Genomic DNA, 454406 nt, shown 5'->3' with positions numbered 1-454406 from the left:
TTTCGCATGGTTCGATCCCGAGCTCCTCACGCAATTCCCGAACGATGGTCTGTTCGGGGGTTTCCCCTGCCTCGACCTTGCCGCCGGGAAATTCCCACTTGCCGGCCAAAGCCTTGCCCGCCGGCCGCTGCGCGAGCATTACCCGGCCATCCGCATCGCGCAGGGCACAGGCTGCTACCAGCAAAACCGGCTTTACATCAGTCATTCTGGCGACTTGTCCTTAATATTGGGTGAGCGGACCGCACTAATCCTGCGGTTCGGCGGGCGGTTCCGTCTCTGCCGTTCCGGCGGGATCGATGACAAGGGATTCCGGTGCGCCGGGCTGGATGACCTCGATGCGGGCGGCGGCGCGCAATTCCTCGACCAGAGTCGAGATCGTCTCGAAGGTCAGGAAGCGGACAATCGAGCTGCGCATTTCCTCGAAAGGCGGGCCTTCGGGGGCGCGCCGGTCGACGATATAGAGAATATGCCAGCCGGCATTGGTGCGGACGGGGCCGGTAATCTCGCCCTCTTCGGTCGAGAAGGCCAGCGCGCTGATTTCCGGCAGTACACCATCGCGTGAAAAATAGCCGAGATCTCCCCCCTGGACGCGGGTGGCAATATCGGTGGAATACTGCACGGCCAGCTCGGCGAAATCGCGGCCATCATTGGCGAGGCCGATAATGGCGTCAGCATCCTCGCGGCTATCGACCAGAATATGACGGGCCCGGATCTGTTCACCCGGCCGCGACAGCTCTGTCTGCTCGCTATAGAGGCGCTGGGCGGCCTCCTCGGTGACCTGCGCGGCAATTTCGGTCTCCAGCAGAATATTCCCGAGGATACGCTCTTCAGCTGCAGCCAGGCGGCGGCGCGCTTCCGGGGTGTTCTGCAAACCGCGGCGGCGGGCTTCCAGAGCCAACAGCCGCTGATCGATCAATTCCTCGACAATCCGCTCATATTCGGGATCATCCGGGGGCAGGCGTTCCCCCTCAGCAATCACACCCTGTGCCAACGCTTCGCGCTGGACAGCCGCATTGTAGATGATGGTCTGGTCGATCTGCGCCACAGCATTGTCCGGCGGCGGCAGGCCGGCATCCGTTGTTTCGCCGGATGGCGATCCGCTACAGGCCGCCAAGACCAGCAAAAATGAAAGACCCGCCAAAGTCCTTGCCGAAGTAGGGATATTGCAGCCGCGTTTCATTGACACCTATACCGCGCGTCCTTAAGTCAAATCCGGTTTCCAGTGAAGCCGGTTCCGGGGTGGCGTCAAGCAGGCAACCCTGTCTTTCCGGCCTCATCCCGCCCGTTTGCACAGGTTTTTTCATGCTCTCCATCACCCGTAAACTGTTCGGCTCACCCAATGACCGCCGTATCAAGAAGCTTCAGCCGCGCGTCGAGGCGATCAATGCGCTGGAGCCGGAATTCGAGACGCTGACCGACGACCAGCTTGCCGGCAAAACCACTGAATTCAAGCAGCGGCTGGAAAATGGCGAGACCCTCGACAAGCTTCTGCCGGAAGCCTTCGCCGCGGTCCGGGAAGCAGCGAAGCGTTCACTTGGCCAGCGCCATTATGATGTGCAGCTGGTCGGCGGGATCATCCTGCACGAGGGCGATATCGCGGAAATGAAAACCGGCGAGGGCAAGACGCTGGTGGCGACAGCCCCCGTCTATCTCAACGCACTCCAGGGCAAGGGCGTTCACGTAGTTACGGTGAATGACTATCTCGCCAGCCGCGATGCGGAATGGATGGGGCAGGTCTATGCCAAGCTGGGCATGACCACGGGGGTCATTCTCAACGGGTTGCAGGACGAACAACGCCGGCAAGCCTATGCCTGCGACATCACCTACGCCACCAATAACGAGCTCGGCTTCGACTATCTCCGTGACAATATGAAATACTCGCTGGATCAGATGGTCCAGCGCGGTCACCATTATGCCATCGTTGACGAGGTCGACTCCATCCTGATCGACGAAGCCCGGACCCCGCTGATCATTTCGGGACGGACCGAGGACAAGACCGATTTCTACAAGACGATGGACAGCATCATCCCGCTGCTCAGTGAGGAGGATTACGAGATCGACGAGAAATCGCGCTCCATCCTCATCACCGAAGAAGGCAATGACAAGATCGAGGACCTGCTGCGCGAGCGCGGGCTGCTCGAAGATGGCGATCTTTACGACGCCGAGAATGTGATGGTGGTTCACCATCTCAACCAAGCGCTGCGCGCCCACAAGGTGCACCAGAAGGACAAGGACTATATCGTCAAGGACCGCAAGGTTATCCTGATCGACGAATTCACCGGCCGGATGATGCCGGGCCGCCGCCTGTCCAATGGCCTGCACCAGGCCATCGAGGCCAAGGAAGGCGCCGACATCCAGCCGGAAAACCAGACGCTGGCCTCCATCACCTTCCAGAATTATTTTCGCCTTTACGGCAAGCTGGCGGGCATGACCGGCACAGCGGCCACCGAAGCCGACGAGTTTCACTCGATTTATGGTCTCGGACTGGCCGAAATTCCGACCAATCGCCCGGTCGCCCGGCAGGATGACGATGACGAAGTCTACCGCACGGCGCGGGAGAAAAACGAGGCCGTCGTTGCCGATATCAAACAGGCGGTCGAGAAGGGCCAGCCCGTTCTGGTCGGCACGGTCTCGATCGAGAAATCCGAAGTGTTGTCGGAATTCCTGAAGAAGAAAAAGATCAAGCATCAGGTGCTGAATGCCCGCTATCACGAGCAGGAAGCCCGTATCATCGCCCAGGCCGGTGTGCCCGGGGCGGTGACCATTGCCACCAATATGGCCGGCCGCGGCACCGACATCCAGCTGGGCGGCAATGTCGATTACCGCATCGCCGACTGGATTGACGAGCAAACCCAGAAGGGGGCAGCTCCGGATGAAAAGGCCATCGAGGCCAAGCGCGCGGAAATCGCCGCTGAAGTGAAAAAGCTGAAGGAACAGGCGCTGGCGGCAGGCGGGCTATACGTTCTGGCCACCGAGCGCCATGAAAGCCGCCGCATCGACAATCAGCTGCGCGGCCGTTCCGGGCGGCAGGGCGATCCGGGCCGTACCAAATTCTACATTTCCGTTGAAGACGATCTGTTGCGGATTTTCGCACCGGAACGCCTCGATACGATCATGCGGACGCTTGGTCTCAAGGAAGGCGAGTCCATCCAGCACCCGTGGATGTCGAAAGCCATCGAGACCTCGCAGAAAAAGGTCGAGCAGCGCAATTTCGAGATCCGCAAGGACGTGCTGAAATACGATGACGTTATGAATGATCAACGCAAGGCGATCTTCGAGCAGCGCATCGAATTCATGACCGATGACGACGTGTCCGACGTGATCGGCGATATGCGCAATGAAACGGCCGAAGACATTGTCGCGCGTTTCATCCCGCCGAAAGCGCTCCCGGACCAATGGGATGTGGATGGCCTCCACGCCGCAATCATCGAAATTTTCAATCTCGACCTGCCGGTCAAGGACTGGGCCGAGGAAGAAGGTATTGCCGACGAGGAGATTATCGAGCGCCTGAAAGACGCAGCCGACAAGGCCTATGCTGCCAAATCGGCCGAAACCGGCGCGGAGCTGATGCGGCGCGTTGAAAAGCAGATCCTGCTGGAAACCATCGACAAGGGCTGGCGCGAACACTTGCAGCGCCTGGAATCCCTTCGGTCCATCATCGGTCTGCGCGGCTATGGCCAACGTAATCCGCTGGATGAATACAAGACCGAAGCCTTCTCGCTGTTTGACCACTTGCTGAGCAGTCTGCGCGAGGATGTCACCAAGGTAATGATGAAGGTCCGGGTCCAGGCCGCCCCGCCCAAGCCGGCTCCGCTGCCGGACATGAAAGCCACCCATATCGATCCGCGCACGGGCCGCAACGAGATGGACGGTCCCGATGCCGGTCCGGTCGCACCCCGAGTTGCCCCGACGCAACGGCGCACATCCATGGCCGGCAATCCCAATGATCCCGCCAACTGGGGCAAAGTGCCCCGCAATGCGCCCTGCCCCTGCGGTTCCGGCAAGAAATTCAAGCAATGTCATGGCGCCATCAGCGGCCCCACCGTCTCGACCTGAGCCGCTCCGGATTCGCGATGCGCGGATGGAAGAGTGCGACGCCCTGTCCGCGCTCTGTCTGAAGTCGAAGGCGCATTGGGGCTATGATGCGGCCTTCATAGACGCCTGTGCCCCCTATCTGCGGGTGGAGCCGCAATGTGTCAGCGCCGGACATGCTTTTGTGGCGCTGGATCATGAAGACCGGGTTGTTGGCGTCTGTCAGCTCGATCCCGACGGAAAGTCCGGCAATCTCGACCTGCTGTTCATAGATCCGGATGCGATCGGAACCGGGGCCGGGCGTGTCCTGTTCCAGGAAGCCGCCCAGCGGCTGCGCGAAGCGGGCGTGGAAACCATGACGATATTGTCGGACCCGGATGCGCGCGGGTTTTACGAAGCCATGGGAGCGGTTTTCATCGCCAACCGTCCCTCGGATGTTTTTCCGGGCCGTACTCTGCCATGGCTGGAGATGCGCCTTTAGCCCTCACTGGCCTCAAGACGGCCGATGGCGAGGAAGCGCTCGCGGCGGCGGGCGCGCAGATCGCTGGCCCGCAGGCCTTCAAGACCGGACAGAACCGAATCAATCTTCTCGCCGATCTTGCGGACCGTATCGTCGGGCGCGCGATGGGCTCCGCCGATCGGTTCCTTGACGATGTGATCGATGATCTTGAGCTCTTTCAAGTCCTGCGCCGTGATCTTCATGGCGATGGCCGCATCCCGGGCACGCGCTGCATCCTTCCACAGAATGGAAGCGCAGCCCTCCGGTGAAATCACCGAATAGATGGAATGCTGGAGCATGATGATAGAGTTGGCGCTGGCCAGCGCCACGGCGCCACCAGACCCACCCTCACCGGCAATTACCGAAATCAGCGGCACACCCAGCGTCAGGCAGCGCTCGGTGGAGCGGGCAATGGCCTCGGCCTGGCCGCGTTCTTCCGCACCAACACCGGGATAGGCCCCTGCCGTGTCAACAAATGTAAGGACCGGCATCTTGAATTTCTCGGCCATGTCCATCAGGCGGATCGCCTTGCGGTAGCCTTCCGGGCGCGCCATGCCGAAATTGTGCTTCAGGCGCGACTGGGTATCGCGGCCCTTTTCATGGCCCATGACAACGACGGACCGGCCGTGAAAACGGCCGATGCCACCGACAATCGCCGGATCTTCGGAGAAGCGGCGGTCCCCGCACAATTCCTCGAAATCCTCGATCAGGAGGCGGCGGTAATCGCGGAAATGCGGGCGTTCAGGATGGCGGGCGACCTGGGTCTTGCGCCAGGGATCGAGTTTCTCATAGAGGCTGGCCAGCTGTTCTGCCGATTTCTGACGCAGCTTGGCGATCTCGTCCGCCACATCAGGCACGTCAGCGGAATTGGACGCTGCCAGCGTTTCCAGCTCCTCGATCTTGGCATCGAGTTCTGCAACGGGGCGTTCAAAATCGAGATAGGTCCGGGTCGGGTCTGACATTTAGAGCCTGATTTGTTCAAGCGGCATTGTTTGACCGCCGGTATTTCGTGGTCCGGCAAGGAGCGCAAAGCGATGCGGTGTGAACACCGTGAGTTTTGTGCGACACCGTCCGGGGCGCGAAAGACCAAGGTGAAACGATGGAAGTTTGCTCGGGTCAATCAAGCTGTTGTCTCCTTCCGGCTTGGCGGTCTTTTCCGCGCCGGCTTTGTCGAAATCCTCGCATGATGGTCATCATCATGCTGCGGTATTCTCCTTGCCAGCCCAAAAAATCCTCACCATCAAACCGCTTCCGGTTGAACAAACCCGGCTCTGGCCTGTCTTGTTATGCATCCGGTTGCGGAAGCGCCGCGCAACCTAGCTATCCCCAATGCAAGGAACAAGCCGTGTGTGCGGTTGTTATCAGCGCCTGGCCAGCGGGTGCGCCGTTTCCACCAGAGTGCGCAAACGCTCTTCGAGCACATGGGTGTAAATCTGCGTGGTCGAGATGTCGGCATGCCCCAGCAAGGCCTGCACGCTGCGCAAATCCGCGCCATTCGCCAGAAGGTGCGTGGCAAAGGCGTGGCGCAGGACATGCGGCGAAATTTTCGCCGGGTCGAGCCCGGCCGCAATGGCCAGGTCCTTGAGGATGCGCGCAAACTGTTCACGCGTCAGATGGCCTTCAGCCGCGCTGGACGAGGGAAAGAGGAAGCGCCGGGCTTTGGCCAATTGTGCAGCCCGTGCCTTCGGGAAATGATCCTCACGCACCGTCAGATAGGCTGTAATGGCCTCCAGGGCCGGCGGGGTCAGGGGCACCAGTCGTTCCTTGCCACCCTTGCCGGTGATATAGATGGCACTTTCCGAGCGCGCGATGGCACTGAGCGGCAGGCTGACCAGCTCGCTGACCCGTAATCCCCCGGCATAGAGGATTTCCAGCAGCGCACGGGCCCGTAAACCACGCGAGCCGTCGAGCGTTTCTGCTGCCGCAAACAGCGCTTCAACATCCTGCTCGGACAGGACTTTGGGCAGGGGCCGTCCCTGTTTCGGGCCGGACATGGCGCGGGCCGGATCATCGCTGCGCGTGCCTTCCGACAGCAGAAAGCGGTAAAATCGCCTTGTGGCCGAAAGGCGCCGGGCAGAGGTGGAGGCCGCCAGACCTTCCCGGGCCATTTCCGCCAGACAGGTTTCCAGGTGACGTGTGTCCGCCTCGATCAGCTCGGTGCCATGCGCTGACAGGCGCAGCGACATATCTTCCAGATCGCGGCGATAGGCATCCAGCGTATTGCGGGCCGCCCCGCGTTCAGCCGCCATCATGTCGAGAAACAGATCGATCAGCTGATCGTCCGTCACGCGAGCTCCACGATGAGGCGTTCGAGCATGATGGACAGAGCGGTATCACGCAGGCCGACACGGTCGAGCGCTGCGGTAATACGCATCAGCTCCAATGGAGAGGCTCCAGCGGGGCCATCCTCGAGCACTTGAGCGGCCAGCAAGGCGGTTTCCGCCCGTGCCCCGGCCAGTGCAGCGGCATCCATGGCCGCCAGCGCGTTCGACACATCCCCAGTCTCCGCATTGAAAAGGGCGAGCCGCAGATCGGCCGGCGCACCTGCCCCAAGACCGGCCAGACCGGCGACATCGCCCAGACCGGCTGTACCGGCTTCGAGGCGGGCCTGGATCAATGCCGCCGTCGAAGACCGCCGGATATGATCCTGTGCCACGGCGAAAGCGAGGTCGAGGCCGACCAGATAGGCGGGCGAAGGCGGATTCCACTCCGGACGATCCTGCGAGGGTGTGTCCATGATCATGTCCGGCTTGGTAGGGTCATAATGCGTCGGGAGCTGCCGCAGCGGCGGGCCCTCGTCCAGCGCCTGCCGCCAATCGCGCGCTGTTGCCATGTCGCCCACAGCCAGCGCTGCGAGTGCAAACCGTCCGCCGAATTCGATGGTCTCATAGGCAATGGGAAGCGTCGCGACCTCGCGGCCATAACGGCGGGCAACGCGCATGAAATCATTATCCCGGTCAGCTTCCTGCAAGGCGAGGCCCAGCGCCCTGGCCGCGACCAGACGGTCAAAGTCCTGACCGATCAGCTGTTCCAGCATCTGCTCGCGGGCCACGCCTTCCTGCATGGCAAGCCCTTCGAACGCCAGAGCCGGCTCAGCCGTCAGCTCGGCCTGTGCAGAATTGGCCTCGGCGGCCTCCACCAGCCATTGCGGCGCGTCTGTCAGATCCACAACGGGTCGGCCTTCCGCCGGGGAAACGGCGGCCAGTGCCCAGTCGAGCCCGGTATCGGCCGAAACGCTGTCCACCGACCACCGGCCGATTGTGATGGCGTAGAGCAGACCGTCGAAATTCTCGTCCGGTGCGCTGGCCCGTGCCAGATCGGCCGAAAGTTCCGCGGCCGCATCCTCGCCATCCAATGCATGACAGAAGGCGCGGGCGCGAAGCCAGTAAGGTTGTTCGCGGCCGGTGATCAGCGCATTCGCCGTGCGGCAACCGGCATCACCCGCCGCCAGCGCAAAAGCGGTCTCTGCATGAAGCTGTGCCAGTTGCGGGGCGCGGTCGAGGCCGGGCGTCCGCTCCAGAAGACTGTAGACGGCTTCCGCGCCGGAGGCTGCCAGCAGGCGGTCGGCGCGCAGTGTGGCCAGCGTTTCATTGCCGCGGCCGCCCTGTGGAGGCGTGCCGCCGGATAAAAGGGCCAGGGCGACCAGATTGGCCCGCGCCGGCGAGGTGTATCCTGTTCCGGATGCGGCGGGCAGGTTCTCAAGCGCATTGAGAGCGGTCTGGATGGTCGAACCGGCCCACAGGTTTTCGCCCAACCCGTTCTGGGCGACGCCGACTTCCAGAGGATCCAGCGCGCCGAGTTGGCGGACCTCGATATCCTGCCCGGCGGCACTGCCGGCGATCACAAGGGCAAGGATGCTAGCGAGACAATTCGTCGGTGACATCAACGCGGACCTCTTCGGTTTGCGGTTCCAGACCGCCGCCAATCATGGCGAGGACAAAAAATCCTCCCACCAGAACAGCGGCGCCGACAATCAGGGCGATCAGTGTGTTACGCATTGCATGCTCCAGTGCTTATCGTCACATTACGGGTGAATGCGGCAATTTCCAGACCAAGGCTGACGACTATATGATGCGCATATGAGTGAAGATTCTGCTGATCTGCCACCGGCGGCGCGCCCCATTGTGCTGGTCGGGCTGATGGGGGCGGGCAAGACGACGGTCGGCCGCCGTCTCGCGGCCGCGCTGAATCTGCCTTTCATTGATGCGGATGAGGAAATCGAGAAAGCGGCGGACCGGCCGGTTTCGGAAATCTTTTCGGATTTTGGCGAAGCAGCGTTCCGCGATGGCGAGCGGCGTGTGATTGCGCGCCTGCTGGACGAGCCTCAGGCCGTCATCGCGCTTGGCGGCGGGGCCTTCGTCAATGACGAGACCCGGCGGCTGGTGCGCGAGAAAGCGATTTCCATCTGGCTGAAAGCCGATCTCGACACGCTGATGGAGCGCGTGTCACGAAGGGATACGCGGCCGCTGTTGCAGACCGAGGATCCGCGTGCGGTCATGGCCGATCTGATGGCCCGGCGTGAAGCCGCCTATGCCGAGGCCGATCTTCAGATCGCCGGCGATGCCGGACCGCATGCGACAGCGGTTCAACGCATTCTCGACGCGCTCAGGGACTATGGATTCGAGGCCACCTCCGGCAATGACTGACCGGATCCGGATAGACCTGGGCGAGCGGGGCTATGACGTGCTCCTCGGCCCCGGCGCGCTGAGGGCTGCGCGGCATCATCCGGCACTGTCGGGGGCCCGCCGCCATGCTGTGCTGGCTGACGCCAATGTGCTGCGCCTGCACCGCTCCCGGGTTGCGGATGTGCTGGACGGTCCCGGCCTCGCCGGACCTCCGATCGAGATACCGGAGGGCGAGCGCGCAAAATCCTTCGCCACGCTGGAACAGGTGCTGGGCCAGATGCTCGATCTTGAACTGGAACGCGGCGATGCGGTCCTGGCGATTGGCGGCGGTGTGACCGGAGATCTCGCCGGACTGGCGGCGGCGCTTTACAAGCGCGGCATGGATGTCATCCAGGTGCCAACCACGCTTCTGGCGATGGCGGATTCCTCTGTTGGCGGCAAGACCGCGATCAATATGCCGCAGGGCAAGAATCTGATCGGCACCTTCCATCAACCCAGCCTGGTCATTGCCGATTTCGGCTTCCTGGACACCCTGCCGGAGCGGGAGCGCCAGGCCGGGTTTGCCGAGATCGTCAAAGCAGCGCTGATCGGTGACCGGGATTTCTTCGAGCGGCTGGAAAAATCCGGACGCGACGGGCTGACCGCAGCGCAGCTGCAAGCCCATCTGAAGACGGCGATTACCTTCAAGGCAGGCATCGTGGCCGCCGATGAACGCGAAGCCGGCCAGCGCGCCCTTCTCAATCTCGGGCATACATTCGGCCATGCGCTGGAAAGCGAGGCCGGGGGCGCCCTGTTACATGGCGAAGCGGTCGCGGCAGGGCTGGCGCTGGCGTTCGATTATTCGGCCCGCCTCGGCCTGTGCCCGGAAAAGGATGCCGCCCGCGTCCGGGCGTATCTGGAACTGGCGGGCCTCCGGACACGGCTCCCTGACCTGCCCGGGGCGCCGTTTTCAGCCACGGCTATGCTGGACCGCATGCGGCATGATAAGAAGAATTCCGGCGGTCATATCCGCCTTGTTCTTGCGCACGGCATCGGCAATGCCTTTATTCACGATCAGGCTGATGCGGCCGATCTCCTCAACTTTCTGAAAGACCAGATACAATGACCGAGACATGGATCCTGATTTCGCTTGGCGGAATTGTGCTCCTCCTGTTCATGTCCGCCTTCTTCTCGGGCTCCGAGACTGCGCTGACCGCCGTGTCGCGGGCGCGGATGCTGCAGCTGGAGAAAGAGGGCAAGCATGCGGCGCGCCGCGTGACGCTGCTCACCGAGGATCGTGAGCGGCTGATCGGCGGCATTCTGCTGGGCAATAACTTCGTCAATATCATGGCGTCCGCGATCGCGACGTCGGTCTTCGTGGTCCTGTTCGGTCCCGCCGGCGTGCCCTATGCGACGCTGGTCATGACGGCGCTGGTGCTGATCTTTTCAGAAGTGCTGCCCAAGACCTATGCGCTGTCCAATCCCGACCGGTTTGCGCAAGCCGTGTCCCTGCCCATCATGCTGTTTGTCCGGATTTTCGCGCCAATCGTGGGGACGGTCCAGGCCATTGTCCGCTTCGCCCTGCGCCTGCTCGGCGCCCGGGTCGAGGGCCCGGTCCTGTCGTCGCATGACGAGTTGCGCGGCCATATCGATCTGCACCACCAGGAAGGCGGGGTGGTCAAGGATGACCGCGACATGCTGGGCGGGGTGCTCGATCTGCGCGAGCTGACCGTTGATGATGTCATGGTTCACCGCAAGAATATCACCATGATTGATGCCGGCCTGCCGCCGGGCGAGATTGTCGCGGCAGCGCTGAACAGCCCGCATACGCGCCTGCCGCTCTACCGTGATGATGCCGAAAACATTGTCGGCGTGCTGCATGCGCGCGATCTGGCCCGGGCGCTGCTCAATGCGGGCGGCGATGCCAGTGCGATTGATCTCAATACGGTCATGCGTGAGCCCTGGTTTGTGCCGGAAACGACAGAGCTTCTGGATCAGCTCAATGCCTTCCGCGAGAAGCGCGAGCACTTTGCGCTGGTGGTCGATGAATATGGCGCGCTGATGGGGCTGGTCACGCTGGAAGACATTCTTGAAGAGATTGTCGGCGAGATCGAGGACGAGCACGACATCACGGTCGAAGGCGTCCGGCTGGAAACGGAGGGCGTCTGGCTGATTGACGGGCACACGCCGATCCGCGACGTCAACCGGGTGCTGGACTGGGATCTGCCGGACGAGGAAGCCGTCACCATGGCGGGACTGGTCATCCATGAAAGCCAGACCATCCCCGAGACCGGACAGGTGTTCAGCTTCCATGGCGTCCGCTTTGAAATCGTCGAGCGGGTCCGCAACCAGATCATCCTGATGCGGGTGCAGGAATTGCCGGAAGAAGCCTAGCGCTTCACTTTCCGGAACAGGATTTCGAGCCCGTTGAGGAAGGCCGAGCGGTCGCGCTGGGAATAGGGCCGTCCGCCGCCGCCTTCCATCGCACCGGCGGAGCGCAGGTCCGACATCAGATTGCGCGTGGCCAGAACCGCGCCGATATTATCGGCATCAAAGGCCTTGCCCTTGTGATCAATGGCCAGCGCGCCCGCCTTCAGGCAGCGGTCAGCGAGCGGGATGTCGCTTGTGACGCAGATATCGCCCGGCCTGATATGCTCTGCGATCCAGTTGTCCGCCGCGTCCGCGCCTTCGGGCACGATGACCAGCTGCGCCCACGGGCTTTGCGGCCGCCGCAGCCCGCCATCACAGACCAGCTTCACTTCGGTCTCGTGGCGCTCGGCCACGCGAATCGCTTCGTCCTTCACCGGACAGGCATCGGCATCAATATAGAGGGTCATTTCACCGTCAGGCGGAGCGCATGGACAGGGCCGGCGAGTTCGTCGGCAAGAACCCTGTTGATGGCGCGTTGCCGGTCCAGGCGCGACAGTCCGGACAGTTGCGCAGCACGGATCTCGACATGAAAATGGCTCTGCCCGCCATCAGGCGCACCGGCATGCCCGGCATGCAGCGCGCTTTCATCGGTGACGGTGAGCGCCTCCGGCGCAAAGGCCTCGCGCAGCTTTTTCTCGATGCGCTGCTGAATTTCACCCGACAATTACACCTCCGCTTAGTTGCCGCTTAATCGGTGTCGCCCCATACTTAGGTCCATGGAAGGCGAATTTACATACAAGCCGCGGTTCAAGGATATCCGGATCAAGCCGCCCAAGGACCAAGCGGCACCGGAAGAGCGTGTCTGTGAATGGCCCGGCTGCTGCGCGCATGGCAATAGCCGCGCACCGAAGGGCACGGCCGATCTCGATGATGTGCACTGGTTCTGCCAGAGCCATGCCGGGCAATACAACAAGTCGTGGAATTTCTTCGAGGACATGGACGAGGACGCGGTGGCGGCCTTCAATGCCTCGGCACATTACGGCCATCGCCCGACCTGGAATTTCCGCTCCAATACCGGCAAGCGGGCGAAAGCGGGCAAAGCGTCCAAGGATTTCCGGGACGGCTTTACCGACCCGTATAACCTGTTCGGCAAACGGCCGGAGGGCGATGTGCCGCCCGAGGAGCGCCGCAAGCGCTATGGCAAGCTGCAATCCATGGCGCTGGAAACGCTGAATCTGGACGGCAGCGAGAGCAAGGCCATCATCAAGAAACGCTATGCGCAGATGGTGAAACGCTTTCACCCCGACGCCAATGGCGGCGACCGGTCCTCCGAGGAACAGCTGGGCCGGGTGATCCACGCCTACCAGATCCTGAAGAATGCGGGAATGGCGTAACAGCTTGTGAGCAGGTGCGCACTTTCCGCGCCCGCAAGGCCCGTGCTAGTCATCCCGTACGCATGAAATCCGCGCTGGAGATTGCGCCGGATCGCCCGATATATGAGTGCCATGAGCGACCAATTCCCCCTGAATGAGCCCGATGTGATTGCCGATTGCGAAGCCCTGTTCGGCTTCGACCCCGGATTCGAGGTGCCGGCCTTTTCCCGGCCCGACGAGCACACGCCGCCGGTGGATGAGGCCTATGTCTTCGACCCGGCCACGACACGGGCGATTCTGGCAGGATTTGCGCGCAATCGCCGGGTGATGATCCAAGGCTATCACGGCACCGGGAAATCCACCCATATCGAACAAGTCGCGGCACGCCTGAACTGGCCCCTGATCCGCATCAATCTGGACAGCCATGTCTCCCGCATCGACATGGTCGGCAAGGACGCCATCGTGTTGCGTGACGGCAAGCAGGTCACCGAATTCCAGGAAGGCATTCTGCCCTGGGCGCTGCAGCGCCCGGTCGCCCTGTTGTTTGATGAATATGATGCCGGCCGCCCGGATGTGATGTTCGTGATCCAGCGCGTGCTGGAAGCCTCGGGCTCGCTGACCCTGCTGGACCAGACCAAGGTGATCCGCCCGCACCCCTATTTCCGCCTGTTTGCGACGACGAATACGGTCGGGCTGGGCGATACCACGGGCCTCTATCACGGCACGCAACAGATCAATCAGGGGCAAATGGACCGCTGGTCGATTGTCGCCACGCTGAATTATCTGCCGGCAGAAACCGAAGAAGAAATCATCCGGTCACGCCTGCCGGAGATGGCCGCGACCGATGAGGGCAAGAAGACAATCGCCGATATGGTGAAGGTGGCGGATATGAGCCGCGATGCCTTCATGAATGGCGATATCTCCACCGTGATGAGCCCGCGCACGGTTCTGACCTGGGCAGAGAATGCCGATATCTTCGGTGATGTCGGCCATGCCTTCCGCCTCACCTTCCTCAACAAGTGCGACGAGCTCGAGCGGCCGACCATTGCCGAATTCTACCAGCGCGTCTTCGGTGAGGATTTGCCTGAAGCGCCGCTGAAGCCGAGCCCCGCCAAGCCGGCCAGCGCGGCATAAGCCGTGAGATGACCGACAACCCCCTCGCCGATGCGTTCAAGCGCGCCCTGGCCATTTCCGCCCGGGCCATTGCCCAGGACAAGGATCTGGAAGTGCGCTTTGGCGGCGAGATTGCAAGCTATGCCAAGGGAAAGATGACCCTGCCCAATCCGGGCGAGGTGGATGCCGGATCGGCCCGCGCGGCGCGGGGCCGGGCGGATGCCATGGCGCTGAAACTGCTGCACCACAACAAGCAGACCTGGGCCGAAACCCTGCCGCCGGGATCACAGGCGCGGGCGATTTTCGATGCGGCTGAACAGGCCCGCGTGGAAAGTCTGGGCGCGCGCGAAATGCGCGGCGTGGCCGTCAATCTGGAAGCCGCGCTGGAGGCGAAGGCCGTCCAGAAGGGCTGGAACCGGGTCGAGGACCGCCAGCAAGCGCCGCTGAACGAGGCGGTGGGCCTGATGATCCGCGAGCGCATCACCGGCCGCCCGACGACAAAGCTGGCCGAAGGCCTGATGAATGTCTGGCGCGAGGATCTGGAAACCCGCGCGGGTGAGGCTCTGGATGCGCTGGCTAACAGCGCGGACGACCAGAAGGCCTTCGCAAAAGCCCTGGAAGAGGTGATCCGCGATCTCGATCTGGCCGACGAGCTGGGCGGGGATCCGGACAACTCCGACAGCGATAATGACGAGGATTCCGGCACCGAGCGCGAACAGCAGACCGGCGAGGAGGATGGCGATTCCGAACCCGACAGTGATCAGGGCGAGGATGTCGATGCCGATGGCGACAGCGCCGATGATGACGAGATCGATTACCAGTCCGATGAGACCCTGGGCGAGCTGGACAGCGATGAGGAGGCCGGTGAAGCGGCGCGCGCCGAACGGCCCAATTATGCCCGCTTCGAGGACCGGCCTGCCGAGAGCTATCGCATTTTCACCACCAAATTCGATGAAATCATCCGCGCCGAGGATCTGTGCGATGAAGAGGAGCTGGCCCGCCTGCGGCGCTATCTCGACCAGCACATGAAAGGGGTGGAGAATGTCGTCGGCCGTCTGGCCAACCGGCTGCAACGCCGTTTGATGGCGCAGCAGACGCGCTCCTGGAGTTTTGACCTGGAAGAAGGCGTGCTGGACCCGGCGCGGCTGACGCGGGTGGTCACCGATCCGATGTCGCCGCTCTCTTTCAAGCAGGAGCTGGAAACCGATTTCCGCGACACGATTGTCACCCTGCTGATCGACAATTCCGGCTCGATGCGGGGACGGCCGATCATGACGGCGGCCTCCTGTGCCGACATTCTGGCGCGGACGCTGGAGCGTTGCGGGGTGAAGACGGAGATTCTCGGCTTTACCACGCGCTCGTGGAAGGGCGGACGCGCCAAGGAAGCCTGGATCGAGGCAGGCAAGCCCGTCAATCCGGGCCGCCTCAATGATATCCGGCATATTGTCTACAAAAATGCCGACGAGCCGTGGCGGCGCTCCCGCGTCAATCTCGGCCTGATGATGCGCGAAGGCCTGCTGAAGGAGAATATCGACGGCGAAGCCCTGCAATGGGCGTGGAAACGCCTCGCCATGCGGCCGGAACAGCGGCGCATCCTGATGGTGATTTCCGATGGTGCGCCGGTGGATGACGGCACGCAATCGGCCAATCCCGGCGCCTATCTGGAACGGCATCTGCGCGAAATGATCGCGCTGATCGAGAACCGCTCGGATGTGGAATTGCTGGCCATCGGGATCGGCCATGATGTGACGCGCTATTACCGCCGCGCGGTGACCATCACCGATGTCGAGCAATTGGGCGGGGCGATGACCGAACAGCTGGCCGCCCTGTTCGACAAGGACGGGCCGGGCCCGCGCGGGCCCGCCATATCCTCGTCATCATCCAGAGGTACACGCGGGCTGACACGGGCCGACTGGGCCGAGCTGGGAGCGAAGGTGTGAAATATCTGACCGGATTCGCCGCGCTGTTATTGCTGGCCGCCTGTTCGGGCGATCCCGGTGCCGGGCCGATTCTGATCGAGGCCGAAAAGGTCGCGCTCTATCCCGATGCGCCGGAGCGTCAGGATGTGGGCGCTCTGGAATATCGCGGCGGGCTGGTGCTGGCCTCACCGGATGAGCGCTTCGGCGGATTGTCCGGCATGGAAATTGAAGGCGGCCGCCTGCTGGCAATTTCCGATTCCGCCTACTGGCTGACCGCGCATCTGGAATATGACGATGCCGGCATGCTCACCGGTCTTTCGAACGCGTTTTATGCCCCGATGCTCGATGCCAATGGTCAGGCACTGGTAGACCGGGCCGCTGATGCCGAAGGGCTCGCCGCACTTGGCAATGGCGCCTATGCCGTCAGTTTCGAGCGCGAGCACCGAATGGCGCGCTATGACATTTCACCGGACTGGTCAGGGGTCGCCATCGCCACGCCCACCCCGATCACGCCGCCGCCGGGCACGGATCGCCTGCGTGATAATGGCGGGATTGAGGGACTGGCGTCCGCCGATTACGGCCTCTGGGCCGGCGTGGAATATCCCATCATTGACGGCCGGCCCCATACGCTGTGGGTGATGCCCGATGACGGCGAAGCCACCGGCCTGCCGTATCCGGCGGAACCCGGATTTGGCGTGACCGGTCTGGATCGCGGACCGGATGGCGACATCTATCTGCTCGAGCGCATCTATATCAGCGGCGTCGGCAATACGATCCGCATCATGCGCTTTGACGAGTTCGGTCTGGAAACCGAGGACCAGCGCAGCAATATCGATACGCTGGCCATCCTTACGCCGGGCATGACGGTCGACAATTTCGAAGGCATTGCGGTTGGCAATGTGAATGGCGAAATGCGCCTCTTCATCCTCTCGGACGACAATTACAATCCCGGCCAGCGGACGCTGCTCATGAGTTTTGCGTTCGCGCAAGGTCGGATCGGGAGCGATTCCCAGTAGTTTTCTCCCCCTGCTTGCGGGGGGAGTGGCCTGAAAGGCCGAGGGGGGCATGCCCCCTCCGTCAGCTTCGCTGCCACCTCCCCCGTGAACGGGGGAGGAAAAATGACACAAGCCTACTCCGCCCGCCAGACTATCTCGCCATCAAGCACCGTCATCACCGGCTCGACGGTGAGGATCTCCTCTTCCGGAATGGTCATGATGTCGGCGGAGAAGACCGTGAAATCGGCGCGCAGGCCCTCAGCGATCCGGCCGAGCTCGTCCTCGCGGAAGGAGGCATAGGCCGGCCAGGCCGTGAACATGCGCAGGGCCTCGGCGCGGGTGACGGCCTGATCCGGGCGCCAGTCTTCTGTCTGCGTGCCATCCAGCCCGCGGCGGGCCACGGCGCCATAGAATTCTATGCGCGGATCGCCACGTTCCACCGGGGCGTCCGACCCGCCGGCAATGATCACGCCGGAATCGATCAGGGCGCGCCAGGCATAAGCGCCATCCAGACGGTCCGGACCCAGACGGTCCGGGGCGAAGAAGAGGTCGCCGATGGCGTGGCTGGGCTGCATGGACGGGATGACGCCGAGCTCGGCAAAGCGTGGAATGTCTGCCGGGTCGACGATCTGGGTGTGTTCATTGCGCCAGCGCGGTTCGGCAATGGCGCGCTGTTCCACCGGCACTGCGGCCCGGGCCTCCTCGATCCAGTCGAGGAGAAGGCGGTTGCCGCGATCACCGATGGCGTGAATGTTGAGCTGAATGCCCTCCTGCAGCGCCGTGACCATGCCCGAGAGCGTTTCGTCCTCACGGCTGAGCATGAGGCCGGAATTGCCCGGATCATCGCTGTAGGGCTCGAGCAGGGCGGCACCACGCGATCCCAGCGCGCCATCCATGTAGAGCTTGATGGCGCGGGCGATGACGCGGCGGTTGTCGCTGATGACATGGCCATCGCGCACCAGCGGGCCGAAGGCGTCGGGATTGGCAGAGATGTAAACACGAACCGGCAAGTCTTCCGAAAGGCCCTCGATCATGGCGACATCGGCCCATGGTACGGACATGTCATGCGCGCCGGTCCAGCCATAACGCGCCGCCGCCCAGGCCCCTTCCAGATAGACTTGCGCGCGGTCTTCACCCTCGAATGTGCCCCCCAGCGCCCCGACGGGTGCCATGGCCGTGTCGATGAGCATGCCGGTGAGCTCGCCATCCGCATCGCGGAGAATGTCGCCGCCTTCCGGGGCGACGCTGTCAGCCGTAATGCCGGCGCGTTCCAGCGCCAGCGAATTGGCGACCAGCGCATGGCCGTCAGCGCGGATGAGGAAAACGGCAAGATCCGGGGCCACGGCATCGATATCCTGACGCGTGGGGAAGCGGCCTTCGGGCCAGTGGGTCTCGATCCAGCCACGCCCCTGCAAGACCGAACCGTCCGGCAGATCCGCGGCCGCCTCGGCTACCCTTGCCTGCAAATCCGCGATGGAGGTTGTGCCTTCCAGATTGAGCAGGCGTTCGCGCGCACCCAGCCCGATGACATGGACATGTGAGTCGGTGAAGCCGGGATACATGGCGGCCCCGTCCAGATCGATGGCGGTGGTCGCCTCGCTGATCAGGCCATCCGGGATATCGGCTTCCGCGCCGGCATAGACGATGCGCCCGTCGCGCACGGCCACGATCTCGACCTGCTCTTGCCCCTCATCGGCGGTGTAGATCGGTCCGCCGGAAAAGATGGTGTCAGCGGCCTCCACGGTCACAGCGGTGTCACGCTCTGCTCCTTCCATGGAACAGGCGGCCAGAAGGAAAGCGGTAGCCAGAATCGCAATGCGCATTGTGTTCCCCTTGAATGATGTGCGGCAGCCTAGCCCGCCGGATGGATCAGCGAAACCGCTTCCTGCGTGGAAATGACGGTGGCGAATTCTCCGTCAATGCTCGCGAGGTGAACGCGGTGCACTGTCTCGGCATCCATGACATGGCCATTGGCGTCGCGAACCGGGAAGGCGGCTGTGGCGTCGCCCACCAGAAACGTCTCGAATCCCAGATTCCCCGCCATCCGCACCGTGGTGGAAACGCAGTGCTGGGTCGTCAGACCGAAAATGACCAGCTGGTTTGCGCCCATCGCGTTCAGACGCGGCTCAAGCCCGGTGCCGATGAAGGCCGAATTGACCGTTTTGCCGATAACCAGCTCACCGTCTATTGGCCGGGCTTCGGGCTTGAAGTCATTTCCAGCCTGACCGGGACGCAGCGGGCTGTCCGGGTTTGTAGAGTTGTGTTTGACATGGATGAGTGTCTGGCCTTGTGCGCGCGCCGCGGCCAGCAGGGTCGCAACATTGGATTCGAAACCCGGCGTCGAGCGATCTCCGCCCCAATAGGACCATTCATCCAGGCCTTGCTGGATATCGACGGGCAGGATGACCATAATGATCTGTCTCCGAAACGAAAAACGCCCGCGGCCGGGGCCACGGGCGTTGAAATCTTCACCTGATCCAGGGAGCTATGCCGCAGCCGTCTTCTTTTTCAGGGCGCGTTTGATCTTGAGCACGCGGTCGGACAGATTGTCGTCCTTGGACTTCATCAGATAGGCGTCCAGACCGCCGACATGGTCGACGCTGCGCAGCGTCTTGGCGGCAATGCGCAGCTTGTAGGACTGGCCCAGCGCATCGGACGACAGGGTCACGTCGCACAGATTCGGCAGAAACCGGCGCCGGGTCTTGTTGTTCGCGTGGGAGACGTTGTTTCCGACAGCGGGACCAACACCAGAAAGTTCGCAACGCCGTGACATGGCCAATACCTTCGTTCAAAGAAAACCGTTCCCGCCAAACGGAGCCGTTCGGCGGGGAGCGGCGGGACTTACCCAAGGCGGATGCATTCGTCAAGCACTGGCGGGCGTGATCCGCATTCATCTTGCAGCCATGTTGAATGCGCGATACGGGTTTCTTCCGGCTTCAGCGGGCGGGATGTGTTTTACGGAGTAGTGTCTATGCGTCTTCCTATCCTGGCAGCCAGCGTGATCGCTCTCGCTGCCTCGAATGTCGCCGCGGCTCGTGACAATGTTGATGCGCCGCCCGCACCACCGATGAATATCAATATATCCTATTCCGGCTCGGTCATCATATTCCGCGTCGCGAATATACAGCTCAGCGGCCAGATCGGCGGCGAGAATTATGGCGCGACGGCCCGTTTCACGACAGCCGGACTCGCGGCGTTGTTCTCGGACGCCGACATTGAAGCCGGCATTTCCGGCTATACGGGCGGCGCACTGCAGCCTTGGCGGTATGAGCATCTGAACCATTCCAGCGGGTCCGGCCGGGTCGTGGGCATCGATTTCCCCGCAGGTGTCGCCACCCCGGATGTCGTTCCACCGTTCGGATCTATGGGACAACCGCCAGCGAATGAAAGCCAGCGGGCCGGTGCCGTGGACCCGGTGAGCGCACTCCTGCGTCTGGGATTACGGCAATCCTCCGAGCCGGGTGAATTGTGTTCCGGCCGGATTCCGGTGTTCGACGGCAAGGCGCGTTATGATCTGCGCCTGGAAGTGGCCGGTGCCAATGACATCCGCACCCGCGCCTGGCGCGGGGAAGCCATACGCTGCCACGCCTTCTACGAGCCGATCGCCGGATACGATCCGGAAGACATGCCCTCGGAATCGGATATCGCAGAACCCGTCGTCCTGTGGCTGGCGCCCTTCAATGGCGGCGGCATTCACCTGCCCGTGCGGATCCGGACCAATTCCGGATTCGGGGCCATCACCATCGAAGCGCGGTCAATTTCCGTGGAGCCGGTCGCCGAATAGGGCAAACGCCGCTATATGGCGGGCATGACTGCCTATGCACCCCTGACCGCCATTCTCGGCCCGACCAATACCGGCAAGACCCATCTCGCCGTTGAGCGCATGCTGGCACGCCGGTCCGGGATGATCGGCCTGCCCCTGCGTTTGCTGGCGCGAGAAATCTATGACCGCGTGGTCAGGGAGAAGGGTTATCGGGCCACGGCGCTGGTGACGGGCGAAGAAAAGATCGTGCCGCCGACGGCGCGCTATTTCATCTGTACGGTCGAGGCCATGCCGCTGAGCTTCGATGCGGCCTTTGTGGCCATCGATGAAATCCAGCTCGCGGCAGATCCGGAACGCGGCCATGTCTTCACCGACCGCATTCTGCATGCGCGCGGCACGGAAGAGACCATGCTGCTCGGCGCGGAGTCCATGCGTCCGATTATCCGAGAGCTGGTGCCGGATGCCGATATTGTCAGCCGTGAACGGTTCTCGACACTGAGCTATGCCGGTCCCACCAAGCTGGCGCGCCTGCCCCGCCGCTCTGCCATTGTCGCCTTTTCATCGGACAGTGTTTACGCGATTGCCGAGCTGATCCGGCGGCAGCGGGGCGGCGCGGCCGTGGTCATGGGCGCGCTGAGCCCGCGCACCCGCAATGCCCAGGTCGGCCTGTATCAGTCCGGCGAAGTGGATTACCTGATCGCGACCGATGCGGTGGGCATGGGTCTCAACATGAATGTCGATCATGTTGCCTTTGCCGAGCGGGAAAAGTTTGACGGCCGCCGACGCCGGCGGCTCTTTGCCAACGAGATGGGTCAGATTGCCGGGCGGGCCGGCCGCTTCCGGCAGGACGGGACATTCGGTGAAACCGGTCAGATTAAGCCGTTTGAACACGAGCTGATCGGCGCCATCGAAAATCATGCCTTCCCCTATCTGGACCAGATCCAGTGGCGCAACAGCGATCTCGACCTGCGCTCGATTGACCAGCTTCAGCTCAGCCTGTCACGGCCCTCGCGCAATCCCCTGCTGCGCCGCACCCGAGAGCCGATCGATGAATTGTCGCTGGGCCTTCTGGCCAGGGATGAGGCCATTCGCGATCTCGGGCGGACACCGCAGGGCACGGAACTGATCTGGGACATCTGCCGGATTCCCGACTTCCGCAAGGTCTCGCTGGATGCCCATGTGCGCCTGATCAGCCAGATCCTGACCCATTTACGATCACCGAATGGCCGGTTGCCGACCGATTTCATGGCCGCACAATTCGACCGGCTCGACAAGATTGGCGGCGATGTTCATGTGTTGTCACAGCGGCTCGCTCAGGTCCGCACCTGGGCCTATGTCGCGCACCGCGGTGACTGGACCGAAGAGGCGGATTTCTGGCGCGAACGGGCGCGAGAGGTTGAAGACCGTCTGTCTGATGCACTTCACGATCATCTGACCCAGCGCTTTGTCGACCGCCGCACCGCGGCGCTGGTCAAGGGCTTGCGCGCGGACAAGGCGCTGGAGACAGAGCTCGGCACGGACGGCGCTGTCACGGTTGAGGGCCATGTCGTCGGGCATCTGGACGGGTTGATGTTCAGGGCCGATGCCGAAGGCTCCGCGCTGGAGGCCCGTGCCTTGCGGCAGGCGGCTGAAAAAGCCCTGCGGCCGGAGATCAACCGCCGTCTCGGGGCGCTGGCCAAGGCCGGAACGGACGATCTGACTCTGGATGCCGAGGGCCGTATCGCCTGGCAGGACAGGCCCGTGGCGCAGCTGACCGCCGGCGCAAGCCCTTTCCGGCCGGATATCGCGCTGATCGGCGGCGAGCTGGGCGCGCCGGAAGCCCAGGTGCGGGCGCAAGGAAATATCGAGCGCTGCATTCGCGCGCAGATATCGCGTGATCTGCAGCCGCTGTTGCGGCTGACCTCCGACGAGGCCAATCAGGCGCTGAGCGGTATGGCACGTGGGCTGGCTTTCCGTCTCGCTGAAAATGGCGGCGCAATTGCCCGTCACGAAATTGATGCGGACGTCCGGGCGCTGTCAGCCGCGGAGCGGCGGGCGCTGCGCCGGTTGGGTATAAGGATCGGCGAATTCTCGGTGTTCATGCCGGCCCTCATCAAGCCCCGCATCGCCCGCCTGTCCGGGTTGTTGCGCGCTGTATACCAGGGGGATCGCCTGCGCGCCTTCCAGCCAGCGCCCGGGCTGATGAGCGTCGCGGCGGACGAGTCCCGGCCAGCTGCCGATCATGCCGCCGCCGGATTCCAGCGCTGTGGCCCGCGCATTGTCCGCATTGATATCCTGGAACGGCTGGCCGACCTTGTCCGCGACGCACGGGCGGCCGGCAAGAATCGGGATTTCGAACTGGCACCGGCCATGACCTCGCTGCTGGGCTGTTCGGTTCAGGATTTGCGCGGCGTGCTCTCGAGTCTCGGATTCCGCCGGGTCAGGAAAGGGCCGGACCCTGAAAAAGCGGTAGGCGAACGTTGGGCCAAGAGACGGTTACGGTCCACGCCTGTGCCGTCCCGGCCGGTTCCGGCCGCCGACACACCGTTTGCGGCCCTCGCCGCCCTGAAGCCGGAATTGGCGGTCCAGCGGCCCAAACGGCGGAAAAAGCGGGCGAGTGGCCGGTGAGCGAATCATCCGTGCGCATTGATATCTGGTTGTGGCGCGCCCGCTTCATGAAGACACGGGGCCTCGCCACCGCCTATGTCAGCAAGGGCCGCATCCGGATCGGCGGCGGCGGGCATCCCAGACGCATAGAAAAACCGTCCGCACTGGTCCGCCCGGGCGACCGGCTGACCTTTCCCTTGCGAAGCCGCATCGTTAGTCTGAAGATCATGGCCTTGGGTGAACGGCGCGGCCCTCCGGCGGAGGCGCGCGGATTGTATGAGCTTGTCAGCGAGGAGGATGCCCCCGATGTTTGATGCCATCAGGAAGATGATGAGCGGTGGTGGAGAGGCCGAGGCGCGCTCGGAGCTCGACCCGCATGTGGCCGCCACGACCTTGCTGGTCGAAGCAGCGCTCGCTGACGGAATTTATGCCGACATCGAGGCCGAGCAGATCCGTCATATCCTGATGGCGGCGTTCCAACTGGATCCGGAAAAAGCCGCCGACATGCTGTCCCGGGCCGAAACGCTGGCGGAGAATGCCGCGGACCATCACCAGTTCACGAAAGTCGTCAAAGCCTGCCTGCCCGGACCGGAAAGAATCGCCCTGGTGGAGCATTTGTGGCGGGTGGCCCTGGCCGATGGAGAGAAGTCGCACCTTGAAGATTCCTTTATCCGGCGCGTCGCCCCCTTGCTGGCGGTGAGCGACCGGGAGCGGGTTCTCGCCCGGTCGCGCGCAGAAGCCGCAGCCCGGACACGTTGACTTTTCTGCTGCACGGGCACATGTGCGGCGCAGCCCTTAGTGAACTGATCGGAATGATTTTTCGATGACGTATATTGTCACCGACGCCTGCGTGCGCTGCAAATACACGGACTGTGTCGAGGTCTGTCCCGTCGACTGTTTCTATGAAGGCGAGAACTTCCTCGTCATTCATCCGGACGAGTGTATCGACTGCGGCGTCTGTGAGCCGGAATGCCCGGTGGAAGCCATCAAGCCCGATACCGAAGATGATCCGGACGGCAAATGGCTGGCCATCAATTCCAAGTATGCAGAACTCTGGCCGGTCATTACTGTAAAGATCGATCCGCCTGAAGACGCGGCGCAATTCGAGACCGAAACCGGCAAGTTCGAAAAATACTTCTCGGAAAAGCCGGGCAAGGGATCGTAAACTATTCGTCCGGCAACGAATTGTTTTTAACCAAAAATTATGTTATACACTGGTCGCGTTGGGCGGCGCAGGCTGCACGCCCGTTTCCCGGGGGAGAAGGTCACATACCCTTTTGAGGGCCACTTTATTCACAAAAGAGGTCTTCAGAGGCGGGAGATGTGTGCGCCTTTTCCCTGGTCCAGATGAGAGTTTCCATGAGCAAAAAGACGGCGAATGACAACCGGTCCTTCAAGAAGGGCGACTATATTGTTTATCCGGCGCACGGCGTCGGCCGCGTAGTGGGCGTGGAAAAGGATTCCGTGGCAGGCTTCGATATCGAGGTCTATGTCGTGTCTTTCGAGCAGGACAAGATGGTCCTGCGCGTGCCGACCGCCAAGGCCGACACGTCGGGCATGCGTCCCCTGTCCTCTGACAAGATCGTCAAGGACGCAATGAAAACCCTGAAGGGCAAGGCCAAGGTGAAGCGGACCATGTGGAGCCGCCGCGCCCAGGAATACGAAGCAAAGATCAATTCCGGGGATCTGATCTCCATTGCGGAGGTCGTTCGCGACCTGCACCGCGCGGAGGATCAGCCGGAACAATCCTATTCCGAACGCCAGCTCTATGAGTCGGCGATTGACCGGATGGTGCGTGAAGTGGCCGCGGTTGAAAGCATCGAACATGATGCGGCGCGCGACATGCTGTCGAAGACGCTGCTGAAGAAAGCCGCATAGCCGGTTTTCGTCCACACATTGATCGAAACACCCGGCCATCGTGCCGGGTGTTTTATTTTCAGCGCCCAGTGATCCACATTCCCGCCACATTCGTAAATCGGGTATGGCTCAGAACACACAAACCCCCGCCCGCCCCCGCTCTGTCGACCCGGACCGTGCATTCCTGCGCAATGCCATGGCAGAGCCTCTGCTTGAACGCGAGGAAGAACAGGTTTTGGCGATCCGCTGGCGCGATGATGGTGACGAGAAAGCCCTGCACGCCCTGACCCAAGCCTATATGCGGCTGGTGATCGCGATTGCGTCGAAATTCCGCAAATACGGCCTGCCCTTTTCCGATCTCGTGCAGGAAGGCAATGTCGGCCTGATGCAGGCGGCCGCGCGGTTCGAGCCGGAACGCGAAGTGCGGTTCTCGACCTATGCGGCCTGGTGGATCCGCTCGTCTATCCAGGATTATGTGCTGCGCAACTGGTCCATTGTGCGCACCGGCACGACCTCCTCGCACAAGACGCTGTTCTTCAATCTCCGCCGCATCCGGGCGATGATCAATGATATCAATGGCGGCGAGATGTCCCCGGAAAACCGGGCCAAGACCGCCAAGGCTCTGCGCGTGCCGGAAAAGGATGTCGACGCCATGGCCTCGCGGCTGGCGGCCTCCGACCGGTCGCTCAATGCGCCTTTCACCGAAGATGGCGAAGGCGAATGGCAGGATCTGCTTGAAGATGACCGCCCGGCGCCGGAAGAATCGGTCATGCAATCGCATGACGCTGAAAAGCGGGGCCAGTGGCTGTACGAGGCGATGGAAAGCCTGACCGACCGGGAAAAGCTGATCATAGCCGAGCGCAAGCTGGGCGAGGAGGTCGTGACGCTCGAATCCCTCGGCGAGCGCCTCGGCATCTCCAAGGAGCGCGTGCGGCAGATCGAGCATCAGGCCCTGACCAAGCTGAAAAAGTCGCTGACCAACCGCTTCGGCGACCCGGAAGAAGCCGGGCTGATCTAGCCGCATTCACGGGGTCAGGACTTCAATCCGTTCCGGGTGATCGACCGAGATTGACGGACCATTGATCGCCTGTACCCAGCCGCGCACGCGGACAATGCGCCCTTCAAGTGCGCGCAGGTCCAGGCCGGCTTCCTCAAAGCGGGCGGTATCACCCTGTTCGATCGAGACGGTGAAATCCGTCCGGTAATCGAATCCGAAATTGAGATAGAGCCGGTCCTGGGTATCGCCGATGGAAATGACCCGGCCCTCGACAATCTGGACGGTCTCCAGATAGAGGGCGAGCGTGTTGGGCTCCGGTGTGCGTATCTCGAAAACCCCCGCCCCCCAGAGGCCCCGGCCGGCCTGCCGTGCCTCCGCCTCCAGGGGCAGGAGGCGCGCAGCCGCCTCCCGTGTGTCCGGCCAGGAATAGGCCATGGCATAGCCTTCCCGGACCAGGAGAGCCGCAAGCGTATGCCCGCCCAGATCCAGATCCCCGATCAGATTGCCAAAGCGGTCGAGGCGTTCCTCAGGGCCGGACAGGAGCGTGACCGGGCGTGCCTCCAGTTCTGTATCGATGAATTGCATGGCGAGCCCGTGTCCGGGGGTGCCATTGCGCGGCAATTCAATGCCGGCGAGTCTGAGGGTCAGGGTTTCGCCCTCCGCGGACGGCACCGTGATCAGGCCGAAATCATTCAGGCGATGCGCCGTCACCGTTTGCGCCAAACCCTGCGCGCCCGCCATCAGCCAGAGGCTGATTGTTATGAACACCCACCCTGCCCGCATACCGGGCAGAAAAGCGCTTACTCGCCCCTGAGTCGAGTCCGGAGGTCACGCAAACAAGTCCAGCGGCCCACGTCCGCCACCATTCCAGTTCGACCAGTTGGGGAAGACGTAAGGCATATCGGCATCGGATACGCCCAGCCAGCGAACAAGCGCGCCCGCATATTCCTCGACGGAGGTGGTCGGAATCCAGCGCCCGTCAGATCGCGCATCGTCCGGACCGCCGATGGTCTGATCCGGGAAAGTGCCGAGCAATTGATTGGGTCGCAGATCGCCACCGACCACAAAATGGTGCGAGCCCCAGCCATGATCGGAACCCGCAGATCCATTACCTTTGAACACGCGGTTGAAATCGGACATGGAGAAGAGTGCAACCTCGTCAGCCACACCAAGCGCCCTCATCGTATTGTGGAAAGCATAAACACACCGGGCGATATTCGAGAGCAATTCAGCATGTGTTCCGGCCTGGCTGCGGTGATTATCGAATCCTCCGGTTTCCGCCATAAATGTCTGGCGGGTCGCGCCGATCTCGTCTCGTGCTTCGATCAGGCGCGCAATATGCTTCAGAGCTGTGGCAAGACTGCTATCGACAGGATTGCCTGCCGGGTCGACAAAACTGGCATCGACGATCGACTGGTCACCATTCAGAATATCGTTCAGAACCGCGCCGGCCTCTAGATCACCACGGATGATATCGGTGGTCAGATTTCCCAGATTGGATTGCTGCGGTGCGGCCAACAGACCATCCAGCGCAGCGCGCCGGGCGACATCATTCGCGTCCATATCGGTCGGATCGTAATTGCGCAGTGCGAGGTTTGAACTGGAAATGAGCAGAGGCGAATTGCGATCCCCGATCAATGCTCGCTGCGCGCCTGAAAGCGAAACCGAGGGATAGACGTGCCCGACATCGACCAATCGGTCTCCGACCCGGCCCATCCAGCCCGTAATCAGTTCGGACGCCGCGCCACCGGTTTGCCAGAGGTTTTGCTGGGCATCATGCGAAAAGAGATTCACAGGCCGGAGTTGCGGGCTGTTATTATATTGATCCCGCGTCAGGGGCTGTAACAGTACGCCGGCATTCTGGACCCAGTTGAGATCCCCCTCCGACCAAAGCTGTGCCAGCGGCGCAAGCGACGGATGCATGCCCATGGGCGTGCCGGCAAGGGGCGAAAGATCGCCCCGATTGATGGCGATGGCGCTGCCGCGTACAGCGGCGTAACCGGCATGGCGCTCATCATTGGGAATAAGCATGTTATTGGAGTCATTTCCGCCGTGCATGAACAGCGCAACGATAGCCTTGTAACCTGACCCCGTTCCGACCGTTTGTGCACGAACCAGACTGGGCATCAAAGCTGCGAGGCTCGACCCGGTGACCAGCTTGAGAAGTTCTCTGCGATCAATCGTCATAACGGGCTCCTAATGATCGATCTGGAAGAAGGGAGAGGTGACGAAAAGATACATTCCAAGCCGCGCGCGACGTCGGGATTCTTCCAACGGGTCCCCCCAATAGGTTTGGGCCTGCATCGCCTGAACAATCAGCGCGCGCTGATCTGTGGTCAAATCCTCCTCCAGAATGAGGTCGTCCAGGGTCTGAACAAAAAGCTCCGGATTTTGCGCCAATCGGCCCCAGGCCGACCAATCAACCTGTGTTCCCGACGCGCCCGGAAAATCGGATACCGGACGCCAGTCCCAACGGTTTGGATGTCCGTCATACGTCCAGTCATACAGTATGTTATGGCGCTCAAAGACCGTGCTCATATTTACCAGCGCCTGCGAAGGGCTAACAAGTTCGCCCGATCCCGGCAGGGCATAATCAGGTGGATAGAAATTGAAAACGTGGTGCGCTTCAAACGGCATCTGATGAAGAACACCCAGCCGCCGCAAAAAAGCATAGCCGTCAGACTCCGCGCCGATCAGACGCAGGACCGACGTCATCAGCAATACAGGTTCGCGTAGTTTTCCAGCGCGCGCGGGATCAGGGGTGGAATTGCGCGCCTCGGGATCCAGCAAAATAGCCCGTACAACGGCATGAAGGTCACCCCGAACACCCTGGCCATTATCTTCGAACACGGACGCAATTCGATCAACATAAGCCGGCGTTGGGTTGGACGTTACCAATTGCTGGATCAGCTGCTGCGAAATGAAAGGCGGCACGTTGGGGTGAGCGAAGATGATGTCGATAGCCTGTTCAAGGTCAGCATCGGCGCTTTGTCCGCCGATCATGCCGGATCCCAAAAAGGTCTTTGGCCCGTTATCATGCTCTGCCGGCACTGATTCCATCGGACCGGTGAAATTCGGCAGGTTGTTGAATGACGGGATGAAGTTGCCGTCGGACGGATACACCCACCCGGTCAATACGCGGGATAGTTCCAGAACGTCCTGTTCGGTATAGGCGGGGATGATCCGGCCCGTCCCATCGACCTGAGGTGTGCCATCCCTGTTGAGCCGCACCTCGCCCAGAGAAAAAAGCTGAAGCAATTCGCGCGGGAAATTCTCGTTCGGTGCCTCGGCCCGCGAATTCACCATGTCGAGATATTCGCCCATAACGGGTGATCGGGCGACATGCTCAAGAATATCCCGGTAATTCCCAAACGCGTTTTCAAGAAGCATTTGCTGATAATTTGCGAGACCATAATTCAGAGGCACTTCATGTTCAGAGACCACCAATAATTGAGAGAGTGCCCACGCCACACGCTGACGCAATTGGTCGCCATTCTGCATTGCATTCTCGAAAAACCGCATCTGCAAGCGGAATGCGGTGAAATGATCGCGGCGGCAGGGATTTGGCATGTCGCGGCAGAAATTGGTCGGAACAGCCTGCGCCCCCAGATCGGCATAGGTCGACTCGGTCAGGCCCAGCTGTTCGTCGACCCAGACCTCAACACCGGCACGGCGGATTTGTTCGATCAGCGTCTGGTTCGCGCCGAATGTCGCCTGTTGGGCCAAACGCAATGCATCGCGCGAATTGAGAACGTAATCTGGCCCTGGAGCCGTTATCGCCGCGCTCGTTGCTGCCGCCAACTCTCCATCGACCCGGAATTGAAGCTCGACGCGGTTGTTTGCCGGCGCCAGTGGAATGGCAAATCCGTTATGAGCCTGTGCGAACACAGCAAAGGTATAGACATCATTGGTGCCAAAAAAGGTATCGATGAAGGGTTCCGGCGAAATGAAACACTGCCCCTGCGCATTGGTCATGCAGACGGTCAGATCAGCCGGGAGGTCTGCATTCTGGCCGAAAAGCCCAACCGGCGTGATCCGTACCGTTCCGGCTCCGCCAATATTTACGGCAGCGACGGCAAACGCCTGTCGGCCACCTTCACGCGGAACCCGGATAACGCCATCCCCGCTCAATGTCAGACCAATCGTGACGATATCCGTTGGCGGCGTGCTGGCGACATTCAGTTCAAACGTATTCACGCCATAAAGAGAGTCCGCAGTCGCACCACCGCTGCACTGGAAGACGGGCGGAACGACGCCATCAAATTCCGCGTCGGCAGAAATGGCGATCAAGAGCGATTGTGACGCGCGAGGCCCGAGCGAAAAGGGTGTGTTTTCGCTTCCAGGCACCAGAGCGTTCGTGGCCGGGTCGGTCCAGGCGTAGTCGAGGGTCAGATTTCTGAAACGTCCCGGGAGCTCGACCTTACAATTTCCAAGCGCCCGGTCCGTGCGGTTAACGACGGTTGCAAATGTCGTTGCCGTCGCAGTGCCCGCCTCGGGCAGCGCAACCGAGCGGACCGGCGGCGAAATCGCCGCATTCAGATCGCCAGCCTGTGCCATCGAGGGCATCAGAAATGACAGAACCGCCACCAGGCCGGCCAGCAAAGACTGTATGCGCATGGTCCGCATCCTCCCGTTTCAAACCGCAAACGCAATACGCGCCACGCTATGCCAATCCGTCGCGTCTCACCATAAAAGGAATGTGACAAGGTTTCCGGAGCCGTAAGAGGACCGGTCAGCTTGTAGCGGTTGCAGCCCGGCCGGTTTTACAGGACAAGAGGCGTTGGCCATGGCCCCGTAGCTCAGCAGGATAGAGCATCAGATTCCTAATCTGGAGGTCGCGCGTTCGAATCGCGCCGGGGTCACCAGCCTTCGCTCGCTGCGCGAGCTTCGGCTCGGCAAGCCGGATTCGCCCCCTCAATTCGGCGGATAATAGGTTGGCGAGCCGGGACCGACCGGCAGGTCGAGGCCGAAAGTCCACAGGAAGAAGAAGCCCGACCAGATGAGGATGAAAAAGATCGTGTAGGGCAGCATCATGGCGATCAGCGTGCCGACGCCGAGATCGCTTTTATACCGCGTGGCCCAGGCCAGGATCAGCCCGAAATAGCTCATCATCGGTGTGATGATATTGGTCGTGGAATCGCCGATGCGGTAGGCGGCCTGGATGACTTCCGGTGAATAGCCGATCAGCATCAGCATGGGCACGAAGATGGGCGCGGTCACCGCCCATTGGGCCGACGCCGATCCCAGCATCAGGTTCACAAAACAGCACATCAGGATGAAAAGGATAAAGACCACGGGGCCGGTCAGGCCGGTATCCTGCAGGAAATTGGCGCCTGTCACCGCCGTGATGGCCCCCAGATTGGTCCAGCCGAAAAAGGCAACGAACTGGGCGGCGAAGAAAACCAGCACAATGTAGAGCCCCAGCGAGGACAACGCCGCGGCCATGGCATTGATGACATCGCGGTCATTCTTCATCGTTCCGACCGCACGGCCATAGGCGATGCCGGTGACCACGAAGAAGATCAGGATCCAGACCACGAAGCCGCGGAAAAAAGGCGCATTGATGCGGTCGCCAGTCTCCGGGTTGCGCAATATGCCCCATTCCGGAACCAGGGTGAGCGCCATCAGGGCCAGAACACCGATCAGCGCGATACCGGCCCATCTCAGCCCCTTGTTCTCATCCTTTGTGAGCGGCTCCATCATCCGGTCGTCGAGAATGTCGGGGTCGGCTTTTTCAACCTCGAATCTGCCCAGCTTGGGCTCGACAATGAAAATCGTCACCAGCGAGCCGACCGCCGTGATCAGGAAGGTCGAGGCGACCATGAAATACCAGTTGGCGGTCGCGACCACGATATAATCCGGATCGATCAGTTGCGCGGCTTCCTGGGTGATGCCGGCCAGCAAGGGGTCGATCGTGCCGATCAGCAGATTGGCGCTGTATCCGCCGGACACGCCCGCAAACGCCGCCGCCATTCCGGCCAGCGGGTGGCGGCCCAGCGCATAGAAGATCGCGCCGGCAAGCGGGATCAGGACCACATAGCCGACTTCCGATGCGGTGTTTGAAATGATGCCGGCGAAGACGATCGCAACCGTCACAACATGTTTGGGCACGCCCAGCACCATGGAGCGGACGGCAGCTGATAACAGGCCGGAGCGCTCCGCCACGCCGACGCCCAGCATGGCGACCAGCACAACGCCGAGCGGCGCAAAATTTGTGAAATTGGTGGTCAGGCCGGTGAAAATCCGCCTTATGCCGTCCCCGCTCAACAGGCTGACCGCCCGGATCATGCCATCATCGGCCCGGCCCGGCGTGCCCACCGGCCTCGGGTCTTCCACCGTCAACCCGATCCCGCCCAGAATGCCGGAAAGAAACACGATTCCGACCGCGAGCAATGCGAACAGGGTCACCGGATGCGGCAGCAGATTTCCGAGCCATTCGACTCCGTCCAGAAAGCGGGTAAAGGCGTTGCGCTTGGGCGCGGGCGATTGCGGCTGGGCACCTGCCATCTGGGCACTCCTGTGAAACCTGTCAGGGAAGAGCGCAAATGGACGGTGAAAAGCACACAAAATCAACCCTCTGATCAGAAGGGTTATTCGACCTCCGCAGCGGCCATGCGGCAGCGGCCGAGATCAGGCTCCCGGCAAGCCGATTTCTTTCAGGCGCTGATTGAGGAAGTCACCGGCTGTTATGTCCGGCTCGGGTGGCTTCACATTGCGGCAAGACGGCAGACAGGCAAGCGAGACGTCCATGCGCGGCTGCACGAAGAAGGGCATGGAATAACGGCTGACATTGGGACCTGACGGATTGACCACGCGATGCGTGGTGGCGGGCAGGACGCCATTGGTCAGGCGGGCCATCATGTCGCCGGTATCAATCACCAGATGATCCGCTGCATTTTCCACCGCCAGCCAGTTTCCATCCCGGTCAAGCAATTCAAGGCCGGAACCTTCCGCCGCCACCAGCAGGGTGATCAGATTGATGTCCTCATGCGCGGCGGCGCGGATACAGGCCGGATCCACGCCCTCCGGCACAGGCGGGTAGTGCAAAAGGCGCAAGAGCGATGTGCCATTGCGGATCCGGGTGTCGAAATAGTCTTCCTCGAGCTCTAGGCCCAGAGCGATGGCCCCCAGAAGCTGGCGGCCGGTCTCGAACAGGCGGTTGAACAGGGTCTCGAACGTCTCCCGGAAACCGGCCGGACGGTCCGGCCAGACATTGGGCTGGACCGGTCCGGCACCGGCGTCATGGCCGATCTGCCAGAACTCCTTCAGATCCGGTGCGGCATGATCCTTCGCATGTTCGGTTCCGAAGGGTGTGTAGCCACGCAGGGCGCCAGCATAACGGCGCTTTTCGGCTTCCGGCAGGGCGAAGAATGCCGCTGACACCGCATAGCTCTGGCGGAGCAATTGCGGGTCCACTCCGTGGCCCGAGAGGGTGAGAAAGCCATAGCGTTGCAGACCGGTCATCAGGGAGGAAACAAAAGCCTGCTTTTGCGCCGGACCGCCATCCGTAAAATCACGCAGATCGAGATGTGTGATGGGGCTGGTCATGACGTTTCCTGCATCAGGGAGAAGACAGCGCCGCGGCCGGGCAGGCCGGTCTGTGCGCCCGGCCGGGTGGTCGCCAGGGCACCCGCTGCGCAGGCAAATTCCAGAGCCCGCTGATCGCCCATATCTTCCATAAGGCCTATGGTGAGGGCTGCGACAAAGGCATCCCCTGCCCCCACTGTCTCGACCACCTCGACCTGCGGCGGCCGGGCGCGCGCCACCTCGCGGCCCCGGTGAAACAGGACGGCGCCTTCGCGGCCGAGTGTAAGGGCGACGCGGTTATTGAAGGCCAGCAGCCTGTCCTGCCCGTAAAAGGCCGCCTCGGTTTCATTGACGATCAGCAGATCGGCCTGCGCCAACAGGGCGTCCGGCACGTCCCGGGCCGGTGCGAGATTGAGCACCCTGAAACCGGTGCAACGCTCCACCGCTGCGGTCAGCGCCGGAAGGGGAATTTCGAGCTGGCCGATCAGGGCAGTGGCAATCTGCGCAGGCACGTCGTCCGCGGTCAGCGCCGAATTGGCGCCGGGGGCCACGACAATCTGGTTTTCACCATCCTCGCTGACGGCGATCAGCGCCACACCTGTGGGATGCGCACTGCTGACACGGCAATGATCCAGACAAACGCCCGCCTCGCGCAGCAAGCGGGTTGCCGCCGCGCCATGATCATCTGCGCCAATGCAGGCAATGAAGTCGACATCCGCGCCCAGAAGCCGCGCCGCCAGCGCCTGATTGCCCCCCTTGCCACCGGGCGAGATGGCGAAATCACCGCCGAGGACGGTTTCCCCCGGTTCCGGCAGCTTCGGGCAATGCGCAACAAGGTCGAGATTGACCGAGCCGATGACGGTCAGGCGGGGCAGAGTCATAGACGGGCCATCCTTTCCAGAAGCAGTCGGAATACGCCATCCGCATCCAGACCGTCTACCCAGACGGCGTTGGCAGGATTGTCCGCGCCGGGACGCAGATCGACAGCTGTGTGACCACGGGTCAATTGTGACCGGGTTTCCACTTCGATCCGGGCCGGCCGGGCGCTGAAGAGTCCGGGTGCCAGCAACCAGGCAACGGTGCAGGGATCGTGAAGCGCGGCCCCTGCCGTGCCATAAATCTCGCCATAGATGGCGTTGACATGTTCGATCATTCCGGCAGCGGCCCTGGATGCGGGATTGCCGATGGCGCGCAGGGCCTGCATGCGGTCCGGTGTGCAGCGTAGCTGCAAGGTCGTGTCGAGCCCGATAACCGTTACGGGCCGGCCGCAATGCAGCACAGCCTGCGCCGCATCGGGGTCGGCATAGATGTTGAACTCCGCCGAGGGTGTGATGTTGCCGCCCTCGCGGCGCGCCCCGCCCATCAACACGATCCGGTCGATTCCGGCCGTGATTTCCGGTGCCTGACGGAGTGCGGTGGCCAGATTGGTCGAAGGACCGGTGATGACCAAAGTCGCGGGTGGGAGCGCCGTGTCCGACAGCCGGCCGACCAGGAAGTCAACGGCGGATCCGGCACGGGCCGCCGGCCGTTTTTCGGGAAAAACCACCGGTCCCAGACCACTCTCGCCATGGATGTGATTGGCAAAGACGGGATCATCCCGCATCGGCCGGGCGCACCCGGAATAGACCGCCACATCCGTGTGGCCGGTCAGGGCCAGCAGGCCGAGCGCATTGCAGGTGCAAATATCCACCTCGACATTTCCCGCCACGGTGCAGATGGCCTCGACCGTCAGCTCCCCGCCCGAGGCCAGTGCCAGCATCAGGGCGACGCAATCATCAATCCCGGGATCGCAATCGAGGATGACGGGTGTGGGCATGGGGCAGGCTCCGCGTGTTCTGGTGTCCGACCATAGAAGGCTTGATCAGGGGCCGCAAAAGCGGAATGCCGTTGTGCGGGCAACAGATTGCGCGATGCCTCTGCATTGTTCAGATTGCGGGATAAATGTTTGTTACAATTGCCAGCTAGACGGATTCCATGAAACAGATTCTCACCGCCTCTGCCGCCCTCTTGCTTGCCGCATCACCGGCGCTTGCCTGGGGCAAGACCGGACACCGGGTGACCGGCGCGATCGCCGACCGTCACCTCTCCGAAGACGCCCGCATCGCGATCCGGGAGATTTTAGGGGTGGAAGACCTGGCGGAGGCCTCGAACTGGCCGGATTTCATGCGCTCCAGCAGCGAGGATTTCTGGCGGGCCGCCGGGCCGTTTCACTATGTGACCATTCCGGAAGGCACAGACTATGATGTGTCGATGGCGCCCGAGGCCGGCGACGCCTTTACGGCGCTGCAGATGTTTTCGGCCATCGCCGCGGACGAAACGGCCCCGCCGGCTGACCGCCAGCGCGCCCTGCGGTTCGTTATCCACCTTGTCGGCGATCTGCACCAGCCCATGCATGTCGGCGACGGGACGGATCGTGGCGGGAATGATGTCACGGTGATCTTCTTCGAGAATGTCACCACGCTTCATCTCGTCTGGGACGAGGACATGGTCGATTATGAACAGCTCTCCTATTCGGAGATGACGGAGTGGCTGGACCGCCGGATCACGCCTGAGCTGGCCGAAGCATGGTCGGTCACCGACCCGCATGTCTGGATATCAGAGAGTGCGGAAATTCGCCCGACGCTCTATCCCGATGATGCCGAGCTGCAATGGAATTACGTGTTCGAGCATCGCGCCACGATGCGGATGCGCCTGTCACAGGGCGGTATCCGTCTCGCCGCCTATCTCAACGAACTGTTCGAAGACTAGGGCTTATTGCGATCTCACCGCCACGCTGGTCGCGCCGACAGACTGACCGGCCGGAGTCCGGAAATGGACGAAGACGCGGTTATTCGCCGGATCGTTGGCAATGGACGTATTGCTGCGCACGAAAACCGCGAAGGTGAGGGTTTCGCCAGCCTGGAAAAGCCGGGTCAGGCTGGCAGCGCGCGGCGTGGCGCACTGGCCGGTCGCGGCATCGGTCTGGCAGATTTCCAGCAGGTCGAATTCCGAAGTATTCGGGCCAGGTTCCGGTATTACCGTCACATTTGCCGTTGCGCCCAGATTGGCTGTTGCGACCGAGAATGCGCCGGCACCGCCGCCTGCAGGCAATTCGGTTATGCCATTGTTTCCGGTCGTGGCAGCCAGGGCGACAATGTCCGGCAGGGAGAGTGTCGTTGAAGTGAAGCGCAGCGTATTCACGCCTGCAATGACGGGCGCGCTGCCGCGATTGCGGCAGGCGGTGTCAATCTGCAGATCCGGGACATTTGTTACCCCGGCCTGTGAAAAAGATATCACGAATGTCTGGATGCTGCCGGCCGGAATATCCGCCAGATCACCGGGATTGCCGATGGCGGCATTGGTCGCCGGATCCGTGCGCTGGAAGGAAAAGTCGGCCGCGGCCGCCCCATGCACCCGCAGTCCGCAGCCCAGCGCCGGCGATCCGGTTGATGCCGGATTGACGACCGACACAAAGGCGGTGGCGGATGTTCCGGCTGCAACCGTCCGGCTGTAGGGCAGGACAGCGGAACGGACCGTGACGCCACCGGGACGGTAATCACGGACATTATAGCCAGCTTCACGCATGGACCGGGCATTATCCGTCGGCGATGTGGTATTGTCCTGGGGGGATCCAGGCGCGTGCGGTGATTGCGGGAGCGTCCCGCAGGCCTGTCCGGCACAATTGGCCTGTTGCGGATTGGAAAACCGGGCCAGCCAGGTTTCATTCTGCCCGAAACTGCCCGCGCAATTCACGTTGGAACGGGTCGAATCATACCCCATGATCGTGCGGAAACTGCAGTCGACCCGGTGTCCATAGGAAAAGTTGAAAACGCCGGGACCGTTGGTGTTTTCAATATTGTGTGTCGAACCGAGATTGTGGCCGACTTCATGGGCAAAGGTCAGATCACCGCAACTGCGGCCGGTCCCGTTCCCATCCGGGCCATCTCCGGAGACGGCCACACCGAGCACCCAGTCTTCGGCGGGATCGATTTGCCCCTCTGCGCCACCCCCCGGCAGGTAGGCGACACCGCAATAGGTCTGCTGGGCGCGCCAATAGCGGCGCAGCATGACGACGATATCGGCTCCGACCGCATTCCTGAAATCCAGAAGGCTGGAAAGGTCGCCATTATTGATGCAGGCATTGGGTCCACCCGAGCAATTGCCATCGACATCCAGCTCCGTGCCGGGATGGCCATAACTGGCGCCCGCATAGAGATCATCGATCGTCTCGAGCGTCGAGGTGAATTCGTCCCACGCGCCGGGTACGGGCGTGGCCCCGACGAGGCGCGCGCGTAATCCCGTATCACTGTCGACCAGTGCCTGATCAAGGACATTCACGAGATGCTGCATGCGCGTTGTCAGGCCCAGACCGTAATAGCTGCGCATGCCATTCGTATAGACAATGGCGATATCTATGGTTCCGTTGGAACCTGTGGCCACGGCCTGGCTGATATGTTCGCGGTCGAGACTGGCGGCGGGGCGGGCGGCGTTACCAATGGGACGTGTCAGCGCATCGCTGCCCGGCTCCAGAGGCGCGCCGAGATCGCGCGTCAGCTCAAGCGGACCGCCCGGCCCGGTTGGTGCCAGCGTCCAGGCCCCTTCCGGCGTGGCGATATAGCCGAAGGTCGCAGCCGCGCCGTGTGTGAGAATGACGCGGTAGGGCTCGCCTTCACGGGCCAGATGCCCGACCCAGAGACGGTCGCCGCTGTCTGACATGGCGGTGCGATCAAAGGCAATCTCGTGCCGTCCGGCCGCCGGCAAGGTCAGGAAGATCGTCTCACCCGGTTCAAGGGAAAAGGCGTCATCGGCCAAGCGTAAGAACCGGCCGTCCGTCAAATCCGGCGAGACTTCAAACAATTCCTGTGCGGCGGCCGGTTGCAAGACCAGAAACCCCGCCACCAGACCCCATACCCAGTTATGCATGCCGCTCTCCCTCAAGTACGGGATGAAAGCTACCACCGGATTTGGGAGGAGGGTTTCACATTGATGTGAGATCGGGTGCGCCCGCCCTTGCATCAAGGCTCGACACGGGCGCGCATTCGCGGCCATGCTGTCCTCACACAAGCAGGGGGCGTTCATGGAATTCACCGGGAAAATTGCCATCGTCACAGGCGGTGCGGGCGGGATTGGTGCTGCTGCGGCGCGCGAGTTTCACAGGCGCGGGGCGCGAGTGGCCTGCTGCGATCTGGACGGCGGGGCGGCGGACGCCGTTGCCAGGGAATGCGGCGGGTTTGGAAAGCGCGTGAATGTCGCCGATGAAGGCGAGATGGCGGTCTTCATTGCCGAGGTCGAACGCGATCTGGGGCCGGTCGATATTTTCTACGCCAATGCCGGGGTCGGCTATACCGACGGCCCGGTGGGCGGCGCGGCGGGCGCGCCCAATTCAAACTGGGAGAAGGCCTGGCAGATCAATGTCATGCACGGCGTCTATGCAGCGCGGCATGTGCTGCCCGGCATGACGAAACGCGGCTCGGGTGCCTTCCTGATTACCGCGTCGGCCGCCGGCCTGCTGGCGCAGATCGGCGATGCCGCCTATTCCGCCACCAAGGCCGCGGCCATATCGGTCGCGGAAAGCATCGCCATCAGTCATGGCGATGACGGCATTCAGGCCCACGCCGTCTGCCCGCAATATGTCAAAACCAACATGACCAAGGATTTGCCCGAAGTGATGACGTCGGTGGATGGCATGATCACGGCGGAAGACGCCGCGCGGACGATTGCGGACGGGGTGGAGAAGAATGACTTCCTCATCCTCACCCATCCGGTCGTCGCCGATCACTTCGCCAAGAAAGCGGGCGACCGCAATCGCTGGCTCGGCGGCATGCGCAAGCTGCGCCGTATGCTGATGGAGATGAATGGCGGTCGGGTGGTTTAGGTGAGCCCGATCACCCCGGCCTGACCGCCGAAGGGGCCGCCTTTTGCGCGGCGGCAAGAGAAGAGGTTGTCATCAGCAAAGGTACAGGCATCTGACATCCAGATCGCGTCCGGTAACACACCCGCTTCGATCAACTGACGCCTGACAGCGCCTGCATTGTCCAGCTTGCCACCACCTTCGGCATCGCGAGGGCCTATGATCCCCTGCGTGCCGCCAAACAGGGAGCCGAATTGTTCAATCACTTCCGGTCCGACGCGGTAATGCGCCGGGCTGATGGACGGGCCGATGGCGGCCTGGATCTTGCCCGGGAGGGTGCCATAGGCGGCGTTCATGGACTCCAGCGTATGACGGGCAATCTCCTGCACCGTGCCGCGCCAGCCGGAATGGACGGCTGCGATGGCGCGGTTTTCAGCGTCAAAGATAAGCAGCGGGACGCAATCAGCAGTCTGAACGGCGAGGCCCATGCCCGGCACATCGGTCATCATCGCATCTCCCTCCCCGGCGGCGCCATTGGCGGGAGCGGCATCTACGCGCAGCACTGTGTTGCCGTGGACCTGCTTTGCGAAGACCAGGGATTTGAGCCCCAGAGCGGCCTTCACGCGGGCGCGGTTTTCTTCCACCGCGCCATCGGCTTCACCGTCGCGGCGGGACAGGTTGAGGCTTTCAAATGTGCCGGTGGAGACCCCGCCCTCGCGGGTGGTGAAGGCGTGGACCAGACCGTCCTGTTTCAGATTCGGTGCGGAGATGAAACCTACCATTCACCACCCTCCTCCGGCAAAAACCCGATGCGATCCCGCCCCAGATCATAACCCGCGCGCGCCTGCGCAATATCGTCCAGCAGGCCGTGCAGCGTTGACCAGTCATCGCGCTCGTGGATGGGCGCAAAGGCTCCTTCCATGGTCTCGATCGTCATGTGGACCGGGTTTTCGCGCGCGAAATAGGCATGGCCGAGGCGCTCTGGCCGGACGGATGTGTGATCCGCGAACAAATCTGAAAAGGCCGCATATTCCGGCCCGGAGTACTCGCGGGCAGCGGCCCTGATGCGCTCGGAATCATTGGTGAAATGATCAAAGAAGACCGCCTCGAACGGCAATTGGCTGGCCGAGAGGAAAGCCAGAAACGCCTTCACCATGTCTTCGGAATTGTCCTGCACCGCCACACCCAGACGCGCGCAGAACGCCCCCGTCATCTCCGTTGTATAGGCGTCCGGGAAGGTGTTGAGCACATCTATAATCTGGTCCTTGTCGCCCACCGGCAGAAGCGCAACCGCGAGCTGTTGCAGCGCCCAGAAGACGGCTTCGGGCTGGCGCGCATAGGCATAAAGCCCGTTCTCGTCGAAATACGCCGCGGTAAAGCCCGGCTTGTAGGTCGGCAAAAACCGCCATGGCCCATAGTCGAAACTCTCGCCGGTGACGTTGAGATTGTCGGTGTTGAGGACGCCATGCACAAAACCCGCCGCCATCCATTGGGCGGCCAGACGGGCCGACGCCGCGCACACCACTGCAAGGAATTGCGCAGTCTTTTCGGGGCCTTCAAAGCCGGACAGATCCGGGTAATAGCTGGTGATCGCATGATCGATCAGGGCCGCGATCCTGTCGGGCGCGCCCTCATAGGCATGGCGCTGGAATGTGCCGAAACGGACATGGGAATGCTGCAACCGGGTCAGCACCGCCCCGCGCGCGGGCGAGGGTTCGTCATGACGGGCGAGCTGATCGCCGGTCTCGAACACGCAAAAGGCTTTCGAGGTATAGACGCCCAGCGCTTCGAGCATTTCTGCGGCGAGAATTTCCCGCACCGCGCCTTTCAGCGTCAGGCGGCCATCGCCGGTGCGCGACCACGGCGTCTGGCCCGATCCCTTGGTGCCGAAGTCCAGCAAGCGGCCGGCCGGATCGCGCATCTGGGCATAAAGAAAGCCGCGACCATCGCCGATCTGCGGATTGTAATGCCGGAATTGATGGCCGTGATAGCGCATGGCGAGCGGTGCATGGGGATAGCCGTCCGGGCGGTCAAAACGGCCAAAATGACCGGCGATCTGTTCCGGGGTCAGCCCGCCCAGACCGATCTCCTCGGCCCAGCGTTTGTTCCACCAACGCAGCTTCAGGTCGGGAAAATCTGCCGGTTCGACCGCGTCGGCGAAATCGGGCCCTAGAAGCGCAAAGGCGGATTCCGGCGTGAAGCTCATGCCGTCAGGCCGGTGCGCAAGGCTTCGGCCGCCAGCCGCACCTGCTTGTCCGCGCCGATGGCCACGCGCGTCATGTTGAAAAAGCCGTGCGGGAGCCCTTTTGAAAGATGATAGCTGACCTTCACACCGGCGGCCTGAAGCCGGTCGCGATAGGCCTGCCCCTCATCGAAGAGCGGGTCGAGCTCGGCGGCAGCAATATGGGCCGGTGGCAGGCCAGTCAGATCGGTTTCGAACAGCGGCGAGATGCGCGGATCCATCGGACCAGTTTCTCCGCAATAGGTGTCGCGGATCCAGTCCAGCGCATTGGCTGACAGCATATGGCCTTCCAGCATTTTTGGCTTGATCTTGCGGGTCTCGGCCAGTTGCAGCAGCGGATAGATGAGGAGCTGGAAACGGATACGGCCGCGGCGCGCCTGCGCGATGGCGGCAGCCAGTCCCCCGCCTGCCGAATCGCCGGCCACGGCCAGGCGGTCCGGGTCAGCCCCCAGCTCATCCGCGCCCTCTCCGGCGGCCCAGTCCAAAGCGGCCAGACAATCCTCATAAGCCGCCGGGAAAGGGCATTCCGGTGCCAGGCGGTAATCGACGGCCAGCAGACGGCATTCCGATTGCGCGGCAAGCCGCTGAGCCATGCGGTGATGGCTCTCCAGATCGCCGAAAACATAACCTCCGCCATGGAAGAAAACCGTCAGCGGGGCCGGGACATTGGTATCTTCCGGCACATAGAGGCGGGCCGGAATATCTCCGGCCGGTCCGGGAATGACAAGGTCACGGACTTCGGCGACGTCCGGCGGCGACGTCTCCATGACCGGGACCAGTTTGCGCAGGGCGGCCCGTCCATTGCGGGCGCTGGTATCGGGGGCGAAGGGATCGCTCAGCCCGGCGCGGGAGATCAGGTCAGACCAGTTGAATGAGTTTGCCATGCGCAGGAATTAAGCGCGGCGGGCCGGATGTGCAATCACCCTAGTGAAGTGTGACCTCGGTATCGCGCTCCAGACGTCCTGCGAGCGCATCTTCCACCACGCTTTTCAGCGCCCGCCAGGCATCGGCGCGCTGATCATCTCCTGCCTCTTCCATCTCGCCGACGGCCAGGTCGGCATAGCCCAGCGCCTTGGCGCCATGGCGGTCAACCAGCAGGAAGGCGAGAGAAAGCATGTCGGCGGGGGTGATGTGGCTGGCTATGGTCATGGTCTGATCCGGCTCCGGTCTCGGGATTGGACCGGAGCCACGCAAGCCGCGCGCCAGTCCCGGATTCCTTTCGGAGACGTATTTTCAATAACTTGGCTGAATGCCGGATGACCGGAAACGGGCCAGCTTTGCCGTCAGGTCTTTTCTGCCGGACGTTTCGTGCCGGGTGCGTAGCCGCCGCCCTCGAGATAGGCGATCTCGTCAGGGGTCGACGTCCGGCCCAGCGCGTCATTGCGATAGGGAAAGCGTCCGAATTTGGCGATCACATCGCGGTGCATCCGGGCGTGATGGAGGTTGGTATTGCCCTCCGGCATGCGGGTGGCAAAAAGCTCGATGGTCTTTTCCTGATCGGCCAGGTCTTCAGAATGCATGAAGGGCATGTAGACAAAGGACCGCCGCGCTTCCGGCAATTCCGTGTCAAAGCCCTTGTCCATCATCGCCTGCGCGATCTCGCGGGCCTTGGCATCGAAGGCGAAGGCCTTGCCCGAACCGCGCCAGACATTGCGCGTGAACTGGTCAAACAGGAGGAGAAGCGCGAGCCCGCCCTCGGCGGTCTCCATCCAGGGATGGCCGCCGTCCTTTACCCGCCTGGCCTCGGCCTCGATGACACTGGCGAACTGACGGCGTATGCGGGCATCAAATTCCGGTGTGGAGACGAAGTGCAGCTTCGGATCGGTGTCCTCGAACCAGAAGCGGAGAATGTCGGCGGGTTGGGTCATGAAATGAAGTCTAAGGTGCGCTGCTGACGAGGCAATAGCGCGAAATGCCGAAGCTCGCGTCCAAGCACACTGATTTACAAGCGCCAACGCCCCAGCCTTGAGCCCGTTTCATGTGAGCACGGCCCGCAGCGTAAGCGGAGCAGACAAGCGCCCGGGCCGCGCGCAGCGGAAACAATAAAAGGCTACGAAGGACGAGGGCCAAGCACGGTCGTCGTCAAACCCTGTCCGCGTCTTGCTCCGGTTTAACCGGAGCATCTCGAACGAAAGGCGACGATTTTCGAGATCCTCCGATCCCTCGCCTCCGCGAGGGCAGGCAAGTCGGAGGAAGACGGATGGTGTCTATGGAGAGTTGTTGAGATCCATCCCTCACGAACCCGCCAGGGTTCGCAAGCGCGACCGCGCGCCCGCAGCTTTAGCGAGGACCGACCGAGCGGAGGCGAGGTAGGATCAACATGAGCTGGCTTGCCCAGCCGAAGCTCGCGCAGCGAGTGAAGGCCCCTGCCGGGGCATTCTCCGCCTAAAATTGATTCACCGGATCAATTTTTCTGCCTCCGGCAGACCGGCTAGGAATGGTGCCCCTGGCCCGAATCGAACGGGCACTTCCGAAGAAACCAGATTTTGAATCCGGCGCGTCTACCAGTTCCGCCACAGGGGCAATCCCGAGCAGGCGCGGAAACTGCCTTCACTTGCCACGAAATTCAATAGCGGCGCGCTGAAGGCTCGCATTGGATCGCAGATCGCTCTAAACGGCGGTTATGAGCGATGATTCAGACCCCATCCCTGACGCTCCAGAAGGTCTTGTCGCCCGGCTGGTGCGTATTGGCGAAGACGCGCCGGAAAGTGGCCTGTCCCTGAGCGAATTCATGGAAGCGCTGGGCGAGCGCGCCTTCGGCATCTTGCTGTTTGCCTTTGCCATTCCGGTCTGCATCCCCTTTCTCTACGGCATTCCACAAGTGCTCTCCCTGCCCATGATGGCGCTGGCCTTCCAGATGGCAGCGGGACGCGGGGAACCATGGGTACCGGTGAAATTCCGTGCCCGGCGGATGGAGAAGCGCGGCCTGGAGAAAATGGGCCGCCAGGCGAAGCGCTGGTTCGGCTGGATCGAGGCGGTGGCGCGCCCGCGCCTGCTCTTTCTTTCGGGCCCGACCGGCGAGCGGGTTGTGGGCGGCGTGTTCTGCCTGTTCTGCGCGTCAATTCTCGTACCCCTGCCGCTGACCAATTCAACGCCGGGCATTGCGGTGGCCATCGCCTCGCTGGGCCTGATCACGCGGGACGGCTTGCTGATCCTCGCCGGTCTGGTGCTCGGCCTGGTCTGGATCACGATACTGGTCGTCGGCGGTCCGGCCCTGATCTATGCGCTGATCGAGTGGGGTCGCGGCTTTGTGAACAGCTAGCGGCGGGCTGCGGCGCATTGCACGCTTTTCGTCTGGCCCGTCGCGCATTAGTGTCCGGGCCATGAACACGATCACATCCTTCCTCACCGCCCAACGCTGGCCGTTCGTGGCGGCGCTGGCCTCGGCGCTGATCCTCGGCGGCGCGTATTTCTTCCAGTATGTGCTGGGCTATGATCCGTGCGCGCTGTGCTATGACCAGCGTCATATCCACAAGGCCGTGATTGGCGTGGGCCTGATTGGCGGGCTGGGCCTGATATTTGTGCCGGCCTTGCGGGCCTATGCGATGTGGATCTGCCTGATCATCGGCGCGATCTATGTCTATTCGGCCGGTTTTGCCTTCTGGCATGCCGGGATCGAGTATGACTGGTGGGAAGGGCCGTCGACCTGCACCGCCGGGGCGAGCGTCAATTTGTCAACAGCAGACCTCCTCTCCGTGCTCGATGGCGGCGGGCCGGTGGTGTTGTGCGACGAGGCCGCCTGGACGCTGCTGGGGATTTCCATGGCCGGTTACAATGCGCTTATGTCGGCCGTACTGGCTGCTGCCTCAGTCTTCATCGGCGTTAAGCGCAAATGAGCCGCGCGCCCCGCCCGCCTTTGCCCGGCCGCAAAGCTGACGCCAACCGCATCGCCGAGATGATCCGCGTCGATCATGCCGGGGAATATGGCGCGGTGGCGATCTATGAAGGCCAGCTGGCGGTGTTCGGGAAAATCCCGTCCAAGGTTCGCATTGCCAATCAGCTGCGCCATATGGCCGAGGACGAGCAGGCGCATCTCGATGCGTTTGACGGCTTCATCCGCAGGCGTGGCGTCCGCCCGACGGCGCTGATGCCGGTCTGGAAAATCGCCGGCCGCACGCTGGGCGTTGCCACCGCGCTGATGGGGGAGAAAGCCGCCCATGCCTGCACCGAGGCCGTCGAAACGGTGATCGAGGGTCATTATACCGGTCAGATCGGCGAGCTGGAGGCCGCAGGCGAGGATGAGCTGGCCACCCGCTTCACACAGTTCCGCGACGAGGAAGTCGCGCACAAGGCGTTGGCCGTGGATGAAGGCGCGAAAGAGGCGTTCGGCTATCCGCTGCTGTCAAAGCTGATTGAAGCGGGTTGCCGCACGGCAATTGGCATTACGACGAAAATCTAGCGCTCCAGCTCGGTATCCCAGTAGAGATAGTCCAGCCAGCTGGCGTGGAGGTATTTCGGCGGGAAGCGGCGGCCCTGCGCCTGCAATTGATGCATGTTCGGGCGGATCGGCTTTGGCTGGTTCATGCCGGCCTGCCGGGGCGTGCGGCCCCCTTTTTTCAGATTGCAGGGCGAACAGGCGGCGACGATATTTTCCCAGGAGGTATCGCCGCCCTGCGAACGCGGCACGACGTGATCGAAGGTCAGGTCATCAACCCTGTCACGGCCGCAATAGACGCATTTGAAGCCATCGCGCAGCCAGACATTATAGCGGGTGAAGGCCGGTGCCCGGTTGTGGGTGACATATTCATGCAGCGCGACGACGGACGGGGCGTGCATTTCCATCGACGGTGAGTGGATGAGGTCGTCGTAATTGGACACCACGGTGACGCGTTCGAGGAAGACATTCTTGACGGCCTCCTGCCAGCTCCAGACCGAAAGCGGCCAGTAGGACAGGGGCTGATAGTCCGCATTGAGGACCAGACAGGGCCAACCCGACGGGGCCTTATCAAGCACTTGCATGACGCCCTCCCGTGTTATGGGCGGGGCCGGTTCCGTGCCTATGCCAATCAAAAATCCTGAACACACACCTCCCTGTCCGGCGATGCGGCGGGATTCTCAGCGAATCGCGCCGATAACCGTGTTGGTCAATTTATACCGCCTTAGACGTAACACGCCTATGACGCAGGCGTTAACCTTTTCGCAGGACTCAGGCGTAGGCGCCGGAAAAGACCTTACCCAGAAAACGGCCGCCGATTTCCAGCCCGTCCGGGCCGATGCCATGCGGAATGCCCGGCGAGATATGCCACTGGCAGGACGCGCCGGCATCACACAGGCCCTGTGCGGCATCGAACATCATGCCCAGCGGCAGCACATCGTCCCGGTCGCCGTGGATCAACTGGATGGGCGGGCGGGAGCGGATCTGGTCCTTCAGCGTCATGCGGCTGGGCATGGCCCCGGAATAGCCCAGGATTCCAGCCAAGCTTGGTGCGCGCCGCAGGCCGCAATGCAAGGCCATCATCGTGCCCTGCGAAAACCCGACAAGCGCCACATCCCCCGGGGTCAGACCATAGCGGGCGATTTCCTGGTCGATGAAGGCATCGAGAACCGGGGCGGCGGATTCCACACCGCGATTGGTCTCCTGCGGGTCCAGCCGCGTGATCGGAAACCATTGATAGCCATTGGGTGCACCCGGCACCGGCTGGGGCGCATTCGGCGCCACGAATTGCACATGCGGCAAATCCTGCGCCCACTGGCCGGCCAGACCGATCAGATCCTCGCCATTGGCTCCATAGCCATGCACGAGAATGGCGAGCTTGCGCGGGCGCTGCCCGTTGGCGGGCGGTTGTCTGGGACCGTCGATCATCATGGCGCGGACTATAGGGCGCGAATTGGGGACTTGAAGCGGGCAAGCGCAGGCGCGAAACAGAGGACATGCGTGATTTCGTCACCCGCTTTGCACCCTCGCCCACCGGGTATCTGCATCTTGGGCATGCCTATTCCGCGCTGACCGCCTGGCAGGCGGCGCAGGAGGCGGGCGGCCGATTCCTTTTGCGAATCGAGGATATCGACACGATCCGCTGCAAACCCGAATTCGAAGCCGCCATATATGAGGATCTTGCCTGGCTGGGGCTCAGCTGGGAGACGCCGGTGCGGCGGCAGTCGGAGCATTTCAGCGGCTATTCCGCCGCGATTGATCAACTTGCCGGGCGCGGCCTGATCTATCGCTGTTTCAAGACGCGCAAGGAAATCCTTGAGGATATCGGCCGCGCACCGCATCATCCCGGCGAGAGCCCGGAGGGTGTCATCTATCCCGGGCCAGCGGAACCCATGAGCCAGGAAGAAGAAGCCGGCCGCATCGCGGCAGGAGAGGCGTTTGCCTGGCGGCTGTCGATGAAGGCGGCCGCAGAGGCGGTGGGCGATCTGCCACGCCTGACCTTTACCGAGGAGGGCGAAGGCCCGAATGGTGAAAGCGGGAGCTGCGCGATACAGCCGGACCTGATCGGCGATGTCATTCTGGCGCGCAAGGATATCAGCACCAGCTATCATCTCGCCGTGACGATGGATGATGCCCTCCAGGGCGTAACCCATGTTATCCGCGGGCAGGACCTGTTCTTTGCCACAACGGTTCACCGCATTCTCCAGGCCCTGCTCGGCCTGCCCGTGCCGGTCTATCGCCATCATGGCCTGATTTCCGGAGCAGACGGGGCGCGCTTCACCAAGCGCGACAAATCGCAAACCCTGCGCTCGATGCGGGAGAGCGGCGCCCGGCCAGAGGACATCCGCCTGCAGCTCGGTTTCAAATGGTGACTTCCCTTTTGCCGCAATGAGTATTAGCGGGGCGTGGGGGAGGCCTTATGACCGAAACGTCCGAGAAAACCGTCCTGACGGGACTGATCGTGCTGATCCTCGGGGCTATCGCCATTGGCATGGCGGCGCCGCTGGTCAAGCTGTCCGAGCTGGGCCCGCAGACGGTCGGCTTCTGGCGCATGGCGCTGGCCATTCCCTTTGCTTTCCTGTGGATGCAGTTCGACCGCAATCCGCCCGCGAAAGCGGATACGCCAACCGGCTGGAAGCGCTGGCTCTATCTGTGCCTGCCCGGCCTGCTCTTTGCCGGCGATCTCGCCTTCTGGCATGCCGGGATCAAGATCACGAGCGTGGCCAATGCAACCTTCCTCGCCAATCTGCAGCCGGTCTTCGTCGTCCTCGCCACCTGGCTGATTTTCAAGGAGACCCTGACCCGGCAATTCCTGTTTGCCGCCGGGCTGGCGCTGGCCGGGGCAGCACTGTTGTCGGCCGGGAATATCACCGTTGCTCCGGAACGCTGGCCGGGCGACCTGCTCTCGGTCGGCACCGCTGTCTGGTATGCTGCCTATATCCTGGCCATCCGGCAGGCGCGGCGCTTTGCCTCGACGGGAACGGTGATCTTTTTCACAACGCTGGTGACCGCGCCGATTCTGGCCGTGGCCGCGCTTGGTTTCGGGGAAAACCTGCTGCCGGGCACGCTGACCGACTGGCTGGTGCTGCTGGGTCTGGCGATCGGTGTGCAGATCGTGGGGCAGGGCGGCGTGGCCTTCGGGCTGGGCCGGGTTCCGGCTCCGGTGGCGTCCATCATCATCCTGATCCAGCCGGTCGTGGCGTCGATTGCGGGCTGGCTGATGTTCGGGGAAGCCTTTGCGCCGCTGCAATATGCCGGAGCGGCACTGGTCCTGGCCGGTGTGTGGTGGGTGCAGCGCAAATCGCGGACTGCGGCAACTCGCGGCTTGGCCAAACCGCCCGAGGGCGGGTAGAGACAGGGCCATGACAAAGTCAAACGCCATAGACGACCCTTTCCTGCGCGACCTCTGGTATTTCGGCGTCGTGGGCAGCGAGATCAAACCCGGCCAGATGGTCCAGAAGGAACGCCTGGGGGAGCTGGTCCTGTTTGGCCGCACCCATGACGGCCAGGCGTTCGCGATGACGGATATCTGTCCGCACCGCGCCATCCTGTTGTCGGGTGGCGAAATGGTGAAAACAGAGACCGGCACGCAGGTGCAATGTCCCTATCATGGCTGGCGGTTCCGCCCGGACGGCCAGTGCGCCAACATTCCCTCGCTGACCGCGGACCAGACCGAGGGGATGGATATCTCGAAAATCAGGGCGCGGACCTATCCGGTGCATGAAAGTTATGGCGTGATCTGGATCTGGTTCGGATATGATACGGAGGCAGAGCCCTGCCTTGATCCGCCCCGTCTCGATATTCCGGCGGACTCCCGGATCCGGATGCATGATGAATGCGACTTCAACTGCGACATGGATGCGGCCGTCATCAGCCTGATGGACCCGGCGCATATCCCCTATATCCATAACCAGTCATGGTGGCGGACGCCGAAAACCATGCACGAAAAGCAGAAGACGTTCGGTCCGATTGATCGCGGCTTCTCCATGCTGCCGCACAAGCCGTCATCCAATTCCTTCATCTACAAGCTGTTCGGCACGGACATCACGACCGAAATCCGGCTGGAACTGCCCGGCCTGCGTCCGGAATACATGAAAGCCGGGGACAAGCACGTCACGACCGTTACCATTGTGACGCCGGTGAATGAGACCAAGACGATCATCTCGGTCATTCTCTACTGGAATCATCCGGCGGTGAGTTTTGTGCCGAAATGGCTGATCCGCCGGGCCATGCATATCTTCATGGCGCAGGATTCCGCCGCTGTGGATTCGCAGGCCATAGGCATGTCCTATGATCCACCGCAAATGTTCATCCATGACAGCGACATTCCGGCGAAATGGTATCTGGCGCTGCGGCGGAACTGGGAGAAGCACCGGAAAGAGGGCGCGGACTTCGTCAATCCGGTGAAACAACCGACCACATTGCGGTGGCGGAGCTAGGCACCAAAGGTGTGACAATGCGTGATTGGACCATTCGCTGCCGCGGGCCTATGTGAGGCGTCATGATGATTTTTCTGAATATACTGATCGTGATCTCGTTGCTGGCGGTGCTGGTGACGCTGATCCTCGGCTTTGTGAACATGGCGCGGGGCGGGGATGGCGCTTCGGCGCGTTCGAATGTGCTTATGCGCTACCGCGTCGGCATCCAGTTTGCCGCCATCATGCTGATGGTGCTCGGTTTCATCGCCAAAGGCGCGATGACCGGCTGAGTGCCTATTCCGGTGCCAGTCCGGACAGGACAGACCGGACACGCGGCGCGACCTCGTCCAGACGCCCGTCATTGACGCCGGCCACGGCGATTCGGTCGGCCGCCGGCCAGATCACGGCCTGTACGAACCACATCGTGTTCGAGCCCGCATGGCGCAGCGAGCCGTCGGCATTGACGCCCCACCCCATGGCATAATCAGCGCCCTCCGGCGGCGTGAGCAGGGTCTGCCAGCTCTCCTGCGAGAGGTAATCGCGCTCCTCACCGCGTGCGCCGGCCAGAACGAGCTGCAGGAAGACGGCATAATCCGGCATCGACATGTGCGCACGTCCAGCCGGATTCATGGCGGGCGGATTATCCGCTCCGGCATCCGTCCCGGCTGGCGACAGACGGCCCCAGCTGGTCCGGTGGCCTTGCGGATTTTCATCCTGCGGCGGACCGAAACCGGCGCTCTCGAGACCCAGCACATCAAAGATTTCGGTCCGGATCAGATCTTCCCAGCTTTGCCCGGACACGGTTTCCAGCATCATGGCGGCGGCGACATAGCCGGCATTCGAATACAGAAAGTCTCCGCGTGCGCCCGCCGGGTTGCGGAGCACATCCCGCAGATAGGGATGACGGTCGGCTTGCGGATCGCGCGTGCCGAACAGGCCGGATATCCCCAGTGTGGTCAGCCGGCCGGTATTGCTCTGCATCCCCGACCGGTGGTGCAGAAGATCGGCCAGTGTCGCCTCTGCGAGACCGGGAGCTAAGGAGTCGAATTCCGTTCCCAGCGTCTCCCCGATGGTCGTGTCCCAATCGATGAGGCCCTGCTCCACAAGGCGCGCCGCGAGGACCGCCGTCATCGCCTTGGTGTTTGATCCCAGATGCCAGGCGTCGGACACTTCGATGGCGGCTTCGCCCGTGGACTGGCGGAGGCCGGAGACCGCCACTTGCGGATTGCCGTCCTCGATGAGCATGACCACGGCACCCGGAGATCCGGCCTCGACCAGGCCGTCGGCGAGCGACTGGATGTCCTGACGTGCCTCGGCGGCCGGTACCAGAAGCATCAAGAGCGGAAGCGTGAAACGGAGCATCGGACTGTCCCTGACCATATCCTGTCTTGAAAGCCTATCCTGCCTGATCCAGTTTGCCCGGCAACCGGAACAATGAGGACGTAAATCCCATGGTGCGCCTGACCAAGATCTACACAAAGACCGGCGACAAGGGCCGGACGCGGCTGGGCGACATGTCCGAAGTGGGCAAGACAGATATCCGCGTCGAGGCCTATGGCACGGTCGATGAAGCCAATGCCGTCATCGGCCTGGCGCGATCGGCGCTCGCCGGGACGCCGCCCGATGCGCTGCTGCAGAAAGTACAGAACGAGATGTTCGATCTCGGCGCGGATCTGTGCGTGCCCGACACCGGCGAAGATCCGGGCTTCGAGCCCCTTCGGATAACGGCAAAACAGGTCGAAGCGCTGGAAGCGGCCATTGACGAATGGAATGCGAGGCTGGAGCCGCTCGACAGCTTCGTGCTGCCGGCGGGCTCGGAAGCATCAGCCCGCCTTCACTATGCCCGCACGGTGTGCCGCCGGGCCGAACGCCGGACTGTGGCGCTGCAACAGGCCTATGCCCGGCTGAATCCGGAAACCGTACGCTATCTCAACCGGTTGTCGGACCTGCTCTTTGTGCTGGCCCGCATCGCCAATGCGGATGGTCGCGCCGATGTGAAATGGGTGCCGGGCGCATCCCGGGATTAATTCCGTTCAAGAAACAGTGATATGTATCTACACCCGATTGTCGCGAACAGGGGCCGTCCTATATCTGAGCCATTGCGGCGTGATGCCGCAGCTTGATCCATCCGTTACAGGGAGCCTCCCCCATGAAATTCCTGACCGCTACCGCCGTCGCCGCCCTTGCCGCCGCGGCCGCCTTTGCCGATCCGGTCGCCTATGAGTTTGATCGCGGTCACACCGAGATTTCGGCCAGCTGGGACCATCAGGGCCTGTCACGCCAGTCGCTGCAATTCACCAATTATGACGGCACGCTGCTATTGGATTTCGACAATCCGGAAAATTCGACGGTTGATATTACCTTCAATCTCATTGATGGGCTGTGGGCCGGGGCTCATCATGACCGGTTCATCCGGCATCTGAACTCAGACGAAATCTTCAATACCGCCGAATTTCCGACCGCGCGTTTTGTTGCGACCGGATTTGAGACCGAAGACGGCGTGACCGGCACCATGTCTGGCGACCTCACGATTGTCGGTGTGACGGTTCCGGTTACCCTGGATGTGACGCTGAACGATTTACGCGAAGACGGCACGGCCGGTTTCACAGCCACCGGAACACTTGTCCGCAGTGACTGGGGTCCGACGGTCGGCATCTATGCCGGCCCGGTATCTGATGAAGTCATCCTGACCATCAATACCGAACTGTCGGTTGCGGAAGATGACGCCGAATAAGTGACGTTAACGTCAGTCTGATCAAAGGCCGGTCCGCATGGGCCGGCCTTTTTGCATGCGGCATTGTGCAGTGCCGCACAGGCGTTGACTTCCGCTGTGGGCGATTGCAGTTTCGCGCCCTATTTCGTTGACCAGTGGATTGATGCGGGGCGGCCTGTCCCGTGCAGACCGGGGAAGCTCCATGAAAATACTCGTGCCCGTCAAACGGGTGGTTGATTACAATGTGAAAGTCCGTGTTAAACCGGACCAGAGCGGTGTCGACCTCTCCAATGTCAAAATGTCGATGAACCCTTTCTGCGAGATCGCGGTGGAAGAAGCCGTGCGCATGAAGGAAAAGGGCGGCGTTGATGAAATCATCGTCGTCTCCATCGGGCCGCAGCAAGCGCAGGAGACCATTCGCACCGCGCTCGCCATGGGCGCTGACCGCGGCATCCTGATCCAGACAAACGAGACGGTCGAACCCCTGGCGGTGGCCAAGCTGCTGGCCAAGGTCGTTGCCGAAGAAGGCCCGGAGCTGGTCATCCTCGGCAAGCAGGCCATTGATGACGATTCCAACCAGACCGGACAGATGCTGGCCGCCCTCCTCGACTGGCCGCAAGCGACTTTCGCCTCGGAAGTCGCTGTTGCCAATGGCAAGGCCAATGTCACCCGCGAGATTGATGGCGGGCTACAGACCATTTCTGTCGAACTGCCGGCGATCATCACCACCGATCTGCGTCTGAACGAGCCGCGCTATGCGTCTTTGCCGAACATCATGAAGGCGAAACGCAAGCCGATCGACTCGAAGACACCTGAGGATTTCGGTGTGGATATCGCGCCGCGCCTGAAAGTGCTGAAAGTGACCGAGCCGCCCAAGCGCGAAGCCGGTATCAAGGTCGAGAGCGTCGCCGAACTGGTCGACAAGCTGAAGAACAAGGAAGGGGTTATCTGATGAGCATACTCCTCGTTGCCGAACACGATAACGCCGCCCTGAATGACGCCACGCGCGCCGCGGTGACCGCCGCCAAGGCGGTTGGCGGGGATGTGGATGTCCTTGTTGCCGGATCGGACGCTGGCGATATCGCCAAGGCCGTTGCCGGAATTGAAGGCGTCTCCAAAGTGCTGCACGCGGATGGCGAGGCGTTTGCCAAGCCAACGGCGGAAGCCATGGAAGCCCTAGTCCTGCCCCTGATGGACAAGTATGACGTCCTGATGGCGGTGGCCTCGACCATGGGCAAGAATTTTGCCCCGCGGATTGCCGCCAAGCTCGACGTGACGCAGATTTCCGAGATTTCGGCGGTTGAAAGCGCGGACACTTTCGTGCGCCCGATCTATGCGGGCAATGCCATGATGACGGTGCAATCGACCGACGCGAAGAAAGTCATCACCATACGCCCGACAACGTTCGAGAAAGCCGGTGATGGCGGTTCGGCCAGTGTCGAGACGATCGACGCGCCGTCTGGCCCGTTCAAATCGGAATTCGTCTCCGAGGAATTGTCCAAATCGGACCGGCCGGAGCTGACCGCTGCGAAGATCGTCATTTCCGGCGGGCGCGGCATGCAGTCGGGTGACAATTTCGTCCTTTTGGACAAGATCGCCGACCAGCTGAATGCCGCTGTCGGGGCCTCCCGGGCGGCCGTTGATGCCGGCTATGTGCCAAATGATTACCAGGTCGGCCAGACCGGCAAGGTGGTGGCGCCCGAGCTCTACATCGCTGTCGGCATATCCGGTGCCATCCAGCACCTCGCCGGCATGAAGGATTCCAAGATCATCGTGGCGATCAACAAGGACGAAGAAGCGCCGATTTTCTCGGTCGCGGATTACGGCCTTGTGGCAGATCTCTTCAACGCCCTGCCGGAACTGGAGGCCGAGCTCACCAAGATCGGGCTCTAGCCTGGCCCTGTATCTCTTGAAGAAAACCCCGGAGCCGCGCTCCGGGGTTTTTTATTATCCCAGTCTTATCGCCGCCTCGATCAGGGCGTGGGCATCTTCGCTATTCCACTCGGCATCGCGCGGCATGCGGCCCATCTCGACGCCATTGCGATTATAGATAATCGACATCGGCAAGCCGCGGGCGCCGACCGCAGTCGGTCCGGCGAAGGAATTGTCATGATAGATCGGCAGATATTCGAGGCCGGTCTCCTCGAAGAAGGCTTCGGCCTCCTCGATACGCCGGTCCGCACTGATGGTGACCACCTGGAAATCCTCACCGCCATAACGCGCCTGCAAAGCGTCGAGCGCCGGCATCTCCACCACACAGGGCGCACACCATGTTGCCCAGTAATTCACCAGGATCACCTGACCCTCGAAATCAGCCAATGTCCGTTCAACCCCGTCGGGATCGACAAAGGTATGTCCGGGCCGCGGCGGCGCATCATCCAGCGAGACGAAAGCCGACATCTCGCCTTCGGCATGACTTGCCAAGCCGGTTGGCGGAGGGCTCTGCATTCCGGAAAACAGCACATAGGCAATTGCCGCCAGCAATATGACCGTGCATGTGATAATCCCGATTTTGACGGGCGAGACATTCATCGCAGTAACCTTTTGACTGGAACCGGCCATGACGGACGGAAAAACAACTAAATCCAACGCGCTCTGGGGCGGCCGGTTTTCCGGTTCCCCGTCAGAGATCATGGAATCCATCAATGCTTCGATCGATATCGATCAGCGCATGGCCTTCGAGGACATTGCCGGATCCATGGCCCATGCGCGAATGTTGGCCGCAACGGGCATCATTTCAAGCGAAGATGCGGCAAAAATCGAGCAGGGTCTCATTCAGATTCGTGGGGAGATCGAACGCGGCGAGATGCAGTGGTCGAAAGCGCTGGAAGACGTTCACATGAATATCGAGGCGCGGCTGAAAGAAATTATCGGCACGCCGGCCGGCCGTCTGCACACGGCACGGTCACGCAATGACCAGGTGGCCACCGATTTCCGGCTGTGGCTGCGGTCCGCCTGCGACCGCATCGACGTATTGATCACAGCCTATCAGGCGGCGCTGGTGGCGCAGGCGGAAGCCCATGCCGGAACGGTGATGCCGGGCTTTACCCATCTTCAGACCGCACAGCCCGTCAGTCTCGGGCATCACCTCCTGTGCTGGGTGGAAGCTGCGGAACGTGACCGCGACCGCTTCCGGGACGCCCGCAAACGCCTCAATGAAAGCCCGCTGGGGTGCGCCGCACTGGCTGGAACGGCCTTTCCGATTGACCGCCATCAGACTGCTGCTGACCTCGGCTTTGACCGGCCGATGGCGAATTCGCTAGACGGTGTGGCAAGCCGGGATTTTGCGCTGGAAGTGCTGTCGGCGGCCACCATCTGCGCCGTCAACCTGTCACGCTTTGCCGAGGAGATTGTGCTCTGGACTTCGCGCCGCTTCGGCTTCGCGCAGCTTTCCGATGCCTGGTCGACGGGCTCGTCCATCATGCCGCAAAAGCGCAATCCGGATGCCGCCGAGCTGGTCCGCGCCAAGCCGGGCCGTATCGCCGGCGCGCTGCAGACGCTGATTATTGTCGTCAAGGGCCTGCCGCTCGCCTATTCCAAGGATCTGCAGGAGGACAAGGCGCCGGTCTTTCAGGCGATGGATGATCTGGAGCTCGCACTCGGCGCGATGGCCGGCATGGCTGCGGACCTGACTTTCAACACGGACGCCATGGCCGAGGCCGCCGGTGAAGCCTATTCGGATGCGACCGATCTGGCCGATTATGTCGTGCGCGAGCTGGGCAAGCCCTTCCGCGATGCGCATCATATCGCCGGTGCGATGGTCAAGCTGGCCGAATCCCGAGGTGTGCCCCTCGCCGGGCTGGCGCTGGCCGATATGCAATCGGTCGAACCGGAGCTGACGGAGGCCGTCTATTCGGTCCTCTCGGCCCGTGCCTCCATGGAAAGCCGGACGAGCTATGGCGGAACCGCGCCGGTCCGCGTAAAAGAGCAGGTGAAACTCTGGCAGGACCGTCTCCGCGAAAGGCAGGCATCATGAAAAAGCTGGCAACTCTCATCGTGATCATTGGCGGGCTTGTGGTGTCCGGCTGTGGCCTGCGTGGCGATCTGGAACGGCCGCCCCCGATCTGGGGCAGCCCGCCGCCCGCGGAAACGGACGAATAGCTCACCAATATGTAATGCAGGTGCCGCTAGGCGCGCCTGTCTGACGTGATAGATTTCCCGCCATGAAACTCTGGCCCTTGATCCAGGCGCGCTTTGCGTTGCTGTGGGAACGCCTTGCCCCGGTGTTGTGGCCTGCCGTGCTGCTGATCGGGCTTTATGCCGGCATTTCGATCTTCGGTCTCTGGGACCGGTTGGGAGACCCCTGGCGGGCGCTGACCTATGCGGCGGCAGTGGGATTGTCAGTCTGGATTGGCTGGCGCCGCTGGCGGACAACCGACTGGCCGGATGACGAGGATGCCGCCCGGCGGGTGGAAGCGGATTCCGGCATTTCCGCCCGTCCGCACGAGGCCTTGTCCGACCGGCCGGCGGATGCCTCAGCGGAATCGCAGGCTGTGTGGCAGGCGCACCAGCGCCGCATGTCCGAGCGCCTGAAAGGGGCGAAAGCCCGGCGTCCGCATGCCGCTTGGGCGCAGGCGGATTCCTGGGGCCTGCGTGGCGCAATTGTTGTGCTGATCGCTGCGGGCTGGATGGTGTCCGGCGATCTTGCCAAGGGCCGCCTGTTTGACAGTTTCGGCTTTGCACCGGTCTATCGCGGCGTCGAAACCGCTCAGGTCGATGCGTGGCTGAACCCGCCCGCCTATACCGGGATGGCCCCGATCTTCTTTCAAGATGGCGAGACCGAAGCCGTGGCTCCGGAGGGCTCCGAGCTCGTGATCCGCACGGCCGGCGTGCGCCGTGCGCCCAATGTCCGCAATGGATCCGAGCGGGCCGAAAACCGCTCCATAGGAGATGGCGTGTGGCAAAGTCATCTGGTTATAGAATCAGACGCTGTGGTCACGCTGCGGGCAGGCCGGGAGCGGGCCGCCTACCGTGTCGATGCAACCCCTGACACGGCACCGGACATCAATATTGTCGCCGCGCCCGAAGCCAATGTTGAAGGCGAGCTGACGCTCGAATTCACGGTCGAGGATGATTATGGCGCGACCGATTTCCGCGTCGAATTCCGCCCGGAAGGGGAAGCGGCGGCTGAATGGTCGTCGATTGATATATCGCCGGGAGATATGACGCGCGGCGACGAGGGCTACCGCGCGACCGTGCTGACCGCCCAGCATGCGCTTGCCGGATCGCGCGTCGATCTGCGGCTGGCGGCGATGGATGGCGGCGGCAATACCGGCATTTCTCCGGCGATTGCCCTGACCCTGCCGGAACGGGTTTTCCTTGACCCTCTGGCCCGCGCCGTGTCCGAACAGCGCCGCATCGTGATCGGCTCCAGCCGGGAGTATACGCCGTTGCCGGAACGCAGCCCGATGTATCTGGAAGACCTTCAGGCCCTGCCGCCCTTCCAGGGGGAGGAGCCGGAACGGCGGATCGAGCGCGCGCCGGAAGATCTGCAAAGCGTGGCGCTGGCGCTGGATGCAATCACCGATGCGCCGGAATATTTCTTCGAGGATCCGATCGTCTATCTGGGGCTGCGGCATGAATTGCACAGCCTGCGCCGGGCCCGGGACTTTGACGAGATCGGCCCGATCGAGGCCAATCTCTGGCAGATTGCCCTGCGCGCCGAACTGGGCTCGCTGGCCGATGCGGAACGGGCGCTGCGCGCTGCCGAGCGGGCGCTGATGGAAGCCCTCGCCCGCGGCGCTGACGAAACCGAGCTGGCGCCCCTGTTCGAGGCCTATCAGCAGGCCATGGACAATTACATGGCCGCTCTGGCCCGCGAAGCCGCGGAAGAAGGCCGGGTGGCCGAGGGCGGTGGCCCGCAAATGAATACTGACGATCTTCAGGGATTGCTTGACGCCCTGCGGGACGCCGCCGAGCTGGGCGACACCGCGAATGCCCGCGAGGCCCTGCAAGCACTGGGCGAAATGCTCCGCAATATGGAGCTGACCCTGCAGCAAGGGGAAGGCGATGGCCAACAAAACGATGAAATCAGCCAGGCAATGCGCGATGCCCTGGAGGAGCTGGGTGATGTGATCGGCGAACAGCGCCAGCTTCAGGATGAAACTTTCGAACAGGCCGAGGCCGGGCCTCAAGGTCAGAGTCAGGGTCAGGCCGGTGAGCCCGGCAGTGACAGCGAGGGTCAGCCCTCCGGGCAAAGCGGCAGCCAGAGCGGACAGGCCGGAGCCGGCTCGCAAGGCGCACAAGCCCTCGCCGACTCCCAGGGCACGCTGGCGGACCGGCTGGAATCGCTGGCTCAGGCCCTGCCCGGGGAAAGCGGCGAAAGCTTCGGTGAGGCGGCCGAGGCCATGCGCCGTGCTCAGGAAGCTCTGGAAGATGGCGATGCACAGGGGGCCGTTGGCCAGCAGGAGCAGGCCCTGCAGGCCCTGCGCGATGGCGCGGAGCGCCTGGCGCAAGGCCTTCTGGAACGGGCGCAGGACGCAAATCAGGCCGGCGCGGAGGGTGACGAGACAGACCCTCTGGGCCGCCCGCAGGATTCCGGCGGATTCTCCAACGGTTCAGGTGTCGAGATTCCTGACGAGGCTGAACGCCTGCGGGCCAGAGAAATTCTGGAAGAATTGCGGGAACGCGCCGCCGAGCAAGGACTGGATCAGGACGAGCTCGATTACATTGAGCGCCTGCTGGACCGCTTCGGCTCCTGACTCTAGTGGCCGCCGGGATCGGCTGCGGCATGGCGTTGCTCTGCCGGTGCTTCATCCATAGCGGCCGGCATGTCCGCCAGACCGGCAATCGTGACTTCCGCCTCGACGGCGCCGGAAGGCGGGTCGGTCACTACAGACGCGAATTCAAGCTGGCCGCCGGGACCGATGACTCCGGCGTCGGGAATAATCGTCCATTCCAGAACCGGCTCACCGTTTTCACCCAGAAGCCGCGCCTGCAATTGCGGCACTGTGCGAGCCTGACGATCAATGTTGCGCACCGCGCCGGAGAGCACCACGGTAGGAATGCCATGTTCTTCACCGCGCGAAACGTCCAGCGATTCGATTGCCACGCCAAAGGCGTTGGCTTCAATGCCGACCGCCGCATAGGCGCTGGACGCACGCGGCCAGACACTGACAATATCGGCACGGAAAAGGAAGGCTGCCGCAAACACACCCGCGACCGCGACGGCCAGACCACCCCAGGCCCCCATCGCGGCTGTCTTCAATTGATCCTGCCGGCGCTGTTCAGCGCGCTCACGAAAAGCCCGGTGCGGGGCTTTGGGCGCAGCCGGCTCGGGCTCGGGCTCGGGTTTTGGCGGGATCGGGTCGATCGGCTCCAGAACCGGTTCTTCTTCGTTGCGCGCGGTCCAGATATGGCCGCAGGCGGCACATTTCACACGCCGCCCGTTGACGCCGATAGCGCCGGGATTTGCGCGATAACGCGTGTCACAACTTGGACAGCTCAGTATCATCTGGGCCCGATTCAGCTTATTGGCAGCAGGAGCTGCAGGATTTCCGGTGACTGAAACTGGCGTGAACCCCTTTCCACAAAGTGAATCCGAAGTGATTGTCCGCTTCGATGCTGTCGGTATGCGCTATGGGCGCGGGCCGGAAATCCTGAAAGACGTGTCGTTCGAGCTGCCGCGGGGCAGTTTCACCTTCCTGACCGGCCCTTCCGGGGCAGGCAAAACCTCCTTGTTGCGGCTGATCTATATGGCTCACAAGGCCTCCCGCGGCGTGGTCCAGCATTTCGGCCATGACACTGCCGCATTGCGGCGGAAGGATCTGCCCGATCTGCGTCGCCGCATCGGCGTCGTGTTCCAGGAATTCCGCATGCTGGATCATCTCAGCGTTTTCGAGAATGTGGCCCTGCCGCTCCGCGTGGCCGGCCAGAAGCGGTCCGCCTATGCCGAGGATGTCGCCGAGCTTGTCAGCTGGGTGGGGTTGGAACACCATATGGAGTCGCGGCCCGCAACCCTGTCCGGCGGCGAGCAACAACGGGTGGCGATCGCGCGCGCCGTCGTCAACCAGCCCGAATTGCTGATCGCCGACGAGCCGACCGGGAATGTCGATCCGGACATGGCGCGGCGGCTCTTGCGCCTGTTTGTCGAGCTCAACCGGCTGGGCACGACCGTGCTGATCGCGACCCATGACCTGACTCTTGTGCGCGCCCTGGACGCGCCGGTGATGTCCCTGGCCGATGGCCGCCTGACCTTCCGGGGGCGGGCCGCATGAGCGACAGTGAGACATCTCCGCCAATGCCGCCTGCGGGCGGCCATGCACGGCTGCTGCCGCCGGACGCCGGACGCGACCGGCCGCTGTTTGCCGTGGCGGCGATTCTGGTGTTTCTCGCCTGCCTTGCCGCGCTGGGTGCGCGCGGGGCCTGGACGTCCAGTGACCGCTGGATGAATGATCTCGCAGGCAGCCTCACCCTGCAGGTCCGTCCTGTGGATGGCCGTAATGCAGATGACGATGCGTCAGAGGCCGCGCGCCTGATCGCAGCGCTTCCGGACATAGAAAGTGCAGAAGCGCGAAGCCGGGCGGAGTCCGAAGCGCTTCTGGAGCCGTGGTTTGGCGCCGGCGGCCTGCCAGCAGATTTGCCCGTGCCGTTGCTGGTCGATGTGGAATTGTCGAACCCGGACATATTACCGGTCGAGGACATTGAAACGGTGCTGGCCGAAGCCGGAATTGACGCCACGGTGGACGATCACGGCCGCTGGTCCGATGCGGTGGCCCGCGCCAGTCATCTCGCCCGGATGCTCGCACTCGGCCTGCTGACGCTCATTCTGGGGGCGGCGGCAGCAGTCATCGCCTTTGCCGCGCGCGCGTCGCTGGCGGCCCGCCGCGATGTCGCTGATGCGCTGCATATTGTCGGCGCGACCGATGCCTATATTGCCGGGCTGTTCGAGCGGCGCTTTTTCGGGCTCGGCCTGAAAGCCGGAGCAACCGGAGCCGGATTCGCGGCTCTGATCGCCATACTGGTCGCCGTAGGTGGCGGAAATGCGGATGCGATGTATTTTCTTCCGGAACTGGTCTTTGCGCCGGTCGAGATTGCGTCGCTGCTCGCGGCGCCCCTGGTCGCCGGCGCTATCGCGGCGCTGTCGGCGCGGCTGGCGGTATCGGAAGAATTGCGGAAACGCTGGTGAATATGATCGGAGATGAGTTGAGATGAGCCTGTCGCGGACGTCTTCCAGCCCTGCCGGGCAGATCGTGCGGGCGATGTCATTCCTGATCGTTTTCGGCCTGCTGGCCGGGTTTGCCGGCTATTCCGGCCATGTCTCCGCCCTGAGTACGCCCGAGGAGGTCGAGGCGGACGCCATCATCGTGCTGACCGGTGGCGAAGGCCGGTTGCAGACCGCGGTCCGGTTGCTGGAGAGCGGTGCCGGCGAGCGCGTCCTGATTTCCGGCGTCAATCCGTCCGTCAGCGAAGAGGCTGTGCGGACGACATCGAACATTGATCCGGATCTGTTTGCCTGTTGCATTGATCTGGGCCGGGATGCGGCCGACACAATCGGCAATGCTCGCGAAGCCGTGGTCTGGGCGGACGCCAACGGGTTCGAGCGCATCGTCATCGTGACCTCCGACTATCACATGCCGCGCGCCATACTGGAGCTGCGCGCCCTGATGCCGGAGCATGACCTGATCGCCTGGCCGGTGCCCTCACCCCGTCCATGGGAAAACGCCACCGCCGCGCGGCGCTGGGCTCTGGAATATCTGAAATTCAGCGCGGTTTTCTTCCGCGAAATGGCACGCGGCGCTTTCAGCGGAGACGAATGATGAAACCGGCCGGTCCTTTGACGATTATCCGTTCGCTCTTGTTCGTCCTCTGGATGTATGGCTCGATGATGATTGTCGGCTTTGCCGTGATCTGGCTGCTGGTGATGCCGCGAAGCTGGTCGCGTGCGGTCTACCGGTTCTGGCTGGCCCTGATCTTTGGCGGGCTGAAAGTCATCTGCGGACAAAGCTATGAAGTGCGCGGGCGGGAGAATCTGCCGCAGGGCGGTGCGCTGATTGCCTCGCGTCATGAAAGCATGATGGAAACGCAAGCCTTCTGGCAGATACTGGATGATCCGGCGATCATTCTGAAGAAAGAGCTGGCCTGGCTGCCGGTATTCGGCTGGTTTGCGGTCAAGCTGGAGAATATCGTGGTGGATCGCGGGGCTGCGGCAAAGGCCTTGCGGAAGATGCTGCGCGATGCCCGGCAGCGGGCCGCAGAAGGCCGCCAGATCCTGATTTTTCCGGAAGGCACCCGCATGAAGCCGGGCGAATTCGGCGCGTTGAAGCCGGGCGTCGCCGGCCTTTATGCGGCCATGAATGTGCCCTGTGTTCCGGTGGCTCTGGATAGTGGTGACTACTGGGCCGGCAACGGCATTGTGCGGCGCCCCGGCAAGGCCGTGATCGAGTTTCTGGAACCCATTGCACCGGGATTGTCACGCGAGGACTTCATGAAGCTGCTGCAATCGCGTATTGAAAGCGGAACGCGCGCCTTGCGTGCCAACCGGACCTGAGTTTCAGGCCTCCATAACGGATGTGTCATGCCCAAGCGTTTCGCGATACCCCTTCTCGCCATTCTGATCGTATTGGGCCTTTATTCGGCCTATTGGGTCTATGCCCGGTCGGAAATCGTCCGTTATGTCGAGGCTTGGGAGGCTGCCCAGATCGAGGCCGGTTTTTCGATCGATCGCAATGATCTTCGTGTCGGCGGCTATCCCTACCGGTTTTCGGTGTCCGCCGAGAATGTGGTCATGCGGGCGCCCGAGATTGACGGAGGCTGGGTGCTGGAGCTGAACGCATTTGAAGCCAATGCCATGCCCTATGATTTCTCGCACTGGATCATTTCCCTGGGCGATACCGTGCGCTTCCAGCAAGGCGGTCAGGGGCTTGCATTGACGACAGAGAATGCCCGTTTCAGCGTATCCGGCGCGGACGGGGTCACCCAGCGGATCGGCAGCCAGATCACGAATCTGCAAATAGAATCCCTTGGCAGCGCACCGGTCAGTGTCACAGACGTCGAGGCTTTGCGCCTGAGCGCTGCGACCGGCGAGAGCGGCGATATGGCGATCCGGCTGCAACTCGATGGCGTTCAACTGGCAGCAGAGCAGATCGATCCGATCCTGGCCGGCAGTTTCGGTGACCATATCACGCAGCTGCAGGCCGATTTCGTGATTTCGCAATGGCCGGAGCTGGCACGCAGCGCTGACCTCGGTACATGGGCCCGAGCCGGCGGTTTGTATTCGCTGCGCGAGTTTCACATTGGCTGGGGCCGTCTGAACATGGATGCCGAGGGCGAGATGGGGCTGGACGAGGCCTTGCGCCCGACGGGCCGTATCAGCCTCAATATTCTGGATCCGGAAGCAGTGGTCGATGCGATGATCGAATCCGGTGCCATTTCCGAGGAAAATTCCGGCGCCTTGCGGCTGGTCGCACAGTCCGCTCCGCGCAGCGATGCGGGCACGGCAATTCCGTTGTCCTTCCGCAATGGCGGGGTCTATTTCGGACCGGTCCGGCTGGGCGAAACCGGTTCCATTGCGCGTTAGGCTGCCATGAATTCGGCCAGAGCGTCAGCGACCTTGCGATTGTCGGTGTCCAGACCGATCGTGATCCGCAATGCGCCGGGCAGGCCATAGGCCGCGACCGGGCGGACAATCAACCCTTTCGAGGTCAGCCAGGCATCCGCATCGGCGGCTGTCTTGCCCTTGGTTTCCGGGAAATGCACCAGCAGGAAATTGCCGACGCTGGGCGTTACGTCCAGTCCCATGCCGCCGAGCTGCTGGCGCATGAAGGCCAGACCCTGACGATTGTGTTCCGCAGAGCGCTGCTGGAATCCGGTGTCCTTGATCGCCGCAATCCCGGCGTCAATGGCAGGCAGGTTGACATTGAAGGGTCCCCGCACGCGATTGAGCACGTCAATGATGGACTTGTCGGCATAAGCCCAGCCGAGGCGCAAGGCGGCCAGGCCGTGGATTTTCGAGAAGGTGCGCGTCACCACCACATTATCGTATTCGTTGGCGAGACCGAACGCCGTCCCGTAATCGGGCTCATCGACATATTCGGCATAGGCTTCATCAACCACGAGTAGGGTGGATTCCGGCAAGGCTTCGCGCAAGCGGCGGACGTCATCATGCGATATGTAGGTGCCGGTCGGATTGTTGGGATTGGCCAGAAACACGATACGGGCATCGTCACCCGCCGCTTTCACAAGGGCGTCCACGTCCGCCGTGAAATCTTTTTCTTCCGCACTGACAAGTTCGGCGCCGGACTGCATGGCGACCAGGCGGTAGACCAGAAACCCGTATTGCGATTGTACGACCTTGTCGCCCGGCGAGAGATAGGCCCGGCCGAGGAGCTGAAGCAATTCGTCCGAACCCGTTCCGCAGACGATGCGGTCGGGATCAAGCCCGTTGGCTTCACCGATGGCCACGCGCAGACGGGTTGCCCCGCCATCAGGGTAAAGATTGAGATTTTTTGACGTCGCCTCAAAGGCCGACCGTGCCAGAGGCGAACAGCCCATCGGATTTTCATTCGACGACAGTTTGACCGGATTGGCGATGCCGGGAGCGTCAGCGGCACCGGGCTTGTAGGGCTTGATATCAAGAATTCCGGGGCGCGGTTCGAGGCTCATATCAGGTTTCCTTGGCAATCTGTTTGTGGGGAGATAGCGCGGTGGCAGGCCTGCCTTCAAGGCCTGGCAACCGCACGCGCACAGGCCGGACCGCTCGCGGCGTCAAGGCGCCCGTATTCTTGACCGCCTCGGCCATGATCAATCCACCCAGATGCGGGGCAATGGCCTCACCCGTTTTCTCCCAGCCCAGCGCACGATCACCCTTGCACGACCATTTCCAGGGCGGCGCATAGAGCGCCCTTGCCCAGGCCGTCGGGGTCAATGCCGCATCGGTCAGAAGACGCGACAACTGGCCTTTGGAGAAGGGCCGGCCATGGCCGAAGGGTGTGGTTTCCATGCGGGCCCAGAGGCCGGCACGGTTCGGAGCCACAAGGACGAGACGGCCCTGCGGTGCGAGAATCCGCCAGATTTCACGCAGCATGTGCGGCGGCGATTGTGATTCTTCCAGCGCATGAATCAGGACGATGCGGTCAAACATGGCATCGCGGAAGGGCAGATGGGCATCCTCGCCCAGCACCGTACGTGACGGTGCGTCACCCGGCCAGCGTATGGCTCCCTGGTCTGCCGGCATGAAAGCCACGGCGCGGCGGGTCCCGGTTTCCAGCATTTCCAGCAGGGGCGGACCATAGCCCATGGCCAGGACATCCAGTGTTTTCAGATCCGGCCACAGTGCCGCCAGCCGCCGCACGATCATGGCGCGTGCCGCCCGTCCCTGCTCCGTCTGATAAAAACGGTCGATCTGCAGTGCATCAGTTCGCATCAGCGGTTTCCATTCTCGGCCCGGACATGCCAGTCTGGGCGGCGCAGGCTAACAGGACTTTGGGATAAAAGGACGAATTCAATGCCGAAACCTGAAATCCGCCAGTTTCCCTGTCTTTCCGACAATTATGGGTATCTGGTTCACGATCCTTCAAGTGGCGAAACCGTGGCGATCGACACGCCGGATGCGGACGCCTATCTGGCGGAAGCCGAAAAGGCCGGCTGGACGATCACACAGATCTGGAACACGCATCATCACTTTGATCATGCGGGTGGCAATGCGGCATTGAAAGCGGCGACCGGCGCACGGATTACAGCACCGGCCTATGACCGGCACCGGATCAGCCCGTCCGATGTCTTCGTCAAGGATGGCGATACGGTGACGCTGGGAAATTTCACCGCGCGGGTTATTTTCACACCAGGTCATACGATGGGTCATGTCGTCTATCATTTTGACTCCGAGCATATCGCATTCGTCGGTGATACGCTGTTTGCGCTGGGATGCGGGCGGCTGTTTGAAGGCAGTCCCGCGGATATGTGGGCCAGCCTCTCGCGCCTGCGGCAATGGCCGGACGAGACCGTCATCTACTGCGCGCATGAATACACACAGGCGAATGCGGCTTTCGCGCTCAGCGTCGACCCCGCCAATACCGCCCTGAAGACCTATGCCGATGACGTCTCGGCGCGGCGTGCGAAAAACCTGCCCACCGTGCCAACGGTCCTGTCCAGGGAAAAGGCCGCCAATCCTTTCCTGCGTGCTGATGACCCGGACCTGGCGGCGCAACTGGGGCTGACCGGTCAGGACGCTGTTGCCGTGTTTGCAGAAGTGCGGGCCCGGAAGGATTCATTTTGACCGCCGAAGAGATCATCCGGACGCTGGATCTTTCGCCGCATCCCGAAGGCGGCTGGTTCCGGGAGATTTTCCGCGATCCCGGCGCGGACGGGGGCCGCGCCCATTCGACGGCGATCTATTTCCTGCTTGCGGCGGGCCAGGTGTCACACTGGCACCGTGTCGATGCGGCAGAGGTCTGGCACTGGTATGCGGGTGCGCCCCTGCGTCTGGACATTGCGGAGGATGGCAAGACCCGGACCTGTCTGACACTGTCTGCCGATCTGAACGCCGGACATCAACCCGTGGGTATTGTGCCCGGGCACGCCTGGCAAAGCGCGCAGTCGCTCGGAAACTGGAGCCTCGTTGGCTGCACCGTCGCGCCCGGATTTGATTTTTCAGGATTCGAGCTCGCGCCTGCCGGCTGGGCACCCTCAGGCGGGGATTGATGCCGCCAGCAATGCCCGGGCAATGCGTGTGGATGAAGGCCGCCCGGCATAGCCACCAAGCGGATTGACTTTGACCACAAACAGATCGCCCTCGATCTCGATGTCCGCCGCCTCGGCGGGGGCAATCTTCACCCGCTGCAAACCGTCCAGCTCGGCGCCAAGTCCGACGGCCTGGCGAAAGCCCTCGACGGTCAGGTCAAACGCCTCGACCATCAGGCCAAGACCGTCACGGGGCGCCGCACCGTATTCCACCTGCATGGGGCGGCCGAACAATTCTGCCAGCTCGACGGCCGCGCGGGTGGAGCGATCCCGCAGTTCGTCCACACCGGCTTCCGGGGTGCGTAGCGGGCGGGCCGGTTCCCACGCCTCGGCGATCACGCCATTGGGCTGGTCTTCGGGATAGTAGGTGACGGCGCCGATAGAGGAGACGCGAATCACTTCATCGCCCCAATCGGAGACGAAGCTGGTCCCGCCGCCGGGCGCGCGTTGCGCGGTGAGGGCCAGCACCTCGGCTTCGTCCAGCGGTTTGAGCAACCAGACCTCGCCTGTCCGGTCCAGAATGAAGCCTCGGCGGCCATCCTGACGGTGGAACTGGGCAACATCGGGCACTTCCACCCGGCGTTCCCGGCGGTTCCGCAAAGGATTGTCCGCCCCTGCCCAGGCGGCAGACGGACGTATGGTCAAACCCGAAAGCATGCCCAGCAGGAGACGTCTACGTGATATCATGGACCCGTCTCTGCCCCGTCAGATGGGCGAAAATAGGGCGCTAAGATCAACCGCAGACGTATTGACCGCCATTCGCCGAGAGTGTTGCACCAGTGACAAAACCGGCATCATCACTGCACAGATAGGCGACCGCTGCGCCGATTTCCTCAGCCTTGCCGAGCCGGTTCACGGGAATGCCGGCAATGATGCCCTGCAGGACATTTTCCGGCACAGCCGCGACCATGTCGGTATCGATATAGCCCGGCGCGACACAGTTGACCGTGATCCCCTTGCGCGCGGTCTCCTGGGACAGCGCCTTGGTGAAACCGATCACTCCGGCCTTGGCTGCGGAATAATTGACCTGTCCCATCTGACCCTTCTGGCCATTGATGGAGGAGATATTGACAATACGCCCCCATCCCGCTTCGCGCATGCCGTCGATCACCGGACGCGTCATGTTGAACAGCGAAGTGAGATCGACGCGGATCACATCATTCCATTGCTCCGGCGTCATCTTGTGGAACATGCCGTCGCGCGTGATACCGGCATTGTTGACCAGGATTTCGAGTGGCCCGCCCTGTGCGTCCGCGACCGCAGCAAGACCTGCAGCACAGGCGTCATAATCGCCGACATCCCATTTGAAGGCGGAAATGCCGGTTTGATCCGAAAACGCCTTCGCGACTTCGTCATTGCCCGCATAATTTGCTGCAACGTCGTAACCGGCCGATTTCAGCTTCAGCGCAATCGCCGCGCCGATACCCCTTGTGCCACCTGTCACCAGTGCCCTGCGTCCCATAATCCACCTTTTCTCTGCCTTTAGCCTTGAATTTCCTGCACTTGCGTTACGCACTTGCAGCAAACGTCAAGGAAAGCAATTATCGCCGCGAAACAGCCCCGCGCTCTTCCCGCCTTTCTGGCGTATAGCAGTGCAGCGGGGCGTCGAAAAGGAGTTCGCCGGATATGAGCGCGAAAAAAAATGCTGCGGACCCCGTGATCATAAAGAAATATGCCAACCGGCGTCTCTACGACACCTCTTCCAGCCAGTATGTGACGCTGGATTATGTGCGCGAGCTGGTGAAGAGCGGACGTGATTTCACGGTGGTCGATGCCAAGTCCGGGGAGGACCTGACCCATGGCGTGCTCAGCCAGATCATTTTCGAGGAAGAGGCGCGGGGCGAGAACCTGCTTCCCCTGCCCTTTCTGCGTCAGCTGATCCAGTATTATGGCGACAGCCTGCAATCCGTTGTGCCCAGTTATCTGGAAGCGACGATGGAGGCCTTCTCGAGCCAGCAGGAAGAGATGCGCGAACGATTCGCCGGCAGCCTGCAATCACCGCAAGCGATCATGGAGGCGTTTCAGCAGCAGAGCCGCCGGAATATGGAAATGTTCGGTCAGGCCATGCAGATGTTCGCACCGTTCGTGCCGGGGGCCGGTGCGCCAGAAAAAACCGCCGAAGACACTCGGACGGCGGAAGAAAGCGACGATCTGAAAGCGATGCGGGCCGAGCTGGATGCGATGCGGGCCAAGATCGACAAGCTGTCCGGTCAATAGCTGTCCCAAAGCATTACGCAAATCTTAACACCACAGGCCAATCCCGCACGGATTGGCCTGTTTTGCGCCTGAAACACGGTTAATTCTGCATTAATCGCTGGCATCGGGTTTGCGATGTCAGGGTCATGACAACGATCCGTGGCCTCCTGACCTATGTCCCGACGCGCAATGCCTCCCGGATTGCGCCGGTCAGCCCGGCTGCGGATTCGAACGACCGGCCGCCGCGGCGCGACCTCCCGTCTCTCTCTGTTGTCCCGGCAGAGAACAGCCACACGAATGAGACGCTGGTTTCCGCGGCGGTCATTGTCGAACTGGCCAGCCAGCCGCGCCGCCGCGGCTTGCGGGCCGACATGACGGAACGTGGACGTTACCACCAAGCCTATGCCCGTCCGGTCCATATGCAAACGCCGCCCCCGGTCCGGGAGCGGCGCGCATGATCAGAATTACCATCTTCCAGCGCCGCCTGGCGCTCACCCTTGATGCGGTGATTGCCGGCGGGCTGTTGCTTCTGCTGGCCTAGTCGGCCACGGCAAGGTCGCGGCGGGCCGCAACGATCGTGACAACAAAGCCGGCCAGTGTGTCCAGCAGGGCCATCATCATCAGCAGGAAGAAGGTCGATGTCGCAAACAGCGGCAGCAACAGGAACATGGCCAGTGCGATCACGAAGACCAGCATCGACAAGGCGTGATTCATGATGGTCGCCGTTCCCGATCCGGCCGCCTTGACCATTTCGATGAACAGGAAAACCAGCCCGAGCAGCAACAGGATGTCGCCGGTTGAAAGGCCCCAGCTGCCGCCCCTGACCATGCCGATGGTGAACAGGTTTTCGCGCAGCAGGCCTGCCGTTTCCGAACTTCCGACAAACGCTTCAGTGCCGCCGGTTGCTGCGGTGATATAGGCGATGATCACATATACGATCATCGGAATTACCATTTTAGGAAAGATATTGAACAAGGTTCCACCCCCTCTTTGCTGGCCGTTACTGCCCGCCGCGCGACGTTCCTGTGCGCGCCGGCTGGCCATCATCCCGAGGAAAAACCCCTGATCGCCGCCATTGGCCATAAGACACTCCCTTTATAATTCGTCCGAACCGCCGGAATTCCGCGCCCGCGAGTTCAGCCACATTATCCCTAGCATGTCCGACAATGAGGCGAAAAGCCGACCGAAGTTGGTATATTTCGATTTTCCTGCGCCGCGTGGCCGATGTCCCACATCCCGGAATTCGCAAATATAGCCTTCGCGCTTCATCAGGGCGTAGAGAAAACGGTGCTGGTGATCAAAGTAGGGCAGGCGCAAATAAGCGTCTCTATACAAGGCCTTGAGCCCGCATCCAGTGTCGTCTGCATCATCCCGCAATAGCGCTTTGCGGACGTGATTTGCGACGCGCGAAGCAAATTTTTTCCAGGCGGAGTCCTGACGTTTTGCGCGCCGACCGCCGACGACTTTCAGATTTTCCGGCGCATCCGGCCGCGTCAACGCATCAATCAGGGCCGGCAGATCGGCAGGCGGATTCTGGCCATCGCCGTCCATCGTGCCGATAATCCGGCCTCTGGCAGCCTGGATTCCGGTGCGCAGCGACCGCGACTGGCCGGCATTCCTGCGGTGAGAGAGAACCCGCAGGGCCGGAAATTCGGCTTTTGCCGCGACAAGTTCGGCCAGAGTCCCGTCGGTCGACTTGTCATCGACGAAGATCATTTCATAGCTGCGGCCCTCAAGCGCTTCGGCAATTTCCCTTGCCAGCGCTGTGACATTTCCTGCCTCATTGTGTGCGGGAATGATGACGGAGATATCAGGTGTTTCGTTCATTTCCGGTCCTGCCTGCCGATACGCGCCTTGCGGTCGGGCCCTGACCCGTTACATACCTGAAAACATCGCAGGTGCGAGGCGTTTCTCCACCCGATAGCTGGAAGAGACCCATGGATCAGCTGATTGCCGGACAGAGAGCCTGGTGGATAATCGGCGCGCTGGCAGCGCTGGCGGCTCTTGCAGGGGTGTTCACAATCCAGCCGCTGGACCGGGATGAAGCGCGTTATGCGCAAGCCACGGCGCAGATGCTGGAATCCGGCGATTTCGTCGAAATCAATTTTCAGGATGCGCCGCGACATAAAAAGCCCGTCGGCATATACTGGATGCAGGCGGTGGCAGTCGGGCTTCTGTCGGACGCTGATTCCCGGCAAATCTGGGCGTATCGATTGCCATCCGTCATAGGCGCCATGTTGGCAGCACTGGGCTGTTTCTGGGCCGGGACACGGCTGATGAGCCGAGAGGCGGCCTTTGTGGCTGCCGCCTTGCTGGCCGTCTCCGCGTTGCTGGCGGCCGAAGGCGGAATTGCGAAAACCGATGCCATGCTCGCCGGCCTCAGCACAATGGCAATGGCCGCGCTGGTGCAGTTGCGATATGGCGGGGGCAGATCGGCAGCGCTGATTTTCTGGGCCATGCTGGGGCTTGGCGTTCTGGTCAAAGGCCCGATTACCCCCATGGTCGCCGGATTGACGATCGGGGCACTGGCCATCTGGGAGCGCCGTATCGACTGGCTCAAACCTTTGCTTTTCTGGCCCGGCCCGGTTCTCGCCACCCTAATCATCCTGCCCTGGTTTATCGCCATTGATGTGGCCACGGGCGGGAATTTTATCCGCGAAGCCTTTCTGGACGACCTCGCGCCGAAGCTGGCGTCAGGGGATGAAAGCCACGGCGCCTGGCCGGGATATCACCTGCTTCTGATCCCGCTTTTGACCCTTCCGTTCGGGTTTTTTCTCCTGCCAGGACTGCACCGGATCTGGACGCATCTCAAAACAGTCGAGACTGCCCCCGCAGCGCGTTTCCTGCTGGCCTGGATCATCCCGTCCTGGATCGTGTTCGAGCTGATGCCAACCAAGCTGCCGCACTATGTACTTCCGCTTTATCCGGCTCTTGCGCTGATTGCGGGACTGGGCTGGCAGGCGCTGCGGGAGGCGCCGGTCTGGAGCCGCTATGGCTCGATCGCGGCCGGGCTGGTCGGCGGTGTGCTGTTTGCCGCGCTGATGATTGCCGGCAGCCTGACCTATGGCGGCTCTGCCGTGACCGGTTACGTCGCGGCGGCAATTTTCGGTTTGCTGGTGCTGGGGCAGGCCATCGAAGTATTCCGGAAGCGAGCCGCGACCGCTCTTGCCTTGGCGCTCTGTGCCAGCCTGGGCGGGCATTTTCTTTTAAGGGGTGTTGTCATTCCGGGCGCATCCGATCTCAACCTGTCGGAACGGGCGGCGGCGGCGGCACGCCAGATGATCGCGGCGGCGGGACAAACGCCGGAGGCGTATCTGTCGAGCTATACTGAGCCCAGCCTCGTCTTTGCGCTGGGAACCGAGACGCGCCTGCTGGAGTTTGCCGAGCTGGCTGATGCGGTTTCGGCGGCTGAGGGTCCCGTGATATCGATCGAGGACTCGTCGCGATCCGGTGCCGATATCACCGCGCTGAACCGGCTGGCGGCCGATGTCTGCGCCGTTCAGGAAGTGGCCGGCTATAATTATTCACGCGGCCGCGAGACGGTACTGATTGTCCGGCTGCACAATTGTGAACAGGGAGGCTGAGACATGCCCCGCGCTATCGAAATCGTAGAGGTTGGTCCCCGCGACGGGCTGCAGAATGACCCGGTATTGATGCCGACGGACGTGAAGCTGGAATTCATAGACCGGCTGATCGGTGCCGGGGTCAAGCGCATGGAAGCGGCCAGTTTTGTTCACCCGAAACTGGTTCCGGCGATGGCGGATTCCGATGCCATCATGGCGCAGGTCCCGCGTAGCAAGGGCATCAGATATATCGGCCTGGCCCTGAATGAGCGTGGCATGCGCCGGGCGCTGGACGCGAAATGCGATGAGGTGAATTTCGTCATGGTGGCGTCAGAAGGCTTTGGCAAGCGCAATCAGAATGCGACGCCGGAAGAAACGGCCGACCTGTTCGACAAGATTGCGGTGCTCGCGCATGACGATGGCGTGCCTGTCTCGGTGACGATCTCTGTCGCTTTTGGCGATCCGTTTGACGGGGAAGTGCCTGTTGATCGTGTGGCCATGCTCGCGGGGCGTGCCGCCGCAGCCGGTGCCGTGGAAATCGCGCTCGGTGACACGATTGGCGTGGCCAATCCCTGGGATGTCAGGGAGCGGATTGATGCCGTGCGCGCCGCCGCCCCGGATGCGCGCCTGCGTCTGCATTTTCACAATACGCGCAATACCGCCATGGCCAATATCTACGCGGCTGTGGAGGCCGGCGTGGATGTGATTGATGCCTCGGTGGGCGGCATTGGCGGTTGTCCTTTCGCACCTAAAGCCACGGGAAATGTCGCCACCGAGGATGTCGTCTATATGCTGGAACGCGGCGGATATGACACCGGGCTGGATCTGTCAAAGCTGATCGAAACCGCCAAATGGCTGGAAACCGAAGGTCTCAGACATCCGGTCGATTCTGCCCTGGCAAAGGCCGGTGGTTTTCCGGGCTAACGCCGCAGAAGGCCGGTGATTTCGCTGATCAGGGCCCGCAGCATGATGGCCGTGAAAAGGAAGGGGGCAGCCACGATCGTCGTCATCCGCCCCGCAGCGCCGGTATTGAATTTCCAGAAATAGCGCAAAAAACTTCTGGCCTTTTCCAGTTCGACCGCAAACCGGCTGGCTCCGCTTGTGCCGCCCACATGCCGTACAATGGCATCGGGGACGAACCAGACGCTCGACGCGCGGCGGCACAGATCAATGTCCTCGACATGAAGAAAATAGCCTTCATCAAAGCCGCCAAGCTGATCGAATCCGGGTTTTGCCATCACGAAAGCGGCGCCGGACACGGCGCCGACCCGCAGCGGTGCCTCCGGCAAGGCATCGTTTTCCATTCCGAAAGGCCTGGCCAGTCCCAGCCGCGCCAATCCGCTGAAGGTTGCAAAGGCCCGCCAGAGCGTCAGTTCGCGGCGGCGCGATCCGCTCTGCTCCCGCCCATCCGTGCCGAGAATCCGGGCACCGGCGATGGCGGTAATTTCTCCGGGCGGCAGCGCTGCAACAAGCCGCCGGGCGGCACCGGTATCAGGCTCGGCATCCGGGTTGATAAAGAACAGAAAATCACTTTTGGCATGCGCCGCGCCGATATTGCAGCCCCGGCCAAATCCGAGGTTTTTGTTCGTCCGGACAATGCGCAGCCGGGTCTGGTCCCTGGCGAGGTCATCCAGCATTTTTCGGACAGCCGGCGGATTTTCATGATCTATGAGCACCAGCTCCGTGATATCGGGATCCGCGAGCACGGCCTTTATGGCATCAAACAACACCGGGCCGGTGTGCCAACTGACCATGATGGCGCTGATCGACGTCATGATCAGTTCACCTGCGGGCGCGCGGCCAGTAATGTGGTTCCACCGATGGCGACAGCGAGCGCCGCCGCATGCCATTCCTGCCAGATGCCGTAGCTGAAAAGGATAAAGCAGAAATAGGCGGACGCGACCCAGGCAATGGCGGCCGCCTGCAGGCGCGACAACAGCGGCGCACCGGCTATGCGCCCGCCCATCATGACGAGTGCCAGGGCAATCAGCATGGCGCCAAACGCCCCGGTCTCCATCCAGACCTGAAGCGGGGCGTTGTGCGGATGTAAAGGCAGGAGTTGCTGGACCGTACCGCGGATTTCCGCTTCCCCGTCAATCACCCGGCCGGCATCGAGCCCCCACCCCGTCCACGGGCGTTCGGACAGGCGCTCCCCTGTGAAGCGCCAGATTTCGAGGCGGATCTCCCAGGATTCCGGCAAACGTGACCGGATCGCGGGCGGCAAAGCGGCCGCCACGGATGGCAGGGTCAATGGCACGACGACAAACGCCCCGGCCATGCCGCCGAATATCGCCGAGAGCGCCCCGCGTGGCCAGAAATAAGCCAGCGCCGCCGCAGCGGATGCGGCGATAAAGGCCACCGTGTTCACTTCGAGGCCGAAACCCAGAGACACCATGCCGGTCAGCGCGATCAGGAGCAGGCCGATCAGGGGGCCGCCCTCGCGCCAGGCCAGTGCCGCTGCCGGCCCCGCAAACAATATGGCCAGCAAGGCGCCGTGACCGAGACTGCGATTGACCTGGTTGATGGTGTGCTGGTCGCCGGCAGGTGCGCCTTCGATTGCGATTTTATAGGCCAGGGTCGCCTCGCCGCCGGACACGAATTCGGCGAACAGATAGAGGGACGCCATAAAGGCCATGAACAGGAACATGGCTTCTGCCCGGGCCCGCCAGCGGCCCTGCAGATGGGCCACAGCAAACGCGAAGGCGGCGTAGAGCGGAAGTCCGGTGAGCAGCTTGATGGCCTGATCCGCCTTGTCATAGGGCGACCATGTCCAGCTCAGCGCGGCCCAGCCGACAAACAGCGCTGCGAGCAGAGCTTCCCAGGGAATGTCCCTGCGCAGCCGCAGGATCTGTTTCCACGGCAAGGCAATGAGGCCGCCGAGGGCGATAAAGGGTGGCACCGGCAGGCCGCCGGCAATGGCCGATACACCCGCAAAAAACATCACGATGACCGCTGTTATTCCGGGCCTTGCCTGGCCTGTATCCGGAAAAGCGGTCATCGTGATGATATCCTAGCTGCGCTTGAGGTCGGGCGGTGTGGCACTTTCGGCCAGTTGCTTCACAGCATCCTCCAGACCGAGGATTTCCTGTTGCTTGTTGCCTTCCCCCAGGAAGCGGAGCGCGACCTGACGGTTTTCGGCTTCCTTCATGCCGACAACGGCAATCACGGGGACCTTGCCGACAGAATGTTCGCGGACCTTGTAATTGATCTTCTCGTTGCGGAAGTCGGTCTTCACGCGCAGGCCGGCCTTGCGCAGCGTGGCGGCCACCTCCTCGCCATAGCCATCGGCTTCGGACGTGATCGTTGCGACCACCACCTGCAACGGAGCCAGCCAGAGCGGGAATTTGCCGGCATAATTCTCGATGAGGATGCCGATAAAGCGCTCGAACGAGCCGAGAATCGCCCGGTGCAGCATGACCGGGCGATGCTTGTCATTGTCCTCGCCGACGAATTCCGCATCGAGGCGCTCGGGCAGCACGAAATCGACCTGCAAGGTGCCACACTGCCAGTCACGGCCGATGGCATCGCGCAGAACGAATTCCAGCTTGGGCCCGTAAAAGGCCCCCTCGCCCGGATTGAGGATCATCTCGACACCGGCCGCTTCGGTGGCGTCCTTCAACGCCTTTTCCGCCTTGTCCCACGTCTCGTCGGATCCGGAGCGGACTTCCGGCCGGTCGGAGAATTTGACGATGAAATCCTCGAAGCCGAGATCGGCATAAACCGAATTCAGCAATTCGATGAAGGACGCCGTTTCGCTCTCGATCTGGTTTTCCAGACAGAAGATATGCGCATCATCCTGCACAAAGCCGCGCACCCGCATCAGACCGTGCAGCGCGCCGGACGGCTCATAGCGCGAGCAGGAGCCGAACTCGGCCATACGCAGCGGCAGGTCGCGATAGGATTTCTGGCCCGACCGGAAAATCTGGACGTGGGCCGGGCAATTCATCGGCTTGAGCGCGAGGACTTCCCCGTCCTCGGTCTGGGCCGTGAACATGTTCTCCCGGAATTTTTCCCAGTGACCGGATTTTTCCCAGAGGGCGCGATCAATGAGAGAGGGCGTTTTGACCTCCTCGTAATTCGCGTCTTCCAGCCGCCGGCGCATGTAGTTTTCCAGCGTGCGGTACAGCGTCCAGCCCTTGTCGTGCCAGAAGACCTGACCACGGGCCTCTTCCTGCATGTGGAAGAGATCCATGGCGCGGCCGACGCGGCGGTGATCGCGTTTTTCGGCTTCTTCCAGGCGCATGAGATGGGCGTTGAGCTGCTTGTCGTCTGCCCAGGCCGTGCCGTAGATGCGCTGCAGCATGGCGTTACGGTGATCGCCGCGCCAATAGGCGCCGGCGACCTTCATCAGCTTGAAAGATTTACCGATCCGGCCCGTCGAAGGCAGGTGCGGTCCACGGCAGAGATCGATCCAGTCGCCCTGGCGATAGATCGTGATGACCTCATCCTCGGGCAAATCGCTGATCAGCTCGGCCTTGTACTTTTCGCCAATGCTCTCGAAGTGGGCAATCGCGTCGTCGCGGTCCCAGACCTCCCGCACGAAAGGCAGGTCGCGGTCGACGATCTCGGCCATGCGCTTTTCGATGGCTTCGAAATCCTCCGTCGAGAAAGGTTCGTCGCGGGCGAAGTCGTAATAGAAGCCGTCCTCGATGGCCGGGCCGATCGTGACCTGGGTGCCGGGGAAAAGCTCCTGCACGGCCTGCGCCAGAATATGCGCCGCATCATGGCGGATCACTTCCAGCGCTTCCGGCTGGTCGCGCGTGACCAGCTCCACCCTTGCATCCCCGTCGAGGGGGCGTGTCAGATCCCATTCCTGGCCATCGACTTTGGCGATGATGGCCTTCTTGGCCAGTGATTTGGATATGCCCTCCGCGAGGTCCATCGGGCTGGCGCCGTCGGGAAGCTCCCGGACAGCCCCATCGGGCAGCGTTACGTTGATCATGTCTCTTCGTCCTGTTGTTCGGACCGGCCGTTTGAAGGGTTCCTAGCCGCTTCGTGCGGAAGGCGAAAGCGGTGAACCGCCCACCAGGGCACTTTCGTCTGCTTTTCCGGTGCCGGATCATAGCCATGACTGCCTCCGGGGCGGCATCTGGCGATGCGTCCCAGCGTCAGCCAGATAGCCCGCCATGCGCCCTGATGGCGCACGCAATCGACGCCATAGGCCGAACAGGTCGGCTCATGACGGCAGCGCACGCCCAGCGCATAGAAAACGGGCGAGAGCGTCCATTGATAGACGCGCACGGCCGCGATTAGTATCGCGCTGAAGGGTTTGAATGACGATCCACTCATCGGCTTGGCTGATCCTGACCAGCAGCGGAAAACACAGGCTGGCCGGTTGTGTATGTGATTTGGCGGGATTCGGGAATTCCGGACCGGCGGGAAATGTCTGCTGGCAGGGCAGACGCCACCGGCCCTAACCGGTCGCGGTGGGGGTCAGCGCGGTCTCACACGCTTCTGCGGCGGCCTCGAACGCCAGCCTTATGGAGGCATGACGGGCCGGATACTCACGCGCGGCGTCCAGTTCGGACAGGGCGGCAAAACGGCCTTGCGGCGCGGGACCGCCCTTCAGCATGGCGGCCAGCGCGTCGCGGGCCTCGCGGATCTCGTCCACAGACGCGCCGATGGCATTCGCCCCCAGCACCGAGGCCGAGGCCTGGCCCAGCGCGCAGGCTTTCACCTCGAGGCCGATATCGGCGATGCGGTCCTTTTCAAGCCGCACATCCACCTCCACCGCCGAGCCGCACAGGCGGGAGACACGGCGCGCAGACCCATCGGCGCGGGCGAGCCGGCCGATATGCGGAATCTCCGCGGCGAGACGTAAAATCCCGCTGGAATAGAGTGCGTCTTTCATTGTGGCAGGGGATATAAGCGAATTGTGGCAGAAGTGCTACCTTCCATGCCGCGCTGCGGCCAAATACTCGCTATGCGCGTCCTGCTCCGGCTTGACCGGAGCATCTCGTGATCAAGGAGACCCTCCGATCAAGTCGGAGGGAGTCGCGGATTCTGATCCGTGAGTGCTGATCGGCCAGCCGCCCGCCGTAAACAGGGGAGGAAAACCCTGCGGTTACCCCATCCGCCAGGTGGTGCCTTCCGGGCCGTCATCGACAAGGACCTTGCGTTTATCCAGCGCCTCGCGGAGGGCATCGGCCTTTGCGAAGTCCTTGGCCTGTCGCGCTGCGGTGCGGTCGAGAATGAGCTGGTCAATCTCCGCGCGGTCTTCCGGTGACAGCGCGTCAATGCCGAACCAGGCATCGGGCGAGCTGGTCAGCAGGCCCAGTGCATGACCGCCCGCCAGCAGCGACGCGGCCGCCGCCTGCCGTGCCTCGTCCGTTTCCGCCCGGTTGGCCTCACCCGCCAGCGCAAAGAGCGCCGCCAGTGCCTTTGGCGTGTTGAGATCATCGGCCAGAGCCGCTTCCACCGCTTCGGGCACGTCAGCGGCGGGCTTGGCCTCGATCCGGCGCAGCACGCCATAGAGGCGGTCCAGCGATTTCTGCGAGGTGTGCAAGAGCTTCTGTGTCCAGTCGAGCGGCGCACGGTAATGCGCCGTCAGCAAGGCATAGCGCAGCACTTCGCCGGGCCAGTCCCTGATCAGGTCATGGACGAGTTTCACATTGCCCAGTGATTTGGACATCTTGGTAGAGTCCATCGACAGAAAGCCATTGTGCAGCCAGAAGCGCGCCATCGCCTTGCCGCCATGGGCGCAGACCGATTGTGCGATCTCGTTTTCATGGTGCGGGAATTTGAGGTCGGTGCCGCCGCCATGAATGTCGAAAATCTCGCCGAGATGTTTTTCCGCCATAGCCGAGCATTCGATATGCCAGCCCGGACGGCCGCGGCCCCAGGGGCTGTCCCAGCCGGGCTCGCCGTCTTTTGCCGGCTTCCACATGACGAAATCGGCCGGGTCCTTCTTGTAGGGGGCGACTTCCACCCGTGCACCGGCGATCATGTCCTCGCGGTCGCGCTTCGACAGCGCGCCATAGCGGTCATAGCTCTGCACGGAAAACAGGACATGGCCTTCCGCCTCATAGGCATGCCCGCTCTCGATGAGGCGGGCGATCATGTCGGTCATCTCGCCGATATGCTCTGTGGCATGCGGTTCCAGCGTCGGCGGCAGGACGCCGAGCGCGCCGGTATCCCGGCGGTAGATGTCCGCGAATTTGCGGGTGATGGCCTCGATCGGCTCGTCGCGTTCACGCGCTGCCTCGATGATCTTGTCATCCACATCGGTGATGTTGCGCGCATAGATGACATGGTCTGCGCCATAGGTGCGTTGCAACAGGCGGAACAGCACGTCGAACACGACCGGCGGACGGGCATTGCCGATATGGGCGTAGGACCAGACCGTCGGCCCGCAAACATACATCGTCACCCGTTTCGGATCGCCAGGCACGAAGGCCCGTTTCTGTCCCGTCAGCGTGTCGTGCAGTTGAAGCGTCGGCATGTGAGCCAGTCCTATCGTTTCCAGACATTTGCGTATAAAGTCGCTCCCCTCCCTATGGACGGCGCGAATTCACGCCCTACATAGCGGTCTCGCACGGTAAGCGAAACCGGAAGAACTTCGGGCGGCTGAGTTTTGACGTCCTGTACTTCGGTCCGGAAACCGGAACTACACGGAATGTGAAGGCATTCCCAACCCGAAAACGGAAGGATCATGGTCAACATGGACGCCCAAACACCTGTCAATCTGCGCCCCGACACCGCAGCTCCCGCCCGCCCCAGCCGCGAAGAGGCCGAAGCCGCTGTGCGCACGCTGATCGCCTGGGCCGGGGATAATCCCAATCGCGAAGGCCTGCTGGATACGCCCAAGCGCGTCGCCAAGGCGTTCGAGGAATGGTTCTCCGGCTATGCCGCCGATCCGGCGAAAGAGCTGTCGCGCGTCTTCGAAGACGTTCAGGGCTATGACGATATGGTGATGCTCACCAATATCGATGTTGAAAGCCATTGCGAACACCATCTCGCCCCGATCATGGGCGTGGCGCATGTCGCCTATCTGCCGCGCAAGAATGTGGTCGGCATTTCCAAGATTGCCCGCGTGGTGGAGATTTTCTCCAAGCGCCTGCAAACGCAGGAAACCATGACTGCGCAAATCGCCGATTCCATCATGGAAGCCATGGATGCGCGCGGCGTGGCGGTGCTGATCGACGCCAAGCACCAGTGCATGACGACGCGCGGTGTGCATCACCCCAATGTCTCGACCATCACCACCACCTTTGCCGGCGAGTTCAAGTCCGATGACGAGCTGCGCGGGCGTTTCATGCGTCTGGTGGAGCGGGCGTAGAAGCCACAGACACGTGACGGGGCGGGAAAGTTGCGCTAACCCGCGCGCATGACCGCCCCCATCACCCTGATTGCCCCGGCCAAAGGCCTGCGTCTCGACCGCTGGCTGGCGGACGAGCTGGAAGAGTATTCGCGCTCGCGCTTCAAGGCGCTGATCGAGGACGGTCAGGTCAGCTGCAATGGCGTGCCCGTCACCAATGCGGCAGCCAAGACGCTGGCAGGGGCTGAATATGTCATCACCATCCCGCCCCTGGCCGCGCCCGAGCCGAAGCCGGAAGCGATTCCGCTGGAGGTGGCGTTCGAGGATGAGCATCTGATCATCGTCAACAAGCCGGCCGGCATGGCCGTGCATCCGGCAGCGGGCAACTGGACCGGGACGCTGGTCCATGCCCTGCTGCATCACTGTGCCGGCACGCTGTCGGGCATTGGCGGGGTGGAGCGTCCGGGCATCGTCCACCGGCTGGACAAGGATACGTCGGGCCTGCTGGTGGCGGCCAAGTCCGATGCCGCGCATCAGGGGCTATCCGATCAGTTTGCCGCGCACACGGTGGAGCGCGCCTATACCGCCTTTACCCGCTCCTCGCCCGAGCCCCGCTCCGGCCGGATCGACACGCGGATTGCGCGTTCGGACACGGACCGCAAGAAAATGGCGGTGGTGAACCGGCAGAACAGTATTGCCGGCAAGCAGGCGGTGACCAATTACCAGACGCTGAAATCCTATGGCCGCGAAGGCGGGGCGATGCTGGGCCGGGGGCTGGCGGCGAAAGTGGAATGCCGCCTTGAAACCGGACGCACCCACCAGATCCGCGTGCACATGGCCCATATCGGCTGCCCGCTTCTGGGCGACCCCGTTTATGGACGGGGCCGCTCGCAGAAGCTGAAGGAGCTGGATGATGGCCGGGCGTTCAAGGATTTCCGCCGCCAGGCCCTGCATGCCCGCCTTCTCGGCTTTGTTCACCCGATCACGCAGGCGCGGTTGAGCTTCGAGACGGATCTGCCGAAGGATTTGCAGAAGCTGGAGAAATTCCTGGAAACGCTCTAGGCACCCTCGCCGAACATGAAGAGGAAGAAGTGCGCGTCTTCGTCATAAGGGTTCAGGAATTCGTGACTGACGTCGGCCGGGATGATCATGAACTGGCCCTCGGAAAATTCAGAATCCACACCGTTGATCCGCGCGGTCACGCGGCCATCCGTCACGATCAGGAGAGACGGGAACGGATTTGTACGGCTGCGCGGGTCTTCGTTGATGTGCTGGCCCGGCGAAATTGATCCGAAACCGGACCGAAAACCCGGTTGATAATAGATAATACCCGCATTCCCGCCATGGACCTCGCGCGTTGCCTGTTCAGCGTAATTGACGACTTCCGGAAATCCGCGGGTCCAGAAATGGAAAACGTGGGTGAGGATGGCCGGGTCAAAATCCGCGCCCTCCATGAGGCCGATATCCATCGGCGTCACATCGGTCGAGAACGCTTTGGCCATCGCCGTATAGGCGCTGATCTCCCCGCGATTGATCCGTTCGAGAATATCCCCCGTCGCCGTGTAGAAGAAGGTGGGGGATGAGGGATCACCCTGGCGAACCTCATAGCTGTGATCTTCATGGTCCAGTGTGACGGTCCACATTTCACCATTGACCTGGACGCCGAATTCCTCGTCGCCGGTAAAGGTGACGTCATTCATCACATAATCGGCCGCATAGCGTTCGAGAATGGAAGCCGTATCGGTGGATTGGGCGCTCGCCCATCCGGTGGAAAATGCGATCACGGCGGCTGCCGGGATCAGAGTTTTGAAAACAGACATATCGACCTCTCGTTTGTCCGAGCGCCCCCCGAGCGCTAACTAACCGGGTGTTTAGTAAACAAGATACCGTTTTGGCAAGTACTTATTTTTAATAAGGAAAATAAATTTTCAACCTGCATCCAAAGGCGGGCTGTGATGCATCTAACCGGGTTCGGACGGGTTTTCCGCCACAAGGCCGCGGGCGAGCATTTCACCAACGAATTCAGCGAATTCCTCCGGATCCGGATTGGTGAATGGCAGCCGCCCTTCCGACTGCATTTTATTGCGGAAAGGCCGGGTGATGCTGAAGAAGACCAATGCCCCCACAAGGGTCAGATGCACCTGATGCGGATCGGCCTCGCGAAACACACCCGCCATTTGCCCGCGCTCGACAATCGCCCGCGTGACCTCGAAATTGCGGGCAAGGCTGGCCGCGGCTTCCGGGCGCATCTGCTGGGTACCGGACAGATAATCCTGCACCAGCATGCCCGGCAGATAAGGCGCGGCCTCAAAGCCCCGCGCCAGGACTCTGGCGAAAGCCGGGAGTCTGCGGGCGGGCGGGCTGGCCTCCAGCGCGTCAATATCGACGCGCTCCAGCAGTTTTGACACACCGGCATCGAGGACAGACTGGTACAGACCGGTCTTCGAACCGAAATAATAGGCGACCATGGCCTTGTTGAGCCCGGTTTCGGCGGCGATCATATCCAGAGACGTGGCCGAAAACCCGCGTCTGGCAAAAAGCCGGCCAGCGGCGTCCATCAGCGCGGCCCTCGACGCTGCCGCATCCCTCGATTTCCTGTTTGTGCGTGCCATGGAACCAGTTTGCCGGAGACGCGGCCTTGCCGGAAGCGCCAATTGCGTTGAAACAAACCTGCGGGCGATACGTTTCGCTCACATGTCATAACTTCGCCGTGAAGCCCTAGTAATGCACAAAAGCAATGCCTAACTAGGCGTGGAACACGGAGTGTAAGGGGACAAAAATGGCGAATGCAATCTCCCTGTCGCTTTCTCCCGAAGAAGGCCTCAATCGTTATCTGACCAACATCCGGAAATTTCCGATGCTGGAAAAGGACGAGGAATTCATGCTGGCCAAACGCTGGCGCGAGCATGAAGACACAGGCGCGGCCGAAAAACTGGTCACTTCACATCTGCGTCTCGTGGCGAAAATCGCCATGGGCTATCGCGGCTATGGCCTGCCGATTGCGGAAGTGATTTCCGAAGGCAATGTCGGACTGATGCAGGCGGTCAAGAAATTCGATCCGGACAAGGGCTTCCGGCTGGCGACCTATGCCATGTGGTGGATTCGCGCCTCGATCCAGGAATATGTCCTGCGCTCATGGTCGCTTGTGAAAATGGGCACGACCGCTGCCCAGAAAAAACTGTTCTTCAATCTGCGCCGCATGAAATCGAAAATGGCCGCGCTGGAGGATGGTGATCTGAAGCCGGAACAGGTCGAGGCCATCGCCACCAAGCTGGGCGTGACCGATGATGACGTCATCAACATGAACCGTCGCCTGTCCGGCCCGGATGCGTCCCTGAATGCGCCTCTGAAGGGCTCGGAAGGCGATAGCGAATGGCAAGACTGGCTGGAGGACAAGGACGGCGTCTCCCAGGAAGCCGAACTGGCCGAGCATGACGAATTTGATCAGCGCATGCTGCTTCTGCAGGACGCGATGAGTGATCTCAACGAGCGGGAGCGTGACATCATCCAGCAACGCAAGCTGACCGATGAGCCCAAGACGCTGGAGGAACTGGCCGAAGTCTACAAGGTCAGCCGCGAGCGCATCCGGCAGATCGAGGTGCGCGCCTTTGAAAAACTGCAGCAGGCCATGAAACGCGCGGCCGCTGAAAAAGGCCTCCTCTCACAGGAGGCCTAGGGCTGCTCGACATCTCCCCCCGGGCGTCCTAGGTCCTGCTCCGTATATTATGGAGCAGGACCTATGTTATTGCGCATCTCTCTTGTCATTCTGCCGCTTCTCTTCACAGCGCCAGCCTTCGGTCAGGCCCTGTCCGAAGATTATCGGCGGCTGCTCGCCGAAGCGGCTGTCAGCCAGGATGATGCGGGTTTTGCGGAAACCGTGGACTTGCTGGCCAGGGTGGCGCCGGGCGGGGCAGTGGCGGTTCTGAACGCCCTTGCCGGCATCGCGCCTGACAGGCTGACCCTGGCGGAGAACCGGTTTGCGGCCACCGATGCCGGTGGTCCGAGTCAGCTCGCCGATGCGGGCGACCGGGAGGCTGAAGCTCCTGAAGCCGCGCCAGATGAAAGTGCTCCCGCGCGCGAGAACCGTTTTCTTCCCTTGCCGCCGCTTTCGGGCTGGTCCGGGCGGTTATCCGCCGGTCTGCGCGTCGATAGCGGCAATTCGGACCAGCAGGATTATGTGCTGGGACTGGCGGTAACACGGGATCTTGCCGAGTGGGGTTTCGAGGCCGGTATCGACTATGCCTATTCGGAATCAGGCGGCACTGTTTCCCGCGATCAGCTGTCGCTAGACGCACGCGGCGAACGGGATATCGGCCACCGCTTTTCACTCTTCCTGGGCGGCGAATTTGATCAGGACCAGCTTTCCAGCTTTGACTACACCGCTTTTCTGAGCGCGGGCCTCGCCTATCGCCCGGTCTTGCCGGAGACGATGGACTGGGTGCTGCGGGCCGGTCCCGGCATCCGCTACGTCTCGCCGGTCGCCGGGCCGGAAGAAAGCCAGTTCGCGCTGGACCTGGGATCGGACTATGAGTGGCAGGTCACCGATACCAGCCGCTTTGCGTCGGAAACCACGCTGCTGATTGCGGACTCCTCCCGCGCCGAACAGAAATTCTCCTTTATCACCGCGCTGAGCGAGGCATGGGCGATCGAGGCCGCCTGGCGCTACCGGTATGAATTCGAGCCGCTGCCCGGCTTCGAGGAAGGCGATTCACGCTTCGACATCTCGGTCGTGCGGGAATTCTAGGTGCGTTCCCGGACCAGACCCAGAGTCAGGCAGAATTGCGCCGCGACATAGCTGATCCAGACCGCCGGGCCGCGCCAGGCCGGGTCGTAATCCCTGAACAGGTCCAGCGCGATCAGCGTGTCGGAGCCGACGAATAGCAGCGCGCCGGTCACAGCCAGCCACCGCGCCTTCGACAGAACCGCCAGCACGGCCATGACCAGAATGATGCCATTATAGAGGGTCGCCGGAATGCGCAGATCGCCCATTCCGGGCTGGAACCAGTAAAGAATCAAGGCTCCATAAACAAGAATGACGAAGGCGAGCGGCACCCCCCAGGGCGACCGCACACCGGCGCTGCGCAATTTGCGGAGGAAGAGCGTGCCATAGAGGAGATGCGCCAGGCCAAAAGCCGCAATCCCCAGCGTCATGCGCGAGGGTTCGAGCGCCAGCATGGCATCGCCGATCGCCGAAAAGGCCAGTGCCATGGCCAGAAGATAGGCATTCTGCCGGGCCGCATAGACCGCCAGAAGGAGAATGCCTGACGCTTTCAGGGCCACTGTGGCCGGATAGGCAACAGGCAGCCAGCCGGCAAACAGGTAGGCAAGCGCCAGCAGGGCCGAAACGGAGAGAAGAAGGAGTCCGGACCGGCCCTGCAACATGGCTTATTCGCCTCCAGCCTTGCCGGTCACCGGCGCATCCGGATCCTGCGGTCCGCCCGGCTTGCCCGGTCCACGCGGCCGGGTGGAACCCTCGCCCAGCTCTCCGGAAAGGAAGCCGGGATAATAGGGCACCCACTCGTCCGACCGTGCCGCGATATAGATATACGGCCCGTCCGGATTGGCGCGGAAATTGGAATCGGTCGCCACGATGAAATACTCATCACCTTCGCGGATCATGAAGGGCGAGCCGGAATCGCCGCGCGTCGTATCGCATTCATGAGCCATCGTGTTGTCAGGATAGATGGCGATCATGTGACAGCCGATATTACCGGACAGATGGGCCCCCGTGTCATGGCTGTAGCCCGCCTGATAGATGTCCGCTTCCAGCGCCGCCCGGTCGCCTTCTTCATCGACCAGCGCGCGGATGCCGACAAAGCCGAGCTCATCGCCCAGTGGCTGGTCAATGCGCAGAAGCGCCCAGTCAGTGCCATCGATCTCGTCCGTCGAGGAATAGCGCGGGTAATCCCAGTCCGGTGACATGAAGTAATCGATCACCCTCGCTTCGCGCGGACCACCGGCAAGGTCATATCCCGTCTCGAATGTGCCCCGGGCATCAACCGAATTACCCTCTGCAATGCAGTGCGCCGCGGTGACCAGAATGTCAGGTCCGATCAGCGTTGCCGTACAGGCCCCGCCGGAATCAAACCGGACCTGCCCCACGACGACCCAGGGAAAGACCGAAGTGTCCATGAAAACGCGGTCATCATAGCCGAAATAGTGATCAAAAATCGTCAGCGGGCGCTCGCGACCGATACAGTCGGACCGGTCGGTGCGGCGTGCGCACGATCCGTCGCCGCCATGTTCGGCTTCCTGGCAGATGCCATCAAAAGCCGTGTCGCAGCTATCGGTCTGAAACCGCAGGCGGACCAGATCGCCGCAGTCGGAAGAATCCGTACCTTGCACGCATGCGCCGGTGCCAAGGCCCGGCTCATCACATTCACCATCATTGGCCCAGCGGCAACTATCGTCTTCCGCGCCGGAGAGAATGCGCCAGCAATCGGAATAATCCGTGCCTTCGGCACACGCGCCCGTGCCATAGCGCGGGTCATCGCATTCATTGTCATTGGCCCAGCGGCAGCTGTCATCACCGGTAATCTGCTGAGTGACGGGCGCTGTCGTCATGCCCGGCTTGGTCTGGACAATCCGCATCCAGCGTTCAATCTCGTTGGAGGTGAGCCGATCCTCCTCATTCGCGGCCAGTGCCGCCGGCGACCAAAGCGCCAACGCAAAAACCAGACTTGCCAATATCCGCATATTCTTCCCCGGAAAATACCCTGTCCCTGACGCAGAAACCTAGCGGCAGAAATCTGGCGGGTCCATGACCGAGTGCGGATAATTCGCCGCGCCGGGGCTTATCCTGCGGCATTCTGAACCGGGTGTTCAAACTCCATACAGCTTCGGTTTGCCAGTCTCGTGATTGCGTCAGGGATGTCGCATCAGGAGGCTTCACGATGAAAAGCTTTGCGAAAATTCTGTCCGCTGCGGGCTTTCTCTCGCTCGCGGCATTTGCAGCGCCCGCGGCAACCGCCGGTGTCTGGCATCTGGATGCCGCGTCCTGCCCGGATCTTCGGGAAGACCGCCGCGATTACCGCTATGGCCACGGGCGTTATGACCGGAGAGAGGACTATCGCGACATGCGCGTCATTCAGTGTCCGCCGCGGTCCTGGACCTATGTCGCCGACCACTATGAGTATCGCTACGGCCCACAACGGGGTTCCGGAGCACGGCGCGGCACGCCGGGTGTGGTTTACACCAATGGCTATAACCAGTTTTACCGGATTGCCCGGAATGGCCGTTATGTGCCGATCGACGTGATCGTGCATAATCGTGGATATGGACGGTATGACCATCCGTATCGTGGCCGGGGCTATGGCGCAGAATTCCGCCTGCAGATTTTCTAGAGCCGGATTTCACCCTCGAGAAAGCAGGTGGCCCGTCCCGTCAGAAGGACGCGGTCACCGGCCGGCTCGACGATCAAGGCGCCCGGGCGCGGTCCGATCTGCCGGGCGGTCAGCCGCTCGCGTTCCAGCTTGCCGCACCAATAGGGAGCAAGCGTGCAATGAGCGGACCCGGTGACCGGGTCCTCCGCTACGCCCGACGCCGGGGCGAAAAATCGTGACACGAAATCAGCCGACGTGCCGCGGGCGGTCACAATCACATTGGTGAAGGCGCTCTTCAGAAGACTCTGATCGGGGGACATTTCCGCAATCGTCTTTTCGTCCGCGAACACCATCATCTGATAGTCTGCGCCATGGACACGGTTGATGTTCACGGTCTCGACGGGCGCACCCGCGCCCAGCGCCTCGACCACAATGGGGTTGGGATCAGCGGGTGTAAAAGGAATGGCCGGCAGGTCCATCGCGAACCGGTCCTGGCCTGCTTTCCGGACGATGAGATCGCCGGATCTGGTTTCGAAAACCGCGGAATCGCCTGTCACCAGCCCCTTCTCGAAAACCCAGGCACCGGACGCGAAAGTGGCATGACCACAGAGCGCCACCTCGACCGTTGGCGTCAACCAGCGCAAATGCCACCGGTCGCCGCCCTGCGGCACCAGAAAAGCGGTTTCAGACAGGTTGTTGGAAGATGCGATACCCAGCAGCACGTCATCGGAAGGATAGTCATCCATGAGGCAGACGCCGGCCGGATTGCCGGTAAAGGGCGCTTCGCCATCCGCAAAGGCATGGAGTTCGGCATAGGGAATCCGGTTCATGACGGGTCTGCTTCCCCGCAAAGATCGCCCTCACGGCGGGCGGTATCAGCGCGGGCTATCGCTGCATCGTCTGCGGCCAGGCGGCGGATCAGCGCAATGCCCCGTTCGCTGCCCAGCGCCACACCGGCATCACCGCTCTGGACGATTGTAACGTCGATATCGCCGGCAATCTGAGAATCGTTGAAGGCAGCGATATTGTCGGTATTCGCTGCAAATAGCGAAAGCGACATGTAGCCGTCCCAACCGGCCGCGCGGATATGCACCGGCCCGTCTGACAGATCGAGCATGCAGACCGAATACAAGAGATCCGGTGAAGGGCGGACAACGCGGCGGCTGGTCTCGTCCGTTGGCGGCACATGCGCGATGGTATTCGCCGTCATGCCAGTGTCCTCGAAACGAGCCATCGCCGTCTTCATCGCCAGACGCGGCAGATACCAGACCGTGGCGGCATGAATTCCGGCCGCAACCAGAATGAAAGCCAAGAAGTAACGGATCATAGCGCCGCTCCCGTGCAACCCAGCCGGATAATGCGTGGTGTCACGAGTGCCGTTTCCGGCGTTTCGAGCACGGCCGGGCTGGCATTGTAGAGACGGTAGATCAGATCGAATTGTCCGGCATTTCGGCTGGAAATCCAGAAAGAACCATCACCCGGATCCGTGGCCTGGATTGTGGCACGCCACAGCCCGTCCTCTCCCGCCATCGCGCGCGTCCCGTCTATGGAATGCGCATTGTCACTATTCTGTGCCAGATAATAGTCGGCAGCATAAAGCGTGACCGACCACCAGCGCGCATCCGGCATTCCGCCTTCCAGAACATAGGCGCAATTTTCCCGAAGCCGGTGGCCGTCATCGTCCATCACGCGCAGATAATAAACGGCTTCTTCACGGCGCAGCCCCAACAGGCCCCGGCGCGCGACATAGGCGCGCGTATAGGGGCCGGCCGCGGGAGACCCGATCGCCGGATCGCTGGTCCAGTCATTGACCTCGATCGTGCGGAACAGGCCGGGCGGATTGAAGGCCAGCCAGCCCGACATGAAAAGCGCCGAACCCAGCCCCGCGAAAATCGCCAGGGACAGAGTGACCAACCAGCGGATCATAGCGCCCATCCGTCTTCTTCCCAAGGAAAGCGGACTCCGCTGTAATCCGGAAATTCCAGCCGGATATCGGGCCGGGCAGCATCGAGTTCTGCGGCCAGTTCCGGTGTCAGATCGCTTCCGAGCTCAAAAAGCGCATCGCGCACAGCCTCGCGAGCATCGGAGAAAAGTGCATTGCGGTCTTCCCGCATCCGACCCCGATGCCGGTCGATGGCCGCTTCAACGGAACGATAGAATTCGACGCGGCGTGCAGCGTCCGTGTCCTGTCCGGCAGATGCAAAGTCCTCGTCCAGCGTGGCGCGCCAGTCCTGCAGTCTGACATAGGCTTCTGACAGGCGGGTGCCTTCACGGTGTTCCCAGTCCTCAATGTCTTCCACCAGTGCTGCATAGGTCTGTGTGTTCTCGACCACACCGCCACCGGGAATAGTAAACGCCATCAGGCGGAAATAGCGGACAACATCGTCGTGCGGCCTTGAATAGGCCGTGTGCCAGGAGTGCATGGTGTCCGGGTTCAGCAGGCCCAGTTCCGGATCGATAACGAAGACGGTCGGCGTGCCGTAGATCGTCGGAACACCATAATCCCGGGCGATGTCGAGATTGCGGTGCCGCCAGCCGACATCAACGAGCACCAGCTCGTATTGGTCGGCAATGATCTCCTCTAGATCGCCTTGCGCAAAATGATCCGCGAGGCCATGGCTGTCATGGCACCAGTTTGCCCCGAAAACGAGCAGGACACGATTGCCGTTTTCTGTTGCCGCTGCCAGTGCCGCGTCGAGATCCGCACGGGCATCAGCGGTCGCGTCAAACGGGCCGTTTCCACCATCCCGCGCGGAAACATGTGCGGTCATGAAAACCAGGCACAGAGCGGCCAGAACCAAACGCAACATCATCTCTCCCGTGAGTTCGCTTTATCTGCCCATCAAACGATGTGAGGGCCCGGATGTCGAGAGTGTGCTGTTGTACTGGCCAGAGTGTTTCAAGGGCGCTAGATGTCGAATGAGGGAGCGGGGTATTCATGACAGTCGAATTGCGGCCCATCCAGCGCGCCTGCCCGAATTGCGGCGCGGATGAGCCCCGTGATCTGGGTCTGGGCCGGACGCCATGGACGATCGGCGCGTGCCCGCCCTGCGGTTTTGCCTATCTGACGGCAGCGGCGTCCTATGCGGATCTCTCGGAATTCTATTCCTGGGACAAGGCCATCCTGCTCGAGGCCAAGCGGCGCCAGCAGGCCCAGCCTGTTGTGCAATGGCTCGACGGGGCCACGCGCTGGCGGCTGCATGTTTTTCCGCGGCCGGAGACCCGCACCTTCCTGCAGGCGCTGGTGCCGGGCGGAAAAGTGGTCGATATCGGCTGCGGCAGTGGCAAGCAGGGCCTCGCCCTGCCGGACCGATACACGCCCTTTGGCGTCGAGATTTCCCGAACCCTCGCCGGGGAAGCGGAGGCCGCTTTTTCCGCGCGCGGCGGATCCTGCCAGCATGCGCCCTCGGCGGAAGGACTGGGGCAATTTGACGAGGACCTGTTCGACGGGGCGATGCTGAATTCCTATCTGGAGCACGAGACCGAGCCGCTGGCCGTGCTCAGGGCGCTGCGCCGGGTGTTGAAGCCGGACGGTGTTGCGGTTGTGAAAGTGCCGAATTTCGCGTCCTGGAATGCGGCCCTGATGAAGCAGAACTGGTGCGGCATCCGGCTGCCGGATCATGTCAATTATTTCACGCCGGCCTCGCTGGCCGGGATGGCGGAAAAAGCGGGTTTCAAAACCGGTTTCCCGCAGCTGACCAATCTGCCCACGAATGACAATTTCTGGGCCTTCCTGCGCCCGGCACCGGCTCAGGCATACGCGTAAGGGCCGCCGCGCTGCAGCGCGCGCTGATACGCCGGGCGGGCATGGATGCGTTCGAGGAAAGCGGCGATATTCGGCAGCGCCCCGGCCCCGCCGCGCGCGGCGGCGGCTTCCAGCGGAAAGCTCATCATGATGTCGGCGAGGGTCATTTTATCGCCGGCAAACCAGCCGGTTTTCGCCAGCGCCTCTTCCCAGTATGCGACATGTTCGGCGACGCGCGGATCGACAAAGCCGGTGAGCGCCTTGCGGGCGACGCTTTTCACCAGCGGCTTCATCAGCAGCGGCGCGCGGTTGGGCAATTGGGTGAAGACCAGCTTCATCAAGAGCGGATTCATGGCTGAACCCTCGGCATAGTGCAGCCAGTAGCTCACCGCCCGCGCTGCCGCACTGCCCGGCGCGACGGCCAGATCGCCGGCGCCATGGGTGTCGCGGATATATTCGAAAATCGCGCCGGTCTCGGCGACGATAATGCCGTCCTCCCCGATCACCGGGGATTTGCCCAGCGGATGGATGGCATAGAGTTCCGGCGGGGCGAGCATGGTCTCTGGATTGCGCTCATAGCGCTTGACCTCATAGTCCAGGCCCAGTTCCTCAAGCAGCCAGAGGACGCGCTGGGAACGCGAATTTTCAAGATGGTGGACGATGATCATGGCGCGGGCTCCGGGTGCGGGTTAGGATTGGGAAACTAGAGGGGCGGGCGGAAAAATCGAGCGGCGGAAAATTTTCCGGACTCCAGTTTTTGCAAATCCGTCTCCTACTACAACTACTACAATGACGACGGCGGCCAAGACGGCCATTCCGGCGGCGGCACGGCACCGCGCCGGGTGACAGTATGCGGCCCAATGCGCCGCTGCGGATAAATTTTGCGGCGAACCGCTCCTATCAGCCCCCGCCCACGCGATCGGAGATAATAACGAGGATATTGCGCTGGATGCCGCCTAGCATGATTTCGCCCCAGATGGCGGCGTAGTGATTGGCCGGACTGGATGCGCGATAGCGGGTTGTAAGCGTCAGCCGGGTTCGTCCGTCTGCCATCGGCGACAGTGTATAGCTTCCGGTTTCGATGCCCAGATAGTCGGAGTCGGGACCAATATGCGCGTCCGTATAGCGGGCAACCGAGTCATTTGGAAAAACAAAGCGCCAGGCCAGATAGGTGTCTTCCCGCCAGTCGGTGACATGCTCTTCAAAGGTGATCCGGTCGCCCCATTGAGCCAAACGCCGCGCGCCAATACCCTCACCGGCTACCACTGCGGAACGCGGCCGCGGAATCCGGAATACGTTCTGGGCGATGGTGAAGACACCCTCATCGTCACCAAGCTCTTCAAGGGTCAAAAGATGCGGCCAGATGTTCTCGGCCGGCGCGTCAATGATGATAGAACGCTTCACCTCGAAATGATGGGTTGGATTGTCGGCGGACCACCCTGGTAAAAATGCCAGAAATGGCAGCATCACCAGCGCACTACAATGCAGCATAGCTCTTTTACGGAAAAGGTGGTGTAGCCAGCTTATGGTAGCCGCGCCTATCACAGCGCTCATTGCCCAAGGTCCGACAAGCAGGGCGATACAGATCAATCCCTCACCCGCCAGCGCCGATATGGTGGCCAGAACCGCCAGAGCCAGAAGGGCTGTAATATAACCGCGGATTCCGGCTTTCCTCTGTCCGTTGGGATCGATTGCAAAACGGAAAATCGCGCCGAGCGCAAATGGCAGGGTAAAAAGCATGGAGAACCCGACAGCCCAGCCAGCCCCGGCTTCCGTTCCGCCCAACACATAGAACAAGCCAGCAAACAACAGCAGCGCTGCAAATGCAATAGTGATGCGGACACCGACCCAGATCCGAGCCGAGCGAGTTGCTGCGTTCCGTGTCATTGTCAGCTCCCCCTCTTCACACCGAAACTGGCTAGCAGATTTTCCGTGAAAATACTTGCGGTGAAAGAACGCGGTTCGTCCCCAGCCTGTTCATACACGCCTTGCGGATAAATTCCGCATACGCCGGTGACGCGGCGTGATATATTCTGCTTGTTGCCGGCATCGGGCCGGCGCAAAGCGGAAGGCGCTCGGCCTTCCTGAAGGGTTATTCCCATGGCCAAGGGCCAACAGAAACAGGGCCGCGAGGCGAAAAAGCCGAAAGCGGAAAAGAATATCAAGAAGAAGCACAATGCCTCCGAACCGTCCCAGAAAACGGGCCAGGTCGGCGGTCTGGAGCATATGAAAAACCGCAAATAGGCAGCGCTGGCACCTCCCCCCTCCCCGTCATCCTCCGGCTTGACCGGAGGACCTCTTCGAGGATGAGATCACCCGGTTAAACTGTGCGATGACGGGCTTGGGGGCTCTGTCACCCCCCTTGCCGGCGCGCCTAGCCGTCCGGTCTCCGCTTTTTGCGGCCGAGCCATCGCCCGAGCGCGGCGAAGAGGAGGGCGAGCAGACCGCACGCCAGCGTCATGGCGGCGTAAACCGGTGTGGCTTGCGCGTCGTAAACGACCTCGCCGCCGAGGAACCGGCCTTGCGCATTATAGGTCAGCGATGCGCGCTCAGCCCAGATATAGCCGAAGAGAACGGTCAGCGCGGCCAGACCCAGGCCGGCGGCAAAACAGGACCAGCTGGCGACCCGCCGGATCATGCCCCTACCCCATGCCCAGGCGGCGCGTCCCGAGCGCGTCGAACCGCGCCAGCGCAGCGGCCGGCCATTCCGCCTGCATGCTGTAAAACACGTCGAACGCGCGAACATCCCCTGGCAGGTCGATGAAGGGCGCTTTTGTGCGGGTGAAAATATGCACGTCGGGCGGACAGGCGTCCGGCGCGTCCAGCGTCATGACGCGGAGAAAGGCCAGAACCTCGCGGCGGCCATAATCGCTCCACAGCGCGGTGAGGCAGTCCGGGCAGCGCCAGATGTCATGCGGGCGGCCGCTATCGGTTGTCTGCTGTGTGCGCACGGGCTCGCCCGCGGTCAGAGTGATCCGGTCGCGCTCGATCAGCGCATTAACGGCAAAGGGTCCGCCGGTCTGTTTCTGGCAATCGCGGCAATGACAGCCATGCACAAACAGCGGATCGCTGGACAATGCGTATCTCACCGCGCCGCAAAAGCAGGCGCCGGTGTGCGGCGGTAATGGGGCCATATCGGTCTCCGGTTCGGCCGGGTGGCGGGACGCCAACCTTAACCCCGCCCTGCTCTGTGCAAAACGGTTTCATGCGGGCGATGAATCCGGCTTGCCAGACGGGGCCGGACGCCCTATCTGCCCGCTGCCGCCGGCCGATACGGGAGGCCGTATCCGGGCGGTGGATGTGTTTCGCATGCCGGTCCAGGCGTTTGATTGCGTCTCTTGCGGCGCGTGCTGTTTCAGCCGCAATCCGCGCTATCTCGTTTTATTGCCGGAAGATGCCAGCCGGCCCCTGCCCCGGGACCAGCTTTTTGAAGAGGGCGGGCGCACCTTCATGGATTTTTCCTGCGGGCATTGCGCGCATCTGCAGCTGGAGGCCGGACAGGCGCTGTGCGGCGTCTATGAGCACCGCCCCGAAGCCTGCCGCGCCTTCCGCGCCGGCAGTTTCGAATGCCAGCGCGCGATCCGCGCGAATGGCGTGATGGGGGAAGGGTGCGGGAGAAGGGTGTGGCTTGATTACCGTCGCCCCTGCGGAGGCCGGGATGACGAGATTATGATTGCCATTTATAGTTGAAATATGAAACGGCCCTGCGTCTACATTCTCGCCAGCCGAAGGAATGGCACGCTCTATACCGGCGTTACATCCAATCTGGCTGCACGCGTTGAAGAACACAGACAGGGACGCGCATCAAAATTCACCCGGAAATATGGCGTCACCCGCCTCGTCCATTTCGAGCTGTTCGAGGAAATCGGCGAGGCGATCTTGCGCGAAAAGCGGATCAAGAAGTGGAAGCGCGCCTGGAAACTTGATCTGATCGAGCAATACAATCCGGATTGGAAAGACGTCTCCGGCGAAATTCCATACGATTGACGCGCCCCCTGCCCGTCATCCCTGCGAAGGCAGGGACCCAGAGCAACGGTGAAACCCGTCAATCCATGCGCGCAATCTGCGCGGCGATGACGCTGGCGGCTGGTTGGCGCAGGGCGTGCCGGTTGAAAGGGCGCAACTGGGTCCCTGCCTTCGCAGGGATGACGAGTGTTTTGTTCTATTCCTTCGTTTCGAGATAAATCTCGCCGCCCTTTTCCTGGAATTCGCGCGCTTTTTCGGCCATGCCCTGTTCGGCCTCGTCGACCGAATTGGGCGCCCGGGCCGAGCCGAACTCGTCCCGGATTTCCTGCGTGATCTTCATCGAGCAGAATTTGGGTCCGCACATGGAGCAGAAATGCGCCACCTTGTGGGCGTCCTTGGGCAGGGTCTGGTCGTGGAAATCACGCGCGGTTTCCGGATCGAGGCCGAGATTGAACTGGTCCTCCCAGCGGAATTCAAAGCGCGCGCGGGACAAGGCATCATCGCGCAGGCGCGCCGCCGGATGGCCCTTGGCAAGATCGGCGGCATGGGCGGCGATCTTGTAGGTGACGACGCCGACCTTCACATCGTCGCGGTCGGGCAGGCCGAGATGTTCCTTCGGCGTGACATAGCAGAGCATGGCACAGCCAAACCAGCCGATCATCGCCGCGCCAATGCCGGAGGTGATATGGTCATAACCCGGCGCGATATCGGTGGTGAGCGGGCCCAGCGTGTAGAAGGGCGCCTCGCCGCAGGTTTCCAGCTGCTTGTCCATATTGGCCTTGATCTTGTGCATGGCGACATGGCCGGGGCCTTCAATCATCACCTGACAGCCATGATCCCAGGCGACTTTCGTCAGCTCACCGAGGGTTTCCAGCTCGGCAAACTGGGCGCGGTCATTGGCATCTGCGGTGGAGCCGGGGCGCAGCCCGTCGCCGAGGCTGAAGGAGACATCATAGGCGCGCATGATCTCGCAGATTTCCTCGAAGCGCTCATAGAGGAAGCTCTCCCTGTGATGGGCGAGGCACCATTTGGCCATGATGGAGCCGCCGCGGGAGACAATGCCCGTCACCCGGTCGGCGGTCAGCGGCACATAGGGCAGCCGCACACCGGCATGGATGGTGAAATAATCCACCCCCTGCTCGGCCTGTTCGATCAGCGTGTCGGCGAAAATGTCGAAGGTGAGGTCTTCGGCAACGCCGCCGACCTTTTCCAGCGCCTGATAGATGGGCACGGTGCCGATCGGCACCGGCGAATTGCGCAAGATCCATTCGCGCGTGTTGTGGATATTCTTGCCGGTGGAGAGGTCCATCACCGTATCCCCGCCCCAGCGGATGGCCCAGACCATCTTGTCGACCTCTTCCTCGACCGAGGAGGCGACGGCGGAATTGCCGATATTGGCGTTGATCTTCACGAGGAAATTGCGGCCGATCACCATCGGCTCCAGCTCCGGGTGGTTGATATTGGCCGGGATAATGGCGCGGCCGCGGGCGATCTCGTCGCGGACAAATTCCGGTGTGACAAATTCCGGTACCGACGCGCCGAAGCTTTCACCATCGGCGAGGTTTTTCGCGGCATCGGGCAAAGCATGTGTGCGGCCGAGGTTTTCGCGTTCGGCGGCGTAGATCATTTCGTCGGTGATGATGCCGGCGCGGGCGAATTCCAGTTGCGTCACCGGATGGCGGTCTGCCTTTCCCCTCCCCTTGATGGGGAGGGTGGACGGATCGCCAGATCCGGCCGGGTGGGGTGAGGTGGCTTCACCCCTACCGGTTTCGCTGCGCTCAACCACCTCCCCCATCAAGGGGGAGGGAAAAGTGGTGGCTCTCAGAGGTTTGTGCCGCACCGGAAAGGCGCGGGCGAGATATTTGCCGGTGGCCCCGCCATTATCCAGCGGGGTCGGCTCGCGGCCCTCGCAGAATTCCACCCCGCCGCGCGCCATGATGCGCTCGGTGCGCCAGCGCGGCAGGCCGGCCTCGACATCAATGGCCGCGTCCGGATCGGCATAGGGGCCGGAGGTGTCATAGACGCGCACCGGTGGCTCCATCGCCGTCGGGTGCAGCTCGATCTCGCGGTGCGGCACGGCGAGGTGCGGCGCGGCCTGCGGGTGCGTATAGACCCGGCGCGATCCCGGCAGCGGGCCGGTGGTGACGTTCGGCGTCTCGAAGGCGTTCTGGCTGGTGGGCTTGTTCATGGAGAGGCTTTCTTTTCGGGATTATCGTCAGCCCTGCACCGCCCAGCGCACATTCGGGCTGAGCAGGGTGAGGCTGTCATCTTCATTCTGGCGGACATCAAAGCGGTAAAACGCGGTCACCGTGCGCCGGTCCTCCTCATCTTCCGCCGCGGAATTGTCGGAGATGAAGGTCAGGGTGCAGTCATGGGCATTGCCCTGGCCCGGCCAGGCCGTGCATTCCGCCGTGCGGGAGACCTGTCCGGCCAGATCCAGCTCCGGCAGGTGCCAGTAGGCCAGGGCGGTTTCCGGGACAGGTGCGCCGGACTGCCAGTCGGACGGGACAAGATTGTCCGCTTCGTCCAGCAGCAGGGCGTGAAGGGCGGCGGCCTCGCCGGACAGGCTGGCGGCCGCGTCCTGATCCGCGTCAGGGGCCGGGCTGCAGGCGGCGAGAAGGCCGGCCAGGCCCGCCACTGCCAGGGCTTTCATCGCGGTCATGATTTGCTCTCCATCAATCCGAGTTCGCGTTGCAATTTCTTCGTCAGGCCCGCCGCGACGAGGCGATGGCTCTCGGCGAGATAGGCTTTCAGATCCTCATCCGATAGCGTGTCCGTGCCCGTGCGCTGGATCCATTTCATGCCGCGCGAGGCGAGATAGGGCGCCGGGCGGCAGCCGGGCTGCTCGGACAGGATTTCAAAGGAGGTATCAGAGGTCTTGAAGGAGACGCAGAACGCGCCCTGATCATCATTCCAGCCGCCGACGGTGAAGACCTTGCCGCCGACTTTCCAGACCGAGGCATTGCCCCATTGCACCACATGGGTGGTGTGCGGCAGGCCGCGGCAATACTCATCGAAGTCCTCGCGCGTCATCGCGTCTTTACTCCATCCCGCCGCCGGCATGACCCGGATCCGGTTGTTAAGGGTAAGATCTCAGCCCGTGCAGCCCGTCTGCGCAGACACCCCCTGGATGACATGACCATCGCAGAGACGATGACGCGATGCAAGGCGCGCGGCGGGTATCGTGGACAGCAGCCTCACAATGGCGTGATCCGGCTTGTGCCGGTCTGGTCCGTCGTGATGATCGCGCCTGTATCATCTGGCAATCCGGAGGTTTTTCATGATCATTGCGGCATTCAGCGCGCTTGTCCTGCAATCAATGCCCTATGCGGAGGGCTGCACGGAAGGGGTGTGGGAGGCACTGAGCCAGACGCGCAATGCGCAGGGCGAAATGAGCGGCAATCACGACCGCTCGAACCGCTATTGCTTCCATGACGGACGCGCGGAACTGGCGGAATACCGGTCGCTGGGACCGGACAATCAGCCCGTCTTCTTCGGCGTCTCGCTGACGGTCTGGAATGCGGACCGCACCGAGGGACGGACGCTGTGGGCCATGGTCGGCGATGCCGGCTATACCGAAATCGTACAGCACTGGGACGGGGATGTGCTGGTGACGACCGGCGACGGTTTTGATGCGGGCGGCCGTTTTCTGGAACGCGCCCGCTATGAATTCGCGCCGGGCGGCGATTACCGGTTCGAAATGGACCGCTCCTTTGACGAAGGCGAAAGCTGGGAGTCGCCCACCAATATCATCGAGGCCCTGAAAACCGCCCATCCGCCGGAACCGCTCAACGCCACATGGAGCCCGAATCTCGCCGCCTCTGCCGCTACCGTCATACCGGAAGGCGGCCAGGTCATTCTGGACGGCCTTGCCTGGTTCGACTGGATTCTGGCGGATTCCGGACAGCCCGCCGGGGCCAGATTTGCCGCGCCGGTCGAGGCGGATGGCCAATGGGTCTGGCAGGTTCTGACCTGGACCGCAGACGGCATCGAGGTCCGCCATCAGGCAATGAACTGAGCGCCTTCAGGCGCGCGGCGCGCTTCTTGCGTGCCAACCCTCCCTGAAGCGGAGGCGCCAGATGCGCGTATCAAACCGGACCGGAAATCTGTTTGCCGGCGCCCACGGGCGGCTGGAAGACCGTGCCAATAATTTCACGGCGATCCGCATCAGTTTTGCCTTTCTGGTGCTGGCCGGGCACGCCATCATGCTGCCCATGGGTCTGCCGGTCACCGGAGCCTTCCCGGCATTCGTCGATGGCGCGGTGCAGTTTGCGCTCGACGGCTTTTTCATCCTGTCCGGCTACATGATCGCGGCCAGCCTGATGCGCTCGGGCGACATGACACATTATGCGCTGGCGCGGGTGTTCCGGATCTTCCCGGGCCTGATCGCCGCCATGCTGATCCTGTGGATGGTGGTGGGACCGCTGTTTACCGCCTTGCCGCTGGCCGAATACTGGAGCGCGCCGGAGACTTGGCTGTTTCCCTTGCTCATCGTCTTTCAGCTGGACCCGCAGGCGAGCCTGCCCGGCGTGTTCGCCAGCCACCCGCTGACCGACATGAATGGCCCGCTGTGGACGATCCGCTATGAATTGCTGGCCTATCTGGCAGCGGGCCTGCTCGCGGCTGTCGGCCTGTTCCGGAACAAGTGGGGCATCCTCGCCATTTTCGCCGCAGCGGCGCTTCTGTCCGATGTCGAGCTGCTGATGCCCTATAATGGCATTGGCGAAGGCACGCTGTTTGCCGCGGCGCGCTTTGGCGGGGCCTTCATGACCGGGGCGGTGATGTTTGCCTGGCGCGACCGGATTCCGCTGGCGCCGGGCTGGGCCGTCCTGCTGGTCCTGACCGCCTTTCTTCTGCGCGACACGCCTTCATCCATGATCGCCGGGCAGATCGCCATGGCCTATGTCACGCTGTGGGCCGGATTTGCTCGGATCCCGGGCCGGGCCGGTACGGCCATCCGCGACGTCGAGGATGTCTCCTATGGCGTCTATATCCTGCACTGGCCGATCGGGCAGATGACGCTGGCGCTGTTTCCCGGCGCAGGCGCGGCCCTGCTGTTTGCCGTCATGGTGCCCGGCGCGCTCGTCAGCGGCTGGCTGATGCGGGTGGGGGTCGAAAAACCGGCCATGGCGCTGAAGCCGCGGCGGCAAAACCATGTCCGAGTCAAGAGCTTGGCACAAGCGGGCTGACCGCTTCGGGACGATCCGCGGCAACACGCCGATGACGGTCAGTGGCGCCGGTCAAACCTGCGTCCGCCCCAGTCAAACGCAATGATCTCGCCGGTTTCGTTACGTTCGAAGCGCACCTGGTCGAAGGGTTCAAGCGGGTGCGAGCGTCCACCGAACAGATCAATCCGTGCCGGCCGCAAGCTGGCTGAATAGCCGCCCATCGTTGCTTCCAGGCCATCTCCGGAGACGCGGAGATCAAGATTGATCGGGAGGCTCGCATTCCGGTAGCTGCCGGCGTATTCCGACAGGAGTTCGGCGTCCGGACTCCAGTCCCAACCCTGCCAGACACTGTCCGCCTCATTTTCGGCGACCTGCTCGAGCCGCCAGCCAAGATAATTCCGGGTTATCGCCGCATACCGGTCGATATTGTCGCTCACCATCTGATCGGCTTCAGGATCACCGGACAGGAAATGCAGGAACATCCTGACGGCGGTCTGCGTCCACCAGCCCGTCATATTGTCGGAGTTGCTGAACACGGCAATCCCGACACCTTCCTCCGGCACGAACGCCATCATGCTGCGGTTTCCGGTGAAGGTTCCGCCGTGAATGTGAACGTCGAAATCCTGATAAGTGCACAATTCCCAGCCCAGAGCATATCCTGAACAAGGCATGTCATAAGGGTTTTCGGCATCCTCCCGGCCGGTTTCAACATAGGACGTCTGGGCGGTTTGCAACATGCTGTGGGTCAGGCCGGCCTCGGGAGCTTCGCCCCGAAGCTGGAGCTGGAGCCATGTGATCATATCATTCGGTGATGTGACGATCCCGCCCGCCGACTGCATCATGCCATCCGTCTTGGGCTGCACATCATACCAGCCGTTTTCCTCGCCCAACCAGAGATGGCCCCAGGACAATTCTTCCAGGCCAAAATCAGATGTCCGCGTGGATGTGTGCTCAAGCTGAAGCGGCTCAAACACAATTTCATCCAGCCAGTCGCGCCAATTGCGGCCGGTCGCCGTTTCCAGTATCGCTGCATAGACATTGTATCCGATGTTGTCATAGCGGAATCCCGGATCGCGCGGGGTGGCCGCAAGCGACATCAACTCCGGATAGTCCTCCATGGCGATATTCATGATATTGGCTTCGAGGAATGTGATCAGCGTATTCCGGAAGGGGACCTGGTGGGTCAGCAAGTCGCGCAGTGTGTAGTCCGCCGGGTCCATACTGTCCGGCCAGCGGACCTGCGGCCAGTAAGTGTCGATCGGTGTGTCCAGCGGAAGAATGCCCCGCTCATCGAGCACTGCCCCCAGCAGGCCGACATACGCCTTGGTCTGGGAAGCAATATACATTGGTGTATCCGAGGTCAGCGGTGCGCCGTTTGCCGCCCGGCGAAGCCCTTCTGCCCGATTGATCAGTACATCGTCCGCTGTAACAATGACGACGGCATAGCCGGGACCAACACTGTCTGAAAACCGGTCGAGATAATCATTCATCCGTTCCGTAGCAGCCGGAATATCCTGCGCCTCTGCTGTTGGTCCGGTCATAGCCGCCGCCAGAACGGCGCAGACAGCGATCATTCTCATGAGGTAGCTCCTGATTGTCATATCGGCAATCAGGATAGGAAGGCAGCATGCTGTTGAATTGAACGGATTTCACCTCAGGCGGCGAGCATCCGGGTCAGACGTTGCGGGGTCAGCCCGGTTTCGCGTTTCAGGACCCGGATCATGTGGCTCTGATCAGAAAAGCCCGCCGTGACCGCCGCCTGCGCGGCGGTTTCTCCGCGCGCCAGTTCACGCACGGCATGGCTCATGCGGCAGCGCAGGCCATAGAGGCTGGGCGGCACGCCAAACCATTTGCGGAAACCGCGGGACAAATGCCCGCGATGAATGCCGAAACCATCGGCCGCCCGGTCGAGATCGATGCACTCATTTGCTCTCAATTGATCGCGAAGCCGGAGCGCCCATCCGGGGGGCGGGCCCGAGGGCGAGGCGCACGTGGCGGCCGCGGCAATCAGGTCCGCAGCGGCATTGCGCAGCTCGCCGGGCATGAGCGCCGCACCCACAATCTGCCGGGTCAGAGCCACTTCGTCAGCGTCGGCATGACGCCAGTTCCAGGCCCTTTGTGGTACCTGCCGGCCGGTTTCGAAATTCAGGGAGAGGATCAGCGCCCCGGTCTCTCCGTAATGATTGGCATGATCCAGACCCGCTGCCTTGTAGCCAATATGGGCCGTGGCGATATCGGCGGTCCGGGCATCGGAAATTTCCCGGAAACCGCCGGCCATGAGCACGGAGACCTGCCCGTGGCCGTGCGCATGGGCGGCCATGGTCTCACCCGGCTCATACCAGCTGAGACGAAGTGTCAGATCCGGATCTGACAGCAGGGTTCTAACGCGCCGATGAGTCATCTGCCCTCACTTTCATCCCTGTGATGCCAACCGGGATGCTGCCGGATGATTAAATTACCGACAGATTTGAGCATTGCGGGATCACAAGACCGATACCGGGATTGCCGCTGATCCCAATTCGCCGCAATTTCCGCCCAATCTTCCATTCGCAGGACGGCCCGCATGACATTCGAGGACTTCCGCGCGCAGGCGCACCGCTTTTCCGACTGGATGACGGATTATCTGGAGACGGTTGAAACCCGCCCGGTGCGTTCGCAGGTCCGTCCTGGTGATCTTCTGAAGCAATTGCCGGCTCATGCCCCTTCTGGCGGCGAGCCCATGGATGCGATTTTCGCCGATTTTGAAACGCTGATCATGCCCGGCATCACGCACTGGCAGCACCCCAGTTTCTTTGCCTATTTCAACGCCAATTCCAGTCCGCCCTCGGTGCTGGCGGAAATGCTGACCGCGACTCTCGGCGCGCAATGCATGCTGTGGGAGACCTCGCCGGCGGCCAACGAGCTGGAAACCCGGATGATGGAATGGCTGCGCGAAATGTCCGGCCTGCCCGATACATTTACCGGCACGATCCAGGACTCCGGCTCGGCCTCCAATCTGTGCGCCCTGATCGCCGGCCGCGAGCGCGTCACACAGCGCCGCGCCGCGCATGGCGGCCTGGCGGGGGAAAGCGCGCCCGTGGTCTATGCCTCGGCCGAGGCCCATTCCTCGGTCGAGAAAGCGGCCCGGATTTGCGGCATCGGCTCGGACCATGTGCGCAAGATGACGCCCGGCCCCGATTTTGCCATGCGGCCGGAAGAGCTGGCCGCCGCGATCCGGGCCGACCGGGCGGCGGGGCTGGCCCCGAGCTGTGTGGTCGCCTGCCTCGGCGCAACGGGGCTGGGCTCGGTCGATCCGATCCGCGCCATCGGTGAAATCTGCCAGCAGGAGGAGGTGTTCCTGCATATCGATGCGGCCTGGGCGGGCACGGCCATGATCCTGCCGGAGGAACGCCACTGGATGGACGGGATCGAGCTGGCGGATTCCTATGTCTTCAACCCGCACAAATGGATGTTCACCAATTTCGACTGTTCGGCCTTCTATATGCGCAATCCGGCGGAGCTGGTGGATGCGCTGGCCATCTCCCCCGCCTATCTGGAATCGCCGGACGGTGAACAGATGCCCGAATACCGCGACTGGAGCGTGGCCCTGGCCCGGCGGTTCCGGGCGCTGAAGCTGTGGTTCGTGATCCGCAGCTATGGGGCCGACGGGCTGCGCGCCATGGTCCGCCAGCATATCGATATGGCCAAGACGCTCGAAACGCGGATCGCGGCCACGCCGGACTTTGAAATCATGGCGCCGCGGCGCTTTGCGCTCACCGCCTTCCGGTACAATCCGGGCGGGATGGACGAGGCCGCGCTGGACGCGCTGAACATGCGGCTGGTGCGGGCGATCAATGACAGCGGCCGGCTCTATCTGACCCGGACCACCGCCCATGGCCGCGTCGTGCTGCGCATGGTCACCGGGCAGATCTATACCGAGCCGCGCCATGTCGAGGCGGGCTGGCTGGCCATACAGGAGATTGCCCGCGGTCTGGGTTAGACGGTCTGACGTGGCAGGGGTGGCAAATCCGTTGAGCCGATCTCGTCGATACTGTCGCGCAGATGGATCAAACGCAGCATGTCGGGCAAGTTATAGCGAAGCGGCGTGCAATGCCCTGGCCCGTCCACCGGACGCTTTTCCGCCTCCCATGGGCAGCCGCCCTTGCACAGGGGCTGAACGGAACAGGTCCGGCATTCAGCATGCGTGAAGGGGTCATAATCCTTCCAGAATTGGTCGCGGCTTTCCTTCACACTATTCACAGCGACCGCTCCGTTCTCGCCGATGCGGGCATAGGCTTCGCTTTCCGGCAGAGCCGTCTCGTTCCAGCAACGGAAGACCAGTCCTCCGGGTGAAATCACCGCTCCACCCGGCGCATCACCGACGCAAAGACTTCCGGCATGCGGGCGCGGCAATTCGAAGCCGGGGCGCAACCCCTTGCGGATCATCAGGTTCAACAATCTCACTTCTGCGGCTGCAAATTCTTCCCTCGACAACATGGTGCCGCCGAGATCGCCACACTCATCCGTATAATCTACGACATGCCCGAAATAGGGGCTGACATAGCCCGCCAGGCCTTCCGCGATGACCAGATCAATAAGTTCGGGAATACGATTGACATTTTCACGGTCGAGATTGATCCGCAGGCTGACCGGGAAGCGGCCCTTGATGGCTTTCAGATTGACAAGAATCTTGTCAAAGCTGGGCTTGCCGGCGCTGGTGAACCGGCGGCCATCATGAATGTCCGCCGGGCCGTCGATCGTGACTTGCGCTCCGGTAAAGCCCGGGCGCGAAGCAAAATAGGCAATGCGTTTTTCTGTCAGAAGCGACCCGTTCGTGATCATGAATTGTGTGTAGGCCGAGCCGCGCTCATCCGTGATTTCCTGCAAAGCGGCATCGAGTTCGGTGAGCTGCCGGAAAGCGGCGAGCGGTTCGCCGCCGAACCAGGTCACGTTGAGCGGCGCGCCTGCTTCCAGATTGTCCCGGACATAGGCGGAGACGGCGCGCAGGTCGGCATCGGAGAAATGGCGCTTGGGATGTTCCTCGAAACAATAGGAGCAGGCGAAATTGCAGCTCACTGTCGGCGCAATCGTCAGATTCAGTCCGGTCTCGGCCGCCCGGCCCTCGAAATAGGATTGGCGGACCGCTTCGCGCTCATCATAACCGGCGGGCACGAGGAAGCCGGCTTCAACCAGACCGGCGATATCCTCCGGCGATGCGGAGCCCGGATTGTCGAACAGAGCTGCAATGTCCTCGAATTCACCCGCGCTGACAGCCGCAAAAGCCCCGCTGGCCGTATTGTACATGAGGATAATCCCGTCGAAAGCCGACGGCACAAAGCAATTGAATTGCGAAGCGACCAGCTGATCGCCGGTCACGGCTCTGGATTGGCCATCATGCATTGGCAGCAACAGCTGGTCTAATCGACCTGTATGACGTTGAGCTCGATATAGCGGTTGTCCATTTCACGCTCCATCTGTTGCATGATCCGCCATTGCTCACGCCCGGCTTCGGGTAACCGGCCTTCGCTGAGCATGCCTGCTGACGCGTTCGAGGTGCAGGAATTCGAGCCACAGGTCTGCGATCCGCAATTATTGGTACCGCAGGTATTGGTTCCGCACGTATTGCTTCCGCACGTATTGTTTCCGCAGCTGAAGACGCGCGGATCGCCGTCCGGGCCATAGGCCAGATCGATACGGATAACGCCGGTAAAATCATTATCGAGTTGGGATACCAGGTCGCGCACCAGTCCGGTGGTTCGCTCGGCTTCGCCCTGTGGCACAAGACTGTCATTGCGCAACAGGCTTGCTGCCTGACGGTTCACCGCATCAAGGCCTTGCCGGGCGCTCACCATGGCATAATTGCGGGATTGCGAAACAGCGCGGCCGGTTTGTGGCAGGACACGGCCTGGAAGGACCGGACGGGGCACACGCTGAATTTCCTGGGCACCCGCCTTCGCGCCCATGCCCGCCAGGCCCATGGCTGCGGCAGATTTCAGGAACAGGCGGCGATTCTTCTTCCGTTTGTCAGTCATCGGATTCCTCCCCTGTTGGCGGCCAGCTTAACAGAGGCAGGAGATTTTGGCCATGAGCCGTCGGGAAATCAGCCCCGGAAGGGATCGGTGACGAGGATGACATCCTCGCGCTCGGGGCTGGTGGACAGCATGGCCACCGGCACGCCGATCAGTTCCTCGACGCGGCGCACATATTTGACGGCGGCGGCGGGAAGCTGGCCCCATTCGCGAGCGCCGAAGGTGGAATCCGACCAGCCTTCAATCGTCTCATAGACCGGTCTGGCGCGCGCCTGCAGGCCGCGTTCCGGCGGCAGGCGGTCATAGCGCTCGCCATCAATCTCGTAGGCGATGCAGATTTTCAGCTCATCAAAACCGTCGAGCACGTCCAGCTTGGTCAGCACCACGCCGTCAATGCCGCCGACCGTCACCGCCTGTTTCACCAGAACGGCATCAAACCAGCCGCAGCGGCGCTGGCGGCCGGTCACGACGCCGAATTCGCGGCCTTTTTCGCCCAGCAGCCGCCCGGTTTCATCCTTCAGTTCGGTCGGGAACGGGCCTTCGCCCACGCGGGTCGTGTAGGCCTTCACAATGCCCAGCCCATAGCCGGCGCTCTTGGGTCCGACACCGGTTCCGGCCGAGGCCTGCCCCGCCACCGTATTGGACGAGGTGACGTAAGGGTAGGTGCCATGATCGACGTCGAGCATGGTGCCTTGTGCGCCTTCGAACAGGATTTTCAGGTCGTCTTTTATCGCCGCATCGAGATCGCGCCAGACCGGTGCCATATAGGGCAGGATAACCGGGGCGATCTCTTCCAGCGCGGCAATCAGCTCGGCGGCTTCGTATTCCGGCTGGCCGAGCCCTTTGCGAATCGCATTGTGGTGATGCAGCAGGTCTTTCACCTTGGCGGGGAGCGAGGCCGGGTCGGCGAGATCGCAGACGCGGATGGAGCGGCGGCCGACCTTGTCTTCATAGGCCGGGCCGATGCCGCGGCGTGTGGTGCCGATGGCCATGCCGTCATCACGATTCTCGCGCAGGGCATCGAGCTCGCGGTGAACCGGCAGGATCAGGCTGGCGGTTTCGGAGACTTTCACCAGATCCGGCGTGATGTTCACGCCCTGATCCTCGAGCCGCTTTTTCTCGTCGCGGAAGGCCCAGGGATCCACCACCACGCCATTGCCGATCACGGACAGCTTGCCGCGCACGACCCCCGATGGAAACAGGGAGAGCTTGTAGGTCTTGTCGCCGACCACCAGTGTGTGCCCGGCATTATGCCCGCCCTGGAAGCGTGCCACGACATCTGCACGATGCGAGAGCCAGTCGACGATCTTGCCCTTGCCCTCATCTCCCCATTGCGCGCCGACGACGGTCACATTGGCCATCTGGAAATTCTCCGCTCATGCCGCACCGCCTCACGGGAATGTGAGACGCCAAGCGCGGTCTATCAGCCTAATCTGGGTTCTGAAAGCCTCCAGAACCGAAGGAGATATCATGTACCGGAAAATGCTGGCTGTTGCCGGATTGCTAGCCCTGTCCTCGCCCGCCGCATGGGCCCAGACCCCGCCGGGATGCGACGGGATGGAAAACCGTGGTGATTTCAATTTCTGGGTCGGAGAGTGGAATGTCTACAATCCACAGGGCCAGCTGGCGGGCACAAATTCCATCCGCAAGACCCAGGGCGGTTGCCTGATCGAGGAGCATTGGAGCGGGCTTCGCGGCGGCCGCGGTTTTTCGATGAATTACTATGATCCGCTGGAAGATGCCTGGCGCCAGACCTGGATGAGCGCGGGGGCCTATATCGATTATACGGGCGGGCTGAATGAAGACGGCGCGATGGCGCTGGAAGGTGAAATTTTTTACCATGGCAATGGTAATCGCGCTCCGTTCCGGGGTTTGTGGACCCCGAATGAGGATGGCAGCGTGACACAGCATTTCACACAGTATAATGCTGAAACCGAAAGTTGGGATGTCTGGTTTACGGGACGTTATGTCCGTCAGCAGGATGATCCGGACACGCATTCCGGGGAGTAGGACTCCCGGTCCCTTTGTCTGTCCTCCCGGAATGCGTTGCGCCGCTGATCCACCCCCGGATCAGCGGCGCTCTTGCATCCGGCCGGCAGTACGGAACGGGTTAGCGGCCACCCCAGCGATAGCCGAAGCGGATACCGGCATTGTCGAGCGCCTGGTTGCGGCCGCTGCCGAGAATCTGGCCATGGGAAATGTGCTCGTAATAGGCGCCGACCGTGATCTGGTCGGAGAGCTCGTAATTCAGGGCGAATGTGGTGTGAAAGAGAATGTGCTCGCCCATCAGTGACCGCGTGGTGGCCAGACGGATGCGGTTGGGATCGCTGGGCGGGGCCGTGCGGTCAATGTCGCGGACACCGTCATTGTAGGACAGGCCGAAAGCGGGCTGGAAGGACAGGTTTTCAGTGATATCGAAATCCCATTCCAGGCCGGTGCCGCCGAAATTGGTCAGGCCATTCGTATTGTGAGAGAAATAGAGATAGGGACGCGGGGTCCAGATCATCCGCAAGGCCTCGATCTGCGGACCGACCAGGCCAAGCGTGATGTTCGGACCATCCTCGACATGATCGGACAGGTCATGGGCCGTCACGCCGAGCCGGAATTCCCAGTCATGGTCATCTGCCAGTACCGGCGCAGACCATAGCGCCACGCCCATTGCAGCCAGAACACATGTTTTCATGAACCTATCCCCTACCTGGTCACGCCAGTCTGACGTTGGCCATCAGTCTAGAACGCGTTGCGCCTCACGCAAAGCTACATTTCGGCACGCGCTTCGGTATAGGCCCAGTCGAGCCAGGGGCCGAGCGCCGCAATATCATCGGCCTCTACGGTCGGCCCGCACCAGATGCGCAGTCCGGCCGGAGCCGAGGGGTGCGGATTGACATCCAGCGCCGCATTCTCGCGCTCCAGCAGGGCGACCATCTTGCGGGTCAGCTGCCACTGTGTGTCCTGATCCAGCGCGGCGATGTCGGGCTCGGCGAATTTGAGCGTCACCGAGACCGGCGAGCGTGTGGCGGCGTCTTCACACAGCCAGTCAATCCAGTCCGTGCGCTCGACCCAGCCGCTCAGTGCGGCGAAATTCCGGTCCACGCGGCTGATCAGGGCCGGAAGCCCGCCTTCCCGCGCGGCCCATTTCAGCGCCATCAGATAGTCTTCGAAACAGAGCAGGGACGGGGTGTTCAGCGTCTTGCCGTCAAAGATTTCCTCGTTGACGCCCGTGCCTTCGGCATTGTGCAGCTGCAGGATGCGCGGCACCGGCCAGGCCGGCCTGTGCTGCGACAGGCGTTCGATGGCGCGCGGCCCGAGGATGATCATGCCGTGCTGCGCTTCGCCGCCAAGGGATTTCTGCCAGGAATAGGTCAGCACATCGATTTTCGACCAGTCGAGCTCCATGGCGAAAGCTGCCGAAGTGGCATCGACAATGGTCAGGCCTTCGCGGTTTTCGCCCAGCCAGTCCGTATGCGGAATACGTGCACCGGATGCGGTGGCATTCCAAGTAAACACGATATCGCGTGACGGGTCGGCCTGACTGAAATCCGGTGTCTTGCCGCCGTTGGCCTCGAAAATCCGCAAATCCTGCAATTTCAGTTCGTCGCGGGCATCCTTGGTCCAGCGTCCGCCGAACACATCCCAGGCAAAGACATCCACGCCGCGCGGGCCAAGCAACGACCACATGGCCGATTCCATGGCCCCGGTATCGGATCCGGCCACCATCGAGACCTTGTAATCCGCCGGGCATTCGAGCAGCGCCGCCGTCCGCTCATAGGCCTCGACGATGCGCTGGCGGGGTCCGTTGGCACGGTGGCTGCGCCCCAGCATGCCATTGGCCAGCTGATCGGCAGACCAGCCCGGATGCTTCTTGGTCGGGCCGCAGGAAAAGCGCGGATCAAAAGGGCGAAGATGCGGTTTGGAATATTCGGTCATGACGGGTCCCGGCGTTTTCTCCGGACTAGCCCCGCCACATACGGACGGTCAATTCGCAATGTGTTTCAAACCTCCGGCTTTGTTGATTTGACGCGATGGGCGCGGCGGTCCAGATGCTCGCGCATGATGAATTCCGACTACCGCCCGCTCTTCGATCTGCCGCGTGATCTCGCCTATCTCAATTGCGCCTATATGGGACCGATGCCGCGCGCCGCCGCCGCGGCCGGCCAAGCGGCCTATGACCGCCGCATGAGGCCGTGGGAAATGGGCATCCAGGACCAGTTCTTCGACCAGCCGGAAGCGCTGCGCGCCGAGGCGGCAAGACTGTTTGGCGCGACGGCGAATGACATCGCCCTCATTCCCGCAGCGAGTTATGGCCTCGCACTGGCCGCCCGCAATTTGCCGCTGGAGCCAGGGCAGCACATCCTCACCCTGGCAGAGCAGTTTCCGTCGAATGTCTATATCTGGCGCGAGAAGGCCGCCCGCGCAGGCGCTACGGTCAAGGCCGTGTCGCGCTCCGCCAACCAGAGCTGGACCGAGGCGGTGCTGGACGCCATCGGCCCGCAGACCGCGATCGCTGCCCTGCCCGAGACCCATTGGGCGGATGGCGGACGCCTGGATCTGGCGGCGGTCTCGGACAAGCTGCGCGCGCAGGGCGGGCGGCTGGTGCTGGACCTGACACAATCGCTGGGCACGTCGCGATTTGATCTGGCCGCGATCCGGCCGGATTTTGCGGTTGCCGCGGGCTATAAATGGCTGCTCGGCCCGTACACGCTGGGCTATACATATATCGCACCGGAGCATCAGGGCGGACGGCCCCTGGAAGAGGGATGGATTGTCCGCGAAGGGGCCGAGGATTTTGCCCGGCTGGTGGACTATTCCGATCATTATCAGGACGGGGCCCGGCGCTTCGACATGGGTGAACGGTCCGGCTTCCAGCTGGTCCCGGCGGCGCTGGAATCGCTGAAATGGCTGAATGCGCTCGGCACGGAAGCGCTCAGCGCGGCATTGCTGGAGCGCACACGGGCACTGGAAGAGGCGGTGCGGCCGCTGGGCGTGACCTGCGATGCGCCAGAGCGGGCGGCGCATTATCTCTGCCTCGCCCTGCCATCGGATGCGCCGGGCGATATGGCACAGCGCCTGAGCCGGGAAGGCGTCTCCGTATCCCAGCGCGGCGCGCGCCTGCGTGTCACGCCGCACCTTTACACCGATGACGTGGATATTGCGCGCTTCGCCGATGCCATGGCGGCCGCAATCGCATGAGCGATATCGAACACGCCGGACCCAGGGACTGGGCGCTGCTCCTTTTCCTGGCGGCCCTTTGGGGCACGGCCTTCCTGTTCATCCGTTTCACCCTGGAAAGCCTGCCGCCGGCCGCTCTGTCCTTCTCGCGGCTGACGATTGCCGCTGCGTGCGTGACGGCTTTTGCGCACTTGCGCGGCCACCGGCTGCCGCCGCTTTCCGATCCGCGCTGGCTGTATTTCGCCTTTCTCGGCTTTTTCGGGAATGCCCTGCCCTTTTTCCTGATCCCGCTGGGACAGACGCAATTGCCGTCGGCGCTGGCCGGAATCCTGCTGGCGATCATGCCGCTGGCGACGGTGGCGCTGGCCCATTTCTTCGCCAATGAACGGATGACGGCCTGGAAGCTGGCCGGGTTCGCGGTCGGCTTTGCCGGGGCCGTCATCCTCATCGGGCCCGCCGCCCTCGTCGGGCTGGGCGGGCCCACCTTTCTGGCGCAGCTCGCCATTCTCGGTGCCGCCCTGTCCTATGCGCTGAATGCAATCATGACGCGCCGCACGCCGCGCACCGATCCGGCCGTGCTGGCCTCGGGCGCGCTGATCTGCTCCTCGCTCTGGGGCGCGCCTTTCGGGATCTGGCAATTGACGGTGAATGATCTGCCGGCCACGGCGTCAGGCTGGGGGTCGCTGGTCTGGCTGGCGCTGGGGCCGACGGCTCTGGCCACGGTGCTCTATGTCGGCCTGATCGCGCGGGCGGGGGCCGGTTTCATGTCGCTGGTCAATTATCTGGTACCGATCGTGGCGCTGTTCACCGGCCTGGCGTTCGGCGAAGCGATCGGCTGGAACGCCTATCTCGGCCTGTTCATCATTCTCGCCGGGATTGCGATTGCACGGCGGCAAATCCCGCGCCCTCCGTTCTAGCGCCGCGGCGGGGTCCAGTCCTCGGGCTCGACATTGCGGCGGCGCATCCGCAGGGCACGGTCAGGCCTCATCGCCCGTCCCCCGCAGTGTTACCGGTCCGCCCTCCAGGCGTGATGGACCGGTCCGTGGCCCGAACCGAAGCCGGGCGCGCGGCGTATCGCTTCCGACAGATAGCGGCCAGCCTGTTCGATGGCATCCGGCAGATCATGTCCCTGTGCCAGATGCGCCGCAATCGCCGATGCCAGCGTGCATCCCGTGCCGTGTGTATTCGTGGTGTGCTGGCGTCCGGTTTCAAACATCATGGTCATTTGCGGCGTTACCAGCACATCGGTGATGATGTCACCCGCCAGATGCCCGCCCTTGACCAGCGCCGCCTGTGCGCCCGCTTCCACCAGCGCCTTGCCGGCGTCTGCCTGTTCCTGTGTGGTGGCCACCGTCAGGCCGGTCAGTTTTTCCGCTTCCGGCGCATTGGGTGTGACCAGGGCGGCGCGCGGCACCAGGCGGGCACCGATGGCTCTGGCGGCGGCCTCGCTGACCAGCTGATCGCCGGAGGTGGCGACCATGACCGGGTCGAGCACGAGGGGGATAGCGGGATAATCCGCGAGCAGATCTGCCACGGCTTCGACAAGTTCGGACGTGCCCAGCATGCCGGTCTTGATGATGTCGGCACCGATATCATCGAGCACGGCCCGGGCCTGTGCGACGACAATATCCACGGGCACAGCATGCACCGCGGACACGCCAAGCGTATTCTGGACCGTGATGGCGGTGATGGCGGTTGCCGCATAGCCGCCCAGCGCGGTCACCGTCTTGATGTCGGCCTGGATGCCCGCACCGCCGCCGGCATCGGAGCCTGCGATGATCAGCACCCGCCCTGGATAGTCAGCCATATTGCCCCCCGGCCACAGATGTGTGGCCTCAATGCCGCGCTTTCGCGCCAATGGCGATTTGCGGCGCACCTTTTTCTGGCCCTTTCCGTTTTGCGCGTGTAAGAGCCGCCTCCCCAGACAGTCATTGGAGCGCGTTTCAGACCCATGCACAAGATTCGACTTTAGAAGGCGGCTGATCGATCGCCTCTTGCCGGACCTGTCCGCGTTGATGCCCCGCATCGCGCCCGCTCCGGTTTCTCCCGCGATCCCCTCCACCTTTCAAAGACCGAACCAGCATGAGGCGGACAGGTTTTGTCCGATTCTGAAATGACCCAGACTGCTCATCGCGCCCCGCGCATCCTGTCCAATCTTTCCGTTGTCCGATTCCTGTTCCGGCAATGGCGCCGCCGTCCGTGGTTCTTTGCCGCGCTGGTCGGCTTCACCGTCATCGCCACCTGCGCAGATGTCTTTATTCCCATCGCGGCCGGGGCGCTGATCGATGCCCTGAATACCGGCAATGGCCTGCACTGGTCTGCCTATGCGGCCTTCATCGGGCTGGCGGCGACGGTGAATCTGTTCCGCCAGATCGCCGTGCGCTTCGAGGTGCGTTTCTCCTCGGCCAACATGGCCGACATGGTCTCGGAGGCCTTTGCCAAGGTGCAACGCTTCTCGCTGGACTGGCATGCCAATACCTTTGCCGGCTCGGTGGTCCGCAAGGTGACGCGCGGCATGTGGGCGTATGACACCATCACCGCGACCATGTGGTTCGGCCTGTTCCCGTCGATTTTCGTCATGCTGGGGCTGGGCGTGTACATGCTGACCCAGTGGTGGGTGGTCGGCCTGTTCTCGCTGAGCATCACCGTGCTGTTCGTGGCCGCGACGGTGTGGGCGGCCAATAGTTATATCCGGCCGCAGAATATCCGCTCCAACGCGATTGATTCCGAGCTGGGCGGTGCGGTCGCCGATGCCATTGGCGGCATTGCGACGGTGAAGAGTTTCGGTGCGGAATCGCGCGAGGATGCGCGTTTTTCGCGGCTGGCCTGGCGCTGGCGGGCGGAGGTCAAGAAGACCTGGCTGCGCTTTGTGAATACCTGGCTGATCCAGATCATCGCCATTCTGGGCCTGCAGGCCGGATTGACGGGCCTTCTGATCAATATGTGGATGGCGGACCGGGCCAGCCCCGGCGATGTCGTCTTCGCGATCACCGCCTTTATGATGATGGCGGGCTATATGCGCCGCTTCGGCGAAGAGGTTCAGAATGTCCAGCGCGGTCTTGACGAGATCCAGGACATTGCGGGCTTCGACGAATTGCCGGTGCAGATTGCCGATGCCGAAAATGCGCCGGATTTCACGCCCGGCGCGGGCGATATCGTGTTCGATGCGGTCGGCTTTGCCTATGAGAACCAGAAGGCCCGGCTCTATAACGGGTTTTCCCTGCATATCACGCCGGGGGAACGTGTGGCGCTGGTCGGACCGACGGGCTCGGGCAAGTCCACCTTCGTGAAGCTGCTGCAGCGGCTTTATGACGTTCAGGACGGGGCGATCCGGATTGATGGCCAGGATATCCGTTCGGTCACCCAGGCAAGCCTGCGGCAAGCCGTGGCGCTGGTGCCGCAGGACCCGGCCCTGTTTCACCGCACGATTGCGGAAAATATCGCCTATGCCCGGCCAACGGCCCGCCGCACGGAGGTGGAGGCGGCCGCGATCCGTGCCAATGCGCACGACTTCATCCAGCGTCTTCCGCAAGGCTATGACACGCTGGTGGGTGAGCGCGGGGTGAAGCTGTCCGGCGGAGAGCGGCAGCGCGTCGCCATTGCGCGGGCCATCCTGTCGGATGCGCCGATCCTGATCTTCGACGAGGCCACGTCCAGCCTCGACAACGAGACGGAACGTGATGTTCAGGCGGCGCTGGAAAGCGCGACGGCGGGCAAGACCACCATTGTCATCGCTCACCGGCTGTCGACGATCCGCGATGCCGACCGGATTCTGGTCTTCGACCGCGGCCGGATCGTCGAACAGGGCACGCATGACGAGCTCGCGGCGCAGGGCGATGGTCTCTATGCGCGGCTGGCCGCGCTGGCGGCGGCGTAGGCTTGCGCGCCTGACCTGCACCCCGCACGGCGCCGGCGGATTGGATGCTTCTTGCATCCGATCCGCCGAATGGCCGCATCCTTGTCCAAAAGAACAGACAAGGGAGTCGATTGATGAAAATTCTTTCCATGGCGGCAGGTGCCGCGTTTTTGATCACGGCGGGCGCCAATGCCCAGTATGGCGAGCCGGTCTATCACTATCAGGGTGAGATGGAGGCGCAGACCGAAACCGGCTTTATCGACCTGGACTGGGACATCCAGATTCTGGACCCCGACCAGCAAATGGTAACCTTCCTGCTGAGCGCCACGCTCGGCAATGTCGAGGTGAGCGGCGATGTCGCCAATGTCCAGATAGCTCCGCAAGGCCCGTTCAATGCCATTGTCATCCAGCTGGATGCGGCGGACGCCGGGGGCCGCCGGCAAATCCAGATGACCTATGACGGCGTCCTGTTCCCCGCGCCCATGGACACAGACATCAACGATATTTCGCCAGAGCGGGTCGAATTATCCGTCGACGGATTCTGGTTACCGATAGATGCCAGCTTCCAGGGTTTCTTCACGGCGGACCTGACGATTGATGTCGGCGCGCCCTGGTCAGGCATCGCCAATGGCGAAGTGATACAAATGCCCACTGGTGTTCGCGTGATCAATACCGACCCGTCGCTCGATATTGCCTTCACACTGGCACCGTCATTCCGCACCACGCATCATGACGGTTTTTCCCTGCATGATCTGCGTGATGCCAATGACGGCGCTGGCGTTCTGATCGGCGCCGCTAGCTATTGTGTGGATTATCTGAACGGGCTCTATGGCGGAATGGATCGTCTGCCGCACATCAATTTCACGATCAATCGACGGTCCGGCAGCGCCTATAACCGCCGCAGCTATATTTCGCTGACAGATATTTCCGATGCCGCGCCTGAAACCATGACACAATTCGTGTGTCACGAATTGTCCCATCACTGGAGCTTCGGAGCGAATTTCAACACCGTCGAGAACTGGCTGAATGAATCCTTCGCCGAATATATCGGCAATATGGCGGTGCGCGAGCAATTCGGCGAAGCGGTGTTTCTTGATCGCATGAATCTCTTTGTGTCACAGATTGATGGTCAGAACTTGCCCGCCATCTGGACTCCGCGAGCCACCGACCGCGGTCCGGAACTGGTCAATTATCGCGCCGGTCCTGTCGCGCTGTGGCACCTGGAAACCTATCTGGGCCGTCCGGCTTTCGACCGCTTCATCACACGCTACATGGTCGATGGCATCGATACGACACCCGATCTTCTGGCGATGCTGGAAGAAATCGCCGGGCACGAGGCCCGGGACTGGTTCGAAAACCGGCTGGCACACTCTGGACCCTGATGTTTCCACTGTAATCCAGCCGGGCCTAACCCCCTCTATTTGAAGGCTCGTTTTCCCCTGCGGCGTGTGCTAAACGCGCTGCAGGGGGAGCCGACCGGGCATGATGTCATTTTTATCAGAACTGCGCCGCCGGAATGTCTTCCGCGTCGCCGCCGCCTATCTGGTCGTGGGCTGGATCGTCATGCAGGTCGTTGCCACGATTGGCAGCGCCGCCGGTTTGCCGGACTGGGCCGACAGTCTGGCCCTCATCATTCTGGTCTCCGGTTTTCCGGTGATCCTGTTTATCGCCTGGGCGTTCGAACTGACGCCCGAGGGCATGAAAAAGACCGGTGCCGCCGAACCGGATGAAGGTTTCCGGCCCGTGGGCCCCAGTGATTACGTGCTGATCGCGGCGGTCATCGTTGTCATCGGCATTGGCGGGGCACAGTTCGTCACCCGCGGACCAGCCCCCACATCATCCGGTGCGGTAACAGCCTCCCGGGATCTGGTGGACCCGGTCCGCCCGGCGGCCGCCTCGATCGCGGTCCTGCCCTTCGCCGACTTATCAGAAGCCGGAGATCAGGAGTATTTTGGCGACGGGATCGCGGAAGAAATCCTGAACGTACTGGCCCGGATTGATGCCTTGGACGTCACATCGCGCACGTCGGCCTTTGCCTTCAAGAGCCAGAGCGCGCTGAGTATTCGCGACATCGCCGCCAGTCTTCAGGTGCGCCATGTCCTGGAAGGTTCGGTCAGAACGTCCGGTGATATGATTCGGATCACCGCCCAGCTGATTGATGCCGAAACGGACCAGCATTTATGGTCCGAGACGTTTGATCGGGCGCGCAATGCGGAAAACATTTTCGCCATTCAGGACGAGATATCTGCCGCGATCCTGACCGAGCTGACACGCGAGCTGGGGCTGGACGTCGACACCAATCTGCCGTCGACAGCAAGCGGTGGGACAAGCGAGATCAGCGCCTTTGATGCCTATCTTGAAGGCCGGACATTGTTCATCAATCGAAACTATGAAAATCTGCCGCTCGCGATTGAGCGCCTGGAATACGCTACGCAGACCGATCCGGATTTTGCCCGTGCCTGGGCTTTATTGGCCGTCGCTTACGGGGTTGCACCCGGATGGGCTTTTTCAGACCGGGACTATTCGACTCTGTCTGGACAGGCATCTGAGCGCGCCTTGGCCCTAGACCCTGACAATTCGCTGGGACTGACGGCAATGGCTCAAAATGCGTCGGACGGAGACATCCCTGATTGGGCGTTGGCGATTGAATTGTATCAGCGTGCCATCGCCGCCGATCCCAACAATGCCACAGCCCATCTCTGGCTCAGTCAAATCTGGCGTGATCTCGGCTTTCATGACCGCCGTGAAGAGAGCGCCCGACGGTGTCTGGACATTGAACCGCGCTATGGGGTTTGCCTTTATGATTATGCCGCCGCGGCGTTGAGTCAGGGAAATGAGGGAGTTGCATTTGAGCGTTTACTGCCGCTCCTGTCGACGCAACATGCTGAATCTTATCCGGCTTTCCTTGGGGTCACAGCCCGGTCTGGACGCGATATCGTCTTGCGCATGATGCTGCGCGAAACGGCAGACTTTCTACCAGGTTCCAACAGTCGCTGGATTATCGACGATTTGTCGCGCGCCCTCAGTGATGAAGATTATGATCGGCAGGCGGCGCGGCTGCGTTTCGAAGCCCGCTTGCGCGATGAAGGTTTTGAACCCGGCAGCGACAATTATATCACCATGACCTATCTGCTGGCGTTCGGCGCTTATGACGAAATACCGCTCGAAGAAATTCCGGGCTGGTGGTTCTTTACCGGTTATCGAGGCCTCCAGAATTCCGACGCCGCGAAAAATGCCGTTATCCAGCGCGGTGTTCTTGATTACTGGCGCGCCCATGGCTTTCCATCTCAATGTCGGCCTGTAGGTGCAGACGATTTCGAATGCCGGTTCGAGGACCGTTCATGAGCCGCCTCCTGGCTGAATTGCGTCGTCGCAATGTCTTTCGCGTCGCGGCAGCCTATCTGGTCGTGGGCTGGCTGGTGTTGCAGGTCGTGGGGGCTATCGAGGCCTCGGCCGGCCTGCCGTCCTGGACCGACGGATTTGCGCTTGTTCTGCTGGTCACCGGTTTTCCGATAGTCCTGTTCATCGCCTGGGCGTTTGAACTGACGCCCGAAGGCATGAAAAAGACCGAAGCTGGCGGTGAAAGCGTCGGCTTCAGGCCGCTTGGCCCCAGCGATTATGTGCTGATCGCGGCGGTCGTCGTTGTCATTGGCATTGGCGGGGCGCAGTTCGTCACTCGCGGACCAGCCCCCACGTCATCCGATGAGGTAATAGCCTCCCGGGATCTGGTGGACCCAGCCCGCCCGGCGCCCGCCTCGATCGCTGTCCTGCCCTTTGCCGATCTGTCACCGGAGGGTGATCAGGCCTATTTCGGCGATGGCATCGCGGAAGAAATACTCAATGTTCTGACCCGGGTCGATGGCTTGCACGTCGCCTCGCGTACGTCCGCCTTCCAGTTCCGCGGTGACGAGCTGGGTATTCCCGCCATCGCACAGGAACTGAATGTCCGGCACATACTGGAAGGCTCGGTCCGCAAGGCCGGCAACACGCTGCGGATCACCGCCCAGCTGATCGATTCCGAAAATGACCGGCATTTGTGGTCGGAAACGTTTGACCGGCCCCTCACAGCGGAAAACATCTTTGCCATCCAGGACGAGATTGCGACTGAAATCGTTTCCGCGCTGAGCGAAGCGCTGGGGATTCCGGCGCCAGAGATCGCAGTCGCGGCCGGAACGGAAAACCTGGATGCCTATGAACTCTTCCTGCGGGGTCAGGCGATTTTCCACAGTCGATCCGCGGACACTATTCCCGAAGGGATTGATCAGTTTGAACGCGCTGTGGCGGCGGATCCGGACTTTGCCCGCGGATGGGCGGGGCTCGCCGCGATGTACAGCGTCAGGGAAGGATGGCTGGGGCCATCAGACGAACGCGACTTCGATGCGCTCGCCCTTGCCGCAGCAAATCGGGCCACGGCTCTCGATCCGGATCTGGCGCTGCCGTTTTCGGTTCGCGGCATCCTGGCCTACCCGGAAGGACGCTGGACCGAAGCTATCGTTCAACTGAATGACGGGATCAGCCGCGATCCAACGAGTGCCGATTCCTGGTATTTCCGGGGTTACGCCTGGTTGATCTCCGGGTTTTTCGATGCCGCGTCTGCGGATTTTGAAACCTGTCTGGAGCGTGATCCGGCTTATGCCATTTGCCGTCGCCACCTGGCCTTCGCCGAGCTCTATCGCGGCCATACCGACCGGGCGCTGGAGCTTTACGAGCAAGGGATTCTGGAGCGGCAGAACTCCAATAACTTCATCATGGTTCCGGTCTATTTCGCACGTGGCGACCAGTCTGCGGCAATCCTCAATCTGGCCTATGCTTTGGAGCGAAGCGGGGTCGGTGCCTATCTCGAGGCGACGTATCGCTTTCAAACCGATTTCAGCCTGACGAATGAAGCGGTCAACCAAATGCTCCGCACCGTCTATCTGCGTCAGAATGGGTCTCTTGACGGCTTCAACGGCCGGGACGGCGACTATGAAAGGCCTATTCCGACCCTTAACAGCCATGACCTTGTCTGGAGCCCATTCTCGCCGGATCGATTCCGGCCGGCCAGCCGCGACGCCTTTCTGGCGGCACGGCGGGCTGTCATATTCGAAATGGGATTGCCGGCATTCTGGCGCGAGCACGGCTATCCCCCGCAATGCGAGGCCGTTGGACGTGATGATTTCGAGTGCGGCTGGATTGATGATCCCGAGATTGTGCGATGAACCACTTTCTCGCCGAGCTCCGCCGCCGCAACGTGTTTCGCGTTGCCGCCGCCTATCTGGTGGTGGGGTGGCTGACGCTGCAGATCGTCTCGTTGATCGAGGCGCCGCTGGGCCTGCCGGACTGGACGGATACGCTGGTCATCGTTCTGATCGGCATCGCCTTTCCCATTGCGTTGATCCTAGCCTGGGCGTTCGAAGTCACGCCCGATGGCGTCAAACTGACGGCGGCCGTACCGGAAGATCAGAGCATCGCCGGAAAAACCGCCCGGCGGCTGGACTATGTCATCGCGGGCGGCATCGTGGTGCTGATAGGGGCTATCATCTGGCAGCAGGTGGCCCGTCCGCAAGCGGCCACCGCTCCTGAACTCGCGGCGCGGGCGGAGGCCGGCGAAGGCGCATCCGTCGCCGTCCTGCCCTTCGCCGACATGAGCCCGGATAGCGATCAGGCCTATTTCGCCGATGGCATTTCCGAAGAAATCCTGAATGTCCTCGTTCGCATTCCCGGCCTTCAGGTCGCGGGCCGCACCTCCAGTTTTGCCTATCGGGGTCAGGATCAGGATTTGCGCGAAATCGGCAACGCGCTCGATGTCAGTCATGTGCTGGAAGGCAGTGTGCGGCGGTCGGGCACGCGGCTGCGCATCACCGCCCAGCTGATCCGCTCAGCGGATGGTTTCCACATCTGGTCAGAAACCTATGACCGGGAGCTGACCGATATTTTTGACATCCAGGACGACATTGCCGGAGCGGTTGCCGATGAGCTCGCCACTTCGCTGGGGCTCGACACGGGTGCGGTCAGTGTTGCCCGAACCTCTGATCTGGCCGCCTATGAATCCTTCCTTCATGCCCGGCAGCTCTTTCGAGAGCGCGGTCAGGCCAATCTTGAACTCGCCGCTGCCATGCTGACCGAAACGCTGGCGCGCGACCCGGAATACGGGCCCGGCTGGACTCTGTTGGCTGGTGTTTATGGGGTGATGCCCTATTACCGTCAGGGCAACAACGAAGCTGCGCCCGAGCTTCGGGTGAGATGGAATTCCCTGGCCATAGAGACGGCGCGCCGGGCGATTGCAATCAATCCGGCCGACGCCCAGGCCCATGCCTTTCTTGGATCGGCGCTGGCCGAGAACTGGAACTGGATCGAGGGGCTGGACATGCTGGACCGGGCCGTGGCCCTGGCTCCCAATGATCCCGACGTCCTCGACACGGCCGCACAGATACTCGGAAAGGTGGGGTATGCAGCGGAGGCGTTGGAGCTCTCCGAGCATGCGGTCGCGCTGGACCCGCAGGGGGCGATTTTCCGCAATACGTTGGGAAACCTGCTCGCCTTACAGGGCCGGTTCGAGGAAGCTGACGCGCAATTCCGTGCCGCAAAGGACATCGACCCGGGTTTGCGCTTCCCCTATGCCAACCTGATGTGGAGCCGTGCCAGAGCCGGGGACATGGCCGGAACCCAGTCCGCGCTCACCGCCCTGCTCAACCGCGGCCACCCGGCTCCGGCAGATGAGGATTTGATCGAGCGCTTCATCGCTGCGCAAAACCTGGCAGAGATGCAACCGCTTGCCGCGGAAAGCCGGGGTTTTATCCGCACCCTGTATGCCTTGCTGGCGTCCGACATGGAGTATTATTTCTCGCAGACCCCGGTCGAGGCCGCCGACGACCGGCCCAGCAATTGGGCGAACTTCAACCCGTTCTGGCAAACTTTCCGCGGCGAAATGTACGCCAATGCACGATGGAAAGCCTGGGTCCGCCGTGGGGACCTGGATGATCTCTGGAGAGCGCGCGGCTTCCCGCCGCAATGCCGGCCCGTTGGCGAGGATGATTTTGCGTGCGATTGGCCGGACGAATGACACGCTTTCTCACAGAACTCCGGCGCCGGAATGTGTTCCGCGTTGCGGCAGGCTATCTGGTGGCGGGCTGGATCGTCATGCAGGTGGTGGCAACGATTGGCACGGCGGCGGGATTGCCGGACTGGGCTGACAGCCTGGCGCTGATCATACTGGTCACCGGCTTCCCGATCGTGCTGTTCATCGCCTGGGCGTTCGAGCTGACGCCTGACGGCATGAAGAAGACCGAGGCGATCGAGGCACCGTCAGGGTTCAAGCCGCTGGGTCCGAGTGATTACGTGCTGATCGCTGCTGTCCTGGTGGTCCTCAGCATTGGCGGGGCGCAACTGATCCGCGATCCGGGCGGAGACGCAGGCGATGGCACCCCGGATATGGCCTATGCCGCGCCTGTGCCGGAAAGTCCGGGCGTCTCCGATTCCTCTATCGCGGTGCTGCCCTTTGCGGACCTGTCACCTGCGGGCGACCAGCAATATTTTTCTGACGGCATTGCCGAAGAAATCCTGAATGTCCTCGTGCGCATTGACGGGCTGGACGTCGCCTCGCGCACCTCCGCCTTCCAGTATCGCGGCGAGGATTATTCCATACCCGAGATCGCGGACGGGCTGGGTGTGCGTCATATTCTCGAAGGATCGGTCCGCCGCGATGGCGAAACGGTGCGCATTACCGCCCAGCTGATCGATGCGCGCGATGACCGGCATTTATGGTCGGAAACCTATGACCGCCCGCTGACCGCCGGCGCGATCTTTTCGGTGCAGGATGAAATCGCAACGGCCATTGTCGAGGCGTTGCGCGTGTTCTTCGATGACGATGCCGCGCCGCCGGTCATCACGGTCGAAGCCGTCACGGATGATGTCGACGCCTATACGCTCTATCTGGAGGCGCGGGCCCTTTATCTCGGCCGCCGTGATCTTGACCGCGTCATGGACTTGCTTGACCAGGCCATTGCCCGCGACCCCGGATTTGCGCAGGCCTATGCCATCCGGGCCGGTGCCACGCATTTGCTGCCGGACTACAGTGAGACCGCCCGCTCCAGGGAGGATCTGAACGCCGAAGCGAGGCGGTTTGCGCGCGAAGCCCTGGACATTGATCCGGAGAATTCGACGGCCATCGCCGTGCTGGCCAATACACGGGCGCAGGAATCCCGTCTTCTGGGAAGATGGGCTGATTATTCGGACATCATTGCCCAGTATACCCGTGCACTGGACATTGACCCGCATGACGGATCGGCGCGCAACTGGCGCGGCCTCACCTATTTCAACATGGGCTATCTGGATCTGGCGCTCGCCGATTTTCAGGCTTGCCTGTCGCAGGAGCCGCGCTATGCGCCGTGCGCCGAGAATAATTACGACACGCTTTATGCCCTTGGCCGAACCGGGGAGGCATTGGCAGCCTACCAGGAGTCGCTGTTCGCCGGCCTCGTTACGGGCGAATGGTCCAATTTCGGGATGCTGGCCCATTTCCGCAAAGACACCGCCTTTGCCCAGGCCGTGAACCTGTCGTCCGTGCTGCCGCGCTATCCCCGCATCGGCGAGATCTACCACGCCTATCTGACTCTGGACGAAGACCATTCCGATCTGGGAGAAGATGCTTGGCGGTATGCGGCCAGCATTGGCAATGACACGAGCTCGCTGGTCCCGGTGCTCTTGCTTCCACTCGATCCAACCGCAACCAATGCCCATCCATTTACGCAGTGGCAGCCGGAATTGCGCGCGTGGCGCCAAACCGGGAGTTTCAAGAACAATATGCGTCAAACCGGCATTCTCGACTATTGGCGCGAACACGGCTTCCCGCCGCAATGCCGCCCCATCGGCGCGGATGATTTTGAGTGCGGCTAGATAGACGGGACCGGCAGACGGCCCGTCCCGGGTAAAGTGCCGGGTTCATTCCCCTTTCCCTTTTCGCGCGCGCCCTGCTAGCGTCCGAAACGGGGAGACTCGGGGACATGATTTTACAACGCCTGACCCATGCCATCCGGACGCAGAACTGGTTTGCGGTCGTGCTTGAATTTGTCATCGTCGTGGCGGGCGTGCTGCTGGCCTTTCAGGTCACGGCCTGGAATGAGGCGCGCAGCAACCGGATCGCGGAGACAGCCTATATCGAGCGGCTGCATGCCGAGGTCATCGACGCCGAGGCGGGCCGATTGGGGCTGCTCGAAAGAGTGAGCCGGCGGGTCGATGACGCCAGCGCGGTCGTCGCGGTCATTTATGACGGCCGCGACCCTGCGACATTGCCGGATGGCGCCTGCACGAGTGTGGCCCGGCTCGGAATCTTCTATCTCGAAGCCTATGCCTTGCCGACGCTCGACGAGCTGCTGGCCACCGGCAATCTCGACATGATCGGCGACGACACGCTTCGCCAGGCTCTGATCGCCTATCGCGGATTCGCGGATACCGCGGCAGACCGGTTTTCCGAAATCCGGCTGGACATGCCGAACCTCGTGCGATCCTATCACCACATTTTCACAACCGGACCGGACCGGGGAGACGACCATTTGCGGCCCGCGGCGACGGATTGTGATTTTCTGGCCATGCGGGAGGATGACGCCTTTGGCGCTGACTTGCTGGATGTGGTCGGGCGCGCCGGATTTTTCCGCATGAACGCACTCGAGGTCGAAGAGCGGCGGCTGGCAGCCATACATGCGGCGCTCGACGCCCTGCCGGGCGTGCATGACGAGGCGGCCGCGCCATGATCCTTCAAAACATCACACGTGCGATCCGCGAACAAAACTGGTTCGCCGTCGCGCTCGAGTTCGTCATCGTCATCGCTGGTGTGGTGATCGGTTTTCAGATCAATGCGTGGAATGAAGCGCGCATAGAGCGCGCCGCAGAGCGCGACACGCTGATCCGGCTCTATCAGGACATTGACGCCAGCCGAACAGCGCAGATGCGCGACATTGGCCATATCGAGCAGCAACTGGCAGACCAAGCCATTGTCCTGACCGCCCTCGAAGCGTGCCAAGTCGCACCCGAAGACGAGTTGTTGTTTCAACGGGGTATCTCGACGCTCGGCTGGATCAATCCGCCGCGCCTCAATCGGCGGACGATTGATGAAATGCTGGCTTCGGGCCGCACGCAACTTATCAGCAACCGCTTTATTCTCGACGAGCTTGCTGACATTGTCGCGACGGTTGAATGGCGCGCGGCCGCCTATGACGACACGATGAACAGCATGCAGAACAACCGCCAGCGCATTGAACCGCACCTGCGCTTCGGATTGGACCAAGTGCTGGAAAACCCCTTCGTGCCGGATCACCGGGCGCGCGTGGACTACGATATCGCGGCGCTCTGTGAAGATGACGTTCTGATCAACTCCATCTCCTCCGTCAGCTATATGACCTATGAACGCATGGCCGCCTACAGGCCGCTAATAGACATCTACGGCGATTTTCTCGCCTTGATCGCCGGGGAGGTCGAAGCGCGTTGGGACGTCGATCCGGGGAGCTTCCAATGATCCTTGCCCGCATCACCCGCGCCGTGCGCGAACAGAACTGGTTCGCGGTTGTACTGGAATTCATCATCGTCATTGCCGGTGTTGTGATCGGTTTTCAGATTACGGCCTGGAATGGGGAGCGCGCGGAACGGGTCCGTGCCGAAACCATGATGGCGCGCCTGGCCGACGATCTGGAAGCCGAACGCTGGCGCATCACCGCAACATCTCTTTATTCCGAAGATGTCGTGGCGGAAGCCCAGGAAGCGCTTGATGCCCTTGAGGGCCGCCGTGACCTCACCGACGAAGAATTGGTGATCAAGGCTTTCCGGGGCAGCCAGTACTTCTGGGCCGGCGTGATCCGGCCGACTTATGACGAGCTGGTCGCGGGCGGTGAAATCGACCTCATCCGGCACGGGCCGTTCCGGGAAGCCGCCATCGAGTATTACAACAGTTCCCAGCGCAGCCTGTTTTCCGAGCTTGGCAACACGCCATACCGAGATGCCTTTCGCCAGATCGTACCGCCGGCGTTGCACAGAGTGCTAGTGGCAAATTGTGCGGAAGATCCGAATATTACTATCGGAGATTACGAAGCGCTCGATAACTTCCTCACCTTCCCATGTGAAATCAATGACTTCGAAGAGGAAATCGCGACGCTCGCCGATCGATTGCGAGGCGACCAGCGATTTGCAGACCTCCTGCGCGGGCGCATTATCGAGGCCGATCAGAGCCAGATAAATCTCCTGTATTTCGAGGAATTGCTGGGCCGGGCCCTTGCTGATTTCGCCGCTTCGCGAGCGGTGCAATGATCCTCGCCCGCATCAGCAAAGCCATACGGGAACAGAACTGGTTCGCCGTCGTGCTGGAATTTGTCATCGTCGTTTCCGGCGTGTTTCTGGCGTTCCAGGTCTCCACCTGGAGCAACGAAGCTGATCGGCGCGCCTATGTCCGCGATGTGCTAGGCCGCCTTCACGGTGAACTGTCGAGCCTGGCCGAGGTGCGCGCCAGGCTCCTCGAGCCTCGGGCTGACCGGCTCGCGCGCCTGCTGGAAGCGCGCCCCGTCATCATGGAGGCGGGCGGGCCCGACACGCTGAGCGATGCAGACTGCTTCTCCATAGCGGTCTCCCACTACGGAATCGGCAATTCACCCGACGCTTTCCCCTCGTTGGACGAGCTGGTGAGTTCTGGAGCGGTGGAGGCCATCCGGTCCGAAGCGCTCAGACATCGCGCGATGCAGCTGTATTCAAAGCGAACCGCCGTGCGCACGCGCTCCGCAGTGGACGCCGGCCGGGTCGTCAATTTGCCTCAGGAGTATCCCGACGCGGTGCGCGCGACCCTGTTCGCCGATCCGGAGGACGAAGAAGACGGCTATAGCCGCGGCGCCGCGTGCGACCTCGCCGTCATGCGATCAGACACGTCCTTCCAGGCCGCCCTCATCGAGAACACCGAGATACTCTGGACGCATGTCGATTTCACCTACGGTTTTCTCGATGACGCCATTGAGGCCCTGCGCGTCGCCATCGAAGCGGAGCTGGACCTGCCGCGATCCAGCGCCCCAGAAGACGAGACCGCGCCATGATCCTCGACAACCTCTCCCGCGCCTTAAAGACCCAGAACTGGCTCGCCGCCGGGGTGGAGTTCGTCATCGTCATCGCCGGTGTCGTGATCGGCTTTCAGATCAATGCGTGGAACGAGGATCGGGCGGCTAACGCTGCAGCAGCGCAGGCTGTCACCCGGCTTCGCGCAGAGTCCGAGGCGGTCGTAAACTTCTGGGTCGAAGACGTGGCCGACGCCATGGAAAATGATCGCCACCGCGTTTCGCTTCTCCGCGCACTTCAGAACGCCCGGATCGAACCAGGCTTTGAAGATGCGGTCTATGACGGGATTGAGGGATTATACTTCTATGCCGCGATCACGCCGCCGCGTACCGTGTTCGACGAACTTCTGGCATCAGGCGGGCTGAGCCGGATTTCCGATCCCGGTGCCAACGCCGCTGTTTCGGAATATGCCGACCAGCTGACCTTCATCACCGGCCAGCTGGACCAATTCCGGTCGAACTCGCCGGATGGGCTGAGCATTCTGGATCGCCAGGTGTTCAGTGAAATCGACTTCAGCGATCTCACCCTACGCCGCTTCGATTTCGACATCGCATCGCTGTCCGAAGACCGGGTTGTCGTCAGCTCGATTGTCGACGCTGTGCGCAATCAGCGGGTCTTTCTGTTCTTCCGCATGGGGGCTTTGAGGACGGCCTATGAGATGTGCGAGGCCCTTTCGGCCGCGCGATCAGAAACCTGCGCGTCCGCTCAGTCAGGGCGAGACCAGCTCGCCGCAGCGCGCGCCTATCTGGACGAGATGAGGCAGGCGCCATGATCCTCGACAACCTCTCCCGCGCCCTGAAGACCCAGAACTGGTTCGCCGCCGGGGTGGAGTTCATCATCGTCATCCTCGGTGTCGTGATCGGCTTTCAAGTCAATGCGTGGGCGCAGGCGCGTGAGCTGCGAGGGCGCGAGGAGCAGTATCTCGTCGAGCTGCTCTCCGACTTTCGCGCGATGACGGACGCATTGGAGCGTATGGAAGCCCAATCAAGGTACGAGGCTGATCTCGCCGAGGCGATCGACGTGCTGCGGTCCTGCCCGCCGGACGAGGCGGCGTGGGCCCCCGTGAGGCAGGCACTCGCCCGCCATCGCATACGCACCCAAATTTTTGTGGTCGACGGGACTTATGAGGAAATGGTCGCAAGCGGCGCACTCGCCCGGCTTGAAGACACCGCGTTGAAGGCGCAGATCAAATACACCTACTCGCTTCTGAACAATAATGTGCGCGTATCGAGCGCGGCAAATGCGGCGCTGGCAGTGAGCGCAAGCGCCGTTATCGTCGGCGTCGTCCCGTTCGCACCTGATCCGGACAGCCTGTTCCAGGTCTCCGTGGCGCCTGGATTCGAGTTCCAGTCCTTGTGCGATCACCTGGAGCTGAATAACGCCATGCTTGACCTTTGGCACGCCACCCGGAGCCGAGAGCGCGTACACGCTGGTGTCCTGGAGGTGATGCGGGAGACCGAAGGGATGCTCGCCGCCCGCGTGGAGCCGGCGCCATGATCCTTGCCCGCCTCTCCAAAGCCTTCCGCGAACAGAACTGGTTCGCCGTGGCTGTTGAATTCATCATCGTCATAGCCGGTGTCGTGATCGGCTTCCAGATCACGGAATGGCGCGGTGAACAGGCCAACCGGGAGGCCGAGCAGATCTATCTCGCGCGCCTTTATCGCGACATGGAACAATCCGTTTGCCAGGTCCGGTATGAACAGAGGGGCGTCAACAACTGGAACACGCGCGCGCGGGCCACACTTGATGCCCTGCTCCTGAATGATCCCGACGCCATCGATGATACCGGGTTCGAGCTTGTCGCCTCGACGCGTATCCAGACCGGTTCTCCTTTCCGCGCGACGCTGAACGAACTGGTGAATGGCGGGCAGGTGAACCTGATCTCGAACCCGGTCCTGCGTGCGCAAATCGCGGAAACCGATGCCCTGCTGACTTCGCTTGCCGAATACATCCAGATCCTTGTCAACGCCCAGGGCACATTCCTCAGCGAGGTTCATTCCCGGCTGCGCCCGACGCCGGGCAACACCTATGACATCACCTACGACTTCGAGGCGCTGGCGCAGGATGAGCAATTTCTCAACTCGCTGGGCCATGCGCTGCGTATCACCAATGCCAACATCAACTGGCTGGGTGATATGGCGGATGCCGCCGAGCGCCTGCGGGTTGCGGTAGGAGAAGAGCTTGGGCGCGATGTCAGCGACGGCCCTGAATGTCCGGAACAAGGGCGCAGATCATGATCCTCGACAATCTCTCCCGCGCGCTGAAGACCCAGAACTGGCTCGCCGCCGGGGTGGAGTTCGTCATCGTCATCGCCGGTGTGGTGATCGGCTTTCAGATCAATGCGTGGAATGAGGGCCGCCAGGAACGTCAACTGGAGGCCGAATATCTCTACCGGCTGGAGGTGGAGCTGACGGCGGTCATCGAAGACCTGAACGACGCGCAGCGCGCAATCGACGCCTATTTCAACTGGATCGGGCTTTTCCTCGAGGGCGTCGAGGCGGGGGACCGGGACCAGGCGCAGGCGGGGTCCTGGGGCCTGAATGCGATCACCGATGTTGAAATGATCAATCTGGAGCCCGCCAGCTTGCGTGAAATGATCAGCGCGGGTGATTTGACGATCATACAAAACAGGGATTTACGCTCGGACCTGGCTTCAATCCCTCAATTGCAGAGCCGGTCGCAGGCCTCGCTGCAGCAGATGGCCGCTGACCTGACGCCGGTTGCCTTCGAGATTTCCCGTCAGTTCGAAGCCCGGCTCGAGGATGTGGCGGACCTCTCCGCGGGCGGGTACGACCAGCACACCATCCAGTTTGATTTCGACGCGGTTTCGCAGAACGAAGTCTTCCTGAACCGGGTCAATTACGCCGCCCTGCAGAACCGGTTTCAGGCGGCTCATTTTGTGCGTTACCGCAGCGAAATCGAAGCCATCCGGGAGCGTGTGCGCAGTGAAATCGAAATACGAGGCTTCCGATGATCCTACAGAACCTCTCAAAGGCGGTCCGCGAGCAGAATTACTACGCCGTGGCGCTCGAATTCGTCATCGTCATTGCCGGCGTGGTGATCGGTTTCCAGATCCAGGCCTGGGCACAGGATCAGGAGGAAAAGCGCGAAGAGCAGGCCGTCCTGCATCGCCTACTCGATGAAAGTCATGAGGCCATCGCCTATATCGACGCCGAGATCGCTACCAGTGTCAGAAGCCTGAATCTTCTTGACCAGGCTGTGGCTGCGCTGAACAGCGGCACACTCGGCGACCTGACACAAGCCGAGTTCGTCAACGGCATATGGCGATCCGCGCGGTATCCCGCGCTCACACCGCCACGCGCTGTGGTCGACGAAATTATTGCCGGCGGGCGCATTGGTTTGATCGAAGATCCAGCCATTCGCGAAGCGCTTTCACGATATCAGCGTTCAATAGACCACTACGCGCAACAGCTTCCCTATTTTCGAAACCTCGCCGAACAACCCGATCAGCTGGGTGGCGCCGCATTTGCATCGGTCTACCGGCCCGACCTGCCAGAACGCAGGGAGACCCGGGCCAATTTCGAGATGCTTGCCTCTGATGACCGCTTCGTGCGCGAGATGACCGGTAGCCTTTACGGGCAAATGGCCATGATCAGCTACAGGCGGGCGGTTCGAACGAGCGCATCGAACCTGTGCCATGCCGTTGCCGGGGATTTGGAGCGGGTGTGCCAGGCAAGTCCCATGATTATGGAAGTGCTCCCGGATCCGGAGGATACCGCACCATGATCCTCGACCGCCTTTCCCGCGCGTTTCGCGAGCAGAACTGGTTCGCCGTCGCGCTCGAATTCGTCATCGTTATCGCCGGTGTGGTGATCGGTTTCCAGATTACCGAATGGCGCGGCGAGCAGGCCGACCGGGAAAGCGAGCGAACCTATCTGACGCGCCTTCACCAGGACATGGTGCAATCGACCTGCGACCTTCAGTTTGATGCCTATGCGACCCATAACTGGCATACGCGGGCCCGGCGGACGCTGGATGCGTTTTTGACCAACAATCCCGAGGCTATAGACGATACAGGGTTCGAATTGATCGCTTCCACCCGTGTCCGTACCAGTTCGTTGAATCGCGCGACACTGAACGAACTGGTCAATGGCGGGCAGATGAACCTGATTTCCGATGATCGCCTGCGGGCGCGGATCGCCAGCGCCGACGCCCATTTCTCGTCACTGGATGAATTGATCAATGTTCTGATCGGCGCGCAGGACAGTTTCGTGCGTGACGTCCAGAACCGGCTGCGGCCCGTGCCAGGCGAGGTCTACGGCATCACCTATGATTTCGAGGCGCTGGCGGCGGACGACACTTTCCTCAATGCCCTGGGCCATGCGCTGCGGATTACACATGTCAACGTTCTCTGGCTGGAGAACATGGCCGAGACGGCTGACCGGCTACGGATCACTGTCGCCGAGGAAATCGGCGCGGACACCGGCCCGCTTGATTGCGACATGCCGGAGCTGACCGAATGATCCTCGCCCGCCTCTCCCGCGCCATCCGCGAGCAGAACTGGTTCGCTGTTGCGCTGGAATTCGTCATCGTCATCGCCGGCGTCGTGATCGGCTTCCAGATCACGGCGTGGAATGGAGAGCGCGAGAATGCGGCGCGTGTCGACCAGGCCCTGATCCGGCTTCAGGCAGAAACCGAACAGACAATCCGTGCCCTGCGGCAACGCATTGCGGTGAATGCCGCGCGTCAGGCCGATCAGTCGGTAATGGTGCGTGTTGCGATGGGCGGTGAGCTGGTGCCTGAAAACCGGGAGGTCTTTGAACGGGCGATCGCGCAAGTGATGTATTTTTCAAGGCCGCCCGTGCAGCAGAGCACCTACGAGGCGCTCGAGCAATCCGGTGATCTCGCGCTGATCACCGACCGCGGCCTTGTGACCGAGCTGAACCGTTACCGGGGACGGCTGGAATGGATCGAGAGCCAACACGGCAGTTTCCGCCGGGGCCTGACAACCTTTTCCGATACCCTGAGCGAATTCACCTTCCATGAACCGACGGATGACCCGACGGTCACCCGGGTGCGGGTGGATCTGGAAGGCCTGTTGGCGGAGCCGCGCCGTCAAAGTGCGCTCGTCCAGATCGCCCGCATGCACGCCATTTTCGCGCAGTATGTCGTCGCGCTCGAAAACCATACCGTCGCATTGTGCGGCCGCCTGGCGGAAGAAACGGGACGCGCGTGTGATTTGGAAGACGCCCCATGATCCTCGCCCGCCTCTCCCATGCCATCCGGACACAGAACTGGTTCGCGGTCGTGCTGGAATTCGTCATCGTCGTGGCCGGTGTCTTGCTGGCCTTCCAGATCTCGCTGCTGAGCGAACGGCAGGCTGTGCAAGAGCGGATCGACGTCCAGATTGAACTCCTGCGAACGGAGATGCGTGCGAACCTCGCGGAAATTCAGGAAAACATCGACATTCTGGAGAGGAACAATGCGAATGTGCGCGAATTACGGGTCCAGCTGTCGGCCTACACCGCAGGGGCCGATGCAACACGTCTGAATGAACTGGCCCTTTATGCCTTCATGAATCCGAGCCTAGACGCCGAACACTTCGCGCTTGACCAACTGGAAATCATGGATAGCCGCGCATCGCTGAGTGGCAGCCGCCTGGAAGCCGAGATGCGCGACTGGCGGCAGGTATTTGAGTTGGTGCGCGACACTGAAGAAAATATCGACAGCCTGATCGAAGTCACCAATGCCGGATCCACGTTCGAGGCTCTATCCATTGCCGCGATGGTCGACTCCTTTCCGCGCATTGGACTGGTCGAGCCTGTTCCTGTCAGCTTCGATACCGACTGGCTGGCCTTGTCGCAAGACGCGGCCTTTTCCGATCACCTGGCCATATTCGCGCTCAATCTGGAATACCTCTGGGCGACGAACCGGCGCCTCGACACCGCCACGCAGGACCTGCTTGCGGCGATTGATGAAAGGCATCCGGAATGATCCTCGCCCGCCTGCCCTCCGCCGCGATCTGCCCGCCGGGAGAGAGTCCCGCATTTCAGACATGGAAACAGCACGCGAATACGCCGATTCACGCGGCGGATGACTTCACAGGCCAAACTGGCATAATAAATCTCGGGGGGAACATCATGAAACATATTATCTTGATCGTGCTAGGCACGATTCTGGCGGGCGCAGCCCATGCGCATCCGGATCATGCGGATGCCGGCATGCGGCAGGAAGCCGCCGCCATGGCGGCGGCCGCGGGCGAGTTTCTCGCAACACTGGACGAGGATCAGCGCGCCAGCGTGCTGTTTGACCTTGCCGACACCGAGGCACGCGAAGGCTGGAGCAATCTGCCAACCGTGATGGCTCCGAGAGCGGGTTTGCAGATCGCCACGCTGAACGACGCCCAGCGCATTGCGCTGCACGGGCTGCTGGCGCGCGGACTGTCCAGCGAGGGCTATGGCGACGCCATGCATATCATGACGCTGGAAACCTATCTCCGGGCCGGTGTCGAGGCCGCCATAGCGGAACGGGGCGATGAGCTGTCCGACGAGAACCGGGCGCGGGCGACGAGCCTGATGGAAGCGTATGATCCGGAGAATTACTGGGTCCGGATTTTCGGCGACCCGGCCTCCGGCACCTGGTCGCTGGTGCTTGACGGGCATCATCTGGCGGTGACCGCGACCGTGGTCGAGGGCCGGATCGCCTTCACGCCGGTTTTCCTCGGAAACAATCCGCAGACAATCCAGACCGGACTGTATGCCGGCCGGCGCTCGCTTCAACACGAGCTGGACCGTGTGGCCGACCTGATGGCGTCGCTCGACACTGGGCAGATGGATGAGCTGGACCAGCCGATTGATACCTTGGAAAGTTTCAGATTTGCCGGCCCGAACTGGGTCCCGGACATGGAGGCGGCACCGGAAGGGCTGTCGGCCGCTGATCTGAGCGCAGACCAGCAAGTCCTGCTGGCCTATGCCATCCGGGAATTCATCGGCGTGGCGACGCTGGCCGCTGCGGACGCGCAGATGGCCCGCATCGAGGCGGACGGGCTGGACAATATCATGCTGGCCTGGTGGGGCGATTACACGGATTTGTCCCGGCGCTTCATGTTGCGCATCACGGGACCCTCCCTGCATATCGACTTCACCCGCACCGGCAGAGAGGACCGTCCCAACCACTTCCATATCGTGATCCGCGATCCCTCCAATGAATATGGCTCGGACTGGCTGCAGGCCCATTATGAAGAGGCGCATGCCGAGGAATGATCCTCGCCCGCATCACTCACGCCATCCGCACGCAGAACTGGTTCGCGGTTGTGCTCGAATTCGTCATCGTCATCGCCGGTGTGGTGATCGGTTTTCAGATCACGGCCGGAGCCGAACGTTCCGCCATGCAGACTCGCATGGACCGCGCCATGGTCCGTCTCCAGGTCGAAGTGGAACAATCTGCGGGCATGCTGGCAGGGCTGGTGGACGCCTATCAGGGGCTGAATGTATCGCGAACGGAAGCGATCGAGCGTCTGCTGGCCCGCGATTTCGAAAACATGGACGAAGACCGGCTGGCAGCCGGCCTTGTGGCGATCAATCTCTACCCGGCCTTTTCACCTCAGCAAGGCGTCTATGAGGAAATCGTCAGTTCCGGCATGCTATCTTCCCTTGGCGGGGACAATGAATCCGGCGAGCGGCTGCGCAATGCGCTGAGCCGATATCAGCGCGAAGTCACTTTCCTGCAGGGTCAGATCGACTACATGCGCGATAGCGGGCTGGCCGCGCCGGGAACGATGGATTTCCCTGCCGTAAGACTTGAATACGCGCCCGGTACGGTCCGAGAGCGCCGCTATGTGGTCGACTGGCAGGCGGCTGCTGACGATCCGGAACTGATGCAAGCCCTGTTGAACGGGAATAACCGGATGCGTGCCACCGCCGACTGGTGGGAAGACACGCTGGAGGCGGCTATCGCGCTTTGCGATGCCATCGCCGAACATACCCTGCGTCCCTGCGAGATTGTGACGGAGTTCGTCGAATGATCCTTACCCGCCTCTCCCGCGCCGTCCGCGATCAGAACTGGTTCGCCGTTGCGCTTGAGTTTGTCATCGTCATTGCCGGTGTCGTGATCGGTTTCCAGATCACGGCGTGGAATGGCGAGCGGGCCGAGCGCGAAATCATCCGCCAGCAATTGAGCGAGGTGCGCGCCGACGTGGCGGCGGAGGTCGCGTCGCTGGAAACCGCGCGCGATGCCGCCCTCTGGCGGCTCGCGGCCGCTGAATACCTGCTGGTGCGGATCGACGCCGAGGACGGATTGGCCGATACGCCGGTCGTACCGTTCACCGGATATGAATCCGCGCCCTTGCCGGAGATCACCGCGGCGGACCATCCCACCCTGCTGGCCCGCGTGAATTTGATCCGCGGTCAGACCGTGCGCAATACAGGGTATAACTCCCTCGTGAGCAGCGGAAATCTGCGCCTGATCCGGAACAGCGAATTACGGGTCACGATCCAGAGCTATTATGCGGGGTATGAGGACCTGCAGAGCAATCTTTCGATTTTCCGCGAAATCCGCGCGGCGGCCATCCCCGTGCTTTACCGGCATGGCTTTTCATTGTTCTCGAACACCCCGCTGGCCGGTGTGACCGGCGCGGCGGACAGCGATCCCGAGCTGGTAGCCTATATCCGCACGGCGCGGGAGCTGGGCCAGGCGCAAGTCAGCGGCACATTGCAACGCGAGGCGGAGGCCGTCCGGCTCCTCGCCCTGCTGGATGCGGAGCTCGCCGAATGATCCTTCAGAACATCTCCAGGGCCATCCGCGAGCAAGACTACTATGCCGTCGCGCTGGAATTCGTGATCGTCATCGCCGGTGTGGTGATCGGTTTCCAGATCACGGCGTGGAATGGAGAGCGGGTAGCCGACGAACGCGAAACCGCCCTGCTTGTCCGGCTCCGCGACGAACTGGAAACCGATCAGCGTGAGCGTGCCCGCAGCCTGAACAATTCGTTCCGGCTCGAGAGGCTTCGCGGCGCGGTCGAGGTGATGCGCGGCGACGCGGGCGCCGATCTGACCGCGCTGCAATGCAATGCGATAGCCACGTCGAACTATTATTCCGATGCCTCGGCGGGCGCCTCCGTCCCAGCAATGGAAGAGCTTTTGAGCGATGCGAGAGGTCTCAACCTGATCTCGGATGTCGGATTGCGGCAAGCCCTGGCCGACTACCTGCAATACCGCGCCAGCATTCCCCGCACCGTCGACTGGTATGTGCGCGGATCGGTCAACCTCACCCTGAGGTTTCCCGAACTGATCGAGCAATCGGCGTATGTCGATCCGGAGCGGCAAACGATCTGGCCCGAGGTAAGCTGTAATCTGGAAGCCATGCGCCGCGATAGCGCGTTCCGGAATGCGTTTTCCGAGAATGCCTGGCGGTTTGAGTACTATTACCAATCGGTGGTGGCGGAGCACAATGACCGGGTCGAGGCGCTGATCGCGCGGATCTCGGAGGTGCTCGGCGACAACCACGAGACTGGTGAAGCGAACGCGGAGAACGCCCCATGATCCTCGCCCGCCTCTCTCGCGCCGTGCGCGAACAAAACTGGTTCGCGGTGGCGCTCGAGTTCGTGATTGTCATCGCCGGTGTCGTGATCGGATTTCAGGTGACGGAATGGGCGTCGGCGCGGGCCGAGGCCGAGCGGCGGGCCATGGTGCTCGACCGGCTGCATGACGAGGTCGAGGGCGCGGTCAGCGTCCTTGTCTGGATGACGGACACTTATGAGGAATTGAACACCGCCCGGACCGGGGTGATCGAGCGCATGATTGCCGGCGATCTGGACGGTATCGACACCGAAATCAACAACGCCGCGACGGTGGCCACGACCCTTTATCCGGCCTTTTCACCGCGGCAAGGCGTCTATACCGAAATCGTCAGTTCCGGCATGCTCTCCAGCCTGGGCGACGCAGCTTTCCGGGAGGCATTGGGCGATTACCAGTCGAGCGTCGTTTTCCTGCAGGGCCAGATCGACTATTTCAGAGAAAGAGTGAACGCGCGCCCTGACATTGATGACTTCGAGTATGTGTGGCTGGAATACGCACCCGGCACCTCCCGCGAGCGGTCTCATGTGATCGACTGGAATGCCGCAGCGAACGATCCGGATTTCCTGCAATATCTTTTGACCAGCAATAACTCCATGCGCGCCATGAGCGGTTGGTGGCAGAACACGCTGGAAAGTGCGCAAACGCTGTGCGCCGAGACCTCCCGCCTCACCGGCCGGGCCTGCGAACCGCCGGAGGAGCCGTTTTGATGGTCCTCTCCCGACCCGGCCCGCCTCAACTTCCGCATTGACAGGCCCTCCGGACCGTATTCACTTCTATCCGGGGAATGCGGGGGACGGACATTGAGCCAGCCACAGCGCGGTGAGCGCTTCTTTTTCTTTTACAGCCTTGTTCTGTTCGGGATTGTCGCGGTGTTTTTTCCGCTGCACGCGCTGGTAAATGCCGATTATCTGCCACCCATCCGGCCCCTCCTGCACGTGCATGCGGTTCTGACGGGAAGCTGGTTTGCCCTGATCGTGGTCCAGACCAGACTGATCGGACAGGGACGGGTTTCGCTTCACAAGACACTCGGCGCAGCAAGCCTGGTGCTCGTTGCCGTCATGCTGCCGGCCGGGATCTGGGTGAGTTACGAAAACATGCTGCGGACCGGCGCGGCGCAAATCCTTTACGGAAACTGCGTCAATGCGGCCTTCTTCATGACCTATTATCTGATGGCCCTGAACTGGCGGAAAACGCCGGCCCTGCACAAGCGCTTCATGATGCTGGCGAGCCTGTCGATCATGTTCCCGGCGCTGGCGCGCGTGGGATATGTGTTCGACCTCAACCCGTTCGCCGTCCTGCCAATGTGGCTGGTCCTGCTGTTTGCGCTACCCGCCTACGACCTGATCCGTGAACGGAAGATCAAGACTGCCACCCTTACCGGTCTGGGTCTGACGCTGGTCTATATCGGTATTCTCCTGATGATCGGGCCACCGCCGGAATGAGGCCGGTCCCTGTCATAACCGGAGGCGCCCCATGATCCTCGACAACCTCTCCCGCGCCTTCAAGACCCAGAACTGGCTCGCCGCCGGGGTGGAGTTCGTCATCGTCATAGCCGGTGTCGTGATCGGCTTTCAGATCAATGCGTGGAATGAGGGGCGGCAGGCCGATGCGCGAGCATCGGTTTTGCTTGCAAGACTAGGAGAGGAGGTTGCCGCCGCGCTTGATGAAAAGGAACGCGACCTTGAGCGGCTGATCGAGCGTCACGACGCGCTTTCGCAGTTTAATGAGGTGGTCGCCCCGGACGCCGTAGAAGCGGGTTCCGAAGCGCTTTGCCGATTGATTGACCAGTCTCACATTTATCTGTGGCAGCGCGTGCGAATGCCGGTGCTTGCCGAGATGACGGCCACTGGCTCGCTGGACCTGATCTCTAGCGCGGATGTGCGAAACGCGGTGATTGCCCTCGACGCCGATCTGACGGGCGCGAGTGACCGTATCGAAATCATCCGCAGCGTCGAAAACATTGTCCGGTTGCGGTTCCCCGAACTACTGGAGGTGCGCCCGGCCGCCCCCGGTAATGCACGGCCCAATGAATGGCCGGTAACCTGTGACTGGGCGCAGATGCGCGCGAACCCTGCTGTGTTTAACACCATCGCCAACAATTACGACCGTCAGGGGGCGATGTTGCATCTTCTCAGATTCGAGATAGGCGCGCTCCGTCGACTTCTGGAGGCGATTGAATCAGACCGCGAAGGAGCGGCTCGATGATCCTTGCCCGCATCACCCGTGCCATCCGGACACAGAACTGGTTCGCCGTCGCGCTGGAATTCGTCATTGTCATTGCCGGTGTGGTGATCGGTTTCCAGATCACGGCGTGGAATGCGGACCGGCAAGTCGTCGCCCGAGACGCCCAGCTGATCAGCCGGCTGACAAGGGATCTTGATGCGATGCGCGCTGCCAACGCAGCGACGCTGCCGGATACCGAACGCACATATGATGGCTGGATCGACCTGTTGCGTGCCCTGGAGGCCTGCGAGCCGATCGACACGACACAGGGCGATATCCGGTTCGCCATCGCTCGTTATCAGCGCACGCACGCGCCGCCCATCTATCGGGCTGCATTCGATGAAATGAGCGCGGCCGGTGCCTTTTCGGCACTGAGGAATGAAGCGCTGCAGGAAGCCATTGTAACGTTCTACGCCACGCTCGAGCGCGCTACCGTGATCGAGGGAGCTGGCCGCGTCGATCAACTGGCCACCGCGCGTCTTCTCTGGCCGCGTATGGCATTCTCGATGGAAGAAGACAGCATCCAGTCGGTCGGCAATGAAGAAGATGCCGTGCCCGCTGCCGCCAACACCCTGGCGACACTGGATGTGACGGCGCATTGCGGCGATCTCGAACTGAGGGGTGCCGTGTGGGAAATGGCCGACATCAATCGTGATTTCTACTTCGAAACCTTGCAAACGTTGGCGGAAATCGATGCCATTCTGACCGAATTGGAAGCGATCGCCCCATGATCCTCGCCCGTCTCACCCGCGCCATCCGCGAGCAGAACTGGTTCGCGGTGGCGCTCGAATTCGTCGTCGTTGTCGCGGGAGTCTATTCAGCCGTCTGGATTGAGGGCCATCAATCCCGCGAAGCAGAGCGCGAGCAAACCGCTGAGGTGATCGAAACCCTGCGTGGAGACCTGCTCAATTCCGGAACGATTGAGCGTCGTTTTATCACCACCATAGACGCCGGATTGGAGGAATGGACGGCGGCCTATGAAGCCGGCGAACGTCCTTCTCCCTATTATTTTCGTGTTCCCGGATCGGATACCGCCCCTGCCAATACCTGGGAGACGCTGTTGAGCATGGGCGTGGGAGAGGTCTTTCGCCCTGACCTCGTTTTCGACCTCGCTTTCTTTTTCACCGAAAGGCAAGGTATCGGACAGCGTTATGTTCGGTATGTGGAGTTTGTGGAAGACGAAATCCTTCCCTACTATAGTACCGATACGTCGGTATTTTATTTGGAAAGCGGCCAGTTGCGTCCAGAGTTCGCGGCCAATTTGGAAAGGTTGCGCGAATATCGGAATGAAGCCGAATCCCTGATCATCTGGAGCACTTGCCTCAACCTGCGGCTTGAATCGCCGCATGATAGCGAACTGTCCTGTTCCCGCGATTTTCTTCAGGCCGTTGATGACGGCGAAACCGCCCGTCTTCGCGAGGCTACACCATGATCCTCGCTCGCCTCTCCCGCGCCATCAGGCAACAGAACTGGTTCGCCGTGGTGCTCGAATTCGTGATCGTGATCGCCGGTGTGGTGATCGGTTTCCAGATCACGGCGTGGAATGCGGCGCGGGCAGAACGGTCGACCGAGGCCGAAATCATGGCACGCCTTCATAACGACATTGCTAGCGTCGGCAATGTGCGCTGGGACTGGGCGGCCGACCGCACCGCCACTCGCGAACTGCTACTCTCGGCCAGCCACAAATTGTTCGGCGATGATCTGTCAGACCTGTCTCCATCAGAATGTAATGCGCTGGCTCAGTCACATGTTTTCAATTCGCCATCGCTGGCCTTGCCGATTCTGGCGGAGCTGGAATCGACCGGCGACCTGGATCTGATAAGAAGCGAAAGAATTCGAACTGCCGTCACCGCGAATTTTCTGGCGACCGCATGGTCGTCGGAGATGGATACCGCTCTCAATCACGAGGTTTTCAATCTATCGGCGAGACATTCCGATTATTTTTATTTCGTGGTCCCGGATGACGCTGACAACTGGAATCCGATCTTCGACGGGTCGGCTCGCTGCGATACGGATGGCATGCGAAATGATCGTCGATTCCTCAACGAACTCGCGGATAATATTTCCAAATCGGGCTTCTTTGAGTTTGCGGTTCTCAGTGGACCAAATGACAGTTTCCTTGCCCTCCATGAAGCCGTCGATGTCGAGCTGGGCATAGTGCACGAGGAAGAAGCGCCATGATCCTCGCCCGCCTCACCCGCGCCCTTCGCGAGCAGAACTGGTTCGCGGTGGCGCTCGAATTCGTGATCGTCGTGGCGGGTGTCCTGCTGGCCTTCCAGATCACGGCGTGGAATGCCGACCGGACGGCCCGTATCCAGGAGGCCGTTATTCTGGCCAATCTGGAAGAGGACTTTCAGACCCTGGTCAGTGATATCGACGACGTCATCGAGCGGACCTTCGAGATCGCACGAAATGCCACAGTGGTCGTGGAGACGATTGATCGCAATGTGGTTCCGGAAGATCGGATCGACCAGTTTGAAGAGGGACTGATTTCACTGGTCTGGGCCGTGCAGCCACCGCAATCACCGAGCACCTTGCAGGAATTGGTCAGTTCGGGCGGCTTGTCACGCTTGTCGGACGCCGATTTGCGGGCGGCGCTGGCGCGATTCATGGAACGGTATGAGGCCGTTGACGGCATGGCGAACCTGCTTGTTGAAGCCCGCTTCAACAATGCGCAGCGCGCCCCGCTTCCTGTGTCTCTGGAGCCTGGCAGTGTCGCTGATCTGGAACGCGCTCGTGAATCCGGCGCATTTCTGAGCTCGGACAATTATCGCGCAGCCCAAGGTGTGCGCAGCACTCTGGAACACTATGACCTGGAGGCCCTGCAGGCTGATCCTGCCCTGCGCGATATGTTCGTGGCCAGCCGCGACCTCAACAATACCTATCTCAGCTGGTTGGTCGCCCTGCGCGTTAGTGCGCTCGCGACCCTTGAACAGCTTGATCCAAACTCGGAAACACCATGATCCTCGCCCGCCTCACCCGCGCCATCCGCGAGCAGAACTGGTTCGCCGTGGCCGTTGAATTCATCATCGTCATCCTGGGCGTGGTGATCGGTTTTCAGGTCACGGCGTGGAATAGCGCGCGTCAGGAGCGGGTGGATGAAGCCGCCTTTCTCGCGCGCTTGCACGCCGATATCGAACTGGCGGAAAATCTGAGCCAACGGGTCCGCGAGCGCCGCCTTCAGCGCATCGGCGAGATTGTCGAGGCCATCGACATCCTGTTCGGGCGATCCGATGCCGACGCACTGACGGACACGCAGTGTGCAGCACTGGGCGCGTCACACTATTACGACATCTATACGGCCGACCTTGCCGCCTTTACCGAGCTGACGAGCATCGGCCGGGTCGGAATTCTGCGCGATGCCGAACTGCGCCGGGCTCTGGTTCAATACGAGCAGGTCCGCACAAGATTGCACCAATTGATAACGCTCCTTTCCGCAGAAGGCATTGCCTTGCCGCAACTCTTCCCGGACCTGATCTCGGTCTCGGCCCGGCATGATGCGTCAAGCGATGAAGTCCGTAACCAAACTTCCTGCGATCTTGGCGGCATGCGCGCCAACCGGCATTTTCTCAACGCCGCATCGGCCAATGCGGATGCCTATGACGCCTATGTGCGGGACGGGTTGCGGCCCTGGAGTGACCAGCTCGCCCAGCTTCATCGCCAAATCGATCTGATTCTGGGCATCGATCATGCCAGCGAGGCCGCCCCATGATCCTCGCCCGCCTCGCCCATGCCATCCGGACGCAGAACTGGTTCGCTGTTGCGCTGGAATTCGTCATCGTCATCGCCGGTGTCGTCATCGGTTTCCAGATCACGGCGTGGAATGCGGACCGGGCCGCCGCCGAGCGCGCGGACATCCTGACGGAGCGGCTGATCGCCGACCTCAGGGCCGAACAGTGGCGGATCGAGGGGACGAGCCTTTACAGCGCGCAGGTTGCCGACAATGCCCAGCGCGCGCTCGACGCCCTTGAAGGCCGCCGGACAGTGGACGACGAAACGCTGGTGATCGAGGCCTTCCGGGCGACCCAGATTTTCAGCTTTCCCGTCATCCGGACCACATATAACGAACTGGTATCGACCGGCACGGTCGATCTGATCAAGGACGCAGATCTTATCGCTGCGGCGGTCGAATATTACGAGACGGGGTCAGGCGAAATCAGCCTGGAAGACCCGGCGCGTCCCTACCGGTATGCTTTTTACCGCCTTGCCGACCGGGCGCTTTATGATGCGCTCGCCGATACTTGCGCGGAGCCCCGTTTGCTGGAAATCGGCGACTACGCCGCCTTACCACAAATCCTTGACTATCCCTGTGAAATCGACGGCCATGATGTGGCAATAGCGGCTGTTGCAGAGCGGCTGCGCGCCAGCGAGGCAATCATACCGCTGCTTCGGCAACGGGCGATCGAAACCTCGGTCGATAGCCGTCAGGATTACTGGCAGAACCTGTTCGATCGCATCCTGCCGCCCGCGCCGGGCAGCGAGTAATCCGCCCGGCTTGCTGAACTCTGCCTGTATCCCCTTACGCCGAAACGCGCTATTCACAACGCAATAGCACAGAGCGGGCAGGCATGCAGGCAGGCACACTTTCCATCGTTATCCCGGTTCACAACGAGGCGGGAAATATCGACGCGGTGATCGCGGAAGCGGCCGGGGTGTTCTCGGCGGCGTTCGAGGATTTTCACATCATCGCCGTGGAAGACGGATCGACGGATGACACCTGGGGCAAGCTTGCAGCGCTCGAAGGGCAATATCCGCAACTGACCGCCATCCGGCACCCTGACCGCGCCGGCAAAAGCGCCGCCCTGCGCACCGGTTTTCTGGCTGCGAAGACGCTGTGGGCGGCGACGATGGATGGCGATGGCCAGGATGATCCGCAATCGGTTGTGGACATGGCCTCGCGCATCGACCTCACCTCGCTGGAGGGTCCGGCGCTGGTCTGTGGCTGCCGCACCAACCGGACGGACGGCGCGAACCGCAAATGGGCGTCGAAGATCGGCAATGGCATCCGCCGCGCCATGCTGCGCGACGACTGCCCGGATACGGCCTGCGGCCTCAAACTGATCCCGCGGGACCTGTTTCTGGCGCTGCCCTTCTTTGATTCCCTGCACCGCTATCTGCCGCCCTTCACGCGCCATCTCGGCTTTGACCAGATCTATGTCGATGTCGTGAACCGGGCGCGGATTTCCGGCGAAACCAAATATACCAATCTGGGCCGCGCCTTTGCCGGCTTCTTCGATCTGATGGGCGTGAACTGGCTGATGCGGCGGACGCATATCCCCGCGAAGGCGCTGTTGTTCACGCCGGGGAGTAAGCGCTGATGCAGGCGGTTTCCGACTGGTTGTTTGACAGCCGGGCGCGCTGGGGGATGACCGGCCGCGCCTGGATGGTGCTCGCCTTTATCGCGCTTCTCGCCATGGGGCCGGGACTGACCTCGCTGCCGGTCATGGATCGGGACGAGGCGCGCTATTCCCAAGCCTCAACGCAGATGATGGAGACGGGCGATTATGTCGATATCCGCTTCCAGGAAAATCCGCGGCACGTGAAACCGGCGGGGATTTACTGGATGCAAGTGATCGCCGCGGCCCCGTTCGGCGGCGCGGAGGCGGGAATCTGGGCCTTCCGCCTGCCGTCATTGATCGGCGGGCTGGTCGCGGTCTTCGGCACGGCCTGGCTGGCGGCCCGGCTGTTCGGTCCGCAGGCGGGACTGGCCGCCGGTTTGCTGATGGCCACCGCGCTGATGATGCAGGTCGAGGCCCGCACCGCCAAGACGGACGCCATGCTGCTGGCGGCGGGCGTGCTGGCCCAGATTGGCCTGATGATGATGCTGCTCAAGGCCGAAGCCGGGACAAGACTGAAATTCATCGGCTGGCCGCTGCTGTTCTGGGCGGCGAGCGGCGCGGCGATCATGATCAAGGGGCCGATCATCGCCATGGTCTCGGCGCTGGCCCTGGTGGGATATTTCGTCTTCAAGCATCACGCCAAATGGCTGGTCTGGATTATCGCCGCGGCCTTTCTGATCGAAATCCTGAAGCTTGCCGGGCTCGGCTTTCTGCCCGGCGGCATCGCCGTGATGATGGGCGGTCTGGCCGGCGTTTTTGTCTTCGACCTGATCCTTCAAAGCCCGATGCGCGTCACACTGGCGAAGTTCCATTGGCTGAAAGGACTGGTGGTCCTGTCCGCCATCGCCCTGCCCTGGCTGATCGCGATCAATATCGCCACGGACGGGGCCTTCCTGCAGGAATCGGTCGGTCACGCCCTGTTCGGCAAGGTGGGCGAAGCGGATGACAGTCATGGCGGGCCCTTCCTCTATCACACCCTGCTGTCACCGGCGATGTTCTGGCCCGGCTCGGCCCTGCTGGGCCTGGCCATTCTGGCCGCATGGGCGGGACGCGGCAAACCGGAAATCCGGTTTCTGATCCTGTGGGCGATGATGACCTGGATCGTGTTTGAATTCGTCCAGACCAAGCTGCCGCACTATGTGCTGCCGGCTTTTCCGGCGCTGGCCATCCTCTCGGCCGCCGGGATGATGCAGGCGGCGGGTCTGCTCACGGGCTGGAAAGCGAAAACCCTGCACCGGCTGTGGATCGTGCTGGCCGTCATCGCCGGGCTGGCGATTGCGACCTTCCCGCTCATGGGCGCGCTCCAGCTCGGCGAGGATCAGCTTTTGCGGGTCTCGATTGCTGCGGCTCTCGGCGTTTTCAGCGTGGCGGTGATGATCTGGTTTGTCCTGAAACCCGGCCTGGCGCGTCTGCTGCCCCTGAGCGGGATTGTCGCGATCCAGTATCTTGCGGCCTTCGGTATTGCCATTCCCGCGGTCGATGCCGCCTGGCCGTCCAACCGGGTGGCGCGAATCGTTGAGACGCTGGAAGGCTGTGAAGCGTTTCCGGCGGCCACGGCGGGCTATCGCGAACCCTCCAATGTTTTCTATCTGGGAACGGATGTGGCGCTGACTGACGGGGCCGGAGCGGCGGCCAATCTGCTCCTGCATCCCGAGTGCGGCATTGCCGTGGTCGATGCCTCCGAGCGTGCGGCCTTCGATATCGCACTGTCCGGCGAAGCCGTGCGTACGCTCGGCCGGGTCGAGGGGGTGAATCTCGTGAAAGGCGATGCGCTGGATCTGGCGATCGTCACGCTGGAGGCTTCGCGGGTCAGGACCCCCGGCTGAGCGCCGCCTGTATTTTCAACGCCTGAACGGTTTCCCGGACGTCATGCACGCGCAGGCCGGCGGCTTTTTGCTGCGCAGCATGAAGCGCGATGGCGAGCGACCCGCCGAGGCGGTTACCGGTGCCTGCGCCCGGGTCCAAATCGGAGATCATGCGTTTGCGGGACGCGCCGATCAGCACCGGAAACCCTGCTGGCAGACGGGAAATGCTGCGCAGCAATTGCAGGTTATGCTGCAGCGTTTTTCCGAAGCCGATGCCGGGATCCAGCCAGATATTTCCGGCCGTTACACCCGCCGCAATAGCGGCATCGGCGCGCCCTGACAGCCAGGCGGACACCTCCCGGACCACATCATCATAGCGGGGGTTTTGCTGCATGGTTTGCGGCTCGCCCTGCATGTGCATCAACACCACGCCGCAGCCGAGTTTTGCCGCCATGGCCGGCGCGCCGGGCGCGCGCAGGGCGTTTACATCATTCCAGATATCCGCGCCCGCACCGATGGCGGCTTCGGCGATGCGGGGCTTCATCGTATCAATGGAAATAACAATCTGGCTGTGCCGCCTTATGCCCCGGATCACCGGGAGAACACGGCGCAACTCCTCATCCTCCCCGACAGGGTTGGCCCCCGGGCGCGTGGACTCGCCGCCAATGTCGAGCATGTCCGCCCCGTCGCGGACCAGCTGCAGCGCATGATCAATCGCGGCATCACTGCCGGCAAACTGCCCGCCATCGGAAAACGAATCCGGCGTGACATTCACAATGCCCATGACAAGCGGGCGATCAGGGTGGGTGGCAGGAAATTTCATCGCGATTTAGTGATACGATTTTGGGGCCGGATGCGTCTACAAAAGCCGGCATGGTGATCGGGACGCATGACATATCGGCCAGTCTTGGCGGCTATCGCGAATGGCGGCCAGCCGGTCCACTCGCCCGGTATTGCGAAGCCGTCTGGCATTATGATGGCCGCCGCGCTGCACCGCCGCACCGCCTCTTGCCCGACAACAAGCCCTCTCTGATTCTCTATACCCGGCATGATGCACTTGGCCGCGTGACTGACAGCTCCATTGTCGTAAGCGGCAGCCGCATGCAGGCGGATTGGTACCGGCCTGCTGCGGGCGATTGCCAGACGGGATTGCGGCTCTATCCCGAACTGGCGGCGGAATGCGCCGGAATCTGCCCGCGGGATTTCCGGGGGATATCCGAACCGCCGCCTGAGGGCATGGGCCGTCACCTGGAACCTCTGACGGACCCCGGTGCCGGCCTTCCCTCCGGCGCTGTTGTGGCCCAACTGGTCAGCCGCTTCCTGTCGCAGGCCCGCGACGTGACATTACGGCCAGAGCACCGGGCCGCCGCGATGATCCGTAAAAGCGGCGGCCGTATTCCGGTCGCGGACCTGGCGCGCCGGCTGGATCTCTGTGAACGTCAATTGCGGCGCCGGTTTGAAGCCGTCATGGGGATCACGCCAAAGGCCTATGCCCGGCTGATCCGGCATTTGACCGCAGTCAGCCTGGCGGATCGTCAGGCGATTCCCGACTGGGCCGATATTGCCTGCATGGCCGGATATTTCGACCAGAGCCACATGATCCGCGACATCCGGGAGCTGACCGGCACCAGCCCGGCCCGGCTTCATGCCGAACGCCGCGCCGAGTCCGAAATATCCAATACGGAAAACCAGGCCTCCGTCATTCTGGACCTCACTGTCAGGAATGAGAGGATCAGGGAAAATGAGACGTATTGCAGCTTTGGTGCTGGCGGCCAGCCTGCCCGGCGCGGTCATGGCGCAGGATGGCGCACAAATGGAAGTGTTCGGTGAGCGCTGGACCGTTTCCGGTGCGCCGATAACGGCAAACTATCGCAATGAGGAAGCCCTGCGGCTTTATCAATCAGGCCTTAGGCTGGACGGCGCGGAATTGGCCGATTTCGTGCTTGAATTTGATCTGGCGATGGAGGCCGGGAACGGATTTTCCGCGATCAATTTCCGCATTGATGAAGAGAATGCCGAACAGGTCTATCTGCGCCACCATATCTCAGGGCTTCCGGACTCCGCCCAGTACACGCCTGTTCTAAACGGGCTGAGCGGCTGGCAGATCTATACAGGTTCCGGCTACTGGCAAGCCATCGATTTTCCGGTCGGCGAATGGGTACATGTCCGCCTCGTGGTCGATGGCAGCCAGGCACAGCTCAGCCTTGATGGCGAGACCGTGTTCGATATTCCTGAACTGATCGGCGAAACGGATAGCGGTGATTTCGCCCTGAGTGTCTTTGGCCAGACCGGCTCGTGGATTCGCAATGTGGAGATCAATCCGCTGAGCGCCGCAGATCACCTGCCGGACATGCACCCGGCTGAGCCGGGAGACATCAATGGCCGCCTGATCGAGACTTGGCAGGTTTCGGCGGTGTTTCCCGAAAGCCTTATCGCCGAGACATTCGTCTTGCCGGACGCCCTGCCGGAAGGCCGGACCGCGCTGGCGGCCGAGCATGAAGGCATCGCCAATCTGGCACGGCTGGCCGGACGCGATGGTGATGTAAACACCGTGCTGGCCGAGACCATTCTGACATCCGACCGTGCGCGCATCGTGATGCTGGATTTCGGCTATTCCGACCGGGTCCGGGTTTTCCTGAATGGCGCGCTGATCTTTTCCGGCGCAAATGAGTGGCGCAGCCGCGACTATCGCTATCTCGGGACGATCACGCGCAGCTATTCCGTTCCGCTGAGACTACAGGCCGGCGAGAACACGCTGACCATGGCGGTCAGCGAGGGATTTGGCGGCTGGGGTGTCACAGGCGTTCTGCGGGACGCAGAGGGGCTGATACCCGGCTGACGGGCACCACGGTCAGCCCCGTTGTGTAAAGGGTGCCCCTCGGGCACCCTTTTCTATCACGCCCCTTGCGGAGCCGGTCCGCCGGAGGGTTCGGAGCCCTTGTCGTCGGCCTCGTCATCCTCGGTCACCGGCACGGCACCGGAGGGCGTATCATCCCTGGAGGGCGGTTCACTGGTCTCGCGGACGGGCGGATTGCCCTTCAGGAGTTCGGTGATCTCCGGACCCGACAGGGTTTCGTATTCCAGCAGGCCTTCGGCCAGCGTTTCCCAGTCCTTGCGCTTCTCGGTCAGGATCTTGCGCGCGGTCTCATTGGCCTCGTCGATCAGGCGGCGGACTTCTTCCTCGATGATGCGCGCGGTTTCACCGGACACGGATTTGGAGCGGGTCAGCTCCTGGCCGAGGAAGACATTCTGGCCATCGCCATCGGAATAATCGATGGTGCCGAGCTTGTCGGAGAAGCCCCACTGGGTGATCATGGCGCGGGCGACCTGCGTGGCCTGCTTGATGTCCGATGACGCTCCGGAAGTGATGCGTTCCTTGCCGAATTTCAGCTCCTCGGCGACCCGCCCCCCCATGGCGATGGCCAGGTGCGAGGTCATCTGGGTGTAGTTTTCCGACAGCTTGTCGGCTTCCGGCAGACGCATGACCATGCCCAGTGCGCGGCCACGCGGAATGATGGTGGCTTTGTGTACCGGATCGGTTTCCGGCACGTTTAGCGCGACAATGGCGTGGCCGGCCTCGTGCCAGGCGGTCAGTTCCTTTTCCTTGTCGGACATGACCATGGAGCGGCGTTCCGGCCCCATCATTACCTTGTCCTTGGCATCCTCGAACTCGGCCATGGAGACAATGCGCTTGTTGCGGCGGGCGGCCAGCAGCGCGGCCTCATTGACCAGGTTGGCGAGATCGGCACCGGAAAAGCCGGGCGTGCCGCGGGCAATGACCTTGGGCTCGACATCCTCGGCAATCGGCACATTGCGCATGTGCACTTTGAGGATTTTCTCGCGGCCGATAATGTCCGGATTGGGCACGACAACCTGACGGTCAAAGCGGCCGGGGCGCAGCAGCGCCGGGTCGAGCACATCGGGGCGGTTGGTCGCGGCGATCAGGATGATGCCTTCATTGGCCTCGAACCCGTCCATCTCGACCAGCAGCTGGTTGAGCGTTTGTTCGCGCTCGTCATTACCGCCGCCAAGACCGGCACCGCGTGAGCGGCCGACGGCATCAATCTCGTCAATGAAGATGATGCAAGGGGCGTTTTTCTTGGCCTGTTCGAACATGTCGCGGACGCGGCTGGCACCCACGCCGACGAACATTTCGACGAAGTCCGAACCGGAAATGGTGAAGAAGGGCACATTGGCCTCACCGGCGACGGCGCGCGCGGTCAGCGTCTTGCCGGTTCCGGGCGGGCCGATCAGCAGAGCACCTTTCGGGATCTTGCCGCCGAGGCGCTGGAATTTGGACGGGTCTTTCAGGAATTCGACGATTTCCTGGAGCTCTTCCTTGGCTTCATCGATACCGGCGACATCGTCAAAGGTGACGCGGCCGGATTTCTCGGTCAGCAGGCGGGCCTTGGACTTGCCAAAGCCCATCGCACCACCGCGGCCACCGCCCTGCATCTGGCGCATGAAATAGATCCAGACCCCGATCAGCAGGAGGAAGGGGAACCAGCCGAGCAGAACACTGAAAAAGCTGAAGCCGGAATCGGCCGGACGGGTGGTGACGTCGACCTCGTTGGCGCGGAGAATTTCATACATGCCGGAATCGTTTTCCGGAATGAAGGCGCGCACGGTGCCATCGGCACTGATGATCGTGCCGCCATCAATGACCACGCTGTTGATCTGGTCATTCTCCACCCGCTGGATGAAGCGGGTATAGCTCAATTCTTCCGAACCGGTTCCCGCCTGCGAGGGCTGCAGCAGATTGAAGAGCGCCACCAGGAGGAGGATCATGATGGCCCAGATCATCAGATTGCGAATATTCATGTCATTTTCCGTCGCTATACGTCGTCTCTGTCCCGATATGGGGTATAAAAGCGGTTATTGCGAGCCTTGCGCCGTTTCGTCGCGCAGTTGCATATCAAACCATGCGGGCGGCCTGTCCTCAAACAGATTCCGGCAAATCAGCTCCGGCGCAAGCCATTTCGCCAATCCGCCGGTCTCTGCTGTGATTCCCGGAATGCCGGGCGCGCCGCCGGGCGGACGCATCAGGGGCAGGCCGGGGCGGGCGACGGGCGGAATACCGGCCAGACTTTCCGCACTGATTTCGCGCGGATAGGCCTTTCCCAGACAATTGATCTGAACATTCCGGCCGGAGATTTCAAACCGGCCGTCCCAGATCCGGACATTTCCGGCTTCAATGAAGCTGACCGGGCCTGAAGTGCCATCGGCACGGCCGCCGACCGCGCCGGGATCACGAACCAGATACCAGTCTTCCCTGTGCCGGCTCAGCGCTGCGCCCCCGGCGGTGGCCGGTTTTTCCGCCTGAAAGGCCGCCCACAAACGCCGCGAGGCTTCCGGCCGCGAAACCGGATCGCCGCTGGCCGCCGCCCGCGCCGCGTCCATGATTTTCACAGCGTGAGGCGCCGCCATGTCCGCAGGCAATCTGACACCGCCCCAGCCCAGCAGAGTCACGGACGTCATGATTTCCCTTGCCGCCGCCTCTGACATCTGCGTCCGGACAGCCCGGAACTTCTCTGACAGGGCACACAGAGCGTCCGGGTCAAACCCTTCTGCCGCGAGGCGGGCGAGCGTCTGGCGGTTACGCACCCGCGTGAAGGTGCGGTTGTCATTGGAGGGGTCATCCACCCAGTTTTCGCCCTGCTGCGTCAGCCAGACGCGCAATTGCGCCCGGGAGATGTCCAGCAAGGGCCGGACAATCGACACGCCCCGGCCCTCTGGCCAGAGCGGCAAGGCGCTGTGCATGGCCATGCCGCAGAGTGCGTCCGGACCGCCGCCCGCCTGCAGGCGCATCCAGACGGTTTCCGCCTGGTCATCGCGTGTATGGCCGAGCAGGACGGTTTTTGCGCCATGCCGGTTTGCCAGGCGGGCGAAGGTCTGAAGCCGGAAATCACGCGCCGCCGCTTGCAGGCCGGTGGCCGGTTTTTCACCCTCCCACCGGATGATGACGGGTGACAGGCCGAGTTGACGCGCGCGCCACACCGCCCGGTCCGCTTCACCGGCGCTTTCCGGCCGCACGCCATGGTCGATGACCACCGGGATCAGGGTGGCGCCCTGTCTGCGGGCCCAGCCCGCTGCGATCAGCAAAAGCGCAGTGGAATCACCGCCGCCTGACAGTCCGAGAAGACAGGGCGCCGGGCCCAGCCCTCCGAGCCGGTGGCGGACGGTATCGGGATTGAAGTCCAGCGGCTCTAGCGGCACCCGGCGCGCAACGCCTCGCGCTCGGCGCGGGCCGTGGCATTGGGACCCGCGGACGGGAATTCCCGCGAGAAGCGCGCCAGCGTCTGGCAGGCTTCTTCATTGCGGCCCAGCGCGCCCAGCGATGAAGCGAGGCGCACCAGCGCATCCGGTGCCACTGCGCCATCACGTTCCTCGCGCAGGGAGGTGATATAGGCCTCCGCTGCCGAAGCGTAATCGCCGCGCACATAATGGGTCTCGCCCAGCCAGAACCAGGCCTCATCCATCCGCCCGTCCTCCGGGAATTCGGCGATGAAAGCCGTGAAATCCTCCTGGGCCCCGTCGAAATCGCCATCCATCAGCCGCGCCCGCGCCTGGCCATAGGCCTGGTCCGCAGTCATCAATGGCGTCGCATCGGCGGCACTGGCCAGATGGCTGCCGAGCGGCCGGGTCGCTGCGGCGCGCTCATCCGCGTAAGGGTCGCTGGCATCGGTCACGGCGAGCCGCCCCCCGGTCAGGTCACGCGGGCCGCCACTGTTGGAGGTGCGCTCTCCCGTACCGGTCATGGCCGCGTCTTCGGCGACCGGGTCAACCGGATTGCCTTCGGCATCAAATTGCGGCTCTGGCGGGTTGCGATAGGCCTCCAGCTGCGTGCGCAGGCGCTGGATTTCCCGGTCCTGGGCGTCGATGCGCTGGCCGAGCTGGCGATTTTCAAACTCCAGCCTCTCGGTCTGGCCGGTGGCCTGCTGCACCTGGAATTCCAGATCGGCGATACGGGTCAGCAACTGATCCGTCTGGGCAATTCGCCGCGTTTCGGTTTCGGCGAGCCGGGCCTCGACGGCATCCAGACGGCGGGCCAGCTCGCGGCGCGATTGGGCGTCCGCAGGGGCGCTGAACACAAAAATCAAAAGGGGGAGAAGGAGGTATCGGATCATCGTGGGGGTCATCCCTGTCTTCGGCCGGTTCCGGCACGGGATAAGTCATGGAGGCGGCGAAAATACGGCGGCGGGATTAACAAAGAAAAACGCCCGCAGCATGTGGCTGCGGGCGTTGTTCTGGACGGAGGTCCGGACCTAGCCCGTGACGCCACCGGATATCATGGTGATGGCGTTGCGGTTGAGTGCCCAGCAGCGTTCGCTGGACTCGCGGCAGGTCGGGCGTTCCTTGCCATAGGAGACCGTCTGGATGCGCGACGGCGAAACGCCGAGGCTGACCAGATAGTCGCGGGCCGCATTGGCCCGGCGCGCGCCGAGTGCGAGATTGTATTCGCGCGTGCCGCGCTCATCGCAATTGCCCGCAATCAGGATGTCGGTGCCCGGATAGGCGTTCAGCCAGTCGGCCTGACGGCGCAGGGTCTCACGGCCTGCGGCGGTCAGCGTCGACCGGTCGAGATCGTAGAAAACCCGGTCACCGGCCGTGGCCACGAAATGGGCTTCCGTTCCCGGAACAGGCCCCTGGTCAACCGTGCCCGGCGTATCGGTCCGCGTGGTCTGTGGCGGTTCCGAGGGCGGGGCTTCGGTTGTCGCCGGCGGTGTGGACGCGCAGGCGGCCAGAACCGCCGACATGCCCGCAATCATGAAAAGTTTGAACTTCATTGGAGTGCTATCCCTCATCTAACCGGGTCTAAGCCAGCCCCCGGAACCTCCACCAATACGCACGATTATGCCAATTTCGAGACAGAACATTCATTTCAGGCTGTTTTTCCGCCTGATGACGGTCTGTCTTGCGTGCCTTGCAACACGCTACTGCCAAAACCCCTATTCGATCAAGGGCGACCAGGCCGGATCGGACGATTGTCCGGAGATCGGCATACGACGCAAATTGAAGCCGGCGAGGTCCACACTCCAGATTTCATACTCGGTTCCCTCGCGGCCGCGATCTCCCCGTGTGAACAGGATCACCCGTCCATTCGGCGACCAGGCCGGTGTGTCGACATAGTAGCCCTGATAGAGGATGCGTTCCTCGCCGGACCCGCCGGCATCGACCACGCCGAGGGAGAACTGGCCATTATGCTGTTTGACGAAGGCGATGAGATCGCCGCGCGGCGACCAGACCGGTGCGGTATAGCGGCCTTCACCGAAGGAAACCCGCTGGGCCTCGCCGCCATTGACCGGCATGACATAAAGCTGCGAGCCGCCGCTGCGGCTCGACGAAAACACGATCCGGTCTCCGTCCGGCGCAAAGCTGGGTTCGACATCATCGGCCGGGTGCTCGGTGAGGCGGCGCAGATTGCGCGACCGCAGGTCAAACAGGTGAATGTCGTGACCGGCCTGCAATTCGATCGAGACGGCGAGTTGCTCCCCATTCGGCGAAAACCGTGCCGACAGGGATTGCCCGTCCGGATCGACCCGCGCCAGCCCGGTGCCGCCGGAGGCAAACAGCGCTTCCTGGCGGCCGCTTTCCAGATCGTAGACATAGGTCGTGGCCTGCCCGTCGAGGAAGGACACATAGGTGATTTGCTGGGCGCTTGGCGAATAATTGGGCAGGAGCGACCAGTAGGACCGGTCGGTCAGGAAGGAGGGATTGGCCCCGTCCTGATCCATCATGGCGAGCCGGCGCACGGGTTCGCCGCGCGGGCCGAGCCCTTCGGAGACGTAAATGACGCGGGTGTCGAAATAGCCGCTCTCTCCGGTCAGGCGCTCATAGACCGCGTCGGCGACCCGGTGCGCCACCCGGCGCCAGTTTTCCGGCGCGGTGACAAATTGCAGGCCGACCATCTGTTCCTGAAGGCGTGTGTCCCAGAGCCGGAAGCCGACCAGCAGGCGGCCATCATTCTGGCGCGTGACCTGCCCGATCAGCAGCGCATCGGCATTGATGACGCGCCAGTCCTGAAAGCGGGGGCGCAGGTTGAAGTCCTGGATGTCCTCGATGAAGGCGCGCTCATCGACGGTGGTGAACAGGCCGGAGCTTTCCAGGTCCGCGGCGATCACACCGGCAATATCGGCGCCGCGTGAATCCGTGCCGCCCGCGTCGATGAAGTCGGGAATGGCGATCGGTGTGGGCTCGAGGTGACCCCGGGCGATATCCACTTGCAGCGGCTGCTGCGCCAGTGCGGCTGATGGCACGGACAGAAGGATCAATACGGATAAAAGTCTGAAAATAAGGGTCATGGGTTTCGGGTCTCCGGAAACGCGCGAGCAGGATAACATCAAGTCTCGTTGCGAAAAGTGACATCTATGCGGCGCCAGATGGAAAAATGTTCGGCAGGCAGACGATAGGGCGCGCAATCAATGACCGCCGCCAGCGCCCGGTCCCTTGCCACACGCCAGTATCGGTCACCCGACAGGTCGATAGCCTGGCGGTTGAAGACATCCGGTTGACCATCAAGGCTGCCGTCCCGATTGAGCCGGACGCGGATCACCACGATCAGGCGTTCCGGATCGGGCGCATCGGCAGAGCCGCGATAGCAGCGCTGGGCCTGACTGCGGATACTGTCCGCCAGCGTCACGCCGATGGCCTCGCTGGAATTGGCCGCCCGCTGCTGGTTGCCGGATGAACCGGCGCGATCATTGTCGACCGTATTCGCGAGATCGCGCAACATGTCATCGAAGGATTGCTCCCGGCTTGGCGCGGGCTGTTGCGGCGTGGACTGCGCCGGAGGTGTCTCGGGTTCCGGGTCGGGCACGGGTTCGGCCACGGGTACAGGCTCCGGTGCCGGCTCTGTTTCCGGCGCCGCGGTCATGTCGATTTCCGGCTCGGGCTGAGGCGGTTCGGGCTCCGGTTCCGGTTCCGGCGGTGGTGCCTCTTCCTCGACGGGATCTTCCTCGACCTCTTCCTCGGGGAGGTTGGTCACTTCCGCGATTTCGGTGATCAGCTCCAGCGGCACGATCTGGCTGGTCGTGAACTGGCGGACGGTCTGCGGGAAATAGAACAGACCCGCCAGGATAAAGCCGGCATGCACGAGCAGCGACGCGAGAACTACGAGAGCTGTGCGCATACCCCGCCCGTCAATTGTCTGCTGTGCCGCGCGTCCGATTGCCCGTGCTGAGCGGATCGGTGACAAGGCCGAGATTGCTATAGCCTGCAGACGAAATCCGGGCCATCACGCGCACGACGGAGCCATAGTCGGCGGCTTCATCGGCACGGATGAAGATTCGGCCTTCGAAGCCTGCGCCGCCTATCGCCTGCAGGCGCGGCACCAGCTGGTCCAGTTCGACGGCAGTTTCCTGAAGGAATATCTCGCCATTGGCGCCGATCGTGACGGTCAGCGGCTCGTCATCAGCCGCCATGCTGCGGGCCTCGGTTTCCGGCAATTCCACCGGCACGCCGACGGTCAGAAGCGGGGCTGTGATCATGAAAACGATGAGCAGGACCAGCATGACGTCCACAAAGGGCGTCACATTGATCTCGGCCTTGGGTTGCCAGCGCCCGCGGCGGCCGCCTGAGGAGACAGATCCGGCCATGGATCAGTCCTCGCCCCGGTCCGCCAGCGCGGACAATTCATCGACGAAGGCTTCCAGCCGGGCCCCGATACCCGAGAGATTGGCGGTCAGCGCATTGAAGAAAATCACGGCCGGCACCGCGGCGAGCAGGCCCAGCGCCGTGGCAAACAGGGCTTCGGCAATGCCCGGTGCGACGACGGCGAGATTGGTGTCCTGTGAAGCAGCAATGGCGCGGAAGGAGTTCATGATGCCCCAGACCGTGCCGAACAGGCCGATAAAGGGGGCGGAAGAGGCAATGGTGGCCAGCATGCCCAGCCCGCCTTCGAGCTTGGACAATTCCCGCCCGGCTTCGGCACTGGCGGCCTTGGACACGCGGTCGCCGCTATTGCGGCCCTTCCACTCGCGCAGACCGGCGGCAAAGACACGGGAAAACGGGTCGCGCGGACGCTTGCCATATTCATTGGCGAGCGACTCCAGATCCCGGCCGGACCAGAAAGCCTCCTCGAACGCGCCGCCCCTGGATCTGACCCCGCGAAGGGACAGCCATTTATCGATGGCGATGGCCCATGACCAGACGGACATCAGGACAAGAATGCCCATCACCGCCTTTACCACCCAGTCGGCCCTCAGAAAGAGCTCGAGAAAGCCGAACTCCTGCGCGACCGGCGCGATCTCGATAATTCCGGTTTCCATCCGTCGTCCTTTCCATCCCGGCAAACACGCCACTGGTTTCGCCGATAAGCGTTAATCCTGTGCTTCCAACCGGACCGGGTGCGGCACGTCAAGCAGATGCGCGTGAAACGCGTCTTAAATATGCGTCACAATGCGGCGGATTTGTGAGACAGATGTCATTCCGGCGCCGCCGTGACCACAGGCGTCCAGACCTCGATCATCCATTTCGGCGGGCGGCGCGGGCGGCCGGCCGGATCGATGATGACCGCCTCGATTTTTGCCGTGCACAGCGTGTCCTCGCCGCGCCATATGGTCTGGTCCATGCGCAGGCGCGGCCCTTTATTGGGGCGGTAGACGGTTTCGACGACAAGGGCTTCATCGACCCGCGCCGGTTTGATCCACTGAATGTCCATGGAGCGGACGGCGAAGGCGACCGGGTCATCGGAATTGATCAGTTCGGAATGGTGCACGCCCAGCGCCCGCAGGCTTTCGGTGCGGCCGCGCTCGAAAAAATGCAGATAGCGGGCATGGTAGACGATCTGCGAAAAATCCGTGTCTTCATAATAGACGCGTACGGGAAGGCGGTGAATGAGGTCCTCACCCCATGCACCGCAGGACGGATCGAGTTTTGGCATCCGGATTAACTCCCTCGTAGCCGTGCGGCCTGTAGCTTTGCCAGATTGGCAGACGGGCGCGGCGCGATCCATGGGGCTTTCTCAGCTGAAACAGGTTTACTGGCCGTCACAGCGCCAGGGCGATGTGGTCCGCACCACTCAGGAAAGATTACTCGCTGTCCTGTCGACCGGGATTGGTCTCATGGGGGTTTTGCCGTCTCTGGCCACCTTTGGCGAGACGATTGAGGCCTATCCTGTGCAAACCTGGGTCGGCTCGGTCGGCCCGATGCTGTGTCTCGCCGCACCTTTCGCCCTCTACCGGACCGGCCGGCTGAAACTGATTTCCGCCCTGGTTGTCTCCCTGATCTTCCTGTTGATCCTGTTTCCGGCCACAACAATGGGCGGACCGGCCAATCCGGTGATCCTGTATTTTGCCGGGATTCCGGTTCTGGCGACTTTTCTTATCGGCTACCGGGCGGGATTTGCGGCCGGTGTTGTGACGATTGGCACCGTGGCCGGCCTGTATCTGTTCCGGTCGCACCTGCCGGGGCTTCCCGGCGGGTTTGATGAAGCTGTGGCGGCGCGCTGGAACACCATAACGCTCAGTATTTTCGTGGTCATGCTGTCGCTATTTGTTGTGTTTTTCCATCGGGAAATGGACCGGGCGAACAAGCGGCTGGATCTGGCGCGAAAAGCGGCCAATGCCGGCAATGCGGCCAAGTCCGCATTTCTCGCCAATATGAGTCATGAAATCCGGACGCCGATGAATGGCATTCTGGGCATGGCAGCCCTTATGAAACAGTCGGACCTTGGAGAGGCGCAGCGCGGTCAGGTCGAGATCATCGAGAAATCCGCCGAGATGCTGCTCTCGCTGCTCAACGACATTCTGGACATGTCGAAGATCAAGGCCGGGGAGCTGCAGGTCGAGGCGGTCTGTTTCGACCTCGCGGATATCATCGACACTGTGGTCTCGCTTCACGGCCTGACGGCCGAAGCCAAGGGCCTGGCCTTTTCAACCGACCTGCCCGAACAGGTCTATGGCCAGTTTGTCGGAGACCCCCTGCGGACCAGCCAGATTCTGAACAATCTCGTGTCCAACGCCGTCAAATTCACCTCGAAGGGTCAGGTGCGGCTGTCGGTCCTGGTCGAGCCGGAGGCGGTGGAATTTATCCTGCAGGATACCGGTATGGGCATTGCGCCGGATAAACTGGCACGCCTGTTCGAGCCCTTCACGCAGGCGGATGCCTCGACCACCCGCCTGCATGGCGGGACCGGGCTGGGCCTGTCGATCTCGCGCCAGCTCTGCCAGCTGATGGGCGGGCAGCTGACCGCAACCAGCCTGCCGGGCACCGGCTCGCGCTTTGTGGCGCGGCTGCCTTTGCGCAAGGCGGACGCGCGCCGGGACACAAAGGCGGCCTGACGCTATTTGCCCTCGTCGAAGAGCGTGTTCTGCAATGATTGCGGCATGTTCAGCCCCAGATGCGACCAGGCGCGGGCCGCAGCAACACGTCCGCGCGGCGTGCGCTGGATAAAGCCCTGCTGGATGAGGAAGGGCTCGACCACATCTTCCAGCGCATCGCGGGCCTCGGCCAGAGCCGCCGCCAGCGTATCGAGCCCGACCGGCCCGCCGCCGAAATGCCCGGTCAGGGCGTTGAGATAGCGGCGGTCGAGGCTGTCGAGGCCGATCTCGTCGACTTCAAGCCTTTTGAGCGCCCGGTCGGCCGCATCCGCGTCGATCCGGGTGACGCCATCGGCCTCGATGAAATCCCGCACCCGGCGCAGGAGGCGGCCGGCGACGCGCGGCGTTCCGCGGGCGCGGCGGGCGATTTCCTTAGCACCATCTTCTGTCATGGCGAGGCCGAGCTTGTGCGAGGCACGGCCGACAATGCCGGCCAGCTCGGCCGTGTCATAGAATTCGAGCCGCACCGGCACGCCGAAACGGTCCCGCAAGGGCGTGGCGAGCAGACCGGCGCGGGTGGTGGCGCCGACCAGCGTAAAGGGCGGCAGGTCGATGCGCACGGTGCGCGCCGAGGGCCCCTCGCCGATCACCAGATCGAGGCAGTAATCCTCCATGGCCGGGTAGAGGATTTCCTCGACGACCGGCGCAAGCCGGTGAATCTCGTCGATGAAGAGCACATCGCGCGGTTCCAGATTGGTGAGGATGGCGGCCAGATCGCCGGCCTTGGCAATCACAGGGCCGGAAGTGGCGCGGAAATTGACGCCGAGCTCGCGGGCAACGATCTGCGCCAAAGTGGTCTTGCCCAGGCCCGGCGGGCCGGAGAGCAGGACATGGTCGAGCGCTTCCTCGCGGCGGCGGGCGGCCTCGACAAAGACTTTCAGATTGCTGATTGCCGCAGGCTGGCCGACGAATTCCGCAAAGGACAGGGGCCGCATCGCCTTGTCGCGTCCGTCTTCCGGTTGCAGTTCGGAGGAGATATCGCGGGCGTCCGTCATTCGGTTTCAATCACCACTTCACTGCCTTCGCCGAACAGATAGTCCCGCTCGCCGAGCCCGGCGCGGATGGTCAGCGGCGTGGCAGCAGCGGGAATGTGGAAGGCGATGGCGCGGGCCTCGGGCCGCGAATCGAGGAAGGCAACGCCTTCGGGCGTCTGCGCGAACCAGTAGGGATAGAGGATGACGTCAAATTCCGTGTCCGCCCAGACCGGAAAGCTGGCTTGCGGCTGGGTGTCGCCGAGATGGAGGATGGAGACGCCGCCGATTTCGACATGCCAGGTGATATTGTCGATGCCCTCGCGGTGGAACAGCCACGCGCCTTCGATGAACTCATATCCGGGCAACGGCCAGGGGCCGGGCTCCGAGGCCGACAACTCAACGGGAATCATCCTCTGGTCCGCACCGTCAGCCAGCGCGGTTTCATTATTTCGCATCGCATCGGTGATCTGGGAGGATGCGGCAACAATCGCGCCGGTCTGTGCGTTCAGGAACTCGACGGCCGCGGCCGGATCTGAATGATCGCCATGAATATGGGTGAACAGCAGGGCCACGACATCATCATAAGGGGCCTCGCCATTGATCATGGCTGTGCGGGCTTCATCTGAAGGCAAAGCGTAAGTGCCGTCATAGGAATTCCAGGTCAGCGCATCGATCAGCACGCCGGTCTCACCATCACTGATATGGACGCCTTCATTGGCGATGAAGCGGATGGTGACATCGGCAGAGGCGATGGCGGGGCTGGCGGCGACCAAAGCCGCGGTCAGCAAAGTTCTCATTTCGACAACTCCTTCAGAGCCAGGCGGATCAGCGCCGCAATATCGGCGCCAGGGCTGGCACGTGTGGCCGCAGCGGCAGCGCGGCGCGCCTCGGTTTCGGCATAGCCGAGATTGAGCAGGGCGGACACGGTTTCCTCGCGCGCGGCATTGCTGCTGAGGGATGACGTCTCGCCCGTCTGCGCCGAGGCGAGCCCGGCATGGGCGGCGACGCTGAAACCCGAGGCAAAGGCGCGGCCCGCGGGCGGGGGCTTGTCCTTCATTTCCAGCGCCAGTCGGGCGGCGAGCTTCGGCCCGACGCCCTTGGCCTTGCCGAAAGCCGCTGCATCGCCCAGAGCGGCGGCGCTTTCCAGCTCGTCCACGCCGAGCGCATCGAGTATGGCGAGGGCCGCCTTGGCACCCACGCCCTGGATGAGCTGAAGCCGGGCAAACCAGGCGCGCTCGCGTTCCGACAGAAAGCCCCAGAGCCGGAAGGAATCCTCGCGGACATAGGTCTCGATATGGACCTCGATTTCGGCTCCTTGCGTCAGCCGGGCCAGCGCCTGACCGCCCATCCCGACCAGATAGCCGACGCCATTGACGTCGATTACCGCCTCGCTTTCGCCGATGGCATCGACGATGCCGCGCAATTTTCCGATCATGCGGCACTCCCCAGCTTCTGCGCAGTGCGGTGATGAGCATGGCAGATGGCCACAGCCAGCGCATCCGCAGCATCGTCACGGGCCGTACAGCCCGGCAACAGGATCGCGATCATGGCGGCCACCTGCTCCTTTTCCGCGCGGCCGGTCCCGACCACGGCCTTCTTGACCAGGCGCGCCGCATATTCCGCCACCGGCAATCCGGCGCGGGCCGGGGCCAGCAGGGCCGCCGCCCGGGCATGGCCCAGTTTCAGCGCGCTGGCGGCATTGGTGGCCATGAAGGTTTCCTCGGCCGCCGCCTCATGTGGTTCGTGCTCGGCAATGACGGCTTCGAGCCCGGCGTGAATCACCATCAGGCGCTCGGAAAGCGGCAGACCGGTTTTCGCCGAAATGCACCCGTCGGCCACACGCCGCAAGCGCGACCCCTCCAGTGTTATGATGCCCCAGCCGGTGTGGCGGAGGCCGGGATCAATGCCGAGAATGCGAATCACTGCGCTCATGCGGGAGAGACTAGCGCTGATTGATCCGCATCGCACACTCCCCGTTCTGACACTGCATCGAAATTGAGAATGAGTATCAGTAATCAAGCATTGATTCTGATAATGATTATCAGAAACGAGAATTTAGCCATTATTTTCAACCTGAGAGCGCTTTTTCATGAGAATGACTATCATAAGCCAAGTAAATACAAATTTCTATTTGACCCAGAGACAATTCGCCGCATAACTCCTCATCGAAATCAGCTCCGCGGGGGATGCGCAGCTTATTCAGTCAGTTCTAAGGGAGGCCCATTCTCATGGCCAAAAAAGGTAAACTCAGCCGCCGTTCCTTCATGACACGCGTTGTTGGTGGCGTCGCCATCACCGGCGCCGTTGGTGCCGTCGCAGGTGCCACCATGATCCGTGGCCGTACCGATTCCGACAGCGGTGGCAATTCGGATCCGGCAGGCAATGGCCGCACCGGCATCACCGACAATGACAGCGGCTCCTACGCCGACCAGGCTGGCCGCGGTACCGGCTATACCGGTTACACCGACAGCGATACCGGTGGCTGCGCCGACAATGCCGGGCATGGCCGTGGCAATTCCGGCTATACCGACAGCGACACATCCGGTTGTTCGGATCCGGCAGGACGTGGCCGCGGCGGCTAGTCGTCCCAATCCAGTGATACAGTGAAACCGGCGGCTTTCGGGCCGCCGGTTTTTTTTGTGCCCGGCCCTTGTTACGCGAATACTGCCCTGCGAGCCCCCCTGCATTTCGTGCGACTGATTTTCAATCTTATAAATTTCAGTCTAAATTGCCGATATATTTAAGAAAATGGCTTGTTAGCGTTTGACGCCGCGGCCTCCACAGGACTAACATTATCCGGCGAGGGACCCGGCATCGTCCGGATGACAGACAACAGGGAGGCCGGATCATGGCCAAAAAGGGTAAGCTCAGCCGGCGCTCATTCCTGACGCGCGTGGCAGGTGCCAGTGTCGCGCTCGGTGCTGCCGGAACCGTTACCGGCAATGCACTCGCGCAGAATTACACCGGACGGACCGATTCCGACAGCGGCAGTTATGCGGACCGCGCGGGATATGGACGCACCGGCGTTACCGACAGCGATGGTGGCAGCAATGCCGACCGCGCCGGATATGGCCGTGGGCGGCGTAATTCCGGCATTACCGACAGTGATTCCGGGGCCTATGCCGATCCGGCTGGAAATGGCCGGGGCAGCCGCCGGACGGGCCTTACCGACAGCGATACAGGGGCCTATGCCGATCCTGCGGGGAATGGCCGGGGCAGCCGCCGGTCGGGTATCACTGACAGCGACAGCGGGCGCAATGCCGATCCGGCCGGAAACGGACGCGGCAACCGCCGGACAGGCCTCACCGATAGCGATACCGGTACCTATGCCGACCCGGTGGGCAATGGCCGCGGCAGACGCCGCTGCACCGACAGCGATACCGGCACTTATTCCGACCCGATCGGACGGGGCCGCCGCTGTTAACCAATTGATGCCGGACAACGTGCCGGCGAGGAGTATGACATGGCAAGGAAGTCCAAACTCAGCCGCCGGTCCTTTCTGACGAAAGTCGCGGGGGCCGGGCTGGCGACCGGTGCTGCCGGTCTGGTCACAGGCTGCACCACTACCGGCGCTTATACCGGCATCACTGATGCCGATATCGGGGCCTATGCCGACCCCGCCGGATACGGGCGGGGCGGGCGCCGCAATACCGGTATCACCGACAGTGATACCGGTCCCTACGCGGATCCGGCGGGCAATGGCCGTGGCGGACGCGGCCGGCGCACATCGGGTATTACCGATAATGATACCGGCAGCTACGCTGATCCGGTCGGCAATGGCCGCGGCGGGCGCGGGCGGACATCCGGCATCACCGACAGCGATACGGGCACTTATGCCGATCCTGTCGGCAATGGCCGGGGTGGACGCCGCCGCAATTGCACAGATAGCGATACCGGGACCTATGCCGATCCGATCGGCCGTGGCCGGCGCTGCTAGGACCGGCATTTCCGCTCTTATGACGCGCGAGTTGGCCGGTCTCCGGGCCGGTCAATTGCGCGCAATGCCCGGCCGCAGGCTCCGGAATGGGTGATGATGCGGCCAATCGACGCCAATGTCCTCTGGCTGCGCTATTTTCCGCAATCATCGCTGGACAGTTGCTTCATTCCTGATTTCACTGGAACAAAGTCGCCGCGCAACCGCTCTGCGACATCATCAAATGCGTGGGGACAATATGGCTGACCACCCTTGGGGACGCGACGTTCTGGATTACTGCATCGGCCCGAACGGGTCTGAGGACTTCTTCAAGAGCTATTTCGAGCAAAAGGCGCTGATCGTTTCGCGCAACGAGCCGGACCGCTACAAGGAGCTGTTGTCGGTCGCGCGGATCGATACGCTGCTCGCCAGCCGCGATTTCCATGGCGATGATGTCGATATGGCCCGTGCCGATCCTCCGATCACGCGCGACCAGTTCCTGCTCTCGAACGGATATGCGGACCGCGGCGCAATCGCCAATCTCTACCAGGAAGGCGGCACGCTGATCCTGCCGCATCTGCACCAGGCCGATCTGGGGCTGAAAAGTTTCTGCCGGGCGATGGAATCAATCTTCACCAGCCATGTGCAGACCAATATCTATCTGACGCCGCCGAACAATCAGGGCTTCCGGACCCATTATGATGACCATGATGTCTTCGTGCTCCAGGTCGAAGGCGAGAAGCTGTGGCGGCTCTATGATCAATCGGTCGACAAGCCCTATCGCGGCGAAGGCTTCAATCCGGATCATGTCCAGCCCGGGGAACTGGTCGAGGAATTCGTCCTCAAGGCGGGCGATTGCGCCTATGTTCCGCGCGGCCTGATGCATGATGCGCAGGCACAGGGCTCGGCCGACAGCCTGCACATCACGGTTGGCATGATTGTGAAAACCTGGGCCGATCTCATGCTGGAAGCCGTGTCCGAAGTCGCCTTGCGGCATCCCGAATTCCGGCAGTCGCTGCCGCCCGGTTATGCGCGGGCCGATTATGACCGGGCGCAGGCCGAGGCGCATTTCAACTCACTGGTCAAAATCATTGCCGAAGAAGCCAATCTCGAGAATGCCTTCGACCTGTTTGTCGACAATTTCATCCGCTCGCGGCCGCCCTATTCCGAAGGCGCCATTACCGGCCGGGGTGCGGCGACAACGCCGGGTGCGAAATTCCGGATTCGCCCCGACATTCCCTGGCGGCTGGCAGAGGATGAGGACCGGCTTGTGCTGATCACGGCAGGCGGTGAACTGATCTTCCCGTCCGCGGCTGAAGCCGGGCTCGACAAGGTGCTGGATGGCGAAGTGTTCAACCTCTCCGCCTTCGAGGCGGCGGGAGAGGAAGAGGCCCAGAAGGCGCTGAACCAGCTCTTCGGCTATGGCGTGATCGAGCGGGTCGGCTAGACGCGCTCCAGCACCTCTTTGACAATGTTGTCCGCGGTGATGCCGAAGTGCTCGTAGAGTGCTTCGGCAGGGGCCGAAGCGCCAAAGCCGGTCATGCCGACAAAGCCGCCCTCGCGGCCGATAAGGGCGTCCCAGCCATAGCGCAGTCCGGCCTCGACCGCGATGCGCGGCAATCCCTCCGGCAACACGCTGTCCTGATAGGCGCGGTCCTGCTCGAGGAAGATTTCCACGCAAGGCGCAGAGACAACACGAACCGGAATCTGCTTCCCGGCCAGAATGTCCGCCGCTTCAAGGGCAATACCGATTTCCGAGCCGGTCGCAATGATCACGGCCTTTGCCGCCTCGGCGTCGCGCAGCACATAGGCCCCGCGCGCCGACAGGTTTTCCGACCCGTCATCCTGCCGCGCAAAGGGCAGTTTCTGCCGTGACAGTGCCAGAAGCGTTGGTCCGGTCTGGTGGGACAGGGCCAGCTCCCAGCTTTCCGCGGTCTCCATTGCATCGGCCGGACGGAAGACGCGGACATTGGGCATGGCCCGCAAGGAGGCGAGATGCTCGACCGGCTGGTGGGTGGGTCCATCCTCGCCAAGGCCGATGGAATCGTGGGTGAACACATAGGTCACGGGCTGATTCATCAGCGCCGCGAGACGGATGGCCGGACGGCAGTAATCGGCAAAGACCAGGAAGGTGCCGATATAGGGCCGCACACCGCCGTGCAGGGACAGGCCGTTCGCGCACGCCGCCATGCCGTGCTCGCGAACCCCGTAATAGATATACTGGCCGCCATAATCGCCGGCCTGAATGGGCGATTGATCCGGTGTCTTGGTGAGGTTGGAGCCGGTGAGGTCCGCCGAGCCGCCGACCAGCTCCGGCATGACGGGCACAATCTGCTCCAGAACCCGGCCCGAAGAGGCGCGGCTGGCGAGATTCGGCTTTTCGGCCGCCACTTCACGGCGCCAGTCAGCCAGTTTGCGGGCGGCCTTGACCGGCAGGCCGGTCTTGAAGGCGGCATCGAATTCCTCGCGCCGTGACGTGTTGCTGTAACGTCCTTCCCAGGCTTTCCGTGCGATGGCTCCGCCTTCGGCGACGGCGGTCCAGTTGGCGCGGATCTCTTCAGGGATGTCGAACGCGATATGCGGCCAGCCCAGCGCCTGTTTGGCCCCGGCCAGCTCGTCACCGCCCAGCGGCGAACCATGACTGGAGGCCTTGCCGGCCTTGGTGGGGGCTCCGAACCCGATCACTGTCTTGCAGGAAATCAGGACCGGCTTGTCAGAGGTTTTGGCGCGGGCGAGCGCGGCATCGACCGCTTCCATGTCATGACCGTCCACGGCATCGGTGGCCCAGCCGGCCGCTTCAAAGCGTTTGAGCACGTCAGAGGTCTCGGCCAGCGCCGTATCGCCATCGATCTGGATGGAATTATTGTCCCACAGGACAGTGAGGCGTTTGAGCCCGAGATGGCCGGCCAGCGAGATGGCTTCATGGCTGATCCCTTCCTGCAGATCACCGTCAGAGGCGATCACCCATGTGCGGTGGTCGACAAGATCATCGCCAAAACGGGCGTTGAGAATGCGTTCGGCCAGCGCCATGCCGACCGCAGTGGAAATGCCCTGTCCCAGCGGCCCGGTCGTGGTCTCGACGCCGGTGGTGTGGCCGAATTCGGGGTGGCCCGGTGTTTTCGAGCCGAGCTGGCGGAAGTTTCTGATCTCGTCCAGCGTCACATCGGCATAACCGGTGAGGTGCAGCAGCGCATAGATCAGCATGGAGCCATGCCCCGCCGAGAGGACAAAGCGGTCGCGGTCACGCCAGTCGGGATCTGCCGGATCAAACTTCAGATGGCGGGCCCAGAGGACGGTTGCGGCATCCGCCATGCCCATCGGCATGCCGGGATGGCCGGAATTGGCGGCTTCGACCGCATCCATCGCCAGGGCGCGAACGGCATTTGCCATGGGTTTCAGGGTGTTGAGATCAAGAGACGTCATGGCAACCATTCCCGTGCGTTGTACCGGCGGAAGCTATAAAGGGATTCGGCTGTTGCCCTAACGCGCGACGGCCCGATTTCCCACAGATAAAAGCGGTGCTTCCGCAGGCCCGCCGTTGCGGCTAGGCTGCCGGATCAAGGGGAGGCGGGGATCATGCGGACACTGGCAATCATTCTGGGCATTTTCGGCGTGCTGTTTCTGGTATGGTGGGCGTGGCCGGCGCGGGTTGACCCCGCCCATTGGGACGAGCCTGAACCCCCGCCCCTCACCGGCGTTCTGGAACCGCGCGGACGGCTGGCCGATGCCGAGCTGATCTCCCACCCCCTGCTGCACACATCCGAGGATGTGGCGATCGGACCGGACGGCGCCGTCTATTCCGGCCAGCATGACGGTTCCATCGTGCGGCTGGTCCGGGCGGGTGAAAGCTGGGCCGGAGACACGGTGGCACAGGTGACGGACGGCTTTTCCGTTCTCGGCCTGCAATGGGATGCGCAAGGCCGGCTCATCGCCGCCGCGATTGACGGGATCTATGGCGTGAATGTCGAGTCCGGGGAGGTCACCCGGCTGTCAACGGGTGAAACCGAGCATCCGCTGGCCTTTGCCGATGATCTCGATATCGGGCCGGACGGGACGATCTATTTTTCCGAAGCCTCTTACCGCTGGGGTGCGGGTCAGGGCACGCCGCAATATGCCTATGACATGGCCGAAAACCGCCCCTATGGACTGCTCTATGCACTCGATCCGGCAACGGGCGAAATGGAGGTGCTGGCGGACGGGCTGTATTTCGCCAATGGTGTAGCCATGTCGGCGGATAATCGCGCCGTCTATGTATTAGAGACCTATCGCTATCGCTTGTCGCGCTACTGGCTGGAGGGTCCGCAAGCGGGCGAACTGGAAATCGTGGCTGACAATCTGCCAGGCATTCCCGACGGGCTGATGGGCGATGGTCAGGGCCGTCTCTATATCGCCATGGACACACAGCGCGTGCCCATCATGCGCTTCCTGCACCGCAACCCGTTCTGGACGCGGATGATTACCAAATTGCCGGAATGGGTGTGGCTGCGCCCCGGCGAAACAAAGGCCTTCGTGCTCGTTGTCGACGAGGACGGTAATTATCTCGACAGCTTCCATGATCCGGACAGCCGGTTCGGCATGCTGGCGAATGTGGTGCCGGATGATGAGGGCAATCTCTGGCTCGGCTCGCTGACGCGGCCCGTCATCGGGCGGTATGCGCTGCCCGCAGACTAGCTGATTTCCACGAGTACCGCGCAGGCATCGTCGGAGGTTTTCAAACGGCCGAGGCGGATATCGTCCTCCGGGTTCTGCTCGGCGGCACGCAATTGCGCCGTCAGGTCCGGCAGGGCATCATCCTCAAGCGCCCGGTCCATCAGCGTGTTGATGTCATAAAGCCCGTAGGGTTCGACCAGACGGAAGAAACCGTCCGACATCAGGAGCACATGGGCCTCGCCGCGGATCTGTACCTGCGTCACCTCGGCATGGGCCGCTGCTTCCGGGTGCAGGGAAAACACCCAGTGCGCGCCCTCCGTATTCATCCGGCCGCGGGTTTCGCGGGCGCTGGCATAGCCGCCCGCCTTGCCTGCAGGTTCGGCCAATTGCTTGCGATTGAGCGCATGCTCGGCCCGGATCATGTCCAGATTGCCGATGAATTGCGTGTGGCCGCCTGTGTGGATAATGGCGACGCAATCGCCCAGCCCGGCAAATTCCAGCACATCCTCCTGCCGCCGCATCCAGATGCCGCCGGCGCTGGGCAGATTGTGACGGGGCTGTTCATCAATGGGGACGACGGCGTCCCGGCGGGCCAGACGATCAATATCTGCGATGACGCGTTCGAGATAGGCTCTGGGTGTTTCATCCGGTTGCGGCGGATTCAGAAACTGTCCGGAGAGCCGGTCGGCATACCAGGCCGCATCGCTTGCCCAGCCGAAATCGGGCGCATCGGGAGCCTCGCCAATGTCCGGGAAAAGCCGCCGCGTGCCGACATCGGTGGCACCGTCAATGACCCAGGCTGTGCCCTGCCCTTCATCAAATCCGTAGCGGTCATCGCCCGTGCCTGGGCCGGACGGAACGTTGACGGCATCAAGGAAGGTCAGACCGGGTTGCACGCCTATTCGTCCGGGAAGTCGGCATTGGCGTAGACATTCTGGACGTCGTCGAGATCATCCAGAACTTCGAGCAGACGGACGACGCTGTCGACCTTGTCGGCTTCGACCGGGGTCAGCGTCTGGGGCTTCCAGATGATGTTCACCGATTTCGGCTCGCCCAGAGCGGTCTGCAGATTGCCGGCCACTTCTGCGAGATCATCGCGGGCGCAAAAGACAATGCGCTCGCCGGGCTCGCCCTCATCCTCATCGCCGGCTTCATAGATGACATCCTCGGCCCCGGCTTCGATCGCGGCCTCGAACATCGCTTCCTCGTCGGCGACCTCTTCGGAATAGCGGATCTCGCCCACCTGATCGAACATGAAGGCGACCGCACCGGTTTCGCCGAGATTGCCGCCATTCTTGGAGAAGGCGGTGCGCACATCGGACGCGGCACGATTACGATTATCCGTCGAGCATTCCACGATGATGCCGATACCGCCGGGACCGAAGCCCTCATAGCGGATTTCCTCATAGGCATCGACATCATTGCCCGACGCCTTGTCGATGGCGCGCTGGATATTGTCCTTGGGCATGGACTGCCCCTTGGCATTGGCCACCGCCAGACGCAGGCGCGGATTCATGTCCGGGTCGGGACCGCCCATCTTGGCCGCAATGGTGATTTCCTTGGACAGTTTGGAAAACAGCTTGCCGCGGGCCTTGTCCTGACGGCCCTTGCGGTGCTGGATGTTTGCCCATTTCGAGTGTCCGGCCATGTCCGGTCGCCTCCGTTTGCAGCGTGCCCGTCCGGGACGCATGAATTGGTGTGGCGGCTAGTTAGCGCATGTGGGGGGCATCCTCCAAGCCGTCTCGTCACGTTTCCTTCACCGGCAGCCGATATGCGAAGGACAGGACACCAAGGAGATGCTGCCATGATGCTGTTTCTGGACACCGCCGATGCCGGACTGATTGCTGATCGTGCTACGGGCGGGCTGGTCGATGGCGTGACCACCAACCCGTCCCTGGTGGCCAAGGCCGGCGGTGATTTCTTCGACGGCCTGAAGTCGATCTGCGAAGCGGTTGACGGTCCGGTCAGCGCCGAGGTCGTGGCCACCGATGCCGCGACGATGATTGCCGAGGGCAAGAAGCTGCGCGCCCTTCACGACAATATCGTCGTCAAGCTGCCCCTGACCGTGGACGGGCTGACAGCCTGCCGCGCGCTGAGCGATGAGGGCCATCCCACGAATGTCACGCTCTGCTTCTCGGTGTCACAGGCGCTACTGGCCGCGAAGGCAGGGGCGACCTTCGTCTCGCCCTTTATCGGCCGTCTGGACGATATCGGACAGGACGGGCTGGGCCTGATCAAGGACATCCGCACGCTCTATGACGAGCATGGCTTTGTGACCTATATCCTCGCGGCCTCGATCCGGACGATGGCGCATGTCGAAGGCTCCGCCCTGGCCGGAGCCGATGCCTGCACGATTCCGCCGAATATCTTCGATGCGATGATCCGGCACGAGCTGACGGACAAGGGACTGGACGCCTTCCTGAAAGACTGGGCCGAAGCCGGCAAGGGGGCGCTCTAGAGCGCCGGTTCGGCCTGATGAAGAATGCCGCCGATACGCACGGGATGGACGGTCTTTGACAATCCGGTGCGGTCATCGGTCTCGATCACGACCCCGCACAATGTCCCCTCTCCCTCGGCTGGCGAAAACCGCCCCGAGCGCATGCGCGTGGTAAAGCGGCGCATCGGCTCTTCCCGGTCCATGCCGATGATGGACTCGTAATCACCGGTCATGCCGAGATCGGTGATATAGGCGGTGCCTTGCGGGAGGATGCGGTGATCGGCCGTCGGGATATGGGTGTGCGTGCCGACCACGAGGCTGGCGCGTCCATCACAGAAATAACCCATGGCATTCTTTTCCGACGTCGCCTCGCCGTGAAAATCGACCAGGGCGGCATCACAGACCTCGCCCAGCGGTGCCGCGGCGAGTTCCTTTTCCACCGAGACGAAGGGATCATCCAGCGGATCCATGAACAAGCGGCCCATGACATTCATGACGAAGACCATGGCGCCATTCCTTGCCGGAAAGACGCCGGCCCCGCGGCCCGGTGCTGTCCCGGGCGGATAGTTCGACGGGCGCAGGAGCCGCGGCTCTCGCTCGATGAAGGTCAGGGCTTCGGACTGGTCCCAGGCATGGTTGCCAAGCGTCAGGGCGTCCGCCCCGGCGTCAAACAACTCATTGGCCGTGCGTTCGGTGATGCCGAATCCCCCGGCCGCGTTCTCGGCATTGATGGCGACGAAGTCGAGATCAAGCGTGGTGATAAGGCCCGGCAGGTATTCCTGCACGGCCTGACGCCCGGACTTGCCCATGACATCGCCGAAAAACGCTATCCGCATAATGACTGCCTTCCTGTTCAGGCGAAGCGATATGCCCTTTTTTCGGTGACAATCCAATCAAGGCGCTGATCATGGCGCTGCACGGGCAGCTTTTTCACCCGTTGCGCCTCGAAGGCGAGGCCAACCGCGGTGACGGGGCCGGCCGCTCTCAGCGCTGCAAGGGTGCGATCATAATAGCCGCCGCCATAGCCCAGACGATAACCGCGATCATCAAAGGCCAGCAGCGGCACCAGAAGCAGGTTCGGGACGAGCTGTGCCGTGCCTTTTTTGGGTACAGCGATGCCATGCGCGCCGGTCTCCAAAGTATCGTCCGGGTGCCAGGCATGAAATTCCAGTGGCTGGCCGGGCCCCGCGACGCGCGGCAAGACAATGCGGGCCTGTTCGCAGTGAAAGGTCTCGATCAGGCGGATGGCATCAATTTCCGAATGCGCCGCCCAGTAGCCGGCCACGACCTCCCCCACGCCGGGCCATATCGCGTCGGGAAAGTGCGTGACGAGGGCTTTGGCGGCCTCGGGATGCGCCGCCTGTGCGGCCTTGCGCCGCTCGAGGGCTGTTTTCCGTGCCCGTTGTTTTCGCCAGTTCAGGAACATGTAGCGGCCCCACAGTCACCGTTGGACTTTGTAAATTCCCATCGAACCCACAGATGCAGGTGGGCGCCGCGTATCAGGGACCACGATCCCAATCAGAGGCAGCTCCCTCGACGAGATGTAAGGCCGCGGGGAATTAAAGTCCTGACGAGTGCCGCAGGGACCGCCACGGACATATGTGGGCTGCCCCGCGGACATCCTCAAGAGGGATCATCTGTGGCCAGTGCTTCAAGGCGTGCGGAAATGCCGTTCAGCGCTTCGACCAGACCGTCAGAACCGGCGTTTTCCTTCGGCACGCCCTCGCTTTTCAGCCGGTTGAGATGGGATTCCAGCGCTTCCAGCCGGTTCTGGGCGGTTTTCAACTCGTCGACGACCACCAGCGAAGCCATCAACAGCAGTCTGAGATCGCCAATCTGTCCGACCTGCTTCGAGAGATCCGTGACATGGCCGTCAAGATGGCGGGCCAGCTCGCGCAGATAGCTTTCCTGCCCGTCCTCGCAGCCAATGGTGAAAGCCCGGCCATTCAATGTGACAGAGACCTTACCCATTTCCGGCCTCCACGGCAGCCTCCGCCGCCTCTGCAGCGGCCCGCAATTCCGCGATCGCTTGACCGAGGGCCTGCGAGGCGTCTTCTGCGGCTTCAGCCATGGCCGCTTCGCTGGCGCGCGCCTTGTCGAGCTCTTCGGCGAGCCGGGCGCGATCGGCATCGCTGTCGCCGCTGTCGCGCGCCTCGGCCTGCAGGCGATGAAGGCGGTTCTCGACCTGGCTCAAAGCCCGGTCGAGCCGCGCTATGGCCTGCGCCATCGGATCGGTGGTGTTAGACATGTTGCGCTAAAATCAGCCGGAATGACCAAAACTTCAAGTATGACTCGAAGTTCGAGCTGTCACAGGAGAGAGGGCGGGCCTTTCACTTTCAGTTCGGCAAGGATTTTCTTGACATCATGGGCCCGTGATCGCGGGGCCACGAAGACGGCATCACCGGTTGCGACGACAATCAGATCGTCCACACCCAGCGCGGTCAATGTCACGCCCTCACCGCGTAAATAGCTGTTTTTGCAGTCTATCGCTTCAATATCGCCGGTGAGGATATTGCCGTCCTCATCGGTCTCCAGCGCATCGGCCAGTGATGGCCATGTACCGACATCCGACCAGTGAAAACGCGTCGGGATGACGGCAGCATGGGCGGTGCGCTCCATCACGGCAATGTCCAGCGGTACGGACGGGCTGCGCGAAAAAGCGGCCGCATCAATGCGGCCATCGGCCCCGAGTGATTCCTTTACAGCGCTCAGAATTTCCGGTTCGAAACGCGCCAGTTCCTGCAGCAGGATATCGGCGCGGAACAGAAACAGGCCTGCATTCCAGAGCCGATCACCGCTTTCCAGATAGGCTTTTGCGGTTTTTCCGTCCGGTTTTTCCTCGAACGCCGCAACCTCAAAGCCTTCGCCCAGCGGCGCGCCCTGCCTGATATAGCCATAGCCGGTTTCCGGCCGCGTTGGTGGAATACCAAAAACGACGATCTTTCCGTTTGCTGCGAGCGGAGCAGCCGCGGCAATGGTTTCGCGGAATTTGGTGACAGGCGCAATGTGATGATCAGACGGTACCAGCAGGACCAGCGCTTCCGGCCCGTCCTGCTTCTGGGCGAGCAGGGCGGCAATTGCGGCGGCGGGTGCGGTGTTGCGGCCTGCCGGCTCGAATGCCAGCGCCGCCGGTATGATACCGGTGCTTTTCAACCCGGCGCGCACCGGCGTTTCAATGGCTTCCCCCGCGATGATGAGCGGTGCCGAAAAACCGATGCCTTCACCTTCCCCCGCGCACCGCATCAAGGTGTCTTCAAACAAGGTCCGGTCCGAGAGCAGCCGGTGAAACGGTTTTGGCTTGTCCTTGCGCGAGAGCGGCCAGAGCCGCTCGCCGGAACCGCCACACAGAATGGCTGGACGGACGCGGATCACTTCACCACCCTGAGGCCGGCCTGGCCCTGTTGATTGAGAATGCGGTCGGTCTCCGCCGCCGCCACCAGCAGATGATAGAGCGTGGATGCGGTGATAGTCTTTACGGCCGGGTTTCCAGCTGCGTCATAGGCATCCACCCAGCAACCCGTGGGGGCGGGGTTGAGGAATTTCGTGAAGAGCTGATGCAGGGCGTCCTGGGCGCTACCCCATCCACCGGACCGTCCTGTCTGACCCTGCACCAGCGCGGCCTTGAGGTGTTCGGTCTGCTGCCAGGTCCGGGCCGCTCCGTCGAGCACAACGCCGTCATCGCGGACGGCCGAAACGATCAGTCCGGTCACCGGTGACCGGCCATAGGCTTTGGCAAAGGCATAGAGACTGGACACTTCCGGTCCGGTTTCGTCGCCGGACAAGGCGGCATAGCGGTCCAGCAGCCAGACCCATTCAAACTGGTGTCCAGGCTCGGTCTTGCGGCCTTCCGGACCGGTCAGTGGCGACCAGTCGGGGTTGAACACCTCCCGCAGCCCGCCCGAGGGAAACAGCCAGTGATCGCGCATCAGCCGCAGGATATTTCCGGCGCGGGCGAGATGGCCCTGCCCGCCAAAGGCCTGATGCAGGGCAAGGCTGGCCTCGAACATGTGCATATGAGGATTCTGGCGGCGCGGCTGGCGGTCCGGCTCGGCTTCGCGCCATCCGCCGGCGGTATGGCCGAGCGTATCATCAATGAAGGCGAGCGTGTCACGGGCCAGGGCCTTGATCTGGGCGTCCTGCGTAATGCGATAGACGTGCGCCAGCGCCAGAAGAGCAAAGGCCTGCTCATAAAGATCACAGGTGCTGTCAGCGACAGAGCCATCGGGATTGAGCTTCATCACCCAGCCCCCGGCGCCCCCCGTCTGCCAGGCCTTGTCGACCAGATAGTCGAGCCCGTTCAGAGCCAGCGCCTTGCCATCGAACCAGTTCAGCTCATGGGCATGGGCATAGACATAGACTTGCCGCGCTTGCGAGCGCACACGCCGCACGGCCTCCCGATCCGGTGTACCGTCAAGATTGAGGCGTTCATGGAAGCCGCCGCGCTGCTCATCCCAGCCTGCCTCTGCCCAGACTGGCAGAGCGGCGTCCCGCATCCAGTCGCAAAAGCGCGCGGCGGTATCAATGAGTGATTTTGGCGCCGTCATACCCATTCCCGGACTATCCGTTTCGGGAAGTTTTCTATCGCAAATTGATGTGTGAAAGGTAAGCGTGGGCGGCTTTTTCACTGGCGAAGGCGATGAAGCCCGCATGAGCGAAGGGATCGTCGATGTCAGCCTTACCGTAGCGGACCGGATTGCCATGAATATCGAGCACCTGTCCGCCTGACGCACGCAGTATGGCGTCACCGGCGGCCGTATCCCACTCCATGGTCCGGCCATAGCGTGGATACAGATCCGCACGCCCCTCTGCCAGCAGTGTGAATTTGAGAGAGGATCCGACGCCGACCGTGTCCGACACTTTCAAGGCCTCAAGCAGTTCATTGGTCGCCTGATCGCGATGTGACCGGCTGGCGACGGCAACCAGCTGAGCCATGTCCGGCTGGCGTCCTGCCAGAATACGGCGGTGGGTCCCGTCTATGAACCAGGCGGCTTGCGGGCTGGCCGCATACATCAGGTCCTTCGCAGGCGCGTACAGCAGGCCCGCTGTCGGAACACCTTTCACAATCAAGCCGATATTGACAGTGAATTCGTCACGCCCGGCGACAAATTCCCGTGTGCCGTCCAGCGGGTCGACGAGAAAAAACTCGCCGTCTGTCTCCGGTATCTGTCCGGCCGCAAACGCCTCTTCGGCAACCACCGGCACACCCGGCGCGATGCGATGGAGATGCTCCATGATCACGGCCTCGGCAGCCCGGTCCGCCTCGGTTACGGGAGAAGCATCGGATTTTCGCTCGGTTTCAAACCCCGCTTTACGTACACTGATAATCGCTCGGCCGGCGTCGCGCGCAGCGGCTTCCAGAGCATCGAGAAAGGCGGCATCCACACTCACAGCCGGAAGTTCCGGTCGACATAATCCAGCAATTGTTCAACACAAATCTCGATCGGCTGACTGCCGGCATCAATCTCCAGATTAGGGGATTCCGGCGGTTCGTAGGGGGCTGAGATACCGGTGAATTCCTTGATCACCCCGTCCCGGGCCTTTTGATACAGACCTTTCGGATCGCGCTCTTCGCAGACCGCCAGAGAGGTTGAGACATGGACTTCGTGGAAGCCTTCACCGGCGGCGGCCCGGGCGCGGTCGCGATCCTCGCGATAGGGCGAGATGAAGGCGGAAATCGCGATCATGCCGGCCTGCGCGAACAGGGCCGCGACCTCGCCGACCCGGCGGATATTCTCGGTCCGGTCATCCGGCGAAAAGCCGAGATCGGCGTTCAGTCCGTGGCGCAGATTGTCGCCATCCAGAATGCAGGACGACCAGCCACGGCGATGGAGCGCAAGTTCCAGCGCATTGGCGAGGGTGGACTTACCCGACCCGGAAAGGCCGGTCAGCCAGATCACCCCGCCTCTGTGGCCGGTGCGTTGTTCACGATCTGCACGCGTGACCGCGCTGGCAAAATAGTGGATATGACTGGCCTTTGCGCGGCGTGCCGCACCCTGATCCTGATAGCCTTCCAGCGAGATGCGACCGCCGCCGCAGATAACGCCCTTTTCCACCAGAACAAAACGCCCGGTGACCGGGTCATCACGATAATCATCCAGCGCCACAGGCCGGCGGAGTCTGAGGGTGACATCGGCAATGGAGCCTGTCGGTATTTCATCCTGTGCGACGACGCCTTCACGGCCGGCATCACTGACCTTGTGAACCTTCAACACCTCACCCAGCGCGTCCGCCGTACCGAGCCGGACATGTACCGCATCGCCCTGGCGCAAGGCGTGATCGGCGAGCCAGAACAGGCGGGCATCGAACTGGTTGCCCTCCCGCGCGGGACTTGAGACTGCGGATATGACTTCGCCACGGTCGATGAATAGACGGGATTCGGTCACAAACCCGGCAGCATCCCCAGGACCGAATGCGGTCGGAGCGTCGTCCGGCCAGGCCACGAGCCCGGCAATCTTGGCGGTCTGACCCGAGGGCGACAGCAGGACGGTTTCGCCCTCCGACAGTTTGCCCGACTCCACCCGGCCGATAATAATCCGGCGGTCTCCCTCCTTGAGCACGTCCTGCACGGGCATGCGCAATGGCCGCTCGATGGCCTCGGCCTCATCCGGCAGGCCTTCCATGGCGTCCAGAAGGGTCGGTCCCGCCCACCAGGCCAGCAGAGAACCCTTTTCACCGTCGCGCCGGACCACCATTTCGCCGGATCGCGCCACCGCCGGAATGACGGCATGGGTTTCCAGCCCGGCATCCGCCATCAGTGTCTTCAACTCGGCCGATATGCGATCAAAAACCGGCTGTGGCTCTCTCACGCGGTCCATCTTGTTGACCACGACAATAATCCGCACGACGCCGAGGAGCCCCAGCAGCATGGCGTGGCGGCGAGTCTGTTCACGGACACCTTCGGACGAATCCACGACCAGAACGGCGGCACTGGCTTCAGCAGCGCCGGATACCATATGGCGCAAAAAACTTTCATGGCCGGGCGCATCGATAATTCGGAATTGCCGCGTACCGGATTTCAGGAGAATACGCGCGGCATCAATGGTGACACCCTGATCGCGCTCGGCCTGCATGGCGTCCATCAGGAAGGCGGGCTCGAATTCGACACCACGCCGCTTGCAACTGGCGATGACCTCCTCGAGGCGGCCATCGGCGAGCGAATTGGTGTCCGCCAACAAGCGGCCGATCAGCGTGGATTTGCCATGATCAACATGGCCGGCAAAGACAACCGGAGTAAGCGCTTTTGTCATATCCATGGCCTAGAGATACCCGTCAGACCGCAGGCGTTCGAATGTGTCTTCCGCCTCGTGGTCCATGCTGCGCCCCGCCCGCTCGGCGATCTTCGAACTTTCGAGTTCCAATATGATGTCATCAACGGTTTGCGCTGCGGAAGCGACCGGAGAGGTGATGTCCTGATCTCCAAGGGAACGGTAGCGCTTTCCGTCCCGGGCAAAATAAAGTTCAATCACCGGCAGCTTCTCGCGGCGCGTATAGAGCCATATATCACGCTCGGTCCAGTCGAGCAGCGGGTGAATGCGCATATGGCCGCCTTCCGGCAAACCGGTTGAGAACTGGTCCCAGAATTCCGGCGGATGATGCCGGGCCGACCAGGCCCCCGATGCATCCCGCGGGCTGAAGACGCGCTCCTTGGCCCGGATCGCCTGCTCGTCGCGGCGGATCCCTGCAATCAAGGCGCGAAATTTGAATTCCTTCAAAACATTCTTGAGTCCGGCTGTCTTGCGCGCCGCAGAGCGGGCGGCCGGGGGCAATGTGTCATCCGTATCGGCCAGGGGGGGGCAATCGCGCACGATGAGATCCAGCTCCCATTCCTTCGAATACCGGTCGCGGAAGGCATACATCTCCGGAAATTTCTTGCCAGTATCGACATGAACTGCGGGAAAGGGCACCCGCCCGCCAAAGGCCTTACGAGCCAGATGGAGCATGACATTGGAGTCTTTCCCCAATGACCACAGCATCGCCATGGGTGTAAAAGCCCGGCGCGCCTCCCGAAGGATATATATGCTCCGGCTCTCCAATCGTGTTAGGGGGTCCATATAGTTCTTTCCATCCCTCGCCCGGATCAGATTCTAACCGCCATGCTCCTACGATCCAATGACTATATCTTCTATCCGCTGATGGCAGCGCTGGCAGCCTGCGCAATCGGGATTCCGCTTGTGATTACCGGTGCCGACCGCATTGGTGTAACAACCGATATTCGCGAGAATGGCATCACCATATCCGGCGACAGACTTCAGCACCTGGCGGCGGGGGAAGGTGTGTCCACGCAGCTATTGCGTGATCAGGACAATCGCCTGTTTGCGCGCATTTCGGCTGATATCGAACGCGGCAACCCGAATCTGACGGCTTCAGCCGGGGTATTTGACGCCTTGCGGCCATACGAGCTGGACGCGATTGCCGGCTTTGATCTACGCGTGATTTATGTGCTGCGCCCCTCCGGAGAGGCTGGTGCAGAAACGGTTGATCTTGGATTTTTTGAAGACGGGCTGGGCCAGTCCTACTGGACCCCGCATGCGCTGGAGGACGGCACAGGCGAGTATGCGCTGACCGTGGACGCCCCGTACTGCAATCCGACCTTCGGCTGGGCCGGAGTCTGGCCTGCAGCAGAAGCTGGTGCGAACAGTGTCGATCTCTATGAAATCCGTATAGAAATTATAGCTAACGCAGATTGCACGGATCGACCGGATTAGAGCGATGAAGATTCTAGTGACAGGGGCTGCGGGCTTCATAGGCTCTCATGCTGCGCTCGCACTGACAGGCCGGGGCCATCACGTACTCGGGGTAGATAGTCTGAATGACTATTATGATCCGGCTCTGAAAGAATCCCGCCTCGCCCGGCTTTCCGGTCAGCCGCTGTTTGAGTTTGAAAAACTGGATATTGCCGAAGATGCCGCCCTTGGTGCGCTGATGACAAAGTATGCGCCGGACCGTGTTCTGCATCTCGCGGCACAGGCGGGGGTGCGGTATTCCATTGAAAACCCGATGGCCTATGCGCGTTCCAATCTGTTGGGGCATCTATCGGTTCTCGAAGCTGCGCGGCACACATCCAGCGTCCGGCATCTGACCTATGCGTCCTCTTCATCCGTCTATGGTGAACGTGACGATGCGCCTTTCAGGGAAACCGATCCCGTCGAAACGCCAATGTCATTGTATGCCGCGACCAAGCGCGCAGATGAACTGATGAGTGCCACCTATTGCCGCCTGTACGGGCTGGCGCAAACCGGCTTGCGTTTCTTTACCGTATACGGCCCCTGGGGGCGACCGGACATGGCCTATTGGCTGTTCACCAAAGCTATTCTGGCCGGCGAACCCATCAAGGTCTTCAATGACGGGAATATGGAACGCGATTTCACCTATGTGGACGACGTCATCCGGACCGTGGTCAAGATTGTCGAGGCCGGTGCAGAGACAGGCACTCACACGCTCTACAATATCGGCGGATCGGACCCGCGGCCCCTGAAAGACTTTATCGCAGCAATCGAAAAAGCGGTCGGGCGGAAAGCCGAAAAGATCATGTTGCCGATGCAGCCAGGCGACGTGACCCGGACGAGCGCCGACGTCTCGGCTCTTGCACGCGATTTCGATTATGCCGCCACCACGCGGATCGAGGACGGCGTGCAAGCGTTTGTCGACTGGTACCAAGCCTATTTCAAGGCCTGAGACCTGCCAAGGGGCCGGACGTCCGGTGCCCGCTGGAGGAGTTTGACGGGCGACCAGCACATCGCCCCGGCCAGCTTCCAGCTCCCGGTGTTGCGGGTGGCAGCCAGGCGTTTCCTCTCTGTCCGGATCCATGACCAGCCGGCAATGCCGTCGCGCGTGCCTTTCCAAGTCTGGCCGAAACGGTCATGAAAACCGCTGCGGACCAGAAAAGCGAGATTGACCAGGACATGTAGCGGCAACATCAGCACCAACAGGACCGGCGGTGTATTCTTCAGGAAGGTCCAGATGCGGTTTCGCGTGCCGTGGTAGATCACGAAAGGCGAGGCGCGCCCGGAGGTTGCCGAGCCAACATGAGTCACTCTCGCCTCATGGCAGTGGATGGCCCGCTCGCCGAGCAAGCGCAGCCGATAAGCGATGTCGACATCCTCCATGTAACAGAAGAAGCGCTCGTCAAATCCGCCGACCCGGTTGAAATCCGTACGGCGATAGATTGAAGCGGCGGCGCATGGGCTGAAGCAATAGCCAGTTGGCGGATTCCGATCAATCGATTGTTCAAACCCTCCCCGCCAGGCCACACCATAGGCCGTATAGACATCGCCCGCCCCGTCCAGCCTGTCCTGATTTTGAGCCATAATCTGGGTCGAGCCTGCCATGGCGACATTATGGGTTTCGACACAGGCGAGCAGTTTCTCCAGCCAGTCCGGTTCCGCGCAAGCATCGGGGTTGAGCATGGCGATCCAGGGAGCCGATCCCAGCGCCGCGCCCCGATTGCAACCGGCGGCAAATCCCGTATTGCCCGGCTGGGATTCGATCACAAATCGATCGTCCAGTGCGCCAAGTGCCTCGACATCGCCATTGCCGGGGCTGTTGTCGACAATGAAGCAACGGAATCGTGACTCGGTCTGCGTTTCCAGCGACCTAACGCACTCAATCAGGTATTCGCCTGCATTGTAATTGACGATGACAATGTCTGCGCGAGGCGCATCTTCCGACATGATTCACCCTTCCCGATTCCATCGACCCGCGGTGGCTATGCTGTGATGTCGTCCGTTTCCAAACGCTTTGCAACCGCGTCGGCAACCGCGAGACAGGCCGTCAGGCCCGGAGATTCCATTCCGAAAAGCTGCACCAGCCCGGGGAGGCCATGAGTTTCGGCGCCCTCTATGGCAAAATCCGCCGGCGGAGTGCCGGGACCGGAGCGTTTCGGGCGGATGCCGGAATAACCGGGCTGAAGGCGATCAGGATCCAGCGCCGGCCACCAAGCTTGTACCGATTCAGCAAATGCTAGCCGGCGGCCAGGTTCGACAGCGTAATCGATTTCATCGACCCATTCGACGTCGGGACCAAAGCGCGCCTGACCGGCCAAATCCAGGGTCAAGTGTATGCCCAGCCCGCCCTCCGGAGGGATCGGGTAAATAAGGTGCGAAAAGGGTGATCTTCCGTCCAGAGTGAAATAGCTGCCCTTGGCCAGGTGGAGGGCGGGCGGCAATAATCCTTCAACCCTGAAATCGCGCGCGAAGAGCCCGGCAGAATTGACGAGGGTGCGCGTCTTGAGCCAGCTCCCATCGGCAAACTCGACGGCATATCCATCTGCCTCCGGAATCGCTCTGACTGCCCTTGTATTGAAAACAACCTGGGCGCCATGCGCTTCGGCCTCGCCCTGTAATGTCAACATGAGGGCATGGCTGTCGATAATACCCGTTCGGGGAGAAAACAGCGCGGCTTCAGCCCGAAGGGCCGGTTCGCGCCGGCGTATATCTGCAAGATCAAGCCGCTCCAACCTTCCCGCACCGCTGGCTTGCGCGTTTTCGGCAATGGCCTCGAGGCGTGGTATTTCATGCGCGGCACCGGCGATAATCAGTTTTCCGATTTGCCGATGTGGAATGGAATTCGTCTCGCAATAGGCATAAAGCGCTTCGCGCCCTTCGACGCAGAGCCGTGCCTTAAGGCTGTCCGGCGGATAATACAGCCCGGCATGTATGACTTCGCTATTGCGTGAACTCGTTTCCGAGCCGATACACCCCGCCTTTTCGACCACGAGCGGCGGTTGTCCGCCCCTCGCGAGCCGCCGCGCAATGGCGAGACCAATAACCCCTGCGCCAACAACAAGGCATTCAACCCGTCCGATTTCCATGCCGAACCGGTCAGTCCTCAAGATGGGGGCTGTCCTGTGCCACTTCGTCCACGATTACCAGCGTGCCGTCCCGCTCTTCGTAGCGTTCACCCGTGCGGGGGCATTTGAGATCCTTGCCCAGCACTTCGCCGGCACGGCTGACCCAGCCAATGCGCCGGGCAGGGACGCCGGCCATCAGGGCAAAGGCGGGGACATCTTTTGTAACGACAGCACCGGCGGCTATGAAACAGTATTCGCCAAGCTCGGTGCGGCCGTTGGGATCGCCGCAGACGATGGTCGAGTTGGCCCCGATCGTCGCCCCCCGGCGCACGATGGTTTCACCAAATTCGCTCTTGCGCTCGACGAAGCCGCGTGGCGTCAGAACATTGGTGAACACGCAGGAAGGGCCGCAGAACACACCGTCTTCAAGGTGCACGCCTTTATAGAGTGATACATTGTTCTGGACCTTGACCTTGTCGCCAATCGTCACCCCCGGGCCTGCCATGACATTCTGGCCAAGCGAGCAATTGCGCCCGACCGTCGTGTCGGGGAGAATATGGGCGAAGTGCCAGATTTTGGTGCCTTCGCCAATTTCCGCGCCGTCATCGACAACGGCTGTCTCGTGTGCCCAGTAAGTCATGCGGCTTGCCCCTCCGGTCAAAAAATCCGGAGCGTTTATCCCGCGCGTTCCGCTTGCCCGCAAGCGGCATTTCACACCGGCATCAAACCGGCCGGCCTTCAATGTATTCAAAGCGTGTCTTGAGCTTCAGGAAGGGTTTTTCGAGAAACTGATAAGACAGCGCTGCGAAACCTACGGTGATTAGGAACACTATGATGAACCCCTGGGCCCATAGCCCGGTGTCGGCCATGACCCATCCATTCGCGGTGACGGCATCGCGGTCGTAGATTTGAGGTATCAAGAGATCGGCGAGATACATTGACAAGCGGTGAAAGACATAAAGCCCGAATGAAATCCGGCCGAGATAGGCAATCGGCCGCCAGCCCAGCGGGACCGACAGGAGGCTGGTTGACAAAACCGGCCAAAGCATCGCCGCAGCGAGTCCTGCCGAGCCATAGAACAGAATCGCCTGATGCCAGCCCGGCACCCAAAGCAGGCCCGCGAAGAAAAGTATTCCCACAGACACGGCAGTGAGCGCCCCGATGACGAGCGATCGCCAGCCACGCCAGCGCAACAGCAAGGAAGGCGCGGCGTGAAGTGACGGCGAGCCCGGCCAGAAACGGCAAAATGAGATAGTATTGCTCTTCGCTTGAAATTGTCTAAAGCGGCGAAATAACCGGTGAGCTCGGCCATCCCGCAAACGCTGAATGGATATTGTTCGTAAAGGTCATGAAGCTCAGGAAATGAGGCCAGTAATTGTCTTCGTAATTGAACCAGCCGGTTGCCGAGAACAGCAGTATCACGGTGAAATAGAGCGGCCAGATGCGCAGTATCCGCCGCATGCCATATCGTTTCCATGATATGGTTCCGGTTTGCTGACGCTCGTCGAGCAGAAGGCGGGTGATGAGAAACCCGCTGAGCAGAAAAAACAGCTCGACACCGAACCACATATTGCCCTGAAAATAGGACAGCGCGTCATATCCGGTGTAAAAGCTGTGATGCAGGTAAACGAGAAAGAATGCGACGAAACGCAAGCCGTCGAGAGACGCGATATAACCACTCGAGCTTACAGAACTGCCCCCTGATGTCATCAGAACTGCATACCTTTCTCAACCCATGACAAGGAGTCGATGAGAGCGACGACGAAGTCAACGGAAAGAACTACCGGTCTTACAGCCCAAATTACCATAAGAATTCGGCGCGCCACCGAATTTCACCGGACTGGTAATTACGCTGGTAATCGTCCCAAGCTCTCAGCCATGTTTGGCAAAACAAGACTTTATACCGGAAATCGGGCGCATGCTTTCAGCCGACCTTGGGCGTTTTGCGCAACGATCATACGCTAGCGAAAGCAGAGCTTCACGGCACCATTCGGCTTGCTCGCGGCTCTCCCATGGCCATCGCCGCGAAGCGGGTCAAGTTGTAGCCGGGATACAAAACGCGGAAGGACAAAGAACACATATAAACTCTTTCGTGTGTTGGCCGGTTGTGTCGAGCTCTATCTCCACTCGACCGGCCCCTATTGGCGTCCGCCGTCCAACCGGCGAACTTCAACGCCAAGCAGCCCGACGGTTCCCGTGTCATCCAGATTTCGCACGGCAAATTGCGCCATGTTCTCAACTGCAACAAAGGGACCCACCTGAATTGTGCGGCCAGCCTCAATCGGTATCACATTTCTGCCCCCGAAGAAGGCGGTACGGCCCAGCGACGCGATTTGTACTTCGCTGTCCGCGGCTGCGAAAAACAAAAGTGTCAATTCATATCTTTGCTCCGGTCTGAGACCGGAAACGCTTATTGTTGTGAGCCTTTCCCCCTGATTGTTGGACAGCCGATGGCTGAGATAGGAGACGTCGTTGGACAGGTCATTATCAACAAGCAGTGCATTGGTCTGTTGCAGCCATGCTGCCTGCGCATCGGCCATGGTGCGCGCTTCAAAGTCGCCGATACTCGCTGTTCCGCCAGTTAATTCCAGTGGTATGTCCAGAATCACAAGCTCTCGGGAGTCGAGCCGGCTTCTGGCCTCGGCCAGCTGATAATTTTTCAGCGACATAAAGGGATGGTCAAATTCACCAGAAAACAGCTCCCCCATAGACTGCTCCAGAATGTCCAGTCGGGCTTCGCGCGCCTGATTGACGCGGTCCGCGAGCCCCTCTTCTGTGTAATTAGCTGTGATCTCGCGAAGCGAAAGAATTCGTCCTCGCGGGTCTCCGTCTTCTGTGAAGTACACTCCGAACGTCGGATCGTAGAACGCCCAATGCCCATTTATCTTGACCTCGACAGCAGTGTGATTGCCCTGATTTGGAATATTATAGAGATTTACATAGCGGGTTTGGGCACCTGTCGCCTCCAATAGCCCTCTGAGAACGTAAGAAAATCCACCGCATGCCGTTACGCATTCCTGAAAAAGTTCATCGATATCGGACACGGATTGTGTGCCCTGTTCACAATGAGCATAGACCGCTTGGGTGAGCCGCCTTGCGCGCTCATCAACAGGAAGGCTGGCAATTTGATCAGCGTCGAGGCCTGCGGCCTCATACCAGTCCAAAGCCGCCTCTATTGTAGTGTCCGGCACGGGCGAAGTCTGGACGCGTGCGAGCGCCGCACTATCCACGATGATAACAAGAGCTGCGGCGAATGCCGACAGGTTGACGAGTGTGAGGGCATTTGCAAAAGGCAATGGACTACAAGGCGTATCTTTCAGCTAAGGCAGGATTGGCTCACTTGTGACATTACACCCTAAACGGGCAGCATGGCAAATCCCTGACGACAATTACCGGGGTTTAGTGGGCGACCTGATTCTATTTTGCCTTTGTCTGCATCCACCCGTTAACGGTCATGGGGCGTTATTGCGGCAACTTCCAGCCCGTACCAGATATACCGCAGACTGTCCGGTCGCGCCGCCTCTAGGCGACGATCCGATCGGGTAAGCGCTATCGGGCGACCCAACTGAATTCCAGCAAATGCGTGATACCCGAAAAGGTGCCGATATCCGGTCCGCTATCCCAGGAAGGCCTCGATCGCATCGACTGTGCGTTCACCGGCATCACCCTGACCATAGTCCAGGATGTCGCGGCGCGGACTCTTCCAGTCTTTCTGCGTCCAGAGCCGGTTCCAACCCGCCTCGATGGTTTCGACCCATTCAGTCTCGTCGCGCAGCGTGATCGCCGGCTTGCGGTGGAAATAGGCTTCCTTCTGCAAACCGCCGGAATCCGTCAGCACAAGCGAGCTGCCCGCCATCAGACGGTTCAGATCAAAATATCCCATCGGGTCGACCTGCTTTACGCCCTTCGGTGAAATGCCCCGTTCAGCCATCACCTTTCGGGTGCGCGGATGGACGGGGAAGACGACGAGACGTTCCCTGGCCTGTTCCTCAAGGAAGGCGATGATACGGGTAAACCGGTCGGGATCATCTGTGTTTTCCGCGCGATGCAGCGTGCAGACTGCATAGTCGCGGCCCTCGAGATCCAGCTTCTCGATGACGTCGGATTTCGCCCTGGCCTGTTCGATGGCATAGAGCGTCGCGTCATGCATGACGTCGCCAACGGCGTGAACGCCCCGGGTAATGCCTTCCGCTTTCAGATTGTCGACGCCGGTCTGGGTCGGACAAAGCAGAAGCGCGCTCAAATGGTCGGCCATGACGCGGTTGATCTCTTCGGGCATGCGGCGGTTGAACGAACGCAGACCCGCCTCGACATGGATGACCGGGATATGCAGCTTCGCAGCAGCAAGTGCACCGGCGAGCGTCGAGTTGGTGTCACCATAGACGAGCACGGCATCAGGCTTGTCTTCGACAAGCGCCTCCTCAATCGCAGCGAGCATCTTGCCCGTCATCGCCCCGTGACTTCCGCCGCCGAATTCATAACGCCGCGCAGGGACCGGAATGCCCAACTCGTCAAAGAAAACGTCCGACATGTCCGGGTCATAATGCTGGCCGGTATGAACGATCAGCTCGTTGAGATTGGGCCGGCCGGCGATGACACGGCTGACGGCAGCCGCCTTGATGAATTGCGGACGCGCGCCGACGACGGTGAAGATGGTACGGGTCAACTGTGGTCTAGTCCTTCAGATACTTCTTGATGTCAGGCACGAAGTGGACGTGCTGAGCCATGCAGCGCTTGATCGTCGGCATGTTTTCCCTGGTCCATTCGACCGTGCGTTTCAGCCCCTCATCAATGGAGATCTGCGCCTCGAAGCCCAGCTCCTCGCGCGATTTCGTCGGGTCGCCAAAACGCTTGCCGGATGTGTCCCAGTCGCGCTTGGGCTTGAGATCATAGGGCGTCGGGTTCTCTGTCTGTGCATTGATCTTGGCAGCAAGGTCGAGAATTGTGGTTTCGACGCCCGATGCCAGATTGTAGGTCTCGCCAGCGCCGCCCTTCAGCGCACAGGCCATCAGGCCACGCGCCATGTCCTCGACGAAGATGAAGTCGCGGCTGGCATCGCCGCCATTGTCGAGCGGCAGCGCTTCGTGGTGCAGCGAGCGGAAGATGAAGGTCGGCGTCACATTGCGCCACACCGAATGGTGGGTGCCACGCCAGCGTCCTGCACCGAGGATTTCCCCGGGTCCGTAGACATTCTGGAAACGGGCTTTCACGAAGGGCAACCCGTACTGCTTCCAGAAATAGTTTCCGTAGAATTCGCCGATCAGCTTCGAAATCGAATACGGGCTGTCGTGATAGAGCGAGACGGGCGCATCTTCCTTGGTCGCCGCGGCTTCGCCAAATGTCTTTTCGGCAACTGCACAGCCCGCCGCCGCATACACGACGCGATCAAGCGACTTGATGTCCTTCAGGCGGTTGAACAGCTTGAGGCTCGGCAGCGTATTGTTGTCATGGTCCAGCATCGGGTCAGCAATCGACGACTGGTTGCCGTGAAGGCAGTAGAGCGCCCAGGCAAAATCGAGATCGTCCGGTATCCGGGACAGGACCTCGTCGTCAGTGATGGAACGCGGAATGAACGTCACACGCGGGTCATCCGGAATATTCACCGGATCCGATGACAAGAGATTGTCGACAATGATCAATTCCTTCAGATCCGTCTTGAGGAGCGCGCGGGCGAGGTTGGAGCCCACGAAGCCTGCACCGCCCGCGATCATCAGTTTTTTTCCGTCAAACGTCTTTTCGGCCATTTTTGCCTCGGCTTTGTCTGCGTTAAGTCTCAAGCGCGCTGGAATTCTCAACCGGCTTTCGGCGGCACGCGGACGTGTGAATAGATCGCTGTAACACCGTGGGTGTCATACCATTCGAGCATTTTGCGGATGGTGTCCTCGAAAGAAACCCGGGCCTTCCAGTCAAAAGCCTTTTCGGTCACCGACGGATCCAGAACAACGGCCGGCACGTCATCATCGCCAACGGGAACGATGGGCACGTCTTCCGCCAACTCGATGCCAAGATAGGCCACGACCTGATCGAAGACGTCCTTGATCGACTTGCCCTCACCGGTCGAGATATTGAAGACGCCGGTCGGACCATTTTCGTCGAGCGCCTTGTCGAGGATGGCGATGAAATCATCCATGTGCATGAAATCGCGTACGGTATCGGAACAGAAGCAGCTCTTCCCGGCCTTAAGTCGCGTGTAAAAGGTCGGAATAGGGCCGATTGCCAGGCGCGGGCCGGTAATGTTGGCCAGACGCAGCGACACCGTGTTGAGGTTGGCCATCAGCATGACCTGCTCGCCGGCTGTTTTCGAAATGCCATAGCTGGTGAAAGGCGCGGACGGTGCGTCATTCGGGATCGGCACGGTCTTCGGCCGTCCGAAATTCAGCGCTGTCTGAAAATTCACCAGACGCTTCACCCCGGCCGCCTCAGCCGCCTTGGCGACGTGGATAGATCCGAGAATGTTGGTACGCGCATCTTCTTCCCAGTCGTCGGGATCCTTGTAGGCCGCGGCCGAATGGATGACATGGGTAGGCTGGAAGTCGGCAAAGCACTTATCGACCAGAGCCTTGTCGGCCACCGAGCCTTCGACGACCGACAGGCGCTGATGGCCTTCGGGCAGCGACAAGCGGTTGCCGGTCGCAAAGTTGTCGAGGACCAGGATCTCGTAGCCGTCACGCGGCAGGAGATGGTCAATAATGTTGGCCCCGAGGCTGCCCGCCCCGCCAGTAATGAGAATGCGCATGGTGACCGAACCTACTGTTTCTTGTCCTGAAGGCGCAGGTGCGTGTATTCACCCAGCGTGCCGTGCTCATTGTAATAGTCGACGGCGAGTTTCACGAATTCCTTGAGCGGCGTGAACTCTATCTGTCCGAAATCGGCAAAGGTGCGCGACGGGTCGAGCAGGATGGAAGCCGCATCGTCAGGGCCGAGCGGCTGGACGTCCGGTTCCGGATATTCATTGATCTGCAGAGCCTCGACGACAGCATCATACAGCTCCTTGATCGCGATGTCGGTGCCCGAGGAGAAGTGATACGCACCGCTTCCCGTTCCATCGACGGCCTTGATAACATTTCGTGCCAGGTCACCGACATAAACGAAATCACGGCGTGCCGGCGTGATGAAGCACTTCTTCCCGTCGCGAAGGCGCTGGAAGAAAATCGGCAGCGGCCCGGAGACATTGCGCGGACCGATGACATTGGCCAGGCGGAAAGTCACAAAGTCGATGCCCGAATACTCCAGAAAATCTTCGGCAGCGGTCTTGGTGATCGCATAGGAGGAATTGGCCGGATTCTTCGGGTGGTTGAGCGTGATCGGGCTTTCGGTCGGCTTGGTGCCATAGCACAGGGCCGTCTGGAAATAGATGAAACGCCTGGTGCCGTGAATCTTGGCGGCCTTGACGAGATTGGCGCCGCCGACGGCATTGGTTACCGTGTCGGTATACCAGTCGTCGGGGTCCTTGTAGGACGCGGCCGTGTGAACGACGATGTCGGGTTTGTGCTCTTCAAACAGGGAATCGATCAGTGCCTTGTCGGCGATGTCGCCCTGGACATAGGTCAGATTCGGATGCGATTGCGGCAGGTGTTCACGCCGCCCGGTTTCCAGATTGTCGATGGCGATGACATGATCGCCGCGTTCCATAAGCATTTCTGCGACGTGTGAACCGACCTGTCCGGCCCCCCCGGTTACGAGCACTTTCATTGGATCATTCTCCTTGGCGATTGTTGTGTTGAAAGGCGCGGCCGTCCCGGTCAGGCAGCCATCGCCCGGAATTCGTGCGCCTTGTCGACGAATTGTTGATGCCAGAGCTCAAGGCTGAGCAGTCCCCAAGTCTTGCGCGAGAAGCGGCTATCCTTGTCGAAATTGGCCAGCACAGCATCCGAATTCATGAAATGCCGGTCCTTTGCAGACTGGCTATGGAAGATGTCTTTGACAAATGTATTGAGCTCGCCCGCATACCATTCCTTGAGCGGCACAGGGAAGCCCATCTTGTCGCGCCGTTCGAAGATGCTCGAGGGCAGCGTGTCGGCATAGGTGGTGCGCAGAAGCTCTTTCAGGCGGCCACCCTCATATTTCACTTCCGGCGGGATCGTCGCTGCATATTCGACCAACGGGTGATCCAGCAGCGGCACTCGCGATTCCAGCCCGTGTGCCATGCTCATCCGGTCCTCGACCTGCAGAAGCGCGGGCAAGAGACGCTTGAAGTCAAAGCGGCTCATCGAATCGAGGTGCGCGTTTTCCGCGATCACCGACCGGTCGTTGAATACGCCGAGATAGCTTTCCATGGCATGTGCGCCATCCAGCGCCGTCCAGTCAATTTCGTCGGCCATGTCCGTCGACCGGTCGATCAATCGGTAAAAACGCCGGTCCAGGGTTTCAAACATTCCCTTCGAGAAGAATTGCTGCATGAGCGGCTTATATTCGCGCAGCAAGCCCAGATTGGGAATAACGGACTCGAAGGTGACCGAATAGGATCCATCGTCAAGATTTCCATCCAGGGCGCCGAGGATCAGACGCTCGAGATAGCCGACCATGTAGCGGGCATAGCCACCGAAAATCTCGTCGCCACCCTGTCCACCCAGAACGACTTTGAGGTGTTCGCTGGCGAGTTTGGAAACCATGTATTGCGGGAAGGACCCCGGACCTGCGACCGGATAGTCGAGATGGTAGATGACCTTGGCAAGATTGTTTTCGAAATCCATCGCACCGATATCGATCTGATGGAGATTCATGCCGGCCTTCTGGGCCACAACCTCGGCATGATGGCTTTCATCATAGCCGGGATAAGCCGTGAATTTGCCATGAAAGGCGAGATTGTTGTCCGGGCTGTATTCGGCGGCAAGCAACGCAATGAGGCTGGAATCCACACCGCCCGAAAGATATGCACCGATCGGCACGTCCGCGCGAAGGTGGACATTGACGGAGTCGCTGAGCAGCTCATGTATCCGCTGCCGCGCCGCATCGGCCGTTATGGAATGATCGTGCTCATATCGCACGTCCCAGTATTTGCGAATTGAAACCTGACCATTCTTCACAGTCAAAGCATGACCGGGATGAAGCTGGTGCACACCCTTGAACAGGGTCAGCTCGGTAATCGGATATTGAAAAGTCAGATACTCAGTGAGTGCTTTGCGGTCGATTTCGACCTCGGGCAGGATCGGGACAAGCGCCTTGACCTCCGAAGCAAAGTAGAAAACCCCGTCGACGACCGTGTAGTAGAACGGCTTGATGCCGAACCGGTCGCGGGCACATTCCAGAACATTCCGGCGATGATCCCAGAGTGCATAGGAAAACATTCCACGCAGGTGTTCAACGCAATCGGCCCCGTGCTTTTCATATGCAGCAAGAATGGTCTCGGTATCCGAATGGGAGTGGAAATCCCAGCCGCGCGAAAGAGTGTCCCGCAATTCGACATAATTATAGATTTCACCATTATAGGTCAGAACCGTGCCATTCGGGGCAGCCATCGGCTGGGCACCGTCCGGCGTGAGGTCAATAATGGCCAAGCGGCGGTGGACCAGACCAACACTGCCGGAATCATTGGCCCAGCTGCCATGGCCGTCCGGGCCGCGGTGCTCTATCAGCTGGCTGATTGCAGTCAGTTTCCGGTCGAGTTGCGCAATCGGCTGACCGTTGAGACTCACCGCTCCGCCAATACCACACATGCTGTCACTCCGGTAATAATTCAGGCATCTGGCACGCCCCAAAGCGGAGAAGCCCCTCCACGGTTCGACGGCGGTATGAGTAGGGAAGCTTGACGAGTCAAGTGACTAAGTTGACCCATTCACTGGACAAAAGCGCGCTGAACTCCTTATTGACAACCCCAGACGCTCGCAGTCAGCCATAAACTCCAAACTCACCCGGGGAAGCCAAGCGCAATGACACGCTGCAAAACCGTTGCGATTCTCTATCATTCAAGAGGGTCTTATCCGCTTCGGTCGGCGGTTGAATCCCATTTATACGCATGGCAGCGCTACAGCCGTAATCACACCGCCTATGTCAATGCAGCCATGTGTGATCCGGTTGAATCGCTGCGGGCTATCCAGCCGGATGCGATAATCGTCCATACAAGCTTTTGCGGCGTTCGCTGGAACCAAGCAGAATACACCCGCCTCGAGCCAACCCTTGAACTTATCGGCCGTATACCAGCGTTAAAAATTGCATTTCCCCAGGACGAATATTACCTCGTTAAGCGGCTTCACGTAATTTTGGAAAAATTGCGCGTGGATGTTGTGCTCAGTTGTGCAGAACCGGCAAACTGGTCAACGCTGTATGGTCCACTCTGCGATAGAATCCAGTTTCGTACGGTGCTTACCGGCTATCTGGACGACCGTATCGTCAAGAAAGCAAAAAAATACAATTTGCCGGTCAGAAAGCGGGATATTTTCCTCTCGTACAGAGCCTGGGATACCGGATTTTGGCTGGGCGAACATGGCACCTACAAGGTTCGCGTCGGCGAGGCCATGCGTGCAGCTCTGGAGCACCGCGATCTTCCAAGCGACATCTCCATGACTGCCGCTGACACGATAACCGGCGAAAAATGGTTGAAGTTTCTTGGTAATAGCCGAGCAACCGTAGGCGTGGAGGGCGGTGCCTCCCTCATTGATCCAGATGGTGCGATCAAGGCGTGTGTCGACGATTATGTCGCTGCCAATCCGGATGCGAAGCTGGAAGACGTCCGACGAGCCTGTTTTCCGGAGGACAATGAAGATTTCAAGCTCGCCTGTCTGTCGCCGCGCCACCTCGAAGCGGTCGCAACCGGAACCGTTCAGGCTCTCGTACGAGGACGGTATAACGGAATTCTGGAGGCTGACCGCCATTATGTTCCAATTGAGGAAGACTTTTCCAACCTCGATGCTGTCATCGACGTGCTCAAGGACGATGAGGCTGTTTCAACTATCGTCGAGCGGGCTTATCAGGAAATCGTCGAAAGCGGTCTGTATACCTACCGGTCGCTCGTTGCGGAAATAGATACAGCTTGGATTGACCCGCTACCGGTTGCCAGCCATTCCCCGTCAGCGATCGCCCGGATGGCGAGCAATTTTAAGGACTGGCTCAATTGGCGCATCATTCAGGCCGAGTGTTTCTATCTGGACAACCCGCGCCTGTTCCGCCCGTTTGCATGGTTGTTGAGACCCATCTATTGCAGGCTTGTGCCGAACAAGTCTTCCTGACGGATTTTCATGACCGAAACTGCCTCCAGCCCGCGCTTGCACGTGATTTGCGCGCACGAACCCGACGCAGACCCCCGGATTGGCTGGACGGCAGATACCGCCGCGCATAACCATTTCGAAGTGAGCGTTGTCGGGTGGATCGCCGACAGGCCGGCGGGAGAAGTCCGGGCGGCTTCGTATTTGGTCAAAAGACTCGGACAGATAGATGCCGCCAAGCCGGCAACGTGGCTGGCAATTCAAATGCTGTCACGACTGAATCCCATCCTCCTGCCGCTGGCGGTATTGGCAGCCGTCGTCATGGCCCCGCTCTGGCTCGTAATAACACTTCTGCTTCTTCCCTGGCGCATGCTCGACTACGTTGCCGAGCGCCTTGGCCAGCATGAGCGAACGACCCGGCGCATCGAACGCCTGGTCCTGTCGGTGCGGGCCTGGTTTTTCTGGCGGGTTGACGATTTAGCGGACGGGGGTCTTGTTCGCCTGATCAATGGGCTGAATGCCTACCGCTGGTACTTCTTTACCCATGCCGGTGCATTTGCGAGGCGTTACATTCAATGGCTCGAAAACCACCCTGAATCCCGGCCAGATGTCATTCACGCCAATGATCCTGACGCCCTTCTTGCGGCAGTCCTGGCCAAATCCGCTTTTGGTTGCCGAGTTATCTATGATGCACATGAGTACGGCCCGGACGCCTATATTCTGCATACCAGGCCGCGGGCATTGTTCTTCGCTTATGAGCGACTGTTGATGCGCCATGTGGATGGAGCTGTGACCGTGTCGCCGCCGATCGCGGAAAAATTCAACAAGACGTATAATGGCAAGCCGCATTTTGTGGTCGTTCCAAACGCTTCCCCGCTCGCGGATGGGCTGAAACCGGATCCGCAATTCTCGCTCGACGAGCTCGCTCATGGGCGAATAAGAGTTCTCTATCAGGGTGGTTTTGCGGCCGGGCGCGGCCTCGAACAAGTCATAGACGGGTGGGCCAAGGTGGATGACACGAAGGCGGCGCTGTTTCTACGTGGCCCCAATAATGCGCATCGCGATGCGCTGATCCGTGCTGCAGCGCGAACGGGCCGCCTTGACCAGTCCATTTATTTCCTTCCAAGCGTGTCAGAAGACAAATTGACAATCGCCGCGATGGACGCCGATATCGGACTTGTGCCCTATCTTTCACACATCGAAAATCATCAAGGTGCCTGCCCCAACAAGGTCGGTCAGTATATGCAAGCCGGAATTGCCATTGTGTCCGCAAACCTTCCCTATGTGGCAGCGCTTCTGTCAGCGGGCGAATGCGGCGAAATTTATGATGATCTCGACGAAAATGCCCTGCATGAATCGCTGATGAAACTCATACAACAGCCCGACATTCTTATGCGCATGGGTCAAAATGGCCGGGCTTTTGCCAGGAAACACTACAATTTCGAGAGCTATTTCCCGATACTTGCCAGCTTGTATCGTGGTTCGGGGACCGGTATTCAAAATTCGCCAAATGTCTAAGGATCAAGCATGAGTCAGGTCACCATCGAAGAACTGGAAAAGAAGGCGGCTGACGGCGATGCCGAGGCGCTTTACGCTCTTGCACAACGTGTTCTTTCCGGCGACGGAGTCGAACGCGACACCGAGCGTGCGCGATCGCTGATTGTCCAATCGGCTGAGCATGGCGATCCTAACGCACTGTTCCTCCTGGGCGTTTGGGCCCAAACCGGCGAGTATGGTCCGGAAGACCCTGCATCAGCCATCCGGCACTATAGCGCGGCCGGTGAAGCCGGTCATGCCAAGGCCTGGCTGAATCTGGGCATTCTGTATCAAGTCGGATTGGGGACAGCCGAGAACGTCGAAGAGGCCCGCAATGCCTATATCAAAGGGGCCGAGCTTGGAAATGGGCATGCGGCAGCTAACCATGCAGCGCTGATCCATGCCGGAAAACTGGGAGAACCGGATCTTCAACTGGCCGCGGAATGGTATGCAAAGGCGGTCTCGCTTGGCTATGCCGAAGCGCGCAACCGGCTAGACGAAGTGCAGAGCGCCATGGGCGTGCCGGAAATAATGCGGCAGGGTGAGCGGTCAAAATCCGGTGTCTTCTGGAAACGCATGCTGGGCTTACGCTGATATACTTAAACTTGCCGCATGCCGCTGACAGATTCTGATGGATTCCGTATGAAAGACGCTTCGAAGTTGTCGTCAACAGTTAGCTCGCATGTCGAGAAGGCATTGGCTGGACTGAAAAGCTCCGCCTCGTTGTATGATCGCGCAGCGGCCCTGAATGCCTATGTCCATCTGACTATTGAGCGTATCAGCGGATCGACGGCAAACAATGCCAGCGAAGTGCTACAATCCGGTGCTGCCGTTTGCGGCGGTATGGCCATGACGCTCAGAGAGATGCTGCGCAAGATCGGATTGCACGCTGAATACGCTTACACTTATGGCGGCGCGGTCGCCCACTCGATGGTCGAGGTCAGTTTTACCGAGGATGTCCACGGGCTGTTCGACCCCTACCACGGGGTCGCGTATTACAGCCACGAAGAGGGCCGCCCGCTATCGATTTTTGACCTCGAGCAAAAGGCGCCGGTTGATCCAGAGCCGATTTTCTATGTCAGAAGATCGGCGAACCGGAATGAGCCCCTCAGCCGCGCCAATGTCTATTCAGATCATGATGAGGATGGCCGGTCAGATTTCAATTATCCCGCGATTTTTTCGGAGGCTGACGGCGTGGGGCGCGCGAACAGCGGCTTTGTCAGCTTCGTCAACATTCACCTCGAACCCGGCGACATACTTGGTGATCCGGCTTGGATGCTGCCGGATTCCATATCTCCCAACCCCTGGTCCGTGCTTGCAAGCTGGCAATACCCTTCCGGGCGTTATCTGTCCTGGGCGTATCTTATGGGCCAGACGTCGCTCGGCTACCGGGTCGAGCATCTCTACACATTGCGAAAACTGGTCCCGGGACGATTGTATCGATTGAGGCTGTGGATCGCTTCGGCCTATTCCAACAAGAACGGGGCCAACATAGCTCCCGCATTGACGCTGCACCTGACTGAACAGAATGCAAAAAGTTTCCGGATGGCTTTGAAAGAAAAAGGCTACCCATCGGAAACCTTCAAGCCACAAACCGTCGATTTCGCATTTTATGCCGGGCGTGACACGTTGACGATCATCGGATCCGCGACGGGTGAACTCGTTCTGCAGGCCATCAAGCTTGAGCCGGAAGAGGAATAGGCAGGGCAATGACGGTCTGGCGTTGCCTGCTTGATCACCGGGCGGCGTCGATCCCGCAACGATCCCGGCCCTTCCCTATTCCGAACGCATAAACGATCCAGATCACCACGCCGGCTTCACGGCCCGGCGCCATCAGTCCAGATTTCAGTCCAGATTGGTGCGGCCCGACCGGGCGAGATGGTCGTCATATTCGGCCATGGTGGCACGGGCGCGCCCAAGAACGGCGCGCTCAATTTTTTCACGCGGCGACATGGCGTCCTCGGTCCACCAGACCGGATGGGTCAGGACCTGCAGTTTTTCATGGCCGCCGTTGCGGATCACATCAATGATTGGCGTATAATTGCTGGTATAAATAATAATGTATACTTATATTTATAATGTTCATAATTTTATATATTAAACAGATTCAATTTATATAGATATTTTCCACGGGTTTGTCAGAAATTTATGTGGATCATGGGGTATGCCATGATAGAAGCCTGAATGGCAGTTGTCCGTGTCCTCCGCTTCCTCTAAATGGGTCTAACAGTGGGCAAGGCACCGAATATGAGCGCAAAAGTTCTGATACTTGGCAATCGTTTACTCGGTGGCATGTGCCTCGATTTTCTGGCGGCTCTAGAGGGAGTTGAAATTCTTCTGGTGCTTAATCCCGATGATGATGGCGTTGACGGGCCAGGCGGAATTTCCCTGAAACGTCGCGCCGCGGCCTGGGGTATCCGGACCATCCAGCCAGCAGGTATTGGTGATCCGGAGGTAAAGCGATCATTGCGCGAATTTGAGCCCGATCTCGGCTTGTCCTTCTCTTATGCCCGGATCATTCCACAGGAGATCATAGATCTCCCTAAGTCCGGCTTCCTGAATGTGCACTTTGCCGACCTACCAAAAAATCGGGGCTGCCTGCCCGTCGTTTGGACGATCGCGAGCGGCGCGGACCATTACGCGGCGACACTTCACGAAGTTACAGCCGAGCTCGATCAGGGCGCGATCCTGTCCCAGGCACGGGCACCGCTAACCGAAGGGCTTACCGCCGCCGACATCTATTCCGCCTGCGCTCATCTGGGTTTTGGTCTGTTTCGTGAATTCTGGGCAGATTGGTCAAAAACGCGGGCTTTTAAATCAACCCCCCAGGACGAGACAGCCGTCACCTATCACAAGATGCGCTTCCCGCATGATCGCTGGATACAGTGGGCTCAGCCCGCCCCCCGCGTGGCACGCCTCATCAATGCCCTGACTTATTTCCCACACCCCTGCGCACGCACATATGATGCTGGCGGCAAAGAAATCGGCTTAATGGGCCCAGCTATTCCGTTGCCCCAAGAACGCCTCGGCCAACACGGAATACCGGGATCAATTTTGATCACCGAATGTGGTCTTGCGATCCGCTGCGCCGAAGGGAGTGTTCTCGTCCATCAGGTCCGTATCGGCGATACCCTGAACGCCTTTTCCGATTACATTGCCAGCCACCCTGAAGGCCGGCAGCACTTTTCCAGTCCCGAAACACCGGAGTACTCCGAATGATCTGTCTGACGCACGACACCGACTACATGTCCCCGGAAGGCATGGAGCGGTTTCTTGATGATTTTTCGGGTCCCGGAACCGATACCTTTTTTTTGTGGAAGCCGTATCCCGGCATGGACTGGCGCGGTCACGAGGCTCAGCCCCACCCCTTCTATGACGACCTGACGGACGCCGAGGGGAAGTTACGCAGATTCATCGACGAGCTGGGCATTCCGGCCACCGGGATGCGCACACATTCCTGCGTGTACTCCCATATCGTCTCCGGCGCGGCGCACCGCTGCGGTCTGCGGTATGTCTCCGTGACGTCGCAGCTCTTCCGCCAGGACATCAAGCCCTACAAGGAGGCTTGGGGCGTGTGGGAAGTGCCGATATACTACATGGATAATATGGACCTGTGCTGGCCGGATAACTGGCCGAATGACAATCACACACCGCTGAGCAAGGACACGATCAAGCGCGCCTTCGACGGGGACGGGCTGAAAGTGTTTGACATTCATCCACTGCATGTTGCTCTGAACACGACATCCTATGATGATTACAAGGAGGTTCGGGTCAAATTGCAGGCGGGCGCGTCTCCGTGGGATGTCGCCCTGCCCGGCTATGGTGTGCGATCCTTCTATGAGGATCTGCGCACGGCGATGAGCGATGCAGGCGTCGAGAGCAAGAGCCTCACCGAAGTTGTCGACCTTGCCGAAGCGGGACATTTTGATCGCTGATGCCTAGTCCAGATTGGTGCGGCCCGACCGGGTGAGATGGTCGTCATATTCGGCCATCGTCGCACGGGCGCGTCCAAGAACGGCGCGCTCGATCTTTTCCCGCGGCGACATGATGTCTCCGGTCCACCATGCCGGATGAGTAAGGACCTGGAGCTTGCGGTATTCGCCCGACCGGATGACCTCAGGGATAGGTTTGAAGCGCCAATAGCCGTTTGAATCCGAGCAATAGCCATAATCACGCTTGAAACGGGCGGCATAGGCGTTGACCAACCCGCCTATGCGATCGGCATCAAAGTTCAAAAGCCCGCCATTCTCCGGGTCATGGAAACTGACGACTCCGATTCTGGTATTGAATTCCGCGCCAAGGAAGTCGGCCTCTCGCCGTATACGGACGTCAAGCTTTTCGTAGGTCCACTTTTCGTCGCCATATCCCTGGATGTCGAAATGCAAGCCGATGCGATGTCCCAAGTCCAGCAGGCGCGCCGCACAGGCTTTGATCGCCGGTTCCAGCACATTGTAGTAGGGCGCGCGGATCCAGAAGAAATAGGTCGCGACAAGCCCGCGCTCGGCCTCCAGCTCGGCAAGGCGAACCCCGCGATGGACCGAATAGTCGATGTCGTGACGCCACAGGACATGATCGTCGTCGCGCAAGTCGTCATAAGTGGTGAAGCGATAACGGTCTTTCGCGGCATCCAGAATCTCGCAATAGGCCGCTTCCGTGAAGTCCTCCCAGCCTTTGGAGGCTTTCACCCGAACCGGTTGAAATGTCTCGCCAGTGTCCCTGAACACTCGCCCGTGCAGATCGACGAAGGCATTCCGGTATTCCGGATTGGCGACGGCAGCCATCCGGCGATCAAATTCGGCCTTGTAGGCGATCGGTGAAATCCGGCACAGACGGCGGAAATCGTTACGCGACGTCTTGCACGGACCCCATTCCACCCCGTTGGGTTCCAGCCTCTCCCCGCAGCCAAGGCGGGTAAATATCCGTTCCGCGAGGCGCTGCCCCGCCTCGTCTGCCAAAAGCATGATATCATGCGGTGATGCGCCATCCGGCACATCAAACCATTCAATATCGTAGATCGGCCCGGCATCAACGGATTCCGTCATACGGTGGGCCGTTGCACCATAGCGCCTGACCCCGTCGATGAAGGCAAAATGATGAGGATCGCGGCCCGGATAGTCCGGCGCCGCCGGATGGATGTTGATCGCCCGCGGGCCAAGTGTTCCAATGACGTCTGCGGGAACGATCACATTCGTGCAGAAAGAGAGCAGGAAATCATTGGGCGTAAGGTCCTGCACAGCTGCGTCGAATTCACCCCGGTCATAAACCAGAACCGGCTCCAGGTCCGGAAGGTTTTTCCTCACTGCAGCAACGAGAGCCTCGCTGACATGCGGCGCGGTAAGAAGAATAATCCGGCTCATGCATCACCTTCGGGAAAACGGGACCAGTCGGCCACGTGCATCATATAGTCGATGATGGACAGGCCGGGAATGAAAGCCGCCTCCGGACGGTAGGCGACCGGCTTGAAATCCTGATATTTCAATTCCAGCCCTGCCGCCGCGAATTTCGTATCTTCCTGATAGCCGCCTGCTCCGCCTCCGGCGAGATAAGTATCGCATTCGACCTTCTTTACGATCTCGATCAGGAGGTCAGTGCTCGCCGCAACCGTGTCCAGTTCGGACTGCAGCACAAACTCGGCAGTCAGTCCCAGCGCCGCAGAAATGGTCCGGATAGCATGAACATTGTAGCGCGAGATATTCTGCTCGGGATTCATCACCAGCGGTTCAACCAGCGCAAAGGCTGCCTTGAAATTCGCCGCTTTCGCATAGGCCTGCTGCATCGACCGGACGGCCTTCACCCGCCATTTGGGGTCATTGGCAATCCAGCTGTCCTGAATTGGCGTCGGCTGGGATTGCTTGACCATTGGAGCCCCCCACCAGCGCGGCTCACCATTGAAATCGAGCTTGACCCGGTTGCTCCACGACCCCATCCCGCCGGACCCGGCACGAGGATAATCGACAGCGTCAAGGATAACAAAAACGTCGGCACGCCGGATCTTGTCGAAATAGCCGCTCCACGGAAAGAAGTTCGGCTGGTGTATGGCGCAAATCGGCATTGCTATTCTCCGGCAATCTGCGCTTTTCCGCACGGATCAGGCTCGCACGCAGTCTCTAGTCAGGCAGCATCACCCTGCGCAACCCATTGGTGATAGATTTCGAGGGCCTCATCTACATCACCAAGAAAAACGGACCGCCCACCAAGGAGAAACAGCCCCTTGTTGCAAAAGGTCCGGATGGTTTCGCTGGCATGAGACGCCAGAACAAGGACGCTGGCCTTGGACATCAACGTATTGATGCGCTCAGCAGCCTTTGACGAGAACCGGGCATCACCGGCACCAATGACTTCATCGATCAAAAGCACGTCCGGCTCTATTGCCGTGGCAATCGCGAAAGACAAACGTACCATCATGCCAGAGGAATAGGTCCGCACCGGGAGATGGATATAGTCACCGAGGCCGCAGAACTCGATGATGCCGGCCCGCTTTTCCTCGATCTCGTCGACAGACAATCCCAGGAGGAGACCGCAGGTCTTGATGTTGTCATAACCGGAATCATCCAGCTCCATGCCGACGCCGATCGTCAGCAGAGTTGAAATTCTTCCCTCGACGCGAACGCTTCCTGATGTTGGCGTATAAACGCCGGCCAAAGTCCGCAGCAATGTCGACTTGCCTGCCCCGTTTGGCCCGATCAATCCCAAGCGGTCGCCGTCCTTCAGATCGAAGGAAAGGTTTTGCAGCGCCCGCACGGTTGCATATTTGCTGCTACCCTCGCCACGCATGGTTATGGATCCAAACCAATTGTGCATGATCTCTCGCCGGAAACTGCGGCTCATATCGATCACAGGGTATTCGACCGTCAGGCGGTCGACTTTTATTCCACTCATTTTTTTATACCCAGTAGGAGATGCGTTTGCGATATCGGCTGTAAATGAAAATGGCCACCATGAAGCCCAAAACCATTCCGCCCAGTGTCACAGCATATGTCAGCTCTGAAGGCACCCTGCCGAGCAGGGGGGACCGCACAACCTCCACCCAATGAAAGAATGGATTGAATTTAGCCAGAATCGTGTCCGCAACGACATTATCCTGGATCACCGTGCGCGGCCAGAATATCGGTGTCGCGAAAAAGGCAACCTGAAGAAGCGCGACCACGACCTGCGAGACATCGCGATATCGCGCGCAGACCGTGGCCAAAATCAAACCGATCCAGATGAAATTCAGCGACAGGATCAGAAGCCCTACAGGGAAAAGCAAAAGCGTCACGATATCATAGCTATACTGGACGGGCACCAACTCGCCGGTTCCGGGAATATATTCAAGTATTGCCGTCTGCGTGACGATCATAACGACAATATGAACGATCAGCGAATGAGCGAATACCATGAGATTTCGCGATATCGGCCTGACAATATGAATAGAAAACGGCAGCGATATCGCCCGGATAATGGCCCCATTGGCCGCGAATGCCTGCGTATGGTCATTGAACACGGACACAATCAGAATCCAGGTCACGTAGCCGGCCGAGAAATAGGGCACGTGGGTGCGCAAGTCCTGCTGGAAAATCGTTGACCACAGAACACCCAGCGTCGTGATCAGGATCGCCATGCTGAGGACATTCCAGAACGGTCCCAGAACAGTCCGGCGATAGCGATTGCGAATATCGATCACTGAGAGCCGAAGCCACAGCTTCCAGTTGGCGAGAGACGAAAACAGATCGTTAAATGCGACTGCCAGATTCGACTGGTTCGCCGACTTCGGCAAAACAACGAGAATTTCCGGCTCATCGGCGCCAAATGAGATTGGTGATTTGCTATCAGACACTTAACTTACACCCTGAGTGTCGGCCGGGCCGATACGCCCGAAAAACATGGCAGTGTTGACATCAACCTGCTCCTGCTTCCTCGTGCCAGAAAATACTGAACCGGGCAAGCTGACCAAACATTGGCACCGGGCCCCAAGATTCATTGTGTTTGGGCTGTGAAACGGTAAAGAAGATGCCGACTTTGAAATGGGGGACACCATGACCGGAACCACGACTCACGCCATTCCACTTACACCCCAACATGGCAGAGCCGCATTTCGGCGGAACACAATCCTGTTGATCGCCTATTTTGACCCGATCGGTCTCATGACGATCCGGGAAAACGTTGCCGCTTGGGCAAAGGCGAGCGCATATGATTTCGAAGTATTAAATCTCTGGAAATGCGGGTTTTCGCCACTGCGTATCCCGGCGCATATCGATCTGAATGAATATGCCGGCGTCATGATTCATCCGGCGGTCTGTTATTTCCCGACCAATTTGGTCAGCCTGGACGCCAATCTAGAAACGAAATTTCCCGATTACGATGGCTTGAAAATCCTGGTGAAGCAGGATGAACATTTCCGCACCCATGAGTTCGGGGCCTTTTTGAAGGCAAACCGGTTCGACATTCTGGTGACCTGCGTTCCGCCGCACGAGCTGGAGAAAGCCTACACAGCCGAAGCGCTGGAAGGCGTACGCGTCGTTCAGCAGTTGACCGCATTCGTTTCTGAAAACATGCGCAAGGCGCAACGCCCGCCTTACGACCGCCGGCCCATAGACATCAGCTATCGCGGGTCTATCCAACCCCTGATTTGCGGTCGGCTCGGATTCGAAAAGCGGGCCATTGGCAAGGCTGTGCGGGGGCCAGCGGAGGCTGCCGGGCTGACAACCGACATCTCCAGCCGTTGGGAGGACCGGATCAATGGCGAAGCCTGGACCCGGTTCCTGGCATCTTCCAAAGCTGTGCTGGGAGTGGAAAGCGGCTCCAACCTGTTTGATTTCGACGGGTCCGTCACTGCCGCGTGCGACGAATTCGCGGCGGAAAACGCCGATATGGATCCCGGCAGTGAGGCCTATTACCTGAAAGCTCACGAGGCTTTCCTTCACAAATACGAGGACAATATCGATTACGCCCAGATTTCTCCGCGCCATTTCGAAGCCGCAGCTGTCGGGGCGCTGCAAATCCTGTATGAGGGAAGATATTCAGATATTTTCATACCGGGGCGCCATTTCTTCCCGCTGAAACGCGACCTCTCCAATCTTGACGAAGCGTTCGATCTCATACGAGACGAAAAAGCGTGGACGCAGATGACGTCTGCCGCTTTCGAAGAAATCATTCTTTCCGACAATCATACCTATGACCGTTTCGTCGAGGCATTTGATGCAGCGGTCCGCGAGAAGCTGGATGAAAAAGGCATTATGATCCGGGCGCGGCCGTCGCGCACTTTGCCCCGCCCGGCTCTTCCGAAGCGGGCACTGGTCGCCATGTACCATGATCCGGATGTTGATCCTCGGGTCACCTGGCTCAGCGAAAGCCTCGAAGCCCGCGGTTATGAAGTGGTAGAGCTCGGCGTTCATCACGATCTGACCTCGCCGATCGAACTGAAAACGGTCAGCGAGACGCGTGTGCAGATCCGCAGCCGGCTGGTCCCCCACACATGGCCCGGCCTGCGACTGCCCGAGGCTGGTCAGCCGCTTGCCTTGCCGGAGTATGTTCTGTCTTTGATGGCCCAGTGTGTATTCGCGCCCAATTCGGCGCTCGAAAAACGCTTCGGAGCTGTCGATCCGGGCAAGGACACCGAGAGTTTCCGCCATGCTTGCTGGGAGATGATCAACGGTCCGAGCATACTGCTGGATATTGGCCGTCAACTCGGCGATTTCGACGTGGTCATCGGGGTCGATCTTCACGGTGCGCCCGTCGCCAATGCGCTCGCCCGAGAGATCGGCGCCGTGAGTGTGTATGACGCCCACGAATACTGGCCCGCTGCCCGTTCCACGACCAATTGGGAATTCGATTTCTGGTCGAAAATCGAACAGGCGCTGGTGGCCGGCCTCGATCTCGCCGCGACGGTTTCAAAACCACTGGCAGACATCATGTCTGCAGAATACGCGCGCGACTATATCGTCCTGCCCAACTGCGCGTCACTCGAAGCTTCAAAGCCCCTGCCGGATGACGTCAAGGCCGCCATCGACATTCCTCCCCGGACGGAAGACCAGGTCGTCTTCCTGTTCCACGGTGGCCTTCACCGCGAACGCCCGGTCGAATTTCTTGTCAATTCCTGGCCGCAAACGGACGAGCGCGCGATTTTGTGGATCCGGGCGATCAGGTCACCGCTGCGTGACGAGCTGATCGAGTTGGCGCGCGCCAACGGCCTTCTTGATAAACGCATTTTCTTTCCGGAGCCTGCCGCAGAGAACGAACTGATCGAGAGTGCCCGCGCCGGTGATGTCGGCATCATTCCCTACAGCCCGCACAATGGGCTCAATTATCAGCATGCCTGCCCCAACAAGTTATCCCAGTACTCGGCGGCCGGACTGCCCACACTTTCAACCGATCTGACATTCGTGCGGAGCCTGCTCGACGCCGAGAAGATCGGACGCATCTACGATACACTTGACCCGGCCGATCTTGTCGCGCAAGTCCAGTGGTTTATCGATAATGCCGATGAACGCCGCGCCATGGGTGAGCGGGCCAGGGCGTTTTTTGAAACCAGCTATAATTGGGATCAGCGGTCACCGAGGCTGCTTGACGGCATAGATGCTCTAGTGACGCAACGTCCCTGCCCTGATGGGCGGAGACCACTTGCCGATCTGTTAACGCCGGGCGAAGCAGCGGCAATTGATCTCGAACTGCAGACTGCCGGCCCTGTCTATGGCTGGCCCAATTTTGCCCCTGCCGCTCTAGAGCCACCTGCAGCGGTGCCAGCCGAGAACACAGACGCCGCACCACCAGATGCGCCATCGGACGGCGGGGAAATCGACAATGGCGAACCGGAGGCTTCACCGCCTGACACGCAGGCCGATGACGAAATGCCCAGCGCAGATCCGGAGGTCCCGGCCGAACAGGTACAACCCGGCCCGGACGAATCCGCCATGGATAGAAAGGTTTTGTCGCTTTCCCAGGTGCCAGCCAGAACCTTGCTTTCAGAGCTATTCCGCCGCATCTCGAAGCGTGGGGATGCATGAAGGCCCTGCTTTCTTTCAGTCTCGTTAGACGGTATCCTTAGGCACCCTGATTGCCAGCGTTGAGCTTTATGGAGAGTTTTTACCTGTGAATTCGCGATCATCAAACCAGACGCCCAGTGCAGTGGACCGGGATGCCGAAGAGCAATTGCTACAGCATATCTCGGCGCTGCACGCCCGGCTATCCGTTAGCGTCGAGAAACTGGTCACGCCGTTGCGCGACCAGATTATCGCCTACAAGGAAGTGGTTGCGCCGCTTTCCCAGGATCTGAAAAAGAATCTGGCCGTTTCCTGGCCGTTACTTGAAGAACTCCAGAAACAGGACAATGCGCTTTCATCCGCAATTCAGGATTTAAAGCTAAGAATTGAACAATATTCGGTCGAATTGAAGCAGGTCGAATCATCAAGCGCGAACACTGTGAACCAGCTCACGGAACGCTCGAATGAGATTCTGGATATTCTTCGCCCCTTCAGTGAGCAATTTGCAAGCGGCCAATCTGAATTGACAACAGCCGCCACATCGCTTCGAGCTGCATTGAGTACCGTCGAACAATTGAATGTCCAAGGCTTCGATGAATTCGGCACACAGCTAGATAACCTACATGGTGGGCAAGGTCAGATTTCCATTGCTCTTAGAGATCTGACACTTGGTCAGGAAGGGCTTCGCGAACAGCTGAGTAGCTTGACTGCACAATTTGACGAAATGACGTCTCCCGCTAGCAGCCTTCCGTCCGACGAAATCAGGGCTCAAATTTCCAAGCTCGACTGGACACTTCAATCCGTTGGCCAGAATGTTGCTGCGCTTGGCAACAAGCTGGCGTCAATACAGGAAGACGTGGCCAGCCCGCCGATGGCGCGCCGGACCCTGAAATCGATCGAGGATATCGACCATCAGATCGGCCAGATTGCCCGCGTGTTGAATGCCGGAACGCCTATTTCCGAAACCGATGAGAGTATTGCTGCTCCGACAATGGAAATGCTTCAATCTTCAATCACGGATACTCGAAATTTGCTCACTGACATCGGCAGCCAAGTCGCTGATGCCATGAGATATTATTATCAGGAAACCAATCGCGCGATAGCGGAGATTTCAAGCAGCGAAACATCGTCAGTTGGAGCGGTTGACCCCGCTTTTGCCGACCGCACAGGCCGTTTTGCTGCCATTGAAGCCGCCGCGTTGCAGAAGATGGCGTGGCAGCGGAACCCGGCTGCAAAAGCTCCGGCCAAGTCCGGCTCGTACGACGAAACCAGATTCGAGGACCGCCTGAAGGCACTTGATCCGGTCACGTTTGAAAAATGGAAACCGGTGTTTCGGGCGGGCGCTGCGTCTTACGCTGATAATCCGAATGAGAATTGCGCCACATGGACGTCAGCCGTGGCACGCGGATTCCGTGATTATCTGTCATTATTCGCCGAAGGCCCGATGCTGGATATTGGATGCGGCCCCGTCGGTATCCCGGTATATTTGCAAGGTTACGATCCCGGCCAGATCATGGGCATCGAGCCTCTCGAAGTGAAACAAGATGCCGGATTTGATGTGACACGCGGGGTCGCAGAATTCCTGCCATGGCCGGCGGAGAGCTTTGCGACCGTAATATGCGCGACGGCCCTGGATCATGTCATGGACCTTGAGCGTGCCCTGTCAGAAATGCATCGCGTTCTGAAAAAGGATGGACGGCTGGTTCTCTGGTATGCCGATGTCCCGGGCATGGCGGATTACCCGTCAACTCCGGCGGCCGACAGGGCTGCGGTCGATAATTATCACCTCTTCCATATCGATGATGTCTGGTTCCAGCCGCTTCTCGCCAAATGGTTCGACGTCGTGGACATGCGGCATATACCTGCAGGCGGAAATGTCACCGATGTGTTTGGCGTTTTCAGACCTCGCGAGACGGTCGTCAAAGACAAACGGCCCGGGGGCAGAAAATCAAAGCCACGGCCGACACCGGAGCGCCGCAAACCTTCCGGGACCAAGGCCAACCCGCCAGCGTCCGACAAGGCAAAAACTTCTGCAAAGAAGACAACCGTAAAACCGGCATCCGCAGCGCGACGCAAGCCTTCCGGCACCAAAGCCGGAAAGCCTGCATCCAGCAAAAATGCGTCGTCTGCGAAGACGGCTGCTCTGAAGCCATCCGCTGTCGCGCCCAGCGCGCCTTCGGCGACCAAGGCCGACAGGCCAGCATCGGCAAAAAGTGAGACGCCTGCAGAGAAGACAGTCGCGAAGCCGTCAGTTCCGGCCCGCAAAAAGCCTGCCCGCACACGCGCCGTGAAATCGGCAAGCAAGCCCGGTGAAAACGGGAAAAAGCCTTCCGGAGCGGCGCAGAGCGGCAGCGCAAAGACAACAGAGAAATCAACCAAGACATAGTTGTTTTGCAAATACGGGGGACTCGACCGCCTTGCCGGCAACAGAAGGTGAGAGCGATCGAGATGACAGGGGCACAAAATGGACCGGGACCGGACACGGGTAGTCATACTATCGAGCATGAACCCCCTTGCCGATCCGCGGTGTTCGTGGATCGCAAAGACGGTGCGTTCGGCCGGCTTCGTGCCGTCCGCGCATGGGTTTACCGACACGGATGAAGTGCCGGATGCCGGGTTTGAGGATGGTACGCCGGTCACTTACTGCCGTGCAGGAAGCCCCGAAGTTCCTTCTGATGATTTCGTATCCCTGCTCCGGGACCAGGAAATAATTACGGACAGAGATCTGCGAAAGCTGGATTCGCTCGCAAGGGCACTTGCCAAAGTCGAAGCCGCACAGGCCGAGGGCCGCGTCTGCCCGTCGGCAGAAGGACTGGCTGGGTATAGCTGGCTGATCAATAGCCATGCAATTCCCCGGGCCCGTCAGGTTCTGGCTCACTTCCGGGGCACCGATGATCCGCCCGAGATCGTCATTGCGACAGACAGCATTTCCCTGCTGGCGGCGCTCGGACTCAAGGCCGAATATTCATGCCGGATCGTCTATGATGCGCAGAGCTTCGGGCCGGACAATATGCTGGTTTCGCCCCGCCCGCGGGCTATTTTCCATTACCTTGAACGAGCGGCTCTTAAATCGGTCCAGGCGTTGAGCGTTTCATCTGGCGAGCTGAAAGCGCGTTTTCAAAGAAAATATGGTGCGTTCAGCAAGGTCGGTGTGACACCCGGACATGTAACACCTCACCGCTTTACCATCTTGTTGGGCAGCGGGAATGCTGGCGCCGCCAGCCGCGATAGCGATGATGGAACGCCGCGTCTGGCCATCCTTTGCGGGCATGAGCCCACTGTCGATCCGAGAGTGGTCTGGACCGCACAGACCGCCGTGGGCAAACTGTATGATACATGGATATTCGGGTGGACCGACGGGTATGGCGATCCAAAAACCGAAGACCCGGCAGGCGCTGTGGTCTTGCGTTATGGCAGCAGCGACGAGACCATATCCGAGCGGGAATTGTGGGCGCTTCTGATCAAGCACCGCATCATCCCGCGCTGGTTTGTTCTGCTCAAACGGATTCGCCAGGCGCGGCGCGCGATCATGGCGCTGCTGGGCTCCCCGTGGATGGCCATCTGCTGGCTGGCACAAAAGGCACGCATCGCCAGATTTACAACAGACAGAATAAACAGCTGGGCATCTATTGCGCTTGAACATCTGTGGCGCAGGCCCATCAAATCAAGACTGCCGTTCAAGGGGTGGGATGGCTATTATTGGTATCTGCTGGACTATGCGGTGCGGCAAGCCGGACATGTGCTACATGAAATCCGCGCCTCGGGATGGGCGCCGACCGTCGTCCACGCCAATGATCCGGACACGCTGGTCACCGGTGCTTTGCTCAAAGCGGAATATGGCGCTAGGCTTGTTTATGATGCCCACGAATTCGGGCCCGACGCCTATTTGATGCATCCGCGGCCACGCTGGCTTTTTCGCTCCTATGAACGTCACATGTTCAATCACGTCGACGGCGCAGTCACCGTCTCGACACCCATCGCCTCCGAATTCAATCGTCATTACGGTCACATCGTCGGATTTCATGCGGTTCCAAATGCCGCACCGATCGAACGGCCTGAAAAGCATATTGAGCTCCCGGACATTGCAGAAGCCGCTCAGGGCCGGATGCGATTCATGTTCCAGGGCGGAATCGCCCCGCATCGCGGCATTGATCAGCTGATCGAGGAGTGGAAGCAGGTCGATGACAGCAAGGCCGTTCTGTTCATCCGGGGACCTGAAAACGCTCACCGGAAAGGCCTGATCGAGCAGGCCCGCGCAACAGGCCGCCTCGACAAGTCCATATTCTTCCTGCCGAGCATTGGTGAAGGCGATCTGATTGCATCCGCGCGGCACGCCGATGTCGGCCTGATCACCTACCGGTCGCATGTCGAAAATCACAAAGGCGCCAGTCCGAACAAGCTCTCTCAATACATGCAGGCCGGGGCCGCGATCCTGAGTGTCAATCTTCCATCGATCGAGCCCATCCTCGATGCCGCGCAATGCGGTGAAGTGTATGATGACACAACTGACGGAGCCTTGGCAGATAAGATCAACCGTTTTGCTGCCGCCCCGGATCTCGTGCGCCAATACGGAGAAGCCGGAAAAAGCTACGCTGCAGCCATGTATAGCTTTTCTGTTTTTGCCTCCACATTGCTTGATTTGTACGAGGGGAAAAACCCCGCACCAAACAAAACGCTGGAGATATTTAATAGCTTCACCGAACTGAAGCGAATTCAGCCCCGCAGCTCAAATGTCGAGCTGGGCAAGACTCTGGCTGAAAATCTGGGCACACTCCCGGAAGCAGCTTCCGACTTCATGGCGCTTCAAACCCCTGTTCCGGCACCTCCTTATGAAAAGGAGGTGGTCGAATATAACAACGGCAAACGCAGCCGACGGTTCATTATTCCGCCGCTGCCGTCAATCGAAGAAACAAAGCTCGAGACTTCGCTCGTCGAAAGTCTCGCTCCGGCCCGGGATGGGCAAAAATCGGTATTGTTTCTCAATCATTCCTATTATCACTTCTACCATCTCGCTCGGGCGCTCCGGGAGCGTGGTTTTCATGCCCTTCTCGTCAGCTTTGAATCACCTGACAGCGCAAACGCTCCCTTCTATCATGGCGAAGATCTCAATCTCTGGCATCCGGACCCCGCCGTTCGCAAGGCCCGCGCCTATGATCTGATGGAGGCCGTCACCCAACATTTTGACATGCTGCATTTCCACGGCGCTGAAGTCGCGACGATGTTCGAACAGAATTATCAACCGCGGGCCCGCGACACGATCCCCTGGGATTTCCTTGAACTCAAGCGGCGCGGCGTCAAGATTGGTCACTCCATAAGCGGCTGCAATACGGGGCAGCGTCCGTCGCGGCTATACAAGGCTTCGGGTGGCGTCTGCGACAAATGTATCTGGCAACTGCACCCCGAGATCTGCTCGGACCCTCTGATCGGTGCCCAGAACACCATGCTGGAGTCGCTGCTTGACCTCAATGCGCTCGAGATCGACTGGCCCGCCGATACATCGCGCCATACGAAGGCTTCCTATTATGATCCGCTGACCTATTGCGTGGATACGGAAATCTGGTCGCCAGATCTTGCCGTTCCGGATGCCATGAAGTTCGAACGGGAGACGGGGGAGATTCTCGTTTTCCATGCTGTTGGAAATTTCGACAAGCGCGCAAAAAACAGCAGGAACATCAAGGGGACCGGTGCTGTCATAGATGCGATCGAACGGCTGCAGGCCGAAGGTTACCCTGTTCGCCTCGTGTTCAAGACCGGGGTTCCAAGCAAGGATATGAGATTCTACCAGGTCCAGGCTGATATTGTGGTCGACCAGCTCAATTACGGGCGCTATGGAGCCAGCGCACGCGAATGCATGGCCCTGGGTCTGCCCGTGATTTCACGGTTCATCCCCGAACAGCCCGATGACGTTCCGGCCTCAAACGCTCTTGCCGAATGCCCTCTTATCCATGCCGATGAAACCACCGTCTATGACGCTCTGAAGGATTTGCTGGATCATCCGCAGAAGCGCGAAGCCGCGGGACAGGCCAGCCGTGAATATGCGATCAAATGGCATTCAAAGGAGAGTTGCGCGGCACGATTCGAGACCGTTTATGACCGGCTGATGAAAGACGAACCTGTCTGGCGTCAGGATGATCAATGACTCATTCCTCTAATTCAGCAATGGCCAAGATAGGCGGTTGCATCCATTTACCCTAACAGGCTATCTGACCCTCGGTAGGGGCAAATTGGCGACGCCAGTTCACGAGATCATTTCCTACCAGCCATTTCTCAACAGGAGTATTCAGCATGGATATCCGCGGCAAACGCCTTGTGGTCATCGGCGGTGCCGGCCTCATAGGTTCGCATGTGGTCGATGAACTGATCCGGGAAGATGTCGGCGAGGTCGTGATCTACGACAATTTCGTCCGCGGCACGATCGAGAACCTTTCCGATGCGCTCAAAGACCCGCGCGTCAAGGTCTATGAGGTGGGCGGTGACATCCTCCATACCGACATTCTCGACAGCGCCCTGAAGAATGCCGATGGCGTTTTCCACCTTGCCGCGCTGTGGCTTCTGCAATGCCATGACTATCCTCGCTCGGCTTTCGAGGTGAATGTCAAAGGTACTTTCAACGTACTTGATTCCTGCGTGCGAAATGGCGTTTCGCGCCTGGTCTGGTCGTCGTCGGCATCGGTTTATGGCGACGCGGTCGAAGAGCCGATGACCGAGGACCATCCCTTCAATAACCGTAATTTTTACGGCGCAACCAAGATATGCGGGGAAGCGATGGCCCGGGCCTATCACCACCGTTACGGCCTCAACTATACCGGCATGCGCTATATGAATGTCTATGGCCCGCGTCAGGATTATCGCGGCGCCTATATCGCCGTGATCATGAAAATGCTCGATGCGATCGACCGCGGCGAAGGCCCCACTATTCTGGGAGATGGCAGCGAAGCCTTCGATTTTGTCGCTGTGCGCGACTGCGGACGCGCCAATGTGTGCGCCATGAAAGCTGACGCAACAGACGAGTTCTACAATGTCGGCACGGGTAAGCGTACGACGCTGAAGGAGCTGGCTGAAATGCTGCTCAATCTCACCGGCTCCAATCAGGAAATCCAGTACAAGGAACGTAGCCAGGCAACGCTGGTCCGCAATCGAATCGGTTGTCCGAAAAAGGCGTCCGAGGAGATAGGTTTCACCGCCGAAGTGACGCTTGAGGAAGGTTTGCGCCATCTCATTGAATGGCGGGCCTCGCATATTGAGGAAGTCCAGTCCCGCCAGCGCAAAGCACAGATTTAGGGACCGGTCGACATCTCATGTGCGGCATAGCAGGCTACATAAACAATGACGGTGAATCCGCCGACCTTGCCACACTCAAGGCCATGTCGGATGCAATTATCCACCGTGGGCCGGATGGTGAAGGCCAGATCGTGGAAGGCGCCTGCGGTCTTGCCCACCGCCGTCTATCCATCATTGACCTCAGTGACGCCTCGTTGCAGCCGATGGTTTCGGCCAATGGCCGCTACGTCATGGTTTATAATGGCGAACTCTACAATTATGCCGAAATACGTGACGTACTGGCCGCGAAGGGGCATATTTTCCGAACGACGGGCGATACGGAGGTCGTACTCGAAGCCATTGACGAATGGGGGCTCACGGGCGCTGCGTCTCGCTTCAACGGGATGTTTGCCATTGCCGTTTGGGACCGCAAGGAACGCGTCCTGCAGCTTGCCCGCGACCGCTATGGCATAAAGCCGCTCTATTATGCCCGGGCAAACCGCCAGTTTGTTTTCGGATCAGAGATAAAAGCCATTCTCGCCAGCGATTTCGTCAAGGCGCACCTCTGCGCGGAAGGTCTCGTTGAGTACCTGACGTTTCAAAATTTCTTCACCGAGCGGACGATTTTCGGCAATGTGAAGATGCTGCCTGCTGGCTCGGTCATGGACGTTCGAACCGATGGCCGGGAGCCGGTCATTACGCGCTATTGGGACTACTGTTTTCAGGAACCGACCGAAGCCCGCAGCGAAGATGACTACCTTGAAGAACTCGATCATCTCTTCCGTCAAGCGGTCACGCGCCAGCTTGTCGCTGATGTAGATGTGGGCTCCTATCTCTCTGGTGGTATGGACTCCGGCTCAATCACAGCAATTGCGGCCAAAACTCTGCCTTACATGCGGACGTTTACCGTCGGCTTTGATCTGCATTCAGCCTCGGGCGTCGAATTGGCGTTTGATGAACGCCGCGCTGCCGAACTGATGTCATACAGATTCAAGACAGAGCAATATGAAATGGTCTTGAAGGCAGGGGATATGGAACGCGCCATGCCGCGTATCGCCCGCCATCTGGAAGAACCGCGTGTTGGCCAGAGCTACCCGAATTTCTATGCAGCGCAACTGGCCAGCAAATTCGTTAAAGTCGTTCTTTCCGGCTCGGGCGGCGACGAGATATTTGCCGGCTATCCCTGGCGCTATTACCGCGCCGTAGTGAATTCGGATTTCGACGATTATATCAACAAGTATTTCGGATTCTGGCAACGCCTTCTGGATCGGGACCAGCTGCGTGATGTGCTCGAACCGGTCTGGGAGGACGTCAAGCACATTTCACCAACAGATATTTTCCGCGACGTCTTCGCCAACCGGCCCAGCGAGCTCAACAGCCCAGAAGACTATATAAACCAGTCACTGTATTTCGAAGCGCGGACCTTCCTGCACGGACTTCTTGTCGTGGAAGACAAGCTTTCAATGGCCCATTCTCTCGAAACCCGGGTGCCCTTTCTCGACAATGACCTCGTCGATTTTGCCATGCGGTTGCCGACCGGAATGAAACTCGGAAACCTGACTGAAGTTGTGCGGGAAGACGAGAACCAGCCCGGCAAATCCCAGAAACATTTTCAGAAAACACGAGATGGCAAGCTGATTCTGCGGAAACTGATGAGCCGCTATATTCCAGAGGAGGTCGCAAATGCCGTCAAGCAAGGCTTCTCGGCGCCCGACGCAAGCTGGTTCAAGGGCGAAAGTATCGATTATGTGAATCGTATCGTGAATGATCCGAACAGCCGGATTTACGAATTCATGAATTCCTCCGCTGTTCACAAGTTGGTCGATGCGCATATGAGCGGTGCGGAGAACAAGCGCCTTCTTATCTGGTCGCTACTCAGCCTCGAAAGCTGGATGGACGAATTCGTCGATCCGGCCGGGCCTTGACCTTAAAACAGGAGCCCGCCATGCGCATCCTTCTGACTGGAGCCACAGGATATCTGGGCGGCTGGATGCTACGTGAACTGTCCCGCAGCCACGACGTCGTCTGTGCGGTCCGTCCCGGATCCCGGCTGCAGCAACCGGCGCAGACCGTCGAATGGGACCTCGCCACAGACTTGCCCGGCACATTCCCGAAGGTGGATGCCATCGTCCATGCCGCCCAATCACGCCACTATACCGCATTCCCGGAGGGCGCGGCGGATGCCTTTGCAATCAATTGTGCGTCCACCGCCCGTCTTCTCGACTGGTCGGTGCAGATCGGCGTCGAACGCTTTTGCCTGATTTCAAGCGGATCTGTTTATGAGCCGTATGACGGCGTGCTTGAAGAGACTGCCGCCCTGGCACCCACGAGTCTCAACGGCACGACGAAGCTGGCTGCCGAAATACTGACCCGGGCTTATGATTCTGAAATGGCTGTCAGCCGGCTCCGGCTGTTCTTTCCCTATGGTCCCGGTCAGACCCAACGGATGGTTCCAAATATAATTGACCGTATCCGAAAAGGTGATTCAGTCACACTGGCCGGCCAGAACGGACTTGTATTTTCTCCATTGTTTGTTGAAGACATTGCCAGGATCGTAAACGCTGCCGTCAATGATGGCTGGCAGGGGAGCTATAATATCGCGGGGCCGGAAAGCATTACATTGCGCGCATTCAGTGAGATCATCGCCGAAATTGCAGGGCAACCTGCAAAATTCGAATTGAAGGGGGCAGACAGCCCGGACCTGGTCGCTTCGGTCGAACGGCTGAAGTCGCGATATCCCATGCATTCAATGGTGCCGGTGCGGACAGGACTGGAACGGACCATGACCGGAGAGCGAGCGATCTGATGGGTTTGGAGCGGCCCCTCGACATCCTGATTTTCAATTCAGTGGGCAATAACGGCGTGCCGTCATTCCTTGATCATATCGGAATGTTCGCGCGCCATTCGAGACATCGCTGCTTCTATCACAATTTCATCTATCAATTTGATCCGGATATGGATTTCTCGAAGTTCGACGTTGTCGTCTTCACGCATAATTTCTGGATGCCATCACTGACGGATGCGCAAAAGCATGCAATCCGGAACATCAAGGCCTTGAAGGTTCTCTTCCTCCAGGATGAATTCCAGTATCTGCGCGTCTTCAACAAGGTCATGAATGAAGTCGGAATCGAAATCATGTTTACCTGCGCGGCAGAGAAGGATTTCAAGAAATTCTACCCGCGTAACCGGATCCGCAGCCTGAGGGAAATACACCAGAATCTTACCGGGTATGTCACAGACGAGCTTAGAAAACCGGGAGTGCGCGCATTCGGAACGCGCCGCTGGGATGTCGGTTATCGCGGGCGTCCCCCAATTTATTACATGGGCCAGCTCGGGCAGCATAAAATAAGGATTGCACGAGAGTTCACGGCCCTGTGCGAACGCGAGGGTTTGCGGCACAATATCTCGTGTCAGGAAGATGACAGGCTAAGCGGCAAGCAATGGTTTGACTTCTTGCGCGATACACGCGTCCAGCTCGGCTCCCCGAGCGGAACCAGTATCGTCGATCTGGATGGCTCGCTGATTGAAGCCGAACAGCAATACCGGGCGGAAAAACCTCATGCGACTTTCGAGGAAGTCTTCGAAAAAGTTTTGAAACCGCATGAAGGCAAAATGACGATCGACACCGTCTCGCCACGCCATTTCGAATATGCCGCGACCGGGGCCACAATGGCGCTGGTGAAAGGTCATTATGGCGGCTACCTGAATGCCGACGAACATTACATTCCGGTTGAACCCGACTATTCCAATCTCGACGATGTCGCGCGCCAGATCCGGGATCACGCCCATTGTCGGCGGATGGCAGACAGGGCTCATGCCCACCTTATCGAGAGCGGACGATTCAGTGCCGAGAAATTTGTCCGCGACTTCGACGCGATCATCGAACGAAATATCGAAGACATTGATCGGGGAGATCGCGTGAATGCGGAAGCCTTCGAATCGATGATGACTGAAAGATTCAACCAGGTGCTTTTTTTCAGGCGCTCCGGTCCGGTGTATATCGACACGGCGGAAGGCCGCCGAATCCAAAGACAGGAACAGAAGTCCCGATTGCTGGTTCGAGCTCCTCTCGTCGGCCCCATATTCAGGCAAGCAGGCGGCGACCCGCTGATGAAAGCCGCCAAAGGCCGCGCGGCTCTGCGGTTGATCGTGGGTGTGAAGGGTTTCCGGCCGCTGCTTTCAGCTTGGTTGCATCATCCGGAGCACAGGTACGGACAGAAAATCCTGACCGCTGACCTGCTCAAATCCGTGCTTCTGCTCGGACTTGTCAAGGCAGCACAGTCCGGAGCGGCCCCATACGGTGAAGGGTTCCATTCCCGGATATGCCTTGTTCAAGACAATATCATTCTGGAAGGCAGGCCGGTGCCCGCCGGGAGCGTGAACGACCCTAGTGACACCGACTGGCAGGATAATGTTGAACCCCGGCTACGAGACGGTATTGCCGGAGATATTCGTCTGGACCTGTCCCGGTGCTGGCCGATCCAGCTATTTGGTCACAGCACACAGTTTGTCTGGAGCGTCGAGGACAAGGTCGCGATTTTCCGTTCGACTTCAGATGAGTATTTTCATCTCTCCGCATTAACGAAGATCGCGACTTTTGCGCCCGAGGCGGTCGCATCAGCTCTGCACGCGGCGCTGACCCCCGCCTCACCAGAGGAAAAAAGGTCATTGGAAAAGGCCTTCAATTTGACGCTTCCCTGACGGGAAATGATGCCGGCAAACATAATTCGACCCCCCGTTCAATTTCCTCCATCCAGAATGCAAAACTGACGCCTTTCAACCCCGACCGGCGCGCTTGCCGGACCCGAAACTATCTGATCTGATTGCCTTTGGTTGTGTTGATCATGTCAATTGGCGCCAGATCAGCGTGATTATCGGTCATGTGTTGCAGTAGTCACACAAGCTTCGCTTTACCGTCACAAACAGCCTGCTATAAGCCCGGCAAATTGGTGCGCCGCAATAACTATTCCGAGGCGACGAAATCCGGGGGCTTGCATGAGTGTGAAGATAGCGGTGATTGGCTGCGGCCATTGGGGCAAGAATCATGTCCGTAATTTTGCGGAGCTGGGCGCCCTGGCTGCCGTGGTCGATCCGCATGCTCCGACCGCAGAGAAATTTGCACAGGAATATGGTGTCCCCGCCCTGTCATTCGATGAGGCGATTGCGTCCGCCGAAATAGATGGTGTTGTGATTTCGGCGCCCGCCGAGCTGCATGCCGATCTGGCGATCAAGGCCTATGATAATGGCAAGCATGTCTTCGTCGAGAAGCCGATCGCACTGACCATGGAAGACGGAGAGCGGATGAAGGCCGCCGCCGAAAAGGCCGGCAAGACGCTGATGGTCGGCCACCTGTTGCAGTACCACCCGGCTTTCGTCGCGCTCCGCAATTTTGTGCTGGATGGGGGGCTCGGAAAGCTGCGTTACGCCTATTCTCACCGCTGCTCACTGGGCAAATTCCGGGTTGAGGAGAATGCGCTCTGGAGCTTTGCGCCGCATGATGTATCGATGCTGCTCGCCCTGTTTGGCGGAGCGCCCGAAAGCGTGCGCGGCATGGGCGGAGCCTATATCACCGAGGGTATTGAAGATGAATGCCGGCTGGACATGACCTTTGCTGGCGGCGGACGGGCCCATGTGCTGGCCACCTGGCTGCACCCTTTCAAGGAACACCGCCTGATCGTTGTCGGTGAAACCGGTATGGCGGTCTTCGAGGATTCAGCTCAGGGCGCCGAAAAACTGCGCCTCTATCGGCACACAATCGACACGTCAGGCCGCGAGCCCGTGCCGTCAAAAGCCGAGTGGGAGCCCCTGGTATATGGCGATGACGAGCCCCTCCAGACCGAATGCCGCCATTTCCTCGAGGCCTGTGCTGGCAAGCATCCGCCGCTCACTGATGCAGACGAGGCATTGCGGGTGCTGGACGTGCTGATCAAGGGTAAGGCGGCATAGTCACGAAAAGTGAGTTGAATTCAGCGGGTTTACACGTCAAAAGGCCCGCGAAACCAGAACAGGACAAAGGCGAGACCGCCATGCAATTCATCGACCTCCAGGCCCAACGGGCCCGTATCGCAGACAAGATCAATGCCGCCGTCATGAAAGTGATCGAAGACGGCAAATACATCATGGGACCGGAAGTGAAGACTTTCGAAGCCCAGATGGCCGAGTTCTCGAACACCAAACATGCGCTGGGCTGTGCCAATGGGACCGAGGCCATTGCATTGCCGCTAATGGCTTGGGACATCCGCCCCGGCGACGCGGTGTTCTGCCCGTCCTTCACTTTCGCCGCGACCGGCGAAGTCGTTCCGTGGCTCGGCGCCTCACCGGTCTTTGTCGATATCGACCCACGGACCTACAATATGGACCCGGCGCACCTCGAAGCCTCAATCGAAGCGGTCAAGGCTGAAGGCAAGCTGACCCCGAAAGTCATCATCGCCGTTGATCTATTCGGTCAGCCCGCCGATTACCCGGCGATTTCGGCCATTGCCAAGAAACACGGTCTGAAGCTGATCGCCGATTCCGCGCAGGGCTTTGGCTGCACCATTCACGGCAAGCATCCGGGCCATTGGGCCGATGCGGTGACGACCTCTTTCTTTCCGGCCAAGCCTCTGGGCTGTTATGGAGATGGCGGTGCGGTTCTGACCAATGATGACGAAACTGCGGAAATCATGGATTCTTTGCGCGTTCACGGAAAGGCCACGCAGTCGGATATCGAAGGCCGGTCATTCGAACACGATCCGAAATATCTCAATATGCGGATCGGAATGAATTCCAGGCTCGATACGATCCAGGCCGCGATCCTGATCGAGAAACTGGCGATTTTCGCTGACGAGATCGAGGCCCGGAACCGCATTGCTGCGCGCTATAACGAGCATCTGGCGGACCATGTTGCATCGGTGCCTTTTGTCATTGATGGCGGCGTCTCAGTCTGGGCCCAATATACGCTGGAGCACGAAAATCGCGCCGGCCTTCAGGCTCACCTGAAAGGAAAAGGCGTGCCGACGGCAGTTTATTATCCGATCCCGATTCACAAGCAGGACATCTATTCCCGTTACCCGCTCGGCCCGGGCGGTCTTCCGGTCTCGGAAGAAAAAGCGGAACGCGTCATGTCCCTGCCAATGCACCCCTATCTCGACGAAGATACGCAGGACCAGATCATTGATGCGGTCCGCAGTTTTAACGGCTAAGGAAAGTCTGTCATGAACGCCCCGACCGAAACGGAGTTCGCCTCCATGGAAATGATCGCGACCGAATGGGAAAATAAGGCGCAATCGCGCGAGCTCGTAATCGGGGTGCTTGGCCTCGGCTATGTCGGCCTGCCGCTGGCGCAAGCATATTGCCGCCAGGGTTTTCGCGTCATCGGCTTCGATGTTTCCCAAAGCAAAGTCAAAATGCTCGAGGAGGGAAAGTCCTTCATCAAGCACATCTCGAATGACTCGGTCAAAGTCATGCGAGATACCGGCCGTTTCGAAGCGACAACGGATTTTGACCGTCTGAGCGAGCCGGACGCTCTTCTGATCTGCGTGCCGACACCGCTGGATGCGCATCGCGATCCGGACCTTTCTTATGTCGTCTCGGCAACGGATGCGATCTCGACCCGCCTTCGCAAGGGCCAGATGGTGGTGCTGGAATCGACGACCTATCCGGGCACCTCTGATGAGGTGATGAAACCCATTCTGGAGAAGAATAGCGGTCTGAAAGCCGGCATTGATTTTGCGATTGCCTATTCACCGGAACGCGAAGACCCCGGCAATCCCAAATTTGAAACCTCGACCATCCCGAAAGTGGTGGGCGCTGACACTGCCGCGGAAAAACGTATGGCCGTGGCGGTCTATCAGGCCATCGTGCCGCAAGTTGTGCCGGTCAGCGATGTTCGTACGGCAGAGGCGGTAAAGCTGACCGAGAACATTTATCGCGCCGTCAATATCGCTCTGGTGAACGAACTGAAATCTGTCTATTCGGTTATGGGCATTGACGTATGGGAAGTCATCAATGCGGCGGCAACCAAGCCATTCGGCTTCCAGGCCTTCTATCCGGGTCCGGGCCTCGGCGGGCACTGCATTCCGATCGATCCTTTCTACCTGTCCTGGAAAGCGCGCGAATACGGGATGACCACGCGCTTCATCGAACTGTCCGGCGAAATCAACGCCAACATGCCGGGTATTGTTGTCCAGACAGTGGCAGAGGAATTGTCCGGGCGCCTCGAAAAATCGATCAAGGGTTCAAAAATCCTGCTCGTCGGGCTCGCCTACAAGAAGAATGTTGACGATATGCGGGAAAGTCCGTCACTCACGCTTCTGGAAATGCTTGAATCGCGTGGTGCGAATGTCGATTATTATGACCCGCATATTCCGGTTGTTCCCTATGATCATGACCATCCCGATTATGAGGGCCGGAAATCGATTGAATGGAACACGGAAACGCTGAAGAAATATGATGCTGCGCTGATCGCGACCGATCATGATAATGTCGACTATGATGTCCTGTTGAAGAACATCCCCTTTGTCGTCGACACACGGAATGCAACGCACATGATTTCCGGCAAGCTACGCGAGAAAATCGTAAAGGCCTAAGCCACGGTCTTCATGAGAATATTGGAAACGCGCCGCGACAGTGGCGCGTTTTTTCTTTATGGGTGAGTGCCATGAAATTCCTGTTCCTCACCCGCCATTTTCCGCCCGCCGTTTCCGGTGGTGCGCGGCGGCCGTATCTCTGGGCCAAAGGATTGATGGCGAACGGCGCGGACGTCTTCGTTGTGGCGCCAGACATCCCCAATGATATCCCCGGCCATATGGTCCCGCATCCGTTCCGGGATCCGCCGACGGGTCTGCCCGGGCGGAAAACCCTGCGCGATCATGCACGCGATCTCCTCTTGTGGCCGGACCCGGACATCCGTTGGACAAAACGCGCAATCACCGCCGCAAAAGATGCCTGCCCTTTTGTGCCTGACTGGATCCTCACGACCAGCCCGCCGGAATCGATCCATGCGGCCGGCCAAGCGCTGCTGGCGCACTGGCCCGAAGCGAAATGGGCAATTGATGCACGCGATCACTGGCTGGTGCGGCCCTTCCGCAAGCAGCGTCTGAATCCGGTGCGCAAAAAAGTCGAACAAGCCTTTGCGCGGCGGATGCTATCGCCCGCCCGCGCGATCTTCGCGGTCAATGATCTGATCCGGGATGAATTCGCCGGTTACGCACCCAAAGCCCATGCCGAAAGCCTGCCGCATTTTGTGGTCCGCGCCGCCGACCCCTACCATTTCAAACGTGATGGCGTTCACCTGGTCCATACTGGCAGCTTCAAACTGTCAGACCCGGATGTATCTATCGAACCGCTGCTGCGGGCTTTCGAGACGGCGCTGGAGCATAATCCTGACCTGTTTTTGCACCTCGCCGGACGATTGCGGGACGACGAGATCGAGGCGGTGAAAGCGTCCACGAAAGCGGACCGGATCGAGCTGATGGGAGTAGTGCCGCTGGCTACGTCACTGTCGATTCAGGCGAGCGCGGATGCGCTGATCGTCCTGGCCGCGCCGGAGGCGCCCGTCCCGCCCGGAAAGCTCCAGGAATACCGGGCCACCGGCCGACCGGTCATTCCGGTGGGTGACGGTGACTGGCGTAAGCTGGTGGATAACTTGCCGGGCAGTGATGCCGAGCGGCTGGCCGCCGTCACGTCATTCTCCGGCGAGGGCGATGTGTCCGGAGTGCTGTTCTATGATGATGCGATGGCAATGGTGGCGAAGACCTTGCGGACGCTCTAACCCAGCATCGCTTTCAGCAAGGCCCGCGCGGCGGCGCCGTTTTCGGCATCAGCCAAGGCATGAGCAACCGTCGCTTCGAGATAGCCAATCTTGGAACCGCAATCATAGCTCTTGCCGTCATAGACAACAGCATGGAAGTCCTGCGTTTCCATCATCCGCGCCATGGCATCGGTCAGCTGGATCTCGCCGCCGGCCCCCGCGCCCTGTTCGGCCAGCAGACCGAAGATTTCGGGCTGCAACACATAACGGCCGGTAATGGCCAGGTTTGACGGGGCCGTCTCACGTGATGGCTTTTCGACCATGCCTTTCATGCGGACCATTGCACCGTCACGCTCCATGGGGTCGATCACGCCATAGGATGAGACCCGCGCTTCTGGCACTTCCTCCACCGCGATCACATTGCCGCCGACCTTGTCATACACGCTGATCATCTGCGCCAGGCAACTGGGCTCCGCCTTGACGATGACGTCCGGCAGAAGAATGGCAAAGGGCTCGTCGCCGATAACATCGCGGGCGCACCAGATGGCATGACCCAGACCTTTTGGTGCCTGCTGACGCACGAAACTCATCGAGCCCGGCTCCGGCAAGGTGGATTCGAGTTCCTCGAGGACGCCGGTTTTGTTCTTGCTCGACAAGGTGGATTCGAGTTCGTAGGCGCGGTCGAAATAGTCCTCGATGGCGCCCTTGTTTCGGCCGGTGACGAAAACAAAATGTTCTATACCCGCCGCCTTGGCTTCATCGACCACATACTGGATAGCCGGGCGGTCAAAGACGGGCAGCATCTCCTTGGGAATGGACTTGGTTGCCGGAAGTACGCGCGTTCCCAGACCCGCAACGGGGAGGACGGCTTTTCGGACTCGGGCCATGGCTATTCCACTGTGACTGATTTTGCGAGATTGCGTGGCTGATCGACATCCGTGCCCATCAAAACCGCCGTATGATAAGCGAGCAATTGTATCGGAATGGCAGCGACGATGGCCTGCGCGATCGGATCGCATTCCGGAATAATGATGGTGCGGACACTGTCGCCGGCCTCTTTGGCGCCTCGTGGATCGGTGAAGAGCGTCACATCGGCGCCGCGCGCCGCGACTTCCTGAACATTGGAAATCGTTTTCTCGAACAACTCGTCCCACGGTGCGATCACAATGACGGGCGTGCCATCCTCGATCAGCGCGATGGGGCCATGCTTGAGCTCGCCAGCGGCATAGCCTTCCGCGTGAATATAGGCGATTTCCTTGAGCTTGAGCGCCCCTTCCATGGCCAGCGGAAAGAACTGGCCACGGCCTAGATAGAGGACGTCGGTGTGATGGGTGAGCGCGCGCGCGAGCTCTTCAATCTGCGGCTCGACGAGCATGACTTCGTTGATCAGGCGCGGCACTTCCAGAAGGGCGCGAACTTTCTCGGCTGTCTCTTCCTTCGTCATCTTGCCGCGGCTGGAAGCCGCCGCAAGCGCAATGCAGGCGAGCGCGGAAAGCTGTGCGGTATAGGCCTTGGTCGAGGCCACGCCGATTTCCGGACCGGCCAGCGTGCGCAGATGCAGATCCGCCTCCCGGGCAATAGAGCTCTCGGGAACATTGACAACGCCGATGGTCCGTACGCCGTTCTGCTTGCAATGGCGCAGGGCCGCCAGCGTGTCGGCCGTCTCGCCGGATTGGGAAATGAATATCGCGGCCCCATGTTGCGGCATGACCGGTTGCCGGTAACGGTATTCCGAAGCAATGTCAGCCTCCACCGCGAGACCGGCATAGCGTTCAAACCAATACTTCGCCGTCGCTCCGGCATAGAAGGCTGTGCCGCAGGCGACGGAAATCAGGCGGTCGGCCTTAGACAGCCCCAGCTCGCCGGGCTGGAAGGCGAAGCTCTCATCGACAGCGGAGATATACTGCGACAGCGTCCGGCCCACGGACTCCGGCTGCTCATGGATTTCCTTTTCCATGAAATGGCGGCACCCGGCCTTGTCGACAAGTTCGGCGGCGGCCGTCGAAATCACGACTTCGCGATTGGCCGGCTTGCCGGATGCATCGAATATCCTGACATCGCCGGGCGTGGCGATGCACCAGTCACCTTCTTCAAGATAGACGATCTGGCGCGTGAAGGGCGCGAGTGCCATGGAGTCTGAACCGATAAAGGTCTCGTCTTCAGCCAGACCGACAGCCAGCGGGCTGCCCTGACGCGCGGCCATGACCGTATCCGGCTTGTCAGCAAAAATCGCTGCCACACCATAGGCACCCCGCAGTTCGGAGAGGGTTTTTGCAAAAGCCTTGTCGTGACTGAGCCCGGCCTGGATATGATGATCAATCAGATGGGCGATGACTTCGGAGTCCGTCTCGGTGACAAAAACGTGCCCCTTGGCGGACAAATCGTCGCGTAAATCCTTGAAATTCTCGATGATCCCATTGTGAACAATGGCAACATTTCCCGAGGTGTGCGGATGGGCATTATCCGTTGTCGGACGGCCATGGGTCGCCCATCGGGTATGCGCAATACCGGTCACCCCGTCGATCGGGTTGTCGCGCAAGGCATTGTCAAGGTTCCGGATTTTACCTTCGGCGCGGCAGCGTTGGACACTTCCGTCCTGAATGACGGCAATCCCGGCGGAATCATAGCCGCGGTACTCCAGGCGGCGTAAACCTTCTATCAAACGTTCAGAAGTCGGAGCAGTTCCAGCAATTCCAACGATTCCGCACATGTAGCCACCCCCGCTTCCGGCACCGAAAATTGTGCGTCTGCAATAGACGCCGCACGCCAAGCGATGTAAACGATAGAAATGGAAATGGCTATGGTTTGCATGCCAATTGCATACAGAATTCTCCAAGCCTTTTCTTATGTGTACCTGGGGGTGTTATGAAAACGTATTTCGGAACCGACGGCGTGCGGGGCCGCGCCAACAGCTTTCCCATGACGCCGGATGTGGCGTTGAAGCTGGGCCGCGCTGCCGGACAGTATTTCCGGCGTGGCAGCCACCGCCACACGGTGGTGATCGGCAAAGACACGCGGTTGTCCTGTTATATGATCGAGGCGGCCCTGACCGCCGGTTTCACGTCAGCCGGAATGGATGTGTCCGGAATCGGGCCAGCCCCCACCCCGGCCGTCGGCATTCTGACCCGTTCCATGCGTGCCGATCTGGGTGTCATGATCACCGCGTCCCACAATGGGTTCGAGGACAATGGCATCAAGCTGTTCGGGCCTGACGGATTCAAGCTGCCCGATGAGGCCGAACTCGAAATTGAAGCGATGATGGATGAGCTGGATGACACCACGCTCGTGCAACCCGGCGAGATCGGTCAGGTGCGGCATTTTCCGGATGCCAAGGGCCGCTATGCAGAAATCGTCAAAGCGTCTTTCCCGCGCGGATTGCGATTGGACGGGATCAAGATTGTCATCGATTGCGCCAATGGAGCTGCCTATCGGGTGGCACCGCAAACATTATGGGAATTGGGCGCCGACATCACCGTTATCGGCGCTAGCCCTAACGGTTTGAATATCAACAAGGATTGCGGCTCAACCATGCCGGAAGCATTATCCGCGAAAGTCCGGGAAGCCGGTGCCGATATCGGCATTGCACTGGATGGTGATGGCGACCGGGTGATCCTGTCCGATGAAAACGGCCAGATTGTTGATGGCGACAAGATCATGGCCCGCGTGGTCAAGGACCAGATGGACCAATCCGCCTTGCGGGGTGGCGGCGTTGTCGGCACGGTGATGTCCAATCTCGGCTTTGAGCGCTTTGTGAATGATCTGGGATTGACGCTTCACCGCGCACCTGTTGGTGACCGCTATGTGGTTGAACGCATGCGCGCGACCGGGATCAATATCGGAGGCGAACCCTCCGGCCATATCGTGCTGACGGATCATGCCACGACTGGTGATGGCATGATTGCCGCCTTGCAAGTACTGGCAGCAAGCGTACGGCACGAAAAACCGGTCAGCGAATTGTGTAATCTGTTCGAACGTGCGCCTCAGGTGCTCAAGAATGTCCGCTATTCCAACGCCTCGCCGTTGAACACGCAGCCCGTACAGCAAGCGATTGAAGATGGCATGATGCGGCTGAACGGTCGGGGCCGTTTGCTGGTGCGGGCCTCGGGCACCGAACCGCTTATCCGCGTCATGGCAGAAGGCGATGATATTGGTTTGGTCGAATCGGTTGTTGACTCGGTCGCCAACTCGGTGGCGGATGCCGCCGCCAACACCAAGCCAGCCGCTGCGGAATAAAACCGCCTGCATCCCGCCATAGCCTCTGCGCAGAGACTGGCTAGGCTCGTGCGGATTCTGCCGGAGCGCGCATGACCCAGCCTGCCGTATTCAAATACCATGCAGACGAACGCCGTGATTTCACGCGGGCGATAGCGGATTTGCATCGCGGGTTGAAGCTTTGGCGTTTGTGGTTCGAGCTAGCCCTTGACGATTTGCGCCAGCGGTATCGCCGCACCGTGTTCGGGGCGCTCTGGGTCAGTGTCTCCTATCTTGTCTTCGCCGTCACCATCGCGCTGATCGGCTCCCAAATGACCGGCACCGCTCTCTATCCCTTCATGGTATATGTCGCGGTCGGTTATCTTGCCTGGAATTTTATCAACGCTTCGGTGACAGATGGCTGCACTGTTTTCATAAATACAGAAAACTGGATTGCGGGCCTGCGCCTGCCTTTTTCGCTTTTCGTATTCCAGAGCATTGCCCGCGAGACTATCATATTCGGATATGGTGGAGCGATTGCCGCCGCCATCATCGTCCTGACCGGTCATGATCTGGCATGGACGGCGCTCGCCGCTCTGCCGGCCCTGATGCTCTATCTGATCAATGCTGTCGCCAGCCATCTCTTCTTCGGTGTTCTGGTCACTCGGTATCGCGACATTGCGCAGATCATACAGACAGCCATGCGTGTGCTTTTCTTTCTGACCCCCCTGATCTGGACACCGGAACAGGCGGGCGGACTGCGCGACTGGCTGTGGTGGAACCCCTTTACCTATTTCATTGATATCTTCCGGGCACCGATTGTGGATGGCATCATTCCCTGGAGCAGCTGGCTATTCTGTCTGACATTCTCGGCGGTGTTCTGCCTGATCGCATTCAGCCTGTTTGCGCATTTCCGCCGCCGCATCGTGTTCTGGTTCTAGATCCATGGTTTCGCTGACCCTCAATCACGTTTCGCTGACCTATCCGATCTTCGACAGCAATACGGTCGAGGACTCGCCAGACGGTGCCGGCCGGATCGAAAAGCGCAAACATGGCGGGCTCGGCCTGCGCGCGCTTCACGACATCACGCTGTCCATAAGGCAAGGCGACCGGGTCGGCCTGATTGGACGCAATGGGTCCGGCAAATCCACGCTTCTGCGCGTAATGGCAGGCATTTATGCGCCGGATGCGGGTGCAGTGCTTATAGAAGGGCAAACCGCCGGACTGTTCGAAGTCGGGCTCGGTATGCGGATCGAAGCAACAGGACGGCGAAATATCATTCTGCGGGCCCTTATGGAGGGTGATACCCGGGACGAAGCCGAAGCGCGCGTTGACCAGATTGCCGACTTTGTCGAGCTGCGTGATTTTCTCGACCTGCCGGTCCGGACCTACTCACAAGGCATGATGATGCGGCTGGCCTTCGCCCTCACGACTTCTTTCGGTGCAGAAATCGCTTTGCTGGATGAGTGGATTGGGACAGGAGACAAGAACTTCCGAAAGAAGGCGGATGCCCGCATGCAGGAAATCGTGGCGAATGCCGGAATTGTTGTTCTTGCCAGCCACAATCCCGAGCTCGTGCTGAAGCATTGCGAGCAGGCTATCTGGCTTGACCAAGGCATGATCCGGAAGTCCGGTGCCGTCGAGGACATCGTCCGCGCGTACGAGAACTCCGGTGACAGCTAGTCCAGCACTGCGCCGGTCAGTTCCGCCCAGCGTCCGGCGCAGGCGACGCGGAAAGCCGTTTCACCCGGCGCGGCACCTGCAGCTTTCCGGACGCGTTCGTGCACGATCCAGTCATCATTGAGCATCGGGCGGAATGCCTCAATGGCGTTCTCGAGATGCCGGTCGACCCAGATCCCGACCTTGCCCCGCATCCATTTCTGCTGCGGCGTCACAAAGCCCAGCTTTTTGCGCCGCCAGGCAATTTCCGGTGGCAGACGGTCCTCAAACGCCTTGCGTAGAATGTATTTGGTGTAGCCCTTTTTTACCTTGAGTTCACCGGGAATCCGGAAGGCGAGATCGCCAATGGCCTGCGACAGGAAAGGCAACCGCGTCTCGACCGCGAACGCCATCGCATTGCGGTCTTCATAGCGGAGCAAACCAGGGAGGCTGTCGCGAAGGACGAGATTGCGGATGAGAGTTTCGAGCCGGTACTGGCCGGGCGCAGGCGAAAATGGCTCCGGCAGGAAAGCCTCACGAACCGGTCCGCCCTTGGGTGGATAGCGGCCGATGGCCCTGAACATGGCGCGCCGGAAACGCTCGGAAACCACCGCCCGCCAGATGCCGCGGCCGAGACGGCCGGTTGTCAGGTCCGACGGCTCGGCTATTAGGGCGTTGAATTCCTTGAGAAATGACGGGTCCAGCCGCGCCAGCCGGTCGGCCATGGCATAGCCTGCCATCGGCGCATAACCGGCAAACAGCTCGTCCGCGCCCTGGCCATCGAGCATAACCTTGATGCCGGCCTTCCGGGCCGCCTCGAAAACAAAATACTGGGCACAAATGGAGGTCCCGGGGAACGGCTCGCCTTGTGTCCGGAGGATATCGTCCAGACGCGCCGCCACATCCTCCTCACCGGGATGCACTTCGACCAGTTCGACATTCTTCCCCTTGATCGCCGCCTCGACAAAAGGACGTTCCGAGAGCGACTGCCCGCCATCATTCGCCTCGTCGAAGATGGCAGAAACGCATATGAAGGGGTCACTGTTTGCATCCCGCAGCCGATCAACCGTGCCGAGAATGATGGATGAATCCAGACCGCCGGACAGGCATGTGCCGACCGGCACATCGGCCACAAGTTGACGGGAAACAGCTTCGTCCATCGCTTCGCGTAGCTTCGAAACGGCGCCGTCTTCCCACATCGGCGACTCCGCGTCCGGTTCCCAGAACGTCGTCCCCTTGTGTCCAGACACGGCCTTATGATCGGGCACCGCGCCATTCTTTAACTCGACTTCATACCAAAGCCCTGCCGGGCAACGGCTTACGTCTTTCCAGCTGGTAGAGTTGTAGCGATTGTCTACCTGACCTGAACCGATAAAGGCGTCGAGGGTGAAGGTGTCGGTCCTGGCGGGCACTTTCATTCCGGCCATCAGCTGACCTGCCTCTGACGCAAACGCCAGTGATTTGCCATCGCTCCCGGCCACAAACAAAGGCTTCTCGCCAAAGCGGTCACGGGCGATGGTGAGGACCTGCCTCTGCGCATCGTAGAACACCGCCGCGAACATACCGTCGATTTTCGCGAAACAATCCGTTCCCCATTCCGCGAAGGCGGCAAGGAAAACTTCCGTATCTCCCGTTGTCCGGAAGACATGGCCGTTGGCTTTCAGCGCGTCACGCAGCTCCCGGTAATTGTAGAGCGCGCCGTTGAAGATAAGCGTGTAACGCCCTTCCGCAGTCTGCATGGGCTGGGCGCTTTCATCGCTGGGATCATATATGGCAAGCCGCCGGTGGCCGAGTTCCAGTCGCCCGGCCGGCGTATCAAACCGCGCCCAGCCTTCACCATCGGGGCCGCGATGAGCCGCCGCGTGAAGTCCGGCCACCGCATCCGGCGCATTGATAGATGCCCAAATCCCGCACATGGGTCTTGCCCCGAAACGACCTAAGTTGGAAACAACCCCTATTCGCCCCCGCGCCAACCGGCAAGGATCAACGCCATGCGCCACGCCCTTTTACTCGCCCAGCGTTTCGACAAACGCGATGGCCGCTTGCTCCGGATTCGCGACGCCTTGCGAGAAGCCGGCTATGTCGTGACATCACTCGCCATGGACTCCGGCGGCGATGCCCGCCGCGACCCTGAGACGAAGGATTTGCGCCCCCGCGCCACCGGCCTCTTGATGCTCGCAAGCCAGCTGATCATGGCGGGAATCATTGCCGGATATTTCAATCGCTTCTTTCCGGTTGCCATGACGATCGGTTTCTGGTCGCTCATTGCCGTGATGATCGCCCTCGCAAGTCCTTTCGGCCGCCGCTACCGGCTGGCGCTGATCACCCGCACATCCGAATTCCTCGGCCGGATTGAAACCGGCAAGACACGCTATGGCCTCGTCTGGGCAGTTGACCCGGAATCGCTTCGCCTGGCGCGGGCGGTTGCCGACCGTGATGCCGCACGGCTGATATTCGATGCGCACGAATTTCACCGCGAGGAAGCGCCGGGCGATGACGCGCGCCGGGCATGGGTGACCCGCGAGGAAGAGAACGCTGCTCCCCGCATAAACCAATGGGTGACCATCAACGAATCTATCGCAAAACTCTATGCTGAGGCCATCTCCGGCAGTCATCCCGCGGTAATCTGTAACGCCATTGATCCACACAATCTTGATCGCCTGTCATCGCCCTTGCGGGCTGCGGCGGGCGTCAGGGATGATGAGAAGATCCTGCTTTATCATGGCTCTTTGAGGACCTTGCGGCATTTGCCGGAGCTTATTGATGCGTCAAATCATCTTCCGGACGACTGGAAGCTCGTCGTGCTGGGTGATGGACCGCTTAAAGCTGAACTAATGGCGCAAGACAGCGCAGCCATCTTCCTTGACCCGGTGGATTATGATGCCTTGCCACTTTGGGTGGCTGGTGCGGATATGGGCGCAATTCTCTATGAGGATGCCGGCCTCAACCAGCACAATTGCAGCCCCAACAAGCTCTATGAGTATATTGCGCTGGGTGTGCCGCTTCTGACCAGCAACCTGCCGGAACTGAAGCGATATACCGACGATGCCGGGTGCGGGCGGGTGGTTTCCGGACCGATTACGGCTGGCAGTATTTCCGCGGCGATAAAGAGTCTGTCCGGCCCTGATCTGTCCGCCATGAAATCCGCATGCCAGCGGACCGCCAAGACCCTGTCCTGGCAAGACGAGAAAGCGAAACTGATTGCCCTGCTATCGTCTCAGAGTTCCTGATCGAAGGCTCCGATTTCCGGGTGTTTGGCGAGTTCGGTCTGAATGTCCCGGAAGATGGCCTTCATGTCTTCGGCGGAATTCGGGCTTTCGACCACAATCACCAGGTTGGGCGTGTTGGATGAGGCGCGCACCAGCCCCCAGGCCCCATCTTCCAGCGTGAAGCGGACGCCATTGACCGTCAGCACGTCGCGCACCTTGCGTCCGAGGATTTCGCTGCGGGCCTTATAGGCTTCCGCGATCTGATCGACGATCGCGTATTTCTCCTCGTCCGTGCAGGCGGGCGACATGGTGGGTGAGGAAAAGCTCACCGGCAAGGCGCGGCGCATGTCCGCCATGGTCTGGCCGGGATTGCGATCCAGCATGTCGAGGACGGCGCGGGCGGCGACGATGCCATCGTCATAACCGCGTCCCAGTGGCGGCTGGAAGAAGAAGTGGCCGGACTTTTCAAAGCCGACCAGGGCGCCGGTCTGCTTCGAATAGCGCTTGATATAGGAGTGGCCGGTTTTCCAGTATTCGGTGGTGGCGTTGTTTTCCTTCAGGACCGGGTCGGTGAGGAACAGGCCTGTCGATTTTACATCGACCACGAATTTCGCATTGGCGTGCCGCGCCGACAGATCGCGGGCCAGCATCAGGCCGACCTTGTCGGCGAAGATTTCCTCGCCCTCATTGTCAACGACGCCGCAACGGTCGCCATCGCCATCGAAGGCGAGGCCGACATCTGCCTTATGCTCGAGCACGGCATCACGCAGTGCATGCAGCATCTTCATGTCTTCCGGATTGGGATTGTAGCGCGGAAAGGTGTGATCCAGTTCGCAATCCAGCGGGATGACCTCAACCCCCATGGCGGCCAGGGCTTTGGGCGCGAATGCGCCGGCCGTGCCATTGCCGCAGGCGGCCACGACTTTCAACGGGCGGGTGATATTCACGCCGTCTGAAAGGTCGGCGAGATAGCGCTGCGCCACGCCCTCTTCGCGGACATAGCCGCCACCGGGACGGGTGACGCCCTCACCTTTCAGCACGATCTCCTTCAGGCGGGCCATCTCGTCCGGGCCAAAGGTCAGGGCTTTTTCAACGCCCATTTTCACGCCGGTCCAGCCATTGGAATTATGGCTGGCGGTGACCATTGCCACGCAATCGATGTCCAGGTCGAACTGCGAAAAATAGGCCGTGGGCGACAGGGCCAGTCCGATGTCATGAACCTTGATACCGGCTGACATCAGGCCGACCATGAGCGCCTGTTTCACGCCCAGCGAATAGCCGCGGAAATCATGACCGGTGACGATTTCCGGCGCAACGCCGAGCTCGTGGATCAGCGTACCGAGGCCCAGGCCAAGCGCCTGAATGCCATAGAGGTTGATCTCGGGCGTCTTGTCCGAGCCGGGATGGCCGAACCACCAGCGCGCATCATATTCGCGGAAACCGGTCGGCTTGATCTGGGCCGAGGTTTCAAAATCCCAACTATTGGGCACGAGATCGGCGCGCGGGGGCTGGCTCATACTGACACTCCTCCGGAGGTTGGCCTAGCGGCCGACACTGACATAGGTAAAGCCGCGATTTTTCATGTCATCGGGGCTGTAGATATTGCGCAGATCCACCACGACATCGCCGGCCATGATCTCTTTCAAACGATTGGTGTCGAGGGCGCGGAATTCATTCCACTCGGTGATGATGACCAGCGCATCAGCGCCTTCGGCGCAAAGATAGGGGCCGGAGGTGAACTCCACATCCTTCAGCAGTTTTTCAGCCTCCACGATACCTGCCGGATCATAGGCGCGGACTTTCGCGCCCGCATCCTGCAAGGCCGGGATGATGTCCAGCGACGGCGCTTCGCGCATATCATCCGTCCCCGGTTTGAAGGTCAGGCCCAGAACCGAAATCGTCTTGCCGCTGACATCACCGCCCATGGCCCTGATGATTTTCTTGGCCATGTCGTGCTTGCGGCGGTCATTGACCTCCACGGTTGTCTCGATCAGGCGCAAGGGCGTGCCGGCTTCCTGGGCGGTGCGGGTCAGGGCCAGCGTGTCCTTGGGAAAGCAGGAACCGCCATAACCCGGTCCGGCATGAAGGAATTTGCTGCCGATCCGGTTGTCGAGACCGACGCCACGGGCGACTTCCTGGACATTGGCCCCCACGCCTTCGCACAGATCGGCCATTTCGTTGATGAAGGTGATCTTCATGGCCAGAAAGGCGTTGGCAGCGTATTTGATCAGCTCGGATGTCCGGCGGCTGGTAAACAGGATGGGCGTCTCGTTGAGATAGAGCGGGCGATAGACTTCGCTCATCACCTCGCGGGCGCGCGCATCATCCGTGCCAACCACCACCCGGTCCGGGCGTTTGAAATCATCGATCGCGGCCCCTTCACGCAGGAATTCCGGATTGGAGACCACGGCAAAATCGCCATCCGGACGGGTTTCGCGGATGATTTTCTCGACTTCGTCGCCGGTGCCGACCGGCACGGTCGACTTGGTAACGACGACCGTATAGCCCTCCATCACGCTGGCAATTTCCTTTGCCGCAGCATGGACATAGGACAGATCGGCAAAGCCGTCACCGCGCCGCGACGGTGTGCCCACGGCGATAAAAACGGCATCCGCTTCCTTCACCGCGCGCGTCAGGTCGGTATCAAAACCCAGACGCTCCTCGCGCACATTGCGCTGGACCAGTTGATCGAGGCCGGGCTCGTAAATGGGAATGCCGCCCGAGCGCAGCATGTCCACCTTCTCCTGATCCTTGTCGATGCAGGTGACGTGGTGACCGAAATCGGCGAAACAGGCGCCGGAAACCAGTCCCACATATCCGGTCCCGATCATGGCTATGCGCATGGGGATTTCCTTCTTGTTCCGTGTTGCTGACCGTCTACCGATAAGGGGGCAGCGCGGTCAATGCGCAAGGCCTATTTAACACCGGCCCGCAAGAGGTCGTGAATGTGAAGCAGCCCGGCCGGCTTTTTGTCCTCGACCGCGAAAAGCTGAGTGATCTTGACCGGACCCGCGGTCATGATCCGCAGCGCATCGGCAGCGAGCGTCCCGGGCTGAACGGTTTTCGGGCCACGCGTCATGACTTCGGCAACGGGCTGGTCCAGAAGGTCCGGGCCCATATGGCGGCGCAGATCGCCATCCGTCACCATGCCGATCAGACATCCCTGGGCGTCAATCACACCGACACATCCCAGCCCTTTCGCGCTGATTTCGATCAGGGCCTCGCCCATGCGCGCCTCGAGCCCGATCAACGGAATGGCGTCGCCGGAATGCATCAGATCTCCAACGGTCGCGAGCGCGGCGCCCAGCGCGCCACCGGGGTGATACATCTTGAAATCCTGGGCGGTGAATCCGCGGGCTTCCAGAAGCGCGACGGCCAGCGCATCCCCTAAAGCGAGCATCAGCGTTGTGGAGGTGGTCGGCGCCCGGGTCTCCGCACAGGCCTCCGGGGCATCGGGCACGAGCAGGAGATAATCGCTGGCCCTGGCCAGGCCCGACTCTGCCCCGCAGGTCATGCCGATGAGCGGCGTTCCGAAGCGGCGGCAATAGGCCATCAGATCGCCCAGCTCCCGCGTCTCGCCGGATTTTGACAGGGCGAGCACGGCATCATCCGGCGTGATCATGCCGAGATCGCCATGGCTGGCCTCTGTCGGGTGAACGAATTGCGCAGGTGCGCCCGTCGACGCCAGGGTCGCCGCGATCTTGCGCGCCACATGCCCGGATTTGCCTATGCCGGCGCAGATGATCCGGCCCTTGATATTCTTCAGGCGCTCGACGATCGCATTGAAGCCGTCATCGAGACTGTCAGCCAATTGCCCCAGACCGTCCTGTTCCAGACGGATTACACGGCGGGCCACTTCCAGCGAATTTATCTGTGTCATCTGCCATCTGCCTTGATCCTGTCCCGGCATAGCAGAAGGGCGCGCTTGGCGGAAAGGGCGTTTGCTGCCCTTTGGCTTGCTCCGCCTCCGCCCCCGCGCTATCCGGAGCAGGACAGCCTCGGGAGTGTATATGGCAAAGCTGGTATTGATCCGTCACGGGCAGAGCGAATGGAATTTGCAAAACCGCTTCACCGGCTGGGTGGATGTGAAGCTGACCGCAGAAGGCGAAGCCCAGGCCCGGAAGGCTGGCACGCTGCTGGCAGAGACCGGGTTTGCCCCGAAACGGGCCTTCACCTCGGTCCTGACGCGTGCCATCCGCACGCTCTGGCTGACCCTGGAAGAAATGGACCGTGTCTGGATTCCGGTGGAGAAGTCCTGGCGGCTGAACGAGCGGCATTATGGGGCGCTGACCGGGCTCAACAAGGATGAAACCCGCGAGCGTCATGGCGATGCCCAGGTCCAGATCTGGCGCCGCAGTTTTGATACACCGCCGCCGCCGCTGGATATCACCGACGAGCGCCACCCCTCGCATGATCCACGCTATACGGACCTGCCCTCCGATCAATTGCCGGCAACGGAGTCCCTCAAGGTCACGCTGGATCGCGTGCAGCCCTATTGGGACAGCACGATTGCGCCCTTGCTGGAGGCCGGCGAGGACGTGCTGGTCGTGGCCCATGGCAATTCACTTCGTGCCATAGTGAAGCTGCTCTTCCAGCTGACCGGCGATGAAATCGTCCGCATCGAGATTCCGACCGGCAATCCGCTGGAGATCGGTATGGACGGAGAAGGCAAATTGCCGGTGACCGCCCGCTATCTCGATACTGAGCGGGCCCAGCCGCTGCCCGATATTCCTTGAGTCGGCTGACCGACCTTCGCATGATGGATACAGCGCTGGCCCTGGCGCGATCGGGGCTCGGCACGACCGCGCCCAATCCCAGCGTCGGCTGCGTCCTCTTCAAGAATGGCGCAATCATCGGTGCCGGTGTGACCGCGCCCGGCGGGCGGCCCCATGCCGAGCGGCTGGCGCTCGACATGGCAGGTCAGGAAGCCGGCGGGGCGACAGCCTATGTCACGCTGGAACCCTGCGCTCATACCGGCCAGACTCCGCCCTGCGCAGACGCGCTGATCAAAGCGGGCATCGCCCGTGCCGTGATCGCCTGTGCCGACCCGGACCCGCGCACCGCCGGTCAGGGGGCGGACAGGCTCAAAGCCGCAGGCATTATCGTGGACACAGGTCTGCGCAGGGCAGAGGCGGAAGCCTTGCATGCCGGTTTCTTTCACCGGATCCGGCGGGGCTGGCCGCTTGTTGCGATTGATACCAATCCCGTCAGCTATGATTTGAGCCTCAAGGATTTCGATTATCCGGATGTTCTTGCAGCGCTTCGTGCCCTCGGGGATACCGGAATCACCCGGCTACGGCTTGTTCCCGGCTCGCCGGCCGCAGAAGCGGCCCATGCGGCGCGTCTCGTCGATGTGACAGTGCCGGGGTTAAACACCCTGCGTTAACCCAATTTCGGGATAATTTTCCTTCGTCTCAGGGAATTAGAGCCGCTCATGCCGGATCGCGTTCAATACCGTACGCTCAATCAGGCGCAGGTTGATGAGATCTGCCGCCGTCATGAGCTGTTGTGGAGCGGCAAGCCCGGCGGGGCGCGCGCCTCCTTTACCTATTGCGTGCTCGACGGGCTGATCCTGTCCAACCGCGACCTCTCCGATGCCGATTTTACGGGCTCGACACTGGTCGGGGCGGATCTGTCCGGCGCGGTGCTCAATTCCAGCAGTCTCTACGGGTGCGATATGCGGCGGGCCAATCTGCAAGGCGCATCGCTGCGGCGCGCGGACATGCGCGGGGCCGCCCTGCGGGGGGCGAATCTGCAGGGCGCGGACCTGTCCGAGTGCGATCTGCGCGAAGGCACAATCGCGCAGATGGACCGCGAGCGGGGTCTTTCCGTACTCAAGCACAAATCCCGGCCCGGCGAGATGACGATGGCGAATTTCCAGGGCGCCAATCTCTCGCGCTCGAAAATGTCCGGTTCGTCGGCACAGCGGGCGGATTTCACGGATGCTGTCCTTCTGGGTACGCGGCTGGTGCGCGCCAATCTGCGATCAACCGTGTTTTCGGGCGCCAATCTTGAAGGCGCGGACCTGTCCGGGGCCGATCTTACCGATGCGGATATGACCGATGCCGTCCTGATCGGCACGACGATGACGATGGCACGGCTGGATAATTGTGATCGCACCGGTGCCCTGACGGACGAGCCCGTGGGCCGGAATATGCGGGAGCTCGACCGCCCGGTCGAAGACATGATCGAGGATCATATCCGCTGGTGCGCGACCAACGGGAAAGAAGGGCAGCCCTCTTCCTTTGATGATACCGATCTGCGCCCGCTGGTGTCACTGGCTGGCAAAACGCTGACCGCCTTCCATGCGCGCGGTGCGACGCTGTACGGCCTGGATCTCGAGGGAGCGCAATTACAGGGGGCGCGGCTGGAACGCGCTGACTTGCGGATGACCTGCCTGCGGGGGGCGGATTTGCGCGGTGCGGATCTGACTGGCGCGAAGCTGAATAATGCTGATCTGCGCGACTGCAAGCTGGGGCCCTTATTGCTGGAGGAGGACCGCATTCTGCCCGCCTCACTGGCGGCAGCCAAGGTGCGCTATTCCGACCTATCCGGTGCCGATCTCCGGCGCATCAAGGCGACGGGCGCGGATTTTTCCTATTCCACGCTTTACGGTGCCGATGTGCGCCATGCCCATTTCTCCGGCTCCTGTTTTACCGGCGCGCGAGTCAGCGAATCCTTTCTGACCGACATTGATGCAGCGGATGGCGTGGTTGATCTGGATGCCGCCTGACAACAAAAAGCGCGCGCCTGAAGGGAATAAGGCGCGCGCTCTCGCTGTGTACGTTGCTGTGTCAGGGTCTAGGCAGCTTTCGACTTGCCACCTTCAATGACCTTCCGGCCTTTCGCGGATGTGTTGCCGATGGAAATCCGGCGCGGCTTTGCGCTTTCCGGGATCTCACGGCGGAGCGTTACGGCCAGCAGGCCATTCTTCAGCTCCGCGTTGTCGACGACGACATGGTCCGCAAGATGGAAGCGGCGCTCGAAGGCGCGCTCGGCAATGCCGCGATAGAGGTAATTCGGACCATCTTCCTCTGACCGGGCCTCCTTGCGTCCGGAAACCGTTAGCACGTTTTCCTGGACCTCAACGGTCAGCTCGTCTTCGCCGAAGCCGGCAACGGCCAGTTCGATACGGTAATCATTCTCGCCAAGCTGTTCGATATTATAGGGCGGGAACCCGGCTGACGGATCAGCTTTCGAGGCTGAATCGATCATGTTCGCCAGACGGTCAAAACCGACGATCGAACGGTAGAGCGGTGTGTAATCAAGGCTTCTCATAGTCTTATCCTCCTTCAGAAGCGACAAGTATTGCGTCCGGCCCTTGCCCTGGACCGGACAGGTTCCGCACCGGGTTTGATCCGCCATTCAGGCCGGATCGTCCGATGCGCAGACCCCGTTATGGCGGCCTGCATCAAACGAGGTAGGAATGCCGATCAGTGCTTGCAAGAGGGGCTGTGCTTCTTTAGTCGTAGACGTTGAAAAATCAGCAATTCCGGGAGTTTCACATGCAACGCGCACTTTGGATGGCCGGTCTGGCAAGCTTGGTTCTGACAGCTTGCAGTGGTGGTGAAGACGCGGCCATTGATGAAATCGCGGCGGATCCCGAACCTGCTGCTGAACAGGACACCGGAACGGTTGTCGCCGAGACGCAGAGCGCGGCCGAGAGCGGAACGCTGGAATGGGCTCTGGCTGGCGACTGGCGCGGCGAAAATGGCGCGCGCGATGAATTCCGCCATCCGTCTGAGACGCTGGCCTTCTTCGAGATCGAGCCGTCCAATACGGTGATCGAGATCTGGCCGGGCGGTGGCTGGTATGCGGAAATCCTGGCGCCCTGGCTGAATGCCAATGGCGGCACCTATATCGCGGCGCATTTCCCTGCTGACAGCGAGAGCGAATTCCGCCGCCGCAGCCGGGCCAGCTTTGAAGACCGGTTTACCGGCTCTGACCTGTTTGGCGATGTCGTAATCCGTGATTGGGGTCCGGAAAATCGGGGGCTGGGTGCGCCCGGTTCCGCGGACGCCGTTCTGACATTCCGCAATGTCCATAACTGGATGCGTGGCGGATTTACCGAACGTGCCTTTTCGGATTTTTACGCGGTTCTGCGCCCGGGCGGCGTGCTGGGCGTGGTTGAACACCGCCTGCCGGACACACGCGAACAGGATCCGCTGGCTGGATCCGGCTATGTCCAGGAAGCCTATGTTGTCGCGATCGCCCGCGAGGCGGGCTTTGAACTGGTCGGGAGCAGCGAGATCAACGCCAATCCTGCGGATACCGCCGATCATCCGAACGGGGTCTGGACACTGCCGCCTTCCCGCAGCGGCTGGGAAGCCGAAGGGTTTGATTCCACCCCCTATGAGGCGATTGGCGAAAGCGACCGGATGACGCTGTTATTCCGCAAGCCGGAGACCGATCCGGTGCCTGCAGAGGACGAGGGCTAGACCGAATTCAGTTTATCGATCGCACGGGCATGGAGTTTAGGTGTCGCCGCGGCGACCAGCGCTCCGGTGCTGACATCGTCCTCACCCTGCCAGTTGGTGATGATTCCACCTGCGCCCTTCACGACCGGTATGAGCGCATGGATGTCATAGGCAGACAGGCCGGATTCGATGACCAGATCGACGCATCCGGCCGCCAGAAGACCATAGCCATAGGCATCCATACCATACCGGGTCAGGCGGGCAGCCTTCCGGACGGCGGCGAACTGACCGGCTTCGCGGTCCTGAAACAGATAGGGATCGGTGGTTACAAGGATGGCCTCGCCGAGCTCCGTGACTCCTGAAACCTGCATGGCATGGCGCGACTCCCGGGTTGCCAGCTCGGCACCGCCGGCATGGCCTGAAAACCGCTCGCCGGTATGCGGCTGATCGATCACGCCGAGCACGGGCCGGTTTTCGTATGTCAGGGCAATCAGCACGGTCCAGGCCGGGGTTCCGGCGATGAAGCCGCGCGTGCCATCAATCGGATCCAGCGTCCAGGACCAGCCATTGCGGCTCTCAAGCGGCGGAAATTCCTCGCCTAGAACGCCATCGCCGGGGCGCTCGACATTGATGAGATCACGCATCGCCTGTTCGGAGGACCGGTCCGCAATCGTGACCGGATCAAACCCTGCCGCGGCCTTATTCTGCACCGGAGGGCGGCGGCGGAAATGCGGTAAAATGGCGGCACCGGCGGCATCTGCCAACCGGTGCGCAAACGAGAGGTCGTTTTCGAGATTACGTGCTGTCATGCCGCTGACCTATCAGGGCGGTCAGCGATTGTCAGCTATCAAGATTTCAAGCGGCATCGTTGGCCGGTTCTGCCGGTTCCAGCGACTTGGCGAGCTCGAGCAGCCGTTTGCGCGGCCGTTCGCCGAGCCGGTAATAGGCGCGGACGAGATCCATGGTCTCTTTCTTTGACAGGATATCGGCCGCCATGGCGTCCGGATCATCGTCTTTTGCATCATCCGGAATCAGGCCTTCATAGAAATACTGGGCCGGCACATCGAGGGACTGTGACAACTCGAACAGACGGCTGGCACTGACGCGGTTGGCGCCACACTCGTATTTCTGGATTTGCTGAAAGCGGATTCCGACGGATTCTGCCAGCTGTTGCTGGGTCAGCCCCAAGAGACGGCGGCGGCGGCGCAACCGCTTGCCAATGTGGAAATCAATCTCGTTCGTCATGTTATCGGCTCCAGTAATCGCTTGTTGACCTACGTCCGCTCGACGCGTTCGCGCTAGAGGGGAGCAAAGGCCATGCCGCGCATGACGAGACGAAGTTTTAATGCATTATTTCAGATATTTATGTGACATTTTATGACCATTTTTCCTGCACAAGCGCGCGGAGTACGGCTTCGATTTTCTCCCGCGTGGCGGGAAATGTGCCGGAACGGGTCACTGTTTCCTCGTTCAGATACAGGCCGCGATTGATCTCGATCTGAATGGCATGCCGATTCTGACCCGGCTTGCCATAACACGCCGTTGTATAGCCGCCGGCGTAAGGCCGATTACGGCGGACCAGAAAACCTTGCGCAAGGAATGCCGCCTCGACGCGGGTCATGATGGCTGCGTCGCAGGCGCTGCCATGCCGGTCGCCCAGCACAATATCTGCGCCGCCGGCCGCTATGGCCGGCATGGAATGAAAGTCGAGCAATATCGCCTTGCCGAAAATATCACAGGCGGATTTCAGCTCGACATCTACGGCCCCATGATACGGCCGGTAGTAATCCGCTATGCGTTGCCGGGCTTCGGCAGTGGATAGCGGGCCATGGTAGAGGGCGCGACCGCCCGCGCTGACCCGCGGGATGATGCCCAGACCAGCCTGGACATGCGGGGTCGTTCCGGGAGGTGTGGCGGCCAAGTCCGCAAATAGTGCAGGATCAAGTTCCCTTGTCGAACGGTTGGGATCAATGAAGACCCGCGGAAAAGGCGCAATGACACTGGTGATTCCAAGTCCCGGAGCCGCTTCGATCAGCTTGTCGACATAGGCATCTTCGGAGCGCCGCAACTGGTCCAGCGGCAAGGCTGACTGCGCCAGGAGATCCGGTGGGTAGGTCCGCCCGCTGTGCGGTGATGCGGCCAGCAGGGGCGAGCGCCGCTCGGCCGGACGGTGCACGATCACGGGATCCGTGATCCGGGCGATGACGGCCGGAGACGGATCCATGGCCTGAGCCGGTTGAGGGGATAAGAGCCGTGACATCGCCGCACAATGGCGAAGGGCGGGTGTACCGGTCAAGTATTTCAAATGCCACTGACAGCGCGCGTTCAGCGGACTTTTACCTTAATGCGCTAGACGGGGGTCAGGAAACGGATTGGTGGAGATCCCGGAATGGCGAAAATCCTTTTGGCTGAAGATGATGGCTCCATGCGTGACTTTCTGGCCAAGGCCCTGAAACGGGCCGGTCATGATGTCGTGGCATGCGCCGATGGCGATGAGGGCCTGTCGGTCTTCGAAGCAAACAAGGACGCATTTGACCTGCTGTTGACTGATATTGTCATGCCCGGCATTGACGGGATCGAGCTGGCACGACGGGCCGCAGAGCTGACACCGGCACTGAAGATCATGTTCATTACCGGATTTGCAGCGGTTGCCCTGAATCCGGGTTCGAGCGCGCCGAGCAATGCCAAAGTGCTGTCCAAGCCTTTCCATCTGCGGGAGCTGGTGGATGAGGTTGACCGGGTGATGGCGGCCTGAGTTTCATCGTATCGGCAAAAACAAAAAGGCCCGCTCTTTCGAGCGGGCCTTTCCCGTTGGAGTTTCGTATGCCTACCGCGCCGGGTTTTGCGGTGTCGGCATGCCACACTCATTGGCCAGCCAGCTGGTCAGCTCGGTATAAAGCGTCAGCTGGTTGTCAAAATTGAGCGTGTTCGAGAAGTGGTCCGCGTCCGGCAATTCGACATAGCGGTGCGGAATACCGTTGCGTTCCAGCGCCCGGATCATGAACTGGCTCTGATATTGCGGCACGCGCTGATCAACTTCACCATGGATGATGAGCAGCGGGATACGCATATCCCCAGCAAATTCACTGGGTGACATGCCGGCATAGCCTTCATCAATCAGCTCGCTCTGAATGCCGCCACCACCGAAGTCGCGCTGGATGACATCGAGATCGGACACGCCGGCGCCGGCAATGGCGCAATTATAGACCGGTGGCTGACGGACCGCAGCTGCAAACGCTGCATAGCCGCCATAGCTCCAGCCGAACATGGCCACCTGATCCGGCTCGGTCAGCCCGGCATCAATGAGATAGCGGACGCCATCATCCTTGTCGTCCGACATGGTGATGCCCCACTGTCCCCAGCTGCGCAGCCAGTGATCAATGCCGTAGCCAAGCGATCCGCGGTATTGCGGCTGCATGACCATGTAGCCGCGATTGGCGAGAACGGTAGCCCATTCATCAAACGCCCGGGTTTCGGACACCCAGGGACCACCGTGCGGCATGACCACAAGCGGATAAGGCGCTTCGCCGAAGGGCGGCAAAGTGAGAATGGCCGGAATTTGAAGACCGTCGCGGGCTTCATAGGTGATGAATTCCTCGCGGCCGAATGCGGCCTCCATCAATTGCGGGAAGGCGCGGCCGATGACGACCGGCTGTCCACCCTCGATATAGTAATAGACGCCCGGTTCCTGCGCGGATTGCGAGAAGACCAGCATCTGGGCGCATTCATTCACACAGCTGAGAATGGTGTTGCGTGTGTCCGGAAAGGCATTGTCGACGACGGCCTGCAGATCTGCCATTTCCTGACTGATCCACGCATACTGGCGTTCGCCATCCGCATAGAAGCTGAAACCTGCGAGTTCCGGCTCACGGTCGATATGGGGCTCGAAACGCGGCCCCTGCATATCGACATCCTCGCGCTGATAGATGGTGCGGACATATTCGCCCGAGCGCAAATCCATGATGTGGGCCCCGACCGTGTTTTCACCATTATGGGCGAGCACATAGGCGCGGTAATCGCGATCCGGATCAAAGCCCACAACGCTGACACCCGACTGGCCGTAGGTGTCGTATTCCGTCAGCGACCAGCGCATCACTTCGCGCCATTCCGGATCATCCGGATCGGGACGCCAGAAATAGATCACTTCCTCGCTGCCGACATCGATCTCGGTTGCAAAACGGGGATTGCCTTCCTGATCCAGCACGTAATTGCCGAACCGGCTGCTGCCGCGAAGGATCCGCGTCTGGCGGCCGGTGCGGACATTATAGCGATAGAAATCAGGCGTGCTGACCCGGCCGATTGACCGGCCGCGGAGATCTTCGACCGTGGTGTCCGCATCCAGGCCTGCCGTGCGGATAATGATATGATCCGGATCGTCTGCCATGCGGCGCACGATCTGGACGTCATCATTCAGCGTGCGGAAACCGCCCTCGCCCGACCAGTGAACAATGGCCTGCCGGAATTCAAAAACGCCCTGATTGACACCTTCAATCCGGTCTCTGACCTGCTGCCGGAAATTCACGATCAGATATTCAGGTGACACCCAGCTGACGCTCAACACTTCCATGCGGTCGGCGCCGAGGCGCACCGGGGCGGCGGAGAAGTCGTCCGTCGAATAGACCTCGACAATATAATCACCATCGCGGGCGGTCAGGCGTCGCATGGCGATATGCTCGCCATCGGGCGACAGGGAGACATTCGCCACCGCCGGATAGGTTGCAAAGTATTCCAGCGGCACGACTTCGCCCTGAACGGCGTAGCTGCTGCCTGCGGCCAACAGGCTCGCGACCGCTCCCAAAACAAGTTTACGCATATTCACATCCCCTGAGGCTGTCTGATCCCGGTTGGAAGATAGAGTGCGCAAATTGGCCGCCAAGGGCAAGGCCCGTCAGGGCGCAATGCGCAGCGTGCTTGAATGTCTCTGCCAAAAAAAAAAGCGGCCCCGGATATCTCCGGAGCCGCTCATTCTCAGTCCTGTTGCCGTTTCTTAGAACGACTTGCGTACGCCAAGGAACCAGCGGCGACCGCGGAGGTCGTGGCCAATACCGATCGGCACATTGCCGATGGCGAACACACCAGCCGGGTCAACCGTCGGCGGAGCGACGTCGAACACGTTCTGGATACCGAAGTTCACGACCCACGTATCCGGCGTCCAGGAGACACCGAGCGTATTGGTGATGTAATCCTCGGTCCAGTAGACCGGCGTACCGCAGTTGATGAGGCCGGTTCCTGTCGGATTGACCTGACGGCAGGTCGAACCGGTCGCGCCCGGATTGTTTTCTTCACCGCCGCCGATGTACTGGGCGAGCCACGTGAAGCGCCAGTTATTCCGATCGAGTGCGACACGGACAGAACCTGTCCAATGCGGCGCTTCGGTTTCCCCAGCGTTGTCATCCGGCGTTCCCTGAACATTGAAGACCTGCTCGTTCAGGCGCGTCGCGCGGAGGTCGGTGGTCAGACCCCAGCCGCCAAACCACGGGAGCTCATCCTCATAGAGAATGTTGAAGTCCACACCCTTCGAGTTGATCGTACCGATGTTGATGAAGGAGGCATCGATGAAATTCAGGAAGCCCTGTCCATCACGCCGGATACGGTTACAGAAGGCGGACTGGAAGCCCGGGATCGTATTGTAGCAATCATTCACGATAAAGCCGGCGGTCGGCTCATTGACCGAGTCGCTGACGACGATGTCGTAATAGGTCACTGCAAAACGAAGATCGAAGGCTTCAAACCAGGGCTGTTCTGCCACAACGCCCCAAGTTTGCGAGCGTGAGGTTTCCGGATCCAGCGCTGTCGTACCACCCGATGCCGTTTCCACTGAAGTGTTCGGCAGAAGATTGCCTGCAAGACCCAGTGATGTCGGATCGACACCGGCGGCCTGACAGTTGGCGATCGTGATCTGCGAGCGGGTGTCGAGATTCGGATCGTATTGCAGCTGTGTCGCCGGATTGTTGTCATGATCGACACGGGCTGCGGTCGGAACCACACACGGGTCGGCGACAGTGGCAAAACCGGTCTGACCCGCCAGGAACTGCTCGCGGGCATTCGGCGCACGATAGGAGGTGCCGTAGGAACCGCGGAAGTTCAGCCAGTTGGTCGGACGCCAGTTACCCTTGATCGAGTAGGTGACATCTGAACCGTAATTGCTCTCATCCGTCCAGCGGCCCGAGAGGTTGATCGTCACTTCTTCAGCGAAGCGGCGGCCCAGGATTGGCTGGAATTCCGTTTCTGCGAAAACTTCCCACAGATAGCGGTTACCGGTTGCGCCCTGGTCAGCCGAACGGAAGATGATGTCACCGCGGCCAAAAGTATCGTCTGCCTGGGACTGGATGGTGTCACGGCGATATTCGAAACCGAGAACGAGCGGGACGTCAGAACCATTGTTCAGTGTGAACAGATTGCCGGTCGTTGTACCGCCAACGAGCAATTGCTCGTAAACAGTCCGGATGGTCGCCGGTGCCAGGAGATAGTCCATTTCGGCTTGCGAAAGGACACCGCCGCCTTCCTGATAGAGGGAAGGCTGGAACAGGTTGACCGGAACACATGGCGTATTGCTAAGGAATTCACCGCCAAAGGCGCCGACTTCATTGTCCGGAATGCCATCACCATTGATGTCGATACCGCAGACCACCTGGCCATTGGGCAGGCGGACGGAGGTGTTGAGCGACAATTGCAGGCGGTCATTATCAACCCCGACGAAGCGGCTGAAGCCTTCCGAGCGGGCATAGCTCGTGAAGAGGTCATAGCTCCAGGAATTAAAGAAGGGCAGATCGCCGCGGAAACCAACCACAGAGCTGATCTGTGTGATGTCCGCTTCCTGACGGTCCCGTTCGCCCAGAATCTGGACGATCGGCACAACATCGAGGTTGCCGAAGTTCACGCCAAAGACCGTACCCAGGCAGTTCACGCCATTCGGGTTGCTGGTCTGGTTACACGGGTTGAACGGGTTGTTCCCCGGCACGGTCGGGAAGAAGCCCGGATCCAGCGAATTGATGGTCGTTTGACGATTGGCCACCAGCAACTCGTAGTAAGCCGAGGTATTGCTGCCCCAGCTGACATCGTGCTCGCCATAGCTGTAGAAGCTCCAGCGCTGCTGCTCGGGAATGAAGTCCTGATCGTTATAGTTCGATGCCGTATTCTGGTTGTACAGCGGCGAAGCAAAGTCGAAATCGGACGTGTACGGTCCGGGCTGACCTTGCAGACGCGCCAGGCTCCAGACGTTCGACCCCAACGGACCGCCGAAACGGCCCCCAAGATTGGATTCCGAGAAGTCCGGAACACCGATATTGGAGAAACCCGGTGTGTAGTAGGTGGAACCGAAACCGACCGGGATAAAGAGGCGGTTGATCAGGGAAGTGTTACAATTGGAGTTCGTACCAGTGAACAGACCGACATTACGTCCGGCATTGATGTCGCCCGGGGCTGCCGTGCGGAAATCGAATGTCGACACGTCGTCCTGGCGGATCACACCGTCATTGCCGATCTCGTAATTGCGCGGACATCCGCGGGTAAAATCACGGTCGCCGAGGCGCTGGACTTCGGTTTGCGAATATTCAAAGGCAAAACCGGCGAAGCCACGGTCGGAGTTGATACCCCAGGCGGCTGCGAACTGGGTTTGCTCACCGCCACTGTCGAAGGGTGTGGTGCGGTTGTATTCAAACTCGACGCCTTCGAAATCCTGACGGAGCACGACGTTGGCCACACCGGCCACAGCGTCCGAACCGTAGATCGAGGAGGCACCATCAAGCAGCAGGTCGATGCGCTCGATGATCAGTCCCGGGATCAGTGTGAGATCCGGGCTGGTCGGTGCGCCACCGATACCGGCCGGCGCCAGACGGCGGCCATTGATCAGCGTCAGGGTCCGCTCGGCATTCAGGCCACGCAGGTTTAGCTGAACCGAACCCGGGCCGTTGTCGAGAACGAAACCAACGAATGTGGTGTCGATCTGTGTACCGGTCGCTTGCGACTGGGCCTGCAGAATGTCTGCGGCATTTACAAGGCCGACTTCGCGCGAAACTTCGCCCGAAATGACCTGCACCGGCGAAAGCGAGTTGAATTCAGAGCGCTGAATCCGGGAACCGGTTACAATAACCGTATCCTCTTCTTCCTCTTCCTCAACGGCTTCCTCATCTTCTTCGACGGCCTGCGCATACGCAGTCGCCCCGGCCAGACCCGCTGCCGCGAAGCCCGCCAGAATGGTTGAGCGCAAGAGACGCTCGCGATCCCAGAAATTGCTCACTGTCATACCCCTTCATGACTTGTTTATTTTGGTTCACCGCGACAGAACAGACACCGAGGCAAACGCGCACAGCCGGAAAGTGGCTACTTTCCTGACCTCACTATCGCCGCCGCATTCCCGCTCGTAAAGCGTGCGCCCCATCTTCGCCGTATTTCCGCCGGGAATGTTGCATAAAAGTCATACGATCGTCAGACGCCTGTCATTTCAGCACAGAATGCAGCTTCGTCTTGCATCCGTGCCGCAGCAGGGCTAATAGCTCGCCTCCCTTGGTGGACGGGCGCGTAGCTCAGTGGGAGAGCACTACGTTGACATCGTAGGGGTCGCAAGTTCAATCCTTGCCGCGCCCACCATTTTCTTCCTGTTTACAACACGATAACACACCGGACGTGATGGACGCATTGGCAGTCCTGCGGGCATGCCTATGTTGACGCTGATGGTTATGAAGGATGACTGCCATGTCTGATGCATTGCTGGCCCGCCTCGACGCGATATCCGATCCGTCCAGCGGCAAGGGTCTGGCCGCGGCCGGACGCCTCGATGGGGCCGTCATCGACAAGGGCGTCGCCACAATTGTCCTCAAGGCGGCAGCGGACGAAGATGCGGCGGGCCTGAAAGCCGAAATCGAATCGGCGGCGCGCGAGGTCAGCGGCGTCGAGCGGGTCCGTGTCATCACCACGATCCAGCGCGCACCCGGACAGCCGAAGGAGCGCCCGCGGCAGGCCACAGCCGCCGCAGATGGGCCGCGTCCGGCAAAGCGGATCATTGCGGTGGCCGCCGGCAAGGGCGGGGTTGGCAAATCCACGGTCGCAGCGAATTTGGCGGCCGCCCTGACCCGACAGGGCCACCGGGTCGGCATACTGGATGCCGATATTTACGGCCCGTCCATTCCGCGGCTTTTCGGCCTGCGCGATATCAAGGGGCTGAAGAAGACCGACAAGGGCATAGAGCCCGCCGAGGCGCATGGTGTCCGCGTCGTGTCCATGGGTTTCCTGACAAAGCCCGGCCAGCCGGTCGTCTGGCGCGGGCCCATGGTGCAGGGGGCGATACAGCAATTCCTGAACGAGACCGACTGGGGCCAGCCTGACCTTCTGATCATCGACATGCCGCCCGGTACGGGCGATGCCCAGCTGGCCATTGCCCAGACCATCGCCATTGACGGCGTGGTGATCGCCTGCACGCCGCAGGATCTGGCGCTGGATGATGCCCGCAAGGCCATTGCCATGTTTGAAAAGACGCATACGCCCATTCTCGGCCTGATCGAGAATATGAGCGTGTTTCTCTGCCCGCATTGCGGTGAAGCCAGCGAGATATTCGGCCATGGCGGCACACGCGCCGAAGCCGAAGCGATGGGCGTGCCCTTCCTGGGCGAGATTCCACTGACGATTGAATTGCGCGAGCGCTCGGATTCCGGCGAGCCGGTGGCGTTTGGCAAGGGGCCGGTCGCGGAGGCTTTTGCCCGTGCCGCCCAGGCCATGCTGGTGTCGGCCGATGACGTGCGCAAGCCGGCGCCGGAGATTGTCTTCTCTGCCTAGCCCATCGCCCAGTCGGGCGGGGTAATCCCTTCCGGCGCATCAAGACCAAAGACATCCGAAAGGATCGGTGGCGACAATGCCTCCCGAGGCGGGCCATCGGCGACAATGCGGCCCTGATCCATGACCAGGACGCGGTCCGCAAAGCGGCTGACAAGCTCCAGGCTATGGCCGGCAAAAACGGTGCAGACGCCCCTTCGCGCTTCCTCTTGCAGAACCTTCATCACGGCGAGCTGATGGCGCGGATCCAGCGCCGCGCCGGGCTCGTCGAGGAGCAAGGTGCCGGCATTTGTGGCCAGCGCCCGCGCCAGCAGGATGCGCGCTTTCTCGCCGGAGGACAGTTCGTCAAACCGCCGCGCCGTCAGCCCGGTTGCGCCCGCCCGCTGAATGGCATCATCAAGGTATTCACCATCTTCATCGGTGAAGCCGTGAAGCGGCTTCAGGAAGGGATAACGCCCCAATTCCACCACCCGGACCGCGATCAGCGGCCAGGCGAGACGCGAATCGGCGGGCAGATAGGCAATGCGGCGGGCACGTTCGCGGTCGGCAAAGCGGTGCAGCGCCACACCGTCGAGACGAATCTCTCCGTGAACCGGCGTGATGAGTCCGGCCAGCGTCTTGACGAGTGTGGACTTGCCCGCCCCGTTGGGACCGACAATCGCCGTCAATTCCCCCGCCGCGATTGACAGATGGCGGGTTTCAAACGCCGTGCGTTCGCCATAACGGCAATGGACCTGGTCCAGTTCAAAGCGGGCGGTCATGGCGCCAGCCTCCCCGTCTGCCGGATGAGGTGGAAGAAGAATGGCACGCCGAGGATCGCCGTCATCACGCCGAGATAGAGTGGAACGCCATCGCCGGAGACAAGGCGAGTGGCGGCATCCGCTGTCATCAGCAAGGCCCCGCCCCCCAGTGCCGACGGAAGCAGCAGGCGGGAAGGCTCGTGCTGAACCCGGGGCCGGATCAGATGCGGCACGACCAGTCCGACAAAGCCGATGGCGCCCGCGACCGCGACCGCTGCGCCGACCGCCAGAGCCGTGCCGGCGATCAGGCGGATCTGCAAGCCGCGCAGATTGACGCCGAGCGCGCGGGCCCCGTCTTCGCCAATGGTGAGGCTGTGGAGATCGCGTGCCGTAGTCAGCAATATCGCCGCCCCCGCTGCGACAAGCGGCAGGGCAATCCTGACCTCGGTCCAGCTGGAATTGCGCAGCGACCCCATCAGCCAGTAGGCGATTTCCGACAGGGCCCAGGGATTGGGAGAGAAATTCATGGCCAGTGCCACAAGCGCATTGGCCAGTGCTCCGACAGCTACGCCGGAGAGGATGAGGCTGGTCGCCGTGGCGCCGCGTCCGGCAATGAGGAGAAGCGCAGTGCCGCCCAGAGCCGCTCCGGCAATCGCCGTCACAGGCAGGATCAGGGCCGAGAGGCTGGCCAGTCCGAAATAGAGCGCCGCGACCGCGCCCAGACCGGCACTGGCCGACACGCCGATAACACCGGGATCGGCGAGCGGATTGCGGAAATAGCCCTGCAAAGCCGCGCCGGACAGGCCCAGTGCCGCTCCGACCAGAAAGCCAAGCGCGATGCGCGGCAGCCGCAGCTCGGTCAGCAATAGCCATGCGGTTTCATCGCCCGCCCGTAATGCCGCCACCGGAAACCCGTCAACGAGCAGGCCTGCCAGCCCCGCCAGACCACAAACCCCCGACAAAATCAGTATCAGGCGGATATCCTTCATAGTCCCTGCCCTGCGTCATCGAGTGCGTCGGCGATCTGTTCGGCGGCGTCCATCAGCGCCGGTCCCGCGCAGGACCAGGCGGAGGCCGGAATATCGATCCGGGGCGTGTCCTGCAGCAGGCGCCGGAATGCCGAATGGCGCGCGCCCGTATTGTTGCGCGTCGCATATCCATCAACAAAATAGCTGGTAATGACGAGGTCCGGATCCACGCGAAAGGCCCAGGCAGCATCCGCGGCCAGCCAGCCTCTGGCCCCCGCTTCCGCTGCGGCGTTGCGGCCGCCCGCCATGCGGATGGCTTCATCGACCAGCGTGTCTGCCCCGGCCGCCCCGCCGGTGACGCTGAGATAGAAGACGGACGGCCGCCCATGCTCCGCCGCCCGCATGGCCAGGTGCTCGCGGCGGGCCTCCAGTTCTGCGATCAGGGCCTCCGCCCGTCCTGTCTCATCCAGAGCCATGCCGATTAGGCGCAGATTGGCAATCACGGCATCCCAGTCCTCCCCCCATTGCAGGCTCACACGGGCAATGCCCGCCCGGTCCAGAAAGTGCGCCGTATCACCTGCGCCCGCGGGGCCGAAGACCACCAGATCCGGTTGCAGTGCGATCAGGCGCTCGGCGTCATCCGAGGCCCGTGGCAGGTCCAGCGCCCAGTCCGGCGCGCCGGAAACCGTCTGCCCTGCCTGCCAGGAGACCGCCGCAACGGCCTCCCGGTCTGCGAGTGCGAAGACATAGGCATCCGCGCACAGATCCGCCGAAACGATGCGTGAAGGTCCGTCTGCCGCGCTAACGGCCGAGACGCAGGCCCACAAACAGGCCGCGGCCTTCAGAGGCATATCCGAAGACATCCACTCTCTCCTCATCGCTCAGATTTGTGCCACGCAGATAAATCTGCGCCGCGGGGGACAACTGCCAGGCGAGACGCGCTGACAACAACGTATAGGCGGGCAAAGTCACGGTCGAGAAACTGCCGAAATCGGTGTCGAGCTGTACGCCCGTATGATCCGCGGCAAAACCCGCCTGCCAGCGCCCGTCTGCGGACTGCCAGTTCAGGGCCAGACTGCCGGTGAATTCCGGACGGCGGAGCTCAGGCACGCCATTCTCTTCGGACTGCAGGAAAGTGGCGGACCCGGAAATCGAGAGCTGGCCGGTGATATCCGCTTCCCCGTCAAGCTCGAGGCCTGCGCGGTGAGACCCCGTCGCCCGATTGCGCGCCGTGGCCGGCGACACGCTGAAATCGGTGAAGATTTCGTCTTCCAGATTCGCCTCGAACCAGGTGATCGACAGGCGGGCATCCGGTCCAAACCCCTGATCCCAGCCGATCTCCCAGCCGCGGGAACGTTCCGGTGTCAGACCGGGATTGCCGGTGAAGACGCCGGGAAAAAAGCCGAACAGCTCGTAGATGCCGGGATTCTTGACGCCTTCACCGACGCTGGCGCGGACGTGGCCGCCAAGCCTTTCAAAATGCCAGGCCGTGCCCAGGCGCCAGGTGGCGGCATCGTCGAAGCGGTCATTCCAGTCCTGGCGGATGGACGCCGACACGCGCAGCGGGCCGCGAACGAGACGGTAGTCGAAAGCTGCGGCCGTGTTTCCGGTCTGCCGTGACTGGTTGGAGCCCGCCCCGGCCCCGGCAAAGCTCTCGAATTCCTCGCGCTCGAATTCGACGAGGCCGGTCAGCTGGTGGCCGATAGATCCCGTCTGCCAGTTGAACGTGGGCTGATAGAAGGCCTGCCAGCGGGACGCCGCGGTTTCGCCGGTAAAAGCGGCGCCAGTGAAGTTGGCCAGCTCATCGCGCGAGGTATTGAGCGCAAGATCATGACGCAAACCGAAACGCCGGAACGTTAGCTGCGCTCCCGCAGCGAATTGCTGACCGGCGCTGTGCTGGTTGGTGTTGTCCAGCAAGCCATTGAAATCAGAATCGGAATCAAATTCGCTTTCAAAATCTGCAAATCGCGCAGCCCATTGAATCGACTCGCCTTCCGCAAGCCTTGCCGTTCCTGTCCCGGAGACAAAAAAGCGCTGATACGCATCCTTTTCACCGCCCAGACCGGAGACATCAATGCCATCGGTTTGCAGGTGCGAGGCACTGACGCCCCCGCTGAACCGGCCTTGCCGGCCCGAGGCGCTGACCCCTGCGAACAGCGTGCCAAAGGACCCCGCTTCAAATCGCCCCTGCGCCCTCTCTTCTCCGGTCGAGCCTGCGGTGCGGATATTGATGACACCGCCAATCGCGTCCGACCCCCAGAGGGCGGATTGTTCTCCGCGTAGAACTTCCACACGTTCGACGCCAAAGCCTGGCGCATGGGCGAAATCATAACCGCCCGTCAGTGGCACGGAGGCTTCAATGCCATCCATCAGCACCAGGACATGATTGGCTTCCGAACCCCGCACGCGGAGATCGGTCAGCCCGCCCGTTGCACCAGACCGGGATACGGCCATGCCGGGCACCGACCGCAAGGTGTCGGCGAGCGTCAGCCCGCCGCGCAGAGCGATGTCATCTTCATCGACAAGGCTGGTGGCGGAGGTGACATCTTCCGCCAGGGCCGGGATGCGCCCGCCAATGACGATGATGGTGTCATCATCTACCGATTGCGCGAGCGCGGAAGGAGAGAGAAGGAAAATCGCGGCGCAACTTCGCCGCAGTAGGGGTTTCAGGCGCATTTCAAACAACTCCGGTGCGGCCACGCGAAATATCCCGCGGCCGGGTTTTCAGGAGTCGCTGCAAACGGACAGGCCGTGCCATTCCCACGTGATCCCGCACGGGTGGACGAGCGACGGCACAGGCAGGTCTTCCGGCTCACGGGTCAATGTGGCAGCTCACGTCTTCCCGGGTGTACCCAGTGACTTGGTGTGAGACCACTCTCCGCTTACGGCTGCGGGCACAGCGGGGGACTTTCACCCCACTTCCCTATCAAGGCCTTGCGGCCACCTGTACGATGCCGTGATTAGCGCGGCGAAGAGTGTTTGCCTAGAGGCCGGCTTCCGCCAGGCGCTTTTCAAAGTCGCGCAGCTTGGTGCGGGCCTTGCGCCATTCCCACCACAGGAAAGCGATTTTCGGCCCGTCCACCAGATAACGTTTCCACATGCGCTGTGGTTCCTGCGCCAGACGGTGCAGCCATTCCAGGCGCGCTTTCTGCATCCAGACAGGCGCGCGCTCGGCCGCGCCGCCAAGGAAGTCCAGCGAGGCACCGACACACAGGCCGATGCCCTTGCAATCGCCCCGGTCGAGACAGGCTTCGGCGATCATTTCCTGCTGTGGCGAACCGACGCACAGGAAAATGAAACGGGAAGGATTGTCGGCAACAAATTGCGCGCATTCGGCGATGGCTTGCGGATTATTGCGCAAGCCCATGGGCGGCTCATGCCAGCGCACATCGCGCAGGCCGTAGCGGGCCTTGACGTTTTCAACCACCTCCCTGGTGCCGCCAATAATGGTCACCGGTTCGTGGCGCAAAACGACATTGTCAAAGAGGGTTTTGGTGAGATCGGAGCCCGGCGTAACATCGACCTCCTCACCCGACAGGGCGGCAATGAGTTCAAGCACCCGGCTGTCACAAACGGTCAGCCAAGCCTGGGCATAGAGCGGAGCCAGCACACCGTCGCGGCGCAGACGCACCAGATGATCCACATTCGGCGTCACCACAAACTGGAAAGGCGCGTCGGGATCGCGTTCCGCCAGACGCAGCACCGTGGTCGGAAAATCGATATTGTCGAAGGCCGAGTTCAGAAACCAGATATGACGCGCGCGGGCGCGCCGTTCTGAACCATCCCGATGTGTGCTTCGCCGTGACATTAACGCTACCGTCCCGTTTCGCGCCAGATTGCGCGGTTTCGAGACCTGTCACTGCAAGCCGTGCGCCGGGCCATGCCGGTCCGGACCGCCCGTCACGCCTATGGTTTCTGCCTGGTTAACCACCGCGTTTCAGACGCCTTATCGCGAAGCGTGCCGGGTGGAAGGCCTCGCGGCCGGCCCGCTCCAGCGGTGAGGGCTCGCCGCAGAGATCTGAGGCCAGCGCTTCGGCCAAAAGCGGCGCATGGGCAAAGCCGCGCGATCCGAAACCTGTGAGGCAAATAGCGGGACAGCCAGACGTCTCCGGTGACGTCCCGGGCAGGGGTCCGCCTTTGGCCCATAACCGCCAGCGCGCCTCGAAACCGGCCCCGGGGATAGCGCCATAGACGGGCAGGCGGTCCGGTGTTGTGGCCCGGATGCCGGACCAATGCTGCGGCGGGCCGGAGAGCCCCGAAGCGATCTCCGGCAGGCGGTTCTCAAGATCGGCCAGCAATCGCCCGGCCGCCTCATCCGCATTGCCGGGATCGCGGCCTTTCTCATGGGTTGCGCCGATCAGGACGCGGCGATCAGGTGCAGCTGAAACATATCCGCCCCAGACCATCGGGTGGGAGGGCGGCGTGCCGTCCCATGTGACCACGCGCCCGGCACTGTGCGTGAGCCCCGACAGCGCCGCGTCCGCACCCCGGCAGTCAATGACAAGGGAAGCTTCCAGCATACGGCCTGTATCGGTGATCACCCGCGTATCGCCGGCGAGGGCGTGGACAATCGCAGCCGGGTCAAACCGTCCGGCGCGCGCCATCCAAAGCCCGTCCGGGCCCATGTCATAGCCCTCGCCCATGGCGTCTGCGATGGCGGCATAGCGGGTCTTGTCTTTGCCGTTTTCCAGCAGCCGCAGTGCGCCTTCCGGTTCGAACACGCCCCGTTCCGTATAGAGCTGCCGGGCATATTCGAACGCGGCCAGCGTGGCCCGCACCTGCGGCCTGTCAGCATTTTCCAGCCGCGGTGTCAGCAGGCCCGACGGTGCGCCCGATGCGCCGCCCGCAAGGCCGCCCGGATCAAGGATGATGGCCTCCCGCCCGCGCTTTCGCAGAGCATGGGCGAGGCTCGCTCCGGCAATGCCACCGCCGCGGATCACCACAACGCCGTCTTGCGGCAGGAGGCGGGGGAAAGGCGCCGGCAGGGCCGCAGGCTGGGCGCCCTTGAAGCGGGCTTCCAGACGTTCCCGTTTGCGGCCGAAGCCGGGCTGTTTTTCGACCTCGAAACCGGCGGACTGCAGGCCGCGCCTGACCGCACCGGCGACGGTAAAGGTGGCGGCGCGGGCCTCTGGCCGCGACAGGCGCGCCAGTTCCGGCCAGAGGGTTTCAGCCCACATCTCCGCATTGCTGGCCGGGGCAAACCCGTCGAGGAACCAGGCGTCGACCCCGGCCTCGATCTGCGGCAGGGCGCTGGCGATATCGTCCTGGAACAGGGTCAGGGTGATCCGGTCCGCATCAAAGCGCAGGCGGTGCGCGCCTTTCTGGGGTTGTGGCCATCTGGCAATCAATTGTTCTGAAAATGGCGCCAGCTCCGGAAAGGCTGACAAGGCCCGGCGGAGGTTGCCGGCGGATAGCGGGAATTTCTCGATCGAAATGAAATGCAGCCAGCCTTGCGATGGCCGGGTCCGGTTCCACAGCTGCCAGGCGGCCAGGAAGTTCAGCCCAGTGCCAAAGCCCAGCTCGGCAATGGTGAAGCGGGCCCTGTCCTGCCAGCGCCCGGGCAGGCCGCAGCCGGTGAGGAAGACCGCGCGGGTCTCCTCCAGACCGCCCTCCGCCGAAAAATAGATGTCACCGAAATCCGTGGCGACCGGCCCCGTCTCGCGCCAGTCCAGCTGGGGTGGGTCGCAATAGAGCTTCACAGGGCTTTCGCAAACTGGGCAAAGGCCATGAGGCCTTCCGGCCACGGTCCGAAGCCGTCGGATTCATCAAAGTGACCGGCATCTCCGGCCACCGCAAACCGCGCCTGCCAGTCGAGCGCCCAGCGCTCTGCCGTTGTGACATCGCAGGCCGGATCATTGGAACTGGCCAGCACAAGGGCCGGGCAGCCGAGCGGTTCACGGGGCACGGGCGCAAAGCCGTGCCCGGGAAATCTCTGTTCCATGTCCGGACGCTCCCAATCGGATGGTCCGACCAGGAATGCGCCCGCCACCCTGCCAGCCTCCCAATCCCGGGCCGCATGGGCCACCGTCAAAACGCCAACGGAATGGGCGATCAGGATGACGGGCCTGGACGCGGCGCGGATGTCCGCGTTCAGGCGTGCGGACCAGTCAGAACGGACCGGATGCTGCCAATTGTCCTGCTCGACGCGGCGGGCGGTGGACATCTTGTCCTGCCAGCGGCTTTGCCAGTGCAGGGGGGAGGCATTGCCGAGCCCGGGAATGATGAGAATGTCAGCGTCACGGATTTTCATGGGATGCGCTTATAGCGCGGTATCAGCGGCGGAAAAGGCTGCGTTCCTCCCGCGGCCCGAGAAAGAGCCACAGCAAGAAGCCGATGATCGGAGCGATCAGGATCAGGGCGATCCAGACAACCCGCACCAGAGACGACGCCTGCGAACGGGCCACGTTCAGGATCGCATAAATGTCGAAAACCAGGATCAGCAGACCTAAGGGTCCGGCTATCTCGATGCCCAAAAGAAAACTCCCTTGTCCGCCACGGGACAAGGGAGTCTATCAAAGGACGTTGAAAGCGTCAGCTTTCCATTTATCAAGCTTCGGTCTGGATATTCCCCAGCGCTTCTTCCAGCTCCATGAAGGTCGGCTGCGCAGAGCTCGGGACGCTGCCGCGGCCGATCTCGACCGAGATCTGGGCGGCATTGCCATGAAGATGAGCGACCAGAACCGCCTGGATGATCACGTAGAAGGTATGCTCTTCGTCATAGACTTCCTTCAGGCGCGCGGCCATCGGGCCGACAAATCCATAGGCGAGGAACACGCCCAGAAAGGTGCCGACCAGGGCCGAACCGATCTTGGCGCCCAGAACCTCGGGCGGAGAATTGATCGCGCCCATGGTCTTGATGATGCCCAGCACCGCGGCGACAATCCCCAGAGCCGGAAGGGCATCCGCCATGTTCTGCATGGCATGGGCCGGGCCTGCCACTTCATGGTGATGCTTTTCCAGCTGGGCTTCCATGGCATCCTCGACCTGGTGCGGGTCTTCCAGATTCATGGTCATCATCCGCAGTGTGTCGCAGATGAAATCGGTCGCGAAATGATCTTTCAGAATGCGGGGGTAATTCTGGAAAATCGCCGAATCCTTCGGATTCTCGATATGCGCTTCCAGAGCAATCACACCCTTGGTTTTCATGGTCTTGGTCAGCTGGAAGAGCAGAGCCAGCAGATCGCGGTAATCCTGCGTCTTCCATTTCGGCCCGGCGATGATCTTGGCGAAATCGCCAAGGGTTTTCATCACCGTCTTGCCGGAATTGCCAATGAGAAAGGCCCCGACAGCCGCACCGCCAATCATCATCAGTTCGAACGGCATTGCCGCTATGATGATGTCGAAATGACCGCCGGCCAGGGCAAACCCGCCGAACACCATGGCCACAACGACCACTATCCCAATGATCTGAAACATCTTACGTCCACCACCCGTTGTTTTTCCCGGTGTCCTCTTTTGGCGGGACTGTCCGGTTTCGGGACGCAATATGGCGCATTAAGTTTAATACCCGGTGTAACCGGCATTAGGAGGTGGTTTACGGAAACCGGCCGGAGCGCGCCATGCGGGCGGCCTGAAATACATCGTAACCGCAATTTATGGCCGCTTGCTTTACGGCTCTGAATAACAGGCCTAATGGATCGGCATGCCTCCGGTTTATGATCCTGCCAATCCATCGAGCCCTGAAGAAAGACGGCGGTCCTTCCGCCTGCTTTTCCTGTGCCTGATGGCGACCGGAATCGGCAATTCCATGCTGTTCGCCATTCTGCCGCCGCTGGCCCGCGATCTGGGTGTGGCGGAAGCCTTTATCGGTGCGATCTATACGATATCGGCGCTTTTATTCCTGATCATGAGTCCGATCTGGGGGGCGTTGTCCGACCGTTATGGCCGCCGTCCGCTGATCATTTTCGGACTCGCGAGTTTTGCGGTCTCGACCCTGGTTTTTGCCGCTGCGGCGCTGGCCGGACAAATGGGCTGGGCGCCGCCGCTGATTGCCATTTTCGGCATGGCTGCGGCGCGGGCCCTGTTTGGCGGACTGGGTTCGGCCACCAATCCGGCGGCGCAGGCCTATGTGGCCGACCGCACCTCGCCGGATGAGCGCACCGAAGCCCTGGCCGGGCTGACAGCGGCCTTCGGACTGGGCGGTATTGTCGGTCCGGCGCTGGCGGCAGCCTTTGTGGAGCGGATCGGGATCGCGCCCTTCATGGTGGCGGTCGCCATTCTGGTGGGCGCAGCGGCCTTTTTTGTCCGCCTGCTTTTGCCGGAGAATACGCCGCCGCGTCAGCAATCAAGGCCGATCAACCCGATTACCCAGCTCGCCTTTGCCTTTGACAGGCGGATTGCGCCCTTCTTTGCCTATGGCTGCGGATTATGGCTGGTGCAGGCGATCAGTCTGCAGGCCATCGGCTTCTATGTCATGGACCGGATGGATCTGACGCCTGCCGAGGGTCTGCAACTGGCGGGCGTGGCCCTGACGGCCGGGGCGGGCGCGCTCATATTTGCCCAGCTCGTGGTCATCCCGGCATTAAAGGCAAGCCCGCGCGCCCTGATGACGACCGGAGCTGCGCTGATGATCGTGGCCAATATCGAGATGGTCTTCGCCGCAAATTACGCCTCGATCGTTTTCGGCTATATGCTGACCTCTTTCGCCTTCGGCCTGGCGCGGTCGGGTTTTGTCGGCGGCGCATCGATATCGGTTGCGCCGGAAGAACAGGGGCGCGCGGCCGGAACGATCACCGCGACCGCCGGGCTCGGCTTTCTGATCGCACCTGTGGCCGGGCTCTGGCTGTATCAGACCTACGGGCCGGAAACGCCCTATATTCTCAGCGCCGGAATTGCTGCGGCCTCAGCGGTTCTGGCTTTCCTGCACCCGCAGATCCGTTCGGTCACCCGGGTCGCCAAACCCGTTCCGGAACCGCGCGGACCGATCTAGAAAATCACTTCCGGATCAGGGGCCAGGCGAGTTCACCGGCAGCGCTGCGATCCTCGAGATTCTCGATGCCGTATTTTTTCGGGAAGCGCCGTGTGATGTGCGCCGTGCCGAACAGGACATCCCAGAAGAAAAGCAGATTGCCGTAATTGCCCTTGTAATGAGTGACACCGTCATCCTTGTGCATGCCATGATGGGCAAAATGGGTGGCCGGCGTGGAGATGGTGCGCTCGATCACCCACATCACAGGCGAAAGCCAGTTGACCTTGTAGAGCGGCGCGTCCCAGCGCAGCGATGAATGCGCGCCGAAAATCACCGTCATCTTGATCAGCAGATAGACCGCATAGACCGGCCCGAAACCGAGATGCACGAGCATGGCGGCGATCCACAGGCCGGGCATGAAAATGTAATAGGCAATCGCATTTCTGTAGACGATGCGGATGCTCATATATTCGCCGGAATGATGGGCGCGGTGCAGATTGTAGAGCCAGGGGTGAGCGTGCGAGGCGCGATGCCACCAGTACTGGGTCATGTCATCGCCGACCAGGAGGATCAGTACCATCACCCACCAGGGCAGATCCGCCCAGGCATTGGCGCTTCCGGGGAAGACCCCCTCCATCAGCACCGGTGCGGCGTAGAAAATGGCGGGCACGGTGATCAGGATGAAAACCGGGGTGCCGATGGCCTCGATCCAGACATCGCGGGGCTTGCCCTTGCCGCTCTGGAAAAACCGCTGTGTGGCAATCTCCAGCAATGCGAATCCCGCAAAGATCAGCGGAACCAGCAGCTTGGTATCAAACGCCATTGTCAGTCACGTGGGGAAGCCGCCAGCGTGGCGACGACCTGATCATACATGATGCGCCCGGCATAGCCGTCGACGGGATAGCCATGATCGCGCTGGAAACCCATCAGGGCGCGGCGCGTATTGGGGCCGAACATGCCGTCCGGCGTGCCGGGATCATAGCCGAGTGCCGCCAGCCCTTCCTGCAAGGCCAATGTCTGGGACCGTGTAATCGGCGGATCATTTTCCGGCCACTCGCCGCGAATGCTGTAATCGCCGTTGAAGCGCTGTGACAGCAGCCAGACGCCAATACCGTAGGAGGTCGAATTATTGTAGCGCATAAGGGCGCGGAAATTGGGGAAGGTGAGGAAGGCCGGCCCTCTGAGACCCGCCGGCAGGTTCAGGCGGGAGGCATACATCAGCGTATCGGCTGTCCAGCTCTCTCCATCGGCACGGGTAACGCCGCGCATCGACCATTCCGCGGTCATGCGTGACGCGCCCGGATCCCAGCTGGTGAGATCGAATCCATCCGGCAGGACCACTTCGACAATCACCGGCGCATTGCGTGTCCAACCCGCCTCGCTCAGAAGATTGGCCGACGAGGACAGGGCGTCGCCGACATTGTTCCAGATGTCGATATGACCGTCGCCGTCATAGTCCGCGCCGCGGGCCAGATAGGTTTCGGGGATGAACTGGGTCTGCCCCATCGCGCCGGCCCATGAGCCATACAGCTCGTCGCGGCGGGCCAGCCCGCGATCAATCATGCGGGACACGGCAATCAGCTGGGCCTCGGCCCAGGACCGGCGGCGGCCTTCCCAGGCCAGTGTCGCCAGGGACCGGACCACATCGCGGTCGCCCTGGATGGCGCCATAGGAGCTTTCCAGTCCCCAGACCGCGACAAGGATCTCGTAATCCACGCCAAACCGGTTCTCGATGCTCGTGAGCATGGCGCGGCGGCCGGAAATTTCACTGGCACCGTTGCGGACGCGCAGATCAGAGGCCGCGATGTCGAGATATTCCCACAAGGGGCGGACAAATTCCGGCTGGGTCCGGTCGCGTTCAATCGCTGTCAGATCAGGCTCAAGACCATCGAGCATGGCCGAGACTGTTGCGGCACTGGCACCGCTGGCCTCCAGCCTGGGCCGGAAATCGGCCAGCCAGTCTGAAAAACTCCCGTCCTGCGCGTGCGCCGCAAACGGCGAGACCGCAAGCCATATCAGTATGATAAAACGTGTCATCCCTTGTCCGTCATCTCCTCCGGAAACAATCCGGCAATCTCAATGATAAGCTTTCTGCGCAAAGCTTCCACGAAATCTTCGTGGGTCCGGCTGGGTAGAACAAAAGATCGTGGCCCAACAATGACGTGATTTTCAAAATAGCGCGCGACATCAATATTGACAGGCGGGCGGAAAGGATGCTGCCGCTCGCTCTGCATGGAGATGCCATTAATGGTGATTTCAGCCGCTTCTGCCGCGGCACGGGCATCGGGAAGGCTGGGGCCGGCATTCTGCGGCCCGTCACCGGACAGATCGATCACCCGGCGGATGCCATGATAGGGGTTGGATTCAATAAGCTGAACCGAATTGGACACGGCGGCTCCTATGGCCGTCCGCCGCCCGGACACAAAATCGGCCTCCGCCAGAATAGCGGCGAAAGCGAGCGCATCGGCCTCTGTCTCGATCACCGTCCAGGGCGCGACCACGCGCTGGAAATCGGCATCGGCCCATTCCAGATACAGAACCGCAATCCGGCCATGCCCCCCGGCCTGGATTGACGAAATGACGTCGGGATCGGCCAGCGCCTGCACATGCCCGCGCCTCTGTTGCAGCGCTTCCATCTCGTCAATCGAGGCCGAGACGTCGACGGCGAAGACCAGTTCGAGGTCGACGATCAGACGGCCATCCTGGGTATATTGACGCTCGCGCGTCATGAGGTCATCGCCAGCATAGACAGACGGGTCCGCAAAATGCTGCGCAAAAGCCGGCGGCATCGCCGCCAGACACGCAAACACGAGGACGGCGAGACACCTCACGGTGCGGCACCAACCAGTTCGGAGGGCATGGGCGCGGCGCCGGCGATTTCCAGCGTCATCTTGCGCAGAATGGCGGTGCGGAATTCGTCGGCGGTGCGGGCGGGCAGGACAAAGGCCCCCGGGCCGGTGACGACATTCTCCCGGAAATAGGCGTCCAGATTGACCTCGACCGGGCGCACCCAGCGGCCCGGCTGGTCAGAGATAACCGGCAAGCCATTGACGATGATGCGGGCCTCGTCCGCCATGGCGCGGGCTTCATCGAGGTCCATGCCCTGGTTCTGTGGCCCGTCTCCGGAAATATCGATCAGACGGCGATAGCCCTGATACTGATTGGTTTCGATGCGGCGCACCGAATCCGCGATCGCGGCGCCGATGGCGGTATAATGACCGCGCTCCAGCGGGGCTGCCGCCACAATGGCAGCGAAATTCAGTGCATCGTCTTCCGAAGCGATAACGGTCCAGTCGGCAGCGGCGCGCTGGAAACGCGAATCGGCCCATTCGACATAGGTCACGGCAATCCGGCCCAGCGGACCGCCCTCGATTGCGGAAATGACATCCGGATGGGCCAGTGCGGCGACATAGCCCTCGCGCTGGCGCCGGGCCTCGTCTTCATCCACGGAATAGGAAATATCGACCGCGAGCACGAGCTCGAGATCGACCTCGATCATGTCCTGAGCCGCTGCCTCGACAGAAGCGGCCAGTCCGATCAGAAGAGCTGTGATCATACGCATGGCGCGGGAAGCTAGGGGCGGTTGATGGCAAGGGCAACTAACGGGTTTGTAAGGCGCTGATTTTTGCCGAAGCCTCCGGTTGACATTCCCCCCCCTGCCCCGTAGATACCGCGCCTCTCCGGCGGCTTGCGCCGGGTTTTTATTGAAAGCACGGGGCCGGTCCGATGAAAGTTCGCAGCTCGCTCAAATCGCTGAAAAACCGCCATGCCGCCTGTCAGGTGGTGCGCCGCCGCGGCCGTGTCTTCGTGATCAACAAGAAAGACCCGCGTTTCAAGGCCCGCGCCGGCTAGTCTGGCTGCAGACCCTGAACTGCGATGCGCCCCGGTCTTGCCGGGGCGTTTTTGATTCCGCCCCCATCACGCCGCCCGCGTTAAACTTCCGTCAGACACGGCGTGCGCGGCTGGACCTTGGCGCAAAGCCGCTTATCTTCTGCGGCCATGAAAAGCCTCATCCTTGCCCTTCTCCTCCAGGCCCTGCCCTTCCAGACGCCGCAGGAACGTCTGACCGAAAGGCTGGACCATCTGCAAACCGCCACGCCGGAAAACGCCGCGCCTCTGGTGGACGAGATCCTCGCGCTCTGGGCGACCTCTGGCAGCGACACGATCGACCTTCTGATGGACCGCGGGGAAACCGCCATGGCGGCCGATAATGCCGATATTGCCGCGCGCATGTTCGATCATGTCACCCGGCTGGAACCTGATTATGCCGAAGGCTGGTTGCGGGCCGCGCAGGTGGCTTTCGAACAGCAGGATTACACTTACGCGCTGGAAGCCCTGAACCGGACGCTGGCGCTGGAGCCGCGCCGTTTCGATGCCTATTATCTTCTGGGCTCGACGCTGGAAGCGGCCGAGCGGCCGGAAGCGGCGCTGGAAGCCTATCAGGAAGCGCTGACCATCTATCCCGCCTATGAGCTTGCCGGGCGCGGTGCGGCGCGCATGCGGGCCCAATTGACGGGCCGGTCGCTTTGATCTTTCGCGGGCCCCTTTTTCTGGCCCTGTGCCTGCTGTTTACTCCTCAAGCCCTGGCTGACGATATGCCTCCTGCCGGACACTTCATCGAGATCGACAATGCCCGCATCCGCTATGTCGAGGAGGGCACCGGCCCGGCCGTGCTGATCCTGCATGGCGCGTCGTCCAATGCCGAGGACATGCGGCTGGCGCTTGGCGACCATCTGGACGGATTCCGTGCTGTTTATGTCGACCGTCCCGGGCTTGGCTGGAGCGAGCGGCCGGACGGGCGCTGAACGCCGGAGCGGGAAGCTGCGCTGCTCGCCGAACTGGCGACGCGCCTGGACATGGAGCGCCCGGTCGTCGTCGGCCATTCCTGGGGCGGGGCGATCACCATGCGCATGGCGATTGATCATGGCGAGGTCTTGTCGGGCATCGTGCTGATCGGCGCCCCTCTGCATTCCGGTGTCGGCGATGCGGCCTGGTATAATCGCGCCTCGCGGCTTTTCGGTATCGGTCCGGTTATCACCCGCCTGATCATTCCACTGGTGGGGCCGCGGCGGATCGATGCGGGTCTCGAAGACACCTTCCATCCGCAACCGGTGCCGGACGGTTATGCGGAGACCGTGCAAGTCAATCGCCTCTTCCGCGCGGACATCTTCAAGGCCAATGCCGAGGACATGGCACAGGTGAATGACCATCTCGCGCGGCAGGAAGCGCTTTACTCCGGCGTGAGCCTCCCGGTGGTTTTTCTGGCCGGGGAAGCCGATCAGGTGGTGTTCACAAACCGCCATTCGGTTCCGGTCGCGGCCAGCCTGCCGGATGCCGAGCTGATTGTCCGCGCGGACTGGGGGCATATGCTGCATCATACGGCACCGGATGTGGTCGCCAATGCCGTGCGCCGCCTGCACCGGGCCGGGGATAACTGATCCGGCCGCTGATCGCGTGCTTGAGGAATCGGTTGACGGCCCCTAGCCTGCGCCCTTCAATTCAACCTGACTGACCAGAGGCCGCGCCATGGATGATGCATCCCCATCTGCCGTTTCCGACAACACCCACACGATCGGCCAGGCCGCGCGCGAGCAATTGAAGGCCTTCGTCGCCCGGATCGAACGTCTGGAGGAAGACAAGAAGCAGGTGATGGACGACATGAAGGAAGTCTATGCCGAGGCGAAATCCATGGGCTATGACACCAAAATCCTCCGCCGCGTCATCGCCCTGCGCAAGATCGACCGCAATGAGCGGCAGGAAACCGAAGCCCTGCTCGAGCTCTATCTGGGCGCGGTCGAGGACTGAGCCCGGCTTGCCGCGCGAGGTCGACCCCAAAAAGACCCGCAAGGCGCTGCGCCGCCTCGAACGCACACGCCGCAAGATCGCCGAAAAGCAGGGCGAGGACACGCTGTCCGAATGGGAAGACGAATTCATCACCTCGGTCGGTGACCGGCTGGAAACCTATGGTTCGGCCTTCAATGATCCCGACAAGGGCAAGCTGGATGAGGCCCTCTCCGGCCTGCAGACAGCCAAGTTGCGCGAAATCGAGAAGAAGGCGGACGGCAAGGGCCGCAAGCCGATGTCACGCGGCAAGGGTTTCCGGCAATCCGGCTTCAAGCCGAAAGCGAAATCGCCTGGTCCGCGGGTGCGGGACATCAATGAGGATCTGGAAAGCGGTGAGGCGGCGGAACCGCTTTCACCGTCCCGCCCGACCGGCCCGCCGAAGCTGCGGGTGATCAAGGGTGGAGATGATGACGCCTGATCAACGCGCCTTCTGGGACCGTTTCTGCGCAGAAACCGGACATTCCGGCGAACCGTTTGATGTCGATCAGTTCGGCGACAGCGAGGCTCTGGCGGATGAATTGCTCGGCCTCGTCCTGATCGGACAGAAGCGGGCGACCTGTGCGCTGGCCCGCTGGTATGAGCAGCCAGGCGCACGATTTCCCGAGTCCGGCGATCTGTCGATCATACTTGATGGACGCGGAAAACCCGCCTGCGTGATCCGGACGACATCTGTCGAGATCAAGCCGGTGCGCGAGGCCGATGCGCAATTTGCGTGGGATGAAGGCGAAGGCGACCGGTCCTTCGAATACTGGTGGCGCGAGCATCTGGCCTACTGGATGCGGGAAGCCGAGCGGGAAGGTTTCGCGTTTTCCGAGGACCTTCCCGCCTGTTTCGAGCGGTTCGAGCTGGTCTGGACGGGGGGTGATGATTTTCGCCTAGTGAAGCCGAAGGGAAATTGCCTCCCTCGACGCCACCCGATGGCGCGCCAGGATTAGAGGTTGTCAAGGCACGCAGCGAAGGGCCCCGCCTGCGATGATCCATTGCTGCAACGTCCAGATATGATCGACACAATGAAGGTTAAAATCTTTCAAGACTGCAGTGCCCAGAGGGATCAGACTTGTCATTGCGACCGTCAATCTCGAATGAGGACCTGCCTATGCGTAAATTCAGAATTGCGTTGTTGCCGATAATTTGCTTTTGGATCACAGGCTGCTCTGCTCCACCCGATATGGCCGATCGCGGACAGGATTTCGCAACCGACCTCGCAGCTTTCACCGAGTACACGCTGGACCGGCTCGACCGCGTTCCGGGTATCTCGGTCGCGGTCGTACGCGGCGATGAGACTGAATTTGCGGGCGGCTTCGGCCTGGCCGATATCGAGCATAACCGGCCCGTCTCCGCAGAGACCTCTTTCTACATCGGGTCTGTCACAAAGTCATTTGTAGCCCTTGCCCTTGAAATTCTTGACCGGGAGGGCGTTTTCGAACTGGATCGCACCCTGGCCGAGGCCGCGCCGGACGTGGACTTTCGCGAGGACTTGCCGGCCGGCGAGGTCACCTTGCGCCAGATGCTTTATCATACCGGCGGCATCCATTCTGATGGCTTGTCTTTCCGGCAAACCCGCTCTGGGGAGTGGACCCCCGAAATTGCCTGGGAGATGTTGCGTTATTTGCGGCCTCAGGAGGACGCCGGACCCGGCGAGTTCAATTACACCAACTCCGGATACAATATTGTCACGACCATTGCCCAGCATGAGCTCGGGTTGAGCTGGCAGGACATTGTCGAAACCTATGTGCACGCTCCGCTGGGCTTGTCACAAACCGCAACCCGCTTAGACGATGCTCGCCGCTCCGGACAGTTGGCAACGGCCTATGTCGCCGGCGGCTCGGCCTCCGGGTCCACGCCAGCCGAACTTCTGAAGTCCGACGTCACGATGCAGTCTGCCGGTGGTCACATCATGACAGCCAATGATGCAGCGCGCTGGCTCATCTTCCAGATGAATGACGGTCGTCTTGATGGCAGTCAGGTTATAGACACCGAAATTGTCGAGACCACACATCGGCCTCATGCCGGCATCAATGGGGACCATCCCTCGTTTTTGACACGCGAGCATTATGGTCTGGGATGGTTTCTCGGGCATGCGGGTCCCGACCCGGTTATCTATCATGGCGGCGGCTTTACCGGATATGCCGCGCTGTTTGCATTTATGCCCGAACGTGAGGTCGGCGTCGCCGTAATGACAAATGAGGACAGCGTGGGTGCGGTCGCTGCCGATATCATCACCGAGTTTGTCTTTGACTGGTATCGCGCTCCGGAAGAAGCATGGACCCGTGGCGTGGAGCGCCTGAACGAGGCATCTGCCCAGCTACGCCGTGAGACCCGGGCTTTGAGACTGCAGGAATTGCTGCCGCCACGGCGGGATATCCAGCTTTCCCTGCCCATCGAGTCCTATGCCGGCCGCTATATCAATGCGGAGTACGGGACAATCGATATCGCCATGGATAATGGTGAGCTGGTCGCGACAATGGGGCAGTTGTCCGCCCCCCTGACCGGAATGGGATCCGATCGAGAACGCGAGGACTGGATGCGGGTCGAGTTTTATGACGGCGAGGGAATGGTGGTCTTTTTCCGGCCGGAAGACGGGGAGGTAAATGAATTGGCCTTTTTCAGCCGCCTTTTTGTCCGGGACGGTGAATAGTTTTTGGAGCGTTATATAAAGGGGCCGGAAGCGTATGGCTTCCGGCCCCGTATTTCCTGACTCAGGCGGTCCGGGCCTGATCGACGTCGAGATCGTATTCCCGCACCTTGCGATAGAGTGTCGAGCGGTCCGTCCACCAGATAGCGTTTCCACATGCGCTGTGGTTCCTGCGCCAGACGGTGCAGCCATTCCAGACTCGCTTTCCGCATCCAGACCGGCGTGCGTTCGGCCGCGCCGCCAAGGAAGTCCAGCGAGGCGCCGACACACAGGCCGATGCCCTTGCAATCACCCCGGTCGAGACAGGCTTTGGCGATCATTTCCTGCTCTGGCGAACCGACGCATAGGAAAATGAAATGGGAAGGATTTGCGTTTTCCGAGGACCGTCCCGCCTGATTCGAGCGGTTCGAGCTGGCCTGGACACCCAGCTAGTGAGCTGATGCAAAATGGCCGACGATTTCGGCCTCGATAAGAGAGTCGGTGGCCTCGTGCATTCCGGGTGTATTGAAATCGGTTTTGGTAATAACGGCAACAACATCCAGCGCGGGTATTATCAGGACGCGGTTGCCGCCATTCCCGGCCATTTCCCAGGACAAGAAACTCTGTCCGCCGGATTCATACTCCCGCCGCCGCCAGAGAAATCCGTATCCCGTATTTTCGCGATCGGGGATGACAGCGTATTCCGCAAGTGACCTGTCGATCCAGTCTTCGGGCAAAAGATGTTGGCCATTCTGCACGCCCCCAGCGCGGTAGAGTTCCGCCAGCCGCGCCAACTCCCGCGTGGTCAGACGCATTCCGCCTCCGGCGAAGGCATCACGTCCGGCGAGCCTTTGCCATTCGGGTTGTTCGATTTCCAGGGGATCGAAAAGGCGCTCCTGCAAATAGTCGTCCAAAGGCATCCCGACCCCGCGGGCAATGGCTTCCGAGAGCACCTGAACGCCGGTTGTGCAATAGGAAAACGCTCTGCCATGCGGACGGTCGGACGCAGGCGTCTCCCAAGGCCGGTCCGCCCGGATCGGCAGATCCCAATAGAAGGAAATCCAGTCATCGACCATATACATACGTTCTTCATTGCCGCGGCTGAAATGCTCCCAGTCATTGCATTCCATCGGCCCGGTCATGGTGAGAAGGTCGAAGACCGTGATGGCGTGCTTCCTCGGGTCGTCGTCTTCGAAGGGCATCGCATCGGTAAAGATCTGTGCTATCGGCGTCTCCAGCTCGATTGCGCCATCTGCGATGGCCAACCCCGCTGCCATGCCAGTGATGGTCTTGGTGACTGACCGCGTATCATGCCGTGTGGCTGAATCCGTTCCGCGAAAATAGCCTTCATAGGTGATATTGCCACCATGAAGGATCAGAAGGCTGGTTACAGATCCATAGCGACCTTCCCTGATATGATCCGAAACTTGCTGGTCTGAAAAATCCTGAGCCTGAGCCAAGGGGCTGACCGAGAATGCAGCGGCCAAAGCGAGAAATCGTTTCACGAGAAACTCCTGATGGTTTGAGGAGCATTAAGTGGACTCGCATGCCGGTATCGGGTCAGCTAAATTTTTCTGAAGAATGATGAAGCCGTCTTTCATGGATAACCTTTTTTTCCGCAACCAGCTCCAACACGGCGACCTTTTGATTGACGTGCACAAGGGCGTTGTCCGGCGACATGAAAAAACGATCAAACTGCCGGATCTCAGTTTGCGGGTGATGTTGTGTCTGATCAAAGCCGCCCCTGCTTCTGTCAGCCGCGACGAGTTGGCGCGCGAAGTCTGGGAACAGAATCATGTGGCCGAGGAGGTCATCGCCCAGCGTATTGCTCTGTTGCGGAAAGCACTCGGCGATGACCCGGCGCACCCGGCCTTTATCCGGACTATTCGCGGCAAGGGATATTGCTGGATAGCTTCGCGGTCTCACCTATCGCTCTGGAATCTGGGAGCCGCTGCCGTTTTCGCCATCCTGTTATTATCGGCAGGCTGGATGGCATTCGGAGGAGTCGGCAATGAGGCGCCAACCGCTCAACCGACAGCAATTGCCGTGAATGACCAGCTGGCTCCATTGCTGATCCGGGCTCGTGAACAGCTCGCCGTCCAACAGGCCGAAGAAACAAGCCGGGCTGTCAGGCTGTTCGAGGAAGCGTTGCTTATTGCGCCGGATTCTTTCGAGGCGATAACAGGTCTCAGTTTCGCCCTATCAACAAGGACGACAAAATTCACACCTGCGGAAAGCGATTCCCTACGGGCAGAAATACTGGCCCGAACCGCTATCGCAATGGATGATCAGTCTGCGTCTGCATGGCATGCATTGGGCTATGCGCTGGATAGCCAGGGCCGGGTTGGTGAAGCAATTGCAGCCTATGAACAATCCTATGCTCTGGATCCACGGGAAATGGCGGCCGGGTCGAGCGCAGCGTATCTCGACATTATATCTGGACGTTTTCACAGCGGACTGTCGCAGGAGCTGGCAGCTATCAACAGCGGCTTCCGGTCCCGATATGCCGAGATACAGATTGCTCTGGCGCTGGACCTGATGGGTTTCGCGGCTGCTAGCGATTGGATGGATCGGGCGGAGCGTGCCAATCCCGGACAATCTGTTGTTCTGGGCGCGCGCGCCGATGCCGCCATCCGCCAGGGGAATGCCCGTGGCGCTCTGGCGATACTCGAACAAGACAATGCCGAACATAATACAGAAAGACTTGCCGTGATCCGCGGCCGCGCCCTTTTGCAGCTTGGCGATCATGAGGCAGCGCTTCAGGCTTTCAATGCCGCGGGCGAGCGCGGAATTATCCTGCTGGCAGCCGTTCGTGCGCTCGAGGGCGATGTGGAAGCCGCCCTAGAGCTGGCGGGACGCACAGATCAGCCGGGTCTCGAATTTGACACTTGGCCGGAAAGCGCCTTGCGGATGGCTGAACTCATGGCCGCACTGGGTGAGGACGAAAGGGCGCTGCGTTATCTCGCGCGGGCGATCGATCTGGGTTGGCGGGACTGGCATGAAATTTCGGAATCGCCGTTTCTTGGCCGTCTGGCGGACACGCAAGGAGGACAGATATTGCTGCAGCGAATCGAGCGCGAGATCGAAGCGCAACGGCAACTTGTTTTGGCCGATAATGCGCTCAGTGTTCTGGTCAATCCGGGCTAGAATTATAGTCAAGCGCCCCCGCCCAATTGCGGAGGCGCTCAAAAGAAAACCCCCGGACGGAGCCCGGGGGTCAAGTCGCACCAAATTCTATGCTTACGCCGTGCGCGCCTGATCGACGTCGAGATCGTATTCCCGCACCTTGCGATAGAGTGTCGAGCGGCCGAGGCCGAGACGGCGGGCCACTTCCGCCATGCGTCCTGCATAGGTCTCGATGGCAAACTCGATCAGGTCCCGCTCGATGGATTCCAGCGGCCGCAAATGCCCGCCCTCATCCATGATCGGCACAGGTGGCAGGCCGGAGGTTTCACCGCCATGCTCGAATGCCATCGTATTCCCGGTCAGGGGCGGCGGCGGCAGGTCTGCAAGATCGGGCATGACGCCGGAGATCTGGGGGAAATCGCCGGGGCTGAGATAATCGCCTTCACACAGCACCACGGCGCGGAAGACCGTGTTTTCCAGCTGGCGGACATTGCCCGGCCAGTCGAAAGCGGTGAGCATGGCCATGGTTTCCGATGCGGCATCGACAACCGACCGGTTCTCCTGTGCATTGAAGCGGGTGATGAAGTGGCGGACGAGCGCCGGCACGTCTTCCTTGCGCGAGCGCAGAGAGGGCACTTCGATGGGGAAGACATTGAGCCGGTAGAACAGGTCCTCACGGAAACGGCCGGCCGCGACTTCCTGTGTCAGATCGCGATTGGTTGCGGAAATGATGCGGACATCGACCTTGACCGGACGGTTGGAGCCGACCGGATCCACTTCGCCTTCCTGAAGGGCGCGCAGCAGCTTGACCTGCATGTCGAGCGGCAATTCGCCGATCTCGTCGAGGAAAAGCGTGCCGCCATCGGCCTCCTGGAATTTGCCCATATGCTTGCCGGTGGCACCGGTGAAGGAGCCCTTCTCGTGACCGAAAAGGGTGGATTCCACCAGATTGGCCGGAATGGCCCCGCAATTGACCGCCACAAAGGGCTTGTCGGCGCGCTCGGAGGCGGCGCGGATCGCGCCGGCTACCAACTCCTTGCCGACACCGCTTTCCCCGGTGATCAGGATCGGAATGGAGGAGGCTGCGGCGCGCTGGCCCAGCCGTACCACCTGGCGCATGGCGGGGGCCCCGGCAATCATGTCTTCAAAGCCGAGCGAGCCGCCGGCGGTTTTCTTCAGCCGTTTCACCTCGCCGGTGAGGGTCTGCATCTTCAGCGCATTGCGCACCGAGACCGTGATCCGTTCCGGGCTGGCGGGCTTGATGAAGAAATCGGCGGCGCCGGAGCGCATGGCCGCGACGACGGTCTCGATTCCGCCATGCGCGGTCAGCACGATGACCGGCGTTTCAATGCCCTTGCGCTGGACCGCTTCGAGCACATCCATCCCGTCCATGCCCGGCATGACGAGATCGAGGAGCATGACGTCCACACCCCCGCGCGCCAGCATGTCCATCGCGGCTTCGCCACTGTCGGCGGAGGCGACTTCAAAACCCTGCTTTTCAAGAACCGCCTGCAACAGGCGGCGTTGCGTCGGATCGTCATCGACGATCAGCACCGTCTTAGCCATCTCACCCAAGCCCTTTCGGCTACCCAATAATTCAATTGCCGGGCCTTTGGCCTCGCCCTCCCCGGAGTTTTCTCCGGTCGAGGGGGCAATCCATCCGGGTGCCGTTATGGGACACGGGTAGTAAAATTCACGTGTATACGCCGGTGACCAAGCGTTAAGCATAAACGCCACTTGACCCGGGTGCACCGGGCCGGAATTGTCCGGCGATGAGCACGCCGCCGCCGCCCGGTTACCGCAAGGTGCCCTCACCCATATGGCCGTTCGAGCCGCATGATGTGATGTTCGACGTCGCGCCGGAGGCGCTGCGGGACTCGCGGTTGTTCTGGGTGTTTTTCTGGCCCGCACTGTCTCTCTTGACCGGCATGACGGCGCTGTATTTCGCCACAACGCTGAATGCGTTCGGTCTGGCGCCCGAAGAGATCAATCATGACGCCGTCTTCCGGTCCTATTATGCGCTGCTGATGGCGAGCGAGATCGGATTTCTCTGGTGGTTTGCCAGCTGGCTGAAATCCCGGCAGCTGGCGGCCGCCGTCTTCGATATCCGCCCGGCCCGTTTCGGCATCGAGACCGGATACGGGCTGGTGCTCTTCGGTATGAGCTTCATTTTTGCGATTGCCGCCGTGGATATGCTGCTTCCCCTGCTGCCGGTTCCCGACGTGCCAACGCCTGACCGGTTCAATGGCGGCGGATTGACCGGCACATTGCTGGTGGCCGCCTCAGTGATCATTTTCGCGCCGCTGGTGGAAGAAATCATCATGCGCGGATGGCTGCTGCCCAAGCTGGCCGCGCGGATGGGCGGGTGGATCTGGCCGATCCTCCTGTCGGCCGGCGGATTCGGGCTGATGCACATTCTCGTCGATGTCCCGACGATGATCTACGCCACGGTTCTGGGCGTATTCGCCGGTCTGGCGCGGCGGCTGACCGGCCGGTTATGGGCTCCGATCGTCCTGCATTTCGTCAATAATCTCGTTGCCTCACTGTCTTTTTGACGTTTACGTCAAGGGCAAAAGCGAATTGACGCACTGCACAATCGGGGCTAGCCGATAGGCATGAGTACTGCCTCCAATGCCCTCCGCGATATCCGCCCGCCGCTTGAAAACTTCGAGGGAAAAGCGCCGCCTCACCCTGCCTGGTTTGCAAAAGCCCTGGCGGCCCCCACCGAGAGCGGCCGGGTCGCCGTGGAAGGCGTGGACATTGTCTGGAAAGCCTGGGGGCAGCGCGGTCAGCCGGGCGTCATTCTCGTTCACGGCGGGGTCGCGCACAAGCAATGGTGGGATGCCATTGCGCCCTTCATCAGCGCGGGGCGGCGTGTGGCCGCCATCGACCTGTCCGGCATGGGAGATAGCGGCCATCGCGAGGTCTATCGCATGCCGCTTTATGCCGACGAGGTCCGAGCGGTTGCGGAGGATGCCGGTCTTTTCGAGGCCGGAAAGCCCTTTGTCGCCGGCCATTCCTTTGGCGGCTTCGTAACCATGATGTCGGCCATGGCTTTCGGTGAGGCTCTGGCCGGGGCCATCATTCTTGATTCGCCCGTGCGCCCGGCCGAGGAACAGCGCTCCTCGTCCCCTCCGCAGCGGGGCGGCAAGACCTATGAGAAGCTGGAAACCGCGGTCGCGCGCTTCCGCCTGCTGCCACCGCAGACCTGCGAGACCGTCCATGTCGTGGACCATATTGCCCGCAATTCGCTGAAACAGGTGGAGGGCGGGTGGAGCTGGAAATTCGATCCCAATCTCTGGGCCAAGCTGGAGTATCAACGCCGTGATCCGGAAGTGTTACGGGACAAGGCCCGGTGTCCGCTGGCCTTTTTCCGTGGTGCGGACACGTCTCTGGTCACCGACGAGATCTGGGCCTTCATGGCGGAGACGTTCGGACCGGAGACGCCGATGATCTCGATTCCCGACGCCCAGCACCATCTGATTCTGGATCAACCGCTGGCCGTCGCGGCGGCTCTGGAAACGCTGATGCAGTCGGGCTGGGGCCAGCGCTGACACGCCGCACCGCTTAAGACTTGGCGGACGCGAATCTGCGTGATAATCCGCACATCAATCCGGTTCAGACCTGCAGGGGGTTTTAAGAATGGCTGAGTATCAACGCGGCTCGATGGAAGTCACAGAACAGGCCCGTACCTTTTCGAGCTTTATCAGCCTGTCGGTCTGGTTTGGCGGGCTGACGGTTCTGACCATCCTTTTCCTGAGCCTGACCTTTGCGGCTCATGTCAGCTGGATGGTGTCGCTGATCATCACAACCGTTGTGGGTCTTGTTCTCGGCCTTGCCCTGGGGCTCAAGGCCAACTGGTATGCCACCGTCATCGGATTTGCAGCGGTCAGCTTCTTTGCCGCCATCATTGCCGGGCTCGTCGGCAGCCTGCTCTAGGGTCCTGACCCAAGCAGGTTTATTGCCCTTTTAATTTCTCCGGGAATCCGACAAGGTGGCGTCAGCCAATTGTGACAGGTATTCCTGACCCGATGAAAATTGCCATTCTGAAAGAGCGCCGAGACGGGGAAACCCGGGTTGCCGCTACGCCTGAGTCCGTCAAGAAGCTGATTGCGGCCGGACATGATATCCAGATCGAGAAAGACGCGGGCGCTTCGGCCAGCATGCCCGACAGCCAGTATGAGGCGGTGGGCGCGAAATTGGGCACGCTTGCCGCAACGCTGAAAGGCGCCGATGCCGTATTTGCTGTGCGGGCACCGGATGCTGAAACACTGGCCAAACTGCCGAAGGGCTGCCTGCTGGTCGGGCAGCTGGAACCGCATGGGGACAAGGCCCGGGCGAAGGCTTTCGCCGAAGCCGGGGTCAATGCGCTGGCCATGGAATTCACGCCCCGGATCACGCGGGCGCAAGCGATGGACGCGTTGTCCTCGCAATCCAATCTTGCCGGCTATCGCGCCGTGATCGAGGCGTCGCAAATCTATCGCCGGGCCTTTCCGATGATGATGACCGCCGCCGGCACGATTGCCGCTGCAAAAGTCTTCGTCATGGGGGCCGGTGTCGCCGGTCTGCAGGCGATTGCCACGGCCCGCCGCCTGGGCGCGGTCGTGACCGCCACTGATGTCCGTCCCGCGGCCAAGGAACAGGTGGCCTCGCTGGGCGCGAAATTCGTTGCGGTCGAGGATGAGGAATTCAAGGCGGCGGAAACCGCCGGCGGCTATGCCAAGGAAATGAGCAAGGAATACCAGGCCAAGCAGGCCGAGCTGGTCGCCAGCCATATCGCCAGGCAGGACGTAGTAGTGACGACGGCGCTCATTCCCGGACGCCCGGCGCCGAAACTGATCACAAAAGCCATGGTCGAGGCGATGAAGCCGGGCTCGGTGATTGTCGATCTGGCCGCCCCGATGGGCGGGAATTGCGAACTGACGAAAGCCGACGAAATCGTCGAGCACAAGGGTGTGTCGATCGCCGGTTTCTCGAATCTGCCGGGACGGCTCGCAGCCGATGCTTCCAGCCTCTATGCGCGCAATCTCGTCAATCTGACGCCGCTCCTCGTGGGCGAGGATGGCGCGCTGGCCCCGCACTGGGATGATGAAATCATTATCGGCATGACACTGACGCGCGACGGCAAGGTCGTGCACGAAACGCTGAAATAGAACGGAACGCTCTCATGGACGCTGTTGATCCGATTACCCTCCGCCTCGCCATTTTCGTGATGGCGATATTCGTCGGCTATTATGTGGTCTGGTCGGTGACCCCGGCGCTGCACACCCCGCTGATGGCGGTGACCAATGCCATTTCCTCGGTGATCATTGTCGGCGCATTGCTGGCGGCAGCGGCCCCGGCGCTGACCGGCGAGACCTCCGGCGCCTCCAGCTTTGCCAATGTGTCCGGTGCGATCGCGGTGATCCTCGCCAGTGTGAATATCTTCGGCGGCTTCCTCGTCACCCAGCGCATGCTGGCCATGTACAAGAAAAAGGAAAAGCCGGCGGCAGGCGATGGAGGCAAATCATGATGCGTCTCTTCTTCATCATCCTGCTTGCCTTCGCTTTCTCCGGGCTGGCCGATGCCCAGCAGCGCGCGCGCCTGACCAGTCAGGACGCGCGACCTGGACCGGGGGCTGCCCAGTGCCGGGTGGCGGAGCTTGTCTTTGCCCGTGGCGGGGCCGGTTTCGTCTGCGATATGGGATCGGACGGCCGCGCTCTGATGGCCACCGACGGGGGGACGCGCCCCGGCGGTATTTCCGCTTTCATGAGCTGGCTGCTGGAATCCCGCCAGAGCGGTTCAGCCCGCAATACGATCACGGTCAATTACGAGGCCGCCGACAGTGCGACGCAGGAAATCTGCGACGCCTCGAGGCTTCGTGGCGCCAGCGCCCGTTCGGCCATCACCTGCTATCGCATCCTGGCGATCGTGGACTAGGATGCGCGTTTTGCTCGCTCTCTTTTTCCTAATGACAGGTGCCGCCGTGGCGCAGGCACCTGATATGGGCGAGGGCGTCGTGACACGCTGCATCGTCGATCAGGCCATGCTGACGGAGGTAGCCCTTCAAATCACGTGCGACTGCGGCAGTTTTGAAACTCCGAACCTACACGATGTGATGGAAATCGAGCTGGACTATGAAAACCGGCGCTGGCGGGCCGAGCGGGACGAATCATGGATGTCCGAAATGTCTATAACCAAGCCACGAGCAGGAGATTTGTTGTGAGAGCCTCTGCCTGTCTAATCTGGACTGCCGCCACGGCATGCCTGCTGGCCAGCCCCTCGCTGGCCCAGGAAAGGCGGGTTGAATCGCAGCAGATCCAGACCGCACCGGCACAGCGGCTGGAGCAGAATGACGATACGCCGACAATCTCGCGCCGTGTGCTGGATCTGGCGACACAGGCGGACGAGGCGGAGGACAGCGATCGGCCGGGCCGGGAACGCGGCCTCGCCAGCAATTATTTCGTGAGCTGCCCGGATATCCGCTCCGTCTCGATGCTGGAGGTCATGATCCGCCTGCGCTGTTATGATAGCGATCGCCACGGCAATTCCAATTATACCCTGCGCATCGCTGGTTATGACGATGTCGAAGCGCGCGCGCAGGTCCGGAGATGGTTTGCCAGCGAGTTCCTGCAATCCGTCTATCACATCATGGAAACGCCGGGCGCGTCGCTCGCCATGCGGGTCAGCGAATCGTCGAATGGCGAGACGTATATCAACACTTACGAAATCCAGTATGAGGAATAAGGGGCCATCCCGGGGACAAACATGAACGCTGATCTTGCTGCCATTCTCTATCTCGTCTCGGGCGTGCTGTTCATTCTGGCCCTGCGCGGCCTGTCGCATCCGGAAACCGCCCGGCGGGGCAATTATTTCGGCATGGCCGGCATGGCCGTGGCGATCATCACATCGCTGCTGGCCGCCGGTGTGGGTTTCGGCAGCTTCCTGGTCATTGCCGGCCTGATGGCCGTTGGGGGCGGTGCCGGTGCCATCGTGGCCAAGCGGATCCCGATGACAGCGATGCCGCAGCTGGTCGCGGCCTTTCACTCCCTGGTCGGCATGTCGGCCGTGCTGGTGGCGCTGGCGGCCTTTTACCGGCCGGATGTCTTTCACATCGGTGTCGCCGGGGACATCAAGCAGATCAGCCTGGTTGAATTGTCGCTGGGCTCGGCCATCGGGGCCATCACCTTTTCCGGCTCTGTGATCGCATTCATGAAACTGCAGGGCCTCGTCTCCGGCGCACCGGTCATCTTCAAGGGCCAGCACTGGGTGAATCTGGCGATGGGCGGATTTATTGCCCTGATGATTATCTTCCTGGTCGCTTCAGGCGGTCAGCTGACCTTCGCCTTCTGGGCGCTGACGATTGTTGCCTTCGTCCTCGGCGTGACCCTGATCATCCCGATTGGCGGCGCCGACATGCCGGTCGTTGTGTCGATGCTCAACTCCTATTCCGGCTGGGCAGCAGCAGCGCTCGGCTTCACACTGGAAAATACCGCATTGATCGTGACCGGTGCGCTGGTCGGCTCGTCGGGGGCCATCCTGTCCTACATCATGTGCAAGGGCATGAACCGCTCCTTCATCTCGGTCATTCTCGGCGGATTTGGCGGCGAAGCGGCCGGCCCGACCGGCGAAGGTCCGGGCGGTACGGTCAAGCAGGGCTCGGCGGATGACGCCGCCTTTGTGCTGAAGAATGCCCGCAAGGTCATCATTGTGCCGGGCTATGGCATGGCCGTCGCACAGGCGCAGCACGCGCTGAAGGAAATGGCGGACACGCTGAAGCATGAGGGCGTTGATGTTGCCTATGCTATCCATCCCGTCGCGGGCCGCATGCCCGGGCATATGAATGTGCTGCTGGCGGAAGCCAATGTGCCCTATGACGAGGTGTTCGAGCTGGAAGACATCAATTCGGAATTTTCCAATGCCGATGTGGCCTTCGTGATCGGTGCCAATGATGTCACCAATCCGGCGGCGGAAGATGATCCGTCCTCGCCGATCTATGGCATGCCGGTGCTGCAGGTGTGGAAGGCGGGCACCGTCTTCTTCATCAAGCGCTCGCTCGGCTCGGGCTATGCCGGGGTGGAAAACCCGCTCTTCTTCCGTGACAACACAATGATGCTGCTGGGCGATGCCAAGAAGATGACGGAGTCCATCGTCAAGGCGATGGACTGACCGGCGGCGCGATGGATGCCGCGGTCCTCATCGACCTTCTGGTTCGCGGCGCCCTTCTGGGGCTCCTCGCGCTTTACATCTTTCTGTTCGGATTGATTGGCCGCGGGTTTGATGCGGCGCGGCGCGGCGCTTTGCTCGCATTCGGAATTGCCTGCTACGCGATCAACTCTTCTCCCACTATCGGCCCCATTCAGCCGGAATGGCTCAGCGCAGTCATTATCCCCTTCACGATTCTGAATCCTGTTTTCCAATGGTGGTTTACCGGCGCGCTGTTCAAGGACCGGTTTCCAATTCTTGGTTGGCGATTGATTCCGGCCGGCCTTTTGCTGACCAATTATGCCGTCTGGGACGCAAATCCGATCCAAATGGGCATACACGTGTTTCTGTCCGTGGCGACCTTTGCCCTGGTTATCTGGCTGCCCCTGCAAGACCGGGCTGAAGACCTGATCGAGCGCCGGCGCGCCCTACGTGCCATTTTCTCGCTCGCGGCTGGCGCGCTGGGCATCTTCCTGATGATCAATGAGTGGGTCACCGGCCAGGTCGCGCAACAGGGCGGCGCGCTGTTGTTGATCACCACCCTGTTTGGCGGGGTCTTCCTGACTTTGCGGCGGGACTTGCTGGCGCCACGACCAGTTCTGCCGCAACAGGAAGCCCGGCGCCGTATGATGCCGGAAGACACTCACTTTCTCGACAAGCTGACGGCGCTGATGAATCAGGGGATCTATCGCGAGGAAGGTCTGACCGTTGCGAAACTGGCGGAGCATGTGGGCGTGCCCGAACACCGTCTGAGAAAGATCATCAATCAGGGCCTTGGTTACCGGAATTTCTCCTCATTCCTGAATGAGCGGCGGATTGGCGAAGCCAAGGCGTGGCTGGAGAATCCGGAAAATGGTCTCACGCCTGTTTCGGGGCTGGCCTATGATCTTGGCTATGCTTCGCTGGGACCTTTCAACCGCGCCTTCAAGGAGGTCACAGGCCAGACGCCAACCGAATACCGCCGCGCGGCGCTGACTGATTCCGGAAAAGACTGACTGATTTCGCAAAGTGGCTGCCGGGTTTTGAATCCGGCGAGCGCGCGTGAGCAAGATCAGTCAGGACAAGGCCTCAATTTCAAACGAGGCTGACATGTCCGACTTTCTTTCCTCCCTTCCGTTGATCTGGGCCGGCATTGCGGCGACCGACCTCGCTCGATATCTGGTAGGCGCCCTCGGGGTATTCCTGCTCATCAATCTGGCGTTGGCGGGTCTGCTCGCCGGACGAAAGATCCGGCCCGACTCGCCACCCGCCCAACAGATGCTGACCGAGTTTTTCGTTTCGCTTCGGACAGTCTTCATCTTTGCAACCGCCGGCGGATTGTTGATCGCGGCGGGTGTCGCTGCGGGCTGGATCGATCTCTATATGGACCCGACGGAACGTGGATGGCTGTATTTCTGGGCGAGCGTCGTGGTCCTGATCGTGGCGCACGATGCCTGGTTTTACTGGACGCACCGGCTGATCCATCATCCGCGCCTATTCCGGCGCGTGCACCGGAGGCATCACCGCTCGAACAATCCCTCGCCTTTCACATCCTATTCCTTCGATGTGGCCGAGGCGGTGGTGAATGCGGCCTATCTGCCGCTGATCGTGCTGATCCTGCCGGTTTCGCCTCTGGCGATGCTGATCTTCACCAGCCACATGATGCTGCGCAATGCGGTCGGCCATTGCGGGTACGAATTGTTCCCCGCGTGGCGCGGCAAACCGCTTTTCGGCTGGCTGACGACCGTGACGCATCACGACCTGCATCACGCGCAGGCGGGCTGGAATTTCGGGCTCTACTTCACTTTCTGGGACAGGGTAATGGGGACGGAGCATCCGGACTATGCGGAACGGTTTGCGAAGGCGGTGCGGTATGTGCCCGCGAAAGAGGCCGGCTACCAACAGCCTTCATAGACGATGACCTGGATGCCCAGCGGGTCGCGCAGATAAAGATAGCGCGCGCCCCAAGGCCGGTCTTTGAGGTCTTCCGGTTTGATATCGGCTGGCAGGGATTTGATGAAATCGTCCAGCGGCTCGGCCCTGTATTGCAGGCTGAGACCGGAAAAGTCGTGCTCGACGTCCGTGTCGTAGATTTCCAACAGGGCCTCGTTGTGGCCGTCCTTGAAGGCGAGAATCACGCCCTTGTCGCCCGCGTCGTCCCATTCCTCGACCACGACCATTCCGAAGAGCCGCTGATACCAAGCCTGGACCTCGGCGAGGCGGGGCGTCGATATCTTGGTTTTCTGGGAGAGTTTCATTTCATTCAGCCCGCCACGTTGGCTTCTTCTCGCATTTTTGTTGTGACCTCGCCGGCCTTCTGAATGAGGATTTTGGACGTCTGGTACGAACGCTCGACTGCATCATCGTAGCCGGTGTGGTCTGGATTCTGCACAATTGCTTCGGCAGCATTCAAATTCAAAACCAGCCGATAAACCTCATTTAAGTCGGCAACCACGTCTTCGCTGAAAATGAGTTGAGCACGATCCTTCGCATCCAAGAACGGTTTCTCATCAGCCTGTCGGCCATGGCCATCGCGAAAAACGGCGCCGATAAATTGTTGGACCGCATCAATGATTTCAATTCGATCAGGCAACAACAAGCGCGCATAATTCTTCTGATCGATCTTGTATTGCCGCCAAGCGACATAGACACCAACGACAGCCGCAATGCTTGAAGCTATAGCGGCAATCGTCGTCGGCGCGAGGAATAGCCGTATTAGTTCAAGCCAAAGCGGGCCGTCGTCGGCAAAAGTTATCGACAAAATTACCTCCCCGCCCGCACCAGCCGTCCCGGCTTCTCGCCGGTGAATGTGTCGTCCAGCACAACCGGCACGCCACTGACAATCGTGGCGCGATAGCCGCGTGCGCCCTGCAGGAGGCGCTGACCGCCCGCGGGCAGATCCTTCACCATGTGCGGAGGCTCGAGCTGAAGGGCGTCATAATCAATGATGTTGAGATCGGCTTTCATGCCCTCGCGGATAAGCCCGCGATCCTTCAGGGACAGGAAATCGGCGATATCGCCCGTCATCATCTGCACGGCGCGCTCGACGGGGAGTTTCGGCCCGCGCGTGCGGTCCCTTGTCCAGTGTGAGAGCAGATAGGTCGGCATGGAGGCATCGCAGATCGTGCCGACATGCGCGCCGCCATCGCCCAGCCCCTGCAGCGCCTGGGGGTGGGTCATCATCTTCATGACGTTGTTATAGTCGCCCTCGGTATAATTGTAGATCGGGAAGTAGATCAGCTCCTTGCCATCGCGCTCCAGCACGGTGTCGTAGAGCTTTTCCATGAGCGGAATGCCTTCGCGTTCGGCCTGGGCCGCGAGCGCATTTTCCGGCGGCTGTTCATAGTCGGGCGGATCGCCGAGCTGGAACAGCTTGGTGGCGACAAAATCGATATGTTCCATCAGCATATCGGCCAGAGGGGGAATGGAGGAGCCCGGACCGGACAGCTTGTCGGTGGTCTCGCTGAGGATCTGCGCGCGGAAGTCCGGCGTTTTCATGATCGCCACGCGCTCCTCGAAGGGCAGATGGGCAATCTTCTTGTAGCTGGGATACCCCATGAAGAAGTGGAAGGTGCATTGCAGGCCGAGGAAAACGCCAATGCCGCGCGGGGCGGTCTGGACCCGCATATCCACGCCTTCCGCCTTCATCTTTTCGGCTTTTTCCAGAATGCGGGTCCACTGGTCCGGGGCGAAATCGCGCTGCATCAGGGACATGGAGAAAGGCCGTCCGCCAGCGGCTTTGGCATAGGCCTCCAGTACGGCCCATTCGGCTTCAAAGCGGTCACCTTCGCGCTCGAGGTCAAAATCGGACACGGCCTGGACGACACCATAATCGAGACCTTCGAATGCCTCTGCGATGCCCGCGAGCTCGCGGGATGTGGCCTCGGACGAGGGTGTCCAGTCACCATCGGCGGTCTTGTGAACATCCGAGCGTCCGGTCGAAAAGCCGATGGCCCCGGCCTCCATCGCCTCACGCACGATACTGCGCATGGCGGCAATGTCGCCGTCGCTGGCTTCCTCATCGGCGATGGCGCGGTCACCCATGACATAAACGCGTAACGGGTCGTGGCCGATATGCACCGCGATATCGATGGTCCGGTTCTGCGCTTCCAGGGCATTCATGTAATCGGGAAAGCTTTCCCAATTCCATTTCAGGCCTTCGGCCAGCGCCGTGCCCGGTATATCCTCCACCCCCTCCATCAGCTTGATCAGACGCTCATGGTCTGTGGATTTCACCGGGGCAAAACCGACCCCGCAATTGCCCATAATGGTGGTGGTCACACCGTGGCGGGAGGAGGGTTCGAGCGTGTCGTCCCATGTCGCCTGGCCATCATAATGGGAGTGCAAATCGAGAAAGCCCGGCGTGACGATGCAGCCGGAGGCGTCAATCTCGCGTGCCGCCGCCCCCGGACAATCGCCCACGGCGGCGATGCGGCCTGCAGAAATGGCGATGTCTGCCTTGCGGCCGGGCGCGCCGGATCCGTCATAAACGGTGCCGCCCGTGATCTTGATATCATAGCTCATAATGTCTCCCCCGATGACGTCTTTCAGGAGAGTGTGGCGCGAAATTGCTTCGGCGTTAAGCCGGTGGCTGCCTTGAATGCGCGGCTGAGAGCACTGTGCTCGGAATATCCGCACTCATGCGCAATGCGCGTCAGGCTCCGCCCTTTGCGGATACCATCCATGGCGCGCTGGATCCGCAGGCGCGACCGGTATTGCTTCGGGCTTTCCTGAAGGACGCGGGCAAAATCGCGCTCGATCTGCGCGACAGAACATCCAGCGCGGTCTGCCAGCTCCGGCAGGCTGACCGGTTCATCAAGCGAGGCGGCAATTACATCAGTTGCCAGCGCCAGCCTGCGGTAAACGCGGCCGGAATGGGTATAGACCGGCAATGGATAAGAGATACCCCTGACGCAAGGCCGGGCGGGATCGTGATGGCGGCTGCGGGAATACAGATACCAACGCGCTTGTCCGGAATGGTCATAGGTGAAATCGAAGCGATCAATCAGGGTTGCGCCGCTGGAAATCGCCTGGTCCAGCTGGTCATAGCGCTCGACAATCGCTTCATCGAAAAAGTCCGATGTCCGAGCGCCGATGACGTCCTGTGGGCTCTGTGCGCCGAAAAAGGCAGCAAGCCGCTGATTGGCTGCCACATAGCGCCGGTCAGCATCCTTGACGAAGTGGATGCAGGCATCGCTGCGGCGGAAATTCGCCGACAGGGCCAGAGGGTCGAAAGCGGTTGCGGTCATCTTGCCGGCACCTTCTGCAGCCTGCGCAGTCGGGTCAAGACGCTGGTGCGTGTGCCGTTCTAACTTCTGCGTGAATGACACTGTTGGAGGACAACGGTTATGACATTGAACACTTTCATGATTCTGGCTGCATCAGTGGCCGGGACCAGCTTGAGCGCGGCAGCCTACAGCCAAAGCACCACGCCGGCGCCCCCAACGCCGTGCTCAAGCGAGGAATACCGCCAGCTCGATTTCTGGGTCGGCGACTGGCACGCGGAATGGGATAATCCCGACGGCACGACCGGGACTGGCGAAAACCATATCACCCGCGATGAATTCGGCGATTGCGTGATTTATGAACGCTTTTCCGGTGCCGGGCTGAATGGCATGTCGGTCTCAACCTATTTCGCGCCCTTGGGCCTATGGCGTCAGGCCTGGGTGGATGACCAGGGTGGATTTTATTCGCTCTTCGGCGGGCCGGACGCATCGGACGAGTTTGACTTTGTTCTCGTCAATACGCGGCTGACCGACTCGGCTCCGCACCGTCGCATGATCTGGCAGGATGTGACCGAAGACAGCTTTACATGGCGCTGGCAAGGCCGGGCGTCCGAGGAGGAAGCGTGGTCGGACCGCTGGGTGATCCGCTATACCCGCATGGAGGAATAGCGGTCCCAGAGGCGGAAGCCGGCGGCCAGACCCAGGCCGGCAAACAGATGCCAGAGCGACCAGAAACCCGTGACGGCGGCCGCACCGCCGAGCGCGGGAAACTGGGTCAGGAGTATGACGAGACCCAGACCGGCATTCTGAATGCCGATTTCGAATGTCAGAGCCCTTCGTGAGGCCGCCGCGATCTGCAGAATCCGCCCCATCAGCGCGCCCAGCGCAAAGGCGGCCGCATTGTGGATGATTGCCACCGGCGCGATGATAAAGCCGCTGGAAAATATGATCTCCCAATTACTGGCAATGCCCGCCACGACCAGCAAGATCAGGATGCCGATCGCCATGGCATAGACGACCGGCTGGATGCGCTGTGCGATCCGCGGCTGGAACGTCGCCAGCAACATGCCGATGGCCAGCGGCACGCCCAATGCGAAGGCCGTTTGCAGGATGAAGGAAAGCGTGTCGATCTCGATGGACCGGATGAGCTCGGCAGTCGGCGGATAGAGCCCGGCCCAGAAGAGAATGGCCACAGGCGTGATGATGAAAGCCAGCGCGCTTGATGCGGCCGTGAGCGAGACGGAATAGGCGGCATTCCCGCGGGCCATCAGCACCATCAGATTGGACACATTGCCCCCGGGACAACAGGCCACGACGATCATACCGAAGGCGAGCGAGGGCGTCGGGGCGATCAGATGCGCCAGGCCGACCGACATCAGCGGCAGCAGCAGGATCTGGGTCGCAACGCCGCCGAAGAACATTTTCGGATTGCGGCCGAGAAAAATGAAATCCTGCGGCTTCAGCGTCAGCGCCACAGAAAACATCATGATCGCCAGGCTGAGGGTCAGCCCGATACGGGTTTCCTCGTTGACGGAGACGCGAATAGCGTCGAGCGCAACCGCGTCCATGTTCAATCCCCCCGGCAATCCCGAAGCGGGATCATCCAGCTATTCTGCTGTGTTGCAACCCGGCTTGAACGTCTCGCCGCCGCCCACCACTTCCTGTATACAAAGCTGAAAGCACAGGAGATATGCATGTCACACGGTCCGCAGAAGACGCTCTGGGTCGCAGCAATCGACGGTTCGAAGGGGCTGATATACCGGAATGAGGGAGATGCCGAATATCCGGTCCTCAAGCCTGTGGAGATCGACAAGCAGGATGTGCCGCAGAGCCGTGACATCATGACCGACCGGCCCGGCCGCAAGTTTGACGGACAGGGCGGACAGCGCAGCGCGCTTGATGAAGGCGATGCGCACGACGAGCAGGAAAAGCGCTTTGCCGAAGACATTGCCGGCTTTCTGAACAAGGCCGCCTTGAACCACGAATTTGACGAAATCCTGATCTATGCCGCCAGCCGGTCCTTGGGCTTCCTCCGGCCGAAATATCACGAAGCGCTGCAGAAGCGGATTCGCGGCGAATTCAATCTGGATGTGGTCAATGAACCCGTCGATGCGCTCGAGAAGCGCGTCAGCGCAGCCCTGTCATCGTCCTAAAATACTCGACATTGACGCATCAGGCATCCTAGTGTTGCGGCAGTGAACAGCGTTCATCTTGGGATACAGAAGGGGGGATGCCATGCGTCTTTTGGCCATCGGAAGCAGTCTTGCACTTTTACTGACGCTCGCCGCGTGTGGCGGTGGCAATGACGGTCGCGATCTGTCCGGCGCGGACACCGACTTCCAGACCACGCTGATGGAGCAATTGATCGACGCGCAGCCGGGCGATGTGATCGAAATTCCGGCCGGCGTCTTTTCCTTCGACCGGTCGCTGTCCCTGACCGTGGATGGTGTCACCATTCGCGGGGCCGGTATGGACGAAACCATTCTGTCCTTTGCCAACCAGACCTCCGGCGCAGAAGGCCTGCTGGTCACGGCCAGCGATTTCACCATCGAGGACCTGGCCATCGAGGATACGCGCGGCGATGCGCTGAAGGTGAATGAGGGTGAAAACATCATCATCCGCCGGGTGCGCACGGAATGGACCAATGGCCCCGATACGGACAATGGCGCGTATGGCATTTACCCCGTGCAGACCACGAACACGCTGGTTGAAGGCGTGGTGGCCATCGGCGCATCGGATGCCGGCATCTATGTCGGCCAGTCGCGTAATGTGATTGTCCGCGACAGCCGGGCGGAATTCAATGTCGCCGGAATCGAGATCGAGAACACGATCGGCGCGGACGTCTACAACAATGTGGCGACCAACAATACGGGCGGCATTCTGGTCTTCAACATGCCGAACCTGCCTCAGCCCGGCTATGGCACGCGCGTCTATGACAACCAGGTTTTCGAGAACAATACCCGCAATTTCGGTCATCCCGGCACGCCCGTCGCGAGTGTTCCGGCCGGGTCCGGCATCGTGATCAATTCCAATGACCAGGTGGAGATTTTCAGCAATGAGATCCGCGATCACCGCACAGCCAATATCATCATTTCCTCGGTCTATTCGACCGGCTTCTCGGATATCGGCGCGCAGGAGAATTTCGATCCCTATCCCGAGAGCATCTGGATTTCCGGCAATACGCTGGGTGAGGGCGGCGGCAATCCGGACAATGTCGAACTGCAGGCCTTGCGGGTGATGATGTTCGGACTGACCGGAAATATCCCGGATGTGCTGTGGGACGGTTTTGCCAACCCGGATCTTCTGACCGGAGGCGAAATGCCGGATCAATACCGGATCTGCCTCGATAACGGGGATGCGCAAATGCTGAATGCCGACGGGCCGAACGGATATGCCGATCCGCATATTGTCGAGGATACGGCCTGCCTGCATGAGCGCCTGCCGGAGATCGTCCTGCCCTTCTGATGCGTGCACTGCTTCCTGCCCTCGCCCTGATACTCGCCGCCTGTGGCAGCGAGACCGCGACACCTGTCTTTCATGCGGAGGGCCGGCCGGCGATGCTGTCGGAATGGGGTATGGTGACGGTTTCAGACGGGCATCTGGTGCTGTCGGACCGCGTCGAGCCCTATGATCTCAACACGGCGCTGTTCACCGATCATGCGGGGAAGCTGCGGACGATCTGGATGCCGGAGGGCGTTTCGGCGGCCTATCGCGAAGGCGAGGTGCTCGATTTTCCGGTCGGCACCGTCATCACCAAGACCTTCTACTATCCGGTCGATGATGCGGGGAATGTCCTGCGCGGTGATGCCGGGCTGCAGGTTTCCAGCACCCCGGAGACGCTGGACCTCGACCGTGTCCGCCTGATTGAAACCCGTCTGCTGATCCGCCGTGAGGCCGGCTGGGTGGCTCTGCCCTATGTCTGGGATGAAGATGAAAGCGATGCCCGGCTGATGCGGGCAGGCTATTCCGAGGCGCTCACCCTTGCGGAGGCGGATGGCCGATTGCGGGCCATCAATTATCTGGTGCCGAATGTGAATCAGTGCGCCGGATGCCACGCCACCAATAATACGACCCGTGAAATACAGCCTATCGGGCCGGCCGCCCGCCATCTCAATCGCGATTTCGCCTATGCGGAAGGCCCGCAAAACCAGCTCGCCCATTTCATCGCCGAAGGCTATCTGTCCGGCGCTGCGTCACCGGAGCTGGCGCCGCGGGCCCCGATCTGGAATGATCCCGATACGCCGCTTGCGGCCCGGGCGCGCGCCTATCTCGATATCAATTGCGCCCATTGCCACAATCCGGTGGGGGCCGCCGACACGTCCGGCCTGCACCTCAATTTCGACGCGCCTGAAGGCCCCAATCTCGGTGTCTGCAAGCCCCCGATTGCGGCCGGTCCCGGGTCGGGCGGGCATCGCTTCGATATTGTTCCCGGTGCGCCTGAGGAGTCGATTTTCATCTACCGCATGGATTCCAGGCAGGGTGATATCATGATGCCGGAACTGGGCCGCTCGCTGATCCACGAGGACGGCGTCGAGCTTGTCCGGGCCTGGATCGCCGAAATGGATGGCAGCTGCTTCTAGGCCCCGTGCTTATAAAGGGTTTGGAGCGTGATATGCGCGAAACCTTTATGAATACAGGCCCTAGCTGCTGTCAGCGAGCGCCCGGTAGCAGGAACACGATGCCAGCTCTGTCTCGGCGAGGTGTTTGAGCAGATTATCGACCGCTTCCGACAATAATTGTCCGCGTGTTGTATCGAGTTTCGCCGCGGCGAGCCGCAGGCGCCGGTCCTGCTGATCACTCAATTCGAAACCGGACTCCTCATCTTGCGCGGCAGAGGCATGGTGCGCGTCGCAGGGCCCCGGATGCGGCTGGGGTGGAGGGGCGTTGTCCGCATCCGAGGCATCGCGGCGGGCGATTGAAAAAGGGTCAAAGACGGGTTCCGGTGCCGTTCGTGTTCCCGCGGGGGACGGCACGGCGGCCCCCTTGCGGACGAGCAGGCCGGAATGCAGCGACGCAAATGGCGATGAATTCATTTTCAGCCCTCCCCCGCGACACGGTGGACAAAGGCCGTGCGGCGGCCAAACACCGCCCGCGGTGGCTGGCGGCGGTCCGGAACCCCCTTGGGCGGACCATTGTCGCCCTTGCGGCGGTCCACGCCATCCCATCCGGACTGAGTGCCGGCTTCCGGGCGGGGGAGTTCGTCTTCATTCCATCCCGGCAGCACAAGTTCGCCGAGGCCGGGAACATTATCGTCCTCGTCATCGTCGCCAAAAATATCCGCACTGCCGCCGCCCGGCGTCAACGCCGCAATGGCAAGATCGCCGACCGCATCCTGACCATTGAGCGGTATGCCATTGCGCACGAAACGGGCGCGCAGATAGCGCCAGAGCTTCGAAACCTCATCGGCTGATTTCGAGTCCTCATTGATCTCACCCACTGTGCGGCCATCAATCATGGACGCTGCAAAATCCGTGCGGTGATGAATGGTCACCGGCGCGACAACGCCATGCTGTGACAGCGCAACTGCGGTTTCACCGGTAATCCGGGCCCGCGCCGTGGCCGAGTTGACGACAAAGACGAGCGGTTTGGAAAAGCTCTCGACAATATCGACCGTCGGTCCGACGGCGCGCAGATCATGCGGGCTCGGCCGGGTCGGCACCACAACCAGGTCCGCGTGGCGGACCACACCGGCAATCGACTCGGTCACGGCCGGAGGGGTGTCGATGACAATCAGTTTGAAGCCGGATTTCTCGAGATGCCTGATACCGGCTTCCAGTTCACCGATGGAAACCCGTGCATAGGCCGGCGTCGCGCTGGTGCGGGCGTTCCACCATTTGGCGAGCGAGCCTTGAGGGTCTGTGTCGATCAGGGCAACCGGACCATCTCCGGCCCGCTCGGCCTCGACCGCAATATGTCCGGAGAGGGTGGTCTTGCCTGACCCGCCCTTTTGCGACGCGAAAACGACGACATTCGCCCGGTTCGCCATACTCACCCTCATACCATCCACGCCGGTTTTCCGGCTGTCTTGAGGAAATCCACCACATCTCCCCATAAGGGCCGTTTAAACGCATTGTTCAAATTTGACGGATCGGCTGTCCTGTCGCGGCAGGGTTACCCGCAGCACAACGGAATTCTTCGAATTATCCGCCCGCTGATCTCTTTACAGCGGCTGAAAGTCTGGCCATCATGCTGCAGCGCAACATGATGGGGGGAGAAAATGTTCGCACTAGCAGCACAAATCGCGGGGGCGATCACTGCTCCTTCCGAGCCGGACGTCATGGCCTTTGTGGCCGACACGATGTTGTTGATGATTTCCGGCATGGTCGTCGTCTTCATGGCCGCCGGATTCTGCATGCTGGAAACCGGGCTGGTGCGGGCGAAGAATGCCGCCACCATATCGCTCAAGAATATCACGCTCTTTTCCATTGCCGGGCTGACCTATTATCTCGTCGGCTACAGGCTGATGTATGACGGGGTCGACGGCGGTCTGATCGGTACGCTGGGGGTCTGGTCACCCGATGCACTGGATGAGCCATCCGGGTCCATAGCCTCATCAGCCGACTGGTTTTTCCAGATGGCCTTTGTGGCCACGGCGGCATCGATTGTCTCGGGCACGCTCGCCGAGCGGATCAAGCTGGGCCCCTTCCTCCTTTTCATCGTGGTGTTGACGGCGCTGATCTATCCCGTTGCCGGGGCCTGGAAGTGGGGCGAGGGCTGGCTGCATGTGATGGGCTTTCAGGATTTCGCGGGATCGACGCTGGTCCATTCCGTCGGTGGCTGGGCGGCGCTGACAGGTGCTCTCATCCTCGGGCCCCGATATGGAAAATATGCGCCGGACGGGCGGATTCAGAAACCGATGCCGGGCTCCAACCTGCCGCTCGCAGCGCTGGGGACATTTATCCTGTGGTTCGGCTGGTTCGGCTTCAATGGCGGCTCTCAGCTGGCGGCGGGCACGATCGAGGATGTCAGCGCAGTCGGGAAAATTCTTGCCAACACAAATACCGCTGCGGCGGCCGGCGTGCTGGGGGCGTTCGCCACGGCCTATCTCGTGTTCAAAAAGCCGGACCTGACACTGGTGCTCAATGGGGCGATTGGCGGGCTGGTCGCGATCACTGCCGGTCCGCTGGACCCGGCCTTGTGGCAGGCCATGATCATCGGGGCCGTCGGCGGGATCCTCGTCGTTGTGACCGTTCCCCTGCTCGACAAGCTCAGGATTGATGACGTCGTCGGCGCCATACCGGCACACCTGGTCTGCGGCATCTGGGGGACGCTGGTCGCGGCCCTCACGACACAGGCTGAAGGACTGAATGTGCTGACCCAGCTGGGCGTCCAGACTGTGGGAATTCTCGCCATCGGTGCGTTCGTTGCGGCGTTGAGTGCGGGCACATGGCTGGCACTCAAGCACACGATCGGCTTGCGTCCGACGCTGGATGAGGAAGTGGCCGGGCTGGATAAATCCGAACTGGGTATGGAAGCCTATCCGGATTTCTACACCGGATAAAAAAGTGGCGCGGCAGACCCGGATTGCAAGGGGTCTGCCGCGCCTGCCTCCCGGTCCCGCCGGTGGGCATCCAAGTGTGATCTAGTCGAATTCGGTCAGCCGCATAGAGACCTGCAGACCTTTTGTCAGTTGGTCATAGGCTTTCAGCGTCAGGAATTCGTCGAAATCGTCTGACAGAACGAGCTCGCGCAGCAGACTTGCTGCGGCTTTCACCTCATTCGGCCCGGACAGGCGATAGCCCGCATCCTCGAGGATTTCGGCCTCGGCGATATGGATGGCTTCTTCCATCCAGCCGGCATCCAGAAGCGTCCCGTTTTCAGCCTTTGCGCCGGACACCCGCCATTGCCAGAGCTGGGCGCGGGCGATTTCGGCGGTGGCCGCGTCTTCCATCATATTGCGGATCGGTGCGGCGCCCCGCCCGGCCAGCCAGCCCGCGATATAGCGAATGGCGACATCGACATTCTCGCGGGCCCCGGCCTCCGTGATCGTGCCTTCCGGGGCGGCCACCAGATCGGCGGCCGAGCCGGTGATGGCGAATTTGCGGTCGATCTGATTGGGGCCGGGCATGACATCGTCAAAAGCCGCCTTGGCCACGGGGACGAGATCGGGATGCGCCACCCAGCAGCCGTCATGACCGTCTGTGGCTTCGCGCGTCTTGTCGGCCTTGACCTGTTCGAAAGCGAGGGCATTGGCCGCTTCATCGCCCTTGACCGGGATGAAAGCCGACATGCCCCCCATGGCATGAGCGCCACGCCGGTGACAGACGGCAATCACGCGTTTCGAATAGGCGTGCATGAAGGGCGTCGCCATGGTGATTTGCGAGCGGTCCGGCAGAACGCGGTCCGCATGACCACGCAGGCGCTTGATGTAGGAGAAGATATAGTCCCAGCGGCCGCAATTGAGGCCGACGCAATAATCGCGCAATTCGTAGAGGATTTCATCGAGCTCGAATGTCGCCGGCAGGGTCTCGATCAGGACGGTACAGCGGATCGTGCCGCGTTCGAGCCCCAAGACTTCTTCCGCATGGCTGAACACGAGCGCCCAGAAGCGCGCTTCAAACCGGCTTTCGAGCTTCGGCAGATAAAAATATGGCCCCGTGCCGCGCACATTCAACGCATCATGGTTGTGATAGAGATAGAGGCCGAAATCGAAGAGCGAGGCGGAGATGGCCTGCCCGTTGACCTGCATGTGACGTTCATCGAGATGCAGGCCGCGCGGGCGGATGATCAGCGTCGCGGCATCCGAGGAGACCCGGTAGCGCTTTCCGTTTTTCTCGTCGGTGAAATCGATCTGCCGGCGGATGGCTTCGCGCAGATTGATCTGGCCATCGACCATATTGGTCCATTTCGGCGAGGAGGCATCCTCGAAATCCGCCATGAAGCAGCGGGCGCCGGAATTGAGGGCATTCACCACCATCTTGCGGTCGACCGGGCCGGTGATCTCGACACGGCGGTCCCTGAGATCGGCCGGGGCGGGCCGCACGGTCCATTCCGAGGCCCGGATGTCTGCGGTCTCTTCCGGGAAATCAGGCAAGCTGCCGGCGTCGAATTCGGCCTGGCGTTTCTGACGGTCTTCGAGCAGGGCCTTGCGGCGGCCATCAAAGCGGCGATGCAGGCCGATCAGGAATGACAGCGCATGCGGGGCGAGGATGGCGCGGTAGCCGGGCTCCATCGGCCCGAGCAGATCGACGCCATTGGGGGTGGCCTTGTTCATGGTCTTGCTCCCGATGCCCACTTATTCCGCCGCGAACTGGGCGGATTCCGTGGATTCGCCCATGGCTGTAGTGGAGGACTGACCGCCCGACAGGGTCTGGTTGACGAGATCGAAATAGCCGGTGCCGACTTCGCGCTGGTGACGGGTGGCGGTGTAACCGTCCTTCTCGGCCGCGAACTCGGCCTGCTGGAGCTCGGAATAGGCGCCCATGCCGCGATCGCGATAGCCGCTGGCGAGGCTGAACATGCCGTAATTGAGCTGGTGGAAGCCGGCGAGAGTGACGAACTGGAATTTATAACCCATCGCGCCCAGTTCGCGCTGATAGGTCTCGATGGTGGCCTTGTCGAGATTGGCTTCCCAGTTGAAAGAGGGCGAGCAATTATACGCCATCATCTTGCCGGGGAATTCCTTCTGTATGGCTTCCGCAAAACGGCGGGCCTCGTCGAGATTGGGCTTGGAGGTCTCCCACCAGAGGAGGTCGGCGTATTTGGCATAGGCCAGACCGCGCTTGATGCAGTGATCGACGCCCCTGCCCTTCTTCAGGCGATAGAAACCTTCCGCCGTCCGGCCCGCATCATAATCGATGAATTCATGATCGCGCTCGTCGATATCCGAATTGATCAGGGTGGCGGATTCGGCATCGGTGCGCGCGACGGTCAGCGTGGGAACACCCAGAACATCGGCGGCCAGGCGTGCGGCATTGAGATTGCGCTGATGCGCCTTCGTCGGGATCAGCACCTTGCCGCCCAGATGACCGCACTTCTTTTCAGCGGCGACCTGGTCCTCGAAATGCACACCGGCGGCACCGGCCTCTATATAGGCGCGCATGATTTCATAACAATTGAGCGGGCCGCCAAAGCCGGCCTCGGCATCCGCCACGATCGGCGCAAACCAGTCACGCGTCAGATTGCCCTCGGAGACCTCGATCTGGTCGGCCCGCTGGAGCGTGCGATTGATCTTCTTGGCCAGTTCGGGGCCGGAATCGGCCGGATAGAGCGACTGGTCCGGATACATGGCCCCGGCTTCATTGGCGTCGGCCGCAACCTGCCAGCCTGACAAGTAGATGGCTTTCAGACCGGCGCGGACCATCTGCATGGCCTGGCCTCCGGTGAGCGCGCCCAGCGCATTGATATAGGGCTCGGTTTTCAGCAGCGTCCAGAGCTTCACCGCGCCGCGCTCGGCAAGCGTGTGCTGGACATGGACCGAGCCGCGAAGCTTCAGCACGTCTTCGGCAGAATAATCCCGGTCAATGCCGGCAAAGCGGTCCGGCGTGGCGGCGGGCACAAGGTCGTTGAATGTCGTCATTTTGCAATCCCCAATTTGAAAGCCGGACAAGCGGCGGTTCTGGAGGCAAACCTGACGGCGATGAGTTTTCCTGTCTACACAACAGAAAGCTGAAAGAAGCCATGATGTATTCAATAGTGACTTGTCATTTTGTGTTTTTGTGTATTATTGACAATATGGATTTGCAGAACGAGAAGATTTTTGCCGGCGCACGGCTGCGGCGCTTGCGCCGGGAGCGGAGCCTGACCCAGGCCGATGCGGCTGACATGCTGGGCCTGTCGCCCAGCTATCTCAATCTTCTGGAACGCAATCAGCGCCCGCTGACCGCGCGTGTGCTGCTCGCCGTCGCCGCGGCCTTCGACATTGATGTCCGCAGTCTCGCCGAAGGCTCGGACCGGCAATTGGTGACCGATCTGGAAGCGGCTGCAGCCGACCCGGCCCTGGCCGTTCTCGGACTCGACCGCACCGAGCTGACCGAGCTTGCCGAAAGCCAGCCACGCGCCGCCGAGGCCCTCACCCTGTTGCATCAGGCCTACCGCAATGCCGCTGACTCCTCAGCGGATCTCGCCGCTCAACTCGAGGGCGGCGACCGGGCCGGGCAGCTGAGCCCGACCGAGGCCGTCCGCAATGCGATCGACAAGCGGCACAACTACTTCCCGAAGCTGGAAGCCGCGGCTGAAACCTTTGGCAGTGAGCTGAAACTGACGCCGGACAATCGCAGTACGGCGCTAGAGGAGCGGTTGAAAGACGCGCACGGCATCATCGTCCGTACATTCGAGGATGATGTGATGGGCGGCGCCCGTCAGCGGATGGATTTTCATACACGCCGGCTGATGTTGTCGGACCGGCTGTCGGCCAATGCGCGTCCGATGCAGATGGCGACGACGCTGGCGCTGCTGGAATTCGGCGACCTTCTGGATGCCGAAGTGGCCGAAGCCGGACTTGGCGCAAAGACGGAGGATGCGCTCTACCGGTCCGGGCTGGCGCGCTATTTCGCCGGCGCCTTGCTGGCACCCTATGAAGCGTTCCTGACACTGGCGGAAAAGAGCCGCTATGACATTGACCGGCTGCAAAGGCGGTTCGGACTCGGCTTCGAAGCGGTCTGTCACCGCCTGACAACGCTGCACAGGCGGGAGGCCAGCGGCGTCCCCTTCTTCATGGTGCGGATGGATCCGGCGGGAAATGTTTCCAAAAGATTCGGCGGCGCTGTCCTGCCCTTTGCCCGCTCGGGCGGATCGTGCCCGAAATGGACGCTTTCGGATGCATTCCGGGCCCCGGAGAGCTTGATCACACAGCGCTTCGCCTTGCCTGACGGGTCGGAATACCTGTCGATTGCGCGCGCGGTTTTCCGGCCGGGCGCGGATCATGAACCGCCGGTCCGGCATGTCGTCGCGGTCGGGTGTGAGTGGCCGCGGGCCAGCGAAACCGTCTATGCGGACGCCTTATCGCATGTGCCGCCGACCCCGGTCGGCCTGACCTGCCGGCTGTGTGAACGCGAGGCCTGCGCCCACCGGGCTTTTCCGTCCATGCAAAAGGAGATGAATATCAATCCCTGGCGTCAGGCGGCCGGGCCCTATGCCAGCGACGAGCATATCTAGGGGCGGACCTCTAGCCTGCCCCTTCTGAGCGTGGATGATTCCCTGCTACCGGCGCAAATCGAAGCGGTCGAGTTCCATCACTTTTGTCCAGGCCGCGACAAAGTCGGTGACGAATTTTTCACCGGCATCAGCGGCGCCATAGACTTCACAGATGGCCCGGAGCTGGGAGTTCGAACCGAAGACGAGGTCGGCCCGCGTGGCGGTCCAGACCGTCTTTCCGGTCGCCCGGTCACGGCCCTCGAACAACTCCCCATCCTCGCCGGCCGGCGTCCATTCGGTTTTCATATCGAGCAGGTTGACGAAGAAGTCATTCGTCAGCGTGCCGGCCCTTGATGTGAACACGCCATGACGCGCCCCTCCGACCGTGTTGCCGAGGACGCGCAAGCCACCGACCAGCACGGTCATTTCCGGCGCGCTCAGACCAAGAAGCTGTGCCCGGTCCACGAGCATTTCCTCCGTCGGGATGGTAAACGCCCCGCGCGTCCAGTTGCGGAAGCCGTCGGCCTCCGGCTCCAGCGGTTCAAAGCTTTCAGCGTCGGTCTGGTCTTCGGTGGCATCGCCGCGGCCGGTCGATACCGGCACAGAGACGTCAAAGCCCGCATCCTGCGCCGCCTTTTCAACCGCCGCCGCACCGCCGAGCACGATCAGATCGGCCAGCGAGACGCGGAAGCCGGCTTTGGCGCGAATGTCTTCGAAGATGCCGAGAACCTTTGCCAGCTGGTCCGGCTGGTTCACAGCCCAGTCCTTCTGAGGCGCGAGCCGGATGCGCGCGCCATTGGCGCCGCCGCGCTTGTCGGACTGGCGGAAGGTCGAGGCCGAGGCCCAGGCGGTCTGAACCAGTTCCGCCACGGTCAGGCCGGAGCCAAGAATTGTTTCCTTGAGCTGGCTGACCTGGGCACGGGTCAGCGGTGTGCCGGCCGGGACCGGGTCTTGCCAGATCAGATCCTCGTCCGGCACTTCCGTCCCGAGATAGCGGTCCTTCGGGCCCATATCGCGGTGGGTCAGCTTGAACCAGGCGCGGGCATAGGCATCGGCGAATTCCTCGGGATTCTCGTGAAAACGCCTGGAGATCGGACCATAGACCGGGTCCATCCGCATCGCCATATCAGCGGTCGTCATGATGATCGGGCGGTTCCGCTCGCCGGTTTCCGGATCGGGGGCGTGATTCTCGGGCTTCAGGTCTTTCGGAGTCCATTGCCAGGCTCCGGCCGGTGATTTCACTAGCTCCCATTCATAACCGAAGAGGACATCGAAATAGCCCGTATCCCAGGCCGTCGGGTTCGGTGTCCAGGCACCCTCAATGCCCGAAGTGATCGTGTCGCGGCCCTTGCCCGTGCCATGCGACGATTTCCAGCCAAAGCCCATCTCTTCCATCGGGGCGGCTTCGGGCTCGGGACCGAGGCGCGCGGCATCACCGGCACCATGGGTCTTGCCGAACGTATGGCCGCCCGCCGTGAGCGCGACGGTTTCCTCGTCATTCATCGCCATGCGGGCAAAGGTCTCGCGGATATCGCGTCCCGAGGCGAGCGGATCAGGCTGGCCGTCCGGGCCTTCCGGATTGACATAGATCAGGCCCATCTGCACGGCGGCCAGCGGGTTTTCCAGATCACGTTCGCCGGAATAGCGGCTGTTTTCGGCTTTGGAGTCGGCCAGCCACTCGGTCTCGGCGCCCCAATAAATATCTTCCTCGGGTGCGTAGATGTCCTCGCGGCCACCGGCAAAGCCGAACGTCCTGAAGCCCATCGATTCCATCGCGACATTGCCCGCCAGGATCATCAGATCGGCCCAGGACAGGCTGGCGCCGTATTTCTGCTTGATCGGCCAGAGCAGGCGGCGCGCCTTGTCGAGATTGGCATTGTCAGGCCAGGAGTTGAGCGGCGCAAAGCGCTGGTTGCCGGTCGACGCCCCGCCGCGGCCATCCGCCGTGCGGTAGGTGCCGGCCGAGTGCCAGGCCATGCGGATGAACAGGCCGCCATAATGACCATAGTCCGCCGGCCACCAGTCCTGGCTGTCGGTCATCAGCGCGGTGAGATCGGCCTTCACCGCCTGGAGATCGAGGCTTTCGAACGCCCTGGCATAGTCAAAGCCTTCGCCCATCGGGTTCGAGGCCGGTGCATTCTGATGCAGGATTTTAAGGTTCAGCTGGTTGGGCCACCAGCTGGCATTTGACAGCGCCCCGCTCGCCGTGTGGCGATGCGGCGGGGCTGCAAACGGGCATGTTCCGGATTTGTCGTCCATTGATTTCTCTCCCTGGCGCGGGCACGCGAAGACGCGCGCTGAAGTCCATGGAAACCAGATTGGACCCGGTATGATTATTTAGCCAATCAATTCTATCCGATTCAATTATAGAATTTATTGATAGAATATGCCGGCCCGGTTCTGCAGGTGGAAAGTGGCGCGTTCAACAACGTGTCAGCGGTCGCAATTCCCGCCTGTCATCGAAATAGCGGCCCTCCATGGAAGCCACGAGCTCGCATCTCCGGTTTTCCTCAAGGCGGTCATCTGAGCGGATATCGCGGGCCAGCCCCTCAATCGTCAACTCGCCCGCCAGCATGCCCGACCCGCCATCGGCCGCGGTATCAAAGCGCATACGCGCCGGGCGTTCGCTCCAGCTTGTCCATTCGCCGCCGGGATCCCCCTGGCGGGCAAAACGCGCCCAGTAGCTGCCCATTTCGCGGGCGAGCGCGATACGGCCGGCTTCATTGCTTTCATTGAAGACGATGGGATCGAGCCGCGACCCGAAGAATTCGAACCGGTTGAAGACAAAAGGAATTTCCATGGAGTGCATGGCCCCGAATATTGCCGCGGAATCGAGGAAGATGTTGGCGCCGCCCTCATCCCAGTCAAAGCGGTAAGCCCAGACCGCGTCATGGCCGCCGGCCGTCATGGTGGCCGCAATCTCGTCCACCGCATTAATGGCCCAGATGCGGCTTTGATATTCGGACACCGCCTCATACAGGGCTTCATCGCGGATGCGGAAGAAGACCCCCAGGCGGCGCGCCACCAGCTCGTCATTAAGGCCGTTATAAAGCTTCACCTCGTCGCGATTTGTGCCGGTAATGAGCGGCACGGCATTGAAGGAGTCCGGACTGGCAAAGGCCTGCATCACGCCCCCGGCCGGAAGGGAGACGCCGTCGGCGATGACGGTCGGCAGCTCGACGCGGCCGCCACCGGCCGAATAAGCGGCAAAGATATCCGCGAGCGGGACCTCCCGCAGCGCATCGGCCGTCACCTCACCCGCCACAAAACGGCGGGCGGTTTCGATCGAGGGGTTGGCCTCTTCGCCTTCCGTGCCTTCGGCCTCGGCTAGCGGCACCGAGCTGGCGGAACCGGATTGCATGATGGCGCGGTGAAACAGCCCCCCGGCCAGGGGAGAGGCCATCAGCGCCGCGACATTCGTGCCGCCCGCGCTTTCCCCGAAAATCGTGACCGTGTCCGGATCGCCGCCATAGCTGATGATGTTGTCCTGCACCCAGTTGAGCGCCGCGAGATGATCGGTCAGCGCAAAATTGGCAATGCCCGAACCAGCCTCCCGCAATGCCGGGTGGGAGAAGAAGCCGAGCGGCCCCAGACGGTACTGGAGCACGACGACAATCACATTCTGGTCCATGGCCAGCTGTGCGCCATCATACTGATCGGCCCAGCCCCAGGTATTGCTGCCGCCATGGATCCAGACCATGACCGGCAGGTTTTCCGCATTCGGCGGCGCGTAGACGTCGAGATAGAGGCAGTCTTCGGCGCCGGCGAGCTGCCCGGCCTCCACGCCCAGCAGATCGGCGCTGAGGCCATTGGCCATTTGCGGACAGGGCACGGGCGCGGTGATGGCTTCGCGTTCGCCGTCCCAGACTCCTGCCGGCACAGCCGGTTGCCAGCGCAATTCGCCAACCGGCGGCAGCGCAAACGGGATCGCCCGCCAGACATGGGCACCGCTCTCCGCGATATAGCCGACGATATTGCCTTGCGGCGTGGACAGGCGCGTTTCCGGGTCGGATTCAATGACCGGTTCGCGCGATGAACAGGCCGCCAGAATCATGGCCAGTCCGAGAATGGCTACTCGCATGGAATTCTCCCCCGCTCCATTACCTTGCCAGATGTGGCACGAATCTACCGCGCGTCAAATTCCGGCGAGCGTTTGCCGGACAGCGGTCTGCCAGCCGGCGCGATGCGCGTCCCGGACAGCCGGCCGGATTTGCGGTTCAAATTTCTGATCCGCGTGCCAGAGCTTGCGCCCTTCCTCGAGCCCGCCAAACAGGCCTGCGCCCATGCCGGCGAGGAAGGCCGCGCCCCAGGCGGTGGTTTCGGTATTGACCGGGCGGACCACCGGCACGTCGCAGAAATCAGCCAGCCGGGAGAGAAAACGGTTATTGTTTGCCATACCGCCATCGACCTTCAGCCTGGCCGTCGGGACACCGTCGCGCGCCATGGCTTCGAGGAGGTCGGCGGTCTGATGGGCCGCGGCATCCAGCGCCGCCTGCGCGATTTCCGCCCGCCCGGCCCCGCGTGTCAGCCCGACAATGGTCCCGCGCGCATCGGCGGCCCAGTGGGGCGCGCCCAGCCCGGCAAAGGCCGGGACCAGATAGACGCCGCAATCGGGGTCGGCCGAAGCGGCCAGCGCCTCGATCTCGGAAGCTTTTGAAAACAGGCCCAGCCCGTCGCGCAGCCATTGGACGGTGGCGCCAGCGGACAGAATGGAGCCTTCCAGCGCGAAAGTGGTCTGACCATCGATCCGCCAGCCAATCGTGGACAGCAGGCGGTTTTGCGAGACCGCCATTTCGGGGCCTGTATTCATGATCAGGAAGGCCCCCGTGCCATAGGTCGATTTGACCTCACCGGGTTTGAAACAGGCCTGGCCGATAGCGGCGGCCTGCTGGTCCCCGGCCATGCCGGTCACGGGCAAGGCCTCGCCAATCGCGGCCGTCAGGCTGGTGCCAAAGTCCGCGGCATTGTCACAGACCTCCGGCAGGCCGGACACTGGCACGTTGAAGAGCTCGCACAGGCCGTCATCCCACCGGCCCGCCTTGAGATCAAAGAGCGATGTGCGGCTGGCATTGCTGGCATCGGTCTTGTGGGAGGCCCCGCCTGTCAGCCGCCAGAGCAGGAAGCTGTCCACCGTTCCAAAGGCGAGCTCGTCCCTCGCCGCGCGCTCACGCGCCCCGTCCACGGCATCGAGAATCCAGGCGAATTTGGTGGCGGAGAAATAGGGATCGAGGACGAGGCCGGTTTTTTCCCTTATGACGCCCTCATGGCCGTCAGCGGCCAGTTGCTGGCAGGTTTTCGCGGTGCGGCGGTCCTGCCAGACAATGGCGTTATGAATGGGGTCGCCCGTCTTCCGGTCCCAGATAATGGCTGTTTCGCGCTGATTGGTGATGCCCAGACAGGCGGTCTTCCAGCCTTTGGCCCTCGCCTCTTTCAGGGCCTTGCGCGCAGTGCCTATCACCGTGGCCCAGATCACTTCCGGGTCATGTTCGACCTCGCCGGGCCGGGGATAGATCTGGGCAAATTCCTGCTGGGCGAGGGCGATCACCTCGCCTTTTTTCGAGAACACAATGGCCCGCGACGAGGTCGTGCCCTGATCAATGGCCAGAATGGCCGTCTTGTCCCTGAACATCACCCCTCCCCGAATCCTGCTTCAGATGACTATAACTTGGCTGGCGCGCGCGAACAGGGCGCGTTAGCGTGGCGCACAAGGAGAGACGGATCATGGCCTTTACCCGGCGGATACTGGGAAGCCCGACCGGCGCCCAGCTGGCGCTTTATGAATCGGCCGCCGATGGCGAAACCCGCGGCGTTTTGCATATCAATCACGGCCTGGCCGAACATGCCGCCCGCTATGAGCGGTTTGCCGAAGCGCTGGCGCAGGCCGGGTGGGCGGTGATCGCACAGGATCACCGCGGCCACGGTCTGACAGTGGCTCCGGATGGTGCGCCGCGCCTGTTCGCCTATGAGCATGGCTGGGACCAGCTGATGGAAGACGCCGCCGCGGTGAATGCCGAGGCGCGGGAAAAACATCCCGGCGTGCCGGTCGTGGTGTTCGGGCATTCCATGGGCGGAGTGGTCTCGCTCAATTATGCGATGCGCTATCCGGAAACGATTGCCGGCTGTGCGGTCTGGAATGCCAATATCGACAAGGGCGCAGCAGGGCTGATCAGATTTGTCACCGGGCTGGGCCTGATGTTTTACAAGCCTGAAAACCCGGCCGGGCTGATCGATGCCCTGACCTTCAAGGCCTGGGACAAGCGCTTCCGGGAGGACCGTCCGGAATCGGGCTGGTTGTCCCGCGATCTTGACGAGGTGGACAAATATGTTGCCGACCCCTTGTGCGGCTGGACGGCGAGCTGGTCCTTGTGGCGGGATTTTGCCGGTGGCATTGCCTATGCGGCGGACGATAAAAATCTGAGTGCCATCCCCAAATCCCTGCCCTTCCACCTGGTCGGCGGAACGGATGATCCGGCAACGAATAATGCCAAGGCCATCGCGCAACTCGGCATGCGCCTGCGCAAGGCCGGTTATGGGGCCACGCAGGAGATCCTCGAGGATTTCCGTCACGAGACGATCAATGAAAAAGGCCGCGAAGCGGTGATGGAACGCTTCGCGGCCTGGCTTTCAAGGATCGGCTAGTACAAGGGAATTACTCCCAGAAGTAGGCCCCCCGGACACGATCACCGGTGACGGTCTCGTTCATGGTTTCCGCATCATAGAGACGGCCATTGAGCATGATCATGCCGATCTCGTCGGAATTCTCGATGTCGGCGAGAATATCGCCCTCGAGAATGACGAGGTCGGCCAGCTTTCCGGTTTCGATGGAGCCGAGATCCGCGTCGAAGCCGAGATGGATGGCCGGATCGATGGTGGCGGCCCGCAAGGCCTGGACCGGGGTGGCTCCGCCACGGCCCAGCGACCACATTTCCCAGTGTGCGGCGAGGCCTTCCTGCTGCCCATGCGCGCCAATCGCCATGGTGACACCACGATCGGCCAGCATCAGGGCTGTGACCGCGCTGTCATCATCGACATAGTCGTGTTCCGGCGCATAGGTGTTGCGGATGGAGCCGCGCAGATAGTTCGGCGGCGCATGACGCGACAGGATGGGATGCTCCCAGATATTGGTGCGGGAACGCCAGTAGGGATCGCCGGCCAGACCGCCATAGGTGACGACAATGGTCGGATTGTAGGCGACTTGAGTCTGCGAGAACATCTGGAGGACGTCCTCATAGACCATCTCGACCGGCAGGTTGTGCTCGAGCGAGGTATTGCCGTCCGCGACGAGCGACATGTCCATGTGATAATTGGACCCGCCCTCGGCCACGACGATCACACCGGCTTCGTGCGAGGCGGCCACAACCTGCTGCCGTTGATCGCGGCGGGGCTGGTTGTAGTTCTTGATGCCATGCGCGCCCTGTGCCGCGAGGCGGAAGACGTGCTCATCGGCGTCCGAGGCATCGTCAATGCGGGCAAAGAAGCCCGGCGCACGCGCGCCATAGACGACTTCTCCCGTGGAATAGGTGCGCGGCTGCAATTGCAGGCCGGCGCGCTGATATTCCCCGGCCACGAAGATGTGGCTGGCAGAGCTGGACGGGTCGAAGATCGTGGTCACGCCGAAGGCGAGGTGAGCGAGCGTCGACCAGTTTTCCTGCGGAATGATGCCGTCCGTGCCCTGCGGGCCATGTGCGTGAGCATCGATCAGGCCCGGAATGATGGTGCGGCCGGTCACATCAACCGTTTGCGCGCCGGCCGGGATTTCGACTTCATCGGCCGCACCAATGGCTGCGATGCGGTTGCCCTGAACGACAATGACACCATTTTCGATGATGCCGCCGTCTTCCGCTGCCATGGTGACGATACGGGCACCAGTGAGAGCGAGCGTCGTGGCGGGCACGTCGGAATTGACCGTGATGGCGAGAGAGCGTCCCGTTTCCGGCGGGGAGAAGGGCTCGCGCTCTTCCTCTTCCCCTGCCGGCCGGTGCGGGATCACCTCACTGATCGAAGCGGAATACAGCACCGGGCCCATGGTCCAGTGCAGGCTGTCGCTGCCACCCGACCAGGACAGATAGGTGGCTCCGTTGAGGGACACCTCGACCACCGGAAGCGCCGAGGCCGACATGCCGGCCGAGACTTCCTGCGGCCCCGGCGGCATGGGCATGACATAGGCGTCATAGTTTTCCCGGAAAGCGAGATAGCGGCCATCCGGCGAGACGCGGTAATCGGCAATCATGTCGGACTGGGCATGAACACGGCGGTCCTGCCCGTTCAGGTCAACACTGACCAGACGGTTCTGCCCGCTTTCCGAGACCGACAGGAAGAGGCGGTCATTCGATGCGCCGAAATGCGGTTCGGAGCCGGAAGCCGTGATGCGGCGCATCTCCCCACCGGAAGCGGGAACGGCAAAGATGCCGGTCGTTTCCGACCATTCGCGGGCCGTCAGGAAGCCGCCCGAGCCCTTTTCAAAGACGATGGTGCGGCCATCCGGCGAAAACACCGGGCGGCGGTAATGTCCGGGTTCGGACGTCACCGTCCGTTCGCCGCGGCCATTGGCGTTGACGACGCGGATTGATCCCAGATCTTCGTCATCCCAGGTCACAAAAACGATGGAGCGGCCATCGCGCGACCAGGACGGGAAGAATTCACGATAGCTGCCATCATTGCGGGTCAGCGGACGCGGATCGCCGCTGGATGTGCCGGCAATATAGAGGCGGCCCAGCGATTCGAAGACGACCTGAGACCCATCGGGCGACACCGTGGCAAACCGCGGCATCTGCGTTTCAAACGTGGCCGGTGCCACTTCCGTCTGCGGCCGCGGCGGATCGATGACTTCGCGGCTGTCATCGACCTGGAAGGGGATGATCTGTGTTTCACCGCTGGCGACATCGATGCGGTTGATCCGGCCGCCCGACCAGAAAACAATGGAATTGCCGTCCGGCGTCCAGTCCATATTGGGGTACATGCCGTAGACGCCCCAGGTTTCCTGATTGTCCCGGTCGAGATCGTCATAGATCATACGCTCTTCGCCGGAGCGGAGATCCTTGATCCAGAGTTGCGACTGGAGACGGTCACGGCGGACAAAGGCCATGAAATTTCCGTCCGGGGACGGGGCCGGGCGGACCGAGCCGCCGGCGCCGGATACGGCGGTGGTGATTTCCCCGGTCTCGAGCTCGTAGCGGAGAATGTTGAACAGGTCGGTATTGGAGTCCTGCGCATAGATGAAGGTGTTACCGGAGGTGATGTTCTGCGTGTAGTACACATACCGGCCATCGGGCGAGAAGATCGGTTCGCCGAGCTCTTTCTGGAAAGCTTCATTGGGACGTTCGACGAGCTGAACGCCGCTGCCGCCGGAAAGGTGGTACATCCAGATTTCACCGGCCCCGGCAGAGCGCGACGTCGTGTAGTGCTTGCGGGCGGCAATAAAGTCGCCAGACGGGTGCCAGGTCGGATTGTTCAACAGGCGGAAGCTCTCATCGGTGACCTGGCGGCGGTCGGAACCATCGGAATTCATGATCCAGATATTGTCTCCGCCGGCGCGGTCAGAGGTGAAGGCGATCAAAGAGCCGTCCGGGGAAAAGCGCGGCTGGATTTCCCAGGGCAGGCCCGCGCTGATATTGGTCGCCAGCCCGCCGGAGATTGGCAGGGTGTAAATGTCGCCAAGAAGATCGAAAGCAATGGTCTGTCCGTCCGGGCTGACATCCAGGCTCATCCATGTGCCTTCCTCGACCCGTATCGGGATGAAGCGCGTCGGCAGGGGCGGCGCGGCCACGTCCCACGGGCCCTCCTCATCGGCGCCGGTCTCTGTGCTGGTGGCAGCATCTTGCGCATAGGCAAGGGAAAAAGCGAGCGCGCTGGCGGTCAGCGCTGCGATCGTACGGAACATGATGCCTCCCCGGGTCATCTGCTGGATTGATGCCGCGGACAGTAGTGCGCGCCCGGATGACCGGCAAGTGACAGGACTGTCAGGATCGGAAGGCTTGCGCCAGGTCCGCCAGAATATCCTCCACGTCCTCCAGACCGACCGACAGGCGGATGAGTCCGGGGGCGATGCCATGCGCGGCCTGTTCCTCGGGCGTATAGGTCGAGTGGGTCATGCTGGCGGGATGCTGGATCAGGCTTTCCGCATCGCCAAGGCTGACAGCACGCTGGATCAGGTTCAACCGGTTCATGAATGCGATGGCGGCGGCTTTCCCACCGTCGAGCTCAAACGCGATCATGCCACCGGGCAACCGCATCTGGCGGGCCGCAAGGGCGGCTTGCGGAAAACTTTGCAATCCCGGCCAGGCAACGCTGCTGACTTCGGGATGGCGCTCCAGAAAGCGGGCCACTTCGCCCGCACTGGCGGAATGTTCGCGCATGCGCAGGCCCAGCGTTTTCAGGCCGCGCAGGATCAGCATGGCATTGAAGGGGGCCAGCGCGGCACCGGTCATGTCCTTCAGCCCGCAACCACGAACTTCGTCCATGATCTCCTGCGTGCCGCAAGCAATTCCGCCAATCAGATCTCCATGCCCGCCAAGATATTTGGTCGCCGAATGCACGGTGATATCTGCGCCCAGTTCGAGCGGACGGGTCAGATAGGGGCTGGCATAGGTGTTGTCGACGATAACGCGCGCGCCGGCGGCATGGGCTTTTAATGCGATGTCCTCGATGTCGATCAGGCGCATGTTCGGATTGGCCGGCGTCTCGAAATAGACGATTCCGGGTCTTGATTTCAGAGCGGCTTCGACGGCATCCGGGTCCGTCATGTCGACATGGCTGACGCGGACCCCGAACTTGGCGAGTCCATGGTTGAAGAAGGCGTAGGTACAGCCATAAAGCGTCTTGTCGACCAGTATCTCGTCACCGGGCGCCACCAAGCTCCAGAAAACCGCTGTAATGGCCCCCATGCCCGAGCCGAATGCGACAGCAGCTTCTGCACCCTCGAGCGAGGCCATGCGGCGCTCGAGCAGGTCCACAGTCGGATTCGAGATGCGCGAATAGATGTGTGCGGGCTGCTCTCCGGAAAACGCGGCACCCGCGGATTCCACATCCGGGAAGGTGAAGGTCGAGGTGAAATGCACGGGCGGTGTAAGGGCGCCGCCCGCATCCGCCGGATGATAGCCCTCGTGAATCGCACGTGTGGAAAATCCTTTCGGGCACTCGATCTGACCTGAACCGTCCATACTGACCTCCCATTTGAAGTCAGATTACCGCTTTCATTATGACATGTGCTGCCGTATTCTGTTTCCATAATGCCTGAATGGAGCATTTTCTGCCATGAAAGCCCTTGACCAGATCGACAGGAAAATCCTGATGGCATTGCAGGCCGATGGCCGCCTGACCAATCAGGCGCTGGCCGATCTGGTCGGGCTGTCCCCCTCGCCCTGCCTGAAACGGGTACGATCACTCGAAGAGGCCGGATATATCCGCGCCTATACAGCCGAACTGGACCGCAAGGCATGCGGCCTGTCTGTCACCGCCTTTGTCCGGATCCGCCTGAAAGATCATTCAACGGCCACCGTCGCCCTGTTCGAGCAGAAAATTGCCGCCATAGATGAGGTGATTGAATGCCATCTCATGTCCGGCGGGGAGGATTATCTGCTCGAAGTCGTGGTCGCCGGCCATGACGGCTATGAACGCTTCATGCGCGAGCAGCTTCATGGCGTGCCGGGCATTGGCGCGATCGAGACCAATTTCTCGATCAGCGCCATCAAGCATCGCTCACCCTGCCCTATTCCATAAGCAGGGCGGTGTCTTCCAGATCGGCTTCATCCTCCAGCGGAATGAAATCCGGCGTGATCAGATTGTCGTCGGTATCGCGGTCAATCAGCTTGCTGTAGGGGTCGATGCCGACCCAGATCGGCCGCTCATCGGTGATGAAGGTGAAGCTCATCTGTGTTTCATTGATCCGCTCCCGGCCGAAATGCAGAATGTGATCATTGCCCTCCAGCGCCTGATCGAGGCTGCGGGTGAAGAGACCGATATCAATCAGATAGTCAATCGGCTCCTCGGTCTCATTGCCCTCGCCATCGGCCGCAAATTTGCGCGCTTCGATCTGCAGCGTTGTTTCGAACCGGCCATCTTCCCGCTCGCGGGTTTCGGCCTCGGTGACTGACAGATCGAACAAGACGATCCGCTCGAAGAAATCGTGGATGATCAGTTCGTATTCCGGTCCGGCTTCCTCGCGCAGGATGCGGAGGAAATCGGCCGAGCGGGCATAGGGCGCACTGGCATACTGGAACTCGTCAATGAGGCGCGCCAGTGCGCGGTTGACGACGTCCTCACCGAGATAATCCTGCAGCGCATACATGATGAGCGCGCCCTTGCGGTAATGAATGTATTGCTGGTTCTCGACGCGGTAGAGCGGCAATTCCTCACGTGATTCCGTGCTGCGCGCGGACAGGTAATTGTCCAGTTCGTATTTGAGGAAGCGGCGCATATGGTCTTCGCCATATTCCTGCTCCATCACCATCAGCGCAGAATACTGGGCAAAGGTCTCCACCAGCATTGTGCCGCCCTGGACATTGGCGCTCATCACCTGATGCGCCCACCACTGGTGCGCGGCCTCGTGCGCGGTGACGTAATAGACATAGTCGATATTGTCCGGATCACGGAGATCGGCGGTAAACCCGATGGATTCCGAATAGGCAATCGTGTTGGGGAAGGATTGCGCAAAGGAGGCATAGGCCGGAAATTCGAACATCCGGTATTGCCGGTACTGATAGGGGCTGAAGGCGTCCGAGAAATAGGCAATCGAATCCTGGGCCGCCTCCATCATGCGCGCGACATTCCAGTCATGATCCGCGTGATAGAAGACCTGGTAGAGAATGCCGTCCTGCTCCTCTTCCAGCAGCGTGTAATCGGCTGACATGAAGTTGAAAAAGTTCAGGATCGGCACATCCATCACATATTCGAAATAGCGGCGGCCATTCTCCGTCCATTCGCGTTCGAGATAGCCCGGCGCGACAGCGATCTGGTCCCCGCTGGTCGAGACAATCGTGCGGAAATCGACAAAGTCGGCATCCTGGCGAATGGAATTTTCATTCCAGCGGCTCTCGTCCTCCAACGCAAAGGCGCGCTCCAGCTCGGGCAGGTCCTGCCGCCGGCGGACGGCCGGATTCTGGATCAGCATCGCCCGGGAGAAGCCGATGGCGGGGGCAAACTCGCCATTATTGAAGAAGCTGCCATTGTAGATGACGGACGAGACATTGCCCGAATTGCGAAAACCCGGATTGGTCACCGCGACGTCGAATGACAGGGTCCGGCGCTCACCCGGCTGCATCGGGCGGTCCAGCTCGAAGGCATAGAGATTGGCATAGTCATCGCGGAGCTCTGCCGTCTGGCCATCAATGTCCTGGGCATTGATTTCATCGGTACCATAGAACACCCAGACCACAGGAATGTCCGTGCCAGTCTGGTTCTCGATTTCGTATGTGCCTGTGACCGTGTAGCGGCGGTCCCGCGGAAAGATGTCGACATTGAATTCCACGGCGGTGATCGTGGGCTGGGGCAGGCCCTCCAGCTGCTCCCGCCATTCACGTTCGAAGGCGGCCTGAAGCCGCTCGGCCTCGGTGTTGGGCGTGTAATCGTTCAACACGGTGGTGTTATAGAAAATCCAGCCCCCGGCGCCGATGGCGGTGAGAAGAGACACGCCCGCAAGTCCTGCGGCCGCCGGCGTGAAGGCCTGCGGCAGGCGGATCAGGCGTTGCCGAATGGGCATCAACGCGCCGCGATTCCAGAGCAGGCTGGCCAGCACGAAGAGAAACAGCGTCACCCCGCCCCAATAGAGGTGATACCAGGCCTGAATGCCCATGAAATGGCCATAGCCGTTCATGTCGGAATAGGGTGTGAGGGACACGAAAGGGAATTGGTAGAGGTTGTGCGAAAGGCCGATATTGTCGAGCACAAAGGCGGTGATGATGAACACCGCGCCGATGGCGATAATGCCGAGCCATTTATTGTTGGCCAGCACCTGCAGGAAGATGGCAAGCATGGACAGCATGGTCAGCGGAATGATCAGATCAAAGACCGTCCGCACGGCATATTGCCCGAGCTCGAAATTGAAATAGCCGCGGATGGCCTGCGACGCGATGGTGATCAGCAGGGCGACGGACAACAGCCCTGTGACCACCACAATCATTCCCGCCAGCTTGGCGGTGAGAAACACCCAGCTCGGAGCAGGCGTGGCATCGACAATGTCGGAGAAATTCACATTGCGTTCGCGCCAGATCAGCTCGGACGCGTAATAGATCACGACAACCAGCGGCACGAGGATGAAGCCGCCGATCATCGAATTGATCATGATCTGCGTCAGCGGATAATTCGGTGTGCCGTAGAAGGGCTGGATCAGGAAGACCGCAAACCCGGTCAGAAGCATGCCGAAAACGAGCAATATCCAGAAGGCAATGTTGAAGACGATACCCTTCACCTCGAAGGCGACGCGGGCCCGGAATTGCTGCCAGATGGCGCGCGCGGGCGTTGGCGTGGAAATCGGCAATTCAATGCTGGCCGGTATGAAAGGGGCTTCGGCACGCTGCGCCTTTTTCCGGCTCCCGGCCGAATTGCTCAGCCGGAAGGAAAATACGACGAGGTTGAAAATGAACAGCACGACCGCAATGCCCAGCCAGATCAGGCGATTCTGAAGGAAAAGGCCTTCCAGCGGGATGAGCTGGCTGTTCTGTTCTGCCGGCGTCCAGTTGCGCACAACTTCGCTGAAGGCATTGCCACCGAACGGATCGGTGAGGGCGGCAAAATCGCGCCATTCCGGTTGCGTCGTCAGGAACCCGCCTGCCGTGTTGAAAATGAACAGGCCGACCAGCGTCACCCAGGTCACCATCAGGGAGCGGCTGAGATTGGCGGCGGTAAACACGATCATGCCGATGATCAGCATGTTGGCGACGCCCAGCAGCAGGAAGGGCTGGGCATAGTATTCAAACCGGAAGGGCCCCAGCGTTTCCGGGTCCACCCATGGCATCAGCGCGCCCACGAGATTGCCCAGTGGCACGCTCAGAAAAACGAGGCAGGTAATGGCGAAGCCGCCAATGAAGCGGCCGAGCAGATAATCGCGCTCCTTCACCGGTGTAGTGTAGAATAATTCCTGGGTCTTGTAGCTGCGGTCGCGGAGAATGCCGCTGGCCAGAAACACCGTCGGAATGACCATGCCGAAGAAAGAAAAAATCAGCATGGCAAAGCTGATCGCAAAGGGCGAATTCACATGAACCTGATTGGTGTCACCCAGCGACACCTGATCGGACGCAGCCGCCCCGAAAACAAACAGAAAAAAGATCAAGAAAATGGCAATCGCGGCTGGCGACAGCAAGTGATAGCGGAATTCGAAACTGGCGATTTTACCGAGCATGATGTCTGTCCTCCGCCCCGGTCTAGGCCGCAGCCGGCGCAGCCTGGCTGGCCGTAATCGTGGCGAAGTAGACGTCCTCGAGATCGGGTGCGACCGCTTCGAACCCCTCGCCCGGGCTGGCATCGGCCTCGACATGGATCAGCACTTCACCCTGGGTCAGGCGGGTGGAGATGACGTTATGGCGGGTGCGGTGTTCCGGCAGCTCCGCCTTGGCGATCCGCTTCTTCCAGACCTTGCCGTCCAGCTGGCTGATGAGGTCTGAAGGGGCACCCTCGGCGACGATCCGGCCCTGGTTGAGGATCGCCATTTGCGGGCAGAGGTCGGCGACATCCTCGACGATATGGGTGGAGAGGATGACGACAACATTCTCGCCGATTTCGGAAAGCAGATTGTGGAAACGGTTGCGCTCTTCCGGGTCCAGGCCGGCTGTGGGTTCGTCGACGATGATCAGCTGCGGATCGCCGATCAGGGCCTGGGCAATGCCGAAACGCTGGCGCATGCCGCCGGAATAGGAGGCCACGGATTTCTTCGCGACCTTGGCGAGATTGGTCTGCTCAAGCAGGCCCTCGACCACGCGCTTGCGTTCCCTGTTGTCGGATATGCCTTTCAGAATGGCGAGATGGTCCAGAAGCGCGCGCGCCGACATGCGCGGATAAACGCCGAAATCCTGCGGCAGATAGCCCAGCCGGGCGCGCAATTTTGCGGGTTCCTTCAGGACATCAATCCCGTTGAAATCAATCGAGCCCCGGTCCGCATTCTGCAGGGTGGCGATGGTCCGCATCAGGGTGGATTTGCCCGCTCCGTTCGGCCCGAGCAGGCCATACATGCCCTTGGGAATGGACAGCGACACGTCATCCAGCGCGCGCACGCCATTGCCATAGGTTTTTGAAAGATTCTTGATTTCCAGCATGATGTCTGCACGGCACTTGCCGCCGTGTCCCTCGCCTGTCCCGATTCAACCGACCATAGGGCCTTGCCCGTTATGAGCGCAAATGAAGACGCGGACAGGTTTGGATAAAAGAGGGATGATCTTTTCTCTTATCCCCCCTCGACGCTGATGTGCCTGCGAAAGCCTGTGACAGCGCGTCCCCGTGCAATTGAGCGCAAGGCGGGCTATGAGACCGGCACGTTCAACAGACCCGCCCGGACCTCCCCATGTTCGACAATATACTGACCGACGATTTCACCCCGCCGAAGACCTGCACGGTCGAACGCGTTACCGCCGTCAAACACTGGACGGACACGCTGTTTTCCTTCCGGATCACGCGGCCGGCGGCCTTCCGCTTCCGCGCCGGTGAATTTGTCATGATCGGGCTGATGATCGAGGGGAAACCCGTCCTGCGCGCCTATTCGATCTGCAGCCCGACCTGGGATGAAGAGCTGGAATTCTATTCCATCAAGGCACCGGGCGGAAAGCTGACCACCGAGTTGCAGCACATCGAGATAGGCGACGGTGTTCTGCTCGGCACGAAGCCGACCGGGACGCTGGTGCATGACGCCCTGATCCCGGGCGACCACCTCTACCTGTTTTCGACCGGCACCGGCATTGCCCCCTTTGCCAGCATCATCCGGGAGCCGGAAACCTATGACAAGTTCAAGGAAGTCATCCTGACCCACACCTGCCGGACCGGTGCCGAACTGGACTATGGCAAGCAACTCGTCGCGGACCTCCGCAAGGACCCGCTGGTCGGGGAGCTGGTGGGGGACCGGCTGATCCATTTCACCTCGACAACGCGGGATGAAACGCAGGATCAGCGCGGGCGCATCACCGACCTCATTCTCAATGGCGAATTGTTCGAGGCCATCGGCCGCCCGATCCTGCAACCCGCTACAGACCGGGTGATGATCTGTGGCTCGGATGCGATGCTCCGGGACCTGAAACAGATCATGCTGGACAAGGGTTTTACCGAGGGCTCGAATGCCGCGCCGGCACAATTTGTCATCGAGAAGGCCTTTGCCGGGGAGGGCGTCTGACCGCCCATGGCCAATCCGCCGCTCCTGACCTTGCAGAATATCTCGCTGACCTTTGGCGTCACGCCGCTCCTGCGTGAGGCGGGCCTTACCGTGTCCACCGGCGACCGGATCTGTCTGGTCGGCCGGAACGGGTCCGGCAAGTCGACCTTCCTGAAAATCGCGGCCGGCCTCGCCGAAGCCGATAGCGGCGAGCGTTTCCTGCATCCGGGCGCCACCGTGCGCTATCTGGAACAGGATCCGGACCTTTCGGCCTGGTCCACCGTGTTCGATTATGTCCGCGCCGGCCTGGCGCCCGGCGATGATGAACACCGCGCGCTCTATTATCTCAATTCGCTGGGCCTGACCGGCGATGAGCGCACCGCCACCCTGTCAGGCGGAGAGCGCCGCCGCGCCGCACTGGCCCGCGCGCTGGCCCCGGCTCCCGATCTACTCTTGCTGGACGAGCCGACCAATCATCTCGATCTGCCGGCGATCGAGTGGCTGGAGGACGAGCTGAAATCGGGCAGCTCCGCCTTCGTCCTGATCAGCCACGACCGGCGCTTTCTCTCCAATCTGTCGCGCCGGACGGTGTGGCTGGACCGCGGCACCACGCAGGAATTGAACAAGGGCTTTGCCGCCTTCGAGGACTGGCGCGACGACCTTCTCGAGAAGGAAGCCGAGGAACAGCACAAGCTCTCGCGCGAGATTGCGCGTGAGGAACACTGGGTGCGCTATGGCGTGACCGCGCGGCGCAAGCGCAATGTACGCCGCATGCGCGAGCTGGGCGATCTGAAGGACAAGCGCCGCAATTACGAGAAAAGCACGGGCCTGGCGTCGATCGAGCAGACCGAGGCCGGAAAATCCGGCAAGCGCGTGGTGGAAGCCACCGGGCTCGCCAAGAGCTGGGACAAGACGCCGATTGTCCGTGATTTTTCTATCCGGATTGACCGCGGCGAGCGCATCGGCCTGATCGGCCCGAATGGTGCGGGCAAGACCACCCTCCTCAACCTGCTGACCGGCAAGCTGGAACCCGATGTGGGCGAGATCAGGCTGGGCACGAATCTGGAACTCGCAACGCTGGACCAGCATCGCGCGGCCCTGAATCCGGACTGGACGGTGAAAGAGGCGCTTTCACCCGGCGGGGACATGATCGAGGTCGGTGGCCAGACCAAGCATGTCATGGCCTATATGAAGGATTTCCTGTTCCGGCCGGAACAGGCGGGCACGCCGGTGCGGACGCTGTCCGGCGGCGAAAAGGCACGGCTGCTGCTGGCGCGGGCGCTGGCGCGGCCCTCGAATCTTCTGGTGCTGGATGAACCGACCAATGATCTCGATCTGGAAACCCTGGATCTGCTGGAAGACTTCATCGCCGGATATGACGGCACCGTCCTTCTGATCACCCACGACCGGGATTTCCTCGACCGCATTGCCCAGCGCGTGATTGCGCCGGAAGGCGGCGGCAAATGGCAGATCTATGCGGGCGGCTATTCCGACATGATGGCGCAGCGCGGCGCGGATGTGGCCGCGCGCAAGGCCGTGAAGCCCGTTGCATCCGGCAAATCCTCCGGCACGGCCGCTCCGAAAGCGGAGAAACGCAAAATGGCCAACAAGGACCGCTATGCTCTGGAAAAACTGCCGGGCGAGATCGACCGGTTGAACCAGACCATTGCCGCGCTGGAGGCCGAGCTGGCGGCACCGGAGCTGTTTACAAAAAACCCGGAACGCTTTGCTGCCGCATCGAAACAGCTCGCGGACGCGCAGGCCATGCTTGATGCCAAGGAAACACAATGGCTGGAGCTGGAAGCCCTGCGCGAGGAGATCGAGAATGATTCCGCATAAAGGGAAATGGGGCGACTGACGGGGCTTGAACCCGCGACCGCTCGGATCACAACCGAGTGCTCTACCAGCTGAGCTACAGCCGCCACAAAGGCAAGGAGGCGCGTTATAGAAGGCCTGTATTCCGCGTCAAGCATGCCAAGGAGTGGACAGACAGACCCTTCCAAGGCTATCGCCGCCTTGAAATATATTAAATGGGTAAGCGACGTTTAAAATGCAAAAGCGAAAAATCCTGAAGCCCAGGCCTATTAGCGGATTTCCGGAATACACACCAGAGATCCGCCGCGTGGAAATGCGCTGGATCGATAAGATCCGCGAAACCTTCGAACGCTATGGCTATATCAATATCGAAACCCCCTCGGTTGAGGAGGTCGAGACGCTGGCGGCCAAGGGCGGCGATGTCGACAAAGAAATCTACGGGCTGCAACGCCTGAATGCCGAGGACGAGGACGATAGAAAACCGGGAGGCCCGCGTCTGGCCCTGCACTTTGACCTGACAGTGCCGACCGCCCGCTATGTCGCCCAGCATTTCAGCGCTCTCACCTTCCCGTTCAAACGCTATCAGATCCAGCGCGTCTGGCGCGGCGAACGCCCGCAGGAAGGCCGTTTCCGGGAATTCCTGCAATGTGATGTCGATGTCATTGACCAGGACGAAATCAGCCATGATTTCGATGCCGAAATTCCGCTGATCGCCATGCAAACGCTCAATGCCATTGGCGCCGGTCCGATCCGCTTCATGCTGAACAACCGGAAAATCCTGGTCGGGTTCTATCAGGGCCTGGGGATCGAGAACGCCGCGGATGTGATCCGCGTGGTCGACAAGATCGACAAGCTGGCCGCGGCCGAGATCGAACGAATACTGATAGAGGAGAACGGCCTGTCCGCGGATACCGCGAAGGCCTGTCTGGCGCTGGCGCAGATCCGGTCGACGGATAATGGCTTTGCCGCCGAGGCGCGCAAGCTGGGGGTTGAAAACGCGCTATTTGAAGAAGGCCTGGCCGAACTGACCACGGTCATGAACCGGCTGAATGCCGCTGATAAAGGCGCGTGTGTGGCCGAGGCCAATCTGGGGATTGCGCGCGGGCTCGATTATTATACCGGCGTTGTCTATGAGGCGCAGCTGATTGATTATCCGGAGTATTCGACGATTTGCGCGGGCGGACGCTATGCCGATCTCGTCGGTGCCTATATCAATCGCGACCTGCCGGGCGTGGGAATTTCCATCGGGCTGACCCGGCTGTTTGCCAAGCTGGTGAAGGAAGGCGTGATTACCGGTGAGCGAGCCTCGCCGACCGATGTGCTGATTGCCCGCTTTCCGGACGATGATGTGCTGGAGCTGGACGGGATCGCCAATACGCTGCGGGCGCGCGGCGTCAATGTCGAAGTCTATTACGAGGCGGCGAAGCTGAAGAACCAGTTCCGCTATGCCGAACGCAAGGCCATCCCCTATCTCTGGTTTGCCGGGGATATGCATGAGGTGAAGGATCTCGGTGCCGGTGAACAGGCAGCAGCCGATCCGGCGACCTGGCTGCCCGCCCGGTTCAAGGGCTGATGAAACGCCTCGCCGTCATCGGACCGGGCCGGGTCGGCCGCACGCTGGCCCGCCTCTTTCATACGGCCGGCGTGTTCGAGATCGGCGCGCTGGTGGCCCGTCAGGATGAAACGGCGCGGCAAGCTGCGGCATTCATCGGTGCGGGCGAGCCCGGAGGGGGGCTGGATGCGGCCGATATCATCCTCGTCTCTGTCCCCGATCCGGCGCTGGAAAGTATGATTGCCGGACTGGCCGGCACTCCCTTCAAGCCCGGCGCGATTATCGCGCATACGTCCGGGGCGTTGGGGCCGGAGCTGTTTGCGCCACTGGCGGATTCCGGTGCCCGCATGGTCTGTGCCCATCCGGTCAAAGCCTTCTCCGACCCCGCGCGGTCTGTCGCGACCTTCGCCGGGACAATGACGACGCTGCAGGGGGAAGCCGGCGCGCGGGCCGCGCTGGCGGAGGCGTTTCAGGCCATTGGCGGGCAGACACTTGATCTGCCGGACGGGACGGACCGCACGCTCTATCACGCCGCCATTGTCTTCATGGCCAATCATCTGCCGACGCTCGTACAGGCCGGGCTGGAGACGTTCGCGCGGGCCGGAATATCCGGAGCGGACGGGCTGGCGATTACCGGGCCCATCCTTCGCGACACGCTGGAGGCTGTGCTGGAGCGTGGCCCGGCGGCGGCCCTGACCGGCCCGGTGGCGCGCGGCGATGCGGCCATGATTGCGCGGCATCTGGAAAAACTGGGTCAGGCCGACACGGAACTCGCCTCGCTTTATGCCGCGCTGGCCCGCGCCACTGCCGACCTGTCGGCGGAAAAGGGTGAAGCCTCTGTGGAGGGCCTGCTGGCGATACGGGAATTGACGGCACCCAAAGCCGACTAACCCGTCATCCCGGACAGGCGTCAGCCTGATCCGTGACCCATGCCGGAACATGGACATCACGGAGTGGTTTCCGCGTTCGCTTCTTCGAAGCGCCCCGGAATGACGAGGGAAAAACGCGTCCGACCGCCCCTCACCCTCGAAACCGGATCAATGATCCGGTTTCTCTGCCCTCTCCCCACATTGGGGGAGGGGAAACACGCGCCGTCTGGACGAGGTGTTAGCCGGCCTTCTTCACCGACAGCTTCACCGTCTTGCCCGTCAGCTTGGCGTCAGTGGTGAAGCCATCGCCGAGCGAATTGTTCAACGCCATCGCCAGCGTTTCCGATTTGATCATCTCGCCATGTGCGGCCATGGCAGACAAAACATCGTCATCGCCATCCACGCCCAGACTGATCCGGTCGGAGACATCCAGAGCGGCTTCCTTGCGCGCGGTCTGGACGGCGCGGATGAGATCGCGGGCGAGGCCTTCACTTTCCTGATCCGCATCCACCGAGACATCGAGCACGGCCGCGCCGATCTTGTCGAAGGGTTCAGCGGCCGTTCCTTCGGCACTTTCCAGACGCATCTCGAAATCGTCCTCGCCCAGCGTCTCGCCTGCGACCACGGCGGTGCCATCCTCATTGAGCGTGAATTCGCCCTGGCGGGCAGCCGTCATGACGTCTTTCATCTTCGCGCCGAGGCGGCGGCCGATGACCGGGTTCACCTTCATCTGCAGCTCGCCATATTTCGACAGATCTTCGGCAAAGATGACCTCGCGGACATTCACCTCTTCGGCGATCAGGTCCTTGAAGATTTCAAGACTTCCCGCCTCGGGGTGAGCGATGACCAGCGATTTGAGCGGCAGGCGCACGCGCAGACGGAAGCGTTCGCGCACGGCCAGGGCTGCCGAACAGGCTTCGCGGACACGGTCCATCGCCGCGACCAGATCATGGTCCTGGGGAAAGAGGCCGGTGGCCGGCCAGCCGGTCAGATGCACGGAGCGCTCGCCGGTCAGGCTCTTGTAGAGCTTCTCGGCGACGATCGGCATCAGCGGCGCCACGATCTGCGAGACCCGCACCAGCACGGTATAAAGCGTGTCAAAGGCGGCGGCCTGGGCCTGCGCATCCTCGCTGCCCCAGAAGCGGGCGCGGGAGCGGCGGATATACCAGTTTGTCAGTGCATCGGTGAACGCCTTGGTCTCGCGGCAGGCGCCGGGTACATCATAGGCATCCAGGCGCTCGGCCACGACCGCGGCCAGCTCGCCCGTCTTGGTGAGGATGTATTTGTCGAGCGCATCGTCAGCTCCGGTTACGAGCTGCGGGGTGCGCTCCTCCAGATTCGCATAGAGCGAAAAGAAGGCATAGGCGTTGAGCAGCGGCGCGATGGCTTCGCGCTGGACCGCGGCTACTTCACGGCCTTCCTTGGGCACCAGAAGATCACCACCGGTCAGAACCGGCGAGGAGATCAGGAACCAGCGCATCACGTCCGAGCCGTATTCATCGAAGAATTCGAGCGGATCGGGATAATTGCGCAGGCGTTTGGAGAGTTTCTGGCGGTTCTCGTCTAGTACAACGCCGTGACAGATGGCCGATTTGAAGGGCGGGCTATCGAACAGCATCGTGCCCAGCACCATCAGCGTGTAGAACCAGCCGCGCGTCTGGGCGACATATTCAACGATGAAATCGGCCGGGAAATTGGCCTCGAACCAGTCCTTGTTCTCGAACGGGTAATGCACGGCGGCATAGGGCATGGAGCCGGATTCAAACCAGCAATCGAAGACATCCTCGACGCGGCGCATCATGGATTTGCCGGACGGATCATCCGGGTTGGGCCGCACCAGATCATCGACATAGGGCCGGTGAAGATCGGTCACTTCGGTGCCGAAATCAGCCTGCAATTCCGCGATCGAGCCATAGACATCGACGCGCGGATAATTCGGATTGTCCGAGACCCAGACCGGGATCGGCGTACCCCAGAAACGCGAGCGCGAGATGTTCCAGTCCTGCGCATTGGCGAGCCAGTTGCCGAACAGGCCATCCTTCACATGCGGCGGTGTCCAGTCGATCTGCTGGTTCAGCTCGACCATGCGTTCACGGAAGCTGGAAACTTCCAGATACCAGGACTCGACCGCCTTGTAGATCAGCGGCTCGTCGGTGCGCCAGCAATGCGGGTAATTGTGGTCGATCGTGTCATGGCGGATGAGCTTGCCCTCATCCTTGAGGCGCTGGGTGATCGGCTTGTTGGCATCAAAGACCAGCATGCCTTCATAGTCGGGGATGGCGCTGGTGTATTTCCCCGTGTGATCGACCGGCACGACAACGCCGATCCCGGCCGCCTTGCAGGCCTTGAGGTCATCCTCGCCAAAGCCGGGCGCCATGTGGACAATGCCGGTGCCATCCTCATCGACGACGAAATCGCCCGACAGCACCTGGAAGGCGTTTTCCTGATTGATGAAATAATCGAAGGGCGGCGTATAGTGCAGCCCTTTCAGCTCAGCGCCCCTGACCTCGCCCAGCTTTTCATAGCCGTCGAGCTCCTTCTTGTATTTTTCCAGGCCATTGGCGGACAGGACGAGCTTGTCCGAGCCCTTGCCCATCACCGCGTAGGTGATGTCCTCGCCGACCGCGATGGCGAGGTTGGAGGGCAGGGTCCAGGGCGTCGTTGTCCAGATCAGAACGCGCGCGCCGTCCAGCAAGCCGGTGCCATCGGTGAGCGCAAACGCCACCGTGACCGCAGGGTCGGTGCGCATGCGATAGGAATTGTCCAGCCGCGTCTCGAAATTCGAGAGCGGGGATTCCACCGCCCAGCTATAGGGCACGACGCGGTAATCCTTGTAGACCAGCCCCTTGTCGTAGAGCTGCTTGAACGCCCAGATGCAGCTTTCCATGAAAGAGACATCAAGCGTCTTGTAGGCGTTTTCCGTGTCCACCCAGCGGGCGGACCGGCGGATATATTCTTCCCAGTCCTCGGTATAGCGCAGGACCGCCGTCCGGCAGGCGGAGTTGAACTTGTCGATGCCGAGATCCAGCACCGCCTTGCGGCCGGAGACGCCGATTTCCTTTTCCGCGGCCAGTTCCGCCGGCAGGCCATGCGTATCCCAGCCGAAGCGGCGCTCGACGCGCTTGCCCTTCATGGTCTGGTAGCGCGGGATGACATCCTTCACGAAGCCGGTCAGCAAGTGGCCGTAGTGGGGCAGGCCGTTGGCAAAGGGCGGGCCGTCATAGAAGACGAACTGGTCGTTTTCCGGCCGGCTTTCAACCGAGGCTTCAAAGGTCCGGTCTTCATCCCAGAAACCCAGAATTTCCCTGTCAATCGCCGGCAGGGACAGAGGCGATGGAAGCGGGGGAAATTTCTGTGTCATGGTGAATACCGTTGGGTAAGGGCTGAAGCGGGCTTGATTCCACTCTTTGCAGACGAGAACAAGCCGCGCTGCTGTACAGCGCGGCTTGCCGATTTAGGAAGTTTTGGCCGCGAATACTAGTCGCGGGCTTCTTCCTGACGGGCGATGGCATCGAACAGGCGAACGCCCCATCCAATGCCGCCCTCGGGTGTGGTCGGTGTCGCGGAAAACGCCCAGCCGACGCTTGCCATGTCGATATGCGCCCATCGTGTTGTTTCATCGACGAATGTTCCGATGACCTGTGCGCCGATACCGGCCCCGGCGCCGTCGCCGCCGGTATTTCGGATGTCTGCGACCGGCGACCGGATATCCTCCGCGTAGGAAGGATGCAAAGGCAGGCGCCAGAGCCCCTCACCCACGGAGTCACCCGCCTCAAGGACTTGCTGCGCCACATCATCATGGCGCGAGAACAGGCCGGCATATTCCTGCCCCAGCGCCACCCGCACGGAGCCGGTCAGTGTGGCGATGTCGATCATCAGGGAGGGATTGTACTGGTCCTGGGTGTAGCGAACCGCGTCCGCAAGGATCAGACGGCCTTCGGCATCGGTGGAGAAGATCTCGATGGTCTGGCCCGAGATGGTTGTGACGATATCGCCGGGCCGCTGAGCCGTGCCCGAGGGCATGTTCTCGACCAGCGGCGCGACGGCAATGGCGTTGACGCCGGCATCACGGCGGGCCAATGCGAGCACGGCGGCCACCGAGGCTGAGGCGCCGGCAAGATCATATTTCATGCGCCACATGCCGTCATTGCCCTTGATCGAGATGCCGCCCGTATCGAAGGTGACGCCCTTGCCAACGAAAGCGATCGGCGCGGTGCCGCTGTCACCGCCGGTATATTCGACGATCAACAGGCGGGGTGGCCGTGCAGACCCTTGCCCAACACCGAGAATGGCACCCATGCCAAGCGCCTCCATATCCTCAACATCGAGCACGCGGATGTTGACATTGCGCTCGCCGGCAAAGGCTGAACGGGTGCGTTCGACGAAAACTTCCGGATAGACCTCATTTCCCGGTGCGTTGATCATGTCCCGGGCAAAGGCGGTCGCCTCGATGATCGGCGCATGACTGGCCTCGAAGGCCGCCCTCATACCGTCCGGGTCGGTGACATGAAAATTCAATACCGGCTCATAGTCCGGGGCGTCCGACAGATAGCGGTCGAACCGGTATCCGCCGAGCCCCGCCCCGAGTGCGATGCTGAGGGCCACCGGTTCGCCCAGTGTTTCCGGCCAGATCACGGACAGGGCGGTTTCCCCGCTGCGGGAGAGATTGATGAGGTCTCCGCCGAGGGTCTCGGCGGCGGCGCGGTCGAGACCGTCCGTGCCAACGGCAATAATCCGGTCGAACGGGCCGACCGCATAGAGCGTCGTCATGGCCCCGGCTTCGCCGTTAAACTCCGCGGCCGCGAGGGCCCGGGACATGTAGGCAGCATCATCCGGCGCCAGGCCCGATTCCGGAATGTCCAGATCACTGCCAACCGGAATCACGAGGATTCCGGCCTCCGGCAGATCGGCTGACTGAAATACAATATCCGCGGCCTGGCTGGCAGCGCCGAGCGAAAGGGATGCGGCAAAACCCGCAATCAAGCGAACAAGCATGTGAACCTCCCCAAAGTCTTCATTGCGAAGGAAGTTAGGAGCAGCCTACAGTCCGGCAAGTGACAAATCCGAAAGAAAGCCGGCAGAGACGATGACCTTCGAGCAGATTCCTCCGCGCCGCGGATTCCGGTTCCGCACCCGGCTGGCCCGCCGCATGGCACGCAAGGCCTCGCTGGGGCTCAGCCCCGATGTGGAAATGGCCGCCGGACGCAAAATCTTGGATTCCGCCGGCGACCGCATTCCGATGGACAGATCGGTGGTCTATGCCGACGTCCAGCTGGCGGGACTCAGAACGCTGGTCTTCGGGCCGAAAGCGCCGCGCGAGGGTCAACTCCTCTATCTTCATGGCGGCGGCTATTGCCGCGGGTCGGCCTATAGTCACCGGCCTTTCATTTCGCGGCTGGCCGCCGCGCTGAACATGAAAACCCGCGCACCGGACTACCGGCTGGCACCGGAACATCCCTGCCCGGCGGCTGTGGAGGATGCGCTCGCCGCCTATCGTGACATGCGCAAGGGCATGGATGGCCCGGTCATCGTTGCGGGCGATTCGGCGGGCGGCGGGTTGGCACTGGCGCTGACGCTGCGGCTGAAGGAATTGGGCGAGGGCCTGCCCGATGGGCTGGTCCTCTATTCGCCGTGGGCCGATCTGACGGTCAGCGGCGAGAATGTCGCGGCGAAGGATGCGGTCGATCCGCTTCTGCGGGCACACTGGCTGAGCGAAGCCGCGGACCTCTACGGCGCGGAGCTGAGCCTGGACCACCCTCTGTGTTCACCGCTCTTTGCCGACTTCACCGGATTTCCACCGACGCTCATTCAAACCGGTACGGATGAAGTCCTGCTCGATGATACGATACGGCTGGCCGGGCGGATGGAACAGACAGGTGTGGACGTCACCTGCGAGCTCTGGGACGGGCTCTGGCACGTTTTTCCGCTGTTCCAGCCCCTCTTGCCGGAAGGCCGGACCGCCAACCGGCGCGCCCGTGCCTGGCTGGACAGGGTATTGGCCGGCGAATCGGCATAACGGCACCCGCCCGGCTTTCGCTTGACCCTGCCCGGCATCCTGATCAAGGTGAATGCGGGGGGCCAGATCATGATGAAAAATCTTGGATTTGCAGGCGTTTTTACGGCAGGTTTTCTGGCCGCATGCAGTGGCGGCGCGGACGACACTCGCACGCTCCATCGGGGCAGTGACGGCGAACCCCTCACGCTGGATCCACAAAAGACGGTTCTGAATATCGAATTTGCGATCATCATGGACATGTTTACCGGGCTCTATGTCGCGAATGAAAACGGCGACACAATTCCAGGGCTGGTGGCGGGTGCCGAGACTTCGGACGATGGACTGGTCTGGCGATTTACCTTACGCGAAAGCCGCTGGTCCGACGGCATTCCGGTGACGGCCCATGATGTGGCAGCCGGTATACAACGCGCCGCCAATCCGGCGACGCTAAACGAAAACAGCTCCAAATTTTTTATCTTCGAAAATGGTGCCGATGTGATTGCCGGAAATTTGCCGCCGGAGGCGCTGGGCGTCGAGGCACTGGACGATCTGACGCTGGAGATACGGCTGGCCTATCCGATGCCGTATCTGGAAGGTTTTCTCGTCAATAACAGCTACCCGCTGCCCCGGCATGTTCACGACATCCATGGCGATGCCTGGATCCAGCCGGAGAATATCGTCACGAATGGTCCCTATGTTCTGTCACAATGGCGTACCTCCAACTTTATCGAGCTGACCGCCAATCCGGAATTCTTTGAAGCCGGTCAGATCTGTTTTGATACGGTTTATTATTATCCTGTGTCCGACCGCGTCACTGGCGAACGGATGGTCCGGACCGGCGCGCTCGACCTGCACACCGTTATTGAGGGATCGAATATCAACATGCTGCGCGATCAGCATGGCGGGCTGCTCCGGGAATCCGCAAGCTATACCGCCGAAGATATTCTTTTCAACACGGCGGCTGGCCCGTTTACGGATGTACGCGTGCGGCAGGCCTTTTCGATGGCGATTGACCGGCGTTTCATCGCCAATGAAATCCTGAACGGTGCCTCCGGCCCGAGCTTCCGGATGATTTCGGAAGCGGTGCCGAATGCGGCGCCGGGCTTGCGATTGTCCTATGCCGACGATGACATGGAAACACGGCGGGAACAGGCCAGAGCGCTGCTGATCGATGCCGGGTACGGGCCCGAAAACCCGCTGGACGTGGTCTATCAGCACACGCCGTACCAACAGCGGATCGCGCCAGTGCTCCAGCAGGACTGGGCCTTGATCGCCCCATGGGTGTCTGTCGATATCAGCGTAGGCGATGTGCAATTTCACTTTGCGGCCATGCGGGCCGGTGATTTCTCTTTCGGCAATAATGGCTGGACGCCGGAGTATGGCGATCCCTATGCCTCGCTTCTGATGTGGGAGAGCCGGGCGGGCGAGATCAATTACAGCCGCTGGACCCATGCCGATTATGACGCCCTGATCGAAGCTGGCCTGTCCACAAGCGACGTCGCCGAAAGGCAACGCCTGTTTGGGGCAGCAGAGGAAATCCTGCTGGCGGAAGTGCCTCATGCGCCTTTGCTTGTGCCCGTCAATTTTGACCTGGTGCGCCCGGACATTACCGGCTGGAATGCCAATCCGGCACTTCAGAACCGGTCCCGCTGGCTGTGCCGCGAGGGACTGGAGCCAATCAGCCAGGCGGCCGAGTAGCGCCGCCGCTCCGGCGTTATTCCAGCTCCATCTTCACCGGCAGATGTTTGATGCCCCCGACAAAATGGGAATGATTGAATTCCGGCTCACCGGTCAGCTCAATAGATTTTACACGGGTGGCCAGCTGTTTGAGGAAGGCGGCATTTTCCTGCCGGGCGAGATGCATGCCGAGGCAGATATGCGCACCATGCCCGAAAGAGGCGTGGCGGGTCGACATGTCGCGATGCGGGTTGAAGACATCAGGGTCCTCGAAGACAGCCTCGTCGCGGCTGCCGGACGGGAACCACAGCATCAGCGTATCGCCTGCATGGAATTGATGGCCGCCAATCCTGATGTCTTCGGTCGCCGTGCGCAGGAAATGCCGCACGGGTGAGGCCAGGCGGATCGATTCCTCGACAATCTTTGGGGCCATTGCGTCCGGGTCGGCCTTGAGCTCGGCCAGCACGTCCGGGTTCTGCGCAAGGTGCCAGATCGCTTCGGACAGGGAAAAGCTGGTCGTGTCATGCCCGGCTGTGGCCGTGATGATATAGTAGCCCAGCTGTTCGGCCTCGCCGATGGGTTCGCCATCGATCTCGGCATTGGCGATGACGCTGGCAAGGTCATCGCGGGGCCTGGCTTTCCGGTCCGCCGTCAGCGCCGTGAAATAGGCGTAGAATTCCATAAAGGTATTGATGATACCGGCGGTGACTTCTTCCTGCGTTTTTTCGTCCGCCGAGACATCCGGGTCTTCCGGCGAGAACAGCTCCTGTGTGAGCTTCAGCATTTTCGGATAATCGTCCGACGGGATGCCCATCGCCGCCATGATGACGCGCAAAGGGTATTCGAGCGCAATATCCTGGGCAAAATCACATACGCCTCCCGCAGCCGCCAGTCTTTCCAGCGCGGTGTCCGCCGAGGCGTCCATTGCGCCCTGCAGACGAGCGAGATTCTTCGGCATGAACCAGCCTTGCGTCAGCATGCGCAAGGGCGGGTGTTCCGGCTTGTCGATGGAGACCAGGCTCTTGATGATATGCACCGTGCCGCCGGTGAATTCCCGAAGCCTTTCCTCCCGCTCGGTGGGCATCAGCACCATGCGTGGCGCGACGATGAAGCTGTCTGTGTTCTTCTCCACCTCGAAAATGTCGGCATGACGCGTGATATGCCAGAGATCGACATAGCCGTCCTTGCGGTTGAAACAGATCGGCTCATTGGCCCGCAATTCCGCCAGGATCTGCAGATTGGCGGCCCGGTCTCCCCATGACTTTGCCTGATACAGCGGATCAATCTTGCCCAATTTTCACTCCCCTGGCGGTCTTTCCGACATCGGAAACAGTAAAGTAAACGCTGTTCATTTCCAGCCGGGTGACTGTCACTGGCGGTGCCTGTCCGCTGCCTGAACTGAAAGTGAACGCAAGCCTCACATCCCGGTCAGACACAAACAGGCATGTTGGCCACTGACTTGATCACGCCAACACGAAAGGAGCCTGTCATGTCACGCATAACAACGAAACTTCTGGTCTCCGCCGCTGCTCTGGCCGCGATCACGGCCGGATCGGCCAGTGCTGCTGATTGCGCGCTTGATGTGCGCCATTCCGGCGATGGCAGCGGTTTTCTGACCGCCAGCGCTGCTGCGGACCGCCCCGGCCATTGGGAAATGACTGCGTATCAGATCACGCCGACCGGCTATCTGGACATGTCGCAATCCGGCCAAGTCCGCCCGAGCCGCTATATGTCGACCCTGTCGCGCAATTATCTGACGACGATGTATCGCGGCCCGGCCCGCAATGGTCCGGAATCTCCGTTTGGCGTCCGTCCGCAGAATGAGCGCCTGAATGAAGGTGCCTATGGTGTGGATGTGTCGGTCGCCGCAGAATTGCGGGTTTATGACAGCGCCGGGCGACTGGTCTGCCAGGACGGCATCAATCAACAGGCCATGCCGGCGACACCCCCGCGCGGCCGTGCCTATCTGCCGCTCAATACACAGCGGCTGAGCTTTTCGCGCTTCAACTACTAGATTCTCTTTCCCTCCTGAACCCCTCACGCCCGGCCCCGAGCCGGGCGTTTTTTTGCGCTCATTTATGTAGCTGAATTGATCATGAATACAGCGCTCAGGATCGCCTCATACCGGTTCGTCTAGACAGGAGACATAGCCGGTCAAGCAATTCCGCACCGGCCCGTTTGACAGGAGATACAAATGAAACTTCGCACCCTGATCGCCGGCGCATTTGTCGCCGCTTCCGTTGTCAGCATGGCCGGTGCCGCTGACGCCCAGTCCCGCCGCAATGAGGTTCGCGTGAACCAGTATGGCGTGCAGAACGAAGTTGCAGGACGCCAGTATGGCTCGCGCAACAGCGCCTCGTTGCGCCAGGACGGCTATCGCCAGCACATCTTGATCATGCAGGATGGCAGCTATAATGGCACTACAGTGGCCCAGCAAGGCAGCTATAACGACGCCTATGTCGATCAGTATGGCCGCCGCAATGACGCTGTCATTGGCCAGCAGGGCTATAATAATGGCGCCACGGCGGTCCAGACCGGCAATAACAATCTGTCGGGCATCTACCAGATGGGGTCGAACAATTCGGCCGTGACCGACCAAGCCGGTAATAACAATGCCGGGGCGATCATCCAGGTCGGAAATGGCAATCGTGGCTCACTGCGTCAACGCGGTAGTGGAAATGTCACCCTGGTGATCCAGGGCGATCACTAGATCCGCCACATTCCCCAACATTGCGCCCGCCCTCACCGGCGGGCGCAATTGCTTTTGACTGGCGCTCGCAATTGATTACGGAATTTTCATGTATGAGGGAATGGACTCAACGGGCCAGTCAGCTAGCTTCGGTTGTACAAGTTATCCGGGGATCATCATGTTTCGTACTTCTTTGCTTCTGGCGGTCTTGCCGCTTTCACTTGCCGCCTGCGCCACCATGACAGACGAGGAACAGGCTGCGGCCCGTGATCAACGGGCACAGGAAACCCGGACCGCCGAAGAGGGCGGACTGCGGTGCCGCACCATTCGTCAGACCGGATCCCGTCTCGGCAGCCGTGTTTGCCGCACCGATGAAGAATGGGAGCAGATGGAGCGTGATGCCCAGGAAGCCCATGATCGTCTTGACGGCGGCAATGCGCGCGGCGCAAGCCCTGATCAGGGTTTTGGCGGCTAAGGCAGTCATCCATGAGTGTTTGAGAGCCGCCGGTGATCCCGGCGGCTTTTTTCATGGCCGGATCGTCAGACCATCGCGCGCCAGCGCGTCACCGGCGATGAGCTTGTTGTAGATATCGAAGCAAGCCCGCGCGCCCCTGAATTCGTGAAAGGTGAGCCAGTTTCGCGCGCTTGCGGCGAAGGCGGACCAGTCCTTGCTGTAAGCGGCCTGGAATCCCCCCGGACCCAGCGCCTCGCGGGCCTTCTCCATGTGATCCGGCGCAAAGAAGAAAACCGGTTTCGGACCCGGCAGGTTCTGCGCCGGAGCGCTGTGTTCCCAATGGGCGCCGCCAACGCGGATATTAGCCTTCATCTGATCGCCCAGACGGGAATGGACGTCGCGATTGACCGTAGCATCACCGGCAAAATCCACCATCATGGAGGGCCTGCCCGCGGGCAGACGGTCGATATCGGAATAAAGATGCACCTCGTCATAGAGGCCCAGACCAGCGACGAATTCGCTCGATCCGGACGAGGTCAGCGCGCAAATCTTCACGCCGTCGAGGGGTTCATCCCGCAGGCATTGAGCCATGCCGATGGCGGTCTTGCTGGAAGCGCTGGTCAGATAGACGCGGCTGGCTCCGAAAGCGCCCTCCTCGCGCAGATAGCGCGCCAGCAGCCAGCCGGTCAGAAAAAGCGGCTGCAACACCATCTGCTCCGCTTCGAGCGCCGGATCATAGCCCGCATCTCCGGCACACCGGATATAGCGGTTATAGGCGGGCGGCAATGCGCTCCGGTGCTCACTGGCGTCGGTAAAGCCTGCCGCTGTGACTTTTGCCGGGCTGACGATCAATTCCGAGGCGGCCTGGAAATAACCATAGATGCGGTCTCCCACCGGCAGGTCCGGATGGCGGCTTTCCGACACTTCGGCAAAGCCCCAGACCGGCAACCGTCCCTTGCTCGCTTCCGATGCGGGAAAGAAATCCCAATAGCGCATGATGTCGCCAAAGGCGGCATAGGTGATATTATTTGCTGTCAGCGCAAAGCTGTCGATTTTCAGGCGCGCTTCACCGTGGGTCAGATTTCGTGGCTTCACCGCTGCGCATTCAGCAAGGCGAATATCAGCGCGCGCGATCTCCAGTGCCCAGTTTTCCATCATCATGCTTCCCGATCCGCTGGAGCAGACGCTAGGCCCATAGCGTCAATTGGCAAGTCCTGTGGGTGCCGGGACGGCGGCGCAGACACTCTAGCCGCCGGACATCACCGGTGTGTAATTCCGGTCTATCTGCCAGAAATTGAATTCAAGGCGCTCCAGCGGGCGTTCGGGGTCTGCCGGAGACGCACCGGTGCGGATCGTGATACCGATATCCGACAGCACACCGGGATGCAGCCTGAAATAATTATGCCGTGCCGCCGCGCTGGCATCCTCGACGAGGATGAAATGCACAGCTTCCGCACCCCGGAAGACAGCCCGCGATTCGGGCGATAGCTGGTCGGGGCGCGCCGCGCCGAAACGGGTGCTGCCGAACAGAAAACCGGACAGGCCGAGCGCCCTGTCATACGGATTGATGTAAACATTGATCTGTCCGAAACCGATGCTGAACATTTCGGCGACCAGCCGCTGTTCCATCACCCCCAGATCGATGTCCGGTGCGGCAAGGATCAGCGTGTTGATGCGGTAGGCATTGCGCATGGAAAGGCCGGACCCGCGCGATTCAATCAGCAATTCGCGCAAGGCGGTCGTTGCGATCAACGCGCCGCGGCTGTGGGCGATCACCACGATCTCCTCCACGCCCTCGGTTGAGGCCATCAGGCGCAGGGTTTCCTTGAAATGGAACACCGAGAATTCGCTATCCTGCGTGTCACCGACATAGCTGAACAGGTTGGGTTCGCCCGTTGGCCAGCTGAACAGGACCGGCACGCCGCTCCAGCCGGAGGCCGCCCACAATTCATACAGATTGAAGGCACCGGCCGCGAAATCATTGTTGAATCCGTGCACAAAAAGAACGATCTGGCCCGAGCCTCTTCTGCGGATTTCGCTGGAAAGGGCGGCGCTGAACCCGGCGCCAGCCTCCAGATAAGCGCCGATGGCCGACTGGTCGGGTGTAAACGCGCTGTTTTCGATCGAGAACGGCAAGGGTGTGCCCGGAAAACGGATCTGTTCCTCAACATAAGCCGTTCTGTAGCGGGGCCGGGCGAGGCCCTGTGACCGTCCCGACATGTAGGCGGAATAGGCCGGCATGGTCATATTCGTCACTTCGATGCCGACCCGGCCGAATGCCATCGAACTCGAGCGTGATGTTCCGTATTCCCCGCTGCCGGCGGTGTTGCGGTCGGTGATGTAAAGAAGCGTCGACCGGTCTTCAGGCTGAGCCATCCCGGTATCAATGGATGGCAAAGCGGTTTCGTCCCAGGCATTCGGGGCGATGGCACCTGTATAGGTGCTCACGCAAGCCGGAAGCGTGAGACACAGGCAAATGATCCACAATTTATTCAACCATTTGTCTCCGGTTGCCGGAATAGACTGTTTCTTCGAACGTTGACAGCGTCACATCACAACGCGGCAAATACCCGTGGGTTCAATCCTGAAGCTGCCGGATACGCCGCTTCCGGCAACAGATCATCTTAGGCGTTTGCGCCGACGTCGCCCGGCGGACGCAGCAGTGTTTGAAGATATACGGTGACAATTGCGCCCGTGGTCTACCAGGCCGGCAACCCGTTCACTTGTTCACATTGCGGAACGGGCTGGCCGCCGGACGGGCAGGGATCGGTGTGGATGTGTGCTGTTCGAGGAAGGTCAGGAGCTGATCTGAAGGCAGGGCTTTTGACAAACCATACCCTTGCGCCATGTCGCATCCCATAACGCTGAGTGCGGACAGGATGTCGTCCCCCTCCACGCCTTCTGCCGTCACAGACATGCCAAGATTGTGAGCCAGATCGATGGTGGATTTCAGAAGCGTGCGATCCTTCGCCGAAGTGTGCGCGCCCTTGACAAAAACCCGGTCGATTTTCAGTTCATGGCACGGCAACCGCTTGAGATAGGCCAGCGAGGAAAATCCTGTCCCGTAATCATCAATGGCCAGGCGGATACCCGCATCGACCCAGCGGTCGAGATTGTGCATGGCCCGGTCCGGGTTGGACATCATGGCGGTTTCGGTGATCTCAAAGATCAGGCCGGTCGCGCCGAAGCCGACGATTTCCAGAATGCGTTGACCGAATTTCGGATCCGCCAGAAGACGGCCGGAAATATTGATGGCAACGGAAATTTCGTGCCCGGCGGCGATGAGCCTGCGCTTGTCCTGAAGGACCTTGCGTACCGTCCATTCGGTCAGCTCCCGAATCTTGCCGGTTTCCTCGGCCTGCGGAATGAAGGTGTCCGGAGAAATATAGCCGCGCTCCGGATCATTCCAGCGGCAGAGCGCTTCTGCTGACGTATAGACGCCTTTTCGCAGGTCGAGCTTTGGCTGGTAATGCATCTGCATCTCGCCGCTTTCTGTAGCAGCCAGCATGCGGGTCATCAGATTGAGATTATCGGCCGGGTCGCCGAAGCGGTGCTCGTTATAGATAGCGAACGCTGCGCCCTGATCATGGGCCTGGCTCACCGCGATGATGGCGTTGCGGACCGCAATTTCGCTCCGGGCGTCATTATCCAGTCCGATCGTCGCGCTGACATCGACATTCACGCCGTCAATATTGATCGGCTGGCTGAAAATGTCGCTCAGGGTGTTCATTTCATCGTCGACAACCAATTCGTCAGTTGTATCGAGCAGGACACCAAACTCACCCGCCCCCATCAGGGCCACACTCGTCACACCGTCAATGGCCCGCAAGCGCTCGCCCAGCAAGCGCTGCATTTCAATGAAACTGGCGAAGCCCAGAAGGCTTTCGATGTGGGAGGCCCGTTCAAGATGGATCACCGCGATATATTCCGGGGGTACGCCCTCACGGACAGCCTGATCCCGTTCCGCGACCAGGGCATGACGGGTTGGCAAGCCGGTTTCTGCATCCGTGTTCAACTGTTCCCGCATCAGGCGGGCACGGGCGCGGAAGCCCAGCATCGCCATCACCATGCCGATCAGTGCCAATAGCATCAAGGCACCCGCCGACAGACCAATGATCATCCGCTGGCGGGCTTCGCTCTGCGCCAGTGCGAGATCACGGGCCAGGCCTTCGGCACGCAATTGCTGGATCTGCAGATCCTGAGCCGCAAAATCGAACTGGGCCCCGATCAGCGCGGAGTTGGCGTTGGCGGCAAATTCACGGCCATCATCTTCCAGGCGTTTGAAGGCCCGCAGATGGGCAATCGCCAGCTCGTATTCGCCCAAGGCTTCATAGATTCGGGCTGCAGAATCATGAAAATCAGTAAAATGGTGGTTGGTTTCGCCGAGCGTCACGCCCTCGAACACGCGTTCCATTCCTGTCCGCGCAGCCTGATATTCCTCCCGGCCCAGAGCAGCCTGCGCCCGGACGCCCCACAGAAAACGCGCCCACTCGCCCCCCGAGGCATCACCGGCGGCTGCGAAGGCCTGATCAACGGAGGCTTCCGCCGCCGCCCAGTCTTCATTGGCGATGTGCAGGGACGCCACATTGTTGAGAATGCGCGCCTGCAGCATGCCACTGCCCATTGTTTCGGCTGCGGCCAGCGCCTGATCATAATATTCCAGCGCCTCGGAATATTGCTCCAGAGCCGTGTAGGCATTGCCCAGATTGTTGAAGGCAGCGAGATCGAGATTGGTGTCCCGGTGCCGCTCGACGGCATCCGCGAAATATTCGATGGCGCGTTCATACTGGCGCGCGTCATTGTAGATCGAACCAATGGATTGCAGGACAATCGCCTGACTGCGGGTCTCGCCGATCGCGGAATAGACATCAAAGGCCTGCTGCAAGATTTCCAGCGCCTGCCCGTGTTCGCCCGTCAGTTTCAGAATGCGGCCGATCGACAGCAGCGTGTCGGCAAAAAGCTTTGTCGGAGCCGGGTCTTCTCCCAATAGCGCCAGGGCACGTTCAGCGACAGGGAGCGCTTCGCCGGGCCGTCCCAGCCGTGTCATCGCTTCCGATTGCAGCCAGGCAGCAGACGCCAGAGCAAGGTTTCGGGTGTCGCCGTCAAAATCCACCGGCACAAGCTGTTCAGCGCGTTGTGCGTTCTCCAGCGCGGCCACAGGATCGCTCATCATGTTGGTGCGGGCAGCCTCAATGGCATTGGCATAGGGTGATGGAGCGAGCTCACTGGCCTGCGAATAGGCCTCAGGTGCCGCCAGAAGCACAAAGGCAAGAGCAAGCCCCGTAATCCATTTCCACCATGACATTGCTGTCTCCAGCACCGGTTCCGGCCACGCCGGTCAACCAGCAACCAATCACAAAGGCCTTAAGATTTATCAAATCAGCCGGGCCGGATTCCCATGGATTGAAAAGAAAACCCCCTCCCGGTGACCGGAAGGGGGCAAGGCGGACCAGCAATAGATCACGCAGTCTAGAATTCGAAGCGGAGGCGGCCCCCGGCCGTAAAGCCGCTGATATCGTCGGATTGGCCATCGCCCGACAACTCAACCCTCGAATAGAAGCTGAATTCCGTCGATCCGTCGAAGAGGTAGGTGCCATACATCGCCTCGGCGAAAAGCGGACGTTCCCCGCCCAGACGCCAAGTTTGCGTCGAAACCTCCAGCGCACCACTTTCGCGATCTGTAATGCCGGCAGCGGTATAACGCATTTCACCGCTTTCAATATGCAGGGGCTGGATCAGGCTGACACGCAGCGCATCTCTGTCCGAGACCAGACCATTTCGGGTCATTGTGACCTGGAAGGCCGTGGACATCGCATCTTGTGACAATTCCAGGACCTCGCTGTCGAAGTCTCCTGCACGGGTCCGGGCCAGGGTTGCCGAGGCGTCAAGATTGAGCGCCATGGGCAAGGCGACCGACGTTCCGAACGTCACCGCGTCGGTCATTGTGCCACCGCTGAAATCCAGCGGGCCGGTGCCTTGCGCCCCTAGGAAACCGGCGTCCTCCCGCAGAAGCGTGTAGGAGAGATTGACATCCAGACCCTCGCGGACCGTGTGTTCGATCCCGCCGGCAAAGGCGGTGGCCTGATAGGCATCCAGGCCTGAAATGCGGGACCGTTCCTCGCCGGAATAAGGCAGGACATACATGTCCTCATCCCGTTCGGTGGAGACACCGAAATTGAAGCGTGTCCGGTTATCCAGCGTGTAGGTGCCCATGCCGTAAAGGCCGCCGGAGGCAAAACCGAGGACCGGATTGACGCCGCCGGTTTCCGGACGGTGGTCCGAGAAGAGCCCGAAGCTGTTCTGACCCGAGAAGGCCAATGCGCCATTGCCAAGCCCGAAGCGCATTTCACGGCCGGATACGCGGTCCGTCATGCGGATGCCCAGCTGAACCGGCAACTCGCCATCGGTGATGTTTTCGCGCGGATCGTGGCTGGACATGACCGCCGTGATGCGGAAGTCACCCCGTGCCGCAAGTGGTGCCGTATAATCCGTTGTGTCGCGGAAATCGGCAGCGCCATCATCATCGCTGTCAGCATCGCGATTGCGTTCGATGAGATAGGTTTCCGCATTGACCGCAGATTCCAGCTCGTCATCGCTCATGTCCAGCGTCAAATCGTCAAGCGAGACAACGAAGTCGCGGAAGGTATCATTAAGGTCCTCGAACAGGACGACGCTGTTTTCATCTGCCGAGTAGAAGGTGAGACGGCCACGTGTACGGACAGCGCCCGCGACGTCCCGGCGTTTCAGATCCCCTGTGACAATATAGAGATTGTCCGGGTCAAGCGGCGACATGGCAGCCCCGACATCCAGCATGCCGCGGCCATAGACGGCGTCTGTGCCCGGATCGCCCAGATCACGGGCCGAGCGCAGCAGCACATCGGCCACATCACCGGATTCCAGCCATCCCCAGCGGCCCTGAACCAGGGCAGCCGCTCCGGCCACCATCGGGGCCGCAAAGGAGGTGCCGGACTGACGGATTACGCCGCCTTCGCCATCGGACACCAGGATCAGCTCGCCCGGTGCGACCAGGAAGCGGTCCATCAGGCGATTACCCTCTTCACAGACGCCATTGACGGTGAAGCAGGCCTCACCCGGACGGTTGGAGAAGGTCGAAATATTGCTGGCGGGATCAACAGAACCGACAATGATCAGATTGTCGACAGAGCCCACGGATGACCAGTCGACATCGAAGTCCTGCGTATAGCCATCATTGCCTGCAGCGACCACAAAGAGGGCGTCGTCAGCACGTCTGGCGACCTGTCTGTCGCTGAACACATCCGCCCATTCCTGGGAGAAGGTCGTGCCCGGCACACCCAGCGACATGTTGATCACATGGGCTCCGCCGGTCAAAAGCGCATCGATACCATCACGGACATCGTCGAAATTGGTCGAGAGCGTGTCATCAAACGGGTTATAGGTGACCAGGGTGGCATCCGGTGCCAGGCCCATCAGGCCCTCGCCATCCAGCGGCGCATTGATCAGGCTGGCAACGGCCGCCCCATGAGCAAAATTCAAATAGGCGCGTTCACCCTTGGAATTGCGGACATTCAGCGCTTCTTCACTGGTGAAGGAGAAGTCGAGCAGGCCGACGATCACATTGTTTCCGGCACCGGCGGCCTGGGAGAGAGCCGGCGTCCAGTTGATGGCCGGCATCCAGTGATCAACGCGATCCAGACCGGTAAAGCCCATCAGACCATCATAGAAGTCCAGGAAGAAGGCTGAACGGTCTGCCGCATCCATGCTGGAGAGGCTGTCCGGGTCGGACAGGTCCAGACCATAGCGGGTGAGGAGCTCGGCGAGCACCGCTTCATGAACAGACTGGCCGGTTTCATGTTCGACGGCGGCTCCGAAGACCTCTTCGGCGCGGTCGAAGATGGCCTGGAGTTGCTCGGCCACCGAGGCATATTCTGATGTGGATGTTTCCTCGAAGGGATCAATGTCGCCCCAGAAAGCGTTGATATCGCCCCAGAACGGACCGATGTCGCCCCAGAACGGGCTGATATCACCGTAGAACGGGTTGATGTCGCCATAGAAGGGATCGATGTCACCGCGGAAGGGCGAGATATCACCCCAGAAGGGGCTGATATCGCCGTGGAAGGGATTGATGTCGCCATGGAAAGGGTTGATGTCGCCCCAGAAGGGAGAAATGTCGCCCCAGAAGGGAGAGATGTCTCCATAGAAGGGTGAGATATCGCCGCGGAATGGATTGATGTCCCCATGGAAGGGATTGATGTCGCCATGGAAGGGGCTGATGTCACCGCGGAAAGGATCGATATCGCCGCGATAGGAGAACAGGAAGGTCGGCGTCTCCGTGGTTTCCGAGTCGTCGCCGGCCCACGCCGGAATGGCTGTCAGCGGCGTGATTGCGAAAGCCAGAACGGACGCGGCGGCGGTGTTGCGCAGAAACTTTTTCATGTCATCCCCCATAAGGATTGCCTGAATGTGGGGACGGTTTTCGCGCATTTAATTCAAATTCGAGCTAATTTTATTGGTTTCCAAAGGGTTAATTAAATTGTTGCTTTCCGGAAGCTTAACGTCATTGGCCGGATTTTAACGGTGCTCTGAGCCGGTCAGGCCTTGGGGCGTTGCATCAATACGACGTCTTTCGCCGGACTCTCGCATGCCCATCCCCAGATACCGGAGAGATACCGGAAAGTGGCCTCGCGATAGAAGACGACATGTGTCGGGTCCTTGCGGTAGTGCCAGCCGGCAAAGCGGTCATCATCGGTCTGGAAACAGGTCATTATGGCCAGAAACCCGCCACACCGGACGCGTTGCCGGAGGCATTCAAATTCGGCGGCTGGATCATGGAAATGCTCGGCCGCCTCGGTGCAGGTGATGAAGTCATACTGCGTATCCAGAACCGATGAATCCGGCCTGAAAAACGGGTCATAAACCGCCACTTCATGCCCGGCCTCACCCAGGATTGCCGCCAGCGCCGGACCGGGACCACAGCCATAATCCAGACCGCTGGACGCGGGAGAGAGCCGCGCCAGCAGCGGGTCCGCCAGTCTCGACAGAAACCGGCGATAGGCCGGATCAGCTATGGCATTTTCGTGTAGAAGATATTGGGCTTTCTCGGCGCCGGGCGCGGGCCTCTGGTCCGGGGACAGGAAACGGGCCTCGCACCTTGCACAGCGGAAGTAGTCCCGGCTGTCTTCAGACAGAAAAAACTCACTCTCCGCCGCACAGACCGGGCAGGCCAGCGGGCCCGGCATGCCGGACGCCGCCTGGCCGGACCCGTTGCGTCTGGCCACCGTTCAGCCGTTCCTACTGCGAGGCAGTGATGCGGTACTGATCTGCCATGTCGTGACCCGGCCAGGCCAGACGGATCCAGTTGCGGTGCATGTCGATCTGCATGTCCATGCTGCGGCTTTGGTCGCGCAGATAGACCGACCAGGCGTCGCGACCGGTCTCGCGGAATACATTCGTGGCCTGACCGGCTGCGTTGAATTCCTGCCAGCGTCCGGGGCGGGTCATCCGGAAGGCGCCCCCATCAAAATCGACCCGGGTGACAAGGCGGCCATTGATGCGCGCATCGGCTTCAACGATGGGATACTGGTCCTGCATGGGGTGGCCGTCCCATTCGAGGCCGATCCAGTTGCGGTGCATGTCGATCTGCATGTTCATCTCGCGGCTGTCATCACGCAGATAGACGGACCACTCATCGCGATGGGTTTCCCGCCATGTGTATCGCGGCTCGTTGTTGCCATTGCCGAATTCCAGCCAAACGCCCCCATGCGTGCGTTCGAACGTGCCTTCCGCAAAGCGGACGAAATTGGTCGTGTGTCCGTTCGGGTCAGCGTATGCAGCCCCGCCCAGCCCGCTGATCAGAAGGATCAAGGCGGCGGTCATATGTACAAATTTCATGATCATTTTCCCTATGCGTCCGCAAGGAATGCGGACAGCGTCACCATGGTCTGGAAATTTCCCGTCCTGATATGGCGGCCGGATTAAAGCACGGACCTTCGGAGGCCGCGACCGAATAATGGGCGGGCACGCATTTGTGAGGGTGGCGGTGATCTCTGACGAACGCGAAGCGGTCTCTGTGTACCAGCCATTAGTCGGTTTAGGCGGCAACTTTCGGCCATTCTTCCAGCGCGATTTTTCGGCTCTCCTTGAACCCGTCTCGCCGGACGTGGCCTTCGAGAACTGCCGCTTCCACGCGTAGAGCGAATGCTGGCTCACACCGGGCCGCTCCAACATTTCCGCAACCCGGTAGCCGCGCTGCGTGATCTGCGCCACCGGGTCCCTCTTAAAATCGTCGCTAAATCTGTTCCTGCCCATCTCGGCCTCTTTGCCTCAAAATTAGGGGAGAAGGCGTCGACGAATCTAGGGGCTATTCAGTGATTAAGGACGGAGGAGGGGGCTGGTTCAAGACCAACCAAATATGGCTCTCGGCACACACTGCGAGCTCCAGAAGTCTCACCCGACCGTCGCTATATGGATAAAATAGTTCCCGGGATGAACTGTAGATTCGAAGACAGTCACCTCGAGGTAACCTGCGACCGTTCCAGACTCGATCCGACCAGCAAGGCCTTCCAGGGGCTCATAGCACCACGTCACCACATTCATGCTCTCAAACAGTGCGCGGCGTTCCGGCGTTGTAAAAAAACTGTCAGGCGTCTCGATCGAGTCTGTGCTGTGGCCGTTATGCACATTGACTCGATCTTGTCGGAGAATGTTACGAAATCCCGAGAGCGATGCGCCATCAGAACTCACGAGGTCACCAGAATCAATCGCTGCAATATAATCGGTCACCTCATTCGAACGGTGATAGAGATGGTGTGGTTCATCATAGGAAACGCAGGAAGCCACGCTACCATCATTAGCAATGCTACTCATAGCAAACAGCGATATGATTAATGTTATCATCAATTGTGCCCCTTCTTAGCTGAATGAAATGGAACAATAGCGATATAGGCTGCGCGTTACTATCCCGACCTAAATCCTTCCCGCCGCGGTTGCCCGTGGATATCTGTTATCCCTGTCAAACTTGCCCAAATGTTCCTTGGGCCATCGGTAATACAAACTGCACAAAGCGACAGGGCACATGATCGCAACCCGCACCGATCAATCGGCACTTAAGTCAATACTCGCCTAACGGACATCGTCCATACAAGTCAGCGCCTGCCGCTCCCAAGCTTTAGCGGGTATCAAATCCATAATGACGGCAGTAATTCATGCCAGCGATAGCGATCATATTACCACAGGCTTCGCAGGCATCAGCGTCAACACCATCCCAGATAGAACCGGCGACTTGTTCCCAAACGCGTCGCGTATCCGGATCATCTGACGCTTCCCAGATCCAGTTCCGTCTGTGATTTCGCAAACACGTGGCCGCCTCGGACACATTGGTAGCTTGTGCCCACGGGACACGAATGCCGAGTGCATGGTCTTCTGCGCGGCGGCCCCGGTCAACTTCGCTTCGATGTAGCTCATCGTCGCAATACGAAACGCCCCAATTTCGTGATAATAGCGGACTGTCTCCCGGCGACCGAATTGTTACATCCACGTGGGATCCACCAAACGTGTAATAATTACACCAAACCGGTTCGCCAGGCTGCACCGCTCGGCCCGGAATTGCTCCATCATCGCCTCCGCCATTCTCGTCACCGCCTCCCGAGCCTACGCTGCCAGCATTACCACCTCCTCCGCCGCCGGCGGACCCATCGCTACCACCACTCGGGACAACGCGGTTGCCTCCGCTAAACCCGCCACTGAAATCGCGCGCGCGCCCGCCCGAACCCGGGATTGCGCGCGTGGTCGCACTCGGGCCAGCGCTAGACCCACTCGTATGGGTCGAGATCGGAAACTCAGCCCCATCGGGATTTAGAGGGGAGTTGTTCGCGCCACGGGCGACATGCAGGCTGAAGAGTGTTTGTCCCCGGCTGTCTGAGGCCGCGCTAATGTTCAAAATGCGACGGCCTTGGCTCTGCAATTCTGCCAAGATCAATTCCAATCTGTCTGCACGAATGTTTAACAAGATGTCGGCAGCCGGAGCAGCAGTCGTCCACACTGCAGAGAATGCAGCGCGTCCGTTGGCAGCCGGGTAGCTATTAAAGGATATCGGGTTGTAGCCACGGCGCGCAGCCCGCTGGTGATCCCGAATAATCTGCCGTTGGGTTCGCCCTTGCCAAGCGAGAAACTCAAGGCTGGGCGCCGCCGCAAAATAGGAGGAAACAACTAGCCGACCTTGCTCATCAGACGCCATGGAAACCAATTTCGGGTACTGACCGTTTGCCACACGTTCATTAAAAAATGACTGCCAGTCCGTGCCGCTTACTGCGAGTTGGGGGGATTGGTATGGACCTCTTCTAGGCCGGTCTTCGACAATTACGATATACCGGAAGCCGTCTACCGTTCGATAAATGTCCAGCGCTCTCAGGCTCCAGCCTTGGCGACCGACATACTCGTCAATGAAGGCCCAGGCTTGTATGCGGGTCTGACCATGACGCGCGAGCCATGTGCGTCCAGGTTCGGCAGGTTCGACAATTGCCGAAAAGCGGACTCCATTCGGACCACGCGAAGCGCTCGCCGAGGCAAGCTGCAATCCCTGATCGGCAAGGCCTGCGATCATATTCTGGTAGGCTTCTACGCCGAGATCGGCATGGATTTGCTGGGGAGTAGCCCGGTTTAGCGGGACATCATGCGCGCTGTCGGCATATACCTCAGCTTGAGCAGCCAGCATCAAGCCGACAACAACCAGAACACTCATAATCCTAGGCATTCACCACAACCCTTAGTGTGTCGACCTCAAAGTAACTGAATTTGGATTATAGGTTCACAGCCTGCAAAACGCAAAACTGGGCGCAAGCAGTTACTCCCACGGTGAGAGCGAGATTCGAGCTCACGCGTCACGGCCCGATCGGGATTCAAAACTTCCCATCGGTTAGCGTGTGCCGGTTCGAATAAGGGAAATTATTCGCCCCAGTATCGTCCATCGAGCGAGGCAAAACGGCAAAACAATGGCGGATCCATGGCGGCAGGTCGCAACTAACCCTCCACCGTCCACCCTTGCGGCCATTTCACCTTCCACGGCGGGCGCGCGGCAGCGCTCGGCAATGCGGCGATGATGAAGGAGATGGGGCTGGATACAGGCGCGGCCGAGGCAAAGGCCGACCGCCTGCGCGCCGAGGGTAAAACAGCGATGTTCCTCGCGGTCGATGGCAAGCTCGCCGGTATCGTGGCGGTCGCCGACCCGATCAAGGACTCGACGGCGCAGGCCATCCGCGAATTGCATGCCCAGGGCCTGCGCGTGATCATGGCAACCGGGGACAATGAACGCACGGCAAAGGCGGTGGCCGCCCAGCTCGGCATTGACGAGGTGCGCGCGGGTGTCCTGCCCGAAGCCAAGAAGGATCTGATCGACCAGCTGCGCCGCGACGGCCACAAGATCGCGATGGCGGGTGACGGGGTCAATGATGCGCCGGCGCTGGCCGCCGCCGATGTCGGCATCGCCATGGGAACGGGGGCCGATGTGGCCATGGAAAGCGCGGGAATAACGCTGCTGGGCGGCGACCTGATGGGCATCGTCCGGGCGCGCAAGCTGGCCCGCGCGACGTTGCGTAATATCAAGCAGAACCTGTTTTTCGCCTTCGCCTACAACGCGCTTGGCGTCCCCATCGCAGCCGGACTGCTCTACCCCGTCACCGGACTTCTCTTGTCTCCGATGATCGCGGCAGCGGCGATGAGCCTGTCATCGGTCTCGGTGATCACCAATGCGCTGCGGCTGCGGCGGACCGCTTTGTGAATTCACGGAATTGGCTTGGGATCATTTCAAGGGAATGTCTGCCGGTTGCGCATCGTCTCGTCAGGCGGCGCGGTCGCGGGGCAGGCTGGCGTGTCCGCACACATCCGGTTGACATCTCTCATGACATGGCCTCCTCGAGTCTGAAGGGCGGCAGCGCAAGCCACATGGCAACGTCGCGCCACCGCCCGCCATGTCACTCGTCGTCCGTGAGGGCGGCCGGGATGTGAACCGTCTTTCGCTGGCGCCGCAGCCAGGGCAAGAAGGCGGGCACCTGGGTCCGGTACTTCAGATATACGTCACCCAGTTCGGCGACGAGGTCCGCCTCCTCGAAGACAGTTGCGACGAGCACGTAGCACGTGGTGCCGATGGCGAAGACGCTCTGTCCGACGGTCATATGGGGTGTGAGCCAGGGTGTGAGCATCCAGCCGAGGCTGATCGGGTGACGTACGATGCCGTAGAGCCAGCGCGCGCAGAAAGAGCTCTCGGTGGGGGCCCGGCCGATCACCTTCGTCCATGCCTGCGCTAGGCCGAAGAATCCGAAGTGGCCGAAATGGAACGTGGCCGCAAACATCATGCCCCAGACGCTAAGGTATGCCGCCCAGATCGCCCAATAGGCGGCGGTGCTCTCGATCTGCCAAACGGTAACCGGGATCGGCTGCCAGAAGATCACGAGTACGCCTGTGGCGACGGACGTCATGTAGAGATAGGTTGCACGCTCGAGCGAGGGCGGCACGATGCGTGTCCAGCGCGCCTTGAACCAGCGTCGTGCAGTGGCCGAGTGGTGCAATCCGAAGAGCCAGATCAGCCCGAGGTTCATCGCAACCGACGGCCAGAGCGCACCCGGTGCACCGTCGTTTATGCCTTTCGGCACACCGAAATCGGCCAGAAAGCCTACGATGTAGACGATGTTTGCGAGCGCAAGGACGTAGGCGATCCCTGCATATGCCAGCGTGAATGCCTTGGAGAACATGATCGTTTCCTTTCAGAGGTTTTGATAACGGAGAACCCGCCGGAGATGAAAGATGGTAAGGATCGAGACTGTCGCGGAGCCAGCGGCGAGACCGATCCACAAGCCTGTTGCGCCAAGCCCGCCGGCCGTTGCGAGCCCGACACCGACCGGAGCCGCGACGAGGCGGGTTCACAGGACGCCGGCCCCAGCATGGGCAGAAGCGTCAATGCCATCGCGCGGGCATAGCCATCGCGGCGGTCGAACAATGCAGGCTCGACTCCCAGCGCCCCCAGCCACCCCGACGGGGTCCAGACCGCGACCGTCCAGCCGACCGCGCGGAGGCGGACAAGCCGCGCAAAAGGGTATGCGGTTCCGGGCCGGAACCGGAGAAGGCGTGAAATCGGCATCGGTGTTTCCCTGTGAGCCCCGTCATGGTCCATGAAGTGTCGCCGGGCCTGTCAGACTCGCGACACGAACCAGACGTTCAGCGGATCGTGCGGCAGGACATGTCGTTCGACGGAACCGAATCCGGCGTCGCGCAACGTCGCTTCTGCCGTCTCCCAGCCCCACATCGTCCCGAGGCCAAGCCCTCCCTGGCCAAGCGAAACCGGCGTGCAGTGCAGGCAGGAGACCGCATAGAGAAGCGAGGCCATCGGGAAATCGAGATTGTTCTCCAGCCGCGCCGATCCACCGATGTCCTGCATCAGGTAGACGCCCCCGGGCTTGAGCGACTTGCGCAAGCCGCGAACCAACGCCGCCGGATCCTTCTGGTCGTGGACGGCGTCGAAGGAGGCAATCAGATCGAAGCGGTCGGGCTCGCAATAGCCGGTCAGATCACGCACCTCGAAGGTCACATTGGCCAGGCCCGAATTCCGCGCTGTGAGCCGCGCAAACGCGATCGCGTCCTCGCAGAGGTCCATACCAACGAAGCGGCTTTCCGGGAAAGCGAGCGCGAGTTCGATCAGGGCGAGCCCGCGACCGCATCCGGCGTCGAGGACGTCGATCCCTTCGCGCAGCCGACCCTCCAGATCCGGAGCCAGCGGCAGGATGCTGTCAATCAGCGCCGCGGCTACCGACTGCTCGCTGTCTTCGGCCATGATCTGGTGGAAACAGGGATAGTCGTCGTAACGCGTTCCCTCACCGGTCTCGAAAAGGGTCAGCGCCCTTTCCTGCATCTGGCCGAGGAGCGCAACGTGCTGAGCGAAAACCGCGAGGTTGCCATAGGGCGCGCCCCGGACGAGGCAGGCTGCGTGTTCTGCCGGCAGGTGGTAGCGGGCTGTTACGGCGTCGTAGCGGACCATGCCGCCCGTCACCATGGCGGCGAGCCATTCGCGGACATAGCGTTCCGCGAGGCCGGCCTCGGCGGCGATCTCCTGGCTCGTCGAAGGAGCCCGGCCCGCAAGGGTCTCGAAAAGTCCAAGCCGGTGGCCGATCGACATCATCACGGCGATGGCGCCGTGGTTGACGATGGTGGACACCTCTTCGGCGAAGGTCTCGGCAGCGGCTGTATCCTTTAGTGTAGTCACGTCGTTCATCGGATTCTCTCCTTGTCCCGATGACGCTGCCCTACGCTGTGGAGGCGGATCGCATAAGTGCGAGACTCGACAAAAAGGGACCGATTCTGCCAAAATGAATCATGACCGATCCGTTTCAGGATAAGCCTCCGAGGGTGTCGATCCTCGTCCTGCCGCAGAGCACACCCGCCGCGCTCTACGGGCTCTACGAGGTCTTCGCCTCCGTCGGGCGGACATGGGAGGAGCTGACCGGCGAACCGTCCGACGCGCGGCATCTCGAGCCACACCTCGTCGCGCGGAGCCTCAAGCCGATCCAGAGTGCGCTCGGGTTCGCGATCACGCCGAACAGCCTTCTCGACGATGCCGACGTCGTCATCGTCACCGACATCGCCATTCCCGACACCGAAGCGCTGCCGGATATCTGGGAAAAGGAAATCGCCTGGCTGCGCGAGCGGCACGCCGCCGGGGCTATCCTGTGTTCGGTCTGCACCGGTACGACCGTTCTTGCAGAAGCGGGGCTGCTCGACGGACTCGAGGCCACGACGCACTGGTCCACGGTGGACTTCATGCGAACCCGCTATCCGGGCGTTCGGCTCGCGCCGCAGAAAATCCTCGTCGCCGATGGGCCCGGCGACCAGATTGTTACGGCCGGCGGGGCGACGGCCTGGGAAGAACTGGCGCTTTACCTCGTGGCACGGCTCACAACGCCGGCCGAGGCGATCCGCATCGCGAAGATCTTTCTTCTTGGAGACCACTCGGAGGGTCAGCTGCCTTTCGCCGGTGCAAGGAAGCCGCGAAGACACGACGACGGCGTAGTGGCGGAGATCCAGACTTGGATCGCCGACAATTACCATCTGACGAACCCGGTCGCCCACATGGTGGAGCGCTCGGGGCTCTCGGAGCGGACCTTCATCCGCAGGTTTCGCGCCGCGACGGGCTATTCGCCGATGGAATACGTGCAGACACTGCGAATCGAGGAGGCCAAGCATCTGCTCGAGACGACGCGAACCCCGATCGAGTTGGTCGCCGTCGAGGCGGGATACGAGGATCCGAACTTCTTCCGCCGCCTCTTCAAGCGGCGCGTGGGCATCACCCCAGCCCGCTACCGCCAGCGCTTCGCTGCGATCCTGAAACGGTAGCGCCGGTCGATCCACCGTTCGCACGGTGGCAGTTCCGGCACTTTCCTGGCGCCTCTGCCCGTCATGCCTCCTGGCGGCTCCCGCCTATCCGAGCGCAACTGGCGTCGGAGTGTTCAGGTTAAGCGGTCTAGAAATAACGTAAGTTCAGAGCCTGACAGGAGATTCACCAAGCTGACGCAGACATGATTTCGGAGAATATCGCGCCTGAGCGGCTATTTCCTGCCCTCATGGCGGTCGGGCCTGTGCTCAGCCCCATCCGCATATCCGCCGAAAACAACAAAAATCCGGCCGCAGCCGGATCGGGAGAACACTTTCGCGAGGGTAAGTGGCGTGACGTCTGACGAGCGCCAAGCAGCCTCTGTTCACCCCGATTTTTGTCCGGCCATGAAGCCCGGCCGGGGGTGGCCGACAAGGGCAAAGAGCCGGCTCCACCTGAAGCGTACCATCTCGTGGCTCAGGGTCTTTGCTGTCCATTGCCATGCACGAGGTATTTGAAACTCGTCAACTGCTCGGCCCCCACCGGACCGCGGGCGTGCATCTTGCCTGTCGCAATACCGATTTCAGCGCCCATGCCGAATTCGCCCCCGTCCGAGAATTGGGTCGAAGCATTGTGCATGACGACAGCCGAATCGATCCGGGTCATGAATTTCTGTGCTGCATCCGGGTCGGCGGCCACGATGGCATCGGTATGTCCCGAGGAGTGGGACTGCACGAATGCAATCCCGTCCTGTAACCCCTCGACCACCCTGATCGACAGGATATTGCTCAGATATTCGGTATCCCAATCTTCTGTCGAGGCCGGTGCGATATCGGGAAGGATGCGGCGCGCCGCCTCATCTCCGCGCAACTCGCAATCGCCCAGTGAGGCGGCAATCATCGGCAGGACCCGTTCGGCGATGGCAGCGTCAATCACCACACATTCTGTCGCCCCGCAAATACCCGTCCGGCGCATTTTGGCATTCTGTACAAGCCCGGCGGCCATCGCGGGATCGGCCGATTCATGGACATAGGTGTGATTGTTTCCGTCCAGGTGCAGAAGCGTCGGCACACGGGCTTCGCGCTGGACGAGGGACACCAGGCCGCGTCCACCCCGCGGGATGGCGAGATTGACATAGTCGGTGCTGTGCAGAAGGCATCTGACGGCTTCGCGATCACGGGTGTCGACCATCTGTACGGCATCTTCAGGCAGGCCCGCAGCTTTCAGTCCGGCTTTCAGGCAATCAACGATGACACGCGACGAATTCAGGCTTTCCGATCCGCCCCGCAGGATCACGGCATTGCCGGACTTGATGCATAAGCCACCGGCATCCGAACCGACATTGGGCCGGGACTCATAGATCATGGCGATGACGCCAATCGGAACACTGACGCGGTCAATGCTGAGGCCATTGGGGCGGTCGAAATGCGCCAGCGTCCGGCCAAGCGGGTCGTCCTGGCCTGCGATGGCATCAAGCGCATCGGCCATGCCCGCGACGCGTTCTGCGGTCAGCGTCAAACGGTCGACAAAGGCCGCATCCTTACCGCTATTCCTGACACTTTCGACATCCTGCGCATTGGCGGCGAGAATCTCGGCGGTACGCGCCCGTAAAGCGGCTGCGGTTTGCGTCAGCGCCCCATTGCGCTGCTCGATAGAGGCCACGGCCAATTCCTCGGCGGCCGCCTGAGCCCGCCGGCCAAGGGCGGACACCAACGCGTCGATCTCGGACTGGGATGTGTGTGGGCTCATATCATTCATGTCTTCGTCCTTGCATTTCGATGGAAGCGGCAACGTCCCGCGGTCTGGCCACATCACGGCTATGGACCGGCCGGAATTCGCTGATCGCCAAAACGGGGGCCTGGAATGGGCTCTGGCTGGCGGTGACGGGCAGCACCAACGCCCAATTTCGATTTTGCAGTTCGCAGGACGGTCGTCCGGCGGCGGCTATATACGCTTCGGTAAATGGGTAGGCGTTCTGCGCAATTCAATGCTGCAGCAACATCGTTTCACCCGGTCACACCGCCCGAGCAGGCCGGCTAAACCTTGACGCGCATGTGTGCGCGGCGAGCACTTTGATCCCCGGACTGGCACCCGGACCAGGGTCAATCCCGCTGAATAACCGTGCCTGCCGGGCACGGCGCATGCCGACACCATGTTGAATTCCCGGGCCCGACACGTGATATACGGGCGATCCGTCTATGTAAGATCATAGTTCACCGGCTGCGCTGCAGGGCGCAATTGATCGCCATTCTTTCCGAAATTGGCCGGCAGACCGAGGTAATCACAATGCATAAGAGAAAAAAAATCGTCGTGAAGATCGGATCGAGCCTGCTGGCACACAGTGAGAACCTCACCCTGCGCTACGCCTTCATGAACGGGTTGATGAGCGACTTCGCCCAGCTTCAGAAGGACGGTTACGATATCATTCTGACCTCATCCGGTTCGGTCGCCCTGGGATTGAACATGGTCGGGAAACGGCCCGATGAGGCAGGTATTCTCGACAAACAGGCCGCGGCCGCCTGCGGCCAGCCGCTATTAATGAATGCCTACCGGCAGATTGCGTCCGAACACAATATGGATGTCGCCCAGATTCTGGTGACCGCCGAGGATATGGAGGTGCGCCGCCGCTTCCTGAACATCAAGAACACGATGACGCGCTTGTTCGAGAGCGGCATCCTTCCAGTCATCAATGAGAATGACTCTATTGCGACACACGATCTGCGCGTCGGTGACAATGACCGTCTGTCGGCAAAGGTCGCCCAGATGGTCGAGGCTGATCTGCTGATCATTCTGACGAGTGTCGACGGTCTCTATGACCGCGACCCCTCGGAGGCCGATGCCGAATTCATTCACGAAGTCGAGGATGTCAGTTCACATCTGGAGTCGACGACCGGCATCAGTGAACTCGGCAGCGGTGGAATGCTGACCAAGATGCAGGCCGCCAACATGGCTCAGCATGCGGGTGTCGAGACCCTCATCGCGAATGGGATCATTGAGCGGCCAGTCTCATCTCTCCTGAACAATGAGCGGCGCCATACGCGCTGCCTGGTCACGGGCAAAACGGCCTCCCCGCTTCAGATCTGGCTGGGCAACCGCCTGCAAGTCGCGGGAACCCTGGTCATTCCGAATGCCGTGGCAACTTCAGTGGCGGCGGGTGAATGCGGCATTGGCCGGCAGGACGTGCTTTCGATCCAGGGCAGTTTCACAAAGGGCGATGTGCTTCACGTCTATGACGAGGACGGCAGAGAAGTCGCGCGCGGTCTGACGAATTTTTCATCCGAGGAGGTGATGCTGATGGCACGCCATATCGACATGGCCGTAGAGGAAGTGATCGGCTACAAGACGCGAAGCGACATTATCGGGTCAGAAAATGTCCTCGTCCTGGCAGACAATCATCTTCAAATCGACGCCCCGGATCAGGATCAGAAAATGGTCATTCCCGTGTAAGTCCGCCCCGTAACGGCAGCGAGGAATAAACTTGCCACCAAGCCGCTGGCTTGCTCTGCCCATCTCATTCGAAGGCGCTTTACCGGACGTCGTTTCAGGCGAAAGCGAAACAGTTCCGGCTCGGCCGGATTTTGTCCGCTCAGGCGGCAACCTGCCGCCACTGGGCCAATGCGATTGGCCGGTCTTCCGCGAATTGGCGGCAGGGCAATTTCAGTGATGGGAAAATGGGTGGCGGAGAGAGAGGGATTCGAACCCTCGGAACGCTTGCGCGCTCAACGGTTTTCGAGACCGCCCCATTCGACCACTCTGGCACCTCTCCGCGGGGACAGGCCTTTTGGCCGACCGGTTTGCGAAAATCAAGAGACCGAACTGGAAATAGCGCGCAACCATGCGCGTTCCGCGTTGACATTGGCCGTCCGGAAAGGGTATGTCCCGCGCTCATTGCGGCCTCAGGCCGGTTAACAACGCCCGCCGGGACAGGCGGGGAAGAAAAAGAGCAGGCGCAAAGTCCTGTTGCAGAAAGGAAAAACCATGTTCGCAGTCATCCAGACTGGCGGCAAGCAGTATACCGTCGCTCCCGGCGACGAGATCTCTGTCGAAAAAATTGAAGGTGAAGCCGGTGACAGCATCGTTCTCGAGAACGTGCTGATGCTGGGCGGTGACAAGGGCGTGACCGTCGGCGCACCGCTGGTGACCGGCGCTTCCGTCGTGGCCGAGCTGGTCGAGAATGGCCGGGGCAAGAAGATCATCGTCTTCAAGAAGCGCCGCCGTCAGAATTACCGCCGTAAGGCCGGACATCGCCAGTGGTTCTCGAAGCTGCGCATCTCGGAAATCCTCGCACCGGGCGACAAGCCGGCCGCGAAGAAAGCCGCCGCGCCGAAGAAAGCTGCTGCTGCCGACGCCGCACCTGCGGCCGATGCCAAGCCAGCCGCGAAAAAGGCCGCACCGAAGAAAGCGGCCGCCAAGCCGGCTGCTGACAAGAAGCCGGCTGCCAAGAAGGCTGCCCCGAAGAAATCCACCGCGGCAAAGAAAACCGCGAAGAAGTCGGAGGACTAATCCATGGCACATAAAAAAGCAGGCGGTTCATCCCGTAACGGGCGCGACTCTGAAGGCCGGCGCCTGGGCGTCAAGAAATCCGGTGGCCAGGCGGTCATTCCGGGCAACATCATCGTGCGCCAGCGCGGCACCAAATTCTATCCGGGCGACAATGTCGGCATGGGCAAGGATCACACCCTGTTCGCGCTGACCGAAGGCCGCGTCGCTTTTGCCAAGAAAGCCGGCGGCAAGATGTTCTGCTCGGTCGTCGCGGCTGAAGAGATCAAATAGGGCGGACGGACAGACCCGGACCGCCTCACCAACAGGCGGAACCGGTGGCTGGACATGAATTCAGGGGAGGCGGGTTCCGCCTCCCCTTTTTCATTCCCCACCGGAGACCGACCCATGAGGGACAGGATCGAAACCGGCAGGCTGATCTTGCGGCCGCTGGAGATAACAGATGCCCCGGCGATCACCCATCATTGCCGCGATGGCAGTATTGCCCGCAATACGGCGCGTATTCCCGACCCCTACCCGCTGCTGGCGGCAGAGCTCTATATATTGACTGTCCGGGCCAGTTCTGGCGGCAAGGCCAGTTACGTCTATGCCATCACGGACCGGTCATCGGACGCATTGGTCGGAGCGAGCGGCGTGTTCAAGCGAAACCCGGCCGCGACCGACTGGGAAATCGGCTATTGGGTCGGACCGGAAATGCAGGGCCGGGGGTTTGCCACCGAGGCCGCGGGCGGGCTGATCCGGGCCGCATCATCCGATCTTGCGCCGCAACGGATCACGGCCGGGCATTTCGAGGACAATCCGGCATCGGGCCGGGTTCTGGAAAAGCTGGGCTTTACCTATACCGGCTGCACAACCCGCCTGTTCTGCATGGGCCGGCTCGCCTATGCGACAAGTCTGGACATGGCGCTGGAGGTCTAGTGCTCAACCGACAATGGAATGAGATTGATGATGATTTCTGCATCCGTACCAAATCTCGATTCAACTGATGCGGCGGCATCAATCCGGGTCGCAATTCGGGGGTTGATGGGCGTTGCATGGACGTTTCCATCCTGATCGATGACAGAAACATTGATCGAATACATGAAGTCGTCAGACTCAGGCACCTCATCCAGCGATACACCCACCGAAAGAAGACCGCCGGTAATCACCGTCCCGTCTGCGAGCAATGCTGCCAGCATTTGAGGGGATCGAAGGTCGAACTCAAAGACGCTGGATTCGCCAGGCAGAATTACGATTTGCGTGTTCGAGCGAAACACCCGTTCAACGCCAGCGTCATCGACGCCTATCCGCATCTGGAAGCTGGAGGTCACACCTTCGGCATGGGCGGTGCCAAAATCGCCGCGGCGCATTATCTCCCATGCGCCCACAGATCCAGCGGCAATGGCCAATACAGTTCCGCCGGCAATTAGTCGTCGCTTCATTCGCTCTCTCCAGTCCAGTTCGGCTTGCGCAAAATGCGCCATAGCTTCGCGGATCATTGTGCTGGCAGAAACACCCCGACGTTTGACCGCTTCCATGAAAGCCCGCTTCTCTTCGTGAGAGACACGGATATCCATGGTTTCGGATCGTTTGATTCGGGGTTTTCGTGCCATCGCCAGATATCATCCGCCAGACAGAAGAACGGGGTGCCGCGTCGGCGATCCAGGCAAATCGCGTCGTGACACCCCGACTTTTTGGTCTGCACGAAAATTCTGCAAGCGTTTTCGTGTCGGTACACGGTCTATCTGGACAGGTTCACATCCATTGATGTGCGGTATTCCTGCCAGCTGACAGCGCCATCGCCGTCCAGATCCAGGAAGGTCATCATCGCCGCGCTTCCCCGCTGGATCTGCTCAGCCGAAATCGTGGGCGTCTCGTAGACAGGTGCCTCACCGAAGCAGATGGTGACGTGATCGGGCAGGTTTCGCGCAGGCGCCGGATCGGTTTCGCCGGCGTCCGGTTCATTGACAGGAATGACTTCGTTGGCATCGAGCGAGCCACTTGCATCCCTGTCGAGCCGGTTGAATACCCGGCGAAGCTGCGCTGTCGCCCGGTCGCTGAATTCTGCGACGGAGACAAAGCCATCGCCATCCGCGTCCATGGCCGAATGATCCGCCGTGGTTTTCTGCTGCCAGGTTTCATTCATGGCGGCCCAGCAATCGGCCTCGATTTGTTCTGGCGTTTCACGTGCCATCCGCCCGAACTCGGGCGGAACGGAACCACTGTACCGGGCCAGCAAAACACCGGCAGCCGAACCGAACGCACCGGCCCCATTGGCCCCGGACAAGGCGTCGCGGGCGGTGCCGCGATGCGCCCTGAACTCATCAATCGAAACAAGACGGTTTCCATCCGTATCCATTTCGGTGAATTCGGGGATGCCGGTGAGGGTCTGCGTTTCGCCGTCCGGACTGCCCTGCAGGACCAGAGCGCCGGCCGATACGGCAATCAGGGTTGAGGTGATCATGATGTTTCTCCTTCTGATCCGGCCATTCCTGACAAACAGGTCCATGGCCTCTCTGAGAACGGTGCTGGCGGTGGTTCCCCGCGTTGAAACCGCGTCCATGAAGGCTTGCTTTTCTTCATGGGAGACGCGGATTTCCAAGGCTTCACTTTTCTTGCTGCGGGGTTTTCGTGCCATTGTGTCCGTTTCTCCGTGGCGTCAGGAGACAGAAAGTATCCGGCCCGATCCATTGGAATTGCGCCGCGACACACCAAGTTTTTGGCCCGGACAGGCCGGAGGCAAGAAAAATCGTGTCCGGGCACGGATTTTCAGTGCGGTGGCTGCTATTTGGGGCAATAGCGCGTATAGAGGCGCGAAACGCAAAGACGGCGAATTATGAAATTTCTTGATCAGGCCAAAATCTTCATCAAATCCGGCGATGGCGGAAACGGCGCCGTCGGCTTCCGGCGCGAGAAGTATATCGAGTTTGGCGGCCCCGATGGCGGCGATGGCGGCAAGGGCGGCGATGTCTGGGCGGAAGCCGTGGAAGGGCTCAACACGCTGATCGACTACCGCTATCAACAGCATTTCAAGGCCGCCAAGGGCGAAAGCGGATCCGGCTCCAACCGCACCGGCGGCGCGGGAGAGGATATCGTTCTGAAACTGCCAGTGGGCACGCAAATCCTCGACGAGGATCGCGAAACCGTGCTGCTGGATCTGACCCAGCCGGGCGAACGCGTCCTGCTGATGGAAGGTGGACGCGGCGGCAAGGGCAATGCGTTTTTCAAATCCTCGACCAATCAGGCGCCCAAGCACGCGCAAACGGGTGAACCCGGTGTCGAGCGCTGGATCTGGCTGCGGCTGAAATTGATTGCCGATGCCGGCCTGGTCGGCTTGCCGAATGCGGGGAAATCCACCTTCTTGTCGGCAGTCAGCCGCGCGCATCCGAAAATTGCCGCCTATCCCTTCACCACGCTGCACCCGCATCTGGGCGTGGTTGATCTGGCCGCCGATGCGCGCTTCATCATTGCCGATATTCCGGGCCTGATCGAGGGCGCCCATGAAGGCGCCGGGATTGGCGACCGCTTCCTCGGCCATGTCGAACGCTGTGCCACCCTGCTGCATCTGGTGGATGGCACGCAGGAGGATGTTGCCGCCGCCTATCGCACCGTACGACATGAGCTGGAGGCCTATGGAGCCGGTCTGGCCGACAAGCCGGAAATCGTGGCCCTGTCCAAGCTGGACGCGATTGATCCCGCCGAGGTCGATGACAAGAAAGCCGCGCTGGAAGCGGCCTGCGGAAAACCGGTCATGGTGCTGTCCGCCGCCAGCAACAAGGGCATGCGCGAAGCCCTGTTTGCCGTGTGGGAGCAGATCAAGGCCGCCCGGAGTGAAGAGAAAGAGGCGCAAGCCGAAACCGGGGACGGCGTGCAGGAGAACTGGACACCGTGAGCCGGCGGTCCCGCCCGGTCCGGTTTGCGGGTGCCATCCGGCGCGGCCGCACGGCCACGCCGCTGAAGAGCGAGGCGCTGGTTCCGGGCATGACGGTCGGCCTGTTCGGCGGCAGTTTCGATCCGGTTCATTCCGGTCATCTGCACGTCGCGCGGACGGCGTTGAAACAATTGCGGCTTGATCGCGTCTGGTGGATTGTTTCGCCACAGAATCCATTGAAGTCCCGCAGGGCGGGCGATTTTCTGCGCCGCTTTATCAGCGTCCAGGACGCGGCCGCCGGACCGCGCATGGTGATCAGCGACATTGAACAGCGCACCGGTGTCCGGACCACGGCCGAACTGCTGGATGTCCTGCAGACGCGCCATCCGCGGGTGCGCTTTGTGTGGATCATGGGAGCAGACAATCTGAAACAGTTTCACCGCTGGCGGCGCTGGCGCGATATTGCCGCCAGGACGCCGATTGCCGTGATTGCCCGTCCGCAAGACCCCATCCGGGCGCGGCTGGCTCCTGCGGCACGGGAAATGGCACCGCAACGGATCACGGAAACTCACGCCAAGCTAATCGGATGCAGGCCGGTTCCGGGGTGGACCTATCTGACAGAACCTCTACATAGTGAAGCCTCGTCGCGCCTGCGCGAGAGCTAGCCCCTGTCTGCCGGTCACCAATCGAGCCCATTCATGACGACGCCAAGCCCAGCTGGCACGCTGTCCTTTTTCAAGGACCTGCATCCGCCCCGCTCCCGATTCCGCGAAGATGTGCTGGACGGGCTGTCAAAGCCACAGAAATCCATCCCGCCCAAGCATTTCTACGATGCGAGGGGGTCGGCGCTGTTCGATGACATTACCGATACCGAAGACTACTATGTCACGCGGACCGAGTTGGGCATTCTGGACGCCATCGCGGATGAAATCGCGGAAAAGGCGGGCAGCGGTGCCGTCGTGATCGAGCCGGGATCGGGCTCCAGCGTGAAGATCGACAAGCTGTTGTCGGCGCTGGATCATCCCGCCGCCTATATCGGCCTCGATATATCAAAAGACCATCTGATTACCGCCTGTGAAGACCTTGCCGGGCGGTTTGACGGGCTTGAAGTGGGCGCTGTGTGCGCTGACTTCACCCAGCCGGTGGCCCTGGATGATCTGCCGATCCCGGACGGGAAACGCCTGATCTTCTTCCCCGGCTCCACGATCGGCAATTTCGAGCCCGGCGGCGCAAAAGCCCTGCTGGAAACGCTGCGCGGCTGGCTGCGCCCGGGCGATGCGCTGCTGATCGGTGCGGACCGGGTGAAATCCGCGGAGATTCTGGAAAATGCCTATGATGACACGCATGGCGTCACAGCGGCTTTCAATCTCAATCTTCTGACCCGCATCAATCGCGAGCTGGACGGCACAATCGATGTCGGGGCTTTCGAGCACCAGGCTGTGTGGAATGCCGATCTGTCGCGGGTGGAAATGCATCTGGCCGCGCGGCGCGACATTGAGTTCACCGTTTCGGGACAGGTTTTCCGGATGAAGGAAGGCGAGACCATACATACGGAAAACTCGCACAAATTCACCATTCCGCGCTTCACGGCCCTCGCTGCCAGCGCCGGTCTGGCCGTGAAACAGGACTGGAGTGATGCGCGCGGCTATTTCACACTCTACTGGCTCGAACGCGCGTGAAGTCTGTGCTAGGCTGAAAGCCGTTGACCTTTAAGCAGGAGCAGACCACTGACCACGCAAACCGACCGGACGGCCAAGTCCGCCGAGACCGCCCCGGTAATCCTCAAGGATGAGGACGCCGCCGGAGAAGATCTGGAAAGCCTGATCATCGGGCTTCTGGAGGACGACAAGGCGGAAGATATCATTTCCATCGACCTGCGTGGAAAATCATCGGTCACCGACTTCATGATCATTGCCTCCGGCCGTTCGCACCGGCATGTCGGCGCCATCGCCGATCATATCCTGCGGGCGCTGAAGGAAGCCGGCCATGGACGTGCCCGGGCCGAGGGTCTGGCCACGGCCGACTGGGTGCTGATCGATGCCGGCGATGTGGTCGTGCATGTTTTCCGGCCGGAAGTGCGCACATTCTACAATCTGGAGCGCATGTGGTCGGTGGATTCACCGGATAAACCGGAAGGCTGATCCGGCATGCAATTGCGGATCATCGCATCCGGGCGGCTGAAGTCCGGACCGGAACGCGAGCTGATCCAGCGTTATGCCGAGCGGATCCGTGCCAGCGGGCCCCAGATCGCGCTCGGACCGCTTGTGGAATCGGAGATCGACCCCAAACCGTTCCGGTCATCATCGGCCGAATCCGCTGTCCTGGCGGCACAAATCCCCGAGGGGGCCGCCCTGTGCCTGCTGGATGAACGCGGAAAAGCGCTGGGCTCACGTGATCTGGCCGATGCGCTCGCCCGCTGGCGCGATGACGGGATGCGGGAGGCCTGCTTCATCATCGGCGGCGCCGACGGGCTGGACGTTAATGCCTTTGGCAAGCCGGACATGATGTTATCCTTCGGCAAAGCGGTGTGGCCGCACATGCTGGTGCGCGCCATGCTCGCCGAGCAGCTCTACCGGGCGGTCTCCATCCTGTCCGGATCGCCCTATCACCGGGATTGATGTCATGTGGCTTTCCGCGCTCATTCTGGTCTTGCAGACGGTGAGCGATCCGTCCGTGCCGGATCCGGCTGAAATCGAACGCCTGGAACAGGAAGAAAACGAGGCGGCAGAGCGCGCCGCTGCGGCACGCCGGGAAGCCGAAGCCCTCGCCGCCGAGATTGTCGATCTGCAGACGCGATTGGTCAGCGCCGCCGGGCGCGTGTCAGCGAGCGAGCAGACCGCGCTGGAAATCGAGCGCCGGATTGCCGGCCTGGCCGCCGAGGAAGCCGTCATCCTGGACCGGCTCCTCTCGGACCGTGAAGCCCTGATCGATGTTCTTGCGGCCCTGCAAAGAATTGAACGCGGCACACCGCCCGCACTGGCGGCCGCTCCGGGCGATGCCGAGGAAGCCGCGCGCGCCGCGAGCCTTCTGGCGGCCATCACACCGGAATTACAGGCGCGCGCGGAGGCTCTGGCCGCAGAGCTGGAAAACCTGCGCAGTGTCCGCGAGGCGGCCGAAGCCGAGCGTCTGGATCTTGCGTCCACGGAAGCCGAGCTGGATGCCCGTCAGGCCGAGATCAACCGGTTGCTGGCCGAACGCCGGGAGCTGGAAGCCCGCCGCCGGGGTGAGGCCGAGCGCCTGGCGGATGTTGCCGCAACAGCTGGCGCGCAGGCCCGCAGTCTAAGGCAATTGCTGGAAACGGTCCGGGGCATGACAGAAATTTCACCCCGCTTTAATCCAAGACGTCTGATCCGGAGCGACGATATACCTGCTCCGGCGCTTCGGCCCGAGGACGGGCTGGTGGCTGCGCGGGCGGCAATGGCCCCGATCGAAACCTTGCGGTTTGCCGACAGCCGGGGCGAGCTGCGGCCGCCTGTGGAAGGGCCTGTTGTCCTGCGTTTCCGGCAGGCTGACGAGAATGGCGAACCGCTGGAAGGCATCCGGATCCGTGCCCGCGCCGGCGGGCAGGTGGTCGCCCCGTTCGACGCGCGCGTTGAATATGCCGGTTCATTTAATACATATAACGGACTATTGATCCTGAGTACGGGCGATGACTACTATATTGTTCTGGCCGGGCTGGCTTCCGTGTATGCCCAGGCGGGCCAGTCGGTTCTGGCCGGCGAGCCAGTGGGCGAGATGCCGGCCGGCGGCGAAATGGCACCGGATTTGTATCTGGAGATACGGCGCGGAGAAACAGCGGTTGACCCCGAGCCCTGGTTAAGGGTCAGATCGCGGTCTGGATAGTGCGGGCGAGAAAAAAGGACTCGTTAGATCATGCGTTTGAATTTCATTGCTGCAGCTATCGCTTTTGCGCTGGGCGCCGGGGCGCTCGCCGTATCCGCCGAAGGTTTCGACAATTCGCGCGAGGACACCTATCGCCAGCTGGAATTGTTTGGCGATGTCCTGTCCCGGATTGAGTCAGATTATGTCACCGATGTGGACGATGCGGCGCTGATCGAAGCCGCCATTGAGGGCATGCTGGAAAGCCTTGATCCGCACTCTTCCTATCTGTCGCCGGACAGTTTTCAGGACATGCAGGTCTCGACCCGGGGTGAATATGGCGGTCTCGGAATGGAGATCACCTTGCGCGATGACCTTATCACCATTGTCTCGCCCTATGAGGATACACCCGCCGGACGTGCCGGGCTGCTGCCGGGCGACCAGATCATAGCCGTTGACGGTTCCTCCATTGTCGGGTTTTCGACCGATGAAGCGGTTGATCTGATGCGCGGCCCGGTCGGTGAGCCGGTGACCATCACCATTGCCCGTGAAGGCGAGGACAATTTCGATCTGAATCTGGTTCGCGAAATCATTCCGCTGCGGACCGTCGCCTGGCGTGAGGAAGACGGTTATGGATATCTGCGGATTGCCGGTTTCAACGAGCACACCACGGAAACCCTGCACGAAGCGATTGCCGAGATGCGGGACGCTTTTGACGGCACCATCCCGGGCGTCGTGGTGGATTTGCGGTTCAATCCGGGCGGGCTTCTGGATCAGGCCGTTGGCGTGACCGATACTTTCCTTGATGGCGGCGAGATCGTGACCACGCGCTATCGCAATCCGGCCGAAAACCAGCGCTTCAATGCCCGGCCGGGCGACATGATCAATGGCGCGCCCATCGTCGTTCTGATCAATGAAGGCTCTGCCAGTGCATCGGAAATCGTTGCCGGTGCCCTGCAGGACCGGCAACGGGCCACGCTGGTCGGCCGGACCAGCTTCGGCAAGGGATCGGTCCAGACGCTGATTCCGCTGCGGGGCGGCCGGGATGGCGGGCTGCGTCTGACCACCGGGCGCTATTACACGCCTTCGGGCCGCTCCATCCAGGCGACCGGTATCATTCCGGACTGGCTGGTGGCTTTCCGGCGGATCGAGGAAGGCGCGGAAGGCTACAGCGAGTCGGCACTGGACGGTGCCTTGCAGAATGAAGACGGGGCCCAGCGCGAAGCCGAGAATATTGCGGCCATCGAGATGCCGCCGGAAGATTATGAAGGCGATGATTTCCAGCTCGAACGCGCGCTGGAAATCCTGGCCAGCCTCTCGACCCGCGAACAGGCCGCGCTGCAGTAGTCACGGATTTCCGGCCTCCGTCTTAACCCTTTCTTACCCGCAAGCGGGCAGCAATCAGACAAAGGCCCGGCCGTGTGATTCGGTCGGGCTGGCAGGCTGATTTGCCGGGTGAAGATGAGCAGTACACCACTACGCGCGACACAGGCATTCAGGGCACCGGCGCTCGCCGGGCTCGGCGCGGCACTGTTGTTCGGCATCGGTGCGCTGATGATTGCCTTTCTGGGCGATCCGGCCGGACGCCCGCCGGTCGCACGCCAGGCACTTGCGCCTCTGCCCGCGCCGCCGCCGGAAGCCGTCCAGACCGTGGAAACACGCCGCCCGGTCGAATTCACCGAACCCGACACCGATATTGAACCGACACTGTCCGGTGTGCCGGAAACTTTCCAGGCTCCGGCTGGACAGGGATCCGACCCGGCGCAGGCCGAAGCCGAGCATGCCCGCCAAACCGATCCGGATGCGCTTGTCGCGGCACCGCTGGCAGGTCTGACCACGCCGGGACCGTCCGGCCCCCTGCCCGCTATCGGTCCGGATGGAACACGCCCGGATCAGGCCTATGCCCGTCCATGGGACGGTGACCCCAACACACCGATGATCGCGGTGGTGATTGGCGGTATGGGGCTGAACCGCGCGGTAACCGAATCGGCCATTGACGAACTGCCGCCGGAAGTGGCGCTGAGTTTTGCGCCCTATGCCCGTGATCTGCAAAGCTGGATCGACCGTGCCCGTGCTGCCGGACATGAAGTTCTGGTCGAGGTGCCGATGGAGCCGTTTGATTATCCCAATAATGATCCGGGTCCGCACACCCTGCTGGCGGATGCGCCCAATTCGGAAAATTCACGCCGTCTCTACTGGCTGATGAGCCAGGCGACCGGCTATTTCGCCATGACCAACTATCTCGGCGCCCGATTCTCGACGTCGGAACCCGCGCTGGGCCATCTGATGGCGACACTTGAGGAACGCGGCGTCTCCTTCCTGCATGACGGGACGGGCCGCCGGTCGACGATTGAAGCCGCGGGCGGCAATGCCGGGGCAAGGTGGGGAATTGCCGACCGGGTGCTGGATGAGGATCCGTCACCGACTGCCATTGACGACCGTTTGCTGACGCTGGAAGCCCTCGCCCTGCAGAACGGTTCGTCCGTCGGGGCCGGGTTTGCCTATCGCTCGACTGTGGACCAGGTTGCTCGTTGGGCGGAAGGCCTCGAGGCGCGCGGTTATGCGCTGGCCCCGCCGTCTGCCGTGATGGCGCGGCAGCAGGCGGAACGCAGCGGATCGGCAGCCTCCGCCACTTCCGCTCACTGATGGGCGATCCCTATCCGCAACACCGGGCCAATGCCGGCGTCGTCATGTTCAATGCGGACGGACTCGTCTGGATCGGCCGCCGCGCGGATGTCGACGGCCCGCATATCTGGCAATTTCCACAAGGCGGAATGGATGCGGGTGAGGATGCCGAGGCCGCGGCCCGCCGCGAGGCTTTCGAGGAAACCGGTGCCCGCTCGGACCAGCTCGTATTGCTGGGATCCATCGATCACTGGCTGGCCTATGATTTTCCGCCCGGCCTGCCGCCGCGGCCGGACCAGAAACGCTACAAGTGGAAAGGCCAGAAACAGCGCTGGTTTGCCTTCCGCTATACCGGGCGTGATGCGGATTTCGATCTGACGGCTGTCCCGCCGCAGGAATTCGCGGAATGGCGCTGGGAAAAGCTGGAAAACGTCCCGCCGCTGATCATTGGCTGGAAGCGCAGCGTCTATGAAGACGTGGCCGCGGCTTTTGCGCGCTTTGCGCGCTGACGGTTCCGGAGGGCGCGGACCAGCCCGATGATGCTGATCGCGAACCAGCAGAATTCGATCAATATGGACGCCGGATTGGGCTTGTAGACCAGCGAAACCAGCAAGAGCACCGCGCCGATGCCGTTGATGACAGGATGGCGCCAGTCATCGTCGCGTACGCCGCGCGTCTGCTGCCAGAAATAGGCAAAGAGGATGAGCGCCACACCGGAAATGCCGATGAAGTCGGTGAGGCCGAGACTGTCGAGAAAACCGGTCAGCCGTTCAGCGCTTCGGTCAGCGCCTCGAACTTGGCAAGTTTGGCTTCGGCGATATGGCGTTCGTGATCATCGCGCGCGAGGCCGATATCTTCCTTCGCTTCGGTCAGGTCTTTTGCCAGTTGTTCGCGGTCAACAGAGGACAGATCAATGGCCTCCTCGGCGAGCACGGTCAGACCGTCCGGTGTGACTTCGGCAAAACCGCCATGGATGAACGTGCGGCGGACATCATCGCCGTCATGCACGGAAATGGCCCCGGAGCGGATGGCACTCATCACGGGCGCATGTCCCGGCAGGACACCGAAATCGCCGTCTTCACCCGGCACAACGACCATATCGACATCGCCCTGGAACAGGCGGCGTTCGGGCGAAACAAGATCGAAATGAAGTTTGTCAGCCATGGCAGAGAATCCTCGTCTTTCGCGGTGGCTTCTAGCAGGCCTTTTCGCGCTTGTGGAGAGGCGATGTCACTCGGTGGCGACGCCGTCCTCAGCAGCTTGGTGGCAATGCTCCCAGCAAATCCAGAAGGGCGCGGTCGCGGCTGTCCTCGAGTCGGACCCAGGGCTCATCGGATCCCACAGCCCAACCGGGCATATCGAGCTGCATGGCAATATTGAACGGCAAGGGTGGAAGAGGCTGCGGCGGTATTTCGCCCTCCGGTGTCACAACACGTGAAGGAATCTGACCTTCATAACGTTGCTGCCATTGCCCGACAGCGGCGCAATCGCTTTCCAGATAGGTCACGAAACCAATGCGATCGGCCACCGCGTCATTCAGTTCGGCTTGCCGGCCGAAGGCGCGGTTTTCCCCGGTTATGGCCTGACCGGGCTCCAGCCCGTTCGAGCGGAGATAGTCGGCAGCTGCGGCTCCATCAAAAAGACGTTCAGCTATGGCATCAAAATCTGTTGTTTCGCCTTCAATGCTGACCTGATGATAGCGCCATTGGCAATCAGCATTCTCGCAGACTTCGTTGAAAGCAAAGCGGAAAACTTCCGTCCAGTAGAATGGCGATCCGCGTTGGCCGCGCGGACCTTCGGTTTCGATTGCCGCGCCTGGCTGATCGATATTGTGGGCTTCAAAGCGCTCCAGCGCGCCATTGGCTGCGGCATCATAGGTCGCGCGCTGCCATGCCCGCCAGAGCGTGGGGCCGTCAAACCCGTCAAACGCGCCCTGGGCCACATCGGGCGCAGGTGGCGGAGGTGGCGGCGGTGACGCCGCGACGTATAGCAGGCTTATGGCAGCGACGATGAATTTCATAAAGGCCCCCCCGGTTTGGCGAGGAGTTTGGCGGGTCAGCGCAAAAAAGAAAAGGCCGGTCGCGATGACCGGCCTTGTCCATATTCGATGAAAGCCGAGCTTAAGCGGCTTCAGCAGCCAGGGCTTCGGCCTTCTTCACGGCATCCTCGATGGTGCCGACCATGTAGAAAGCCGGTTCCGGCAGATGATCATATTCACCGGCCACAATCGCCTTGAAGGCCTTCACGGTGTCGGCGACCGGCACCTGGATGCCCGGGAAGCCGGTGAAGACTTCGGCGACGTCGAAGGGCTGTGACAGGAAGCGTTCCACTTTCCGGGCACGGGCCACGGTCAGCTTGTCCTCTTCCGACAGCTCGTCCATGCCGAGAATGGCGATGATGTCCTGCAGCGCCTTGTAGCGCTGGAGAATTTCCTGAACGCTGCGGGCGGTCTCATAGTGCTCTTCGCCCACAATGCGCGGATCGAGGATGCGCGAGGTCGAATCGAGCGGGTCGACAGCCGGATAAATGCCCTTTTCCGAGATCGCGCGGTTCAGAACCGTCGTCGCGTCGAGGTGCGAGAAGGTGGTGGCCGGGGCCGGGTCGGTCAGGTCGTCTGCGGGCACGTAAACGGCCTGCACCGAGGTGATCGACCCCTTCTTGGTTGACGTAATGCGTTCCTGCAGCGCACCCATGTCAGTGGCCAGTGTCGGCTGATAGCCCACAGCGGACGGGATGCGGCCGAGCAGGGCGGACACTTCGGAGCCGGCCTGGGTGAAGCGGAAGATATTATCAACGAAGAAGAGCACGTCCTTGCCTTCCTCATCGCGGAAATATTCCGCCTGGGCGAGGCCGGCCAGGGCGACGCGGGCGCGGGCGCCCGGCGGCTCGTTCATCTGGCCGAAGACGAGGGCGCAGCGCGACCCTTCAACGGAGCCCTTGGACGGATCCTTGTTGACGCCGGATTCGATCATTTCCCAGTACAGGTCGTTGCCTTCGCGGGTGCGTTCGCCGACGCCGGCGAAGACCGAGTAACCGCCGAACAGCTTGGCGATGTTATTGATCAGTTCCTGAATCAACACCGTCTTGCCCACGCCGGCACCGCCGAACAGGCCGATCTTGCCACCCTTCGCATAGGGGCAGAGCAGGTCGATGACCTTGATACCGGTCGGCAGGATTTCGGCTTCCGTCGCCTGCTCGTCAAACGCCGGAGCGGAGCGGTGGATCGGGGCGCGCTGTTCGTAGGAAACTTCGCCAGCCTCGTCGATCGGGTCGCCGGTCACGTTAAGAATGCGACCCAGAACGCCCGGGCCGACGGGAACCGTGATCGGCTGACCGGTGTCAGTGACGACGGCGCCACGCTGCAGGCCTTCGGTGGCGTCCATGGCGATGGTCCGGACGGTGTTTTCGCCCAGATGCTGTGCGACTTCCAGAACCAGCTTCTGATCGCCATTCTTGGTTTCAACGGCGTTCAGAATATCCGGCAGGCCGCCTTCAAATTCGACGTCAACAACGGCGCCGGTGATCTGTACGACGCGTCCCTTGAGCTGTGCCATCTGCATAATTCCTTTTGCGGACGTATTTCTTACAAGGCCTCGGCGCCGGAGATGATTTCGGTCAGCTCCGTCGTGATCTTGGCCTGGCGTGTACGGTTATAAACGAGGTTGAGTTTGTCGATCAGGTCGCCGGCATTGCGCGTGGCATTGTCCATCGCGGCCATACGGGCCCCCATTTCGCCTGCGGAGTTTTCCAGCAGGGCCGACAGGATGACCGTGTCGACATAGCGCGGAAGCAGCACGTTGAGGATTTCCTCCTCATCGGGCTCGTATTCATAGACGGCGCCCTGCAGGTCGGGGCGTGCAACACTGTCATCAATCGCGTCCGCCGCCGGGATCAGCGTCTGGACGCGGGGCTTTTGCGAGATGACAGAGACAAATTCCGAGGCGATCAGCTCGCAGACATCGAATTCGCCGGCATTGAACATCTCGCGGACCATGAGGCCGAATTCGGAGGCCGCATCGCGGCCGACATTCTTGCCGCCACCGAGATCATAGCGTTTGACGATCAGATCATTGTAGAGGCGCTTCAGCTGGTCCGCGCCCTTCTTGCCGACCGTGATGATCTTCACCGTCTTGCCTTCGGCCTGCAGCGCGGTAATGCGCTCGCGGGACTTGCGGACGATATTGGTGTTGAAGCCGCCACACAGGCCGCGATCCGCCGTCATCACCAGAAGGAGATAGGTGTCCGACTTGCCGGTCCCCACCAGCAGCGGCGGGGCACCCGGAGAATCCTTCATGGAGGTCGACAGATTCGCCATCACCGATGCCATGCGCTCGGCATAGGGGCCAGCGGCTTCGGCGGCATCCTGCGCCCGGCGCAGCTTGGCCGCGGCCACCATCTGCATCGCCTTGGTGATCTTCTGCGTGGACTTCACGCTGGAGATGCGATTGCGAAGCTCTTTAAGCGAAGCCATGCGGCTCTCCTAAACCCTGCCCTTAAGCGAAATTCTTGGTGAAGGCCTCGACCACGGAGGTCAGTTTGCTTTCACTGTCATCGCTCAGCTTCTTCTCGTCGCGGATGGCGGCCAGAAGCGCAGCGTGATCGGCATGAAGATGCCGCAGGAATTCGGCCTCGAACTGGCGGACACTGCCCACCGGCACCTTGTCCAGATAACCGCGCGTACCGGCGAAAATCACGCAGACCTGCTCTTCCATCGACAGCGGCGAGAATTGCGGCTGCTTCAGAAGCTCGGTCAGGCGCTGACCCCGGTTCAGGAGGCGCTGTGTTGCCGCGTCCAGATCGGAACCGAACTGCGCAAAGGCCGCCATTTCACGATACTGGGCAAGCTCGCCCTTCATCTTGCCGGCCACCTGCTTCATGGCCTTGGTCTGGGCAGCAGAGCCCACGCGGGACACGGACAGGCCGACATTCACCGCCGGGCGGATGCCCTGGAAGAAGAGGTCGGTTTCAAGGAAGATCTGGCCGTCAGTGATCGAGATCACATTGGTCGGAATATAGGCCGACACGTCATTGGCCTGGGTTTCGATGACCGGCAGGGCCGTCAGCGAACCGGCGCCCATCTCGTCATTCATCTTGGCCGCACGCTCCAGCAGGCGGGAGTGCAGATAGAAGACGTCACCCGGATAGGCTTCGCGGCCCGGCGGACGGCGCAGCAACAGGGACATCTGGCGATAGGCAACCGCCTGCTTGGACAGGTCATCATAAACGATAAGGGCGTGCATGCCGTTATCGCGGAAATATTCACCGATCGTGCAGGCGGTGAACGGTGCCAGGAACTGCATCGGTGCCGGATCGGACGCGGTCGCGGCGACGACAGTGGTGTATTCCATCGCGCCGTTTTCCTCGAGCGTTTTCACGATCTGGGCAACGGTGGAGCGCTTCTGACCAATGGCGACATAGACGCAGTAGAGCTTCTGGCTCTCGTCATCGCTTTCATTGATCTGTTTCTGGTTCAGGATGGCATCGATTGCGATCGCGGTCTTGCCGGTCTGGCGGTCGCCAATGATCAGCTCGCGCTGGCCACGGCCGATCGGGATCATCGCATCCACAGACTTGATACCGGTCGCCATCGGCTCGTGCACGGATTTGCGCGGGATAATGCCCGGTGCCTTGACGTCCACACGGCGGCGCTCGGTGGCATCGATCGGACCCTTGCCGTCAATCGGCTCGCCCAGCGCGTCAACGACACGGCCGAGATAGCCCTTGCCAACGCCGGTGTCGACGATGGAGCCGAGGCGTTTCACCGTGTCGCCTTCTTTCAGGCCGCGGTCTTCACCGAAGATCACGCAACCGACATTGTCGCGCTCCAGGTTCAGGGCCATGCCCTTGACCCCGCCCGGGAATTCCACGAGCTCACCGGCCCGGACCTCGTCGAGGCCGTAGACGCGGGCGATGCCGTCACCAACGGACAGGATCTGGCCCACATCCGAGACTTTCGCGTCGGCGCCGTAATTCTTGATCTGGTCTTTCAGGATTGCGGAAATTTCCGCAGCACGGATGTCCATGGCGTCACTAAGCCTCTTTCATCGCTGTCCGGAGCCCGTCGAGCTTGGTCCGAAGTGAGGAATCATACATGCGCGAACCGACCTGTACGATCAGTCCGCCGAGAATATCCGGATTCTCATGAGCCCGGACGTCAACTTCACGCCCGAGGGCGTGTTTCAAGGACGCTTTCAGAGCGTCGATTTCCTTGGCTGACAGCTTCGATGCTGTCGTAACGTCAGCCGATGCCACACCACGCGCCTGCGCGGCGAGATGTGCATAGGCAGATGCGATATCGGAAAATGCCCCGGCGCGGCCATTGTCGGCGGCGACCATCAGCGCGTTTTTCGTCATTGTCTGGAAGCCGGCCTTGTCCGACAGGGCGGCAATGATACCGGCCTTTGCACCGGCATCGACCATCGGGCTTTTCAGGGCCGATGACAATTCGGCGCTGTCACTCAGAATGGCCGATAGCGCGGCCATATCCGCCTCGATCTTGTCCGCCAGGCCGGAGTCCGAAGCCAGCTCGAACAGGGCGCTGGCATACCGTCCGGCTGCGCCGGTGATTGTCGCGTGATCGCCACTCATCGGATCGTTCTGTTGCCTGCCTTTGCCGATTGTGCTGGCGAGTCGATTGGGTCAACCACCAAACACTTGAGATAATTGCGAAATTTGGAGCACGCTTTCGCCGTCAAGACGCGCGCTTCTCCAGTTGCGCGCCCGCTTAGCATAGGGGCTTATCAGCGGCAACCCGCTTGCGTCATTATCGGCATGGCTTGATTGAAAGGCAAAAAGGCGGAAAGTGCGACCGGGGCGTCTGGCATGCACGACGGGGAGAGTGGCATGCACGATATCGGGGTGATCGGCCTGGGAGCCATGGGGCTTGCCAGTGCGTGGGCGGGCGTCCGCGCGGGGGCCTCTGTCATTGCGTTCGATGCTTTCGGACCGGGCCACAGTCATGGCTCCAGCCATGGCGAAACCCGGATGATCCGGCGAATCTACAGCGAAGGGCGCGTCTATATGCCCCTGCTGGAGCAAAGCTACGCGTTATGGACCAGACTCGAAGCCGAGGCCGGAGAGCGGCTGTTCCACCAGACAGGCGGCCTGGATATCGCGCCGGACGGTCATGCATTGCTCAATGAATCCCGCGCCTGCGCCGACACCTACAGCCGCCCCCATATCTTCATGGATTCCAGGACCGCCAATGACTGCTGGCCGGCGCTTCATCTTCCGGAAAATTGCGGCGTCATAAAATCTCGCGAGAGCGGCGTGCTGATGAGCGATGCCGCCAACGCCGCCCTGGCCCGGCTGGCGCGTGCAAGCGGTGCGCGGCTCAACTGGAATACACCGGTCTCATCCGTGCAACCGGACGGGGACGGATTCATGATCATCACGCCGGAAGGCGAATCCCGGGTGCGACGGGTGATCAATGCCGCCGGACCGTGGGCTGATGAATTCAGCCCTGCCCTGGGCGAGGTTATCCGTGCAGAGCGGCAGGTGATCGGTTATTTTGACGGTCCGCCCGGTGATGTGCCGCCCTTCCAGCGTGTTCTGGATGATGGGCGCCGCCTCTATCTTTTACCAGCCGGAACGCCGGGACGATGGAAATTCGGACTCTATCATCACCGCCAGCAGGCCGGGCCGGAGTTTCGCGGTGCCAGCGAGGTTGATGCCGAGGACCGCCGGTTGCTGACAGCCTGTCTGAAGACCGTATTACCCGGATGTCCGCCGCCTGACCGGTTCGAGGTCTGCCGCTTTACCAATACCGCCGATACGCGCTTCATCATTGACCGGGATCCGGAACAGGCGGGCATGGTGATTCTCGCGGCCTGTTCCGGGCATGGCTACAAATTCGCGCCCGCAACGGGCGAAGCTGCCGTGGCATTGGCGCTGGATGCGCCGCTGCCGGTGGACCTGACGGCCTTCACGCTAGCGCGGCAATTGCCGCATTAGGCTCTGGTCTGCCGGGCGCGGCGGGCGAGAATGTTCAACACCTCGACCATCAGCGAGAAGGCAATGGCGAAGTAGATATAACCGCGCGGAATGTGGAAGCCGAGCCCGTCCGCGACCAGCGCCACGCCGATCAGCAAGAGGAAGGACAAAGCCAGCATTTTCGTCGTCGGATGACGCTCGATAAAGCGGCCCACTGTTCCGGCGGCCATGATCATGACGCCAATGGCCACGACGACCGCTGCGATCATGATCGTGATACGGTCCGTCATGCCCACGGCGGTGATGATTGAATCGAGCGAGAAAACGACGTCAATCAGGGCAATCTGGGCGACGGCTCCGGTGAAGCTCGCCACGGCGATGGACGTGCCGGGCGCGTGTGCCGGCTCCATGGAATGGTGGATTTCCAGTGTCGCCTTGACCAGCAGGAAAAGGCCGCCGCCGACAAGGATGATGTCTCGCCAGGAATAACCGTTGCCGAACAGGCTGAATATGTCGGTTTCCAGCCGCGCCAGCCAGACCAGCGTGAACAGCATGATGATGCGGAAAATGAGGGCGAGGCCCAGGCCGATCTGGCGGGCCAGGGCACGGCGGCTCTCCTCGAGCCGCGATGCGATGACGGCGATGAAGACAATATTGTCAATGCCCAGAACGATTTCGAGGAAAGTCAGTGTGGCAAAGGCCATCCAGACTTCCGGAGATGTCAGCATTTCAATCATCGCGCATCGCTGTGCCGGTCAAACAAAACTGTAGGGTTCAATATCTATTGTAACGCGGACCGATGAAACCGGTTTCATGTTTTTCTTCCACGCCCACAGCCAGGCTGAAAGATCGACATCGCGGTCTGCGCGTACCAGCAGGCGGCGGCGGTGCCAGCCGCGCACCATGCCATAGCGCGGCTCGGCCGGGCCCCATATCTTTATGCCGTCCGCATCGGGTGCGTTCCGGGCCCAATCCTTTGCGACCGCATCGGCCTGTGACGGGTCCTTCGCGGAAATGATGATCGCCGCCAGACGTCCATAGGGCGGCAGGCCCAGGGCTTCGCGGGCCATGGTTTCGGCCTCCATGAAGCGGTCACGGTCCCCGGCGACCAGAGCGGCGATGGCGTCATGCTCCGGATCATGGGTCTGCAGCAGCGCCCGCCCGGGCCGATCAGCGCGGCCGGCCCGGCCGGCCACCTGCACCAGGGTCTGGTAGGTGCGCTCGCCAGCGCGCGGATCGCCGCCCGCAAGGCCGAGATCGGCATCGACCACACCGATCAGGGTGAGATTCAGGAAGTTGTGACCCTTGGCCGCGATCTGGGTGCCGACCAGAATGTCAATCTCGCCGCGTTCCATGCGATCGATCAGCGCCAACAGTTTTTCGGCGGAATGGGCGGTGTCGGAGGAGAGGATTTCGACCTTGGCCTCCGGGAAACGGGCCTTGGCCTCTTCGGCCACGCGCTCGACGCCCGGCCCGACACTGGTCAGGGAATCGATGGCTCCGCATTCCGGGCATTTGTCCGGACGCGGCATGGAAAAGCCTGTGAGATGGCAGATCAGCCGCCGGGTATAACGGTGCTCGGTGAGATAGGCGTCGACCTCGGGCGATTTCATCCGGTGACCGCAATCGCGGCACAGAACGAGCGGCGCATAGCCGCGGCGATTGAGATAGAGCAGGACCTGCTCGCCGCGGCCGAGCGTTTCGGCCATGGCCTCGACCAGCGGGTCGGAGAGCCACAGCCCCCGTTGAGGCCGGTGCTCGCGCAGATCAATCGTGGCGACATCAGGCAGGACCGCCTTTCCGATGCGGTCCGGCAGCTGGATATAGGCATAGCGCCCGGCACGCGCATTCGCGAGGCTTTCAATCGAGGGCGTCGCGGAAGCCAGAATGACCGGCGCTCTTGAGGCGCGGGCGCGCACGACTGCCAGATCGCGGGCCTGATAGTGCAGCCCGTCACCCTGTTTGTAGGTCGCATCATGTTCCTCATCGACAATGATGAGGCGCAGATTCTGGAAAGGCAGGAAGAGCGCCGAGCGCGCGCCGATGACAATGCGGGCGCGATTTTCATTAACCTCGCGCCAGATGCGGCGGCGCTCCTTCGGCCCCTGATCGGAATGCCAGAGGGCTGGCTCGGCGCGGAAACGCTCCATGAAGCGGGCGGTGACCGCACGGGTCAGGGCGATCTCGGGCAGCAGGACGAGGATCTGGGCGTCGCTGTCCTGCCTCAAGGCATGGGCAATCGCGTCAAAATAGACCTCCGTCTTGCCCGAACCGGTCACGCCATCAAGCAAGGCAGCCTGAAACCCGCCCGCATTGATCATGCGCCTGATCTGATCCGCAGCGTCCTGTTGCTGCGGGACCAGCGCCACGCCCGGCCCGTCCGGATCCGGCGGATCAAAGGGCGGGTCCGCCGGGCGCTCGATCCGAGTGAGTCCGCCGGCCTTGGCCAGGCCGGTAACGACACCGGGCGTCACGCCGGCCAGCCGCGCCAGTTCTGCAGCGCTCCCGGGACCCTGTTCGAGCACGGCGCGCAGAACCCTCTCCCGCGCCTCTGTCATACGTGTGGGGCGTTCAGCGGCCGCCTCAAACCGCAGCTCGGTGGGCGAGGGCAGCAGGGAATCCTCACTGCGCAACACCATGCGCAGAATGATGCCCGGCCATTGCACCAGATAGCGCGCCGACCAGTTCACGAACTCGATCATCGCTTCGGAAAGCGGCGGCGCATCATAAACGCTCTCGACGCTTTTCAGATTGCGGCTGCCATCATCGGAGGACAGCGCCCAGACAACGCCGCGCGACGAACGCTGACCCAAAGGCGCCCGGACATGATCGCCGACACGCAACTCCATTCCGTCGGGCACCGCATAGTCGAACGGTTCCGGCAGGGGCATCGGAAACAGGATGGACGCCTTGGCTTTGAGGGTGGGCGCGCGACTCATGGAGCCTATAGTGAGCGCTCGACCTGCTTCTGCAAATGCTTTTGCCCGCGTTTACGGAACGCCAAGGCCTGTCTGCTAGATAGGCCTCAATACAAATCCGAAAACGGATGGTGGGACATTGACAGATTTTACGACACAGCCGGGCGCTGCGCCCGATGCGATGGATCGCGCCATGCTGCGCCAGATGCTGATCGAAAACCCGGACTGGGTCCGTGAGGATACCGAATTGCTCTCGCATATCGCCGGGGCATCCGCGGCTGAGGGTGTGGCCGATCTCGGCTTCGTGGTGCGCGAAAAACTTCTGCACGAGGTACGGACGCTGAAGCAGCGGCAGCGCGCCATCGCCGACCATGCCCGTAGCAATCTGGCATTGCTGGCACGGACGCAGGCCTTTGTGCTGTCGCTGATGGAATGTAACGATCTGGATGCGCTGGATTACACGCTGGCCTGGGAAGCTCCGGCAGCGCTGGGCGTCGAGAAGGTCCGCCTGTTTCTGGAGGGCGGAACGCCGATGATTGTCTCGGAATCGATTCACGCCTGCGGATACGGGCTGGCGGACGAATTGCTGGGCGATGAAAATGATTTCACCGGTGCCTGCGCGCCGCGGACCTCGCGCACGCTTTATGGTACAGACATGGGCAGCCATGCGCTGTGCCGGATCGATGTGTCGGGCCGCACCGGCCTGCTTGCTTTGGCGGCGAGCGAGGCCGATCAGTTTCATTCCGGACAGGGCACGGAAATCCTCAATTTTACGGCCCGCGCCGTTGAACGCCTGCTGGATCGATGGCTGAGCGCGACCTGACCCCTTCCGCCGATGACGCGCTGAAGGACTGGCTGGGCTATCTGGCGGGGGAAAAACGCTACAGCCCGAAAACGCTGGAAAGCTATGGCCGGGATGTCTCGGCCTTTCTCGACTTTCAATTCGCCCATCGCGGCGAACGCCTGACTCTTCGGCACCTCGGCGATCTCAAGGCTACCGATTTTCGTGCCTGGCTGGCCGATCGGCGGCGTGATGGCGTCTCCGCCCGTTCGCTGGCGCGGTTCCTCTCGTCGGTGCGCAGTTTCTATCGCTATCTGGAACAACGCTGCGGTGTCTCCTGCAGCGCGCTGGGGCTCGTCGAAACGCCCAAAGTCCCGCGCAGCCTGCCCAAGCCGGTGAGCACGGATGCGGCCCGGCAGATGATTGTTGAAACCGGTGCGCGTGACATGCCGGACTGGATCGCCGCCCGCGACGCGGCGGTTCTGCTCCTGCTCTATGGCTGTGGGCTGCGGATCAGCGAAGCGCTGGCGATCACGGTAGCGGATTTGCCGCTTGGCGATGTCTTGCGCGTGACCGGCAAGGGCCGAAAGACGCGGCTGGTGCCCGTCCTGCCGGCCGTCCGCGAGGCGATGGCGGCCTATGTCGTGCTCAGCCCGTTCAGCCCGGATCCCGGCGAGCCGGCCTTTCGTGCCGTGCGAGGTGGGGCACTCGGCGCACGCGCGATACAGGAAATGGTGGTCAATCTGCGGTCCCGATTGGGCCTGCCGGCCAGCGCCACGCCGCATGCCTTGCGCCACAGCTTTGCCACCCACTTGTTAGCCGGTGGCGGCGATTTGCGCACGATTCAGGAATTGCTGGGCCATGCCAGCCTGTCGACCACACAGGTCTATGCCGCGGTTGAAGGCGCGCATCTGACGGCGGTTCATGCCGCTGCGCATCCGCGTGCGAGACGGCGCTGAGACCGAGATGCCCTGATTTGCCCTTGCCCCGGGCCTGCTGCCCCTCTCTCTATCAGGCTCCAACCGGAAAAGCAGGGCTTCCAGCCGTGCCCGCCGCGTTTTCAGACTCGCCCGGCCCCGCCTTTTCCCCGCCTTCCGCCCCCGCTTCTCACCCCTCTTGCATCCCGCTCCATATCTGTTACTTTGTTTTTCAAAGTGCTTTGGATGCAATAATGACAGACACAAACAAGCCGGATCTGAACTATCTGCGCAGCGTGGCCGAATCCGGCGAACAGGCTCCGCTGATCGGCGGGCGATTTCTGGTGATTTGGGGCGGACTTGCCGTCATCGCGTGTGTGGCGCACTGGGCGATTCAGGCGGGCATGGTTCCGATAGAGTCCCAATATGTCGGCGCCGTCTGGCTAAGCTATGGCGTCATTGGATTGTTGGCCAATTTCGTTGCGGCCCGTGGATTATCGGGCAAACCCGGCATCGGCTCGATCGGGAACCGCGTGAACCGTGTGGCCTGGCAATATGTCGGGATTGGTATCGGCCTGTATTTCGCGGGCGTTGTGTTTTCCGTGACCGCGCTCGATGCCTCACCCGTCCTGTTTGATTCCATTCTGACGATTGCGCTGTTTGGCTATTCCATCGCTTTTGCGGTGACCGCTGCCCTGTCGTCGGAGAAGTGGCTTTTCGGCCCGGCCTGGATGTCGATCGCCGGGGCCGCTTTATCGCCGGCGTTTTACGGCCGGCCGGAGCTCTATCTTCTGATCGCTGCGGTCATTCTTTTTGCGGCAGTCGTGCCGGGAATGCGGATGATGGGCAGGGAGCCCGCGTCCAGCAATGAATGAGTCCGACTTTAACGCCGCTGCACTGGACGAAATCATTCACGGCAAGTTGCGTCTGGGAATCATGGCCTATCTCTCCTCGGTAAGCACGGCGAGTTTTACCGAGCTGAAAGAGAAAACCGAGGCGTCCGACGGCAATCTGTCAGTGCATATGCGCAAGCTGGAAGAGGCGGGCTATATCGCGGTCGATAAGAGCTTTGTCGGGAGACGCCCGCGCACGACGCTGTCGCTGACCCCGGAGGGGCGCAAGGCCTGGATTACCTATCTGGATGAATTGCGGCGGCTGACCGGGGGCTAGGCGGCAGCGCGTTCGCGTTGCAGGGCGAAACGGACAATCGTTACGCCATCTTCCTCGCGCGTACCGGCCTCGACGAAGCCCGTTTTTTCCAGAACCCGTTGCGAGGCAATCAGATGGGGCAGGGTCTCGGCAATCACTTCGCGGACCTGACCTGTCGAGAAGGCCCAGTTAATAAGCGCATTGACGGCTTCGGTCGCCAAACCCTGTTCGCGAAACGAGGTCAGCATGGAATAGGCGATTTCAACCGCGCCATTCTTGTCGGGCGGCCCCTTGAATCCACCACCACCGACAAGGCGATCCATGCCACCGATAAAGTCCGGCCAGATAAAGGCCCAGAAATACCAGCCCGCCTGATCGGGATGTTCTGCAAGTTTCAACTCACACGCATTCATGGCCGGCTGATCCATCAGATCCGGCGGCCAGCTGGCTTCGGACATGACATTCAGGGCCTCGAAAAAGGCCGCCGGTGCCCGCGATTGCAGACCGGCCAGGCGCGCATCAAGCGCTACCAGTTTCAGTCGTTCTGCATTGATAGCCAACATGGGCGATATCCTGCACAGCAAGGCGGCCTGAAATATGGCCGCCGTAAAATCATAATGTCCGAACACAGACCAAAACGCCTCGCACACGGCGGTCTGACAGGTGTCTTTATAGCACGATTTGCTGATTCGCGTTCTGAACTTTTCGTCAGAATGGCGTTTTTTATGCCTGCATTGTCCAGCCCTCGACCCCCATGGCCGCCTGCCGGATGGCTTCCGTCATGGTCGGGTGAGGGTGAGAGGTGCGGGCGATATCTTCCGACGACGCCCGGAATTCCAGCGCCAGGCAGAGCTCGGCGATCATCTCGCCAACGCCCTTCCCGATCATGTGTGCGCCCAGCAATTCGTCGGTCTCCGCATCCGCCAGCAGCTTCACCATGCCGTCCGTCTCGTGATTGGCGCGGGCGCGGGAATTGGCCATGAAGGAGAATTTGCCGGTCTTGTATTTGCGGCCCTCTTCCTTGAGCTGCTCTTCCGTCGCACCGACCGAGGCAATCTCCGGATTGGTATAGACGACGCCAGGAATGGCGCCGTAATTGACATGCCCGGCCTTGCCGGCAATGCGTTCGGCGCAAGCCGTGCCTTCATCCTCGGCCTTGTGGGCCAGCATCGGGCCATGAGTGCAATCACCCACCACCCAGACCCCGTCCGCGCTGGTCTGGAACTGATCATTGGCAATGAAGCCGCGCTTGTCCGGCTCGATTCCGACACTCTCCAGCCCGAGCCCTTTCGTATAAGGGCGGCGGCCGATGCAGACGATGGCGGCATCCGCCTCGAAGGACTTCTCCTTACCGCCCTCTGCCGCTTCGGTGGCAATGGTGAGGCCGTCAGCGGTTTTGTCGATGCCGGTGACCTTGCGCGAGAGTTCGAAGGTAAAGCCCTGCTTCTTGAAAATGCGCTGGGCCTGTTTGGCGATCTCGGCATCCATTCCGGGGAGAATACGGTCGAGATATTCGATCACGGTCACTTCGGACCCCAGACGCCGCCAGACCGATCCCAGTTCCAGGCCGATAACCCCTGCGCCGATGAGGACGAGTTTTTCGGGAACCTCTTTCAGTTCCAGTGCGCCTGTGGAGGAGACAATGCGCTCCTCGTCAATCTCGACGCCGGGCAGCGGGGTCACTTCCGAACCTGTCGCGATCACGATGTTTTTCGTCTCGAGCGTCTGCTTGCCGTCAGGACCGTCAACCTCGACCTTGCCTTTCCCGGCAATACGCCCGGTGCCGCGGATATGGTCGACCTTGTTCTTCTTCAGAAGGAAGGCGACGCCTTCGGTCAGGCCCTTCACGGCCTCGGCCTTGCCTTCCATCATTTTGGGAAGATCATAGCTCAGACCTTCAACATTGATGCCAAATGCGTTAAAATCTTTCGCAGCTGCCTCGTACAGTTCCGACGCGTGCAACAGCGCCTTGGACGGGATGCAGCCGACATTGAGACAGGTACCGCCCAGCGTCTCGCGCTTCTCGATGCAGGCGGTTTTCAGGCCCAGCTGCCCGGCGCGAATGGCGCAATTATAACCACCCGGTCCGCCACCGATTATGACGACATCATAGACTTCGGACATGGGGAGTTTTCCTTGCTGCAAGCGGTTAGAGGCGATTGCGCGCACCCTACTCTGGTCGCGCCGGGCGTCAATGTACCGCCTGTCAACGAAACAGGTTGCGGCATGTGGCCGTTATCCAGACAAGCGATGAAGGAGGTTGATATGTCCATCACCCCAAACAGACCCGACGCAAAACGTCCGAGGCGGACACTTGCGCGCGGCATCATCAAGGGCGCGCTGATCGGCGCGGCAGCGGGTCTGGCCGGCGCGGCGATCCTTGTTCTCGGGATCGGCGCCGTGCGCCCGGCCGAACCGCTGGCGATGGAAGCCCTGCTCTATCTCGGCCTCGAGGCCGGTCTGGCGGGTGCGATCATCGGTGGCCTGCTTGCCGGGCTCAGCCGGTTGCGAAATACGCGCTAGCGCAGAATGCCGTTTGCGCTTGCTGTCCGCGCCAACCAGAAATAGCCAAGAATGGACAGGAAGATCACGGCGGAGAAGATTACCGGTCCGATACCGCCCATGATTTCCATCGCATTGGTGAAGCCATAGCTGTAAATGGCGCCGATGACGAAGCTGATCAGGCTGATGAGGAACATCAGCGACGCCGCCTTTTTCCGCATCAGCAGAAGCACGGCACCGGCGACAGCGCCCCAGACCGATATCGCCCAGGTCGCGACATACCAGGCCGGAAAACCATAGAAATAGGCGAGCTGTTCCTCGGTGAAGGCCGACATGTAGAAGTCGAGCCGCAATTGCGTGGCGCTGTAATCAAACGCGCCCATGGCAAACCAGAGCAAGCCGATAACGGCCAGAATCCAGAACCAGATTGGTGCTTTTTCGTGTGCGTCAGGCATGATTATCCCTCCCCTTGAGGGCGCTACGTTAGCGCGAAATCAGGCGAAGGGGGAGGGGAAATCAAATCAACGCGGCGGATGCCCTAGATATCGAACAAGAGCCGCTGCGGATCCTCGAGGGCTTCCTTGACGCGGACGAGGAAGGTAACCGCCTCCTTGCCGTCCACGATGCGGTGATCATAGGACAGGGCCAGATACATCATCGGACGGATCACCACCTGACCATTCTCGGCCACCGGACGCTCCTGGATCTTGTGCATGCCCAGAATGCCCGATTGCGGGGCGTTGAGGATGGGCGTGGACAGGAGCGAACCGAAAATGCCGCCATTGGAGAGGGTGAAGGTCGCGCCCTGCATCTCGTTGATGGAGAGCTTGCCATCGCGCGCCTTGGTGCCGAGTTCGATGATCTTCTTCTCGATATCGGCGAGAGACATCTGGTCAGCATCGCGGACCACCGGCACGACGAGGCCGCGCTCGGTCGAGACCGCCACGCCCATGTCGTAATAATTCTTGTAGACAATCTCGTCGCCATCAATCTCGGCATTGACGTTCGGGATTTCCTTCAGCGCATTGACACAGGCTTTCACGAAGAAGCTCATGAAGCCGAGCTTCACACCGTGCTTGGCGACAAAGGCATCCTGATGGGTCTTGCGCGCCTTCATGATCGCCGACATGTCGGCCTCGTTGAAGGTGGTGAGCATGGCGGCGGTGTCCTGCGCCTCTTTCAGGCGGCGGGCGATGGTCTGGCGCAGGCGGGTCATTTTCACGCGCTCTTCACTGCGATCGCCGGACTCAGGAGATGATGGCTTGTCCTTGTCCTCAGGCTTGGCCGCCGGTTCGGGGGAACGCGCGCCGGCCTCGACGGCTTTCAGGGCATCGCCCTTGGTGACCCGGCCTTCGCGGCCCGTGCCTTCGACCTTTGACAGATCGAGATCGTTTTCCTCGGCGATGCGCGCTGCCGACGGCATGGCCTTCACTTCGGACGAAGAGGCAGGCTTATCGTCCGCCTTGTCTTCGGCCTTGGCGTCTTTTTCCGGTTGATCCTTTTCCGGGGCATCGGCTTTCGCCGCGCCGCCTTCGCGGATGCGGGCGATGACATCGCCGGGCGCGACCATATCGCCCTCTTCGGCCCTGCGCTCTTCCAGAACGCCATCCACCGGGCACGGCACTTCAACGGCGACCTTGTCGGTTTCGATCTCGACCAGCGCCTGGTCCTTCTTCACCGCCGCGCCGACATCGACCAGCCAGGCACCGACCGTGCCTTCGGAGACGCTTTCCCCCATCTCCGGGATTTTGGCATCGACGAGGCTGCCATCGCTGTCCGCTTCGCCGCCGCCCGTATCGTCATCTTTTTCGTTGGAATCGCCATCCGCGGAGGTCTCATCCCTGGAATCTTCATCCCCGGAGGCCTCATCAGCAGATTCGTCCTTTCCGGTTTCCTTACCGGACTCGACAGACTTGCTGTCGTCGCTGTCCTTGCTGTCGTCGTCTGACGCCTCGTCCTCCCCGGACGAGTCACCGGAGTCTGCCGCTTTTTTGCCTTCGCCGCTGTCTTCGCCCACAACCGCCAGCCGGGCGCCGATTTCAACCGTCTCGCCTTCAGCCGCGACGATCTGGGTCAGGATACCATCTTCCTCGGCCCGCACCTCGATGGAGACCTTGTCGGTCTCCAGCTCGACCAGAATGTCGTCTTTCCGGACGGTGTCGCCTTCGGAAAAATTCCAGCTGCCAACCGTGGCTTCTGAGACGGATTCACCCAGTTCGGGGACGTTGATATCGGTCATGGTTTCGTGTCCTTCGTATCGGGATCAGGCGAGCGCTTCGTCGATCAGGGCGGATTGTTCGGATTTGTGTGCCGCAGCGGTGCCCGCAGCGGTCGAGGCGGCGGCCGAGCGGCCGGCATATTTCGGCCGGGCCTGCTGGCTGCCGGTCTGCATCAATACCCAGTCCAGCGTCGGCTGGATAAAGGTCCAGGCCCCCATATTCTGCGGTTCTTCCTGACACCAGACCAGTTCGGCATTCGGAAAGCGCTGGAATTCCAGCAGCATGGAACGGGCCGGGATGGGATAGAATTGCTCGATCCGCAGGAGATAGACATCATCAATGCCCTTTTCCTCGCGCGCCTCAAGCAGGTCGTAATAGACCTTGCCCGAGCACATCACGACGCGGCGGATCTTTTCGTCCGCGACGAGCTTCAGGCTGGCCACTTCGGATGCGCCTTCCGGCCGGTTGGACGGATCGGCATCATCCCACAAGACGCGATGGAAGGAGGAGCCCTCCCCCATGGCAGCAAGTGTGGAAATACATTTCTTGTGCCGCAGCAGCGATTTCGGCGTCATCAGGATCAGCGGCTTGCGGAAGCCGCGATGGATCTGGCGGCGCAGAATGTGGAAATAGTTCGCCGGTGTTGAACAATTGGCGACCTGCATATTGTCCTGCGCGCAGAGCTGCAGGAAGCGTTCGAGGCGGGCCGACGAATGTTCCGGGCCCTGTCCCTCATATCCATGCGGCAAGAGCATGACGAGGCCGGACATGCGCAACCATTTACGCTCTCCCGCGGCGAGGAACTGGTCGATGATGACCTGGGCACCATTCACGAAATCGCCGAATTGCGCCTCCCACATGACCAGCGTGTTGGGCGCCGACAGCGAGTAACCGTATTCAAATCCCAGGACCGCTTCTTCCGACAACATGGTGTCGATGACTTCATAGCGGATGGGTTCGGTGCCCAGCTGGTTGAGCGGGGTGTATTTCTCGCCTGTCGTCTGGTCGATGATGTGGGAATGGCGCTGCGAAAAGGTGCCGCGGCCACTGTCCTGTCCGGACAGGCGTACCGGGAAGCCTTCATCGAGCAGCGTGGCAAAGGCGAGGCTTTCAGCCGTGGCCCAGTCGAGACCTTCGCCGGCCTCGATGGCGCTGCGGCGGCCTTCCAGCACGCGGCGCAGCGTCTTGTGGACATCAACATCTTCAGGAATTTCGGTCAGCTTGTGACCCAGATCCCGGAGCTTCTGTTCGGGAACCGAAGTTTCCCCGCGGCGGTCATCCTCTTCGGGAAGACCGAGACCCGACCAGACACCATCCAGCCAATCCGCATCCTTCGGCTTGAAATCCTTGCCCTTCTCGAATTCGGCATCGAGAAAATCATCAAATTCACGCGCCATCGAATCGGCATCGGCCTCGGTCAGAACACCTTCGGCGACGAGGCGCTGCTGATAGAGCTCCCGCGTGGTCGGATGGGATTTGATGATCTGGTACATTTGCGGCTGGGTGAAGGACGGGTCATCGCCTTCATTATGGCCGTAGCGTCGGTAGCAGAACATGTCGACAATGGCGTCCTTGCCGAAAAGCTGGCGGTATTCCGTTGCCATTTTCGCGGCATAGACCACGGCTTCCGGGTCATCGCCATTCACGTGGAAGATCGGCGCCTGCACCATCAGGGCGACATCCGACGGATAGGGCGAGGAGCGCGAATCCTTCGGGTCGGTGGTAAAGCCGATCTGGTTGTTGACGATGAAGTGGATGGCGCCGCCGGTGCGGTGTCCCTTCAGCCCGGACAGGCCGAAGCACTCCGCGACGATGCCCTGCCCCGCAAAGGCGGCATCGCCATGCAGAAGCAGCGGCATGACCTGGCGTGAGGTGCTGGCATCATCGCCCTGCTCGCGGCGGTATTTGGTCTGTTTGGCGCGGGCCTTGCCGAGGACGACGGGATCAACTGCCTCGAGGTGAGACGGGTTGGCGGTGAGGGAAAGATGGACGGTATTGCCGTCAAACTCACGGTCAGAGGAGGCACCGAGATGGTATTTGACATCGCCGGAGCCAAATTCGCCGCCTTGCGTCGAGCCGCCCTGGAATTCATGGAAAATCTGGTGGTAGGGCTTGCCCATCACGGCAGCCAGAACATTCAGCCGGCCGCGGTGGGGCATGCCGAGGATCATGTCGCTGACGCCCATCTGGCTGCCACGCTTGATGATCTGTTCCAGCGCCGGGACCATGGATTCGCCGCCATCAATGCCGAAGCGCTTGGTGCCGGGATAGCGTTTGTGCAAAAAGCGCTCGAAGGCTTCAGCCTCGACGAGGCGTGAGAAGATGGCCTTTTTTCCGTCCGGTGTGAAATTCACGCCCTTGTCCGGCCCCTCAAAACGTTCCTGAAGCCAGGCTTTCTCCTGCGGGTTGGAGATATGCATGAATTCCACGCCCAGCGTGGAACAATAGGTGCGGCGCAGAATGTCCAGCATTTCGCGCGGCGTGGCGGTTTCGAGACCGAGATACCCATCGATGAAAATCTCGCGGTCCATGTCCGCAGTCTCAAAGCCATAGGATTGAGGCTGCAATTCCGGCTGCGGGCCGAAATCCGACATGGACAGGGGATCCAGATTGGCCGCGAGATGGCCGCGCATGCGATAGGCGCGGATCATCATGATGGCGCGGATGGAATCCTGCGTGGCCTTGCGGACCTCGGCCGGATCGGCGTCGGGCAGTCGCTCGGCGACCTTCTCGATCAGGGCCGGTTCGGCAGCACCATCTATGGCCCCCAGCGCCGAGGTCAGATCGCCATCGGGATCTGCCGGCCAGTTCGCACGTTTCCAGCTGGCCCCGCGGGCGGCGCGGCCGGAAGCGGCGCGGTCGGTGTCATTGTCCTCGAAATATTTGCGCCATTCCGCCGGCACGGAGGACGGATCGGCCGACCAGCTGGCGGCCATCTGCTCGACATAGAGGGCATTGCCGCCATAGAGGAAGGAGGTATCGAGGAAGTCCTGATTACGATCAGTGCGCTTTGCGTCTGACATTTCTATTCCTGCTTGGCCGAACCCCCGCTGGTTCGCCTGTTGTCCATGTTTCCGGTGAGCCTACCCCCTTGTAAACCCGTAACCGGACCGGGTGAGGGCTGATTGTGTGCCACCACCCATTGAAAATTGTCTGTGCGGTCAGCCTTTCAAGACCTCGACCATGGTAGTGCCAAGCCGGGCCGGGCTGTCGGAAACCGTGATTCCGGCCGATTTCATGGCCTCGATCTTGTCTTCCGCGCCGCCCTTGCCGCCGGAGACCACCGCACCGGCATGGCCCATGGTCCGGCCCGGAGGCGCCGTGCGGCCGGCAATAAAGCCAACGACCGGCTTGGATCGGCCCTTTTTGGCTTCGGATTTGAGGAATTCCGCAGCTTCTTCTTCCGCCGAGCCGCCAATCTCGCCGATCATGACGATGGATTTTGTCTCGTCATCGCCAAGGAAAAGTTCGAGGCAATCAATGAAATTGGTGCCGTTCACCGGATCGCCGCCAATGCCGATGCAGGTGGACTGGCCGAGACCGACATCCGAGGTCTGCTTGACCGCTTCATAGGTCAACGTGCCGGAGCGTGAGACCACCCCGACCGTGCCGCGCTTGTGGATATGACCCGGCATGATGCCGATCTTGCATTCGCCCGGCGTGATGACGCCCGGACAGTTCGGGCCGACCAGGCGCGATCTTGTGCCGGTCAGGGCGCGTTTCACCTTGATCATGTCGGAAACCGGTACGCCTTCGGTGATGGTGACGATCAGCTCGATCCCGGCGTCAATGGCTTCCAGTATGGCATCACCGGCAAAAGGCGGCGGCACATAGATGACGGAAGCATTCGCGCTGGTGGCCTCGCGCGCCTCGCCGACCGTGTCGTAGATCGGCAGGGACAGGCTGGAATTTTCATCCCCGTGCCAGGTCTGGCCGCCCTTGCCCGGCGTCACACCGCCAACCATCTGCGTGCCATAGGCCATGGCCTGTTCGGTGTGGAAAGTGCCGTTGCGGCCGGTGAGGCCCTGGCAGATCACTTTGGTATTCTTGTCGACGAGTACGGCCATAGTATTCGAACCTCAGGCAGCTTGTTTTGTTTCAATCGGATGGCGTTCAAACGCCAGAATGCGGGATGTGTAATGGTCCGGCAGCGGAATCGGGCGGCGGGTTTTCGCGTCCGCGCAGACATAGGTCATGGTGCCGTCGGCCAGCAGTTCATCGCCGCGGAAAATGCCGAAGGCATAATCCACCGAGGATGTGCCGAAGCGCTTGCAGCGGAAGCCGATCTGGATGAGTTCGTCGAGACGGGCCGGGCTGCGGAAATTGCAATTGGCATTGACCGTGAAGAAATCGAAGCCCGCTTCCAGCGTCTGGTCCCACATCAGATCATTGGCACGGAAATACTCGGTCACGGCGTGATCGACGAAGACAAAATAATTGGCGTTGAACACAATCGCCTGCGGATCGACCTCGGCCCAGCGCACGCGATGTTCGTGGAAAAAGGTGAAATCAGAACGGCTGGTCATGCGCCATCTCCGTTGAAGCGGAACATGAGCGCGCCCGCGAGCCAGCCGGTGCCGGCCGAAACGCCCATGATCATGGGAATGGCGAGGGTCATGCCGGTCTCGACCATGCCGATCATGGCCTGCGCCACCAGCAGGCCGATCAGAACCGGGGTCAGCAATCCGATCATCAGCGAGAAGGCGTAGATATTCCAGCGCATGACCGCGAGGCGCGCGCGAATGAACCAGGCGGCATAGCCCCCGGCAGCGACCGGCAGCGCGACCATGACGAGGATCTGGAGGAGGCCCGTCACAGGTTACTTCCCCGGCTTTCAGACCACGCCCTTCGAGGCTGCCTGCGGCAGCTCCCCAGGGTGAGGTCTTTCTTGCACCTCATGCTGAGGAGCGAGCGAAGCGAGCCTCGAAGCACGTCGACCACCTAACCCTTTACCGCTTTCACAATCTTCTGGGCGGCGTCGTCGAGATCATCGGCCGGGATCACGTCGAGCCCGGATTCGGAAATGATCTTCTTGCCCTTCTCGACATTCGTGCCTTCCAGGCGGACAACCAGCGGCACTTTCAGTCCGACCTCTCTAACCGCGGCGATCACACCCTCGGCAATGACATCGCACTTCATGATGCCGCCGAAAATATTGACCAGAATGCCTTTGACGTTCGGGTCGGCGGTGATGATCTTGAAGGCCGCCGTCACCTTTTCCTTCGATGCGCCACCGCCGACATCGAGGAAGTTGGCCGGTTCCGCGCCATAAAGCTTGATGATGTCCATGGTCGACATGGCCAGACCCGCCCCGTTGACCATGCAGCCGATATCGCCCTCGAGCGCGATATAGGCGAGATCGTATTTGGAGGCCTCGATTTCCTTCTCGTCTTCCTCGGTCAGATCCCGCAATTCGGCGATGTCCGGATGACGGTACATGGCGTTGTTGTCAAAGCCGACCTTGGCATCGAGGACGTGGAGATTGCCGCCTTCGGTGACGATGAGCGGGTTGATTTCCAGGAGCGCCATGTCCTTTTCGACAAAGGCCTTGTAGAGCTGGCCCATAAGCTTGACGCACTGTTTGACCAGATCGCCGTCCAGTTCCAGCGCCGCCGCAATCTTGCGGCCGACATAGGGGCTGTAGCCTGCTGCCGGATCGACAAGGACGGTATGGATCTTTTCCGGGGTTTCCTCGGCCACGGCCTCGATATCCATGCCGCCCTCGGTCGAGCAGACAAAGGCGACACGGCTGGTGGCGCGATCGACGAGAATTGAAAGATACAACTCGCGCGCAATGTCCGCACCGTCTTCCACATAGATGCGGTTGACCTGTTTGCCGGCCGGACCGGTCTGTTTGGTGACCAGCGTATTGCCCAGCATCTGGGCGGCAAATTCGCGGACTTCCGCGGCCGACTTGGCGAGGCGGACGCCGCCTTTTTCACCCGCTTCGGATTCCTTGAACTTGCCCTTGCCGCGGCCGCCCGCATGAATCTGGGCTTTCACGACCCATAGCGGGCCGGGCAGGTTTTTCGCCGCCGCTTCGGCTTCGGCCGGGGTCATGGCGACACCGCCATCAGCGACCGGCGCGCCAAAGGATTTCAGAAGGGTTTTGGCCTGGTATTCGTGGATATTCATGGATGGAAGCCTCGCGTGGGGAATCGGCGTTCAGGCGGAAAGATATACCGGGCTTATAACACCGGCATGATGGGGCGCAATGCGCCTTTGCCCCTTCAATCACAGAGCTCAGGCCCCCGCTTCGTCCGGGTCGATTTCCGCGAGCTGGGCAGAGGTCGCATGAAGATTCACGAAATCCTCGCGATCGGCCTCTGACGGTGCGGCTTTCTGGCGTTTGCGCCAGACCATGGAGAGCGCCAGCAGGCCGCCGGAAATGGCCGAGAACAGGAAGACGCCCCGCATGCCCAGCGGGCTGGCATAGAGCGCGCCGGCGATCAGCGGGCCGATGACCGAGCCGGTTGCCCAGACGAGCAGAAGCCCCGACGCCATGGCCGGCAATTGACCGTGATCAGCGCGGTCGGCCGCATGGGCAATGGCAATGCCGTAATGGGCCAGCGAGGTGGCGCCCCACAGGCCGATCAGAATGATTCCGGACACCAGTCCCGGATTGACAAACACTGTCAGCACCACGGAGACGACGGCCCAGCCAGCGCCCAGCGCTGCAATGACCAGACGGCGGTCAAAATGATCGGATATCTTGCCGGCCGGCCACTGGCTGGCCATGGAGGCGGCAAAGATGACGCCCATCACCAATGCTGCGGCAGCGGTGGCGCTTTCATTGGCATTTTCACCCCCGAGACCGCCGGCCCAGATCGGTATGAACGCCAGCACACCGGTATTGACCAGCCCGGCCGCGAACACGGCGACCGCCGCGGCGGGCGCAATCTTCAGCACTTCCAGGGGCGAGCCCGGCGGATGCTCGGGCAAGGCCGGTTGCGCCCGCCCGGTGGCCGCAATCGGTGAAATGGCCAATGCCAGGAAAGCGCCGGCTAGCAGCAGCGCCGCGCCGATGCCTTCCGCGCCACCGGCAATCAGGAAGGGACCGATGACAATGCCGGCGCGCCCGGCAATCTGATAGGCAGAGATCACACCGCCACGGCTCTTGGCCGGCGTGGCATCCGCGATCCAGCTCTCTGCCACCGCGAAAAGACAAGCGGCGCTGGCCCCGAAGACCAGGCGCAGGGCAAACCAGAGCCAGACATTGGTATCAATGCCGAGAATCAGCGTGGCGGCGGCTGCCAGCCCGCCTGCCGCGGCAAAGGCGCGGATATGGCCGATGCGTGAAATCAGTTTGGGCGCATAGAACGCCCCCGCCATGAAGCCGGTCGCATAGGCCGAGGCGATGGCGCCGATGGCGACACCAGACCATCCGGCCTCTGCCATGGTCAGCGGCAAGGCGACGTTCAGCAGACCGTTGGCGATCTGCCAGACACCGATGGCCAACATGACGACGGCAACATTACGGTAGAAAATCACGATATATGTCCTAGATTCGTTTCGGGCATCAGTTGCCCAAGCAACAGGAAGGCAGTGACATGTTCAAGGGTTTGGCCGCAATTCTTTTAGCAGGGCTTGTGGCGGCCTGTTCCGCCGGAGCGCCGGTTACCGGCACCTCATGGCAATTAAATGGCAATGCCTCGGATATTACCGTGATCAGTGTAAAAAACGGCGATGTGGCCGAGATCAGCCGGTTTGAAGGCCTGTCCGGTTCCGTGTCGGCCTCGGGCGAAGCGCGATTGAACATCGATGCCGCCAGCCTTGAAAGCTATGTCGACATCCGCAATGAGCGCCTGCGCGATATCTTCTTTGAAGTCAGCGAATTTTCCGAGATCCAGCTCGCCGCCAATCTGGATCCGTCCAGCTTCGAGGCCCTGGCTGTCGGCGATGCCCTGGAAACCGAGCTGCAACTGGCGGTCAGCCTGCGCGGAACGGTGCGGACAGTCTATGCACCGGTGCGCGTGATCCGGAATGGCGAAGACAGCGTGCTCGTGATTTCCTCGGAAGCGGCCCTGATCGATGCCCGCGAATTCGGTCTGGAAGCGGCCGTCGCGGCGCTGGCCGGCATTGCCGGGCTGGAATCGATCACACCGGTCTTTCCGGTGCATGTCTATCTGGTGTTTGAGCGCGGCTAGGGCCGGTACTCGTAAAGGTCCTAGGCCGGTTTGTAGCAGAGATAGATGATGTCCTGCTTGAAGAGGCCGTATTTCGGTTCTTCTTCCGGAGTCAGGCGCCATTCGGTCACGTCGAAACCGGCTTCGCGCACACGGTCGGCAAAATCGCGCCCGTAATAGCGGACATGGCTGGCATCGTCATAATGGGCGTATTTGTCCGCCGCGGAGGTCACTGCAGGATTCTCATAGGTTTCGGCCCGCGCCCAGTTCTGTGGCACGGTGAAAATGGCCAGGCCGCCGGATCTGAGCACACGCAGGCTTTCGCGCATCGCCTTGCGGTCATCGGGAACATGTTCGAGCACGTGATTGGCGATGACGACATCGACGCTGTTATCGTCAAACGTCATGTCGGCCATATCCATGGCGTGACGCGCCTTGCCGGGCACCAAATCGGCGGTGTGGTAGGCCGGGCTGTCGCCCATCATCTTCTTGAAATAGCCCTCGGGTGCGAAATGCAGAATGGAGCGGCCATCGGTCAGATCAATGCCTTCGCGTTCGAGGCAGATATGCAAAAGACGGTGGCGTTCCCGGGAGGAGCAATTGGGGCAGCGGCCATCCCAGCGCGGCGGTGTCCCCAGCGCCAGAAAGCGGCCTTCATAGCCGCAGATCGGGCACAGGCGGTCAGGAGATTTCACCGAAAACTGGCGCGGATCGCGCAGCCGCGCCTGCAATGTCTTCAAGAAGACTTTCATCGTCTTGCCCCGTGAAATTCAAGTCTGATCTGCGTCCTAGCCGGTTTGCGCGCCGAGGCCAAATGAAGAGCGCCGCTGACCGGGGTATCGGTCAGCGGCGCGTCATGCCCTGTTGCCCGGAGGGTTAACGAGCCAGATGTCTGGTCAGGACATAGTCGAGGGAGATAGCGCCCGATCCGCGTCCGGCAAGGTAAAGCAACGGAATCAACCACAGTGCCACCGTTCCCCAGAAATGGACATTGGTCGGAAAGACGAAAATCTGGATGACCAGCGCCATCACAATCAGGCCTGTTGCGGCAAACCGCGAGAACAGTCCAAGCACCAGAAGGATGGGCAGAATGCCTTCACCCATCGTGGCCATGATGGCGGCGAGCGTTCCCGGGACCAGTGGAAGGGCGAACTGACCGCCTTCTGCAAACTGGTTGAAGGTCGATTGTTCAATTGTCACCGGAAAGGCCGGGATCTTGATCAATGATCTCTGGACCTCGAAATCATTGATCACCTCGACATAGTCGAACAGGCCAATGGTCTCGACCTTGTTGAGGAAGGAACGCCAGAAAACCCCGGCAATGGACAGGCGTGCAAACAGGGCGAGGAAATTGTGCGAGATGATCTCCTGAACCTTGCCATAGACCTGATGATAGAGCGCGCCTGCCGCGCCCAGGACCGGCGGATTGCCGTCAAATTTTTGCGTGCTCATGTGTCTCTTCCCCTGAAAATGCCTTCCTTCAGCAAGGCAATGAATAGCGGTACAGGCTCAACGCCCGGAAAACTGTCCGCCACGGCATTTGACGCCGTGGCAAAATCCTGACCCGCCTCGATGCGGCTGATGAAAAGTGCATCCGCGGGCGACAGCCGCCGGTAGCGCACCTCCATTTGCGGACGATGGACCAGGGTCATCTCTCCGCCTGCATCGAGCGAGATTTTCCGGACCGTGTCGTCCTCGCGATTGGTCCGCCAGATCGAAAAAGCCGGACAATCCGATGCCAGTGTGCGGACGGACGGGTGCAGTCCCGGGGCCATCGCCGCGAGTTCATCCGGCGGCAGGCCCTTCACATCCGCGAGTTTCAGCGGCAGGGCGTCCGGCGCATGATGGGCTTCCAGCCAGGCGCGTTCGATCCGGGCCACATCCGCCAGATAGACCAGCGGGCGGGCGGGCTCGAACAATTCAATGAAATCGGCAAAGTCTTCACCATACAGCGTCAGCGTCCGGCCTGAGGGCGGATGCGCGGCCCAGTAAGCCCGCGCCATACCCTGAAAGAATTGCTCGCCGACGAGCCGCTTGATGACCGGATAGGCATCACCCAACGTGTCCGCCGCGCCTTTAACAACATTATTGCGATAGACCTTGAATTTCGTGTCGGGCGCGCCTTCGGTAAAGGCCGCCAGCGCCGAGGCATCACCGGATTTCAGCGCGCGGGCAAAAATATCATGGAAGTCAGCCATTCGCGGCCACCAGAATATCCTGAGCGCGGCCGCGCTCGGCCATCAGCTGGTCGAAGGCCGGCAGATGGCTGTCGCGCTCGATCAGGGTCGGCTTCGGGCCGATTTTCCCGATTGTATAATCATAGAGCTTCCAGACGTCGTCGCGCACCGGCGCGCCATGCGTGTCGATCAGCAATTGATCGCCCAGATTCTCGTCCTGTTCATGGCCGGCGAGATGAATTTCCCCGACCGCTTCGCCCGGGACGCCGTCGATATAGCTGTAAGGATCCTGGCCCAGATTCCAGCAGGTAACGAAAACATTGTTGACGTCCAGCAACAGGCCGCAACCGGTGCGCCGGACCGCTTCGGCGAGAAAAGCCTGTTCGGTCATTTCCGATTTCAGCGGCAGATAGATGGACGGGTTCTCGATCAGGATTGTCCGGCCGAGCGCATCCTGGGTTTCGTCGATATGGGCGCAGAAACGGTCCAGCTGTGCTTCGGTATAGGGTGTGGGAAGCAGATCGCCGAAATAGGTGCCGTCATGGGCACACCAGGCAAGGTGCTCACTCATCAGGGTCGGCTGGTAGCGGTCAGCGAGCGCGCGCAACCGGTTGAGATGGTCGCGGTCCGGACGAACGGCCCCGCCCAGCGAGAGCGCGACGCCATGGAGCGATAGGGGATGCTCCCGGCGGATCGCGTCCAGCCAGGCCAGGCGCGGGCCGCCGGCCATCATGTAGTTTTCCGGATGGACTTCCGCCCACAATCCATCAACCCGGCTCTCCAGAACACTGCGATAGTGCTGGGGTTTGAGGCCGATTCCGGCACCCATTTCAGGTGCCGGAGCCAGGACAGGGTGGACAGAGACCATCCGGGGAACGCCTTTACGGACGCTCAATCGGCTCAAGCGAGCCATTGCCATAAGGCGTTTCGATCGTGGTGCAGGTGCCTTCCGGAACATAGGTCCAGGCATTGCCCTGATAATCGACCGTGGACGTGCCTTCGCACGACGTGCCGGGGCCGGCCGCACAATCGTTTTCGCCGGCCAGAGCGACACCATAACAGCGCTCCATACCGTCCATGCCCTGCATGGCGTCGTCGGCCGACACTGCGGCCGACAGGGACAGCGCCATGGCAGAAGCGGCGAGCGTGGCAAATCTGGTTTGGGTGTTCATGATATATGACCTCCTGAGGGTTCAATTTCTTCCGGCCGGGTTCAGCCCCGTCCGGCGAGATGGAAGGTGGCGTGTTTGTCCGCCCGCATCCAATCACGACTGATCGAACCCGCTAACGCCCGCGTGACCGCAATATCATCATTCCGCCGGGGTTTGTGAACAATCGGTAAGATCAACGCGGTGCGAGATCCTCCAGTGAGATCGCCACATCCCTTACAGCACGCCCGTCTGCGTCCCGGATCTGCAGGTTCACGAACCGCTCTGCCCAGTTCACATCGATCACGCCATAGTTCACGGGCGCATACATGTCGCCGATGCGATGGGGGCCGGATTCGCTGTTTTCTTCCTGAAAAGACATGTTCAGAGAGGACGAGGTGATCTCGTAGAGAGGGTAGCCGATCACGTCTTCGCGAACATAAATGCCGGATGAGTGACGATCTCCCGACATCAGGATCACGCCTCCGGCACCGGTTTCCTCCAGCAGGTTGTAAAAGCGCGCCCGTTCCTGCGGCAATGTCCGCCAGGCTTCCCAGCCATGGCCGTCGGCATGGACCTGGATCGAGCTGACAACGAGCCGGAGGTCGGCGGGCACAGAGAGCTGGTCTTCCAGCCAGGCCCATTGGGTCTCGCCCAGCATGTCCTGATTGTCCGCTCCGGACGGAATATAGCGCTCGCGCCCTTCTGCCCCGCGTTCCGGGGTCGGCGTCAGGTCCGAGCGGAAATAACGGGTGTCCAGAAGGATGATCTGGGTGCGTTGCCCTTCCGGCCCGTAGACGCGGGAGGTGTAGATGCCGGCGCGCTGACGGCGCGCGTCGTCTTCGGGGACGTTCCAGAAATCGAGGAAGAGGCGCTCTGCATATTCCTTGAATGGAAATCCGCGGCCGAAATCATTCATCCCGTAATCATGATCATCCCAGACCGCCAGCATCGGGGTTTGTGCCCGCAGGGTCTGGAATTCCGGTGCGGCGGCCAGTGCGGCATAGGCGGCGCGCAATTCCGGCAGGGTGGCGTCAAAGGACCAGGCATCCCCATACACATTATCGCCCGTATATATGAAGAGATCGGGATTGTCGGCGGCGACCCGCTCGAGGATTTCCATACCCTCCCGTTCCGGGTCATGACAGGAGCCGAAGGCAATACGGGTCAGGGCCAGCGCCGGATCGCGCGATGCCGGGGGCCCGGCGGTCGGATGGTCGAGCTCAAGCTGGCCGTAAAAGGGGCGCAAGGCCTCGAGAACGGTGCGCGGCGGCGCTCCGGCTGACGGGGCGGCGGCCTCCTGTGCCTGAAGGGGCGTGGCCAATAGCGTAAACGCGAGCAGGGTGAGACAGGCGCGCATCGAAATCTCCATACCGGTTTCGATCCGCTTACACCGGAAATGTGAAACGGCTGCGACGCTAAGGATCAAGGCGCGGAACATAGGCCTGAAAGCGTTCGACATTGGGGCCGAAGCGGACCCTCTGGGCCCCGATGGCGGCCGGGGCGTCAGCCGGGCATTGTCCGGCATTGACGAAGGATCCGCGCGGTCCGGACGCACTAAAATCCTCATCCGCAACACAAAGCCTGCCCTCATGGGCGGGCGGGGCCACGCCATTATCGGCGCGCCGGGCCGCAAACCACACTTCACCGCCGGCGGGGAAACCGCGATAGACGTCCCGGCAAAGCGTGGCCGGTATCCGCACCCAGCCCGTTATCTCGAAGCCGGCGAAATCAGCACTGGCACCCGCGGTAATCTCAGCGTCCACCGGCCAGGTATTGCAGACTTCCAGCGTGTTGAGCGGGGCAGCCAGACCATCGCGACCTGGCTGTGTCTGGCGGCAAAGCACGGCATCGGCTTCGGGAAAATCATCGCAGCCATATCGCACCTGCACGCGGCCCCATCCGGAGCGGAAGGGCGAAACCGGCATTCGCTGGAAGCCGGTCAGACGCTCGTCATCGCCACATCCTTCCGGTCTGGCCCGGCCGAAATAGGTCTGGGCCGGCATGCAGTAGCGGACATCGGCAGCGTCGCTGGCGGGCCAGCGCCAGCTGCCGGAAACGGCACCCAGCCAGACTTCATTTCCCACGATATTGCCCAGATTGCCTTCGAGGCAGTCACCCGGGACAATCTCGAACCAACCCCGCACAAGGCGCTGATCCGTCGGATCGTTGCGATAAGCCGCCGCAATACCGATCGCGAATGGCGCATCATTGCAGGCGTTCAGCACAACCGGACGCGGTGCCTGAGCCTGCGCAGCGGCGCTCAGGCAGAAGGCTGTCAGCAGGAAAAGAACACGCATGGGGTGAGTTTAACCCGCTGACACCGGAGCGCCAGCGGTAAAGCCTGCTATTCCACTACCGGCTCCGGTGCCGGATAAGCCTCGAACCGCATGGGCTGGCCGATGACATCAATCCGGACCACCTGGCGCAGCCCGTCATTGCCGGTGACGTAGATGTCGTTCTCCGGCGACGCGCCGCGCAATTCCAGGCGCAGCGTGTCAAACCTGCCGGCAATGGTGTCGACCGCGCCGCCCTCAAACGCGGTGATGGTCACCGTGCCAGCCGCGCCGGCCAGCGAGGAAAACCAGTCAAACCCGATTGAGTCCCCGGGCTCCAGCGGCAGAGTCTGGGACAGGAAGAAGACGGCCGCCCGCATCACCATGCCGTCGGTTACCGGCGTGTTGATTTCCGCCGATTGTTGCCCGGCAAGCGGCTGGGTGAAGGTCCGCCTGCCGACCATCACCCCGTCTTGCGCGGCAGCCTCGACGGAGAGGATGGCGGATTGCTGGTGAAAACGCACCGCAACATCGATCGGTGCCAGCGTGTCGGCGTGAATGGATCCGGCCATCGTTTCATAGATTTCCTGACTGGCCAGCATTGAGCGGTCATAGAACCGGATGATGCCGTTCTCATCATCCCGCACCCAGCCGAGACGCATGAAACCGTCCGCTTCGTCATTATTGATCAGCTGAAGGTGCATTTCTCCCGATTGCGGCAGGGCGGCCACGGCTCCTGCGCGCCAGTCGTCCCGGGCTGCCGCTGCCCCCGCGACCGCAATGGCCGGAAGCAAGGCTGTGAGGATTGTTTTCATGATGCCTCCCTCTGTGATCAGGCCCCTCCTGACCCTGACACGAAATGTGCGGGGGAATACTGAAATATCGTCCATGCTCATCACATGCCGGTGACTAGCCGCCGAAAAACATCTGCCACATCAAGCGGCCGGGCATGAAGGCGAACAGGCCCGGCACCACCAGTGCGCCGAGAAACAGGCCAAGCGCATCGCCGCGGTGCTTGGCCGTCCGTTTCGCCCGCGCACTCATGATGATGCCGACAATCCCGAACAGTGTCAGTGGCACAAAAATATGGATGAAGCTGAAGCTGCCATTATTGAGCTCGCGAATGAAAATGGCGGTCAATGCAGCGGTCAGCATCAGGCCGAGCCAGACATAACCCAGCGTGCGGTGTGGAATCGTGCCTTTGGGCGCAAAAAGCTGAACCAGCCCCAGTCCCAGTGCGGCCACCGCCGATCCAGCATGGATCTGAACAATCAGCGGGGCGCGGGCGAAGGCGGCAAGGTCGAGGCTGACCCGGCTGTATTCTGCGGCAAAGGCAACGGCAAATTCGCCCAGCCCGAAGCCATTGAAAAATCCGGCCTGGGCGAGGGCGGCACCGATCACAATGGCCACCAGCCCGAAACCAATTGCGAAATCACGTATCAAGTTCATCAGCCTGTCCTCCGGCAAATCTGCGATACCGGTTGATTGCCGCGGGTTCTGACCGGGCGGAACCGGCACTTCGCAAACGGGCTGTTTCCCGTCGCGAATGGCGCTAGGTTTCCATTCACGAAACGCGAATGGAGAGCGGGTTCCGTGCAACGACTGGTCAATTGGCTGAAGGCTCATGGGGCCGGCTATCTGTTCGTAGCCGGGATCGGCACATTCCTGGCCATTCTTGCGCCCTATAATACTGGCGGGCTGGGCTGGCCGTGGGTGTGGTTCTACTGGGTGTCGCTGATGATCCTCGGCGGGGCCTCCGGAAATGCCGCAGCGTGGCTGCTGGGCCGCCTCGCGCCCGGCCTGTCCCCGCTCGCCACCTATACGGCCATAGCCTTTATGGTGGCGGTGCCGGTGAGCGCTGCCGTGATCGCGCTGCAGGCGGCCGTCGGTTTCACGCCGCCGCTCGTGCAATGGCCGGTCATCTACGGCTTCGTACTGGTGATTTCCGGCGGCGTGACGGCGCTGACCTATCTGCTCGACCGGCCGGATGATGCCAGCCTTGCGCTAAAGGCCGGACGGGCGCTGACCGACAAGCTGCCGGTCCGGCTCCGGACCGCCGACATTCTCGCCCTGCAATCGGAAGATCATTATCTGCGGGTTCATACAGCGCGCGGCGATGCGCTGATCCTGATGCGGCTGAGCGATGCCATGGCCGCGGTGGAAAGACTGGAAGGTATGCAGACCCACCGCTCCTGGTGGGTGGCGCGACCGGCGATCGAAAATGCGGAGAAAGCCGGCGGGCGGGCCGAGCTGACCCTGACCGGCGGGATTACGGCGCCTGTGAGCCGGAGCTTCTATCCGCTTCTGCGGGAGAAGGGCTGGATCTAACGCCGCGCGAACCAGTCCTCACGGGACTGGCCCCAGACATCGACAATCATGCCAAAACCCGCGACTTCCGCCTTGCGGCCCAGATTGCGCGAGCCGAGTTTCCTGGCAACGCCCTGTGAGCCGGTATTCTTCTCGTCGATCAGGTGGATGACAGACTCCCAGCCGAGCTCGTCAAACGCCCAGTCGATGGAGCGCGCGGCGGCCTCGCTGGCATACCCCTTGCCCCAGGCTTCGCGCTTGATCGTCCATCCGACCTCCGGCTGCGGCCAGCCATGCGGAAACCAGGGACCGACACGGCCCAGCCATTCGCCGGTCGCCCGGTCCTCGACCGTGAAAAACCCGTATCCGCGCAAGGCCCAATGGCCGATGATGCTGGCGATGGCGCGCCAGACCATGGGCGGCGATTGCGTGCCGCCGATATGGCGCGCGGTTTCCTCGTCCGCCATGGCGGCGGCGAGCGGTTCGAGATCACGCTCTTCCGGGACGCGCAGGATCAGGCGCTCTGTTTCAAGACGGGGTCCGAATGCCGACACATCCATCACCATGACTCACTCCTGCAACCATTGTCTGTTGCGGGAATAGGCCCGCCGGCCGCATGTGACAAGGCGGGCTGCCATGGCTTTGCCATAATTGGCGCGAAAATTGCGCATGAGGGATGTTCGCCAACACGAAAGTGAGCCCGCCCTCTCATGTCTCCAGCAAACCGTCCCACAATCATACGCCTTGCGGTGTACTGGATCCTTGCGGCAGCCATGACCGGCATCATTTCCGGACTCGCCTTTGCGACCGGCATTGTATCATGGGTGTATGAGGATCTCAGCCGGCCGCTCTGGCTGCCGCCGGTAATGGTCCTGACCTGGCTGTGGATTGCCAAGACCATGCTGATGGCGCTGGCGCTGTGGACGGTGGACCGTTTCGGACACGGATGGGAGCGCCGCCTGGCCATCGGCCTGATCGTGCTGCTCTATCTGGCTTCGGCCGGATGGATTACCGGCTTTGTCATCTTCCGGGACCTGACCTTCGGATTTTATGCCATTCTCGGCAGCTGGGTGCTGACAACGCTGACAATGCTGGTCATCGGACGGGCGCAGAAAGCCGCCGCCCTCATGATGTGGCCGGTCTTTTTCTGGACGACTTTCATGCTCACCATCTCGTTCGAGCTGATGCGGCTCAATACCGGCATGCAACTCGCCGCCTTCTAGTCTGCCTCAAGCTGTGCCAGCACATCCTCGACCGTGATCCTCTGGCGATAACCACGCTCCTCGCCATATCCCGGCTCGTGCCAGTATTTGCCCTCGATCATGCCGTCCGCACCGACGATGAATGTGATCGGATACGGCACGCCATAAGCCATGCTGTCGGGGTCAGTATAGACCGGATCGCGGATGTCCAGAGCATCCACCAGGGATGAATCCGGGTCGGATAGCAGGGTGATGCCGATCGACCGGCGTTCGGCAAAGGCCCGGAGTGTGTCCACGCTGTCATAGGTGATCGTCACCACACCATAGCCGAGAGTGGCAAACCGGCCGGCGGCGGCATTCACCTCCATCGTCTGGGTCTGGCAGAAGGGGCACCAGTCGAGCGAACGGTTGAAGTAAATGACAGTTCCGTTTTCGCCCGCAATGTCTGCCAGCGTCCGCATCCCGCCATCGGCATCACTCAGACGGAAATCCGGCATCGGACTGCCGACGGGCGGACCGAGCGTTTCGGCGGTATCGCTGGCGGCCGCCAATGCTTGCGCATTTTCCGGCGGAGTGTCACCGCCGCCGGAACAGGCAAACAGACCCAGCGTGATGACCGGCGTCAGATATTTCAACATGGATAGCCCCATTTCTTCCCGCACGGGAGTTGGGGCCATCGCACTGTCCGGTCAAGGCCGCTCACGGGGATATGGCGGAGATGTCAGCCCGCGTGATCAGGCGAGGCTGGAATCAAGGCCCTTGCAGGCCTCGAGCAGTTCCTTCACCGCATTGACGCTGACCTGAAGGTTGGACTTTTCCTCTTCGGACAGGGCGATCTCGATGACGTCTTCGGTTCCGCCAGCGCCGATCATGGTCGGAACGCCGACATAGAGCCCGTCGAGACCATATTTGCCCTCGACATAGGAGGCGCAGGGCAGGATGCGCTTCTGGTCGCCGAGATAGGCCTCGGCCATGGCGATGGCGCTGGAGGCCGGCGCGTAATAGGCCGAGCCATTGCCCAGCAGGCTGACAATTTCGCCGCCGCCCTTGCGGGTGCGGTCGACGATTTCGTCAAGGCGGCTGACATCGACGCCCTTGATCTTGGCCATGTCCGCCACCGGAATGCCGTTGATCGTGGAATAGGACAGAACCGGCACCATGGTGTCGCCATGACCGCCCAGCACGAAGGCGTTCACATCGCGGACCGAGACGTCGAATTCCCAGGCCAGGAAGGTGGCAAAGCGGGCCGAGTCGAGCACGCCGGCCATGCCGACCACCTTGTTGTGCGGCAGGCCGGAAAACTCGCGCAGCGCCCAGACCATGGCGTCCAGCGGATTGGTGATGCAGATGACAAAGGCGTCCGGGGCATGCTTCCTGATGCCCTCGCCCACGGCTTTCATGACTTTCAGATTGATACCAAGGAGGTCATCCCGGCTCATGCCGGGCTTGCGCGGCACACCGGCAGTGACGATCACCACATCGGCGCCGGCAATGTCGGCGTAATCATTCGAGCCGGTGATCTTTGCGTCAAAGCCCTCAATCGGGCCGCACTGGCTGAGATCCAGCGCCTTGCCCTGCGGCATGCCCTCGGCAATGTCGAACAGGACAATGTCACCCATTTCCTTCTTCGCCGCGAGATGGGCGAGCGTGCCGCCAATCATTCCGGAACCGATGAGGGCAATCTTATTACGGGCCATGGGGTGCTCCTTCGCAAGTGCGGAAATTTGCGCACGGGTCTAGACCCGGCAGGGCGATGCGGCAAGAGGGCGGATCGTCACCCGGTGCTGTAGAAGATGTCGGACGCATCCTCCCCGCGCTTCAGCCGTGGCGTCTGGCCGGCCATGCGGCGGAATTCGCGGGTCATATGGGCCTGATCGGCATAGCCGGTTTCCATCGCGATGTCCGACAGTGAACCGGTGCCGTTGCGGATCGCCTGACGGGCCAGATGATAGCGGGTGATCTGGAGGAATTCGCCAGGGGTGAGCCCGGTCCGGCGCATGAAATCCCGGTCGAGCGTGCGAATCGAGACATGGGCCGCACCGGCGAGCGCCGACGGGCGCAAGGCCGGGTTCTGTTCCAGCCGGGCCATCGAGGCGCGCACCCGCGCTCCGGCCGGAGATGCGGGCGAAGGGTCCAGAAGCAGTTTGTCAGCGGCCGCAGCGAAATCTGCAAGCGGTTGTTGTGCGGCGTCCACCAGCGCATGGATCACCGGCCCCGGCATGATCTCCGCCAGATCCCGGCTGCGATTGCGCAGATGCCGCGGGGCCTGCGTGATCGCCCCCACCCCGTCCGGGCGCAGGCGAATGGCCAGAAGCCGCATGGGGGAGGTTCGCTTCAATTCCAGAACGCGCGTCAGCGGGCCATAAATCATGTGGCGGGGCTGACGCTCCCAGACCTCACCGGTTTTCTCCAGCGGCGGCTCGGCCAGGTGAAAGATGATCTCGCAACGCGTATCCGGCGCAATCCGGTCCTCGCCGGGTCCCGATTCCAGCTGCCAGACGCCTTCGATCACGTCATGGCCGTCAACGGGCCGGAATGTGTAAGCGGGCGCGGTGTCCATATTCTTCAAGACCTGGCAGATGTCCGGTCATAATGTGCGGGGAAACCGGAGAAAATGCCATGCTGAAACCCCTGCTTGCCACCAGCCTTTTCATGACCCTGCCTGCGCTTGCCGCGGCCGATGACCTGTCCTGGATGGAGGGACACTGGCGCAGCGAGGCCGATGGCCGCGTGTCCGAGGAAATCTGGACCAATGGCGAGGGCGGACTTTATCTTGGCGTCAATCGCAGTCTCCGGAACGGCCAGGCGAGCGGTTTCGAATATCTGCGGATCATAAATACGGACGAGCGGACGGCCTATTGTGCCCAGCCGGGCGGTGGCGAGGCCGTCTGCTTCGACCAGGTGGAGAGCACCGAACACGCCGTGACGTTCGAAAATCCCGATCATGATTTCCCGCAGCGCATCCGCTATGCGCGCGACGGTGACAGTCTGACGGCGACAATATCGGACCTGTCGGGCGAGCAGGCCTTCAGCTTTGGCTGGGAGCGTGTGGGAGACTAACGCTTCATCGCCATCAGCACGCCGTCGCCAATGGCAGTGAAGGCGATCTCGACGCGATCATCCTCGCGCAGCTTGTCGGCAATGGCACGCAGGGCCTCGGTGTCCGCGTCGCACTTGGCGGGATCGGCAACCGAGCCGGACCACAGCACATTGTCGAACAGCATGATGCCGCCGGGCCGCAACAGGCTGAGACCGGCGGTGTAGTAATCGGGATAGCCGGTCTTGTCGGCGTCCACGAACATCAGGTCGACGCTTTCGGCCAGACCGTCATTCAACAGGCCGATCAGGCTCTGGCGCGCATCGCCAATGACGGGCTGGATGATGTCGGCGACACCGCCTTCCTTCCAGTAATCCTCGGCGATGCCGATGAAGTCATGGGACACATCACAGGCATAGAGGCGGGCCTTTGACCCATGCATTTCCTTCATGGTTTCCGCCGTGGCGAGGGCAGAATAGCCGGTGAAGACCCCGACCTCGACCGCCGTCCTGGCGTTCACCATGCGGGCGATCAGCTTCATGAAAGCGCCCTGTTCCGGGCTGATCTGCATCATCTTGTCTTCGCGTGCATCGGTCTCGATGCGGCAACGTTCCAGCGCCGGGGATTCGGCACGGTTGGCCTTGCGGACATAGTTGGTGAGGGTTTCGTCGAGACTGATGGATCGCGACATCAGCTTTCTCCTGTTTCCGGGATCGCTTCGTCATGGGCCGCGGCGAGATAGGTCTCGGACCGCATTTCCATCAGGCGCGACGCCGTGCGTTCAAATTCGAAAGCGCCATCGCCCGCCGGATATAAATCGTCCGGTTCGGCGGCGGCGCTCATGACCAGCTTGGTTTTCGCCTCATAGAGCGCGTCAATCAATGTGACAAAGCGTTTCGCCTCATTGCGTTTTTCCGGTGTCAGCTGCGGCACATCCCCGATCAGCACCGTATGGAACTGCGCGGCAATGGCGAGATAATCCGCCGCGCCCAGGGGCCGGGCGCATAATTCGGCAAAGGTGAAGCGGGCCACACCTGCTGCCTCGCGCGGCACCGGCACAGAGCGGCCCTGAACGGTGAGCGTGCAGGATTGCGGCTCGGCGCCTTGTGTCAGCCGTTTCCAGGCGTCATCCAGGGCCGCATCCGCTTCACGGCCCAGCGGCGTGTAATAGACCGGCGCGGCGGTGAGCTGCCGCAGGCGGTGATCAATGCCCGAGGCGATCTCCATCACGTCGAGCCGCGATTTCAGCTCCGCGATAAAAGGCAGGAAAAGCTGGCGGTTGATGCCATCCCTGTAGAGGTCGTCCGGCACGCGATTGGAGGTCGCCACCACGACCACGCCAATGTCGAATAATTGCTCGAACAGACGTCCCAGCAGCATGGCGTCGGCAATATCGGTGACCTGGAATTCGTCAAAACAGAGCAGGCGCGCCTCTGCGGCGATGGCTTTCGCCACGGGCGGGATCGGATCATCCTGACCCTTCTTCCGCTCCAGCCGCTTACGCCAGGCTCCGATGCGGGCGTGGGTTTCCTGCATGAATTCATGAAAGTGGACACGGCGTTTCCTTGCCACCGGAGCGGTGCGGAAAAACAGATCCATCAACATGGACTTGCCACGCCCGACGCCGCCCCACAGGTAAAGCCCGCGCGGCGGCGGTGTCTTGCGCCGGAACCAGCCATCCCGGATGCGCCATTTCGACAGGCGCTGGTGGAGATCCGTCAGGGCATCTGCCGCAGCCAGCTGGCCGGCGTCCTCGGTCAGCGTGCCCCTGGCAATACGGCGCTGCAGATTTTCAATCGGGGTCATGAGGCGAAAATCAACACAGCCAGCAGCAGGCCGAAAGCCAGTCCGGCAGCGGCCACAAGATAGAGCGGGCGTTTGATCTCTCGCATGAATGCCTATTGGCAGCAGCTGGCCGTGCAAGCAAGTCCGGCCTTGCATAACTGCTTTTTAACACCCTGAATTTCCGTCGACGTTATATAGAGGCGGCGGTTCTGTGAGGGTGGAGACATGCGGATTAATCGACGAAATGTTCTGGCCGGAAGCGCCGCGATGAGCGGGTTATTGCTCACAGGCTGTGGTATGAATCATCGCGTGACTTCGAACTGGTTGACCCAGCGCATTGCCGGCATTCCGGAAGCGCACAACATTCCCGGCATGACAGCTGGCATCGCCCTGCCAGGCGGCAACGTGGTGACCGCGGCAACAGGACTGGCCGATCTGGAAACCGGCGAGGCCATGCGTCCGGACCATGTGATGCAAGCCGGTTCGACCGGAAAGACATTTGTGGCGGCATCCGCCACGGATCTCGTCCTTTCCGGCGATCTCGATCTGGACGCCCCGATCGGCACCTGGCTCGCAGACGCGCCGTGGTTTGACGATCTTGCCCACCGCGACGCGATCACGCCGCGCCTGCTGCTGACGCACCGATCCGGACTGGTGGAATATCTTGGCCAGCCGGAATTTACACCGCTGCATGCCGCGCGCATCGCCACCGACCCTGACCGCCCGATCCGAACCGATGAAAGCCTGCCGATTGCCGTTGCTGCCGGGCCGTTATTTGCGCCGGGCGAAGGCTTTTCCTATGCGGACACGAATTATTTGCTGATCGGCCTGATCATCGAGGCGATCAGCGGGCGCACCTATGAGGCGCAAGTGACGAGCCGCATTCTGGAGCCGAACGGTCTGACCGGCGGCATATTGCCCGCGACGCAGCGCGCGATCCCGGACCTTGCCTCCAGCTATCTGGCGCAGCCGATATTCGGCCTTCCCGAAAAATGCTCGGAAAACGGCGTATTGGCCATGCATCCTTTGACCGAGTGGACCGGCGGCGGGATGGCCACGCGAGCGGGTGATCTCGCCCGCTGGGGCTGGCTGTGGTTTGGCGGACGGGCCTTGTCGGGCGCGTATGACATGATCGCCGAGGCCGAACGCGGTTCCGGCGTCATCGAAGCGGATGGCGCGGACTGGCGCTATGGCATGGCCTGCGAAATACGTCTTTCGCCCGGCCCGCGGCTGATCGGGCATCGCGGCTGGTTCCCGGCATTCCAGTCGGTGTTGGCCTACAAGCCCTCGCTCGACATGGCGGTAGCGCTGCAGTTCAACCGCGTGCCGTCTGTTCCTGATATGTACGGGCTGGCGGAATCCATTCTCGATGAGGCGGCCGCGCTCTGACCGCAAAGATCAGGACCGACGACCTAGCGAAGTGTTTCCAGCACCGCCCGGAAATCGGCCGGCAGGGGTTTGGGCCGGCGGGCTTTGGCGTCGACATAGACATGGACGAAGAAGGCCTCGGCAGCGGGGCTGTCTGCATTCTTCGCGAAAGCCCCGACTTCATAGCGCACGGATGAGGTGCCGATATGGGTGACGCGCAGGCCGACATCGATGACTTCCGGATAGGCGAGCGACGCAAAATACCGGCAGCCGGATTCCACCACCAGGCCGATCTGGTCGCTGGTCGCCGGGTCGAGCACGCCTTGCTCGATCAGGTGCCGGTTCACGACCGTATCGAGCAGCTCGTAATAGACGACATTGTTGAGATGGCCGTAGACATCATTGTCCTGCCAGCGCGTGGCGATCTCGATGAAGACGGGATAGTCGGCCCGGCCGGTCTGTGCCCCGCTCATACGATTTCCTCATAGAGCCGGACGATGTCGTCATAGGTCAGTGCGCGCGGATTGTTCGGCAGCAGGCGGTCATTGGCCGCTACATCCTCGGCCATGCGCGGAATGTCATTGTGCGAGATGCCCAGCTGGGAGAGGCGGCGCTCGATGCCCGTGGCCCCGGCGATGCGCTCCATTTCCGCGATCAGCCCGGCGGATGAGGCTTCCAGGCCCATATGCGCGGCCATTTCAGCGTAGAGGTCTTCGGCGGCCGCAGCGTTGAATTTCAGCACCGGCGGCAGGACGACCGAATTGGACAGGCCGTGCGGCACATGGAAAATCCCGCCCAGCGGATAGGCCATGGCATGGACTGCGCCGACCGGTGAGTTGGAAAAGGCCTGCCCGGCCAGCATGGCGCCCAGCAGCATGTCGCCGCGGGCCTCGATGTTGGAGGGTTCGTCACAGGCGGTGAGGATGGCGCCCTGCAGCTTTTTCAGCGCGGCCAGCGCCAGGGCATCGGACACCGGGTTTTTCGAGCGCTTGTTGGTGAAGGCCTCGATGGCATGGACCATGGCGTCGATCCCGGTTGCCGCCGTGGCATGCCTTGGCAGGCCCAGCGTCAGCTCCGGATCGAGGATGGCCATATCGGCATAAAGCGCGCCGGATGCGATGCCGCGCTTCGATGTCGCGCCGGTGGTCAGCACCGCGACATTGGTGACTTCCGAACCGGTGCCCGCCGTGGTCGGGATCATGATGGAGGGCAGTCCGGCCACCCGTACCTGCTCGACGCCATACATTTCCGACAAGGGCTGGTCGCCGCCTGCCAGAAGGGAGACGACTTTCGCCGTATCCATGGGCGAGCCGCCGCCAAAGGCGATGATGGCCTGCGCGCCGAACTCGCGGGCTTTTGCGGCGGCGTCCAGGACGACGGCTTCGGGCGGATCGGCGACCACCTCGTCAAAGACGAAAACGTCGAAACCGTCTGCTTTCAGCGCAGCGAGCGCATCATCTATCAGCCCTGCCGCGCGGACGCCGGTGTCGGTGACGAAGAAGAGGCGTTTGGCGTCTTTCAGGACCGGAGCGGCGAGACGGGCCAGACGCTTTGACGCGCCAGCTTCAAAGACGATGTGCGGGACAGTGCGGAAGGAAAAATTGTGCATGCGGCGGGAGATTAGCCGGGCGTGTGCGGGTGGCAAGCGCTTACCGGTGCAGTGATCTGCATTCCCCTCCCCCTTTGTGGGGAGGGGTAGGGGTGGGGGAATTACCCGCTACCACATTGATCACCCCACCCGGCCCTGCGGGCCACCCTCCCCATCAAGGGGAGGGGAAAGTCGCGATGTCACTTGGTAAGGGGTTCGTCCCTACCCCATCGTGGGGATGACAAAGGCCTGATCGCCGATATCGCCGGTGGGCCAGCGCTGGGTCACGGTCTTGATTTTGGTGAAGAAGCGGATGCCCTCGGTGCCGTACTGGTTGGTGTCGGTGAAGGCCGAGCGCTTCCAGCCGCCAAAGGAGTGGTAGGCGACCGGTACCGGGATCGGCACATTGATGCCGACCATGCCGACCTGGACCTTGGCGGCAAATTCGCGCGCGGCCAGCCCATTGCGGGTGAAGATGGCAACACCGTTGCCGTATTGATGGTCGCTGGGCAGATGGGCGGCCTCATCGAGGTTTTCGGCACGGACGACCTGCAGCACGGGACCGAAGATTTCCTCTTCATAGGTCTTCATGCCGGGTTTGACATTGTCGAACAGGGTCGGGCCGATGAAGAAGCCATTCTCATGGCCCTGCAGTTTGAAACCGCGGCCATCGAGCAGAAGGTCCGCGCCTTCTTCCACGCCCAGCGTGATATAATCTTCCACGCGCTGTTTGTGGGCCGCGGAGACAACCGGGCCGTAATGCGCATCGCCATCGGTGGAGACGCCGACGCGGAGTTTTTTCGCTTCGTCCAGCATGCGGCCGACGAATTCATCCGCCGTATCCTTGCCGACCGGCACCGCCACGGGCAGCGCCATGCAGCGTTCGCCGGCCGAGCCGAAGGCGGCACCGAGGAAGTCGTTGACGACCTGGTCCATATCCGCATCCGGCATGATGATGCCGTGGTTTTTCGCGCCGCCCATGGCCTGGAAACGCTTGCCCTGCTCGGTGCAGGTGCGGGCGATATAGTGCGCGATGTCGGAGGAGCCGACGAAGGAGACCGCCTTCACATCATCATGGGTGAGCAGCGCATCGACTGCCTGCTTGTCGCCATGGACGATCTGCAAGACGCCTTCGGGCAGGCCGGCTTCCATCCACAATTCGGCGAGGCGGACCGGAACCGACGGATCTTTCTCCGACGGTTTCAGGACCAGCGCATTGCCGGTGGCGATCGACATGCCCATGAACCACATCGGGATCATGGCGGGGAAGTTGAACGGCGAAATGCCCGCGACCACGCCCAGCGGCTGGCGCATGGAATAGACATCAATGCCCGGCCCGGCGCTGTCGGTGTATTCGCCCTTCATCAGATGCGGCACGCCGCAGGCAAATTCGATGACTTCCAGGCCGCGGATGATGTCGCCCTTTGAATCGGCGATCACCTTGCCATGCTCGGCGGAGAGGAGGTGCGCCAGCTCGTCCATCTCGGCTTCGACGAGATTTTTGTAGGCCATCAGCACGCGGGCGCGGCGCTGCGGATTCATCGCCGCCCAGATGCGCTGCCCCTTCTTGGCGCCTTCCACGGCGCGCGCCACCTCGGTCTCATCGGCAAATTGCACGCGCGCCTGCACCTCGCCGGTATTGGGGTTGTAAACATCGCCGAAACGGCCGGTCTTGCCGGTGAAGCTCTGGCCGTCGATGAAGTGATTGATCTCGCGCATCTCGTCTCTCCCTCGCCCTGGCGGGCGGTCATCTGGTGTTGGCGCTGATATCGCGCCTGAGAGGCGGCACGTCAAATGGCGAGGTGTGTGGTCAGGTGTCGCTGTCGTCTTTGGGCTGGATGGGTTTGCCAGTGCCATCATGGGGCGGCACGAACCGTTTAATAGCCAAAACCTCTTCAAACTTGGGAGGTGAATGGGGATTCCAACGCGCGGATAAAAGCTGTTCGCGGCTCGGAAAGCCTTTTCCATTTTCGTCAGCTTCAAACGCCGAAAATGTGACGCCTGTAAGTTCAGCATGCCTAATACCAGCGTTACTAAAAACGCACTCTTCAAAACTGGCGTCAGTCAAGATGGCGTTGTCCAAATACGCTTGGCTAAAATTTACCTCATTGAGGCTAGATCGCTGCCAAATTGATCCGGCGAGCAGCGCTTCGCTAAGATCACAATCACGCAATTCACAATCCGAAAAATTTGCCTCCCGCAAAAACGCTTTTCTAAAATCTGTGCGTGAGAAATTGGCATTCGACAAATTGCAACCAACAAAAGAGATTTCCTTCAGGCACGAGCCAGAAAAGTTGAATGATCGTAGATCGGATTCGGGCGGAATTGTAATTCCTGATAAATTACAATTACTTAAATTAATTCCACCTTCTTTATTAATGTTAGGTCGCTGCGCTACGGGCCAAGATCGTATCAATGCAATCAAACAGACTTGTACATCCAGCCTTGGACTAACCACATCGCTACTTTCGTTTAGGATTGATTTTTGTTGAATAAACGCTGCCAGACTATCACCGACGCGCTTGGCGAAATGGTTGTCGCTGCTTAGATCTGAAAAGTCCGCCCTCATGAGGGTCTCAAGGGAATAAATTGCGGCCACTCGCCGATCTACACTGTCAGAATCCAGTAACTCTATCGCCTTCGCAAACGTGCTAGCGTTCAATCCTTCTCTTTCAATCCGACGCTCTTGGTGAATTAATTCGGTTCTGCGCAGTCCATTAATTAAAGTGACGACAGCGAATATTGAGCCGATCAGAAACGACAGTGCCCAGACCCAGTTGCGCACACTTTCGGCAATGTTCTCCGGATTGATCCATGCAACTGTGGGATGGACCCGACTACTGGCATTCTCGTAAATCCAATCGACAAGCCAAAACCCACTACCCAGCAATAACGCTCCAATAACCAATATCGACCAGACAATTGCTCGACGGCGTAAATGCCCGACGATTCTGAGTGGCAATTGATGCCTCAAACCATGAGAGGCTCTTACTCCGTTGCTGAGTCGGCGAAATGAGTTTCGATTGTTCATTCAAGAATACGTCACCGAGTCGCCACTTGGTTGCAATCGGCAATTCAATCTGTCCACAGATTTGGACTAATCCATATCCCCCCTCCCCCTCGATTCGCGAAGCGGTTAGAGTGGTGATTCGAAAAGGCGGGCGCTCGCGCTGTCTTTATCCATGGGGGACTTCGCCGGTATGCCCGAAGGCGGGATCAACATAACCGAGATCGTCTCGATTTCCGTCACGCTGGCGGCCGTTGTGTTCGGCCTGATTGCGGGTCTCTGGGCCTACCGTCTGACGGCAGGCGCGCGGGCAGCGCAGGCCCTGTGGCGCAAACGATCGCGTGAGCTGGAAGACCGCATTGCCCGCGCCGATGGCGTGTTCGGAGCCTTTCCCGGCCTGGTGCTGGTGTGGGACGAGGTTCCGGAGCTGGAGGATGGCAAGCTGGACGGCTGGGGGCGGCCGCGGATTTTCGGCTCACCGACCGCGCTGGCCAGCCTGCTGAAATTTGCCGAAGCCAGCGAGGGGCCGGACCCGGCCGGCCTGCTGCTGGAAGGCGTTGCCGATTATGAAGCGCGTTCGGCGGGCGGCACCGACACCACGCTGCGCCGCCGCTTTGCCGAACTGATTGCAGATGGCCGGCCCTTCTCGATGACCATTATCGGCCCGGAAGGCCGCTTTCTGGAGGCGGATGCCCGCGCCGCCGGGACGCAGCTGGTTGTCTGGCTGTCGGATGCCACCATCAGGGGGCTGGATGAATCCGAAGCACGGGGCCGGGTCGAGGATGCCCGCCGACAGCTGGAAGCCGATCCGATTGCCATTCTCGACACGCTGGAACGCGCGCCCTATCCGTCCTGGCGGATGAATGCGACGGGCCGCATCGTCTGGGCGAATGCCGCTTATGCCCGCGCGGTAGAGGTCGATACGCCGGCCGAAGTGCTGGAAAAACAGATCGCGCTGGAACCGGCGATCAGGGATCTGGCGATGGAAGCGGCGAAATCCGGCGAGGCCGTGTCGGCGCTGAAACCGGTCGTGGTCGAAGGGTCGCGCCGGGCGCTGGATCTGGTCAGCTTCCCGATTTCCGGCGGCGCCGCCGGGTTTGCGCTGGATGTGACCGATGGCGAGGAAGCCAAGACCGCGCTGAAACGCTTCCGCCGCGCCTTCGACGACACGCTGGACCAGCTGGCCGAGGCGGTCGCCGTGTTTGACCGGGGCCAGAAGATGGTCTTCCGCAATACCGCCTTCGACAATCTCTTCGGTCTGGACCGGCAATTGCTGGACAGCCGACCTGGCCATGGCGAAATGCTGGACCGGCTGCGCGAGGCCCGCAAAATTCCCGAACAGGCGGATTATGCCAGCTGGAAGAAAGCCGAGCTGGCCCGGTATGATGATGCGCCGGATGCGGAAATTCCCGACGAGCTGTGGAATCTGCCCGATGGACGCACGCTGCGGGTGGCGCGCCAGCGCAATCCGCTGGGCGGCCTGCTCATGGTGTTCGAGGACAAGACGGACGAGCTTTCCCTGCGCTCGCGTTATAACACGCTGATCAATGTGCAGCGCGCGACTCTGGACAAGCTGCACGAGGCGGTGGCGGTGTTCGGGTCAGACGGCCGCCTGCGCCTGCACAATTCCGAATTCGAGCGTTTGTGGAATCTGGAAGCGGCCGAACTGGACGGCCAGCCGGAGCTGGAAATCGTCGCGGAAAAGTGCTCGGCCCTGTTCGACAATCCCGGCGTCTGGGCCGACATGAAAGCCCGCGTCGCCGATCCCAGCCCGGAAGCGCGGCGCCATGTCACCGGCGAGATGGAACGCGAGGACGGCAAGGTTCTGGTCTGGCTGTCACGCCCGCTGCCCGATGGTGCCACGCTGATCGCCTGGCAGGATGTGACTGACAGCCGCCGCATCGAGGAAGCGCTGCGCGAACGCGCCGAGGCGCTGGAGGCCTCCGAACGCATCAAGGGCGAATTTGTCGAGCATGTCAGCTATCAGCTGCGCACGCCGCTGACCACGATCACCGGCTATGCCGACATGATCCTGCAGGGCATTGCCGGCGAGCTGAGCGATCAGCAGAAGAATTATCTCGGCTATGTGCGCTCGGCCGCTGACGAGCTGGAGAAAATGGTCACCGACATTCTCGATGTCGCCGCCATTGATGCCGGTCAGCTCGAACTCGACCCCACAGATGTCGATCTCAAGGCGCTGGCCTCGGATGCCGTCGAATTGCTGGCCTCGAAAGCCGAACATGCCGGCGTCCGTCTGGCCGTCAATGCGCCGTCCGGCGAGGCAGTGATCACCGGCGACGCCAAGCGGCTGCGCCAAATCACGGTCAATCTGTTGTCGAATGCGCTGAACCATACACCGCGCGATGGCCGCATCACACTGACCGTGAAACGCGACGAAGATGGCGCATCCATCACCGTGTCCGACACCGGCGAAGGCATTTCACCCGACCGGCAGGCGCGGGTGTTTGAACGCTTCGAGCGCGGACAGCGCGGCGGGGCCGGTCTCGGCCTCGCCCTGGTCAAGGAAATTGTCGAAATGCATGGCGGCTGGGTCGATCTCGCCTCGGCGCCGGAAGAGGGCACGACGGTGGTCTGCCATCTGCCGGTGATTGCCCGGGTTGCGAATGCGCCGGAACTGGATCTGACAGGGCTGTTGCGTCCCGCCGGACAAAAAGCTGCCGCGGACGGCTAGAGCGCAAGGCTAGCCCTGATATTCCGGCATGCGGACGATGAGACCATCGAGTTCGGCCGAAACCCGGATCTGGCAGGACAGGCGTGAATTGGGCTGCACATCAGTGGCAAAATCGAGCATGGATTCCTCGACGCCGGATTTTTCTCCGGTCTTGTCGGTCCAGGCCTCGTCGACATAGACGTGGCAGGTGGCGCAGGCGCAAGCGCCCCCGCAATCGGCGTCAATGCCCGGCACCATATTGCGGATCGCGCCTTCCATGACCGTCAGGCCATCGGCAACCTCGATCTCGTGTTTCGTGCCGTCGTGCTCGATATAGGTGATTTTCGCCATGATCTGTCTCCGCAAGCCGGTGGCGAATTGGCGGCTCGCGCGCCGAAAGTCAAGTTGAGGGTGCTTGCCGGGCGCGCCGCGCTTCACTAATCCGGATGCATGACCGCGCATCCCCTGACCTTCTCCCTGCCGGACACCGCCGCGACCGAAGCCTTCGGTGCGCGGCTGGGGGCTGTATTGCAGGCCGGCGATACCGTGCTGCTGCATGGCGATCTCGGCATGGGCAAGACGACGCTGGCGCGGGGCATGATCGCCGCGCTCTGTGGTGTCACCGATGCCCCCAGCCCGACCTATACGCTGGCCCAGTCCTATGAAACGGAAAGCGGTGTCTGGTTGCTGCATGCCGATCTCTACCGCATCGAGGCGGAAGAGGAGCTGGAGGAGCTGGGGCTGGACGAGGCGTTTGACGGTGCCATCTGCCTGATCGAGTGGCCGGACCGGCTGGGGCGCTATCTGCCACCGCGCCGCCTTGATCTACATCTGACACAGGACGGAACGCGGAGAATCGCACAAATTCATCCGGTTGGAGACTGGGGAGGCCGGCTGGCCAATGTCTGACCGCGAGATCGAAATTGCCACATTCCTGAAGGATGCCGGCTGGGGCGAAGCACGCCAGCAGGCCTTTCCGGGCGATGCCTCGACGCGCAGCTACCGGCGGCTGTTCCGCGGTGCCGACACCGCGGTTCTGATGAATGCCCCGGCGCAGGCCGAAGCGCCCGCCTGCCCGCCGGAGGCGACACCCGGGCAGCGTGCCGCGCTGGGCTATAATGCGCTGGCACGGCTGGCGGGGCCCAATCTGGCAGCCTTTGCGGGCCTCAGCGAGGAGTTGACGGCACGTGGTTTTTCCGCGCCGCGCCTGCTGGCCGCGGACCTGCCGGGCGGGCTCCTGCTGCTGGAAGATCTGGGCGATGATCTTTTTGCGCGGGCCATTCCCGCGGGCGCGGATGAGGCCGACCTCTACCGGCATGGCGTCGAAGCGCTGGCGGCCATCTACCGGTCGAGCTTTCCATCCGAGCTGCGCCATCATGGCGGGACATGGCATATCCTTGATTATGACGGTCCGGCGCTGCTGGCCGAGACCGAACTCTTCCTCGACTGGTTTGTGACCCGCCATCTGGGGCGCGATATATCCTCCGCTGACCGGGACAGCTGGCGCGCGGCCTGGAATGGCGTTTTTCCGGCGCTGGAGACCGACGCCACCGGACTGGCGCTGCGCGATTATCATGCCGAAAACCTGCTCTGGCTGCCGGACCGTGAAGGGCCGGCCCGCGCCGGTCTGATCGATTACCAGGACGCGCTGTTTGCGCACCCCGCCTATGATCTGGTGTCATTGCTGGAAGATGCGCGCCGCGATGTCGCGCCGGAACTCGCCCGGGCGATGAAAGCGCATTTCCTGAAAGCCGCACATCTCTCCGATGCCGCCGCGTTCGATGCCGCCTATGCCGTGCTGGGCGCCCAGCGCAATGCCAAAATCCTCGGCATTTTCGTGCGGCTGGCGATCCGCGACGGCAAGCCGAAATATCTCGGCCTTCTACCCCGCGTGGCGCGGCACTTCCTCACAGATATCTCCCATCCCGCCCTTTCGCACGTGCGGGCCCTGATCCATGATCTGGCGCCTGAACTGGAAGAACTGGCGGGCGGATGATCGAGATCGACACTGGAATGGCCCTTGCGGCAGGACTGGGGACGCGGATGCGCCCGCTGACCCTGACCCGCCCGAAAGCGCTGGTGGAGGTCAGGAACAAAGCCCTGCTGGACCATGTGCTGGACCGCTTTGCCGCCGCCGGCGTCAGGCGGGCGGTCGTCAATATCCACCATTTCGCGGATCTGATGCGCGATCATCTGGCCGTGCGGAGCGGCGCGCCGGACATCCGGATTTCCGATGAAAGCGATCAGGTGCTCGAAACCGGTGGCGGGCTGGTCAAGGCCCGCGCCATGCTGGGCAGCAAGCCGGTCTTCGTCTCCAATATCGACGCCATCTGGAAGGATGGGGACATTTCCGAACTTGACCGGCTGAAGGCGGGCTGGGATGGCGGCCAGATGGATGCGCTTCTCCTGCTGGCGCGCCGTGAGCTGACGCTGGGCTATGGCGGGGCGGGTGACTTCTTTCTGGAAACGGATGGCCGGGTCCGCCGCCGGGGGGATGACAAATCAGCGCCCTTCGTTTTTGCCGGCACGCAAATCCTCAATCCGGCCGTGCTGGAGGCCTATCCGGAAGACGCGTTTTCGCTCAATCGCATCTGGGATGACCTGCTGTCCCGGGGCCGGGTTCATGGCTGTGTGATGGACGCTTTCTGGATGCATGTAGGGGATCCGGAGGCGCGTGACGCCGCCGAGGCGCGTTTCGCATGAGCCGGATTTTCGCGCCCGCCACGCCCCGCGTCTTCACCACGCCGCCACAGACGGATTTCCTGAAACTGCTGGCGGAAACGCTGAAGGCGGAATTCGGAGCGACACCGGAATCGCTGGCCCGCGTGACGATCCTGACGCCGACGCGGCGTGCCGGCCGGGCGCTGGCCGCGGCATTTGCCGGGCTGGACGGCGGGGCCCAGGCAACGCTGCTGCCGCTGATCCGTCCGATCGGTGATGTCGATGCGGACGATCCACCCTTCGAACCGGGCGAGCTCGCTACCATCGCACCGCCCGCCATCAATCCGGTGCGGCGAACCTTCGAGCTGGCGCGGCTGATCCTGGCCAAGGATGAAGCGCAGGGCGGATCCATGGCTACGGCCGGGGCGATTGCGCTGGCCGGGCCGCTGAGCCAGTTGATCGATGATATCTGGACCGAGGAAACCGGTGATGTTTCCGCACTTGGTGAGACCATCAGGGCACTGCTTCCGGAACATCTCAGGGAATCCGCCGACTTCATTTCCATCGTCATGACGGCCTGGCCCTTGCGGCTGGCCGAGCTGGGCATGAGCGATCCGGCCCAGAGACGGTCGGCGCTGCTTTCCGCCCTCGCTGACCGCTGGCGGGAAGCTCCGCCGCCGGGACCGGTGATTGCCGCGGGCTCGACCGGTTCGATTCCGGCAGCGGCGGATCTGATGGCGGCCATTGCCCATATGCCGAAAGGCGCGGTCGTGTTGCCGGGCCTTGACCGCGACATGGATGACAAGGCCTGGGCGGCGCTGAAAGATGATGACCAGCATCCGCAACAGGCGATGCAGGCCTTCCTCGAGAAAATTGAGCTCACGCGCGACCAGGTCGCGGTCTGGCCGGGGCATGCTGCCAGCACACAGGGGGCCGCGCGGCAGCGCATTCTGGCAGAGGCGCTGCGGCCTGCTGAAGAGACCAGTGACTGGCTGAAACGAATCTCGGCGCTGGAGGGACGGGGCAAGGGATTTCTTGAAACCGGCTTTTCCGGCCTGTCCATCCTGGAAGCGCCGACGGCGGAAGCCGAAGCGCGCGCCATCGCCCTGGCGGTACGGGAAACGCTGGAGACACTGGGCAAGACAGCCATGGTGGTAACGCCGGACCGGGGCATTGCCGACCGGGTGCTCGCTGCCATGCGCGGATATGGCGTGGAGCTTGACGATTCGGCCGGTCGGCCGCTGTCGCAAACACCGGCGGGCAGTTTCCTGCGCCTGATACTGGATGCCGCCGCTGATCCGGGCGCAACACAGACGCTCGCCGCGTTGTGGGCGTCTCCGTTCTTTGCGACCGGATTGTCCCGCAGCGCCGCCCGGCGACGATTTGACGCCATCGATATTGCCCTGCGAGGGGCGCGGCCCGGACGCTCTTTTGCGGCGGTCTGCGACCGTCTGGACACCGCCGGGGACAAAGATCTGATGACCGGCCTGACCGGGCATTTGTCACGCCTGTCTGGCGCGGCAAAGCCTGTAGCTGAATGGGCGCGCCTGCAGGCGGAGATCGCGGAGGCACTGGCAGCCGATGATGCGCGCCCGGGGGCGGACCGCCTTTGGATCAATGAGGATGGTGAAGCGGCAGCGATGCTGATCCGCGAACTGATCGGTGAATCCGACATGTTGCCGGAACTGTCACTTCGCGATTATGCCGAGCTCTTCGATACGCTGGCCCGGTCCCGGCCGGTGCGGCCACGCGGCGAGGTGCATCCGCGCCTGCGCCTGCTGGGTCCCATCGAGGCCCGGCTCCTTTCGGCCGACCGTGTGATTCTGGCGGGACTGAATGAGGGCGTCTGGCCCGCAGGGCTGGGCATTGATCCCTGGATGTCACGCGGCATGCGTGCGGAGGCCGGACTGCCACCGCGTGAAAAGCGCCTCGGCCTCGCCGCACATGATTTCGCACAGCTCGCCTGTGCGCCTGAAGCCCTTCTTACCCGTTCGGAAAAACAGGACGGCGCGCCGGCAGTCGCTTCCCGCTGGCTGTGGCGGCTGAAAACTCTGGCCAGAGGCGCGCTGGGCGCGGACGCGGCAAAAGCGCTGTCGCCGGACACTGATTATCTGACGCTGGCGAATGCGCTGGATTATACGCCCGCCCCGGAGCCCGTCACGGAACCCCGCCCCTGTCCGCCGGCAGCGGCAAGGCCAAACTCCCTCTCGGTCACGGAAATCCGAAACTGGATCCGCGATCCCTACAGCATCTATGCCCGGCGGATACTGGGGCTGATCCCGCTGGATGATCTTGATCAGGACGCGCAGGCCGCCGAACGGGGCACCGCCATTCACAAGGCTTTCGAGCTATTCCTGAGCGCCGCCGGTCCGGGGCCACTGCCTGAGAGCGCCCTGCATGACCTGTTGAAGCTCGGGCGTGACACCGCCATTGCGTCGGGGATGGACGAGGCCGGGCTGGTGCCGGACATGATCCGCTTTGAACGGCTGGCCCGCTGGTTCATAGACTGGGAGACGCGCCGGCGTGCCGCCGGTATCCGTCCGGTCGCGCTGGAATGCCGCGGCGAGTGGGCCGTGGCCGGGACCGGTTTCACCCTGCGGGGAAAAGCCGACCGGCTGGATCAGCGGTCCGACCTCAACCTGATCGATATTCTGGATTACAAGACCGGAGGCACCCCTTCTGCGACAGCGACGGCCGCGGGGTTTGAACCCCAGACGCCGCTGGAAGCCGCCATGGTGCGGGACGGTGCCTTTGCCGGAATTGACCCGTCCGAGCCGGGCGATCTGATCTATGTGAAGCTGTCGGGCGGGAAGGAGGCCGGCGGCGAAATCCGGATCAATGATGCCGGACGGGAACCGAAATCAACCGACGAGCTGGTCTATCTCTATGAAAACATCCTGCGCCGGCTGGTCGAGCGCTTCAGCAAGGAGCGCACACCCTATCCCGCCCAGATCTTTCCGCAATTCGAGAATGAATGGGACGATTATGACCGGCTGAGCCGCCGCGCGGAATGGTCCTCCGCCGAGGAGAATGACGGGGGCGTGTCATGACGTCCGCGATCGAACACGCAACAGGGCAGCAGACGCTTGCGGCGCAGCCGGATCATCACATCCATGTCGAAGCCAATGCCGGATCGGGCAAGACGCGGGTATTGGTCAACCGCGTGGCGCGGCTGCTGCTGACCGGGTCTGCACCGGACAGGATTCTCTGCCTGACCTACACAAAAGCGGCGGCCGGGGAGATGAAATCCCGCCTGTTCGACACACTCGGTGACTGGTCCATCGCCGATGACGAGACATTACGGGAGAAGCTGAACAGGCTCTATAATGACGCCAACCGGGAGTATTCAGCCGGCGACCTCGCGGAGGCGCGCAAACTCTTTGCCCGCGCCCTGGAAACACCCGGCGGGCTCGCCGTCCAGACGATTCACGCTTTCTGTCAGTCCCTGCTGCAGCGCTTTCCGCTGGAGGCCGGCCTGCCGCCCGGTTTTGATATCGCCGATGATGCTGATAACCGGGCCATTGCGGCCGAAGCCCGGCGCGGCCTGTTTCTGGCGGCTCAGACCGATGTGCAGCTACACGCGGCGCTGGAAACGCTTCTGGTGCGGGGCTCGGACAGTTTTGATCTGATCGTCCGTCTTGCTGCCGGAAAACGCCTTGATTTTTCCCGCCTGCTGCTGGAGCAGGGCGAAGACGGGTTGCGGGCAAGCTTGCGGGTAGAGCTGGGACTGGCCGACACGGATACTGCCGCCGGGCTGACCGAAAGCGGCTGGATGGAAACACCGCAGGAAGCGCTTCGGTCAGCGGCCGCAACGCTGGCGACCGGCGGAAAAACCGACAGCGCCGCAGCTACGGCCATTCTGGCAGCGCTGGACGCACAGAATCCTACCCGTGCTCTGGAACTGATACTGCCGGTTTATTTCACCCAGAAAGGCGACTTGCGGAAAAGCTTTGCGACCAAGCCGGTCCGGGACGCCCACCCCGAGATCGACACATTGCTGACTTCGGAAGCGACAAGGCTGTCGAACCTTCGCTTGCGGATCGCCGCTGCCGAGACCGCCGAGGCCTCGGAGGCGGCCACCCGTATCAGCGCCGAATATATACGCCGTTATGAAGCCGGTTTGCGCATACGGCGGCGGCTGGATTATGCGGATCTCATCGCATTTGCCGTGAAATTGCTGGAAGATTCCGAGGCGCGCGACTGGGTGCGCTACAAGCTGGATGCGGGTATTGATCATGTGCTCGTCGATGAGGCGCAGGACAATGCCCCCGAGCAATGGCTGGTGATCGGCGCGCTGGTGGAGGAGTATTTTTCCGGTACCGGGATCGCGCATGCCGCGCCGAAGACGGTCTTCACCGTCGGCGACGAGAAACAATCCATCTATTCCTTCCAGGGCGCGGAGCCGCGGCAGTTTCTGGCCTGGGGGGAGCGCGTCCGCCGCGAAGCCGATGCGGCCCGGCAGAAATTCGAGACCCCGTCCCTGTCCGTCTCCTTCCGCTCTTCACCGGTCATTCTGTCAGCCGTGGATCAGGCGTTCGAGCCCGAGCGCCTGCTGGGGGAGAGGAAGGCCCTGACAGCAGCACCGGAAACGAAATTCCTGCCGCCAGAGCGTGATTCCGCAGATATCCCCCGCGCCGCCTATATGCCCTCACAGGAGGCTTTCGAGCGCTATCAGCCGCATCGGGCAGCATTTCATGACCGGCCGGGACTGGTTGAACTATGGCCCGCACTGCCACGGGAGAAAAAAGCCGATCACCCGGATCCGGCAGAACCCGTTGACCGGGAAAGCCAGGCCAGCCCCAGTCACAGGCTGGCCGGTCTCGTAGCCGCAGAAATCCGCCGGATTCTCGATGATGGCGATGCGGTCCATGACAATGATGCGGGCGGAATGCGGGCCGCCGAGCCGAAAGATATCCTGGTGCTCGTTGCTCGGCGCGGCGGGTTTTTCCGCGAACTGATCCGGCGTCTGAAACAACTGGCCGTGCCGGTCGCCGGGGCTGACCGCATGGTGCTGACCGAGGAGCTGGCGGTTCAGGACCTGATCAACCTGGCCGAGATTGCGCTAAATCCGCTGGATGATCTCAAACTGGCCGAGTTCCTGAAGACGCCTTTCTTCGACCCGGCCGGCGCGCCACCGCCCATTGATGAAGACGTGCTGTTCAGACTGGCGCATGGCCGAAAGGGTTCGCTCTGGCAGGCATTGCGCGGCAGTGATGATCCTCTAATGACCGAAGCGCGCGACGCACTGATGCGGGCGCGCAGCCGGATCGAGACAGCGGGTGTCTATGGCTTCTTCGCCGATTTCCTGAATGAGCATTCGGCCACCGGCGAGACGCGCCAGAAACGCCTGTTTGCGCGGCTGGGCGAGGAGGCGCGGGATCCGGTGGAAGAGTTCCTCGCCCGCGCCATCGCGTTCGAGCAGCAGAACACGGCCTCCCTGCGGGGTTTCATCGCCGAGCTGAAAGCCGGAGAAGGCCAGATCAAGCGCGAAATGGACAAGGGACGCGGTGAGGTGAGGGTGATGACGGTCCACGGCGCGAAAGGCCTTGAAGCGCCCATCGTGATCCTGCCGGATACCACGCAGAAGCCGCAATCGCGAGCGGACCGGAGCCTCTATTTCACCCCTGAATACGGGATTGTCTGGGGGCCGGGCGGGTCGGTCCGACCCGAGATTATCGAGCGCCTGCGTGAGGCGGACACGGCGAGTGCGGACGGGGAAAGTGCCCGCCTGCTCTATGTCGCGCTGACGCGGGCGAGTGACCGGCTGCTGGTCTGTGGCTGGAAGCGTTATGCGGCGCCCGGGCGGGTTGATCCCCGAAGCTGGTATGAGCGGCTGGAAACTTTATGGGATGGTGAAGGCTGGACCGGTTTCGACAGCCCTGTCACAGACGAGGAGGGGAATGCCCTGACCGGCAAACGGTCGGGAACAGTGCCGGACAAGCTTGGCAAATCAGTGACATCCTCAATCTCCCTTTCCCTGCCCGACTGGGCGTTGCGGCCTGCACCGGAGGAAAGCCGCAAGGCGCGGATGGTGGCACCGTCCCATCTTGCCGACGGTCTTGAGAGCCCCGTGCTTTCGCCGCTGGCGGATGACGGGGGCCGGCGCTTCCGGCGCGGATCTCTGATCCACAAATTGCTGGAAACCCTGCCCGATCTGGATGCCGGGCGGCGCGAGGAGTCGGCACGGGCCTATCTGGCGGCGCAGTCCGATCTGGATGAGGGTCAGCGTGATCAGATTGCCGCCGAGACTCTGGCGGTGTTGAGCCATCCCGAATTTGCGCCCCTCTTTGGGCCGGACAGTCTCGCCGAAGTGTCTCTGACCGGCTCCGCCCCCGGGCTTCCGGACGGCATTATCCTGAACGGGCAGGTCGACCGGCTGGTCGTGACCGATCACGAAATCCTGATTGTGGACTATAAAACAAACCGGCCACCGCCGGCCGAAGCAAAGGATGTGCCGCGCCTCTACCTGGCACAGATGGCGGCCTACCAGGCGCTTCTGCAGGCGATCCACCCGGACAAGGCGGTGCGATGCCTGCTGCTCTGGACCGATGGTCCAAGACTGATGGAGCTGGAGGATTCTGCACTGGAAAAAGCGCTCGTCTCAGGTGTGAAAGCTTGACGCGGCAAGCGGCAATTCCTAGGTCACGGCGGAACGGATCCCGCTCTTCGGGATTCGCCAGTCAAGAGGAGAGTTGCGATGTCGACCATAGCGGTCAGCGATGACTCGTTTGAAAACGACGTTCTGAAAGCCGACAAGCCCGTCCTGGTGGACTTCTGGGCAGAGTGGTGCGGTCCGTGCAAGCAGATCGGCCCTGCGCTGGAAGAGCTCGCGGCAGACATGTCGAGCGACATCACGATTGCCAAGGTCAATATCGACGACAACCCGATGACGCCGGGCAAATATGGCGTAAGGGGCATCCCGACCCTGATGATTTTCCGGAATGGTGAAGTGGCCTCGACCAAGATCGGCGCGATGGCCAAGACCAAGATCGAGGAATGGATCAAGGAAACGCTGGTCGCCGCTGCGGCCTGATCCTGCTTTCCATAACCGTGACAAGGGGCTCGCCAATTTGGCGGGCCCTTTTTGATTCCGGGTGGCGTTTTATATCTAGTATCATAAAGTATGATGATGAGCGATCTTGAGCGTCTGACAATCACACTGACACCGGAGCTGGCCGCGCTGGTCCGCGGGGCCATTGGTGAAGGCGATTATGCTTCATCGAGCGAGGTCATCCGAGACGCCTTGCGCGACTGGCGGCACAAACGGCAGGAACGCGCCCAGACCTTCAAGGCGCTTCAGGGCGTTGTGCAAGCCGGGCTCGAAGACGACACTCAGGGGCGGGTGCAAGATTTTGACGCCGCCGACATCAAGGCCGCCGGGAGGGCGCAATCGCGGCGCGCCGGTTAAAGATTACCGATACGGCGCGCGACGATCTCGCGGCGATCTGGGTCTATATTGCCGCAGATTCAGACGCACTGGCCGACCGCTTTATTGACGAGATCGAGGCCCGTTTCTTTCCCCTACTGGATTATCCAGAAAGCGGGGCTGACCGGAGCGCGCTGGCACCCGGCATTCGTGTCACATTCTGCCGGAAATATGCCATCTATTACACGCACTCGCACGAGAACGTGACAATCCTCCGCGTGGTTCATGACGCGCAGGATGTGGCGGCGCTGTTTCGGGATTTATAGATTGACGGTCCGGAAGGTCAGGGAAAGGCGCCGGTCTCGCGCAATGCGGACGCCATTCACCATGTCGCTCTTTCGTGCCGGGATTTCATGCGTCCAGTCATAGCGCGCCTCTCCGGCCAGGATGAGCAGGCCGCGGGGTTCAAGCCTGACCCTGCGCCGCTCATCGCTTGAACGATGGCGAAATACCATGTCGGTAGCGCCGCCAAGGCTTAGCGAAGCAATCACCGGTCCGAAACAGGGTTCGCAATCGACATGCGCCGAAATGCCCTGCCTGGGCCTGTATTCATTGATGATGATCTGGTCGGGTGAGCGATCAAAAACCTTTACGATATCTGGCAGTTGCAATATTGACCGCAAGGCATTGGGTATCGGACCAAGGTCATCCGCCAGATCGACATGCCGGGCGCGATAATCATAGCGCCAGCCATAATGCTGGACCCGGCGCTTGAGGTCAGTAATCCAAGGTTGGCGGTCAATCCAGCGGATCAATTTCTGTTCCGACTCGGGCGGCAGGGCATTCGGGATGCAAGATGCGTCTGGCGGGAGTTGACCGGAATGCGCCATCAGGCGTCATTCTAACCCGAGGTAGTATGCGGTGTCACGCCGGAATTGAGGCCCAGAACCTCGCCTGCCAGATAGAGCGAGCCGCAGATCAGGATGCGCGGGGCGGGGTCGTCGCGGATCGCGTCGGCAATGGCGGAGAAGAGATCGGTATTGGCTTCGGCTACCAGACCGGTACTGCGGGCGGCGGTCACGATATCTGCCGGGCTTTGCGAGCCGCCACGTCCACCGGAAAAGCTGATCGCCTGCACACGGCGGGCAAGGCCGGCGAAGTGCGCCAGATAGCCGGCGGCATCCTTGTTGGGCGAGAAGGCGCAGATCAGGATAAGCGGCCGCGGGGCGCGGGCTTCCAGATCAGCCAGGGCGCGGGCCAGCGCCTGCCCGGCCGCTTCATTATGTCCGCCATCGAGCCAGACTTCAGCGCCGCCGGCGGCATCGACGACCGGGCCGGAGCTAAGGCGTTGCAGGCGGGCAGGCCAGACAGCGTGTTCCAGGCCGCTGCGAACGGCGGGTTCGTCATATCCGGCGGCGCGAGCGGCCGCGACGGCGATCCCGGCATTGATGATCTGGTGTTCGCCGGCAAGGGCCGGGCGTGGCAAATCCCAGAGCAGGTTTTCTTCCTCATAAACCAACCGGTCATGTTCGGACCAGGCACGATAATCCACGCCCCAGAGACGCAAGGGTGCGCCAATGGCGTGGCCAATGGCCCCGATGCGGTCTTCGGCCTCATCGCGCTGCGGACCGATGATGGCGGGGACGCCCTTCTTGAGGATGCCCGCCTTCTCACCGGCAATCCCGGCAATGTCCGGGCCCAGGAACTCTGCATGGTCGAGACTGACGGGGGTGATGACGCTGACCTGCGGCTTGCCGATGACATTTGTGGCATCAAAGCGTCCGCCAAGGCCGACTTCAAGGATCAGGCGGTCGGCAGGGGTTTCGGAAAAGAGCAGATAAGCGGCGGCCGTCGTGATCTCGAAGAAAGTGATGGGCGCGCCGTCATTGGCCGCTTCACAGCGCGCAAAGGCCTCCATCAGGCGGGCATCCTCCACCGGCGTTCCGGCGAGCACGATCCGCTCGTTGAAGCGGACCAGGTGCGGCGAGGTGTAGACGTGGACGCGCTCGCCTGATGCTTCGGCAATGGCCGTCAGATAGGCGCAAACCGAGCCCTTGCCGTTGGTGCCGGCGACATGGATGACCGGCGGCAAACGCAGATGCGGATTATCGAGCTTTTCCAGCAGGGTTTCGAGCCGGTCCAGCGACAAGTCGATCTTCTTCGGGTGAAGAGAAGCCAGCCGGTCCAGCACCGGCTGAAGCGTGTCAGCCGCCGGCATGGTCGGCGGACTGAGCGGGGCGTTTGAGCGCCGGGACGTTCGCGCCGCCGCGCTTCATCAGCGTGCGCAGCATGCGGCCCAGGGTCTCGCGCATTTCATGACGGTGAACGACACGGTCAATCATACCCTTTTCCAGCACGTATTCGGAGGTCTGGAAGCGTTCGGGCAGTTTTTCGCGGATGGTCTGTTCGATCACGCGGCGGCCGGCAAAGCCGATCATGGCGCCGGGTTCGGAGATGTGGATATCGCCCAGCATGGCATAGGAGGCCGTTACTCCGCCCGTGGTCGGGTCGGTGAGGACGACGATATAGGGCAGACCCGCCTCGTTGAGGTCCTGCACCGCCAGCGTGGTGCGCGGCATCTGCATCAGGGAGAGACAGCCCTCCTGCATGCGCGCCCCGCCAGCGGCGGTAAAGGCGATCAGGGGTGTGCGGTCCTTGACCGCTGCATTGGCGGCCGTGATGAAGGCTTCGCCCGCGGCCATGCCCAGCGACCCGCCCATGAAGGCAAAATCCTGTACCAGAACCGTTGATGGCACGCCGCCAATCGCCCCCTGGCCGATGGACATGACATCCTCGCGGCCGGTTTTCTTGCGGGCGGCTGACAGACGTGAGGTATAGGGCTTGTCGTCCTTGAACTTCAGAGGATCCTTGGGCACCTCCGGCATGGCCAGAGTCGTCCATTCTCCGTCAAAGGTGAATTTGAAGCGGTGATCCGGACCGATCCGCATGTGATGGCCGGCCGGGGTCACGAACATGCCGGCTTCCAGATCCTTGTGGAAGACCATCTCGCCGGAGACCGGGCATTTCACCCAGAGATTTTCCGGCGTGTCCCGCTTGGAAAACATTTTCGAGACACCGGGCGGGGTCAGTCGTTCCAGCCAGCTCATGACAATCCTGTTTACGACGCAGCGCGCACGGCTGCCGAGATAGACCTGACAAGTTCTAACGCAGTTTTCGTGCCGCCGTCATGGTTTGCGCTCACAATGGCGCTACCCACCACAACGGCATCGGCTCCGCCAGAGGCAATTTCAGCCGCTTCTTCCGGTGTTCGGACGCCAAAGCCGACGGCGACGGGCAGACCGGTGGCGGTCTGAACGCGTTTTACGGCATCGGCAACATCAGTAGCCGCGCCCTTGCCCATGCCGGTCACACCGGTGGTGGAGACATAATAGACAAAGCCGGACGAGCCCTCTGCCACGGTTTTCAGGCGGTCATTATTTGTCGTCGGGGTCGCCAGCCGGATGATGGAGATGTTTTCTGCCGCCAGTGCCTCGCGCAGCTCCGTATCTTCTTCCGGCGGCAGATCCACGCAGATGAGTCCGTCGACACCAGCGTCAGCCGCCGCCCTTGCGAAAGCGCCATAGCCCATATGGTGGACCGGATTGGCATATCCCATCAGAACCAGAGGTGTGTCCGGATGGTTCTCGCGGAAGGCCCTGGCGAGGGCGAGCGTGCCTTTCAGCGTCATGCCGTTGTCGAGTGCACGCAGGGCGGCACCCTGAATGGACGGGCCATCTGCCATCGGATCGGTAAAGGGCATGCCCAGCTCGATCACATCGGCCCCTGCGGCGGGCAGCCGGTCGAGCAGCTCCGCCGTCTCGCCATCCCCGGCCATGATGTAGGTGACGAAACCGGCGCGGTTATCGGCTTTCAGACGGGCAAAGGTCGTGGCGAGGCGGTTCATACCTCCACCCCCAACATTCGGGCGACCTGGGGCACATCCTTGTCGCCGCGGCCGCACATATTCATCAGGATCACCCCATCCGGATCGAGCTCGACCGCGAGATCGCGGACGCGGGCGAGCGCATGGGCGGGTTCGAGCGCCGGAATGATGCCTTCCAGCTTGGAGCAGAGCTGGAACATCTCCAGCGCTTCGTCATCGGTGGCCGAGACATATTCGGCACGCTTCACATCATGCAGGAAGGCATGCTCCGGGCCGATGCCGGGATAATCGAGGCCCGCCGAGATGGAATGCCCCTCGACGATCTGGCCGCCTTCGTCCTGCAAAAGATAGGTCCGGTTGCCGTGCAGTATGCCCGGCTCGCCTCCATTCAGGGAGGCGGCATGGTCAGGCGTGTCCAGACCCTTGCCGGCGGCCTCGACACCGATCAGGCGGACGTTTTCATCTTCGAGGAAAGGATGGAACAGGCCCATCGCATTGGACCCGCCGCCAATGCAAGCCACTGCTGCGTCGGGCAATCTTCCAATGCGTTCCAGCATCTGTTCGCGGGCCTCGCGGCCGATCACGGACTGGAAATCGCGGACCATCATCGGATAGGGGTGCGGGCCGGCCACCGTGCCGATGACATAGAAGGTCTCGTCCGGATAGGTGACCCAGTCGCGCAGCGCCTCGTTCATCGCATCCTTCAACGTGCCGCGCCCTGATTTGACCGCATGCACCTTGGCGCCCAGCAGCTTCATGCGGAAGACATTCGGGGCCTGTCGTTCCACATCGGTGGCGCCCATGAAAACCTCGCAGGGCAGGCCGAAGCGGGCGGCGATGGTGGCGGTGGCAACGCCGTGCTGACCGGCGCCGGTCTCAGCGATGATACGGGTCTTGCCCATACGTTTGGCCAGCAGGACCTGGCCGAGGCAGTTATTGATCTTGTGTGCGCCGGTATGATTGAGCTCGTCGCGCTTGAGCCAGATCTGCGCGCCGCCGAAATGATCGGTCAGGCGTTCGGCGAAATAGAGCGGGCTGGGGCGGCCGACATAATGCTTGAGGAAATCCTCGAACTCGGCGGTAAAGGCCGGATCGGCCTTTGCATCCTCATAGGCCTTTTCCAACGCGAGGATGTTCGGCATCAGGGTTTCGGCGACATAGCGCCCGCCGAACTCTCCGAAACGGCCCTGAGCGTCCGGATATTGCGAAAAGGCGTTGGGTTTAGCGGTCATGAGCAATTACCTGCGGCTTCATCCGGCTTGACCGGATGATCTCGGGGTCCTCCGATTGAATCGGAGGAAAACGGTGCAATATCGGCATGCAAACTAGTCCCTCAACGCCTTTGCGAAGGCCGCCATCTTTTGCGCCGACTTTTCGCCCGGGGCCGCCTCGATCCCTGAGGAGACATCGACCGCGCTTGCGCCGGACGCCTCGACAGCGGCGCGGACATTGGCGGCATCGAGCCCGCCGGACAAGAGCCAGGGCGTGGTGATGTTCAGCGATTTCAGCAGTGCATAATCATAGGCCGCGCCCCAGCCACCCGGACGCGTGGCGCCTTTGGGTGGTTTGGCATCAAAAAGGATCATGTCGGCGATGCCGTCATAGGCGGACGCGGCGTCCAGATCGGCGGCCGTGGCGACGGGCAGCGCCTTGATGATCTTCCGGCCCGTGCGTTCGCGGATTTCCGCGGCGCGCGCCGGTGTTTCCTGGCCGTGAAGCTGGATCCAGTCCGGCGCGAAGACGTCCATGATTTCGTCCAGCAGGGCATTGCCGGCCTCCACAGTGACCGAGACCGCTTCCAGCTTATTCATTGCGGGCCGGAAAGCGTCCGCGGCCGCTGCCGGATCGATATGGCGCGGTGAGGGCGCAAAATGTACAAAGCCCGCCCAGCGCACGCCGAGGCGCTGCGCCGTGAACACGTCTTCGCGCGTCCGCAAGCCGCAGAATTTGATGTCCGTCATGCCTTGCCCCCGTCAGAGATCGAAAGCGCTGGAAATAGCGTCTGCATGGACAGCGCTATGGCCGCCAAGCTGACGCCAGCTTGAAAGTAACTCCCGATAAGACATAGACAGAAAGGTCACCCGGTCACCCGCCACTGCTGCATTGAATGTGTTTATTTCTGAAAGATGGGCGATTTTCTGGCTCGGCGGCACGGCACGGCCATCTGGCCAAAGTTCAGGTGCAGCATAGAGATAAATGAGAACGGGCTCGAGTCCCGAACGGTCGGCTTCAGCGGCCAGTCCGAGCGCATGCTTGATCAATTGAGCCGCGTCGAGATGGCGAAAAGCAATATCGCCCGCTTTCATTGTCCTTCGAAGCGCATTGTAGGCTTCGAGTCCCTTCCACACATCGCGTTCGAACGCGTCAGAGAAAACGGGCGCTGACTTGGACCGGAAGGGCTCGTAGCGCTTAGCCTCAACGCCGATCACCCTATCACGGGTCCTGATCAAAGCATCGAGACTGGGGTGACGCCCTCCGCGCCACGGAAAGCGAACTTCGGCTTCGAGAGACACGTTCTGAACATTCTGGAAAACGCTGTTTGATCCGGTCGTGATCATTAATTCTTCGGGTCGATCCAGAAACCATCCGAAAACATTTGCCGCAAGAGCTGCCGACGAGGCAGGATTCGCAAATTTCCCGGAGCGAATTTCTCCGCCGGGTGCCGCTTCATAGATTTTCAGAATGGATTCACGATCCAAGTGAGGTAGTATGGCCTCGAACGCATCTAGCGGAAACACGGCCTATTTTGCGGAGGCGTCGACCCGCTCGCGCAATTCCTTGCCGGTCTTGAAGAAGGGCACGTATTTGTCCTTCACCGAGACCGATTCCCCGGTTCGCGGATTGCGGCCTTCGCGGGATTTGCGGTGGCGGACCGAAAACGCTCCGAAACCGCGCAATTCCACCCGGTCGCCCCGGGCCAGGGCGTCGCCGATCTCGTCAAAGATGGCATTGACGACGCGTTCGACATCCCTCTGGAACAGGTTCGGATTCTCTTCGGCGAGCTTGGCAATGAGTTCCGACTTGATCATGAATATCTCCCTGCGCGCGTCAGGGTTTTACGTTGCGCCAGCCGGGGCCGGTGAGTCAATGAAATATATCAAGAAAAAGGCCGGACGCAGTGCGCCCGGCCAGATTTTCCATTGTCTGCCGAACCGGATTACTTTCCGGCTGCCGCTTTCACAGCCTCGCGGACCTCGGCGACTTTCGCCGATTTCACGATCTCGATGCCATTGGCTTCAGCATATTCCACCAGCTGGGCCTTGGTCATGGCGTCGAAGTCGTCGCCCGCCTCATCGGAGGTTTTTTCCTTGGCCGCGGCTTTCTTGGCCGCCGGCTTGGCGTCTTCCTTGGCCGGAGCAGCGTCCTTCAGAGCGGCACCGAGGATATCCCCCAGCGACGCGCCGGAGTCCGACGAACCGTATTGCTGAACGGCTTCCTTCTCCTCGGCGATTTCCAGCGCCTTGATGGAGAGAGAGACGCGGCGCGAGCCCTTGTCGATATTGGTGACGCGGGCATCGATCTTGTCGCCGACGGCAAAACGCTCGGGGCGCTGCTCGTCACGATCGCGCGACAGGTCGGACTTGCGGATGAAGGACTTCATATTATTGCCTTCACCGAAGGTGACCTCGATACCACCGGAGGTGATCTCGCTGACGGTCACGGTGATGGTCTCGTTGCGGCGATAGCCGCCCTCGTCCATCGGATCGCTGGCCAGTTGCTTGATGCCGAGGGAGACGCGCTCCTTCTCGATATCGATGTCCAGCACCTTGGCGTGAACAATGTCACCCTTGCTGTAATCCTTGACCGCTTCATCGCCGGACTTGTTCCAGTCGATGTCGGAAAGGTGGACCATGCCGTCAATCTCGTCATCGATTCCGACGAAGAGGCCGAATTCGGTGATGTTCTTGACTTCACCTTCCACGGTGGAACCGATCGGGTGCTTCTCGGCCAGCACATCCCAGGGATTGCGCTGGGTCTGCTTGATGCCGAGCGAGATGCGGCGCTTGTCGGAATCGACGTCGAGCACCATGACATCCACTTCTTCCGAGGTAGACACGATCTTTCCGGGATGGATGTTCTTCTTCGTCCACGACATTTCGGAGACGTGCACCAGACCTTCGACACCGGATTCCAGCTCCACGAAGGCACCGTATTCGGCAATATTGGTGACACGGCCCTTGAAGGTCGCGCCAACCGGATATTTCGCGGCAATGCCTTCCCACGGGTCGGACATCAGCTGCTTCATGCCCAGCGAGATGCGCTGGGTTTCCGGGTTGATGCGGATGATCTGGACGTTGACCGTCTGGCCGACCTCGACCACTTCGGACGGGTGACCCACGCGGCTCCAGCTCATGTCGGTGACGTGCAACAGGCCGTCAATGCCGCCGAGATCGACGAATGCGCCGTAATCGGTGATGTTCTTGACGATGCCTTCGCGGGCTTCACCCTCGGCCAGCTGACCGACGAGTTCCGCACGCTGTTCGGCACGGGATTCTTCGAGCACAGCGCGGCGCGAGACCACAATATTGCCGCGCGGGCGATCCATTTTCAGGATGGCGAAAGGCTGTTCGATATTCATCAACGGGCCGACATCGCGGACGGGGCGGATATCAACCTGCGAGCCTGGCAGGAAGGCGGATGCGCCGCCGAGATCGACGGTAAAGCCGCCCTTCACGCGGCCGACAATGGCGCCATTCGTCGGTTCTTTCTTCTCGAAGGCTTTCTCGAGGCGGTCCCAGCTTTCTTCGCGGCGGGCCTTGTCGCGCGAAATGACGGCATCGCCGAGCGCGTTTTCAATGCGCTCCAGATAAACCTCGACATCATCGCCGACCACAGGCGCTTTCGAGCCCGGACCCGTGAATTCACGGAGCGGGATGCGGCCTTCGGTCTTGAGACCGATATCGACGGTGACGAAATCGTTTTCGACCGCGGTGACGCGGCCCTTGATTACAGAACCTTCAGCGAGGTCCTGACCCGCAAAGCTTGCTTCAAGCATGCTCGCGAAATCATCGCGGGACGGGGTTTGGGTTTGGGTATCGGACATGATTGGACGTGAACTCCGGTATGAAACGATATTCCGGCCAGCCGGTTGTCTCCGGCGGTCTTGCCGCAATGGGCCAATTTCATACGCGTTGTGCCGCCGGTTGGCGGGAGGTTAAACAATGGGCCTTTTCAAGGGGTCAGGTGCCAAAGGGAGGAGAGTCCCTCATGCGGCGGGCCTGTTCCTCAAAAAGGTCCGGCTAGATGCGCGGTGCGGCGCCCGTCTTGTTCTGGATAATGCGGACGGCCTCAGCGAGCGTGGCGTCTATACTCAAATGAGTCGTATCCAGCAAGACAGCATCCTCTGCCCGCATCAGCGGGGCGGTTTCGCGCGAGGAGTCGCGCTGGTCCCGTTCGGCCAGCTGACGCGCGATATCCTCGAGCTGAACCGTGTCACCACTGGCCACCAGTTCGCGCCACCGGCGCTCGGCCCGGACACGGGGTTCGGCATCGATATAGAATTTCACATCCGCGTCGGGACATACGACCGTGCCGATATCCCGCCCATCCAGCACGGCACCGCCCGGCTGTTCGGCAAAGCGGCGCTGCAAATCAAACAGGGCGGCGCGCACGGCGGGCTGGGCCGCCACCACTGATGCGGCCGCACCGGCTTCAGCCGTGCGGATCGCGGCCTGATCAATGCGTTGCGGGTCGAGCGTTTTTGCGGCGTCTGCGGCGGCTTCGGTATCGCCGGGGTCGGCCCCGGCCTTCAGAAGTTCGACGGCAACAGCACGGTAGAGCGCGCCGGTGTCGAGATGGGCGAGGCCGAATGTCCGGGCCAGACCCCGGGCGACCGTGCCCTTGCCGGATGCCAGAGTGCCATCTACCGCAATGATCATTGTCCCACCTCTAGTCTGGCGCCCAGCGCCGACATGTCGTCCATGAATGCCGGATAGCTGGTGGCAATCATCGTGATGTCATCGACCGCAGCGCCGCCGCGGGCGGCCATGCCCAGAACGAGAGCCGACATGGCCATGCGGTGATCCCCGCGCGTGATCACCTCACCGCCCCCGGGGACCACACCACCGGTAATTACCAGATCATCGCCGTCAATCCGTGCTGTGGCACCATTGGCCGTCAACATCGCACAGGTGGCGGCCAGGCGGTCGCTCTCCTTGGCCCGCAATTCGGCCAGACCGCGCAGGCGGGACGTGCCTTTTGCAAAGGCGCAAGCCACCGCCAGGACCGGGTATTCGTCGATCATGGACGGGGCGATATCCGCCTCGAGATCAATGGCGGACAATTGGCTGGCGCGCACACGCAGATCGGCGATGTGCTCTCCGGACGCCTGCCCCGCGGGCGTGAAAGACAGGTCCGCGCCCATGCGGCCAAGCGCTTCATAAAGGCCGGTGCGGGCCGGATTGGTCATGACACGGGAGAGCGTCAGGTCTGATCCCGGGATGATCAGCGCGGCGATTGTGGCAAAGGCAGCGGACGACGGATCACCGGGCACGTCGACATCGCAGGCTGTGAGGCCTTGCGGGCCGCCGAGCCGGATGATCCGGGCACCGCCTTCAGGCTCCACCGTGAGTCCGGCACCGAACAGTTTCAGCATGGTCTCTGTGTGATCCCGGGTGGCGTGATCTTCGCGCACAATGGTTTCACCGGACGCGCCAAGGGCGGCGAGCAGAATGGCGGACTTGACCTGGGCGGAGGCGACCGGCGGGCGATAATCAATGGCATTCAGGATGGAAGCGTTGAGCTGCACAGGCAGGCGTCCACCGTTAGCCGTTATATCCGCGCCCATCTGCATCAGGGGTTCTGTCACTCTTCCCATCGGGCGTGATGACAAGCTGGAATCGCCGATAAAGTGTGCGCTCGCCCCGGCACCGGCCACGGCTCCCATCATCAGCCGCACCCCGGTTCCCGAATTGCCGAAATCGAGCGGCGTGTCCGGACTCCTGAAGCGGCCGCCCCGGCCGGTCACGGTCCAGTTTCCCGGACCGGTTTGGACGACAGATGCGCCCAGCCGACTCACCGCTTCTGCGGTCGCCAGAACGTCATCGGATTCCAGCAATCCGGAAATCCGTGTCGTGCCGTTTGCGAGCGCGCCGAGAATGAGCGCGCGGTGCGAAACCGACTTGTCGCCGGGCGTAATCAGCTGTCCCCGCAAGGGCTTGAGCGGCTGTGATCTGGCGGCTCGGGGAGCAGGCCGGGAGATGGGGGTCATGGGTGTAATGAACTTTTTACGGGTCAGCAGACATAGGCTTTTGACAGGAGGCGGCTATCGTGGCAACGACGCGCGCCGAAAACATCTGTCAATGGGGATCGTCATGGCCAAACCCGATCTCGGCGAGAAGCAGATTTGTCCGGAATGCGGATCGAAATTCTACGATCTGAACAAGGACCCTGCCCATTGCCCGAAATGCGACCACGAATTCACGCCGGAGGCCGTTCTGCCGCCCGTGACCAAAGCGCCTGTGCCTGAAAAGTCCAATGAAAAGGACGACAAGGCCGAGGACGAGACCGACGAGGACGACGAAGAGGAAGAGGATGACATCCCCGAACTCGACGACGATACCGTGGTTCCGCTGACGGATGCCGAGGACGATGATGACGACGACGATGATGATGACGAGGATGCCATCGACATCGACGCTGACGCCGATCTCGACCTGGATGACGATGATGATGATGACGTGCTTCTCGACGATGAAGAAGACGAGGACGACTTCGAAATCGATGAAGAAGACGAGGATGATATCTAGGCGCTAAAGCCGCTTGATTGGCGCGGGGGCTTTGACTAGTTTCCGCGCCTCGCACCGTCCCATGGGTGCAAACAGTTTTCGGGGCTATAGCTCAGTTGGGAGAGCGCTTGCATGGCATGCAAGAGGTCGTCGGTTCGATTCCGACTAGCTCCACCACCCTTCGCCTCCGGCTTCGGATAGCTTCGCCCGCCCGAAGGCGGCACAGGCGAAGAGGTGCCCTGCGAAGCTTCAGCGCAGCAGGGCCCGGCAAGCCAATACACCGAATTCGAGCGAAAACTGCCGCGCCGGACAAGGCGCGGCGTTGCTCTTCATGCTGCGGCCTAGAAGCGCCGTCCGAGGCCGAGACCGGCAAAGTATTGCATGTCGTCGCCCCGCAGGGTGACGATCGGGCTGTCGGCATAATCGCCCTGCAGGCGGCTGGCGCCGAAAATGCCGGTGACAGACCAGCTGTCCGTCACCTGTTGATCAAGGAAAAGGGTGAGGCCGATATCCTGTATCCCGCTGCCGGCGGCATAGACAGGCAGACCACTGGCCGTTGCGCCGGCCGCATCGACTGAAAACAAATGGTCAGCATAATCGTCCGGTGAGCCGGAGACCGAGAGATTGGCGATGAACAGCGTGGTTCGTGACAAGGGCGTGGCATAGGCGGCTGAGGCCGACCAGAACGCGCCGCCGAACTCACCGGTCACATCGCCGCCGGCGCGGCCGCTGATATAGACCCGGTCATATTGATTGAGCACCCCGTTTGCAACCTGGACGCGGACAAACCCGCCCGCCACAACGCCGCCATCAACTTCCGGCAGCAGATCCACAACCACATCACCCGTGTCCTCGTCACGGCCGCCATAGACACGGAAATACGCTCCGGCCTCGACATTGCCTTCATTGTAGAAGCTGGCGGAAACGCCCGGCCCCTCGATCTGGTAGACCACACCGCCGAGCGTCGCCCGTCCGGCCGCAAACGGAATGAAGCGATAGCTGTCGGCACCGGGAGACTCCGGCAGCGCAGCAATACCGCCGGCCACGAAATTCGGGGCACCGCCCGATTCCTCCTGGGCAAGAACGGGGCTGGCCATCAACAGGCTGGCAAGGGCGGCAAGGCGTAACATGGGCTCACTCCGGTTATGGTTTGCAAATACTTACGAGAACCGGACAAATCCGGATGACTTCGGAACCGGTTTTTTACGCTCTTCTGGTAAAGAGCGACTTATGAAACATGTCCTTCCCCTTCTTGCGGCCCTTGCGCTGCTTCCGGCCGCGCCCGCCCTTGCCATTGGCGGCGGGGGTGGCGGCGGTCAGGCCGAAGCCCACGGGGCTGAAGCTCCGGCGCAATCCGGCAGCAGCCGCCAGCACCGGCCGATCACGTCGTCGGAAGCCTATGTGCCGCTGACGCCGCTGACGGCGACGGTGCATTCCGACTTCCGCCTGCGCGGTATCCTGCATATCGAGGCCGGGCTGGAAATTCGCGACAGCCGCCAGCGCAGCCGGGCGTCGCAGATGATGCCGCGCCTGCGCGACCGCTATACGTCGGCACTCGCCATGTATACCGGCGCCAATTACCGCTATGGCGATGTGCCGGATGCCGACCGGATTGCCGCGCTTCTGCAGCAGGCCACGGACGATGTGCTGGGAGCCGGAGAAGCCGATGTCCTGCTCGGCATGGTGATCATACACGAAAACTAGCATTTGCCGCCGGGAAGGCGCTAGGCAATGCCGTCCATGAAGCGGGCGAGGTCGAGATCGAGCGTAGTCACGCCATCGGCGTCGTGCGTCGACAGCAAGACATCCACCTTGTTGTAGACATTGAACCATTCGGGATGGTGGTCCATCTGGTCGGCTTTCAGCGCCACGCGCGACATGAAACCGAAAGCTTCATTGAAGTCCGCGAAGCGGAAAACCTTGCGGATGGCATCGCGGCCGTCGACCACGTCCCATCCGGACAGGTCCGAAACCGCTTTCTGTGCGCCAATCTTTTCAGCCATGACTGCCTCCCGTTACTTGTGCGGGAGGCAGCATGCCGATTGCGCGCCCCGGATCAAGCGGGCTTGTGCCGCCAGGCCGAGCGATAGATCAGACCGAGGCCCAGCGTCAGAACAAAGACCGCAAGCGCGATCCAAAAGGCATAGGCCTGAAAGGCCATGGCAAGTCCCGCGAGAAGGATCACCGGCACCAGTGCGACAAAGGCCTGCAGGGTGGTCCAGCGGAAGAAGAGCGCGATCCATTTGCCGATTTCCGCCGTGATCGGCCGGAAAAAGGCAATCAAAACGAGAACGGCCAGGCCGAGCTGAACCGCGCCCAGCCAGCTATCCGCCGGCAAGTTGATGATGGCGTGTCCGAGAACAGCCGGCCAGATTGTGCCGGTGCGCAAGGTGGCAAAGGCGAAAGCGAGACTGGCAACCATGACCGAAACGCTGGTGGCGATCATGGCCGGATCGGTGGAGGCATATTGCACGTGCAACAGCGCAAAGGGCACGGACGTAAAGAGGATGGCCGCACCCGGCGCGATAACTTCCGTCATCCGGCCCAGCGCATAACCCCGCCATGTCACTTCCTCTAGCAGTGGCACCAGACCGAAACTGCCGACAAAGAGAAATGTCCAGAAGCGCATATCCCATGGCGTTTCACGCAAGGCCGCCCAGACGGGCGTGTCCTGCCCGAACGGGGCCACATCCTGCAGGAAAAGGACGAGCGTGGCCGGCGCGCCGGCGACGAGGCCCAGTGCAACACCCCATTTGATGATGCCAAGCGTCGAGAGATTGCCCTTGCCCAGCGCGTGACTTTTCAGGCTATGGCGGCCGCGCAGAAGACCGAACAGCGCCGCCAGGCCGATCAGTACGCCATACTGGACAGCGAAAATCCGCAACATTGTCCAGGCGCCGCCCAGAAGGTTCTGTTCATTGCCTGCGAGCCCCAATGCTTCGCCCAGCGAGGGTGTGAACAGGGACTGTGCCATGACCGCCGCGCCGGTGGACGCGCCGATCAGCAGGACGACTTCCAGCCCGCCAGCAAATGCCGGAATGATCTTGAATTTACGATTGGGGGGTTCGAATGCGGTGTGAGATGATGTCATGTTCTGGCTCCGTGATGACCGGTTGAAGATGTCGGAGCGTAGACAAGCCGCTTAACGCCAGCGCGTCGTCCGGAAGGCTATAGAAAGACAAACCGGACGTTTTTAATTAGAATATTCAGTGCTTTATTTATGCACAAAAAGCCGCCGCCAAGCCGCGGGCGAGGTGTTCAACTCGCGCCGGAAGGCCTCATACATGGCAGATTTTGAGCCAAATCCCGCATCAAGGCCGAGCGCCAGCGTGGTCACGCGCACATTGGCAGGATCCCGGGCCAGCCGCTCCATCTCCTGAAGGCGGGCCGACAGAACGGCGTCATGGAAACTGGTTTCGCCGCCGATCCGGAATGCCTGCGTCAGGCGCTCGGGCGCCCATCCCATCTCGTCCGACAGCCGAGGGGCGGTCAGGACGGGGTCGAGAAAAAGACGGCTCTCGGCGAGACGGCGCTTCACCGCCTCGAAATCGGCGCGGGCGGCCGCGATATCGACTGCAGGCCGGACCGGGCTGGCCGGAGCCGACAGGAAAATGCCGGGCCGAGTCAGGCCGCGATGGGCGACATAGGCCACTTGCAGGATCTGAAAGCCGAGCAAGGCCACAACATGCACATTGACCGGCCAAATGTCCAAGGTGGACGTGGGCACAGCCAGCAACGCTGCGAGAATGACAATCAGCGATGAAATCGCCCAGACCTCCATCCAGCCTGGATCGATCGCTTTCAGATTGGAATACCGGTCCTTCAGTTTGCGCCGCATCTGCCGGGCCATGTGCAGCACCATGACCGGCCATGCAGCTGAAACAAGAAGCGCCACGAGGGGCAGAAAGATCAGCCAGCGCGGCGCGGAATTGGCAATGATGGCGCCCGAGCGCGTTTCCAGCTGCACGATGAGCGGCAGGAGCGCCAGCACCGTTGCGACACCGGCCATGGCCCCGATCTGTGGCCAGATATCCAGCGGCCGGGACAGACTCGCGCGTGCATAGATCAGCTGGGCAGGCCCCAGACAGAACAGCAGGAATTGTCCCAGCGACAGCCAGACAATCGGCCAGAATTCGGGAATGCCTGTACTGACCGCGATTGTCCCGAAAGCGCCGCCTTGTGCTGCCAGCCAGAATAACAGGCCGCCATCCGCCGCCCCGAAAGGACGTTTGGCAGCAAGGATGGCGATCAGAAAAAGACAGATCGCACCGCCCAGAATGGCTAGAGTCAGTATCAATTCGAATCGTATCCGATTGCTGTCAGCCGAAAATTAACGCGTTTCTGCTCTAATGCTGCTTTCTGTGGATGGAAAGGAGACGGATATGACCCGTTTTCTAAAATCAGACTCTAATCCGGCTGGTCACAAGCTGGAAGAAATATTGATGGAATTGCGGTCGGACGTTCTGATCCGCTGTACCAAGATTGCCGGGGACCACCGTCCGGAGGCACTGAAAGTGTTGTCCAACAACATGAAGGTGCTGGAACACCTGACCGCCGCCATCGAGCTGGCGCAGGATTCCACCAATGTGCTGGACCGGGCGTTCGGTCCCTCCGAGGCACAGGATGGCGGCGAACCAAGGATCGGCGTCGCCTGAGCTAAGCCGCGAGCGTTTCGCCGCGTAACAGTTTCGGAAGATCACCGGTCTCGCCGCCCGCTTCACGCATGAAGAATTGCCGGGCGGCGGGAATTCTGTCGACCAGTGACAGACCGAGCCCGCGCGCCAGGCGCAGCGGGCCGATATCGTTTGAAAACAGACGGTTGAACATGTCGGTGGCCGCGACCAGCCCCATGGAATCGAGTTTGCGCCATTTGGCATAGCGCTGCAGCGTGACCGGTGAGCCGAGCTCCAGCCCCAGGGATTTGGCATCGGCCAGAACCTCGGCCAGGGCGGCCGCATCGCGAATACCCAGATTGAAGCCCTGCCCGGCCAGCGGGTGAATGCCGCGCGCGGCATCGCCGACATAGGCGATGCGGTCTTCATAAAACCGCTCGGCGAATTTCACCGACAGCGGATAGCCCCAGCGCGGGCCGGTTTCCTTCACCGCGCCGAGAAAATCTCCGAAACGCTTGTCGAGCTCGGCCTGAAAGCCGTCCGCGTCCAGTTTCAGGATGGCGTTGGCGATGTCTGTGCGCTCGGTCCAGACAAGCGAGGACCGATGGCCCGGCAGCGGGAGGATGGCAAAGGGGCCGCCCGGCAGGAAGTATTCATAGGCGACGCCTTCATGCGGCTGTTCATGCTCGACGGTGGCGACAATGCCGGTCTGGTTATAGCCCCAGCCGGCGGTGCGTGTGCCGGCCTGCTGACGCGAGCGGGAGAATTTGCCATCACTGGCGCAGAGAAGGCGCGCGCGCAGGACGTGGCCATCGTCCAGATACAATTCGATTCCGCCGGGAATATGCGCCCAGCGATCCGCCTTGACCGGCGCGACCAGCCTTATGTCCTTGCGTGCTTTCAGACAGGCGGTCAGCGCATGGCGGGTATGGCGGTTTTCACACATCCAGCCCAAAGGCTCACCCTCGTCTTCCGGGTGTATTTCACGGCGGTCAAAATGCAGGGTGTGCGGCCCCGGACCGCCGGGCCTTGGTCCGCCATAAGGGCGGCCATCGCAGACCAGAATATGCTCGATCCGCTGGACATGCTCGCGCATGCGGTCTGCGGCGCCAATCACTTCCAGCATGCGGAAAGAGGTGTAGGCCAGCGCCGAAGCGCGGCCATCGAATTCCGGTGCCAGCATATCGTCCAGCGGGGCGGCATCGACCAGCGTCACCGACACGCCGGCCTGATCCAGCGCCAGCGCCAGGGTCTGTCCTGCCAGCCCGCCGCCGAGCACAATCACATCACTATCGAAAGACGTTGTCATGGCGCATGACTTTATACGGGTTGGCTGAACGCGAAAGGGGCGCACTGCCGCAGGGTCAGCCGAGACCGTTACACCAATGACGAAATAGCGGCTCGACCCGGATTTGCTTCGGACGATGCGAAAAATGCCCTATAGCTTTGGACATGTCGAAGATTACATCTCTCTATGTCTACAAGGTCATCAGCCAGGTATCGCCGGGCGTTGAAACGCAAGATTTGCTGGAGGCGCTGGGGCTGGACCCCGGCGGAGCAATTGACCCGGCGCATCTGATCGCGTCGGCAGACTATTATGATTTCTTCGAGGCGATGGCGGATCGGGATCCGAACGGACTTTCATTGCCGTGGCGTATCGGAGCATCGATGCGAACGGATGAGTATGGTGCTTTCGGCCTCGCCTGGAAATCCGCGCCCAGCCTGCGCGGCTCTTATTCGCGTTCAGAGCGCTATGGCCACGTTCTGGGGAGCGCTGAAACCTATCATCTCGAACAATCCGGCGGGGAATTATTCTTCTGCCTCGAAAAGTCCGGCGACGGTCGGGCCGGCATGCTGTTGTCGAATGAAGCCAGCATGGCGGCAGTGGATGTGATCTGCCGCGAGGTGACGACGGCCGATTTCCAGCCGATTTCTGTTCATTTCAAGCATTCGCCGAGAGGCCCCGTTGCAGCCTATGAGCGCCATTTCGGATGTCCGGTTCATTTCGAATCCGGCCGCGATGCCCTGCAGGTGAGTAAGGCGCAGATCGATGCGCCCAACCGGCTCGGCGATGAAACGATTGCCAGTTTCTTTGATCGGCATCTGGAGAAAGAGCTGGCCTCGCTGAACGTCGATGACGCGCTCGAACCGCAAGTCCGGCGGGCGGTGACCGAAGAGCTCAGCGATGGCGTGCCGAATCTGTCGCGAATTGCGTCGAAACTGGGCCTTGGATCGCGCACGCTTCAAAGACGGCTTTCGGAACAGGGGCATTCCTTCCAGAGCGTCGTGGATATGGCGCGAAAGGAGCTGGCCCGGCGACTGCTGCGCGAAACAAGCTACAGCCTGGCTGAAGTGGCCTTCCTGACGGGATTTTCCGAGCAGAGCGCTTTTAGCCGTGCCTTCAAACGATGGGCAGGTGAAACGCCCCGCTCCTACCGGCTGGGGTCCGGCAACGACTGAAAAACCGTCTTTGACGTGATCGGTCAAATCTTTGACGCGCGCGGGCAAGAGACGGATGCCGCCGACCCTTATGCCTCGACTTGCAAACCCCAAATGGAGCAAGTCAATGAACACGCAAATCACCCCACAAGGCCTCACCCTCGTACTGGGCGGCACCGGAAAGACCGGACGGCGCGTCGCCGAGCGCCTGGAAGCTGCCGGCCAGGCGGTCCGCATCGGATCGCGCGGCTCGGTGCCGTCTTTCGACTGGCACAATGAGCAAGGCTGGGAGGCCTGTCTCGACGGCGTATCCGCTGCCTACATCAATTATGCGCCGGATCTCGCCATGCCAGGCGCGGCCGACGCGATTGCAGCCTTCGTCGCTCTTGCCAAACGCACCGGTGTCAAACGGCTGGTCCTGCTTTCGGGACGCGGCGAGGAAGAAGCGCAAGCGTGCGAGCGGATTGTCCAGTCATCCGGCCTCGAATGGACCATTGTCCGCGCCAGCTGGTTCAACCAGAATTTCTCCGAAGGCGCGTTCATCGACATGGTGCAGAACGGCACGATTACACTGCCGGCCGGCGATCAGGTCGAGCCCTTTGTTGATGTCGATGACATCGCCGATGTGGCCGTGGCCGCTTTCACACAAGACCGGCATATTGGCGAAATCTACGAGGTCAGCGGCCCGCGATTGATGAGCCTCGCCGATGTCGCCGCCGACCTGTCGCAGGCAACCGGTCGCGAAATTGTCTATGTGGATGTGCCGCATGACGGTTTTGTCGCCGAAGTCGAAAAATCCGGCGCGCCAAAAGATGTTGTCTGGATGCTGGATTATCTGTTCTCGACCGTTCTGGATGGCCGAAATGCGCATCTGACCGACGGTATCCAGCGTGCGCTGGGCCGGCCTCCGAAAGATTTTGCGGACTATGCCCGCGATGTTGCCGCGACGGGTGTGTGGGAGACGGCACAATGAACCGGCTTGTTACACGATCCGCTCTGGCCACAGCCGGTGCACTTCTGGGCGGGATTGGCGGTGCGCTGATCCTGGTCCCGCAAGACTTCCTGGCGATGAGCCATGTTGTCATCGACAGCGACCCCGGACTGATGTCCGAGCTGGCGGCACCCGGCGGCGTTCTTCTGGTTGCCAGCGCCGTCATGCTGGCCGGCGCCGTCAGAATCCGCTTTGCCGAACTGGCGCTGGCCATCGGAGCCACCCTCTACGGCAGCTATGGCGCGGGGCGACTTATCAGCCTGATGCTGCACGGCTTGCCGCCGGACTCCCTCATCGCCGCCATGGTGATCGAGCTGGGCATCGCAGCCACGCTTTCAGCCCTCTGGCTCGCCTCGCCATCCCGGAAACAGCAAGGCCGGAACGAGGACGAATTCGACGGCGTCATCGTCTGAACGCCTTCCTTTTCTGTCATCAAATCAAGGACAAGAATCATGACCCATGAATGGCCCCTCTATGCCTGCGCCTTCCTGGCGCTCTGGAGCGCTATTGTTGGCGGTGTGTTTTCCGCCTTCTCCGAATTCATCATGGCCGGCCTGCTGCGGGCCGAACCCAACGCCGGTATCCAGGCGATGCAGCAGATCAACAAGACCGTGATCCGGACCCAGTTCGTGGCCGGAATCCTGTTGATCCCGGTGCTGTCGATCCTGTTTGCGGTCTATGGTGCCTCGGCCGTCGAGGGCCCGGCGCTCGCCGCGCTCTTCCTCGCACCGACCATCTATATTCCGTCGGTCTTCCTTATGACGCTGTTTGGCAATGTGCCGATGAATAACCGTCTGGATTCACTCGATCCGGCAAGCCCTGAAGCCGCAGCCTACTGGCAGGTCTATGGCCGCCGCTGGACCCGGCTCAATCATATCCGGTCACTCGGCAGCGTTCTGACCGCCGGACTCTACATCCTTGCCGCAATCGCGCTCATCAGCAGTGCGCCGGCATAAGCCGCATAAGAATCGGAGATCTGATATGAAACGCATAGTCTTCCTGTCTCTTGGCATGGTTGCGGCGATCACAGCCTGGATTGTGCTGGTCTTTGTTGCGACGAGTGAGGGCTGGGGCCGGTCCGCTCTGACGCCAGCAGACGACGCCGCGAGTTTTGTTGAGGCGGCTACCCGGATTGTCGAGCGTGACCATTCGGGTAATCTGGTCCTTCTGGTTCTGGAAGCCGGCGCTGTTACCCGGCGCTACAGCTTCTCGACGGGTGATCCAGTTGACGGATCTTCGGTCTTCCAGGCGGCCTCGCTCGGCAAATGGCTGACAGCCTGGGGCGTCATGACGCTGGTTGAAGACGGCGCAATCGATCTCGATCATCCGGTTTCGGACTATCTCACCCGCTGGCAATTGCCTGACAGCGAATTTGATACGTCCGGTGTGACGGTCCGGCGGCTGCTCAGCCACACCGCCGGGCTGGGCGATGGTCTGGGATATGACGGATTTGATGGCCCGGAGGACCTTCAGACGCTCGAAGAGTCGCTGATACGCGCACGCGATGCGTCGCCGGGAAATAGCGGGATTGTCGAACTGGGTTCCGAGCCGGGCAGTGAATGGAATTATTCCGGCGGCGGCTACACAATTCTTCAATTACTGATCGAAGGCGTGTCCGGTCAGTCCTTTGCCGAGTTCATGTCCGAGCGCGTTTTTGTCCCGCTCGGCATGGAGCGCACCACATTCGATCATGAAGAGGCGCTACGACTGGGCCTTGCCGAAAATTATGACCTGAACGGCAATACCCAACTTTTCCGCTGGTATACGGCGCTGGCGGCCACATCGCTCTTCACGTCCGCCGACGACCTCGCCATTTTCATCAATGCGCAGGCAGCGCCGGGTGCTCAATCTGTCCTGACCGAGGCGTCACTGGATTTGATGCAGACCCCTCATGCGTCGCAGATGGGCGCGGATATATGGGGGATCGGGCCCATGCTCTACGCCCCCAACAATGTGGGTGGATACATAATCGGGCATGACGGAAAAAATGGTCCTGCCATAAACACGGTTGCCCGCCTCGACCCGGCGACCGGAGACGGGATTGTGATTCTGTCGACCGGCAGCGAAATGCTGGCCACCCAACTAGCGGGTGAATGGGTCTTCTGGAAAACCGGCAATATCGATAGCCTGATGTTCCTGATGTCCATTGATGCCATGCTATTGTGGATGGGAATCGGGTCGCTCATCCTACTGCTCGTCACAGGCATCGTTGGCTGGCGAACGCGGAAGCGGAGACCCGCTTGATTAGCGAGGCTGTCTTTTCCCGGCCCACGCAGGCCCCATTTTAACAAGTAAGCGGCCGCCGGAAGCGCTAGTGTTGCTGATCATCAACATTCGGGCCCGACAGGAAGCGGGGGCGAGCGCCGCAACGGTGGCTTTGATGTCAAAAGTGCGGGTCATGTGGGCCATCCTCCCACAGCATTATCTTAACCCGTATTTACCATCGACTCACGCTTTCGCGATTGAATGCGCGCATGGCGGGTTATGATGCTGTCTCTTCCGACGATATTTCGGGCCGGGTCCGCCGTGCGGGTTCCGGCTGGATGTCGCGTCTGGGTGCCTGGATAACGGGCGGTCTGCTGCTGGCGCTGGCGGGGCTGACCGGCTTTGCCCTGCTGGATCACAATCCGCTGGACCCGAGCTGGAATGTCGCTTCTTCTCATGCCGTGACCCACGCGCTGGGCGCGTTCGGCGCGATCCTGTCCGACCTCCTGCTGCAGACTTTGGGCTGGGCGGCCGGCGGTGTGCCGCTGGTGCTGGCGGTCTGGGGCGTCATGAAGATGACGCGCCGCTATCAGCCGCGCTCCTTCGGTTTCAAACTGCTGCGCTTTCTCGCTGCCGGTTTTGCCCTTCTCGGATTTGCGATGGCGGTTTCCGCCTTGCCGATTCCCGAAGCCTGGCCTTTTGCGGTGGGTCTGGGCGGAGTACTGGGCGATGGCCTGCTGTTTACTGCCGCCGACCCTCTGACTGCGCTGGGCGTGCCGGCTCCGATGGCGATGGCCGGCGGGATCGGCCTGCTGGTCTCCATTCTCGGCGTGTTCTTCAGCTTCGGCCTGCGCCCGTCCGACATTGTTGCCGCCGCCGATACGGCGAGCCTGGCCTGGGCGACCTTGCGGGTCTGGGTTGATGCGGCGCTGGGCCGCCTGCCCTGGCGGGAAGGCGAGGCCGGGGCCGATGACAGGGATGACATTGTTGACGCGCCACGCCCGCGGACAAGGCGCCGCAAGGCTGAGCCTGTTTCGCCTGCGGTAAAAGTCGCGCCCGTGCGCAAATCCCGCGCCTCCGGCCGGGAGGCGCGTGAAGCCCAGGGGGCTTTGCCCTTTGTCCAGAGTGGCGGCTTCAAACTGCCCCGGCTGGATCTTCTGGTGCGGCCACAGGTGCGCACGGAATCGGTCGATGCGCAGGCGCTGCAGCAGAATGCCGAACTGCTTCAGGGCGTGCTGGAGGATTTCGGCGTGCGCGGCGAAATCGGACAGGTGCGGCCCGGGCCGGTGGTCACGCTCTATGAATTCGAACCAGCGGCCGGTGTGAAATCCTCGCGGGTCATTGGCCTGTCTGACGATATCGCCCGCTCGATGAGTGCGACGGCAGCACGGGTTGCCGTGGTGCCGGGCAAGAATGCGATCGGCATCGAACTGCCCAATCCGCGGCGCGAAACGGTTTTCCTGCGCGCCCTGTTCAACTCCTCCGCCTTCGAGGCGTCCAAGGCGGAATTGCCGATGGCGCTGGGCGAGACCATCAATGGCGAACCCTTTGTGGCGGATCTGTCCCGCATGCCGCACCTCCTGATCGCGGGAACGACCGGCTCGGGGAAATCGGTGGGCATCAATGCCATGATCCTGTCCCTGCTCTACCGGCTGTCGCCGGATGAGTGCCGGATGATCATGATTGATCCGAAAATGCTGGAATTGTCGGTCTATGACGGCATTCCGCACCTTCTTTCTCCGGTCGTCACCGACCCCAAAAAAGCCGTCGCCGCGCTGAAATGGACGGTGCGCGAGATGGAAAGCCGGTATTTGCGCATGTCCAAGATCGGCGTGCGCAATGTGGCCGGCTTCAATGAACGCGTGGCCGAAGCGCTGGAAAAGGACGAGCCGCTGGAGCGCACCGTGCAGGTGGGCTATGACCGTGAAACCGGCGAACCGATGTACGAGACCGAGACCATCGAGGCGGTCAAGATGCCCTATATCGTCGTGGTGATCGACGAGATGGCCGATCTGATGATGGTCGCCGGCAAGGAAATCGAGGGGGCCGTCCAGCGCCTGGCGCAGATGGCGCGCGCGGCGGGCATTCACATGATCACCGCCACGCAGCGGCCTTCGGTGGATGTCATCACCGGCACGATCAAGGCCAATTTCCCGACCCGCATCTCCTATCAGGTCACTTCGAAGATCGACTCCCGTACCATTCTGGGCGAGCAGGGGGCAGAGCAATTGCTGGGCATGGGCGATCTCCTGTATATGGCCGGCGGAGGCCGAATCCGCCGCCTGCACGGACCCTTCGTTTCCGATCAGGAAGTCGAGGACGTCGCCGCCTATCTGAAAAAACAGGGCACGCCGGAATATCTCGAGGAAGTCACCGAGGATAATGATGACACGCCCTCACCTTTTGACGAGGCCGGTGGCGGATCGGGCGATGATCTGTTTGACCAGGCCGTGGCCGTGGTGGCGCGCGACCGCAAAGCCTCGACCAGCTATATCCAGCGCCGCCTGCAGATCGGTTATAACCGTGCCGCGACGCTGATCGAACGCATGGAAGACGAGGGCATGATCGGCCCCGCAGATCATTCCGGCAAACGCGATATCTATCTGCCGGACCGTGACGTCGCCTGAGCTCACATAAAGTTGAAGTTATCTGGCGCACGGAATGCGGCATATTCCCGCCCATGTTGAAATCCTCCCTTGTCTCACTCATCGTCCCGGTTGCCGGATCCGTCTGTCTTGCCTGCGCTCAAGCGGAGCCGGAGCAGGTTGAACCCGCAAGCCTCACAGAAATCTGGCGCACAGGCGGTTTCGCCTCGCCGGAAAGCGTTCTGCCCGATCCGGAGACCGGCCTGATTTTCGTGTCGAACGTCAATGGCGAAGGCGATACGCGCGACGGCAACGGATTCATCTCCCGCATCACCGCTGATGGCGGGATCGAAACACTGGAGTGGGCGACAGGGCTGGATGCGCCCAAGGGCATGGCGCTTGTGGGGGACCGGCTCTATGTCACGGACATCACCCAGATCGTCTGTATCGACCGCCGGACCGGCGAGATCATCAATCGCTGGCCCGCGCCGGGTGCGGGCTTCCTGAATGATGCCGCCGCCGGGCCGGATGGACGTATCTATGTTTCTGATTCCGCCACCAGCCGGATCTATGTGCTGGAAGACGGGATGGTCCATGTCTGGGCCGAGGATGATGCGTTGCGCGCGATCAACGGGCTCTGGCTTGAAGATGGACGGATGTTGGCGGTGACGATGGGCGGCCTGTTCGTCTCCATTTCGCTGGACGGTGAAACCGTCAGCGTGCTCGGCGAGGGGTTGGGGGATGGCGATATGATCGCACCTGACGGACAGGGGGCTTATTTCGCCAGCGAGTGGCCGGGGCAGCTCTATCATCTCATGCCGGATGGACAGCTGACCGTGCTCGCCGATACGCGAGAGGCCGGCATCTATATGAATGACGGCTATGTGCTGGGAGATGTACTGATCATACCGCACTGGCAGCCGGGAGAAGTCTCGGCCTGGCAGATCAGCTTCGGTCACTGATACGCTGCGCTTATGCCATGACGCCGCCGCAATTTCGCGGGCATTATGGGCGGCATGATGATCGAGCTCTTTTTCTCCTTCGCCCTGATGGCGCAGACTGGCGCGGACACCGCGGCTGATATTGCGCCTGCTGATGCCACCGCAGAGATCAGTTCGGATTCAGCGCCCGCGGAAGCCGATATGACGGCTTTCGACACCGATGCCGCGCTGGCCGGGGTTAATGGCTGGCTCAACAGCGTGGAAACCTATCGTGCCCGCTTCACCCAGATTGCCCCGGACTTCTCGGCCTCGACCGGAATTTTGTCGATCCGCAGGCCGGGCCGTTTGCGGTTCGAGTATGATGCGCCTTCCCCGCTGCTGGTCGTTGCCGATGGCACAACCGTGGCGATCGAGGATGCGGATCTGGAGACGGTTGACCGCGTGCCCCTGAGGTCCACGCCGCTATGGTGGATCCTGAAGCCAAACGTGAATCTGGCCGAAGACGCGAATGTCACCGATGTCTGGCAGGAGGACGGCTATATCTATGTCGCGGCGCGGGACCGGAATGAGGAGATGGACGGCACCGCCCTGTTCGCCTTCAATCCTGAAAGCTATGCGCTGGAAGAATGGTTCGTGACCGATTCGCTGGGCTATACGACGCGGGTGTCGCTGTCGGATGTAGAGACCGGCATGCGCCTGAACCCCCGGCTTTTCGTGCTGGACGAGCCGGAAGATGATCGCCGCGGCCGCCGTCAGTAGCGATCACTTTCTGTTACAGAACATGTAACATTAATGATACATCCAAATTCTTTCTGATTTTTCATTTGCACATTTTTCAGACCCGTGTCTTTAATGTAACGGCTGATTGGGGCGCTGGATTGGCGTCGTCCCCCCGCTGACGGATCTGCCGTCCCGATCGCACCGGAATCCCCTCCCGGTGCATGCGCGCAAGTTTCGACGGCGCACAGCGAGCGCCCGGCCGCACCCCTCGCGGCCGGGCGTTTTCTTTTTCGTCACGACTTGGCGGCAAGAAGGGACCATCAATTCCGGCCTCAAGAGTCGCCCATGCCGCTTTCCCAACTCCTGCTGCTCGCCCTGGTCCAGGGCCTGACCGAGTTTCTCCCGGTTTCGTCGTCCGCACACCTCATTCTCGCGCCGATCGCCGCCGGACTCGAGGACCAGAGCCCGCTCATCGATGTCATGGCCCATGGCGGCAGTCTGATGGCGGTGCTGGTCTATTTCTGGCGCGATATCCGCGATGTCGCGCTGGGCAAACTGGCCTGGCTGTCGGGACGGATGACGCCCGGCGGACGCCTGGCGCTGCTGGTCGGTGCGGCAACGCCGCCCATCATCATCGCCGCCGGCGCGCTCTATCTGACCGGCCAGACCGATCTCTTCCGCTCGCCCCTGATTATCGGGATTGCGACCCTTGTATTCGCGGTCCCGCTCTGGGCCGCTGACCGGTATGGCCGCACCCATGTCACCGCGGAAACGCTGGGCTATGGCAGCGCCTTCCTGATCGGGATGGTCCAGGTTTTCGCGCTGATCCCCGGGGCCAGCCGCTCCGGGGTGACGATGACGGCCGGGCGGGCGCTGGGGCTTGGCCGCAGTGAGTCGGCCCGGTTTTCCATGCTGATGGCGATCCCGGTGATTGCCGCTTTTGCACTGGTCGCCGGGCTCGACCTGGCGCAGGGCGGCGATGGCACGGCAAGCCTGGCGGACGGGCTGATCGTGGCGGTGCTGTCATTCCTGGCGGCGTGGGCTTCCATTGCCGTGATGATGCGCTTTGTCGAGCGCGTCGGCTTTCTGCCCTTCGTGGTCTACCGTCTGATCCTCGCCGGTCTCATATTCTGGCTGCTGGTCTGACGGCGTGCCGCCCTCAGGCGGTTTCGTGGAACTGGCCGTAGCGGCGATAGCGTTCCAGATAGCCGGGAACGATGGCTTCAACGGTCTCCGGCGTTATCCCCAGATCACCGATGCCATGTGCATCCGGCGCGACGACATTGTCCTTGCCCAGCATGACCACCTGATCGCGGGTCAGGAAGGGCTGGACGAAGGGCAGAATGGCGGCGAGCTCGCCGGCCAGTCCCAATAGCGACATCGCAAACATCGGCACCGGCACCAGAAGGCGCGGACGGTCGATCGTCTTCAGGATGAAGGCCATCAATTCCTTGTAGGTATAGGTGCGTGGTCCGCCCAGCTCGTAGACGCCAGCGACAGAGGCATCGCTGATGGCGGTGGCCACGCTGGCGGCGACATCGCCGGCAAAAACCGGCTGCATCTTCATGCGGCCGCCACCCGGCAGGGGCAGGGCCGGCGCAAAGCGCGCCATGTCGGCAAAACGGTTGAAGAATTCATCCTCGGTCCCGAAGATGATGGAGGGGCGCAGGATGACCGCACCGGGAAAAGCCTGCTGAACGGCGGCCTCGCCCGCGGCCTTGGTGGCCGCATAACGCGATTTCGACCCCGCATCGGCGCCGATGGCCGACATCTGCACAAAGCGCTGAACGCCGGCTGCTGCCGCCGCTTCGGCAATATTCCTCGCGCCGTCTGCCTGCAGGCTGGCAAAGCGCTGCTTGCCGCTCTCGGCCAGAATGCCGACCAGATTGACCACGCCATGCGCACCGGCCACGGCGCGGGCGACCGAAGCCGGGTTGCGGACATTGGCCTGCATCAGCTCGACCTGGCCGACGACGCCGGTGACTTTCATGTCCAGGGCGAGGTGGGGGCGGCGGGTGGCGACGCGGACGCGATAGCCCTTCTTCACCAGAGCCCGAACCACATAGCGGCCGACAAAGCCGGACCCGCCAAACACCGTGATCATTTCGTCGCGCAGCATCAGCCAAATGCCTCCGGAAAGCGTTCAAGAAGATGGCCTGCATAGACCAGAAATCGGCGCGCCTGTCCATGCGGCACTGCGTTTCGCATTCCCGTGGCGCGCGAACCGACTCCTCATGGCCGGATCGCGGCGCTAGGCTGGCCGTTAACGAAAACAAAAACGTGACGACCGGGGTGAGTTGAGGGGATGACGGCAGAGGTTGCCTTGCTGAACAAGCAGGCCGTGGCACTGGCCGCGGACTCCAAGGCTACGTTCGGCTCGGGCATGAGCATCAAGACCTATGACAGTGTCGACAAGCTGTTCAACCTGTCGCGCACCCACCCGGTGGGGGTGATGATCTACGGCAATGCCGAGTTCATGCGCGTGCCATGGGAAGTCATCATCAAGGAATTCCGCGAACGCCATGGCGGAACCGGCCACGACACCATTGCAGACTGGGGCGCGGCGTTCTTCGACTTTGCCGGGACATTCCACGATTTCACCCTGCGTGATTCCGAGCTGGCGGTGTTTACCAAGACCGCCTCCTTCCTGCGGGCGATCGAGGCCAGCGCCCTGGTCAACCGCTCGCTGGAACCGCTGATCAGCGATGTCGAGGCGCGCCGCGTCCATCCGGCGCTGGCGGACCTGACCGAGGGCGAATTCCTGCGCAATTTCCCGGATCTCCTGGAAAAATACCAGGGCCTGCTGCACGCGCGCATCGGTGAGCGGATGAATACCGACATCAAGCGGCAATTACCGCGCCTTTTACACCGTCTGGCGGTCGCCGACATCGAGACCGTGGCGCGCTCCGGCCTGGTGGTGGCGGGCTTTGGCGGAGACGAGACCTTCCCGGCACTCGTCAATCTGGAAAGCGACGGCGTGATTGCCGGGCGGCTGGCCGTTTCCGTGCGGTCGGAAAGCCAGATCACGGTCGATCATCCGGCCGACGTTCTGCCCTTTGCGGTGCGCAATGTGATGATCTCCATGGTGCACGGCGTGGATCCGTCCTTTCTGGACTATTCGCTCACCGTGTTCCGCGATCTGATCCGCGCCAATGGCGACCGGCTGATCAATGAATTCGCCAAGAGCGAGCAGGAAAAATCACGCCTGCATCACGAAAACGCGGCCATGTCGGATGATTTCATCCGTATCTTTCTCGATTATCTGCGCGATTATATCCAGGACATGCATCTGGGGCCGTTTGCCTCGACCCTGCAGGGCATGCCGCCGGACGAGATGGCTTGGCTGGCCGAGTCGCTTGTGCATCTAACCTCTGTTAAAATGCGCATGTCGCTGGGTCCGGAAGGCGTCGGGGGGCCGGTCGACACCGCCGTAATTACCAAGCGTGAAGGCTTCAAATGGGTCAAACGCAAGGCGCCGATAGAGGCGCTGACGGGACCTGGAATGGGGAAGGGGGACTGACATGAAACGCTATCGTTACCGCAAACACGCCCGGGAGGACCTACCGCCGGCGCCGGCGACACGTTCGCCCGACTCGCTGCTGCAGGATGACGCGCCGCGGGCGCTGTTTGAAGGCGATGTCGCCTCCCAGCGCCTGTTCAACCGCGCGGCTCTCGACCAGATGGGCGATTATTCCGCTGTCATTCTGGCATCTGACAGCCTGCGCCCGGCCTGGTCGGAACCCGGCGATCTGGTGCATGTGCGCCGCGGCGCGGAAGATGCCAGTGCCATTATCGGCAAGGTCTCCGGCCGCAAGGGCTGAGACAGCGGCGTGTGTTGCCGTTCAGGCGATGATATCCGAATTGACAGGCGCGCGCGGAATTCGTATGTCGCCCGCCTTGCTCACCTGCCCAGGTGGCGGAACTGGTAGACGCGCCAGCTTCAGGTGCTGGTTTCTGAAAGGAAGTGGAGGTTCGAGTCC

At 61.3% G+C, this 454406-nt stretch carries 437 protein-coding genes, 6 tRNA genes, 1 other RNA gene, 3 pseudogenes and 1 riboswitch (1 of these 448 running past the window's edge); of the genes and pseudogenes, 220 read left to right on the top strand and 227 right to left on the bottom strand.

Going from position 1 to position 454406, the window contains the following annotated elements; all coding sequences use genetic code 11:
• Together DBR16_RS02220 and DBR16_RS02215 are read right to left on the bottom strand one after the other, a co-directional pair.
• Window positions 1–205, bottom strand: partial view of a (deoxy)nucleoside triphosphate pyrophosphohydrolase gene (locus DBR16_RS02220; protein ID WP_109259597.1) — the beginning only. It extends 206 nt beyond the left edge of the window; the window shows 205 of its 411 coding nt (coding positions 1–205); the start codon lies at window positions 203–205; its stop codon lies off the left edge, out of view.
• A gap of 39 nt (window positions 206–244) precedes the next feature.
• Window positions 245–1141 carry a peptidylprolyl isomerase gene (locus DBR16_RS02215; protein WP_161539377.1) on the bottom strand — a complete coding sequence of 299 codons (897 nt, stop codon included), beginning with the start codon at window positions 1139–1141 and terminating at the stop codon, window positions 245–247.
• A gap of 161 nt (window positions 1142–1302) precedes the next feature.
• Between DBR16_RS02215 and secA the strand changes: the two genes are divergently transcribed.
• A complete protein-coding gene (secA, locus tag DBR16_RS02210; RefSeq protein WP_109259595.1) occupies window positions 1303–4056 on the top strand; it encodes a preprotein translocase subunit SecA in 2754 nt (917 codons plus the stop codon).
• A gap of 25 nt (window positions 4057–4081) precedes the next feature.
• Window positions 4082–4513 (top strand): GNAT family N-acetyltransferase, encoded by a 432-nt coding sequence (locus DBR16_RS02205; protein WP_161539376.1) that lies wholly within the window; start codon window positions 4082–4084, stop codon window positions 4511–4513.
• Here the strand turns inward: DBR16_RS02205 and DBR16_RS02200 are convergent.
• The 4 genes from DBR16_RS02200 to DBR16_RS13950 form a co-directional block, all read right to left on the bottom strand.
• Entirely contained in the window at window positions 4510–5493 is a 984-nt protein-coding gene (locus DBR16_RS02200; RefSeq protein WP_109259593.1) for an acetyl-CoA carboxylase carboxyltransferase subunit alpha, read from the bottom strand. The genes DBR16_RS02205 and DBR16_RS02200 overlap by 4 nt on opposite strands.
• Window positions 5494–5892: 399 nt before the next feature.
• Complete coding sequence (gene xerD / locus DBR16_RS02190; RefSeq protein ID WP_233347517.1) at window positions 5893–6819, bottom strand: site-specific tyrosine recombinase XerD; 927 nt, start codon at window positions 6817–6819, stop codon at window positions 5893–5895.
• Complete coding sequence (locus tag DBR16_RS02185; RefSeq protein WP_161539375.1) at window positions 6816–8414, bottom strand: hypothetical protein; 1599 nt, start codon at window positions 8412–8414, stop codon at window positions 6816–6818. The genes xerD and DBR16_RS02185 overlap by 4 nt, the downstream gene beginning before the upstream one ends.
• Entirely contained in the window at window positions 8389–8529 is a 141-nt protein-coding gene (locus DBR16_RS13950) for a hypothetical protein (protein ID WP_161539374.1), read from the bottom strand. Before DBR16_RS13950 ends, DBR16_RS02185 begins: the two co-directional genes overlap by 26 nt.
• Window positions 8530–8610: 81 nt before the next feature.
• Between DBR16_RS13950 and DBR16_RS02180 the strand changes: the two genes are divergently transcribed.
• Genes DBR16_RS02180 through DBR16_RS02170 form a run of 3 tightly spaced genes read left to right on the top strand, consistent with a single transcriptional unit; the run spans window position 8611 to window position 11529 of the window.
• Entirely contained in the window at window positions 8611–9177 is a 567-nt protein-coding gene (locus DBR16_RS02180) for a shikimate kinase (protein WP_109259590.1), read from the top strand.
• A complete protein-coding gene (aroB, locus tag DBR16_RS02175; RefSeq protein ID WP_109259589.1) occupies window positions 9170–10261 on the top strand; it encodes a 3-dehydroquinate synthase in 1092 nt (363 codons plus the stop codon). The genes DBR16_RS02180 and aroB overlap by 8 nt, the downstream gene beginning before the upstream one ends.
• The gene (locus tag DBR16_RS02170; RefSeq protein ID WP_109259588.1) at window positions 10258–11529 is read left to right on the top strand and encodes an HlyC/CorC family transporter; all 1272 of its coding nucleotides are present in this window, start codon (window positions 10258–10260) and stop codon (window positions 11527–11529) included. The genes aroB and DBR16_RS02170 overlap by 4 nt, the downstream gene beginning before the upstream one ends.
• On the opposite strand, the gene DBR16_RS02165 is transcribed toward DBR16_RS02170, so the two are convergent.
• Both DBR16_RS02165 and DBR16_RS02160 read right to left on the bottom strand, forming a co-directional pair.
• On the bottom strand, window positions 11526–11972 hold the full coding sequence (locus DBR16_RS02165) for a YaiI/YqxD family protein (protein ID WP_109259587.1): 447 nt from the start codon (window positions 11970–11972) through the stop codon (window positions 11526–11528). The two genes, DBR16_RS02170 and DBR16_RS02165, sit on opposite strands and share 4 nt — an antisense overlap.
• On the bottom strand, window positions 11969–12229 hold the full coding sequence (locus DBR16_RS02160) for a BolA family protein (protein WP_233347515.1): 261 nt from the start codon (window positions 12227–12229) through the stop codon (window positions 11969–11971). The genes DBR16_RS02165 and DBR16_RS02160 overlap by 4 nt, the downstream gene beginning before the upstream one ends.
• Window positions 12230–12281: 52 nt before the next feature.
• On the opposite strand from DBR16_RS02160, the gene DBR16_RS02155 reads away from it, so the two are divergent.
• The 4 genes from DBR16_RS02155 to DBR16_RS02140 all read left to right on the top strand — a co-directional run bounded on the left by DBR16_RS02155 (window position 12282) and on the right by DBR16_RS02140 (window position 16926).
• Entirely contained in the window at window positions 12282–12899 is a 618-nt protein-coding gene (locus tag DBR16_RS02155) for a J domain-containing protein (protein ID WP_109259586.1), read from the top strand.
• A gap of 111 nt (window positions 12900–13010) precedes the next feature.
• Window positions 13011–14012: a cobaltochelatase subunit CobS gene (gene cobS, locus DBR16_RS02150; RefSeq protein WP_109260014.1), complete on the top strand. Its 1002-nt coding sequence runs from the start codon at window positions 13011–13013 to the stop codon at window positions 14010–14012.
• Window positions 14013–14020: 8 nt separating this feature from the next.
• On the top strand, window positions 14021–15931 hold the full coding sequence (gene cobT, locus DBR16_RS02145; RefSeq protein WP_109259585.1) for a cobaltochelatase subunit CobT: 1911 nt from the start codon (window positions 14021–14023) through the stop codon (window positions 15929–15931).
• Window positions 15928–16926 carry an esterase-like activity of phytase family protein gene (locus DBR16_RS02140; protein WP_109259584.1) on the top strand — a complete coding sequence of 333 codons (999 nt, stop codon included), beginning with the start codon at window positions 15928–15930 and terminating at the stop codon, window positions 16924–16926. The genes cobT and DBR16_RS02140 overlap by 4 nt, the downstream gene beginning before the upstream one ends.
• A gap of 113 nt (window positions 16927–17039) precedes the next feature.
• On the opposite strand, the gene DBR16_RS02135 is transcribed toward DBR16_RS02140, so the two are convergent.
• The 3 genes from DBR16_RS02135 to rpmB all read right to left on the bottom strand — a co-directional run bounded on the left by DBR16_RS02135 (window position 17040) and on the right by rpmB (window position 19678).
• Complete coding sequence (locus tag DBR16_RS02135) at window positions 17040–18728, bottom strand: amidohydrolase (RefSeq protein WP_109259583.1); 1689 nt, start codon at window positions 18726–18728, stop codon at window positions 17040–17042.
• Between the two features lie 29 nt (window positions 18729–18757).
• Complete coding sequence (locus DBR16_RS02130; protein ID WP_109259582.1) at window positions 18758–19315, bottom strand: cysteine hydrolase family protein; 558 nt, start codon at window positions 19313–19315, stop codon at window positions 18758–18760.
• A gap of 75 nt (window positions 19316–19390) precedes the next feature.
• A complete protein-coding gene (gene rpmB, locus DBR16_RS02125; RefSeq protein ID WP_109259581.1) occupies window positions 19391–19678 on the bottom strand; it encodes a 50S ribosomal protein L28 in 288 nt (95 codons plus the stop codon).
• Between the two features lie 198 nt (window positions 19679–19876).
• Here rpmB and DBR16_RS02120 point away from each other — a divergent pair, with 198 nt between their 5' ends.
• The 7 genes from DBR16_RS02120 (at window position 19877) to DBR16_RS02090 (ending at window position 26129) form a co-directional block, all read left to right on the top strand.
• Complete coding sequence (locus DBR16_RS02120) at window positions 19877–20689, top strand: DUF3108 domain-containing protein (protein ID WP_233347513.1); 813 nt, start codon at window positions 19877–19879, stop codon at window positions 20687–20689.
• Between the two features lie 24 nt (window positions 20690–20713).
• Window positions 20714–23275 carry a helicase-related protein gene (locus tag DBR16_RS02115; RefSeq protein ID WP_233347511.1) on the top strand — a complete coding sequence of 854 codons (2562 nt, stop codon included), beginning with the start codon at window positions 20714–20716 and terminating at the stop codon, window positions 23273–23275.
• Window positions 23272–23568: a S4 domain-containing protein gene (locus tag DBR16_RS02110; RefSeq protein WP_109259579.1), complete on the top strand. Its 297-nt coding sequence runs from the start codon at window positions 23272–23274 to the stop codon at window positions 23566–23568. Before DBR16_RS02115 ends, DBR16_RS02110 begins: the two co-directional genes overlap by 4 nt.
• Window positions 23561–24013, top strand: a complete 453-nt coding sequence (locus tag DBR16_RS02105; RefSeq protein ID WP_109259578.1) for a tellurite resistance TerB family protein — start codon at window positions 23561–23563, stop codon at window positions 24011–24013. The genes DBR16_RS02110 and DBR16_RS02105 overlap by 8 nt, the downstream gene beginning before the upstream one ends.
• 64 nt (window positions 24014–24077) lie before the next feature.
• Window positions 24078–24419 (top strand): ferredoxin FdxA, encoded by a 342-nt coding sequence (gene fdxA, locus DBR16_RS02100; RefSeq protein ID WP_109259577.1) that lies wholly within the window; start codon window positions 24078–24080, stop codon window positions 24417–24419.
• 194 nt (window positions 24420–24613) lie between these two features.
• Window positions 24614–25132 (top strand): CarD family transcriptional regulator, encoded by a 519-nt coding sequence (locus DBR16_RS02095; RefSeq protein WP_109259576.1) that lies wholly within the window; start codon window positions 24614–24616, stop codon window positions 25130–25132.
• Window positions 25133–25235: 103 nt separating this feature from the next.
• Window positions 25236–26129, top strand: a complete 894-nt coding sequence (locus DBR16_RS02090; protein WP_109259575.1) for an RNA polymerase factor sigma-32 — start codon at window positions 25236–25238, stop codon at window positions 26127–26129.
• Between the two features lie 6 nt (window positions 26130–26135).
• Here DBR16_RS02090 and DBR16_RS02085 read toward each other — a convergent pair whose 3' ends face one another.
• Genes DBR16_RS02085 through DBR16_RS02075 form a run of 3 tightly spaced genes read right to left on the bottom strand, consistent with a single transcriptional unit; the run spans window position 26136 to window position 30725 of the window.
• On the bottom strand, window positions 26136–26876 hold the full coding sequence (locus DBR16_RS02085) for a thermonuclease family protein (protein ID WP_161539373.1): 741 nt from the start codon (window positions 26874–26876) through the stop codon (window positions 26136–26138).
• 60 nt (window positions 26877–26936) lie between these two features.
• Window positions 26937–28295 carry a DUF1501 domain-containing protein gene (locus tag DBR16_RS02080; protein WP_109259573.1) on the bottom strand — a complete coding sequence of 453 codons (1359 nt, stop codon included), beginning with the start codon at window positions 28293–28295 and terminating at the stop codon, window positions 26937–26939.
• Between the two features lie 9 nt (window positions 28296–28304).
• The gene (locus tag DBR16_RS02075; RefSeq protein ID WP_161539372.1) at window positions 28305–30725 is read right to left on the bottom strand and encodes a DUF1800 domain-containing protein; all 2421 of its coding nucleotides are present in this window, start codon (window positions 30723–30725) and stop codon (window positions 28305–28307) included.
• A gap of 171 nt (window positions 30726–30896) precedes the next feature.
• Between DBR16_RS02075 and DBR16_RS02070 the strand changes: the two genes are divergently transcribed.
• Window positions 30897–30973, top strand: a tRNA-Arg gene (locus tag DBR16_RS02070).
• A 49-nt stretch (window positions 30974–31022) separates the two neighbouring features.
• Here DBR16_RS02070 and DBR16_RS02065 read toward each other — a convergent pair.
• From DBR16_RS02065 to DBR16_RS02050, 4 genes are all read right to left on the bottom strand, one after another.
• Entirely contained in the window at window positions 31023–32615 is a 1593-nt protein-coding gene (locus DBR16_RS02065; protein ID WP_109259571.1) for an AbgT family transporter, read from the bottom strand.
• A 123-nt stretch (window positions 32616–32738) separates the two neighbouring features.
• Window positions 32739–33656: an isopenicillin N synthase family dioxygenase gene (locus tag DBR16_RS02060; protein ID WP_109259570.1), complete on the bottom strand. Its 918-nt coding sequence runs from the start codon at window positions 33654–33656 to the stop codon at window positions 32739–32741.
• Complete coding sequence (locus tag DBR16_RS02055) at window positions 33653–34516, bottom strand: ribokinase (RefSeq protein WP_109259569.1); 864 nt, start codon at window positions 34514–34516, stop codon at window positions 33653–33655. Before DBR16_RS02055 ends, DBR16_RS02060 begins: the two co-directional genes overlap by 4 nt.
• Entirely contained in the window at window positions 34513–35451 is a 939-nt protein-coding gene (locus DBR16_RS02050) for a nucleoside hydrolase (RefSeq protein WP_109259568.1), read from the bottom strand. Before DBR16_RS02050 ends, DBR16_RS02055 begins: the two co-directional genes overlap by 4 nt.
• A gap of 158 nt (window positions 35452–35609) precedes the next feature.
• On the opposite strand from DBR16_RS02050, the gene DBR16_RS02045 reads away from it, so the two are divergent.
• A complete protein-coding gene (locus DBR16_RS02045; protein WP_109259567.1) occupies window positions 35610–36383 on the top strand; it encodes a S1/P1 nuclease in 774 nt (257 codons plus the stop codon).
• A gap of 3 nt (window positions 36384–36386) precedes the next feature.
• Here DBR16_RS02045 and DBR16_RS02040 read toward each other — a convergent pair whose 3' ends face one another.
• Window positions 36387–38537 (bottom strand): reprolysin-like metallopeptidase, encoded by a 2151-nt coding sequence (locus tag DBR16_RS02040; protein ID WP_161539371.1) that lies wholly within the window; start codon window positions 38535–38537, stop codon window positions 36387–36389.
• 154 nt (window positions 38538–38691) lie between these two features.
• On the opposite strand from DBR16_RS02040, the gene DBR16_RS02035 reads away from it, so the two are divergent.
• Window positions 38692–39489, top strand: a complete 798-nt coding sequence (locus DBR16_RS02035; RefSeq protein WP_109260012.1) for an SDR family NAD(P)-dependent oxidoreductase — start codon at window positions 38692–38694, stop codon at window positions 39487–39489.
• Here DBR16_RS02035 and pgeF read toward each other — a convergent pair.
• The 6 genes from pgeF to DBR16_RS02005 all read right to left on the bottom strand — a co-directional run bounded on the left by pgeF (window position 39486) and on the right by DBR16_RS02005 (window position 44230).
• A complete protein-coding gene (pgeF, locus tag DBR16_RS02030; RefSeq protein WP_109259565.1) occupies window positions 39486–40247 on the bottom strand; it encodes a peptidoglycan editing factor PgeF in 762 nt (253 codons plus the stop codon). The two genes, DBR16_RS02035 and pgeF, sit on opposite strands and share 4 nt — an antisense overlap.
• Complete coding sequence (locus DBR16_RS02025; protein WP_109259564.1) at window positions 40241–41671, bottom strand: protein adenylyltransferase SelO family protein; 1431 nt, start codon at window positions 41669–41671, stop codon at window positions 40241–40243. The genes pgeF and DBR16_RS02025 overlap by 7 nt, the downstream gene beginning before the upstream one ends.
• Window positions 41668–42591, bottom strand: coding sequence for an alpha/beta hydrolase (locus DBR16_RS02020; RefSeq protein ID WP_109259563.1), 924 nt, complete (start codon window positions 42589–42591; stop codon window positions 41668–41670). Before DBR16_RS02020 ends, DBR16_RS02025 begins: the two co-directional genes overlap by 4 nt.
• A gap of 40 nt (window positions 42592–42631) precedes the next feature.
• Window positions 42632–42856: a hypothetical protein gene (locus DBR16_RS02015; protein WP_109259562.1), complete on the bottom strand. Its 225-nt coding sequence runs from the start codon at window positions 42854–42856 to the stop codon at window positions 42632–42634.
• A gap of 134 nt (window positions 42857–42990) precedes the next feature.
• Entirely contained in the window at window positions 42991–43575 is a 585-nt protein-coding gene (locus DBR16_RS02010; RefSeq protein ID WP_109259561.1) for a DUF924 family protein, read from the bottom strand.
• A gap of 570 nt (window positions 43576–44145) precedes the next feature.
• Window positions 44146–44230 (bottom strand) — tRNA-Leu (locus DBR16_RS02005).
• Window positions 44231–44330: 100 nt separating this feature from the next.
• On the opposite strand from DBR16_RS02005, the gene DBR16_RS02000 reads away from it, so the two are divergent.
• The 3 genes from DBR16_RS02000 (at window position 44331) to DBR16_RS01990 (ending at window position 46106) form a co-directional block, all read left to right on the top strand.
• The gene (locus tag DBR16_RS02000) at window positions 44331–44969 is read left to right on the top strand and encodes an exopolysaccharide biosynthesis protein (RefSeq protein WP_109259560.1); all 639 of its coding nucleotides are present in this window, start codon (window positions 44331–44333) and stop codon (window positions 44967–44969) included.
• A 61-nt stretch (window positions 44970–45030) separates the two neighbouring features.
• On the top strand, window positions 45031–45543 hold the full coding sequence (locus tag DBR16_RS01995; RefSeq protein ID WP_109259559.1) for a disulfide bond formation protein B: 513 nt from the start codon (window positions 45031–45033) through the stop codon (window positions 45541–45543).
• The gene (locus tag DBR16_RS01990; protein ID WP_109259558.1) at window positions 45540–46106 is read left to right on the top strand and encodes a demethoxyubiquinone hydroxylase family protein; all 567 of its coding nucleotides are present in this window, start codon (window positions 45540–45542) and stop codon (window positions 46104–46106) included. The genes DBR16_RS01995 and DBR16_RS01990 overlap by 4 nt, the downstream gene beginning before the upstream one ends.
• Here the strand turns inward: DBR16_RS01990 and DBR16_RS01985 are convergent.
• Together DBR16_RS01985 and DBR16_RS01980 are read right to left on the bottom strand one after the other, a co-directional pair.
• Window positions 46103–46666 (bottom strand): HNH endonuclease, encoded by a 564-nt coding sequence (locus DBR16_RS01985; protein ID WP_109259557.1) that lies wholly within the window; start codon window positions 46664–46666, stop codon window positions 46103–46105. The two genes, DBR16_RS01990 and DBR16_RS01985, sit on opposite strands and share 4 nt — an antisense overlap.
• A 187-nt stretch (window positions 46667–46853) precedes the next feature.
• Window positions 46854–47513 carry an alpha/beta hydrolase gene (locus tag DBR16_RS01980; RefSeq protein WP_109259556.1) on the bottom strand — a complete coding sequence of 220 codons (660 nt, stop codon included), beginning with the start codon at window positions 47511–47513 and terminating at the stop codon, window positions 46854–46856.
• Window positions 47514–47578: 65 nt separating this feature from the next.
• Between DBR16_RS01980 and gluQRS the strand changes: the two genes are divergently transcribed.
• From gluQRS to DBR16_RS01960, 4 genes are all read left to right on the top strand, one after another.
• A complete protein-coding gene (gluQRS, locus tag DBR16_RS01975) occupies window positions 47579–48454 on the top strand; it encodes a tRNA glutamyl-Q(34) synthetase GluQRS (protein WP_109259555.1) in 876 nt (291 codons plus the stop codon).
• Window positions 48455–48501: 47 nt separating this feature from the next.
• Window positions 48502–49434: a DMT family transporter gene (locus DBR16_RS01970; RefSeq protein ID WP_109259554.1), complete on the top strand. Its 933-nt coding sequence runs from the start codon at window positions 48502–48504 to the stop codon at window positions 49432–49434.
• A gap of 10 nt (window positions 49435–49444) precedes the next feature.
• Window positions 49445–50521, top strand: a complete 1077-nt coding sequence (locus tag DBR16_RS01965) for an aromatic ring-hydroxylating oxygenase subunit alpha (RefSeq protein ID WP_161539370.1) — start codon at window positions 49445–49447, stop codon at window positions 50519–50521.
• A 62-nt stretch (window positions 50522–50583) separates the two neighbouring features.
• Complete coding sequence (locus tag DBR16_RS01960; RefSeq protein WP_109259552.1) at window positions 50584–50790, top strand: twin transmembrane helix small protein; 207 nt, start codon at window positions 50584–50586, stop codon at window positions 50788–50790.
• A 4-nt stretch (window positions 50791–50794) separates the two neighbouring features.
• Here DBR16_RS01960 and DBR16_RS01955 read toward each other — a convergent pair whose 3' ends face one another.
• Window positions 50795–51862 (bottom strand): serine hydrolase domain-containing protein, encoded by a 1068-nt coding sequence (locus DBR16_RS01955; RefSeq protein WP_161539369.1) that lies wholly within the window; start codon window positions 51860–51862, stop codon window positions 50795–50797.
• Between the two features lie 89 nt (window positions 51863–51951).
• Between DBR16_RS01955 and DBR16_RS01950 the strand changes: the two genes are divergently transcribed.
• From DBR16_RS01950 to DBR16_RS01935, 4 genes are all read left to right on the top strand, one after another.
• Complete coding sequence (locus DBR16_RS01950; protein WP_109260011.1) at window positions 51952–52527, top strand: cob(I)yrinic acid a,c-diamide adenosyltransferase; 576 nt, start codon at window positions 51952–51954, stop codon at window positions 52525–52527.
• 122 nt (window positions 52528–52649) lie between these two features.
• Window positions 52650–53234, top strand: a complete 585-nt coding sequence (locus DBR16_RS01945) for a YceI family protein (protein ID WP_109259550.1) — start codon at window positions 52650–52652, stop codon at window positions 53232–53234.
• 181 nt (window positions 53235–53415) lie between these two features.
• Window positions 53416–54165, top strand: a complete 750-nt coding sequence (locus tag DBR16_RS01940) for an electron transfer flavoprotein subunit beta/FixA family protein (RefSeq protein WP_109259549.1) — start codon at window positions 53416–53418, stop codon at window positions 54163–54165.
• Window positions 54165–55106 (top strand): electron transfer flavoprotein subunit alpha/FixB family protein, encoded by a 942-nt coding sequence (locus tag DBR16_RS01935; protein WP_109259548.1) that lies wholly within the window; start codon window positions 54165–54167, stop codon window positions 55104–55106. The genes DBR16_RS01940 and DBR16_RS01935 overlap by 1 nt, the downstream gene beginning before the upstream one ends.
• Window positions 55107–55160: 54 nt before the next feature.
• Here DBR16_RS01935 and DBR16_RS01930 read toward each other — a convergent pair whose 3' ends face one another.
• Entirely contained in the window at window positions 55161–55745 is a 585-nt protein-coding gene (locus tag DBR16_RS01930; protein ID WP_161539368.1) for a TlpA family protein disulfide reductase, read from the bottom strand.
• Between the two features lie 28 nt (window positions 55746–55773).
• On the opposite strand from DBR16_RS01930, the gene argH reads away from it, so the two are divergent.
• The 3 genes from argH to DBR16_RS01920 all read left to right on the top strand — a co-directional run bounded on the left by argH (window position 55774) and on the right by DBR16_RS01920 (window position 59914).
• Entirely contained in the window at window positions 55774–57189 is a 1416-nt protein-coding gene (argH, locus tag DBR16_RS01925) for an argininosuccinate lyase (RefSeq protein ID WP_109259547.1), read from the top strand.
• Entirely contained in the window at window positions 57186–57314 is a 129-nt protein-coding gene (gene lptM, locus DBR16_RS14090; RefSeq protein WP_233347507.1) for an LPS translocon maturation chaperone LptM, read from the top strand. The genes argH and lptM overlap by 4 nt, the downstream gene beginning before the upstream one ends.
• 62 nt (window positions 57315–57376) lie before the next feature.
• Entirely contained in the window at window positions 57377–59914 is a 2538-nt protein-coding gene (locus DBR16_RS01920; RefSeq protein ID WP_109259546.1) for a DUF4175 domain-containing protein, read from the top strand.
• 2 nt (window positions 59915–59916) lie between these two features.
• On the opposite strand, the gene DBR16_RS01915 is transcribed toward DBR16_RS01920, so the two are convergent.
• The gene (locus tag DBR16_RS01915) at window positions 59917–60666 is read right to left on the bottom strand and encodes an MJ0042-type zinc finger domain-containing protein (RefSeq protein ID WP_109260009.1); all 750 of its coding nucleotides are present in this window, start codon (window positions 60664–60666) and stop codon (window positions 59917–59919) included.
• Between the two features lie 46 nt (window positions 60667–60712).
• On the opposite strand from DBR16_RS01915, the gene ftsE reads away from it, so the two are divergent.
• From ftsE to DBR16_RS01890, 5 genes are read left to right on the top strand one after another with little or no spacing between them, the layout of a single operon-like run.
• Window positions 60713–61429: a cell division ATP-binding protein FtsE gene (gene ftsE / locus DBR16_RS01910; RefSeq protein WP_233347505.1), complete on the top strand. Its 717-nt coding sequence runs from the start codon at window positions 60713–60715 to the stop codon at window positions 61427–61429.
• Window positions 61426–62340 (top strand): cell division protein FtsX, encoded by a 915-nt coding sequence (locus tag DBR16_RS01905; RefSeq protein ID WP_233347503.1) that lies wholly within the window; start codon window positions 61426–61428, stop codon window positions 62338–62340. The genes ftsE and DBR16_RS01905 overlap by 4 nt, the downstream gene beginning before the upstream one ends.
• 22 nt (window positions 62341–62362) lie before the next feature.
• Window positions 62363–62971: a YdcF family protein gene (locus tag DBR16_RS01900; protein ID WP_109259544.1), complete on the top strand. Its 609-nt coding sequence runs from the start codon at window positions 62363–62365 to the stop codon at window positions 62969–62971.
• The gene (locus DBR16_RS01895; RefSeq protein ID WP_233347501.1) at window positions 62968–63702 is read left to right on the top strand and encodes a lysophospholipid acyltransferase family protein; all 735 of its coding nucleotides are present in this window, start codon (window positions 62968–62970) and stop codon (window positions 63700–63702) included. The genes DBR16_RS01900 and DBR16_RS01895 overlap by 4 nt, the downstream gene beginning before the upstream one ends.
• Window positions 63703–63729: 27 nt before the next feature.
• Entirely contained in the window at window positions 63730–64731 is a 1002-nt protein-coding gene (locus tag DBR16_RS01890) for a DUF2125 domain-containing protein (protein WP_109259543.1), read from the top strand.
• On the opposite strand, the gene hisC is transcribed toward DBR16_RS01890, so the two are convergent.
• The gene (gene hisC / locus DBR16_RS01885; protein WP_109259542.1) at window positions 64728–65816 is read right to left on the bottom strand and encodes a histidinol-phosphate transaminase; all 1089 of its coding nucleotides are present in this window, start codon (window positions 65814–65816) and stop codon (window positions 64728–64730) included. The two genes, DBR16_RS01890 and hisC, sit on opposite strands and share 4 nt — an antisense overlap.
• A 1-nt stretch (window position 65817) precedes the next feature.
• Window positions 65818–66576: a class I SAM-dependent methyltransferase gene (locus DBR16_RS01880; protein WP_109259541.1), complete on the bottom strand. Its 759-nt coding sequence runs from the start codon at window positions 66574–66576 to the stop codon at window positions 65818–65820.
• A gap of 81 nt (window positions 66577–66657) precedes the next feature.
• On the opposite strand from DBR16_RS01880, the gene gloB reads away from it, so the two are divergent.
• Together gloB and DBR16_RS01870 are read left to right on the top strand one after the other, a co-directional pair.
• On the top strand, window positions 66658–67428 hold the full coding sequence (gloB, locus tag DBR16_RS01875) for a hydroxyacylglutathione hydrolase (protein ID WP_109259540.1): 771 nt from the start codon (window positions 66658–66660) through the stop codon (window positions 67426–67428).
• A complete protein-coding gene (locus DBR16_RS01870) occupies window positions 67425–67853 on the top strand; it encodes a cupin domain-containing protein (protein ID WP_233347499.1) in 429 nt (142 codons plus the stop codon). Before gloB ends, DBR16_RS01870 begins: the two co-directional genes overlap by 4 nt.
• On the opposite strand, the gene DBR16_RS01865 is transcribed toward DBR16_RS01870, so the two are convergent.
• Together DBR16_RS01865 and phbB are read right to left on the bottom strand one after the other, a co-directional pair.
• Entirely contained in the window at window positions 67839–68579 is a 741-nt protein-coding gene (locus tag DBR16_RS01865; protein ID WP_109259538.1) for a DUF4908 domain-containing protein, read from the bottom strand. The genes DBR16_RS01870 and DBR16_RS01865 overlap by 15 nt on opposite strands.
• Before the next feature lie 46 nt (window positions 68580–68625).
• Complete coding sequence (phbB, locus tag DBR16_RS01860; protein WP_109259537.1) at window positions 68626–69354, bottom strand: acetoacetyl-CoA reductase; 729 nt, start codon at window positions 69352–69354, stop codon at window positions 68626–68628.
• Between the two features lie 164 nt (window positions 69355–69518).
• On the opposite strand from phbB, the gene phaR reads away from it, so the two are divergent.
• Complete coding sequence (gene phaR, locus DBR16_RS01855; RefSeq protein ID WP_109259536.1) at window positions 69519–70109, top strand: polyhydroxyalkanoate synthesis repressor PhaR; 591 nt, start codon at window positions 69519–69521, stop codon at window positions 70107–70109.
• A gap of 125 nt (window positions 70110–70234) precedes the next feature.
• Window positions 70235–70546, top strand: a complete 312-nt coding sequence (locus DBR16_RS01850) for a hypothetical protein (RefSeq protein ID WP_109259535.1) — start codon at window positions 70235–70237, stop codon at window positions 70544–70546.
• A 79-nt stretch (window positions 70547–70625) separates the two neighbouring features.
• Here the strand turns inward: DBR16_RS01850 and DBR16_RS01845 are convergent, their stop codons facing one another.
• Window positions 70626–71030 (bottom strand): hypothetical protein, encoded by a 405-nt coding sequence (locus DBR16_RS01845; protein WP_233347497.1) that lies wholly within the window; start codon window positions 71028–71030, stop codon window positions 70626–70628.
• Between the two features lie 153 nt (window positions 71031–71183).
• Entirely contained in the window at window positions 71184–71915 is a 732-nt protein-coding gene (locus DBR16_RS01840; RefSeq protein ID WP_109259533.1) for a glycosyltransferase family 2 protein, read from the bottom strand.
• Between the two features lie 110 nt (window positions 71916–72025).
• Between DBR16_RS01840 and DBR16_RS01835 the strand changes: the two genes are divergently transcribed.
• Both DBR16_RS01835 and DBR16_RS01830 read left to right on the top strand, forming a co-directional pair.
• Window positions 72026–73672 carry an ArnT family glycosyltransferase gene (locus DBR16_RS01835; RefSeq protein ID WP_109259532.1) on the top strand — a complete coding sequence of 549 codons (1647 nt, stop codon included), beginning with the start codon at window positions 72026–72028 and terminating at the stop codon, window positions 73670–73672.
• A 3-nt stretch (window positions 73673–73675) separates the two neighbouring features.
• Window positions 73676–74575, top strand: coding sequence for a hydroxymethylglutaryl-CoA lyase (locus DBR16_RS01830; protein ID WP_109259531.1), 900 nt, complete (start codon window positions 73676–73678; stop codon window positions 74573–74575).
• Here DBR16_RS01830 and DBR16_RS01825 read toward each other — a convergent pair.
• The 6 genes from DBR16_RS01825 to cysS all read right to left on the bottom strand — a co-directional run bounded on the left by DBR16_RS01825 (window position 74572) and on the right by cysS (window position 81092).
• Complete coding sequence (locus DBR16_RS01825) at window positions 74572–75426, bottom strand: glycosyltransferase (RefSeq protein WP_161539367.1); 855 nt, start codon at window positions 75424–75426, stop codon at window positions 74572–74574. The genes DBR16_RS01830 and DBR16_RS01825 overlap by 4 nt on opposite strands.
• A gap of 2 nt (window positions 75427–75428) precedes the next feature.
• A complete protein-coding gene (locus DBR16_RS01820) occupies window positions 75429–76649 on the bottom strand; it encodes an O-antigen ligase family protein (protein WP_109259530.1) in 1221 nt (406 codons plus the stop codon).
• Window positions 76650–76661: 12 nt separating this feature from the next.
• The gene (gene thrS / locus DBR16_RS01815) at window positions 76662–78593 is read right to left on the bottom strand and encodes a threonine--tRNA ligase (RefSeq protein ID WP_109259529.1); all 1932 of its coding nucleotides are present in this window, start codon (window positions 78591–78593) and stop codon (window positions 76662–76664) included.
• Window positions 78590–78940, bottom strand: coding sequence for a membrane protein insertion efficiency factor YidD (yidD, locus tag DBR16_RS01810; protein WP_109259528.1), 351 nt, complete (start codon window positions 78938–78940; stop codon window positions 78590–78592). The genes thrS and yidD overlap by 4 nt, the downstream gene beginning before the upstream one ends.
• A gap of 124 nt (window positions 78941–79064) precedes the next feature.
• Entirely contained in the window at window positions 79065–79502 is a 438-nt protein-coding gene (locus tag DBR16_RS01805; protein WP_109259527.1) for an iron-sulfur cluster assembly scaffold protein, read from the bottom strand.
• Between the two features lie 213 nt (window positions 79503–79715).
• Window positions 79716–81092 (bottom strand): cysteine--tRNA ligase, encoded by a 1377-nt coding sequence (gene cysS, locus DBR16_RS01800; RefSeq protein WP_109259526.1) that lies wholly within the window; start codon window positions 81090–81092, stop codon window positions 79716–79718.
• Window positions 81093–81311: 219 nt separating this feature from the next.
• On the opposite strand from cysS, the gene folE reads away from it, so the two are divergent.
• Window positions 81312–81929: a GTP cyclohydrolase I FolE gene (gene folE, locus DBR16_RS01795; RefSeq protein ID WP_109260005.1), complete on the top strand. Its 618-nt coding sequence runs from the start codon at window positions 81312–81314 to the stop codon at window positions 81927–81929.
• Between the two features lie 48 nt (window positions 81930–81977).
• The gene (locus tag DBR16_RS01790; RefSeq protein WP_109259525.1) at window positions 81978–82970 is read left to right on the top strand and encodes an RluA family pseudouridine synthase; all 993 of its coding nucleotides are present in this window, start codon (window positions 81978–81980) and stop codon (window positions 82968–82970) included.
• Here the strand turns inward: DBR16_RS01790 and DBR16_RS01785 are convergent.
• Entirely contained in the window at window positions 82967–83728 is a 762-nt protein-coding gene (locus DBR16_RS01785) for a cupin domain-containing protein (RefSeq protein ID WP_109259524.1), read from the bottom strand. The two genes, DBR16_RS01790 and DBR16_RS01785, sit on opposite strands and share 4 nt — an antisense overlap.
• Before the next feature lie 141 nt (window positions 83729–83869).
• Entirely contained in the window at window positions 83870–84520 is a 651-nt protein-coding gene (locus tag DBR16_RS01780; protein WP_109259523.1) for a TetR/AcrR family transcriptional regulator, read from the bottom strand.
• 167 nt (window positions 84521–84687) lie between these two features.
• Between DBR16_RS01780 and rpoH the strand changes: the two genes are divergently transcribed.
• Both rpoH and DBR16_RS01770 read left to right on the top strand, forming a co-directional pair.
• The gene (gene rpoH / locus DBR16_RS01775) at window positions 84688–85584 is read left to right on the top strand and encodes an RNA polymerase sigma factor RpoH (RefSeq protein ID WP_109259522.1); all 897 of its coding nucleotides are present in this window, start codon (window positions 84688–84690) and stop codon (window positions 85582–85584) included.
• A 63-nt stretch (window positions 85585–85647) separates the two neighbouring features.
• Window positions 85648–86652 carry a DUF481 domain-containing protein gene (locus DBR16_RS01770; protein ID WP_109259521.1) on the top strand — a complete coding sequence of 335 codons (1005 nt, stop codon included), beginning with the start codon at window positions 85648–85650 and terminating at the stop codon, window positions 86650–86652.
• On the opposite strand, the gene DBR16_RS01765 is transcribed toward DBR16_RS01770, so the two are convergent.
• Both DBR16_RS01765 and DBR16_RS01760 read right to left on the bottom strand, forming a co-directional pair.
• Window positions 86649–87290, bottom strand: a complete 642-nt coding sequence (locus DBR16_RS01765; RefSeq protein ID WP_109259520.1) for a lysoplasmalogenase — start codon at window positions 87288–87290, stop codon at window positions 86649–86651. The genes DBR16_RS01770 and DBR16_RS01765 overlap by 4 nt on opposite strands.
• Window positions 87291–87293: 3 nt before the next feature.
• Complete coding sequence (locus tag DBR16_RS01760) at window positions 87294–88604, bottom strand: trypsin-like serine peptidase (RefSeq protein ID WP_109259519.1); 1311 nt, start codon at window positions 88602–88604, stop codon at window positions 87294–87296.
• 197 nt (window positions 88605–88801) lie between these two features.
• Between DBR16_RS01760 and DBR16_RS01755 the strand changes: the two genes are divergently transcribed.
• Complete coding sequence (locus tag DBR16_RS01755) at window positions 88802–89251, top strand: hypothetical protein (RefSeq protein WP_109259518.1); 450 nt, start codon at window positions 88802–88804, stop codon at window positions 89249–89251.
• Here DBR16_RS01755 and DBR16_RS01750 read toward each other — a convergent pair.
• Genes DBR16_RS01750 through DBR16_RS01735 form a run of 4 tightly spaced genes read right to left on the bottom strand, consistent with a single transcriptional unit; the run spans window position 89248 to window position 92040 of the window.
• Complete coding sequence (locus tag DBR16_RS01750) at window positions 89248–90060, bottom strand: PhzF family phenazine biosynthesis protein (protein ID WP_109259517.1); 813 nt, start codon at window positions 90058–90060, stop codon at window positions 89248–89250. The two genes, DBR16_RS01755 and DBR16_RS01750, sit on opposite strands and share 4 nt — an antisense overlap.
• Entirely contained in the window at window positions 90057–90557 is a 501-nt protein-coding gene (locus DBR16_RS01745; RefSeq protein WP_109259516.1) for a DUF1254 domain-containing protein, read from the bottom strand. Before DBR16_RS01745 ends, DBR16_RS01750 begins: the two co-directional genes overlap by 4 nt.
• Window positions 90554–91156, bottom strand: coding sequence for a DUF1214 domain-containing protein (locus DBR16_RS01740; RefSeq protein ID WP_233347493.1), 603 nt, complete (start codon window positions 91154–91156; stop codon window positions 90554–90556). The genes DBR16_RS01745 and DBR16_RS01740 overlap by 4 nt, the downstream gene beginning before the upstream one ends.
• Window positions 91153–92040 carry a thioredoxin family protein gene (locus DBR16_RS01735; RefSeq protein ID WP_161539366.1) on the bottom strand — a complete coding sequence of 296 codons (888 nt, stop codon included), beginning with the start codon at window positions 92038–92040 and terminating at the stop codon, window positions 91153–91155. Before DBR16_RS01735 ends, DBR16_RS01740 begins: the two co-directional genes overlap by 4 nt.
• A 128-nt stretch (window positions 92041–92168) precedes the next feature.
• Between DBR16_RS01735 and DBR16_RS01730 the strand changes: the two genes are divergently transcribed.
• Entirely contained in the window at window positions 92169–92996 is an 828-nt protein-coding gene (locus DBR16_RS01730) for a class I SAM-dependent methyltransferase (RefSeq protein WP_109259514.1), read from the top strand.
• Here DBR16_RS01730 and DBR16_RS01725 read toward each other — a convergent pair.
• Window positions 92981–93643, bottom strand: a complete 663-nt coding sequence (locus tag DBR16_RS01725; RefSeq protein WP_109259513.1) for a glutathione S-transferase family protein — start codon at window positions 93641–93643, stop codon at window positions 92981–92983. The genes DBR16_RS01730 and DBR16_RS01725 overlap by 16 nt on opposite strands.
• 232 nt (window positions 93644–93875) lie before the next feature.
• On the bottom strand, window positions 93876–94862 hold the full coding sequence (locus tag DBR16_RS01720; protein ID WP_109259512.1) for an SRPBCC family protein: 987 nt from the start codon (window positions 94860–94862) through the stop codon (window positions 93876–93878).
• Window positions 94863–95075: 213 nt separating this feature from the next.
• Here DBR16_RS01720 and DBR16_RS14035 point away from each other — a divergent pair, with 213 nt between their 5' ends.
• Window positions 95076–95219, top strand: coding sequence for a hypothetical protein (locus DBR16_RS14035; protein WP_170108313.1), 144 nt, complete (start codon window positions 95076–95078; stop codon window positions 95217–95219).
• Window positions 95220–95349: 130 nt separating this feature from the next.
• Here the strand turns inward: DBR16_RS14035 and DBR16_RS01715 are convergent, their stop codons facing one another.
• Window positions 95350–95613, bottom strand: a complete 264-nt coding sequence (locus DBR16_RS01715) for a hypothetical protein (RefSeq protein WP_109259511.1) — start codon at window positions 95611–95613, stop codon at window positions 95350–95352.
• Between the two features lie 4 nt (window positions 95614–95617).
• Window positions 95618–96052: a GFA family protein gene (locus DBR16_RS01710; protein ID WP_233347490.1), complete on the bottom strand. Its 435-nt coding sequence runs from the start codon at window positions 96050–96052 to the stop codon at window positions 95618–95620.
• Between the two features lie 34 nt (window positions 96053–96086).
• On the opposite strand from DBR16_RS01710, the gene DBR16_RS01705 reads away from it, so the two are divergent.
• Entirely contained in the window at window positions 96087–96665 is a 579-nt protein-coding gene (locus DBR16_RS01705) for a YkgJ family cysteine cluster protein (protein WP_145959640.1), read from the top strand.
• A 3-nt stretch (window positions 96666–96668) separates the two neighbouring features.
• The gene (locus tag DBR16_RS01700; protein WP_109259508.1) at window positions 96669–96962 is read left to right on the top strand and encodes a GIY-YIG nuclease family protein; all 294 of its coding nucleotides are present in this window, start codon (window positions 96669–96671) and stop codon (window positions 96960–96962) included.
• 175 nt (window positions 96963–97137) lie between these two features.
• Here the strand turns inward: DBR16_RS01700 and thiC are convergent, their stop codons facing one another.
• Genes thiC through DBR16_RS01685 form a run of 3 tightly spaced genes read right to left on the bottom strand, consistent with a single transcriptional unit; the run spans window position 97138 to window position 99974 of the window.
• Window positions 97138–99129, bottom strand: a complete 1992-nt coding sequence (gene thiC / locus DBR16_RS01695) for a phosphomethylpyrimidine synthase ThiC (protein WP_109259507.1) — start codon at window positions 99127–99129, stop codon at window positions 97138–97140.
• A gap of 27 nt (window positions 99130–99156) precedes the next feature.
• A complete protein-coding gene (locus DBR16_RS01690; protein ID WP_109259506.1) occupies window positions 99157–99603 on the bottom strand; it encodes a hypothetical protein in 447 nt (148 codons plus the stop codon).
• Entirely contained in the window at window positions 99600–99974 is a 375-nt protein-coding gene (locus DBR16_RS01685) for an MmcQ/YjbR family DNA-binding protein (protein WP_109259505.1), read from the bottom strand. The genes DBR16_RS01690 and DBR16_RS01685 overlap by 4 nt, the downstream gene beginning before the upstream one ends.
• Before the next feature lie 247 nt (window positions 99975–100221).
• Here DBR16_RS01685 and DBR16_RS01680 point away from each other — a divergent pair, with 247 nt between their 5' ends.
• Window positions 100222–100959: a hypothetical protein gene (locus DBR16_RS01680; protein ID WP_109259504.1), complete on the top strand. Its 738-nt coding sequence runs from the start codon at window positions 100222–100224 to the stop codon at window positions 100957–100959.
• 61 nt (window positions 100960–101020) lie between these two features.
• On the top strand, window positions 101021–102130 hold the full coding sequence (locus DBR16_RS01675) for an acyltransferase family protein (protein ID WP_109259503.1): 1110 nt from the start codon (window positions 101021–101023) through the stop codon (window positions 102128–102130).
• 38 nt (window positions 102131–102168) lie between these two features.
• Here DBR16_RS01675 and DBR16_RS01670 read toward each other — a convergent pair whose 3' ends face one another.
• Both DBR16_RS01670 and DBR16_RS01665 read right to left on the bottom strand, forming a co-directional pair.
• A complete protein-coding gene (locus DBR16_RS01670) occupies window positions 102169–103689 on the bottom strand; it encodes a serine hydrolase domain-containing protein (RefSeq protein ID WP_161539365.1) in 1521 nt (506 codons plus the stop codon).
• Window positions 103690–103763: 74 nt separating this feature from the next.
• Window positions 103764–104510, bottom strand: coding sequence for a helix-turn-helix transcriptional regulator (locus tag DBR16_RS01665; RefSeq protein WP_109259501.1), 747 nt, complete (start codon window positions 104508–104510; stop codon window positions 103764–103766).
• A 162-nt stretch (window positions 104511–104672) separates the two neighbouring features.
• On the opposite strand from DBR16_RS01665, the gene DBR16_RS01660 reads away from it, so the two are divergent.
• Window positions 104673–106088: a pyridoxal phosphate-dependent decarboxylase family protein gene (locus DBR16_RS01660; protein WP_109259500.1), complete on the top strand. Its 1416-nt coding sequence runs from the start codon at window positions 104673–104675 to the stop codon at window positions 106086–106088.
• On the opposite strand, the gene DBR16_RS01655 is transcribed toward DBR16_RS01660, so the two are convergent.
• The 3 genes from DBR16_RS01655 to DBR16_RS01645 all read right to left on the bottom strand — a co-directional run bounded on the left by DBR16_RS01655 (window position 106085) and on the right by DBR16_RS01645 (window position 109478).
• Window positions 106085–107464: a radical SAM/SPASM domain-containing protein gene (locus DBR16_RS01655; protein WP_161539364.1), complete on the bottom strand. Its 1380-nt coding sequence runs from the start codon at window positions 107462–107464 to the stop codon at window positions 106085–106087. The genes DBR16_RS01660 and DBR16_RS01655 overlap by 4 nt on opposite strands.
• 41 nt (window positions 107465–107505) lie before the next feature.
• On the bottom strand, window positions 107506–108120 hold the full coding sequence (locus DBR16_RS01650) for a hypothetical protein (protein WP_109259498.1): 615 nt from the start codon (window positions 108118–108120) through the stop codon (window positions 107506–107508).
• A 68-nt stretch (window positions 108121–108188) separates the two neighbouring features.
• Window positions 108189–109478, bottom strand: a complete 1290-nt coding sequence (locus DBR16_RS01645) for an adenylosuccinate synthase (protein ID WP_109259497.1) — start codon at window positions 109476–109478, stop codon at window positions 108189–108191.
• 109 nt (window positions 109479–109587) lie between these two features.
• Here DBR16_RS01645 and DBR16_RS01640 point away from each other — a divergent pair, with 109 nt between their 5' ends.
• A complete protein-coding gene (locus tag DBR16_RS01640; RefSeq protein WP_109259496.1) occupies window positions 109588–110127 on the top strand; it encodes a hypothetical protein in 540 nt (179 codons plus the stop codon).
• A gap of 100 nt (window positions 110128–110227) precedes the next feature.
• Here DBR16_RS01640 and DBR16_RS01635 read toward each other — a convergent pair whose 3' ends face one another.
• A complete protein-coding gene (locus DBR16_RS01635; protein ID WP_109259495.1) occupies window positions 110228–110800 on the bottom strand; it encodes an acyloxyacyl hydrolase in 573 nt (190 codons plus the stop codon).
• A 74-nt stretch (window positions 110801–110874) separates the two neighbouring features.
• Window positions 110875–112044, bottom strand: a complete 1170-nt coding sequence (locus DBR16_RS01630; protein WP_109259494.1) for a phosphoserine transaminase — start codon at window positions 112042–112044, stop codon at window positions 110875–110877.
• 123 nt (window positions 112045–112167) lie between these two features.
• Between DBR16_RS01630 and DBR16_RS01625 the strand changes: the two genes are divergently transcribed.
• Window positions 112168–113307, top strand: a complete 1140-nt coding sequence (locus DBR16_RS01625) for an aminotransferase class V-fold PLP-dependent enzyme (protein ID WP_233347488.1) — start codon at window positions 112168–112170, stop codon at window positions 113305–113307.
• Window positions 113304–114203 carry a DMT family transporter gene (locus tag DBR16_RS01620; RefSeq protein ID WP_109259493.1) on the top strand — a complete coding sequence of 300 codons (900 nt, stop codon included), beginning with the start codon at window positions 113304–113306 and terminating at the stop codon, window positions 114201–114203. Before DBR16_RS01625 ends, DBR16_RS01620 begins: the two co-directional genes overlap by 4 nt.
• Before the next feature lie 89 nt (window positions 114204–114292).
• On the opposite strand, the gene thiD is transcribed toward DBR16_RS01620, so the two are convergent.
• Window positions 114293–115093, bottom strand: a complete 801-nt coding sequence (gene thiD, locus DBR16_RS01615; protein ID WP_109260002.1) for a bifunctional hydroxymethylpyrimidine kinase/phosphomethylpyrimidine kinase — start codon at window positions 115091–115093, stop codon at window positions 114293–114295.
• Between the two features lie 306 nt (window positions 115094–115399).
• Here thiD and DBR16_RS01610 point away from each other — a divergent pair, with 306 nt between their 5' ends.
• The 33 genes from DBR16_RS01610 (at window position 115400) to DBR16_RS01450 (ending at window position 148129) form a co-directional block, all read left to right on the top strand.
• Entirely contained in the window at window positions 115400–117163 is a 1764-nt protein-coding gene (locus DBR16_RS01610; RefSeq protein WP_109260001.1) for an ABC transporter ATP-binding protein, read from the top strand.
• A gap of 113 nt (window positions 117164–117276) precedes the next feature.
• The gene (locus DBR16_RS01605; protein WP_109259492.1) at window positions 117277–118524 is read left to right on the top strand and encodes a M1 family aminopeptidase; all 1248 of its coding nucleotides are present in this window, start codon (window positions 117277–117279) and stop codon (window positions 118522–118524) included.
• Between the two features lie 100 nt (window positions 118525–118624).
• Window positions 118625–120487, top strand: coding sequence for a hypothetical protein (locus DBR16_RS01600; RefSeq protein ID WP_109259491.1), 1863 nt, complete (start codon window positions 118625–118627; stop codon window positions 120485–120487).
• Window positions 120484–122340: a hypothetical protein gene (locus tag DBR16_RS01595; protein ID WP_109259490.1), complete on the top strand. Its 1857-nt coding sequence runs from the start codon at window positions 120484–120486 to the stop codon at window positions 122338–122340. Before DBR16_RS01600 ends, DBR16_RS01595 begins: the two co-directional genes overlap by 4 nt.
• Complete coding sequence (locus tag DBR16_RS01590) at window positions 122337–124184, top strand: tetratricopeptide repeat protein (protein ID WP_109259489.1); 1848 nt, start codon at window positions 122337–122339, stop codon at window positions 124182–124184. The genes DBR16_RS01595 and DBR16_RS01590 overlap by 4 nt, the downstream gene beginning before the upstream one ends.
• On the top strand, window positions 124181–126016 hold the full coding sequence (locus DBR16_RS01585; RefSeq protein WP_109259488.1) for a tetratricopeptide repeat protein: 1836 nt from the start codon (window positions 124181–124183) through the stop codon (window positions 126014–126016). Before DBR16_RS01590 ends, DBR16_RS01585 begins: the two co-directional genes overlap by 4 nt.
• A gap of 107 nt (window positions 126017–126123) precedes the next feature.
• Window positions 126124–126870 (top strand): hypothetical protein, encoded by a 747-nt coding sequence (locus tag DBR16_RS01580; protein ID WP_109259487.1) that lies wholly within the window; start codon window positions 126124–126126, stop codon window positions 126868–126870.
• A complete protein-coding gene (locus tag DBR16_RS01575; RefSeq protein WP_109259486.1) occupies window positions 126867–127631 on the top strand; it encodes a hypothetical protein in 765 nt (254 codons plus the stop codon). The genes DBR16_RS01580 and DBR16_RS01575 overlap by 4 nt, the downstream gene beginning before the upstream one ends.
• Window positions 127628–128416, top strand: a complete 789-nt coding sequence (locus tag DBR16_RS01570; RefSeq protein WP_109259485.1) for a hypothetical protein — start codon at window positions 127628–127630, stop codon at window positions 128414–128416. Before DBR16_RS01575 ends, DBR16_RS01570 begins: the two co-directional genes overlap by 4 nt.
• Window positions 128413–129186 carry a hypothetical protein gene (locus DBR16_RS01565; protein ID WP_109259484.1) on the top strand — a complete coding sequence of 258 codons (774 nt, stop codon included), beginning with the start codon at window positions 128413–128415 and terminating at the stop codon, window positions 129184–129186. Before DBR16_RS01570 ends, DBR16_RS01565 begins: the two co-directional genes overlap by 4 nt.
• The gene (locus DBR16_RS01560) at window positions 129183–129977 is read left to right on the top strand and encodes a hypothetical protein (RefSeq protein ID WP_109259483.1); all 795 of its coding nucleotides are present in this window, start codon (window positions 129183–129185) and stop codon (window positions 129975–129977) included. Before DBR16_RS01565 ends, DBR16_RS01560 begins: the two co-directional genes overlap by 4 nt.
• Window positions 129974–130702 carry a hypothetical protein gene (locus DBR16_RS01555; protein ID WP_109259482.1) on the top strand — a complete coding sequence of 243 codons (729 nt, stop codon included), beginning with the start codon at window positions 129974–129976 and terminating at the stop codon, window positions 130700–130702. Before DBR16_RS01560 ends, DBR16_RS01555 begins: the two co-directional genes overlap by 4 nt.
• Entirely contained in the window at window positions 130699–131442 is a 744-nt protein-coding gene (locus DBR16_RS01550; protein WP_109259481.1) for a hypothetical protein, read from the top strand. Before DBR16_RS01555 ends, DBR16_RS01550 begins: the two co-directional genes overlap by 4 nt.
• The gene (locus DBR16_RS01545) at window positions 131439–132179 is read left to right on the top strand and encodes a hypothetical protein (protein WP_109259480.1); all 741 of its coding nucleotides are present in this window, start codon (window positions 131439–131441) and stop codon (window positions 132177–132179) included. Before DBR16_RS01550 ends, DBR16_RS01545 begins: the two co-directional genes overlap by 4 nt.
• A gap of 47 nt (window positions 132180–132226) precedes the next feature.
• Entirely contained in the window at window positions 132227–132952 is a 726-nt protein-coding gene (locus DBR16_RS01540; RefSeq protein ID WP_125184481.1) for a hypothetical protein, read from the top strand.
• On the top strand, window positions 132949–133689 hold the full coding sequence (locus DBR16_RS01535; RefSeq protein WP_109259478.1) for a hypothetical protein: 741 nt from the start codon (window positions 132949–132951) through the stop codon (window positions 133687–133689). The genes DBR16_RS01540 and DBR16_RS01535 overlap by 4 nt, the downstream gene beginning before the upstream one ends.
• Window positions 133686–134423 (top strand): hypothetical protein, encoded by a 738-nt coding sequence (locus tag DBR16_RS01530; protein WP_109259477.1) that lies wholly within the window; start codon window positions 133686–133688, stop codon window positions 134421–134423. The genes DBR16_RS01535 and DBR16_RS01530 overlap by 4 nt, the downstream gene beginning before the upstream one ends.
• Window positions 134420–135160 carry a hypothetical protein gene (locus DBR16_RS01525; protein ID WP_109259476.1) on the top strand — a complete coding sequence of 247 codons (741 nt, stop codon included), beginning with the start codon at window positions 134420–134422 and terminating at the stop codon, window positions 135158–135160. Before DBR16_RS01530 ends, DBR16_RS01525 begins: the two co-directional genes overlap by 4 nt.
• Before the next feature lie 146 nt (window positions 135161–135306).
• The gene (locus tag DBR16_RS01520) at window positions 135307–136428 is read left to right on the top strand and encodes a DUF3500 domain-containing protein (protein WP_161539363.1); all 1122 of its coding nucleotides are present in this window, start codon (window positions 135307–135309) and stop codon (window positions 136426–136428) included.
• A complete protein-coding gene (locus DBR16_RS01515) occupies window positions 136425–137189 on the top strand; it encodes a hypothetical protein (RefSeq protein WP_109259474.1) in 765 nt (254 codons plus the stop codon). Before DBR16_RS01520 ends, DBR16_RS01515 begins: the two co-directional genes overlap by 4 nt.
• Complete coding sequence (locus DBR16_RS01510) at window positions 137186–137938, top strand: hypothetical protein (protein ID WP_109259473.1); 753 nt, start codon at window positions 137186–137188, stop codon at window positions 137936–137938. The genes DBR16_RS01515 and DBR16_RS01510 overlap by 4 nt, the downstream gene beginning before the upstream one ends.
• A complete protein-coding gene (locus DBR16_RS01505; protein WP_109259472.1) occupies window positions 137935–138705 on the top strand; it encodes a hypothetical protein in 771 nt (256 codons plus the stop codon). Before DBR16_RS01510 ends, DBR16_RS01505 begins: the two co-directional genes overlap by 4 nt.
• Complete coding sequence (locus DBR16_RS01500) at window positions 138702–139448, top strand: hypothetical protein (protein WP_109259471.1); 747 nt, start codon at window positions 138702–138704, stop codon at window positions 139446–139448. The genes DBR16_RS01505 and DBR16_RS01500 overlap by 4 nt, the downstream gene beginning before the upstream one ends.
• Window positions 139449–139541: 93 nt before the next feature.
• Window positions 139542–140183, top strand: coding sequence for a hypothetical protein (locus DBR16_RS01495; RefSeq protein WP_109259470.1), 642 nt, complete (start codon window positions 139542–139544; stop codon window positions 140181–140183).
• Between the two features lie 31 nt (window positions 140184–140214).
• Complete coding sequence (locus DBR16_RS01490) at window positions 140215–140946, top strand: hypothetical protein (RefSeq protein ID WP_109259469.1); 732 nt, start codon at window positions 140215–140217, stop codon at window positions 140944–140946.
• On the top strand, window positions 140943–141695 hold the full coding sequence (locus DBR16_RS01485) for a hypothetical protein (protein WP_109259468.1): 753 nt from the start codon (window positions 140943–140945) through the stop codon (window positions 141693–141695). The genes DBR16_RS01490 and DBR16_RS01485 overlap by 4 nt, the downstream gene beginning before the upstream one ends.
• Window positions 141692–142396, top strand: a complete 705-nt coding sequence (locus DBR16_RS01480; protein ID WP_109259467.1) for a hypothetical protein — start codon at window positions 141692–141694, stop codon at window positions 142394–142396. The genes DBR16_RS01485 and DBR16_RS01480 overlap by 4 nt, the downstream gene beginning before the upstream one ends.
• Window positions 142393–143145 carry a hypothetical protein gene (locus tag DBR16_RS01475; RefSeq protein WP_109259466.1) on the top strand — a complete coding sequence of 251 codons (753 nt, stop codon included), beginning with the start codon at window positions 142393–142395 and terminating at the stop codon, window positions 143143–143145. The genes DBR16_RS01480 and DBR16_RS01475 overlap by 4 nt, the downstream gene beginning before the upstream one ends.
• The gene (locus DBR16_RS01470) at window positions 143142–143927 is read left to right on the top strand and encodes a DUF6090 family protein (RefSeq protein ID WP_109259465.1); all 786 of its coding nucleotides are present in this window, start codon (window positions 143142–143144) and stop codon (window positions 143925–143927) included. Before DBR16_RS01475 ends, DBR16_RS01470 begins: the two co-directional genes overlap by 4 nt.
• Window positions 143924–144676 carry a hypothetical protein gene (locus DBR16_RS01465; protein ID WP_109259464.1) on the top strand — a complete coding sequence of 251 codons (753 nt, stop codon included), beginning with the start codon at window positions 143924–143926 and terminating at the stop codon, window positions 144674–144676. The genes DBR16_RS01470 and DBR16_RS01465 overlap by 4 nt, the downstream gene beginning before the upstream one ends.
• A complete protein-coding gene (locus tag DBR16_RS01460) occupies window positions 144673–145449 on the top strand; it encodes a hypothetical protein (RefSeq protein WP_109259463.1) in 777 nt (258 codons plus the stop codon). Before DBR16_RS01465 ends, DBR16_RS01460 begins: the two co-directional genes overlap by 4 nt.
• An 83-nt stretch (window positions 145450–145532) precedes the next feature.
• Window positions 145533–146282, top strand: a complete 750-nt coding sequence (locus DBR16_RS01455) for a glycosyltransferase family 2 protein (RefSeq protein WP_109259462.1) — start codon at window positions 145533–145535, stop codon at window positions 146280–146282.
• On the top strand, window positions 146282–148129 hold the full coding sequence (locus tag DBR16_RS01450; protein WP_109259461.1) for an ArnT family glycosyltransferase: 1848 nt from the start codon (window positions 146282–146284) through the stop codon (window positions 148127–148129). Before DBR16_RS01455 ends, DBR16_RS01450 begins: the two co-directional genes overlap by 1 nt.
• Here the strand turns inward: DBR16_RS01450 and folP are convergent.
• On the bottom strand, window positions 148113–148931 hold the full coding sequence (folP, locus tag DBR16_RS01445) for a dihydropteroate synthase (protein WP_233347486.1): 819 nt from the start codon (window positions 148929–148931) through the stop codon (window positions 148113–148115). The two genes, DBR16_RS01450 and folP, sit on opposite strands and share 17 nt — an antisense overlap.
• 50 nt (window positions 148932–148981) lie before the next feature.
• Here folP and DBR16_RS01440 point away from each other — a divergent pair, with 50 nt between their 5' ends.
• Both DBR16_RS01440 and DBR16_RS01435 read left to right on the top strand, forming a co-directional pair.
• Window positions 148982–149938 carry a helix-turn-helix transcriptional regulator gene (locus DBR16_RS01440; protein ID WP_125184480.1) on the top strand — a complete coding sequence of 319 codons (957 nt, stop codon included), beginning with the start codon at window positions 148982–148984 and terminating at the stop codon, window positions 149936–149938.
• Window positions 149850–150947 (top strand): family 16 glycoside hydrolase, encoded by a 1098-nt coding sequence (locus tag DBR16_RS01435; protein ID WP_161539362.1) that lies wholly within the window; start codon window positions 149850–149852, stop codon window positions 150945–150947. Before DBR16_RS01440 ends, DBR16_RS01435 begins: the two co-directional genes overlap by 89 nt.
• Window positions 150948–151003: 56 nt before the next feature.
• On the opposite strand, the gene ftsH is transcribed toward DBR16_RS01435, so the two are convergent.
• The 9 genes from ftsH to DBR16_RS01385 form a co-directional block, all read right to left on the bottom strand.
• Window positions 151004–152929 (bottom strand): ATP-dependent zinc metalloprotease FtsH, encoded by a 1926-nt coding sequence (gene ftsH / locus DBR16_RS01430; protein WP_109259457.1) that lies wholly within the window; start codon window positions 152927–152929, stop codon window positions 151004–151006.
• 54 nt (window positions 152930–152983) lie between these two features.
• The gene (gene tilS, locus DBR16_RS01425) at window positions 152984–154324 is read right to left on the bottom strand and encodes a tRNA lysidine(34) synthetase TilS (RefSeq protein ID WP_161539361.1); all 1341 of its coding nucleotides are present in this window, start codon (window positions 154322–154324) and stop codon (window positions 152984–152986) included.
• Window positions 154315–155235: a tetratricopeptide repeat protein gene (locus tag DBR16_RS01420; protein WP_161539360.1), complete on the bottom strand. Its 921-nt coding sequence runs from the start codon at window positions 155233–155235 to the stop codon at window positions 154315–154317. Before DBR16_RS01420 ends, tilS begins: the two co-directional genes overlap by 10 nt.
• A gap of 138 nt (window positions 155236–155373) precedes the next feature.
• Window positions 155374–155895: a peptidoglycan-associated lipoprotein Pal gene (gene pal / locus DBR16_RS01415; protein ID WP_109259454.1), complete on the bottom strand. Its 522-nt coding sequence runs from the start codon at window positions 155893–155895 to the stop codon at window positions 155374–155376.
• 162 nt (window positions 155896–156057) lie between these two features.
• Window positions 156058–157410 (bottom strand): Tol-Pal system beta propeller repeat protein TolB, encoded by a 1353-nt coding sequence (tolB, locus tag DBR16_RS01410; protein ID WP_109259453.1) that lies wholly within the window; start codon window positions 157408–157410, stop codon window positions 156058–156060.
• 38 nt (window positions 157411–157448) lie between these two features.
• Window positions 157449–158237, bottom strand: coding sequence for a hypothetical protein (locus DBR16_RS13945; RefSeq protein WP_161539359.1), 789 nt, complete (start codon window positions 158235–158237; stop codon window positions 157449–157451).
• A 10-nt stretch (window positions 158238–158247) separates the two neighbouring features.
• Window positions 158248–158703 carry an ExbD/TolR family protein gene (locus DBR16_RS01395; RefSeq protein ID WP_109259451.1) on the bottom strand — a complete coding sequence of 152 codons (456 nt, stop codon included), beginning with the start codon at window positions 158701–158703 and terminating at the stop codon, window positions 158248–158250.
• A 3-nt stretch (window positions 158704–158706) separates the two neighbouring features.
• A complete protein-coding gene (gene tolQ / locus DBR16_RS01390) occupies window positions 158707–159375 on the bottom strand; it encodes a protein TolQ (protein WP_109259450.1) in 669 nt (222 codons plus the stop codon).
• Window positions 159376–159530: 155 nt separating this feature from the next.
• Entirely contained in the window at window positions 159531–159989 is a 459-nt protein-coding gene (locus DBR16_RS01385; RefSeq protein WP_109259449.1) for a YbgC/FadM family acyl-CoA thioesterase, read from the bottom strand.
• 70 nt (window positions 159990–160059) lie between these two features.
• Between DBR16_RS01385 and DBR16_RS01380 the strand changes: the two genes are divergently transcribed.
• On the top strand, window positions 160060–161388 hold the full coding sequence (locus tag DBR16_RS01380) for a sensor histidine kinase (protein ID WP_161539358.1): 1329 nt from the start codon (window positions 160060–160062) through the stop codon (window positions 161386–161388).
• A gap of 2 nt (window positions 161389–161390) precedes the next feature.
• Here DBR16_RS01380 and ruvB read toward each other — a convergent pair whose 3' ends face one another.
• Genes ruvB through ruvC form a run of 4 tightly spaced genes read right to left on the bottom strand, consistent with a single transcriptional unit; the run spans window position 161391 to window position 164333 of the window.
• Window positions 161391–162422: a Holliday junction branch migration DNA helicase RuvB gene (ruvB, locus tag DBR16_RS01375; RefSeq protein ID WP_109259447.1), complete on the bottom strand. Its 1032-nt coding sequence runs from the start codon at window positions 162420–162422 to the stop codon at window positions 161391–161393.
• On the bottom strand, window positions 162419–163198 hold the full coding sequence (locus DBR16_RS01370) for an MBL fold metallo-hydrolase (protein ID WP_109259446.1): 780 nt from the start codon (window positions 163196–163198) through the stop codon (window positions 162419–162421). The genes ruvB and DBR16_RS01370 overlap by 4 nt, the downstream gene beginning before the upstream one ends.
• A complete protein-coding gene (gene ruvA, locus DBR16_RS01365; RefSeq protein ID WP_109259445.1) occupies window positions 163195–163836 on the bottom strand; it encodes a Holliday junction branch migration protein RuvA in 642 nt (213 codons plus the stop codon). Before ruvA ends, DBR16_RS01370 begins: the two co-directional genes overlap by 4 nt.
• Window positions 163833–164333, bottom strand: a complete 501-nt coding sequence (gene ruvC, locus DBR16_RS01360; RefSeq protein ID WP_109259444.1) for a crossover junction endodeoxyribonuclease RuvC — start codon at window positions 164331–164333, stop codon at window positions 163833–163835. The genes ruvA and ruvC overlap by 4 nt, the downstream gene beginning before the upstream one ends.
• Before the next feature lie 296 nt (window positions 164334–164629).
• On the opposite strand from ruvC, the gene DBR16_RS01355 reads away from it, so the two are divergent.
• From DBR16_RS01355 to DBR16_RS01340, 4 genes are all read left to right on the top strand, one after another.
• Window positions 164630–164983, top strand: a complete 354-nt coding sequence (locus DBR16_RS01355; RefSeq protein ID WP_109259443.1) for a hypothetical protein — start codon at window positions 164630–164632, stop codon at window positions 164981–164983.
• Window positions 164984–165249: 266 nt separating this feature from the next.
• Window positions 165250–165825, top strand: coding sequence for a hypothetical protein (locus DBR16_RS01350; protein ID WP_109259442.1), 576 nt, complete (start codon window positions 165250–165252; stop codon window positions 165823–165825).
• Between the two features lie 39 nt (window positions 165826–165864).
• Window positions 165865–166338: a hypothetical protein gene (locus tag DBR16_RS01345; protein ID WP_109259441.1), complete on the top strand. Its 474-nt coding sequence runs from the start codon at window positions 165865–165867 to the stop codon at window positions 166336–166338.
• 235 nt (window positions 166339–166573) lie between these two features.
• Entirely contained in the window at window positions 166574–167761 is a 1188-nt protein-coding gene (locus DBR16_RS01340; protein ID WP_161539357.1) for a cupin domain-containing protein, read from the top strand.
• On the opposite strand, the gene tkt is transcribed toward DBR16_RS01340, so the two are convergent.
• Complete coding sequence (tkt, locus tag DBR16_RS01335; protein ID WP_407657694.1) at window positions 167758–169746, bottom strand: transketolase; 1989 nt, start codon at window positions 169744–169746, stop codon at window positions 167758–167760. The genes DBR16_RS01340 and tkt overlap by 4 nt on opposite strands.
• A 144-nt stretch (window positions 169747–169890) precedes the next feature.
• On the opposite strand from tkt, the gene DBR16_RS01330 reads away from it, so the two are divergent.
• A complete protein-coding gene (locus DBR16_RS01330; protein WP_109259438.1) occupies window positions 169891–170985 on the top strand; it encodes an SMP-30/gluconolactonase/LRE family protein in 1095 nt (364 codons plus the stop codon).
• On the opposite strand, the gene DBR16_RS01325 is transcribed toward DBR16_RS01330, so the two are convergent.
• Window positions 170982–171860: a hypothetical protein gene (locus DBR16_RS01325; RefSeq protein WP_109259437.1), complete on the bottom strand. Its 879-nt coding sequence runs from the start codon at window positions 171858–171860 to the stop codon at window positions 170982–170984. The genes DBR16_RS01330 and DBR16_RS01325 overlap by 4 nt on opposite strands.
• A 2-nt stretch (window positions 171861–171862) precedes the next feature.
• Window positions 171863–172612 carry a YebC/PmpR family DNA-binding transcriptional regulator gene (locus tag DBR16_RS01320; RefSeq protein ID WP_109259436.1) on the bottom strand — a complete coding sequence of 250 codons (750 nt, stop codon included), beginning with the start codon at window positions 172610–172612 and terminating at the stop codon, window positions 171863–171865.
• Window positions 172613–172768: 156 nt separating this feature from the next.
• Between DBR16_RS01320 and fsa the strand changes: the two genes are divergently transcribed.
• On the top strand, window positions 172769–173422 hold the full coding sequence (gene fsa, locus DBR16_RS01315; protein WP_109259435.1) for a fructose-6-phosphate aldolase: 654 nt from the start codon (window positions 172769–172771) through the stop codon (window positions 173420–173422).
• On the opposite strand, the gene DBR16_RS01310 is transcribed toward fsa, so the two are convergent.
• The 10 genes from DBR16_RS01310 to cysD form a co-directional block, all read right to left on the bottom strand.
• Window positions 173419–174237 (bottom strand): TIGR00282 family metallophosphoesterase, encoded by an 819-nt coding sequence (locus DBR16_RS01310; protein ID WP_109259434.1) that lies wholly within the window; start codon window positions 174235–174237, stop codon window positions 173419–173421. The two genes, fsa and DBR16_RS01310, sit on opposite strands and share 4 nt — an antisense overlap.
• Before the next feature lie 17 nt (window positions 174238–174254).
• On the bottom strand, window positions 174255–174827 hold the full coding sequence (locus tag DBR16_RS01305; RefSeq protein ID WP_109259433.1) for a 5-formyltetrahydrofolate cyclo-ligase: 573 nt from the start codon (window positions 174825–174827) through the stop codon (window positions 174255–174257).
• Window positions 174828–174829: 2 nt separating this feature from the next.
• Window positions 174830–174990: non-coding RNA, 6S RNA (gene ssrS / locus DBR16_RS01300), on the bottom strand.
• 34 nt (window positions 174991–175024) lie between these two features.
• A complete protein-coding gene (locus DBR16_RS01295; protein ID WP_109259432.1) occupies window positions 175025–175372 on the bottom strand; it encodes a cell division protein ZapA in 348 nt (115 codons plus the stop codon).
• Complete coding sequence (locus tag DBR16_RS01290; RefSeq protein ID WP_109259431.1) at window positions 175365–175649, bottom strand: DUF4164 family protein; 285 nt, start codon at window positions 175647–175649, stop codon at window positions 175365–175367. The genes DBR16_RS01295 and DBR16_RS01290 overlap by 8 nt, the downstream gene beginning before the upstream one ends.
• A 59-nt stretch (window positions 175650–175708) precedes the next feature.
• Window positions 175709–176773: a mannose-1-phosphate guanylyltransferase gene (locus tag DBR16_RS01285; protein ID WP_109259430.1), complete on the bottom strand. Its 1065-nt coding sequence runs from the start codon at window positions 176771–176773 to the stop codon at window positions 175709–175711.
• Complete coding sequence (locus tag DBR16_RS01280; RefSeq protein ID WP_161539356.1) at window positions 176770–177945, bottom strand: AGE family epimerase/isomerase; 1176 nt, start codon at window positions 177943–177945, stop codon at window positions 176770–176772. Before DBR16_RS01280 ends, DBR16_RS01285 begins: the two co-directional genes overlap by 4 nt.
• Window positions 177946–177979: 34 nt before the next feature.
• Window positions 177980–178789 carry a 3'(2'),5'-bisphosphate nucleotidase CysQ gene (cysQ, locus tag DBR16_RS01275; protein WP_233347483.1) on the bottom strand — a complete coding sequence of 270 codons (810 nt, stop codon included), beginning with the start codon at window positions 178787–178789 and terminating at the stop codon, window positions 177980–177982.
• Window positions 178786–180648, bottom strand: coding sequence for an adenylyl-sulfate kinase (gene cysC / locus DBR16_RS14140; protein ID WP_267894803.1), 1863 nt, complete (start codon window positions 180646–180648; stop codon window positions 178786–178788). The genes cysQ and cysC overlap by 4 nt, the downstream gene beginning before the upstream one ends.
• Window positions 180649–180657: 9 nt before the next feature.
• On the bottom strand, window positions 180658–181452 hold the full coding sequence (gene cysD, locus DBR16_RS01265) for a sulfate adenylyltransferase subunit CysD (protein WP_109259426.1): 795 nt from the start codon (window positions 181450–181452) through the stop codon (window positions 180658–180660).
• Between the two features lie 42 nt (window positions 181453–181494).
• On the opposite strand from cysD, the gene DBR16_RS01260 reads away from it, so the two are divergent.
• Together DBR16_RS01260 and DBR16_RS01255 are read left to right on the top strand one after the other, a co-directional pair.
• The gene (locus tag DBR16_RS01260) at window positions 181495–182106 is read left to right on the top strand and encodes a hypothetical protein (RefSeq protein ID WP_109259425.1); all 612 of its coding nucleotides are present in this window, start codon (window positions 181495–181497) and stop codon (window positions 182104–182106) included.
• 4 nt (window positions 182107–182110) lie between these two features.
• On the top strand, window positions 182111–183076 hold the full coding sequence (locus DBR16_RS01255; RefSeq protein ID WP_109259424.1) for an NAD-dependent epimerase/dehydratase family protein: 966 nt from the start codon (window positions 182111–182113) through the stop codon (window positions 183074–183076).
• On the opposite strand, the gene DBR16_RS01250 is transcribed toward DBR16_RS01255, so the two are convergent.
• The 11 genes from DBR16_RS01250 to asnB (DBR16_RS01200) form a co-directional block, all read right to left on the bottom strand.
• A complete protein-coding gene (locus tag DBR16_RS01250) occupies window positions 183061–184071 on the bottom strand; it encodes a glycosyltransferase family 2 protein (protein ID WP_109259423.1) in 1011 nt (336 codons plus the stop codon). The genes DBR16_RS01255 and DBR16_RS01250 overlap by 16 nt on opposite strands.
• Before the next feature lie 35 nt (window positions 184072–184106).
• On the bottom strand, window positions 184107–185210 hold the full coding sequence (locus DBR16_RS01245; protein WP_109259422.1) for an NAD(P)/FAD-dependent oxidoreductase: 1104 nt from the start codon (window positions 185208–185210) through the stop codon (window positions 184107–184109).
• Window positions 185211–185220: 10 nt separating this feature from the next.
• Window positions 185221–185829 carry an acyltransferase gene (locus DBR16_RS01240; protein WP_109260000.1) on the bottom strand — a complete coding sequence of 203 codons (609 nt, stop codon included), beginning with the start codon at window positions 185827–185829 and terminating at the stop codon, window positions 185221–185223.
• A gap of 82 nt (window positions 185830–185911) precedes the next feature.
• Window positions 185912–186334 (bottom strand): acyltransferase family protein, encoded by a 423-nt coding sequence (locus DBR16_RS01235; RefSeq protein WP_145959639.1) that lies wholly within the window; start codon window positions 186332–186334, stop codon window positions 185912–185914.
• A gap of 133 nt (window positions 186335–186467) precedes the next feature.
• The gene (locus tag DBR16_RS01230) at window positions 186468–186899 is read right to left on the bottom strand and encodes an acyltransferase family protein (RefSeq protein ID WP_109259420.1); all 432 of its coding nucleotides are present in this window, start codon (window positions 186897–186899) and stop codon (window positions 186468–186470) included.
• A 428-nt stretch (window positions 186900–187327) separates the two neighbouring features.
• Entirely contained in the window at window positions 187328–188485 is a 1158-nt protein-coding gene (locus DBR16_RS01225) for a transglutaminase domain-containing protein (protein ID WP_109259419.1), read from the bottom strand.
• Between the two features lie 320 nt (window positions 188486–188805).
• Window positions 188806–189855, bottom strand: a complete 1050-nt coding sequence (gene wecB / locus DBR16_RS01220) for a non-hydrolyzing UDP-N-acetylglucosamine 2-epimerase (protein ID WP_109259418.1) — start codon at window positions 189853–189855, stop codon at window positions 188806–188808.
• A 7-nt stretch (window positions 189856–189862) separates the two neighbouring features.
• Complete coding sequence (locus DBR16_RS01215) at window positions 189863–190933, bottom strand: NAD-dependent epimerase/dehydratase family protein (RefSeq protein WP_109259417.1); 1071 nt, start codon at window positions 190931–190933, stop codon at window positions 189863–189865.
• 47 nt (window positions 190934–190980) lie between these two features.
• Window positions 190981–191925: an NAD-dependent epimerase/dehydratase family protein gene (locus DBR16_RS01210; protein WP_109259416.1), complete on the bottom strand. Its 945-nt coding sequence runs from the start codon at window positions 191923–191925 to the stop codon at window positions 190981–190983.
• Window positions 191926–191936: 11 nt separating this feature from the next.
• Window positions 191937–192881 carry an NAD-dependent epimerase/dehydratase family protein gene (locus tag DBR16_RS01205; RefSeq protein ID WP_109259415.1) on the bottom strand — a complete coding sequence of 315 codons (945 nt, stop codon included), beginning with the start codon at window positions 192879–192881 and terminating at the stop codon, window positions 191937–191939.
• A gap of 50 nt (window positions 192882–192931) precedes the next feature.
• The gene (gene asnB, locus DBR16_RS01200) at window positions 192932–194845 is read right to left on the bottom strand and encodes an asparagine synthase (glutamine-hydrolyzing) (protein ID WP_109259414.1); all 1914 of its coding nucleotides are present in this window, start codon (window positions 194843–194845) and stop codon (window positions 192932–192934) included.
• 213 nt (window positions 194846–195058) lie between these two features.
• On the opposite strand from asnB (DBR16_RS01200), the gene DBR16_RS01195 reads away from it, so the two are divergent.
• The 4 genes from DBR16_RS01195 (at window position 195059) to DBR16_RS01180 (ending at window position 199567) form a co-directional block, all read left to right on the top strand.
• Window positions 195059–196354 (top strand): hypothetical protein, encoded by a 1296-nt coding sequence (locus DBR16_RS01195; RefSeq protein WP_109259413.1) that lies wholly within the window; start codon window positions 195059–195061, stop codon window positions 196352–196354.
• Between the two features lie 240 nt (window positions 196355–196594).
• Window positions 196595–197848 carry a glycosyltransferase gene (locus DBR16_RS01190; RefSeq protein WP_161539354.1) on the top strand — a complete coding sequence of 418 codons (1254 nt, stop codon included), beginning with the start codon at window positions 196595–196597 and terminating at the stop codon, window positions 197846–197848.
• A gap of 9 nt (window positions 197849–197857) precedes the next feature.
• On the top strand, window positions 197858–198460 hold the full coding sequence (locus tag DBR16_RS01185; protein ID WP_109259411.1) for a tetratricopeptide repeat protein: 603 nt from the start codon (window positions 197858–197860) through the stop codon (window positions 198458–198460).
• Between the two features lie 48 nt (window positions 198461–198508).
• Window positions 198509–199567, top strand: a complete 1059-nt coding sequence (locus DBR16_RS01180) for a transglutaminase-like domain-containing protein (RefSeq protein ID WP_161539353.1) — start codon at window positions 198509–198511, stop codon at window positions 199565–199567.
• 144 nt (window positions 199568–199711) lie between these two features.
• Here DBR16_RS01180 and DBR16_RS13940 read toward each other — a convergent pair whose 3' ends face one another.
• Window positions 199712–199888, bottom strand: coding sequence for a hypothetical protein (locus DBR16_RS13940; protein WP_161539352.1), 177 nt, complete (start codon window positions 199886–199888; stop codon window positions 199712–199714).
• A 225-nt stretch (window positions 199889–200113) separates the two neighbouring features.
• Between DBR16_RS13940 and DBR16_RS01175 the strand changes: the two genes are divergently transcribed.
• Window positions 200114–201085, top strand: a complete 972-nt coding sequence (locus DBR16_RS01175; RefSeq protein ID WP_161539351.1) for a methionyl-tRNA formyltransferase — start codon at window positions 200114–200116, stop codon at window positions 201083–201085.
• Complete coding sequence (locus DBR16_RS01170; protein ID WP_109259408.1) at window positions 201082–201801, top strand: polysaccharide deacetylase WbmS family protein; 720 nt, start codon at window positions 201082–201084, stop codon at window positions 201799–201801. The genes DBR16_RS01175 and DBR16_RS01170 overlap by 4 nt, the downstream gene beginning before the upstream one ends.
• A 3-nt stretch (window positions 201802–201804) precedes the next feature.
• Here DBR16_RS01170 and DBR16_RS01165 read toward each other — a convergent pair whose 3' ends face one another.
• The 4 genes from DBR16_RS01165 to DBR16_RS01150 are packed head-to-tail and all read right to left on the bottom strand — an operon-like array spanning window position 201805 to window position 205682.
• Window positions 201805–203223 carry a formyltransferase family protein gene (locus tag DBR16_RS01165; RefSeq protein WP_109259407.1) on the bottom strand — a complete coding sequence of 473 codons (1419 nt, stop codon included), beginning with the start codon at window positions 203221–203223 and terminating at the stop codon, window positions 201805–201807.
• Window positions 203220–203918, bottom strand: coding sequence for a WbqC family protein (locus tag DBR16_RS01160; RefSeq protein ID WP_109259406.1), 699 nt, complete (start codon window positions 203916–203918; stop codon window positions 203220–203222). Before DBR16_RS01160 ends, DBR16_RS01165 begins: the two co-directional genes overlap by 4 nt.
• A 59-nt stretch (window positions 203919–203977) precedes the next feature.
• Window positions 203978–204745 (bottom strand): ABC transporter ATP-binding protein, encoded by a 768-nt coding sequence (locus DBR16_RS01155; protein ID WP_109259405.1) that lies wholly within the window; start codon window positions 204743–204745, stop codon window positions 203978–203980.
• Between the two features lie 4 nt (window positions 204746–204749).
• Window positions 204750–205682: an ABC transporter permease gene (locus DBR16_RS01150; RefSeq protein ID WP_109259404.1), complete on the bottom strand. Its 933-nt coding sequence runs from the start codon at window positions 205680–205682 to the stop codon at window positions 204750–204752.
• 199 nt (window positions 205683–205881) lie between these two features.
• On the opposite strand from DBR16_RS01150, the gene DBR16_RS01145 reads away from it, so the two are divergent.
• The 11 genes from DBR16_RS01145 to DBR16_RS01095 all read left to right on the top strand — a co-directional run bounded on the left by DBR16_RS01145 (window position 205882) and on the right by DBR16_RS01095 (window position 225835).
• A complete protein-coding gene (locus DBR16_RS01145; RefSeq protein ID WP_161539350.1) occupies window positions 205882–208848 on the top strand; it encodes a glycosyltransferase family protein in 2967 nt (988 codons plus the stop codon).
• Window positions 208849–208933: 85 nt separating this feature from the next.
• Window positions 208934–211210 (top strand): methyltransferase domain-containing protein, encoded by a 2277-nt coding sequence (locus DBR16_RS01140; protein WP_125184478.1) that lies wholly within the window; start codon window positions 208934–208936, stop codon window positions 211208–211210.
• Window positions 211211–211327: 117 nt separating this feature from the next.
• Window positions 211328–214963, top strand: coding sequence for a glycosyltransferase (locus DBR16_RS01135; RefSeq protein WP_161539349.1), 3636 nt, complete (start codon window positions 211328–211330; stop codon window positions 214961–214963).
• A gap of 146 nt (window positions 214964–215109) precedes the next feature.
• Entirely contained in the window at window positions 215110–216105 is a 996-nt protein-coding gene (locus DBR16_RS01130; RefSeq protein ID WP_109259400.1) for an NAD-dependent epimerase/dehydratase family protein, read from the top strand.
• A 17-nt stretch (window positions 216106–216122) separates the two neighbouring features.
• The gene (asnB, locus tag DBR16_RS01125; RefSeq protein ID WP_109259399.1) at window positions 216123–218009 is read left to right on the top strand and encodes an asparagine synthase (glutamine-hydrolyzing); all 1887 of its coding nucleotides are present in this window, start codon (window positions 216123–216125) and stop codon (window positions 218007–218009) included.
• Window positions 218010–218029: 20 nt separating this feature from the next.
• A complete protein-coding gene (locus tag DBR16_RS01120) occupies window positions 218030–218890 on the top strand; it encodes an NAD-dependent epimerase/dehydratase family protein (protein ID WP_109259398.1) in 861 nt (286 codons plus the stop codon).
• Between the two features lie 305 nt (window positions 218891–219195).
• Window positions 219196–220785: a hypothetical protein gene (locus DBR16_RS01115; RefSeq protein ID WP_125184477.1), complete on the top strand. Its 1590-nt coding sequence runs from the start codon at window positions 219196–219198 to the stop codon at window positions 220783–220785.
• Between the two features lie 294 nt (window positions 220786–221079).
• The gene (locus DBR16_RS01110) at window positions 221080–222030 is read left to right on the top strand and encodes a Gfo/Idh/MocA family protein (protein WP_109259396.1); all 951 of its coding nucleotides are present in this window, start codon (window positions 221080–221082) and stop codon (window positions 222028–222030) included.
• An 80-nt stretch (window positions 222031–222110) separates the two neighbouring features.
• The gene (locus DBR16_RS01105) at window positions 222111–223265 is read left to right on the top strand and encodes a DegT/DnrJ/EryC1/StrS family aminotransferase (protein WP_109259395.1); all 1155 of its coding nucleotides are present in this window, start codon (window positions 222111–222113) and stop codon (window positions 223263–223265) included.
• A 45-nt stretch (window positions 223266–223310) separates the two neighbouring features.
• Window positions 223311–224651 (top strand): nucleotide sugar dehydrogenase, encoded by a 1341-nt coding sequence (locus DBR16_RS01100; RefSeq protein WP_407657704.1) that lies wholly within the window; start codon window positions 223311–223313, stop codon window positions 224649–224651.
• Between the two features lie 71 nt (window positions 224652–224722).
• Entirely contained in the window at window positions 224723–225835 is a 1113-nt protein-coding gene (locus tag DBR16_RS01095; protein WP_109259394.1) for a glycosyltransferase family protein, read from the top strand.
• Here DBR16_RS01095 and galU read toward each other — a convergent pair.
• Both galU and glmS read right to left on the bottom strand, forming a co-directional pair.
• Window positions 225832–226701, bottom strand: coding sequence for a UTP--glucose-1-phosphate uridylyltransferase GalU (gene galU / locus DBR16_RS01090; RefSeq protein WP_109259393.1), 870 nt, complete (start codon window positions 226699–226701; stop codon window positions 225832–225834). The two genes, DBR16_RS01095 and galU, sit on opposite strands and share 4 nt — an antisense overlap.
• A gap of 2 nt (window positions 226702–226703) precedes the next feature.
• Entirely contained in the window at window positions 226704–228524 is a 1821-nt protein-coding gene (gene glmS, locus DBR16_RS01085) for a glutamine--fructose-6-phosphate transaminase (isomerizing) (protein WP_109259392.1), read from the bottom strand.
• A gap of 155 nt (window positions 228525–228679) precedes the next feature.
• Here glmS and glmM point away from each other — a divergent pair, with 155 nt between their 5' ends.
• The 3 genes from glmM to DBR16_RS01070 all read left to right on the top strand — a co-directional run bounded on the left by glmM (window position 228680) and on the right by DBR16_RS01070 (window position 231688).
• Window positions 228680–230047 carry a phosphoglucosamine mutase gene (gene glmM, locus DBR16_RS01080; protein WP_109259391.1) on the top strand — a complete coding sequence of 456 codons (1368 nt, stop codon included), beginning with the start codon at window positions 228680–228682 and terminating at the stop codon, window positions 230045–230047.
• A gap of 71 nt (window positions 230048–230118) precedes the next feature.
• Window positions 230119–230946: an ABC transporter permease gene (locus tag DBR16_RS01075; protein WP_109259390.1), complete on the top strand. Its 828-nt coding sequence runs from the start codon at window positions 230119–230121 to the stop codon at window positions 230944–230946.
• A gap of 124 nt (window positions 230947–231070) precedes the next feature.
• A complete protein-coding gene (locus DBR16_RS01070) occupies window positions 231071–231688 on the top strand; it encodes an ABC transporter ATP-binding protein (RefSeq protein ID WP_456077607.1) in 618 nt (205 codons plus the stop codon).
• On the opposite strand, the gene asnB (DBR16_RS01065) is transcribed toward DBR16_RS01070, so the two are convergent.
• Window positions 231685–233580 (bottom strand): asparagine synthase (glutamine-hydrolyzing), encoded by a 1896-nt coding sequence (gene asnB / locus DBR16_RS01065; RefSeq protein ID WP_109259388.1) that lies wholly within the window; start codon window positions 233578–233580, stop codon window positions 231685–231687. The genes DBR16_RS01070 and asnB (DBR16_RS01065) overlap by 4 nt on opposite strands.
• Window positions 233581–233655: 75 nt before the next feature.
• On the opposite strand from asnB (DBR16_RS01065), the gene DBR16_RS01060 reads away from it, so the two are divergent.
• Window positions 233656–234894, top strand: a complete 1239-nt coding sequence (locus tag DBR16_RS01060) for a glycosyltransferase (protein WP_109259387.1) — start codon at window positions 233656–233658, stop codon at window positions 234892–234894.
• Here DBR16_RS01060 and DBR16_RS01055 read toward each other — a convergent pair.
• The 3 genes from DBR16_RS01055 to DBR16_RS01045 form a co-directional block, all read right to left on the bottom strand.
• Window positions 234882–236390, bottom strand: coding sequence for a phosphomannomutase/phosphoglucomutase (locus tag DBR16_RS01055; RefSeq protein WP_109259386.1), 1509 nt, complete (start codon window positions 236388–236390; stop codon window positions 234882–234884). The two genes, DBR16_RS01060 and DBR16_RS01055, sit on opposite strands and share 13 nt — an antisense overlap.
• A 24-nt stretch (window positions 236391–236414) precedes the next feature.
• Window positions 236415–237716, bottom strand: coding sequence for a UDP-glucose dehydrogenase family protein (locus DBR16_RS01050; RefSeq protein ID WP_109259385.1), 1302 nt, complete (start codon window positions 237714–237716; stop codon window positions 236415–236417).
• A gap of 71 nt (window positions 237717–237787) precedes the next feature.
• The gene (locus tag DBR16_RS01045) at window positions 237788–238753 is read right to left on the bottom strand and encodes a KpsF/GutQ family sugar-phosphate isomerase (RefSeq protein WP_109259998.1); all 966 of its coding nucleotides are present in this window, start codon (window positions 238751–238753) and stop codon (window positions 237788–237790) included.
• Between the two features lie 130 nt (window positions 238754–238883).
• Here DBR16_RS01045 and gpmA point away from each other — a divergent pair, with 130 nt between their 5' ends.
• From gpmA to DBR16_RS01030, 3 genes are read left to right on the top strand one after another with little or no spacing between them, the layout of a single operon-like run.
• Complete coding sequence (gpmA, locus tag DBR16_RS01040) at window positions 238884–239609, top strand: 2,3-diphosphoglycerate-dependent phosphoglycerate mutase (protein WP_109259384.1); 726 nt, start codon at window positions 238884–238886, stop codon at window positions 239607–239609.
• 20 nt (window positions 239610–239629) lie between these two features.
• A complete protein-coding gene (ribD, locus tag DBR16_RS01035; RefSeq protein WP_233347477.1) occupies window positions 239630–240259 on the top strand; it encodes a bifunctional diaminohydroxyphosphoribosylaminopyrimidine deaminase/5-amino-6-(5-phosphoribosylamino)uracil reductase RibD in 630 nt (209 codons plus the stop codon).
• A 48-nt stretch (window positions 240260–240307) separates the two neighbouring features.
• On the top strand, window positions 240308–241606 hold the full coding sequence (locus tag DBR16_RS01030; RefSeq protein ID WP_109259383.1) for a pentapeptide repeat-containing protein: 1299 nt from the start codon (window positions 240308–240310) through the stop codon (window positions 241604–241606).
• 68 nt (window positions 241607–241674) lie between these two features.
• On the opposite strand, the gene DBR16_RS01025 is transcribed toward DBR16_RS01030, so the two are convergent.
• Entirely contained in the window at window positions 241675–242151 is a 477-nt protein-coding gene (locus DBR16_RS01025) for an Hsp20 family protein (protein ID WP_109259382.1), read from the bottom strand.
• A 227-nt stretch (window positions 242152–242378) separates the two neighbouring features.
• Here DBR16_RS01025 and DBR16_RS01020 point away from each other — a divergent pair, with 227 nt between their 5' ends.
• Window positions 242379–243311 carry a class I SAM-dependent methyltransferase gene (locus DBR16_RS01020; protein WP_109259381.1) on the top strand — a complete coding sequence of 311 codons (933 nt, stop codon included), beginning with the start codon at window positions 242379–242381 and terminating at the stop codon, window positions 243309–243311.
• On the opposite strand, the gene hisN is transcribed toward DBR16_RS01020, so the two are convergent.
• The 3 genes from hisN to DBR16_RS01005 form a co-directional block, all read right to left on the bottom strand.
• Entirely contained in the window at window positions 243308–244099 is a 792-nt protein-coding gene (hisN, locus tag DBR16_RS01015; protein WP_109259380.1) for a histidinol-phosphatase, read from the bottom strand. The genes DBR16_RS01020 and hisN overlap by 4 nt on opposite strands.
• 46 nt (window positions 244100–244145) lie before the next feature.
• Window positions 244146–244535 (bottom strand): helix-turn-helix domain-containing protein, encoded by a 390-nt coding sequence (locus tag DBR16_RS01010; RefSeq protein ID WP_109259379.1) that lies wholly within the window; start codon window positions 244533–244535, stop codon window positions 244146–244148.
• Window positions 244536–244665: 130 nt separating this feature from the next.
• A complete protein-coding gene (locus DBR16_RS01005) occupies window positions 244666–245514 on the bottom strand; it encodes an N-formylglutamate amidohydrolase (RefSeq protein WP_161539348.1) in 849 nt (282 codons plus the stop codon).
• A 165-nt stretch (window positions 245515–245679) separates the two neighbouring features.
• Here DBR16_RS01005 and cpdR point away from each other — a divergent pair, with 165 nt between their 5' ends.
• Window positions 245680–246045 carry a cell cycle two-component system response regulator CpdR gene (gene cpdR, locus DBR16_RS01000; protein WP_109259377.1) on the top strand — a complete coding sequence of 122 codons (366 nt, stop codon included), beginning with the start codon at window positions 245680–245682 and terminating at the stop codon, window positions 246043–246045.
• Between the two features lie 72 nt (window positions 246046–246117).
• Here cpdR and DBR16_RS00995 read toward each other — a convergent pair whose 3' ends face one another.
• Both DBR16_RS00995 and DBR16_RS00990 read right to left on the bottom strand, forming a co-directional pair.
• On the bottom strand, window positions 246118–248103 hold the full coding sequence (locus DBR16_RS00995) for an alpha/beta hydrolase family protein (RefSeq protein ID WP_109259376.1): 1986 nt from the start codon (window positions 248101–248103) through the stop codon (window positions 246118–246120).
• A 174-nt stretch (window positions 248104–248277) separates the two neighbouring features.
• The gene (locus DBR16_RS00990; protein WP_109259375.1) at window positions 248278–251535 is read right to left on the bottom strand and encodes a TonB-dependent receptor domain-containing protein; all 3258 of its coding nucleotides are present in this window, start codon (window positions 251533–251535) and stop codon (window positions 248278–248280) included.
• Window positions 251536–251804: 269 nt separating this feature from the next.
• Between DBR16_RS00990 and DBR16_RS00985 the strand changes: the two genes are divergently transcribed.
• A tRNA-Val gene (locus DBR16_RS00985) sits at window positions 251805–251879 on the top strand.
• Window positions 251880–251984: 105 nt separating this feature from the next.
• Window positions 251985–253061 carry an Mrp/NBP35 family ATP-binding protein gene (locus DBR16_RS00980; RefSeq protein ID WP_109259374.1) on the top strand — a complete coding sequence of 359 codons (1077 nt, stop codon included), beginning with the start codon at window positions 251985–251987 and terminating at the stop codon, window positions 253059–253061.
• Here the strand turns inward: DBR16_RS00980 and DBR16_RS00975 are convergent.
• The 9 genes from DBR16_RS00975 to motA all read right to left on the bottom strand — a co-directional run bounded on the left by DBR16_RS00975 (window position 253058) and on the right by motA (window position 262182).
• Window positions 253058–253819, bottom strand: a complete 762-nt coding sequence (locus tag DBR16_RS00975; RefSeq protein WP_109259373.1) for an ABC transporter ATP-binding protein — start codon at window positions 253817–253819, stop codon at window positions 253058–253060. The two genes, DBR16_RS00980 and DBR16_RS00975, sit on opposite strands and share 4 nt — an antisense overlap.
• On the bottom strand, window positions 253816–254787 hold the full coding sequence (locus tag DBR16_RS00970; protein WP_109259372.1) for a FecCD family ABC transporter permease: 972 nt from the start codon (window positions 254785–254787) through the stop codon (window positions 253816–253818). Before DBR16_RS00970 ends, DBR16_RS00975 begins: the two co-directional genes overlap by 4 nt.
• Window positions 254784–255629 (bottom strand): ABC transporter substrate-binding protein, encoded by an 846-nt coding sequence (locus tag DBR16_RS00965; RefSeq protein WP_161539347.1) that lies wholly within the window; start codon window positions 255627–255629, stop codon window positions 254784–254786. The genes DBR16_RS00970 and DBR16_RS00965 overlap by 4 nt, the downstream gene beginning before the upstream one ends.
• Window positions 255568–257442, bottom strand: a complete 1875-nt coding sequence (locus tag DBR16_RS00960; protein WP_125184476.1) for a TonB-dependent receptor plug domain-containing protein — start codon at window positions 257440–257442, stop codon at window positions 255568–255570. Before DBR16_RS00960 ends, DBR16_RS00965 begins: the two co-directional genes overlap by 62 nt.
• Before the next feature lie 104 nt (window positions 257443–257546).
• Window positions 257547–257729: riboswitch (cobalamin riboswitch) on the bottom strand.
• A 20-nt stretch (window positions 257730–257749) separates the two neighbouring features.
• On the bottom strand, window positions 257750–258574 hold the full coding sequence (locus tag DBR16_RS00955; protein ID WP_109259369.1) for a WecB/TagA/CpsF family glycosyltransferase: 825 nt from the start codon (window positions 258572–258574) through the stop codon (window positions 257750–257752).
• A 115-nt stretch (window positions 258575–258689) separates the two neighbouring features.
• Window positions 258690–260465: a tRNA (5-methylaminomethyl-2-thiouridine)(34)-methyltransferase MnmD gene (mnmD, locus tag DBR16_RS00950; protein WP_125184475.1), complete on the bottom strand. Its 1776-nt coding sequence runs from the start codon at window positions 260463–260465 to the stop codon at window positions 258690–258692.
• Window positions 260462–261016 (bottom strand): RBBP9/YdeN family alpha/beta hydrolase, encoded by a 555-nt coding sequence (locus DBR16_RS00945; protein ID WP_109259367.1) that lies wholly within the window; start codon window positions 261014–261016, stop codon window positions 260462–260464. Before DBR16_RS00945 ends, mnmD begins: the two co-directional genes overlap by 4 nt.
• 22 nt (window positions 261017–261038) lie before the next feature.
• On the bottom strand, window positions 261039–261239 hold the full coding sequence (locus DBR16_RS00940; RefSeq protein ID WP_109259366.1) for a PLDc N-terminal domain-containing protein: 201 nt from the start codon (window positions 261237–261239) through the stop codon (window positions 261039–261041).
• A 73-nt stretch (window positions 261240–261312) separates the two neighbouring features.
• Complete coding sequence (gene motA / locus DBR16_RS00935; protein WP_109259365.1) at window positions 261313–262182, bottom strand: flagellar motor stator protein MotA; 870 nt, start codon at window positions 262180–262182, stop codon at window positions 261313–261315.
• A 226-nt stretch (window positions 262183–262408) separates the two neighbouring features.
• Here motA and DBR16_RS00930 point away from each other — a divergent pair, with 226 nt between their 5' ends.
• Window positions 262409–263695 (top strand): MFS transporter, encoded by a 1287-nt coding sequence (locus DBR16_RS00930; protein WP_109259364.1) that lies wholly within the window; start codon window positions 262409–262411, stop codon window positions 263693–263695.
• A gap of 4 nt (window positions 263696–263699) precedes the next feature.
• On the opposite strand, the gene DBR16_RS00925 is transcribed toward DBR16_RS00930, so the two are convergent.
• From DBR16_RS00925 to DBR16_RS00910, 4 genes are read right to left on the bottom strand one after another with little or no spacing between them, the layout of a single operon-like run.
• Window positions 263700–264497, bottom strand: a complete 798-nt coding sequence (locus DBR16_RS00925; RefSeq protein ID WP_109259363.1) for a sterol desaturase family protein — start codon at window positions 264495–264497, stop codon at window positions 263700–263702.
• Window positions 264498–264499: 2 nt separating this feature from the next.
• Complete coding sequence (locus DBR16_RS00920; RefSeq protein WP_109259362.1) at window positions 264500–265711, bottom strand: lytic murein transglycosylase; 1212 nt, start codon at window positions 265709–265711, stop codon at window positions 264500–264502.
• Entirely contained in the window at window positions 265708–266505 is a 798-nt protein-coding gene (locus DBR16_RS00915; protein WP_233347475.1) for a DUF1194 domain-containing protein, read from the bottom strand. Before DBR16_RS00915 ends, DBR16_RS00920 begins: the two co-directional genes overlap by 4 nt.
• Complete coding sequence (locus tag DBR16_RS00910) at window positions 266502–267230, bottom strand: DUF1194 domain-containing protein (RefSeq protein ID WP_161539346.1); 729 nt, start codon at window positions 267228–267230, stop codon at window positions 266502–266504. Before DBR16_RS00910 ends, DBR16_RS00915 begins: the two co-directional genes overlap by 4 nt.
• 170 nt (window positions 267231–267400) lie before the next feature.
• Between DBR16_RS00910 and ykgO the strand changes: the two genes are divergently transcribed.
• From ykgO to DBR16_RS00870, 8 genes are all read left to right on the top strand, one after another.
• Window positions 267401–267526 (top strand): type B 50S ribosomal protein L36, encoded by a 126-nt coding sequence (gene ykgO, locus DBR16_RS00905; RefSeq protein WP_109259360.1) that lies wholly within the window; start codon window positions 267401–267403, stop codon window positions 267524–267526.
• 147 nt (window positions 267527–267673) lie between these two features.
• On the top strand, window positions 267674–268204 hold the full coding sequence (locus DBR16_RS00900; protein ID WP_109259359.1) for a tetratricopeptide repeat protein: 531 nt from the start codon (window positions 267674–267676) through the stop codon (window positions 268202–268204).
• A 65-nt stretch (window positions 268205–268269) separates the two neighbouring features.
• The gene (locus tag DBR16_RS00895; RefSeq protein ID WP_125184474.1) at window positions 268270–268479 is read left to right on the top strand and encodes an alpha/beta fold hydrolase; all 210 of its coding nucleotides are present in this window, start codon (window positions 268270–268272) and stop codon (window positions 268477–268479) included.
• Between the two features lie 21 nt (window positions 268480–268500).
• Complete coding sequence (locus DBR16_RS00890) at window positions 268501–269112, top strand: alpha/beta fold hydrolase (protein WP_267894806.1); 612 nt, start codon at window positions 268501–268503, stop codon at window positions 269110–269112.
• An 88-nt stretch (window positions 269113–269200) separates the two neighbouring features.
• Window positions 269201–269479 carry a DUF2312 domain-containing protein gene (locus tag DBR16_RS00885; protein WP_109259356.1) on the top strand — a complete coding sequence of 93 codons (279 nt, stop codon included), beginning with the start codon at window positions 269201–269203 and terminating at the stop codon, window positions 269477–269479.
• 7 nt (window positions 269480–269486) lie between these two features.
• On the top strand, window positions 269487–269936 hold the full coding sequence (locus DBR16_RS00880; protein WP_109259355.1) for a hypothetical protein: 450 nt from the start codon (window positions 269487–269489) through the stop codon (window positions 269934–269936).
• On the top strand, window positions 269926–270453 hold the full coding sequence (locus DBR16_RS00875; RefSeq protein WP_109259354.1) for an ASCH domain-containing protein: 528 nt from the start codon (window positions 269926–269928) through the stop codon (window positions 270451–270453). The genes DBR16_RS00880 and DBR16_RS00875 overlap by 11 nt, the downstream gene beginning before the upstream one ends.
• A gap of 233 nt (window positions 270454–270686) precedes the next feature.
• Entirely contained in the window at window positions 270687–272156 is a 1470-nt protein-coding gene (locus tag DBR16_RS00870) for a serine hydrolase (protein WP_161539345.1), read from the top strand.
• 11 nt (window positions 272157–272167) lie between these two features.
• Here DBR16_RS00870 and DBR16_RS00865 read toward each other — a convergent pair whose 3' ends face one another.
• Both DBR16_RS00865 and DBR16_RS00860 read right to left on the bottom strand, forming a co-directional pair.
• Complete coding sequence (locus tag DBR16_RS00865) at window positions 272168–272581, bottom strand: WecB/TagA/CpsF family glycosyltransferase (RefSeq protein WP_109259352.1); 414 nt, start codon at window positions 272579–272581, stop codon at window positions 272168–272170.
• On the bottom strand, window positions 272582–273637 hold the full coding sequence (locus DBR16_RS00860; RefSeq protein WP_109259351.1) for a serine hydrolase domain-containing protein: 1056 nt from the start codon (window positions 273635–273637) through the stop codon (window positions 272582–272584).
• A gap of 94 nt (window positions 273638–273731) precedes the next feature.
• On the opposite strand from DBR16_RS00860, the gene DBR16_RS00855 reads away from it, so the two are divergent.
• The gene (locus tag DBR16_RS00855; RefSeq protein WP_161539344.1) at window positions 273732–275279 is read left to right on the top strand and encodes a winged helix-turn-helix transcriptional regulator; all 1548 of its coding nucleotides are present in this window, start codon (window positions 273732–273734) and stop codon (window positions 275277–275279) included.
• A gap of 93 nt (window positions 275280–275372) precedes the next feature.
• Here DBR16_RS00855 and DBR16_RS00850 read toward each other — a convergent pair whose 3' ends face one another.
• A complete protein-coding gene (locus DBR16_RS00850) occupies window positions 275373–276824 on the bottom strand; it encodes a sigma-54-dependent transcriptional regulator (protein ID WP_109259349.1) in 1452 nt (483 codons plus the stop codon).
• Window positions 276825–277030: 206 nt separating this feature from the next.
• Here DBR16_RS00850 and DBR16_RS00845 point away from each other — a divergent pair, with 206 nt between their 5' ends.
• The 11 genes from DBR16_RS00845 to DBR16_RS00795 all read left to right on the top strand — a co-directional run bounded on the left by DBR16_RS00845 (window position 277031) and on the right by DBR16_RS00795 (window position 285335).
• A complete protein-coding gene (locus tag DBR16_RS00845) occupies window positions 277031–277813 on the top strand; it encodes a CPBP family intramembrane glutamic endopeptidase (protein WP_109259348.1) in 783 nt (260 codons plus the stop codon).
• 60 nt (window positions 277814–277873) lie between these two features.
• Window positions 277874–278812 carry an alpha/beta fold hydrolase gene (locus DBR16_RS00840; RefSeq protein ID WP_109259347.1) on the top strand — a complete coding sequence of 313 codons (939 nt, stop codon included), beginning with the start codon at window positions 277874–277876 and terminating at the stop codon, window positions 278810–278812.
• A gap of 88 nt (window positions 278813–278900) precedes the next feature.
• Complete coding sequence (locus DBR16_RS00835) at window positions 278901–279197, top strand: aa3-type cytochrome c oxidase subunit IV (protein ID WP_109259346.1); 297 nt, start codon at window positions 278901–278903, stop codon at window positions 279195–279197.
• 92 nt (window positions 279198–279289) lie between these two features.
• Window positions 279290–280411 carry a Re/Si-specific NAD(P)(+) transhydrogenase subunit alpha gene (locus DBR16_RS00830; RefSeq protein ID WP_109259345.1) on the top strand — a complete coding sequence of 374 codons (1122 nt, stop codon included), beginning with the start codon at window positions 279290–279292 and terminating at the stop codon, window positions 280409–280411.
• A gap of 14 nt (window positions 280412–280425) precedes the next feature.
• On the top strand, window positions 280426–280770 hold the full coding sequence (locus DBR16_RS00825) for an NAD(P) transhydrogenase subunit alpha (RefSeq protein WP_109259344.1): 345 nt from the start codon (window positions 280426–280428) through the stop codon (window positions 280768–280770).
• Window positions 280767–281177: a hypothetical protein gene (locus DBR16_RS00820; protein WP_125184473.1), complete on the top strand. Its 411-nt coding sequence runs from the start codon at window positions 280767–280769 to the stop codon at window positions 281175–281177. Before DBR16_RS00825 ends, DBR16_RS00820 begins: the two co-directional genes overlap by 4 nt.
• A gap of 1 nt (window position 281178) precedes the next feature.
• Window positions 281179–281463, top strand: coding sequence for a hypothetical protein (locus tag DBR16_RS00815; RefSeq protein ID WP_109259342.1), 285 nt, complete (start codon window positions 281179–281181; stop codon window positions 281461–281463).
• Window positions 281460–281984 carry a hypothetical protein gene (locus DBR16_RS00810; protein WP_109259341.1) on the top strand — a complete coding sequence of 175 codons (525 nt, stop codon included), beginning with the start codon at window positions 281460–281462 and terminating at the stop codon, window positions 281982–281984. The genes DBR16_RS00815 and DBR16_RS00810 overlap by 4 nt, the downstream gene beginning before the upstream one ends.
• Before the next feature lie 21 nt (window positions 281985–282005).
• Window positions 282006–283406: an NAD(P)(+) transhydrogenase (Re/Si-specific) subunit beta gene (locus tag DBR16_RS00805; protein ID WP_109259340.1), complete on the top strand. Its 1401-nt coding sequence runs from the start codon at window positions 282006–282008 to the stop codon at window positions 283404–283406.
• A gap of 11 nt (window positions 283407–283417) precedes the next feature.
• Window positions 283418–284437: a helix-turn-helix domain-containing protein gene (locus DBR16_RS00800; protein WP_109259339.1), complete on the top strand. Its 1020-nt coding sequence runs from the start codon at window positions 283418–283420 to the stop codon at window positions 284435–284437.
• A 94-nt stretch (window positions 284438–284531) separates the two neighbouring features.
• Window positions 284532–285335: a sterol desaturase family protein gene (locus DBR16_RS00795; protein ID WP_109259995.1), complete on the top strand. Its 804-nt coding sequence runs from the start codon at window positions 284532–284534 to the stop codon at window positions 285333–285335.
• On the opposite strand, the gene DBR16_RS00790 is transcribed toward DBR16_RS00795, so the two are convergent.
• From DBR16_RS00790 to DBR16_RS00775, 4 genes are read right to left on the bottom strand one after another with little or no spacing between them, the layout of a single operon-like run.
• Window positions 285317–285679 carry a VOC family protein gene (locus DBR16_RS00790; protein WP_109259338.1) on the bottom strand — a complete coding sequence of 121 codons (363 nt, stop codon included), beginning with the start codon at window positions 285677–285679 and terminating at the stop codon, window positions 285317–285319. The two genes, DBR16_RS00795 and DBR16_RS00790, sit on opposite strands and share 19 nt — an antisense overlap.
• A gap of 5 nt (window positions 285680–285684) precedes the next feature.
• Window positions 285685–286182 (bottom strand): hypothetical protein, encoded by a 498-nt coding sequence (locus DBR16_RS00785; protein ID WP_109259337.1) that lies wholly within the window; start codon window positions 286180–286182, stop codon window positions 285685–285687.
• Between the two features lie 2 nt (window positions 286183–286184).
• Window positions 286185–287945 carry an N-acyl-D-amino-acid deacylase family protein gene (locus DBR16_RS00780; protein ID WP_109259336.1) on the bottom strand — a complete coding sequence of 587 codons (1761 nt, stop codon included), beginning with the start codon at window positions 287943–287945 and terminating at the stop codon, window positions 286185–286187.
• A gap of 23 nt (window positions 287946–287968) precedes the next feature.
• Complete coding sequence (locus DBR16_RS00775) at window positions 287969–288670, bottom strand: helix-turn-helix domain-containing protein (RefSeq protein ID WP_109259335.1); 702 nt, start codon at window positions 288668–288670, stop codon at window positions 287969–287971.
• Window positions 288671–288769: 99 nt separating this feature from the next.
• On the opposite strand from DBR16_RS00775, the gene DBR16_RS00770 reads away from it, so the two are divergent.
• Window positions 288770–289315 (top strand): hypothetical protein, encoded by a 546-nt coding sequence (locus DBR16_RS00770; RefSeq protein ID WP_109259334.1) that lies wholly within the window; start codon window positions 288770–288772, stop codon window positions 289313–289315.
• Here DBR16_RS00770 and DBR16_RS00765 read toward each other — a convergent pair.
• Window positions 289294–290214, bottom strand: a complete 921-nt coding sequence (locus tag DBR16_RS00765) for a bile acid:sodium symporter family protein (RefSeq protein ID WP_109259333.1) — start codon at window positions 290212–290214, stop codon at window positions 289294–289296. The two genes, DBR16_RS00770 and DBR16_RS00765, sit on opposite strands and share 22 nt — an antisense overlap.
• A 126-nt stretch (window positions 290215–290340) precedes the next feature.
• On the opposite strand from DBR16_RS00765, the gene DBR16_RS00760 reads away from it, so the two are divergent.
• The 3 genes from DBR16_RS00760 to DBR16_RS00750 all read left to right on the top strand — a co-directional run bounded on the left by DBR16_RS00760 (window position 290341) and on the right by DBR16_RS00750 (window position 293226).
• Window positions 290341–290799: a baeRF12 domain-containing protein gene (locus DBR16_RS00760; RefSeq protein WP_109259332.1), complete on the top strand. Its 459-nt coding sequence runs from the start codon at window positions 290341–290343 to the stop codon at window positions 290797–290799.
• Window positions 290800–290881: 82 nt separating this feature from the next.
• Window positions 290882–292111 carry a parallel beta-helix domain-containing protein gene (locus DBR16_RS00755; RefSeq protein ID WP_109259331.1) on the top strand — a complete coding sequence of 410 codons (1230 nt, stop codon included), beginning with the start codon at window positions 290882–290884 and terminating at the stop codon, window positions 292109–292111.
• Window positions 292111–293226, top strand: a complete 1116-nt coding sequence (locus DBR16_RS00750; RefSeq protein ID WP_233347473.1) for an SO2930 family diheme c-type cytochrome — start codon at window positions 292111–292113, stop codon at window positions 293224–293226. Before DBR16_RS00755 ends, DBR16_RS00750 begins: the two co-directional genes overlap by 1 nt.
• Window positions 293227–293286: 60 nt before the next feature.
• Here DBR16_RS00750 and DBR16_RS00745 read toward each other — a convergent pair whose 3' ends face one another.
• Together DBR16_RS00745 and DBR16_RS00740 are read right to left on the bottom strand one after the other, a co-directional pair.
• Window positions 293287–293679, bottom strand: a complete 393-nt coding sequence (locus DBR16_RS00745) for a hypothetical protein (protein WP_109259329.1) — start codon at window positions 293677–293679, stop codon at window positions 293287–293289.
• A 251-nt stretch (window positions 293680–293930) separates the two neighbouring features.
• Window positions 293931–294632, bottom strand: a pseudogene (locus tag DBR16_RS00740) (AAA family ATPase); the annotation flags it as partial.
• Window positions 294633–294863: 231 nt separating this feature from the next.
• Here DBR16_RS00740 and amt point away from each other — a divergent pair.
• On the top strand, window positions 294864–296147 hold the full coding sequence (gene amt, locus DBR16_RS00735) for an ammonium transporter (RefSeq protein ID WP_109259327.1): 1284 nt from the start codon (window positions 294864–294866) through the stop codon (window positions 296145–296147).
• A gap of 81 nt (window positions 296148–296228) precedes the next feature.
• On the opposite strand, the gene aceB is transcribed toward amt, so the two are convergent.
• A complete protein-coding gene (aceB, locus tag DBR16_RS00730) occupies window positions 296229–297860 on the bottom strand; it encodes a malate synthase A (protein WP_109259994.1) in 1632 nt (543 codons plus the stop codon).
• A 21-nt stretch (window positions 297861–297881) separates the two neighbouring features.
• Window positions 297882–299165: an isocitrate lyase gene (aceA, locus tag DBR16_RS00725; protein WP_109259326.1), complete on the bottom strand. Its 1284-nt coding sequence runs from the start codon at window positions 299163–299165 to the stop codon at window positions 297882–297884.
• A 155-nt stretch (window positions 299166–299320) separates the two neighbouring features.
• Here aceA and DBR16_RS00720 point away from each other — a divergent pair, with 155 nt between their 5' ends.
• Window positions 299321–300742, top strand: coding sequence for a helix-turn-helix domain-containing protein (locus tag DBR16_RS00720; protein ID WP_109259993.1), 1422 nt, complete (start codon window positions 299321–299323; stop codon window positions 300740–300742).
• A 45-nt stretch (window positions 300743–300787) separates the two neighbouring features.
• Here the strand turns inward: DBR16_RS00720 and katG are convergent, their stop codons facing one another.
• From katG to glpK, 3 genes are all read right to left on the bottom strand, one after another.
• Window positions 300788–302980, bottom strand: a complete 2193-nt coding sequence (katG, locus tag DBR16_RS00715; RefSeq protein ID WP_109259325.1) for a catalase/peroxidase HPI — start codon at window positions 302978–302980, stop codon at window positions 300788–300790.
• A 163-nt stretch (window positions 302981–303143) separates the two neighbouring features.
• Window positions 303144–304802 carry a carboxylesterase/lipase family protein gene (locus DBR16_RS00710; protein ID WP_109259324.1) on the bottom strand — a complete coding sequence of 553 codons (1659 nt, stop codon included), beginning with the start codon at window positions 304800–304802 and terminating at the stop codon, window positions 303144–303146.
• A gap of 54 nt (window positions 304803–304856) precedes the next feature.
• The gene (glpK, locus tag DBR16_RS00705) at window positions 304857–306350 is read right to left on the bottom strand and encodes a glycerol kinase GlpK (RefSeq protein ID WP_109259323.1); all 1494 of its coding nucleotides are present in this window, start codon (window positions 306348–306350) and stop codon (window positions 304857–304859) included.
• A gap of 92 nt (window positions 306351–306442) precedes the next feature.
• Here glpK and DBR16_RS00700 point away from each other — a divergent pair, with 92 nt between their 5' ends.
• Window positions 306443–307360 (top strand): alpha/beta fold hydrolase, encoded by a 918-nt coding sequence (locus DBR16_RS00700; protein WP_109259322.1) that lies wholly within the window; start codon window positions 306443–306445, stop codon window positions 307358–307360.
• A 10-nt stretch (window positions 307361–307370) separates the two neighbouring features.
• Here the strand turns inward: DBR16_RS00700 and DBR16_RS00695 are convergent, their stop codons facing one another.
• Both DBR16_RS00695 and DBR16_RS00690 read right to left on the bottom strand, forming a co-directional pair.
• Window positions 307371–310601, bottom strand: a complete 3231-nt coding sequence (locus DBR16_RS00695; RefSeq protein WP_109259992.1) for an amidohydrolase family protein — start codon at window positions 310599–310601, stop codon at window positions 307371–307373.
• 79 nt (window positions 310602–310680) lie between these two features.
• The gene (locus tag DBR16_RS00690) at window positions 310681–311880 is read right to left on the bottom strand and encodes a methionine gamma-lyase (RefSeq protein WP_109259321.1); all 1200 of its coding nucleotides are present in this window, start codon (window positions 311878–311880) and stop codon (window positions 310681–310683) included.
• Between the two features lie 94 nt (window positions 311881–311974).
• Here DBR16_RS00690 and DBR16_RS00685 point away from each other — a divergent pair, with 94 nt between their 5' ends.
• Complete coding sequence (locus DBR16_RS00685; RefSeq protein ID WP_109259320.1) at window positions 311975–312439, top strand: Lrp/AsnC family transcriptional regulator; 465 nt, start codon at window positions 311975–311977, stop codon at window positions 312437–312439.
• On the opposite strand, the gene DBR16_RS00680 is transcribed toward DBR16_RS00685, so the two are convergent.
• The gene (locus DBR16_RS00680; RefSeq protein WP_161539343.1) at window positions 312429–316055 is read right to left on the bottom strand and encodes a M1 family aminopeptidase; all 3627 of its coding nucleotides are present in this window, start codon (window positions 316053–316055) and stop codon (window positions 312429–312431) included. The two genes, DBR16_RS00685 and DBR16_RS00680, sit on opposite strands and share 11 nt — an antisense overlap.
• 22 nt (window positions 316056–316077) lie before the next feature.
• On the bottom strand, window positions 316078–316965 hold the full coding sequence (locus DBR16_RS00675) for an ABC transporter ATP-binding protein (protein ID WP_109259318.1): 888 nt from the start codon (window positions 316963–316965) through the stop codon (window positions 316078–316080).
• Window positions 316966–317210: 245 nt separating this feature from the next.
• Here DBR16_RS00675 and DBR16_RS00670 point away from each other — a divergent pair, with 245 nt between their 5' ends.
• Window positions 317211–318029 (top strand): ferredoxin--NADP reductase, encoded by an 819-nt coding sequence (locus DBR16_RS00670; RefSeq protein WP_109259317.1) that lies wholly within the window; start codon window positions 317211–317213, stop codon window positions 318027–318029.
• A gap of 6 nt (window positions 318030–318035) precedes the next feature.
• Window positions 318036–319847: an ABC-F family ATP-binding cassette domain-containing protein gene (locus DBR16_RS00665; RefSeq protein WP_109259316.1), complete on the top strand. Its 1812-nt coding sequence runs from the start codon at window positions 318036–318038 to the stop codon at window positions 319845–319847.
• A gap of 7 nt (window positions 319848–319854) precedes the next feature.
• On the opposite strand, the gene DBR16_RS00660 is transcribed toward DBR16_RS00665, so the two are convergent.
• Window positions 319855–319930: transfer RNA gene (locus tag DBR16_RS00660), tRNA-His, on the bottom strand.
• A 128-nt stretch (window positions 319931–320058) separates the two neighbouring features.
• Here DBR16_RS00660 and hisS point away from each other — a divergent pair.
• Together hisS and DBR16_RS00650 are read left to right on the top strand one after the other, a co-directional pair.
• Entirely contained in the window at window positions 320059–321396 is a 1338-nt protein-coding gene (hisS, locus tag DBR16_RS00655) for a histidine--tRNA ligase (RefSeq protein WP_109259315.1), read from the top strand.
• A complete protein-coding gene (locus tag DBR16_RS00650) occupies window positions 321396–322265 on the top strand; it encodes a Rossmann-like and DUF2520 domain-containing protein (protein ID WP_109259314.1) in 870 nt (289 codons plus the stop codon). The genes hisS and DBR16_RS00650 overlap by 1 nt, the downstream gene beginning before the upstream one ends.
• Window positions 322266–322482: 217 nt before the next feature.
• Here the strand turns inward: DBR16_RS00650 and ileS are convergent, their stop codons facing one another.
• Both ileS and DBR16_RS00640 read right to left on the bottom strand, forming a co-directional pair.
• The gene (gene ileS, locus DBR16_RS00645; RefSeq protein ID WP_109259313.1) at window positions 322483–325605 is read right to left on the bottom strand and encodes an isoleucine--tRNA ligase; all 3123 of its coding nucleotides are present in this window, start codon (window positions 325603–325605) and stop codon (window positions 322483–322485) included.
• A gap of 116 nt (window positions 325606–325721) precedes the next feature.
• Window positions 325722–327239, bottom strand: a complete 1518-nt coding sequence (locus DBR16_RS00640) for a leucyl aminopeptidase (RefSeq protein WP_109259312.1) — start codon at window positions 327237–327239, stop codon at window positions 325722–325724.
• A 91-nt stretch (window positions 327240–327330) separates the two neighbouring features.
• Between DBR16_RS00640 and DBR16_RS00635 the strand changes: the two genes are divergently transcribed.
• Window positions 327331–328260: an alpha/beta hydrolase gene (locus DBR16_RS00635; protein ID WP_109259311.1), complete on the top strand. Its 930-nt coding sequence runs from the start codon at window positions 327331–327333 to the stop codon at window positions 328258–328260.
• A 69-nt stretch (window positions 328261–328329) separates the two neighbouring features.
• The gene (locus DBR16_RS00630; protein WP_125184471.1) at window positions 328330–329937 is read left to right on the top strand and encodes a peptide ABC transporter substrate-binding protein; all 1608 of its coding nucleotides are present in this window, start codon (window positions 328330–328332) and stop codon (window positions 329935–329937) included.
• A gap of 16 nt (window positions 329938–329953) precedes the next feature.
• Here the strand turns inward: DBR16_RS00630 and DBR16_RS00625 are convergent, their stop codons facing one another.
• The gene (locus DBR16_RS00625) at window positions 329954–331210 is read right to left on the bottom strand and encodes a cytochrome P450 (protein WP_109259309.1); all 1257 of its coding nucleotides are present in this window, start codon (window positions 331208–331210) and stop codon (window positions 329954–329956) included.
• 195 nt (window positions 331211–331405) lie between these two features.
• Here DBR16_RS00625 and DBR16_RS00620 point away from each other — a divergent pair, with 195 nt between their 5' ends.
• The 3 genes from DBR16_RS00620 (at window position 331406) to DBR16_RS00610 (ending at window position 333080) form a co-directional block, all read left to right on the top strand.
• Window positions 331406–331930 (top strand): hypothetical protein, encoded by a 525-nt coding sequence (locus DBR16_RS00620; protein WP_109259308.1) that lies wholly within the window; start codon window positions 331406–331408, stop codon window positions 331928–331930.
• Between the two features lie 180 nt (window positions 331931–332110).
• Window positions 332111–332626 carry a curlin-associated protein gene (locus tag DBR16_RS00615; protein ID WP_109259307.1) on the top strand — a complete coding sequence of 172 codons (516 nt, stop codon included), beginning with the start codon at window positions 332111–332113 and terminating at the stop codon, window positions 332624–332626.
• A gap of 157 nt (window positions 332627–332783) precedes the next feature.
• Window positions 332784–333080 carry a hypothetical protein gene (locus DBR16_RS00610; RefSeq protein ID WP_109259306.1) on the top strand — a complete coding sequence of 99 codons (297 nt, stop codon included), beginning with the start codon at window positions 332784–332786 and terminating at the stop codon, window positions 333078–333080.
• A 51-nt stretch (window positions 333081–333131) separates the two neighbouring features.
• On the opposite strand, the gene DBR16_RS00605 is transcribed toward DBR16_RS00610, so the two are convergent.
• The 9 genes and pseudogenes from DBR16_RS00605 to DBR16_RS13810 all read right to left on the bottom strand — a co-directional run bounded on the left by DBR16_RS00605 (window position 333132) and on the right by DBR16_RS13810 (window position 345777).
• Window positions 333132–334220: a DUF2855 family protein gene (locus tag DBR16_RS00605; RefSeq protein WP_109259305.1), complete on the bottom strand. Its 1089-nt coding sequence runs from the start codon at window positions 334218–334220 to the stop codon at window positions 333132–333134.
• An 84-nt stretch (window positions 334221–334304) separates the two neighbouring features.
• A complete protein-coding gene (locus DBR16_RS00600) occupies window positions 334305–335507 on the bottom strand; it encodes an alpha/beta hydrolase (protein ID WP_125184470.1) in 1203 nt (400 codons plus the stop codon).
• A 271-nt stretch (window positions 335508–335778) separates the two neighbouring features.
• Complete coding sequence (locus DBR16_RS00595) at window positions 335779–338364, bottom strand: EAL domain-containing protein (RefSeq protein ID WP_109259303.1); 2586 nt, start codon at window positions 338362–338364, stop codon at window positions 335779–335781.
• A gap of 164 nt (window positions 338365–338528) precedes the next feature.
• The gene (locus tag DBR16_RS00590) at window positions 338529–341474 is read right to left on the bottom strand and encodes a S8 family serine peptidase (protein ID WP_161539342.1); all 2946 of its coding nucleotides are present in this window, start codon (window positions 341472–341474) and stop codon (window positions 338529–338531) included.
• A 155-nt stretch (window positions 341475–341629) separates the two neighbouring features.
• Window positions 341630–342277 (bottom strand): class I SAM-dependent methyltransferase, encoded by a 648-nt coding sequence (locus DBR16_RS00585; RefSeq protein WP_109259991.1) that lies wholly within the window; start codon window positions 342275–342277, stop codon window positions 341630–341632.
• A 52-nt stretch (window positions 342278–342329) separates the two neighbouring features.
• Entirely contained in the window at window positions 342330–342929 is a 600-nt protein-coding gene (locus DBR16_RS14200; RefSeq protein ID WP_233347580.1) for a hypothetical protein, read from the bottom strand.
• A gap of 252 nt (window positions 342930–343181) precedes the next feature.
• A pseudogene (locus tag DBR16_RS14195) lies at window positions 343182–343346 on the bottom strand (transposase); the annotation flags it as partial.
• Between the two features lie 138 nt (window positions 343347–343484).
• Window positions 343485–343934: a hypothetical protein gene (locus tag DBR16_RS13815; protein ID WP_125184469.1), complete on the bottom strand. Its 450-nt coding sequence runs from the start codon at window positions 343932–343934 to the stop codon at window positions 343485–343487.
• Window positions 343935–344205: 271 nt separating this feature from the next.
• Window positions 344206–345777, bottom strand: coding sequence for a hypothetical protein (locus DBR16_RS13810; RefSeq protein ID WP_125184468.1), 1572 nt, complete (start codon window positions 345775–345777; stop codon window positions 344206–344208).
• Window positions 345778–346101: 324 nt separating this feature from the next.
• Between DBR16_RS13810 and DBR16_RS00565 the strand changes: the two are divergent.
• Window positions 346102–346812: pseudogene (locus tag DBR16_RS00565) on the top strand (HAD-IC family P-type ATPase); the annotation flags it as partial.
• A gap of 193 nt (window positions 346813–347005) precedes the next feature.
• Here DBR16_RS00565 and DBR16_RS00560 read toward each other — a convergent pair.
• Together DBR16_RS00560 and DBR16_RS00555 are read right to left on the bottom strand one after the other, a co-directional pair.
• A complete protein-coding gene (locus DBR16_RS00560) occupies window positions 347006–347782 on the bottom strand; it encodes a methyltransferase family protein (protein ID WP_109259298.1) in 777 nt (258 codons plus the stop codon).
• Between the two features lie 437 nt (window positions 347783–348219).
• The gene (locus DBR16_RS00555) at window positions 348220–349296 is read right to left on the bottom strand and encodes a class I SAM-dependent methyltransferase (protein WP_109259297.1); all 1077 of its coding nucleotides are present in this window, start codon (window positions 349294–349296) and stop codon (window positions 348220–348222) included.
• Between the two features lie 101 nt (window positions 349297–349397).
• Between DBR16_RS00555 and DBR16_RS00550 the strand changes: the two genes are divergently transcribed.
• A complete protein-coding gene (locus DBR16_RS00550; RefSeq protein ID WP_109259296.1) occupies window positions 349398–350414 on the top strand; it encodes a GlxA family transcriptional regulator in 1017 nt (338 codons plus the stop codon).
• Between the two features lie 454 nt (window positions 350415–350868).
• On the opposite strand, the gene DBR16_RS00545 is transcribed toward DBR16_RS00550, so the two are convergent.
• Window positions 350869–352149, bottom strand: a complete 1281-nt coding sequence (locus tag DBR16_RS00545) for a glutamate-5-semialdehyde dehydrogenase (protein WP_109259295.1) — start codon at window positions 352147–352149, stop codon at window positions 350869–350871.
• Between the two features lie 528 nt (window positions 352150–352677).
• On the opposite strand from DBR16_RS00545, the gene proB reads away from it, so the two are divergent.
• Complete coding sequence (gene proB, locus DBR16_RS00540) at window positions 352678–353838, top strand: glutamate 5-kinase (protein WP_109259990.1); 1161 nt, start codon at window positions 352678–352680, stop codon at window positions 353836–353838.
• A gap of 229 nt (window positions 353839–354067) precedes the next feature.
• On the opposite strand, the gene DBR16_RS00530 is transcribed toward proB, so the two are convergent.
• Window positions 354068–354157, bottom strand: a tRNA-Ser gene (locus DBR16_RS00530).
• Between the two features lie 212 nt (window positions 354158–354369).
• Between DBR16_RS00530 and rplU the strand changes: the two genes are divergently transcribed.
• The 3 genes from rplU (at window position 354370) to DBR16_RS00515 (ending at window position 355809) form a co-directional block, all read left to right on the top strand.
• Complete coding sequence (gene rplU, locus DBR16_RS14160; protein ID WP_109259293.1) at window positions 354370–354894, top strand: 50S ribosomal protein L21; 525 nt, start codon at window positions 354370–354372, stop codon at window positions 354892–354894.
• A 3-nt stretch (window positions 354895–354897) separates the two neighbouring features.
• Window positions 354898–355164: a 50S ribosomal protein L27 gene (gene rpmA, locus DBR16_RS00520; protein WP_109259292.1), complete on the top strand. Its 267-nt coding sequence runs from the start codon at window positions 354898–354900 to the stop codon at window positions 355162–355164.
• Between the two features lie 114 nt (window positions 355165–355278).
• The gene (locus DBR16_RS00515) at window positions 355279–355809 is read left to right on the top strand and encodes a GNAT family N-acetyltransferase (RefSeq protein WP_161539340.1); all 531 of its coding nucleotides are present in this window, start codon (window positions 355279–355281) and stop codon (window positions 355807–355809) included.
• On the opposite strand, the gene DBR16_RS00510 is transcribed toward DBR16_RS00515, so the two are convergent.
• On the bottom strand, window positions 355806–356447 hold the full coding sequence (locus DBR16_RS00510) for a hypothetical protein (RefSeq protein WP_109259290.1): 642 nt from the start codon (window positions 356445–356447) through the stop codon (window positions 355806–355808). The two genes, DBR16_RS00515 and DBR16_RS00510, sit on opposite strands and share 4 nt — an antisense overlap.
• 164 nt (window positions 356448–356611) lie before the next feature.
• Window positions 356612–357334: an EF-hand domain-containing protein gene (locus DBR16_RS00505; RefSeq protein WP_161539339.1), complete on the bottom strand. Its 723-nt coding sequence runs from the start codon at window positions 357332–357334 to the stop codon at window positions 356612–356614.
• Between DBR16_RS00505 and DBR16_RS13935 the strand changes: the two genes are divergently transcribed.
• The 10 genes from DBR16_RS13935 (at window position 357333) to DBR16_RS00460 (ending at window position 365694) form a co-directional block, all read left to right on the top strand.
• Window positions 357333–357710 (top strand): hypothetical protein, encoded by a 378-nt coding sequence (locus tag DBR16_RS13935; protein ID WP_161539338.1) that lies wholly within the window; start codon window positions 357333–357335, stop codon window positions 357708–357710. The two genes, DBR16_RS00505 and DBR16_RS13935, sit on opposite strands and share 2 nt — an antisense overlap.
• Entirely contained in the window at window positions 357707–358762 is a 1056-nt protein-coding gene (gene obgE, locus DBR16_RS00500; RefSeq protein WP_109259288.1) for a GTPase ObgE, read from the top strand. The genes DBR16_RS13935 and obgE overlap by 4 nt, the downstream gene beginning before the upstream one ends.
• The gene (locus tag DBR16_RS00495; RefSeq protein ID WP_233347469.1) at window positions 358759–359406 is read left to right on the top strand and encodes a nicotinate-nucleotide adenylyltransferase; all 648 of its coding nucleotides are present in this window, start codon (window positions 358759–358761) and stop codon (window positions 359404–359406) included. Before obgE ends, DBR16_RS00495 begins: the two co-directional genes overlap by 4 nt.
• Before the next feature lie 33 nt (window positions 359407–359439).
• Window positions 359440–360420, top strand: a complete 981-nt coding sequence (gene egtD / locus DBR16_RS00490) for an L-histidine N(alpha)-methyltransferase (protein WP_109259287.1) — start codon at window positions 359440–359442, stop codon at window positions 360418–360420.
• A 99-nt stretch (window positions 360421–360519) separates the two neighbouring features.
• Window positions 360520–360882, top strand: a complete 363-nt coding sequence (gene rsfS / locus DBR16_RS00485; protein WP_170108320.1) for a ribosome silencing factor — start codon at window positions 360520–360522, stop codon at window positions 360880–360882.
• 6 nt (window positions 360883–360888) lie between these two features.
• Window positions 360889–361359: a 23S rRNA (pseudouridine(1915)-N(3))-methyltransferase RlmH gene (gene rlmH / locus DBR16_RS00480; protein WP_109259285.1), complete on the top strand. Its 471-nt coding sequence runs from the start codon at window positions 360889–360891 to the stop codon at window positions 361357–361359.
• A 4-nt stretch (window positions 361360–361363) separates the two neighbouring features.
• The gene (locus DBR16_RS00475) at window positions 361364–362584 is read left to right on the top strand and encodes a murein hydrolase activator EnvC family protein (protein WP_109259284.1); all 1221 of its coding nucleotides are present in this window, start codon (window positions 361364–361366) and stop codon (window positions 362582–362584) included.
• Between the two features lie 30 nt (window positions 362585–362614).
• A complete protein-coding gene (locus tag DBR16_RS00470; protein WP_109259283.1) occupies window positions 362615–363907 on the top strand; it encodes a S41 family peptidase in 1293 nt (430 codons plus the stop codon).
• A gap of 114 nt (window positions 363908–364021) precedes the next feature.
• The gene (locus DBR16_RS00465; protein ID WP_109259282.1) at window positions 364022–365206 is read left to right on the top strand and encodes a divergent polysaccharide deacetylase family protein; all 1185 of its coding nucleotides are present in this window, start codon (window positions 364022–364024) and stop codon (window positions 365204–365206) included.
• On the top strand, window positions 365206–365694 hold the full coding sequence (locus DBR16_RS00460) for an RNA pyrophosphohydrolase (RefSeq protein ID WP_109259281.1): 489 nt from the start codon (window positions 365206–365208) through the stop codon (window positions 365692–365694). Before DBR16_RS00465 ends, DBR16_RS00460 begins: the two co-directional genes overlap by 1 nt.
• Here the strand turns inward: DBR16_RS00460 and DBR16_RS00455 are convergent.
• The 7 genes from DBR16_RS00455 to DBR16_RS00425 all read right to left on the bottom strand — a co-directional run bounded on the left by DBR16_RS00455 (window position 365652) and on the right by DBR16_RS00425 (window position 371773).
• On the bottom strand, window positions 365652–365912 hold the full coding sequence (locus DBR16_RS00455) for a CBU_0592 family membrane protein (RefSeq protein ID WP_456077606.1): 261 nt from the start codon (window positions 365910–365912) through the stop codon (window positions 365652–365654). The two genes, DBR16_RS00460 and DBR16_RS00455, sit on opposite strands and share 43 nt — an antisense overlap.
• A 35-nt stretch (window positions 365913–365947) precedes the next feature.
• On the bottom strand, window positions 365948–366349 hold the full coding sequence (locus DBR16_RS00450) for a F0F1 ATP synthase subunit epsilon (RefSeq protein WP_109259279.1): 402 nt from the start codon (window positions 366347–366349) through the stop codon (window positions 365948–365950).
• Between the two features lie 88 nt (window positions 366350–366437).
• Window positions 366438–367205: a hypothetical protein gene (locus tag DBR16_RS00445; protein ID WP_109259278.1), complete on the bottom strand. Its 768-nt coding sequence runs from the start codon at window positions 367203–367205 to the stop codon at window positions 366438–366440.
• 100 nt (window positions 367206–367305) lie between these two features.
• On the bottom strand, window positions 367306–368739 hold the full coding sequence (atpD, locus tag DBR16_RS00440) for a F0F1 ATP synthase subunit beta (protein ID WP_109259988.1): 1434 nt from the start codon (window positions 368737–368739) through the stop codon (window positions 367306–367308).
• Between the two features lie 29 nt (window positions 368740–368768).
• Window positions 368769–369656, bottom strand: a complete 888-nt coding sequence (locus DBR16_RS00435; protein ID WP_109259277.1) for a F0F1 ATP synthase subunit gamma — start codon at window positions 369654–369656, stop codon at window positions 368769–368771.
• Window positions 369657–369678: 22 nt separating this feature from the next.
• Window positions 369679–371208 carry a F0F1 ATP synthase subunit alpha gene (gene atpA, locus DBR16_RS00430; RefSeq protein WP_109259276.1) on the bottom strand — a complete coding sequence of 510 codons (1530 nt, stop codon included), beginning with the start codon at window positions 371206–371208 and terminating at the stop codon, window positions 369679–369681.
• Window positions 371209–371215: 7 nt separating this feature from the next.
• The gene (locus DBR16_RS00425; RefSeq protein ID WP_109259275.1) at window positions 371216–371773 is read right to left on the bottom strand and encodes a F0F1 ATP synthase subunit delta; all 558 of its coding nucleotides are present in this window, start codon (window positions 371771–371773) and stop codon (window positions 371216–371218) included.
• A gap of 255 nt (window positions 371774–372028) precedes the next feature.
• On the opposite strand from DBR16_RS00425, the gene solA reads away from it, so the two are divergent.
• Complete coding sequence (gene solA, locus DBR16_RS00420) at window positions 372029–373138, top strand: N-methyl-L-tryptophan oxidase (protein WP_161539337.1); 1110 nt, start codon at window positions 372029–372031, stop codon at window positions 373136–373138.
• Here solA and DBR16_RS00415 read toward each other — a convergent pair.
• Together DBR16_RS00415 and DBR16_RS00410 are read right to left on the bottom strand one after the other, a co-directional pair.
• The gene (locus DBR16_RS00415) at window positions 373135–373854 is read right to left on the bottom strand and encodes a TerC family protein (protein ID WP_109259273.1); all 720 of its coding nucleotides are present in this window, start codon (window positions 373852–373854) and stop codon (window positions 373135–373137) included. The two genes, solA and DBR16_RS00415, sit on opposite strands and share 4 nt — an antisense overlap.
• A gap of 18 nt (window positions 373855–373872) precedes the next feature.
• Complete coding sequence (locus DBR16_RS00410; protein ID WP_109259272.1) at window positions 373873–376056, bottom strand: primosomal protein N'; 2184 nt, start codon at window positions 376054–376056, stop codon at window positions 373873–373875.
• Window positions 376057–376174: 118 nt separating this feature from the next.
• On the opposite strand from DBR16_RS00410, the gene DBR16_RS00405 reads away from it, so the two are divergent.
• The 4 genes from DBR16_RS00405 to DBR16_RS00390 all read left to right on the top strand — a co-directional run bounded on the left by DBR16_RS00405 (window position 376175) and on the right by DBR16_RS00390 (window position 378903).
• Window positions 376175–376858: a DUF484 family protein gene (locus tag DBR16_RS00405; protein WP_109259271.1), complete on the top strand. Its 684-nt coding sequence runs from the start codon at window positions 376175–376177 to the stop codon at window positions 376856–376858.
• The gene (locus tag DBR16_RS00400; RefSeq protein ID WP_109259270.1) at window positions 376840–377775 is read left to right on the top strand and encodes a tyrosine recombinase XerC; all 936 of its coding nucleotides are present in this window, start codon (window positions 376840–376842) and stop codon (window positions 377773–377775) included. Before DBR16_RS00405 ends, DBR16_RS00400 begins: the two co-directional genes overlap by 19 nt.
• A gap of 212 nt (window positions 377776–377987) precedes the next feature.
• Window positions 377988–378608, top strand: coding sequence for a hypothetical protein (locus DBR16_RS00395; protein ID WP_109259269.1), 621 nt, complete (start codon window positions 377988–377990; stop codon window positions 378606–378608).
• The gene (locus DBR16_RS00390) at window positions 378601–378903 is read left to right on the top strand and encodes a winged helix-turn-helix domain-containing protein (protein ID WP_109259268.1); all 303 of its coding nucleotides are present in this window, start codon (window positions 378601–378603) and stop codon (window positions 378901–378903) included. Before DBR16_RS00395 ends, DBR16_RS00390 begins: the two co-directional genes overlap by 8 nt.
• On the opposite strand, the gene DBR16_RS00385 is transcribed toward DBR16_RS00390, so the two are convergent.
• Together DBR16_RS00385 and lpdA are read right to left on the bottom strand one after the other, a co-directional pair.
• Window positions 378900–379445 carry a GNAT family N-acetyltransferase gene (locus DBR16_RS00385; protein WP_109259267.1) on the bottom strand — a complete coding sequence of 182 codons (546 nt, stop codon included), beginning with the start codon at window positions 379443–379445 and terminating at the stop codon, window positions 378900–378902. The genes DBR16_RS00390 and DBR16_RS00385 overlap by 4 nt on opposite strands.
• Before the next feature lie 160 nt (window positions 379446–379605).
• A complete protein-coding gene (gene lpdA / locus DBR16_RS00380; protein ID WP_109259266.1) occupies window positions 379606–381006 on the bottom strand; it encodes a dihydrolipoyl dehydrogenase in 1401 nt (466 codons plus the stop codon).
• Window positions 381007–381147: 141 nt separating this feature from the next.
• Here lpdA and DBR16_RS00375 point away from each other — a divergent pair, with 141 nt between their 5' ends.
• Window positions 381148–381405, top strand: a complete 258-nt coding sequence (locus tag DBR16_RS00375) for a hypothetical protein (RefSeq protein ID WP_125184466.1) — start codon at window positions 381148–381150, stop codon at window positions 381403–381405.
• Here DBR16_RS00375 and DBR16_RS00370 read toward each other — a convergent pair.
• The 8 genes from DBR16_RS00370 to DBR16_RS00335 all read right to left on the bottom strand — a co-directional run bounded on the left by DBR16_RS00370 (window position 381402) and on the right by DBR16_RS00335 (window position 391094).
• The gene (locus tag DBR16_RS00370) at window positions 381402–381839 is read right to left on the bottom strand and encodes a hypothetical protein (protein WP_109259264.1); all 438 of its coding nucleotides are present in this window, start codon (window positions 381837–381839) and stop codon (window positions 381402–381404) included. The two genes, DBR16_RS00375 and DBR16_RS00370, sit on opposite strands and share 4 nt — an antisense overlap.
• 83 nt (window positions 381840–381922) lie before the next feature.
• Window positions 381923–383623, bottom strand: a complete 1701-nt coding sequence (odhB, locus tag DBR16_RS00365; RefSeq protein ID WP_109259263.1) for a 2-oxoglutarate dehydrogenase complex dihydrolipoyllysine-residue succinyltransferase — start codon at window positions 383621–383623, stop codon at window positions 381923–381925.
• A gap of 24 nt (window positions 383624–383647) precedes the next feature.
• The gene (locus DBR16_RS00360) at window positions 383648–386626 is read right to left on the bottom strand and encodes a 2-oxoglutarate dehydrogenase E1 component (protein WP_109259262.1); all 2979 of its coding nucleotides are present in this window, start codon (window positions 386624–386626) and stop codon (window positions 383648–383650) included.
• A 138-nt stretch (window positions 386627–386764) separates the two neighbouring features.
• The gene (gene sucD, locus DBR16_RS00355; RefSeq protein WP_109259261.1) at window positions 386765–387670 is read right to left on the bottom strand and encodes a succinate--CoA ligase subunit alpha; all 906 of its coding nucleotides are present in this window, start codon (window positions 387668–387670) and stop codon (window positions 386765–386767) included.
• Between the two features lie 12 nt (window positions 387671–387682).
• The gene (locus DBR16_RS00350) at window positions 387683–388129 is read right to left on the bottom strand and encodes an acyl-CoA thioesterase (protein ID WP_109259260.1); all 447 of its coding nucleotides are present in this window, start codon (window positions 388127–388129) and stop codon (window positions 387683–387685) included.
• A complete protein-coding gene (locus DBR16_RS00345; protein ID WP_109259259.1) occupies window positions 388126–388419 on the bottom strand; it encodes a hypothetical protein in 294 nt (97 codons plus the stop codon). The genes DBR16_RS00350 and DBR16_RS00345 overlap by 4 nt, the downstream gene beginning before the upstream one ends.
• A 125-nt stretch (window positions 388420–388544) precedes the next feature.
• Window positions 388545–389738: an ADP-forming succinate--CoA ligase subunit beta gene (sucC, locus tag DBR16_RS00340; protein WP_109259258.1), complete on the bottom strand. Its 1194-nt coding sequence runs from the start codon at window positions 389736–389738 to the stop codon at window positions 388545–388547.
• Window positions 389739–389846: 108 nt separating this feature from the next.
• On the bottom strand, window positions 389847–391094 hold the full coding sequence (locus DBR16_RS00335) for an MFS transporter (protein ID WP_109259257.1): 1248 nt from the start codon (window positions 391092–391094) through the stop codon (window positions 389847–389849).
• 59 nt (window positions 391095–391153) lie between these two features.
• Between DBR16_RS00335 and DBR16_RS00330 the strand changes: the two genes are divergently transcribed.
• On the top strand, window positions 391154–391750 hold the full coding sequence (locus tag DBR16_RS00330; RefSeq protein WP_109259256.1) for a YceI family protein: 597 nt from the start codon (window positions 391154–391156) through the stop codon (window positions 391748–391750).
• A gap of 20 nt (window positions 391751–391770) precedes the next feature.
• On the opposite strand, the gene DBR16_RS00325 is transcribed toward DBR16_RS00330, so the two are convergent.
• The 9 genes from DBR16_RS00325 to DBR16_RS00285 all read right to left on the bottom strand — a co-directional run bounded on the left by DBR16_RS00325 (window position 391771) and on the right by DBR16_RS00285 (window position 398779).
• Entirely contained in the window at window positions 391771–392481 is a 711-nt protein-coding gene (locus DBR16_RS00325; protein ID WP_109259255.1) for a class I SAM-dependent methyltransferase, read from the bottom strand.
• A 124-nt stretch (window positions 392482–392605) separates the two neighbouring features.
• A complete protein-coding gene (locus DBR16_RS00320) occupies window positions 392606–393181 on the bottom strand; it encodes a DoxX family protein (RefSeq protein ID WP_109259254.1) in 576 nt (191 codons plus the stop codon).
• The gene (locus DBR16_RS00315; protein ID WP_109259253.1) at window positions 393178–393927 is read right to left on the bottom strand and encodes an HvfC/BufC N-terminal domain-containing protein; all 750 of its coding nucleotides are present in this window, start codon (window positions 393925–393927) and stop codon (window positions 393178–393180) included. Before DBR16_RS00315 ends, DBR16_RS00320 begins: the two co-directional genes overlap by 4 nt.
• A complete protein-coding gene (bufB, locus tag DBR16_RS00310; protein ID WP_233347467.1) occupies window positions 393920–394774 on the bottom strand; it encodes an MNIO family bufferin maturase in 855 nt (284 codons plus the stop codon). Before bufB ends, DBR16_RS00315 begins: the two co-directional genes overlap by 8 nt.
• Before the next feature lie 13 nt (window positions 394775–394787).
• Entirely contained in the window at window positions 394788–395078 is a 291-nt protein-coding gene (locus tag DBR16_RS00305; RefSeq protein WP_109259251.1) for a BufA1 family periplasmic bufferin-type metallophore, read from the bottom strand.
• Window positions 395079–395250: 172 nt separating this feature from the next.
• A complete protein-coding gene (locus DBR16_RS00300; protein ID WP_161539336.1) occupies window positions 395251–396414 on the bottom strand; it encodes an alkaline phosphatase D family protein in 1164 nt (387 codons plus the stop codon).
• 58 nt (window positions 396415–396472) lie between these two features.
• Window positions 396473–397354, bottom strand: a complete 882-nt coding sequence (locus DBR16_RS00295) for a DUF1036 domain-containing protein (RefSeq protein WP_109259249.1) — start codon at window positions 397352–397354, stop codon at window positions 396473–396475.
• Window positions 397355–397401: 47 nt separating this feature from the next.
• On the bottom strand, window positions 397402–398145 hold the full coding sequence (locus DBR16_RS00290; RefSeq protein WP_109259248.1) for a hypothetical protein: 744 nt from the start codon (window positions 398143–398145) through the stop codon (window positions 397402–397404).
• A 94-nt stretch (window positions 398146–398239) separates the two neighbouring features.
• Window positions 398240–398779: a DUF2306 domain-containing protein gene (locus tag DBR16_RS00285; protein ID WP_109259987.1), complete on the bottom strand. Its 540-nt coding sequence runs from the start codon at window positions 398777–398779 to the stop codon at window positions 398240–398242.
• Between the two features lie 144 nt (window positions 398780–398923).
• Between DBR16_RS00285 and DBR16_RS00280 the strand changes: the two genes are divergently transcribed.
• The gene (locus DBR16_RS00280; protein ID WP_109259247.1) at window positions 398924–399658 is read left to right on the top strand and encodes a LytTR family DNA-binding domain-containing protein; all 735 of its coding nucleotides are present in this window, start codon (window positions 398924–398926) and stop codon (window positions 399656–399658) included.
• On the opposite strand, the gene DBR16_RS00275 is transcribed toward DBR16_RS00280, so the two are convergent.
• Window positions 399655–400203, bottom strand: coding sequence for a GNAT family N-acetyltransferase (locus DBR16_RS00275; protein WP_233347465.1), 549 nt, complete (start codon window positions 400201–400203; stop codon window positions 399655–399657). The genes DBR16_RS00280 and DBR16_RS00275 overlap by 4 nt on opposite strands.
• 144 nt (window positions 400204–400347) lie before the next feature.
• Between DBR16_RS00275 and DBR16_RS00270 the strand changes: the two genes are divergently transcribed.
• Window positions 400348–400860, top strand: a complete 513-nt coding sequence (locus DBR16_RS00270; protein WP_109259246.1) for a TspO/MBR family protein — start codon at window positions 400348–400350, stop codon at window positions 400858–400860.
• Here DBR16_RS00270 and DBR16_RS00265 read toward each other — a convergent pair.
• The 3 genes from DBR16_RS00265 to DBR16_RS00255 form a co-directional block, all read right to left on the bottom strand.
• Entirely contained in the window at window positions 400857–401477 is a 621-nt protein-coding gene (locus DBR16_RS00265) for a peroxiredoxin family protein (protein ID WP_161539334.1), read from the bottom strand. The genes DBR16_RS00270 and DBR16_RS00265 overlap by 4 nt on opposite strands.
• A gap of 96 nt (window positions 401478–401573) precedes the next feature.
• Entirely contained in the window at window positions 401574–402536 is a 963-nt protein-coding gene (gene mdh, locus DBR16_RS00260; RefSeq protein WP_109259244.1) for a malate dehydrogenase, read from the bottom strand.
• 77 nt (window positions 402537–402613) lie between these two features.
• The gene (locus tag DBR16_RS00255; RefSeq protein WP_109259243.1) at window positions 402614–403399 is read right to left on the bottom strand and encodes a helix-turn-helix domain-containing protein; all 786 of its coding nucleotides are present in this window, start codon (window positions 403397–403399) and stop codon (window positions 402614–402616) included.
• Between the two features lie 59 nt (window positions 403400–403458).
• Between DBR16_RS00255 and DBR16_RS00250 the strand changes: the two genes are divergently transcribed.
• Window positions 403459–403899, top strand: a complete 441-nt coding sequence (locus DBR16_RS00250; protein WP_125184465.1) for a DUF6265 family protein — start codon at window positions 403459–403461, stop codon at window positions 403897–403899.
• Here the strand turns inward: DBR16_RS00250 and DBR16_RS00245 are convergent.
• Together DBR16_RS00245 and zapE are read right to left on the bottom strand one after the other, a co-directional pair.
• Complete coding sequence (locus tag DBR16_RS00245; RefSeq protein ID WP_109259241.1) at window positions 403896–404567, bottom strand: O-methyltransferase; 672 nt, start codon at window positions 404565–404567, stop codon at window positions 403896–403898. The genes DBR16_RS00250 and DBR16_RS00245 overlap by 4 nt on opposite strands.
• Window positions 404567–405682 carry a cell division protein ZapE gene (zapE, locus tag DBR16_RS00240; RefSeq protein ID WP_109259240.1) on the bottom strand — a complete coding sequence of 372 codons (1116 nt, stop codon included), beginning with the start codon at window positions 405680–405682 and terminating at the stop codon, window positions 404567–404569. The genes DBR16_RS00245 and zapE overlap by 1 nt, the downstream gene beginning before the upstream one ends.
• 276 nt (window positions 405683–405958) lie before the next feature.
• Between zapE and DBR16_RS00235 the strand changes: the two genes are divergently transcribed.
• On the top strand, window positions 405959–407050 hold the full coding sequence (locus tag DBR16_RS00235; RefSeq protein ID WP_161539333.1) for a serine hydrolase domain-containing protein: 1092 nt from the start codon (window positions 405959–405961) through the stop codon (window positions 407048–407050).
• Window positions 407051–407073: 23 nt separating this feature from the next.
• Here the strand turns inward: DBR16_RS00235 and DBR16_RS00230 are convergent, their stop codons facing one another.
• The 4 genes from DBR16_RS00230 to DBR16_RS00215 form a co-directional block, all read right to left on the bottom strand.
• On the bottom strand, window positions 407074–407502 hold the full coding sequence (locus DBR16_RS00230) for an acyl-CoA thioesterase (protein ID WP_109259238.1): 429 nt from the start codon (window positions 407500–407502) through the stop codon (window positions 407074–407076).
• Window positions 407499–408638: an iron-containing alcohol dehydrogenase gene (locus DBR16_RS00225; RefSeq protein ID WP_109259237.1), complete on the bottom strand. Its 1140-nt coding sequence runs from the start codon at window positions 408636–408638 to the stop codon at window positions 407499–407501. The genes DBR16_RS00230 and DBR16_RS00225 overlap by 4 nt, the downstream gene beginning before the upstream one ends.
• A 201-nt stretch (window positions 408639–408839) precedes the next feature.
• Complete coding sequence (locus tag DBR16_RS00220) at window positions 408840–410336, bottom strand: CoA-acylating methylmalonate-semialdehyde dehydrogenase (RefSeq protein WP_109259236.1); 1497 nt, start codon at window positions 410334–410336, stop codon at window positions 408840–408842.
• Between the two features lie 91 nt (window positions 410337–410427).
• On the bottom strand, window positions 410428–411648 hold the full coding sequence (locus tag DBR16_RS00215; RefSeq protein WP_109259235.1) for a pentapeptide repeat-containing protein: 1221 nt from the start codon (window positions 411646–411648) through the stop codon (window positions 410428–410430).
• A 169-nt stretch (window positions 411649–411817) separates the two neighbouring features.
• Between DBR16_RS00215 and DBR16_RS00210 the strand changes: the two genes are divergently transcribed.
• A complete protein-coding gene (locus DBR16_RS00210) occupies window positions 411818–414316 on the top strand; it encodes a PAS domain-containing sensor histidine kinase (RefSeq protein WP_109259985.1) in 2499 nt (832 codons plus the stop codon).
• Between the two features lie 9 nt (window positions 414317–414325).
• Here DBR16_RS00210 and DBR16_RS00205 read toward each other — a convergent pair whose 3' ends face one another.
• Window positions 414326–414646: a 2Fe-2S iron-sulfur cluster-binding protein gene (locus DBR16_RS00205; RefSeq protein WP_109259234.1), complete on the bottom strand. Its 321-nt coding sequence runs from the start codon at window positions 414644–414646 to the stop codon at window positions 414326–414328.
• 99 nt (window positions 414647–414745) lie between these two features.
• Between DBR16_RS00205 and tsaE the strand changes: the two genes are divergently transcribed.
• The 8 genes from tsaE to DBR16_RS14190 all read left to right on the top strand — a co-directional run bounded on the left by tsaE (window position 414746) and on the right by DBR16_RS14190 (window position 424648).
• Window positions 414746–415204 carry a tRNA (adenosine(37)-N6)-threonylcarbamoyltransferase complex ATPase subunit type 1 TsaE gene (tsaE, locus tag DBR16_RS00200; RefSeq protein ID WP_109259233.1) on the top strand — a complete coding sequence of 153 codons (459 nt, stop codon included), beginning with the start codon at window positions 414746–414748 and terminating at the stop codon, window positions 415202–415204.
• Window positions 415197–416291 (top strand): aminoglycoside phosphotransferase family protein, encoded by a 1095-nt coding sequence (locus DBR16_RS00195; RefSeq protein ID WP_109259232.1) that lies wholly within the window; start codon window positions 415197–415199, stop codon window positions 416289–416291. Before tsaE ends, DBR16_RS00195 begins: the two co-directional genes overlap by 8 nt.
• Window positions 416288–416998 carry a nucleotidyltransferase family protein gene (locus DBR16_RS00190; RefSeq protein WP_233347462.1) on the top strand — a complete coding sequence of 237 codons (711 nt, stop codon included), beginning with the start codon at window positions 416288–416290 and terminating at the stop codon, window positions 416996–416998. The genes DBR16_RS00195 and DBR16_RS00190 overlap by 4 nt, the downstream gene beginning before the upstream one ends.
• Entirely contained in the window at window positions 416995–420006 is a 3012-nt protein-coding gene (locus tag DBR16_RS00185) for a PD-(D/E)XK nuclease family protein (protein ID WP_109259231.1), read from the top strand. Before DBR16_RS00190 ends, DBR16_RS00185 begins: the two co-directional genes overlap by 4 nt.
• Window positions 420003–423575, top strand: a complete 3573-nt coding sequence (locus tag DBR16_RS00180) for a UvrD-helicase domain-containing protein (protein WP_109259230.1) — start codon at window positions 420003–420005, stop codon at window positions 423573–423575. The genes DBR16_RS00185 and DBR16_RS00180 overlap by 4 nt, the downstream gene beginning before the upstream one ends.
• Window positions 423576–423653: 78 nt before the next feature.
• Window positions 423654–423989 (top strand): thioredoxin TrxA, encoded by a 336-nt coding sequence (gene trxA / locus DBR16_RS00175; protein WP_109259229.1) that lies wholly within the window; start codon window positions 423654–423656, stop codon window positions 423987–423989.
• Between the two features lie 96 nt (window positions 423990–424085).
• On the top strand, window positions 424086–424364 hold the full coding sequence (locus DBR16_RS00170) for a type II toxin-antitoxin system ParD family antitoxin (protein ID WP_109259983.1): 279 nt from the start codon (window positions 424086–424088) through the stop codon (window positions 424362–424364).
• Window positions 424346–424648 (top strand): type II toxin-antitoxin system RelE/ParE family toxin, encoded by a 303-nt coding sequence (locus DBR16_RS14190; protein WP_407657703.1) that lies wholly within the window; start codon window positions 424346–424348, stop codon window positions 424646–424648. Before DBR16_RS00170 ends, DBR16_RS14190 begins: the two co-directional genes overlap by 19 nt.
• Here DBR16_RS14190 and DBR16_RS00160 read toward each other — a convergent pair.
• From DBR16_RS00160 to aroA, 11 genes are all read right to left on the bottom strand, one after another.
• On the bottom strand, window positions 424643–425137 hold the full coding sequence (locus DBR16_RS00160) for an alpha-ketoglutarate-dependent dioxygenase AlkB (RefSeq protein WP_233347460.1): 495 nt from the start codon (window positions 425135–425137) through the stop codon (window positions 424643–424645). The genes DBR16_RS14190 and DBR16_RS00160 overlap by 6 nt on opposite strands.
• A gap of 86 nt (window positions 425138–425223) precedes the next feature.
• Window positions 425224–426540: a bifunctional folylpolyglutamate synthase/dihydrofolate synthase gene (locus DBR16_RS00155; RefSeq protein WP_109259227.1), complete on the bottom strand. Its 1317-nt coding sequence runs from the start codon at window positions 426538–426540 to the stop codon at window positions 425224–425226.
• Window positions 426527–427429, bottom strand: a complete 903-nt coding sequence (gene accD, locus DBR16_RS00150; protein WP_109259226.1) for an acetyl-CoA carboxylase, carboxyltransferase subunit beta — start codon at window positions 427427–427429, stop codon at window positions 426527–426529. Before accD ends, DBR16_RS00155 begins: the two co-directional genes overlap by 14 nt.
• An 11-nt stretch (window positions 427430–427440) precedes the next feature.
• Window positions 427441–428226, bottom strand: a complete 786-nt coding sequence (gene trpA, locus DBR16_RS00145; protein ID WP_109259225.1) for a tryptophan synthase subunit alpha — start codon at window positions 428224–428226, stop codon at window positions 427441–427443.
• A complete protein-coding gene (gene trpB / locus DBR16_RS00140) occupies window positions 428223–429437 on the bottom strand; it encodes a tryptophan synthase subunit beta (protein ID WP_109259224.1) in 1215 nt (404 codons plus the stop codon). The genes trpA and trpB overlap by 4 nt, the downstream gene beginning before the upstream one ends.
• A 93-nt stretch (window positions 429438–429530) precedes the next feature.
• The gene (locus DBR16_RS00135; RefSeq protein WP_109259223.1) at window positions 429531–430166 is read right to left on the bottom strand and encodes a phosphoribosylanthranilate isomerase; all 636 of its coding nucleotides are present in this window, start codon (window positions 430164–430166) and stop codon (window positions 429531–429533) included.
• 12 nt (window positions 430167–430178) lie between these two features.
• Window positions 430179–430904, bottom strand: a complete 726-nt coding sequence (locus DBR16_RS00130) for a PGN_0703 family putative restriction endonuclease (RefSeq protein ID WP_109259222.1) — start codon at window positions 430902–430904, stop codon at window positions 430179–430181.
• A gap of 42 nt (window positions 430905–430946) precedes the next feature.
• The gene (ihfB, locus tag DBR16_RS00125) at window positions 430947–431234 is read right to left on the bottom strand and encodes an integration host factor subunit beta (protein WP_109259221.1); all 288 of its coding nucleotides are present in this window, start codon (window positions 431232–431234) and stop codon (window positions 430947–430949) included.
• A gap of 128 nt (window positions 431235–431362) precedes the next feature.
• Window positions 431363–433249, bottom strand: coding sequence for a 30S ribosomal protein S1 (rpsA, locus tag DBR16_RS00120; protein ID WP_109259220.1), 1887 nt, complete (start codon window positions 433247–433249; stop codon window positions 431363–431365).
• A gap of 196 nt (window positions 433250–433445) precedes the next feature.
• Window positions 433446–434084, bottom strand: coding sequence for a (d)CMP kinase (gene cmk, locus DBR16_RS00115; RefSeq protein WP_109259219.1), 639 nt, complete (start codon window positions 434082–434084; stop codon window positions 433446–433448).
• Window positions 434081–435415: a 3-phosphoshikimate 1-carboxyvinyltransferase gene (gene aroA, locus DBR16_RS00110; protein WP_109259218.1), complete on the bottom strand. Its 1335-nt coding sequence runs from the start codon at window positions 435413–435415 to the stop codon at window positions 434081–434083. The genes cmk and aroA overlap by 4 nt, the downstream gene beginning before the upstream one ends.
• A gap of 103 nt (window positions 435416–435518) precedes the next feature.
• On the opposite strand from aroA, the gene DBR16_RS00105 reads away from it, so the two are divergent.
• Both DBR16_RS00105 and DBR16_RS00100 read left to right on the top strand, forming a co-directional pair.
• A complete protein-coding gene (locus DBR16_RS00105; RefSeq protein WP_109259981.1) occupies window positions 435519–435953 on the top strand; it encodes an FYDLN acid domain-containing protein in 435 nt (144 codons plus the stop codon).
• Window positions 435954–436033: 80 nt separating this feature from the next.
• Window positions 436034–436109: transfer RNA gene (locus DBR16_RS00100), tRNA-Ala, on the top strand.
• 164 nt (window positions 436110–436273) lie between these two features.
• Here DBR16_RS00100 and DBR16_RS00095 read toward each other — a convergent pair.
• Window positions 436274–437062: a MipA/OmpV family protein gene (locus DBR16_RS00095; protein WP_109259217.1), complete on the bottom strand. Its 789-nt coding sequence runs from the start codon at window positions 437060–437062 to the stop codon at window positions 436274–436276.
• Window positions 437063–437162: 100 nt separating this feature from the next.
• On the opposite strand from DBR16_RS00095, the gene DBR16_RS00090 reads away from it, so the two are divergent.
• Entirely contained in the window at window positions 437163–437636 is a 474-nt protein-coding gene (locus DBR16_RS00090; RefSeq protein ID WP_109259216.1) for a hypothetical protein, read from the top strand.
• Window positions 437637–437656: 20 nt separating this feature from the next.
• On the opposite strand, the gene DBR16_RS00085 is transcribed toward DBR16_RS00090, so the two are convergent.
• The 3 genes from DBR16_RS00085 to DBR16_RS00075 form a co-directional block, all read right to left on the bottom strand.
• Window positions 437657–437935 carry a 4a-hydroxytetrahydrobiopterin dehydratase gene (locus DBR16_RS00085; protein ID WP_109259215.1) on the bottom strand — a complete coding sequence of 93 codons (279 nt, stop codon included), beginning with the start codon at window positions 437933–437935 and terminating at the stop codon, window positions 437657–437659.
• Window positions 437936–437988: 53 nt separating this feature from the next.
• Entirely contained in the window at window positions 437989–439023 is a 1035-nt protein-coding gene (locus DBR16_RS00080; protein ID WP_109259214.1) for a CPBP family intramembrane glutamic endopeptidase, read from the bottom strand.
• Window positions 439024–439146: 123 nt separating this feature from the next.
• Window positions 439147–440229 (bottom strand): helix-turn-helix domain-containing protein, encoded by a 1083-nt coding sequence (locus DBR16_RS00075; RefSeq protein WP_109259213.1) that lies wholly within the window; start codon window positions 440227–440229, stop codon window positions 439147–439149.
• Window positions 440230–440314: 85 nt separating this feature from the next.
• On the opposite strand from DBR16_RS00075, the gene DBR16_RS00070 reads away from it, so the two are divergent.
• The gene (locus DBR16_RS00070) at window positions 440315–440587 is read left to right on the top strand and encodes a histidine kinase (protein WP_109259980.1); all 273 of its coding nucleotides are present in this window, start codon (window positions 440315–440317) and stop codon (window positions 440585–440587) included.
• Between the two features lies 1 nt (window position 440588).
• On the opposite strand, the gene DBR16_RS00065 is transcribed toward DBR16_RS00070, so the two are convergent.
• Window positions 440589–441854 carry a UbiH/UbiF/VisC/COQ6 family ubiquinone biosynthesis hydroxylase gene (locus DBR16_RS00065; RefSeq protein WP_109259212.1) on the bottom strand — a complete coding sequence of 422 codons (1266 nt, stop codon included), beginning with the start codon at window positions 441852–441854 and terminating at the stop codon, window positions 440589–440591.
• Between the two features lie 143 nt (window positions 441855–441997).
• On the opposite strand from DBR16_RS00065, the gene DBR16_RS00060 reads away from it, so the two are divergent.
• The 9 genes from DBR16_RS00060 to DBR16_RS00020 all read left to right on the top strand — a co-directional run bounded on the left by DBR16_RS00060 (window position 441998) and on the right by DBR16_RS00020 (window position 451572).
• Window positions 441998–443005, top strand: coding sequence for an AraC family transcriptional regulator (locus tag DBR16_RS00060; RefSeq protein ID WP_109259211.1), 1008 nt, complete (start codon window positions 441998–442000; stop codon window positions 443003–443005).
• 106 nt (window positions 443006–443111) lie between these two features.
• Window positions 443112–443957 carry an NAD(P)H-binding protein gene (locus tag DBR16_RS00055; protein WP_109259210.1) on the top strand — a complete coding sequence of 282 codons (846 nt, stop codon included), beginning with the start codon at window positions 443112–443114 and terminating at the stop codon, window positions 443955–443957.
• Complete coding sequence (locus DBR16_RS00050) at window positions 443954–444388, top strand: DUF4345 domain-containing protein (protein ID WP_109259209.1); 435 nt, start codon at window positions 443954–443956, stop codon at window positions 444386–444388. Before DBR16_RS00055 ends, DBR16_RS00050 begins: the two co-directional genes overlap by 4 nt.
• Before the next feature lie 39 nt (window positions 444389–444427).
• On the top strand, window positions 444428–444931 hold the full coding sequence (locus DBR16_RS00045; protein WP_109259208.1) for an anthrone oxygenase family protein: 504 nt from the start codon (window positions 444428–444430) through the stop codon (window positions 444929–444931).
• A gap of 25 nt (window positions 444932–444956) precedes the next feature.
• Window positions 444957–446219, top strand: coding sequence for a serine hydrolase domain-containing protein (locus tag DBR16_RS00040; RefSeq protein WP_109259207.1), 1263 nt, complete (start codon window positions 444957–444959; stop codon window positions 446217–446219).
• Window positions 446220–446449: 230 nt separating this feature from the next.
• A complete protein-coding gene (locus DBR16_RS00035; RefSeq protein ID WP_109259206.1) occupies window positions 446450–448807 on the top strand; it encodes an FtsK/SpoIIIE family DNA translocase in 2358 nt (785 codons plus the stop codon).
• Window positions 448808–448860: 53 nt separating this feature from the next.
• Window positions 448861–449727: an SMP-30/gluconolactonase/LRE family protein gene (locus DBR16_RS00030; protein WP_109259205.1), complete on the top strand. Its 867-nt coding sequence runs from the start codon at window positions 448861–448863 to the stop codon at window positions 449725–449727.
• 57 nt (window positions 449728–449784) lie between these two features.
• Complete coding sequence (locus DBR16_RS00025) at window positions 449785–450465, top strand: LolA family protein (protein ID WP_161539332.1); 681 nt, start codon at window positions 449785–449787, stop codon at window positions 450463–450465.
• A gap of 306 nt (window positions 450466–450771) precedes the next feature.
• Entirely contained in the window at window positions 450772–451572 is an 801-nt protein-coding gene (locus tag DBR16_RS00020) for an undecaprenyl-diphosphate phosphatase (RefSeq protein WP_109259203.1), read from the top strand.
• 13 nt (window positions 451573–451585) lie between these two features.
• Here the strand turns inward: DBR16_RS00020 and DBR16_RS00015 are convergent, their stop codons facing one another.
• Entirely contained in the window at window positions 451586–452545 is a 960-nt protein-coding gene (locus tag DBR16_RS00015) for a complex I NDUFA9 subunit family protein (RefSeq protein WP_109259202.1), read from the bottom strand.
• A gap of 186 nt (window positions 452546–452731) precedes the next feature.
• Between DBR16_RS00015 and DBR16_RS00010 the strand changes: the two genes are divergently transcribed.
• Entirely contained in the window at window positions 452732–453946 is a 1215-nt protein-coding gene (locus DBR16_RS00010) for a hypothetical protein (RefSeq protein ID WP_109259201.1), read from the top strand.
• A 1-nt stretch (window position 453947) separates the two neighbouring features.
• Window positions 453948–454247 carry a hypothetical protein gene (locus DBR16_RS00005; protein WP_109259200.1) on the top strand — a complete coding sequence of 100 codons (300 nt, stop codon included), beginning with the start codon at window positions 453948–453950 and terminating at the stop codon, window positions 454245–454247.
• Window positions 454248–454406: the final 159 nt, after the last annotated feature.

The sequence above is a fragment of the Hyphobacterium indicum genome, from assembly GCF_003129605.1.
Classification (GTDB): domain Bacteria; phylum Pseudomonadota; class Alphaproteobacteria; order Caulobacterales; family Maricaulaceae; genus Hyphobacterium; species Hyphobacterium indicum.
Note: the sequence above shows the minus strand (reverse complement) of the source record. Positions and strands in the feature narration are given on the sequence as shown.

Coding starts and splice junctions, on each gene's coding strand:
- DBR16_RS00090 (WP_109259216.1), top strand. CDS start 437,163: ATGAAACATGTCCTTCCCCTTCTTGCGGCCCTTGCGCTGCTTCCGGCC.
- rpmB (WP_109259581.1), bottom strand. CDS start 19,678: ATGTCACGGCGTTGCGAACTTTCTGGTGTTGGTCCCGCTGTCGGAAAC.
- DBR16_RS01915 (WP_109260009.1), bottom strand. CDS start 60,666: ATGATACTGAGCTGTCCAAGTTGTGACACGCGTTATCGCGCAAATCCC.
- tsaE (WP_109259233.1), top strand. CDS start 414,746: ATGACCGCGCATCCCCTGACCTTCTCCCTGCCGGACACCGCCGCGACC.
- DBR16_RS01155 (WP_109259405.1), bottom strand. CDS start 204,745: ATGAGTGGAATAAAAGTCGACCGCCTGACGGTCGAATACCCTGTGATC.
- DBR16_RS02075 (WP_161539372.1), bottom strand. CDS start 30,725: ATGCGCATACAGTCTTTGCTGGCCGGCCTGGTGGCGGTTCTGTCATTT.
- DBR16_RS01605 (WP_109259492.1), top strand. CDS start 117,277: ATGAAAATTCTTTCCATGGCGGCAGGTGCCGCGTTTTTGATCACGGCG.
- DBR16_RS01060 (WP_109259387.1), top strand. CDS start 233,656: ATGCGCCACGCCCTTTTACTCGCCCAGCGTTTCGACAAACGCGATGGC.
- cysC (WP_267894803.1), bottom strand. CDS start 180,648: ATGACAAAAGCGCTTACTCCGGTTGTCTTTGCCGGCCATGTTGATCAT.
- cysS (WP_109259526.1), bottom strand. CDS start 81,092: ATGCCGACGCTTCAACTGCACGACACGCTGACGGGACAGAAACGGGCC.
- DBR16_RS01465 (WP_109259464.1), top strand. CDS start 143,924: ATGATCCTCGCCCGCCTCACCCGCGCCATCCGCGAGCAGAACTGGTTC.
- DBR16_RS02155 (WP_109259586.1), top strand. CDS start 12,282: ATGGAAGGCGAATTTACATACAAGCCGCGGTTCAAGGATATCCGGATC.
- DBR16_RS13810 (WP_125184468.1), bottom strand. CDS start 345,777: ATGAGTGTTCTGGTTGTTGTCGGCTTGATGCTGGCTGCTCAAGCTGAG.
- DBR16_RS01500 (WP_109259471.1), top strand. CDS start 138,702: ATGATCCTCGCCCGCCTCTCTCGCGCCGTGCGCGAACAAAACTGGTTC.
- DBR16_RS02170 (WP_109259588.1), top strand. CDS start 10,258: ATGACCGAGACATGGATCCTGATTTCGCTTGGCGGAATTGTGCTCCTC.
- DBR16_RS00255 (WP_109259243.1), bottom strand. CDS start 403,399: ATGGACACCGCGCCCGCTTACACATTCCGGCCCGTTGACGGCCATGAC.
- mdh (WP_109259244.1), bottom strand. CDS start 402,536: ATGGCCCGTAATAAGATTGCCCTCATCGGTTCCGGAATGATTGGCGGC.
- DBR16_RS00820 (WP_125184473.1), top strand. CDS start 280,767: ATGATGCGTCTCTTCTTCATCATCCTGCTTGCCTTCGCTTTCTCCGGG.
- DBR16_RS01580 (WP_109259487.1), top strand. CDS start 126,124: ATGATTTTACAACGCCTGACCCATGCCATCCGGACGCAGAACTGGTTT.
- DBR16_RS00190 (WP_233347462.1), top strand. CDS start 416,288: ATGATCGAGATCGACACTGGAATGGCCCTTGCGGCAGGACTGGGGACG.
- DBR16_RS02205 (WP_161539376.1), top strand. CDS start 4,082: ATGGAAGAGTGCGACGCCCTGTCCGCGCTCTGTCTGAAGTCGAAGGCG.
- DBR16_RS00765 (WP_109259333.1), bottom strand. CDS start 290,214: ATGGACGCGGTTGCGCTCGACGCTATTCGCGTCTCCGTCAACGAGGAA.
- DBR16_RS00555 (WP_109259297.1), bottom strand. CDS start 349,296: ATGAACGACGTGACTACACTAAAGGATACAGCCGCTGCCGAGACCTTC.
- DBR16_RS00325 (WP_109259255.1), bottom strand. CDS start 392,481: ATGAAAGTCTTCTTGAAGACATTGCAGGCGCGGCTGCGCGATCCGCGC.
- DBR16_RS01850 (WP_109259535.1), top strand. CDS start 70,235: ATGACAACGATCCGTGGCCTCCTGACCTATGTCCCGACGCGCAATGCC.
- DBR16_RS00920 (WP_109259362.1), bottom strand. CDS start 265,711: ATGACACGTTTTATCATACTGATATGGCTTGCGGTCTCGCCGTTTGCG.
- DBR16_RS01395 (WP_109259451.1), bottom strand. CDS start 158,703: ATGGCCGGATCTGTCTCCTCAGGCGGCCGCCGCGGGCGCTGGCAACCC.
- DBR16_RS00550 (WP_109259296.1), top strand. CDS start 349,398: ATGACCGATCCGTTTCAGGATAAGCCTCCGAGGGTGTCGATCCTCGTC.
- DBR16_RS01690 (WP_109259506.1), bottom strand. CDS start 99,603: ATGACCGCGATGAAAGCCCTGGCAGTGGCGGGCCTGGCCGGCCTTCTC.
- cysD (WP_109259426.1), bottom strand. CDS start 181,452: ATGGACCCCCTAACACGATTGGAGAGCCGGAGCATATATATCCTTCGG.
- DBR16_RS00360 (WP_109259262.1), bottom strand. CDS start 386,626: ATGTCAGACGCAAAGCGCACTGATCGTAATCAGGACTTCCTCGATACC.
- trpA (WP_109259225.1), bottom strand. CDS start 428,226: ATGAACCGCCTCGCCACGACCTTTGCCCGTCTGAAAGCCGATAACCGC.
- DBR16_RS01840 (WP_109259533.1), bottom strand. CDS start 71,915: ATGAACGAAACACCTGATATCTCCGTCATCATTCCCGCACACAATGAG.
- DBR16_RS00955 (WP_109259369.1), bottom strand. CDS start 258,574: ATGTCACGGCGAAGCACACATCGGGATGGTTCAGAACGGCGCGCCCGC.
- phbB (WP_109259537.1), bottom strand. CDS start 69,354: ATGGGACGCAGGGCACTGGTGACAGGTGGCACAAGGGGTATCGGCGCG.
- DBR16_RS01735 (WP_161539366.1), bottom strand. CDS start 92,040: ATGTTGCGTTTGGTTCTGGCCGCTCTGTGCCTGGTTTTCATGACCGCA.
- DBR16_RS01990 (WP_109259558.1), top strand. CDS start 45,540: ATGAGCCGCGCGCCCCGCCCGCCTTTGCCCGGCCGCAAAGCTGACGCC.
- DBR16_RS00135 (WP_109259223.1), bottom strand. CDS start 430,166: ATGACGGACATCAAATTCTGCGGCTTGCGGACGCGCGAAGACGTGTTC.
- DBR16_RS00885 (WP_109259356.1), top strand. CDS start 269,201: ATGGATGATGCATCCCCATCTGCCGTTTCCGACAACACCCACACGATC.
- DBR16_RS00295 (WP_109259249.1), bottom strand. CDS start 397,354: ATGCGTGTTCTTTTCCTGCTGACAGCCTTCTGCCTGAGCGCCGCTGCG.
- DBR16_RS01055 (WP_109259386.1), bottom strand. CDS start 236,390: ATGAGCCAGCCCCCGCGCGCCGATCTCGTGCCCAATAGTTGGGATTTT.
- trxA (WP_109259229.1), top strand. CDS start 423,654: ATGTCGACCATAGCGGTCAGCGATGACTCGTTTGAAAACGACGTTCTG.
- secA (WP_109259595.1), top strand. CDS start 1,303: ATGCTCTCCATCACCCGTAAACTGTTCGGCTCACCCAATGACCGCCGT.
- DBR16_RS01310 (WP_109259434.1), bottom strand. CDS start 174,237: ATGCGGATAGCGTTTTTCGGCGATGTCATGGGCAAGTCCGGGCGTCAG.
- tolB (WP_109259453.1), bottom strand. CDS start 157,410: ATGACCCTTATTTTCAGACTTTTATCCGTATTGATCCTTCTGTCCGTG.
- ykgO (WP_109259360.1), top strand. CDS start 267,401: ATGAAAGTTCGCAGCTCGCTCAAATCGCTGAAAAACCGCCATGCCGCC.
- DBR16_RS01045 (WP_109259998.1), bottom strand. CDS start 238,753: ATGACACAGATAAATTCGCTGGAAGTGGCCCGCCGTGTAATCCGTCTG.
- obgE (WP_109259288.1), top strand. CDS start 357,707: ATGAAATTTCTTGATCAGGCCAAAATCTTCATCAAATCCGGCGATGGC.
- DBR16_RS00320 (WP_109259254.1), bottom strand. CDS start 393,181: ATGAGCACGCAAAAATTTGACGGCAATCCGCCGGTCCTGGGCGCGGCA.
- DBR16_RS00515 (WP_161539340.1), top strand. CDS start 355,279: ATGAGGGACAGGATCGAAACCGGCAGGCTGATCTTGCGGCCGCTGGAG.
- DBR16_RS01670 (WP_161539365.1), bottom strand. CDS start 103,689: ATGAGAATGATCGCTGTCTGCGCCGTTCTGGCGGCGGCTATGACCGGA.
- DBR16_RS00095 (WP_109259217.1), bottom strand. CDS start 437,062: ATGTTACGCCTTGCCGCCCTTGCCAGCCTGTTGATGGCCAGCCCCGTT.
- DBR16_RS00465 (WP_109259282.1), top strand. CDS start 364,022: ATGAGCAGTACACCACTACGCGCGACACAGGCATTCAGGGCACCGGCG.
- DBR16_RS00990 (WP_109259375.1), bottom strand. CDS start 251,535: ATGACAGTGAGCAATTTCTGGGATCGCGAGCGTCTCTTGCGCTCAACC.
- DBR16_RS00980 (WP_109259374.1), top strand. CDS start 251,985: ATGTCTGATGCATTGCTGGCCCGCCTCGACGCGATATCCGATCCGTCC.
- DBR16_RS02090 (WP_109259575.1), top strand. CDS start 25,236: ATGGCTCAGAACACACAAACCCCCGCCCGCCCCCGCTCTGTCGACCCG.
- DBR16_RS00300 (WP_161539336.1), bottom strand. CDS start 396,414: ATGCGCGCCTGTCTCACCCTGCTCGCGTTTACGCTATTGGCCACGCCC.
- DBR16_RS01720 (WP_109259512.1), bottom strand. CDS start 94,862: ATGACACGGAACGCAGCAACTCGCTCGGCTCGGATCTGGGTCGGTGTC.
- DBR16_RS00710 (WP_109259324.1), bottom strand. CDS start 304,802: ATGCGAGTAGCCATTCTCGGACTGGCCATGATTCTGGCGGCCTGTTCA.
- DBR16_RS00595 (WP_109259303.1), bottom strand. CDS start 338,364: ATGTCATGGTGGAAATGGATTACGGGGCTTGCTCTTGCCTTTGTGCTT.
- DBR16_RS00775 (WP_109259335.1), bottom strand. CDS start 288,670: ATGACCGCAACCGCTTTCGACCCTCTGGCCCTGTCGGCGAATTTCCGC.
- DBR16_RS00680 (WP_161539343.1), bottom strand. CDS start 316,055: ATGCTCGGTAAAATCGCCAGTTTCGAATTCCGCTATCACTTGCTGTCG.
- odhB (WP_109259263.1), bottom strand. CDS start 383,623: ATGACCGATATCAACGTCCCCGAACTGGGTGAATCCGTCTCAGAAGCC.
- gloB (WP_109259540.1), top strand. CDS start 66,658: ATGCCGAAACCTGAAATCCGCCAGTTTCCCTGTCTTTCCGACAATTAT.
- hisN (WP_109259380.1), bottom strand. CDS start 244,099: ATGACAGCACGTAATCTCGAAAACGACCTCTCGTTTGCGCACCGGTTG.
- ftsH (WP_109259457.1), bottom strand. CDS start 152,929: ATGAATATTCGCAATCTGATGATCTGGGCCATCATGATCCTCCTCCTG.
- sucD (WP_109259261.1), bottom strand. CDS start 387,670: ATGGCCGTACTCGTCGACAAGAATACCAAAGTGATCTGCCAGGGCCTC.
- DBR16_RS00005 (WP_109259200.1), top strand. CDS start 453,948: ATGAAACGCTATCGTTACCGCAAACACGCCCGGGAGGACCTACCGCCG.
- DBR16_RS00085 (WP_109259215.1), bottom strand. CDS start 437,935: ATGGCTGAAAAGATTGGCGCACAGAAAGCGGTTTCGGACCTGTCCGGA.
- DBR16_RS00850 (WP_109259349.1), bottom strand. CDS start 276,824: ATGGCTAAGACGGTGCTGATCGTCGATGACGATCCGACGCAACGCCGC.
- DBR16_RS01135 (WP_161539349.1), top strand. CDS start 211,328: ATGAACCCCCTTGCCGATCCGCGGTGTTCGTGGATCGCAAAGACGGTG.
- DBR16_RS01725 (WP_109259513.1), bottom strand. CDS start 93,643: ATGATCATCGTCCACCATCTTGAAAATTCGCGTTCCCAGCGCGTCCTC.
- DBR16_RS00445 (WP_109259278.1), bottom strand. CDS start 367,205: ATGAAATTCATCGTCGCTGCCATAAGCCTGCTATACGTCGCGGCGTCA.
- DBR16_RS01585 (WP_109259488.1), top strand. CDS start 124,181: ATGACACGCTTTCTCACAGAACTCCGGCGCCGGAATGTGTTCCGCGTT.
- DBR16_RS14035 (WP_170108313.1), top strand. CDS start 95,076: ATGGCCAAGGGCCAACAGAAACAGGGCCGCGAGGCGAAAAAGCCGAAA.
- asnB (WP_109259414.1), bottom strand. CDS start 194,845: ATGTGTGGTATTGGCGGAGCGGTGAGTCTCAACGGTCAGCCGATTGCG.
- cmk (WP_109259219.1), bottom strand. CDS start 434,084: ATGATCATTGCGGTAGATGGCACTCTGGCATCCGGCAAGGGCACGGTC.
- DBR16_RS01960 (WP_109259552.1), top strand. CDS start 50,584: ATGATGATTTTTCTGAATATACTGATCGTGATCTCGTTGCTGGCGGTG.
- DBR16_RS01475 (WP_109259466.1), top strand. CDS start 142,393: ATGATCCTCGCTCGCCTCTCCCGCGCCATCAGGCAACAGAACTGGTTC.
- DBR16_RS00170 (WP_109259983.1), top strand. CDS start 424,086: ATGAGCGATCTTGAGCGTCTGACAATCACACTGACACCGGAGCTGGCC.
- DBR16_RS00460 (WP_109259281.1), top strand. CDS start 365,206: ATGGGCGATCCCTATCCGCAACACCGGGCCAATGCCGGCGTCGTCATG.
- DBR16_RS00755 (WP_109259331.1), top strand. CDS start 290,882: ATGCGTCTTTTGGCCATCGGAAGCAGTCTTGCACTTTTACTGACGCTC.
- DBR16_RS01985 (WP_109259557.1), bottom strand. CDS start 46,666: ATGCAAGTGCTTGATAAGGCCCCGTCGGGTTGGCCCTGTCTGGTCCTC.
- DBR16_RS00315 (WP_109259253.1), bottom strand. CDS start 393,927: ATGGCTGACTTCCATGATATTTTTGCCCGCGCGCTGAAATCCGGTGAT.
- DBR16_RS00220 (WP_109259236.1), bottom strand. CDS start 410,336: ATGCGCGAGATCAATCACTTCATCGACGGCCAGAGCTTCACCGGCAAG.
- hisS (WP_109259315.1), top strand. CDS start 320,059: ATGCAAAAGCGAAAAATCCTGAAGCCCAGGCCTATTAGCGGATTTCCG.
- motA (WP_109259365.1), bottom strand. CDS start 262,182: ATGTTTCAGATCATTGGGATAGTGGTCGTTGTGGCCATGGTGTTCGGC.
- DBR16_RS00060 (WP_109259211.1), top strand. CDS start 441,998: ATGTCGAAGATTACATCTCTCTATGTCTACAAGGTCATCAGCCAGGTA.
- DBR16_RS01005 (WP_161539348.1), bottom strand. CDS start 245,514: ATGGATCCGTCTCCGGCCGTCATCGCCCGGATCACGGATCCCGTGATC.
- ruvB (WP_109259447.1), bottom strand. CDS start 162,422: ATGACGGACGCCCGCGATATCTCCTCCGAACTGCAACCGGAAGACGGA.
- gpmA (WP_109259384.1), top strand. CDS start 238,884: ATGGCAAAGCTGGTATTGATCCGTCACGGGCAGAGCGAATGGAATTTG.
- DBR16_RS00385 (WP_109259267.1), bottom strand. CDS start 379,445: ATGTTGGCTATCAATGCAGAACGACTGAAACTGGTAGCGCTTGATGCG.
- cobT (WP_109259585.1), top strand. CDS start 14,021: ATGACCGACAACCCCCTCGCCGATGCGTTCAAGCGCGCCCTGGCCATT.
- DBR16_RS01230 (WP_109259420.1), bottom strand. CDS start 186,899: ATGACATCAGGGGGCAGTTCTGTAAGCTCGAGTGGTTATATCGCGTCT.
- DBR16_RS01525 (WP_109259476.1), top strand. CDS start 134,420: ATGATCCTCGCCCGCCTCTCCCATGCCATCCGGACACAGAACTGGTTC.
- DBR16_RS01560 (WP_109259483.1), top strand. CDS start 129,183: ATGATCCTCGACAACCTCTCCCGCGCCTTAAAGACCCAGAACTGGCTC.
- DBR16_RS01640 (WP_109259496.1), top strand. CDS start 109,588: ATGTACCGGAAAATGCTGGCTGTTGCCGGATTGCTAGCCCTGTCCTCG.
- DBR16_RS00475 (WP_109259284.1), top strand. CDS start 361,364: ATGTGGCTTTCCGCGCTCATTCTGGTCTTGCAGACGGTGAGCGATCCG.
- DBR16_RS01210 (WP_109259416.1), bottom strand. CDS start 191,925: ATGCGCATTCTCATTACTGGCGGGGCGGGCAGCCTCGGGGCCAACATT.
- DBR16_RS02115 (WP_233347511.1), top strand. CDS start 20,714: ATGACTGCCTATGCACCCCTGACCGCCATTCTCGGCCCGACCAATACC.
- DBR16_RS00210 (WP_109259985.1), top strand. CDS start 411,818: ATGCCCGAAGGCGGGATCAACATAACCGAGATCGTCTCGATTTCCGTC.
- DBR16_RS01105 (WP_109259395.1), top strand. CDS start 222,111: ATGCAATTCATCGACCTCCAGGCCCAACGGGCCCGTATCGCAGACAAG.
- DBR16_RS01880 (WP_109259541.1), bottom strand. CDS start 66,576: ATGCGAACTGATGCACTGCAGATCGACCGTTTTTATCAGACGGAGCAG.
- DBR16_RS01620 (WP_109259493.1), top strand. CDS start 113,304: ATGAGCGATATCGAACACGCCGGACCCAGGGACTGGGCGCTGCTCCTT.
- DBR16_RS00835 (WP_109259346.1), top strand. CDS start 278,901: ATGGCTGAGTATCAACGCGGCTCGATGGAAGTCACAGAACAGGCCCGT.
- DBR16_RS01205 (WP_109259415.1), bottom strand. CDS start 192,881: ATGAAAGTGCTCGTAACCGGGGGGGCCGGACAGGTCGGTTCACACGTC.
- DBR16_RS01215 (WP_109259417.1), bottom strand. CDS start 190,933: ATGGCCGAAAAGACGTTTGACGGAAAAAAACTGATGATCGCGGGCGGT.
- DBR16_RS01745 (WP_109259516.1), bottom strand. CDS start 90,557: ATGATCCGTTACTTCTTGGCTTTCATTCTGGTTGCGGCCGGAATTCAT.
- DBR16_RS01955 (WP_161539369.1), bottom strand. CDS start 51,862: ATGCTCCGTTTCACGCTTCCGCTCTTGATGCTTCTGGTACCGGCCGCC.
- tolQ (WP_109259450.1), bottom strand. CDS start 159,375: ATGGAAACCGGAATTATCGAGATCGCGCCGGTCGCGCAGGAGTTCGGC.
- glmM (WP_109259391.1), top strand. CDS start 228,680: ATGAAAACGTATTTCGGAACCGACGGCGTGCGGGGCCGCGCCAACAGC.
- DBR16_RS01305 (WP_109259433.1), bottom strand. CDS start 174,827: ATGTTCCTGAACTGGCGAAAACAACGGGCACGGAAAACAGCCCTCGAG.
- DBR16_RS01665 (WP_109259501.1), bottom strand. CDS start 104,510: ATGACTCATCGGCGCGTTAGAACCCTGCTGTCAGATCCGGATCTGACA.
- DBR16_RS02015 (WP_109259562.1), bottom strand. CDS start 42,856: ATGACCATAGCCAGCCACATCACCCCCGCCGACATGCTTTCTCTCGCC.
- DBR16_RS01110 (WP_109259396.1), top strand. CDS start 221,080: ATGAGTGTGAAGATAGCGGTGATTGGCTGCGGCCATTGGGGCAAGAAT.
- DBR16_RS01945 (WP_109259550.1), top strand. CDS start 52,650: ATGAAATTCCTGACCGCTACCGCCGTCGCCGCCCTTGCCGCCGCGGCC.
- DBR16_RS02040 (WP_161539371.1), bottom strand. CDS start 38,537: ATGCATAACTGGGTATGGGGTCTGGTGGCGGGGTTTCTGGTCTTGCAA.
- DBR16_RS02010 (WP_109259561.1), bottom strand. CDS start 43,575: ATGACCCAACCCGCCGACATTCTCCGCTTCTGGTTCGAGGACACCGAT.
- DBR16_RS00180 (WP_109259230.1), top strand. CDS start 420,003: ATGACGTCCGCGATCGAACACGCAACAGGGCAGCAGACGCTTGCGGCG.
- DBR16_RS01890 (WP_109259543.1), top strand. CDS start 63,730: ATGCCCAAGCGTTTCGCGATACCCCTTCTCGCCATTCTGATCGTATTG.
- DBR16_RS00815 (WP_109259342.1), top strand. CDS start 281,179: ATGCGCGTTTTGCTCGCTCTCTTTTTCCTAATGACAGGTGCCGCCGTG.
- DBR16_RS01675 (WP_109259503.1), top strand. CDS start 101,021: ATGCGCGTATCAAACCGGACCGGAAATCTGTTTGCCGGCGCCCACGGG.
- DBR16_RS01865 (WP_109259538.1), bottom strand. CDS start 68,579: ATGATATCACGTAGACGTCTCCTGCTGGGCATGCTTTCGGGTTTGACC.
- DBR16_RS01805 (WP_109259527.1), bottom strand. CDS start 79,502: ATGAAAGACGCACTCTATTCCAGCGGGATTTTACGTCTCGCCGCGGAG.
- DBR16_RS00410 (WP_109259272.1), bottom strand. CDS start 376,056: ATGAGTCGCGCGCCCACCCTCAAAGCCAAGGCGTCCATCCTGTTTCCG.
- DBR16_RS01075 (WP_109259390.1), top strand. CDS start 230,119: ATGACCCAGCCTGCCGTATTCAAATACCATGCAGACGAACGCCGTGAT.
- DBR16_RS00010 (WP_109259201.1), top strand. CDS start 452,732: ATGACGGCAGAGGTTGCCTTGCTGAACAAGCAGGCCGTGGCACTGGCC.
- DBR16_RS01145 (WP_161539350.1), top strand. CDS start 205,882: ATGACCGGAACCACGACTCACGCCATTCCACTTACACCCCAACATGGC.
- DBR16_RS01940 (WP_109259549.1), top strand. CDS start 53,416: ATGAAAATACTCGTGCCCGTCAAACGGGTGGTTGATTACAATGTGAAA.
- DBR16_RS02120 (WP_233347513.1), top strand. CDS start 19,877: ATGCGTCTTCCTATCCTGGCAGCCAGCGTGATCGCTCTCGCTGCCTCG.
- DBR16_RS00900 (WP_109259359.1), top strand. CDS start 267,674: ATGAAAAGCCTCATCCTTGCCCTTCTCCTCCAGGCCCTGCCCTTCCAG.
- DBR16_RS00855 (WP_161539344.1), top strand. CDS start 273,732: ATGGATAACCTTTTTTTCCGCAACCAGCTCCAACACGGCGACCTTTTG.
- egtD (WP_109259287.1), top strand. CDS start 359,440: ATGACGACGCCAAGCCCAGCTGGCACGCTGTCCTTTTTCAAGGACCTG.
- DBR16_RS00630 (WP_125184471.1), top strand. CDS start 328,330: ATGATGAAAAATCTTGGATTTGCAGGCGTTTTTACGGCAGGTTTTCTG.
- DBR16_RS01755 (WP_109259518.1), top strand. CDS start 88,802: ATGAAAAGCTTTGCGAAAATTCTGTCCGCTGCGGGCTTTCTCTCGCTC.
- DBR16_RS00305 (WP_109259251.1), bottom strand. CDS start 395,078: ATGAACACCCAAACCAGATTTGCCACGCTCGCCGCTTCTGCCATGGCG.
- DBR16_RS00605 (WP_109259305.1), bottom strand. CDS start 334,220: ATGATGATGGAAAACTGGGCACTGGAGATCGCGCGCGCTGATATTCGC.
- DBR16_RS01295 (WP_109259432.1), bottom strand. CDS start 175,372: ATGGGTAAGGTCTCTGTCACATTGAATGGCCGGGCTTTCACCATTGGC.
- DBR16_RS01290 (WP_109259431.1), bottom strand. CDS start 175,649: ATGTCTAACACCACCGATCCGATGGCGCAGGCCATAGCGCGGCTCGAC.
- aroB (WP_109259589.1), top strand. CDS start 9,170: ATGACTGACCGGATCCGGATAGACCTGGGCGAGCGGGGCTATGACGTG.
- DBR16_RS00225 (WP_109259237.1), bottom strand. CDS start 408,638: ATGCACAATTTTTCCTTCCGCACTGTCCCGCACATCGTCTTTGAAGCT.
- DBR16_RS00635 (WP_109259311.1), top strand. CDS start 327,331: ATGACCTTCGAGCAGATTCCTCCGCGCCGCGGATTCCGGTTCCGCACC.
- DBR16_RS00970 (WP_109259372.1), bottom strand. CDS start 254,787: ATGAAGGATATCCGCCTGATACTGATTTTGTCGGGGGTTTGTGGTCTG.
- DBR16_RS01440 (WP_125184480.1), top strand. CDS start 148,982: ATGGTGATCGGGACGCATGACATATCGGCCAGTCTTGGCGGCTATCGC.
- DBR16_RS00650 (WP_109259314.1), top strand. CDS start 321,396: ATGAAACGCCTCGCCGTCATCGGACCGGGCCGGGTCGGCCGCACGCTG.
- pgeF (WP_109259565.1), bottom strand. CDS start 40,247: ATGGTAGGTTTCATCTCCGCACCGAATCTGAAACAGGACGGTCTGGTC.
- DBR16_RS01195 (WP_109259413.1), top strand. CDS start 195,059: ATGACACGCTGCAAAACCGTTGCGATTCTCTATCATTCAAGAGGGTCT.
- argH (WP_109259547.1), top strand. CDS start 55,774: ATGACGGACGGAAAAACAACTAAATCCAACGCGCTCTGGGGCGGCCGG.
- DBR16_RS01255 (WP_109259424.1), top strand. CDS start 182,111: ATGAAGATTCTAGTGACAGGGGCTGCGGGCTTCATAGGCTCTCATGCT.
- DBR16_RS01510 (WP_109259473.1), top strand. CDS start 137,186: ATGATCCTTACCCGCCTCTCCCGCGCCGTCCGCGATCAGAACTGGTTC.
- DBR16_RS02045 (WP_109259567.1), top strand. CDS start 35,610: ATGAAACAGATTCTCACCGCCTCTGCCGCCCTCTTGCTTGCCGCATCA.
- DBR16_RS01900 (WP_109259544.1), top strand. CDS start 62,363: ATGAGCCTGTCGCGGACGTCTTCCAGCCCTGCCGGGCAGATCGTGCGG.
- DBR16_RS00265 (WP_161539334.1), bottom strand. CDS start 401,477: ATGTTGAAATATCTGACGCCGGTCATCACGCTGGGTCTGTTTGCCTGT.
- DBR16_RS01460 (WP_109259463.1), top strand. CDS start 144,673: ATGATCCTCGCCCGCCTCGCCCATGCCATCCGGACGCAGAACTGGTTC.
- DBR16_RS02000 (WP_109259560.1), top strand. CDS start 44,331: ATGAGCGATGATTCAGACCCCATCCCTGACGCTCCAGAAGGTCTTGTC.
- DBR16_RS01020 (WP_109259381.1), top strand. CDS start 242,379: ATGCAACGCGCACTTTGGATGGCCGGTCTGGCAAGCTTGGTTCTGACA.
- DBR16_RS01790 (WP_109259525.1), top strand. CDS start 81,978: ATGACCGCCCCCATCACCCTGATTGCCCCGGCCAAAGGCCTGCGTCTC.
- DBR16_RS00080 (WP_109259214.1), bottom strand. CDS start 439,023: ATGACATCATCTCACACCGCATTCGAACCCCCCAATCGTAAATTCAAG.
- lptM (WP_233347507.1), top strand. CDS start 57,186: ATGAAAAAGCTGGCAACTCTCATCGTGATCATTGGCGGGCTTGTGGTG.
- DBR16_RS00665 (WP_109259316.1), top strand. CDS start 318,036: ATGGCCAATCCGCCGCTCCTGACCTTGCAGAATATCTCGCTGACCTTT.
- DBR16_RS13935 (WP_161539338.1), top strand. CDS start 357,333: ATGATGTTTCTCCTTCTGATCCGGCCATTCCTGACAAACAGGTCCATG.
- glmS (WP_109259392.1), bottom strand. CDS start 228,524: ATGTGCGGAATCGTTGGAATTGCTGGAACTGCTCCGACTTCTGAACGT.
- DBR16_RS00050 (WP_109259209.1), top strand. CDS start 443,954: ATGAACCGGCTTGTTACACGATCCGCTCTGGCCACAGCCGGTGCACTT.
- DBR16_RS01420 (WP_161539360.1), bottom strand. CDS start 155,235: ATGATCCGATACCTCCTTCTCCCCCTTTTGATTTTTGTGTTCAGCGCC.
- DBR16_RS00975 (WP_109259373.1), bottom strand. CDS start 253,819: ATGACCGCCCGCTTTGAACTGGACCAGGTCCATTGCCGTTATGGCGAA.
- DBR16_RS01845 (WP_233347497.1), bottom strand. CDS start 71,030: ATGATCGTATATGTGATCATCGCCTATATCACCGCAGCAACCGGCGGC.
- DBR16_RS01685 (WP_109259505.1), bottom strand. CDS start 99,974: ATGACGCGCGAGGACTTCGATGAGTATTGCCGCGGCCTGCCGCACACC.
- DBR16_RS01650 (WP_109259498.1), bottom strand. CDS start 108,120: ATGACTGACAAACGGAAGAAGAATCGCCGCCTGTTCCTGAAATCTGCC.
- DBR16_RS01600 (WP_109259491.1), top strand. CDS start 118,625: ATGATGTCATTTTTATCAGAACTGCGCCGCCGGAATGTCTTCCGCGTC.
- DBR16_RS01385 (WP_109259449.1), bottom strand. CDS start 159,989: ATGCCAAAACTCGATCCGTCCTGCGGTGCATGGGGTGAGGACCTCATT.
- DBR16_RS01485 (WP_109259468.1), top strand. CDS start 140,943: ATGATCCTTGCCCGCATCACCCGTGCCATCCGGACACAGAACTGGTTC.
- accD (WP_109259226.1), bottom strand. CDS start 427,429: ATGAGCTGGCTGGAACGACTGACCCCGCCCGGTGTCTCGAAAATGTTT.
- DBR16_RS01905 (WP_233347503.1), top strand. CDS start 61,426: ATGAGCGACAGTGAGACATCTCCGCCAATGCCGCCTGCGGGCGGCCAT.
- DBR16_RS02055 (WP_109259569.1), bottom strand. CDS start 34,516: ATGACTCTGCCCCGCCTGACCGTCATCGGCTCGGTCAATCTCGACCTT.
- DBR16_RS01785 (WP_109259524.1), bottom strand. CDS start 83,728: ATGTCTGTTTTCAAAACTCTGATCCCGGCAGCCGCCGTGATCGCATTT.
- DBR16_RS01920 (WP_109259546.1), top strand. CDS start 57,377: ATGAAACTCTGGCCCTTGATCCAGGCGCGCTTTGCGTTGCTGTGGGAA.
- DBR16_RS00155 (WP_109259227.1), bottom strand. CDS start 426,540: ATGCCGGCGGCTGACACGCTTCAGCCGGTGCTGGACCGGCTGGCTTCT.
- DBR16_RS01625 (WP_233347488.1), top strand. CDS start 112,168: ATGATGAATTCCGACTACCGCCCGCTCTTCGATCTGCCGCGTGATCTC.
- DBR16_RS01730 (WP_109259514.1), top strand. CDS start 92,169: ATGACAGTCGAATTGCGGCCCATCCAGCGCGCCTGCCCGAATTGCGGC.
- DBR16_RS00780 (WP_109259336.1), bottom strand. CDS start 287,945: ATGAGCTATGATATCAAGATCACGGGCGGCACCGTTTATGACGGATCC.
- DBR16_RS01180 (WP_161539353.1), top strand. CDS start 198,509: ATGAAAGACGCTTCGAAGTTGTCGTCAACAGTTAGCTCGCATGTCGAG.
- DBR16_RS02065 (WP_109259571.1), bottom strand. CDS start 32,615: ATGGCAGGTGCCCAGCCGCAATCGCCCGCGCCCAAGCGCAACGCCTTT.
- fsa (WP_109259435.1), top strand. CDS start 172,769: ATGATGCTGTTTCTGGACACCGCCGATGCCGGACTGATTGCTGATCGT.
- DBR16_RS01995 (WP_109259559.1), top strand. CDS start 45,031: ATGAACACGATCACATCCTTCCTCACCGCCCAACGCTGGCCGTTCGTG.
- DBR16_RS01820 (WP_109259530.1), bottom strand. CDS start 76,649: ATGACCGCTTTTCCGGATACAGGCCAGGCAAGGCCCGGAATAACAGCG.
- DBR16_RS02165 (WP_109259587.1), bottom strand. CDS start 11,972: ATGACCCTCTATATTGATGCCGATGCCTGTCCGGTGAAGGACGAAGCG.
- DBR16_RS00270 (WP_109259246.1), top strand. CDS start 400,348: ATGTCTCCAGCAAACCGTCCCACAATCATACGCCTTGCGGTGTACTGG.
- DBR16_RS01555 (WP_109259482.1), top strand. CDS start 129,974: ATGATCCTCGACAACCTCTCCCGCGCCCTGAAGACCCAGAACTGGTTC.
- DBR16_RS00615 (WP_109259307.1), top strand. CDS start 332,111: ATGAAACTTCGCACCCTGATCGCCGGCGCATTTGTCGCCGCTTCCGTT.
- DBR16_RS00055 (WP_109259210.1), top strand. CDS start 443,112: ATGAACACGCAAATCACCCCACAAGGCCTCACCCTCGTACTGGGCGGC.
- DBR16_RS13950 (WP_161539374.1), bottom strand. CDS start 8,529: ATGCGTAACACACTGATCGCCCTGATTGTCGGCGCCGCTGTTCTGGTG.
- DBR16_RS00790 (WP_109259338.1), bottom strand. CDS start 285,679: ATGAAACTCTCCCAGAAAACCAAGATATCGACGCCCCGCCTCGCCGAG.
- thrS (WP_109259529.1), bottom strand. CDS start 78,593: ATGATCAACGTAACGCTGCCCGATGGGGCTGTCCGGGAGCTTCCCGAC.
- ruvC (WP_109259444.1), bottom strand. CDS start 164,333: ATGAGCGCAGTGATTCGCATTCTCGGCATTGATCCCGGCCTCCGCCAC.
- DBR16_RS01970 (WP_109259554.1), top strand. CDS start 48,502: ATGACCGAAACGTCCGAGAAAACCGTCCTGACGGGACTGATCGTGCTG.
- DBR16_RS01340 (WP_161539357.1), top strand. CDS start 166,574: ATGGCTGACCACCCTTGGGGACGCGACGTTCTGGATTACTGCATCGGC.
- DBR16_RS00020 (WP_109259203.1), top strand. CDS start 450,772: ATGCCGCTTTCCCAACTCCTGCTGCTCGCCCTGGTCCAGGGCCTGACC.
- DBR16_RS00700 (WP_109259322.1), top strand. CDS start 306,443: ATGGCCTTTACCCGGCGGATACTGGGAAGCCCGACCGGCGCCCAGCTG.
- DBR16_RS01630 (WP_109259494.1), bottom strand. CDS start 112,044: ATGACCGAATATTCCAAACCGCATCTTCGCCCTTTTGATCCGCGCTTT.
- DBR16_RS01825 (WP_161539367.1), bottom strand. CDS start 75,426: ATGACGTCGATCAGCGCCATCATGGTCAGTTGGCACACCGGCCCGGTG.
- DBR16_RS01965 (WP_161539370.1), top strand. CDS start 49,445: ATGACAAAGTCAAACGCCATAGACGACCCTTTCCTGCGCGACCTCTGG.
- DBR16_RS01320 (WP_109259436.1), bottom strand. CDS start 172,612: ATGGCCGGACACTCGAAATGGGCAAACATCCAGCACCGCAAGGGCCGT.
- DBR16_RS00795 (WP_109259995.1), top strand. CDS start 284,532: ATGTCCGACTTTCTTTCCTCCCTTCCGTTGATCTGGGCCGGCATTGCG.
- DBR16_RS01160 (WP_109259406.1), bottom strand. CDS start 203,918: ATGCCGATTTGCGCCATACACCAGCCGAACTTCTTTCCGTGGAGCGGC.
- DBR16_RS00585 (WP_109259991.1), bottom strand. CDS start 342,277: ATGCCGGGCCCGCTGGCCTGCCCGGTCTGTGCGGCGGAGAGTGAGTTT.
- DBR16_RS01505 (WP_109259472.1), top strand. CDS start 137,935: ATGATCCTTCAGAACATCTCCAGGGCCATCCGCGAGCAAGACTACTAT.
- DBR16_RS02185 (WP_161539375.1), bottom strand. CDS start 8,414: ATGTCACCGACGAATTGTCTCGCTAGCATCCTTGCCCTTGTGATCGCC.
- DBR16_RS01715 (WP_109259511.1), bottom strand. CDS start 95,613: ATGATCCGGCGGGTCGCCAGCTGGTCCTGTTTTGCCGCCGGCCTGGGT.
- DBR16_RS01835 (WP_109259532.1), top strand. CDS start 72,026: ATGGATCAGCTGATTGCCGGACAGAGAGCCTGGTGGATAATCGGCGCG.
- DBR16_RS00745 (WP_109259329.1), bottom strand. CDS start 293,679: ATGAATTCATCGCCATTTGCGTCGCTGCATTCCGGCCTGCTCGTCCGC.
- fdxA (WP_109259577.1), top strand. CDS start 24,078: ATGACGTATATTGTCACCGACGCCTGCGTGCGCTGCAAATACACGGAC.
- DBR16_RS01700 (WP_109259508.1), top strand. CDS start 96,669: ATGAAACGGCCCTGCGTCTACATTCTCGCCAGCCGAAGGAATGGCACG.
- DBR16_RS01680 (WP_109259504.1), top strand. CDS start 100,222: ATGATCATTGCGGCATTCAGCGCGCTTGTCCTGCAATCAATGCCCTAT.
- DBR16_RS00030 (WP_109259205.1), top strand. CDS start 448,861: ATGTTGAAATCCTCCCTTGTCTCACTCATCGTCCCGGTTGCCGGATCC.
- DBR16_RS00450 (WP_109259279.1), bottom strand. CDS start 366,349: ATGGCTGACAAACTTCATTTCGATCTTGTTTCGCCCGAACGCCGCCTG.
- DBR16_RS13945 (WP_161539359.1), bottom strand. CDS start 158,237: ATGCGCACAGCTCTCGTAGTTCTCGCGTCGCTGCTCGTGCATGCCGGC.
- DBR16_RS00105 (WP_109259981.1), top strand. CDS start 435,519: ATGGCCAAACCCGATCTCGGCGAGAAGCAGATTTGTCCGGAATGCGGA.
- DBR16_RS01025 (WP_109259382.1), bottom strand. CDS start 242,151: ATGAGAAGCCTTGATTACACACCGCTCTACCGTTCGATCGTCGGTTTT.
- atpA (WP_109259276.1), bottom strand. CDS start 371,208: ATGGACATCCGTGCTGCGGAAATTTCCGCAATCCTGAAAGACCAGATC.
- DBR16_RS01240 (WP_109260000.1), bottom strand. CDS start 185,829: ATGACTTACTGGGCACACGAGACAGCCGTTGTCGATGACGGCGCGGAA.
- DBR16_RS01770 (WP_109259521.1), top strand. CDS start 85,648: ATGTTATTGCGCATCTCTCTTGTCATTCTGCCGCTTCTCTTCACAGCG.
- DBR16_RS00250 (WP_125184465.1), top strand. CDS start 403,459: ATGCTGAAACCCCTGCTTGCCACCAGCCTTTTCATGACCCTGCCTGCG.
- DBR16_RS02035 (WP_109260012.1), top strand. CDS start 38,692: ATGGAATTCACCGGGAAAATTGCCATCGTCACAGGCGGTGCGGGCGGG.
- DBR16_RS01545 (WP_109259480.1), top strand. CDS start 131,439: ATGATCCTCGACAATCTCTCCCGCGCGCTGAAGACCCAGAACTGGCTC.
- DBR16_RS01740 (WP_233347493.1), bottom strand. CDS start 91,156: ATGATCCGCTGGTTGGTCACTCTGTCCCTGGCGATTTTCGCGGGGCTG.
- DBR16_RS01355 (WP_109259443.1), top strand. CDS start 164,630: ATGGCCAAAAAAGGTAAACTCAGCCGCCGTTCCTTCATGACACGCGTT.
- DBR16_RS00045 (WP_109259208.1), top strand. CDS start 444,428: ATGACCCATGAATGGCCCCTCTATGCCTGCGCCTTCCTGGCGCTCTGG.
- DBR16_RS00750 (WP_233347473.1), top strand. CDS start 292,111: ATGCGTGCACTGCTTCCTGCCCTCGCCCTGATACTCGCCGCCTGTGGC.
- DBR16_RS01760 (WP_109259519.1), bottom strand. CDS start 88,604: ATGCGGATATTGGCAAGTCTGGTTTTTGCGTTGGCGCTTTGGTCGCCG.
- folP (WP_233347486.1), bottom strand. CDS start 148,931: ATGAAATTTCCTGCCACCCACCCTGATCGCCCGCTTGTCATGGGCATT.
- DBR16_RS01030 (WP_109259383.1), top strand. CDS start 240,308: ATGCCGGATCGCGTTCAATACCGTACGCTCAATCAGGCGCAGGTTGAT.
- DBR16_RS00770 (WP_109259334.1), top strand. CDS start 288,770: ATGACATTGAACACTTTCATGATTCTGGCTGCATCAGTGGCCGGGACC.
- lpdA (WP_109259266.1), bottom strand. CDS start 381,006: ATGTCCGAAGTCTATGATGTCGTCATAATCGGTGGCGGACCGGGTGGT.
- DBR16_RS01345 (WP_109259441.1), top strand. CDS start 165,865: ATGGCAAGGAAGTCCAAACTCAGCCGCCGGTCCTTTCTGACGAAAGTC.
- DBR16_RS01950 (WP_109260011.1), top strand. CDS start 51,952: ATGGTGCGCCTGACCAAGATCTACACAAAGACCGGCGACAAGGGCCGG.
- proB (WP_109259990.1), top strand. CDS start 352,678: ATGCATAAGAGAAAAAAAATCGTCGTGAAGATCGGATCGAGCCTGCTG.
- DBR16_RS01765 (WP_109259520.1), bottom strand. CDS start 87,290: ATGTTGCAGGGCCGGTCCGGACTCCTTCTTCTCTCCGTTTCGGCCCTG.
- DBR16_RS01480 (WP_109259467.1), top strand. CDS start 141,692: ATGATCCTCGCCCGTCTCACCCGCGCCATCCGCGAGCAGAACTGGTTC.
- DBR16_RS01595 (WP_109259490.1), top strand. CDS start 120,484: ATGAGCCGCCTCCTGGCTGAATTGCGTCGTCGCAATGTCTTTCGCGTC.
- DBR16_RS02095 (WP_109259576.1), top strand. CDS start 24,614: ATGAGCAAAAAGACGGCGAATGACAACCGGTCCTTCAAGAAGGGCGAC.
- DBR16_RS00965 (WP_161539347.1), bottom strand. CDS start 255,629: ATGTCTTCGGATATGCCTCTGAAGGCCGCGGCCTGTTTGTGGGCCTGC.
- DBR16_RS00215 (WP_109259235.1), bottom strand. CDS start 411,648: ATGAACAATCGAAACTCATTTCGCCGACTCAGCAACGGAGTAAGAGCC.
- DBR16_RS00960 (WP_125184476.1), bottom strand. CDS start 257,442: ATGCGCCTGAAACCCCTACTGCGGCGAAGTTGCGCCGCGATTTTCCTT.
- DBR16_RS00670 (WP_109259317.1), top strand. CDS start 317,211: ATGTTCGACAATATACTGACCGACGATTTCACCCCGCCGAAGACCTGC.
- DBR16_RS01550 (WP_109259481.1), top strand. CDS start 130,699: ATGATCCTTGCCCGCCTCTCCAAAGCCTTCCGCGAACAGAACTGGTTC.
- DBR16_RS01535 (WP_109259478.1), top strand. CDS start 132,949: ATGATCCTCGACCGCCTTTCCCGCGCGTTTCGCGAGCAGAACTGGTTC.
- DBR16_RS00910 (WP_161539346.1), bottom strand. CDS start 267,230: ATGATCACAGCTCTTCTGATCGGACTGGCCGCTTCTGTCGAGGCAGCG.
- DBR16_RS00285 (WP_109259987.1), bottom strand. CDS start 398,779: ATGAACTTGATACGTGATTTCGCAATTGGTTTCGGGCTGGTGGCCATT.
- DBR16_RS00695 (WP_109259992.1), bottom strand. CDS start 310,601: ATGTTCCGTACGATCGCAGCGCTGACCGCCAGCGCGCTCGCTTTTTCC.
- DBR16_RS00805 (WP_109259340.1), top strand. CDS start 282,006: ATGAACGCTGATCTTGCTGCCATTCTCTATCTCGTCTCGGGCGTGCTG.
- phaR (WP_109259536.1), top strand. CDS start 69,519: ATGAGCGCGAAAAAAAATGCTGCGGACCCCGTGATCATAAAGAAATAT.
- DBR16_RS01935 (WP_109259548.1), top strand. CDS start 54,165: ATGAGCATACTCCTCGTTGCCGAACACGATAACGCCGCCCTGAATGAC.
- DBR16_RS01660 (WP_109259500.1), top strand. CDS start 104,673: ATGACATTCGAGGACTTCCGCGCGCAGGCGCACCGCTTTTCCGACTGG.
- cpdR (WP_109259377.1), top strand. CDS start 245,680: ATGGCGAAAATCCTTTTGGCTGAAGATGATGGCTCCATGCGTGACTTT.
- yidD (WP_109259528.1), bottom strand. CDS start 78,940: ATGAGTGGATCGTCATTCAAACCCTTCAGCGCGATACTAATCGCGGCC.
- DBR16_RS00205 (WP_109259234.1), bottom strand. CDS start 414,646: ATGGCGAAAATCACCTATATCGAGCACGACGGCACGAAACACGAGATC.
- DBR16_RS01435 (WP_161539362.1), top strand. CDS start 149,850: ATGAGACGTATTGCAGCTTTGGTGCTGGCGGCCAGCCTGCCCGGCGCG.
- DBR16_RS01930 (WP_161539368.1), bottom strand. CDS start 55,745: ATGAATGTCTCGCCCGTCAAAATCGGGATTATCACATGCACGGTCATA.
- DBR16_RS01575 (WP_109259486.1), top strand. CDS start 126,867: ATGATCCTTCAAAACATCACACGTGCGATCCGCGAACAAAACTGGTTC.
- DBR16_RS02080 (WP_109259573.1), bottom strand. CDS start 28,295: ATGACGATTGATCGCAGAGAACTTCTCAAGCTGGTCACCGGGTCGAGC.
- folE (WP_109260005.1), top strand. CDS start 81,312: ATGGACGCCCAAACACCTGTCAATCTGCGCCCCGACACCGCAGCTCCC.
- solA (WP_161539337.1), top strand. CDS start 372,029: ATGCACGATATCGGGGTGATCGGCCTGGGAGCCATGGGGCTTGCCAGT.
- DBR16_RS00185 (WP_109259231.1), top strand. CDS start 416,995: ATGAGCCGGATTTTCGCGCCCGCCACGCCCCGCGTCTTCACCACGCCG.
- DBR16_RS00230 (WP_109259238.1), bottom strand. CDS start 407,502: ATGAGCGGGGCACAGACCGGCCGGGCCGACTATCCCGTCTTCATCGAG.
- ruvA (WP_109259445.1), bottom strand. CDS start 163,836: ATGATCGGAAAATTGCGCGGCATCGTCGATGCCATCGGCGAAAGCGAG.
- amt (WP_109259327.1), top strand. CDS start 294,864: ATGTTCGCACTAGCAGCACAAATCGCGGGGGCGATCACTGCTCCTTCC.
- DBR16_RS00245 (WP_109259241.1), bottom strand. CDS start 404,567: ATGTCGCGATCCATCAGTCTCGACGAAACCCTCACCAACTATGTCCGC.
- DBR16_RS01980 (WP_109259556.1), bottom strand. CDS start 47,513: ATGATGATCGACGGTCCCAGACAACCGCCCGCCAACGGGCAGCGCCCG.
- DBR16_RS00065 (WP_109259212.1), bottom strand. CDS start 441,854: ATGACAACGTCTTTCGATAGTGATGTGATTGTGCTCGGCGGCGGGCTG.
- DBR16_RS00895 (WP_125184474.1), top strand. CDS start 268,270: ATGCCTCCTGCCGGACACTTCATCGAGATCGACAATGCCCGCATCCGC.
- DBR16_RS00925 (WP_109259363.1), bottom strand. CDS start 264,497: ATGGCGTTTGATACCAAGCTGCTGGTTCCGCTGATCTTTGCGGGATTC.
- gluQRS (WP_109259555.1), top strand. CDS start 47,579: ATGCGTGATTTCGTCACCCGCTTTGCACCCTCGCCCACCGGGTATCTG.
- asnB (WP_109259399.1), top strand. CDS start 216,123: ATGTGCGGCATAGCAGGCTACATAAACAATGACGGTGAATCCGCCGAC.
- DBR16_RS02135 (WP_109259583.1), bottom strand. CDS start 18,728: ATGCGCATTGCGATTCTGGCTACCGCTTTCCTTCTGGCCGCCTGTTCC.
- katG (WP_109259325.1), bottom strand. CDS start 302,980: ATGGACGACAAATCCGGAACATGCCCGTTTGCAGCCCCGCCGCATCGC.
- DBR16_RS01250 (WP_109259423.1), bottom strand. CDS start 184,071: ATGTCGGAAGATGCGCCTCGCGCAGACATTGTCATCGTCAATTACAAT.
- DBR16_RS01170 (WP_109259408.1), top strand. CDS start 201,082: ATGATCTGTCTGACGCACGACACCGACTACATGTCCCCGGAAGGCATG.
- rlmH (WP_109259285.1), top strand. CDS start 360,889: ATGCAATTGCGGATCATCGCATCCGGGCGGCTGAAGTCCGGACCGGAA.
- DBR16_RS01470 (WP_109259465.1), top strand. CDS start 143,142: ATGATCCTCGCCCGCCTCACCCGCGCCCTTCGCGAGCAGAACTGGTTC.
- DBR16_RS00395 (WP_109259269.1), top strand. CDS start 377,988: ATGACAGACACAAACAAGCCGGATCTGAACTATCTGCGCAGCGTGGCC.
- thiC (WP_109259507.1), bottom strand. CDS start 99,129: ATGAACAAGCCCACCAGCCAGAACGCCTTCGAGACGCCGAACGTCACC.
- DBR16_RS00675 (WP_109259318.1), bottom strand. CDS start 316,965: ATGCTGGAAATCAAGAATCTTTCAAAAACCTATGGCAATGGCGTGCGC.
- DBR16_RS01450 (WP_109259461.1), top strand. CDS start 146,282: ATGCAGGCGGTTTCCGACTGGTTGTTTGACAGCCGGGCGCGCTGGGGG.
- DBR16_RS00875 (WP_109259354.1), top strand. CDS start 269,926: ATGACGCCTGATCAACGCGCCTTCTGGGACCGTTTCTGCGCAGAAACC.
- DBR16_RS01115 (WP_125184477.1), top strand. CDS start 219,196: ATGAATGAAGTCGGAATCGAAATCATGTTTACCTGCGCGGCAGAGAAG.
- DBR16_RS01120 (WP_109259398.1), top strand. CDS start 218,030: ATGCGCATCCTTCTGACTGGAGCCACAGGATATCTGGGCGGCTGGATG.
- DBR16_RS00830 (WP_109259345.1), top strand. CDS start 279,290: ATGAAAATTGCCATTCTGAAAGAGCGCCGAGACGGGGAAACCCGGGTT.
- DBR16_RS02180 (WP_109259590.1), top strand. CDS start 8,611: ATGAGTGAAGATTCTGCTGATCTGCCACCGGCGGCGCGCCCCATTGTG.
- thiD (WP_109260002.1), bottom strand. CDS start 115,093: ATGGCTGACTATCCAGGGCGGGTGCTGATCATCGCAGGCTCCGATGCC.
- DBR16_RS02020 (WP_109259563.1), bottom strand. CDS start 42,591: ATGGCAAACTCATTCAACTGGTCTGACCTGATCTCCCGCGCCGGGCTG.
- DBR16_RS01750 (WP_109259517.1), bottom strand. CDS start 90,060: ATGAACCGGATTCCCTATGCCGAACTCCATGCCTTTGCGGATGGCGAA.
- atpD (WP_109259988.1), bottom strand. CDS start 368,739: ATGGCACAGCTCAAGGGACGCGTCGTACAGATCACCGGCGCCGTTGTT.
- DBR16_RS01565 (WP_109259484.1), top strand. CDS start 128,413: ATGATCCTCGCCCGCATCAGCAAAGCCATACGGGAACAGAACTGGTTC.
- DBR16_RS00435 (WP_109259277.1), bottom strand. CDS start 369,656: ATGGCTTCGCTTAAAGAGCTTCGCAATCGCATCTCCAGCGTGAAGTCC.
- DBR16_RS00995 (WP_109259376.1), bottom strand. CDS start 248,103: ATGCGTAAACTTGTTTTGGGAGCGGTCGCGAGCCTGTTGGCCGCAGGC.
- DBR16_RS02200 (WP_109259593.1), bottom strand. CDS start 5,493: ATGTCAGACCCGACCCGGACCTATCTCGATTTTGAACGCCCCGTTGCA.
- rpmA (WP_109259292.1), top strand. CDS start 354,898: ATGGCACATAAAAAAGCAGGCGGTTCATCCCGTAACGGGCGCGACTCT.
- asnB (WP_109259388.1), bottom strand. CDS start 233,580: ATGTGCGGGATTTGGGCATCTATCAATGCGCCGGATGCGGTGGCCGGA.
- DBR16_RS02050 (WP_109259568.1), bottom strand. CDS start 35,451: ATGCCCACACCCGTCATCCTCGATTGCGATCCCGGGATTGATGATTGC.
- DBR16_RS00640 (WP_109259312.1), bottom strand. CDS start 327,239: ATGCTTGTTCGCTTGATTGCGGGTTTTGCCGCATCCCTTTCGCTCGGC.
- DBR16_RS01830 (WP_109259531.1), top strand. CDS start 73,676: ATGCCCCGCGCTATCGAAATCGTAGAGGTTGGTCCCCGCGACGGGCTG.
- DBR16_RS01050 (WP_109259385.1), bottom strand. CDS start 237,716: ATGCGCATAGCCATGATCGGGACCGGATATGTGGGACTGGTTTCCGGC.
- DBR16_RS00015 (WP_109259202.1), bottom strand. CDS start 452,545: ATGCTGCGCGACGAAATGATCACGGTGTTTGGCGGGTCCGGCTTTGTC.
- DBR16_RS00720 (WP_109259993.1), top strand. CDS start 299,321: ATGGATTTGCAGAACGAGAAGATTTTTGCCGGCGCACGGCTGCGGCGC.
- DBR16_RS00505 (WP_161539339.1), bottom strand. CDS start 357,334: ATGATCACCTCAACCCTGATTGCCGTATCGGCCGGCGCTCTGGTCCTG.
- galU (WP_109259393.1), bottom strand. CDS start 226,701: ATGGCCCGAGTCCGAAAAGCCGTCCTCCCCGTTGCGGGTCTGGGAACG.
- DBR16_RS01490 (WP_109259469.1), top strand. CDS start 140,215: ATGATCCTCGACAACCTCTCCCGCGCCTTCAAGACCCAGAACTGGCTC.
- DBR16_RS00375 (WP_125184466.1), top strand. CDS start 381,148: ATGTCCATCACCCCAAACAGACCCGACGCAAAACGTCCGAGGCGGACA.
- glpK (WP_109259323.1), bottom strand. CDS start 306,350: ATGTTCAGGGACAAGACGGCCATTCTGGCCATTGATCAGGGCACGACC.
- DBR16_RS01165 (WP_109259407.1), bottom strand. CDS start 203,223: ATGAGCCGGATTATTCTTCTTACCGCGCCGCATGTCAGCGAGGCTCTC.
- DBR16_RS00825 (WP_109259344.1), top strand. CDS start 280,426: ATGGACGCTGTTGATCCGATTACCCTCCGCCTCGCCATTTTCGTGATG.
- DBR16_RS00930 (WP_109259364.1), top strand. CDS start 262,409: ATGCCTCCGGTTTATGATCCTGCCAATCCATCGAGCCCTGAAGAAAGA.
- DBR16_RS01185 (WP_109259411.1), top strand. CDS start 197,858: ATGAGTCAGGTCACCATCGAAGAACTGGAAAAGAAGGCGGCTGACGGC.
- DBR16_RS00590 (WP_161539342.1), bottom strand. CDS start 341,474: ATGAAAAAGTTTCTGCGCAACACCGCCGCCGCGTCCGTTCTGGCTTTC.
- DBR16_RS00560 (WP_109259298.1), bottom strand. CDS start 347,782: ATGTTCTCCAAGGCATTCACGCTGGCATATGCAGGGATCGCCTACGTC.
- DBR16_RS00290 (WP_109259248.1), bottom strand. CDS start 398,145: ATGAAAACAATCCTCACAGCCTTGCTTCCGGCCATTGCGGTCGCGGGG.
- DBR16_RS01350 (WP_109259442.1), top strand. CDS start 165,250: ATGGCCAAAAAGGGTAAGCTCAGCCGGCGCTCATTCCTGACGCGCGTG.
- aceA (WP_109259326.1), bottom strand. CDS start 299,165: ATGACGACATTCAACGACCTTGTGCCCGCCGCCACGCCGGACCGCTTT.
- DBR16_RS01100 (WP_407657704.1), top strand. CDS start 223,311: ATGGAAATGATCGCGACCGAATGGGAAAATAAGGCGCAATCGCGCGAG.
- DBR16_RS01330 (WP_109259438.1), top strand. CDS start 169,891: ATGCGGACACTGGCAATCATTCTGGGCATTTTCGGCGTGCTGTTTCTG.
- DBR16_RS00415 (WP_109259273.1), bottom strand. CDS start 373,854: ATGATTGAAATGCTGACATCTCCGGAAGTCTGGATGGCCTTTGCCACA.
- DBR16_RS01095 (WP_109259394.1), top strand. CDS start 224,723: ATGAAATTCCTGTTCCTCACCCGCCATTTTCCGCCCGCCGTTTCCGGT.
- DBR16_RS00035 (WP_109259206.1), top strand. CDS start 446,450: ATGGCGGGTTATGATGCTGTCTCTTCCGACGATATTTCGGGCCGGGTC.
- tkt (WP_407657694.1), bottom strand. CDS start 169,746: ATGGTTGCCATGACGTCTCTTGATCTCAACACCCTGAAACCCATGGCA.
- DBR16_RS00800 (WP_109259339.1), top strand. CDS start 283,418: ATGGATGCCGCGGTCCTCATCGACCTTCTGGTTCGCGGCGCCCTTCTG.
- bufB (WP_233347467.1), bottom strand. CDS start 394,774: ATGGTCTCTGTCCACCCTGTCCTGGCTCCGGCACCTGAAATGGGTGCC.
- DBR16_RS01895 (WP_233347501.1), top strand. CDS start 62,968: ATGATGAAACCGGCCGGTCCTTTGACGATTATCCGTTCGCTCTTGTTC.
- sucC (WP_109259258.1), bottom strand. CDS start 389,738: ATGAATATCCACGAATACCAGGCCAAAACCCTTCTGAAATCCTTTGGC.
- DBR16_RS00945 (WP_109259367.1), bottom strand. CDS start 261,016: ATGAAAATCCGTGACGCTGACATTCTCATCATTCCCGGGCTCGGCAAT.
- DBR16_RS01130 (WP_109259400.1), top strand. CDS start 215,110: ATGGATATCCGCGGCAAACGCCTTGTGGTCATCGGCGGTGCCGGCCTC.
- DBR16_RS01260 (WP_109259425.1), top strand. CDS start 181,495: ATGCTCCTACGATCCAATGACTATATCTTCTATCCGCTGATGGCAGCG.
- DBR16_RS00400 (WP_109259270.1), top strand. CDS start 376,840: ATGGCTGAGCGCGACCTGACCCCTTCCGCCGATGACGCGCTGAAGGAC.
- DBR16_RS01645 (WP_109259497.1), bottom strand. CDS start 109,478: ATGGCCAATGTGACCGTCGTCGGCGCGCAATGGGGAGATGAGGGCAAG.
- DBR16_RS02105 (WP_109259578.1), top strand. CDS start 23,561: ATGTTTGATGCCATCAGGAAGATGATGAGCGGTGGTGGAGAGGCCGAG.
- cobS (WP_109260014.1), top strand. CDS start 13,011: ATGAGCGACCAATTCCCCCTGAATGAGCCCGATGTGATTGCCGATTGC.
- DBR16_RS00690 (WP_109259321.1), bottom strand. CDS start 311,880: ATGGACGGTTCAGGTCAGATCGAGTGCCCGAAAGGATTTTCCACACGT.
- DBR16_RS14200 (WP_233347580.1), bottom strand. CDS start 342,929: ATGAAATTTGTACATATGACCGCCGCCTTGATCCTTCTGATCAGCGGG.
- DBR16_RS00275 (WP_233347465.1), bottom strand. CDS start 400,203: ATGGTGATGGATGTGTCGGCATTCGGACCCCGTCTTGAAACAGAGCGC.
- DBR16_RS00350 (WP_109259260.1), bottom strand. CDS start 388,129: ATGACCAGCCGTTCTGATTTCACCTTTTTCCACGAACATCGCGTGCGC.
- DBR16_RS01175 (WP_161539351.1), top strand. CDS start 200,114: ATGAGCGCAAAAGTTCTGATACTTGGCAATCGTTTACTCGGTGGCATG.
- DBR16_RS00425 (WP_109259275.1), bottom strand. CDS start 371,773: ATGAGTGGCGATCACGCGACAATCACCGGCGCAGCCGGACGGTATGCC.
- DBR16_RS00390 (WP_109259268.1), top strand. CDS start 378,601: ATGAATGAGTCCGACTTTAACGCCGCTGCACTGGACGAAATCATTCAC.
- DBR16_RS00870 (WP_161539345.1), top strand. CDS start 270,687: ATGGCCGATCGCGGACAGGATTTCGCAACCGACCTCGCAGCTTTCACC.
- DBR16_RS00760 (WP_109259332.1), top strand. CDS start 290,341: ATGTCACACGGTCCGCAGAAGACGCTCTGGGTCGCAGCAATCGACGGT.
- DBR16_RS01530 (WP_109259477.1), top strand. CDS start 133,686: ATGATCCTCGCCCGCCTCTCCCGCGCCATCCGCGAGCAGAACTGGTTC.
- rpsA (WP_109259220.1), bottom strand. CDS start 433,249: ATGTCCGATACCCAAACCCAAACCCCGTCCCGCGATGATTTCGCGAGC.
- ribD (WP_233347477.1), top strand. CDS start 239,630: ATGATGGATACAGCGCTGGCCCTGGCGCGATCGGGGCTCGGCACGACC.
- DBR16_RS01455 (WP_109259462.1), top strand. CDS start 145,533: ATGCAGGCAGGCACACTTTCCATCGTTATCCCGGTTCACAACGAGGCG.
- DBR16_RS01245 (WP_109259422.1), bottom strand. CDS start 185,210: ATGGAAATCGGACGGGTTGAATGCCTTGTTGTTGGCGCAGGGGTTATT.
- DBR16_RS00620 (WP_109259308.1), top strand. CDS start 331,406: ATGTCACGCATAACAACGAAACTTCTGGTCTCCGCCGCTGCTCTGGCC.
- ihfB (WP_109259221.1), bottom strand. CDS start 431,234: ATGATCAAGTCGGAACTCATTGCCAAGCTCGCCGAAGAGAATCCGAAC.
- pal (WP_109259454.1), bottom strand. CDS start 155,895: ATGAAGTTCAAACTTTTCATGATTGCGGGCATGTCGGCGGTTCTGGCC.
- DBR16_RS13815 (WP_125184469.1), bottom strand. CDS start 343,934: ATGATAACATTAATCATATCGCTGTTTGCTATGAGTAGCATTGCTAAT.
- DBR16_RS00235 (WP_161539333.1), top strand. CDS start 405,959: ATGAATCATCGCGTGACTTCGAACTGGTTGACCCAGCGCATTGCCGGC.
- DBR16_RS00685 (WP_109259320.1), top strand. CDS start 311,975: ATGAAAGCCCTTGACCAGATCGACAGGAAAATCCTGATGGCATTGCAG.
- zapE (WP_109259240.1), bottom strand. CDS start 405,682: ATGACCCCGATTGAAAATCTGCAGCGCCGTATTGCCAGGGGCACGCTG.
- DBR16_RS00330 (WP_109259256.1), top strand. CDS start 391,154: ATGTTCAAGGGTTTGGCCGCAATTCTTTTAGCAGGGCTTGTGGCGGCC.
- DBR16_RS01570 (WP_109259485.1), top strand. CDS start 127,628: ATGATCCTTGCCCGCATCACCCGCGCCGTGCGCGAACAGAACTGGTTC.
- DBR16_RS00195 (WP_109259232.1), top strand. CDS start 415,197: ATGTCTGACCGCGAGATCGAAATTGCCACATTCCTGAAGGATGCCGGC.
- DBR16_RS01780 (WP_109259523.1), bottom strand. CDS start 84,520: ATGGCACGCACAAACAGGAAATCGAGGGATGCGGCAGCGTCGAGGGCC.
- aceB (WP_109259994.1), bottom strand. CDS start 297,860: ATGAACAAGGCCACCCCCAATGGCGTCGATCTGCTCGGGCCGATGGAG.
- DBR16_RS02025 (WP_109259564.1), bottom strand. CDS start 41,671: ATGAGCTTCACGCCGGAATCCGCCTTTGCGCTTCTAGGGCCCGATTTC.
- DBR16_RS01515 (WP_109259474.1), top strand. CDS start 136,425: ATGATCCTCGCCCGCATCACTCACGCCATCCGCACGCAGAACTGGTTC.
- rplU (WP_109259293.1), top strand. CDS start 354,370: ATGTTCGCAGTCATCCAGACTGGCGGCAAGCAGTATACCGTCGCTCCC.
- DBR16_RS01010 (WP_109259379.1), bottom strand. CDS start 244,535: ATGACGAACGAGATTGATTTCCACATTGGCAAGCGGTTGCGCCGCCGC.
- DBR16_RS00510 (WP_109259290.1), bottom strand. CDS start 356,447: ATGGATATCCGTGTCTCTCACGAAGAGAAGCGGGCTTTCATGGAAGCG.
- DBR16_RS00840 (WP_109259347.1), top strand. CDS start 277,874: ATGAGTACTGCCTCCAATGCCCTCCGCGATATCCGCCCGCCGCTTGAA.
- DBR16_RS02060 (WP_109259570.1), bottom strand. CDS start 33,656: ATGACCAGCCCCATCACACATCTCGATCTGCGTGATTTTACGGATGGC.
- DBR16_RS00545 (WP_109259295.1), bottom strand. CDS start 352,149: ATGAATGATATGAGCCCACACACATCCCAGTCCGAGATCGACGCGTTG.
- DBR16_RS00610 (WP_109259306.1), top strand. CDS start 332,784: ATGTTTCGTACTTCTTTGCTTCTGGCGGTCTTGCCGCTTTCACTTGCC.
- DBR16_RS01370 (WP_109259446.1), bottom strand. CDS start 163,198: ATGAGAACTTTGCTGACCGCGGCTTTGGTCGCCGCCAGCCCCGCCATC.
- aroA (WP_109259218.1), bottom strand. CDS start 435,415: ATGACCCCCATCTCCCGGCCTGCTCCCCGAGCCGCCAGATCACAGCCG.
- DBR16_RS00040 (WP_109259207.1), top strand. CDS start 444,957: ATGAAACGCATAGTCTTCCTGTCTCTTGGCATGGTTGCGGCGATCACA.
- hisC (WP_109259542.1), bottom strand. CDS start 65,816: ATGAGCCTCGAACCGCGCCCCGGAATTCTTGATATCAAGCCCTACAAG.
- ileS (WP_109259313.1), bottom strand. CDS start 325,605: ATGACACAGAAATTTCCCCCGCTTCCATCGCCTCTGTCCCTGCCGGCG.
- rpoH (WP_109259522.1), top strand. CDS start 84,688: ATGGCGAATGCAATCTCCCTGTCGCTTTCTCCCGAAGAAGGCCTCAAT.
- DBR16_RS01590 (WP_109259489.1), top strand. CDS start 122,337: ATGAACCACTTTCTCGCCGAGCTCCGCCGCCGCAACGTGTTTCGCGTT.
- DBR16_RS01610 (WP_109260001.1), top strand. CDS start 115,400: ATGACCCAGACTGCTCATCGCGCCCCGCGCATCCTGTCCAATCTTTCC.
- DBR16_RS00070 (WP_109259980.1), top strand. CDS start 440,315: ATGACCCGTTTTCTAAAATCAGACTCTAATCCGGCTGGTCACAAGCTG.
- DBR16_RS01380 (WP_161539358.1), top strand. CDS start 160,060: ATGGGGCTTTCTCAGCTGAAACAGGTTTACTGGCCGTCACAGCGCCAG.
- DBR16_RS01635 (WP_109259495.1), bottom strand. CDS start 110,800: ATGAAAACATGTGTTCTGGCTGCAATGGGCGTGGCGCTATGGTCTGCG.
- DBR16_RS01190 (WP_161539354.1), top strand. CDS start 196,595: ATGCTGTCACGACTGAATCCCATCCTCCTGCCGCTGGCGGTATTGGCA.
- DBR16_RS01520 (WP_161539363.1), top strand. CDS start 135,307: ATGAAACATATTATCTTGATCGTGCTAGGCACGATTCTGGCGGGCGCA.
- DBR16_RS00470 (WP_109259283.1), top strand. CDS start 362,615: ATGCGTTTGAATTTCATTGCTGCAGCTATCGCTTTTGCGCTGGGCGCC.
- DBR16_RS01280 (WP_161539356.1), bottom strand. CDS start 177,945: ATGACGGCGCCAAAATCACTCATTGATACCGCCGCGCGCTTTTGCGAC.
- DBR16_RS00025 (WP_161539332.1), top strand. CDS start 449,785: ATGATCGAGCTCTTTTTCTCCTTCGCCCTGATGGCGCAGACTGGCGCG.
- DBR16_RS00370 (WP_109259264.1), bottom strand. CDS start 381,839: ATGCCTGACGCACACGAAAAAGCACCAATCTGGTTCTGGATTCTGGCC.
- DBR16_RS02130 (WP_109259582.1), bottom strand. CDS start 19,315: ATGGTCATCCTGCCCGTCGATATCCAGCAAGGCCTGGATGAATGGTCC.
- DBR16_RS00845 (WP_109259348.1), top strand. CDS start 277,031: ATGAGCACGCCGCCGCCGCCCGGTTACCGCAAGGTGCCCTCACCCATA.
- trpB (WP_109259224.1), bottom strand. CDS start 429,437: ATGACCGCTAAACCCAACGCCTTTTCGCAATATCCGGACGCTCAGGGC.